This is a genomic window from Actinokineospora sp. UV203, from assembly GCF_056323665.1.
Genome location: NZ_CM150484.1, coordinates 2,103,465 through 2,555,025, shown reverse-complemented (window position 1 = coordinate 2,555,025; position 451,561 = coordinate 2,103,465). Strand labels below are relative to the sequence as shown.

Genomic DNA, 451,561 nt, shown 5'->3' with positions numbered 1-451,561 from the left:
CCGCGCACCCGCGAGCCGTCGGGTAGGACACCACCCGGAACCGCTCGGCCCGCCGTTCGCGGTCGGGCCACTCGCCGACCAGGTCGACCAGCTGACCGTCCTCGAATCCGAGGGCGGTCAGGTCGTCCGGGTTCACCAGGACCACGCGCCGGGCGTCCTTGATGCCGCGGTAGCGGTCGTCGAGGCCGTAGATCGTGGTGTTGTACTGGTCGTGGCTGCGCAGCGTCTGCAGCAGCAGCCTGCCTTCGGGCACGAACGGCACGGTCAGCTCGTTCGCGGTGAACGCCGCCTTCCCGCTCCTCGTCCCGCTGAACTCTCGGGCGTCGCGCGGCGCGTGGGGCAGGACGAAGCCGTCGGGCTCCCGCACCCGCTCGTTGTAGGAGTCGCAGCCGGGCACGACCCGGGAGATCCGGTCGCGGATCAGGTCGTAGTCGCGTGGGAAGTCCTTCCATGGCACCGGATGCGCAGGCCCGAGCAGCGCGTCGGCGGTGCCGCACACGATGTCCACTTCGGACCGGAGCTGCTCGCTCGCCGGGTCCAGCCGACCCTCGGACCGGTGCACGACCGACATCGAGTCCTCGACGGTGACGAACTGGTCGCCGGACTCCTGGGTGTCGCGCTCGGTGCGCCCCCGCGTCGGCAGGATCAGGGCGGTCCGCCCGTGCACGACGTGCGACCGGTTCAGCTTGGTCGACACCTGAACGGTGAGGTCACACGACCGCAAGGCGGCCTCGGTGACCTCGGTATCCGGTGTGGCGGCGGCGAAGTTGCCGCCGACAGCCACGAACACCTTCGCCTTGCCGTCGCGCATCGCCCGGATCGCCGAGACGGTGTCGTGGCCGTGCGTGCGCGGAACCTCGATGCCGAACTCGGTCTCCAGCGCCGACAGGAACTTCTCCGGCATCTTCTCCCAGATGCCCATCGTCCGGTCGCCCTGCACATTCGAATGTCCCCGCACCGGGCACAGTCCCGCGCCCGGCTTGCCGATCATTCCCCGCAGCAGCACCACGTTCGCGATCTCGCGGATCGTCGGCACCGAATGCTTGTGCTGGGTCAGCCCCATCGCCCAGCACACGATCGTGCGCTTCGAGTCGGCCATCATCCGGGCGACCTTCTCGATCTGCTCCCGCGCCATCCCGGTCGCGGCGACGACGACGTCCCAGTCGACCTCGCGGACGCTGTCGGCGTACTCGGCGAACCCGATCGTGCGGTTGTCGATGAAGTCCTGGTCCACGACCGTGCCCGGGTTCGACGTCTCCCAGGTGAGCAGCAGGTGCCCGATGGCCTGGAACAGCGCCTGGTCGCCGCCGATGCGGATCTGACAGAACTCGTCGGCCAGCTCGGTGCCCTTGCCCAGCACCCCGCGCACGTTCTGCGGGTTCTTGAACCGCATCAGCCCGGCCTCGGGCAGCGGGTTCACCGCGATGATCTTGGCGCCCGCCCGCTTGGCCTTCTCCAGGGCGGTCAGCATCCGGGGATGGTTCGTGCCCGGGTTCTGCCCGACGACGATGATCAGGTCGGCCAGTTCGAAGTCGGCCAGCGACACCGAGCCCTTACCGACGCCGATGGTCTCCGACAGCGCCGCGCCGGAGGACTCGTGGCACATGTTCGAGCAGTCCGGCAGGTTGTTCGTGCCGAACGAACGCACCAGCAGCTGGTAGAGGAACGCGGCCTCGTTGCTGGTCCGGCCGGAGGTGTAGAACACCGCCTCGTCCGGAGTGGACAGCGCGCGCAGGCGCTCGGCGACCAGGGTGAACGCGTCGTCCCAGGAGATCGGCTCGTAGTGCGTGCCGCCCTCGCGCAACACCATCGGGTGAGTCAGTCGGCCCTGCCCGCCGAGCCAGTAGTCGGTGCGCTCAGCCAGGTCCGCCACCGCGTGCTCGGCGAAGAACTCCGGCCCGGCCCGACGCTTCGTGGCCTCCTCGGCGACCGCTTTCGCGCCGTTCTCGCAGAACTCGGCGGCATGCCGGTGCCCGGGCTCCGGCCACGCGCAGCCCGGGCAGTCGAACCCGTCGCGCTGGTTGAGCAGGCGCAGCGTCTTGGCCGTGCGCACCACACCCATCTGCTCGACACCGCGCTTCAGCGAGACGGCGACACCGGGGATCCCGGCGGCCCACTGCTTCGGGGTGGTCACGGACAGGTCGGACTCGTCGACGTCTTTGTCGGGGGACTGGCGCACCATGCGCCCATCCTCTGCCCCACGGGGTACGGATGCCATACGGTCGGTGCCTGAGTCACACGCAGGAGGCCACGATGCCCACAGCCGACGACCTGGCCGCCACCCTGAGCCGGGCCCGGGAGGCGTTCGAGGCCTCCACCCGCGGTGGTGGCGCCGCCTGCGGCTCCGCGGCCGACGCCTACGCCGGACTGCGGTCCGCGCTGCTCGCCGAACTCGACGTCTGCCTCGCGGTCCTGGACGGTGGCGAGTGAGCGGGCCGGTGCAGCTCACGTCGCTCGTGCGCAACCTCAACGACCTGGGCGCGATGCTCAACCCGGTCAAGCTGGTGACCGTCGTGGCGAGTGTGGTCAACGAGATCAAGGAACCCCCGCCCGGCGACCCGGACGCCCTGGAAGTCCTCGCCGCCGCCTACCGGGTCGCCGGTGCCTCGCTGACGCCGCTGGGGCCTCAGGTGGCCGCGCTGGGCGTCGAACCGCTCCCCGCGACCGGCCGGGTTCTCGACCGGGTAGCGGCCACCATGACCGCCACCGGCGACACCCTCGCCGAGCTCGCCACGTCCGTCCGCGAGCACCAGCGCAGGCACGCCGAGCTCCATCAGGCCCTCGCCGCCGCCGCGCACGACGCCACGCATGTCGGTTCCGTGCCGATGCCGGACCCGGTTGGGATCGCCAAGCTCGTCGGCGTTGTCGGCGACCTGATCAGCGGCTGCGTGGCTGTCTACACCGACGCCCTCACCGCCGCCGACCGCGCCGCGGGCAGGCTCACCGACCTGCGCGGCGCCGCCCGTGCCGCTGCCGCGGTCGACGGCGGGCTGTCCCCGAAGGACGCGGTCGCACTCGCCGACATCGGGCTGGAGTCGGCCCGCTATGACCCCGGCCTGTTCGGGCTGAGCCAGCTTGCCCGCCTGGGCGCGGCGAAGTCGGCGGAGGTGGCCGAGCTGCTGGCTTCGGCGTCCTCCGACGCGGAGCGCGCGTGGCTGTTCAAGGCGGTCGGCGCGGGCCACGGCGTCAAGGTCCTGCGCGGGTTCGCCGAGGCCATCCGCGGCCGGGACGAGACCTGGCTGCGGTCGCACCTGTCGCTGGTCGACCGGGGCGAGGAGGCCGCGCAGAGCCGGATGGGCGTCGCCGTGCGCCAGTACGAGGCCACGACCTGCGGCACGACGGTTCTCATCGTCGCCCGCGCGGAACACGACCCGGTCTACGCCCTGACCCTCACCCGCGACGACTTTCAGCCCGCCTTCGCCGCCGAGCGCGCGGTGGTCCACGACGAGACGAACGTCGTCTACCCGCAGGTGGTGGGCACCTCACCCAAGGGTGTCGCCGCGTACCTGACCCGCCACATCGGCACCCGGTACGACTGGCGGTTGGTCGACGACACCGACCGCCGCGAGATCTCGCGCACCCTGCGTGAGGTGATGGCCGCGGTCGACCAAGGGAACCCGGTGCCGCTGCTGGTCGGCGGGATCGTCCCGCGCCACTACGTCCTGGTGGTCGGGCACGAGCGCGGTGTGCTGCTGGTCTTCGAGCCCACCGCCGGCCGCACGGTCGCGGTCCCGGAACAGGCGTTCCTCGACGGCGACCTCAAGTCCGCCCTCGGCTTCGCCCACGTCCAGTCCGCAATCCTCCCGCGAGTCGCCCCTCCAGGCGAACGAGTCGCCCCTCCCGGCAAGTGAGTTCAACATTCAGGCTGCCGACAGACGTTCGACATCGCCAGATGTGCGCCGAACCGCGCGCCCGAATGTTGAACTCACTCGCCGGAAGGGGCGACTCACTTGCCTGGAGGGGCGACTCGCGGGTTAGGTGGGGCAGCCGCTTTCGGCGGGGAGGGGTGCGGTGGGGTCGAAGTAGGTGTCGCGGTCGCGGCGGGGGACCCGGTGGATCTTGTCGCCGTCGCGGAACGCCGGGGCGAGGAAGCCCTTCTTGTACTCCACGCACGAGATCGAATAGCCGTAGCCGCCGACGCCGCCGTACCAGAGGCCCTGGCTGCCCGCGGTCCACCGGCCGCCGGAGCGCAGCACGTAGTCGACCTCGGCGCGGACCACGACGACGCTGTCCATCGGGTCGCTCGTCTTGGGTCCTTCGAAGGCGTAGGCGAAGAGGAAGTTGGTGTGCACCACCAGCTCACCCGGCCCACCGGCCTCGGTCCACATCCGGCCGTTGACCTTCGGCTCGACCGGCAGCAGCGGGCTGCCCTTCGACACCAGGCTCACCAGGGCCTGGGCTTGTGGTTCGTTGCCGGTGCCGAACAGCGGCGCCAGTTGCTTGCGCGCGTCCGGCGCGAGCAGGGTCAGGTAGCGGGACGGATCGTGCTCGACGAGCAGCCGGGGTTCGAGCCTGCTGGCCACCAGGGCTTCCCGCACCAGCGCGGTGGCCGACGCGACCTGCTCCTTGGTGAACTCGCCGATCTGCATCGGCGGCGGCACGACGATCCCCTCGGCGCCGTCGGCCCAGCCCGAGGCGGGGGTGTGGTCGAACGGCCGGCTGGAGTCGGCGGTAAAGCGGTCGGAGATGACCGGCGGGGCCGCCGTCCCCGGGTCTTCGGTGTTGGCGAGCACCTTGTCGAACATGCCGACTCGGACCATCAGCATCAGCACGGCGACGATCGCCACGAGCACCATCGACGTGACCAGCCAACGCTCCAGCTTGCGACGGCGTGTGGCCCGCACCATCGCGCGCACGTCGGCCCGAGCCGACGCCCGTAAACGGTCGCGCCACTCGGCGTCTCGCAACGCCGCGTGATCGCCGAACTCACGTTGATCCACCGGCCCCCCAAGGGCGCTCCAGCACCGTTCCCGGCCTGGCTCGACTGACGACTGCCTCGTGCTCACCACATTGATGTGTCAACGGGTGGTGTTAGCAACGCACCCACCAGCGGATCATGCGTTGCGGTGAACGGCGGTCGAAGCCAGACCAGCGGTCATCGAGGGCAGGACGACCCGGATCCGATAGGCCGATCGGGGTCGAAGAGCGCGTCCGGAAGGCCACCTGCGCCCGTCATGGCGTCGACGCTGCCGCTCGGGTGGCCGCATTCCGTGGGGTAACCCTGGGTCTCGTTGAGCCAGACGCCCCGGTCGGCCTTCGGTTTGCCCTCGCCGACGACGGTGAGGTCCATGTCCAGGCGGGCGACCTGGACCCGCGGGCCATCGTCGGTGTGCAGCGGGTAGACGACCACAAACCGGGTCTTGACCAGCAGTTTTCCGGTTCCACCCGATTCCGCCCACATCCGGCCGCGCACCTTCGGCGGCACGGGCAGCAGGGTCGTGTCGGGGCCGAGCCGGACCACGAACCGGTCGACCCGCTGGGGGTCGGCCAGGGCCGCGCGCAGGCTCTCCTGGTCATCCGCGGCGAACAGCCGCAGGTAGGGCTCGTAGTCCACGCCCATGATCACCGCGGGTTCCAGCATCGCCGCGGCCACGACGTCGCGGGCTCGGGCGTAGGCGTCGGCGATCGCCTCGGTCGAGTGGGCGCCGATCACCTCGATCAGGGGGACCACGATCCCGGCGTCGCCGTCGGCCCAGTCCTGGGCGGGGGTCCCGACGAAAGGCCGCGCGGGGTCGGCGGCCACGGTCTCGCGCCGGGCGCCGTCGCCGAACCAGCCCGCCAAGTTCGTCAGGATGAACATGAAGACCATGGCGCCGGCGAGCACCACCGCGCCGACCGGAACCCTCCGCATGGCGCGGACCCTAGAACGGCCGAACGGCGCGTCGGTGACCTCGGGGTGCCGCCGAGATGACGTCCGGATGTAAGTACGGCTGATCGGCGCAACGCCCGCTTCGACCGGCCGTTTCCGCCCTTCGTAGACTCTTGGCCGTGACTCAGACCCCAGCCATGCAGACCACCGACCTCCCGCAGGCCTGGGAGCCTGCCGCGGTAGAGGCGGAGCTGTACCAGGGCTGGGTAGACGCCGGGTACTTCACTGCCGACGCGTCGAGTGAGAAGCCGCCGTTCACCATCGTGCTGCCCCCGCCGAACGTCACCGGCAGCCTGCACATGGGCCACGCCCTCAACCACACCGTCATGGACGCGCTGACCCGCCGCAAGCGGATGCAGGGCTTCGAGGTGCTGTGGCTGCCCGGCATGGACCACGCGGGGATCGCGACGCAGAACGTCGTCGAGCGCCAGCTGGCGGGCGAGGGCCTGTCCCGGCACGACCTGGGCCGGGAGAAGTTCGTCGAGCGCGTGTGGGAGTGGAAGGCCGAGTACGGCGGCAAGATCCTCGACCAGATGCGCCGCCTCGGCGACGGCATCGACTGGACGCGCGAGCGGTTCACCATGGACGAGGGCCTGTCCCACGCCGTGCAGACGATCTTCAAGCAGCTGTTCGAGGACGGTCTGATCTACCGCGCCGAGCGGATCATCAACTGGTGCCCGCGCTGCCGCACCGCGCTGTCGGACATCGAGGTCGACCACTCCGACGACGAGGGTGAGCTCATCTCGATCCGCTATGGCGACGGCGACAAAGCCATCGTCGTGGCGACCACCCGCGCGGAGACGATGCTCGGCGACACCGCTGTGGCCGTGCACCCCGAGGACGAGCGCTACAAGCACCTCATCGACACCTACGTCGTGCTTCCGCTGACCGGGCGCGAGATCCCGATCGTCGGCGACGAGCACGTCGACCCGGAGTTCGGCACCGGCGCGGTCAAGGTCACGCCCGCGCACGACCCCAACGACTTCGAGATCGGGCAGCGGCACAACCTGCCGTCCATCACGATCATGGACGAGGCCGCGGTCATCACCACGCACGGGCCCTTCCTTGGCCTGGACCGCTTCGAGGCGCGCCCCGCTGTCGTCGCCGCGCTGCGCGCCGAGGGCCGGATCGTCGCGGAGAAGCGGCCGTACCCGCACTCGGTCGGCCACTGCTCGCGCTGCGACACGGTGGTCGAGCCGCGGCTGTCGATGCAGTGGTGGGTCAACGTGCAGCCGCTGGCCCAGGCCGCGGGCGACGCCGTGCGCGACGGCCGCACCGAGGTGCACCCGCCGGAGCTGGCCAAGCGCTACTTCGACTGGGTCGACAACATGCACGACTGGACGATCTCGCGCCAGCTGTGGTGGGGCCACCGCATCCCGGTTTGGTACGGCCCCAACGACAAGGTCGTCTGCGTCGGCCCCGACGAGGAGCCGCCCACCGGCGACGAGTGGACGCAGGACCCCGACGTCCTCGACACGTGGTTCTCCTCGGCCCTGTGGCCGATCTCCACGCTCGGCTGGCCGACGAAGACCTCGGACCTGGCCAAGTTCTATCCGACCAGCGTCCTGTCGACCGGCTACGACATCCTCTTCTTCTGGGTCGCCCGGATGATGATGTTCGGCCTGTACGCGATGGACGGCGTGCAGCCGTTCGACCACATCTACCTGCACGGACTGATCCGTGACGCCCAGGGCAAGAAGATGTCCAAGTCGCGCGGAAACGTCATCGACCCGCTGGATTGGCTCGACCGCTTCGGTGCCGACGCCACCCGCTTCACCCTGGCCCGCGGCGCGAACCCCGGCAGCGACATGGCGCTGGCCGAGGAGTGGGCGGGCGGTTCCCGCAACTTCTGCACGAAGCTGTGGAACGCCAGCCGCTTCGCCCTGATGAACGGCGCCACCACCGCTGTCCCGGTGCCGGTCCGGTCCGAGCTGACCGACGCGGACCGTTGGATCCTCGACCAGGCCGACGCCCTGGTGTCCGAAGTGGACACCCTGTTCGACGACTTCCAGTTCGCCAAACTCTGCGACGCCCTCTACCACTTCACGTGGGACCTGTACTGCGACTGGTACCTGGAGCTGGCGAAGGTTCAGATCGCCGAGGGCGGCGCCCGCGCGGATGCGACGCGGGCGGTTCTCGGGCACGTGCTGGACAAGGTGCTGCGGCTGCTGCACCCGGTCATCCCGTTCGTCACCGAGGTCCTGTGGAAGTCGTTGACGGGCAAGGAATCCATCGTCATCACCGACTGGCCCACCACGTCCGGCGCCACCCCTGACCCGGATGCCTCGCGCCGGGTCGAGGGCGTGCAGAAGCTGATCACCGAGATCCGCCGCTTCCGTGCGGACCAGGGATTGAAGCCGGGCCAGAAGGTCCCCGCCCGTCTGTCCGGTGTGGACGGTGCGGGCTTGTCAGCCCACGCTTCCGCCGTGACGGCCCTGGCCCGCCTCGAAGCCCCGGGGGAGGCGTTCGAACCGAGCGCGTCGCTGGAGGTCTCGCTGGGCGACGGCACGGTGACGGTGGAACTGGACTTGTCCGGCACGGTGGACCTGGCGGCGGAACGCAAGCGGCTCACCAAGGACCTGACGGCGGCGGAGAAGGAACTCGCCCAGTGCGAGGCCAAGCTGGGGAACCCCAAGTTCACCGACAAGGCGCCCGCGGACGTGGTGGCGAAGATCCAGGGCCGCCGGGATGTGGCGGCGGCGGAGATCGAGCGCATCACGGCCCGGATCGCTGCCTTGCCCGCGAGCTGAGTCGTGTTGGGGGTCACCAGCGAAGAGTACGGAGAGTGGCTGGTTCGGGGCTGACGTCAGCGGACCAGCGGGATCTCGAAGTGCACCGTCTGGAACCCGATCGGATCCCCGTCCCGGTTGTCGTACACCTCCGTGGCGATCGACCGCCAGAACCTCTCCGCCCCCGGCACCCGCGTGTCCGTGTGCAGATACAGCACCGAATACGTCGGCTCGTTCGCCACGAACTCGGTGGCCGCCCGGACCAGCTCCCGGGCCAGCCCACACCGCCGGTGCTCCGGCCGCACGTAGACCCGGAACAGCTGCGCGGTCGTCCCGCCCGCGTACCGCTCGGCCAGCCACGCCGGGTGCGGTGGGCTGGCCGGGGCGACCGCGCGGACGCCGGTCGTGGCGACGATCTCGTCGCCCTTCGCCGCCACGAAAAGGGCGTGTCGCGGCGGTTCCAGGTACGCGGTCCTGACGTCGACGGCGTCGGCGTGCCATTCGGGGCGGTAGCCGTAGCCGAACTCGCGGTAGAAGGTGTCGAACATGACTCCGCGGGCGCCGTCGAGGTCAGCTTCGCGGGCCTCCCGGATGTCGTACGGGCTCATGGCTGCGCTTCCTTGATGGTGTGGCCGAGCAGGCCGATGGTCACGGGGTGCCGAGGGTCGCTCAGGACGTCGTGGGCGTCGCCGTGTTCGACGACCTTTCCCTTGTCCAGTACGACGATCCGGTCGGCCAGTCGGGACACGACGCCGAGGTCGTGGCTGATCAGGACGACCGTGCACGGTAAGCCCGCCAGCAGGTCGAGCAGGCCCGCTTGGGTGATGGTGTCCAGCCCGGACGTGATCTCGTCGCACACCAGCACATCCGGCCGGGCCAGCAGCGCCCGGACGAGCGCGGCCCGCTGCAGTTCGCCGCCGGACAGGCCCGCCGGGCGCCGATGGGCCGTCTCCGAACTGATGCCGACTTTCGCCAACTCGTCCAACGCGAGAGCGGACGCCTCAACCTTTGAAGCACTACACAAGCGCACGGCGGTCCGAGAGATCTGGTCCAGCACCGCCCGGTGTTCGTCAAACGAAGCACGCGCGTCCTGGAAGACGTACTGCACGCGCGTCAGCTGCGGGCGTTTCGGCGACAGGGGAGTTCCATCCAGGAGGATCGATCCGTCCCAAGTGGAATGCAGGCCTACCACGCACCGGGCGAGGGTAGTCTTCCCGCTGCCGGAACGGCCGACCACGCCGAGACATTCGCCGACTCCGGCGGCGACCGTCACCTTGTGCAGCACGTCGGCCGACCGGTGCCGGGCGCTCAGCTCCCGCACTTCCAGCCGAGGCGCCCGGTCCGCGGCGGCCGGCGGCACCTGGATCTGGGGCTGGGCCTCGATCAGCGCCCGCGTGTAGTCGTCGCGCGGCGAGGTCAGCACCTCGTCGGCCGGACCCGCCGCGACCACCCGGCCCGCCCGCAGCACCACGATCTCGTCCGCCAGCGCCCGCACCACATCGAGGTCGTGGGTCAGGATCACCACCGCCACACCTTGGCGGGCGACCTCCGCCAACTCGGCGACGATCTCCGCGCGGGTGATGGCGTCCTGGCCGGTCGTCGGCTCGTCGGCGATGATCACCGCCGGTTCGCGGACCAGGATCTGCGCCAGCACGACCCGTTGCTGCTGCCCGCCGGAAAGCTGGTGCGGGTACCGGTCGAGCAACTCCTCGGGCACTCGCGCCCGCCGCAGCGCCGTGGCGATCGCCGCATCGTCGCCGATCTCGCGGAACACCGCGCCGATCCGCCGAACCGGGTTGAGCGCGGCCGACGGGTGCTGCGGCACGAACCCCGCGTTCCCCCGCACGGTCACGCTTCCACTGACCCGCACCCCGGCCGCGTGCTCGCCCAGCAACGCCAGCCCCGTGGTCGTCTTCCCGCTGCCCGACTCGCCGACCAGCGCCAACACCCGCCCGGCCGCCAGCGCGAAACTCACCCCGTCGACCAGGGTCCGGGTGTCCGTCTCGGCGCGCAGACCCTCCACATGCACGACGGTCACGTCCGCGCCTCCTTCCGCAAAGCCTTGTCGAACACCAGGTTCAGCCCGATCGACAGCGCGACGATCAGCAGCGCGGGCACCACGACGGCCAGCGGCTGCAGGAACAGCCCGCCGCGGTTGCGGTCGACCATCACCGCCCAGTCCGCCGCGTCCGGCGCCACCCCGATCCCGAGAAAGCTCGCCGACGCCACCAGGTACAGCGCGCCGGTGAGCCGAACACCCACATCCGCCGCCAACGTCCGCACCATCGAACGTCCGATGTAGACGATGGACTTCTGCCACCACGACTCGCCCTGCAGCCGCATGGCCTCCAGCGCGGGCCGCCCGGCGATCTCCAAAGCCGCCGCCCGCGAGATCCTTGCGACATCAGGAAAGTTGATCAGCGTGACGATCCCGACGATCACCGCGATGCCCTGTCCGGCGATCGTGGCCAGCAGGATCAGCACCAGCAGCGACGGGATCGCCAACAGCAGATCCAGCGGCCGCATCAGCACCTCGTCGACCACCCGCACCCGCGACGTCGCCGCCAGCACACCCCACGGCACACCGACGACGTACGCGCCCGCCGTGGCCAGCAGCGCCACGAGCACCACCGACTGGCCACCGGCCAACACCTGGTGCCACACGTCCCGCCCGACGAAGTCGGTGCCCAGGAAGTGATCCGGCATGAACGGCACGCCCCGGGTCAGCGTCTCGGGCACGAACAGCGGCCCGAGCAGCGCCAACAGCAGCGGGACCGCGATCAGCAGCCCACCCGATCCGAACCGCCTCATCGGACCCCCACCGCCCGCGGCGACAGCCGGAACGCGACGAGGTCGGCGATCAGGTTCACCGCGATCGTGGTCACCGCGAACACCACCGCGAGTCCTTGCACCACAGGCAGATCACGGCTCGCGACCGCGTCCACGAGCGTTGTGCCGAGCCCGGGGATGACGAACACCGCCTCCACCACGATCACCCCGCCGAGCAGCCAGTCCGTGGTCCGCGCGACCTGCTGGACCGCAGGCGCGAGCGCGTTCGGCAGGGCATGCGCGAACCGGACCCGACCGACGCTGAGGCCCAGCCTGCGCGCGTGCCGCACGTAGTCCGACGACAGCGCCTCGATCATGCCCGCGCGCACCAGCCTGCTGATCGAGCAGATCGGCCGGGCCAGCAGCACGACCAGCGGCAGCACCAGCACCTCAGGGTGTCCCAGCAGGTCTCCGCCGACCCCGACAGCCGTGGGCGGCAACCAAGCGAGTTGCACGCCGAACAGCGCGATCAACACCACCGCCAGCGCGAACTCAGGAATCGAATGCAGCCCGACGCTGATCGACGTCAGCACCCGGTCCAGCCTGCCGCCTTCCCGCAGCGCCGCCAGCACCCCGACCATCACCGACAGCGGGACCAGCAGCACCAGAGTCAGCACCGCGAGCACCGCCGTCGGCGCCAAACCGTTGGCGAGGAAGGCCGAGACCGGCCTGCCGGAGACGATCGAGACCCCGAAGTCCAGGTGCGCCAAGCCCCACAGCCAAGCGCCGAATCGTTCCAGCGGCGGCCGGTCGAGACCCATCGACGTCCGGATCTGCTCGATCCGCCTCGGGTCCGGGTCGTCCCCGGCGAGCGCCACCGCGGCGTCCCCCGGCAAGGCCTGCACCAGGAGGAACACCACGGTGGCGACGGCGATGACCTGGATGACCCCGAAGGCCAGCCGTTTCACCGCGTAGCGGCCAAGACTCACCCGAGCCACACCTTGTCGAACCGCGCCCAGTCCAGCGTGTTCGCCGGTGCCGTCGCCACACCGCTGACATTGCGGGCGGTGCCGACGATCCAGTCCGCGAAGCCCCACATCAGGTAGCCGCCCTCAGCGTGCAGCGAGCGCTGCATCTCCGCGTACACCGCGCCGCGCGCCTTCTCGTCCGCAGTGGACACCGCCTTCTGGTACAGCGCGTCGAACTCGGGCCGGGTCCACTTGGTGACGTTGGTGCCCGACGTGCTCAGCAGCCGCTGCGCGATGTGCGTCTCGATCGGCATCGCGCCGGAGCGGAAGCTCGACATGGAGCCGTTCTTGAGCGTGTCGGCCCAGTAGGTGTCCTTGTTGCCGGTGACGACCTCGATCGTCAGCCCGGATCCCTTGACCTGGTCGGCGAAGATCGTGGCCGCCTCGACCATCCCGGCCGCGGCGGTGGACGTGTCGAGTTTGATGGACATGCCCTCGGCGCCCGCCTTGCGGATCAGGTGCTTGGCCTTGTCCAGGTCGCGGGTCCGCTGCGGGATGTCACCGGCGTAGTACTGGGAACCCTTGCCGAACAGGTCGTTGCCGATCTGCCCGCTGCCCGCCAGGGTCGACTCGACCAGCTGCGGCCGGTCGGCCAGCAGGAACATCGCCTCGCGCAGGTCGCGGTTGTCGAACGGCGCCCGGTCGAGCTTCATCGCAAACGCTTGCACCGCGCTGTTGGGGGAGCGGACGATCGTCATCCGGTCACTCGCGCCGTGGGCCCGCGCGGTGGTCGGGGTGAGGTCGTGGGCGTACTCGACCTGCCCGCCGAGCAGCGCGTTCGTCCGCGCCGACTCCTCGTTGGCGATCACGAACTCCAGCTCGTCGAGGTGCGGAGCGCCTTCCCAGTATTGTGCGTTCTTCTTCAGCAACACGGACTTGCCCGGCTCGAACGAGACGAAGCTGAACGGGCCTGAGCCGACCGGCTTGGTGAAGTCCTCGGTGCCCTCGGGGACGATGTACGCGCCGAACGCGGCCAGGGCGTTGGGGAACTCGATGAACGGTCGCTTCAGTGCGAACTCGACGGTCCGGTCGTCGATCGCTTTGCTGTTCGGCAGGTCGATCAGCGACAGGCTCGACTTGGCGCGGAACGCGCGCTTGGGGTCGAGGATGCGGGCGTAGCTGGCCAGCACGTCCTGGGCGCGCACCGGCTTGCCGTCGTGGAACACGGCCTGGCGCAGGGTGATCCGCCAGCGGGTCAGCTCCACGTTGGACTCCCACTTCTCGGCCAGCCGGGGCTGCGCGGAGACGTCGGCGCCGAGGTCGGCGAGCTTGTCGAACATCGCCTTCGACCGGGCCGCCTCGACGAACAGGTTCGCCAGGTGCGGGTCGAGGACCTCCTTGGCGCCGCCGCCCGCGAACGCGGCCCGCAGCCGTCCGCCCGCTTTCGGGGCGGCCGGGGTCGCCGACGGTGTCGAGCAGCCCACGAGGGTGGCCGCGGAGAGTCCGGCGGTGATTCCGAGGAAGCCGCGGCGGCTGAGTTCGGGGAAGTGGGTCATGGGGAGATCCCTTTCAGTGGTGCGGGCGCAAGCGCGCCACGATGTGCAGGCGGTCGCCGGACAGCGAGCCCCCGAGCTCGGCGTCCGGCGTCCACGGTGTGTCCGTTCGCGGTCCCGGTTCGTCGAACAGGGCGAGCACGTCGAATCCGGCGAGGTCGAGCAGGAGGCGGATTTCCTGCGGGAACAGCAGCCGCCATGCGGAGCGTTGGACCAGCGGCTCGGCGCGGCCGGTCCAGGTCCAGTCGCGGCGGCGACGCAGGAGTTGGGCGGCGTGGTCGATCCACAGGGAAGTGCGGGAGGTGTAGTCGACGCCTTGCCACGTCACGGTTCGCGTGCGGGTGTCGTCGAGAAGCTCGGTGTTGCCGAGGAAGAAGGCGCCGTTGCGCATCTCGGCGATCAGCAGGCCGCCTGGTGTCAGGTGTTCGCGGCAGCGGGTGAGGAACGCGCTGATGTCGGCGTTCGTGTGGCAGTAGAGGAAGGCGCTGTCCAGGCAGGTGATGACGTCGACCGTGCGGCCCAGCGCGAAGGAGCGCATGTCGCCGACGACGAAGTCCACCCGCTCGTGGTGGCGGCGGGCGTGCTCGACCATCGCCTCGGAGCTGTCGAGGCCGGTTGCCTGGTAACCGTTGACGGCCAGGTAGCCGGCGTCGCGGCCGGTTCCGCAGCCGATGTCGAGCAGGTCTCGGCCGCCGTCGAAGCGGGTGACGAGGTCATGAACGAAGCGGGCGGCGACATGGTCCGGGTCCGGGAACTGCTGTTCGTAGAGCTCGGGGTTGTCGGTGAGCAGGTTCATCCCACGGTCTCCTTCGTGAGGGCGCCGCGGCGGTGCAGCACCAGCACCGCGCCGGCGCAGACCAGCCCGATGGCCACGCACACCAGCGAGGCAAGGGTGTTGCTCACCTCGCTGGCCCAGCCGATGGCCGCGTTGCCCACCGCGGCGACGACGCCCGAGGCGAGGTAGAACATGCCGAAATACGTGCCTGCCAGGTTTTCCCGGCCGAACGTGGGGATGAGTTCGTAGACGAACGGGTGCGTGATCATCACCCCGAAGGCCAGCGAGAGGGTCGCGACCAGCACCCCGACGACCCCGAGGTCCAGCGCTGTGGCCACGAACCCGCCGCCCATCACCGCGAGCCCGAGCGCGATCGCCCGCCCTCGGGCCATCTTGGCGCTGAGCAGTCGGGTGACGCGGACCTGGAACAGCAGACTGGCCACAGTGGACACCAGGAACACGGCGGCCACACTGCTCGCGCTGCCGGTCGCGCGTTTGGCTTCCATCGGGAGCACCAGGTACAGCTGGTTCTGCAGGGCGAACATGCCGGTCAGCGCCAGGGTGAACGCGATGAACCGGCGGTTCGCCAGGCACTCGCGCCAGTCACCGATGACCGTCCCGTCGTGTGGCTGCACGGCTTTGGCCGGCAGCACCATCGCCTGGGCGACTGTCAGGACAGCGAAGATTCCCGCCGCCACCAGAGCGGATACCCGGAAGTCACCCCAGAGGAGCAGAACGCTGCCCAGCACCGGCCCGAGCAGTGCGCCTGCCTGCGCGAACACGTTGAACAGCGCGAACGCCCCGGCCTTGTCGTCCGCCTCGACCGCGATGTAGGCGCGAACCGCGGGGTTGAACAGTGCCCCGGCGAGTCCACTGAGGATGGACGCGGCCAACAGGATCGCCAGCGACTCGCCCGCCGCGAACATCCCGAACCCCAGCGTCCGCAACGCACACCCGGCGGTGATCACCCGCCGCGGCCCCAGCCGATCGGACGCCGAGCCGCCGACGAGGAACATGCCTTGCTGGCTCAGCGTGCGGACGCCGAGAACGATGCCGACCATGGCGATGGACATGCCGAGGTCGTCGGTGAGGTGGGTGGCGAGGTAGGGAATGAGCAGGTAAAAGCCGGTGTTGACGCCAAACTGGTTGACCAGCAACAACCGCACCGAAACCGGAAGCCCTTTCACCACCCCACCCCCGCGAGTCGCCCCGTCCGGCAAACGAGTCGCCCCTCCGGGCGAATGAGTTCGACATTCAGGCAAGCGATTTCGACATTCATGGCGAACCCATCCCGAGAACGCGCAGGCGTTGGGACTCGTCGATGCCGCGCGGCCCGCTGACAGGGCGTGGCTGGTTTACGCGCCCTCGCATGTGGCTGTGATCGACTCCGACCGCACTCATAGTCATCTAGTGCGCCCCGCTCTCGTGGCTGTCGACCGACGTCGTGCTGCGCGAATGTCGAACTCAACTGCCTGAATGTCGAACTCATTCGCCCGGAGGGGCGACTCGTTTGCCGGGAGGGGCGACTCGTTTGCCGGGAGGGGCGACTCGCGGGAGTGGGGGTCATCGGGGGACCACCCCGAGGCCGGGCGCGTCGGTCAGTCGGAGCGTGCCGTCTTCGCCGCCGATGCCCTGCCACGGGTCGTGGGCGAGTAGGAGGTGGCCGTCGAGGTCGATCCAGCGTGCCTGGCCGCTGAGGTGCACGGCCGGGGCGATCCCCAGCGAACTCGCCACCAGGCAGCCGAGCATCACGTCCATCCCGCCCTCGCGGGCCGCGGTGATGATCTCCCGGGCCGCGCTGAGACCGCCGCACTTGGCGAGCTTGATGTTGACCCCCGCCACCGCCCCCGCGAGCGCCCGCACGTCCGCCACCGTGGCGGCGTCCTCGTCGGCGATCACCGGCACCGAGACGCGCGCGCTGACCCACGCCAGGGAGTCGATCTGCCCTGGCGCGATCGGCTGTTCCACCGCGTCGATCTCGTAGTCGGACAGCCGGTCCATGACCCGCACGGTGTGCTCGGCCGTCCACCCGCCGTTCGGGTCGAGAAGCAGCCGCGCGTCCGGCGCCACCGCCCGGATCGCGGCCACCACCGCTTCGTCGTGCTCCGAGCCCAACTTCACCTTGAGCACCCGGAAACCCCGCGCCACCAGCGCCGCGGCTTGACGCGCGGCCTCCGAGGGCTGCTCGATCCCGATCGTGTAGGCCGTGGGCGCGTCGACCCACTCCCGACCGACCAATTCCCAAACCGGCACCCCGAGGCGTTGACCGATCAGGTCGTGCAGGGCCGCGTCGACTGCCGCCGTGACGCCGGGGGCATCGACGAAAGACAAAGCCGCAAGGAGTTCCGCCGGGTCGGAGAAGTCGGCGGCGACGGCCTGGAACTCCTTGAGCAGCACGATGATCCGCGAAACGTCCAGCCCGTAGTAAACGCTGGTCACAACCTCGCCATGCCCCACGAGCCCATCACACGACACGGCCACCCGCACCGCGTCGCGGCGGGACATGGTCGAGCGCGAGATGCGCAGGGGAGTGGTCAGCTCCAAGCCATAGACGGTCCAGTCGAGCTTCACGCGGGCACCGCCAAACGGGCGCTGGGCACCGTCACCGAGCGGCACCGGGCCCAGCCCGTGACCTCCACCGACTCCGCGTGCCCGATCTCGACCGGACGATCCGCCGCACGGCCCAACAGACCCCGGTCGCGGCAGAAGCCGTCGTCGAAGATCGTGCCCAGATACCGGTGCGGCCCATCCGGGAACACCGTGGCGACCACCGCGCCCGCCTCGACCCGAGCAACCCAAGCCGACACCAGCGCCACCGCGCCGGTGCTCCAGCCGCCGGTCACAAAGCAATCCCGCGCTAGCCGTCGGCACGCGTCGACCACCTCGGTCGGACCGACCCAGTGCACCTCGTCGAACTGGTCATAGGCCACGTTGCTCGGGTAGATGCTGCTGCCCAGGCCACGCATGACCCGGGCGCGCGCGGGCTGGCCGAAGATCGTCGAGCCGATCGTGTCCACGCCGACCAGCCGCACGTGCGGCCAGTGCGCGCGCAGGGTCTCGATGATCCCGGCGCTGTGCCCGCCCGTGCCGACGCTGCACACCAGCACGTCGACCCGGTCGAGCTGCTCGACCAGCTCCCGCGCGAGCGTCGCGTACCCGGCCGGGTTGTCCGGGTTGTTGTACTGGTCCGGCCAGAACGCGTCCGGCAGGTCCCGGCACACCTCGCGCAGCCGGTCGAGCCGGGCCTGCTGCCACCCGCCGGTCTGATGTGGACGGTCGACGACCTCCAGCCGCGCGCCGTGGGCGTGCAGCAGCGCGCGCATCGACGGCTCCAGCTCCGCGTCTACCACCAACACCACCGGGTGCCCCAGCGCCTGACCCGCGAACGCCAAGCCGACCCCGAGCGTCCCGCTGGTCGACTCGACCACCGCCGCCCCCGGCCGCAGCTCGCCGCGGGCCCGCGCGGCCAGCAGCATCGCCACCGCCGAGCGGGCCTTCATCCCACCCGCGCTCAGACATTCCAGCTTCGCCCAGAAGCCGCCGTGCCCGTGCGGCAGCGGTGTGTCGATATACGCGACCGGTGTCTTGCCTAAGAGTTCAAGCAGGTGCGCGTTCGCGCGGATCACTTCGGCTCCCCGCGGTAGAGGTGGATCGTGGTCGGCCCGCCGTCGAGCCAGAAGAACGGGAACGGCTCGGCCGACACCGCCGACACCCCACCGCCGATGAACCACGGCAGCACCGCGCTGCCGGTCTGCGCGAACAGCACGACCTGTCGTTCGGCGCCCAGCAGCGCTTCGAGGCTGCCGTTGCCCACGGTCATGCCCGACGCCAGCACGATGTCGCAGTCACCCAGGGCACGTGCGGCGTCGGTCACCACCGGCTCGTCCCACTCCGTCCGACCACCCTTGAGGTCGCACGGCACATAAGGCAGGCCGCGTTCACGCAGGTGGTGCAGCAGGGAGTTCACGACGCCGACGACCAGCACCCGCGAGTCCGGGGCCGCCTCGATCAGGTCGACGACAGCCGCCGCGCGCGCCATCGACTTGTCCAGCGAACTCCCCGCGGGGATGGTCACCTGCTCGGCGCCGGACGTCTCGTGGGGGTGCGCGTTCATCAGGTACGCGTCGAGCGCGGCCGTGCGGATCGCGGAGTCCGGGTGGTCGAGCAAGTCGGCCACGCTCGCGCCGACACAGTCGTAGACGTCGCCGTCGTCGAGGGTGCCCGGCTCGACCGCGCACGAGCCGACGGCCTGCCCGATCCGCAGGCTGACCACGCTGTTGCGGTAGGACTGGTCCCGCGAGGCGTGCCGCACGCCCTGCTGGGTGCTGAACCCGACGCTGATCCGCTCCCCGGCGGGATCGGGTCCGAGTTTGCCCGCGCGGACGTGGTCGACCAGGTCGGCGAGGGACGAGAAGGCCGTCACGCGGCGTCCTCGGCGTAGCGCACGTCCAGGCCATCGACGATCTTGTCGGCGGTCGAGCGCGCACCGAGGCCGTCGTGGTCGACGACCATCACGTGCCCGAGGTAGGTGTTGTTGCTGGTCGGCTCGCCCGCCCGGTGCCCGGGTGCCTTGAGCTTGCACTCCACGACGCCGGGAGCGTCGACGTCGCCGACGATCTCGGCGACCAGCCCCGAGCGCGGCGGCAGCAGGAACGAGATCGCCGCGCTGCGCACCCCGGTCTCCGCGTGCGTCAGGTCCGGTCGCCTGCCGACCGCGAGCTGCGCGTACACGGCGGGCAGGTCGATGCCGGTGACCCGGCGCACCAACTCGGTGATCTGGTTGCCCGCCGGGCGGGGGTTGACCTCGATGAGCTTGGGTCCGGTCGAGGTCAGCTTGATCTCGGTGTGCGCGACGATGTCGTCGAGCCCGAGCGCCTCGATCGCCGCCACCGCGACCCGGGCCGCGTGGGCGCCGTCGAGGTCGGCGGGGAACATGTGCCCGCTCTCGACGAACCACGGCTCCCCGGCGACGCTCTTGTCGGTCACCCCGACGACGTGCGTCACGCCTGCCACCGTCACCGTCTCGACGCTGACCTCCGGGCCGTCGAGCAGCTCTTCGAGCAGCACGGTCGGCAGCCGGGGCTGGTTGCGCGCGTTGACCGGGAACGCCTCCAGCGCGGCGAACGCCTCGCGCAGCTCCGCCTCGCCCGCGACCTTGCGCACGAACATCCCGCCGCACAGGTCCACCGGCTTCACCACGAGCGGGTAGCCGAGCGACCGCGCCGCGTCAGCGGTCTGCGGCCAGCCCGTGGCCAGGGCGTACCTCGGGCCCGGAACGCCCGCCGCGCCGAGCGTGGTCCGGGTGCGGTCCTTGCGGTTGGCGCGCTCCACGGCATCCGGCGTCGGCCCCGGCAGCCCGAGATGGGCGGCGACCTTGGCGACGGTCGGGAGGTAGTAGTCGCAGGAGGAGATGACGCCGTCGAACCCCAGCACGGCGTGCATACGTTCCACATAGGACAGCAGCGCAGGCACGTCGTTGGTCTCGCTGGTCAGCACGTTCTCCGCCGCCAGCAAGGGATGCGTGCCCTCGGCGGGCGCGGATCGCAGGTAGTGGTGCAGGTCCCGGGTGAGGAAGGTGAAGCGGTGGCCGGACTCGCGGATGGCCCGGGGGAGCAGCGTGCTCATCGCCCCGACCCAGCTCTCGATCATCAACAGATGCCCCACGCCACACTCCCTCGCCCGCCGCCTGCAAACAAGGGAATGGTAATCATTTTCAGTAACTTGTCACTCCGGCAGGTAGGTGACGTGGGACACGTGGACGGTGACCGGGAGTGGCCGATATGGGCGCGCGTAGACTCGGCGGGTCAAATGTCGGCAACCTCCGAGGAGAACGCGCGTGCCCAAGCTGGACCCAGGGGCGCTGGAGGAACTGCAGCAGGTCGAGTCCGAACTGGACACCCGCTGGCCCGAGACGAAGATCGAGCCGTCGCTCGACCGCATCTCCGCGCTCCTCGACGTGATCGCCCAGCCGCAGCTGGCGTACCCCGTGCTGCACATCGCCGGGACCAACGGCAAGAGCTCCACGACCCGCATGGTCGACGCGCTGCTCACCCGGATCGGCCTGCGCACCGGCCGGTTCACCAGTCCGCACCTGCAGTCGGTCACCGAGCGGATCAGCCTCGACAACGAGCCGATCACCGCGGAGCGCTACGTCGAGGTCTACCGCGATCTTGAGCCGTACATCGCGATGGTCGACGCCAAGTCCGACATCAGGCTGAGCAAGTTCGAGATCCTCACCGCGATGGCGTTCGCCGCCTTCGCCGACGCCCCGGTCGACGCGGCGGTGGTCGAGGTCGGTCTCGGCGGCAGCTGGGACGCGACCAACGTCGCCGACGCGCGGATCGCCGTCGTGTGCCCGATCGGCATCGACCACGTCGACTACCTCGGTCCCGACATCCTCGGCATCGCGCGGGAGAAGGCGGGCATCATCAAGCCCAACTCGATCGCCCTGCTCGCCGAGCAGGCCAACGAGGTCGCCCGGGTCCTGATCGAGCGCGCCACCGAGGTCGACGCGGTCGTCGCGCGCCAGGGCCTGGAGTTCGGTGTCCTGGAGCGCAGCGTCGCCATCGGCGGCCAGATGCTCAAGCTGCAGGGCCTCGGCGGTGTCTACGACGAGATCTTCCTGCCGCTGCACGGCGCCCACCAAGCCGCCAACGCGGCGCTCGCGCTGGCCGCCGTCGAGGCGTTTTTCGGCGCGGGCACCGAACGTCAGCTCGACGTCGACGCCATCCGCGAAGGCTTCGCCTCGGTCGTGATCCCCGGCCGGTTGGAGCGCCTGCGCTCCTCACCCACCGTCTTCGTCGACGCCGCCCACAACCCCCACGGAGCCGCCGCGTTGGCCGCGGCCTTGGAGGACGAGTTCGGCTTCCGCAAGCTGGTCGGCGTCCTGGGAGTCATGGCGGACAAGGACGTCACCGGCATCCTGACCGCGTTGGAACCGGTGCTCACTGAGGTCGTCGTCACGGCCAACTCGTCCCCCCGCGCGATGGACCCGGAGCAGCTGGGCGCGGCGGCCATCGAGATCTTCGGTGAAGACCGCGTGATCGTCCAACACCGCCTGCTGGATGCCATCGACACAGCGGTCACCCTCGCCGAGACCACCGCGGACCCGCGCGACTCGATGTCCGGCGGCGGAGTGGTGGCCACCGGCTCGGTCGTCACCGCGGGCGACGTGCGCGCGATGTTCGGCAAGGAGCCCGCATGACTGCCCCGGACCCCATGAAGGGCTTCCGCGGCGTCATGTCCGCGATGCTCATCCTCGAAGCCATCGTGGTCATGCTGGCCCTGTTGATCATCGCGAAGACGGACGGCGGCCTGGCCACCTGGCAGGGCTGGCTCGTCGGGTCGCTTGGCCTGGCCCTGATCCTGGCTTGCGGTGTTGTCGGCAAACCGTGGGGCACGTGGGTCGCTGTCGGCCTGCAGGGCGTGATGATCCTGTGCTTCTTCGCACTGCCTGCTCTAGGCGCTATCGGCGTGATCTTCGGGCTGGCGTGGGCGTGGATGCTGTGGCTGCGCCAGGACGTCGAGAAGCGGATGGCCGAGGGCAGGCTCACCAGCCAGCAGGAGTAAGTCAAGCATCGCGCACTATAGTTGGTGTATGCGTACTATAGTTCGCCTACCTGTACTATAGTTGGTGCCCATGGAGCTTGGGCGGCCATTGTCGACGGTCACACCGACGCTGGACGGGGACGTCCTCGCCCTCTTGGCGGCGGCCGATTCCGCTTTTACTTCCGGCCAGCTGCACAGAATGCTGGGCCAGCGTTCGATCGAAGGTGTTCGCAAGGCACTCAAGCGCCTGGTCGAGCAGGGTGTCGTGCGGTCGAACAAGGTCGGCCAGGCCTTCGAATACCGGTTGAACCACGACCATCTGGCCGCGCCGCACATCATCGGGCTCTCCCGGATCAAGGAAACCCTTCTCAGTCGAATTGAGGAGCGCCTGGCCTCCTGGGCGGTTCCACCGGTCTATGCCGCCGTTTTCGGCTCAGCCGCGACTGATTCGATGACGGTGACGAGCGATTTGGATCTGCTTTTGGTGCGCCCGAACCAGGTGGATGACGACGTGTGGACATCGCACGTCGACACCTTGGTCGCCGAGATCACCCGATGGACCGGCAATGATGTTCGGCCGCTCGAGTTCACCACCGACGAGGTCGGATCGCGTGGCGCCCAAGAGCCGGTTCTGCGTGACGTCTTGGGTCACGGGCTCACTGTGGCCGGAGACCGTTCCTGGCTCACCAAGCAACTGCGATAGGGCAATGTCTGATGGTGCGGACACAGCCGTGCGATGGCGGTATCCAGCGTGGACGGCTCCGCAAGGCAGGCCAGTTCCTGGACGCGGCGATCCTCATTCGCGAGATGGCCGATGAGAGCGACGACGTCGCTGACGCTTACGTGACTTTGTGCGTTCACGCCGGCATCGCGGCCTCGGATGTCATCTGCTGCGTCAGGCTCGGTGAGCACGCCCAAGGCGAGAACCACGCGGATGCGATCAGCCTCCTGACCAAGGCGAACAAGGACGCCGCGAAGCACCTCGGCACCTTGCTCAAGCTGAAGACGAAGTCCGGCTACAGTCACACTTCTCCCACTGCTGATGAGTTTAAGCGTGCGGGCAGGGCAGCCGAAACGTTGGTGGAGCAAGCCCGTCGAGATCACGGCAGAAATTAGTCAGTCCGAAGGTGCCCAAGACGAAGGGCGACTCCGGGACCGTGCAGGTCAGGAGCCGCGCGGGGCGACCAGGCCGGACTCGTAGGCGAAGACGACGAGTTGGGCGCGGTCGCGGGCGTGGAGTTTGACCATGGCCCGGTTGACGTGGGTTTTCGCGGTCAGCGGGCTGATCACCATGCGGTCGGCGATCTCGTCGTTGGACAGGCCCTGAGCGACCAGGGCGACGGCCTCGCGTTCGCGGTTGGTCAGTTCCTTCAGGCCTGTGGGTGTGCCCGTGTCGAGAGGCTGGCTGACGTAGCGGTTGATCAGTTTGCGGGTGATCGACGGTGCCAGCAGGGCGTCGCCCCGGGCGGCTACGCGGACGGCGTGGAGGAAGTCTTCCGGCTCTATGTCCTTGACGAGAAAGCCGGCTGCGCCGGCGCGCAGGGCGTTGAAGACGTACTCGTCCAGGCCGTAGTTGGTCAGGATGACGACGTGCACCGCGGCCAAGGCGGGGTCCGCGGCGATGCGGCGGGTCGCCTCGATGCCGTCGACCAAGGGCATCTGGATATCGATGAGCGCGATGTCGGGCAGGTGCCGCCTGGCCAGTTCCACGCCCTCGCCGCCGTTGGCGGCCTCGGCCACCACCTCGATGTCGTCCTCGATATCAAGCATGGCACGGAATCCGCTGCGGATGAGCGGCTGGTCGTCGACCAGCAGGACCCGGATCACGTTCGGTCCACCGGAAGTTCGGCTTGGACGGTGAAACCGCCCTCACCACGCGGCGCCGCCCTAAGGTGGCCGCCGAGGGCGGTGACCCGCTCGCGCATCCCGAGCAGCCCGACGCCGGGCACCGGCGCGGTGTCCGAGGTGGCCTTGCCGTCGTCGTCGACCTGGATGACCAGGGCGTCCGGGCGGTGGTCGATCCGGACCGACGCGGTCGCGGCGGCTGCGTGCCGGGCGATGTTGGTCAGCGACTCCTGGACGATCCGGTACGCGGTCCGCTCCACCGCGGCGGGCAGGTCGTCTCGGTGTCCTTCGATCGTCAGCTTCGCGTCCAAGCCGGTCGTGCGGGCCCGCCGCACCAGGTCCGGGACGTCGGCGAGCCCGTGCGGCGGGTGCTTGTCGTCGTCGCGCAGCGCTTCCAGGGTGGCGCGCAGTTCCCGGGCCGCCTCGCGGCCTGCGTCCCGGATCGCCAGCAGGGAGTCAGGCACCTGTTCACCCCGCTTGCGGGCCAGGTGGACGGCGACTTCCGCCTGCACTTTGATCACGGAGATCTGGTGGGTAAGCGAATCGTGCAACTCCCGCGCGATGTGCAGGCGCTCCTCGTCAGCGCGGCGGCGCGCGGTTTCCTCGCGGGTGCGCTCGGCCTCGTCGGCGCGGCGCTCAGCCTGTCGCAGTGCTTCACCCGCCGCCCCGGCGGCGATCAGCCAGGCGATTTCGAGGACGTTGCGGGACTGGGTGAACGCCTCGCCCAGCTGCCAGCCGTGGGGAGCGGCCAGGATCGCGAGCGGGAGCGCGGCCAACATGATCACCGAACCCGCCACGGTGACAAGCCGGTGTCCCGCCCGCACCGAGGCATACACCGCGAACAGATACGCGACGACCGGCACATCGAACCCGATCACCTGATAGCCCAACGCGCACAACCCGGTCACGGCCAGCACAGCCACCGGAGCCCACCGGCGCGCGGCCAGCGCCAGACCACCGGCGGCCAGCAACGCATAGCCAAGTGGGTCGAGGGCCGTCGCGGGGAGGTCCCTGGACAGCCCGGCGACCACCAGGGTCGCCGCCACGCCGATGGCGATTCCCCAGTCTCCGAGACTGATCCGGCCCCTGGTCATAAGTGGACAGTAGCCGGACACCCGCCCGGCGAACTCCTACGCACGGACGATCCTCGGACTACCGCGGACGCGGTACTTCCACGCCCCCTGCGGCACCCGTGGCAGCGCGAAGTGTCTGCGTCCACACAACGACGGGCGGTGGGTCCGGCGGACAGGATCAGCGGTGTCCAGTTCGCTGAAGGAGAAGGAGCACACCATGGCTATGGGTCATCTGTTTGCCGAGCACGTGTTGGCGCAGGACGCTGTCAGTTCGTACACCATGACCGGCGGGCGCTTCTGGTCGCTGGTGGGTGTGGCGCTGGGGCTGGCGGGAGTGGTCGTCGGCGGGATGGCCCTGTCCCGTCGTCGGGGTGGGAAGGCCGTCGCGGCGTTGGTGATGGGAGTGGCAGGCGCGGTTATCGGGGCGTTGGTCGTGGCCGCCGCCGAGGGCGGCCCGGGCACGGGTGCCGGGATCGTCGGGGGCTTCGCGGCGTTGGTGGTCGGACTGATCGGCGCGGGCCTCGGCTGGTTGGCTCGGGCCCGCAGCACGGCCTGAGCCCTAGGCGGACCGAAGGTTCGCGAGACGCTCGGGTGACCAGGCGACCGGCGGCAAGGTCAGGGTGCCGCCGGTGGGGTTCTTGGAATCACGGACGCGGACTGTCGTGGAGTACGCCACCTCCACACAAGCGCCGGCGTGGTCGCTGCGGCTCGACTTCCGCCACGCTCCGTGCATGTTGTTTCATCCCCGCTCGTGATCGGCCGCCATTCTGGCCAGAAACTCCACCGAATCGGAGGAGTCCAGGGCCACCCTCATCAGCCTACCCACGGTCTCAAGGTAGCTGTCGATGTCGGCGGGCTCCGGGAAGCCGGATGCGTTGCCGTTCTCCACGTAGACCAGTCGCGGCAGGGTCGTGAACTCCAGAATCGAGAAGGAGGCCGACATTTCGTAGTAGCCGTGGCGGAACGGGATCACATGAATGGTGATGTTCGGTTGGTTTGCCATGTCCATCAGCCAGCCGACCTGTGCGGCCATGGTCGCCGATCCACCAATCGGCCTGCGAAGCACTGCTTCATCCAAGAACAGCCGATAACCCGGTCGAACCCGCTTGAACAAGACCTTCTGGCGCTCAAGGCGAACTGCGACTCGCCGATCCACCTCGGCGGCATCGTAAGGACCTGCCCCGATCACGGCTCGGGCGTAGTCGGCGGTCTGCAAAAACCCAGGGACCAGGAGCGATGAATATTCCACGAAGGATTCGGCGTGGGATTCGAAGTGGATCAGCGCTTCGAGGAGGTGTGCTCGCATCGCCAGACCCCACCAACCGGTGGTCTCGTCCTTCTCGGCCAAGCCCATGATCCGTGCACGATCTGGTCCGGTGACTCCATAGATGGCCAGCAAGGCCGACACATCGGCCACGCTCGCTGTCCGTCTGCCGGTCTCCGACCGGTTCAGGCTGGCGATTGACGTCCCCAATCGCTTCGCCGCCGCCCGGGTCGTCAACCCCGACCGCTCCCGCAACACCTTCAACTCCGCCGCCAACGCACGCGCCCGGGCCGGAACTCGATCGTTCATGACTCCATGAGATCAGGTGTTCCGACTACACAGCATCACTCGAATAGCTGAGCCGTTTCGCCTGGCGAAACCTCCAATCTCTCCTCCGTTGACCTCCGCCGCCTACAACCAGGCCATGACCATCAACCGCCGCACCCTCCTGCGCGCCGGAGGCATCACCGCAGCCGCCGGCATCGCCCTCCCCGGCATCGCCATCGCCGCCCCCACCGCGCGACCCGTCCTGACCCACGGCGTCCAAACCGGAGACGTCACCGCCGACGGCGCCATCGTCTGGACCCGCGCCGACCGGCCCTCCCGCATGCTCGTCGAGGTCGCCAAGGACCCCGACTTCCGCAACGCCCGCCAGTTACGCGGCCCGCTGCTCACCCTCGACACCGACGGCACCGGCAAGCTCCGCCTCACCGGCCTCCCGCCCGGCCGCGAGATCCACTACCGCGTCCGCGCCGAAGACGACCGCGCCGTCAGCGAGCCGCTGACCGGCTCCTTCCGCACCGCCCCCATGGGCCGCGAGGACGTCCGCTTCACCTGGTCCGGCGACGTCGCGGGCCAAGGCTGGGGCATCAACCCCGACATCGGCGGCATGACCGCCTTCGCCGCGATGGCCGCCTGCCGCCCCGACTTCTTCATCAACAGCGGCGACACCGTCTACGCCGACGGCCCGCTCAAGGAATCCGTGACCCTCCCGGACGGCCGGATCTGGCGCAACATCGTCACCCCCGAGAAGCTCAAGGTCGCCGAGACCCTCACCGAATACCGTGGCCAGTTCGCCTACAACCTGCTCGACGACAACGTCCGCGCCTTCGCCGCGCGCACCCCTTCGGTCGTGCAATGGGATGATCATGAGGTCGTCAACAACTGGTACCCCGGCGAGATCCTGACCTCCCCGCAGTACACCGAGAAGCGCGTGGACGTCCTCGCCGCCCGCGCCTTCCAGGCCTTCCACGAGTGGATGCCCGTAGACCCTCGCCGCGCCGTGGACGGTCGGATCTACCGCAGCTTCCGGTACGGCAAGCACCTTGAGGTCTTCGTCCTCGACATGCGCTCCTACAAGGACGCCAACACCTCGCCCAAGACCGGCGTCGGCCGCGTCCTCGGCGAAGCGCAGGCGAAATGGCTGGTCGACGGCCTGTCCAACAGCAAGGCGACCTGGAAGATCGTCGCCGCCGACCTGCCCGTCGGCCTGATCGTCCCGGACGGCACCGACATCGAAGGTGTCGCCAACGGCCTGCCCGGCGCCCCCGGCGGCCGCGAGCACGAGATCGCCTGGGTGCTGCGTTCCCTCGCCCGAAACCGCGTGCGCAACGTCGTCTGGCTGACCGCCGACGTTCACTACACCGCCGCCCACCACTACTCCCCGGACCGCGCCGCCATCGGCGACTTCGACCCGTTCTGGGAGTTCGTCTCCGGCCCCCTCAACGCGGGCGCGTTCGGCCCGAACACCCTCGACCCGACGTTCGGCCCCGAAGCCGTCTTCGTCCACGCCCCACCGGCCGCGAACACCTCACCCATGGACGGCTTCCAGCACTTCGGCGACGTCGAGATCGACGGACCCACCGGCGAGCTGACCGTCCACCTGCGCGACGGCAAGGGCACCGCACTCTGGTCCAAGACCCTCACCCCGCAACGCTGACGGGTCAGGCCATGCTGAATTTCTCGGCGTGCACCTGCGTATTCGGCACTCCGATCGCTCGGAGGCCGCTCAGCACCGAGGAGGTCATCGCGGGTGGGCCGCAGACGTAGACGTCGCGCTCGGTGATGTCGGGGACCAGGGAACGGAGAGTGTCCGGCTCGAACGGCCGAGCTCCGTCCCTGGTCCGGCCGGTGAGCAGGTGCAGCCTGCCGCCGTGGGTCAGCCGGCGCACCTCGCTGAGCAGCACCGCGTCGCTTTCGTCGCGCACCCGGTAGAGCACGACGAAGTCCTCGGTCGACCGCTCCTCCAGCAACGCGCGGATGGGGGTGATCCCGACCCCGCCCGCGATCAGCAGCGTGCCGGGCCGCGTCCGCTGCAGTGACGTGAACGCGCCGTACGGTCCCTCCATGAACACGCGGGTCCCGACCGGGACGTGCCGCAGGCCCGCGCTGGCGGTGCCGACCGCTTTGGCCGTGAGGCGCAGGGAACGGCCGTCGGGTGCCGCGGACAGCGAGAACGGGTTGGCCAGCCACCAGTGGTTGTGCCCGGGGAACCGCCAGATGAAGAACTGACCCGCCTTGGCCGGGAGCCGGTCGAGGTGTTGGCCGGTGACGTGCACGGACACCACGTTGTCCGACTCCGGCACCACGGCCTGGACCCGGAACCGGTGGTAGGCGTTGCGCCACACCGGCATGGCGATCCGCCCGATGAGCAGGGAGCCGACGGCGACGATCCACAGCGTCCACCAGTAGCCGACGGCGAACGTGGAGGACTTGAACGTCGTTGTCTCCAGGAGCTGGTGGACGAACGCCACGGAAATCGCCAGGTACACCAGCAGGTGCAGAGCGTGCCAGGTCTCGTACTGAAGCCTGCGTCGGACCGACCGCAGAGAAGTTGCCGCGATCGTGATGATGGTGGCGGCGGCGATCATGCCCAGCAGGGACGCGGGCACCCCGGCCAGGGCGAGGAAGGTGCGCGCCATCGACGCGTTGTCCAGCGTCGCGTAGCCGAGCACGACCAGCGTGGCGTGGGTGAGGACGGTCCAGAGCAGGGTGAAGCCGGTCCACCGGTGCCACACCGTCAGGCGATCCATGCCGATGCGGCGGTCCAGCCACGGCAGCCGGGCGACCAACAGCAGTTGGAACATCATGAGCAGGGCGGCGTGCAAGCCGACGAACTTGGCGACGGTGAGGATCGAGTTCTTGCCGGTGCCGCTGGTGAAAAACAGGGCCTCGACAATCCCCAGGTTGACCAGCACGAACGCCCACAGCGCCCACCGTGCCTGAACGACCGGCGGCACGGAGCGCCTGCCTTGGGGACTCGTCGCCATTGTCGCTGCCTCTCGTCGTCGCCCTTGCCGTCTCTACGCGCGGAGGCAGGCTTGGGTTCATCGGGTGACGCGCGGGCGGGGCTCAGCCCGCCCGCGCACCGAATCATCCCTTCCCGACGCGATACACGCTGTCGATGGCCACGAACGCGACCAGGGTGACGCCGAAGACCGGCATCGCCCAGCCGAGCGCCGCCGCGACCACCACCACGGCCACCAGCGTCGACTTCGGTAACTGCCGCCACACCGGTTCCGGCGCGGGTGCGAGCCCGCCCGAGGTCGGTCGCCGCTGCCACCACATCCGGTAGCCCAGCACCAACAACGCCAACGTCCCGACCGCCACCAACGCCAGCGCGAGCTGGTTGGCGAACCCGAACAGGGTGCCGCTGTGCGCGTGGACGCCAAGCGAGGTCAGCTTCGCGAGCAGCGGGAAGTCCTGCCAGCCCTGCCGTGCGGTGACCTCGGCGGTGTACGGGTCGACAGCGATCGTGGTCTTGCGGACCGGCAGTCCCTCCGAGGTCTCGGCGACCTTCACCGCCTTGGTGGCCGACGCGGGCGCGGTGATCGTCAGCTGCCCTTCCATGCCCTGCGCCCTGGCCACGGACAGGACGCGGTCGAAGCCGATCGGGTCGCCCTGCGCCACCACATTGGGCGCGCTCAGGCTGGGTGACTTCGCGTCGAGCGCGGCGATGGCCGTGTCGAACCGGGCCCCCGCGTGGTTGGACCACGTCAGCCCGGTCGCGCTGAGACCGAGCAAGCCCAGGGTGAGCCACAAGCCCAGAACACCGTGCCGCGACCGGGTGCGCGCCCGAGCGGACCCGGTGCTCGCGGGCACCAGCAGCGCGCGCAGGCGCCGACGCCTGCCGACCCAGAGCACCAACCCGCCCAGCACCAGGAACGGCAGCCAGCTCGCCGCGAACTCGGAGTACAGCCTGCCGACCTCACCGAGGTGCAGCGAGCCGTGCAGCTCCCGCAGCCACACTTGGGCGGGCGGCCGGTTGTTGACCGTGATCAGATCGCCGTTGATCCTGCCGCTGTACGGGTCGACGTAGACGGTCAGCGACTCGGTGGAGAAGTGGTCGTCGCCCTTCGCCAAACCGGGCTTGTCCAGGACGACCTGCGTGGTGCGGTCCGGATCGGCGGACACGATCACCGACTTGACCTGGCCGTCCGGGTGGGCGGCGAGCGCGGAGCCCACCTGTTCCGCGAGCGGCTTGGCCGGTCCGGCGGGTGCGTCGACGTAGAGCTTGTCGCCGTAGAGCAGGTCGTTGATCTGGGGAGTGAAGGCGTAGAGCAGGCCGGTCAGCGCGAGCACGGCGAGGAACGGCGCGACCGCGAGGCCCGCCAGGAAGTGCACGCGCCGGGCCAACGCCCACAACGCGCGCGGGGGTCGGGACTCTGCTTTCTCAGTGGTGTCAGCTCTGGGCGGGTCGGGATCGAACGTGGTCATGGTGAGACTCCTGAAAGTGTGTGGGGGCGACCGGCGGCGACACCGGAGCGCTGGGCGCCGGCGGCGGGTCGGGGAAGTGGGTTCAGGCAGCGGTCGCGGGCGGACCGCGGGTGACCACGGTGTGCAAGAGCAGCGCCGCGCGCGCGGGCAGCGACGTCTCCAGGAACCCGGGTCGTAGACCGACGTCCGGGCAGACAACCGGTGCGGCGACAAGCAGACACCGGACGAGCCTGCGCACACCGGCCCACACCCGTCGCTCACCCTGGCGGATCCACCACGCCAGCAGCACCGTGGCGACAAGGTGCGCACCGATCATCCCCAGCCCGGGCACGCCAAGCTCGGTTGACAGGTGCGCCATGTGCGAGTCGGCCGTCACGGTCAAGGTCACGTGGGTGCCGAGCTGCCCGAGGGCCAGCAGCGCGACGATCGCGGGAAAACCCCGCTCGCGCCCGGCCATCAACCAGCACGGCAGCAGCAGGAGGGCAGCGGCGGCGGCGATCGCCGAACCGGACCAGGTGCCCCCACCGACCACGTGCCCCGCGGCGCCGGTCAGGAGGGCGGCGACGAGCGAGGTTGCGGTGCGCCTACCGCGCGCCGGAACCCGCCTGCTGTCAGCCACGACCTGCCGCCCCTTCGCAATTTGGATGAGACTAACCAGTCGAGGAGCCCCCACCACCCGCCGCGAGGACTAATTCACGGGACGTCAACACGAGCCGGTTCGTCGTCAAGCCCGTAAGGGGGTGCGTTCCAACGCACAGCTATCCGATGAACATTTCGCGCGAAGCCTTGGGTTGCTCGCGCGCGCGTCCTAAGAACGATCTATGACCCGACTGCAACGACGGACCTTCCTCATCGGCGGTCTCGCAAGCGCCGGTGCCACCATCCTTTCCGCCAGCTCGGCCAGCGCCGCGCTGTACCCCTTCACCCTCGGCGTCGCCTCCGGTGAGCCCAGCGCCGACGGCTTCGTCTTGTGGACTCGCCTGGCGCCCAGCCCGCTCAACGCCGACGGGCTCGGCGGCATGTCCAGCGCCAACGTCGCCGCGGAATGGCAGGTCTCCACCGACCAGTACTTCACGACTCTCGCCGCGAGTGGCACCTTCACCGCGACCCAAGCCTGGGGGCACAGCGTCCACGTCGAGCTGACGGGACTGCTGCCCGGTCGCGAGTACTGGTACCGCTTCCGCGCCATGGGCCACATCTCGCCGGTCGGCCGCGCTCGCACCGCGCCCGCCATCGGCACCAGCCCGTCGATGAAGATGCTCTTCGCGTCCTGCTCGCACTACGAAGCGGGCTACTTCACCGCGTACCGCAGGATGGCCGAGGAGAACCCCGACCTGATCCTGCACCTCGGCGACTACATCTATGAGGGCGGCGCGGGCTCCACGGGCGTGCGCACGCACCAGCCGTCGGCCGAGATCAGCAACCTGGCGACCTACCGCGTGCGGCACGCGCTCTACAAGCGCGACCCTGACCTGCAGGCCGCGCACGCCGCCGCGCCGTGGCTCGTCGTGTGGGACGACCACGAGGTCGAGAACAACTACGCCAACCTGATCCGCAACGACACCTCGCCCGCCGGTGACTTCACCGCGCGCCGGGCCGCCGCCTACAAGGCGTACTACGAGCACATGCCGCTGCGGGCCGCGCAGGCGCCGTCGGGTGCGAACCTGCAGCTCTACCGCCGGTCGCGCTGGGGGAGTCTGGCCACGTTCCACATGCTCGACACCCGCCAGTACCGCGACGACCAGGCGTGCGGCGACGGCACGAAGCTCTGTCCGGCCGCCGACGACCCGGCCCGCACGCTCACCGGCGCGACCCAGGAATCGTGGCTGCTCAACGGAATGGGCCAGAAACTGGGCACCTGGGACATCCTCGGCCAGCAGGTCTTCTTCGCCCAGAAGCTCGCCGCCGCGGACGGGTCGAAGAGCATGGACTCGTGGGACGGCTACACCGCCAACCGGTCCCGTATCCAGAACGGCTGGGACGCGCAGGGCAACACGAGCACCGTCGTCCTCACCGGCGACGTGCACCGTTCGTGGGCGAGCAACATCATGCAGAACTACGGCACGCAGAACCGGATCATCGGCACCGAGCTGGTCACCACGTCGATCACCTCGGGCGGCGATGGCAGCGCGACCGACAACGGGCTGTCGAGCCTCAACCCGCACGTGAAGTTCTACAAGAACCTGCGCGGCTACGTCCGCACGGTCACCACGCCGACGCAGATGACCGTGGACTTCCGCGCGGTCGACCGGGTGACCCTGCGCGACTACCCGGTCAAGACCATCCAGAGCTACGTGATCCAGGCGGGTAACCCCGGCCTGCAGACCCCGTGAAGGGCACAACCATGCGCACCTCTCTGACGATCACCGCGCTGGCGCTGGCCGGAACCCTCGCGGGCACGGGCATCGCCCACGCCGACGGCACGCTCACGTGGACCGTCGCGAACAGCGTGGCCACCGGCGACCAGGACAACGCCGCCGTCGCTTCCGTCCGCACCGGCTACACCGCCGTCGTGTGGGAAGACGACCGCGACTCCACGAACCCGACCGACAACCTGCACAGCGAGATCTTCCTGCGGCTCTACCGCGATGGTGTCTCTCTCTACGAGAAGAAGCTTTCAGCGGTGGGCACCGGAAACTGGCGCCACCTCCAGCCCGATGTCGCGCTGCACGAGGACGGCAGCGCGGTCGTCGTCTGGGCCGACGACACCGACGGGAACGGGTACTACCAAATCGCCGTGCGCGCGGTGAACACCGCGGGCACGGTCACCGGGTCCGCCACCGCGAACGGCTCCTCGGCGGGACAGCAGACATACCCGACCGTGGCCGCCGACCCCGACGGACCGGGTTTCGCGGTCGCCTTCGAGGACAAGCAGAGCACCACAGCGCCGACCGTGCGGGTCTCCGGGTTCGCGTCCATCACGTCGAAGACGTATGAGGTGCAAGCGCACGCCACGGGCGGCACCCACCAGCGTCCCGATGTCGCGATGGGCGCCGCGCAGAACGCGATCGTGGTGTGGGACGAGGACGGCGACGCGAACGCGACGTTCAACATCGCCCGCAAGAGCTTCACCTCATCGGGTGCGGCCAAGCTCGCCCAAGCGGTGGTCAACGTGAACGCCGGCGGGCAGCAGCGGCACCCGTCCGTGGCGGCGAACTTCAACGGCGACTTCGTCGTCGGCTGGGAGACCGACCACACCGGCGTCGCGCAGGTCGGCGTCCGGTCGTTCTCGGCCACCGGCACGGCGGGCTCGGCCGCCGACACGCTGGTCCCCGGCGTCGACCCCCAGGTCGGCATCGATGACCAGCGCGCCGCTGTCGTCAACTGGTCCGAGGCCTCGGACGTGTACGCCCAGGGCCTCAACCCAGACGGCTCCGCCACCGGACGGCTGGCGCGGCAGCGGCTCAACACGACCGTCACCGGGCGGCAGGACGAGCCCGCGGTGGCGGTCGACCCGTGGGGACTGATCACCTTGGCCTACACCGATGACAACGACGGCAACGGTTTCGACCAGGTCTACCTCGGCACCGGACTGATCAACAGCACCTGGTGAGGTGGGTGGCCCGGCCTCCCGGCCGGGCCACTCCGCTCACAGGAACCGTGAGATGTTGTCCGCGAACCGCTGCCACACCGCGCGCGCCGCGCCGCCCGACACGGTGAGCGACGCGGAGAGTGTCCACGGCCCCCAGGCCTCGACGTCGAGTTCGTAGCCGTAGCGGCCGTACTGGAAGCGGAAGGTGATGTACCGGTCGGCGCCCTCGGTGTGCCCTGGCAGCGACCGGAACGTCCAACTCGTCGGGGTCCGGTCGACCACGATCACCGGATTCGTCGTCCCGAACAGGGGGAAGCCCGGCACCGAGTACAGCTCGCAGCGCTGGCCGACCTGCGGCAGGTACGTGCAGTTGCTGTCGAAGGGGAAGTACGCGGTCAGCCGCCCGGCGACGGTCGAGGTCAGGTGCTCGGGGTTGTAGGCGGTCTCTACCCACAGGTCGTATCTGTAGTGGTACGACAGGTCCGTGGGGTCGGCTTGGTCGGCGGACGCGGGGGCGGCCGTCACCCCGGCGAACAGGGCCACGACGAGGGCGACGATCGAGACGATACGTCGGGTAATCAACTTTTCACTCTCCGTTCGGTCCATACGCTCACCGTGGCCTGACAGGCGGGAGTGCGGCAAGTCATGCCAGCCAACCGGGTTACCCTGCTCACACGCTCGTGCGTTCGGCACGCAGCGATCCCCATGAAGGAGTACGGAAAGCCGTGAGTGAGCGCACCCTGGTCCTGGTCAAGCCCGACGGTGTGAGCCGTGGCCTGGTCGGCGAGGTCATCTCCCGCATCGAGCGCAAGGGCCTCACGCTGGCCGCACTCGAACTGCGCAACGTCGAGCGCGATGTCGCCGAGCAGCACTACGCCGAGCACGACGGCAAGCCGTTCTTCGAGTCGCTGCTCGAGTTCATCACCTCCGGCCCGGTCGTGGCGCTGGTCGTCGAGGGCCCCCGCGCCATCGCCGCGTTCCGCCAGCTGGCGGGCGGCACCGACCCGGTCGAGAAGGCCACCCCGGGCACCATCCGCGGTGACTTCGGCCTGGAGGTCCAGTTCAACCTCGTGCACGGCTCGGACTCGGTCGAGTCCGCCGAGCGCGAGATCAAGCTGTGGTTCCCCAACCTGTGATCATGGCGGCTGCCACCCCGTGACAGCGGGGTGGCAGCCGACTCACTATGGACAAGGCCGCGCGCAAAGAGGTCCTCAAGGCGCTTCGCGAACAGCAGCGCGCTCGCTTCTGGGCGACGCTCGGGTTGACGAACTCGCAGCTCGACGCTCTGCATGAGCACATCCGGGCCAACCCTGACTGGTTGTTGCGGCGGCGATCTCGCGCTGTCGGAACATTGGGCGAACTGGGCGGACGTCGAGTGGTCCCAGTTGGAAGAGGCCCTGTGGGAACTCGGCGGGTACTGCGACTGCGAGGTCGAAGCCAACGTCTGCCCTGACGGCTAAATCCCTCGAAACTGTCGGTCCCCACGTCTAGGGTTCGGCGAGTGGGTGGGAATAGCGCGCTGGTGCGCGCGGATGGGCTGACCAAGCGCTTCGGGGAGTTCGAGGCGGTCCGAGGCATCGACCTCGACGTGCGGCCGGGGGAGGCGTTCGGCTTCCTCGGGCCCAACGGCGCGGGCAAGTCCTCGACGATGCGGATGATCTCCTGCGTGTCACCGCGCAGCGGCGGCGAGCTGACCGTCCTGGGCATGGACCCGGATCGGCAGGGCCCGCAAATCCGTGCCCGCCTGGGCGTGGTGCCGCAGCTCGACAATCTCGACAACGACCTCTCGGTCCGGCAGAACCTGCACATCTACGGCCGCTACTTCGGCCTCGGCAAAGCACATCTGCGTGAGAAGGCCGCCGAGCTCCTCGACTTCGCCCAGCTCACCGAGCGCGCCGACGACCCGGTCGAGCCGCTCTCCGGCGGCATGAAGCGACGCCTGACCATCGCGCGCTCGCTGATCAACGATCCCGAGATGCTGCTGCTCGACGAACCCACCACCGGGCTCGACCCGCAGGCGCGGCATCTGTTGTGGGACAAGCTGTTCCGGCTCAAGCAGGACGGCGTGACGCTCATCGTCACGACGCACTACATGGATGAAGCAGAGCAGTTGTGCGACCGTCTCGTCGTCATGGACAACGGCCGGATCGCCGCCGAGGGCAGCCCCGGTGAGCTGATCGCCAAGTACTCCACCCGGGAGGTCCTCGAACTGCGCTTCACCCCGGGGACGCAGCAGGACATCGAGCCGCTCGTCACCGACCTCGCCGACCGCGTCGAAGTCCTGCCCGACCGTCTGCTGCTCTACACCGCCGACGGCGAGGCGGCCCTGGCCGCGGCGCACTCGCGCGGGGTTCAACCGGTGTCGAGTCTCGTCCGCCGCAGCACACTGGAGGACGTCTTCCTCCGCCTCACCGGCCGGACGCTGGTGGACTGATGACCTCCGTCCTCGCCCGGCCTGCCACCGGCCGCGTCCTGAGCCCGACCCGGGCGTCGCTGCTCGTCGTCGACGGCCTGTGGACCTGGTACCGCCGCAACTGGCGGGCCTCGGTCACGTCCGGCTTCCTGCAGCCCGTGCTCTACCTGGTCGCCCTCGGGTTCGGCTTCGGCTCGCAGGTGACGGCGAGCCCGACGACCCTGGGCCTGCCGTACGTGCAGTACCTGGCGCCCGCGCTGCTCGTCGCATCCCTCATGCAGGTCGCCGCGTTCGAGTCGACCTACCCGATCCTGGCCGCGTTCCGCTGGCAGCGCACATACCTGGCGATCACGTCGACGCCGATCACCCCGAGCCAGGTCCTCGCGGGCCAACTCGGCTGGATCGCCATCCGCCTGAGCTTCACCGCCGTCGCGTTCACGCTGGTCGCGGCCGTTCTGGGCGCGATCACGGGGCCGGGCATCATCCTGTCGATCCTGATCAGCGTGCTGACCGGGATGGCCGTGAGCGCGCCGATCGTGGCGTACGCCGCGACCCTCGAGAACGAGGGTCAAGGGTTCAACGTGGTCTTCCGCTTCATCATCATCCCGATGACGCTGTTCGCCGGAACGTTCTTCCCGGTCGACCAGTTACCCGGATGGGTCCAACCACTGGTGTGGATCACCCCGCTCTGGCATGGCACCGAACTCTCCCGCGACGCCGCGTTCGCGACCCTGGAGTTGTGGCCCACGCTCGGCCACCTCACCTACCTGGCGGCGGTGGTCGCCGTCGGCGCGTACCTCGGTCGGCGCGTGTTCATCCGAAGGCTGGCGGTCTAGATGACCCAGACCATCATGCGTCCCGAGGCCGAGCCCGTGGGCCTGATGTTCCGCATGCTGCCCACGGGCATGTACGCGGGCCGGTCGTCGGTACTCGTCGAACGGTCCTACCTGGTCAACAAGCGGGCCTGGCTGATCATCTTCTCGGGCTTCTTCGAGACCCTGTTCTTCCTGTTCGGCCTGGGTTTCGGCTTCGGGAGGATGGTGGGGGAGGTCGCGGGCCCCGGCGGCACCCCGATCAGCTACGTCGCCTTCATCGCCCCAGCCCTGCTCGCCGCGTCGGCCATGAACGGCTCGGTCTACGACGCCACGTTCAACATCTTTTTCAAATTCAAATACAGCCGCCTCTACGACGCCATGCTCGCCACCCCACTGGGCCCGCTGGACATCGCGATCGGCGAGATCACCTGGGCCCTGATCCGCGGCGCCCTCTACGCGGGCGGCTTCCTCGCGGTGATGCTGGGCATGGGCCTGCTGACGTCCCCATGGGCCCTGCTGGCCCTGCCCGCCGCGATCCTGATCTCGTTCGGCTTCGCCGCGGTGGGGATGGCGTGCACGACGTTCATGCGGTCCTGGCAGGACTTCGACTACGTGCAACTCGCGCTGATGCCGATGTTCCTGTTCTCGTCGACGTTCTTCCCACTGAGCGTCTACCCGGAGCCACTGCAGATCGCCATCAAGTGCTTCCCGCTCTACCACGCGATCGAGATCATGCGGGGCTTGTGCATGGGCTTTGTGGACCTGTCGATGCTCGGCCACCTCGGATACTTCGCCGCCATGGTCGCCATCGGCGTCACCATCTCCGCCAAGCGCCTCGGCAAGCTCCTGCTCTCCTAGATGGAAATGACCTGCACGAGGGATTCCAGTCCGACGAAATCCTTTGGGTTTCTGGTCAAAACTGGTAGATCGTTGGCGACAGCTGTCGCCGCGATGAATAGATCGGCGGTTCGGCCACGAGGTTTTCGCCCGGCGAGTCTGACCAAGAGATCGACCTGTCCGTAGGCTCGCGCCGATTCTGCATCGAACGGAAGCACATCGAAGGTGGCCTCAGCGGCTTGGAGCGCGCGCTGGCGACCGATCCGCTCGACCGGGTCGGTCGCGTATCCAACGCCAGCCGTCAATTCGGCCAGCGTGACGGCACTGATCGCGATTTCGTCAGGCAGCCGAGCGCGGTCGACCTCGTGGAGGTCAATGATGACGGAGGTGTCGAGAATAGCGCGGCTGAGCTCAGTCATCGTCGGTACGACGCTCCCATGGGTCACGAGGGTAAGGGTCGATAGCGGCGTCCATCTCCGCTCGCATCTGCGCGAAATCGATCTTCGGAACATGGGCGAAGGCGCGGAGAACCTCGTCGATGGGCACGAAGCGGCGCCGCCGGATGGGAACGACTTCCGCGATGGGCGTCCCATTGCGGGTCAGAATGAAGCCCTCGCCGTTCTCCAGCGCCCGGAATATGACCGCGCTGTCGTTGCGCATCTCCCGCTGAGTGATGTATCTGGTCACGTGCCCATCATACTCCGGGATGCTACGATTCGCTACACATGATCGGGCGTTCAGAACTACTCTGTTCGGATGCCTTCCGACGCGCTGCGCCATGCCCTGGTCGACCCCGGTCCCGCTTTGCGCCCGTTGCCGAATCGCGTCGCGGATCTCCTGATCACGGTGGCCGCCCCACCCCGCTTGGCTGCCCACTTGCGCGCCGTGCATGACGTGGCGATGCACCTCGTCGACTGGGTGGCGCTGCATCACCCCACCGTCGAGTTCGACCGCGAAGCCGTCCTCTTCGGCGCCGCCACCCACGACATCGGTAAGACCCTCCACCCCGACGAGCTGTTCGGCCCCGGCTCCGCCCACGAGCAGGCGGGCTACGAGCTGGTCCGCGCCCACGGCGTCGACGAGCGGCTCGCCCGCTTCGCCCGCGACCACGCCTCATGGACCGGCCCGAACGTCGGCTTCGAAGACCTGCTGGTCAGCCTGGCCGACAAAGTCTGGAAGGCCAAACGTGTCCCCGACCTGGAGCAACGCGTGGTCGACCACCTCGCGGCCGCAGCCGGGCAGGAGTCGTGGGAGGCGTTCCTGGCACTCGACGACTTCCTCGACGCGCTCGCCGCCGACGCCGACAGCAGGCTGGCGTTCCAGGCGAGCCACCCCGTGGCCGTCTGACCCGATTCCGAAGGGTTACCCTGGTCAGTTGTGAGCGTCGAGTCAGTTTTCCCCCAGCTTGAGCCCCTGCTCCCCAGGGTCTCCAAGCCCGTCCAGTATGTCGGCGGGGAGCTCAATGCCACCGTCAAGCCCTGGGACAGCGCCAACGTCCGCTGGGCGCTGATGTACCCCGACGCCTACGAGGTGGGGCTGCCCAACCAGGGCGTCATGATCCTCTACGAGGTGCTCAACGAGCAGCCCGACGTCCTGGCCGAGCGCACCTACGCGGTGTGGCCGGACCTCGAGAAGCTGATGCGGGAGCACAACGTCCCCCAGTTCACCGTCGACGGCCACCGCCCGCTCGGCGCGTTCGACATCCTCGGCGTCAGCTTCTCCACCGAGCTCGGCTACACCAACATGCTCACCGCGCTGGACCTCGCCGGCATCCCGCTGCACGCCGAGGACCGGACCGAGGCCCACCCCGTCGTGCTCGCAGGCGGGCACGCGTCGTTCAACCCGGAGCCGGTCGCGGACTTCATCGACGCGGCCGTGCTGGGTGACGGCGAGGAGGCTGTCCTCGAGATCTCCGACATCATCCGGCAGTGGAAGGCCGAGGGCCGCCCCGGCGGCCGCGACGAGTTGCTGACCCGCATGGCCGAGACCGGTGGCGTCTACATCCCGCGCTTCTACGACGTCACCTACGGCGACGACGGTTCGCTCGGGCAGGCCAAGCCCAACCGCGACCGCATCCCCGAGACCATCGCCAAGCGCACCACGATGGACCTCGACGCCTGGCCGTACCCGAAGCAGCCGCTGGTGCCGCTCGCCGAGAGCGTGCACGAGCGGATGAGCGTGGAGATCTTCCGCGGCTGCACCCGCGGTTGCCGCTTCTGCCAGGCGGGCATGATCACCCGCCCGGTGCGCGAGCGCTCCATCGAGGGCATCGGCGCGATGATCCAGAAGGGGCTGGAGGCCAGCGGGTTCGAGGAAGTCGGCCTGCTCTCGCTCTCCAGTGCCGACCACAGCGAGATCGGCGAGATCACCAAGCAGCTCGCCGACCGCTACGAAGGCACCAACACCGGCCTGTCGCTGCCCAGCACCCGGGTCGACGCGTTCAACATCGACTTGGCGAATGAGCTGTCCCGCAACGGAAGGCGCTCGGGTCTCACCTTCGCGCCCGAGGGCGGCAGCGAGCGCATCCGGCGCGTCATCAACAAGATGGTGTCCGAAGAGGACCTCATCAAGACCGTGAGCGCCGCCTACGCCAACGGCTGGCGCCAGGTGAAGCTGTACTTCATGTGCGGGCTCCCCACCGAGACCGACGACGACGTCCTGCAGATCGCCGAGATGGCGAAGAACGTCATCCGCGCGGGCCGGGAAGCCAGTGGCCGCAAGGACATCCGCTGCACCATCTCCATCGGCGGGTTCGTCCCCAAGCCGCACACCCCGTTCCAGTGGGCCGCCCAGTGCGACCCGGACACTGTGGACAGTCGGCTGCGGAAACTGCGGGAGGCGGTCAACTCCGACCGCGACCGCAGCCTCGGCCGCAACATCGGCATGCGCTACCACGACGGCAAGCCCAGCCTCATCGAAGGCCTGCTGTCCCGCGGCGACCGCCGTGTGGGCCGCGTCATCGAACGAGTCTGGCGCGACGGCGGTCGCTTCGACGGCTGGAGCGAACACTTCTCCTACGAGCGCTGGGTTTCCTCGGCCGCCGCGGAACTGGAACCACTGGGGGTCGACCTCGCGTGGTTCACCACCCGCGAGCGCACCGAAGCGGAGGTCCTGCCCTGGGACCACCTCGACTCGGGCCTGGACAAGGAATGGCTCTGGGACGACTGGCAGGACGCCCTCGACGCCCGCGAACAGGACGACTGCCGCTGGACCCCGTGCTTCGACTGCGGCGTCTGCCCGGCGATGGGGACGGACATCGAGATCGGCCCCACCGGCCGCAAGCTGCTGCCGATCAGCCCGGTCGGCATCGGGTCCCCGGTGCAGAACCCGGCCCTGACCTCCCCATGACCGTCCGCCGTGCCACCGACGCCGACCTGGCGTCGGTGGCGCCGCACCACACGCAAACACGTGCTACCCGTTGACCGCAGCCAACGCGTCGACCATCCCGTGCCCATGGAAGCTGTTGTACGGCGCATACCCAGTGCAGTAAGCGTCCTGCCCGCCGGCACCATCAAGGTCATAATCCGCCGGACAAGGCACCGTCCGAGCCTGCCCGGTCAGCAGCCGACTCAACGCCTGCGGAGTCGCCCCCCGATGCGTGCTGGCCAACAGCGCCGCGACCCCCGAAACGTGCGGCGTCGCCATCGAAGTCCCACAAGATTTCGCATACCCGCCAGGCACCGTCGACAGCACACAGCTGTCCGATCCCTGGTCCCCGCCAGGCGCGGTCACATCGACCACCCCAAGCCCGTACGCGCTGTACCCAGCCTTGAGCTCCGAAGGACCCACCGCCGACACCGCCACCACCCCGCGCAACCCGGCGGGCAGCACCTTGCAGGTGTCGTCCAATGTCCGGCGTTCGCCCTTGACGTCCACCGTCTGCCCTTGTGGCCGGGCCAAGTCGATGTTCTCGTTCGACGCCGCCGCCACCACGAGCACGCCCCGCCGGGTCACGTAGTCGACCGCGCGGCGCACCGCCTCGGAGACCACGCGTTCGCCGTCGCGGTCGCAGGTCTGCAGCCACGGGTCGACGAAGTAGCTGTTGTTGGCCACCGCCATGCCCTGCGCGGCCGCCCACATCAGGCCGCACACCACCGCCTCGGGGAACACGAACCCGGCGTCGTCGACCACCTTCACCGACGCGAGCCGCACCCCGGGGGCGACCCCGGTGACGCCGCTGCCGTCGTCGGCGGCGGCGATGATCCCGGCGACGTGCGTGCCGTGCGGGGACTCCGTGGGCTGCCACGCCGCGGGCGTCGAGTCGGGCTTGCCGCGCAGGCAGCCGGCGGACCGGGCCGGGTCGACGGCGGACGCGAGGTCGGGGTGGGTGGAGTCGACCCCGGAGTCGAGCACCCCGACGACCACGTCGGAGCTGCCCGGGTTGATCGCGCGGGCCCGGTCGGCCCCGATCATCGCCATGTCCCACTGCTCGGCGGTCCGGTCGGCCTTGGGCACCTCGTACGCCGTCCGGGTGACCTCGACCTGTTTGGACCGGCCGACCGCGCTCTGCGCGCTGAACACCCGGTCGCGGCCCATCATCCCGGGGAACCGTCGATCACTGGACGTGACGACGCCCACACCGATCTGGGGGTAGTACGCCACCGTGGACCCGCACTTCGACGACGCTTCGACGGCGGCGTCCTCGGCGCTGGTCCATGGCTCGTAGAGCACGACGAACCGCACGTCGAGGTGGTGATCCCCGCAGATGACGGCACCTGGCTCCATGGGCACGGCGAACGCGGGCTCGGTGCTCACGAGCACCGTCGCGACCGCCGCGACACTGACCACCGCCGCCTGTGTTCGGCGCAGCAGAGGCACGGGCGACCTCCAGTACTGGCCTGCCGGATTCCTCGGATCGTGCTGACCACTCGCTGCGGACGGTAGCCACGACCCGCCCGGGAGACAACCTGGACGACGGAATTGGCCGCCGGTCGGCCCCGGGTGCTGCCAATCGGAGTAATTCAGGCGGCGAATCGCGCCACGGTACGGTTCCCCCTGCAGGCAGAAGCACCGTCGGACACATCCCCTAGGAGTAATCCTGAGTCGCCAGGATCAGCCCAACCCGTCGGCCGCGCCGGTGCAGAAGCTGCGCCTGCGCTACGCCAAGCGGGGACGGCTCCGCTTCACCTCGCACCGCGACGTGGCCCGCACGTTCGAGCGCGCGCTGCGCCGGGCGGGGGTGCCGATGGCCTACTCCCAGGGCTTCAGCCCGCACCCGAAGATCTCGTGGATCGGCGCCGCCCCGACCGGGGTGGCCAGCGAGGCCGAGTACGTGGAGATCTCCGTTGTCGAGGCGGTCGACCCCGCCAGGCTGGCCGCCGCGCTCGACGAGGCGCTCCCGCCGGGCATCGACGTGCTGGAGTCGGTCGTGGCCGGGCCGGGCGGGCTCGCGGAGCGGATGGAGGCCAGCCGCTGGCGCGTCGAGCTGCCGGGCGTGCCGGTCGACGAGCTGCGTGCCGCGGTGGCGAAGCTCCTCGCCGAGGAACACGTCGAAGTGGAGCGGCTCACCAAGGACGGCAGGCGGCTGATCGATGCTCGACCTGCGGTTATTCGTGCCGACGTGCTCGACTCCGCCGACCCGGAGTCCGGTGTGGGCATCGACATGCCAGTGGATTCGACCCCGTATGGGATACTGGTCGCGGTCGTTCGGCAGACAACACCCGCCGTTCGGCCCGACGACGTACTGAGCGCGTTGCGCGTCGTCGCCGCTCTGGAACCGCCCGTGCCCGCGAAGGCGACGCGGATGGCCCAGGGACGGCTTGACGACGATGGCGTTCTGTCCGACCCGCTGGCCCTTGATCGGGCGGCGACAGCCGGATAGTCCGCCTGGGAGACGCAAAGCCTCACCGTGGTCGAACGACCTGCCGTCAGCCGGTGTCGGTCCCATGACCGGCATCGAGACGGCGAGAGGCGAGGATTCCCGCCGCCTTGCGCGGTGGAAACACAACTAGGCCCCTGAGCGGCCGCGTCTGCAGGGACGCGCCCGGGGGCGGAGGAGTTACATGTCGGATATGTCGAACCCTGCCGGAAGCACCGGCGGGGCTACCACCACAACTACCCATGCGGCGCTGGCGGATCTTCCCGCCAAGGTTCGGGTGCACGCCCTCGCGAAGCTGCTGGAAGTCAGCAGCAAGGACGTCATCAGCGCCCTCACCGACCTCGGTGAAGAGGTGCGCGGCGCGCAGTCCAGCGTCAGCCGCGACGTGGCCATCAAGGTCGCCGAGGCCCTGACCAGCGACAGCACCGCCGATACCGTCACCGAGACGGTGGAGGCGCCGGTCGAGCCGGAGCCCGTGGCTCCGCGCAAGGCCCGGATACCGCCGACGCCGGTGTTCGCGTCGGCGTCGCCGCTGTTCCTCCCGCCCGAGCCGGTCGTGGCCCCCGCGCCGGTCAAGCGGCGCGAGGAGCGCGACGAGGAGCCGATCGAGGAGATCGCCCCCAAGGTCGCCCCCAAGGTCGCGCCGAAGGCCGCCGCCCCCAAAGCCGCCGAGCCCGCCGACGACTCGCACGCCGACGATGACGACGAGGACGGTGGCGCGAGCCGCCGCCGCCGCCGTGGTCGCCGTGGTCGCGGTCGCGGAAAGGGCGTCAACGACGAGCCTGAGTCGACCGACATCCGGTCCGATTCCCGGTTGGACGCTGACGACGCCGCGGAGGCCGAAGAGCCCGCGCAGGACGAGCCGTCCACGCAGGACGACGAGACCGGCGACGCCGCCAGCCGCCGTCGCCGTCGCCGTCGCCGCCGCAAGGGCGGGGACGACGGTGACTACTCGGCCACCGAGTCCACTCCGGACGACCCGCCGAACACCGTGGTCCACGTTCGCGAGGTGCGCGACGAGAAGACCGAGGCCGCCGACGCCCGCAACGAGGTGCGCAGTGTGCGCGGCTCGACCCGGCTCGAGGCCAAGCGCCAGCGTCGCCGCGACGGCCGCGAGGCCGGTCGCAGGCGCGCCCCGATCCTGTCCGAGGCCGAGTTCCTGGCCCGCCGCGAGGCCGTCGACCGCGCGATGATCGTGCGGGAGAACCCGGACCGCACGCAGATCGCGGTCCTGGAGGACGGTGTGCTCGTCGAGCACTTCGTCACCTCGACCGGCACCGGCTCCCTGGTCGGCAACGTCTACCTGGGCCGTGTCCAGAACGTGCTGCCCAGCATGGAAGCCGCCTTCGTCGACATCGGCCGCGGCCGCAACGCCGTGCTCTACGCCGGTGAGGTCGACTGGGACGCCGCGGGCCTGGAAGGCAAGGCCCGCAAGATCGAGCAGGCCCTGTCCACCGGCGACAGCGTGCTCGTGCAGGTCACCAAGGACCCGATCGGACACAAGGGCGCCCGGCTCACCACCCAGATCTCGCTGCCCGGCCGCTTCCTGGTCTACGTGCCCGGCGGCGGCGCCACCGGCATCTCCCGCAAGCTGCCGGAGAATGAGCGGCGCAGGCTCAAGGACGTCCTCAAGCGGATCGTCCCCGAGGACGCGGGCGTCATCATCCGCACCGCCTCGGAGGGCATCAGCGAGGAAGAGCTGGGCCGCGACGTCCGCAGGCTGCAGGCGCAGTGGCAGGTCATCAAGGACAAGTCCGAAGGCACCAACGGCGTCAAGAAGGCCGGCTCTCCCTCGCTGCTCTACGAGGAGCCCGATCTGCTGGTGAAGGTCGTCCGCGACCTGTTCACCGAGGACTTCTCGACGCTCGCGGTCCAGGGTGAGACGGCGTGGGAGACGATCGACTCCTACGTCCGCCACGTGGCCCCCGAGCTGCTCGACCGGGTCCGCCGCCACGTCGGCCCGAAGGACGTCTTCTCCGAGACGCGGGTCGATGAGCAGCTGCTCAAGGCGCTCGACCGCAAGGTCTGGCTGCCCTCGGGCGGGTACCTGATCATCGACCGCACCGAGGCGATGACGGTCATCGACGTCAACACGGGCAAGTTCACCGGATCCGGTGGCAACCTCGAGGAGACGGTGACCCGAAACAACCTGGAGTCGGCCGAGGAGATCGTCCGCCAGCTCCGGCTGCGCGACATCGGCGGCATCATCGTCATCGACTTCATCGACATGGTGCTCGAATCCAACCGGGACCTGGTCCTGCGCAGGCTCACCGAGTGCCTTGGCCGCGACCGCACCCGCCACCAGGTCGCCGAGGTCACCTCCCTTGGTCTCGTGCAGATGACCCGCAAGCGGGTCGGCACGGGCCTGCTGGAGGCCTTCAGCAACACCTGTGAGCACTGCAAGGGCCGTGGCGTGGTGGTCAGCACCGAGACCGCCAAGGCCGCGCCCGCGCCGCAGCAACAGCAGCACCAGCAGCCCGCTCCGCAGAAGGAGAAGGAGCCGGAGCAGAGCGGCGGCGGCAGGCGCCGCGGCCGGGATCGCGACCGGGACAAGGGCAAGGACCAGCAGCAGCCGGTCGTCAAGGACGAGCCGGTGCGCGACGACGTGAAGAACGCCGTCGCCACCATCGCCAAGGCGACGGTCAAGCACGCCGACGACGGCCACCACGACGTCGAACCGGTGGCCACCAAAGTCCCCGAGTCCGTCACCAAGGCCGCTGAGCCCGCCGTCGAGGCCCCTGTGGCCCCGGCGAAGGGTGACGTGTCCGGCGACGGTCACGCGGAGCACGACAACGCGGGCAACGGGCGCGCGCCCGAGGCCGACGTCGAAACCCCCGCGGCCCCCGCCGTCTCTGCGCCCCGCAGGCGCAGCAGGCGGACCGCCTCGCGGCCGGCAGGCCCGCCGGTCAACGCAGGTCAGGAGGGCTGATGGCGAGCATCACCATCACCATTGGCCACCCCGGTTTGACCTCGATTCCCACGGCCACGTAACCTGTGACACGGCCCGCCGTTCGGTGGGCCGTGTCGTGAGAAGCCCAGCTCGGTGTGGTTCTTCCGGAGCCAGGGCACCCATGACCCCCATTGTCTAGTAAGCAGGAGCCTTCCCGATGTACGCGATCGTCAAGACCGGCGGCAAGCAGTACAAGGTGGCTGTCGGCGACGTCGTCGAGGTCGAGAAGCTTGTCGGCACGCCCGGCACCGAGCTGAGCCTCGCCGCGGTGCTCGTTGTCGACGGCACCGACGTCACCACCGACGCGGACGCCCTGGCGAAGGTTTCGGTGACCGGCAAGGTCGTCGAGCAGACCAAGGGCCCCAAGATTCGTATCCACAAGTTCAAGAACAAGACCGGCTACCACAAGCGTCAGGGTCACCGTCAGAAGTTGACCCGCGTCGAGGTCACCGGCATCACGGTTAAGTGAGGACCTGAGCAGCCATGGCACACAAAAAGGGTGCATCCAGCTCGCGTAACGGGCGTGACTCCAACGCCCAGTACCTCGGCGTGAAGCGCTACGGCGGCCAGGTCGTCAAGTCCGGCGAAATCCTGCTCCGTCAGCGCGGCACCAAGTTCCACCCCGGTGTGAACGTCGGCCGCGGTAAGGACGACACGCTGTTCGCCCTGGCCGCGGGCGCGGTCCAGTTCGGCGAGAAGCGCGGTCGCAAGACCGTCAACATCGTCCCCGTCGAAGCGGCTGCCTAAGCCGGTTCGATAGCAAGACTCCGACGAGGGGTGGGCTGGATCGCATCCGGCTCACCCCTCGTCTTTTGTTCGTTCTTGAGAGGAAATTCCAGTGTCCCGATTCGTCGACCGAGTGGTCATCCATGTTGCCGCGGGCAGCGGCGGCAACGGCTGTTCGTCGGTGCACCGGGAGAAGTTCAAGCCTCTCGGCGGCCCCGACGGGGGCAACGGGGGCAACGGCGGTGACGTCGTCCTCGTCGTGGACAGCAACGTCCACACGCTGCTCGACTTCCACTTCCGCCCGCACGCCGACGCCGGCAGCGGCAAGCAGGGTGGCGGCGCGAACCGCGACGGCGCCACCGGCGAGACCGTGGAGTGGAAGGTGCCCGACGGCACCGTCGTGCTCACGCCGGAAGGCGAGATCGTCGTCGACCTGGTCGGCCACGGCACCCGCTTCGTCGCCGCGCAAGGCGGCCGGGGTGGTCTCGGCAACGCCGCGCTGGCCTCCAAGGCCCGCCGCGCGCCCGGGTTCGCCCTGCTCGGCGAGCCAGGGGAGACCCGCGACCTGGTCTTGGAGCTGCGCTCGGTCGCCGACGCGGGCCTGCTCGGCTTCCCGTCCGCGGGCAAGTCGTCGCTCATCGCGGTGATGTCCTCGGCCAAGCCGAAGATCGCCGACTACCCGTTCACCACCCTGGTCCCGAACCTCGGCGTGGTCACGGCGGGGGAGTCGGTCTACACGATCGCCGACGTCCCGGGCCTGATCCCGGGGGCGAGCCAGGGCAAGGGCCTCGGCCTGGACTTCCTGCGCCACATCGAGCGCTGCTCGGTCCTGGTCCACGTGGTCGACTGCGCCACCTTCGAAGCCGACCGCGACCCGCTCTCCGACATCGACGCCCTCGAGCAGGAGCTGTCGCTCTACACGCCGTCGCTCGGCGGTGACCTCAACGACCGGCCGCGGATCGTGGTGCTCAACAAGATCGACGTGCCCGAGGCGCGCGAGTTGGCCGAGCTGGTCCGCCCCGAGATCGAGGCACGCGGACTGCCGGTGTTCGAAATCTCGACAGCCACCCGCGAGGGCCTGCGTGAACTCAGCTTCGCGCTGGGGAAGGTCATCGAGGAGGACCGGGCGAGCAAGCCCGCGCCCGAGGCGACGCGGACGGTCCTGCGGCCCACCGCCGTCGACGACGCGGGCTTCCGCGTCGAGTCCGACCCGGAGGAAGAGGGCGGGTTCATCGTCCACGGCGAGCGCCCGCAGCGGTGGGTCCGCCAGACCGACTTCACCAACACCGAGGCCGTGGGCTACCTCGGCGACCGGCTCGCGCGGCTCGGTGTCGAGGAGGCGCTGGCCAGGGCCGGTGCCCGCCCCGGCTGCCCGGTCACCATCGGCACGCACACGTTCGACTGGGAGCCGTCGACCCCGGCCGGTGTCGCGATGATGATGCACGGCCGCGGCAGCGACCCGCGTCTCGACCAGCCCGAACGCATCGGTGCCGCCGAGCGCAAGGTCGCCAAGCAGGCCCGCCGCGCGCGCACGGACGAGGACGACGACGAGTGACCCTGCGCTCGGCCACCCGCGAGGCGGTGACCTCGGCGCGGCTCATCGTGGTGAAGGTCGGCTCGTCGTCGCTGACGACGGCCGAGGGCGGGTTGGACCCGGCCCGGCTCGATGCCCTGGTCGACGCCGTCGCCGCCCGACGGGCGGCGGGCAGCCAGGTCGTCCTGGTGTCCTCGGGTGCCATCGCCGCGGGTCTCGCCCCCATGGGCATCCCGCGGCGCCCGCGTGACCTGGCCACTCAGCAGGCGGCGGCCAGCGTCGGGCAACTCGTGCTCGGCCACGCGTACGTGGCGTCTTTCGCGCGGTACTCGCTGACTGTCGGCCAAGTCCTGCTCACCGCCGACGATGTCGTCCGGCGCTCCCACTATCGCAACGCCCAGCGGACACTGTCTCGCCTACTGGCGTTGGGGATCGTCCCCGTGGTGAACGAGAACGACACCGTGGCGACGGAAGAGATCCGCTTCGGCGACAACGACCGGCTGGCCGCGTTGGTGGCCCACCTGATCGGCGCTGACGCGTTGGTGTTGCTGTCCGATGTGGACGCCCTCTACGACGGCGATCCCCGTCGTGGGGCCGCTCGCCGCATCGACGAGGTAGCCGATGCGTCCGATGTGGACGGAGTGGTGGCAGGCGCGAGCGGCGCCTCCGGTCTAGGAACCGGTGGTATGGCGTCGAAACTCGCCGCAGCCCGACTCGCCTCGGCGGCGGGCATCCCGGTGCTGCTGGCCTCCTCGGCGCACGCCCCCGAAGCGCTGACTACGGCAGGCGTGGGTACCGCGTTCGCCTCCGGCGGGCGCAGACTCACCGCCCGTCGCTTCTGGCTCGCCTACGCGGCCGAAGCCGTGGGCCGTTTGGTCCTCGACGACGGCGCCGTCGCCGCTGTAGCCGTTCGCCGCCGCTCCTTGCTGGCCGCCGGCATCACGTCGACCTCGGGCGACTTCGGCGTGGGCGACGTCGTCGAACTAGCCGACTCGACCGGCACAGTGATCGCGCGGGGTGTCGTCAACTTCGACTCGACCGAACTGCCTGCCTTGATCGGCCACTCCACGCACCACCTCCCCAACGACCAACGCCGCGAAGTCGTCCACGCAGACGACCTGGTCCCCCTACGCCACTAGGGCGTCCGCCTGACAAGCTGGCCACGCTCTCCAACCGCCGCCCCAAGGGGACCGTGACGACAATCGACCACGGTCACCACCACTCCGCATCTTTCGCATGACAGGTGACCAGCCGTTGAGATTCCGGGGAGGCGGACTAGTTCAGGTTGTTGTGGCGAGGGTGAACGGTAGGACCCCATCCGCGCCCGCGTCCCGCAGTGCCGCCGCGGCCACGGTCATGGTCCAACCGGAATCGATCTTGTCGTCCACCACCAGCACCGGTCCGTCCACTCCGGACACCGCCGCCGCCAGTTCCTCAGGCACCCGAACCGATCCCCACAAGTGCGCTAGCCGATGTGCGCTGTTCGCCCGCGCGCCCGGCCCGCCGGTGCGCACCTCGCCGAGCAGCGGCAACCGCCCGATCGTCGCGATCCGAGCGCCGAAGCTTGAGACCAGCTGGGGCCTGCTGCCGGACGCGATCGTCACCACGCCCACCGGCCGCTGCTCCCAGTCCCACGCCGACAACACCTTCACGCACGCGTCGAACACGTCGTCCGGGATCGGGCCGTCCTCGCAGGCGAAGACATCCCGCAAACGATTGCCCCAGCCGATGTCGGTCAGCCTGCCGAGCGCTCGCCCAGCCGCCGCTTTGTGACCCGCCTTGATGTTTCCCGACAACGACACACCCAGCGTCGCCATACCGGTCGGCCACTGCTTCTTCGGGGTGATCTCCACACCCGGCCTGCGCAGCCGTTCCCGCGCCGCGTCGACGTTGGCGCCCGAGATTTCGTCGCTCCAGCGCTCACCCGTGCAGTTGTCGCACCGGCCGCACGGCGCAGCGTGGGGGTCGTCCAACTCGCGCAGGAGGAACTCCATCCGGCAGCCGTCGGTGTCCTGGTAGTCCAAGATCGCCCGCTGCTCGGATTCCCGCGCGGTCGCGATCCGCGAGTAGCGCTCCTCGTCGTACTCCCACGGCTGCCCGGTCGACTCCCAGCCGCCGCGCACCCGCCGGACCGCGCCGTCGACGTCCAGCACCTTCAGGACCATCTCCAGCCTGCCCCTGGCCAGGTCGACCCTCGGTTCGAGCGCCTGCGTCGACAGCGCCTTGCCCGCGTCGTCCAACGCCGCCAACACCTCACGCACGACCCGCTCCGCGGGGAAGGCGAGCGACGCGAAGTACGACCAGATGTCCTTGTCCTCGCGCCCGGGCAGCAGCACTACATCCGCCCGCTTCACACCACGGCCCGCGCGACCGATCTGCTGGTAGTACGAGATCGGCGACTGCGGCGCGCCGACATGCACGACGAAACCGAGGTCCGGTTTGTCGAACCCCATGCCCAGCGCCGACGTCGCGACCAGTGCCTTCACCCGGTTGGCCAGCAGGTCGTCCTCGGCCTGCTGCCGTTCCGCGGTGTCGGTCCGGCCGGTGTACGCCGCCACCTCGAATCCGCGGTCGCGCAGGAACGACGCCAACTCCTCGGCCGCGGCCACCGTGAGCGTGTAGATGATCCCGGACCCGGTGAACCGGTCCAGGTTCTCCGCCAGCCACGCCAACCGGGCCTGCGCGGTCGGCAGGCGCAGCACGCCCAGCCGCAGGCTCTCCCGGTCGAGCGCGCCGCGCAGCACCATCGAGTCGTCGGTCAGCCCGAGCTGCTGCGCGACGTCCTGGACAACCCGGTTGTTCGCGGTCGCGGTCGTCGCGAGCACCGGCACGCCTTGCGGCAATTCCGCGATAAGCGTCCGCAGCCTGCGGTAGTCGGGCCGGAAATCGTGCCCCCAGTCGGAGATGCAATGCGCCTCGTCGACCACGAGCAGCCCGGCCGACGCGGTCAGCTTCGGCAGCACCGCGTCGCGGAAGTCCGGGTTGTTGAGCCGTTCCGGGCTCACCAGCAGCACGTCGACACTGCCGTCGGCGACGGCATCGTGCACCGCCTCCCAGTCCTGCATGTTGGCCGAGTTGATCGTCGCCGCGTGCACTCCGGCGCGCGCGGCCGCGTCGACCTGGTTGCGCATGAGCGCGAGCAGCGGCGACACGATCACCGTCGGCCCCTCGCCCAGCTCACGCAGCAGCGCGGTCGCGACGAAGTACACCGCCGACTTGCCCCACCCGGTCCGCTGCACCACCAGGGCGCGTCCGCGGTCGGCGACCAAACCGCGGATCGCGGTCCACTGGTCCTCCCGCAGTTGGGCGTCCGGACCCGCGAGGGCGCGGAGACGCTCCTCGGCTGATGCGCGCAATGCCTGCTCGTCCACGTCCACCTGCTTACCCCATTCGGCCGACAGAACCGAACTCAGGCCCCCAGCCTGCCCTGAAGCTGTGGATAACTCACGGCCGTCGTCGCCGGAGTCTCCCCCCTCCGAGCGCAGTCCGCGACCGACAGCGCCGCTGCCAGGGCGTGCCGGTAGAGCGCGGACCCGGTGCTGATTCGCGCGATACCCGGCGTTGTCTCCAGTCCCGGCTGCCATAGGACGTTGAGGGGAAGCCCGACCTGCTCGGCGACCGCCGCGATCTCGCTCGGATCGGACAGCCCTGGGACGAACACGCCGGAGGCGCCCGCGTCCCGGTACGCGAGCAACCGGGGGATCGTCTCGTCCCGGCGCCCGTCGTCGAGCCAGTAGGTGTCGGTCCGCGCGTTGATGAACAGACCCGGGGCGGCGTCCGCCACCGCGCGGATGATCGCGGCGTGCACCTCGACGGGCCGCGTCCCGTCCTCCAGGTTGATTCCCGCCACGTCGAGGTCGGCCAGCTCGACGGCGAGGGCCGCGACCGCGTCCGGGTCGTCGGAGTAGCCGCCTTCGAGGTCGACGGTCAGCGGCACGGTCAGCCTGCCGACCAGCGCCCGGGCCAGGCCCATCGTGAGGTCGGGGCTGGTGTTGGTGCCGTCCGGCAGGCCCGCCGCCGCGGTCACGCCCAGGCTCGTCGTGCCGACCGCGGCGAAGCCCGCGTCGGCCAGCAGCAGCCCGGAGGCGACATCCCAGGCGTTCGGGAGGATGAGCGGGCTCGGGCCGTGATGCAGGTCGGCGAAGGTCATCGGGTCCTCACGATCAATCGGGCGGGCAGGCGCATGTTCGGCCGTGATTCGTATTCGACATTCACGATGGTGACCTCGCCGAGCGCGTCCAGCACGCCGTGAGCCAGGGCGGTGGCCAACGCGGATCCGGGGCAGGCGTGTCGGCCCGCGCCGAACGTCCCGGTCTCCGCGAGCGACACCCACAGCGCGCTACCGGCGGGCAGGACAACGCCGCCGATGACCGTGTCCGCGACCGCCCGGCGCTGCGTGCGGTGCACGGGCGCGCTGCGCACGGCTTGCTCGACTCCGCCCTCCAGCACCGCCGCGGCGATGAGTGCCGCCGTGGCGTCGTGGGCTTGGAACAGCACGCTGACAGTGGCCGGGTCGGAGAGCAGCGCCGCCAACGCGAGGAACGCCTCGTCGGACCGTGACTCGCACAGTTCGCGGGTCAGCCGAACGGCCGCGGCGATGTCTTCGACGCCCAACGCGGCGGCCAGCACCGCGACCGGCACATCGAGGGCGATCGGCATGAGGTCGAACTCCCCACGTCGGGTCCCCGTCCGCGCCGCGGCGGCCGATCTCAGACCCGCCACTGCTGGCAGCACGGCTTCGACCTGGGCACGCCGGCACGCGTGGTCCGCGCCGTCGGAGAACCGGGCCATCCGGCCGACCAGCCCGCTCGGCCCCGCGACGCTCAGCGCGTCGAGCGCGACCGCCGCATCAGCGGGCTGGTCGACCAACCAGGTCCCATCCATGGATTTCCGCATGCCGCCACGCTAGGGCGACATTCGTTCGGCGCCCGCCGAACAGTCAGACCCGCACCATCACCTGGTCGAGGTCCTTGCGCACCAGATCCGGGACGACCGCGTCCGCCGCCGGGTACCCGACCGGGATCACCGCGAACGCCTTCTCGTTGCGCGGCCTGTTCAACACCTCGGAGAGGAACCGCATCGGGCTCGGTGTGTGTGTCAGCGCCGCGAGACCCGACAGGTGCAGCGCGGTCAACAGCATCCCCACGGCGATGCCCACCGACTCGTCGACGTAGTAGTGCTTGTGCCGCTTGTCGCCGTCGAGGAAGTACCGCTGCTCGAAGACCACGATCAGGTAGGGCGCGTCGGTCAGGTGCGGCTTGTGCTCGTCGGTGCCCAGCGGACGCAGGGCCGAGAGCCACTCGTCGCCGAGCCTGCCGTCATACGAGATCCGTTCCTCCTCCTCGGCCGCTTCGCGGATGCGCGCGCGAACCTCCGGGTCGGTGACGACCACGAACGTCCACGGCTGCTGATGGGCGCCCGAGGGCGCGGTCGCGGCGACCGCGATCGCGTCGATGATCACTTGCTCCGGGACGGAGTCGGAGGAGAACGAGCGCACGGTCCGCCGCGCCTGCATCTTCTCCCGCATGGACGCGGCCGTGCGCAGCGCCTCATGCGCGCTGATCCGGTCCGGCCGGTAGGGAACGGGGGTGTACGGGAGATCGTGAATCGGAGCCCAAGCCATGCCCCGAGTCTGCCGGTCCGACAGTGTCGGCGGTCATACCGGAAAGGTCATCTAAACCGCGTCATGGATCGGCCCAGGGCTCGTTTCACCAGTGCGCGGCCGCCGCAGGGGAGCGGGCCGCGCCCGGTGGTAACCCCCAGCCCACCGGTCCCCACAGTTGTGCGGCGGCGTCTCCCGAACCCCCCTCGCGAGACGCCGCCCACACATCTCAGGACTTTCCCGATACCTGTCCGTACGCTGATCAGCTATGTCGCGGCGAATCGGGATCATGGGCGGGACGTTCGATCCCATCCACCACGGCCACCTGGTCGCGGCCAGCGAAGTCCAGTCCCGGTTCGACCTCGACGAAGTGATCTTCGTGCCGACCGGCCACCCGTGGCAGAAGAGCGACCGCGAGGTCAGCGCCGCCGAAGACCGCTATCTGATGACTGTCGTCGCCACCGCGTCCAATCCCCGGTTCTCGGTCAGCCGCGTGGACATAGACCGGGCGGGGGTGACATACACCGTCGACACCCTGCGCGACCTGCGCGCGAAATACCCCGATGACGAGCTGTTCTTCATCACCGGCGCCGACGCGATGCAGCAGATCCTGTCCTGGCGCGACGCGGAAGAGCTGTTCCGCCTCGCGCACTTCGTGGGGGTCACGCGACCCGGCTACCACCTTGCGGACACCCACCTGCCGTCCGGCTCGGTCAGCCTCATCGAGGTCCCCGCCATGGCCATCTCGTCGACCGACTGCCGCACACGCGTGGCCGACGGCGAGCCGGTCTGGTACCTCGTGCCCGACGGGGTAGTGCAGTACATCTCGAAACGCCACCTCTACGTCGCGGAGGCCTGAGCGCCTCCAGGTACCCTCGACGGGTTGTAGTACCCGTTGACACTTGAGGGAGAAACGTGACAGCCACGCACGCCGCACGCGAGTTGGCACTGGTCGCGGCCACCGCGGCCGCGGACAAGAAGGCCGGCGACGTGATCGTGCTGGACGTGTCCGACCAGCTCGTCATCACCGACTGCTTCGTGATCGCCTCCGCGGCGAACGAACGCCAGGTCGGCGCGATCGTCGAGAACATCGAGGAGAAGATGCGCGAGGCGGGCACCAAACCCGTCCGCCGCGAGGGCGCCCGCGAGGGCCGCTGGGTGCTGCTCGACTTCGTCGACGTCGTCGTGCACGTCCAGCACACCGAGGAGCGGGTCTTCTACGGTCTCGAGGGGCTGTGGAAGGACTGCCCGCGGATCGAATTCGACGCGGCCCCACCCGCCGACGAGGACGGGGACACGTGAGTCTGCGGACTCTCGTGCTCTGGCGGCACGGAGAGACCGATTACAACGCCTCCGGCCGGATGCAAGGCCATCTCGACTCACATCTGACCGAGGTGGGGTGGAACCAGGCCCGGTTCGCGGTCCCCGCGCTGGCCCGGTTCTCCCCGGACATCGTCGTCGCCTCCGACCTCCGCCGCGCCACCGACACCGCCACGGTGTTCAGCGAGGCCACGGGCGTTCCGCTGCGGATCGACAAGCGGCTGCGGGAGACCAACCTCGGCCTCTGGCAGGGCAAGACCAGCGTCGAGGTCGACGACGGCTGGCCGGGCGTGCGCAGGCGCTGGCAGACCGACGCGACGGTCACCCCGCCCGGTGGTGAGAGCCGGGTCGAGGTGGCCGCCCGCGCCGCCGAGGTCGTCGCCGAACTCGACACCGGCGCCGAGGAGACGGCCGTCCTGTGCGCGCATGGCGGCCTGATCACGGCGCTGACCGGCGGGCTGCTCGACCTCCCCGTGGCCAACTGGTCTCAACTCGGTGGCATCAGCAACTGTCACTGGACGGTCCTCGCGCGCCGAGAGACCAGCGGCCTGTCCTGGCGCCTGATCGCGTACAACGCGGGCATCACCGGATAGCCGTGCCCACCGTGCTGATGTTCGGCGACTCGCTGAGCTTCCACGGCCCGGATGGCCCCCATCCGGCCGACGATCCGCGCCTCTGGCCCAATGTGGCCGCCGCGGCCATCGGTGGCCACACCGAACTCTTCGCAGGCTTCGGCTGGACCGCGCGAGACGCCTACTGGTCTCTTACCGGCGATCCTCGTGTGTGGACGCAACTGCCGAAGGCCGACGTGCTGGTCCTGGCGGTCGGCGGCATGGACACCCTGCCGTCGCCGCTGCCGACCTACCTGCGCCAGGGCATCCGCTACCTGCGGCCCGACGGCCTGCGCCGCGGCGTGCGCAAGGGGTACAGCGCCGCCCAGCCCATTCTCGCGCGCCTCACCAGGGGACGGCCGGTGGCGCTTCCCCCCGCGCTGACCGTCCGCTACCTGGACATGATCGTCGTGGCGATCCGGTCCTTGCGGCCCGACCTCCCGGTGATCGCCCTGCTGCCCGGGTACCACCGCGCTCCGTCTTATGGCTTCGTCCACACCGGCCGCGATCTCGCGGTTCGCGCGATGCGGGAGTGGGCTGAGGAAGCCGGGGTGAGCCTGCTCGACTCGGCTGAGCTCGTCGGGGCGCACGTGCTGGAGGGCCACGGCAACCCGGACGGCATGCATTGGGGCTGGTCCGGGCACGCCGACGTGGGCAAGGCCCTGGGCGCGCTCGTCGCGTCGCTGGTCGAGCCGAACTCGCACTGAGCGTTTCGCCCAGTCGGCGTAGCGCCGCGCAGTGGTTGTCGTAGGTTCGGGCGGTCCGTCCGATTAGGCTCCCGTGTCGTGCCGTTCGCCGTTGTCACCGACTCGACCGCCTACCTCCCTGAGGGTTTCGCGGACCGGCACGCGGTCCATGTCGTGCCGCTGTTCGTGCACATCGACGACAACGAGGGCCGCGACGGCATCGACATCGGGCCCGCCGAACTCACCGCCGCGCTCAAGGACCACCGCGTGGTCACCACGTCCAGACCGAGCCCCGCCGAGTTCGCCGCCGAATACCGCAGGCTGCTCGACGAAGGGGCGGACGGCGTGCTGTCGGTCCACCTGTCCAGCGAACTCTCCGGGACGTGGGAATCGGCGCGCCTCGCCGCCGAGGAGGTCGACCCGGACCGCGTCCGCGTCGTCGACTCCCGCACCACGGCGATGGGCCTGGGCTTCGCCGCCCTGCGCGCCGCCGCCGTCGCCGCGGAAGGCGGCGACGGAGCCGCGGTCGAGGCCGCCGCGGTCGAGGCCGCCGCGCACACGAAGAGCTTCATGTTCGTCGAGACCCTCGACTACCTCCGCCGCGGTGGCCGGATCGGGGCCGCGGCGGCCTTCCTGGGGACCGCGCTGTCGGTCAAACCGATCCTGCACGTCCACGACGGCCAGATCGTCCCGCTGGAGAAGGTCAGGACGACCAGCCGAGCCCTCGCGCGTCTGGTCGACCTCGCCGCCGAGGCCGCTGGGGACCAGCCGGTGCAACTCGCCGTCCACCACCTCGCCGCGCCCGACCGCGCCGCCGAACTCGCCGCCCGGCTCGACGAGCGAATCGGCTCGTCATCGGGGTGCGTGGTCTCCGAACTCGGCGCGGTCATCGGCGCCCACACCGGCCCCGGCGTGCTCGGTGTCGTGATCTGTCCCGGTCGGCTGTAACCGCCCAACATCGCACACGAGCCCGACAATCCGGCCCGCCGCGGGCGGTTCATCCACACCCTCCGGCGTGCTGTCCACAGCTCGACCGCGGGGTCTGCCGCAGCCGAGCCCGCGTCCCTAACGTCGACTCCATGTTCGCCACCAAGCAATCCCGCACCGCCCACATCGACGACGTCCTGCACCGCCTCACCGCGGCCGCCGACCGACCATGGGACACACCCGCCGCCGGAGCCGACTATCGCGTCGTCTCCGCCGATCCGGAACCTGCCGAGAACCCCACACCCCGGCATCGCCGCGCGGCCCCAGAGCGGTGGCGTGCGGGCAGGGTCGGCCGCCTGATCACCCGCTGGACCAGCACGGAGGGCACGCCTTGGTGGCGCCCACCCGCCATCCGCGATTTCAGTCCGGGCGAGCGCCCACCCCGGCGTTTCCCGATCGCGATGATGATCGCCGCCGTGCTCATCGCCGGGGTGATCAGCGCCTTCGTCGCGTTCTCGGGCGGCCCCAAGGCCGAAGTGCCACCCGAGCTCCCGGTGGCCGCCGCTGTCGACCGGGTGAGCAGCCCGGCGAAGCCGGGGGTAGTGGTCGACGTGGTCGGCAAGGTCGTCCAGCCTGGCCTGCGGACCCTGCCGGAGGGATCGCGGGTCGCCGATGCCCTCCAGGCAGGCGGCGGCACGCTGCCGGGGACCGACGTGACCGCGCTCAACCTCGCCCGGCGGCTGGTCGACGGCGAGCAGATCCACGTCGGAGTCCCGATTCCGCCCGCCGCCTCGGCCCAGCTGACGCAACCGGGACCGATCGACCTGAACACGGCCTCACCCATCCAACTCGACACGCTTCCCGGCGTCGGGTCCATCACCGCCCAGCGGATCGTGGAATGGCGCACGAAACACGGCCGGTTCACCAAGGTCGACCAGCTTCGGGAGGTGGACGGAATCGGTCCGGCCAAATACGAATCCCTGCGCGAACTCGTCACCGTCAGGTAGCGGGGGAGCCGATCCGATGCTGCCGTCGCCTGTCCGTCCACACGCGACACACGACTGGAGGCTGATCTTCGCGGCGGTCGCACTGTGGCTCAGTGCCGCGCTGGGCTTGTTGGTCCACTGGGTGTGCGCGGTCGTCGGCGGCGGCGTGATGCTCTTGGCGGCCATCGCGATCCTGATGACGGTCCCGAGCACAAGGCGTCAGGTCTCTCCTGCCGGAGCGCCGGTGTCCTCGCTGTGCGGGTGGCCGGTCCGGCAGGCGGCGTGGCCTCTGTTGCTCTGCGGGGTGCTCGCTTTGTGGCCGGTGGCGGGACAGATCCGGGACGCGGCGACCGATCCCTTGCACGAGCCGGCCGCCCGAGGTCAGGGGGTGGTGCTCCAGGTCGAGGTGCGGGAGCGGCCGAAGCCGGTACGCACGGCGGGATTCGGCGGGATGCAGCCGGGAATCGGGTCTGTGGTCATCCCCGCGACGGTTGTCGGCGCCGAGGGTATCGACAGCCACGCGCGGGTGTTGATCGTTGCCCCAGTCGAACCGTGGTCACACCTGCTGCCCGGCCAGACCCTCACCGCCCGGGGAACACTCGCCCCTGCCGCGTCCGGTCAGCTGACGGTGGCGGTCCTGCGGGTGCGTGGTCCGCCGACGTCGGTCGGCGCGGCGCCCGGGTGGCAGCAGACCGCCGATTCGCTGCGGGCCGGACTGCGGCGGGCGGCTGGTGTGCTCGACGCGGAGGCCGCAGGCTTGCTGCCCGCGCTCATCGTCGGCGACACCGACGGGCTCTCACCGACCGTGGTCGACGAGTTCCGGGTGGCCGGGCTGTCCCACCTGCTCGCCGTGAGCGGGGCGAACTTGGCGATCGTGTGCCTGACGATCCTGTTCCTCCTGCGGGCGGTGCGGGCGGGCCCGTACGGCTCAGCGGCAGGCGCGCTGCTCGGACTCGTCGGGTTCGTGATCCTGGCCGGACCGGAACCGAGCGTCCTGCGCGCCGGTGTCATGGGCGCGGTCGGCCTGCTGGCCCTCGCGCTGGGCCGCGACCGGTCGGCGCTGCCCGCGCTCGGAACGGCCGTGATCGTCTTGGTCGCGGTCGACCCGGGGATGGCCACCGCGTTCGGTTTCGTGCTGTCGGTGCTGGCCACGGGTGCCCTCGTCCTGCTGGCGCCACGTTGGGCGGACGCGCTGGCCCGGCGGCGGGTGCCGCGAGGGTTGGCCGAAGCCCTCGCCGTGCCCGCGGCGGCGCATGTGGTGACGGCACCGGTGGTGGCGGGGATGAGTGGCCAGCTCAGCCTGATCGCGGTCGCCGCCAACCTGGTGGTCGCGCCGGTCATCGCCCCGGCGACGGTGCTCGGTGTGCTCGCGGCCGTGGTGATGCCGGTGTGGCCGTGGGCGGCGCACTGGTGTGTCCGACTGGCAGGCCCGGAACTGGACTGGGTGATCACGGTCGCCAGGCACGCGGCGGACTTCCCCGGTGCGGCGGTGGCGTGGCCGGACGGCTGGTGGGGTGGCGCCCTGCTGGTGGTCGTCGTGGTGGCGACCGCCGTGGCGTGGCGTTCCCGGCTGGGCCGTTCGGTGCTGGCCTTGGCGCTGGTGGCGGTCTTGGTCGTGGTGGTCCCGGTCCGCGTCCTCGCGCCCGGCTGGCCACCGGCGGACTGGGCGGCCGTCGCCTGCGATGTGGGCCAGGGAGACGCCATCGCGCTGGCGGCGGGGGAGTCCGACCGCGCGGTCGTGGTCGACACCGGTCCGGAAGCGGGCCCGGTCGACGACTGCCTCGACCGGCTCGGGGTCACGCGGGTGCCGCTCGTGATCTTGAGCCACCTCCACGCCGACCACGTCGGGGGCCTGGCGGGTGTCCTCGCGGGACGGTCGGTCGGCGCCATCGCAGTCGGGTCGGGCCGAACCCCGGACTGGGCGTGGCGACAAGTGCGCCGTGAAGCCGAGCAGGCGGGGGTGCCGGTGGTCGACTTGGCGGGCGGTCAACGCCTGAGCTGGCCTTCGCTGACTATCGAAGTGTTGTCCCACAACAGAAAGGAGAGAGCTGACGACGAGACCACCGGCACCGCGATCAACAACCGCTCACTGGTGTTCCGTGCGTCCACGACGGCTGGACGAGTCCTGCTGACCGGCGACATCGAACTGGCCGCGCAAGCCGACCTGATCGCGTCCGAAGTGGATATTTCGGCTGATGTCGTGAAGGTGCCACATCATGGTTCTCGTACGACTTCGCCGGAATTCCTGGCGGCGGTGGGGGCTCGGGTCGCGTTGGTGAGCGTTGGCGCTCGGAATCGGTATGGGCATCCCAGTCCGCGAACGATGGATGTATTGCGGGACTTGGGGACTCTTGTGGCGCGTACCGATGGTGATGGTGACAGTGCGGTGGTGCCGGGGCCGGGGATTCGGCGGCGGGGTGCTCGTGGACCGCCTGTGCTGCCATGTGTTGTGGCTCGGCGGTCTCGTTGCTGGGTGCTTGTTCGGGTGGTTCGCCTTGATTCGGGGACCCCTCGAAATGGGGCTGTGCGGGTGAAGAGGCGGGGGAACCCACCCGCACCGTGAGTTTAGCTCCATTTCCGCCGAATCAAGGCGAACCACCCAAAACTGGCCGTTGGGTTCTGCCCCATGCGTTTCGGAGGTGGTGGCGATTGATCGGGCAGGCGTTTCGGAGGTGGTGGCGATCGGTCGGGCAGGCGTTTCAGCGTGGCGGCGATCGGTCGGGCAGGCTGTGGGATCGGTCCGTCCGTCACCATCGCGCGCGCAAGTGCTTGTTCGGGTGCATGCCGAGGTTCCCCTCGACGGTTCGCTGAGGGGAGCGGTGATCACGGTCAGTGGAGCCTTGCTCTGGGGATCGAGCTAGCGGGTCGTCGATCCCCAGAGCAAACGGGTCACCTACGGGATAGGGCCTCGCGCACGGCGGCGGCTGAGGGGGGGACTGTGGCGAGGGGGCCGATCTTGTCCTGAACAGCGTCCAGGGTCTTGAGGCCGTCGCCGGTGATGAGCAGGACTGTTTCCGCGTCGGGGTCGAGTTTGCCGTTCTCGACGAGCTTCTTCGCGGTCGCGACGGTCACGCCGCCCGCGGTCTCGGCGAAGATGCCCTCGGTGCGGGCCAGCAGGCGGATGCCCTCGACGACCTCTTCATCGGTCACGTCCTCCACAGCACCGTTGGTGCGGCGGACGGAGTCGAGGACGTACGGGCCGTCGGCGGGGGCGCCGATGGCGAGGGAGCGGGCGATGGTGTCCGGCTTGACCGGCTGGATCACGTCGCTGCCCGCCTTGTAGGCCGTCGACACCGGCGAGCAGCCGGTGGCCTGGGCGCCGAAGATGCGGTACGGGGTGGCCTCGACCAAGCCGAGGTCGCCGAACTCGCGGAACGCCTTGTCGACCTTGGTGAGCTGCGAGCCGGAGGCGACCGGGATCACGACCTGCCCGGGAAGCCGCCAGCCGAGCTGTTCGGCGACCTCGTAGCCGAGGGTCTTGGAACCCTCGGCGTAGTACGGGCGGACATTGACGTTGACGAACGCCCAGTCCTCGTGTTCGGCGGCCAGTTCGGTGGCGAGCCGGTTGACGTCGTCGTAGTTGCCGTCGACGGCGATCAGGGCGCCGTCGTACACGGCGGTGGTGAGGATCTTGGCGCGCTCGAGAGAGGAGGGAATGAGGACGACGGAATCCCAGCCCGCGCGGGCCGCTGCCGCGGCGACGGCGTTGGCCAGGTTGCCGGTCGACGGGCACGCGAGCACGGAGAAGCCGAGCTGGCGGGCGGCGGCGAGGGCGACGGCGACCACGCGGTCCTTGAAGGAGTGCGTGGGGTTGCCGGTGTCGTCCTTGACCCAGAGGTTCTTGATGCCGAGCGCGGCGCCGAGGCGGTCGGCCTTGACCAGGCGCGTCATGCCGGGCTCGGTGTTGGGGTGGGCGTCGACATCGGCGGGCACGGGGAGCAGCCCGCGGTAGCGCCAGATGGACTGGGGACCCGCTTCGATGTCCGCACGAGTGATCTTGCCGAACTCGTAGGACACCTCAAGCGGGCCGAAACACTCGGCACAGGCGAATTCCGCGGCGAGCGGGATCTGGTGGCCGCACTCGCGACACGACAGAGCGCGCGCGGAACCAAGGTCGAGGGTGGTGGGACGCTGGGCGTCGACTGCCGATGTCATCGCGAGGTATCTCCTCATCTATCCCGCAAGCGGGTCGGAATTGGCACCGTGATCGCGCACACGTCTCCCCTGAGGAAGACATGGCTCACGCCGGTTGCCGGGGCTTCTTCGGGCCGATCCCTCTGCCCCTCTGGATGAGCGGTATTCAGTTATGGCGGCGACGCTACGGCACCGTGTCCGGCAGGTGCCACCGAGCGTCCAGTATCCGAGAGTGGTTGCGCGCCCGCGGGTGTCGTCCATACATGGCAGGATTCCCAGCGTGAACTCGCCCGCGGTCACCCCGGCACCTCTGCAACTCGCGCTGGGGGAGGAGGAATTGCTGGTCGAGCGCGCGATCCGCGCCGCACTCGACTCGGCTCGCCTCGCCGACCCGTCGGCCGACCTCACCCGGGTGCGCGTGGCTGAACTCACATCCCCTGAGCTGGCCGAACTGGTCTCGCCGTCACTGTTCGCCGAAGCCCGGGTGATCGTCATCGACGCCGCGCACGAGGCCACCCAGGACATCGCGACGGTGATCATCTCGTATGTGAGGAACCCCGCCGATGGCATCGTGTTCGTCGTCGTCCACAACGGCGGCGGGCGCAAAGCGGGCAAGGACATCGTCGCCGCGATGCGCAAGGCAGGAGCGGTCGTCACCGAGTGCGCCAAGATCACCAAGCCCGCCGAGCGGGAAGCGTTCGTCCGCAATGAGATCCGCCGGGCGGGCGGCAAGACCGACCCGGCCGCCGTCGCGGCCTTGGTGGACTCGGTGGGCTCGGATCTCCGGGAACTCGCCGCCGCCTCCGCGCAGTTGGTGGCGGACACCGCGGGGGCGGTGACGGAGGAGGCGGTCCGGCGGTACCACCGGGGCCGTGCGGACGTGACCGGCTTCGCGGTCGCCGAGAAAGCCGTGACCGGCGACATCCCCGGCGCCCTTGAGGCGCTGCGATGGGCGATGCACCTCGGGGTGCCGCACGTGCTGGTGGCAGACGCCCTCGCCGACGCCGTCCGAACTGTCGCGCGGGTGGCCGGGGCGGGGCGGGCTGATCCGTTCCGGTTGGCCGGTGAGCTGGGAATGCCCGCGTGGAAGGTGAAGAAGGCCCTGGCCCAGAGCCGCGGGTGGAAACAAGCCGGACTGGTCGAGGCGATGCGGGTGGTCGCCGAGGTCAACGCCGACGTGAAGGGCGTGGCCGCCGACGCCGACTACGCCCTGGAGCGGGCCGTCCTCCGGCTCGCCAAGGCGCATCGTCGGGAGTGAGCTGAAACTCCCCCCTCCTGGCCAGGGAAGCCGGGGATGAAGAGCGAAGTGGATACCCCAGCTGGGTGTTGGCCGTCGAGTTACTCAGTCACCGGCTTGGGGGCTCGGCTGGCGAGGATTTCGTCGCGGCGGGCCAACCGGTTCTTGCGGCGGATCTCGGCCTCGACGCCGCGGCGTTCGTCTTCTGGGGTTTCGGGCAGTACCGCGGGCACTGCCCGGGGGTTGCCGTCGCCGTCCACCGCGACGAAGACCAGGTAGGCCGTGGCCACCCTCGTCGGTGGGACGCCTGCGCGGTCCCACGGTTCGGCCAGGACGCGCACCCCCACCTCCATGGAGGACCGGCCCGCCCAGTTGACCTGCGCGTGGGCGTGGACCAAATCGCCGACTCGGACCGGGTGCAGGAAAGTCATGCCGTCCATGGCGGCGGTGACCGCCGGGCCGCCGGAGTGGCGTTGGGCGACCGCCCCGGCGACGTCGTCGACGAGTTTCATGATGACGCCGCCATGCACCGTGCCCAGGAGGTTCGTGTCCAGCGCGGTCATGATGTGCGACAGCGACGTGCGGGCCGCGGAGGTGGGTTTCGGGTCGAGATCCATGGGCGAAGTGTGCCCCAGACGCCGACGGCGTCGCCGACCAGTGAGCGAGAAGGCTTGGGCAGGCCGAGTGTGCCCTCAGACGCCGACAGCGCCGCCCACCTGTGAGGTGGACGGCGCCGTCGAGAAGGCTTGGGTCAGCCGAGCTTGTTGACCGCCATGGCCATCGCCGACTTCTTGTTGGCGGCCTGGTTGGCGTGGATGACGCCCTTGCCCGCGGCCTTGTCCAGCTTGCGGCTGGCGTCCTGCAGCAGCTCCTGGGCCTTGGCCTTGTCGCCTGCCTCGGTCGCCTCACGGAACTTGCGGACCGCGGTCTTGACCGAGGACTTGACGGACTTGTTGCGCTGGCGCGCCTTCTCGTTCGTCTTGATGCGCTTCATCTGGGACTTGATGTTGGCCATGCGTAACTCCTCGAGTCAAAACGCGGATTGCGTGCCGCTGTCTTCATGTGGCCCTGCTTGCGCAGGTCTCCTCCAGGGCGGAGTGCCGTACGGCGCGTCGAGCAAGGTTAACAGGCCTGGTCCTGGGCTCGTCCGCCTCCCCGGAATTTTGACGATTGGTCACCCGCGGCTGTGATGAGTGCGGATTGGTGGTGGCCGTGGTCGGGTGTCGTCACGGTCCCCTTAGGTGGCGGTTGATAGCGCGGCCGGTTTGTCAGCAGGGCTGGTTCAGGCACTGTCCCTTGGTGGGCGGCCTCGCCGGGGGAGGCCGCCCGCCGCGTCGGGCAGTCGCCCGGCCTCGGCGAGGGCCCGGCGGAGCATGAACTCGATCTGCGCGTTGGTGCTGCGCAGCTCGTCGTTCGCCCACCGGGCCACCGCGTCGTGCACGGCCGGGTCCAACCGCAGGAGGACCTTCTTGCGCTCGGCCATCAGTGGTAGAGCGACCCGGCGTTCACCACGGGCTGGGCCTCGCGGTCACTGCACAGCACGACCATCAGGTTGCTGACCATCGCCGCCTTGCGCTCCTCGTCGAGGTCGACCACGTCGTTCTCGGCGAGCCGGGCCAACGCCATCTCCACCATGCCGACCGCTCCCTCGACGATCCGTGTGCGGGCCGCGACCACCGCGCCCGCCTGCTGCCTGCGCAGCATCGCCTGTGCGATCTCCGGCGCGTACGCCAGGTGCGTGATGCGCGATTCGATGACGTGCACCCCCGCCGCCTCGACCCGGGCGGCGATCTCCGCGGAGAGCTGCCGGGTGATCTCGTCGGCGTTGTCCCGCAGCGACATCGCGTCCTCGCCGTGGACGTCATACGGGAACGTGTTGGCGATGTGCCGGACCGCGGTCTCGGTCTGGATGGCGACGAAGGCGATGAAGTCGTCGACCTCGAACACCGCGCGGGCGGTGTCCTCGACCTTCCAGACCACCACGGCGGCGATCTCGATCGGGTTGCCGTCGGCGTCGTTGACCTTCATGACCGCGGTCTCGTGGTTGCGGATCCTGGTCGACACCTTGCGCCGGGTGGTGAACGGGTTCACCCAGCGCAGGCCGTCGAGCCGGACCGTGCCCGTGTAGCGGCCGAGGAACTGCAGCACCCGGGCCTCGTTGGGCGCCACCATGGTGAGCCCGGCCCCCGCGAGCCCGGCGGCGATGACGGCGACGGCGCCCAGGACGATCGCCCCCGCCGCGACCGGCGTGCTGATGTCCACGCTGTCCGCGAGCCCCCCGATGCCGACGCCGATCAGTCCCAGCCCGGCGACCGCCAGCACGAACGCCGCGCCCGCCAGCGGCAGCCCCGCCGAGCCGAACGCCTCCTTCTCGCGCACGCGCGGCGACGGCAGCACTGGGCGCTCGAAGTCCTGTGGTGTGGTCATAGCGTCCTCCCCTGGATATCTATTGCTAAGCAAAGTGATATCACTTTTTCGGGCAGCATGTCCAGTCACCGCCAGCCGTAGCGCTCCCGCAGGGCGGCGGCGACCAGGGCGAACCGGTCCGCATCGAGGATCGAGCCCTCGCGGCGGATGTCGTCCTCACCGAGGTCGAAGAGCCGGTCCAGCCGCAGATACGACACCCGGGCGTCGCGGTCCCAGCTGCCGGAGCCGACCTCGAGCCAGTAGTCGCGCTCGCGATCGTGGGGAGTTTTGCTCGACAGCATCAGCGCCCGCAGGTGCGATCCCTGCCGTCCGACGACCAGCAGCGGCCGGTCCTTGCCGCGGTCCGGATCGTCCTCATAGGGCACCCAGGCCCAGACGATCTCGCCCGGATCCGCGTTCCCGTCGAGATCCGGGGCGTAGTCGATGGTGGCGGGACGGTCGGTGGACGCCTCCCGGACCGCGCCGCGCGCGGGTCGGGGATCATCAGAGGAAGCTCGCACGGGTCGCGAGCGTAGTCGCGGGCGAGCCGGAATCCCGGTAGGACTTGTGGTGTGGAGTTCCTGACGAGCCGCGTGATCATCCATCCGCGTGACCCCGAGCGGTCCATGGTCTTCTACCGCGACGTCCTCGGCCTCGCGATCTTCCGCGAGTTCCCCGGCGGCACGGTGTTCTTTCTCGGCGGCGGCCAGTTGGAGGTCTCGTCGAAGGGGTCCGAGCCCGCGTCGCCCGACCTCGCGCTGTGGCTGCAGGTGCGCGACCTCGCGGGCGCCGTCGCCGAACTCCGCGAGCGCGGCGCCGAGTTCACCCGCGAGCCGCGGCTGGAGCCGTGGGGCCTGCACGAGGCCTGGCTCGCCGATCCGGACGGCGTCCGGATCGTCCTGGTGCAGGTTCCGCCCGAGCACCCCATGCGGCGGGACCCCCGGGCGCCGTGACCGCCGGGGACGTCATCAACCCGTAAGGACTTCCAAGGGCCGTCGTGCGCGATGATTCGGGTCCGACGACGTGGAGGTTTTTCAATGCGCCGCCCTGCCCTGGTGCTCGCCGCCCTTCTCCTGCTGGCGGGGTGCGGTAGCGCGCCCGCTCCGGCCGGTGAGCCCGGCACGACCGCTCCGCCTGCCACGTCCGCGACCTCGGCGGTAGCCCCCACGACAGAGTCGAGCCCAACCCCCAGCGCGGTCCCGGAGAAGCTCCAGTTCACCGCCTTGACCGTCGACGGCAAGGACTTCCGCGGCGACTCGCTCGCGGGCAAGCCCGCAGTGCTGTGGTTCTGGGCTCCTTGGTGCCCCAACTGCCAGCGTGAGGCGGCGGGACTCGCCGAGGTCGCCAAGGCGAACGAAGGCAAGGTCACCTTCGTCGGCGTCGCCGCGCAGGACCGGCTCGAGGCCATGCGCGACTTCGTCCAGAAGCGCGGCGTCGGCGGCTTCACCCACCTCGCCGACACCGAGGCCGCCCTGTGGCAGCGCTTCGGCGTGACCTACCAGCCGTCGTACGCCTTCATCGCCGCCGACGGGACCATCGAGACGCAGACCAGGCAGCTCAGCAAGGACGCCCTCGCCGCCAAGGTCGCGGGCCTCGCGGGCTGATGGGTGACCTGGGGCTCGCGCTCGTCGCGGGCATGCTGGCCACGGTCAACCCGTGCGGGTTCGCGATGCTGCCCGGCTATCTGGCGCTCGTCGGCGGCGCCAAGGTCGGCCGGGCGCTGGCCGCCGCCGCGCTGATGACCGTGGGGTTCATCGCGGTCTTCGGGATCTTCGGCCTGCTCAGCGCGCCGTTCGCGGCGACGCTGCAGCAGTACCTGCCGGTCGTCACCGTGGTGATCGGCGCCGCGCTGGTCGTCGCCGGGGCCGTGCTGCTGTCCGGGCGCGACCTGCCGCTGCCGATCCCCAAGCCCAGCCGCGGCGCGCCGAGCACCCGGATCGTGTCCATGATCGGCTACGGCGTGGCGTACGCGGTCGCGTCGCTGTCGTGCGCGGTCGGGCCGTTCCTCGCGGTCGCGGGCATCGCTCTTCGCGGGGGCAGCGTCATCCCGTTCGTCGTCTACGGCCTGGGGATGGGCCTGGTCGTCGCGGTGCTGGCGGTGGCGGCGTCGATGACGTCACTGGTGCGCCGGATGCTCCCGTACGTCAACCGGGTCGGCGGGGTGCTGCTCGTGGTCACCGGCCTCTACGTCGGCTACTACGGGATCTACGAGCTGCGGCTGTTCCACGGCGACGGCGACCCGGCCGATCCGGTGGTCGAGGCGGCCTCGGAAGTGCAGGGTTGGCTGGTCGGAGTCCTCGACGACCTCGGTCCGGTGCCTTTGGTGGCGGCGCTGGTGGTGCTCACGGTGGGTGCCGTTCTCGTCGCACAGCGGCGCCGGAAAGCGCCGGATCAGTCGTGACGTAGGGGCATGGGACGATGTACGCATCCATTGACCATGCGAGGACCTGAGTGGCTACGTTCGCTGACAAGACCTTCACGACACCGGCACTGATCCGGAACTTCTGCATCATCGCGCACATCGACCACGGCAAGTCCACGCTGGCCGACCGCATGCTGCAGATCACCGGCGTCGTCGAGGCCCGGGACATGCGCGCGCAGTACCTCGACCGGATGGACATCGAGCGCGAACGCGGTATCACGATCAAGGCGCAGAACGTGCGCCTGCCGTGGGTCGTCGACGACACCGAGCATGTCCTGCACATGATCGACACGCCCGGCCACGTCGACTTCACCTACGAGGTCTCCCGCGCGCTAGACGCCTGCGAGGGCGCCGTCCTGCTGGTCGACGCGGCGCAGGGAATCGAGGCGCAGACGCTGGCCAACCTCTACATGGCGCTCGACCGCGACCTGACGATCATCCCGGTGCTCAACAAGATCGACCTGCCCGCCGCGGACCCGGACAAGTACGCCGCCGAGATCGCGCACATCATCGGGTGCGAGCCCGACGACGTGCTGCGGGTCTCCGCGAAGACCGGCTTCGGCGTGAAGGAGCTGCTCGACGAGGTCGTCAAGATGGTCCCCGCGCCAGTCGGCAACTCCGACGCACCGGCCCGCGCGATGATCTTCGACTCGGTCTACGACACCTACCGCGGCGTGGTCACCTACATCCGCGTGGTCGACGGCAAGATCACCCCGCGCGAGCGGATCAAGATGATGTCCACCGGCGCCACACACGAGCTGCTGGAAGTCGGCATCATCTCCCCGGAGCCCAAGCCCAGCGTGGGCCTCGGCGTCGGCGAGGTCGGCTACCTGATCACCGGTGTGAAGGACGTCCGCCAGTCGCGAGTCGGCGACACCGTGACCTCGGAGCGCAAGGGCGCCACCGAGGCGCTCGCCGGCTACCGCGAACCGCGGCCGATGGTCTACTCGGGGCTGTACCCGGTCGACGGCTCGGACTACCCGGACCTGCGTGAGGCCCTCGACAAGCTGCAGCTCAACGACGCCGCGCTCACCTACGAGCCGGAGACCTCCGCCGCGCTCGGGTTCGGCTTCCGCTGCGGCTTCCTCGGCCTGCTGCACCTGGAGATCACCCGCGACCGGCTCGAGCGCGAGTTCGGCCTCGACCTGATCTCGACCGCGCCCAACGTGGTCTACCGGGTCGTGCAGGACGACGGCACCGAGCTGACCGTGACGAACCCGTCGGACTGGCCCACGGGCAAGATCTCCGAGGTCTTCGAGCCGGTCACCAAGTGCACGATCATCGCGCCCAGCGACTACATCGGCGCGATCATGGAGCTGTGCCAGGGCAAGCGCGGCCAGCTCGGCGGCATGGACTACCTGTCCGAGGACCGCGTCGAGCTGCGCTACACGATGCCGCTCGGCGAGATCATCTTCGACTTCTTCGACAACCTGAAGTCCCGCACGCGCGGGTACGCCTCGCTGGACTACGAAAAGTCCGGCGAGCAGGCCTCCGAGCTGGTCAAGGTCGACATCCTGCTGCAGGGCGAGGGCGTCGACGCGTTCAGCGCGATCGTGCACAAGGACTCGGCGTACGGCTACGGCACCCGGATGGTCACCAAGCTGCGCGAGCTCATCCCGCGCCAGCAGTTCGAGGTGCCCATCCAGGCCGCCATCGGCTCCCGGGTGATCGCCCGCGAGACCATCCGCGCCATCCGCAAGGACGTCCTCGCCAAGTGCTACGGCGGTGACATCAGCCGTAAGCGCAAGCTGCTCGAGAAGCAGAAGGAAGGCAAGAAGCGGATGAAGATGGTGGGCCGGGTCGAGGTCCCCCAGGAAGCCTTCGTCGCCGCCTTGTCGACCGACGACTCGGCGACCAAGAAGAAGTAGCTAGACCTCGTAGTCGAACGTGTAGGTGTGGCTGCCGTCCTCGTGGCGGGTGATCACGAACTCGCCGGTCAGCCCGGCGAGTTCGTTGGTCCCCGTCCCGGGCACGACGGTCACCTTCGCCGACTGCTCGTCGGGGGACGCGGTGGCGGCGTGCTGCAGCACGAAGCTGCCCGCCCGGCCGTTCAGGTCGCCGTGGACCCGCTCGATCGCCACGTACGCCCCGGTGCCCGCCTCCGGGTTCTGCGCGCCGATCATGTGCACCTCGCTGGTGCCCACGAGCGCGCCGGAGAACGTCTTGGTCAGCGTGACGTGGCCCAGGTGGGTCCCGCCGTCGTCGTCGTACGGGTCTTCGGCCTTCCACTCGTCGATCACGAACTCGCCGCTGACATGCTCGGACATGCTTCTCCCTGGTGAACTGTCGTGCCTCACCGGCATCATGGCACCCATGACCGACACGCGTGATCCGCTTTCGGCACTGCGCACGCTGTGTCTCGCGATGCCCGAGGCCACCGAGCGGGTCAGCCACGGCGAGCCGACGTGGTTCGTCCGGGACAAGAAGACCTTCTTGACCTACGCCGCCCACCACCACGACGACCGTGTCGCCTTCTGGTGCGCGGCGCCGCCGGGCGTGCAGGAGGAGATGGTCGCCGAGGACCCGGAGCGGTACTTCCGGCCGCCCTACGTGGGGCATCGGGGCTGGCTCGGCGTGTATGTCGACGTCGAGGTCGACTGGGACGAGGTCGCCGAGATCGTCGAGGAGGCCTACCGGATGGTCGCGTCGAAGCGGCTGGTCGCCGAACTCGACGCGCGCGGCTAGGAGGCGCCCAGGAAGGCCAGCGCCGCGGAGTACTTGGCGCGCAGTCGGCGCTGGGTGTGCTCGTCGAGCTTCGCGAGCCGGTCCGGGGAGGTGTTGTCGGCGATGTCGGCGAACTTGACCGCCAGCGCGATCGGGTTCGCCGCGACCCGGGCCAGGTACACCTCCTGGTCCTCGTCGGGCACCTTGCTGATCGCGACGACGGCCGCGACCACCTCAGGCGGACAGCCTCGCGCCGCGAGGTCCTCCGCGGTCACCGCGGTGTCCTCGATGACGTCGTGCAGCACCGCGGTCATCTGCTCGTGCTCGCCGCTGACGTTTTTCATCACCCGCAAGGGATGCCCGATGTAGGGTCGGCCGGACTTGTCGACTTGGCCCTCGTGCGCGTCGCGGGCGATCCGGATGGCGTCATCGACGGTGAACATGCCGAAAATCTAGCCGCCTTCGCTGGAACCGCACGTCGATCACGAACGTCCTGGAGACAACACCGCCTGAGGAGGCCGACGTGGATGAGCCCTGGGGACTGACCGGTCCGGAGTTCATGCAGCTTTACTGGATCGCCGTGGCGGTCGCGGTCGTCGCGGTCATCGTGGCCAAGGTCCGTTCCCGGTCGGTGGCGCAGCCGCGGCCGGGCGACCGGGGTGACCTGAGCCCGTACGACCTCGCCCTGCTCGCCGCGGGCCCGACCCGGGTCGAGCACACCGCGCTGGCGGGCCTGCTTTCCGGCGGCGCGGTCCGGGTCAGCCGCAGCGGCGTCGTCACCCGGGCCGCCGGTGGCCCCGGCCCGGCCGATCCGGTGCAGGACTACGTCTACGCCCGGTACCGCAAGGCGGGCAAGCTGCGTCCGCTCGGCTTCGCGAACAGCCCGCTGGGCAGGCAGATGATCGACACCCTTGCCCAGCGCGGCTTCATCACCTCTATGCACCGGGCGGCGCGGCTGCGGCGGGTGCACTGGCTGTTCCTGGTCATCATCGGCGTCGGTCTCGCCAGGCTGGTCAACGGCCTCCAGTTGGAGCGCCCGATCGAGGACCTCATGGTCGCGCTGTTCGTCACGCTGGGGATCTGGATCGTCGGCCGGATCATCCTGGGCAGGGCCAAGAGCAAGATCGCTCCGCGCGGTCGTGAAGCGCTGAATTATCACCGCACGCATTCGCCGCGGATGGCCGCGGCCGGGGCGATGGTCGGCTTCGCCGTCCTCGGGCCGATCGCGCTCTACGGCCTGACCGCGTTCCCGGACGAGGAACTCAGCGAGATCCTCGCCATGAACACCGCCTCCACCTCCACATCGAGCGACGGCGGCGGGTGCGGCAGCGGCTGCGGGAGCAGCTCCAGCAGTTCGGACAGCTCCAGCGGCAGTGGCAGCAGCTGTTCCAGCGGCAGCAGCTGTGGCGGAGGCGGCGGCTGCGGCGGCTGACCGGCGGCTACTGTCGGAGGGTGTTCGCTGACCTCGAAGTACCGGTGATCATCGCCCCCATGGCCGGTGGGCCCAGCACTCCCGCGCTCGTCGCGGGCGCGGTGGAGGCGGGCGCGTTCGCCTTCCTCGCCGCGGGCTACCTCAGCCCCGAAGCCCTGCGCGAGCAGATCGAAGCCACCCGCGCGCTGACGTCGAAGCCGTTCGGTGTCAACGTGTTCGTGCCCGGCGCGGAGTTCGCGGCGGATCTGGGCGCCTACCGGGATCTCGTGTCGGGAGAAGCCCACCGCCTCGGCGTCGAGCCGGGTGACCCGACCTGGGATGACGACCACTACCCGGCGAAGATCGACTTGTTGGTCGAGCTCCGGGTCCCGTGCGTGTCCTTCACCTTCGGCCTTCCCAGCGCCGAGGACGCCGCGCGCCTGCACGCCGTCGGCGCCACCGTTGTGGCGACGGTCACCACACCCGCCGAAGCGCGCGCCGCTGCTGGCGTGGATGCCTTGTGCGTGCAGGGATCGGCCGCGGGCGCGCACCGCGGCTCGTTCACCTCGGACGCCCCGGCCTACGACCTGCTGCCCCTGCTGCGGCTCATCGCGGCCGAGACGGACTTGCCGCTGATCGCCACCGGCGGCCTCATGCACGGCGCCGACATCGCCGCCGTGCTCGCCTCCGGTGCGGTCGCAGCTCAACTGGGCACGGCGTTCCTGCGGTGCCCGGAGGCCGGAACCCAGCCCGCGCACCGGGAAGCGCTCGCGGCGGGGGAGCGGGAGACCGTAGTCACCCGTGCGTTCAGCGGACGGTCCGCGCGCGGCATGGCCAACAGGTTCATCGCCGAGTACGGCCCGCACGTGCCCGCCGCGTACCCGGAGATCCACCACGTGACCCGCCCGATCCGCACCGCCGCCGCGAAGGCCCGCGACCCGGAGGCCATGGCGCTGTGGGCGGGCCAGGGATACCCGCTCGCGCGGGAAGCGCCGGTCGCCGAGGTGATCAGCACGCTCGCGCGGGAGCTCTCGGCCGCGGTCACCCGATTGGCGCAGCGACACGCGAAATAGCCGGGCGACCATGCTGAATCTGAAGTGGACTGTTGTGCGGTTGCCCACAGAGAGGTCCACGGCGGACACGGTCGGTGTCTAACCTCGGCGTAATCCACTTCGTCGAGGGAGTTCCCCCATGGTTGGACTTCCCACTCTGGGCACGGTCCGGGCCGCCGCCGAGAACGTCGCGCACAAGGCGCTGTTCGGCGGCTTCGCCGACTTCCGGCCGCTGCCGCGCACCGCGGTCGACTCCGGCCGCACCCGGTCGGTGTTCGAGTACCACCTGCCCGAGGGCGTCGAGGCCACCGGCCACCCGACCCTGCTCGTGCCGCCGCTGGCCGTCCCCGACTACTGCTTCGACCTGCGCCGCGGCTGCAGCGTCGTCGAGCACCTGGTCTCGCGGGGCAGGCCGACGTATGTGGTCGAGTACGGCGGCATCGGGTTCGCGGACCGCGGTCTGGGCTTGGAGCACTGGGTCGAAGAGGTACTGCCTGCCGCTGTGCGCGCGGTGCACGAGCGGACGGGCAAGCCGGTCCACGTCGTCGGCTGGTGCCTCGGCGGCATCATGTCGGTGTTGGCCGCGGCCCGCATGGGCGCCTTCCCGATCGCGTCGCTGACCGTGATCGCCAGCCCGTTCGATTTCAAGGCGATCCCTTTGGTAGCCCCACTGCGCCCGTTGATCGAAGCGACTGGTGGATACGCTTTGACGCCGGTGTATCAGGCGTTCGGGTCGATTCCGGCTCCGCTGGTGCGGCGGGCATTTCAGATCAGCGGGCTGGACAAGCAGGTCATGAAGCCGATCTCCATCGCACGCAATCTCGCCGACCGTGACTACCTCGCCCAGATCGAGGCGGTGGACCGGTTCACCGACAACATGGTCGCCTACCCCGGCCGGACTGTCGCGCAGATCTACCACCGGTTCTTCCGCGCCAATGACCTGGCTGAGGGTGCGATCGTGCTCGGTGGGACGCGGGTCGAGATCGGCCGGGTCAAGCAGCCGACGCTGGTGATCGCCGGCCGCGGTGACGCGATCGCGCCGGTGAAATCGGTGCGGAAGCTGACGGAGTTGTTGCCGGAAGCCGCGGAGGTCCGCTTCGAAACGGCACCCGGCGGCCACCTGGGCGTACTGACGGGCCGCGGCGCCCGGCAGGGAACGTGGCCTTTGATCGACGACTTCCAGACCCGCCACGACAGCTGATCCGCGAGTCGCCCCTCCAGGCAACCGAGTCGCCCCTCCAGGCAACCGAGTTCGACATTCGGCGCGGGAGTTCTAGTTCGCAACCAGTGACCTGCGGCGGGTGTTCGCGGCGAAGTTGGTGATCAGGTCGGCCGTCAGCGCGGGGTCGTCGAGCTGCGGGCAGTGACCGCAGTCGTCCAGGATTCGCAGGGTGCTGTGCTCGACGTCCTCATGCAGGCGCCGGCCCGCCTCCACGGCGACCAGGCGGTCGCGGCGGCCCGCGACTACCAGCAACGGGCACCGGATGTCCTGCGGTCGGTAGGCGTCGTGGAGTTCGCTCAGGAGCGTTTGGCCTCGGCCGAGCAGCTCCTTCGCCGAACCGTGGTCGCGGACCAGGGCGGCGAACCGGGCGACCGCGTCGGGGCAGGCCGAGCCGGGTCGGGCGAACAGGATGCGGGGAATCACCGTGGACGCGATCGCGCGGACCGCCAGGCCGGGGACCGGCACCGGGAGCCACGAGTACAGGCGCACCGGCAGCGCGTTGTCGCTCAGGGCACGTAGCAACCATGAGTCGCTGAAGCCGGGGGCGGCGATGGAGATGACGCCCGCCAGCGGCAGCGCCTGGTTCTGCGCGGCGCGGACCGCCGCCGTGCCGCCCATCGAGTTCCCCACGAGCACGACCTGCCCGGACCGGGCCTCCGACGCCACCAGCGCGGCCAGGAAAGCGTCGAGCTGCGGGAGGATCGGGCCCTCCGCCAGGCCGTCGGCCTCGCCGAAGCCGGGCTGGTCGACGGCGACCGCCGACAACCCGCGCGCGGCGAACTCGGCCAGCACGCCACGCCAGGTGTCGGCGGAGTCGCCGAAGCCGTGGAGGAGCACGACGCGGGGGCCGCGGCGGCGGGAGCCGACCGACAGCGCCCGCGTGCGCACTCCGCCATACGTGTGGCGCGTCACCTGAATGGCGTCCGACATAGCGTCAGAATGTAGGCGACGAACGCGAGAAATCCTCGATACGCGCCGGTAACAAAGTGGACACGCCCTAGCCAGTGAAGACGATCTTGCCGGCCGTCTCGCCGTCGAGCATCTGCTGGAAACCGTCCCTGGCCTGCTTGAACGGCATCTCCGCGCCGATCCGCGGCTTGATTCCGGCGGTGTCGCAGAACCGCAGCAGGTCGGCCAGTTCGTCGCGGGTCCCCATGGTCGAGCCGACTACGCGCAGTTGCAGGAAGAACAGCCGCTGCAGGTCGGCGCTCGGGTCCGGGCCGCTGGTGGAGCCGGAGACGACGATGATGCCGCCGGGCTTGAGTGCGCGCATCGAGTGCGACCAGGTGGCCTTGCCGACGGTCTCGAACACGCCGTCGACCTTCTCGGGCAGGCGGGCGCCGGACTCGAACACCGCGTGCGCGCCCAACTCGGTGGCCAGCGCGCGCTTCTCCTCGGTGCGGCCGGTGACCCACACCCGCAGGCCCGCGGCCTTGCCGAGCTCGATCAGGGCCGTCGACACACCGCCGGAGGCGCCCTGCACCAGCATGGTCTGCCCGGGGCGCAGCCCGGACTTCACGAACAGCATCCGGTAGGCGGTCAGCCACGCGGTCCCCATGCAGGCCGCCTCGGCGAAGCTGAGCCCGGCGGGCTTGGGCAGCGCGTTGCGGGCGGGCACGACCACCGTGTCGGCGAAGCTGCCCTGGTGCTTCTCGGTCAGCAGCGTCCGCGTCGGGTCCAGGGTCTCGTCGCCGGTCCACGCCGGATCGCCGATGACCGAGTGCAGCACCACCTCGGTGCCGTCGGCCAGCACCCCGGCGCCGTCGCAGCCGAGGATCATCGGGAACCGCTCGGCCTTGATCCCGACCCCGCGCAGGGTCCACAGGTCGTGCATGTTGAGGCTGGCGGCCTTGACCGAGACGGCGACCCAGCCGTCGGGCACCTCGGGCTCGGGTCGTTCCCCGATCTCCAGGGCGGCTAGCGGGTCATCCGGGCTGGGCGCGGTGGCGTAGACGGCGAACATGGTCGTCAACTTATCCACCGGCGGCGGCCGGTGCCGCGCGGAAGTGGCCAAGGTCTACTGTCGAAGCGTGCTTGACGGGTTGTCGGACTGGTGGAACGACGTGGAGCTGTGGGTCATCCAGCTCCCGTTCGCGGCGCAGTTCACCCTGGTGATGGCCGTGCTGCTGCCGCTTTGCGTGGTGGTGGCCTGGGCCATCGACCGGGTCGTGGACTACGCGTCGGCCCGGTTCGGCACCTCCCGCGACGAACGCCCGCTGGGGTCGCGCGCGGGTCCCGACACGGATTCGTAGGCTGACCGGGTGGGTTCGAGAAAACGCATCACCGCCGCCCTTGTCGGCCTCGTCGTGCTGGTCCTCGCCGGGTGGCTGATCCGGGAGGTCGGCTCCGGCGACGCCGCCGCTCCGGCGTCGCCGGGCGCGTCGGCCGTTCCTGGTGTGGAATCAGGGCTGGACGTGCGGCCGCTGTCACAACTGCCCAAGGAGGCCGCCGACACCTGGCGGCTCATCCAGCGCGACGGGCCGTTCCCCTATCCCCGCAACGACGGCACGACGTTCCAGAACCGCGAGAAACTGTTGCCCGCCAAGAAGTCCGGCTATTACCGGGAGTACACCGTGCCCACCCCTGGCAGTCCAGACCGAGGCGCCCGCCGCCTGATCCACGGCAGCGGGAAAGAGCTGTTCTACACCGGCGACCACTACGCGTCCTTCGTGCTCGTGGACCCGACCCGATGATCGAACACGTGTTGGACGGCTCCAGCGTGCGCAGCAAGCGCACGATGTACACCGCGATCTCCAAGACCCTGTCGTTCCCCGACTGGTTCGGCCACAACCTCGACGGGCTCTACGACTGCCTGACGGACCTGTCGTGGCTGCCCAAGGGCGAGCACGTGCTGATCTGGACGCACTCGGAGGTCCTGGCCAAGGCGGACCCGTCCGGCTACCGCGCGATCCGCGAGGTCCTCGACGACGCCGTCGAGGGTGCGACCGATCCCAGCCGCACCCTCTCCGTCGTGCTGGCCAAGTCTCAGTCCTGAGGCACCCAGTTCGGCTTGCGCTTCTGCGCGAACGCGGTGATTCCCTCCTGGCCTTCCGGGCTCGCGAAGAACCCGGCGGACAGCTTGAGCATCTCCTCGAAGTCCGCGGACAGGTCCGCGGCCGGGATGCGCCGCAGCATCTCCTTGGTGGCCGCCAGCGCGAGCGGGCCGCCGAGGGCGAGCATCCCGGTGTAGCGGTCGACCTCGGCGTCGAGCCGCTCGGCGGGGACGGCGGAGTTGATGAGCCCGATCTGCACGGCGCGCTCGGCGTCGAAGCTCTCACCGGTCAGGAACAGCTCGTGCGCGGCCCGGGGGAGCAGGCGCGGCAGCACGGTCACCGAGATGATCGCGGGCACGACGCCGATGCGGACCTCGGTGAACGCGAAGGTTGCGTCCGAGACGGCGACGGCGATATCCGCCGCCGCCACGATGCCCACGCCACCCGCGCGGGCCGGTCCGGCCAGCTTGGCGACGACCGGCTTCGGGCTGGTCCAGATCTGCTCCAGGATCGCGGGGAACTCGTTGACCCCTTGGTCGCCGGACGACGCGCCGCCCGCTTCCTTGAGGTCCATGCCCGCGCAGAACACGGGACCCGTGTGGTCGAGGACGATCACCCGCACTGCTTCGTCGGCGAGCGCCGCGGACAGGTGGTCACGCAGCTCGCCGCGCAACTGCCGCGACAGCGCGTTGCGGTTGTGCGGGGAGTCCAAAGTGATCCGCGCGACGCCTCGGGAAACCTCGTAGTGCACCAACTCGTCAGCCATGCCGACCAGACTATCCACGCCTCGCCGACGCCAGGATCCCGCCAAGGCGAGTCGCCAGGCGCGGGCGACAGCGCGGTCCAATCGTTGCCGTCGTGCCCCTGCTTGCGCGATGCCGAGCCGTCGCAGGGGCGGCTCGGCATCGCGGTCGGGCTAATTAGGCGATGGTTGTGGTGGTGATGACGGGGTTGGGGTTCGGGTAGCACTTCGTCGGCACGTTCATGTCACCGAAGATCGATCCGACGACGGCGGTGAACGTCAGACCCGGGTTGGTGTAACTGGTCCCGTGCAGCTTGGTCTGGATGGTGCCGGACGCCCCCGCGGTGAGGTTCGCCGTCACCGTGGGCAGTTCGAATGTCGAGCCGCCGGCGATCGGTCCGGACGCGGTGATGGTGGCGATTCCGTTGGCGACACTGATGTTCGTGGTCCCCACGTTCGACCCGCCGGACAGGGTGGCGGAGACATACGTGGAGTTCGCCGGGATCGGCACCTTGAGCGCCATCGTGTGCACCCGCTTGACGGTATAGCCGTTGACACTGGCCGGAATCGTGTTCGGCGCCGGGTCGATCACGATGGTCAGCGCGCCGCCCGGTGCGACCGTGGCGGGCGCGGTCACCTCCGCGCCTTGCAACAGGGTGAAGTACTGCGCGCCTGCCGGGCTGTCGCCCCGGCAGTCGAAGTTGACTGTCGTCGGCACTGCGGCCGCGACCGGGGCGAACGCCACGATCGGGACCACCGCCAGCGCTGCGATGGAGAGGGCTCGACGTAGGGTCGAATTCATTCTGGTCACCTCGAATGTGCTGGGAGGACAACGGTTCGGGGTTGATCAGCCGCGGCCACGAGATAGTTACTTTTGAGTAGCCTTGTGGTCAAGTTTTCACGTTCAACACAAAGTTTTGGTCGGCAACTATCCGACGACAGCGTGTTTTGATCACTGGCGAACAGTTGCGCCACTCGGGTGGCGCCCGTCGACGAACGGCGTGGTCCACCACCCGACCGGCTCACGACAGATGGCGCACGGCTATCGGCCTAAGGCCAGGTGGGTGGATATGTGTTACGCCCGATTACCCGAACCTGTTTCAGGCCGTCCGGAGGCTCGCCAACCGCGATTCGTCGTAGCGATCCAACACCAGATCGGCCACCTCGACGGCGGATCCGAGTGGAGCGGCGATCACGGCGTCCGGGTCGATGGCCCGAGCCTGGGCTGTGACGCGGTCGGGCAGCAGACCCGGCGCCAGGAACCAGGACGCGACCGCGATTCGCTCGGCTCCCCGCGCGCGTAGGGCCGCCATGGCAGCGGGCACACCGGGTTCGATGCCGGACGCGAAAGCGGTCCGCACGCCGGACCAGCCCATGACGCGCGCCCACCGGTCGGCCACCTCGTGCACCCGCGCGTTGGCGGGCGCGTGTGAGGACCCGGTCGCCGCGAGCACGACGCCCACGGCCGGGTCATCGGGCAGCACACCGGTTTCCGTGAGCCTGCGCAACGCGGCGGCCTCCAGCCGCGCATCCGGCCCGAGCACATCGGCCACGGTCACCGACAGCCTTGGCAGCCGCGCGCACGCCTCCTCGATCAGCGCGGGCAAGTCGACCCGGGCATGGAAGGCCCGACCCAGCAACAGCGGCGACACCACGACCGCACGGTGTCCCTCGCCGTGCAGCCGCGTCAGAACGTCGGTCAGCAGCGGGCGGGACAGGTCGAGGAACGCACCGTGGACGTCCAGTTCCGGTCGCCGTGAGCGCACGACGTCGAGCAGCTCAGCGACCGTGGCGGCCGAGCGCGGGTCACGACTGCCGTGCGCAACGGCGACCAGGGGAGTCATCTAGTGCGCGCCCGTCAGCCCACGCGCCCGCAGCACCGACCGCTCCAGCGGTCGGAACAGCAGCAGCTCGATGCCGACACCGACGAAGAAGATCAGCAGGATGCCCGCCATGACCATGGACATGTCCGACAGCGCCATCCCGTTGTGCAGGTACTGCCCCAGACCGAAGCCCAGCTGCGGCGAGGTCGCGATCAGCTCGGCGGCCATCAGCGAGCGCCAGGAGAACGCCCAGCCCTGCTTCATGCCCGCGAGATAGCCGGGAAGCGCCGCGGGAAGCAGGATGTAGCGCGCGGTGTCGATCCGTCCCGCGCCGAGGACCTTGCCGACGCGCGGCAGGATCGGTGGTATCTGGTCGATCCCCGCGACAAGTCCATTCGCGATCGACGGCACCGCGCCGAGCAGCACGACGGTGTAGATCGTGGCATCGGTCAGGCCGAACCACAGGACCGCCGCGGGCACCCACGCCACCGACGGCAGGCTCTGCAGACCCGAGATCAGTGGCCCGAAAGCCGCCCGGAAAAGCCGCACCTTGGCCAGCAGCAGACCCAGCGGCGTCGCCACCGCCAGCGCGATCAGGAAGCCGATCACCGCCCGGTGCACCGAAACCCAGAGGAACTCCCAGACCTGGCCGCTGTCGATCAGCGTCTGGACCTGGTCCCACACCGCGAGCGGCGCGGGCAACTGGAACTCCGGCCAGATCGCCCGCGACCACAGGAACTGCCACAGCCCGACTATGGCGACGAGCGCCACGATCGGCGCCAGCACTTGGCGCAGCAGGTCGCGGCGGGCGGCACCGCGTGCGGTTCCGGCCGGGGTGTCGAGCGCGTCGAGTCCGGCCTCGACGGCGGCTTCGTCCTCACGCAGTTTCGTCTCATGCTGCGGCATGACTGCTGATCACCTCGCGCAGGCGGGCGTTGATCTCGTCGATGCGTGCGGACTCGGCGGCCTGCGACAGCCCGTCGACGTCCCATTCCTGCACGACTCGACCGGGCTTGGACGACAGCAGAACCACGCGCTGGCCGAGGCGGACGGCCTCGCGGACGTCGTGGGTGACGAACACGACCGCGGTGCCCGTCGCCTTCCACACGCGCAGCAGTTCGCCCTGCAGCACGTCGCGGGTGATGGCGTCGAGCGCGGAGAACGGCTCGTCCATCAGCAGCAGCGAGGACGCCTCGCCGCCGTTGCCGGAGATCGCCGACGCCAGCGCCCGGGCCAGGGCGACGCGCTGACGCATGCCGCCGGACAGCTCGTGCGGGCGCTTGTCGCCAACACCGCCCAGCCGCACCAGTTCGAGCAGCTCCAGCGTCTTGGCCTGCCGCTCCGCGCGCTTGACGCCCGCGAGCCGCAGCGGCAGCTCGATGTTGCGCGCGGCCGTCAGCCACGGCATGAGCGCCGCTTCCTGGAACATGACCGCGGGGCGGGTGGTGGTCAGCTCGATCGAGCCCGAGCTCGGCTTGTCCAGCTTCGCGATCAGGTTGAGCACGGTCGTCTTGCCGCAGCCGGACGCACCGAGGAGGCAGACGAACTCGCCGGGGGCGACCGTCAGGTCGATCCCGTCCAGCGCGGTCACGGCACGGGGGCCGTGACCGAACGACTTTCGGACCCCGCTGAGTCGTACGGCGGCGTCGATAGCGGTGGGCACGGGTGCCTCAAGCGTCGCGGTCATCGTGTTCGCCTGCCTTCCTCGGTTGTCCACTTACTTCTTGTCCAGACCTGCTGCGTCGGCCGCGGGCTTGCCCGCCGCCTTGAGCACCTCGTTGAGCGTGGTCAGATCGACGAACCCGGCGAGCTCGGTCTCCTTGGCCGCCACACCCGCGGTGACCGCGTCCTTAGCCAGTTGCGGGAAGGTGCCCGCCAGCGGGTCCGGGTCCAGCGCGATCGAGGTGAACGCCCGGTCGATGACCGGTGCGGCCAATCCCTTGCCGGTCAACGCTTCGAGCTGCTTGTTGATCGCGGCCTTCGCGCCCGCCTCATCGGTCTTGGCGAAGTCGTTGGCGGCGAGCAGGCCGCGCAGCAACGCCCGCACGGTCTGCGGGTGGTCCTTGAGGAACTGGGTGCGGACCAGCAGGACGGTGGTCGGGAACTTGCCGTCCTTCCACAAGTCCTTCTCGTCCACCAGGACCTTGGCGCCCGCGTCGAGCACCAGGCGCGAGGACCACGGCTCGGGCAGCCAGGCCGCCTGAACCTCGCCCTTCTTGAACGCGTCGAAGGTCTGCGGGTTCTCCCGGTTGGTCACCTCGACATTGTCGGTAAGGCCCTTCTCGACCAGCCATTTCTTGAGCGCCACGTCCTGCGTGTTGCCCAGCCCCGGGGTGACCACCGTCTTGCCCGCCAGGTCTTCCGGCTTGGTGATGTCGGCCGAGACGACAAGCTGGGCGCCGCCAGAGGTGCCGCCCGCGACCAGCCGGACCGCCTCGCCGTTGGACTTGGCGAAGCCGTTGATGGCGGGGCCGGAGCCGATGAAGCCCGCGTCGAGAGACCCGCCAAGAAACGCGCTGATCTCGGTCGAACCGTCGTTGAACTTGGTCGGAATCAGCTTGGTGTTGCCCAGTTCCTTGGCGAAGAGACCCTTCTCCAGGCCGATCAGCGCTGACGCGTGCGTGACGTTCGGGAAGAAGCCCAGCCGCAGCTCCGCCGCCGGGCCCTTGTCCGGTCCCGTGGCGGGCTCCTTGGCCGACTCGACACGAGTGCAGCCGACCACGAGAAGGGACAGGGCGGCGGTCGCGGCGATCAGTCTGGTCAAGCGGGTCTTCACGGCTGGAGCCCTTTCGGTGGGGGAGTGGGTCTACGGACCGGGCGAGACGGCGGCATCGCCGTCGGTACAGCTCCGGTCCGTCTCCAGCGCGGACAGGCCCGCTCCGACGAGGCCCGCGGCCAGGGTGGAACCATCGGCCGCGTCGATCACCAGGAACGCCCCGGTGCGCCGGTTGACGGAGTAGTCGTCGACCGGCAGCGGCTCGGCGGTGCGGATGGTCACCTGCCCGATCTCGTTGAGCCGCAACGCGTCGGGGGTGGCCACAGTGGACAGCTTCTGCTCGTCGAAGCGGGCGTGCAGGTCCGCGACGATGGCCTGGACCGTGCTCGCGCCGTGCTTGACCAGCACCCGCGCGCCCGGCTTCAGCGCCTTCTCCGACAGCCACGCCAGGGTCGCGTCGAACTCGTCGGTGACCGCGGGCGCGTCGACCGCCGCGGCGATGAGGTCGCCCCGGGAGATGTCGATCTCGTCGGCCAGCACCAGCGTCACCGAACGCCCGGCCTCGGCCTCGTCCAGCTCACCGTCGTGGGTGTCGATGCGCGCGACAGTGGTGCGGAGACCGGCCGGGAGGACGACGATCTCGTCGCCCTTGGTGACCGTGCCCGCCGCGACCAGGCCCGCGTAGCCGCGGTAGTCGGTGTGTTCCGCGGTGTTCGTGCGGATCACGTACTGCACGGGGAAGCGGAACGGCACGTGGTGCGGGTCGGGCTCGACCGGCACGTTCTCCAGGTGCTCCAACAGGGTCGGGCCGGTGTACCACGGTGTGTGCGCGGACCGGTCCACCACGTTGTCGCCGACCAGCGCCGACACCGGGATCGACAGCACGGAGCCGATCGGGTAGCCCAGGGCAGTGGCGTGGTCGGTGAACTCCTTGGCGATGACCTCGAAGATGCCCTCGTCGTACTCCACCAGGTCGATCTTGTTGACCGCCAGCACCAGCTGCGGCACACCCAGCAGCGCCAACACGGCCGCGTGCCTGCGGGTCTGCTCCAGCACACCCTTGCGGGCGTCGACCAGCAGCACCGCGAGCTGCGCGGTGGACGCGCCGGTCACGGTGTTGCGGGTGTACTGCACGTGTCCGGGGGTGTCGGCGAGCACGAAGGACCGCTTGGGCGTGGCGAAGTAGCGGTACGCCACGTCGATGGTGATGCCCTGCTCGCGCTCGCTGCGCAGGCCGTCGACCAGCAGCGACAAGTCTGGAGTGGACAGTCCCTTGTCGACACTCGCGCGGTGGACCGCGTCAAGCGTGTCGGCCAAGACCGACTTGGTGTCATAGAGCAGACGCCCCACCAGCGTGGACTTTCCATCGTCCACGCTTCCAGCGGTCGCAAGCCTCAGAAGATCGCTCATCAGAAGTAGCCTTCCCTCTTGCGGTCTTCCATGGCTGCCTCGGAAAGGCGGTCGTCAGCACGGGTCGCGCCGCGCTCGGTGAGCCGGGACGCGGACACCTCGGCGATGACCGCCTCGATGTCGGCGGCGTCGGACTGGATCGCGCCCGTGCACGAGCCGTCGCCGACGGTCCGGTAGCGAATGGTCAACTCCTGCACGGTCTCGTCCGCGTTCGGCCCGAACCACGGGCCCGCGGTGAGCCACATGCCGTCGCGCTGGAAGACCTCGCGCTGGTGGGCGTAGTAGATGGACGGCAGATCGATGTTCTCGCGCTGGATGTAGCGCCACACATCGAGTTCGGTCCAGTTCGACAGCGGGAACACCCGGACATGTTCACCCGCGCGGTGCCTGCCGTTGTACAGGTTCCACAGTTCGGGACGCTGCCTGCGCGGCTCCCACTGGCCGAACGAGTTGCGCAGGCTGAAGATCCGCTCCTTGGCCCGCGCGCGCTCCTCGTCGCGCCGGCCGCCGCCGAAGACCGCGTCGAACTTGTTGCTGGTGATGGAATCCAGCAGCGGCACGGTCTGCAGCGGGTTGCGCGTCCCGTCGGGGCGCTCTTCCAGCCGACCGTCGTCGATGAAGTCCTGCACGCTGGCCACGACCAGGCGCAGGCCGTAGCGCTCGACGGTGCGGTCGCGGAACTCGATGACCTCGTCGAGGTTGTGCCCGGTGTCCACGTGCAGCAGCGGGAACGGCACCGGCGCGGGCCAGAACGCCTTGACCGCCAGGTGCAGCAGGACAGTCGAGTCCTTGCCGCCGGAGAACAGGATCACCGGTCGGTCGAACTCGCCCGCGACCTCGCGGAAGATGTGGATCGCCTCTGACTCAAGGCGATCGAGTGCGTCAAGTGTCTTGGTAGTCATGGTCCCTTACCCGTGCAATCCGCACTCGGTCTTCGACTGGCCTGCCCAACGCCCGCTGCGGGCGTCCTCGCCCGGCTTGGGCAAGGCGGTGCACGGCGCGCACCCGATCGACAAGTACCCAATACTGACCAGCGGGTTCTCCAGGATTCCGTGGTCGGCGATGTAGCCGTTGAACTTCTCGTCCGACCACGCCGCGATCGGGTTGATCTTCACCAGGTTGTTCCGGTCGTCCCACTGCACGATCGGGGTGTTCGCCCGCGTCGGCGCGTCCACCCGGCGCACACCGGTCACCCAGGCGTCATATCCCGCAAGGGTTTTCCGCAGCGGCACGACCTTGCGCAGGAAGCAGCACTGGGTCGGGTCGGTCTTGTTCAGCAGGCCGAACTCGGCCTCCTGGTCGGCCACCGACTGCTCGGCCTCGGCGTCGACGATCCGCACCTCCGGGTAGACCGCCGCCACCGCGTCGCGGGTGCCGATGGTCTCGGGGAAGTGGTAGCCGGTCTGCAGGAACAGGATGTCGATCTCACGCTTCGCCTGGTACGCGAGGTTGATCAGCACCGCGTCCTGCATGTTGGACGCGACGATGAAGCGGTCGCCGAAGGTGTCCCGGGTCCACGCCAGCGCCTCTTCAGCGGAGACGTCGGCCAACTCCTTTTCGGCCCATTGAGCCAGTTTCTTCAGCTCAGTCACCTTTTGCCGCCCCCCTTGCGTTCGGTGGTGGTCGCTTCACCCTGTGTCGATGGTTCGCTCGCAAGCTCGCTCACGGCGAGACCCCCTGTGGCAAGTTCAACCCGACGAACTTCACGGTGAACACGCGCCTGCAGCTCGCGCACAGCCACGCGGACTGCGGCTCCTCCTGCGGGCGAAGGTCTTCATCGCCGCAGTAGGGGCAGTGGAACGGCGTCGCGCGCTCGGTCATCGCAGATCACCCTCGTCTGCCCGAGTGACCCACTGGGCGAATCGCTCGTCCTGCTCCCGCTTGGCGACGAAGTTGCGGACCACGCGCTCGACGTAGTCCGGCAGCTCGGTCGCGGTGACCTTGTGGCCGCGCAGCTTGCGGCCGAAGCCCGCGTCGAGACCGAGGCCGCCGCCGAGGTGCACCTGGAAGCCCTCGACCTGGCTGCCGTCGTCATCGGTCACGATCTGGCCCTTGAGGCCGATGTCCGCTGTCTGGATGCGGGCGCACGAGTTCGGGCAGCCGTTGATGTGCACCGAGATCGGCGCGGTGATGCCGTCGGTGATGTCGGTGAGCCGGGTCTCCAGCTTGGCGACCAGGTCCATCGCCCGGTCCTTGGTGTTGACGATCGCCAGCTTGCAGAACTCGATGCCGGTGCACGCCATCACGCCGCGCCGCCACACCGACGGCTCGGTCTGCAGACCCTGCTTGGCGAGTTCCGCCTGCAGCGAGGCCACTTCGTCCTCGGGAACGTCGAGGACGACCAGCTTCTGCTGCGGGGTGAAGGTGACTCGGTTCGACCCGGCGCGCTCGGCGGCCTTGGCCACCTCGACGAGCACCGAACCCGACACGCGGCCGACGATGGGGGCGGCGCCGACGTAGAACTTGCCGTCCTTCTGCTTGTGCACACCCACGTGGTCGTAGGGAACCGCGGGGACCTCGGGCGCGGGGCCGTCGATCATCTTGCGGTTGAGGTACTTCTCCTCCATGACCTCACGGAACTTCGCCGCACCCCAGTCCTTGACCAGGAACTTGATGCGCGCGCGGTGCCGCAGGCGGCGGTAGCCGTAGTCACGGAAGACGCTGATCACCGCGCCGTAGACGTCAGCCACCTCGTCGAGCGGCACCCACGCGCCGAGACGCTGGCCGATCATCGGGTTGGTGGACAGGCCGCCGCCGACCCAGACGTCGAAGCCGGGGCCGTGTTCGGGGTGGTTGACGCCGACGAACGCGACGTCGTGGATCTCGTGCGCCACGTCCGGCAGCCCGGAGACGGCCGACTTGAACTTGCGCGGCAGGTTCGAGAACGCCTTGTCGCCGACGAAGCGGCGCTTGATCTCCTCGATGGCCGGGGTGCCGTCGATGATCTCTTCTTCGGCGATCCCGGCGACCGGCGAGCCCAGGACGACGCGCGGGCTGTCGCCGCAGGCCTCCATCGTGGTCAGGCCCGCGCCTTCGAGCTTGGCCCAGATGGTGGGCATGTCCTCGACCCGGATCCAGTGGTACTGGATGTTCTGCCGGTCGGTGATGTCGGCGGTGTCGCGGGCGTAGGTCTGCGAGACCTCACCGATCACCGCGAGCTGCTGGGTGGTGACCGCGCCGCCGTCGATGCGGATGCGCAGCATGAAGTACTCGTCGTCGAGCTCTTCTGGCTCCAGCGTCGCGGTGCGGCCGCCGTCGATCCCCGGCTTGCGCTGGGTGTAGAGGCCGTACCAGCGGAAACGCCCCCGCAGGTCGCCCGGGTCGATGCTGTCGAAGCCACCGTGCGCGTAGATGTTGACGATGCGGTCCCGCACGTGCAGCGGGTTGTCGTCCTTCTTGGCGCGCTCGTTCGGATTCAGCGGCTCGCGGTAGCCGAGCGCCCATTGCCCCTCACCCCGGCGGGCCTTGGGGCGGGCCGGGGTTGAGGCGGTCGACTGCGTGGTGGTCGACTCCGTGGTGGTGGGAGACACCGGCTGTCCTCTAGGGTCGGGGCGCTCGAGCGCACCGTCAGGGACCCCGGAGATCAGGGGTGCTCAGCCGGCGCGTCCGACGCCTGCTGAATTCGAGATAGGCGACGACGGGTCAGGTGTACTGACGGCACATCGCGCTGGAGACGCGACGGAAGTCGACGTGGCGGCGGGCCACCAGGAAGACTTCGGTCGCTGACATGGGCCCAGCCTCCCATGCGTCCACGGTGTGGTCCACCTCCATCCGCATGCTGGGACGGACGTCACGCGGTTCCCCACGCCGGAATAAATCCCTGCTAGGGGGCCTGGGAGGATGGTGGCGTGCCCTCCGTACTGCCTGACGGCGAACCCGCCCCCGTCGACGGCTCCCTTCCGTCGTCGGCGCTCGCGGGCCTGGGCGCGCGCCCGTTCGGCGTCTATGTGCACGTCCCGTTCTGCGCCACGCGCTGCGGGTACTGCGACTTCAACACCTACACACCGGGCGAACTCGGTTCGTCCGCGTCGCCCGAGTCCTGGCTCGAGGGGCTGCGCCGGGAACTGGATCTCGCCGCCCGGGTCCTGGGATCGCCGCCGAAGGTCGACACCGTCTTCGTGGGCGGTGGGACGCCGTCGCTGCTGGGCGCCGACGGACTGGGGGAGGTGCTCGGCGCGGTCCGGTCCACGTTCGGCCTCGCACCCGGCGCCGAGGTGACGACGGAGTCCAACCCGGAGTCGACCTCGACCGAGTTCTTCGCGGGCCTGCGCGAGGCCGGGTACAACCGGATCTCCCTGGGCATGCAGTCCGCGGCCCGGCACGTGCTGAAGGTCCTCGACCGCACGCACACCCCGGGCCGGGCGGTCGCCGCCGCGCTCGAAGCGCGGGCCGCGGGGATCGAGCACGTCAACCTGGACCTGATCTACGGCACGCCCGGCGAGCGTCCCGAGGACTTGGCGGCGTCGTTGGATGCCGTGCTGGCCGCCGGAGTCGACCACGTGTCGGCGTACGCGCTGATCGTCGAGGAAGGCACCGCGCTGGCCCGCCGCATCCGCCGCGGCGACCTGCCCGCCCCGGACGACGACGTGCTGGCCGACCGGTACGAACAGGTCGACGAGACGCTGTCGGCGGCGGGCCTGACCTGGTACGAGGTGTCGAACTGGGCGTCCTCGGACGACGCTAGGTGCAGGCACAACCTGGGCTACTGGCTCGGCGGCGACTGGTGGGGCGCCGGTCCCGGCGCGCACAGCCACGTCGGCGGCGTGCGCTGGTGGAACGTCAAACACCCGGCCCGCTACGCCGATCTTCTCGCCGAGGGCAACTCGCCGGCGGCAGGCCGCGAACGCCTGTCCGTCGACGACCAGCGGGTCGAACGGGTGCTGCTGGAGCTACGCCTGTCCGACGGTCTGGCCCTGTCCGCGCTGGATGAGACGGGCCAGGCGGAGGCGCGCGACGCGGCGAGCGACGGCCTGCTCGACGGCCCGTCGCTGGCCGCGGGCCGCTGCGTGCTCACCTCACGCGGCAGGCTGCTGGCCGACGCCGTCGTCCGCCGCCTGACCTGACAACCCGGCCACCCAACCAACCGCCACCTAAGGGGACCGAGACGGCAGCCGACCACGGTGACCGCCCATCCGCCAGGTGCCACGTCAGGTGACCAACCCTCAAAATTCCGGGGAGGCGGACAGTCCGCGCAGCATCCGGCGGAACATGTCGGCGTACTCGTCGCGCAACCGCTGCTGGTCCTTTTCCGGGCTTTCGGCCAACGTCGTTCCCGCCGAACCCAGCATGGAGAAGGTGATCCGGGTGGCCGTGTCGAGCGGCACCGGCTCGATGTGGCCGCTCGCGACCAGCGCGGTCAGCAGCTTGTGGATGATCCCGTAGGCGTAGGTCTCCTCGGCCTGGTGCCACTCCTGCCACCCCAGTGCCACCGGCGCCTCACGCCACACGATTCGGCTGTAGATCGGGTCCAGGCACTGGTCGAGGAACCCGTCCAGCGCGTCCAGCGCTCCGGTCCAGGGGTCCGCCGCGGCCGCCGCGATCTCCGTGACCCGGGCGACGGCGGCGGACTCCAGCTCCTCGTGGACAGCCTTGAACAGCGCCCGCTTGTTGCTGAAGTGGTGATAGACCGCGCCCCGCGTCGCGTCGATGTCGGCCGCGATGTCCTCCAGCGCCGTAGCGGCGAACCCAAAAGTCGCGAAACGCCTGGTGGCGGCATTGATCAGGGCGGCCCGAGTCGCCTCGGAGTACTGCTCGCGCCGGCTTTTGGTGGCGGACATGCGGTACAACTTAATGACATACGCGGTGTATGTGACCAACGCAGAGAAGGTGAACGATGACGGAGACCATGTTCAACCCCTTCGCGCCGGGGTTCAGCGAGAATCCGTACCCGCATTACGCGGAGATCCGGGATGAGGCCGCGGTCCACGAACACCCCTTGGGCTTCTGGTACGTCTCCCGATACGACCTCGTCACCGCCCTGCTCCGCTCCGGCCAGTCCGTCGAGACCCGCCACCTCGCCCCGCACCCGGTACGCGACGAGATGCGAAAGGCCGCCGGTGGGGACGACTGGCGCTTGGGCGGTCTGTCCATGCTCGACCGCGACCCGCCCGACCACACCCGGCTGCGCTCCCTGGTCGCGAAGGTCTTCACGCCGCGCGCGATCAACGCGCTGGCTCCGCGAATCACCGAGCTGGTGGACGCCTCCCTGGACCGCATGGCCGAGGCCGGACGCTGCGACCTCGTCGACGAACTGGCGTTCCCGCTGCCCTTCACCGTGATCGCCGACATGCTCGGCATGCCGCCCACCGACGAGGACCGCCTGCGCGAACTCACCGGAACCCTGGTCCGGTCCCTGGAACCGGTCGGCGACCCGGACCTGGCCCGCCGCATCGGCGAGGCGGACGCGGAGTTCACCCGGCTCACCGCCGACATGATCGAGTGGAAGCGCGCCAACCCGGCCGACGACCTCCTCACCGCGTTGATCGACGCCGAACACGAAGGCGACGTCCTCAGCGACGACGAGCTGATCGCCCAGGTCGGCCTCCTCTATGTGGCGGGTCACGAGACCACGGTCAACCTGATCTCCAACGGCGTGGTCGCCCTGCTGTCCAACCCCGACCAACTCAAGGCGCTGCGCGTGGACCCCGCCCTGATCGACAACGCCGTCGAAGAACTCCTGCGCTTCGACAGCCCGGTGCAGATGAGCCGCCGCATCACCACGGCCCCGGTGGAGATCGCCGGACGGGAGATCCCCACGGGCAGTTTCGTCATCGCCAGCCTCGCCTCCGCCAACCACGACCCGGCCTTCTGGGGCGAGGACGCCGCGGATTTGGTCCTGAGCCGCCCCAACGCCCGCCACCACGTCTCCTTCGGCGCGGGCCCCCACCACTGCCTGGGCGCGGCCTTGGCCCGCCTCGAAGGCCGGATCGCCCTCGGCAGACTGGTCGAGCGGTTCCCGGACTTGGCGCTGGACGGCCCGGTCGAATGGAACGGCCGCATCAATCTCCGTGGCGCCTCGAAGGTCCCGGTGCGAACCTGACGCCCTACTGACCGCCGCTTTCCGCGCCGGAGGCAGCCGAATCCGGTGCGGCGGCGGCGGTCCGGCGGGTGATCCACCACGCGAGCAGGCCCGCGGGGAAGAACATGAGCACGCCGTACACCGCCGCGGGCACGGCCATCTGAGCGTTGTTCAGCAGGGCCGGGCTCAGCGCGATGGTGATCGCCAGGGTGCTGTTGTGGATGCCGACCTCGAACGACGACGCGATCGCCTGCTTCTCGCCCACCTTGGCCAGGCGGGGGATGAAGTAGCCGAGCGCCAGGCTGATCACGCACAGCAGGACGGCGGCCAGGCCGACGTCGCGGAGGTACCCGGCGAGGTTCGCCCGCTCGGCCAGCAGCGCACCCAGGATCACCGCGACGAGCACCACGATGGAAGCGATCTTCACCGGCTTGCGCATCCGCGCGGTGAACTCCGGGAATCGCCGGTTCACCGCCATGCCGATCGCGACCGGGATCAGCACGATCGCGAACACCTGCAGCATCTTCGCCGGCTGCAGCCCGAGCGACGCGTCCCCGTCGAGGAAGCCCGCGATCGCCAGGTTGACCACGATCGGCAGGGTCACCACCGCGAGGACCGAGTTGATCGCCGTCAGCGTGACGTTCAGCGCGACGTCCCCACCCGCGAGGTGGCTGAAGATGTTGGCCGTCGTCCCACCCGGCGACGCCGCCAGCAGCATCATGCCGACCGCGAGCACCGGCGACAGGTCGAAAGCCAGCACCAGGCCCAGCGCCACGGCGGGCAGCACCAGCACCTGCACCGCGAGCGCCAACAGGGCCGCCTTGGGGAACTTCGCCACCCGGGTGAAGTCGTCGACCGTCAGCGACAACCCCAGGCCGAACATGATGATCGCGAGCGCGATCGGCAAGAACACCGTGGTCAACACTGACGACGCCATGAGGGCTCCCAGTTACCGTCGGGTAGTCCGAGCATGATTCATACGAACTGCTCAAACGCGCAAGAGCCCTGCGCAAAACGTGATAGCCGTACCGATTGACCCTGCCGGGCCGTGCGCTCCGTAAACTCTTGCTAGAGGGAGGTGCGACGTGGTCAGTTCGGACGAACGCAGGCTCGACGTCCTGCGCGCCATCGTCGCCGACTACGTGCACAACCAGGAGCCGGTGGCGTCCAAGGCGATCGTCGACCGGCACAACCTGGGTGTGTCGAGTGCGACCGTGCGCAACGACATGGCCTCACTGGAAGAGGACGGCTACATCACCCAGCCGCACACCAGCGCGGGCCGCATCCCGACCGATAAGGGCTACCGCCTCTTCGTCGACCGCCTCAGCGACGTCAAGCCGCTCAGCGCCGCCGAGCGCCGGGCCATCCAGAGCTTCCTCGAAGGCGCGATCGACCTCGACGACGTCATGCGCCGCAGCGTCCGGCTGCTGGCCCAGCTGACCCGCCAGGTCGCGGTCATCCAGTACCCGACCCTGACCACGTCGACCGTCCGCCACGTCGAGTTGGTGAGCATCACCCCCGCGCGGGTGATGATGGTCCTCATCACCGACACCGGCCGCGTCGACCAGCGCATGGTCGACTTGGGCGACATCGTCGGCGAGGAGTCCGTCGCCCGGCTGCGCACCATCCTCAACTCCACCCTCGCGGGCAAGCGGCTCACCGACGCCGCCGCGAAGGTCGCCGAGCTGCCGGAGTCCGCGCCCAACGACCTGCGCGACTCGCTGACCAGGCTTTCCACCGTGCTGGTCGAGTCCCTGGTGGAGCACCCCGAGGAGCGTCTGGTCCTCGGCGGCACCCCCAACCTGACCCGCAACGCCGCTGACTTCCCGCACTCCCTGCGCCAGGTGCTCGAGGCGCTGGAGGAGCAGGTGGTGGTGCTCAAACTGCTCGCCGCGACCACCGACTCGGGCAGGGTCGTGGTCCGGATCGGCGAGGAGAACGAGGCCGAGGAGATGCGCAGCACCTCCGTGGTTTCCATCGGGTACGGCACTCGTGCGACCCTGCTCGGGGGCATGGGCGTGGTCGGGCCGACTCGGATGGACTACCCCACCAACATCGCCGCCGTCCGCGCGGTGGCGAATTACGTCGGGGACATCCTCGGCCGGTAACGCAAAGCAACGAAGTGATCCCCCGACGTGCTCGGGGCAGGAGGACTGGACAAGGTGGCGAGGGACTACTACGGCGCTCTCGGGGTGCGGCAGGACGCGACCTCGGACGAGATCAAGCGCGCCTACCGCAAGCTGGCGCGCGAGCTGCACCCGGACGTCAACCCGGAGGAGGCCGCGCAGCAGCGCTTCCGTGAGGTCACCGCCGCCTACGAGGTCCTGTCGGACCCGCAGAAGCGCAAGATCGTCGACATGGGCGGCGACCCGCTGTCCAACGGCGGCGGCGGTGGCGGCGGCCACGACCCGTTCGGTGGCGGCTTCGGGCTCGGCGACATCATGGACGCCTTCTTCGGCGCCGCGGGCGCGGGTGGCGGTCGCGGTCCGCGCAGCCGCGTGCAGCCGGGCTCCGACGCCTTGCTCCGCATCCAGATGACGCTCGAGGAGTGCGCCACCGGCGTCAGCCGGGAGATCGCCGTCGAGACAGCCATCCTGTGCGACCTGTGCCGCGGCTCCGGCTGCGCGGCGGGCACCTCACCCACGACCTGCGACACCTGCGGTGGACGCGGCGAGGTCCAGTCCGTGCAGCGCTCGTTCCTCGGCCAGGTCGTCACCGCCCGGGCCTGCCCGGTGTGCCGCGGCCTCGGCGAGGTCATCCCCGACCCGTGCCGCCAGTGCGCGGGGGAGGGCCGCGTCCGCGCGCGCCGCAACATCACCGCGAAGATCCCGCCCGGCGTCGCCGACGGCATGCGCGTGCGGCTCTCCGGCCAGGGCGAGGTCGGCCCCGGCGGCGGCCCCGCGGGCGACCTGTACGTCGAGGTCGAGGAACTGCCCCATGCGACCTTCGAGCGCGCGGGCGCCGATCTGCACTGCACCCTGCGGGTCCCGATGACCACCGCCGCCCTCGGCGCGGTCGTCCCGCTGGAGACCCTCGACGGCCCGCTCGACATCGAACTCGAACCGGGCACCCAGCCCGACACCGAGCTGGTCATGACCGGCCGCGGCCTGCCGCGCCTGCGCTCGACCGGCCGTGTCGACGGCCGGGGCGACCTGCACGTGCACATCGAGGTCGAGGTCCCGACGAAGCTCGACACCCGCCAGACCGAGTTGCTGCGCGAGTTGGCCGAACTGCGCGGCGAAGAGGAGCACACGCTCGCCATCGCGAGCGCGCGCCAGGGCGGACTGTTCTCCCGCCTGCGCCAGCGCCACGCCCGATGACACTGGCGCTGTTCCTCGCCGAGGCACTGCCCTCCGGCCCGTCGTTCACCCTCGACGGCCCGGAGGGCCGCCACGCGGCGGCGGTCCGGCGGCTGCGCGTCGGCGAGGAACTGCTTGTCTCCGACGGCAAAGGATCAGTCGCCCACTGCGTCGTCGAGGTGGCGGGCAAGGACTCGCTCGACTTGACGATCACCCGACGCTGGGCCGAGCCGCGGCCCGCCCCGCGCGTGATCATCGCCCAGGCGCTCGCGAAGGGCGACCGCGGCGAGCTCGCCGTCGAACTCGCGACCGAGGCGGGCGCCGACGCGATCATCCCGTGGCGCGCGTCCCGCTCCATCACCAAATGGGATGACGGACCGCGCGGCGACAAAGCGCTCAACCGGTGGCGCTCTACCGCCCGAGAGGCCGCGAAACAAGCGCGACGCGCCTGGATTCCCGAAGTCACGGACCCGATGTCGGTGCGCGAACTCATCGCGGTGGCAAAGGAGTCCGCGCTCACTCTCGTATTGGAAGCCGGCCGCGCCACCCGAATGGCCGATATCGATCTCCCTTCTTCGGGTGATCTTTTGCTGATCGTCGGGCCGGAGGGCGGGATCACCGACGAGGAGATCAACGCCTTTGAACAGGCAGGTTCCCGAACCGTCCGGCTCGGCCCCTCCGTGCTGCGCACTTCCACGGCGGCCGCGGTAGCTCTAGGCGCTATCGGCGCGCTCACGACACGGTGGCGTTGACCGGCGCGAAGGGTCTACCCTTTCTCCTGCAACGCGATCCGACTTTTCGGACGCCCGCATGACTACCGCCGGACACCTCCCCCCTCGGTCCGGCGGAGCCGCGCGAGGCGGTGAGGCGACCCCCAGGCTTCACCGCCCGCGCGGCATCCTCCACCCGCACCCGGTTCCCATTAATCTGGGCGCATGAATGCGGACTGCCTCTTCTGCAAGATCGTCGCCGGTGAGATCCCGTCGAAGCTCGTCCACGAATCCGAAACCACTTACGCGTTTCGCGACATCAATCCGCAGTCCCGGGTCCACGTGATCGTCGTGCCGCGAACCCACCACGACGACGCCGCAGCACTCGCCGACGACGCCCAGTTGCTCGCCGAGGTGCTGAAAGCCGGCGCCGAGGTGGCCCGGATCGAGGGAATCGACCAGTCCGGATACCGGTTTGTCTTCAACACCGGAGACGATGCCTGCCGCACGGTCTTCCATGCCCACCTGCACGTTCTCGGTGGCGAGCAACTGGCGGGCTTCGGTCGCTGAGCGTGTTTTTCCGGTGCGCCGTGTCGGTGGCTGGGTCTAGCATCGGATCAGACACCGACCCACAGCGCGTGGCGCAGAAGGCAGGACCGAAAGCAACGTGACCGGCACCGATCCCCGACCTTCCGACGCGCCAACTCCACAGCACGACGCCCAGTCGCGGTTCTCCATCCCCGAAGGTGCCGTCCTCGCCCTGCTCGGGTCGCGAGACGAGAACCTCCGCCTCGCGGAGGAACTGCTCGACGCCGACGTCCACGTCCGCGGCAACGAGGTCACGCTGACCGGCGCCCCCGCCGATGTGGCCTTCGCCGAGCGGGTGTTCACCGAACTCGCCACCCTCGCGACCCGCGGCCAGCAGGTCGGCCCGGACACGGTCCGCCGCACCGTCGCCATGCTGTCCGGCGACTCGGCCGAGTCGCCCGCGGACGTGCTGAGCCTCGACATCCTGGCCCGGCGCGGCCGCACCATCCGCCCCAAGACGCTCAACCAGAAGCGCTACGTCGACTCGATCGACGCCAACACCGTCGTGTTCGGCATCGGCCCCGCCGGCACCGGCAAGACCTACCTGGCGATGGCGAAGGCCGTGCAGGCGCTGCAGGCCAAGCAGGTCACCCGGATCATCCTGACCCGCCCGGCGGTCGAGGCGGGGGAGCGGCTCGGCTTCCTGCCCGGCACCCTGTTCGACAAGATCGACCCGTACCTGCGCCCCCTCTACGACGCGCTGCACGACATGATCGAACCGGAGTCGATCCCACGCTTGATGCAGGCGGGCACCATCGAGGTCGCGCCCCTCGCATATATGCGTGGCCGCAGCCTCAATGACGCGTTCATCATCCTTGACGAGGCGCAGAACACCACGCCCGAGCAGATGAAGATGTTCCTGACCCGGCTGGGCTTCGGCTCCAAGATCGTGGTCACCGGCGACATCACCCAGATCGACCTCCCCGGCGGGCAGCGCAGCGGCCTCAAGGTCGTCAAGGAGATCCTCGACGGCGTCGACGACGTGCACTTCGCCCTGCTCACCAGCTCCGACGTGGTCCGCCACAAGCTCGTCGGCGACATCGTCGACGCCTACGAGCGCTGGCAGGTCGTGCAGGACGAAGCCGAGGAAACCCACCGCGGCCCGGTCCGTGCGGGTGGCCGCAGGCAGGGCCGCTGAGCCGACCAGGGACAATGAGCCCGTGAGTATCGAGATCGCCAATGAGTCAGGGGTGGCGGTCGACGAGGCGTCCATCGTCGCGGCGGCCCGCTTCGCCTTGGACCGGATGAACGTCAGCAAGCTGGCGGAGCTGTCGGTGCTGCTCGTGGAGCTGGACGTGATGTCCGACCTGCACGAGCGCTGGATGGACCTGCCCGGCCCGACCGACGTCATGGCATTCCCCATGGACGAGTTGGAGAACGCCCGGCGCCCCGACGCGCCCGAGGTCGGTCCGGCGCTGCTCGGCGACATCGTGCTGTGCCCGGCCTTCGCCAAGGACCAGGCGCGCAAGGCCGGTCACAGCCTGATCGACGAGCTGCACCTGCTGACCGTGCACGGCGTGCTCCACCTGCTCGGCTACGACCACGCGGAGCCCGCGGAGGAGCGTGAGATGTTCACGCTGCAGAAGCGCATCCTCGCCGACTTCCGCACGGCGGCCGCCGAAGCCAAGCGCCGCGCGGCGCAGCGGGTCGAGGACGACAAACTGCTCGGCGCGGTCGGACTCAGCGAGTCGGACAAGACCGGGGAACGCTGAACACCGTGTCAGCCGACTCGGCCGGTCTTCTGGTCATCGCGGTCCTGCTGATCCTCGCGGCGGGCTCTTTCGCCGCCGCCGACGCGGCGCTGTCGGCCGCGTCCAAAGCGCGCGTCGAAGGTCTGCTCCGCATGGGGAAGCGGGGTGCGCGGCAGCTCCTGGCCGTGGTCAACGACCGGCCGCGCCACATCAACCTGCTGCTCCTGCTCCGGCTGAGCTGCGAACTGGCCGCGACCGTCCTGGTGGCCGTGATCTGCCTGCGGTCGATCAGCCCGGGCTGGCTGGCCGGGTTCGTCGCCGCGGTCGGGATGATCGTCGCGTCCTACGTCCTCGTCGGCGTCGGACCACGCACCATCGGCCGCCAGCATCCGTACGGAGTCGGGCTCGTCGCCGCCGGGCCGGTAAGGGCGCTAGCCACTGTCCTCGGACCGTTGACCCGGTTGCTGATCCTCATCGGTAACGCGATCACCCCCGGCAAGGGCTTCCGCGAGGGCCCGTTCTCCTCCGAGGTCGAACTGCGCGAGCTGGTCGACCTGGCCGAGGAACGCGGAGTCGTCGACGCCGACGAACGCGAGATGATCCACTCGGTGTTCGAGTTGCGCGGCACGATCGCCCGCGAGGTCATGGTGCCGCGCACCGAGATGGTGTGGATCGAGCAGACCAAGTCGGTCCGCCAAGCCCTCGCGCTGTCCTTACGCACCGGCTACACACGGCTGCCGGTGATCGGTGAGACCGTCGACGACATCGTCGGCGTGGTCAACCTCAAAGACCTGGTCCGCGCGTCCATGGAGTCGGCCGCGGAACTGCAGAAGACCGCCGACGTGATGAGCGTGGCGGCGTTCGTGCCCGATACCAAGCCTGTCGACGATTTGCTTCGCGAGATGCAGAAGTCCAAGAACCACTTGGCCATCGCGGTCGACGAGTACGGCGGCACCGCGGGACTGCTGACGATCGAGGACATCCTGGAGGAGATCGTCGGCGAGATCACCGACGAGTCCGACACCGACGACCGTCCGCCGGTGGAGCACCTGGAAGACGGCGCCTGCCGGGTCAGCTCCCGGCTTGCCGTGGAAGACCTCGGGGACCTGTTCGGCCTCGAACTCGACGGCCAGGACGTGGAGACCGTCGGCGGTCTGCTCGCCCAGCGACTGGGACGTGTGCCACTGCCCGGTGCGGAGGCGGAGATCGCCGGGCTACGGTTCCGGGCCGAGGGCGGGAAGGACGCGCGCGGCCGGATGCGGATCACCTCGGTGGTCGTGCGGCGCGCGGAGTCCGACGCCGAAGAGGAACGGGAGAGGAGCCCCGAGCGTGGCTGAGCTGGACCCTGAGGACGCCAAGATCGTGACCCTGGCGCGGTCGAGCAGGGCCCGGACCGGTGCCGCCGAGGGCGCCGCCGTCCGCGACACCGACGGCCGGACCTACGCCGCCGCGACAGTGGCGCTGCCGTCGCTCAAGCTGACCGCGCTGCAGGCCGCCGTGGCCGCCGCCGTGTCCAGCGGCGCCGAAGGCCTCGAAGCCGCCGCCGTTGTCACCGAATCGGGTGACGTCGACCCCGACTCGCTGGCCGCCGTGCGCGACCTCAACGCCGACGCACCCGTCTACCGCGCGGACCCGTCCGGCACCGTCGCGCAGTGAGCGCGCTGCGGATCACGGTCTGCCGCGACTGCTGCTGCGGGACGGTCAAGAAGCACCCCACGGTCGACCATGGCTACCAGCTGGCCCGGCTGCGCGTCGTCGCCGCCGAGGTCGGCGCCACGGTCCGGGTCGCCGAGTGCCTCGACACCTGCGAGACGTCCAATGTGGTCGTCGTGCAGGCGAAGGGCGGCAAGCCGGTGTGGCTGGGCTTCGTGCTCAGCGACGAGGCCGTCGACGACATCGAGGAGTGGCTGAAAGCGGGCGGACCTGGGGTGGCGCCGCTGTCGGACACACTTGAGCTGCACCGAATCACACCGCCCGGGCAGCGGAAGGCACAATGATTCGGTGACCAGCAGCACCGAAGGGCATCGATCCGGTTTCGCCTGTTTCGTCGGCAGACCCAACGCGGGCAAGTCCACACTCACCAACGCCCTCGTCGGCAGCAAGGTCGCGATCACCTCCAGCAAGCCGCAGACGACCCGGCACGCCATCCGCGGCATCGTCCACCGTGACGACGCCCAGCTCGTCCTCGTCGACACCCCGGGCCTGCACCGGCCGCGCACGCTGCTCGGCCAGCGGCTCAACGACATCGTCCGCGAGACGTGGTCCGAAGTGGACGTCGTCGGTTTCTGCGTGCCCGCCGACCAGAAGGTCGGCCCCGGCGACAAGTTCATCGCCGCGGAACTGGCGAAGGTGGCCAAGCGGACCCCGATCATCGGCGTGATCACCAAGACCGACCTCGTGTCCCCGGACCAGGTCGTCGAGCAGCTGATCGCGCTGCAGGACGTCATGGAGTTCGCCGAGCTGATCCCGGTCTCGGCGGTCGACGGCTTCCAGGTGCAGACGCTCACCGACCTCCTGGTCGCGCGGCTGCCGGAGGGCCCGCAGCTCTACCCGGGCGGCGAGCTGACCGACGAGCCGGAGGCGACCCTTGTCGCCGAACTGATTCGTGAAGCGGCGCTTGAGGGCGTGCGCGACGAGCTGCCGCACTCCATCGCGGTGACGGTCGACGAGATGATCCCGCGCGAAGGCCGCGACGACATGCTCGACATCCACGCGCTGCTCTATGTGGAACGGCCCAGCCAGAAGGGCATCATCCTGGGCCACCGGGGCGAGCGGCTCAAGGCGGTCGGCTCGACCGCGCGCAAGCACATCGAGGCCCTGCTCGGCACGCGCGTCTACCTCGACCTGCACGTCAAGGTCGCCAAGGACTGGCAGCGCGACCCGAAGCAGCTTCGTCGCCTGGGGTTCTGAGTTGGCCTCAGCACACCGCGCGGACCTCGAACGGGTCGAGATCGGCGAGCTGGGCGAGGTCGCACTCGCGACGGTCGGCGGGCGGTTCGCCGCCCGGCTGATCGACACCGTCGCCGTCGCGGCTCCCGCGGCCATCGCGGCGGCCCTCATCTGGCCGGGGAACGGGCTGCTCGCCGTGCTCCTGATCGCGGCTGTCGGGATCGTCTACGACACCGCGCTCGTGGCGGCGCGGGGGTTCACTCCGGGCAAGGCGCTCCTGCGGCTCAGCGTCGTCGACGCCGAGAAGGGTGCCGCTCCAGGCCTGCTGTCGGCGGGGTTGCGGGCCGTGGGCCACTGGACGTTGCCGGGTGCCGCCGGAATCGTGGCCTACGGGCTGCCGGCGCTCTTCCTCCCCGATGCCGTGGCGGGCGCCGGCGCCCTCGCGGCCGGGTTGCTGGCTGTGGTGAGCCCGCTCTTCGACGAGGGGCGCAGACGCGGCCTGGCGGACCGGGCGGCGGGCACCGTGGTCATGCTGCACCCACGGATCTGACCGGTGTTCGTCCGGTGGGCGGCACTCGGCGCGGGTGTGGCCGCGGGGTGCGCTTACGTGCTCGCCACCGACCCGACGACGCCGGGTGGGCTCGTCTGCCCGTCGAAGTGGGTCGGGCTGTGCTGCCCAGGCTGCGGTGGTCTGCGGATGGTTCACAGCCTGCTCCACGGCAGGGTCCTCGACGCGGTCCACTACAACGCGGTGACCCTGCTGGTGCTGCCGCTGTTCGTCTGGGCGGCGGTTCAGTGGGCCCGGGGCAAGCCGGTGACCTGGCCGCGGTGGGGTCCGCCGGTGCTGATGGGCGTGCTCGCGGCGTGGTTCGTGGCACGGAACCTGCCGTTCGAGCCGTTCAGTCGGCTCTACGTGTGAGAATGTCCCCGTGAGCCTGTATCGCGACACCGGCGTGGTGCTGCGCGTGCAGAAACTCGGTGAAGCCGACCGGATCATCACGCTCATCACGCAGAAGCACGGCAAGGTCCGCGCCGTGGCCAAGGGCGTGCGCCGCACGACCTCGCGGCTCGGCGCCCGGGTCGAGCCGTTCGCGCACGTCGACGTCCAGTTCTACACGGGACGGACCCTCGACGTGATCACCCAGGTGCAGACGCTCGACGCGTTCGGCGCGGGCATCGTCAACGACTACCAGCGCTACACGGCGGCGTGTGTCGTCCTGGAGACCGCCGACCGGATGTCGGCGGAGGAAGGCGAACCTGTCTTCCGGCTGTACCTGCTTGTCGCCGGGGCGCTGCGCGCACTGGCCGACGGCCAACGCGACGCCTCGCTGGTCCTGGACGCGTTCCTGTTGCGCGCCATGGCTTTCGCCGGCTGGTCCCCGGCGATCACCGAATGCGCCCGCTGCGGCGACCCCGGCCCGCACCGCGCGTTCAGCGTGCACGCGGGCGGATCGGTGTGTCCCAAGTGCAAGCCTCCGGGCTCGGCGAGCCCACCGTTCGAGGTGCTGTCCCTCATGGACGCGTTGGCCACGGGCGTCTGGGATATCGCCGAAAGGTCCACGGAGTCATCGCGGCGCGAGGCCAGCGGCCTGGTCGCGGCTTTGCTGCAGTGGCACCTCGAACGCCAACTCCGGTCGCTGCCCCTGGTCGAACGCCGCCGCGTCGAGGAACGCACGCCTGCTCGCGAATCGCCGTAGCGGTCCGGAAGTCCCGTCGGTTGTCCACCCTGCGACCAAGGCCCCGCGCCGTCGGTCAGTAGTGTCATTGCGGTCAATCCGGCGAGTGAAGGAGTTGCGGTGCTGCGACGGCGGCGGGACAGCAGGCGCGAATCGGGACGCCCCGTGGCGCCCCCGGATCCGCACCCCTCCGGCGCCCGCCCACCCGCCATCCCGGCCGAGTTCGTGCCCAAGCACGTCGCGATCGTCATGGACGGCAACGGCCGCTGGGCCAACCAGCGCGGCCTCACCCGCATCGAGGGACACAAGCGCGGCGAGGCGCAGGTCGTCGAGGCGGCGCGCGGCTGCATCGAGATGGGCGTCAAGTGGCTCTCGCTCTACGCCTTCTCCACGGAGAACTGGCGGCGCAGCCCCGAGGAAGTCCGCTTCCTCATGGGGTTCTCCCGCGACGTCATCGGCCGTCGCACCGACGAGCTGGACGAGATGGGTGTCCGCGTCCGCTGGGCGGGCCGCAGGCCGCGGCTGTGGCGCAGCGTCATCACCACGCTGGAGTCCGCGCAGGAGCGCACCAAGGACAACGACGTGCTCAACCTCGCCATGTGCATCAACTACGGCGGCCGCGCCGAGCTCGGTGACGCGGCCCGCGAGATCGCCCGGCTCGCCGCCGCCGGGAAGATCAATCCCGAGAAGGTCGACGAACGCACGATCGGGAAGTACCTCTACCAGCCCGAGATGCCCGACGTCGACCTCTTCATCCGGCCGTCGGGGGAGGAGCGGACGTCGAACTTCCTGCTGTGGCAGTCGGCGTACGCGGAGATGGTGTTCCAGGACGTCCTGTGGCCCGACTTCGACCGCCTCCACCTCTGGCAGGCGATCGAGACCTACGCCCGCCGCGACCGCCGGTTCGGCGCCGCGGCCGACTCGGCCGAGGTGGCCGCCCAGCTCAACCCAGGAGGAGGCGCATGACCAGCGAGGCCGTCACCACCGCTGACCTGCTCACCAAGGCCCGCGAGGCCCTGGAGGGCTACCACGATGTCAATGTCGACGACGACGGCGCGCTGACCTTCCGGCACGGCGACGTGCCCTCGGCCGTGCAGGCGATGCAGCTCGCCGAGGGCCTCACGGTGCTCAGCCTGACCTGCGTGGTCGCCTGGGACCTGCCCGACGAGCCCGCGCTGGCCATCTCCGCGGCTGAACGGGCGGGCCAGGGGCTGTTCGGGACACTCGGCGTGGTCCACACGGACCGGGGGATGGATGTGACCCTCCGTTACGCGTTCCCGGCCGACGGCCTGGGGGTCAGCGCGCTCGGCACCCTGCTCATGCTGGTCGTTTCCACTGCTTCCCAGTTGCGGACCGAGTTGCTGGGAACAGCCAGTGAACAAAGTGCTACGGGGGACTCCCCAACGTGATGCGCATAATGGCATCATTCGCCGCGTGACCACCCCGCACCGCCGGAGCCAGCGCTGATGAGCAAAGAACCGGCTGACAAAGCCGACCCTGTCGAGGCCGTTTCGCCTGCTCAGGACGGCGCCACCGCGCAGTCCGATGCCGAGGCGAAGTCCAGTGTCGCCTTGGCCGACCGAGCCGAGACCAAGACGGCCGACGAGCCCAAGCGCGGCATCACCTCCCTTGAGGTGCTGTGCGGCCTGTTGGTCGTCGCCCTGATCGGGCAGCAGTGGCTGGCGTCCTGGCTCGACGTCCCGGCCATCCAGACCGGCTCGACGATCTTCGTCGCCGTCTGCGTGCAGGCGCTGCCGTTCCTCGTCCTCGGCGTGATGATCAGCGGCGCCATCGCGGCCTTCGTGCCCGCGACGCTGCTCGACAAGATGCTGCCGAAGAAGCAGGCGTTCGCCGTCCCCGTGGCGGGTGTCGCGGGCGTGGCGCTGCCGACGTGTGAGTGCGCCGCCGTCCCGGTGGCGCGCAGGCTCATGCAGCAGGGGGTCCCGACGTCGGTCGCGCTGGCGTTCCTGCTGGCCGCGCCCGCGGTCAACCCGATCGTCCTGGTCGCCACCAGCGTCGCGTTCCCGAACAGCCCGGGCATGGTCGCGGCCCGCTTGGCAGGCTCGCTCGCCACGGCGATCATCATGGGCTGGCTGTGGGCCCGTTTCGGCAAGGCCGAGTGGATCATCGAGCGGGCCCTGCGCAAGCTGCCCGAGCAAGACGGCCGCTCCCGCTGGCGGATGTTCTTCGAGACCTCCCGCGCCGACCTGGTCGACGCGGGCGGCTTCCTGGTCATCGGTGGCTTCACCGCCGCCGTGCTGAACGTCGCGATCCCGCGTGCCTGGGTCAACACGCTCGGCGAGGAGATCATCCTCGGCGTCATCGTGATGGCCTTCCTCGCGGTGCTGCTGGCCCTGTGCAGTGAGGCCGACGCCTTCGTCGCCGCTTCCATCGCGGGCATGCCGCTGCTGCCGAAGCTGGTCTTCCTGGTCGTCGGTCCGGCCATCGACGTGAAGCTGTTCGCCCTGCAGGCGGGCACCTTCGGCAAGTCCTTCGCGATCCGCTTCGCACCCGCCACGTTCATCGTGGCCGTCGCGTGCGCGGTCATCTCAGGCGTGATCTTCCTCGGGGGTGTCGGATGAGGCGCGAAACGCAGAACATCCTGCTGGTCCTGGTCGGCGGTGCGCTGCTGAAGATCTCGTTCACCGGCACCTACCTGCTCTACGTCAAGCCCGCCCACCAGTACTGGCTGATCGCGGGCGGCCTGATCATGGTCGGCCTGGCGGCGGTGTCCATCGGGCGTGACCTGATGTCGGCCCGCGAGCCCGCCCAGCCGGCGGTGAAGCTCAACTTCGGCGCCGACAGCGACGGTGCCGAGCCCAGCCCGGCCCCGGCCGCGCACGATAACCATCTTGGTGACCACGACGACGATCACACCGACGAGCACGGCGACCACCACCACTCCGCGAAGAGCGCGTGGCTGCTGCTGCTCCCGGTGCTGGCGATCTTCCTGGTGGCCCCGCCCGCCCTGGGCGCCGACTCCGTCATGCGCGGCGACAACCGCGCCGCCGCCACCCGCTCGTCGGGCGCAGAGGGCTCCACCACGTTCCCGCCCATCCCCCAGGGCGACGTCGTCTCCCTGGCGATGAGCGACTTCGCCGCCCGCGCGGCCTGGGACTCGGGCAAGTCGCTCGACAACCGGACCGTGCGCCTGACCGGCTTCGTGGTGACCCAGGACGGCGCCACCTACCTGGCCCGCCTGTCCATCGCCTGCTGCGCCGCCGACGCCTTCCCGGTGAAGGTCAAGCTCGACGGCCCGGGCACCGCGGGTCTGGCGAACGACACGTGGCTGGAGGTGACGGGCCGGTTCCAGCCGGGCACCGCCACCAAGGAGACGGACTACGTCCCCTCCATGACGGTGGCGTCCATGGTCCAGATCCCCCAGCCCGAAAACCCGTACGAGGCCTGACGTCAAGCTCACCGGCCCGCCCACCTCGGCGGCCCGGTCAGGCTTGCTAGCGGTGCCTCGCGTCCTGGTCAGCTGTTTGGGCCGGTAGGCACCGCTTGATATTCGATGCCGTGCCTGCTCCAGTCGGCTGGGCAGGTGCGAGCCTCAGGCCTACCGGTGGCCAGTTCCCTGGCCACCGCGGACTTGGCCCAAGCAACGCCGACCGGCTCGCGGCGATCTCCTCGGCGATGTTGGGAATGGCGTGTCCGACAGCCCCCCGCTGGATCGGCGGGCTCGGTGAGGTCTTGCTGGTTGCTCGGCAGTTTGGCGGTGGCGGCCTCGACGTCGTTTTGGTGTCCGATGCCGCGCCTACCTGCCTGCCTTATCGCGTGCGGTGCCGCGCCGTGCGCGCCTCCGAGACGAACCGGCTCGCGGTGTGGTGGGCGGCCAGTTTCTGCCACGGCTCGCGTTGCGCCGCCGCCATGCGGCGCCACAACTCGGCAAGCGCGTGCGCTGCCGCCTCGATGGCCGCGGCGTCGTCCTCCGGGCTGCCGTAGCCACTTTTCATGGTCGCGTACGCCCGTGCCTTCGCGCTTATCAGAACTGCCGAGGCCTGCTGGATTTCCGACCAGAGCGCGCCCGGGGCCTCGCCGCTCACCTCTCGCAGGTGGGACATCGCGGCCAGTCGCCCGCGGGCCTTCTCCCGGATGTCGCCGATGGGACCGCCCGTCTTGGCATCCAGGTAGTACTCGTGCGTGCCCTCGTCGCGCAGCACCGCCAGTGCGAGGTCGATGGCCTCGCCGTCCCACCCGGTCGTGTCCGCGATGAACGCCCGCGCTTCCGCTTCGTGATCCACCGGGCGTTCATACCACTCGCGCGTAGACCCCATTGGGTTTGCCGCGATCCTTGGTTGACCGTCAGACGCAGTTGGCGCAGGTGCCGAAGATCTCGACGGTGTGGCTGACCTGGGAGAAGCCGTTCTCCTCGGCCACGCGGTCAGCCCACCGCTCCACGGCGGGGCCCTCCACCTCGACGGTGTGTCCGCACTCGCGGCACACAAGGTGATGGTGGTGGTGGCTCGAGCACCGGCGGTAGATGGCCTCGCCGGTGTCGGTGCGCAGCACGTCGATCTCACCGGCGTCCGCGAGGGACTGCAGGGTGCGGTAGACGGTGGTCAGGCCGATGCCCTCGCCCCGCTTGCGCAGCTCCTCATGCAGTTCCTGCGCCGAGCGGAAATCGTCGAGCTGGTCGAGTAACTGGGTCACGGCGGTGCGCTGCTTCGTGGAACGCTTGCCGGGGACAGTGGCTGAGGCGCGGTCGGTCGCGGTCACTGCGGGTTGCCTTCCTCCACGTGCGCGACGGCGTCGACGACGATGTGGGACAGGTGCTCGTCCACCAGCCGGTAGACGACCTCACGGCCATGCCGCTCGCCGTAGACGACACCGGCGGACTTCAGCACACGCAGATGCTGGCTGATCAGCGGCTGAGCCACACTCAGCGCGTCCACCAGCTCGTGCACGCAGCGGTCGGCCTCCCGCAACTCCAGCACGATGGCGATCCGCACCGGCGCGGCCAGCGCGCGCAGGAGGTCTCCCGCGGCGGTCAGCGTGGTGGTGGGCCGTCGGTGCGCGGGGGGAACGGCGGGACGGTCAGGGGAGTGCTCGTGCTGCTCGGCGGCTGCCCGCAGCTCGTGCGACGCGGCTTCCGAGGTCACGATCGACGTCCTCATTCCTGCTGCACCGACAGTGGACTCCGCCGGATTTGGTTACCGTGTTCAACATCCTAGGCGGTCACCCTATTTCCTGGTCACGGCGACGTGCGGGCATTGCTCACACCACCGACAACGCCACCGCGACAAGCACCACGAGGACGAGCACCCGCCCGACCCGGTGCCCCGGCGAGAGCGCCTGCCAAGTGGCGGCCAGCAGCACGGCGACCCCCACCGCCAGCAACCCCAGCAGCGCGGCGCCGAGCACCCCGCGGACCAACACGCCCGCGGTGAACAGCCCGATGACCACGAGGAACGCCAGCAGCGGCGGCACCTTCGCCAACGGCCCCTGCCCGGCGATGAGCGGTGCCCGTGTCGACCGACCCTGGCGCAACGGTGCCTCCCGTGTGATCTCGCTCCGAGTGGAACATGCCCCAGCAGCACTCGAACCTGCGGCCAAGAGCTTAGAAGGCGCCCCGCCACACCGCTCCTCTGCCGCTCCCTTGAGAGCCCGCCGATCACAACACGCGATCAGCGCCGCCGTCGTGATTGCCGCCGGTGCCGCCACCAGCGCTCCGCCACCAGCGCCGCCGTAGTCGCCATCACCGCCGCTACCATCACCGCCGCAGCCGCCATCACCCAGCCGCCATCACCCAGCCGCCAACGACGCCGCTGCCATCACCGCCGCGCTGCCGCTGCGGTAGCTTCCGCCGTCGCCGTCGCCGTCGCCGTCGCCGTCGCCGCTTCGACCACCACCACCTCCACCGCTGATCCGCCGCCTGTCGCCCCGGCTGGCCGCGGATCAGCGGACCCATTCCCGCCGTCGAGCGTGGCGCGGAAGCTGTCGAGATGGTCGATGGTGGCCACGGTCGGTCCCGCCGGGTGGGCTACCGTGCGGCGTCCTCGCACCACCGCCCGAAAGGCCGCCCGCCGTGTTGCTGATCGCCCGGTTCACCGTCACCGAACCCGAGCCGTTCACCACTCGCGCGCACCGGGCGCTGGAACTGTTGCTGGCCCAGCCAGGCTGCCTTCGTGGGCTGCTCGTGCGGTCCACCGAGTCCGCCGAGACCTGGGTGTTGACGGTCGAGTTCGCCTCCGTGGCCGCCTATCGCAAGTCGATGTCTCCTTTCGAGGTTCGTGAACATGTGATCCCGTTCCTCGCCGAAGCTGACGCCGCCGAGACCGCCGCGTACGAGGTCGTGCTCGAAGCCGACCCCGCGACGGTCCGCAGGCACACGAGCCTGCTCGCCGCCGACGCCGCGACCGTGCGCCTCGGCGAAGCGGGCGGACCCGCCGAACCACGCTGACGAGCGATCCCCGTGCACGGTGAAGTGAATAGGCCCGCTTTGTGCTGAAACTGTTTACGAGGCGATCAGTCCGGTGGGTGAATTATCCGCCGTATCCGTAGTTCTTGACCTTGTTTGTTCATCCCTTTGAACACGTCCATTCCCCCGATCGTGGAAACGATTCGCCGAGATACTCTCCACGCCTGCGACCTTGAGTTCCCCGTGGAGGATCAGTGTCAGCCGACCGGATCGATACCGTGGTCAGTCTCTGCAAGCGTCGAGGCTTCGTGTACCCGTGTGGCGAGATCTACGGCGGCACAAGGTCGGCTTGGGATTACGGCCCGCTCGGCGTGGAACTCAAGGACAACATCAAGCGCGCGTGGTGGAAGACGATGGTGCAGGGCCGCGACGACGTCGTGGGTCTCGATTCGTCGGTGATCCTGCCGCGTCCGGTATGGATCGCATCCGGGCACGTCAACGCCTTCCACGACCCGCTGGTCGAGTGCACCTCCTGTCACAAGCGCTTCCGCGCGGATCAGCTGGCCGAGGAGTACGCGGCTCGGACCGGCAAGGATGTGGCCGTCGACGCGGGGGAGGCCACCCCGGTCTTCGACCTGTCCGACGTGCCGTGTCCGAACTGTGGCAACCGCGGGCAGTACACAGAGCCGCGCGAGTTCAACATGATGCTCAAGACCCACCTCGGCCCGGTGGAGACCGAAGAGGGAATGCATTACCTGCGCCCCGAAACCGCGCAGGGCATTTTCGTCAACTTCCTGAACGTGCAGACCACCTCCCGTCGCAAGCCGCCGTTCGGTATCGGTCAGATCGGCAAGTCGTTCCGCAACGAGATCACTCCCGGCAACTTCATCTTCCGCACCCGCGAGTTCGAGCAGATGGAGATGGAGTTCTTCGTCGAACCCGGCACGGACGACGAATGGCACCAGTACTGGATCGACGAGCGGACACGCTGGTACACCGATCTGGGTATCGCCAAGGACAACCTCCGGGTCTATGAACACCCGCAGGAGAAGCTGTCGCACTACTCCAAGCGGACCGTGGACATCGAGTACCGATTTCAGTTCGGCGGCCAGGAATGGGGAGAGTTGGAGGGCATCGCCAACCGCGGCGACTTCGACTTGACGACGCACTCCAACCACTCCGGCGTCGACCTGTCGTACTTCGACCAGGCCACCGGAACCCGTTACCGGCCCTATGTCATCGAGCCCGCCGCCGGCGTCGGCCGCCCGATGATGGCCTTCCTCCTCGACGCCTACACCGAGGACGAAGCGCCCAACGCCAAGGGCGGCGTCGACACCCGGATCGTCCTGCGGTTCGACCGCAGGCTGGCGCCGATCAAGGTCGCCGTCCTCCCGCTCTCACGCAACGCGGACCTCTCGCCGAAGGCCCGTGATCTCGCGGCGAGCCTGCGCAAGCACTGGAACGTCGACTTCGACGACGCCGGGGCGATCGGCCGCCGGTACCGCAGGCAGGATGAGATCGGCACCCCGTTCTGCGTCACCGTCGACTTCGACACCCTCAACGACCACGCGGTCACCGTCCGGGAACGCGACACCATGTCGCAGGACCGTGTTTCGATGGACCAGTTGGAGTCGTACCTGGCTGGTCAGCTCGTCGGCTGCTGAGTTCCGCTCAGGAAGCCACCACCTCCGGCCTCGGTCGGGCCGACGCCAGCCGGTAGGCGCCGCGCAGTTCGTCCACGACGGCCGCGGTGTCGTCGCGGATTCGGCTCGGTGTTGTGTGTACGGACACCACGCCATGCGCGGTGAGGCGCGCGGCCCTGGTCGACACCGTGTGTTCCGCGCGCGGCGCCCAGGGACGGTGGATGTCGGCGTCCCAGGCCATCGCGATGTCGTCCCACCAGGCGTCGACCAAGCCGAGGTGGACATCGTCGGCCGTGCTCAGGCGCGCACCCCACTGGGGCGGTGGCAGCCCGGCACGCTCGACCAGCTCGCGCGCGATCCGGCCGCCCGCCAGCCGGATGCCCCGATCGATGTCGCCCAAGACCTGCCGCAGCAACGTCGTTCCCCGGGTGGAGCCGCGCGCGAGTTCGTCGTGCACGGCGTCAATGCTCACCCCGCCTCGGTGCACGGCTTCGAGCACCAGGATGCGGACCTCCCCGAATGACGGCGTCCGCCGACAGGCATCCACTGTTGCCCGAGCGAGCGGGGCCGTGGCGAAACCCTTACGCCACAGGGGGTCTGGTGGACGGTGGGTGCGCTCCACGGTCACCGAGCCGTCGGTTCGCTGCGGCCCGCGATCGGGGACAAGCAGGTGGATGGCCCCCATCGGCGGCAGTGGCAGACCATGCAGCCACATCGCTTCCCGGCCGGTCACCACACCCTCCGGGCCCACCATTCGAAGCGCCGCCTGCAGACGTTGGGTGCGCACCGGCGGTGCGTCGCTGAGCAGCACGACCCCCGGCTGAAGTCGTTGCCACGGCCCATCTCGCCGACATCGGTGCTGGATGCTGCGCCCGGAAAGCCCGAGCGCGACGAGTTCCGACGCGCGGGCGACACGGTGTGGGAACAGGCCGGGGAGATGGTCGAGATCGAGCACGGCTCGGTTGGATTCCATGCCTTGAGCGAACCTTGATCTTGGCGGCTTCACCAGGGCGGCGGGTTCCGCTGTGGATGATTTGGCGCCTCTGTGGACAACTCGGTCCGGGGTGTGGGGATTCGTCATGACCATCACGTACAGTCCCCGGGCCACCCCGATGCGCGATTGGTGAAAGGATGCGGACTGTGTCTCCCCGCCCCCGTCCCGTCCTGCGTTTTTTCCGCCGGTTGTTCATCGGAATGCTGCTGATGAGCACGCTGGTCGTCGGCGGCACGGCGTTCCGGGTGTGGCAGGTCGGCCGGGTCGACGACCGTGATCACGCCGATGTCGTCGTGGTACTCGGCGCCGCCCAGTACGCGGGAAAGCCGTCGAAGGTCCTGGAAGCCCGTCTGCGCAAGGCGAAAGCGCTCTACGACGAAGGTGTCGCCGAGTACGTCGTCACCGGTGGCGGCAGGCGCGCCGGCGACCGGTTCACCGAAGCGGAGGCGGGCCGAAACTGGCTCGTCGAGCGGGGGGTTCCCAAGGACAAGGTCATCGGTGTCGGCGAGGGCAATGACACTCTCGGCACCATGCGCGCCGTCGCGACCGAGGTCAGGCAGCGCGGCTGGGGCTCCGCGGTGATCGTCAGCGACCCGTGGCACTCACTGCGCGCCCGCACCATGGCGCACGACGCGGGGATCGACGCCTGGACTTCGCCGACGCATTCGGGGCCGATCGTGCAGTCCCGCGAGACGCAGGCGCGCTACATCCTTCGCGAGACCGCCGCGCTGCTCTACTACCGCGCGACCAAGGCCCCAGCCGACGGGATCGTGCTCGACAGCGAAGTCGGCTGACCGGCACGTACCCTCAGCCCGTGAGCCCCGGCTACTCAGATCATGACAGCGAACGGCTGTTCGCCGAGCTGCCCAAGGCCGCCGCCCTTCCCGGCTCCTGGCCCGCCGTGCGCACCCCGTTCAGCCGCGACCGCGCGCGTGTCCTGCACTCGGCGGCGTTACGGCGGCTCGCGGGAAAAACCCAGGTCGTAGGCCCCAATGAGGGCTCTGAGGTGCACGGCATCCCGCGCACCAGGCTGACCCACTCGCTCGAGGTCGCCCAGATCGGCCGGGGAATCGCCGAGGAACTCGGCTGCGATCCGGACATCGTGGACACCGCCGGACTCGCCCACGACATCGGCCACCCGCCATTCGGTCACAACGGCGAACGCGCGTTGGACGAGTCGTCGCAGGCTTGCGGGGGATTTGAGGGCAACGCCCAGACACTGCGGATCCTGACCCGCCTCGAACCGAAGATCCTCGGTCACGGCCTGAACCTGACCAGGGCGTCGCTCGACGCCGCAACGAAGTACCCGTGGCCGCGCCGCGCGGGCATCCGGAAGTTCGGTGTCTACGAGGACGACCTCGCGGTGTTCGACTGGATGCGGGACGGTGCCCCGGGTGATCGGCGGTGTATCGAGGCGCAGGTCATGGACTGGTCCGACGACGTCGCGTACTCAGTGCACGACGTCGAGGACGGGGTCCGGGCAGGCCGTATCTCACTCAGCGCCCTGGCGGACTCGACGGAACGCGCGGTGATCGCCGACCTGGCCGCCAAGCATTTCTCCAGCGAACCGATCTCGGCGCTGGAAGAGGCCGCGACAGTACTGCTGGACCTTCCGGTCGTCGGCGACCTCGCGGAAAGGGAGTACGACGGGTCGCTCGACGCCCAAGTGGCGCTGAAGCGGCTGACCAGCGAGCTGGTGGGCAGGTTCGCCGCCGCCGCTGTCACCGGTACGCGCGAAGCGCACGGGCCTGGGCCGCTCATCAGGTACACGGCTGATCTGGTGGTGCCGGAACGGGTGGCCTCCGAGGTCGCGCTGCTCAAGGCGATGGCCGTGCACTTCGTTTTGAGCGACCCCGCTCGGCTGGCCATGCAACGCGAGCAGCGCGCCTTGATCGCCAGCCTGGTGGAGACGTTGACCGAGCGTGGCCCGGCTGTGCTGGAGCCCGCGTTCCTGCCCGCATGGCATGCCGCGGCGGACGACGCGGAGCGGCTTCGGGTGGTGGTCGACCAGGTCGCGTCGCTGACGGACGCGCAGGCGATCGTCTGGCACGCGGAGCTTGTGGACAACTTCCGAGCCTGATCGCTGTGAAGTGGCACACTCGACTGACGGACATCACAAGTCGGGGAGTCAAGCCGTGTCGCATCTCGAATTCGCTCTTACTCTGCACCGTGCGGTAGCGGGCAAGCCCACCGAACAAGTGTGCTGGTCGCCCTACTCGGTGGCCAGCGCGCTGGGCTTGCTTGCTCTAGGAGCCCGCGGAGACAGTCGTCAGGAACTGGTCGACATCCTTGGCCCGCTGGATGAGCTGACCGCGACGATCGCCGGTGCGGCCACCTTGGACAAGCCGGGGCAGGACGAGGACGAACCCGCGATCGCCATCGCGAACACGCTTTGGGCGGACGCGAAGATCACGGTCGAGGACGCCTTCGTCGACGAGCTGTCCCGGTGGTCGGACGGATCGGTACGCAACGCGCCTTTCCAGCACGAGCCCCAGAAGGCGCGCGACGAAATCAACGCTGACGTCGCCGAGACGACGCGCGGCCTCATCCCCGAGTTGCTGCCCGAGGGGTCGATCGACACCGACACCGTGTCGGCTCTGGTCAACGCGCTGTATCTGAAGTGCGCGTGGCGCAAGAAGTTTCGGGAGCACGGCACCGAGCCAAAGGCGTTCCAGACCCCGACGGGCTCGGTGGACGTGCCCACGATGGAGTTGAACGAACAGGTCGGTTACGCCGCGGCTGATGGCTGGGTGGTTGTCGCGTTGCCCGCGGTCGGTGGCGTGGAGGCGGTGATCCTGCTTCCGGATGGTGACCTCGCCGACGCCGAACCGAAGCTCACCGCCGAATCCCTTGGCGCACTGCTCGGCGCGCCTGAGTCGACACAGGTCGCGTTGAGCTTGCCGAAGCTCAAGCTGACCACCCAGGCTGAGCTGTCGATCGCACTGCGGGGACTCGGGGTGACCTCGGTGTTCGGCGAGAAAGCGGACCTGTCGGGGATCAGCCCCGACCCGCTCGCCGTGCAGTCGATCCTGCACGAGTCGGTGCTGAAGATCGACGAAGACGGATTCGAGGGCGCGGCGGCGACGGCGGTGATGATGCGGTTGATGTCGATGCCCGCCGAACCGGTGGAGGTGGTCGTGGACAAGCCGTTCCTGCTGCTTGTCCGGCACGTCGACACCGGCGCGGTGTACTTCATGGCGCGGGTCACAGACCCGTCCTGAGCCGAGCTGTCACACCTTCTCGAGGTGTGTCGTCCTCATCGTGAACGGCCCGGATCGGGGGCCGACATGAGGAGGTCGACATGTCGCGGATCGCTGGTGTCACGGAAAAGGATGCATCCCTGCTGGTGCGGGCCATGTACTGGTTCGCCAAGCGCCGCTTCGGGGCCGTGCCGGAACCGTTCGCGGTGTCGGCACACCACCGCAAGCTGCTCATCGCCAGTGCTCGACATGAGATGGCGGTGGAGAAGGCGTCGAAGGAGCTGCCGGCCAGTGTCCGGGAGCTGGCGGTGTACCGGGTGGCGCAGCAGGTGGGCTGCTCGTGGTGCGTGGACTTCGGCACCATGTTGCAGCGGCACGAGGGGCTGGACATCGAACGACTGAAAGAGATCGACAACTACGCCGAATCGGACGCCTACAGCGCGCACGAGCGACTCGCCATCGCCTACGCGGACGCGATGACCGCAAGTCCGGGCACCGTGACCGACGAGCAGGTCGCTGAGCTGAAGGAGGCGTTCGGGGAGAAAGGGGTGATCGAACTCAGCTACCAGATCGGGCTGGAGAACATGCGGGCCCGCGTCAACAGTGCTTTGGGCATCGTCGACCAAGGCTTCACCAGCGGCGAGGCCTGCCGGGTGCCGTCCAACTGATCGGCAGGCCGACAGAGAGTCCGCGGGCGAAGAAGCAGTGGGGCCTGGGGTCGCCGATCGGTCAGGCAGCGCCGGACCAGGTTGGCCGCGCAGAGCTCTGCCTGGCCATTCCCGGTTGGGCTGAACGGGCCGAGCCCGGGCGAGCCGGGCCGCGGCCCGGCCGGGTTGGACTGAGCCTGCCCTGAGTCGGGGAGCTATCCCAGCCGCGAGCTGTCACATGGGGCGCGAACGTGGGCCGGTGCGGCGGGGGCTGGGGTCGGGATGGTGTGGTGGCCTTGGTGGAATGGTGGGCGCTGGTCCGGTCAGCCCGCGTAGTGGGTGAGTTTGTCGGGGTTCACGATGTCGTAGATCGTGGCGATCTTGCCGTCGCGGATAGCGAAGGTGGTCACCCGTCGGGTCAGTTCTCGGTGGGTGCCGTCGCTGGGGACGTCTGGTAGGGCCATGCCGATGTCGCCGTTGACCAGGACCAGTTGGCCTGCGCCCATGCTGTCCAGGCCGTACATCTGGATGAGGCCCAGCAGGAAGCGGCTGATCTTGTCGGGTCCGACGACGTGCTGGCGGGCGGTGCGGGCCTTGCCGTCGCTGTCGCCGATGAGGACGGCCTCCGGGTGCAGCAGGCCGACCACCCGGCCCAGGTCGCCTGCGGCGAGGGCGGTGAGGAAGTCCTGGATCAACGCGCCCTGCTCGGCCAAGGCGGCTCGCGGGGGTGGGTCGGCGTCGGCGGCTGCTCGGCGGCCGCGGGAGGCGTGTTGGCGGGCGGTGGCGTCCGTGCAGCCCAGGGTGGCCGCGATCTCGCCGAACGGGACGCCGAACGCGTCGTGGAGGACGAACGCCACGCGCTGTTCCGGGGTCAGCTTGTCCAGGACGACCAGCGCCGCCATACGGACGCCGTCGTCGCGGACCACCGCGTCCAGGGGGTCCTCGCTGGTCGGGGTGCCGAACGGGGTGATCATCGGCTCGGGCAGCCAGGGGCCGACGTAACGCTCCCGGCGGGCCGTGGCCGAGCGCAACCGGTCGAGGCAGATGCGGCCGACGACGGTGGTGAGCCAGCCGCGCAGGTCGCGGATCTCCTGGCGAGCCTGTCCGTCCAAACCGGACAGTCGCAGCCACGCTTCCTGGACGGCGTCCTCGGCGTCGGTCAGGGTGCTGGTCAGCCGGTAGGCGACGCCGAGCAGGTGGGTGCGGTGCTCGGTGAAGCGCTCGGCCAGCGCTACGTCGCCTACGGTCACGACACCATCCTAATGACCGGCTGGTCATCGCTCCGGGCACCGCGCATAGACTCGTCTGTTGTGGCGGGGCGAATCCGGGAAAGTGACATAGCGCAGGTACGCGAGCGCAGCCGGATCGACGAGATCGTCGGCGAGTACGTGGCTCTCCGCAACGCGGGTGGTGGCGCGCTCAAGGGGCTGTGCCCGTTCCACGACGAGAAGACGCCGTCGTTCAACGTGCGGCCGACGCATGGGACGTTCCACTGCTTCGGCTGCGGCGAGGGCGGCGACGTGATCGCCTTCGTGATGAAGATCGACCACCTCTCGTTCGTCGAGTCCGTCGAGCGACTGGCCGAACGGGTCGGGCTGCAGCTCACCTACGAAGGCGGCGGGACCAGCGTCCAGCGCGATCGCAGCACCCGCTCACGACTCGTCGACGCGCACCGCGCCGCCGCCGAGTTCTACGCCGAGCAGCTGCGCGGCCCCGACGCGATCGTCGCCCGCGAGTTCCTCGCCGAGCGCGGGTTCGACCAGGCCGCCGCCGCCACGTTCGGCTGCGGATACGCGCCGGCGGGCTGGGACAAGCTGACCAAACACCTCCTCGGCCGCGGCTTCGAGGTGCAGGAGCTGATCAAGGCCGGGCTGGCCAAAGAGGGCAGGCAGGGGCCGATCGACCGGTTCCACCGCAGGCTCCTCTGGCCGATCAAGGACATCGGCGGCGACGTCGTCGGCTTCGGCGCGCGCAGGCTCTTCGACGACGACCAGATCCAGGCGAAGTACCTCAACACCAGCGAGAGCCCGATCTACAAGAAATCCCAGGTGCTCTTCGGGCTCGACATGGCCAAGCGGGAGATCGCCAAGCGGCACCAGGTCGTCGTCGTCGAGGGCTACACCGACGTGATGGCCATGCACGCCGCCGGCGTGCTGACCGCGGTCGCGTCCTGCGGCACGGCGTTCGGCTCCGAGCACATTCTCGTCCTGCGCCGCCTCCTGATGGACGACGACGCGTTCCGCGGTGAGGTGATCTTCACCTTCGACGGCGACGAGGCCGGCCAGAAGGCCGCGTTGAAGGCGTTCGACGACGACCAGCAGTTCTCCGCGCAGACCTTCATCGCCGTCGCCCCCGACGGCATGGACCCGTGCGAGCTGCGCCAGGCCAAGGGCGAGGTTGCCGTGCGCGACCTCGTCGCCCGCAGGCAGCCGCTGTTCGCCTTCGCGATCCGCGCCGAACTCGCCTCGCATGACCTCGACACCGCGGAGGGCCGGGTCGAGGCGCTGCGCCGGACGGTGCCGATGGTGGCCCGGATCAAGGACCACTCCCTGCGCGACGAGTACGCGCGCCAGCTCGCCGGCTGGGTCGGCTACGAGGACGTGGCCTCCGTCGTGCGCCGGGTCCGCGAGAACGCCGGCGGACCCGCGCCGGTGCGCCGCGGCAGGCCCGTCGACCCGAACCAGGGTGCCTTGGCCGTGGACGTCGAGGGACCCCCCAAGCCCGACCCGCGAGACCCGCGGCTCAACGCCCAGCGCGAGGTGCTCAAGCTGGCCCTGCAGGAACCGTCGCTCGCGGGCCCGATGTACGACTCGCTGCCGATGGAGGTCTTCACCGGCCCCGCGTACGCCGCGCTGCACCGCGCCATCCTGGACGCCGGCGGCACCGCGTCCGGGCTCGCCGGGATCGAGCTGATGGAAGCGGTGAGCAAGAGTTGCACGGCGCAGTCGGTGAAGGCGCTAGTCAGCGAACTGGCCGTCGAGCCGATGCCGCTGCCGAACAAGAACGCCGCCGCCGAGCGCTACGCCTCGGCCATCCTCGCGGCCCTGCAGCGTGAGCTCGTCGCCCGCCAGATCGCCGACATCAAGTCGCGGCTGCAGCGGGTCTCGCCGATCGAGCAGCCGGACGAAGCGCGCGCGCTCTGGGGCGACCTGGTCGCGATGGAAGAGTGGTACAAGGCGTTGGGCAAGCAGGCCGCCGGGGGGATGGGATGAGCTTCCTGGACCGCCTGTTCGGCGGTGTTCCCAAGGGGTTCCCGGGCAAGCTGGACGCCCACGAGGCGGTCGCGGCCGCCGCGACTGTGCGCGGTGGCGGCCACCTTGTCGCCACTTCGCACGGCCTGTGGGTGCCCGATGGCGAGGGCGCCCGTCGGATCGGCTGGCACCGCATCGCCAAGGCGACTTGGGCGAGCGGGGTGTTCGTCATCGTCGAGGCCGAGGAGTCGGAGAAGGTCGGAGACGCCGTCGTACTGGCCGATCTTCCCCCGCTCAAGATCGCCGTCGAGGCCCCCGGCAAGCTGCCGCAAGCGGTGCACCGGCGGGTGACGGGCTCGATCCGGTCGCGGCACCACCGGGATCTCCCAGGTGGGGGAGCGTGGTTCGTGCAACGCAAAGTGCCTGGTCAGGACGGCATTGTCCTGCAGGTTCGGCCCGATCCCGGCACGGATCTCGACGCTGTGCGCGTGGTCGCGGCCGAGGTGTCGGCCAAGATCGCCGAAGCGAAAGACCTCGCGGACCACGACCTGGACGGCTAGGCTAACAGTACGATCATACTGTTAGCGGGAGGCTGCATGTGGGACCCCGAGAAGTACCTGGCTTTCGGCGACAACCGCGGACGTCCGTTCTTCGATCTCGTCGCCCGCGTCGGTGCTGAGTCGCCCAGGGCGGTGGTCGACCTCGGGTGCGGCCCGGGAAATCTCACCGAGACCCTCGCGCAGCGCTGGCCGCAAGCCGTGCTGACCGGGTTCGACTCCTCGCCGGAGATGGTCGAGGCCGCGCGTGCCCGCGGGGTGACCGCGCACGTGCGCGGTATCGAGAGTTGGCAGCCCGGCGGCGACACCGACGTCGTGATCAGCAACGCCGCCCTGCAGTGGGTCCCCGGCCATGTCGAGCTGCTCCGCGAGTGGGTCCGGCGGCTCCCGCCCGGCGCGTGGATCGCTGTCCAGGTGCCGGGCAATTTCGCCGCCCCGTCGCACCGGATCATCCGTGAACTGGCCCGTGAGCCGCACTGGCGGGAGCGTCTGGAGTCGATCGTCCTGCGCGAGGACGGCACCGTGCTCGACCCCGCCGGGTACGCCGACGTCATGGCGGACGCCTGCTGTGAGGTCGACGCCTGGGAGACCACGTACCAGCACCGCCTAAACGGCCGCAATCCCGCGCTGGAGTGGGTCACCGGGACCACTCTGCGACCCATTCGCGCGGTGCTGTCGGACGGCGAGTGGGCGGACTTCCGCTCGGCCATCGCCCCGCGCATGCTGGAGGCCTACCCGCCGCGTTCGGACGGCACGACGTTGTTCTCGTTCCGTAGGATCTTCTTCGTGGCGAGGACCCCGTGAGTGGCGCGTTGAAGGTCGAGTTGGTCGCCCGCTACCCGGTCAAGGCGCTGCGCGGGGAGTCGATCGAGGTGATCGAACTCGACGAGCGCGGAGTCGTCGGCGACCGCCGATGGGCGCTGCGCGCCGAGAACGGCAAGTTCGGCTCGGGCAAGAGCACCCGGCGGTTCACCTACCTGCCGCGCCTGCTGGAGATGTCCTCGCGGGTGCTCTGGGGCATCCACACGGTCGTCGAACTGCCCGACGGCCGCGAGTACGCCACGGTCGACCCGAAGGTGCACGAGGCCGTCTCGGAGATCGTCGGCACACCGGTGACGGTGGTCGAGGAAGCCGAGATCTCCCACCTCGACGACTCGCCCGTGCACCTGCTGACCGGCGCCTCGCTGCGCTGGATGGCCGACCAAGTCGGCGACGCCGAGGTGGACTGGCGGCGGTTCCGCCCCAACATCCTCGTCGACTGCGACGGCGACGACCGGGTCGAGGACGACTGGATCGGCCGCAGGCTGGAGATCGGCACCGCCGAGGTCGAGATCACCGGCCTCGCCGTCCGTTGCGCCGTCATCGGCCACGCCCTCGACCGGGCGCCGAACCGCCCCGACCTCCTCGCCGCGCTGGCCGACCACGACCTGATGATCGGCGCCTACGCGAAGGTCGTCCGCCCAGGCGTCGTCGGAACCGGCGACCCGCTGCGCTTCCGCTAGCGGCGGCGGACTTTCTCGCCGACCTTCTCCCCGATCTTCGCCCGCGCGATCCCCGCCGCACCCTGCACCGCGGGGTGATCGGCGATCCGCCGGTAGGTGCGCATGATCTGGTCGTAGCGGGCACGGCCGGCCTTCGAGCCGAGCACATACCCCACGCCGGCCCCCAACAGGAACCCCATCACGATGCTTCGCCTCCCGGATGCGCTGACTTTGCCCCGCCCATCCTCCCCTACCCGGGCGGCGCCTGCCGAGGCCGCATACGGGTACCCCCTTGCGAAAGGTCGTTGCCGGGGTGCGATAGAGTTGCTCCAACGTTGAGTCACGGTTCAACGGAGTAATCCTCCATAGCTCAATTGGCAGAGCATGCGACTGTTAATCGCAGGGTTGTTGGTTCGAGTCCAACTGGAGGAGCTTTCGCCCCAGGTCAGCGCACCTGGGGCGTTTACTTTCCCCCGATTTCGGCAAGATCGCCCATGGCTGCGGCCTGGGTAGGATCGGTCGGGTGGGGGCGGTAGCTCAGTTGGTCAGAGCAGGGGACTCATAATCCCTTGGCCGTGGGTTCGAGCCCCACCCGCCCCACTTCCTCACGCCTCGGTTGACCTGCGGCAGCCTGGACAGCTATTCGCCGAGCGCCGAACCTCGGATGCGGGTCCCGCGCTCAATCTCGACGCGGTCGCTCGATCAGGTGCCGCTGGACGGACAACGAGTTTTAAAGTACCTTGCAACTATGTCCACCTCTCCATCCGAGATCAACTTCAGCGATCTGTCGAACAAGCCAGCCGACTCGGCGCGGAAGCTGCGGGAGTCGCCGAGCCAGACGCTTCTCGTACACCGTCGGGGTGGCGAGGAAGATTTGGTGCTCACGACGGCCAGCCGGGCAAAAGAGGTGCGAGAGGTGGTGTCGACCACCACCACTCTTTTCATCGCGCTGATGCAGGAGCACGCCGAGGTCCGCGAGTTCGTCACAGACGTGATGCCTAAGGCGTTTCCGTGGGTGCGCTTCCTGCCCCGCGAGGACATGCGGGCATTCGCCGTCGAGTTGGTCGAAACGTTGGAGGCCGCGGACTCCCTCGACACGCTGGCGCCGGTCACGCAGATGATCAGCGCGTGGCAGCACACCGCCGAGGTCTACGCCGATCCGCGACTGCTCAAGATCCTGCGTCAGAACGGCGAGGACCTGGGTGACGTTCCCGCGCCCGGGACAGCCACCGCGTGAGCCCGAAGAGGAACGACCCGGTCGCGCCGCCGACCATTGGCGACGAGTGGCGCATCAGGTACAGCAAAAGCGACGCCGTCGACGGGTGGAGTGAATTGGAGAACCGGGCGACGAACAACTTGCGTGACGCATGGGAAGTCATGCGCCGCGACCCCGGTCCAGGTCTGGGCAAGCCGACCAACCGTCATCACCAGTTGAAAGGTGGCCTGGCCATTGGCACCCACGGCGGACGGTCCCTGCCGCGATGGCAAATCGAGGTCACCAGCGGAGATCGGGTCTGGTACCTGCTCGACGTCGAGAAGCACACGGTGTGGGTCGAGTATGCCGGTCCACACCCGAAAGTGACTGATTAGCGCCCGTTGACTGGTGGTTCACAGGCTTGAGCTGGGCTTCTGCCCCTTCGGTTGTCACCTCGGCAGAGTTCTTATGCTGGCACATTAGGTCCACCACCTTCGCCGGTCCATCCCGAGTTCAGCCGGCTGGATTTCCGATGCGGTAACCCACCCCAGGCATGGTCATGATGGCCTGTGGGGTCCCCAGTTTGCGGCGCAGTCTGCTGATCGTCACGGTGACAGTGTTGGTGAACGGGTCGGCGTGTTCGTCCCAGACCTGTTCGAGCAGGTTCTCGGTGCTGAGGTAGCCGGGGCCCGCGTGCAGGAGGGCTTCCAGGACCGCGAACTCCTTGACCGAGAGGTCGAGCCGCCTGCCGTCGCGGGTGGCTGTGCGGCGCAGGGGGTCGAGTTCGATGCCTGCCGCGCGCAGGGTTCGGGCGCGGGCGGTCGGGCGGCGGCGGGCCAGGGCGCGGACTCGGAGGATGAGTTCGGGGAAGTGGAAGGGCTTGGCGAGGTAGTCGTCGGCTCCCAGGGTGAGGCCGCTGACCCGGTCTCCCGGCGACCCCGCGGCGGTCAGCATGAGGACCATGGCCCGGTCGTCGCGGTCGGTGATCATTTGGCACAGGCTGTCGCCGTGGATTCCGGGTAGGTCGCGGTCGAGGACGACCACGTCGTAGGTGTTGAGGTCGAGTTTGGCCGCGGCGGCGAGGCCGTCGTTGGCGACGTCGACCGCCATCCCCTGGTCCCGCAGGCCTTCGGCCAGGACCTCGGCGAGCGCGAGCGTGTCCTCCACCACCAGGACCCTCACGCCGGAACCCCTGCCGGGAGCCAGATGACGACGCGCAGGCCGCCCTCGGGTCGGGCGTGCAGCCGCAGCCTGCCGCCGTGCGCGTCGGTGACGGCCGCGACGATCGACAGGCCGAGTCCCGTGCCGCGGTCGGAGCCGGTGCGGTCGGCGACGAGCCGCTGGAACGGCTGGGCGAGTTGGTCGACGTGCTCCTGGTCGAGGACCGCGCCGCCGGTTTCCACGGCGAGTTCCACCGAGTCGTGCTCACTGTTCGTCGCGACCCGGATCCAGCCGCCGTGCTCGTTGTGGACGATCGCGTTGTCGATGACGTTCTCCACCATCCGGGCCAGCAAGGTGGGACTGCCCTGGGTCGACGCGGTGTCACGCATGTCTTCATCGACGGCCAGGTTCTTCCCGGCGACATCGGCCGCGCGGGCGGCAATGGCCTCGGATGCCAAGTCCCGCAGCGAGACCGTGGCATTTTCGGCGACCACCCCGTGCTGCGCGCGGGCGAGGACGAGGAAGCCCTCCAGGAGCCGGTCCACCTGGTCGAGTTCGGCGCGGAACCGGTCGGCGAGGGCGACGGTCCGCGCGGACGGCGCCGGTTTGGCCACCGCCACGTCCATCGACGCCCGCATCGTCGCCAGGGGTGTGCGCAGCTCGTGTGAGGCGTTGGCGACGAACCGGCGCTGTGCGGCGAAGGACGCCTCCAGGCGTTCCAGCAGGTCGTCGATGGTGTCCGCGAGGTGTTTGACCTCATCGGCCGGGCCCGACACGGCCAGTCGCTCGTGCAGGTTGTCCGCGGAGATCCGCCGCGTGGCGGCGGTGATGCTCAGCAAGGGGCGCAGCACCCGGCCGGCGACGACCTTGCCCAGCAGCAATGAGATCGCCGCCATTACGGCAAGAGCGATCACGGAGCCCGTCAGCAGCTGACGCGACTGCGTTTCCTCCACATCGGCCAACTGGGACCGCAGCCCCTGGATGAGCCCCTGCGCGTCTTTCAGGTCGGTCAGTTGTGCGGGCTGGTATTCCGCCGGTGATGACACCTGCCCCTCGGCCAGCAGGTTGGTCAGCCCCAGCAGACCGATGCCGGACACGAGGAACAGCGCGGCATACAGGATGGTGAATCGCACCCGTACCGGCCGCACTTGACGCGGTTTCCTACCCATTGGCCCAGGATGCCTTGCGGGACCTAACAACGGCATGACAGCGACGGTTCTGACCATGTTAGGGCCAGCTCCGTAGAACGGTCACGTGCAGACAACCCACGAACCATTCACCGCAGCGGTCCGCCAGGAGTGGACCGCGTTCCGCACCCGGGGCCGGATCATCGCCCTGATAGTCGCGATCCTTGTCACCATCCTGCTTGGGCTCCTCGCCGCGTACAGCGACCGCTCCACCTGCAGCGAGGGGACCATCGACGTCCCCTGCCCGACCGACCCGACAGGGCCGCGTGGCCAAGCGGTGAGCGACCAGTTCTCCTTCGCGCACCGGCCACTCGGACCCGAGGGCAGCATCACCGTGCGGATGACCTCGATGGCGGGGACGATCACCTACCCGCCGCCGAACCACAATCAGATCGTCCCCGGCCTCGTGCCGTGGGCGAAAGCGGGCATCCTCGTCAAGGACGGCGTGGCGCAGGGCTCGTCCTATGCCGCGCTCATGGTCACCGGCGCCAACGGCGTGCGCATGCAGCACGACTACGTCCACGACACCGCGGGCGGTCCCGGGGGCGTCTCACCACAGTCACCGCGCTGGCTGCGTCTGAGCCGCTCCGGGGACACCATCACCGGGCATGAGTCGACCGACGGCCTCCGCTGGACCCAGGTCGGCGTCGCGCACCTTCCGGGCCTTCCAGAGACGGTCCAGGTAGGACTCTTCGCCGCGTCCCCTGGCGACCTGACACTCCGGTCCGTCGGCCTCGGCGCGAGTGCCCCGCAGGTCCGCTTCACCCAGGCCTCCGCGACCTTCGACAACGTCACGCTGAGCGGCGCCCCGGCCGCCGAATGGCGGGACAATGCGGTGGGGCTCCGGGGAACCACCGATTGGGAACGCCACCACCTGGCCGCCGGGCTCGTCATCGCGGACGGCAGGTTCACCGTCACCGGGTCCGGCGACATCGGTCCGGTTGGCACGGTCGGCGCCCACGGGATCGAGGACACGCTGATCGGGCTCGTCATCGGCTTGATCATCGTGATCGTCGTGGCGGCCCGGTTCATGACCCGCGCGGCTGAACCACGCACCGGTCGGGCCCTGGCAGCGCGAGCTGTGGTTATCGGAGCCGCGGGTTTCCTGGTGGGGTTGGTCGCCGCGAGCGTGGCGGTGCCACTCGGCACGATGTTCCTGCACGACGTGGGCAGCTCGGTTCTGCCGGTGCCCATCTCCACGCACGTCGGGCTCATCGTGGGGGTCGCCGGACTCGTCGCCGTCGTCGCCATCTTCGCGCTCGCCATGGGCGCGCTCTTCAGACGCGCGTGGCAGGCGGTCCTGCTGACGGCCGGGGTGATCGTCGTCCCCTACGTCTTGGCCGCCTTGCCGCTGCTGCCCGACGGCGTGGCGGACTGGCTGCTGCGGCTGACCCCGGCCGCGGGTTTCGCCGTACAGCAGACCAGTGACGAGTTTCCCCAGGTGTTGGCCCACCATGCGCCGTCGGCGGGCTATTTCCCGCTGCCCGGGTGGGCCGGGTTCGCCGTTCTCTGCGCCTACACCGCGGCCTTGCTGGTCATCGGTGGGCGACGGTATAGCGGACCGTCTGGTTCACCCGCAGACATCCGTCCGGGTCACGCAGAGGTGCCAAGCGGCTGAGCACTTCGGCTCGGACCACCGCCTGGTCGGCGGGCGTGACGATTTCCCAGAAGAGGCGCTGACCGTGGGACCACGACCAGTCGACCCAGTGGGTCGGGTCGGCGAAGGGAGGGGCTGAAGACCCCGCGGACGGGGCCCAGCGGGGGTCGCCGCCGCAGAAGCTGGTGATGCCGATCCGGCCGCCGGGTCTCAGGAGGTCGTGCCAGGCGTGTAAGCCCGCGACGGGGTCTGGGAGGAAGAACACGACGCAGGACAACAGGATCGTGTCGAAGACGCGGCCGGGCAAGGCGGGTTCCTGGGCGTCCATGATCGCGACGGTGATGTCCAGGCCGCGGTCGGCGATGTCCCGCTCGGTGCGGGCGACCATGGCGGGGGACAGGTCGATCCGCAGCACTGAGCCGGTCGGGCCGACGCGCTCCGCGGCGGGGAACAGGACCGCGCCGCGCCCGCAGCCGATGTCCAGGACATGGTGGCCGGTGATCGGGCCGACGTCATCGAGGAGCCGCTGGGCGAAGAGGCCGAAGAAGTCCACGCCGACCGCGTCGTAGGTCTCCGCTGTGCGGTCGAAGGTCGACGCGATGGTCGGCCGAGTTCGTCCAGCTTCATGCGCGTCCCGCCTGTCCGCCTACAGGGGTGGGCGGTGAAATGTGCGTTCTGGGTGGGCTACCGACTGGTAACCCGTTGACCCCACCGAAACAAAGGCGTACAAAGATAAAACAACAGTGAAATGAAGGGAATCCCACTTCATGTATGCCGCCGAACGTCAGCAGCTCATCGCCGAACGTGCTCGTGCGGCGGGGCGGGTGGAGGTCGCCGGGTTGGCCGAGGACCTGGGTGTCACCACCGAGACCGTTCGGCGCGACCTCGACGCCCTGGAGAAGCAGGGCGTTCTGCGGCGGGTCCACGGCGGTGCGATTCCCGTGGAGCGGTTGCGGTTCGAGTCGGAGTTGGCCGCGCGGGACACCGAGTCGACCGGGGAGAAGCAGCGCATCGCCAAGGCGGCGCTCGCCGAGTTGCCCGCCGAGGGCGTGATCCTGTTGGACGCGGGCAGCACGACCGCCCGGCTCGCCGAGTTGGTGCCCGCCGACCGTGACCTCACCGTGGTGACCAACGCGCTGCCTATCGCATTGGCGTTGGCGAACCGCGGGGTCAACGTGCTCTGCCTCGGCGGCCGGGTCCGTTCCAAGACCCTGGCCGGGGTCGACACCTGGGCGCTCAACGCGTTGCGTGACCTTTACGTCGACGTTGCTTTCGTCGGCACCAACGGGCTGACCGTCGACCGCGGACTGAGCACCCCCGACCAGGCCGAGGCAGCGGTGAAGTCCGCCATGGTCACGGCCGCCCGACGGGTCGTGGTGCTGACCGACTCCTCCAAGGTGGGAACGGAGTGCTTCGCGCGATTCGCCACGTTGGACCAGGTCGACACGATCGTCACCGACGACCGGCTCAGCGACGCCGAAGCCGCCGAGTTCGAGGCGGCCGGGCCGACGGTGGTGCGCGCATGATCGTCACTGTCACCGCCAACCCGAGCGTCGACCGCACCATCGAAATCGACAGCCTCCAGCGCGGCGCCGTCCTGCGAACCAGGTCCGCGCTGCTCGACGCAGGCGGCAAAGGGGTCAACGTGGCCCGCGCGCTCGCCGCCAACGGGCTCGCCGCCACGGCCGTCCTCCCAACCGGGGGAGCCGAAGGTGTCCAGCTGACCGCCCTGCTCGCCACCGCGGGCATCACCGTCGTCGAGGTGCCCATCGCGGGCGCGGTGCGGTCCAACATCACGATCACCGAGTCCGACGGCACCACGACCAAACTCAACGAGCCCGGCCCCCGGCTCGTCGCCGCCGAGCGGGCGCGGCTCGTCGCCGCCACGCTGGAAGCCGCCGAGGGCGCCGACTGGGTCGCGCTCTGCGGCAGCCTCCCGCCCGGCGTTCCCACGGACTTCTACGCCGACCTGACCATGCGCCTGCGTGAGCGGGGAGCCCGGGTCGCGGTCGACACCAGCGGCGACGCCTTGCGCGCGGCCGTCGCCGGACGTCCTGACCTGGTCAAACCCAACCGGGAAGAACTCGCCGACCTGGTCGGCCATGAAGTGCGGACCCTCGGCGACGCCTTGCGCGCGGCCCGCCAGGTACTCGACCAAGGCGTCGAGACCGTGGTCGCCAGCGTCGGCGCCGAAGGGGCGCTGCTGGTCACCGCCGACGGCGCGTGGCACGCGCAGAGCACTTTCGTCGAACCGCGCAGCACGGTCGGCGCGGGGGACGCGCTGCTCGCGGGATTCCTTGCCGCCGGCCACATCGGGCCCGACGCCCTGGCCGACGCCGTCGCGTGGGGAGCCGCGGCCGCCGGTCTGCCCGGCAGCCGGATGCCCACGCCCGCCGAGCTCGACCGGGCCGCCGTGCGCTGCTCACCCGCCTTCGATCCCGCCGCCACCCTCACCGAGAACTGAGACGCCGATGCCCCTCATCACCGAAGACCTCGTCCTGCTCGATCTCGACACCACCGACCGCGCCGCGACCACCCGGGCGCTCGCCGAGCGGCTCCACGCCGCAGGCCGGGTCACCGACGTGGAGGCGTTCCTCGCCGACGTCGCCGCCCGTGAGGCGCAGATGCCGACCGGCCTCGAAGGCGGGATCGGCATCCCGCACGCCCGCTCCGCCGCGGTCGCCGAACCGTCGCTCGCCTTCGCGCGAAGCAACGACGGCGTCGACTGGGGCGCTCCCGACGGTCCCGCGCGACTCATCTTCCTGATCGCCGCGCCGGACGGGGCGGGCGGCGAGCACATGAAGATCCTCGCCTCGCTGGCCCGCAGGCTCGTGCACCAGTCCTTCAAGGACTCCCTCGCCACCGCCGCCGACTCCGCCGCGGTCGTCAAGCTCATCACCGAGGAAGTGATCGACCGATGAAACTCGTAGCCGTCACCTCATGTCCCACCGGCATCGCCCACACCTACATGGCCGCCGAGGCGCTGGAACAGGCCGCGAAGGCCGCGGGCCACGAACTGCTGGTGGAGACCCAGGGCTCGGCGGGCATGGATCCGCTGTCCCCGCAGGACATCGCCGACGCGCGGGCGGTCATCTTCGCCGCCGACGTCGAGGTCCGCGACCGCGACCGGTTCGCGGGCAAGCCGCTCGTGCAGGCGGGCGTCAAGCACGCCATCAACAAGCCGGGTGAGCTGATCGCCCAGGCCGTCGATCGTGCGGCCGACGGTCCCTCAGCGGCGTTGGTGTCCAAAGTGGACAATTCGGGCGGCATGGGGACGCGGCTGCGGCAGTGGCTGATGACCGGGGTCAGCTACATGATCCCGTTCGTCGCCGCGGGCGGTCTGCTGATCGCGCTGGCGTTCCTGTTCGGCGGCGCGGAAGTCGCCAACAAGGTCAACGGCGGCACCTTCGGCGGCGTCGAGTACACCGGTGTCACCGACCTGTCGCAGCTGTTCGCCGCGGCCGGTGTGCCGGGGGTGCTGTTCAAGATCGGCACGACCGCGTTCGCCATGCTGGTCCCGATCCTGGCCGGGTTCATCGCCTTCGCGATCGCCGACCGGCCGGGTCTCGTGCCCGGTGTCGTCGGCGGCCTGCTGGCGACCGCGACCGGTGCCGGATTCCTCGGCGGGCTCCTCGCCGGTCTGCTGGCCGGCGGTGTCGCGTACGCGCTGACCAGGATCTCACTGCCGCGTGCTCTTCAGGCGGTGATGCCGGTCGTGATCGTGCCGCTGATCTCCACGGCCGTCGTCGGCACCGTGATGCTGCTGGTCATCGGGTCCCCGGTCGCGGCCGTGCAGACCGGTCTGACCGACTGGCTCGCCGGGATGACCGGCACCGGCGCGGTCGCCCTGGGGCTGCTGTTGGGCGCGATGATGGCCTTCGACATGGGCGGGCCGGTCAACAAGGTCGCCTACACCTTCGCCGTCGGCACCCTCGCCTCCGGCACTCCGTCGGCGACCATGGCCGCCGTGATGGCCGCCGGCATGGTGCCGCCGCTGGGCCTCGCGCTGGCGACGGTCATCCGGCGCAAGCTGTTCACCGACGCCGAGCGCAAAGCCGGTGAGGCGGGCTGGCTGCTGGGCGCGTCGTTCATCACCGAGGGCGCGATCCCGTTCGCCGCGGCCGACCCGCTGCGAGTCATCCCGTCGATCGTGCTCGGCTCCGCGGCGACCGGCGGGCTCACGATGCTCGTCGGCGCGACCTCGCTCGCCCCGCACGGCGGGATCTGGGTGGTCGGCCTGATCGGCAAGCCGTTGTTCGTCGTGCTCGCGATCGCCGTGGGCACCGTCATCACCGCGGTGTGCGTCCTGGCCGCGAAGTCGTTGCGCGGTAACGAGAAGACTGTCGCCGCTGTGCCCGCTGTGCCTGTTGCGATCTGAGAGGACCGTCATGACCGAATGTCGAGTGACCATCGCTTCCGCCGTGGGCCTGCACGCCCGCCCGGCTAGCCTGTTCGTGCAGGCCGCCGCGGCGCAGCCGGTGCCGGTGACCATCGCCAAGGGCGGCGGCACCCCCGTGGACGCCCGCAGCATCCTGTCTGTGCTCGGACTCGACGTCCGCGGCGGTGACGAGGTCATCCTGTCGGCCGACGGCGACGAGGCCTTCCAGGTGCTGGCCGCCCTCGCGGCCGTCCTGGAAGTCGACCACGACGCATGACCGCGTACAGCGGTATCGGCGTGAGCCCGGGGGTGGCGACCGGTCCGGTAGCCCGCCTTGGGGAGCCGCCCCGGCTGCCTGCCACGCAGCCCGCGGTCGGCGCCGACGACCCGGACCGCGCGGCCACGGCGTTGGAGGAGACGGCGGGGGAGCTTGAGCGGCGGGCGAAGCTGGCGAGCCCGGAAGCCGCCGAGGTGCTCACGGCCGCGTCGATGATGGCGCGTGACCCGGCGCTGGCGTCGAACGTCCGAGACCTTGTGGGGCAAGGGATTCCGGCCGCTTGGGCGGTCGAACGGGCCATCGGCGGGTATCGAGAGCTGCTGGCCGCGGCCGGGCCCTACATGGCCGAACGGGTGGCCGATCTCGATGACATCCGCGACCGTGCGGTCGCGCATCTGCTTGGCCTGCCGATGCCCGGTCTGCCCGAGCCGGGATACCCGTATGTGCTGGTGGCGAAGGATCTCGCGCCCGCGGACACCGCGCTGCTGGACCCGGCCATGGTGTTGGCCGTGGTCACCGAACGCGGTGGGCCGACGAGCCACACGGCGATCCTGGCCAAGTCGCTGGGCATCCCGGCGGTCGTGGCCTGCGTCGACGCTTTGTCCTTTGTGGACGGCACGCCTGTGGTCGTGGACGGCGGGTCGGGCAGGGTCGTGGTCGATCCGACGGAAGCCGAGGTCGCTGAGGTCGCCGCGATGCGCGCCGCGCGGGTCGCGCGGGCCGCTGTGCGCGGTCCCGGTCGCACGGCCGACGGGCACCCGATCGCGCTGCTGGCCAACGTCGGCGGTCCGGCGGACGCGGCGTCGGCCGCGGCCCTCGATCTTGAGGGTGTGGGGCTGTTCCGCACCGAGTTCCTGTTCCTCGACCGGGCCGAGGCGCCGTCGATGGAGGAACAGCGCCGGGTGTACCGGCGGGTCCTGGAACCGTTGGCGGGCCGCAAGGTTGTCGTCAGGACTCTCGACGCGGGCGCGGACAAGCCGGTTCCCTATGCCTGTCCCGATCCTGAGGACAACCCGGCGCTGGGTGTGCGCGGACTGCGGACATCGTGGCGGCGACCGGAACTGCTGCACGACCAACTGGAGGCGCTGGCGCTGGCCGCGGGCGACACCGGCACATCGCCTTGGGTGATGGCGCCGATGGTCGCCACGGCGGCGGAAGCCGCGGACTTCGCCGAAGTGGCGCGGTCGCACGGGATCTCGAAGGTCGGCGTGATGATCGAGGTGCCCGCCGCCGCCCTGCGCGCGGCGTCGGTGCTGGCGGCGGTGGACTTCGTCAGCCTCGGCACCAACGACCTGGCGCAGTACACCTTCGCCGCCGACCGCCAACTCGGTGCACTCGCCGCGCTGCTGGACCCGTGGCAGCCCGCGCTGCTCGACCTGATCGCCGCCACCGCGCGGGCCGGTCAGGAGGCCGGGAAACCGGTCGGCGTGTGCGGGGAGGCGGCGAGCGATCCCCTGCTCGCGCTGGTGCTGGCCGGTTTGGGCATCGAGTCGCTGTCGATGGCGGCGGTCAGCGTTCCGGATGTGCGGGCGGCGCTGGCGGAACGCACGATCGACGAGTGCCGGGAGATCGCCGCGGCGGTGCTGGCGGCGGAGTCGGCGGTCGAGGCGCGCGAGGCGGCGGCCCGGTTCTGAGCCGGATACGGTGGATCGCATGCGGCTAGCGACGTGGAACGTCAACTCCGTCAAGCAGCGCGAGCCCCGGCTGTTGCCCTGGCTCGACCAGCGCGCGCCCGATGTCGTCTGCCTCCAGGAAACCAAGCTCACCGACGAGGCCTTCACCGACCTGCTCGGCGACAAGCTCGCCGACCGCGGGTACGAGGTGGCGCTCAGCGGTGAGGGGCGGTGGAACGGCGTGGCGATCCTGTCGCGGGTCGGGCTCGACGATGTCGCCGTCGGGCTGGCGAACGCGCCTGGATTTCCGCATCAGGAGGCGCGTGCGGTGGCGGCCACGTGCGGCGGTGTGCGGGTGCACTCGCTGTACGTGCCGAACGGGCGCGTGCCGGGGTCCGACCACTACGAGTACAAACTCGAATGGCTGGCCGCGCTGCGGGCCGTTGTCGCTGACGGGCCGTCCGAGGTGATCGTCTGCGGTGACATGAACATCGCCCCGACCGACGCCGACGTGTTCGACCCCGCGGCCTACGTCGGGCAGACCCATGTCACAGCCCCGGAGCGGGCCGCGCTCGCCGAACTGCAGGCGCTGGGCCTCAGTGACGTCGTGCGCGACCGGTGGCCTGCCGAGACGGTGTTCACCTATTGGGACTACCGGGCCGGCATGTTCCACCAGAACCTCGGCATGCGTATCGACCTGGTGCTCGCCGGGGCGCCGGTCGCCTCGCGCGTCCAGGCGGCCTGGGTCGACCGACACGCGCGCAAGGGGACCGGGCCCAGCGACCACGCGCCGGTGATCGTGGACCTGGACGAAGCCCCGGACGGCGACATCGGGCCGGTGGTGCCGCCGCCGTCCGCGGGCCGTCCGCGCCGAACCGTGCGGTTGCCGCAAGCGCGGTGACTAGAAGATGCGGAACGTGCGGATCGAGCCCCACGTGCCGCCATCGCCGGGGGAGGGGCCGGTGAAGGTGCCGCCGAGGACCTGGCCGCCGAGCACCGAGTCCGGGACGCCCACGACGGCGCCGTAGCCGACCATGTGCATCAGGACGATGTGGCCGTCGGTGTCGCCGATGACGGTGTAGATGCCGCCGGTGGACAGGAAGTTGCCGCCGACGTAGGTGCCGATCTGGTTGATGTGGAAGTCGCCGACCGGCAGCGCGCCCTTGTGCGGGCCGGTGAGGACGGCGGCGAGGAACGGGTACTCCGCGGCGGTGGTCTGCGCGGGTTCGGCCATCTTCGCGTCGGTGAGCGCGGCGATGGGGCCGCTGTGGCCGTCGGTGGTGGTGAAGGTGCCGGAGAAGCCCTTCGCACCCGCGTGCCACGACGTGCCGGTGAGCCAGCCGTCGAACGCCGAATAGCGGACCTCGGGGGCGAGGAACGGGCGCTGCACGACGGTGAGCCGGACGGAGCCGGTGCGTTCGGTCTCGGGCATGTTGACCCGGGCGGCGCGGGCCTGGCCGGACAGGACCGTCGTGGTGGTCTTCCACCAGAGCGGGCCGGACGTGGTCTGGGAGACCACGGTCGTCGGGGACAGCTCACCGCGCCAGAAGGGGTTGGTGTCGTGGGCGTCGTCGCCGAAGACGAAGCCGATCGTCAGGTGTTCGGCGTACCGGGCCGCAGTGGGGGCGGCTGCGGCGCTGGGCGCGGTGACGCTCACGGCCAACACGACGGAGATGACTGCCGCGCGGAGGAATGCCCGCATTGGTGACTCCTCGGGGACGGGGCTCAAGGAGGTCCAGTGTCGGGGGCATCGTGGGGTGGGGGCTATGAGCTGGGGGACAAAAGGGGTTGTCTTCCAGGACAAGCCGGGAACTCGCACGGGCCTGGCGGAGTTCTCTGGTTTGTGTGGCTTGGGATGCTCTTCGCGCTGTCGCTGCCGGGCTTGGTGGTGCTGCTGATCGTGCTCGCGGCTGTCGAGCGCTGGTCGCCATGGCGGCGCAAGGATCTGCCGGCGACGACCGTGGGTTTCGAGGAACTCGACGCGTTCTTCTCCGGCGGCAAACGGCTGGAACTGGAGGACCGCAAGTCCCAGTCCCTGATGCGCGACGACGAGGAGTCGGGTGCGCCGCCGCATCTGCGCGTCGACTTGGACGGCGGCGCGGTGCGAATGGTCAAGCGGGCCTAGTTCTGCCACGTCTCGCGGTAGCGCGCGGCCTTGGCGGCTTCCTCATCGGCGTGCCGCCTGCGGCGGATGGCCGTGGCATGCCCGGCCGGAAACCCGTGCTGCGCCACGCGCGCGTCGACGTTGTCCTGCGCGAACGCCAGAATGATCCGCAACGCGACCAGGAACCCGAGCAGCGTCGACCCGAGGGCCAACGGCCACGACCCACCGAAGATCACCAGCCCGGCGAGCAACGCGCCGAGGACCGGCGCGAGCTGCATGAGCCCCCGCCCGAACGCGCGAACCAGCCAGGTCGGGCAGGTGGCGACGTGCAGTACCCAGTCCCGGTACCGGTCGGGGAGCCGGCCACCGTAGACGAAGTAGAGCCACCGAAATGGACCCGGGCGCTTGGCGGCCATAGGGGCATCGTAGTTATCCACAGCCGCCCCGCGACCCCTGCCCTCGCGGCCCTTGCGCCGATAGACTGGCCAAGGGCAGCCTCACTGGGTGGGTGGGGTTTGTGCTGGTGGTGCGCTTGTTTCTCGAACTGACTGGGCGGCCCGTCAAGGCATGTCGAAGCGCCAGCGGAGGTTGAGGGAGCCGCCCCAGTCGACGGAGCCGCGGGCTTCTTGGGGTTGCCACTTCAGGTCCAGGTCGCCGTGGATGAAGATGTCGACGTTGCGCAGTGGGCGGACGCCGAATTCGGCTTCGTTGTCCAAACCCAGTTCGAAGCCGTGGTCGCGTGACCAGTCGAGGGTCAGGCGGGTCGTCTCGGTCAGGAACCAGTTGCGCCACAACGGGATTTCGCGGTTGAACAGCTGGACGCTCCCGTTGCCCGCCAGCGGTCCCGCGCCCGATCCCAGGGTGAGTCGGGCGCCGGGGTGGGTGGCGAGGTCGAAGGTGTCGAAGTCCTGGAGCATCCGTTCGATCGTCGTGTCGTCCCAGTGCAGTTCCAGCTGAACCGGGATGCGCAGGTCGATCGGGTTGGCGGCGGTGGCGGTGCCCTCCAATGCCTGCCACGTGGCGTCGTCGACGATGCCGGTGTCGGGGAGGCCTTCGCGTTGTTGATAGAAGCGGACGGAGCCTTCGGTGATCGGGCCGAACAGGCCGTCGACCGGGCTCAGCCGAACCGCGCCCGCAGCCGCCTCCGCTTCGAGCTTCGACGCGAGGAGTTGCTGCAGATATTCGACCCAGGCGGTCTCGCCGCTGTCGCGGGCGAGTTCGGGGTTCCCCATGGCGCGCTCCTAGGCGATCGCGGGGCCCTCGGCGGCCCCGTAGACGATGGCCGGGTCGACGCCCTCGACGCTGTCGGGGACGGGTTCGCCCTCCAACCAGGCGACCCAGTCGGCGTCGAGGTCGACGGTGCTTCCGGGGGCCACCTCGTGGTCGAACTCGACTCCGGTGATCTCGCTGTCCATGCCGACCATGGTCTCGGTGACCGGCCTGCCGCCGACAGGTCCGCGTGGGCGGACGGAAGGGCAGTTAGTCGCGGACGTATCGGGTGACCGAAAGCAGGTCGAGCGGGTCGAGCGACGCCGGGTCCGGTTCGACGGCGTCGGTGAGGGTCTTGGTGATGAGGTCGGCGTCGAGGGCGGCGCCGATCATGACCAGTCGGGTTCCGTGCGGCTCGGGTTCGCGCCGGAGGTCGATGTAGCCGCCGACCGTCTGCAGCGCGTACTGCTCGCCGTCGCCGAAGTGGGCGTAGCCCTTCATCCGGTACAGGCCTGCGGGCCGGTCGGTGAGGAACCGGGCGAAGCGGATCGGGTTCATCGGCTGGTTCGACTCGAAGGTGACGCTCTCGAAGCCGGCGTGCAGATGCGGTTCGTGCTCGACCAGATCGTCGAAGGACAGTTGGCGTTCGGCCGAGTCCGGACGGTCCACCGGGTCGAACAACAGGTGCGGGTCGACGCGGCCGTGGTCGGTCGGGACGACGGGGACACCGGCCGCCAGCTCGCGCACCACCGTCAGCACCCGCTCGCCCGCCGCGGCGTCGACGCGGTCCATCTTGTTGAGCAGCAACAGGTCCGCGTACCGCAGGTGCTGGTCGACCTGGGGGTGTCGCTCGCGGGTGGACTCGAACTCGGCGGCGTCGACGACCTCGACGAGGCCGCCGTAGGCGACGTGCGGGTTGGTGCTGCCGAGGACCAGCTTGACCATCGCCGGTGGTTCGGCCAGACCGCTGGCCTCGATGACGATCACGTCGACCGGCGCGTCCGGCTTGGCCAGGCGGGCGAGCATGTCGTCGAGGTCGGAGACGTCGATGGCGCAGCACAGGCAGCCGTTGCCGAGGGTGACCATGGAGTCGACTTGGGCCGCGACGGTCATCGCATCGATGTTGACGCTGCCGAAGTCGTTGACGATCACGCCGATGCGAAGGCCGGTTCTGGCCCGCAGGAGATGGTTGAGCAGGGTGGTCTTCCCCGATCCGAGAAAGCCCGCGACGACCAGGACCGGGATCATCTGCACCCGCCCAGAATACCGGCCCGCGCGACCGGCGTTTCGACGACACACGGTAAGCGACCGGTCGCACACCGACAGTGGGAATCTGGCTCCAGTAACGGGTTTCGTACGCCCAAGTGGACCAACGGTGAAGGAAGCTCGGCGTTTGTCCCGCCTGCGCGCCATTTTCTCTGTAAGAGGACGACAGACGTGCGCACAATTGCGCCACAAGGCCGTTGACATAAGCGCGATCCACAGTCCACAGTCGTGCCGTCCCCCTGCTGACACGAGAGGTACCCATGAAACGCCGTGCCCTGCTGCTGATCGCCGCGCTCGTCGCCGCTGCCGGCCTTGCCGTCGCCGCCCCGACCGCTTTCGCGGGCTCGTTTGACAACACGGTCGATGAGAGGTGCTGCGCCACTCCTAAAGCGGGTTAGCCCATTCTGGGGAACGTCGGTGCTTTCGCGAATGATTCTTCCGGATTGACGATCTAGACAGTCGGTTCCGACCAAATAAGGCTCCCAGCCCGGATACGATCCCGGCGGGCCAGGGAGAGTGTGCGATGACCGTGGGATCAAGCGCGGCGAGAACCGTTCGCCGATTTTTCAGCAAGCGTGGACGCGGCCGTGAATCGGCCAGCTTCGGCGCTGCCGCCTTAGGGGTGCTCCTGCTCGCCGGGGCGGCACTGGGCAACGGGATCTCCCGCACCGCGGTCGAGGTCTCCGACGGCCTGACCTGGCTCGGCGACGAGCAGCGCGGCGAGGTCGTCCAGGTCAATCCCGCCTCCGGCAGGCCGGAGACCCGACTGCAGGTCTCGGGCGCCGACGCGCAGCTCGACATCACGCAGAAAGACGGGATGCTCGTCGTCCTCGACCGGCGGACCGGGCAGATCACCGTGATCGACCTGTCGACGCTGCTCGCCAGCGGCCGTCGCCAGGCGCCCGCGGGCGGGTCGAGCAAGGTGCTGTTGGCCGACGGCAGGCTCTTCATCGTCGACCGGGCGGGCGGGACGGTGGTCAACGCCGACCCGATCACCCTCGCTGACATCGGCGAGCCGTGGCGGGCGGGGCAGCCGCTCGCGGACGCGGTCACCGATGAGGACGGCGTGCTCTGGGTCATCGACCACGGCGGCAACCTGCGCGCGATGGAGTGGTCCGACGAGGACAACCGGTTCATCGAGAAGTCGAACCGGCCGATCACCGGCGCGGGTCCGCGGACCGCGCTGGTCCCGCATCGCCAGGGTGTCACGGTGCTCGGCCTCGAAGGCGGGATCGTGCTGCAGGATGGCACCGGCGCCGACGTCAGCGCCTCCACCGCACGGCAGATCGGCGACGTCCTCGCCGCGCAGACCAGCCCGAGCGCGCTGGTCCCCGCCTCGGTCCCCGACACCGGCACGGTCGTGCTGGTCTCCGGCGACGAGGTGCTGCGGGTCGACGTAGCGGGTCTGGGCTGCGCGCGGCCGGGCCGTCCCGCGGTGTTCCACGACAAGATCTACGTTCCCTGCAAGGGCACCGGCCGGGTCATCGTGCTGGACCGCTCGGGCAAGCGCGGCGCCGATGACGTGCGCACCAACGGATCGGGTGATCCGCAGTTGGTGTTCGACGACGGCAGGCTGTTCATCAACACCCCGGGCGCCGAGACGGGGGTGATCGTCGACGCCGACGGCAAGACCCGCTCGGTGGTGATCCGCAGCCCCGAGTTGCAGGTCACCAACCCGGACCGCTCCCCGCCGCTGTCGCCGCCGAGCCCGCCGAAGCCGAACCCACACGAGCCGACGCGCACCCGGCCCAACCAGCCTGCGCCGACGACCGCCGGCACGACCGGCGGCGCCCCGGGGACGAACCACAGCGGCTCGCCGGCGCCGACCACCTCCGTTGACCCGCGCGCCGGTGGGCCGGGCGTGCCGCCGGGGGTGACGGTCTCGCTGGTCGGGCGGACCGCCGCCGAGATCACCGTCGCCGTCCGCTGGGGCGCCGCGACCGCCAACGGGGCCCCGGTCTCCGGGTACTCGGTGGTGGCGACCGGCGCGTTCTCCGGCGGGTCGAAGTCGGTCCAGGCGACCGGAACCTCGACGCAGCTGGCCCTGCCCTGCGCGGGCACACAGTTCTGCCAGAACGGGCGGCTCGACGTCGCGGTGACGGCGGTCAGCCAGGCCGGTCAGAGCTCCGCCGGGACGACCGTGTGGGCCGTGCCGCCCGCGGCGACCACGAACCCGCCGCAGCTGACCACGACCAACCCGCCCCCGCCCCCGCCGACGACCACGACCGCGCCCCCGCCGCCACCACCCACCACCACGACTGAGCCGCCGCCTCCGCCACCCCCGCCGCCGCCGTCGCTGCCCACCGCGGGCGCGGTGGTGATCACCGGCCACTCCGGCACCGGCTACACCCGGCGGGTGACGATGGCCCCGCCCGCGGACTGGGCCAACCACAACGGCACCTGCGAGGTCGTGAACCAGACCTGGGACTACTCGACCCCGATCGGGTGTTCCGCCACGAGCGCCTCGATCGACATCGATGAGGGAATGAACAGCATCGTGGTCCGCGCGCACGCCGCGGGGGGTGGCGGGTCGGTCGACTCGGCGCCCCGGACGATCCGGATGATCGTCCGGGAACCCTGCCCCGGCGGGCAGACCTGCCAACAGCCGAAGATCGCCAGTGACCCGGCGAGCACCGAGTTGTCCTCCGGGTCGATGACCGGCGCGGGCCTGGGCCTGATCGCGACCGCCGTGCTGCTGCGTGTCGGTGTGCGGCGGCGGGAAGACGAGGACGAACAGCGGTGACGACGATGACCGACGCGGCGATCGGTGAGCACGAGATCGCCGCGTTCCAGGCGCTGCACAAACGCGTCGGCGACGCCGTCGAGACCGCGCTGCGCGGCAAGCGCGAGGTGGTCGACCTAGTGCTGGTGGCCATGTTCGCGGGCGGGCACGTGCTCCTCGAAGACGTTCCCGGCACCGGCAAGACGACGCTGGCGCGGGCGGTCGCGGGCGCGCTCGGCGGGCTGTCGCGGCGCGTGCAGTTCACCCCGGACCTGCTGCCGTCGGACGTCACCGGCACGTCGGTCTACGACCCGAAGAGCGGACAGGTCGGGTTCCGGCCGGGCCCGGTGTTCGCGAACGTGGTCCTCGCCGACGAGATCAACCGGGCGGCGGCCAAGACGCAGTCGGCGCTGCTGGAGGTCATGGAGGAGCGCACGGTCACCGTCGACGGTGTCGCACACACGGTGCCGGATCCGTTTTTGGTTGTGGCCACGCAGAACCCCATCGACCTCGACGGCACGTACCGGCTGCCGGAGGCGCAACTCGACCGGTTCATGCTGCGCACGTCGATCGGCTACCCGGATCTCGTCCACGAGCTGGACGTGCTGCGTCCGGGCAGCGGCGCGGGCCGGATCGGCACGGTGCCCACGGTGACCAACCCGCACCAGGTCGCGGAGTGCGCGCGCAGGCTCGCCACGCTGCACGTCGCCGACCCGATCCTGCGCTATATCACCGAGTTGGGCACCGCGACCCGGGCCGACGACCGCCTGCGGCTCGGCGCGAGCACCCGCGGTCTGCGCGCGCTGGTGCGGTGCGTGCAGGTGTACGCGGCGTCGCACGGCAGGCACTTCGCCGTGCCCAGCGACGTGCAGCGGCTGTGCGGGCCGGTGCTCGCCCACCGGCTGGTGCTCACCCGCGAGGCCCAACTCGCGGGCGCGACGACCGCCGAGGTGCTGGCCGACGTCACGGCCCGGGTCGAGGTCCCGCGCCCGACACCGCAATGACCGCGCGGGGTGTGACCGCGCTCGTCATCGGCGTGCTGCTCGGCGGGCTCGGACTGTGGTGGCGCTATCCAGGACTCGCCGCGCTGGGCATCGCGTTGACGGTGACGGCGTTGGCCGGGCTGGGTTCGGTGTTGTTCGCGGCCCCGGTGACGTCGTCGCGCACGGTCCGGCCGCGCACGGTGCAGCGGCTGGGTGTGTGCACCGGAACGCTGGAGATCACCAGTGTGCGCAAACGCTTTCCCGTGCTGCTCGACGGGACCGACGAGGTCGCGGGCGAGCCGGTCCAGGTCGACATTCCCGTTCTGGCGCCGGGGGAGCGGACCGTGGTGGACTACCGCATCCCGACCGACCGCCGCGGTGTCTGGCGGGTCGGCCCGCTGACCCTGCGCAGGCGCGGACTGGCCGGACTCGCCGAGTCGCGCACGACCGTGGGCGAGGTCGTGGAGGTGCGGGTGGTGCCGCGGGTGCTCCCGGTCCGGGGTCTGCCGTCGGGCGCGCGGCGAGGCCAGGTTGGCGCCGACGAACGGGTCGAGCGCGGCGGCACCGACCTGGTGGGTCTGCGCGAATACGTTCCCGGCGACGACCTCCGCAGGTTGCACTGGGCGACGAGCGCGCGGACCGGGACGCTGATGATCCGGGAGGACGCTGACCCGGCGCGACCGCATCTCGCTGTCCTGCTTGACGATCGCGCGTCGGGTTACCCGCGGGAGCGGCAGTTCGAGGACGCGGTCGAGGTGGCCGCCTCGCTGCTGACCTCCGCGATCGCCGACGCCCACCCGGTGCGGCTGCTGACCGTGTCGGGGTCGCTGGACATCGAGGCCGCCGACGGCGACTCGGGTCTCGTGCTCGCGGCGCTGGCCGATGTGGCGATGGTGGACGACTCCGGGGACGCCTCGGTGCCCGCGCGCGATCTCGACGTGGTGGCGGTGATCTGCGGTGAGTCGGCGGAACTCTCAGCGATGCTGCTGGAAGCGGGCCGCGCGTCTTACGGCGTGGTGCTGACGGTGGCCGACGACGGCGCGGGTCTGTCCGCGATGGGAACCGTGCTGGTCGTGCGGGCCGCCGACGCCGAGGGGTTGCTGCGGGCGTGGGATACCGGGGTGGCCCGGTGACCGGGTTGCGTGCCGGGTGGGCGGCCGTCCTTCTTGCCGTGGCGGCGTTCCCGCTCGCCGCGGGGTGGTCCGGTTCGGTGGCTTGGCCACTGTTCGCGGGCGCTGTCGTGGTCGCGTTCGGCGTGGTGGTGCTGGCTCGAAGGTTCCGGCTGACGACCGGGATGACGCTGGTGGGCGCGGGTGCGGCCGGTCTGCTGGGCGGGTACTTCGTCGCCCGGGGCGCGATCGCGGGCGGGCCGCTGGAAGTGTTGCGCGACAGCGTTCCCCGGCTGCTGACCTCCGCGCGTCCCGCGCCGCCGACGCCGGATCTGCTGATGCCGGGCGTGCTGCTGGTGTTCCTCATCGCGCTCGTCGCGGCGGTGTCCGTCGCGGGGGAACGGCGTTCGCTGATCGGGCCGCCGATCGGAGCCGTCGTGCTCTACACGGCGGGCGCGTTGGTCACCGCGGGCCGGGCGGATGGGCGCGGCTTGGCGGCGGTCGCGGTCGTCGTGCTGGCCGCGTTCGGGTGGGTGGTGGTCGACCGGGCCGAGTCGACCCGCCGGGTCTCCCTCGGACCTTCCGGCGCGGTGCTCGCCGTCTTGGCGGCGGTCGCGCTGCTCGCGGGCGTGCTGCCGAGTCGGAACGCGTTCGAGCCGCGGGAGCTGGTGCGTCCGCCGGTCACCGACATCGCGGTGTCGAATCCGTTGCCGCAGCTGGCTTCCTGGGCCGCGATGGCCGACACCGAGCTGCTCCGGATGCGTGGCCCGGAGCTGCCGGTGCGGCTCGTCGTGCTGGCCGACTACACGGGCGCGGCGTGGCAGGCGTCGTCGCTGTACGGGCCGATCGGGGCGGTGGCGCCGCCGGACCTGCCCGCGGGCCGCCGGGCGCGCGAGGCCGACGTCGAACTGGTCGTCGGCGCGCTCGACGGGAACTGGCTGCCCACCGTCGGCAGGCCCATTTCGACCAGCCTCGGTGACGTGATGGTCGACCCCGACTCCGGTTCGCTGATGCTGCCGCGGGGGATGGCCCCGGGCCTGTCCTATGAGGTCCGCGGCGTTATCGACCGGCCCAACGACGACGACCTGGCCACCGCCAAGGTGCCCACCGGCGACGCCATCCGCCGCTACCTGGACCTCCCCGGACTGCCCGCGACCCTCGCGGACTACGCGCGGCAGGCCGTCGTCAACACGAGCACACCCTACGAGCAGGCGGTGGCGCTCGAACAGGTCGTCCGGCTCGACCGCCACCCCGACGCGGAGGCACCGGTCGGTTCGTCGTACGCGCGGATCGAGCAGTTCCTGTTCGGCCCGGCAGGCGACGCGGGCGCGGGCAAGGGGACCGCCGAGCAGTTCGCCACGGCGTTCGCGGTGCTGGCCAGGGCGGTCGGTCTGCCGACCCGTGTGGTGGTGGGATTCCAACCGGTGCCCGAAGGGCCGGAGGGTTACCGGGTGATCCGTGGCGTCGACGCCACCGCGTGGCCCGAGGTGTATTTCGCCGACTGGGGCTGGGTGCCGTTCGACCCGGTGTCGGGCACCGACAGCGGTCCGAGCGCGGCGTCGAAGCGGGAAGTGCTCAACCGGCTCGCGTCGACCACGGCCCAGCCCACGGTCCCGGCGAAGGACGGGCCGCCGCTGGTGATCCCGTCGGAGCAGGCCAAACCCGATGCGGCGCAAGCGAAACCCCGGTCTCGACACTGGCTGCTGCTGTTCCCCGCGCTGCCGCTGTCGGTCCTGCTGGTCCTCGCTTCACTGAGAGCCATGCGGCGGGCACGACTGCGCCGCGCGGGAGCCCTGGGGGCGTGGGCGTCCGTGCTCGATGTGCTGCTGCTGGCCGGACGGCAGCCCGCCCGGCACCTCACCGCGCCCGACATCGCCGCGCTGGTCCCGGATCCGGAGCCCGCGCTGCGGCTGGCGGCCTTGGCCGACCGGGCCGCGTTCGCTCCCGACTCAGCCGAGCCGGACGACTCGTGGCGCCTCGCACGGCAGGTCCGCGCGGGTGTTCGCCGCATGGTGCCCTGGTACCGGCGAATCTTCTGGGGCGTCGATCCGAGGCCCCTCCGGCGCTAGTTTCGAACCGCGCACACGCGGGCGGAGGAGCCCTTCTGGATGGCGGGGTTGTCCAGGCCGATGGCGACGAGTTGGAAGCAGTACTGCTTGGCCTTGGGATCGAGGTCGGGGACCACGAAGCTCGTCTCGCCGGGGTCCACTCCGGACACGAACTTGGGCTTGCCCGCGAGATCGGTGACGTCGTAGAGCACGAAATGGGCCCGACCTCCGGTGGGGTCGGTCCAGTGCACCTCGACGGTGCTCTCGTTGTCCACCAAGCGGTTCAGGACGGGTGCCGTCTTCGGGTCGCCACCCTCGGCGATGGGCGCAGCCGATGTGGTGGTGGTCGTCGGGACGGTGGTCGTGGGCGACCTCGTGGTGGTGCCGGCCGTCGTGGTGGGGGGCGCGGCGGCCGGGGCGTCACCGCGGTTGGCGAGGACCCCGATCCCGACTCCCGAGACGACGGCGACCACTCCTGCCACGGCGAACACCCAGCGGCGGCGGGCCGGTGTCTCGTCTGGGCCGGGCGTGCGGTCGGTGGCGTCGACATCGACGAGATCCCAGTCGTGCGACGGAACGGCCAAGGGTGGGGGAACAGCCAAGGGCGGGGGAGCGGCCGACGGCCGGGGAGCGAGCGAGGGCGGGGGAGCGGCCATAGGCACGGGAGCAACCGCGGGTGGGGGAGCGGGAGTGACCTGTTCCGGCGCGATGTCCGGCGCGGCCGGGCCGAAGTCCGGGGCAGGCGGCTCCGGGGCGTGCCGGACCGTCAGGTCGGCCAGCCTGCCGGTCATCGTCCCGCGCGCCTCATCCACCACGGGCGCGCGAGGCGGCTCCGGCTCCGGCTCGGGCATCGGCGTCGGGAGCGGTCCGAAGTCGGCGGAATGGGGCAGCGGCACACTTTGCGTGCGTTCCATCGGCGACACGGCGGTCGCCTCGGAATCCACGACATCCATACTGTCCACAGTGGACGAAATAGCGGGCGGGCCCCACTTGCGCACCTCGGTCCCGACCTCGACGAGCGCGTCGCGCAGTTCGGCCGCGTCGGCGAACCGGTCCGCCCGGTCCTTGCGCAGGCAGCGCCGGATCACCGAAACCAGCTCCGCGGGCACATCCGGGCGGGTCAGCGCCCGCGGCTCGGCTGACCGGACACGGCCCAGGTAGGTCAGCACCGTGTCCTCGTCCGGGTTGTCCGACGCGAACGGCGGCACGCCCGCCAGCAGGGTGAACAGGGTCGACCCCAGCGACCACAGGTCGTCGGCCGCGGCCGGGGCCACGCCCTCGATCATCTGCGGCGCCGCGTGCCGGTAGCTGACCAGCTCCAGCGACGCCGAGTGCCCCGCGTCCGCGCCGCGGGCGATCCCGAAGTCCGCCAGCACGTACGACGTCGGCAGCACCAGCACGTTCTGCGGCTTGACGTCGCGGTGCAGAAACCCTTGCGCGTGGGCGAAAGCGAGCGCGTCGGCGACCGCGATGCCCGCCGCGACGACCTCGGCGACCGGCAGCGGCCCCCGCGCCCGGAGCCGGTCGTGCAGCGATCCCAGGTCGTAGAACTCCATCACGATGCAGGGCTGCCCGCCCGCGACCGTGCCGGTGTCGAGCACGGTCACGATGTGCGGGTGCTGCCTGCCCAGCCGGACGGTGATCTCCAGTTCCCGCCGGAAGCGGGCGAGTGTCGCGGGGTCGTCCACCTGCAGGACCTTCACCGCGACATCGCGGCCCAAACCGTCCTGTCGAGCCCGGTAGACCGTGCCTTCGCCGCCCTGGGCGACCAGCCGGAAGTCGCTGTAGCCGGGCAGCCCGATCTCTGGCCGCGGGGGCGTCTTCGGTGCCCACGCCAGCAGTTCGTCGTCCACCCGGCCGCCTTCGCCCTCGGGTGCCGCCGGTCGCGGCACACCCGCGGCATCGTATCGGCCATGGTCCGGCAAGGATGGTGTCCAGGCCGGTCGGCCTGGACACCAATCCGGTGTTAGCTGACCGCCTTCAGCGCGTCGACCTCACCCGAGCCGTAGAAGCTGTTGTGCGCCGGACCGCCTTGGCAGGTCTGGGGCGCACCGCTGTTCTGCGGGAAGGCGGCGTAGATCGACGTGTCCGGGCAGGCCAGCGGGTTGGTCGCCTGCTGCAGCCGAGCCGCCAGCGAGCCGGAAGACCCGTCGCGGACCGAGGCCAGCAGTGCGGCGACACCCGCGGCGTGCGGGCCCGCCATCGACGTGCCCTGCAGGTAGCAGTACTTCGCGCCGGTCCCGGGGTCGGTGACCGAGCGCGCACAGGGATTCGCCGCCGGATAGGTCGAGAGCACCCGTCCGTTCGGCGCGGCGGCCGTCAGCTGCAGCCGCGAGTCGCCACCAGGGGCGGTGACGTCGGCGGTGGAGATGCCGTAGGAGGAGTAGAAGGACTTGAGCCGCAGGTTGCCCGTCGCGGTCACGCCGACGACTCCGGGAACCTCGACCGGCACCACCGAGCAGGCGTTGGTGATCTGCCGCTCCTGTTCGCTGCCGGGCGGGAAGTCGGGGCTGATGACGTCCACGGTCGGGTGCGACAGGTCGGTGCTGTCGTTGCCCTGCGACGCGACCACGAGCACGCCGTTGGACTGCGCGTAGCGGATGGCGCGGCGTTCGGCTTCCCAGATCGCCCGCTGGCCCGGGTCGTTCTTGCAGTTGAACAGCCACGGGTCGGCGAAGTAGCTGTTGTTCGTCACGTCGATGCCGTTCTTCGCGGCCCACATGAACGAGCAGACCACCATCTCGGGGAAGAAGTAGCCGTCGTCGTTGCTCGACTTGATGCCCGCGATCTTCACGTTCGGGGCCACGCCGACGATGCCGGAACCGTTGGCGGCCGCGGCGATCGTGCCCGCGGTGTGCGTGCCGTGGCCGTTGGCGTCGTTGCCCGGTAGCAGCGGGGTCGGACTGCCGCTGGAGCAGTCGGCGCTGCGCGCGGCGTCGTAGTTCGGCGCGAGGTCGGGGTGGGTGAAGTCCAATCCGGTGTCGATGTCGCCGACGATGACGGAACTGGAGCCGCCGCTCACCTCATGGGCCTGCGGCACGTTGATCTGGACCATGTCCCACTGCAGGCCGGACAGCGTGTCGCCCCAGGCCGCCTGCGCGGCATCGACGGCGGCGGCGTCGGTCGCGCCGGGGTCCAGGCGCGTGCCGAACCCGGAGGTGGCACTCACACCGTCGACCTTGCTCGACTTCTTGACCGTGTTCGCGAACGCCGTGTTCGCCGAGCGGGCCACGATGACACCGATCTCGGCGTAGTTCGCCACGACGGTCCCGCCCGCGGCGGCGATGGCCTGGCTCGCGTCCGAGGTCGACGCGCCTTGCCGGTAGAGCACGACATAGGTCGAATCCGTGGCGCTGGTCGCGGCCGTGCTCGTGGTGGCCGCCGGCGCGACGACCAGTGCCGCTGTCAGGCCGAGAACGGCGGACAGCCTGCGTCTCGAATACTTCATATCGGACCTTCCGGTAGGACGGTCCCCGACCTTGATTTCCCGCGTAGAGCCCCAGCAGGGTCTACCAGGTGGGAGGGCCGGTGTCCATGGTCGAAGGTCAGTTGCTCACCAGCACGGACAGCTCCAGGTGCATCGGGTCCGTCGACGGCTGCCGCCAGTCCCCGCCCCAGGAGAAGCCCCACTTCTTGAACACCGCCACCACCCGCCGGTCGATCTGGCCTGCCGTTCCGGGCATGTTGCCGGGGACGTTGAGGTCCACGGCGATGCCCCACGTGTGCAGCGACAGTCCACGGCGCGGGTCGCGGCCGATGAATCTGGGCACGTAGCAGCCGCCATACTCACCGGGATGCACCAAAGTGCCCAGTCCGGTCCGCTCGATCTCGGCCATGGCGCCGCGCAGCTGGCTCAGCATCCGCCGGTGGCAGGTGACCCGGCCCAGCAGGGGAACGGTCTCGGTGCGGATGTTCGCCGCCACCCAGCGGGCGTCGGGCTCGACGCTCCCGTCGGGGAAGTACCGGTAGCTGAACGAGCCGACCGCCTTGGCCACCGAGCCGCCGGTCAGGTACGCCGCCTGCCGCTCTCCGCCGCCCCCGCGAGCAGGCTCGACGAGCGGCTGGACCGCTGCTGTGTCGCCCGCGACCCGCTCGATGGCCTTCCGTACGTCCGTCGAGTCCACGGAGAGCAGGATCGCGTTGCCGGGAGCCATGCCCAGCTGTTCGGCGCGGCGCACGTTCACCAGGGCGTCGATGGTCGGCACGGTCGAGGCGTAGGCGCCGATGCGGAGGCGGAAGTCCTGGCTCTGGTCCCGCAGTGCCAGCTCGCCGCCGAGGTCCTGGCTCAGGTCGCGGCCGATCTCATGGGTGATGACCGCCTCGCCCGCGGCCAGTGCGCGCCACACCGGCTCGGACTCGGCGGTGGCCTTCGCGGCGAACCGCCGGTACGGCGCGAGGTCCGCGCCCGCCACCGTGATGGTCTGGTGCGCGACGGCCACCGAGGCGACGGAAAGCCGCAGCGATCCCCGGACACCGCGCACCGCGAGCACCTCGTCCACGAACGGTTCGGGCAGGGTGTCCGTGCCCAGGACGAGTAGATCCGGCCGCAGCGGCTCGGTGGGCGGCGGACCCGGATCCTCGACCGACCAGTCGACCGGAATCGGCGGTGGTGCGGCCGCCGCCGCGGGCTCGCCGGCATAGCCGCCGCACCCGGTGACGAGCGCGCACAGCACCAGGGCGACGAGCTGTCTCACAGAGGCAGCGTCGCCTGTCCAATTCGCGGCGGGCTGCACACCCGGCACGGGGTCAGGCCGCGCACGATCACGTCGTCGATCTTCACCAGGTCGGCCTCGTCGCGCGCCTGTGGCAGGTGGCAGTCGACCCGGTGGTAGGACGACTCACCGGCCACGACGAACCCGGTGAAGCCGAACCCGTTGGCGGCGGCCGGGCTGGTCCCGTGGTCGGCCACCGCGGCGGCGACCCGGTCGAGCGCGTCCTCCAGCCGGACCCGGTCCGCGCGGTGATTCTGCACGATGATCATCGCCGACCCCATCACCACGATCGCCAGCCCGGCCATGCCGCCGGAGATCAGGTACGGGAACTGCGCGGGGGTGAAGTTGCTGCTCGCGGCGCCGTTCCAGCCGAGAAACATCACGAGGAAGCCGGTGACGCAGAGCAGCACCCCCAGCTGCCCGCCCAGTCGACCCAGGTTGATCCGCACTGTTTACTCCTTCGTCGTGGGCAGCTCAGGCGCCCAGGTAGGCCTCACGCAGGTTGACCTCGCGGAGCTCATCGCCGACGCCGGTGTAGACCAGCGTTCCCTTCTCCATGATCAGCGCGCGGTCGGCGAACGGGAGGGCTCCCGCGTTCTGCTCGACCATCAGCACTGTTGTGCCGTCGGCTTTGATCCGCGACGTCACCTCCCACACCGTTTTCGCCACGGTGGGGGACAACCCGAGGGATGCCTCGTCGATCAGCAGCAGCCGGGGCCGTGACATGAGCGCGCGGCCCACGGCGAGCATCTGCTGCTCGCCGCCGGACAGCGTTCCCGCGAGCTGCTCCTCGCGCTCGGCGAGCCGGGGGAAGTAGTCGTAGGCGAGGTCGAGCTGCCGCTTCACCGTCAGGCTGTCGCGCCTGCGCGTCCACGCGCCCAGCCGCAGGTTCTGCCGCACGGTCAGCCGGGGAAAGACCCGCCTGCCCTCCGGGCACAGCGAGATGCCCGCGCTCACCCGCGCCGACGGCGACTTGCGACCAAGATCCTTGCCGTCGAACAGGACCCGCCCCGACCGCGGTCGCAGCAGACCGGCGATGGTGCTGACCGTGGTCGTCTTGCCCGCGCCGTTGAGGCCGAGCAGGACACAGACCTCGCCCTCTTGGACCTCGAAGTCGATGCCGTGCAGCACGGGGAAGGCGTCGTAGCCGACGACCAGCCCCTCGATCTTGAGCAGCGTCACGACGCGGCCTCCTCTTCGCCCAGGTACGCGCGGACCACCTCGGGGTGGCGGCGCACCACGTCGGGTTTGCCCTCGGCGAGCACCTCCCCGAAGTTGAGGCAGTACACGTAGTCGGAGATCCGCGTGACCAGCGGAACGTGGTGGTCGATCATCACGATGGTGAGGCCGAACTCCTTGCGCAGCCCGAGAAGCGTGTCTCCCAAAGAGTGCGCCTCCTCGGGGCCGAGACCGGACCCCGGCTCGTCGAGGAGCAGCAGATCGGGGTCGGTGGCCAGTACGGTGGCGATCTCGATGCGCTTGAGCAGGCCATAGGGCAGGTCGGCGACCCGCGCGTGCGCGTGACCCGCGAGCCCGGACAGTTCGAGGAGCTGGTGGGCGCGGTCGGTGAGCCCGCGCTCCTCGGCGAAGGTCGCGGGGCCGCCCGTCATGCCCGTCACCGGGTCGTAGCCGATGCGCAGGTGCTGTGCGGTGAGCAGGTTCTCCAGCACCGTGGCGTTCTTGACCAGGCCGACGTTCTGGAAGGTGCGCCCGATCCCGAGCGCGGCCCGCGCGTGCACCGGCATGGCCGTGATGTCGCGGCCGCGGTGGCGCACTCGGCCGGAAGTGGGACTGTAGAAGCCGGTGATGCAGTTGAACAGCGTCGTCTTGCCCGCGCCGTTGGGTCCGATGATGCCGACGATCTCCCACTCGCCCGCGCGCAGGGTGACCTCGCGCAGCGCCTGGACACCGCCGAAGTTGATGCTGACCGCGTCGACCTCAAGCACGGACATCGTTCACCTCGATCTCCTTGACCGCGCCCGCGTGCCGGTCGAACCGGCCGCCGAGCATCCAGCCCCGGATCGGCGCGACCTGCTGGCCGATGCCGCCGGGGTAGCGGGTGATCGTCAGCAGCAGCAGGATCGGGCCGATCACCAGGGCGACGAACTCCTTGGGCAGCCCGATGACGCCCTCGACGAAGCCGGTCAGGTGCAGCACCTCCACCAGGAAGCCCGAGCCCAGCAGCGCGAAGAACACCGAGCCGAGCACTACCCCGAGCCGGTTGCGCAGCCCGCCCACGACCGTCATCAGCACGAACAGCAGGGCCAGTTCGAAGTCGAAGCTGCTGGGCACGATCACCTCGTCGTGGTGGGCGAGCAGCGAGCCGCCGATCGCGGCGAACACACCGGAGACGACGAACGCGAGCATCGTGTAGGCCTTGACGTTGATGCCGTAGGACGAGGCCACCCGCGGGTTCTCCCGCAGCGCCTGCAGCGCCCGGCCGCCCTTGGTCCGGGTGAGCCGCAGGTCCAGCCACCACACCAGGGCCAGGAACGCCAGGCACACGTAGTAGTACTGGTAGTCGGTCTCGAAGCCGATCGGCCGCGGCGCCGCCTTGCCGCCCTCGCCGCCGGTCAGCGCGGCGATGCCGAACAGACTCTCCTCGGCGAACATCCCGTACGCCAAGGTGACCAGCGCGAAGTACAGCCCGGACAGGCGCAGCGAGATCGCGCCGAGCACGGCCGCCTGGACCCCGCCCATGATCGCCGCGACCGGGACCGCAAGCCAGAACTCCATGCCCAGGTCGGTCACCACGAACGCGGAGGTGAACGCGCCGATGCCGACGAAAGCCTGGTGGCCCAACGAGATCTGGCCCGCGTAGCCGATCAGCACGTTCAGCGAGAGACCAATGATGGCGAAGATTGCCGCCGTAGACAGCACGCCGACATCGGAGACGCCGAGATCGAACGGCGAGAGATGGTTGCCGGGGACGGCGAGCACCAGCCAGGCCACCGCGGCCCAGGCCACGCCTCGACTCAGGACGCCGGACAGACCGGGGCGGAAAGGCTTCTCCTCGGCGCTGACCGTCGGCAGCACCACGGTCTTCTCGGCCGGGGTTTGTGTCGTGGCGCTCATGCGGCCACCTCACAGGTTCGGCGGCTCCACTCGCGAATGCACTGTGTCGATGATTCGCTCGCAAGCTCGCTCATGTCGCTGCCCTCCGGACGAACAGGCCCTGCGGCCGCAGCAGCAGGACGGCGAGCAGGAAGACGAACAGCACCAGGGCTTTCGCGCCGTGGACCTGTTCGAGCGCGGACAGCGTGCCCAGCTGCTCGACCACGCCGACGACCAGTCCGCCGCCGACCGCGCCCGGCATGCTGCGCATCCCCGCGAGCACGGCCGCCATGAGCCCCGGCAGCAGAGCCCGGCCGGCGCCGAAGGTCAGGAAGCCCGCGGTGAACGTGGTGTTGGGGCCGGCGAGCACACCCGCCAGGCCGCCGAGCAGCGCGGCGATGCCCCAGGTCATCATCGACACCCGGCGCACGCTGATGCCGACCAGTTCCGCCGCCGTCGACTCCTGTTGCGCCGCCTGGATCGCCAGACCCGACGGCGACCGGAAGAACACCGCCAGCGCGACCGCGACCGCGCAGAGCACGCCGAAGGTGATCAGCTGCTGGTAGGTGACCGCGGCGCCGAACGGTGTCGCCGCCACGCCCTCGACGATCTTGGGCAGCTGCCGGATCGGCACCTCGTTGTTCTGCCAGAACTGGATTCCGACCGCCGTCAGCGCCACCCCCGCCGTGCCGACGAGCAGCGTCACCTTCGAGGCGTTGCGCAGCGGGTGGATCACCAGCCGTTCGGTCAGCAGACCCATCGCGACCGCGGCGAGCAGTCCGAAGAGGACACCCCAGCCGTAGGACCAGCCCCAGATCTCCACCGCCACGAACGCGGCGAACAACCCCGTGGTGCCGAACTCGGCCTGGGCGAAGTTGAACACTCCGGATGCCCGGTAGACCAGCACGATTCCGAGTGCCACCAAGGCGTAGACGCTGCCCTGGAGGACACCGGTGACCAGGACGATGCCCAGTTCGTCGATGCTCATGCGGCCACCTCACAGTTTCGGTGGCTCCACTCGCGAAGGCACTGTGCCGAGGAATCGTTCGCCGGCTCGCACTGTGTCAATGATTCGCGCGCAAGCTCACTCATGGCGCCACGTTCAGCCGCTGGGTGCGGTACTGCCGCGCGCCGCAGTCGGCCCGCAACAGGTGCATGGCGGTGCCGCCGAAGTGGTCGCTTCCGCTCCACTGCACGCCCGGATACACCCCGGTGTCGAACCGCTTGCCACTGGCCAGGGTCGCCAGGAACTTCTCCCGGCTGAGGTCTTTGCCGGTCGCCTGGAGCATCGAGCCGATCAGCTTCTCCGCGCCCCACAGCGCGACCCCGATGTCGTCGGGCGCGGCCCCGGTCTTGCGGCGGTACGCCGGGTCGAACTCCGGGTCCATCTGGCCGATCTTGTCCAGACCCGGGAACGACGAGAAGAACAGCGCGTTGCCCACGTTGGGGCAGCCGCCGGTGGCCACGATGTTGAGGCCGTTGGTGTTGCCGGGCCCGAAGAACTGCACGCCGCACGTCATCGACTTACTGACGTTGATCAGGCCGCTCGGGCTGGCGTTCCACAGGACCGCCTGCGCGCCGCTGTTGCAGATCTGGGTCGCGATGGCCGGGGCGTCCACGTCGGTCTTCTTCGGGATTCGCCTCGACAGCACCACATTCGCGCCGATGGCCTGCTTGATCGCGCCGTCGACCTTGGCGTAGAAGTTGTTGAGGCTGTCGTTGTCGGCGACGATCACCGCGACCTTCTTGCCCGTCAGGTCCGTCTTCGCGACGTTGACCAGCAGCGGCACCTGCTCCTCGTAGGTCAGCGACATCGCGTAGAACGTGCGCAAGGCGTTGAGGGAGCCCAGGTTCGGCCGAGTCTCGTGCACACCGGCCGACAGGTACGGCGTGTTGACCGAGGTGGCGTAGCGGGCGCAGGCGTCGATCTGGTCGGAGCCGCCCGCGCCGATGAGCAGGAAGACCTTCTGCTGTTGCGCGAGTTCTTTGCACACCCCGCGTGCGCTATTCGGGTCGAAGCGGTCGTCCCGGAACACGATCTCGATCTTGCGGCCGTGGATTCCGCCCTTGCTGTTGATGTGGTTGGCCCACACCCCGACACCGCTCTGGAACGACTGCTGGGGGAACGCGGCCGCGCCGGTGACCGGGGCGTGCACGCCGATCTTGATAGTCGTGTCAGTGACGCCGGTCCGGTCCCCAGGTCCACCGCCGCCGGGCGTGGCGCCACCACCACCACCACCACCGCCGCCGGGCCGGGTCCCGCCGGCCCCACCCCCCGTCGATCCGCCGCCGGTCGACCCGCCCGCGCCCGGCACGTTCGCCGCGGGCTGGCCCGCGATCACGTCCGGTGCCGCGGCCGCGGGGTCGAGCGGGACCCCGTCCGCGCCGACGCCCGCGCCGTTGTCGCCGTAGTACGGGCCGCCGCCCGGGCCGATCCCGAGTTCGGCCACGCCGGGTTTCTGGCCGCAAGCAGTCGTGACGAGCGCGGCGACGGTAAGGAAGACCGCGGGCACCAAGGTGTTCCGAACGCGCATCACAGCTGACCTCCCGCGGCACGCCGCGTTTCCAGGGCGCGGCTCACGCCGCGGCGGACCGTCGTCAGCGTCGGCTCACCCGCCGGGCCGAGCGCGAGCATCATCAGGTACGCGCCGACGAGAACCACCGGGATCAGGAACAGCGCCGCCGTCGGGATGTTGTCGAAAATGGGCAGCTTGCTCGTGCTCCGCGCGGCCTGCGCCTGCCCCGCCGCAGCCGGTGACTCGGGGCCCGCCGCGACCGGCACGCCCGCGTCCGCGGGTATCGCGCCTGTATCGGGTGCGGCGCCGGCATCGGCAGGCACTCCGCCACCGCCGCCACCGCCGCCGAGGTCACCCGCGGCGGTTCCGCCTGAGCCGCCGGAGGATCCGTCCGATCCACCGCCTGTCGAACTGTCCGGAATGGACGGATTGGTGGTTGGTGGGGCGGGTGTGGAGACCAGCTTCGCACCTACGCCGTTGGCCGCCGGGCCGTCGAACGCGACCTGGAACGTCGCGGGCGCCTCGACTTGCTCGACCAGCACGACCGACGGCGGCGCCGAACTGCCCGGTGCGAGCCAGGCGCTCGCCATCGAGGTCAGGTCGAACGTCCACACGCCGCCCGGTCCGGCCGTTCCCGCCGCCGACGCGCCGCAGTCGAACAGCGGCTGGGTCTTCCACGGCGCGGCCTGGCCATCGGCCCAGAACTCGGTCACCGGACACGCGATGATCTTCGCGCTCTCCTGGTTGGCGTTGGCCGCGGTCGCGCCGCTTTGCTTGAGTGCCAAGACGAACGACGTGACCGTCGCCCCTGGTTCGGCGTCCAGCGCGAACTCGATGGCGAAGATCTTCTCGGGATCGCCGATCGCCGCGGCCACCGGCAGCGACCCGTTGGGGGCGTTGGGCGGTGTTATGGCCGGCGGTGCGGCGGCGGGCTGGTCGGGGGTCTCGTTGACCCGCCACCACCACCCCGTTTTCACCACCGAGACGCCGGACATGGTGCCCGGGGCGACTTCGGGAGCGGCCGCTTGGGAGATCCCCGGAACGGTCAAGAACGCGAGCCCGCCGATCAGTGCGATCGCGGCGCGGCGCTTGCGCGTGGACATGGTTCTCCCGGTGTCGGCGACTGTCGATACCGGACTCAACGGCCGGCTCGACCGGAGGTTGTTGGGACAGCGAGACATATTTCGGGCACTGGAGTTGTGACCACTCACAAGGACCTCCTGACGCCGCGACGGCGAGCCGGACAGCGGGGGTGTCTGTCGAGCGGTCAACGACGCAACCGCGCCGAAGATGCGCACACGCTGGGCGCGAATACCGCAGCCAAGATCGAGAAAGCCCGCCCTCGCTGGTGTTTCACCAGGTAGGGCGGGCTCTCGTCGCGAAATTTTCCGCGCGTCCTCAGGGGATGGTCAGCCGCACTTCACTCGACTGCTTCAACGTCCGGGTGACGGTGCACAGAGCCTCGACGGCTCGGATGACCACCGCCCGCACCTCCGCCTGAGCGTCGGCGTCCAACCCGGAGAGGTCGACGTCGAGCGAGACGTCGACGCCGTCGAGTCGGTGCGCGTCGGCGGGCCGCACATCGGCGGCCGTCGCCCGAATCGGGATCTCACCCGCGCGACGCAGGACCAGCTCCTCGCCGGTGATCGCGACACAGCCCGCCGCGGCCGCAAGGAGCAGTTCGACCGGACTGAACGACCCTTCCTGGCCGACGCGGCCGATCTTGACCTCGGCCCCGCGATCATTGCGCGCCACGAACTCGTGCGACGCGGTGCGTTCCACATTGATGGTCATGCGGTGACACCCGGGCCTTTACTGTGCTGCTCTTTTTCGGCTGCCGAACGCTCCACACAGAATTCATTGCCCTCAGGATCGGCCAGCACGACCCACCCGGTGCCGTCCGGCCTGCGCTGGTCGTCGGCCAGCGACGCGCCATGGGCGAGCAGCCGCTCGACCTCGGTGTCGCGGGTGTTGTCCGGGCGCAGGTCGAGATGGACCCGGTTTTTTGCCGACTTCCCGTCGGGGACGCGAATGAAGAGCAGCGTCGGCCCGTGGTCGAAGTGGATCATCGCCTCCGGGTCGCCCGGCTCGTCCTGCGGCTGGATGGGCCGGTTCACGACCTCGCTCCACCAGAGGGCCAGCGTGTACGGGTCGGCGCAGTCGAAGGTGATGTTGTGGATCGCTGAAGCCACGCGGTGTGTCCTTACGTCGTCAGGCGGAGGATGCCGACCCGGCCGGTCGCTCCCGCGGCCCAGCACGCGCCGTCGCGGGCGCAGTCAACCGTGTCGAACGTGCCCGCGTCGAACTGTTTCCAGCTGCGGCCGCTGTCGAAGGTGACGTCGCTGCCGGTCGGTCCGACCGCTATCGCACCACTGCGGACGAAGGGGTGCCAGGCGACGCCGGAGCGGTAGCCCTGCGGTGCGTTCGACGGCTTGGTCCAGGTCTGGCCCGCGTCCTGGGTCAGGCCCAGCGCGTCGACGCCGTTGGTGGGCGCGGCGAAGTCGCCGCCGACGGCGATCCCGCGCTTGGTGTCACGCCACGCCGTGGCGAACACGCCGCCGCTCGCGTTGCTCGCCAGCACGGTGTCGGCCGCCGTCCAGGTCCGGCCGCGGTCATTCGAGTGCAGCACCCGCGCCTTGGCGCCGCCGCCGGTCGCGATCCACGCGTCCCGGCCGCCGGCGACGCTGATGCACTGCCCACTCGCGGCGAACGCGAACTCGCCCTCCAGGGCGGCGGGCATCCCGTCGGTCGGCAGGACCGACCAGGTCGCGCCGCCGTCGCCGGTCGACAGGACGCGGAACTTGCCGTCGACCGGGTCGCTGAGCGCGAGCCCGTGCCTGCGGTCGAAGAAGGCCATGCAGTCGTAGAACGCGGTCGGCTCGGTGTTGCGGAACGTCTCGGTCCACGTCGCGCCGCCGTCGGTGGTGCGGTAGATCCGCGAGTCCTCACCTGGGCCGATCGACATCGCCACCGCGTTGTCGGCGTCGAACGCCGCGATGTCGCGTAACTGCAGGGTCTCGGCTCCCGGCGGGGTCGACCGCTGCCAGGACGAGCCCGCGTCGGTGGTGCGCAGGACGGTTCCGCCGCTGCCGCTCGCCCACGCCACGTGGTGGCTGACGGCGGAAAGGCCGCGCAGGCGGGCATCGGAGCCGGTGGGGGAGAGCTGCCAGGCGAGTCCGGGTTCCGGGGTGGCCGACGCGGGGACCTGCAGCAAGCCGAAGGCCGCCGCGACAGCCGCGGCGATGATCAAGGGTCGCTTCATGTGCCGGACCCTAGCGCCCAAGACAAGTTACTCAAGAGTTTAAACTCGGCCCCAATATGAACGCATATACCAGTTTCGTGGCCCTGGGGGACTCCTTCACCGAGGGCATGTCCGACGACCTCCCGGACGGCACCTGCCGCGGCTGGGCCGACCTCGTCGCCGACCGGCTCGCGGTGTCGACACCAGGATTCCGCTACGCGAACCTCGCCGTGCGCGGCAAGCTCGTCCGGCAGATCGTCGACGAACAGGTCGCGCCCGCCGTGGCCATGGCCCCCGACCTGGTGAGCTTCGCCGGCGGCATGAACGACGTGCTGCGGCCGGGCTGCGACGTCGGCGCGGTGGCCGCCAAGATCACCCACGCGGCGGCGGAGCTGTCCGGCGCGGCCAAGCAGCTGGTGCTGTTCCGCGTGGTCGACCCGACCGGCCGGATGCGCGGCAGCGCGCGGCTGATGCCGCGGATCAACCGGCTGCTCGCGGTGGTCGACGAACTGGCCGAGAAGCACTCGGCGATCGTCGTGGACCTGTTCTCCGCCAAGGTCTTCGACTCGCCCGCGCTGTGGGCTGATGACCGCATCCACCTCAACGCCGAAGGTCACCGCCGGGTCGCCGAGGCGACCCTGCAGGCTTTGGGACACGAGCCCGAATTCGACTGGACCGGTCCCGTGCCGCCGATGGCGCCCGCGTCGGTGGCGCGTCGCGTGCGATCGGACGTGCGGTGGGCGCGGCTGCACCTGGGACCGTGGATCGGCAGGCGGCTCACCGGGCGGTCCTCGGGTGACGGGCGCGCGCCCAAGCGGCCCGAGCTCTCACCATTCGCCTAGGTCCTGTCCGGGCTTGCAGGACAGGACCTAGGCCGCGCTGGTCGTCCGCTGTCCTAGCAGGGCGCGGATGTCCCGAACCGCCGCTCGGCCTGCCCGGTTGGCGCCGATGGTGCTGGCGGACGGGCCGTAGCCGACGAGGTGCAGGCGCGGGTCCGCCGCGACGCGGGTGCCGTCCATGACGATCCCGCCGCCGCGACCGCGCAGGCCCAGCGGAGCCAGGTGGTCCAACGCCGCCCGGAAACCCGTGGCCCAGAGGATGACGTCAGCCTCGACAAACCGGCCATCCGCCCAGGACACACCAGTCGGCAGCACCCGCTCGAACATCGGCTGCCGGTCGAGCACCCCGCTGTCCCGCGCGGCGACGACCTCCGGCGTCAGCGACAGGCCGGTCACGCTCACCACGCTCGCCGGGCTGCGGCCCGCCCGCATCGCTTCGTCCACCCGGGCGACCGCCGCCCGGCCGACTTCCTGGGTGAACGGTTCCGTGCGGAACACCGGGGGGCGCCGGGTGGCCCACGTCGTGGCGGCGGCGACGGTGGCGATCTCCATCAGCGCCTGGACGGCGGACGCTCCGCCGCCGACGACCACCACCCGCTTGCCCGCGAACGCGGCCGGGCCGGGGTAGTCGGCCGTGTGCAGCTGCGTGCCGAGGAAGTCGGACTGGCCGGGGTAGTGCGGCCAGAACGGCCGGTCCCACGTGCCGGTCGCGTTGATCAAGGCCCGGGCCGTCCAGATGCCGTGGTCGGTCTCGACGCGCAGGCGGGGGCCGTCGGTCACCGAGCGGACATTCACCGGGCGCCGGATCGGGAGGGCGAACTTCTGTTCGTACGCACCGAAGTACTCGGCGACGACCTCAGCCGCCGGGCGGTCGAGGTCGTCGGACTCGAAGGGGAAGTACGGGAGTTCGTGGATGCCGTGCACCCCGCCGAGTCGCAGCGTCGGCCAGCGGTGCTGCCACGCGCCACCCGGTCCGGGGTTGGCGTCGAGCACCACGAAATCGAGCTCGGCGCGGCGCAGGAAGTAGGCGCTCGACAGGCCCGCCTGCCCGGCGCCGATGACGGCGACGTCCACCTCGGTGGTCATATCCGGATCAACGCCTGGGCGTCGTGAGGCTTCCCCTGGCGGGCGTCTGATCGGTCACATCCGGTCGCGGTCCGCCCGGGCCAGCGCCCAGCCGAGCGCGGCGTAGAGCAGCATCCAGCCCGCGATCGACAGGCGCGCGGGGATGTGGCCCGCCATGATCGCCGGGGTCATCGGCACGAAGACCCAGACGCCCATGGCCAGCGGGAGCCACCGGCGCGCGCCCGGCCAGACACCGGCCCGCACGACCGCGACACCGACGATGACGAGCCCGAGACCGGTGGCCAGGCTGGAAACGCCATAGAGGATGTCGAGGAGATCGGTGGCTTCGCTGGGGTAGGGGTCTTCGGCCGCGGTCGTCGCGATCACCTCGGTCACGGTGAGCAGCGCCATGCCCGCTAGAGCGATCGCGTGGCCGATCCAGGCCGCGCGCGACCGGCCCGCGACGCCGGTCCGCCACAGCGCGGTCTGGCCGAGGATCAGCCCGAGGTGCTGGACGAAGAACCAGAGCTGGATCGCGACGAAAGCGCCCGCGGTCAGCGGATAGCTGAAGCGTTCCTCGGGCACCGCGGCCGGGACGACGGCCAGGAAGACGCCGGATGCGGCGCCCAACAGCCCGGCCCACAGGCAGACAGCGCCTGCGCGGCGCACGAAGGTGGTGGCGGCGGGCGATCTCGCCGCACGGGTGTCGACTGCGCTCATGATCTTACCCTTACATTAGAGTGTTACTCTAGTGAGTACCTTCCAATAGTGTGGGCGCATCATGGGTGAAGTCAAGAGTTCTCGCCGCGAGAAGTCCGAGGCCACGCGGCGCAAGATCCTGCGCGCGGCACACGAGGAGTTCGGCGAGAAGGGCTACCACGGCGCCACGATCGCCTCGATCGCGAAGCGGGCGGGGGTCGCCGGTCAGACGGTGTACTTCGTCTTCCACACCAAGTCGGCACTCATCAGCGCGGTCATCGACAGCCTCGTCATGGGCGAGGAGGAACCGACCATCCCGCAGGAGTCGCCGTGGTGGCGGGCGATGGCCGCCGAACCGGACGCGGCGACGGCACTTGGGCACTTCATCCGGGGAGCCGGTCCGCTGTTCGAGCGGGCAAGCACCATCAGCGAGATCCTGCGCGGCGCGGCGCTCACCGACGACGAGGTGCGCCGGACGCACGAGTTCCACGAGAACCTGCGGCGCACGGGGTTCCGCGAGGTCGTGGCCGAGCTCGCGGAGAAGGCGCCACTGCGAACCGGGCTGACCGTGGACACCGCGACCGACATCCTGCTGACGGTCTACGGCGACACGACGTACTTCATCATGACCAAAGAGCGAGGCTGGTCGCACGAGCAGTACATCGACTGGCTCTGCGAAGCGCTGCCCACACTGCTGCTCGACCCCTAGTCAAGCGAGCCAGTCCCGCGCCGTTCCATGTACGTCACCCCAGGCTCGGCGAAACCGAAGCGCCGATACAACTCGTGCGCGTCCTTGGTATGCAGCGTCCACCGAAACGCCCCGCCCGGGCCTTCGTCGATCATCGTGCGCACCAACGCCTTGCCCAATCCGTTGCCGCGTGCCGACTCCAGCACGTACACGTCCGCGAGGTAGCCATACGCCACGCCATCGGAGATCGCGCGGGCGAACCCGACCTGCGCGCCCGTCGACCGCTCGTAGGCGCCGACTACCCGCCACGCGGACTCGATCTGCGCGGCGACCTGTTCGCGGGTGCGCCACTGGCCCCAGTACGCGTCCGTGGAGAGGTACGCCCACACCGCGTCGAGATCGACCCGCTTCGGATCGTCGTCGACTTCATACTCGCTCATGCGCGCAATGTAGCGGCGTAGCGGGCCGGGGAGACACCGATATTCGCGGTGAACTCCCTGGTGAAGTGGGCTTGGTCGGCGTAGCCAAGATCGTTGGCCAGGCCCGCCCAGTCGACATCCGCCCCGGAGTCGACGCGGGCCGCGGCTTCGTGCATCCGGAACCGGCGGATCACCCACTTCGGCCCCACACCGACGTATTCGCTGAACAACCGCTGCACCGAGCGCGCCGTCAACCCGAACTCCCTGGCCAGGGCGTCCACTCTGGACACACCGCCGTCGATCGCCGCCACCATCGCGCGGATGTCGTCGACCACAGGGTCGACCTCGGGCAGCCGCGGCGACAACAACGCCTCCGCGGCCGTGACCATGGCGTCGGCGTCGTCCGCCGCGAGGACACCGCCGGGCTCGACGAACCCGCGCACGACCTTGTCGGTCAGCGAGGAGACCCGCGTGCCCAGCCACGGCCGGAACCCGCCGGGGTGGAACCGGACGCCGAGCACGTGCCTCTCACCTTCGAGCCGCCGCACGAACTTCCCGCGCATCAGGCCGTAGAGCAGCGGTCCTTCGTCCTCGAACACCAGGTGCACGTTGGGGTGTGGCAGCACCTGTTGCTCGATGGGCTCGGCGAGGTCCCACGACACCAGCCAGTAGTACTCGACGAACGGTGCCAGCGCGGCCGAGGGCGCCAGCGTGCGCAAGTCGAACTTGGTGCCCACCTGGGCGCCGAGCACGCCTTTGCGCTTCTCTCCGACCACCGCCACGCCCGCAACATAACCCCCTGCACCGACATGTCGCGTTTCTTCAAGACCTCCCCTGTGGACAACTCATAGCGTCGACGGCATGGACAAGCAGACCTGCATGGAACGGGCCGCCAAGGCAGCTGCGGCTGTCGTCGCGAACGTCAAGCCCGACCAGTACGACCTCCCCACCCCGTGCGCCGACTGGGACGTGCGCGCGTTGGTCAACCACCTCACGCACTGGTCGGCCGTCGTCTCCGAGCGCACCGCGCGCAAGCTGCCGGTTCCCGAGGACGGCTCAGAGAAGGAAGGCCTCACCGACTACGCGGCCAAGCCCGACTTCCAGGACTTCTTCGCCGACCGACTCGACCGCGCGGTCCGCGCGTGGGGCGAGCCGGGCGCGTGGGACGGCGAGTCGGTGATGGCGTCGAGCCCGCTCGCCGCGTCCTTCATCGGACAGATGGTCTACGGCGAACTCGTCATCCACGGCTGGGACCTCGCCAAGGCGACCGGCCAGATCCTCGAGGCCGACGACGAACTCGCCCGCGTCGCGCTGGCCGACGCCGAGGGCATGGCCGACATGGCCCGGGAGTGGGAGGCGTTCGGCGCCGAGGTCAAGGTGCCCGACACCGCGCCGGTGCTCGACCGGCTCGCCGGACTGACCGGCCGCGATCCGTCCTGGCGGCCGTAGGGTGCGGGCATGACGACGGTAGTGATTGGCGGCGGTATCGCTGGGGTGTCCGTGGCGGCCGAACTGGCGACCAGCCGAGACGTGCTCCTGGTTGAGGCCGAGCCGATGCTCGCCCGGCACACCACCGGCCGCTCCGCCGCCATCTACCTGCCGAGCTACGGCGGCCCCGTCGTCCGTGCCCTCACCGCCGCCTGCCGCACCCGGTTCGCACCGGATCTGCTCAGTCCTCGACCCATGCTGTGGGTGTCGACCGACGACGCCGGTGAACAGCACGTTCGTGACACCGTGGGCGCGGGGACCGCCGAGCCCATCACCATCACCCAAGCCCGAGACCTGTGCCCTGCCCTTCGCCCCGACGCCTTCCGGTCCATCGCCCTCGACACCGGGACGATGGACATCGACGCGATGGGCCTGCACCAGCACTACGTCCGCGAGCTGAAAGCCCGGGGCGGCGAGATCCGCATGGGCGCCCCCGTCACCGCCCTGACCCGCGACGGCGGCGGCTGGCGGGTCACCCTCGGCCCAGACGAGATCCACGCGGACGAGGTCGTCAACGCCGCGGGCGCCTGGGCCGACCACATCGCCGCGCTGGCCGGGGTCCCCTCGATCGGCCTGACCCCGCTCAAACGCACCATCGCGATCGCCGTCGGGGGACCGGTCGACCCAGCCTGGCCGCTGGTTGCCGACGCGGCCGACCGGTTCTACTTCCGCCCCGAAGGTGAGGGCGTGCTGCTCTCGCCCGCCGACGAGACCCCCAGCGAGCCGTGCGACGCCAAGCCCGACGAGCTTGACGTCGCCCTCGCGATCGACCGGGTCAACGAGGTCACCACCCTGGGCCTGCGTTCCGTCCGGACGGCGTGGGCTGGGCTGCGTTCGTTCACGCCCGGTCGCACCCCGGTCGTGGGGGCCGCGCCCGGCCACCCCGGATTCCACTTCTTCGCAGGTCAGGGCGGTTATGGCATCCAGATGGCCCCCGCGCTGGCCGCCGCGGGCGCCGCCGTCATCCTCGGTGAGACGATCCCGGCCGATATCTCGGTGACCGCCCAAGACCTACGCAGTCCGCTCTGGGCGGCGTAGCTTCACTCCCATGGCTACGTCGACGTCGTCCGCCCGCACGCGCCCGGCCCCGAGGTCTTCACCTACTGGGACTATTACCGCCAGCGCTACGAACGCGATCGCGGGATGCGCCTGGACTTCGTCCTCGGCTCGCCCTCCCCGGCCGCGCGTGGAATCAGCATTCATCGACCGCGACGAGCGCGCGGGCGTAGGGGCGTCGGACCGCGCGCCGGTCGTCGTGGAGATCGCCTGAATGATCTGGGCGGAGGACTGATCAGCGCACTATCGTGAAGCGATGGACCTCGCCGCGAAGCTGGCTGACGTCGTCGGAGCCGGGCATGTGCACACGGGTGCCGACGCCTCGGAGGACTACTCGCACGACGAGACGCTGTCCGCCGAACCCGTCCGCCCCGCCTATGTCGTCCGCCCGGCCACCGCCGCCGAGGTCGCCGACATCCTGCGCGTCGCCACCGAGGCCAACACGCCGGTCACCGCCCGCGGGTCCGGCAGCGGCCTCTCCGGCGCCGCCGTGCCGCGCGAGAACGGCATCCTGGTGTCCTTCGATCGGATGAACAAGGTCATCGAGATCGACACGGACAACCACGTGGCCGTCGTCCAGCCCGGCGTCACGCTGCAAGAGTTGGAGGACCGCACGGCCGAGGTCGGGCTGGTCTACCCCGTGTACCCGGGCGAGCTGAGCGCGAGCCTCGGCGGCACCGCCGCGACCAACGCGGGCGGGATGCGCGCGGTGAAATACGGCGTCACCCGCCACCACGTCCTGGGCCTGGAAGCCGTTCTGCCGACCGGCGAAGTCCTGCGCACCGGCGGGAAGTTCGTCAAGGCCAGCACCGGATACGACCTCACCCAGCTCATCGTCGGCTCCGAGGGAACCCTCGCGCTGATCACCGAGGCGACCCTCAAGCTGCAGCCCCGCGTCGCCCACCAAGCCACCGTGCTCGCGCCCTTCGCCGACCTCGACGCGGTGGTGCGGGCGGTCCCGAAGGTCGTCGGCAGCGGCCTGGCGCCGCTCATCCTCGAGTACATCGACGCCATGACCATGGGCGCCATCACCTACACCGCCGACCTGCGGCTCGGCATCCCCGACCAGGTCCGCGACACCTCCCAGGCCTACCTCGTCGTCATGCTGGAGAACCGCGCGAGCGACCGCCTCGACGCCGACGTGGAAGCCGTGGGCACGCTGCTCAGCGAGCTGGGCGCGGTCGACGTGTACGTGCTGCCCGGCCCCTCGGCCCGCAAGCTCATCGAGGCCCGGGAGAGGGCGTTCTTCACCGCCAAGGGCGCGGGCGCCGACGAGATCATCGACACCGTCCTCCCCCGCGCGTCGCTGCCCCAGTTCATGGCGAAGGTCACCGAGATCGCCCAAGCGAACGAGAGCTTCGTCGTCGGCTGCGGGCACGCCGGCGACGGCAACGTGCACCTCGCGGTGTTCCAAAAGGACGCCGAGAAGCGGACGGCCACGCTGCGCGGCCTGTTCGAGGCGGGAATGGCCCTGGGCGGCGCGATCTCCGGCGAACACGGGATCGGGCACGCCAAGAAGCCCTACTTCCTCGACCTGGAAGACCCGGCGAAGATCGACCTGATGCGCCGGATCAAGCAGGCGTTCGACCCGGCGGGGATCCTCAACCCCGGCGTCCTGTTCGACTGAACTCCCTCCCCGGCAAGAGAAGGACCTCATGAACGGCGCACAGTCACTGATCCGCACGCTGGTCGATGGGGGCGTCGACGTGTGCTTCGCCAACCCCGGCACCTCCGAGATGCACTTCGTCGCCGCGCTCGACTCCGTGCCCGAGATGCGGGGTGTGCTGGCGCTGTTCGAAGGCGTGGTGACCGGCGCCGCCGACGGGTACGGCCGGATGGCGGACAAGCCCGCCGCGACCCTGCTGCACCTGGGACCCGGCATGGTCAACGGTATGGCGAACTTGCACAACGCCCGCCGCGCGCACACCCCGATCGTCAACGTCATCGGCGACCACGCCTTGTCCCACAAGGGGTTCGACGCGCCGCTGGAGTCCGACATCGACGCCCTGTCGGAGTGGACGCACGGGTGGAACCGCACTTCGACCGACAGCGCCGTGATCGGCCGTGACGCCGCCGAGGCGGTCGCCGCCGCGCGCACCGCGCCGGGGCGCATCGCCAACCTCGTGCTGCCCGCCGACGTCTCCTGGGGGCCGGACGGCGTCGTCGCATCGCCGATCGAGCCACCCGCTCCGTCCACAGTGGATGATTCGCGGATCGCCGCGGTCGCGGATGTGCTGCGGTCCGGCGAGTCGACCGTGATCCTGCTCGGGGCGGGGGCGACCCGGGAACGCGGACTCCTTGCCGCCAGCCGGATCGCGGTCGCCACCGGGGCCAAGCCGATGATCGAGACGTTCCCCGCGCGCCTGGAGCGCGGCGCGGGCCTGCCCACGATCGACCGGATGGGCTACCTGTCCGAACAGGTGCAGTGGCAGCTCACCGACGTCAAACACCTGGTCCTGGTGGGCGCCAAGGCCCCCGTGTCGTTCTTCGCCTACCCGGGCAAGGCCAGTGAGCTGACCCCCGAAGGCTGCAAGGTGCACACGCTCTCCGACCTCGGCGAGGATGTCGCGGCCGCGCTGGAAAGCCTCGCCGAGCGCGTCGCCGCCGACGCGAAACCGTTGCTGCAGGAGCCTTCCCGGCCCGCGCTGCCCTCCGGGGTGCTCACACCGCAGAACTGGGCGGAGGTCATCGGCGCGTTGCTGCCCGAGGGTGCGATCATCTCCGACGAGGCCAACACCTCAGGCCTGATGATCCCGATGGTCACCGCGGGCGCGCCGCGCCACGATGTGCTCACCCTGACCGGCGGCGCCATCGGCCAAGGCCTGCCGGTCGGTGTCGGCGCCGCGATCGCGTGCCCCGACCGGCCCGTGGTGTGCCTGCAGTCCGACGGCAGCGCGATGTACACGATCTCGGCGCTCTGGACGATGGCCCGCGAGAACCTCAACGTGACCACGGTCATTCTCAACAACCGCGCCTACGCCATCCTGCGGATGGAGCTGATGCGGGTCGGCGCCGAGGGCGCGGGCCCCAACGCGAACTCGCTGCTCGACCTGTCCACACCGGACATGGATTTCGTGAAGATGGCCGAGGGTATGGGAGTTTCGGCGAGCCGGGCCACCACGGCGGAGGAACTGGCCGAACAGTTCAGCCGTGCGCTGGCCGAGCCAGGCCCGCACCTGATCGATGCGATGGTGCCGTCACTCATCTGATGAGGCACGGGCCGTCTTGCCGTGGTGCGCACAAGTCACTCCTAGCTGGACTGTACGGGCCAATCAAGCGTCGCAGACAAGGAAAGCCGCGACGAGACCTCGGACGGGTGGACCCGGAGGAGGTCATACGCCCAGCGCAGCGTCACTTCCATGGACGAAGAGAACACCTTTGAGGAAGCCAAAATCCTCAAAGGTGTTCTCTTCGGATCACTGAGCGCGGATCAGCGGTCTTCGTCGATGACGAGCGGCGCGTGGTCGGCCTTCGCGCGCTCGGCCGCGTCGCGCATCTCGATCACGTCCGTCGCCCACGAGCCGATCTCCCGGGCGACGTCGCGCACCGCCCCGGTGATGATCGTCGCGATGTGCCCGATGTGGGTGGCGGCGGACTCCGTCAGCTCTTGCACGGTGTCCTTCGCGGTCTCGAATTCGCTGACCATGTCGGCCCCCGTTCCTCTCATGCCGCACGCACCGCGCGGCCACTGCCGACCGTACCCGCCGGCGGGCCCGACGGCGTGCCCCAAAAGCTGTCCGGCAGGGCAAGACGCACTATTTTGGTGAAAACCGACGCAAGCTGCTTGCTGAAGCCGCCGGTGTTGTATGGCAGGCCGTACTTCGCGCAGATGGCCCGGACCTCGGGGGCGATCTGCGGGTAGCGCCGGGCCGGGATGTCCGGGAACAGGTGGTGCTCGATCTGGTGCGACAGGTTGCCGGACATGATGTGGAACAGCGGGCCGCCGGTGATGTTGGCTGAGCCGAGCATCTGCCGGTAGTACCACTCCCCGCGGGACTCGTTCGCGGTCTCCTCCTCGGTGAAGGTCTGCACCCCGCTGGGGAAGTGCCCGCAGAAGATGATCGAGAACGCCCAGACGTTGCGGACCAGGTTCGCGGTCGCGTTGCCCGCCAGGGTGGTGAGGAACATCGGACCGGTCAGCGCGGGGAACAGCACGTAGTCCTTGAGGGTCTGCTTGAGCCCCTTCTGCCACATGCGCTGCCGGACGCCCTTGGTCTCCGACCACTTCTTCTCACCGCTGATGAGCCGCTCGGTCTCCATGTCGTGCAGCATCACGCCCCACTGGAAGAACGCCATCAGCAGGAACGCGTACACCGGATTGCCCAGGTAGTAGGGGTTCCACTTCTGGCCCTCGTCCATGCGCAGGACGCCGTAACCGATGTCGCGGTCCTTGCCCAGGATGTTGGTGTAGGTGTGGTGGATGTAGTTGTGCGAGTGCTTCCAGTTCTCCGCGGGCGCCACGGTGTCCCAGTCGAACATCTTCGAGTTCAGCGCCGGGTCACGCATCCAGTCGTACTGGCCGTGCATGACGTTGTGGCCGATCTCCATGTTGTCGAGGATCTTCGACACCGACAGCGCGGTCACGCCGAGCACCCATGCGGGCGGGAAGAACCCGGCGAACAGCATGCCGCGGCCCATGACCTCCAGCGTCCGCTGGACCTTCACGACGTCGTAGATGTACTTGCGGTCCGCTTCACCGAGGTCGTCGATGACGCGCTGGCGCAGCTCGTCTAGTTCGCGGCCGAGGGAGTCGAACTGGGCCTTGCTGAGCTTCGGGAGTGTGGTGACAGTCATGGTGGGTCTCCTTAGAGATCGATGGCGACGTCGCCGACGGGGACGGAGACACAGAGCTGGATCTCCTCGTCCGGATCGGTGGACAGCGCGCCGTTGCGCACGTCGCGGACGCACCCCTCGGTCTTGACGCGGGTGCAGGAAAAGCAGATGCCCATGCGACAGCCGTGCTCGGGCTTGAGCCCCGCGGCCTCGGCCTGCTCCAGCAGTGTCGCCCCGGAGTTCGGCGCGGTGCGGTGGCTGCGGGCGAAGGTGACGTCGCCGGTGGCGTCGGCCGCGTCGACGGTGATCGGCGCGGGCGCGAAGTCCTCGGTGTGCAGCCGGTCGCTGACGCCGAGGTCGGCGAAGACGTCGCGGACGCCGGCCATCAGTCCGGGCGGTCCGCACAGGTAGGTCTGCGCCTCGGCGAACCAGGGTGCGGCCTTGCGCAGGTGGGTCTCGTCGAAGAAGCCTTCGAGGTCGCCGCCTGCGGCGTCGGTGTAGGCGAGGACCAGCTTGTCCGACGCGAGGTCACGCAGTTGGTCCAGGCACGGCACGTCGGCCTCGGTGTAGGCGTAGTGCAGGAAGGTGACGGTGCCCTGGTAGTCCTCGTCGCTCAGGGTGCGCAGCATCGACAGCACCGGGGTGATGCCGCTGCCGCCGCTGATGAGCAGGATCTTGTCCGGGCGCTCGGCGGGCAGGGTGAACTCGCCTTCGGCCTGCGAGAGCCCGAGGACCAGGCCCGGGCGGGCGTTGGCGTGCAGCCAGCGGGAGACCAGGCCGCTCTCGTGGGCCTTGACGGTCAGTTCGAAGTGGCCGTCGCGGTGTTGCGAGGTGGCGGGGGAGTAGCACCGGGTCCGCCGCACGCCGTCGATGTCGACCGACACCCGGACGTACTGGCCCGCGGTGAAACCGCGCCACCGGCGGGTCGGGCGGATGGTCAGCGTGACCGTGTCCCGGGTGGTTCGGTGAACACTTGTCACCTCACCGCGCAGCTCCCGGATGGTCAGCATCGGGTGGATCAGTTCGAGGTACCGGTCGAGGCCATGCGGCGTGGCCAGGGCCTCCAGGAACCTCAGCCCAGTGGTGAGCACCACGACCTCCTTGTTGGGTGTACATGCGTACACTCAAAAGTCCAGCGCGGCGGAGCGTCGTTGTCAACGCGGATCGGATGTGACGGTGAACACCCGTACTCTCAAACTCGTGGCAGTGGACGCGGGCGGAACCCGTCAGGAACGCAAGCAGCGCACGAGACAGGCGCTGCTGGACGCCGCCTTGGGTGCGGAGCAGAGTTTGGCGAGCCTGAGCCTGCGCGAGGTCACCCGCGAGGTCGGCATCGTGCCCACGGCGTTCTACCGGCACTTCGCGTCGATGGACGAACTCGGCGTCGAACTGGTCGAGGAAGCCATGCGCCCCCTGCGCGCGATGCTGCGCGACGCCCGCAAGCGTCCCGCGGGCGACGCGATCCGCGGGTCTGTCGACATCTTGGTCAAGCAGGTCGGCAAGCACGGCCGCCACTTCCGCTTCCTGCTGCGCGAACGCCATGGCGACGTCCCGTCGGTGCGCCGCGCGATCGCGGCGGAACTGCGGCTGCTGGGCAGCGAACTCGCGGTCGACCTGGGGCGGTTCCCCGGCTTGGCCGACTGGTCGGCGGAGGACCTGCGCATGGGTGCGGACTTGATGGTCGGCGCGATGATGTCCATCGTGACCGCGCTGCTGGATGTCGGGGAGCACCCGGACGACCGCGCCCAGGTCGTGTCGGCAGCCGAGGGGCAGCTACGCCTGATCGTCCTGGGCATGGCCGCCTGGCGCGGCGACGCGGCTGGCGCCCCCGATAGTGCGTGAGATAAATCGACGGATCGAGCGGCTGGGTGGCGAGGCTGGCGTGAACCATGTTGAACCCGTCTACCGGGTTGTGGTGACCCGCGAGGATGATCATTGGCTGGCTGACGTGCCGGGTCTGGAAGGCGCGCATACGTTTGCCCGCACGATTCGGCCGCCGAGGTCCGCGCCCTGCGCGAGCAGGCCGAAGTGGCAAAGCACGCGGCAGTTGAACGTACCCATGACGCGGCTGTCCAACTTGTGAACGAATTCGGCCTATCCGTGCGCGACGCCGCAGCCATCCCGAAGGCGGGAAACCGTCAGCAAATGATCGAGTTGGTCGATCATGACGGTTCGTCCGCCGATAATCTGGCGGATGCCAGGCTCGCCGATGAATGCGAATAGGTTCGCGGGCGATGGGCGGCGCTCGCGGAGCACCAGCTGCCGTTCGATTCGCGCTCTAATTCGCCGGTCAATCTCCTCGGGAGGACGATGCGGGTTGCTGGTCGTGATCGCCCGGATGTAGGCGGGCATCTGTGATGTCCGCGCGCTTGCGTCCCGTCACCCTGATCACCGCCGGCAGCGCCGACACGCTGTCCGGACTCGGCACCCGCCGCCCGTTCACCCACCGCGACACCGTCGAATGCGACAACCCCAACATCCGGGCGACTCCCGCACCCCGAACCCGGACCCCTCCATCTCCCGCCTGAGGGCGGCGGCCAGCGCGCGGGTGCGGAGCGTGCCGCCGGTGTCGGTCATGGTTCGACGCTACTGATCACCGCTGGTCAGGCACATCACCCGAGCAGATGTTCGATCTTCCTTGCGGTTCGGGGGCGTGACCGCGTCGGCTTTGAGCAGATTGTTCGAATGGCAAGCGTCGCGCGGCGGCCTGCACGCCATTCCGAGTACCGAGCATTCATCGTTTCCACCGCTGCCCGGCGCCGAGTACACAACGCTGTGCGGTCTGGAGATCGTCTTGGTCGCCGACGACTTCCGGCGCCGCGTTCCGATGTGCGGTGAATGCTGTTCGACCTGGGTGCACCACACATCGCCACGCAAGTCTGTGCGCCGATGAGCGCGGACCTTGCCGCCCGAACCCGCCGGGGGACTGATATGTCCCGACACCGAATGGGGCCGGACTGTCGCACTTCCTGAAGCGGATCTCGCGGCGAGGAATTGGCGCTGTGATCAGCCGGGTGGCGCTCACCTGAAATGGCCCCCAAAGGGTACAACTGTACTGTGACCGCCAACACATCCGTAGGCGTTCCGCGGGAATCCGCCGCGGGTGAGCGCCGGGTGGCTCTTGTGCCCAAGGTCGTCGAGCGGCTGAAAGCCAAGGGCCTGGAAGTCGTCGTCGAGCGGGGTGCGGGGTCGGCCGCCCTGATTCCCGATGACGCCTACGTCAGAGCAGGGGCGACGCTCGGTGACCCGTGGTCGGCCGATGTCGTGGTCAAGGTCGCGAAACCGAGCCGGGAGGAGATCGCGCGGCTGAAATCGGGGGCCGTCCTCATCGGGTTCCTCGCACCCCTTACCGACGCCGAGGGTGTCCGGGCGCTCGCGGACGCGGGGGTCACCGGGTTCGCTATGGAAGCGGTTCCCCGCATCTCACGGGCGCAGAGCATGGACGCGTTGTCCTCGCAGGCCAACGTCTCCGGTTACCGGGCCGCGATGCTGGCCGCCGAGCACCTCACCAGGTTCTTCCCCATGTTGACCACCGCGGCGGGCACGGTCCCGCCCGCCAAGGTGTTGGTACTCGGCGCCGGTGTCGCGGGGCTGCAGGCGTTGGCCACGGCGCGCAGGCTGGGGGCGCACACGACCGGCTACGACGTGCGGCCCGAGGTGGCCGAGCAGGTCCGGTCCGTCGGCTCCCAGTGGCTAGACCTCGGCATCGAGGCCGGGGGCGCCGGTGGTTACGCGCGGGCATTGACCGACGCGGAGCGGGCCGAGCAGCAGCGGCAGTTGGAGCAGGCGATCGGCGGGTTCGACGCTGTCATCACGACCGCGCTGGTGCCCGGGCGGACCGCGCCGACGCTGGTGACCGCGGAGGCGGTGAAGGGCATGCGGCCCGGCAGCGTCGTGGTCGACCTTGCCGGCGAGTCGGGCGGCAACTGCGAGCTGACCGAGCCCGGCGCGGTGATCGTCGTGCACGACGTGACCATCGCGGCGCCGCTCAACCTGCCCGCGACGATGCCCGAGCACGCCAGTGAGCTTTACGCACGCAACGTCCAGGCACTGTTGGAACTGCTGGTCGACGCCGACGGCGCGTTGGCCATGGACTTCGGCGACGAGGTCGTCGCCGGGGCGTGCGTGACCAGGGAGGAGCCCTGATGCTGGTGCAGAACCTGGCGGTGCTCGTGCTCGCGGGCTTCGTCGGCTTCGCGGTGATCTCCAAGGTGCCCAACACCTTGCACACGCCGCTGATGTCAGGGACCAACGCCATCCACGGGATCGTGTTGCTGGGTGGGCTGATCGTGCTCGGCCTCGGCGCCGACACCGTGCTCGACAAGATCCTGCTGGTGATCGCCATCGCGTTCGGCACGATCAATGTGGTCGGCGGATTCCTTGTCACGGACCGGATGCTGGCCATGTTCAAGGCCAAGGACCGTCCAGAGAGGACTGAGAAGTGAACCGTGACGTCCTCGTCCAGGTCCTCTACATCGTCGCGTTCGCGCTGTTCATCTATGGCTTGATGGGACTCACCGGCCCGCGCACGGCGGTGCGCGGCAACTGGATCGCCGCTGTGGGCATGGGAATCGCGGTCATCGCGACGCTGCTCATCCCGGGCATGGGCAACTGGTCGCTGATCATCCTCGGCGTCGTCGTCGGCACGGTGATCGGCGTTCCCGCGGCGAAGCGGGTGAAGATGACCGCGGTGCCGCAGATGGTGGCGCTGTTCAACGGCGTCGGTGGTGGCGCGGTCGCGCTGATCGCGTGGGTGGAGTTCCGGCAGAGCGCGGGTTTCGACCACGAACCGGCGTATGTCGCGGTGGCGAGCCTGTTCGCGGCGATCGTCGGGTCGGTGTCGTTCTGGGGTTCCAACATCGCGTTCGGCAAGCTGCAGGAACTGCTGTCCGGGCGGCCGATCGGGATTGGGAAGCTCCAGCAGCCGCTGAACTTGTTGCTGCTGCTGGTATCCGTGACCTGCGCGACGCTGGTCGTCACCGGCAACGGGTCCGAGTGGCTGATGATCGGCGTGCTCGTCTCGGCGGCGGTCCTCGGTGTGATGGTCGTGCTCCCCATCGGCGGCGCGGACATGCCGGTCGTCATCTCGCTGCTCAACGCCCTCACCGGCCTCAGCGCCGCCGCGATGGGGTTGGCGCTCGACAACACCGCGCTGATCGTCGCGGGCATGATCGTCGGCGCGTCCGGTTCGATCCTGACCAACCTCATGGCCAAGGCGATGAACCGGTCGATCCCGGCGATCGTCGCGGGCGGCTTCGGCGGCGGAAGCGGCACCGGCACGGCGCTGACCGGCGACCAGACCGTCCGCCGCACCAGCGCTTCGGACGCCGCGATCCAGATGGCGTTCGCCAACCAGGTGATCATCGTCCCCGGCTACGGCATGGCCGTGGCCCAGGCCCAGCACGCCGTGCGCGAGATGGCGGACATGTTGGAAGCCAAGGGAGTCTCGGTCTACTACGCCATCCACCCGGTTGCCGGCCGGATGCCCGGCCACATGAATGTGCTGCTCGCCGAGGCGGACGTGCCGTATGACCGGCTCAAGGACATGGACGAGATCAACCGCGAGTTCAGCCGCACCGACGTCGCCATGGTGATCGGTGCGAACGACGTCACCAACCCCGCGGCCCGCACCGACCAGGCGTCCCCGATCTACGGCATGCCCATCCTCAACGTCGACGAAAGCCGCTCAGTCATCGTCCTCAAGCGCGGCATGGCACCCGGATTCGCCGGTGTCGACAACGCCCTGTACTTCGACCCGAAGACAACCATGCTCTTCGGCGACGCCAAGGCTTCCGTTGCTGACGTCACCGAGGAACTGAAAGCGCTCTGACCCCTCCCCGCGAGTCGCCCTTTCCGGCAAGTGAGTTCAACGCCCAGGACAGTGAGTTCAACGCCCAGGACAGTGAGTGTGCTTTTCGCGCACACCTGGCCCGTCCGCGTCGATGCCTGCCGCAGGTCGCAGGAGGGCTAGGGCTGCCTCCAGCGCGCTTCGCGCCACATCGATGGCTCGCGAAAGTCGAACTCACTGTCCTGGGCGTTGAACTCACTTGCCGGAGTGGTGAACTCGTTTGCCGGGAGGGGCGACTCGCGGGTGGGTCCATGGTGCGGTCATCGCCGCCCACACCGTCAACACCAGGACCAACTCCCACACCACATACCAAGGCCACGGTCCCAGCACGTCCAACAACGAGTCCACGGTCGGCTTCGAGTTGAGGAAGCCGTAGTTCGACCCCACGACCGCGTTGAACACCAGCATCGCCGCCGCCCACACCACGGTCACCACGACCGCCAGCCGGTACCCCCGCCAGTCCGGGCGCATCCGCCTTCCCCAGGTCAAATAGATCGCCGCCCACACCACCAGCAGGTGCACCGCCCAGAACCCCAGGAACGACACATCCGGGAAGTCCGGGCCGCGCAGGGCTGGGGAGACCAGGGCCTGCACGCTCAGCGTCAGGCCCCAGTAGTAGGTCAGCGTGAACGCCCACCGCCGGTGCGACCACAGCGCGTACGCCGTCACGTAGCCCGCGAAGTCGGACAGCTGCAGCGGCAGCGAGTGGTCGAGCTGGAACCTCGACGGCGCCATCGAGTACAGCTGGATGGACAGCTGCACCCCCAGCACCAACACCGCCAGGACGCGGCTGGGCACCAGCCCGGGGTGGGCGCGACCGAGCAAGACGAACCCGATGGCGCCCACGGCGAACAAGGCGAGCACGACCCAGTGCGATGGGCCGTAGGCCGTGAAGTCCCGCTCGGCGAGCGCCACGGCCGCTCACGCTACTCGGACTGTCAGCGCCTTGAGCTGAACCAGGGCTGGTGCAGGTCGAGGTACTTGACATCCCGCAGGAGCGACATCTCCTCCTCGAACATCTTCTGGGCCTCGGCGGGCATTTCCTTGGCCTCGTTCTTGCGGGCCTCGTCCTCGGAGGTGAACGCCACCGTCTCGGTGAAGAAGCCGTCCTTGTCCACGGCCAGGGTCGCGCCGAGGACGTCCGGGCGGTACCGGGAGATCATCTTCGCGCTCTGCTCGACCATCGAGCGCGCCTTGTCCCGGTCGGTGACCCGGCCTTGGATGACCTGCACGAACCCGGCTTTGTCCGATCCGCCGTCGAGCAGCAGGGTGACGTCGTCGCAGTCGTGGAAAGTGACTTCGCCGTCGAAACAGCTCTCCATCTCCGACCACCACGACGACTGTTCGGGTCGCTCGCTGTTGCGCTGAGCCGCCTCCCGCGAATCGAACCGGACCGCGGCGACCATCGTCCCGTCGTCGGTGACGCCGTAGGTGCCGCCGAGCCAGCCCTCCGCCCCGGGGGCGAGGTCGGTTTGCCAGCGGTCCAGCGCGGCCTTGGCGGCCTCGGTGTCGCGGACCCTGCCTTGAATGATCTGCATGAACATGTGTTGCTCCTCTCGGGCCGATCTCACGCTACGACCGCCACGGTCCACAGTCGACCGGGCAAAAGACCCGAGAAATGACTAGCGTGGCGAGGTCGGGGGCGACACGGACACCTCGGAGGATTCGCGATGACTGATTGGGTGTTCGATTTCGTCCACGGCGACAAGGACAGCAAGGACCTGCTCGGCGGCAAGGGCGCGAACCTCGCGGAGATGACCAGGCTCGGGCTGCCGGTCCCGCCCGGTTTCACCATCACCACCGAGGCCTGCCGCGCCTACCTGGCCGACGGTGTCGAGCCGTCCGCGCTGCGGGTGCAGGTGACGATGGCGCTGCGCAGGCTGGAGAACCAGCTTGGCCGACGCCTCGGCGACGTGGTCGACCCGCTGCTGGTCAGCGTGCGGTCCGGGGCGAAGTTCTCGATGCCCGGCATGATGGAGACCGTCCTCAACGTCGGCCTCAACGACTACTCGGTGGCGGGCCTGGCCGAGGCGGCGAACGACGAGCGCTTCGCGTGGGACTCCTACCGCAGGCTGCTGCAGATGTTCGGCCGCACCGTGCTCGGCGTCGACCCGGAGGTGTTCGACCACGCGTTCTCGTCGCTCAAGGACGGGCGCTCCGACACCGACCTGTCCGCCGACGACCTGCGCGAGGCTGTCCAGCGGTTCAAGGACCTGATCGTCGAGCACGCGGGCCGCGAGTTCCCGCAGGACCCGCGCGAGCAGCTCGACATGTCCATGCGCGCGGTCTTCGACTCCTGGAACACCCCCCGCGCCCGGATTTACCGGCGCCGCGAACGCATCCCGCACGACCTGGGCACCGCGGTCAACGTCTGCGCGATGGTGTTCGGCAACCTGGGGGAGACCTCCGGCACCGGCGTCTGCTTCACCCGCGATCCCGCCTCCGGCCGCACGGGCGTCTACGGCGACTACCTGCCCAACGCCCAGGGTGAGGATGTCGTCTCGGGCATTCGCACGCCGCTGGCGCTCGACGAGTTCGACAAGCTCGACCCGACGTCATCCCAGCAGCTTCGGACCGCCATGCGCAGGCTGGAGACGCACTACCGGGACCTGTGCGACATCGAGTTCACCGTCGAGCGCGGCAAGCTGTGGCTGCTGCAGACCCGGGTCGGCAAGCGCACCCCGGCCGCCGCGTTCCGCATCGCCGCCCAGCTCGTCGACGAGCGGCTGATCACCATGGACGAGGCGTTGTCGCGGGTCACCGGCCAGCAGTTCGTGCAGCTCATGTTCCCCCAGTTCGACCCGAAGGCGCCCCGAGAGCTGGTCACGACCGGGCTGGCCGCCTCACCCGGTGCCGCGGCCGGTCGCGCGGTCTTCGACTCGGCCGCCGCCGTCGAGTGGGCCGCCCGCGGCGAGCCGGTGATCCTGGTCCGACGGGAGACCAACCCCGACGACCTCGAAGGCATGATCGCCGCCGCCGGCGTCCTCACGGCGAGGGGTGGGAAGACCTCGCACGCCGCGGTGGTCGCACGCGGGATGGGCCGCACCTGCGTCTGCGGGGCCGAGGAACTCGACGTCGACCCGGTGGCGCGCAAAGCCCGGGCGGGTCAGCTCTCCTTCGCCGAGGGCGACCGGATCGCCATCGACGGCAGCACGGGCGCGGTGTTCCTGGGCGAGATCCCGGTGGTCGACTCGCCCGTGTCGCGCTACCTCGCTGAAGGACTGGACGTCGCGCTGGCCGAGGCCGACGACGAGACAGCGGAATTGGTGCGTGCCGTCGACCGGCTTCTCACCCACGCCGACGAGGTGCGCAGGCTCAAGGTCCGCGCCAACGCCGACAGCGGCGAGGATGCCCGCCGGGCCCGAGCGCTCGGCGCGGAGGGGATCGGGCTGTGCCGCACCGAGCACATGTTCCTCGGCGACCGGCGCGGCCTGATCGAGAAGGTCATCCTCGCCGAGACGGCCGACGAACGCGACACCGCGCTGAGCATGCTGCTTCCGGTGCAGCGCGCCGACTTCTTGGAGCTGCTGACCGAGATGGCGGGCCTGCCGGTCACCATCCGGCTCCTCGACCCGCCGCTACACGAGTTTCTGCCCGACCGGGCCGAGCTGCTCGTGAAGGTCGCGCGCGCCGAGGAACGCGGCGAATCGTCGGCGGTCGACAGCAAACTGCTGGCCGCCGTGGAGCGGCTGCACGAGTCCAACCCGATGCTCGGTCTGCGCGGTGTGCGGCTGGGGCTGGTCGTGCCGGGACTGTTCAAACTCCAGGTGCGCGCGGTCGCGGAGGCGACAGCGGAGTTGCGCGGCAAGGGCGTCGACGCCTGTCCGGAGATCATGGTCCCGCTGGTCGGCAGCGCGATGGAGCTGCACCTGATCCGCCAGGAGATCGTCGAGGTCGTCGCCGAGGTGGCCGCGGAACACGGGATCGAGCTGACCTTCCCGATCGGCACGATGATCGAGCTGCCCAGGGCGGCGCTGACCGCGGACCGGATCGCCGAGGAGGCCGAGTTCTTCTCCTTCGGCACCAACGACCTCACCCAGACCACCTGGGGCTTCTCCCGCGACGACGTGGAGGCGGCGTTCTTCGCGACCTACCTGGACAAGGGCGTCTTCACCGTCTCCCCGTTCGAGACGCTCGACGAGATCGGGGTCGGGCAGCTGATCGAGATCGCCGTGGAGCGCGGCCGGAGCAAGCGGCCGGACCTGCACCTGGGCGTGTGCGGCGAACACGGCGGCGACCCGGTGTCCGTCCACTTCTTCCACCGCGTGGGCTTGGACTACGTGTCCTGCTCGCCGTTCCGGGTACCCGTCGCACGGCTGGAGGCGGGCCGGGCGGCGATCGGGAGCGTGCGGGGCTGACCGTCGTCACGGCAGACCGGCACGAGCGATGAGAGAGGTGGACCGGCGGATCGGGCGGAGGGACTCCATGGCAGGTGAGGGACACCGGTCGTCCGGGCGGGCGGTTCCGCCCGCGGAGCCGTACGGCACCGTCGCGCGTCCGCGTCTCGACGACCTGCTCGCCGAGGGCACCCGCCGACGGCTGGTCACCGTCGTCGCCGACGCCGGGTTCGGCAAGTCGACCCTGCTCGCCTCCTGGGCCGCGCGCAACGCTTGTGCCTGGTACACCGTCACCGCCGAGGACCGCACGCTCGCCGCGATGGTCACCGGGCTGGTCGACGCCCTGCGGCTGCGGGTGCCCGCCCTGTCCTCGGCCATCGCCGGGGTTGTCGGCGTTGTCGATGGCCCGCGCGGGCCGGACGCCGACGCCGAGCAGCCGATGCGCGCCCTCGCCCACGCCGCCGCTCTGGCCGAGGCCTTGGAGCGGCACCTGACCGACGACCTGGTCCTGGTGCTCGACGACGTGCAGGAACTCGCGCCGGACGACCCGGCGGCCACCCTGGTCGAAGGCCTGATCCGGGCCGGTCCGCCCGCGCTGCACCTGGTCCTCGCGTCCCGGTCGCGGGTGCCGTTCCGGATCGAGCGGCTGCGTGGCCGCGGTCAGGTCTTGGAGATCGACGCCGCCACCCTCGCGTTCACCGCCGAGGAGACCGAGGAAGCCCTGCGCACCGTCCTGGGCGAGCCCGCGCCCGAACTCGCGGCCATGGTCCATGACGCCGTGCGCGGCTGGCCCGCCGCGGCGAGGCTGGCGGGGGAGGCCCTCCGTCCGGTGGCGCCCGCCGACCGGGAAGCCCGGCTGCGCCGCGCGCTGCGCCCCGGTGGGCCGGTGTTCGGCTACCTGGCCGAGGAGATCTTCGCCGGCGAGTCCGACCGGGTGCGGCACCTGATCTCGCTGGTCGCCGGGCTGCCCTGGTTCTCGGCGGACCTGTGCGCCGCGCTCGGCATCACCGACGCCGAAGACCTGATCGACTCGCTGGAGACGCGCGGCTTCCTGGTCGCGGGCGGGGACGCCGACCGCTACCAGCTCAACCCGCTGATCCGCGAGTTCGCGCTGACCCGGATGCCGCTCGACCCCGTCGACCGGCTCACCGCGGTCCGCGACGCGGGCCGCTACTTCGCCGGAACCGGCGACTACCGCGAAGCCCTGAGCTGCCTGCGCACCGGCGGCGACTCGACGTCGGTGAGCGACCTGCTCTGGGCGCACGGACACGCGATGATCGCCGGCGGCGACGCCGAAGCGGTCGTCGACGCGATCGCCGCGATCGACCCGGCCGGCCGCGACGGCGTCCTCGACCAGCTCGACGGCGAGGCACGGCAAGTCCTCGGCGACTGGGTCGGCGCGCAGGCGTCCTTCGAGCGGACCATCGGAGACGAAGGCCCGGTTGCCGTCGGCCTCGCCTGGCGGATGGGGCTGATCCACCACCTGCGCGGCCACCTCGACGAGGCGATCGCGACCTACCGCCGCGGCACGCTCGACGGGTCCGAGCCCCGCGAGGAAGCGCTGCTGCAGGCGTGGTGGGCCAGTGCCCACTGGCTGCGCGGCGAGATCGACGAGTGCAGGCAGCTCTCCGCCGCCGCGCTGGCCGCCGCCCACGCCGCGCACGACGACCGGGCGCTCGCCGCCGCGCACACCGTGCTGGCCATGCTCGCCGCCCTCGACAGCGACCCGCGCGCCAACGCGGCGCACTACCTGCGCGCCCTCGACCACGCCGAACGCGCGGGCGACGTGCTGCAGTCCATCCGGATCCGGGTCAACCGCGGCTCCCACCACATCGCCGAAGCCCAGTACGCACAGGGAATCAGCGAACTCGACGTGGCGATCCGGCTGGCCGACCTGGCCGGGTTCGCCGCGTTCCGCGCGCTGGCGCTCAACAACCGCGGCGAGGCGCTGCTCGGGCTCGGCAGGCTCGACGAGGCGCGGGCCGAGTTGGAGGCGTCCCGGCTGCTCTACCAGCGGCTGGAGTCCAAACTCGTCGCCCACCCGCTGACCAACCTCGGCGAGGTCTACCGGCAGCGCGGCGACCTGGCGATGGCCCGGGCCTGCTACGAGGAGGCCATCTCCATGGCCGGGGAGACCCGCGACATGCAGTCCCTTGTGCCCTCCCTGGCGGGTCTCGCCCGGGTGCTCATCGAGGAGCAGCCCGACCGCGCCACCGAACTGGTCGAGCTGGCCCGGCGGGCCGTGTCCTACGGACCGGTCCTGGGCCAGTCCGCGGCGCTGCTCTCACTCGGCTGGGTCTCGCTGCACCGTGGGCACCTGGCCGACGCCGCGGCCGCCGCCGACGAAGCGGCCGCGCTGAGCCGCAAGCGCCGCGACCGGGCGGGGCTCGCGGAGGCGCTGGAGCTCAAGGCGGCGGCCGCCTCCAGCGTGGGACCGGTCGACCAGTTCCTGGAGGAGTCGCTGAGCATCCGCCGTGAGATCGGCGACCCGCTCGGGCAGGCCAGGGTCGAGCTGATGCTGGCCCGGCGGTCCACCGGCGAGCGCGCCCGCGAGCTGGCCGCCAGTGCCCACCAGCGCTTCCTCGCCGCCGGCGCCACCCGGTACGCCGCGCAGGCCGCGCTCGCCGAGGAACGCGCCGCGCCACCGGACGTGCGGGTCGAATGCCTGGGCGGCTTCCGGGTGGTGCGCGACGGCAACCCGGTCCCGCTGAGCGAATGGCCCTCGCGCAAGGCCCGCGACCTGCTCAAGATCCTCATCGCCCGACGCGGCCACCGCGTCCCGCGGGCGCAGCTCATGGACTCGCTGTGGCCGGGGGAGGCGGAGTCGGTGGTGTCCGCGCGGCTGTCCGTCGCGCTGTCCACCGTGCGCCTGGTTCTCGACCCGGGCAAGCGCTTCGCGCCCGACCACTTCGTCGGGGCCGACCGCGCGAGCGTGTGGCTCGACCTCGCCGCCACGTCTATCGACGTCGAAGAGTTCCTGCGCGACGCCCAAGCGGGGTTGGACGCGGCCAAGGCGGGGCGCCCGGCGCAGGCCGTGTTGCTGCTGCGGACCGCCGAGGCCGCCTACACCGGCGACTTCCTCGACGAGGATGTCTACCAGGACTGGGCGGGCGCGCTGCGCGAGGAAGCCCGCTCGGTGTACGTGCGGGTCGCGCACTACCTCGCCGACCACGCCGTGGAGTCGGGCGAGAACTACTCCGCCGCGTCCTACTCGCTGCGGATCCTGCAGCACGACCAGTACGACGAGCGCGCCCACCTGGCGCTGGTGCGGTCCTCGGTCATGGCGGGCGCGCACGGCGAGGCCCGCCGCGCCTACCGCACCTATGTCGCGCGGATGAGCGAACTCGGCGTCGAACCCGCCCAATTCCCGAACTCACGCGGCGCGGAGCGAAACTTTAAGGCTGTCTGAAGGCGCTTCGAAGGCTGGCTGAACACCGCGGCGCACTCTTCCCGTATGGCCGCACAGGGGCGGTCGACACCGGGAGGGACTTCTCTCATGGACACTCGAAGAACATTGGCAACGCTCTCCGCCTGCGCGCTCGGGATCGGCCTCGTGAGCGTCACGACGCCCGTCGCGCAGGCGGTCGACAACGTCGGGGTCACGATCACGATCCACAAGGTGTGGCAGATCGACTGTGACGACAACGAGCGCAACGTGGCAGGCATCCCGTTCAACGCCTGCCCGAACGACTACTACTCACAGGTGTACTTCCCCGACGGCGACCGCACCTCGCCGCGTGCCCCGGACGACGAGGGCGACATCTCGCCGGAGTGGAAGCTCTCCGGCACGTTCGACCGCGACGCCGGGCCGTTCGGCGTCCGCATCCAGCTGTGGGACCACGACAGCACCAGCGGCAACGACGCGGTCGACATCGCCAACGGCGACGACAACCTCGACATCGTCATCGACCCCAACACCGGCACCTTCTCCGGCGACGTGCCCACACCCAACCTCGGCTACTCGAAGGGCAGCGGCGACGACTCGGCCGCGATCTGGTTCTCCGTCACGTTCGGCGACTCCGTCGACTTCGACGGCGACGGCCTGCACGACGGCATCGAGCGGTCCGGCATCGTGGTGGACAAGGACGGCACCGTCCCGCAGCACGGCAACCTGCGCTCGATCGAGGCCAACGACTCCAACGGCACGCTTCCGCCGGTGGCCGCCAGCCCCTGCCGACCGACCATCCTGACCGAGATCGACTACATGGTCGGCCCGGACGCCAACAGCGACGGCGTTCCCGACCACACCCACAAGCCGGTGCAGGCCGCGATCGATGAGTCCACCGCCGCCTTCAACGCCGGTGACGTGCCCGCCAAGCCAGGTTGCCCCTACACGGGTGTGGACGCGGGCAGCGGCGTGCAGCTGCTCATGGTCATCGACGACCAGCTCATGGAGATCGACAAGCTGACCTGGGGCGCGGGCCCGACGATCGGTGGCGCCATGGTCACCGCCGAGACGCTCCGCGCGCAGAACTTCGACGCGAACCTGCGTCCGTACTACCACTGGTCGCCATGGGTGCACCGCCAGCCCGACACACCCGGGGACAACCCCGGTGACCCGCCCGTGGTCAACGGCAGCTCCGGGCTGTGCTGCGGCGACGGCAAGGACCCGCTGGTCAGCCTCGGCGGGTGGGCAGGCGACGTCGGCACCGTCCGCGACCAGTCAGGCACGTTCGTGCACGAACTCGGACACGCGCTCAACCTCGGCCACGGCGGTTCCGACACCATCAACTGCAAGCCGAATTACCACTCCGTGATGAGCTACGTCTACCAGACCATCGGCGTGCCCGACGCCTCGCCGACGCTGCCCGCGCCGACAAGCGACATCAGCGGCGACGGCTTGGTCGACGGTCGTGACCGGACCCGACTCGACTACTCGCGGGTGAAGCTCGACACGCTCGACGAGGACGCGCTCGACGAGGAGAAGGGCATCAACGCCGCCACCGCCGACATCTTCATCTGGGACGGCGACGGCACATCGCCGTGGCGGGTCAGTGCGGGCAACGGGCCGGTCAACTGGGACCGCGAAGGCGACGGGACCGACGCGGCCGCCAACATCGACACCGAGAACGTCGTCACGGATGTCAACTTCATGGGCATCCCCGACCAGGGCTGCCCCAACACGGCGGCGGCAGGCGCGCCGATCATGGGCACGCCCCCGCCGAACAGCCCCGACCTCGACGGCCACGACGACTGGGCCAACCTGAAGTACAAGGGCCCGCTGTCCCCGCCGTCGAGCGGCCACTCCTCGGCGAACGAGCTGACCAAGGACACCGCCGACTTCATCCGGGCGGCGTACCAGGAAGCGGTGAGCCGCACCGACGTCGACGTCCACCTGACCGATGCCCCCGACCCGGTGGGCGCCGGAACGCAGCTCACCTACGGGTTGCAGGCGCACAACCACAGCAGCCCGAACACGGCGTACGCGGTCAAGGTCGTGCAGACCCTGCCGTCGGATGTCACCTTCGCCTCGGCGTCGGCGGGCTGCGCGAACGCGGCCGGTGTCGTCACCTGTGAGCTCGGGAACCTGGCGCCTGGCGCGTCGGCCTCGGCGACCGTGGTGGTGAACGTTCCCGCGGACCTCGTCCACAACAACGGCGGCCCGAAGGACATCACCTCGTCCGCCACCGCATCACACGACGGCACGGACTCGAACACGGCCAACAACACCGCGAGCACCACGACCAAGGTCGTCGCGATGGCCGACGTCCAGGTCACCGGCGCCACGGCGACCGGACCGCGTGAGGTGCTGATCGGCGCGTCCGGCTCGGTCACCTTCGACGTGGCCATCGCCAACGCCGGACCGTCCAGCCCGATCGACACCGTGCTCACCACGAGCGCGTCCGGCGGCAGCGGCGTGACCGTCACGCCCGCGTCGTCGACCTCGGAGCAGCCCGCACTGGCCGTGGGCAGCCCGCGCACGGTCCGCACGACCGCCGCCGTCGACTGCGCGTCGCCGGGAGTGAAGACCGTGACCCTCACCGCCGCTCTGGCGCTGAAGAACGCGGCCGACACCGATCCGGACCTGACGAACAACCAGCGGGCGTCGTCGTTCCAGATCGACTGCGTCGTGCCGATCGCGATCAACGTCCGGCCCAAGGGCTTCCCGAACTCCATCAACCTCAACACCGACGCGACAGTCGCCGCGTTGACGACCGCGGTTGGGGAGTACGGGCTGCCGATCGCCTTCGACGCCACGAAGATCGACGTGTCGACGACGTTGTGGGGACTCCGGGCGAATCTCTTCGACACCGCGGCACCGTTTGGGGCGCGGGAAGTCCACAGTGCGGGGCACCCGGAGCGCTCCTACGAGTTGGACGAACGCACCCGCGACGCCGATCTGGACCTGGTGCTGCACTTCAAGCCCGCCGACTCGGGACTCACCCTGAGTTCCACCGAGGCCTGCTTGAAGGGCCGCTACCTGGCCCCGGACGGGAACACCTACACGTTCCTGGGCTGCGACTCGGTCCGAGTCGTCAACTGATCGACCGCTGAAGGGTGAGCAGGACCGGCCGCGGCCGGTCCTGCTCACCCGTGTGGACGGACGCGGACAGGCGTGGAGTTCGGCCGCCCGATACGGTCGGGCCGACAGATCCGAGTGAATGGAGTCGCTATGTCCGCCGGGCTGGGTGTGCAGGTCGTCGTCGAGACCGATCCGGAGGCCGAGGAGCGGCTGGTCGAGGAGTTGTTCACCGCCGTCTTGGCCGATATCGGGGCCGACGCGGAAGACCACGACGTGGAAGACGAAGACGAGGATCTCGAAGAGGACGACGACCGCGTCGTGCTGGCCGTGGCGGTCGCCCGCACCGACGGGAAGCTGCTGGGCTGGGCGTCGCTGCTCGGGCCGGACGAGGACGACCCGGGCCCCACCGTGCAGTGGCTGCTGCTGTCGCGGGAGATCGAGCGCATCAAGACCGGGATGTACGACGAACACCCGGCCACCCCGGAAGAGATCGAGCTGCTGGTGGCCATGACGAAGGCCGCCGCCGACCACGCCCGCGAGGCCGGTAACAACGCGATCGTGTGGTCCGACCCGATGGCCGACTTGGACGCGCATGTCGCCGAGGCTCTCGGCGCGACTCCGGATGAGGAACTCGGGCACATCTGGGCGTTTGAGGACCTTGCCTCGGTCGCGGTTCCCGCCGGCCTGCCTGCCGTGCGCACTCAGGTCGCGACTGAACCCACCGAGAACCTGCCGGACGGGACCGACGTCATCACGATCGACGTCGTGGACACTGACGCGGAATTGTCGGCGCTCATCAAGGGCAGCCGGGCGATGGTCGAGGAAATCAGCCACCACGACACCGAGCCTGAGGTCGTGGCCGCCGCGATTCACGATCTGGTGAGCAAGATCCGCGAATTGAACCCCGACGTGCGGACGCTGCGGGTGCACGAGTATGACGATGAGGTTGTCGAGGAAGCCGCCGAACTGGCAGGCATGACCGTCGCCAAGCAACTCCACTTCTACCGCCTCGACCTCTAGCCCCACCCCGCGAGTCGCCCCTCCAGGCAAACGAGTCGCCCCGTCCGGCAAACGAGTCGCCCCTCCAGGCGAATGAGTTCGACATTGCCGTCTCGTTGCCTGCTGGGCGGTTCGCCGGCCGGCTTTCGCGGGGGTGTCTGTTGGGCTCGGCCCCCGTCGGATTCGGGGTGGCTGGCGGCCTAGTACTCAAGTAGCACCGTGGACTCGGCGCTCGTGGGTGACGATTCGCTTGTCGGTTGTCCCTACCGTTGGTCGCATGAACACGTTGTCGCACAACTGGATCGCGGTTCCGCTGGTGCGCGGTCTGACCACCCTCCCGCTCGCTGTGGTGCGTGTCGTCGCCATGCCGGTGGGGTTGGGTGGGCGAGTGGCGCGCGTGCGGGATGAGATCGCGCGCCGGTACTCCCTCGGAGTGCCGAGCCGGACGCACGGGGGGCCGGCGTGGTCATGTTCCTGCTGGCACTGCTGTGCGTATATCTCGTCTACATGGGTTACCTCTACTTCCTCCGCCCCGACGCCATCGCCGCCCTCGGGCACCCCTTCACCGCTGACCCGATGTTCGACCGCGCGTGGGGCGGGCCGACCGTCGTCGGTGCGTGGCTGGCGCACCCGGCCGTGGCGTTCGGGATACACCTGGTGGCGGTGCCGCTGCTGCGCCGTCTGGTCGCATGGCAGGGCGGGACGGCCGTAAGGTCGGACAGGTGATGAAGTGGCCGGTCGTCGCGGCGGTGGCCGTGTTCGTCCTCGCCTGGCTCGACGTCGTCCAGCACTATCCGGACCCCGGGGAGTTGGTGCTGCCCGTGGCGTTGGGGCTCGCGGTCCCGATGCTGGTGTGCGGTCAGCGGCCGGTGATCGCCGGGTGGTTCGGCCTGGCCACCGCTGTGGGGACGGCGCTGGTCACGCAGGGTCGGGCCGGTCCCGGTGAGCCCTGGCCGTGGTCGGTCAGCGCGGTGCTCGTCCTGGTCGTCCTGTCTGGTGTCGTCGGCGCTCTAGGGGTGCGCCGAACCACGGTCGGGCTGGTCGGGGCGGTCGGGCTCACCGGGGCCGCGCTGGTGCTGGTGTTCGACGGGCAGTAGGTCACGGCTCATTAGGCTGGGCCCATGTTCACGATCGCTGAAGCCCGCGCCGAACTGACGCGGCTGCGCCCTGTCCTCGACGAGATCGTCGCGTTGCGCGCGGACGCGGCCGAGTTGGGAGCGGGGGAGTCGAGCCTCGGTGGACTCCCCGAGTTCAAGGCGGCTCAGGCCCGGCTCGATGAGCTGCTCACGCGGGTGCAGGACACCGGCGCCGAACTCAAGGGCTTCGCCCCGCTGCTGGTCGACTTCCCCGGCGACCTCGACGGCGTCCCGGTCCTGTGGTGCTGGCTAGAAGGCGAACAAGACCTGACGTGGTACCACCGCGCCGACCTAGGCTTCCCCGCCCGCCGCCCCCTCCCCTAAACCCCCGCGAGTCCCCATCTCACGACAGTGAGTTCTCACTTCACGACAGCCCAATTCGCCTAGCCCTGGAATGGCCGACGGGTGTCGAGTGTCCTGAAGTGGGAACTCAGCGGCGTGAACTGAGAACTCACTGTCGTGAGATGGGGACTCGCGAGGGGATGGGTCGGAAGGGTTAGCGTTCGCCGTCTTGTTCGGCTAGGAAGCGTTCGAATTGGCTGCCGAGTTCGTCGGCGGTGGGCATGTCGGCCGGGTCGGCGAGCATGTTGCGGCCTGCGGCCTCGGCGAAGCTGTCGTACTGGTGCTCCAAAGCCCGGACGCCCTCCGACACCTCGTCGGACTCCGCGATCTGGCGCTCGATCTCCACGTCCGCCTTCCGCTTGGCCTCGCGAAGCGGCTCAGCGGGCAACGAGAGCCCGGTGGCGCGCTCGATCGAGTCGAGCAGCGACAAGGCGGCGGCCGGGTAGGTCGAGTGCGACAGATAGTGCGGCACGTGCGCGGCGAACCCCATCGCGTCGCGACCGGCCTCGCCCTCGCGGAACTCCAGCAGGTTCGCGATGCTCGCGGGGACCTGGATCCGGCTGAACACCTGCCGGTAGTCACGCACCAGGTCGGGGCGGGTCGCGTGCGCGGTGACCTCCAGCGGCCGGGTGTGCGGCACGCCCATCGGGATGCCGTGGAAGCCCACGGCCATCCGGACACCCCAGCGTTCGATCAGCTCACCCACGGCCGCGATGAACCGCTCCCACTCGCGGTCCGGTTCCGCCCCGGTGAGCAGTAGGAACGGGATTCCCTCGCTGTCGTGCACCAGGTGCACCGCCAACTCGGGTGCCGCATAGGACTCCCAGTGATCGGTGAGATAGGTCATCGTCGGGCGCCGGGCCCGGTAGTCGATCAGCCGGTCGGCGTCGAACCGGGCGATGACCCGGTGTTCGAGGGTGTCGAGCAGGTGCTCGGCGACCAGGCGGCCCGCCGAACCGGCGTCCATGAAGCCCTCGAAGTTGTGCAACAGCACCGCGCCCGTGAGGTCAGGGACATCCGAGTCCACGTCGTACAGGTCGCCCTGACCGTCCACAATCGCCTCCGGCGCACATCGATTACTGCCTTCCCTGGGTCAACACCTCGGTGGGGAGATCCATTCCCGGCCGGGGGCGTTGCTGGGGCCGGGGGTCTGGGCTTGGGGCTTGGGTGTGCCTGTTTGGTGGTTCGGGTCGGCCCCTGTGATTGCGGGTGGGATCAGCGGCTTGGCGGGAGCTGGCGTTGCGGCGGGGCCCTGTGCCTTTCGGAGGACAGGGCCTAGCGTGGGACGGGTGACCTCACCCGCCCTCATCGACAGCGCTGACCTGGGCCTCTTCGGGCCGGACTCGGTCACCTGGCAGGTGCACGCCGACCCGTCGATGTGGTTTGGCGGTATCCGGAGTCTCTACCTGCAGGCGCTGCATCCCAGGGCTGTCGCGGGGGTCGTGCAGAACTCCGACTTCCAGGCCGATCCGCTCGGCAGGCTGGTGCGGACCGCGACCTTCGTCGGCATCACCACCTACGGCACGCTCGACCAGGCCGACCAGGCGGCGCGGCGGGTGCGGCAGGTGCATCGGTCGCTGCGGGCGCGCGATGAAACCGGCGCCCAGTTTCGGATTGACCACCCCGAACTGCTGCTTTGGGTGCATTGCGCCGAGGCGGCGTCATTCCTGTCGGTGGCGTGCCGGGCGGGATTTCCGCTGACCCGTGCGCACGCCGATCGCTATTTCGACGAACAGCGCACCGCTGCGGCGTTGGTCGGTCTTGACCCGGACGAAGTCCCGGGCAGCGTGGACGAGATGACCGGCTACCTGAGAAACATCTATCCGACGTTGCGGCGGACCGAGAACACCGACGTGATCTACCACTTTCTGCACCGACCGCCGGTCCAGGGTCTTCTGGCGGCGGGTGTGCGGCTCTATGAGCCGACAATCGGACATTTGTCCTATTCGCTGCTGCCCGGCTGGGCGCGGCGGCTCTATGGCCGCCGCGCTTACCCCGATTCCGTCACCACTGTCGCGGTGCGGGCTTTCCGACGGGCGGCATTGGCCCTGCCCGATGGGCTCCGGATCTCCCGCAAGCTCGAACCGGCACCGGTCGCCGCCGTGCGCAGGCTGGGGGAGTGGGCCACGCCGTCGCCGAAACGGCTGCCCTAGATCAGGCGCCGTGCGCTTCCTGGAACTTGGTCACCAGCGCCGCCGGGATGCGTCCACGCTCGGCGATGGTCTCGCCCTGGCTGCGCGCCCACTCACGAATCGCCTGGTTGTCGGCCTTGTCGCTGGCCGTCGCGGACTTGCGCGCGGTGCCGGCGGCGACCTTCGACTTGCGGCCACCCGTGCGCCGCGCGTGCCCGACGAACTCCGCGAGCGAGTCGCGCAGCTTGTCGGCGTTGTCGCTCGACAGGTCGATCAGGAAGTCGACGCCGTCGAGGGCGAAGGCCACGGTCTCGTCGGCCGTTCCACCGTCGAGATCGTCGACCAGCTCGACAACGGTCTTCTGCGCCACGGTTTCCTCCGCATGATGAGTCGTATTGGCCGAAATGTGGCCCCAGTGCCACGGGACCCGGCATTCCCGGCCCGTTCTGTGCGCAGCTTATAGGTACGACCTATGGCTACCCGCAAGGCGGTCCCGTGTGGCGGCCGGTGATAATCACGCTAGGAGGTGACATGGCAGCCGACATTGCGGCGAAGGCGACGTTGGCCGCCGTGGCCCTGGGTGGCGCCGTAGGCGCACTCGCGCGATTCATGCTGGTCAGCGCGTTACCCGGGAAAGCGGGTGGATTTCCGCTGGGCACTTTGCTGGTCAATTCCGTGGGCTGTCTGCTCATCGGGGCGCTGATGGTGGCGGTGACGGAACTGAGGAATATTCATACGCTTGCCAGGCCATTTCTGGGTGTAGGCGTACTCGGTGGCTTCACCACGTTCTCCGCCTACGCGGAGGAAGTTCGCGCGCTGCTTGCTCCGGACACGCTGATTTTCGCCATGTCAGCTCTGCTGGGAACCGTCCTGTGCGCGCTCGTCGCCGTGGCGGCGGGAATGCGCCTCGCCCGGTGGCTGCTGTGACCGCGTTCCTGGTGGTCCTCGGCGCGGCGGTGGGCGCGCCCCTGCGCTACCTGACCGACCAGGCGCTGCGCCGCCGCTTCGGCGACCGTTTTCCGTGGGGCACGCTTACCGTCAACGTGGTCGGTTCCGGCATCCTCGGCGCGCTCACCGGAACGTCGACAGCGGTGCACGCCCTGCTGGGCATCGGCTTCTGCGGAGCGCTGACGACGTACAGCACGTTCGGCTACGAGACCGTCCGACTGATCGAGGACCGCGCGTACACGCGCGCGTTCGCCAACGTCACCGTCAGCGTGATCGCGGCTGTCGGCGCCGCGGCTCTCGGCCACGCGTTGGTTGTTTAGCCCGCGAGCGTGAGCTGCAACGCCTTGGAGACGACGGATTTGAGGGACGGGTCGTCCGGGTCCGACTTCTTGTCAAGCCACACGGCCTGCACGAGTTTGAGGCTGTTGCCCTCACGCCCGCTGGCGTAGGCGGCCGACTCGAACGCGGGCTGGTGCGCACCCGGCCAGGCCACACCTTGCGCGGCTTGGTCGACGATGCCGCCCGCGCCGGGCTTGTCCGCCACCGCGCGCAGTTCGGTCGCCGACGCGCTCTTGGTGAACCGTAGGACTGAGACCAGCACGGCCACCGGCCTGCCGTCCGCGGTCGCCTCGAACCGGGCGCGGATGAGCCGGGCGCACCCGTTGTTCTCCAGCCAGGTCCGGACATCGCCGAACGCGTGGGCCGCGCAGTCGGTGTGCTCGGCGGACCCCATCGCCGTGAAGGCGACACCGTCGACCGGGATCTTGGTCGTGGAGCTCTCGGGCTTGCCCGCTGAGCCCTTGTTGGTCGAGCTGATCGCCACCGCGATACCGGTGGCCAGCAAGATCGCGATGAGGATCGCCGCGACGATCGGCAGCCAGCGCAGACCGCGCGCCGGTTCGTCACGCTCGTTCTTGCCGTGGTGGGCGGCGAGCAGCGTGCGGGGGATGAACGTGGTCGTCGCGGCGGCGTTGCGGGCCGCGGTGTCGACGAAGCCCTCGGCGGCAAGGTCGGCGTTGTCGAGGTCCGGACCGCCTGGGTGCACGGCGGCGAGGATCTGCCGCACTTCATTGACCGTGCAGGTGCGCGTGTGGGTCGCGAGTTCCTTGGCGGCGGTCATCAGGTTGCGCGGCTCGGGATGCAGGATGCGCACCCCGCGCATGAGGTCCGGGGTGGGCTGGGAGACCTGCGAGACGTAGGGGCCGATCGCGACGACGGTGCCGACCGGCACCGGCTCGGTCCGCTCGGCCTGCAGCAGCGCGGTGACCGCCGACGTCGCCGCCAGGGCCTCGGCCGCCGGGTTGGTGGCGCCGTCGGGCCGCACGAGCGGCCACCCGTCGGTCGCCCACTGCCCGGCGAGCGGCGCGTCCAGCCGGACGGCGGGGTCCGGCAGGTCGACGCCGACGATGACCAGCAGGCCACGCGGCATGATCACGACCGCGTCGATCGGGCCGGGGCAGCCGGGAGGCTGGACGTCGAGTACCGCCACACCGCCCACGATCGCGTCGCCGCGTCCCCAGGACGCCAGCGCGGCACGCAGGTCGGTGCCGACCGTGGAGGTCTCGCCCCCGACCCGGATCAGCCGCACCCCGACACCTCCGAAAACCCCCGGCCGCGACCTCTTGCAGGTCACGCGCCTCACCGATGCGGACACGGTATCTGGGGCCCGTTCGGCCGATTGCGCCGACCTCCAGGGGTGATCCGAACGGCCGTCGTCACCCGATCAGTCGACCGTCGTTGTGGTTAATGCCACCTTCCAGTGTCATTAAATGTCATGGAGGTTCCATGTTCGGTCGTTCCCTGCGCGACCGGCGGCTGCGCGCCTGCCTCGCCGCGGCTGTCCTGGCGGTTCCCCTGATCGCCGCCGTCCCCGCCACCGCCGCTTCGCTGGCGCCGGTCTCCGATTCCCTCGCCGGCCTGTTGAGCGCCAGTGGTCAGCACACCGTGTTGGTGCACGGCACCTCCGCGACCGCGGCGGACACCGCCACCCGGGCCGCGGGCCTGACCCCGGTGACGACGTTCCGCAAGATCGGTGTCGTCGTGGCGAAGGGCTCGGCCGCGCAAGTCCAGGCCGTTCGGGCCGAATCCGGTGTGACGTACGTGGAGGGCAACGACCCGGTCGGGCTCTTCGCGCACAGCTCCGGCACGGTCGCGACCCGCAGCCTCGCGGCCCAGCAGACACTGACCGGCGCCAACGGCCGCAAGCTCGATGGCAGTGGCGTGTCGGTGGCGGTCATCGACTCCGGTATCGACCCCACCCACCCGGCCTTCAAGGGTGACGACGGCAAGACCCGCGTGGTGCGCAGCCTCAAAGGCGTGTGCCTCGACGAGAGCAGCGTCGGGGCAGGCTGCATCGTCGACACCACCAACTCCGTCGACACCGACCTGCTCGCGGTCGGCGGCCACGGCACCCACGTCAGCGGCATCGCCGCGGGCAGGCCGTACACCCTCGGCGGTGGAACGACGGTCGGCGGATCCGCACCCGGCGCGAAGATCGTGTCGATCTCGGTCGGCGCGGTGATCGTGATCGTCGGCGCCGACGCGGCGCTGAACTGGGTGCTCGAGAACCACAGGGCGCCTTGCGGAGCCGGTGTCCCGGCGAGCACCTGCCCGCCGATCAAAGCCATCAACAACTCCTACGGCCCCTCCGGCGGCGGCGAGTTCGACGCGAACTCGGCCACGGTGAAGCTGCAGCGCCAGTTGGCGGCGGAGGGCGTCATGACGGTGTGGGCGAACGGCAACGACGGCGGCGACGGCTCGGAAAGCCTGTCCAACCCGCCCGGCCAGGACCCGACCCCCGGCGTCGTGTCGGTGGCCTCCTACAACGACCAGGGCACCGGAACTCGCTCCGGCACGGTGTCCGACTACTCGTCGCGCGGCGCCCAGACCGACCCGTCGACCTGGCCGGACATCTCCGCGCCCGGTGAGAACATCGCCTCCGCGTGCAGGCTCTACCTGCCGATCTGCGCGACCGGACTCACGCCGCTCAACGGGCCGGGCCTGCTCGACCTGGGCACCTACAACGTGATCAGCGGGACGTCCATGGCCGCTCCGCAGATCACCGGCATCATCGCCCAGCTCTTCCAGGCCAAGCCGACGGCGACGCCCGCCGAGATCGAGGACGTCCTGAAGCGCACCGCGGTCAAGTACACCGACGGGTCCGGCTACCAGACCGTCAACGGGTACTCGACGAGCTTCGACAAGGGCACCGGCCTCGTCGACGTGGTCGCCGCGGCGACCGCACTCGGCGCGTACTGAGACTCGGGGTCGAATGCGGGGAGCCGATTATGGCTCCCGCATTCGGGTTTCCCGGACCGTTTCCATGGTACATCTGATGGTTTCGGAGTTCGTGTGGCCAAAGTGTCCGGATACAGGGCACAATGACCGCAGGTATTTCCGCTCAGTGCGGATAGCCGCTGGTTGACAGGACGTAGGGGAAGACGATCCTCGTCGAGCAGCGGAGGTCAGCAGTGAGCACCCGTGGAAACACCCAAGGCGTGGTGTACGTCCACTCGTCGCCGTCTGCGGTATGTCCGCACGTCGAGTGGGCTATTTCGGGCACCCTAGGGGTGCGCGCCGAACTGAAGTGGACCGCGCAGGTCGCGGCCCCCGGTCAACTGCGCGCGGAATGCGCGTGGACCGGTGAGGCAGGCACCGGCGGCAAGATCGCGGGCGCCCTGCGGGCGTGGCCGATGATCCGCTTCGAGGTCACCGAGGAACCCAGCACCGGGGTCGACGGTGAACGTTTCTGCTACGCCCCAGCGCTCGGCCTCTGGCACGCCCGCACCTGTGCGAACGGCGACATCGTGGTCGGTGAGGACCAGCTGCGCACGCTGGCCGCGTCCGCCCGCGGCGGCGAGTCCTTCGCCTTCGGCGTCGACGAGCTCCTCGGGGCGTCCTGGGACGAGGCTCTTGAGCCGTTCCGGCGCGCGGGCGACGGTGCTCCGGTGACCTGGCTGCACCGCGTGGGCTGAGCCCTGTGGCACGCTTGACCTGTGGCGCAAGGGCGAGGGGTCAGGCAGCCGTGGTTGTGGCCCGCGGTGCTGGTCGCGGTCGTGCTGACCGCGACCGCGAGCCTGCTCGCCCGCGAGCTGTACGCCGACGACCGCAACACCCCGCCGCCCTCGGCCATCCTGCCCAGCGCGGGCGCGCTGCCCCCTGGTGAGCAACCCGGGCACCGGGACGTGCGGGGCACGCAGGACGCGATCCAGCACCCGATGTACGAGACGGTCCGGCAGCTGCTGCAGACCTACTTCGACGCGATCAACGGCAAGAACTACGAGCGGTGGCGCACGACCGTCACGGCCGAGCGGATCAAGAACATGCCCGAGGAGACCTGGCGGGCCAGCTACCGGTCGACGCAGGACGGCAGCATCGTGGTCTACCGGATCGACACCGGCCCTCGGGGCAGCGCGCGGGTGATGTTGACCTTCATCTCGAAACAGGATGTCGCCGACGCACCGCTGGAACTGCCGGAGCCCTGCATCAGGTGGCACGTGATCTTCCCGCTGACCGTCGAGGCCAACGTGTGGAAGCTCGACGCGGGCCCCACGGGGGCGTCCCCGCGGCACGAGCGGTGCTGACAATCGAATTAATGCCGTACTAACACTTCATGGCCTGAGAAAGTTGCTCCATTCGCGCTTGAACGCACGTGTGGTCCCCGGCGTAACGGTGGCTGAGTCCTGAAGGGCTCGCACTGAGACGGAGGATCGTGTGGATCAGGTTGAAGCACAACTCGTCAAACACCGGGAAAGGTTCTCTCGCTGTTCCGCATCATGGTCGGCCTGCTGTTCGCCTGCCACGGCGCCGCGACGCTGTTCGGCGTGCTTGGCAAGAGCGCGCAGTCGGTCCCCGATTTCGCCGCGTGGCCAAGCTGGTGGGCGGCTGTCATCCAGCTCGTCGGCGGCACCGCGGTCGCGCTCGGCATCGGTACCCGGGTGGCCGCTCTGATCTGTTCAGGCTCGATGGCCTACGCCTACTTCGTGGCGCACCAGCCCAAGGCGCTGTGGCCGATAGAGAACGGCGGGGTGCCCGCCGTCCTCTATTGCTGGGCCTTCCTGCTGATCGCGTTCATGGGCGCGGGCCGCTGGGCGCTCGGCAGGCGGCTGGGCCGCACGCGCTGATCGAGTCGACCCTCGCCCACCCGTCAGAGCGGGATGTTGCCGTGGGCTCCGCGTCCGGCAGGCGCGGCGGCCAGCGCCTCGGCCAGCTTCTGGCGGGTGTGGCGGGGGTCGATGACCTCGTCGACCACGCCGATCGCCATCGCCCGGTCCACACCACCGGCGATCCGCTCATGCTCGGCGGTGAGTCGCACGTGCAGCGCTTCGCGCTCCTCTTCCGCAGCCGCGGCAAGCTTCTTGCGGTGCAGGATGCCGACGGCGGCCTTCGCGCCCATGACGGCGACCTCGGCCTCCGGCCAGGCGAACACGGCGGTGGCGCCCAGCGAGCGGGAGTTCATCGCGATGTACGCGCCGCCATAGGACTTGCGGGTCACCAGGGTCACCCGCGGGACCACGGCCTCGGCGAAGGCGTGCAGCAGCTTCGCGCCGCGGCGGACGACGCCGTCCCATTCCTGGCCGACGCCCGGGAGGTAACCCGGAACGTCCACCACGACCAGCAGCGGCACGCCGAAGCTGTCGCACATCCGGACGAAGCGGGCGGCCTTCTCCGCGGACAGCGAGTCCAGGCAACCGCCCTTGCGCAGTGGGTTGTTAGCGATCACGCCGACCGTGCGGCCGCCGAGGCGACCCAGGCCGATCACCACGTTCGGCGCCCACTTTGCCTGCAGCTCCTCGAACTGGGACACGCCGTGGGCGTCGGAGTCGAGGATGCCGCGCAGCAGCGGCTTGACGTCGTAGGCGCGGTTGACCTGCTCGGGCAGCAGGTCGCGCAGCGGGGTCTCGTCGCGCACCGCGTGCAGGTCGAACAGGCCGGGCTTGGCGAACAGGCTGGTGATGCGGCGGGCGCGGACGTAGGCGTCCGGCTCGTCGGTGGCCAGCACGTGCACGACACCGGACTTGCGGCCGTGCGCGTCAGCGCCGCCGAGGCCTTCCTGGTCGATCTGCTCGCCGGTGACGCTGCGGACCACGTCCGGGCCGGTCACGAAGACCCGACCGGCCGGGGACATGATCACCACGTCGGTAAGCGCGGGACCGTAGGCGGCGCCACCGGCCGCCGGGCCGACCACGACACTGATCTGCGGGATGCGGCCCGAGGCCCGGATCATCGCGGCGAAGACGTTGCCGACAGCGTCGAGCGACTCGACGCCCTCGGCCAGCCGCGCGCCGCCGCAGTGCCAGACCCCGATGACCGGGCTGCGCTCACGCAGCGCGGTGTCGATGGCCTCGACGATGTGCCTGCAGCCCTCGGTGCCCATGGCGCCACCCATCTTGGTGGCGTCGGTGCAGTACGCGATGACCTTGACCCCGTCGATCCGCCCGCGCACCGCGAACACACCGCTGGAGTCCGCGGGGCGCAGTGCCGCCATCGAGCCGGCGTCGAGCAGCTGCGTGAGCCGGACCAGCGGGTCGCGCGGGTCCAGGTCAAGCGTCTCGCTCGATTTGGTGGCCAGAGCGGTCATCGGGGGAACTCCTCAACTCCGGACTTGGTGAGCCCCGGTGGTCAGGCGGCGGTGAATGCGAGCGCGACGTTGTGGCCGCCGAAACCGAACGAGTCGTTGATCGCCGCGGCGAGTTCGACCTTGCGCGGCTGGCCGGTGACGACGTCCAGGCCGACGCGCGGGTCGATGTTCTCCAGGTTGCGGGTCGCGGGGATGACGCCGTAGTAGATCGAGAGCAGCGTGATGATGCTTTCCACCGCACCCGCGCCGCCGACGAGGTGGCCCAGCGCCGACTTCGGCGCGGTGAGCACGACGTGGTCGCCGAGCGCCTTGCGGATCGCCGCGGCCTCACCGATGTCGCCGACCACCGTCGAGGTGGCGTGCGCGTTGACGTGGGTGATGTCTGTCGCGCTCAGGCCCGCCATCCGCACGGCGTTGCTGATCGCCTTGATCTGGCCGACACCCTCGGGGTGGTTGCCGGTGATGTGGAAGGCGTCGGAAGTCATGCCGTAGCCGGAGAGCCTGCCGTACACGCGGGCGCCGCGGGCGGCGGCGTGCTCGGCGGTCTCCAGGACCACCACGCCCGCGCCCTCGCCGAGAACGAAGCCGTCGCGGTCGTTGTCGAAGGGCCGCGACGCGCGCTCGGGCTCGTCGTTGCGGGTGCTCAGGGTCCGCGACTGGGCGAACCCGGCCACGGTGATCGGGTGGATGCACGCCTCCGCGCCACCGGCGACGACGACGTCGGCCCGGCCGTTCTGGATCATCTGGTAGGCCGTGGCGAGCGCCTCGGCGCCGGACGCACAGGCCGAGGCGGGGGTGTGCACACCCGCGCGGGCGCGCAGCTCGATGCCGACGTGCGCGGCCGGGCCGTTGGGCATCAGCATCGGCACGGTCAGCGGCGAGACCTTGCGCAGGCCGTCGCGCTGGAGGAGTTCGTACTGGTCGAGCAGGGTGACCGGACCGCCGATACCGGTGCCGATGACGACCCCGAGACGTTCGGGGTCGACCGGCGCTTCCTCGTCCCTCGGCAGTTCGAATCCGGCGTCAGCCCAGGCCTCGCGGGCGGCGATGATCGCGATCTGCTCACACCGGTCGAGCCTGCGGGCCTGGACCCGGGGCAGGACGTCGGTGGGATCGACCAAGAGCGGCGCGGCCAGCTTGGCGGGCAGGTCGTAGCGTTCGACCCACTCCTTGTCGTTGACGCGGATGCCGTTCTTGCCTGCGAGCAGCGCTTCCCAGGTGGTCGTGACATCACCGCCGAGCGGCGTGGTGGCGCCCAGCCCGGTGATGACGACGTCGACGTTGCTCATGGGGTTTCCTTCGCAGCGTGGGTGGTGACTGGATTCGAATGCCGAGGAACGAGGTATGCGGTCAGGCGTTGGTGGAGATGTACTTCACGGCGTCGCCGACGGTCTTGAGGTTGGCCAGCTCGTCGTCCGGGATCTTGACGCCGAACTTGTCCTCGGCCTGCACGGCGATCTCGACCATCGAGAGCGAGTCGATGTCGAGGTCGTCTACGAAGGACTTCTCGGCCGTCACGTCGTCGGTGGCGACACCGGCGACCTCTTCGACGATCTCCGCGAGTCCTTCGAGGATCTCGGTGTCGCTGGGCTTCTCCGACATTCCAGGTTCCTTCCTGTTCGATCAAACCGGCCGGTACCGCACCTGCCGGAGTTCTTGCTTCCCTGTGGTCAGGGACAGATGACGACCTGTCCCGCGTAGGACAGGCCCGCGCCGAAGCCGACGAGCAGCGCGACGTCGCCGGGCTTGATCCGGCCCGCCTCGCGCATGTGGTCCATCGCCATCGGGATGGACGCCGACGAGGTGTTGCCCGACTTGACGATGTCGTCGGCGACGACCATGTCCTCGCGGGCGCCCTTGGCGCGCAGCTTCTTCGCGATCGACTCGACGATGCGCAGGTTGGCCTGGTGCGGGATGAGCACGTCCACATCGGACGGCTGCAGCCCGGCCGCTTCCAGCGCCCGCAGCGCGATCGGCGCGATCCGCGTGGTCGCCCAGCGGAAGACCGACTGGCCCTCCTGGAAGATGTGCCGGTCCTCGGTCATGCCGATCATGTCGACCATGTCGCCCGCGCTGCCCCAGACGACCGGGCCGATGCCCGCCTCTTCCGAGGGTCCCACAACCGCGGCGCCCGCGCCGTCGGCGAAGATGATCGCGTTGGCCCGGTCGACCGGGTTGACCCAGTCGGTCAGCTTCTCGGCGCCGATGACCAGTACGCGCCGCGCGGAGCCCGAACGCACCAGGTCCGATGCCGTGCCCAGCGCGTAGCAGAAGCCCGCGCAGGCGGCGTTGAGGTCGAACGCGCCCGCCGCCTTGATCCCGATGCGGTCGGCGACCTGGGCCGCGCCGTTGGGGATCTGGGTCGGCATGGTGCAGTTGGCCAGGATCACGGTGTCCACATCGGACGGTGAGAGGCCGGAGTTGGCCAGCGCCTTGGACCCGGCCATGACCGCCATGTCGACGAGCTTCTCGTCGGGCCCGGCGAACCGGCGCTCGGCGATGCCCACGCGCTCCCGGATCCACTCGTCGGTGGTGTCCATTTTCTGCGAGAGCTCGTCGTTGGTGACGATGCGCTCAGGCTGGAAACTGCCGACCCCGAGGATGCGGCTGGCTTTGGCTCCAGTGGCGAGTCGCATTGTGGTCACGCGCTACTTCCGATCATGTCGGTCACCGTGTCGAGGTTGTCGGGGGTCTTCATGGCCACGGTGGGGGTGCCTTTGAGTTCCCGCTTTGCCAGGCCGACGAGCGCGCCCGCGGGCGGGAACTCGACGATGCCGTCGACGCCGAGTTCGGCCATCGTCGCCATGCAGCGGTCCCAGCGAACGGGGTTGGTGACCTGGTCGATGAGCCGGGCGAGCACCTCGGCGCCGTCGGTCACCGCGGCGCCGTCCCGGTTGGACAGCAGGGTGAAGGCCGGGTGCGCCGGTGCGCCGAGCGTCTTGGCGTGCGCGGCGAGGGCCCGCTGCGCCGGGGCCATGTAGTGGGTGTGGAACGCGCCCGCGACCTTGAGGGTGATCACCTTCGTGTCGACGGGCGGCTCGGCGGCGAGCTTCTCCAGCGCGGGGAGCGACCCGGCGGCGACGATCTGGCCCGCGCCGTTGCGGTTGGCGGCCACGAGGTCGAGCTCGGCGAGCCGGGCGAGGATGGCCTCTTCGGTGCCGCGCATCAGGGCGGCCATGCCGGTGGGCTCGAGTTCACAGGCGGCGGCCATCTCCCGGCCGCGCACGGCGGCCAGCGCGATGGCGTCCTCGGCGGTGAGCACGCCCGCCATGGCGGCGGCGGCGAACTCGCCGATCGAGTGCCCGGCGATGACGGCGTCCGCGGGGATCTCCACGCGCGAACGCAGCTCCTCGAACGCGAGCAGGGTGGCCGCGACGATGAGCGGCTGGGTGATCGCGGTGTCCTTGATCTCGTCGGCCTCGGCGGTGGTGCCCAGCCGGATCAGGTCGAGGCCCGCGATGTCCGACCAAGCCGCCAGCCGGTCGGCCGCGCGGGGGAGTTCGAGCCACGGGCTGAGCATGCCGGGGGTCTGGGAACCTTGCCCAGGAGCGAGTAGCGCGATCACCTGCTCACTAGACACTGTCCAGGGCTCCGTTACGCATGTCGGCACTCACCAAGTTGTGCGGCCTCTGTTGTAGAGAGTCTACAAAAGTGACCACGCGGTAAACGCTACGGACGGGTATTCGTTGTCAGTTGTGTCGATAACCACTAAAAACGTGGCTACCAGAGCCCGCGAGCCCTTGACAGCCTGCCGACCGCCAGTGCGATCCGCAGCACGAGCGCGTCGCGAGGATCGTTCGCGTTCCGTCCGGTCAGCTCCGTCGCCTTGCGCAGGCGGTACCGGACGGTGTTCGGGTGAACGAACAGCTGCCGCGCGCAGGTCTCGAGGACACCGCCGGTCGACAGGTACGCCTCGACGGTCTCCTGCAGCGAGCCGCCCGCCTCTTCGAGGGGTCGCGCGATGCGGTCGATGAGCTGGAACTCGGCCTCCGGGTCGCCCGCCAGCGCCCGCTCCGGCAGCAGGTCCGTCGACCGCACCGGCCGCGGCGCCTCCCGCCACGCGACGACCGCCCGCAGTCCCGACAGCGCGTCAGCCGAACTGTGGTGCGCTTCGGCGAGGCTGGCGACAGTGGGGCCCGCGACGACCGCGCCCTCGCCGAACGCCTCGGCTATCTTGCCCATGACCTCCCGATCGGTGCCGTCCTCGGTCGGCCCGCCCAGCACCACGACCAGCCGGGAACCCTGGACGCCGAGCAGCACGGGTCGGCTGACCCGGGCGGCGCGGCTGCGGACCTCGAAGACAACCGTCGGCGGGTCGTCGGACGGCGGGTTGCCGACCAACACGGTGGCCTCGGCGCCCGGGTCCCAGCCGAGGGCGGCGGCCCGCGAGAGCAGCGACTCCTCGGCGTCGCCTCGCACGATCCCGTCGACGACGAGGGCTTCGAGCCGGGCGTCCCAGGCGCCGCGGGCCTCGGCGGCGGAGGCGTAGGACATCGCGGAGGCGAACGCCACCTCGCGCCCGTAGCGGAGGACGGCTTCGCCCAGCAGCGCCCGGTCCTCGTCGGTGGCCGCGAGGTCCGGCACCATCTCCTCGAAGATCTTCAGCGACACCCGGACCATCTCGACGGTCTGCCGCAGGCTGACCCAGCGGGACAGGTCGCGGGGGGCGCCGCGGAACGTGTCGGTCGTCATCCGCAGGGCTTCCATCGGGTTGCGCAGCCACGCCGCGAACCCGGCCACCCCGCTCTGCGCGACGAGCAGCACGGACGCCCGCTGGTCGGCGGGCATCCGCACGAACCAGGCGAACTGCGCTTCCATGGCCGCGACAGCGGCGGACGCCAGCTTTCCCGACGCCCGCTCCACCGCTTCCAACGTCTCGGCGGACAAACCAACCGACGCCCCACTCATCTCTCCACACTCCCACACGGTGTTCGTCTTCGGCCCGTCAGCGCCGCTTGGTCGCTTGGGGGTGCTCCTCGCGGTCCACCAGGTTCGTGAGGACGTGCTGTTGGACGAAGGTCCACAAATTGCTGGCGAGGAAGTACAACAGCACGCCGATGGGCACCGGGAAGAACGCTCCGGAGACCAGCATCCCGATCGGCGCGAGGTACATCAGCGCTTTGCTGACCGCGGCCATCTGTGGAGTGGTCGCGTCTTGGCGCCGCAGGCTCATGCGCATGGTCAGGAACGTCGCGAACCCGGCCACGATCATGAGCGGCACGCCGACGGCGAGCATGTGCGCCCGGTCGGTGCCGAAGGCGATCAGCTCGGCGGCGGGCTGGCTGAGCCAGTTGCCCAGCTTGGCGCCGAACAGGTCCGCGCTGAGGAACGAGTCCACACCGGCGCGGTCGAACACGTAGTTGGACTGGGCGCCGGGGGTGAAGCCGCGCAGTGGTCTGGCAGGGCTGGGTTGGTCCCCGATCGCACCGTGTGCGACCCAGCCGTTGTTTACGCACCCCGACGCGCGCAGCGCGAGCCCGCACTGGTGGTCCGGCAGGGCTGGGATGGTCACCGATCGCACCGTGGGGGTCTGGGGGTCGCCCCCCAGGACAAATGACGCCCGATCCCCCACCCGGTGAGCGCATTCCGCGAACACGTAGGCGGAATCGGGCGGGCCGCCCGGCATTTCGGTGCGCTCGATGCCGGGCGGCCCATCTCCCCGGTCCCCACCGGTGGTTCCACTATGGATAGAGCTTGGCGGTGGTGCCATGTGATTCGGCGGTTTTAACCCATTCGTGGGATGTGTTGCGGTTGCCGGGGCGGGTGACGTGGGAAACGATCTCCCGGGACAGAGATCTGCCCGTCGGGGGCCTAGGAGGTACACATCATGGGTGCGGAACTGCGGGAAGGGTTGGGTGCGGCGTGGTCGATGGTTGCCACGTTCGTGCCGAAGCTCCTCGGCTTTCTCATCATTCTTTTGATCGGCTGGCTCATCGCGAAGGCTGTGGCCAAGGGTTTGTCCATGGTGATGGGCAAGCTCGGTTTCGGTAAGCTGATGGAGAAGACCGGGATGTCCGGTCTGGCCCGCAATTCCGGGGTTGATGTCGGCAACATCTTGGTGAAGTTGGTCTACTACTTCATTCTGCTGATCGCACTGCAGTTGGCGTTCGGGGTGTTCGGTGAGTCGAACCCGGTCAGTGCGCTGCTCAACGATGTCATCGCGTTCCTGCCGCGGATTGTCGTGGCGGTTGTGCTGCTCATCGTGGCGGCGGCGGTCGGCAAGGTTGTTCGTGACCTGATCACGAGCGCGCTGGGCAACCGGCCGTTTGGTCCGATGTTGGGCACCGTCGCGTATGTCTTCATCATCGCGTTCGGTGTCATCGCGGCGTTGAACCAGGTGAACATCGCGACGACGGTGACTATGCCGGTGCTGATCACGGTGCTGGCGACCATCGGCGGCATCCTGATCGTCGGCCTGGGCGGTGGCCTCATCAAGCCCATGTCGGAGCGGTGGGGTGGTTGGATCGAGCGCGCGCAGTCGCAGATGGGCACGACTGATCACGCGCCGCGGCCGCGGGTGGAGACTCCGCCCACTGTCGAGGCGACGATGGAACGTCCGGCGCACGATTCGCGTCGTTAGTCGGATTTCGCGGCGGCGTCGGGCTTTGGCCTGGCGCCGCCGTTTCCGTGTCGGGACTTTGGTCCTGTGCCTGCTGGGACTGGCTCACACCTGTGGGGGAGTGGGGTTCGCTCTCCAGCGGGATGATCTTCGGGCTTGACCGGGACACGCTCGTGGCATGACCGAGCGACCGCACATCCTGATCGTCGGCGGGGGCTATGTGGGCCTGTACGCCGCGTACCGTTTGCAGAAGAAGTTGCGGGGCGGTGAGGCGACCGTGACTGTCGTCGATCCCCGTCCGACCATGACTTATCAGCCGTTCCTGCCGGAGGCGGCGGCCGGTTCCATCGAGCCGCGCCACGTTGTCGTGCCGCTGCGCAAGGTGTTGCGCGGGTGCCGGGTGGTGACGGGCTCCGTCACGGGGGTCGATCACCGCCGCAAGGTGGCGACGGTTGTGCCTGCCGAGGGTGTGCCGACCGAACTGGCCTACGACGTTCTGGTGCTGGCCGCGGGGTCGGTGGCGCGGACGCAGCCGGTGCCGGGGCTCGCCGAGTGCGCGATCGGGTTCTCGACCGTGGGGGAGGCCATCTACCTGCGCAACCAGGTGTTGTCCCGGCTCGACGTCGCCGCGAGCGCGACCGATCCGGAGGTGCGCCGCCGGGCGTTGACGTTCGTCGTCGTGGGCGGCGGGTATGCCGGGGTGGAGGCCTTCGGCGAGTTGGAGGACATGGCCCGGTTCGCGATGCGGGTCTACCCGGAGTTGGCGCCGTCGGACATGCGCTGGGTGCTGGTGGAGGCCGCCGACCGGATCATGCCGGAGGTCAGCCCGTCGCTGGCCACCTACACCGTTCGCCGGCTGGAGAAGCGTGGCATGCGGGTTCTGTTGGACACCACGGTGACCAGCATGGTCGATGGACACATCGTGCTCAGCGACGGCGAGGAGTTCGACTCCGACACCGTCGTCTGGACGGCCGGTGTGCGGGCCAATCCGTTGGCTCAGGCCAGCGGGCTGCCGGTCGACCCGCGTGGCCGGCTGGTCGCCTCGACGACGCTGCGGGTGCCGGGCTATGTGGACCTGTGGACCGCGGGCGACAGCGCCGCCGTGCCCGACCTGTCCGCCGATGGTGCTTGGTGCGCGCCGAGCGCCCAGCACGCGGTGCGGCAGGCAAAACTGTTGGCGGACAACATCATCCGCTCACTTCGCGGCCGGGAACCCAAGCCCTACAAGCACTCCCACGCCGGCTCGGTGGCCAGCCTCGGCCTGCACAAGGGCGTCGCCGAGATCTACGGCATCCGCCTGCGCGGCCTGATCGCGTGGCTCATGCACCGCGCGTACCACGTCACCCGCGTGCCAACCCTCAACCGCAAGGTCCGCGTCCTGGCCGACTGGCTCATGGCCTTCCTCCTCCGCCGCGACGTCGTCTCCCTTGGCCAGATCCACGACCCGCGCCGCGACTGGGCCGCCATGGTGGAGACCACTACCACCCACCCGCGAGTCGCCCCGCCAGGCAAGTGAGTCGCCCCCTCCGGCAACCGAGTTCGACATTCGCGATGGCGCGAATGTCGAACTCGTTCGCCTGGAGGGGCGACTCACTTGCTGGAAGGGGCGACTCGCGGGGGTTTGTCAGGCGGAGCCGGGGTCGGAGGTTTGGGGGCCTGCGGCGGTGACGTCGTCGATGCGGTACTTGCGTGCCGCGTCGACGACCTTCGACTGGTCGACCTCGCCGCGCCGGGCCAACGCGGCCAGGACGGCGACGGTGATCGACTCGGCGTCGACGAGGAAGTGCCTGCGGGCGGCCGGGCGGGTGTCGGAGAAGCCGAACCCGTCGGTGCCCAGGGTGGTCATGTCGGTCGGCACCCACGGGCGGATCAGGTCCGGCACCGCGCTCATCCAGTCCGACACCGCGACCACCGGGCCGGGGCTGTCCTTGAGCACCGACGTCACGTACGGCACCCGCGGCTCGGCCTCGGGGTGCAGCATGTTGTGCCGCTCGATGTCGACCGCCTCGCGCCGCAGTTCCGCCCAGGACGTGGCCGACCAGACGTCGACCTGGACGCCCCACTCGTCGGCCAGCATCTGCTGGGCCTTGACCGCCCACGGCATCGCCACGCCGGAGGCCAGGACCTGCGCGCGCGGGCCGGAGCCCTCGGGCGCGTCCAGGTACCGGTAGAGACCACGCAGCAGGCCCTCGACGTCGAGGTTCTCCGGCTCCGCCGGCTGCTGGTATGGGTCGTTGTAGACGGTCAGGTAGTAGAAGATGTCCTCCGCCTGCTCGCCGTACATCCGCCGCAGGCCGTCCTTGACGATGTGCGCGATCTCATACGACCAGCCCGCGTCGTAGGACACCGCCGCCGGGTTGGTCGCCGCCAGCAGCAGCGAGTGCCCGTCGTTGTGCTGCAGGCCCTCACCGGTCAGCGTCGTGCGGCCCGCCGTGGCGCCCAGGACGAAGCCGCGCGCCATCTGGTCGGCCGCGGCCCACAGGCCGTCGCCGGTGCGCTGGAAGCCGAACATCGAGTAGAAGATGTAGATCGGGATCATCGGCTCGCCGTGCGTGGCGTACGACGTGCCGACAGCGGTGAACGACGCGGTCGAGCCCGCCTCGTTGATGCCCTCGTGCAGGATCTGGCCCGTCTCGCTTTCCTTGTAGGACAGCATGAGCGAGGCGTCCACCGAGGTGTAGAGCTGCCCCTGGTGGTTGTAGATCTTCTGCGTCGGGAACATCGAGTCCATGCCGAACGTGCGCGCCTCGTCCGGGATGATCGGCACGATCCGCGCGCCGATCTCCTTGTCCTTGGCCAGGTCGCGCACGAGCCGGACGAACGCCTGCGTGGTGGCGACCTCCTGCTTGCCGGAGCCGCGCTTGATCACGTCGTAGATCTGGTCGCCGGGCAGCACCAGCGCCTTGGCCTTCGAGCGGCGCTCGGGCAGGTAGCCGCCGAGCTGGCGGCGGCGCTCCTGCAGGTACTGGATCTCGGGCGAGTCCTGGCCGGGGTGGTAGTACGGCGGCAGGTACGGGTCCTTCTCCAGCTCCGCGTCCTCGATCGGGATGCGCAGCGTGTCCCGGAACAGCTTGAGGTCGTCCAGGGTCATCTTCTTCATCTGGTGCGTCGCGTTGCGCGCCTCGAAGTGCGGACCGAGGTTGTAGCCCTTGATCGTCTTGGCCAGGATCACCGTCGGCTGGCCGTGGTGCTCGGTGGCCGCCTGGTAGGCCGCGAAGACCTTGCGGTAGTCGTGGCCGCCGCGCTTGAGGTTCCAGATGTCCTGGTCCGACATCGGGTCGACCAGGGCCTTGGTGCGCGGGTCGCGGCCGAAGAAGTGCTCGCGGACGAACGCGCCGTCGTTGGCCTTGTACGTCTGGTAGTCGCCGTCGGGGGTCTGGTTCATCAGGTTGACCAGGGCGCCGTCGCGGTCGGCGTGCAGCAGCGAGTCCCACTCGCGGCCCCAGATGACCTTGATGACGTTCCAGCCCGCGCCGCGGAAGTAGGACTCCAGCTCCTGGATGATCTTGCCGTTGCCGCGGACCGGGCCGTCAAGCCGCTGCAGGTTGCAGTTGATCACGAAGGTCAGGTTGTCGAGGCCCTCGTTGGCCGCGACGTGGATCAGGCCGCGCGACTCGGGCTCGTCCATCTCGCCGTCGCCGAGGAACGCCCACACGCGCTGGTCGGAGGTGTCCGAGATGCCGCGGGCGTGCAGGTAGCGGTTGAACCGGGCCTGATAGATGGCGTTCATCGGGCCGAGGCCCATGGAGACGGTCGGAAACTCCCAGAAGTCGGGCATCAGCCGCGGGTGCGGGTACGACGGCAGGCCGCCGCCGGGGCCAGCGTGCGAGAGCTCCTGGCGGAACCCGTCGAGCTGCGCGGTCGAGAGCCTGCCCTCGAGGAACGCGCGGGCGTAGATGCCGGGGGAGGCGTGGCCCTGAACGTAGATGTGGTCGCCGCCGCCGGGGTGGTCCTTGCCCCGGAAGAACCAGTTGAAGCCGACCTCGTAGAGCGCCGCCGATGAGGCGTACGTCGAGATGTGACCACCGACACCCACACCGGGTCGCTGCGCGCGGTGCACGGTCATCGCCGCGTTCCACCGGATCCACGCCCGGTAGCGGCGCTCGACCTCCTCGTCGCCGGGGAACCACGGCTCGCGGTCGGTCGGGATGGTGTTGACGTAGTCCGTGCTCGTCAGCGACGGGACGCCGACGTGGCGCTCACGGGCACGCTCGAGCAGCCGCAGCATCAGGTACCGGGCACGCTGCTGCCCGCCGCCCTTGAGCGCGGCGTCGAACGACTCCAGCCATTCCGACGTCTCCTCCGGATCGATGTCCGGCAGATGCGCCGCGAGCCCGTCGCGGATCACGCGCACGCGCTCGGGAGTGCCTGGGTTGCTGTTCTGGGTGGGCAACTCGAGCTCCAGCCTGCTTCGAAGGTGTATATAAATCGCGCGCGCGTTAACGCGCGCGAGGGGACACTCTGCCATGTTCGTCTGAATCGACGCCGCCGTCATCGTTACTGGTCAGTACGGGTGTCAGGACACGCCTCAGAGCAGCTGCGAAGGCCTGTTTGCGGCGTGTCGGGGACTCCACGGTTGCGCAGGTGGCCACACTCAGTGTTCGCTATCGCCTAACCGAACAGGCGTTACGCGGTCGGACAGGCCAAGATGGGGCCTGATGACCGTGCGAAATCAACTGGAGGAGTGACACCGTGGTGGCCGCGGGAGACACCGGCAATGCTGGCGTCGCCGACAAACTGGGGATCGAAGAAGGCACCGTTGTCCAGGAGATCGGCTGGGACGAGGACGTAGACGACGATCTCCGTGCCGCCATCGAGGAGCGAATTGGCTCCGATCTCCTCGATGAGGACGCCGACGATGTAGTCGACGTCGTACTGCTGTGGTGGCGTGAGGAAGACGGCGATCTTGTCGACGCACTCATGGACGCCATCGGCCCGCTCGCCGAGAACGGCGTGATCTGGGTATTGACCCCGAAGACGGGCCGCGACGGACACGTCGAGCCCAGCGACATCGCCGAGGCGGTGCCGACCGCGGGACTCGCACAGACCTCCAGCATCAGCGTCGGACCCGACTGGTCCGGCACGAGGCTGGTGTCGCCCAAGTCGGTCAAAGCCAAGCGCTGAGCCGTGCGACCCGGGGAGGCCCCCGCTGTAGGGGTCTCCCCGGTCCACGAGGTGGACGTCACGGTGCCCGAGCGGGCCAGTGGCCTAGGGTGAAACCACACGCACGATTGGCGGGTGCCCACGCGCGCCCCAAATTTCCAGGAGGATGCCGGGTCATGGCAGTCGCGGTCGGGTCGAAGGCTCCGGATTTCACGCTCAACGACTACAACAAGCAGCCGGTGAAGCTGTCGGACTTCCAGGGTTCCAAGAACGTCCTGCTGGTGTTCTACCCGTTCGCCTTCAGCGGCATCTGCACCGGTGAGCTCTGCCAGGTCCGCGACGAGCTGTCGACCTACACCGACAGCGACGTCCAGGTCATCGGCGTCTCCGTGGACACCCCGTTCAGCCTCAAGGCGTGGGCCGAGCAGGAGGGCTACACCTTCCCGCTCCTGTCCGACTTCTGGCCCCACGGCGCCGTGGCGACCGAGTACGGCGTGTTCAACGAAGCCGCCGGCCTCGCGAACCGCGGCACGTTCCTCATCGACACCGAGGGCGTCGTCCAGTTCGCCGAGATCAACGCCCCGGGCGAAGCCCGCGACCAGGACGCCTGGAAGAAGGCCGTCTCGTCGCTCAAGGGTTAAGTTCTTCCACGACCGGTGCTTGTTTGAGGCACCGGCGTGCGGGCGCATAGCTCAGCGGGAGAGCACTCGGTTTACACCCGAGCGGTCGCAGGTTCGAATCCTGCTGCGCCCACCAAAGTAATCCACGCTGTCGACACCCGTGTGCCTCTACTGTGGCGCCGTGACGACTCAGGTGATCGTGCTCAACGGGGGCTCCAGTTCCGGCAAGTCCGGGATCGCGCGGTGCCTGCAAGCCGTCTTGGCGGATCCCTGGTTGGTGCTCGCGGTCGACACGCTGGTTGACGCGATGCCCGTTTCCATGCGGACCTCGGCCCAGGGAATCGACTTCGCGCCGGATGGGGCGGTGGTTGTGGGGCCGGAGTTCCGGTCGCTGGAGGCGGCGTGGATCGCGGGGGTGGCCGCGATGGCGCGTGCCGGGGCGAGGATCGTCGTGGATGACGTCTTCCTCGGCGGTGCGGCGTCCCAGGGGCGGTGGAAGGACGGGCTCGGGGACCTGCGTGTCCTGTGGGTGGGTGTTCGGTGTGCGAGCGCGGTCGCTGAGGGCCGCGAGATCGCGCGGGGGGATCGGATCTTCGGGATGGCCGCGGCGCAAGCCGAGATGGTCCACGAAGGCGTCGCCTACGACTTCGAGGTTGACACCACGCACACCGAGGCTTTGGAGTGTGCTCGGGCCATCGCCGCCCGTGTGCGGTAGGTCCCGTTTGTAATGTTTGGGTGTGCTCGGTCGACATGGGTGTGACTGGGTGGTTGAACTGGGGGTTCGGGGCGCATGTGGCGTCGTGGTGTTGTGCTGCTCTGCGCTGTGGTGACGCTGGGCGCGTGTACGTCTGTGGTGTCGGGCTCGGCGGTGCCCGATGAGGCCGCCGGCGCGCTGTCGGCGCGGCTGGGTGGCGTCGACGGCGGGCTTGGTGAGCTGAGCACCGTCGACTTCTGTAGCCTGCTGGACGGGAAAGCGATCAAAGACCTGACCCGCCACCAGAACGTGGAGTTCGGGTCCCTCGACTACTGCGTCCTCTACGCCGAGGCCGACGGCGAGGACATCCAGGTGAGCGTCGAACTCGTCAACCCGCCGCCCAACATCCACAGCCTCGACCTCGAACGCCGCGACTGGCTGCCCGACCCCCTGCGCGTCGGGCCGCATGACGACATCGACGGTGGGTGTGAGACCGGGATCTTCTTCAAGGACGGCAAAGCGGTGCTGTCGTTCGCCGCGCGGACCCAGCCCGGCGAGGACGAGCCCGCGGTCGACCAGGACGACCTCTGCGACATCGCCGACGCCCTTCGCAAGGCCGCCGCGACCGTGATCGTCGAGGGCCGGGTGAAGCACACTGACTTCGCAGCGAACTCGCTCGGCCGGGTCGACCCGTGCAGGCTCCTCACCGGGCAGCAGATCAACAAGGCGATGCCGACGACGTACGGGCATCAGATCGGCACCCCCACCAAACACCGGTGCAGGTGGGGCCTGGACGCGGAGCTGGAACTCGCGGCGGACATCAGCGACTGGCCGTTGGACGAGGAGTCCTACGCCCCGGAGACGATCGCGGGCCGACCGTCCTTTGTGTCCACGTCGAAAGGCGACAAGGTCGTCTACTGCGAACTGGTGACGGCGAACATCGAGGACGCGCCGGGTACCCGCGAGACAATGACGATCTACGTCTCCGCCAAGATCGACAAACCGGACCCCTGCGTCGCCGCCCGCGACCTGGCCGCGCTCGTCTGGCCGCAGCTGCCCGCCGGCTCTTGAGGCACACTGGGGCGATGGGTGATCAGTACCTGCTCCGGCCGGTGGGCCGGGTCGAGTCGCCGCTGACCGACCGGGCGGACGCGCCGAAGCAGGGCGACGAAGGTGCGCCGATCGCGCGGATCGTGTTGGACGCCGAGTTTGCGGAGGCAGCGGCCGACTTGACGGCGGGCGATGTCGTGCTGGTGCTCACCTGGCTGCACCAGGGCAGGCGGGACGTGCTGTCGGTTCACCCACGCGGCGACGCCAGTCGCGCGCTGCACGGGGTGTTCTCCACCCGCTCGCCGGATCGGCCCAATCCGGTGGGTTTGCACCGGGTCTCGATCGAGAGTGTTGACGGTACGACGCTCGTGGTCCGCGGGCTGGAAGCCATCGACGGGACGCCCGTCATCGACGTGAAACCGGTGCTGGGCGAGGTCGGCGAGCGCTGACCTCGCCCAACATTCATGCGACGGGTTCGAGCGCCGCTTCCTCCGTGACAGCGGTCTTCTTCTTGCGCTTCTTGACGGTGTGCACGATGACGCCGCCGATCACGACCACGCCGAGCAGGACCATGCCGCCGGTCGACAGCGCGCCCTCGATGCGCTTGGCGGCTTCGCCGAGGGCGGCGCCGATGCCGATGTGGATGGCCGACCAGCAGGCCGCCCCCGCGACCACGGCGGGCAGGAACTTGCGGTACGGCAGGCCGGACGTGCCCGCCGCGGCCGGGGTCAGCGTGCGCACCACCGGCATGAAACGGGCGAAGAACACCGCCCACGCGCCGCGCCTGCGGAGGATGTCGGTGGCCTTGTCCCAGCCCTCGGTGCCGTACTTCTGGATCAGCTTCGTCTCGCGCAGCTTCGGGCCGAAGCGGCGGCCGATGAAGTAGCCGACCGAGTCGCCGACGCCCGCGCAGACCGTGACCACGAGCCACAGCAACAGGAAGCGCGGCGCGCTGTTGACGGTCGTGGACGCGACCAGCAGCCCCGCTTCACCCGGTGCGATGAAGCCCAAGCCGATGGTGCACTCCGCCAGCACCAGACCGCCTGTCGCCGCCACGAGAGCAGGCTGCGGCAACGCCTGGAGCCATTCGAGCACGTCGGTAACCAAAGCCACGGTCGATCCCCCTCAAGAATCGGCGCCGGACCACCCGGCGCCGCACGAAGTCTCTCGTTTGGAGGGAGCCTGGCATAACAGGGTTCCCCCTGAGATCGGACCGAGATCCGATCTCAGGGGTCATCCCGTGGTCTGACTACCGCTTGAGTAGCGCGCTGATCTCCTGGCTTGCCGAGCCCGCCTGCGCGAGGTGCCGCAGGTTCTCCGGGACCTCGTCGCCGCGGTGTTCGACGGCCTGGGTGTAGAGGCGGCCCGCGCGGTACGACGAGCGCACCAGCGGCCCGGCCATGACCCCGGCGAAGCCGAGCGCCTCCGCGGTTTCCTTGTGCTGCAGGAACTCCTCGGGCTTGACCCACCGGTCGATCGGGTGGTGGCGCACGCTCGGGCGCAGGTACTGGGTGATCGTGATGATGTCGCAGCCCGCGTCGTGCAGGTCGCTGAGTGCCTCGGTGACCTCTTCCGGCGTCTCGCCCATGCCGAGGATCAGGTTCGACTTGGTGATCAGCCCGAAGTCACGCGCCTCGGTGATCACCTGCAGCGAGCGCTCGTAGCGGAACGCCGGGCGGATGCGCTTGAAGATCCGCGGGACGGTCTCCAGGTTGTGCGCCAGCACCTGCGGGCGCGAGCCGAAGACCTCGGCCAGCTGGTCCGGCTCGGCGTTGAAGTCCGGGATCAGCAGCTCGACACCGGTGCCCGGGTTGAGCGCGTGGATCTGGCGGACCGTTTCGGCGTAGAGCCACGCGCCGCCGTCGTCGAGGTCGTCGCGGGCGACGCCGGTGATCGTCGAGTAGCGCAGGCCCATCGCCTGGACCGACTCGGCGACGCGGCGGGGCTCGTCGCGGTCGAGGTCGGATGGCTTGCCGGTGTCGATCTGGCAGAAGTCGCAGCGCCGCGTGCACTGCTCACCGCCGATGAGGAACGTGGCCTCGCGGTCTTCCCAGCATTCGTAGATGTTGGGACAGCCCGCCTCCTCGCAGACCGTATGCAGGCCCTCGCGGCGGACGAGGCCCTTGAGTTCACGGAACTCGGGCCCCATCTTCGCGCGGGTCTTGATCCACGAAGGCTTCTTCTCGATCGGGGTCTGGCTGTTGCGCACTTCCAGGCGCAGCATCTTCCGACCCTCAGGCGCAACCGTCACGGCGTCAGGCTACGCCCACGATCGGCGTGACTGGTATCACGTGGGTCACTCCGGGTCCGGCGAAACGCCGGTCAGGCCGGCTGTCCGCTGCCACAATGTCCGGCCAAGATCGGGGTTGACCGCCGCTGCCCTCGGCTTCGCCCGGCCGGGGGCGCCGAAGACCTCACCCGGTCCGGTCGGACCGAAGTACTCGCCACCCTGGACGTCGGGCGCGGTGGCGGCGTAGAGCTGGGGGAGCGCGCCGCGTTCCACGGACTGGGTGATGAGCTTGTTGCCGAGGCTCACGACCTTGGACACCGCGCCGCTGAGCGGTCCGGGGACGCGCAGCCGGGCCGAGTTGACGGCGAGGTCGGTCTCGGTCATGCCGGGATGCGCCGCCACGCTGATCACCGTGTCGCCCGCGGCGAGGAGCCGCCGGTTGAGCTCCACGGCGAACAGCAGGTTCGCCAGCTTGGACTGCGCGTACGCGGCGGCGGCGTTGTAGCCGCGACGCTCGAAGTTCAGGTCGTCGACGTCGATGCGGCCGGAGCGGTGGGCGATGCTCGACAGCGTCACCACCCGCGCCTCGTCGACGCCGCGCAGCGCGGGCATCAGCAGCCACGTGAGCGCGGCATGGCCGAGGTGGTTGGTGCCGATCTGCAGCTCGAACCCGTCGGCGGTGGTGGCCCTAGGGGTCCCCATGACGCCGGCGTTGTTCATCAGCACGTCCAGTCGATCGCCGGTGCGCGCGCGGACCTCGGCGGCGGCCTTGCGAACTGACGCCAGGTCGGCGAGATCGATCTCGAGCAACTCGGCGGCGCCATCGATGGCCGCGATCGCCGCCCGGCCGCGTTCCAGCGACCGGGCGCCGACGAACACGTGCGCGCCCTTTCCCGCCAGCACCTGCGCGCTACGAAGTCCTAAGCCGGAGTTGGCCCCGGTGATCAGGACGGTGCGTCCGCTCAGATCGGGAATGTCGGCTTCGGACCACGTCATCGTGCCCTCCAGGGCGTCGGCTCCCACCGATCCTAGGAACGATGGGCTGAGAGCGCGCTCAGGCGCTCGCGACCAGCCTGCGGAACAGCTGCTCGACCGGGTGCCTGCGACGCTCGGGGCGCTCCGGCGTGCTGCGCACCAGGGCGACGAACGCGGCGCCGACCCGGGTGATCTCGTCGCGGGTCTCGTGCGGCTCGGCCAGGCCCGCGGCCAGCGCGAGCATGCGGTACTCGCTCTCGACTCCCGGGCGCAGCGCGCTCGGGTAGACCTCGATGCCCTGGTCGACGAGCCTGCGAAGGACCGGGAACTCGGTGGCGGTGGTGCGCCACGCCCGGGAGACGGCGTCGACCAGGTCGATCGACGGGTCGCGTTCGGCCTCGGCCTGCGCCAGGCCGAGCCTGCCGGTCAGCTTCAGGGTCCACTTGTAGTGCAGGGCGAGCAGCAGCTCCTCGGGGCCGGTGAAGACCTCGACGGCCTCCGGCACCTCGGCGAACGGCAGCTCACCGGTCGGGTTGTTCTCGGCGTACTCGACGATGGCTTCCATCGCGTCGCGCCTGCGGTAGTAGTCGTTCCAGCTCATGGCTTCCTGGCTCCCCTCCGTGACCCGCGCCATACCGTGGGTTTCCGGCATACCGTCGGTACGGAACCGATACGGCCAACCTACCATGGGTACGTACCGCCGGTATGTCGTACCGTTGTGAATATGGCGACAGTGCAGTCGAGGCGAGTGGATTACAGCGAAAACACCAGGCAGGCCCTCGTGGACTCCGCGGTGTATTTGTTCACCAAGCGTGGGTATTCCGCTACATCCCTCGATGTCATCGCCAAACGCGCCCGGGTGACGAAGGGTGCGCTCTATCACCACTTCAGCGGCAAACAAGCCCTGTTCGAAGCCGCTTTCGGGGCCGTGGAGACGGCGGTGATGGGCCGTTTGGCGGAAGTCGTCGCCGGGCCCGGCAGCGCTTGGGACAGGGCTATGGCCGGCATCCAGGCGTATATCAAAATGTGCATGGAACCGTCGTATCAGCGAATCGTCATCCACGAGGGTCCCGTGGTGATGGGATGGGAACGGTGGCGTGAAGCGGAGGAACATTTCAGTTACGGGATTGTGAAGGCCGCGCTGGAGTCGCTGATCGAGGCGGGCGAAATCGAGGAATTGCCCATCGAGGTGACCTCGCGCATCCTCTTCGGCGCCCTGTCGTCCGGCGCCACGATCATCGCGGGCTCCGAGGACCCGAAGAAGGCGGCCGCGGAGGTCGGCACCACGATCACCCGCGTGCTGGCGGGCCTGCGTACGCAGGCAGCGCCTGAGTCGGGGGACGCGGTCGCCCCGGTTGGGCGCCTGCGCGGATAACGTCTGGCAGGTCACCGGCGATTTCCCTGGTGAGCTCACTGGGGAGGCCGAGATCGAACCGACCACGGACGTCGTCCGCGCGCCATTCACCGACCGTCCGGCACTATCCGACCCGACCACGGCCATCTTGCTGCGCAACCGCGGGTCTCGCCGGAAGCTGAACACGGTCAATCTCACCTACCAGAGCTTGTTCTGCGTGCTCTTGCTGTTGCTCGCGGTGCTCACGCCGGCCTCGCCGTGGCTGTTGTCGTCGACCCACAGCGTCGTGCTGGTGATGACAATGCTGGATCGTCGGCTGTCACACAGTTGGCTCCCGGTGGGCGAGCGACTGCTGCGAGAGCAGGCCTGGCGGCAGGTGGGGGCGCGCGTCGTGCGGGAGAACCGGAGATGGGTGACCAGCCGGATCGAGGTGACTGACGGCGATACCGCTGTCCAGTTGGTTGTGACCGGCCTGACTCGAGCCCATCACGCGGTGATCACCCGCACCGCGACGGTGTGGATGGTCGGCCCGGTCGGCCGGAACGCGGTGATTCGCATCGCCGGTTCGCACGAGCCGTGGCCTGCGCGGGTGCCCCGCAGGCCACGCGAGCCCAAACCGGTTGCCCTGGACATGGACGTCACTGAGCTGTGGAGCCGTCGGTTCCGTTCGGTCGCGTGGACGCCGTGGGCAGTTCTGACGCCGATGGCGGCTTTCGCTGCCGTGGTCATCTGGATCAACCCGAGCCTTGTGATCGTGTTGATCCTGACTATCGGCCTGGGGACTCTGGCGGCCGTAGTGGTGGTCTTCGGTCGACGAAGGTCCGCGCTGGCCAGGCTCCCGGACTTGGTCGGTGCCGGACCGTGGACCATGGCGCAGGCGAATCTGCGGCCGTGGCAGGCGCGGATCGACGACACCGCTGAGGCATCGGCGATGATCCGGCTCGCGGACGGGCGGATGTTGACCGCCGACATGCGCTCGGCGTCGGTGGACCTGCTCGGGACGGTGTGGGACACCGGCACGCTGTGGTTCGCGGGGGAGCCGGAGCCGGGCAAGACCATGGCCGCCGGATACCCCGGGTACCCGCTGCCGGCCGTGGCGGTGATCCGATGACCGTCGCCACGCTCCACGAGCCCGCCCAGGACAGCCCGGCCACGATGGACCCGACCACCGCGATCCTGTTAGGGCTCAAGCAGAAGCTCAGGTGGCGGCTGCTGTTCTACTGCGTCGTTGTCACCTTCGGGTTCGGCCCTTGGCTCGTCGTCGCGGCTTCGTTGTGGGAGAACCCGTATCCGCTCGCGAGTGCCGTGGTCATCTGCTGGATCGGCACGGCGGGAGCCGCGTGGCTCTGGATGTTGTGGGTTCCCCGCGCGGCGGCGTTGATGTGGACGCGACCTTGGCGGCCGGTGGCGGCACGGGTCGTGCGCGCGGGCAGACCGACGTTCACCTCGTCGTCGAGTGCGACGGTGAGACTCTGCTGCGGGTCAGCAATCTGACCGCGGCGCATCATGCGCTGATCGCCCGGACCGCTCGGGTGTGGGTCGTCGGGCCGGACGACAAGGGCTGGGCGTCGGTGCGCGTGGACGGCTCCCACGTGGCGTTCCCCGCCCGGCAGGTCGATGAGTCGCGGAGGACGCCCGCGGTCGAGGCGGGCGACGTCACGGCGCTCACGGCCGCGAGAATGCGTGTCCGTTCCTCGTTTTTCTTGCGCTGCTCGCTTGCCGTGGTCCTCTGGATGATCGCCATGGTGGTGCTGGGCGCCCCATCGCTGTCCATGGCGGGCATCATCGCCGTGCCCGTTTGCGTGCTGGTCCAACGGGGTCGGACCGCGTTCATCGATCGACGGCTGCCCGCCCTGGTGGCGGACGCCGACTGGTGTGAGCTGCCGGTCTCGATGAACCCGTGGTTTTGGCGGGAAGACGGCACTTCGACGGCTGAGGGCGTGGTCGGACTGCCGGACGGTCGCTCGCTCGCCCTGCGAATGCCCAACGTCACTGTCGATCTGCTCGGCACCATCTACGAACGGGGAACCGTGTGGTTCTCGGCGGTGCCGGAGAGCGGGAAGACCGTAGCGGTGGGATTCCCCGGGTATCCGCTGCTCGGCGTGGCGACGATCCGATGACTGTCACCGAGCCGCGAACCGACCGACCGGCGATGGACGACCCGACGACCGCCGCCCTTTTCCGCGCCCAGCGCAAGGACGGGATCGGCGTCGTCTGTGTCGGCGTGCTTTTGCCGTTGTCGGGCTGGTTCGTGCTGTCGGTGGGCGACGACCGGAATCCGGTGCCCCTCATCGTCATCTTCGGCGTGGTCTCGCTCTTCGTCGCCGCGCGCATCCAGCTGTGGGTTCGCTGGCTGCGCCCCGGGGGGCGCCTTCTGCGGCTGGAGGCCTGGCGCCCGGTCACCGCACGGGTGGCGCGTGCGGGCAAGCCATGGTGGAACTCGGATGTGCGCCTCGACGACGGCACGGCGCTGCGGGTGACCCAGTTGACCGCCGCCCATCACGCGTTGATCGCGCGGACCGGGCGGGTGTGGGTTGTCGGCCCGGACAAGTCGGGTTGGGCATCCGTTCGTGTCGACGGCTCGCGAGTTCTGTTGCCTGCGCGGCGGGTTCGGGCGGGTGGCTCGTCGTCCGCCGACGTGACGGGGGACGTCACAGCCCTCGCCGCCGCCCGTCTGCGTGCGCGATCACTGGTGCCGATCTGGATATTCGGCGGTTTGTCGGTGTGGGGCGCGACGTGGATCGCCGCGTTCGGCGGAAGCTGGGCGATCCTCGGTTCACTGACCGGAGGGGCTGTCGCGCTCTTCATCGCTCGGCACAAGTTCCTCGACCGGCATCTGCCCAAGATCGTGGCGGATGCCGAGTGGGCGCCGTTCGACGTGACCCTGAAGCCGTGGGGCGTCGGGCATGGCGGACACACCGACGCCGCCGGTCGGGTGTGGTTCGACGACGGGACATCGTCTCCGCTGTCGATGCCCAACGCGTCGATCGACCTGCTTGCTGCCGCGCACGAAGCCGAGTCCCTCTGGTTCTCCGACCAGCCGGAGCCGGGGAAGACCCTGGCGGTGGGGTTCCCCGGCTACCCGTTGCTCGCGGTGGCGAAGGTCAGCTCAGTGCGAACGTGACACCCGGGCTGGCGGGCTCCGGCTTGTCCAGCCAGTGGGCGGACACCGGAAGCGCGCCTTCCAGCGCGTCCAGGACCAGCGCGCGGGCCAGCGGGAGCACCTCGGCGACCGTGACCGTGCGGCCGAGTTCCCTCGACAGGGACGTGACACCGGCGTCGCGGATGCCGCAGGGGACGATCCGGTCGAACGCGCCCAGGTCGGCGTCGCAGTTGATCTCGAAGCCGTGCATGGTGACGCCGCGCTGCACGCGGATGCCGATGGCGGCGATCTTGCGTTCCGGGCGGGTCTCGTCGGCGGGCAGCCATACACCGCTGCGGCCCTCCACCCGTCCGGTGCGCAGACCCAGCTTCGCGCACACGGCGATGAGGGCTTCCTCGATGCGCCGGACGTACTGGACCACATCGACCGGGTCGGACAGCATGACGATCGGGTAGCCGACGAGCTGGCCGGGGCCGTGCCAAGTGATCTTGCCGCCGCGGTCGACGTCGATCACCGGGGTGCCGTCGTCGGGCCGCTCGTCGGGTTCGGTGCGCTTGCCCGCGGTGTAGACCGACGGGTGCTCCAGCAGCAGGAGGGTGTCCTCGCCGGTGCCGTCGGCGCGGGCGTGCGCGAGGTCGCGCTGCAGGTCCCAGGCCTCGAGGTAGTCGATGGTGCCGACCTCGCGCACCGAGACCGGTCGGGTGTCGGCGCGACAGGAGATGTTCGCTGTGCTCACCCCGCGACCCTACGCCGTCGGTTTCGGCACCGGCAGCAGCCGCAGCGCGACCGCGGTCAGCAGACCGACGCCGACCACCCCGAGGGTGGCTCCGACCAGGTCCGTCACCCAGTGCACGTCGAGGATCACCCGACAGAGTGCGGCGAGGACCACAGCCGTGGCCGACACCAGCACCGCCATCCGCACCCGCTCACGGGCCAGCCACGCGCACAGGACGACCGCGGTGAACCCCACCGACGCCACCGACACCACGTGCCCGCTGGGGAAGCTGAAATCCGGGTAGTCCGTCGGCCGGGCCCGCTCGAACAGCGGCTTGACCAGCGACACCGCCCGGCACGCCGCCAGCAGGAGCACCGCGCGCAGCAGCAGCCCGGCCCTGGCGCGCACGAGCGCCGCCGCCACCAGCAGCCCGACCATGGCGACCACGGGCAGGAGCGGCCCGAGCACGACCGTCACGGTCGACGCCACGGCCCGCAGCCCCAAGCCGTCGCCCACGGTGTCGGCGACGAACCGGTCGACGTCCGGGACCGGTCCTGACACCACCAAGCCGAGCAGGACGAAGGCGATCACCAGGGCCGCGCCGAGCGCCCTCACTGCCCTTCGACCGCCTCCAGCGCGGCCCCGACAGTGCTGAACGTGAAGGTGAAGCCCTTGTCCAGCAACACCTTCGGCACGACCCGCTGGCTGAGCAGGATCTCGTCGGCCAGGTCGCCCAGCGCGGCCTTGAGGGCGAAGCGCGGCACGGTGAAAGGAGCCGGGCGGCGCTTGACCCGGCCGAACGCGGCGGTGAACTCCGCGTTCGTCGCGGGCGTCGGGCCGACCAGGTTGACCGGCCCGGCGACATCGCCGCCCAGCAGGTACACCAGCCCGCCGACGTGGTCGTCGAGGTGGATCCACGGCATGTACTGCTCGCCGCTGCCGAGCTTGCCGCCCAGCGCCACGGCGAACAGCGGCCGCAGCGGCCCGAGCAGGCCGCCCTTGCGGGACAGGACCGACGCGGTGCGGGCCAGCACGACCCGGGTGCCCGCCGCCTTCGCGGGCTCCGTGGCGCCCTCCCAGTGCGCGCACAGCTCGGCGAGGAACCCGCGTCCGATCGGCGCGGACTCGTCGACCGTCGAGGCGCCCGTGTCGCCGTAGACGCCGACGGCGGAGGCGTTGAGCAGCACCGGCACACCGGTCTCGGCGATCTTCGCGGCCAGCACCTCGGTGGGCTCGATCCGGCTGTCGAGCAGCACCTGTTTGCGGGCCTGGCTCCACCGCCGGTCGGCGATGCCCGCGCCGCACAGGTTGACCACCGCGTCGACACCGTCGAGCACGCCGGGGTCCATTCGGCCCGCGGGCGGGTCCCACTCGCGCTCGTCGGGCGCGTGCGGGGTGCGGCGGACCAGCCGGAGCACCTCGTGCCCGTCCTTGCGGAGCCTGGTGACGAGTGCGGTCCCGATGAGGCCGGACGAGCCGGCGACGACTACGCGCATGACCCGATCGTGCCGAATATCCCAAGGGGACGCTTGATCGGGTAGGCGGAAACGCCGCTGGGCCGCCCCGGTCGGGACGGCCCAGCGGTGTGGAACGGGTGCTTAGAGCCCAAGCTCGTTCTCGAACGCGCCCTCTTCCAGGCGGTTCTTGACCGCGGTGAGGAAGCGGCCCGCGTCGGCGCCGTCGACCAGCCGGTGGTCATAGGTCAGCGCGAGGTAGACCATCGAGCGGATGGCGATCGTGTCGTCGCCGTTCTCGTCGGTCAGCACCACGGGCCGCTTGACGACCAGGCCGACGCCCAGGATGCCCACCTGCGGCAGCTGGATGATCGGCGAGTCCCACAGCGCGCCCTGGCTGCCCAGGTTGGTCAGGTTGAACGTGGCGCCGAACAGCTCGTCCGGGGTGACCTTGTTCGCCCTGGTGCGCTCGGCGACATCGGCGATCTTGTGCGCGAGGCCCGCGATGTTCAGCCCGCCCGCGTCGCGGATGGCCGGGGTCAGCAGGCCGCGGTCGGTGTCCACGGCGATGCCGAGGTTCTCCGCGCCGTGGTAGGTGACCTCGGTGCCGTCCTCGCTGATGGAGGCGTTGAGCTTCGGGTGCTGCTTGAGCGCCTCGACGGTCGCCTTGGCGAAGAACGGCAGGAACGTCAGCTTGACGCCCTCGCGCTGCTCGAAGGCGGACTTGGCCTTGGACCGCAGCTTCGCGATCTTGGTCACGTCGACCTCGACGACCTGGGTGAGCTGGGCCGCGGTCTGCAGCGACTCGACCATGCGGCGCGAGACCGTCTGGCGCAGTCGCGACATCTTCTGCGTCGTGCCGCGCAGCGAGGAGTCCGGCCCGGCGGGGGCCTTGCTCGCGGCGGGAGCGGAGGCAGGGGCCGCGGCGGCGGGCTTGGGCGCCTTGGCGGCCTCGGCAGCCTCGAGGACGTCCTGCTTGCGGATGCGGCCGCCGACGCCGGTGCCCTTCACCGACGCGAGGTCGATGTTGTTCTCCGCCGCGAGCTTGCGCACGAGCGGGGTCACGTAGGGGGCGTTGTCGTTGGCGGGCGCGTTCACCGGGGGAGCGGCCGGAGCCTGCGGGGCCGGAGCGGCCTGTGCGGGCTCCTGCTGGGCAGGCGGCGCCTGCTCAGCGGGGGGAGCCTGCTTGGGCGCCTCGGGCTCGGGGGCCTTGGCCGGAGCCGGGGCCTCCGCCGGAGCGGCGCCTGCCGCACCGATCACGCCGAGCTTGCCGCCGACGTCGACGGTGGAGTCCTCGCCCGCGGTGATCTCGAGCAGGGTGCCTGCGACCGGCGACGGGATCTCGGTGTCGACCTTGTCGGTGGACACCTCCAGCAGCGGCTCGTCGACCTCGACGGTCTCGCCGACCTGCTTGAGCCAGCGGGTGACGGTGCCCTCGGTGACGCTCTCGCCCAGCGCGGGCATGGTCACGTCGGTGCCCTTGCCGTTGCCGGTGGGGGCGTCCTCGGCGGGCGAGGGACCCTCGGTCGGCGCTGCCTCGGTTTCGGGAGCGGATTCCGGCTCGGACTCGGGCTCGGGGGCCGCCTGCGGCTCGGGCTCGGCCGCCGCGGGGGCGGGAGCCGAGTCGGCCGCCCCGTCACCGATCACCGCGAGCTCGGCGCCCACGGCGACGGTCTCGTCCTCCTGCGCGACGATCTTCTGCAGGGTACCTGCGACCGGCGACGGGATCTCGGTGTCGACCTTGTCGGTCGACACCTCCAGCAACGGCTCGTCGACCTCGACGGTGTCGCCCTCTTGCTTCAGCCACCGGGTGACGGTGCCTTCGGTGACGCTCTCCCCGAGCGCCGGCATCTCTACGGAGAACGCCATGGTTTCGTGGACTCCTCGTGCTGTTCTGCGTTTGGCTGACTGGTGGGCTGAGCCGTCCGGCGGTCAGCCGTGCACGTGCAGGGGCTTGCCCGCCAGAGCGAGGAACGCCTCGCCCATGGCTTCGTTCTGGGTGGGGTGCGCGTGGATGAGCGGCGCGACGTCCTCCGGGTAGGCCTCCCAGCTGTAGATCAGCTGGGCCTCACCGATGAGTTCGCCGACCCGCTCGCCGACCATGGTCACGCCGACGACGGGGCCGTCGGGCGCCTTGATCAGCTTGATGCCGCCGCTGGTCTTGAGGATCTGGCTCTTGCCGTTGCCCGCGAGGTTGTAGACCAGCGTCTCGGCGGAGCCGTACTTCTCCTTGGCCTGCGCCTCGGACAGGCCGACCGAGGCCACCTCCGGGTTGCAGTAGGTGACCTTGGGGATGCCCGCCTCGTCGATCACCTTCGGGTTGAGCCCGGCGATCTCCTCGGCGATGAAGATGCCCTGCTGGAAGCCGCGGTGGGCCAGCTGCAGGCCGGGGACCAGGTCGCCGACCGCGAAGACGTTCGGCAGGTTGGTGCGCAGCCGCTCGTCGGTCAGGACGAAGCCGCGGTCCATGTTCAGCCCGGCCTCCTCGTAGCCCACGCCCGAGCTGCTGGGGCCGCGGCCGACCGCGACGAGCAGCAGGTCGGCGTCGAAGGTCTCGCCGGACTCCAGGGTGACTGTGACGTTTTGGTCGGTCTGGGTGGCGCCACTGAAGCGGACGCCGGTCTTGAACTTGATGCCGCGCTTGCGGAACGCGCGCTCGACCTGCTTGGAGGCCCACTCGTCCTCCAGCGGGACCAGCCGGGGCAGCGCCTCGACGATGGTCACGTCCGCGCCGAAGGAGCGCCACACGCTGGCGAACTCGACGCCGATGACGCCGCCGCCGAGGACGACGACCTTCTCCGGCACGTAGTCGAGGCCGAGCGCCTGGTCGCTGGTGACGATGCGGCCGCCGATGTCGAGGCCGGGCAGCGTCTTGGCGTACGAGCCGGTGGCCAGCACGACGTTCTTGCCGGTGTATCGGGTGCCGCCGACCTCGACGGTGTTCGGGCCGACGAACTTGCCCGCACCCTCCACAAGGGTCACCTTGTTTGCCTTGACCAGGCCCAGCAGGCCCTTGTGCAGGCCCGCGACGATGCCGTCCTTGTAGCTGTTGACACCGTTCATGTCGATGCCTTCGAGCGAGGTCTTCACACCGAACTGGTCGCCCTCGCGCGCGATGTCGGCGACCTCCGCGGCGTGCAGCAGCGCCTTGGTCGGAATGCAGCCTCGGTGCAGGCAGGTCCCACCGACCTTGTCTTTCTCGATCAGGATGACGGAGAGTCCTAGCCCGGCCGCGCGGAACGCGCAGGCGTAGCCTCCGGACCCGCCTCCCAGGATCACCAGGTCAGCGGAGGTGTCAGTCACGGGGTCTCCTCGACAAGCGACAGCGTTGTTTTCCAGTGGGCGCGACGCCGCGGACGACGGCTCGCCACCACACGCCATCTTGTCACTATGGGAGGCAGGCTTGCGAGGTGGCCGGGGGTCCCGGGCCTGTGCCGGGCCATTCACCGGGACAATGGACGCAGACGGAGTTTCGGAGGTGGCGGACATGGGGGTTTTCGACTCCCTGCGGCGCAAGCGCAAGCCGGGTGTGCTGCGCGGTGCGACCAAGGAGGACACGAGTCACCTCGACGCGTGGGCGAACAGCCGCACCGGCGTCGAGGCGTTCGTGGAGCCGAAGACGAACGTGACGGACACGACAATCGTGCTGGTCGCCCACGACGGCGAGTGGACGCGGCGCCGCATCGCCGACCCGGAGGCCGCTTTCGCCTTCGCCAAAAAGCGCGCGATGCCGATCTACGAGGTAGCCAAGGTCGGCTACCCCCAACGCATGCGCGACTACATGGCCCGCCAAAAGCGCGAATCCCGCTAACCCCGCGAGTCGCCCCGCCAGGCAAACGAGTCGCCCCGCCAGGCAAGTGAGTTCAACATTCGGGCGGCAACGGCCTATGTCACTCGGTGGCACAACTGTTGAACTCGCCTGCCCGAATGTTGAACTCACTTGCCTGACGGGGCGACTCGTTTGCCTGGCGGGGCGACTCGCGACTTTGGGGGTTAGCCGTTTGCGGCTATGTCGGCCAGGACTGCGGCGAGGGTGCGGACGGGGAGGCCGGTGCCGCCGGAGGACGTGTAGCCCCACGGCTCGCCGGTGTTGTAGGCCGGGCCGGCGCAGTCGATGTGCGCCCACGGGGTGCCTTCGGACACGAACTCGCGCAGGAAGATGCCCGCGGCGAGCATTCCGCCCCAGCGGTGGCCGGTGACGTTGGCCAGGTCGGCCAGGCGGGAGTCGAGGTCGGCCCGCAGCTCCTCGGGCAGCGGCATCGCCCAACCGCCCTCGCCGGTGGCCTGCGCGATGCCCGCCACGCGGTCGCGGAACTCGTCGGAGCCCATGATCCCGCAGGTCCGGCTGCCCAGGGCGACCAGCTGCGCGCCGGTCAGCGTCGACGTCTCGATCAGGTAATCGGGGTTGTCCTCGCACGCGCGCACGATCGCGTCGGACAGGATCAGGCGGCCCTCGGCGTCGGTGTTGAGGATCTCGACGGTCTTGCCGCCGTACATCGTCAGCACGTCGCCCGGGCGGTAGGCGGCGCCCGAGGGCATGTTCTCCGCCATCGGCACGGTCGCGGTGATCTCCAGCGGGTACTTCAGCTTCGCGGCGAGGACGACCGTCGCGATCACGGCGGCGGCGCCGCTCATGTCGGAGGTCATCTGCTCCATGTTGGCCGCGGGCTTGATCGAGATGCCGCCGGTGTCGAACGTGATGCCTTTGCCGACGAGCGCGACCTTCTTCTTCGCCTTCGGGCCCCTGTAGGTGAGCCGGACCAGGCGCGGCTGGCGGGTGGAGCCGGTGCCGACGCCCAGGATGCCGCCGAAGCCGCCTTTGCGCAGCGCCTTCTCGTCGAGGATCTCGACCTCGACGCCCACGGCCTTGGCCAGCGCGGCGGCCTTCTCGGCGAACGACGCGGGGAACAAGTCGTTGGGCGGGGTGTTCACGAAGTCGCGGGCCGTCGCGACGGCCTCGGCGATCGCGGTCGCGGCCTTGAGGGTCGCGCGGTGGTCCTTCGCCGCGCCCTCGGCCGGGCTGGCCAGGTCGACCTTCGCGAGCTGACCGTTCTTCGGCTCCGACTTGTAACCGGTGAACCGGTAGGCGCCCAGGATGGTGCCCTCCACGGCGGCGTGCAGGTCGACGCTGGAGAGCGTCGTCGCCACGCGCTTGCTGTCGGACAGGGCGCGGGCGGCGGCACCGGACGCGCGCCGCACCTGCTCCGCGGTGATCCCGTCGTCGGCCTTGCCCAGACCCGCGGCCACGACCAGGGCGGCGGGGAGCTTGCCGAGCGTCGGCAGCTTGATGACCTCGCCCGCCTTGCCGGTCGCGCCCAGCGTGCTCAGCAGGTCGGTCAGGGAACCATCGAACGCCGCGTCCACCAACTCGCCGCCGGGGGCGAGCGCGACGCCCGCACCGTTCTGGACGGTGCCGATCACGATGGCGTCGACGGTGGCCTCGGACACCGGCGCGGTCGCCAGGGCCAGCTTGGGGGCGGTCACAGATGTGCTCCTCGGTCGTTCGGGGAAGGCTCGGGGGGAGAGTCCTTGTGGGACCCGGGCCTGCCTGATCAGGCGGGTCGGCCTGACCAGGTGGTGACGAATGCTAACGACTTGTCGAGGGGATTCAGCCGGCAGGCCGATGGAGATTTGGCAACCGGTCTGGCACGGTTGTGCCCGTGACAGCGATAGGACAGCAGGTGGCGCGGGCCGTCGGGACGCCTCTCGGCACCGTTGCCGGGATGCTCGCGGCGGGCGCGCTCGCGGCGATTTCGCCCGCGGTGGCCGAGGCTGGGTGGTGGTCGCTCGCCGGTCTCGTGCTCGCCGCCGTGGTCGCTTCCATGACCGCAATCTCACTCTCCGACCTCACCGCCGCTTCCGGTCCACAGAGTGCGTATCTGCACGTCAGAGAGCGGTTGGGCGTTGTGCCGGGAAGGCTAGCCGGTGTGCTCGGAGTGACCGGTCGGGTCGTGGCGATGGGCGCCGTCGCGAACATGATCACCGCTTACGTGGCGCCGAGAGGATCGGCCGGGCTTTACTGCCTGCTGCTCGCTGGCATGGCCTATTCCGCGCACATGGTGGGGGCCAAGCGGCTGGCGCCGTTGTGGAGCGCCGCAGCGATTGTGTTGATCGTCACAATTGGTGTTCTTGTTGCCGTCGGCCTCACCATCGCCCCCGTCGAGCACCTCACAATCAGCCAATCGGGTGTCATCGGATCGAATGAACCGACCGGAGTCCTGGCCGCTGCGGGCTTGCTGTTCTTCGCCTTCCTCAGCCTCGACCGGCCGGCGTGCCGCAGCGCGCGCTCGGCTGTGACGGCTGTGGGGATCACGGCCCTGGGAACGCTCCTGGTCATGATCGTGGCGCTGCGCCAGGTTGGTGGTCCGCGCCTGGCGCTCTCGCCCGTCCCGCTGCGCGACATGCTTGCCGCCGCGGACGCGTCCTCGTTCAACGACATGCTCACTGTCGGCTTGGCGGCGGTGGGGGGATTCCTCGCGCTCTACTTCTTGGTCGCAGGAGCGATGGACTCCGTTCTCGACATGGGCGAGACAGGGGACTTGCCCGATACCGGCGGCCTGTTCGGTCCGGTCCTGCTGCTCGTGGGAGTCGCGGGAGGGGTGGCCACATGGATGCCCCCGGCGGACGCGGTGGCGCTGTCAGCGTGTCTGGTGCTCGTGTCCTACGCGTTCGTCAACTCCGCCGCCCGCTCGCTGTGTCGGGCCCAGCGGTCGACGTGGGTGCGCACCGGGTGCTGCGGACTCGCTCTTTCGGTGATCGTGGCGGTCAACATCAGTGTGGTCTCGTTGCTCAGCGCGGTCGGAGTGGTTCTCGTCGGCACACTCCTGTGCACGCTGAGTGCACGAAAGGCTGATCGCGCTTAGTAGCACGTCCAAAAGTCGGGATACCGATTTTCCCGCCGGCGCGGGAGAGATACCGTTCCCCTATGACGCCTACGTTGCCGTTCGCACGGACTCCCAACCCCCAGCCGGCCACCCCGGAAAGGGTTGCGGAGGTACTGGCCAAGCCAGGCTTCGGGCAGCACTTCACCGACCACATGGTGACGATTCGCTACTCCCGCGAGCACGGCTGGCATGACGCCCGAGTCGAGCCCTACGGCTCGATCACACTCGACCCTTCCGCGATGGTCCTGCACTACGGTCAGGCGATCTTCGAAGGCCTCAAAGCCTATCGGCAGCCCGACGGCTCGATCGCGTCGTTCCGGCCCGAGGCCAACGCCGAGCGTTTCCGCGCCTCCGCGCGCCGGATCGCTATGCCGGAGCTGCCGGATGAGCTGTTCCTCGAGTCGATTCGTGAGCTTGTCTCCATTGACTCACGGTGGGTTCCCTCCGCTGACGAAGAGTCGCTGTACTTGCGGCCGTTCATGATTTCCACCGAGGCCGGCTTGGGGGTGCGACCCGCGTCGGAATACCTGTACGTGTTGATCGCCTCGCCCGCCGGGTCGTATTTCGCCGGCGGAATCAAGCCGGTGACGGTGTGGCTGTCGACGGAATATGTGCGGGCGGCGCCGGGCGGTACCGGTGCGGCGAAGTTCGCCGGGAATTACGCGGCTTCGCTGGTGGCGCAGGCGCAGGCGGCCGCTGAGGGCTGCGATCAGGTCGTGTGGCTTGACGCGGTCGAGCGGCGGTGGGTGGAAGAGATGGGCGGGATGAATCTCTTCTTCGTCTTCGGCGACCGCATTGTGACGCCTGAGCTTTCCGGCGCCCTGCTTCCGGGGATCACCCGGGATTCGCTGCTGCGGTTGGCTGTGGATCTTGGATGCACGGTGGAGGAGCGGCGGATTTCCACTGAGGAGTGGGAGAAGAAGGCCGAGTCCGGCGAGTTGACTGAGGTCTTCGCTTGCGGGACCGCCGCGGTGATCACTCCGGTTGGGCATGTCAAGCATGCTGGTGGCACGTTCAGTGTTTCTGGTGGTGCTACTGGTTCGGTGACTTCGTCGCTTCGTTCTGCTCTTACTTCTTTGCAGCGTGGTGCGTCTGATCCGCATGGGTGGATGTCGACGCTTGTGGATGCTCCTTCTTCAGCTGAGTAGCCCCTCTTTTTAGTGTGACTATGGCGGGGATGAATTTGTCAAGGCGGGAGAGATGCCTTGACAAATTCATCCCCGCCATGTTTTTTGCTTTGGAGAGGGGCAGGGTGGGGTCTGGGCTACTGGGCTAGTGTCGTTGTTATCAGGACTATCGTTGTTGTCAGTTCACAGGTGGCACCCAGGGTGTCTCCCGTTATGCCGCCGAATCTTTTTATTGTGTGGCGGATGAAGACTGTTGCGGTGAGTGCGGCTATTGCGATCGCTGTGGGGGCGAGCCAGAGGTTGTTTGGGATTGCTTGTGTGGCTGCTGCTGTGAGAGCTGCCAGCCAGGCTGTTGGGATCCACCAAGGTTGGGTGCCTGCTACCAGGGCGCCTAGGCCTTCTGGTCTTGCTGGTTTCAGGCCCTTGAGGCAGCACGCTGCGAAGGCTGTTCGTCCTGCGGTGATGGCTAGGACCACGGCCGGCCATCGGTCTGGTGTGAGGGCGGCGAAGGCTGTTGCCTGTGCGCCTAGGACGACTATCAGGGTGACCACGGCGAAGGGGCCTGCGCCGCCGTCCTTCATGACCGCCAGGGCTCGTTCCGGGGGGCCGTAGCAGCCGAGGCCGTCCGCGGTGTCCGCCAAGCCGTCGAGGTGCATTCCTCTGGTGGCCAGGGCCAGGAAGCCGACGGTGAGCAGACCGGCAAGGAGCGGGGGCATGCCTGCTTTGTGGGCGGCGTAGAGCAGGCCTGCTGCGGTGAGGCCCAGCAGCAGGCCGACTACGGGGGCGACGGCTATCGCTGTGCGAGCGGCGGCGCGGTCGACCTTGTTCGTGTGGAACGGGAGGACCGTGAGCCAGGACAGCGCGAGCCGCATCGGCTACTCCGACCGCTCGGTGACTCCGGCGTCGGTGAAGGTGGCCATTTCGGCCAGGATGCGGGTGGCCATGGTGACCAGGGGGATCGCCGCGGCGGCTCCGGAGCCCTCGCCCAGGCGCATGTCCATCTCCAGCAAGGGGGTGAGGTTGAGCTGGTCGAGGACCAAGGTGTGGGCGGGCTCGACTGAGCGGTGGCCCGCGACCCACCACAGGGACGCTCCCGGAGCCAGTTCCTCGGCGACCAGAGCGGCCGCGCCCGCCACGACACCGTCGAGGATCACCGGGGTGCGGCGGACCGCGGCCTGGGCCAGGAAAGCGGCCATGGCGGCGATGTCGGCGCCCGCGGCGGTGCGCAGGAGGGCGACCGGGTCGGCGCTGACCTTGCGGGCCCGGCGGAGGCCGTCGCGGATGGCGGTGGCCTTGCGCATCCATGCCTGGTCGTCGATGCCGGTGCCCCGGCCGACCACGGCGACCGGTTCGGCGCCGGTGAGTGCGGCGATCAGGATGGAGGACGGCGTGGTGTTGCCGATGCCCATGTCGCCCGCCACCAGCAGGTCCGCGCCGCCGTCGATCTCCTCGTCGGCGATGGCTCGGCCCGCGGTGATGGCGGCTTCGACCTCGTCCTGGGTGAGGGCGTCCTCGCGGTCGATCGAACCCGATGACCGTCGCACCTTGTGGGCGGAGACCTGCTCCGGCAGGCCCTCGCCATCGGAGTCCACCGCCATGTCCACGACTCGCACCGTGGCGCCCGCCTGGGCGGCGAGGACGTTGATGGCGGCGCCGCCGGTGAGGAAGTTCGCGACCATCTGGGCGGTCACTTCGCTCGGGTAGGCCGACACGCCGTGCTTGGCGATGCCGTGGTCGCCCGCGAACACCACGACGCGGGGGCGGGTGAACGGCTTCGGCGGGCACACACCCTGGCAGGACGCGACCCAGACGCCGAGTTCCTCCAGTTTGCCGAGTGCCCCGAGCGGCTTGGTCAGGGTCTCGTGCCTGGCCACGGCCTCGCGGCGGGCGGCTTCGCTGGGGGGGTCGACGGATGGGAACACGGTGCTCACCGCGAGCTACCTCCGGGTGTCAGGAACTCACTTCAGCCGCAGCGGCAGGCCCGCGACCAGGAGCAGCACCTCGGTGCACACCTCGGCCAGGGACGCGTTGACCGCTCCGAGCTCATCGCGGAAGAGCCTGCCAGAGCGGGTCTCCGGGATGACACCCAGGCCGACCTCCGCCGAGACGATCACCAGCCGGGCCGCGCAGTGGGCGACGGCGGTGACCAGCCGGTCGCGCTCCGGGGCCAGATCGACGGCGTGCTCCCAGGCCCGGGCGTCGTCGAGGGCGCCGGTGAGCCAGGTCGCGATGTCGTCGACGAGCAGCGGTGGGTCGTCGGGTCGAGCCGCGTCGAGGGCCGCCACCAGGGCGTCCGTGTCCGGGGTCTCGACCGTGCGCCACGATGCCGGGCGGGAGGCGATGTGCCGGTCGATCCGGGCGTCCCAGTCGGCGTCGCCGTCGATGCGCCGGGCGGTCGCCAGGTAGGTGGCCTCGGTGCCGGGCAGCAGGCCTTCGGCGTGCGCCGACTTTCCCGAGCGCGCGCCGCCCAGCACAAGGGTCCTGTTCACGGCGCGGCACGTTACCGTTGGTGTCGTGAGCTTCCGCTGGCGGTACGAGAACGCTTCAGGCACCGAGGTCGAGGGACCCGACAAGGCCTTCGACGACCACACCGAGGCCGAGGAGTGGTTCAGCGCGACTTGGCCGCAACTCCTCGACCTCGGGGTCGATCAGGTCTACCTGATGGAGGGCACCACCGAGATCTACGGCCCGATGAGCCTGCACCCGCCCGCCTGACTCAGGGAGTCTGGGTCATCCGGGGGTCGCGCTCGATGACGCCATCGAGCACGTCGTCGATCTTGGCCAACAGGTCGGCGTCGAGCTTGACCCCGGCCGCCTTGACGTTCTCGGTGACCTGCTCCGGCCGCGAGGCGCCGATGATCGCCGACGCCACGTTCGGGTTCTGCAGAACCCACGCCACCGCCAGCTGGGCCAGGGAGAGATCCGCTTCCTTTGCCAGCGGCTCCAAGTTCTGCACCGCGGTCAGGACGTCGTCGCGCAGCCAGCGGGAAATCATGTTCTTGCCGCCGGACTCGTCGGTCGCGCGCGACCCGGCGGGAAGCTCCGCGCCCGGCTTGTACTTGCCGGTGAGCACGCCCTGCGCGATCGGCGACCACACGATCTGCGAGATGCCCTCCCGCTCGCACGCGGGCACGACCTGCTCCTCGATGACCCGCCACAGCATCGAGTACTGCGGCTGGCTGGAGATCAGCGGGACGTTGAGCTCCCGGGCCAGCGCCGCGCCCCGGGTGATCTGCTCGGCGGTCCACTCCGAGACGCCGATGTAGAGGACCTTGCCCTGCCGCACGAGGTCGGCGAAGGCCAGCATCGTCTCCTCCAGCGGCACGGTCCGGTCGTACCGGTGCGCCTGGTAGAGGTCGACGTAGTCGGTCTCGAGCCTGCGCAGCGAGGCGTGCGCGGATTCCATGATGTGCTTGCGGCCCAAGCCTTTGTCGTTGGGGCCGCCGGGGCCGGTCGGCCAGAAGACCTTGGTGAAGATCTCCAGCCCCTCGCGGCGCTCACCCTTGAGCGCGCGACCGAGGACCGACTCCGCCTTTGTGTTGGCGTAGACGTCGGCGGTGTCGAAAGTCGTGATGCCCGAGTCCAGGGCGGCCCGCACGCAGGCGTGCGCGGCGTCTTCCTCCACCTGGGACCCGTGGGTCAGCCAGTTGCCGTACGAGATCTCACTGACATTGAGGCCGCTACGGCCAAGTCGACGAAACTCCATATCGCCAACCTACTTCGCGTTGCTAAAGAACGGCCACTCATATCGCTGATCTTGACAGGGGGGCGACACGGGCGTGAGTCGATATTGGCAGTTCTCTCCGAACCAGATGGGGGTCGGTTCAGGGAGAGGTGGTGTACATGTCCAGTGTGGCTGTGCTCGTGGTGTTGGCCGGTGCGTTGAGCGGGCTCGCCGGCCTATGGCTGGTGCTCCGCTTCCTTCGCCATGTCTACGACAAGGGTGGCGCGGCCGATCTCAAAGTGGCCGCGTCGGCGTTGCGCACCGCTCGCGGCGGATTAGTCCGGCGAAATACCGCCGAGGACAATCCGGCCAGGGAGATCGGCGTTGCCCGAGATGTCAGCTGATGGGGTCGCCGGGGCCGACGCGGGGCTTGGGGGCGCGGAGCTTGCGGATCTGGGTGGCGCGGACGAAGGCGTACCAGCCGATCGAAGCGCCGCGGATGGTCTCCTTGGGGAACCTCTCGCGGACCAGGCGGGTGATGCGGCGGCCGTTGATGACGGCCTCGATGACCATCATGATCAGCATCACCAGCGAAGCCAGGGTCGCGTACTGCTGCACCGCCAGCGACGGCACGACCATCGACACGATCACCACACCCGCGAGCGGCATGAACAGCCCGAGCAGGTTGCGCTTGGAGTCGACCAGGTCGCGCACGTAGGCCTTGACCGGCCCGCGGTCACGCGGCATCAGGTACTTCTCGTCGCCTTCGAGCATCCGCCTGCGGCCTTCGAGGCGCTGCTCCTTGCGCTTGGCGGCCAGCGCCTTGCGCTCCTCCTTGTTGCCACGCGCGCGCTTCATCGCCTCGCGCGTGGTCTTCGGCGGCGGCGCGACCGGTCCGCGCCTGCGCGCTTCGGCCTCGCGGCGCTTCGGGGTCGGCCTGCCCTTGCCGGGCGTGTGGGCCTTGGGGGCGTCCTCGCCGATGGCGACGGCAGCCTCCTCGACCTGCGAGTCGGTGCTGTCTGCTGAGTTACGGCGAAGGAACCTCACAGCGACAAGGGTAGGACAGTGCCGTTGATCGCTACGCTGCGGCTCATGCGAGTCGTCATCGCCCCGGATTGCTTCGGCGGCACCCTCACTGCCGCGCAGGCCGCGGACGCCATCGCCACCGGGTGGCGACGCGGCGCACCAGAGCACGAACTCATCCTCCGGCCGCTGGCCGACGGGGGCCCCGGCTTCGTCGACGTGCTGCACACAGCCATCGGCGGAGTCCTGCACCGGACCACCGTGACCGGTCCGCTGGGCACCCCCGTCGAAGCGAAATGGCTGATGCACGCGGGCGTCGCCTACATCGAGTCCGCCGAGGCCGCGGGCCTGCACCTGGTCCCGCGCGAACAACGGGCCGAGATGTGCGAGCGGGCCACCACGCGCGGGGTCGGCGAGTTGATCGTCGCCGCCCGGGACAGGGGCGCCCACGAGATCGCCGTCGGACTCGGCGGCTCCGCCACCACCGACGGCGGCTCGGGTGCGCTCGCCGCACTCGGCCTGATCGCCCTCGACAAGGACGATCAGCCGGTGGAGCCGGGTTCGCCGGCCGACTGCGTGCGGATGGAAGGCTGGGCCGACGTGGGCCGGGCCATTCTCATCGCCGCCGCCGACGTGGAGAACCCGCTCCTCGGCCCGCACGGCGCGGCCGCCACCTTCGGCCCGCAGAAGGGCGCCGACCCGGCCGCCGTCGAACGGCTCGAACGAGGACTCACGGTCTGGGCGGACGTGCTCTCCGCGCGGACCGAACGTGACAAGCGCGACACCCCGGGAGCGGGGGCCGCGGGCGGGCTGGGCTACGCGCTGCTGACCCTGGGCTGCGAATCGGTGTCCGGGGCCAACCTGGTGGCGGGCGCGACCCAGCTGAGCGGCATGATCGGCCAATCCCAGCTCGTCGTCACCGGTGAAGGCAGCTTCGACTGGCAATCGCTGCGCGGCAAGCTCGTGACCAGCGTGTCCGGCGTCGCCGCCGCCCACGGCGTGCCGTGCCTCGCGCTCGCCGGGCAGGTCGCCGTCGGCCGCAAACAGGCCGCGGCGGCAGGCATCGAGGCCGCGTATTCCGTCTCCGACCACGTCGGATCGGTGCGCAAATCCATGGCCGACCCAGCCGGGACGCTCACCGAACTGGCCGAACACGTCGCCAAGCAGTGGCGCTGACCGGCCGGTCCGCCAGAAGCCGCTGTGCCATCATGGAGAGTGGAACAAATCGGCACGTAACCTTGTTGGTGCCGGGTGTACCGCCCGCGTGGGACTTCGCTCCCGCGAGGAACCTGACTTAGGGAGAACGATGACGACCGCTCAGGAGAACACCGCCGAAGCGGCCACCACCCACGGTGTGGAGCTGACGGACGCCGCCGCGGCGAAGGCCAAGGCCCTACTCGAGCAGGAAGGCCGCGACGACATGCACCTGCGCATCGCCGTGCAGCCGGGCGGCTGTGCGGGCCTGCGCTACCAGCTGTTCTTCGACGAGCGCTCGCTCGACGGCGACCTGCTGCGTGAGTTCGGCGGCATCAAGGTCGCGGTCGACCGGATGAGCGCCCCGTACGTCCAGGGTGCCGTCATCGACTTCGTCGACACCATCGAGAAGCAGGGCTTCACCATCGAGAACCCGAATGCGGGCGGAAGCTGCGCGTGCGGGGACTCGTTCCATTAGCGCGCGGGCGTTGATCGCCCTTAGGTGACGAAACGAGGCCCTGGATTCGGAACCCTGCGACACGACGACTGCGTCGCGTGCCACAGGCTCCCGAATCCAGGGCCTCGTTTCGTCACCGCGATCAAGCCGTGGTGGGTGCGTTTACCGATCCCAGGTTGGCAGGTTGCGGAGTTGTTGCGGGGTGCTCTGATCTTCTAGACGTATTCGTCGAGGTCCGCGACCTGGGCGGCGCAGTTGTCGTCGACTGACCAGTGGGCCGTGCGTGACCTGGGGACGACCGCCGGGTCGGCCATCAGCGAGGACGGGATGGCCGCGCAGTCGGCGATCAGCTCGTCCATGGTGTCCGGTTCTGATGTGCTCACGTCCTCGACGTTAGGCACGTCGACGGGTCCGGCACAGAGGTACTAACCGGTAGTGTTCAACGGTGACCAAATGCCACCCAAGCGGGTGGCTTCGACCAGATCGCGCCACCGACGTCGACACCGAAGTCGACCAGCCAACAGGGAGAAGGCCTCGTGCCCGTTGCCGTCACCGGAAGCATCGCGACCGATCACCTCATGCATTTCCCAGGGAGGTTCGCCGAGCAGCTCGTCGCGGAGCAGCTGCACCGGATCTCACTGAGCTTCCTCGTCGACGACCTGGTCGTCCGCCGGGGCGGTATCGGCGCCAACATAGCCTTCGGCATGGGCGTCCTGGGCTGTTCGCCGATCCTCGTGGGGGCCGTGGGCGACGACTTCGCCGACTACCGCTCCTGGCTTGAGCGCCACGGCGTCGACTGCTCCGGCGTGCGCGTCTCCGATGTCGCGCACACCGCGCGGTTCGTGTGCACCACCGACGACGACATGTGCCAGATCGCGTCGTTCTACGCGGGCGCGATGTCGGAGTCCCGGCTCATCGAGCTGTTCCCGGTCGCCGAGCGCGCGGGTGGCCTCGACCTGGTCCTGATCAGCCCGGACGACCCCGAGGGCATGCAGCGCCACGCCGAGGAGTGCCGCACCCGCGGCTACACCTTCGGCGTCGACCCGTCGCAGCAGACCGCGTGGATGAACGGCGAGCAGCTCAAGACCTTCATCGACGGCGCCGACTACCTGTTCACCAACGACTACGAGTGGGAACTGCTCCGGCAGAAGACCGGCTGGTCGGAGGCGGACATCATGTCCCGCGTCGGCATGCGCATCACCACCCTCGGCGAGAAGGGCGTGGAGATCGTCGGCTCGGACGGCTCCGTGCTCCACGTCAGCGCCGTGCCCGAGACCACCAAGGCCGACCCGACCGGTGTCGGCGACGGCTTCCGCGCCGGTTTCCTGGCCGGTCTGACCCAGGGGCTCAGCCTCGAACGGTCGGCCCAGCTCGGCTCCTTCATCGCGGTGCTGGTGCTGGAGACCGTCGGCCCCCAGGAGTGGATTTTCGACAAGGCCGAAGCCCTCACCCGCATCGGCGGCGCGTTCGGCCCCGAGGCCGCCGCCGAGATCGGCGCCGTGCTTCCGGGCTGACTGTGATCGGTCACCGCAGGTCAGAAGTCCTTACGGGCCGCTGACCAACCGTTCTTCACCGCCGGACCATCCGTCCCCGACTCTTGACGTGTCGGGGACGGAGTGGTTTGCCGGGACGACGCACAACTGGGACGCGGGCTTGCCGCTCGCGGTCCCACCCCGGCATCCCTCGTTTGGCGACCGGGGCGCCTGGTTGATCAGGCGGTGAGGACTCGCGGGCCGTCGTCGGTGATGGCGACCGTGTGTTCGGCGTGTGCGGCGCGGCTGCCGTCGGTGGTTTTCAGGGCCCAGCCATCGGCGGCGACGCGGTAGGTGTCCTTGCCGCCCGCGTGGAACATCGGTTCGATGGCCAGCACCATGCCCGCGCGCAGCGTCATGCCGCGGCCGGGGTCGCCGTCGTTGGGCACGCTCGGCGGCTCGTGCATCGCCCGGCCGATGCCGTGCCCGCCGAAGTCCTCCGGGATGCCGTAGCCAGCCGCGCGGCCAATGGCGCCGATGGCGTGGGCGATGTCGCCGAGCTTGCGGCCGGGCACGGCGACCCGGATCGCGGCTTGCAGCGCCTCGTTCGTGGTCCGGATGAGGTCGAGGTCGGCTGGATCGGCCTCGCCGACGACGAAGGAGACCGCGGCGTCACCGTGCCAGCCGTCGATGTTGGCGCCGAAATCGATGCTGACCAGGTCGCCGTCAACGAGCCTGCCCGCGTCGGGGATGCCGTGGACGACGACGTCGTTGACCGACGCGCAGATCACCGCGGGGAACGGCGTGGGCGCGAAGTGCGGGTGGTAGTTCAGGAACGACGACTTCGCGTCGTGCTCGGCCAGCACGCCCCGGGCGACTTCGTCGAGGTCCTGCAGTCGCACACCCACCGCCGCGGCCTCACGGACGGCGGCCAGCGCGGCGGCCACCACCTTCCCAGCGGCTCGCATGGCGTCCAGTTCCGCGGGGGTCTTCAGCTCGATCATGCGGATAACTATACCGGTATTACTATGACGGCATGGTGCGACCACCGCTGACCCCGTTCGAGCGTGACCGAGGCGAACTCCTGGGCCGGATTCTGCGCGACGCGCGCGCTGATCGCAGCATGGTGGAGGTCGCGGCCCAAGCGGGCATCTCGGTCGAGACGCTGCGCAAGATCGAGCGGGGGCGGGTTCCCACGCCCGCTTTCTTCACCGTGGCCGCGATCGCAGGCGCGGTGGGACTGTCCCTTGAGGACTTGATCGCGCAGACCGCGGTCGACCCAGGACGTATGAGCGCCTGACCTCGCTACCCGCCGAGAGCGGTTGAACACCGAGCCAGCAGAGCCCGGAGAGTCGCACGCTCCTTGGCCGTGAACTCATCGGCGAGCCGCTGCTCGACAGCGGAAGCCCGCTCATCGGCCTCCGCGAGTACCTTCGCGCCAGTCTCGGTCAACCGGGTCTCGAGCATGCTCTTGTGGAACGGGTGCGCGGTCCGCTCGATGAACCCGAGCGTCTGCAGGTTCTGCAGGATCGTCGTCATGGTCTGCGGCGTCACCCGGCAGCGCCGGGCCAGTTCCGCGGGAGAGATGCCGGGACTGTCCTCAAGGGACAGTAGGGCGGCGAACTGCGGGACGGTCAGGCCCGATGGCTTCACCGCGGCGTTCTTCGCGGTCATCAGGTCCGCCTCGACCCGCTTGAGGTCGGCGCCGAGTCGGTCCGCCAAGGGCATGCGCATGACGTGCATCGTACGAGTCGCGGTAGTTGAACGTATATTGACGAGTATCAGGGTTCTGATTAGTGTTCGTGCACGAACATAAAACCCGAAGGGAAACGCATGTCTCGTCGCACGATCGCCTGGTCGCTGGCTGCCGCCACGATGGTCGCCGCAGCCGTCACCGGCACCGCCGAAGCTGTCGGTTTACCCCGCTCGATCAGCGGAAACACCACGTCGCAACACCCCGAAGGGGTCGCCTGGGACCCGACCCGGCAGACGTTTCTCGTGTCCTCGATGCGGGAGGGCGGGATCTCGATCGTGGAACGGCATGGCGACCGCGCGGGCACTCGGCCGCTGGTCACCGAGCCGCGGATGGTCTCCACCTTCGGCGTGCACGTCGACGCCGCGCGCGGCCGGGTGCTCACCACCTACGCCGACCTCGGCGTGGCCGCCCGGTCGTCCCCGGAGACCGTCTACACCCACTCCGGCCTGGGCATCTTCGACCTCGCCACCGGCGCCACCCTGCACCTGGTGGACCTGGGGATCGGCCCCGGCAGGCACGGTGCGAACGACGTCGCCATCGACCGGGCGGGCAACGCCTACGTCACCGACCCGGCGTCGGACCGGGTCTTCCGGGTGACGCCGTCCGGGCAGGCCTCGGTTCTCGTCCAGGACCCGCGGCTGGGCAGCCCGAGCATCGGGCTCAACGGCATCGTGTGGCATCCGGCGGGTTATCTGCTCGCCGTCCGGTACGACACCGGGGCGCTGCTGCGGATTCCGCTGCACGATCCTCGTCGGATCAGCGAGGTTCAGCTGGACCGGCCGCTCGTCGGTGGGGACGGGATGGCTTTGCGGTCGGATGGAACGCTTGTGGTGGTCACCAACTCGTTGGGTGCGCCCGGTGTGGACGCGGTGACGTTGCTGGCCGGAGGGCTTTGGTTTTCGTCGGCTCGGGAGGTGCGGCGGGAGGTGTGGCCGATTGCGGCTCCGACGACAGTCGCTGTTACGCCGCAGGGGAGTTATGCGGTGTCTGGGCGGTTGCCTGAGCTGCTTTCAGGATCGATCTCTGACGAGTTCGATCTCCGGCGCTTCTAAGCCGGATTTGTCCACAGCCCTGTCGATCCATCCACAGGAATCCGGACGCTGACAACAAAACCCCCACCCACCGATAGACTGGCCAAGGGCAGCCCCCCAGTGGTGGGTGGGGGTTTGTTGTCGCGCGGGGGCGGTGCGCTAGATCTTCACCGGGTAGTGGGGCTCCGGGATGGCGGGGGCGATTCGTCGCTCGATGAAGATGCCGTGCCACAGCATGAAGACCAGCAGGGCCCAGATGCGGCGGCTGTGGTCGAGGGTGCCCGACTTGTGCTCCTCCAACAGGCGCAGCACGGCGTTCTTGTCGATCAGGGCATCAGTCTGCGACGTCATCACGATGTCGCGGGCCCAGTCGTACATCTCGTCGCGCAGCCACAGCCGGATCGGGACCGGGAAGCCGAGTTTGCGGCGGTTCAGCACGTGCGCCGGGACCACCTTGCGCAGGGCTTGGCGCAGGGCGAACTTGGTGGTCTCGCGGGTGATCTTCTGCTCCAGCGGGACCTCGGCGGCGATCTTGAACACCTCGGGGTCCAGGAACGGCACCCGCAGCTCGAGGCTGTTGGCCATGGTCATCTTGTCGGCCTTGACCAGGATGTCGCCGCGCAGCCACGTGTAGAGGTCGACGTGCTGCATGCGGGTCACCGGGTCCCAGCCCAGCGAGTCGCGGTACGGGCCCGCGGTGATGTCCTTGTGGCTCACCGCGGGGTTGAAGGTGCGCAGGACCTTCTCCAGCTGGTCGTCCCGGAAGATCCGCGCGTTGCCGTAGTAGCGCTCCTCCAGCGACAGCGCCCCGCGACGCAGGAGGTCTTTGCCTCGGGTGCCCTCGGGGATCTTGGTCGACACCTTGCCCATGACCCGCCGCAGGGCGCCCGGGACGCGTTCGAACGGTGCCAGGGAGATCGGTTCGCGGTAGATCGTGTAGCCGCCGAACAGCTCGTCGGCGCCTTCGCCGGACAGCACGACCTTGACGTGCTTGCGGGCCTCGCGGGCGATGAACCACAGCGGGACCAGCGCCGGGTCGGCCACCGGGTCGTCGAGGTACCAGACGATCAGCGGCAGCGCGTCCATCATCTCCTGCGCGGAGACCGTCTTGACGACGTGCCTGACCCCGATCGCCGCGGCCGACTCGGCGGCCACGTCGATCTCGGAGTAGCCCTGGCGCTCGAACCCGGTGGTGAAGGTGATCAGGTCCGGGTTGTGCTCGCGGGCCAGCGCGGCGATCGCGGTGGAGTCGATGCCGCCGGAGAGGAACGAGCCGACCGTCACGTCGGCGCGCATGTGCATGCGGACCGAGTCGCTCATCACGTCGGCGATGCGCGAGTACAGCGCCTCGGCGTGGGCCGGGCCGCCCACGGGCTTCGGGGTGAACCGGGGCGCCCAGTACCGCTTGGTCACCGGCTCCTCGCCGGGCGTGAGCGTGAACGAGGTGCCCGACTCGATGCGGTGGATCTTGGTGTGCAGCGTCGCGGGCTCCGGCACGTACTGCAGCGTCAGATAGTGCTGCAGCGCGCGGCGGTCGAGTTCCTGGTTGACGCCGATCAGGCCGGTCAGCTCCAGGATCGACTTCTTCTCACTGGAGAACGCCACACCGCCGGGACCCGCCGCGTAGAACAGCGGCTTGATGCCGAACGGGTCGCGGGCGCCGAAGAGCACCTGCTTCTGCCCGTCCCAGATGAGGAACGCGAACATGCCGCGCAGCCGGGTGACGGCCTCTTCGCCAAGGTAGTGGTAGGCGGCGACGATCGTCTCGGAGTCGCCGTCGGTGGTGAACCGGGCGCCGAAGCGCTGGGTCAGCTCCGCCCGCAGCTCCAGGTAGTTGTAGATCTCGCCGTTGAAGAGCAGCGTGTACCGCTCCGGCGACTCGGGCGGACCCCACGGAAGCGGTTGGTGGGAGTGCTCGATGTCGATCATCGAGAGCCGGTTGAAGCCGAAGACCGCCTCGCCCCCCGTCCACGTCCCGCTCTCATCGGGCCCACGGTGCCGTTGGCAGCGCATCGCGGCGCCGACAGCCGACCGCGCAGCCACGGCATCCATCTCAGAAGGACAAACCAGACCAAGCAGACCGCACACGCTTCTCGCGCACCTCTCGTATCGAGCCGGAGTATCGCGGGGGAGTGGTCAGTATGCCGGTGTCCGAATCGACTGCGCCGCGCGGAGTGTGACGGACATAGCGCTCACCCTCCGGGGGTGTGGCGTGGGTCGCTGGGCTAGGCTCCGCATTGCTCGACAGAGCGCTGTTCCTCCCTGCCCAGCGGGGTGGGAGCGGCCGAAATCGGGCATGGGTACGAGATCGCCTTCCCGCGCGGGTTCCCCGGAACCGGCGAGGATCGCAATAGGAGGAGTCGAGCAGTGGGCACACCCATGGCCTCCGGTGCGGACAAGCACCGGAACCGCACGTCGGTGACACGGCTGGCCAAGGTCGCCGGTCTCGCCGTGTTGGTCGTCCTCGCCGCCAGCGGCTGCTCCACCGAAGAGGTGCTGCGCTTCGGCTGGCCGGAGGGCGTCACCCCACAGGCGCACCGCATGCGCGACTTCTGGACCTGGTCGGTCATCGCCTCGCTCGTCATCGGCGTGCTGACCTGGGCGCTGATGTTGTGGCCGGTCATCGCCCACCGCAAGCGTGGGGACAAGCTGCCGCGGCAGTTCCAGTACAACCACGTGTTGGAGATCATCTACACCGCGATCCCCGTGGTCATCGTCGTCGTGCTGTTCTACTTCACCGCGACCACCCAGAACTACGTCCAGGCCGAGACCGACAAGCCGGACGTGACCGTCGACGTCGTCGCCTTCCAGTGGAACTGGGAGTTCGACCACAAGTCGTACGTCAACTCCAAGGGCGCGCTCGACGTCCCCGCGGCGCCGGGTGACTCGACGGTCCGCACCGTCGGCAGCTCGACGGAGATCCCGCTGTTGGTCCTGCCGATCAACAAAAAGATCCACTACAACCTGCGCGCGACCGACGTCATCCACTCGTTCTTCATCCCGGAGTTCCTGTTCAAGCGGGACGTCTTCCCGCACCCGGACAAGAACAACCAGGACTCGACGTTCCAGAACGAGATCGACCGGACCGGGTCGTTCGTCGGCCGCTGCGCCGAGCTGTGCGGCACGTACCACTCGGCGATGAACTTCGAGGTCCGGGCCGTCACACCGGAGCTGTTCGAGCAGTACATGGGGCTGCGCACCAAGGTGAACCCGAAGACCGGCAAGGGCTACACCACGGCCGAGGCGCTGGCTCAGATGAATTGCGGCGAGCTGTGCACGCCGCACGCGGTGACCACGACGCCGTTCAACACCGACCGCACCGCGCGCAAGGCCTCCGGCTGAGGCCGCGGACTTGACAGCGGAATCAACGGTCGACAGGTGAATGTGAGGACAGCATGAAGGTCGAAGCCAGGCTCTTCGACGTCACGACCATCTTCTTCTTTCTCTCCGCCGTGGTGTACGGCGTGTGGGCGAAGGAGCCGGTGGGAACGGTCGGCCTGATCCTGACCGGCGGCCTGTCGCTGATCATCGGTTCGTACTTCCACTTCGTGGCGCGCCGGATCACCCAGCGGCCTGAGGACAACCCCGACGCCGAGGTCAGCGACGGCGCGGGCGAGCTGGGCTTCTTCAGCCCGGGCAGCTACTGGCCGGTGGCCTTGGCCGCCTCGGCGGCGGTGACCGGTGTCGCGCTGGCGTTCTGGCAGATCTGGCTCCTCGTGATCGCGATCGTCCTTGTCCTGCTCACCATCGGCGGGCTGGTCTTCGAGTACCACACGAGGCCCGAGCACGACTGAGTCGCGCAAGTGCTTTAAACGCCGCCGAGACCTGGTCTCGGCGGCGTTTAACTTTTAACAGACCTTTGCTAATTCGCCGTATCTCCGCTGATCGGGTGAATCAGCGTGTGCTTATTCCCGCAATTCTCGAAGACGCCTTCTTGGTCGATACGCCTAACGCCGGAAACCTGGCACGATCGCGCTGACCTGTCCCTGCCCCGGGGAGAACCCCTCGGTGGCGGCCAGCAGAAGGAGCGTTCGTGAAACTAGCCCGTCGAATGGAGCGTCTCGGCACCGAGTCGGCGTTCGAGGTGCTCGCCAAGGCGAAGGCCTTGGAGAAGACCGGCCGCCAGATCATCCACATGGAGATCGGCGAGCCCGATTTCGACACCCCGGCGCACATTGAGAGCGCCGCTCAGGAAGCGCTGAGCAAAGGGCACACGCATTACGTGGCGGCGCCCGGAATTCCCGAACTGCGCACGTCGGTCGCCGATTTCCTCGACCGCACGGGCAGGCTCGCCACCACGCCGGACCGGGTGATCATCACGCCCGGCGCGAAGCCGATCATGTTCTTCGCGATCATGGCGTTGTGCGAGGAGGGCGACGAGGTCATCTACCCGGACCCCGGCTTCCCGATGTACGCCTCCATCACCTCGTTCGCCGGCGCCACCCCGGTGCCGATCCCGCTGCGCGAGTCCAACAACTTCACCATCGACCCCGACGAACTCGCGTCGCTGGTGACCGACCGGACCAAGCTGCTCATCCTCAACTCGCCGCACAACCCCTGCGGCAGCTCGCTCTCGCAGGAGCAGATCGAGGCCATCGCCAAGATCGCCATCGAGCGCGACCTGATCGTGCTCAGCGACGAGGTCTACTGGGCGCTGCAGTACGACGGCGAGCACCGCAGCGTACTGAGCGTGCCCGGCATGGCCGAGCGGACGATCCTGCTCGACGGCTGGTCGAAGACCTTCGCGATGACCGGCTGGCGGCTCGGCTTCGGTGTGTTCCCCGAGAAGCTGGTGGAGCCGATCAGCAGGCTCGTCATCAACTCGGTGTCGTGCACGTCGGCGTTCAGCCAGCACGCGGCCGTGGCCGCCCTTGACGGCCCCTGGGACGAGGTTGACAAGATGAAGGCCGCGTTCGCCGAGCGGGCCGAAATCATCGTCGACGGCCTCAACGCGATCCCGGGTGTCTCCTGCGTGCGGCCGGGCGGCGCATTCTACGCGTTCCCGAACATCACCGGCCTGGGCCGCTCCTCGGGCGAGCTGTCGGACCTGCTGCTCAACAAGGCGGGTGTCGCGGCGCTGCCGGGCACGGCGTTCGGCGCCTATGGTGAGGGCTATCTGCGGTTCTCCTACGCCAACTCGCCGGAGAACATCCGCGCCGCGCTCGCCGCCTTCGCCGAACTCGCCGGAGAGGTCGCCAATGGCTGACTCGGAGATCCTGCTCACCCGCAGGCTGGTCGACGAGGCCATGGCCGCCTTGGCAGGCACCTGCGATGTCGACCTGTACGAGGGTCCGCCGACGGCCATCCCGCGCTCGGAGCTGCTGCGCCGGGTCAAGGGCAAGGACGGGCTGCTGACCCTGCTCACGGAGAAGGTCGACGCCGAACTCCTCGACGCGGCGGGGCCCCAACTCAAGGTCGTGGCCAACTACGCGGTGGGTGTCGACAACATCGACATCCCCGAGTGCACCCGGCGGGGCATCCTGGTGACCAACACCCCGGATGTGCTGACCGAGGCCACCGCCGACCTGGCCTGGGCGCTGATCCTGTCCTGCGTGCGGCGGGTCGCCGAGGGCGACCGGTTCCTGCGGTCGCGCGAGGAGTGGATCTGGGACCCGCGGATGATGCTCGGCCAGGAACTCTACGGCCGCACCATCGGCATCGTCGGCTGCGGCCGCATCGGCCAGGCCACGGCCCGGCGGGCGCTCGGCTTCGGAATGCGGGTGATCTATCACAACTCCCGGCCGCTGCCCGCGGACATCGCGGGGGAGCTCAAGGCGGAGCTGCGCACGTTCGACCAGCTGGTGGCCGAGTCCGACGTGATCTCGGTGCACTGCCCGCTGACCCCGGCGACCCGGCACCTGTTCAACGCCGACGTCTTCGCCCGGATGAAGCCCTCGGCCGTGCTGGTCAATACGGCCCGTGGCCCGGTGGTGGACGAGAAGGCCCTGGCCGACGCGGTCCGCGCGGGCGAGATCTTCGGCGCCGGTCTCGACGTGTTCGAGCGTGAGCCGATCGTCGAGGAGTCGCTGCTCGACTTGGACGCGGTCACGATCGTGCCGCACCTGGGCAGCGCGACCGTGCAGACCAGGGCGGCGATGGGCCTGCTGGCGGTGGAGAACCTGCTGGATGGCCTAACAGGCGCTAGGCCGCGCGCGCTGCTCAACCCGGAAGCACTCGGTGACTAGGAGACAGAAGGTTTGACTACCCCGGAAGGCGGGCATTCCGGCTGGTGAGGAGGTACTAATCATGGCAACCCTGTTGTGGATTATCGCTGTGGTGCTCGTAATCGGTGGCATTGTCACCCTGATTCGTGGACAAATGCTCTACGGAGCGCTACTGATCGTGCTCGGCCTGCTCATCGGCCCCGGTGGCGTCAGCATCTTCACCTGACCCACTGCCTCTCGTAGGCACCTGACATAGCGAAGCCCGTGCGTGAATCACGCACGGGCTTCGCTATGTCAGCCTTCAGATCAGCCCGCGAGCTCCGTGGAACGCACGGTCCAGCGTTCGAGCAGGGTGCTCGCGGCGCCTGAGTCCAGGGCGAGCGTGGCCTGCCCGAGGGCGGCCTCCAGGTCGGCGTGCACGTCGGCGGACAGCCCGCGGAACGCCGCGATGGCACCCGCGGCGTTGAGGACCACGGCGTCGCGGACCGGGCCGGTCTTCCCGGCCACCAGGTCCCGGATCACCTGGGCGTTGTACGCGGCGTCGCCACCCCGCAGATCCCGCGGCTCGGCCGCCGGGACCCCCAGCTTCGCCGGGTCGATCCGGTCCTCCCGGACCTTGCCGCCGCTGACCACCCACACCGAGGTGGTGGTGGTCGTGGTGATCTCGTCGAGGTTGTCGTCGCCGCGTACGACCAGCACGCTCGCGCCGCGCCGGGCGAACACCTCGGCCACGATCGGCGCCATCCGGGCGTTCGCGCAGCCCACCAGGCCCGCGGTCGGCTGAGCCGGGTTCGTCAGCGGCCCCAGCACGTTGAACGCCGTGGGCACCCCCAGCTCGCGCCGGGTCGGGCCGGCGAACCGCAGGGCCGGGTGGAACGCGGGAGCGAAGCAGAACCCGATGCCGACCTCACGCACGCAGGTGGCGACGGCGTCGGGGGACAGCTCGATCGCCACCCCGAGCTCTTCGAGCACGTCGGCGGTCCCGCACTGCGACGACGCGGAGCGGTTGCCGTGCTTGGCCACCGGGACACCCGCCGCGGCGGTCAACAGGGCGCTCATCGTGGAGATGTTCACCGTGTGGGCCTGGTCGCCGCCGGTGCCGACCACGTCGACGGCGTTGCCCCCGACATGGACGAGCTTGGCGTGCGCCAGCATGCCCTCGGCCATGCCCGCGATCTCGGCGGCCGTCTCACCCTTGGCGCGCAGGCCGATCGCGAACCCGGCGATCTGCGACGGGGTCGCGCTGCCGGACATGATCTCGTTCATCGCCCAGGTGGTGTCCTCGGTGGCGAGGTCGACCCGGTCGATCAGCTGGTTGAGCAGACGGGGCCAGGTGCGGGCGGTCATGTCAACCACGCGCGACGGGAAGGCGCTTCGAGCGCAGCACGTCGGCGACCGTCTCGGCGGCGGTCAGCGGGTCGAGCGGGTGCACGACCACCGCGTCGGCCTGCGACCAGGTGGCCAGCCAGCGGTCGTCCTTGCGGCGCACCGCGATGACGATCGGCGGGCACTCGTCGATCTCGTTCTTGAGCTGGCGGCACAAACCGATGCCGCCGGTGGGCTGCGATTCCCCGTCGAGGATCGCGAGATTGATGTCACCGCCATCCATCTCCATCAGCACCTCGGCCACGGTGCCGACCTCGACATACGCGACGCGGCCGATATCCGCCGCCGGACGTCGGCCGATGGCTGTGACGATGGTCTCCCGGACCTCGGGGCGGTGGCTGAACACCAGGATCTTCAGTGGCTGCGTGCTCATGCGCTGGGGTCCTTCGCTAGGCCAGGTGCTGGTGGACACGATGTTATCGGTCTCACGTTCGGGCCTGGCCCAAGGCGTCCAACTGGGGCCCGACGTGCGGTTTTCCGCTCGAACGGCCGATGGTTCCCCGGTCGGGGGGCGTCTTCGCCCACGATCGTCAAGGTGTGACCGGGACGACGCGCGACCCGCCGTGGACCCGATACGGCATCGCGGTCACACGCACGACATAATGCGTCGCGTGACAACAGCAGCGCCCTCCATTGGTCAGCGTGTGCATTCGCTGAACCGGCCGAACATGGTCAGCGTCGGCACCATCGTGTGGCTGTCCAGCGAGCTCATGTTCTTCGCCGGCCTGTTCGCGATGTTCTTCACCGTCAAGGCGCAGAACGCGACCGGACACTGGCCCCCGCCCCTCGAGGCGGGCGGTGAGCCGATCCACTTGAACCTGCCCTTCGCGCTGCCGTTCACCATCATCCTGGTGGCGTCGTCGTTCACCTGTCAGCTCGGCGTGTTCGCCGCCGAGCGGGGCGACGTGTTCGGCCTGCGCCGGTGGTACATCCTGACGCTGATCATGGGTGCGGTCTTCGTCGGCGGTCAGGCCTACGAGTACTGGCAGCTCGTGCAGGAGGGTGTCACCATCCCCTCCGGCGGGTTCGGCACCGTGTTCTTCCTGACCACCGGGTTCCACGGCCTGCACGTCATCGGCGGTCTCGTCGCGTTCGTGTACCTGCTGATCAGGACGCGGCTGAGCAAGTTCACCCCGGCCCAGGCCACGTCGGCGATCGTGGTCTCGTACTACTGGCACTTCGTCGACATCGTGTGGATCGGACTGTTCGCGGTCATCTACCTGGTGCCGTGATGGCCGCCACCCACCACAGCTTCGCCGAGCCCGCACTGACAGCAAGGGTTGCCGCTTAAATGACCAAGAAACAACGGAGCCACAGCAAGGGCCGCAGGCGCATCGCGGGCCTGCTGGCGCTCGGCATGGCGCTGATGACGCTCGGCCTGCTGTACTCGGCGTTCGCGCCGCAGCCGCAGGTCGCACAGGCCCAGGGCGACCCGGCCGCGCTGCGCAAGGGCGAGCAGATCTACAACAACACCTGCATCAGCTGCCACGGCACGAACCTCGAGGGTGTGACCGACCGCGGTCCCAGCCTCATCGGCGTGGGCGAGGCGTCGGTGTACTTCCAGACCGCGACCGGGCGCATGCCCGCGACGAAGCAGGAAGCGCAGATCGAGCGCAAGCCCGCGAAGCTGACCCCGGAGGAGATCGACGCCCTCATGGCGTTCGTTCAGTCCAAGGGCGGCGGCACCCTGCTGCCCGAGGAGTCGGGCGAGAAGCTGGTCGGCGACAACCCGGCCCGCGGCGGCGAGCTGTTCCGGCTGAACTGCGCCTCGTGCCACAACTTCACCGGTCGCGGCGGAGCGCTGTCCTCCGGCAAGTTCGCGCCCAAGCTCGACGGTGTGAGCGAGACCGAGATGTACGCGGCGATGCTCGTCGGCCCGCAGAACATGCCGACGTTCTCCGACCGCCAGCTCAGCCCGGCTGAGAAGAAAGACATCATCGCCTACGTGAAGTCGGTGACCGACGGGAACAACAACCCCGGCGGCAACCCGATCGGCGGCCTTGGTCCGCAGTCCGAAGGCCTGATCGCGTTCATCGTGGGTATGGCGGCCCTGGTCGGCATCACCCTGTGGATTGGGGCGAAGTCATGAGTTCGAACACCCCCCAGGACCTGCCCAGCGACGAAGAGCTGGCCCAGATGTCCCGGGACGACCTGGTCAAGCTCGGCGCCAAGCTCGACGGTGTCGAACTGGTCGAATACCCCGACCCGTGGCCGGTCAAGGGCACCCGCGCGGAGAAGCGCGCCGAGCGCGCCGTCGCGCTGTGGTTCCTGATCGCGGCGCTTGCCGGTTTCGCGTTCACCGGTGTGTTCCTCTTCTGGCCGCACGCTTACGTGGCGCCGAACACCGAGGGCTACTTCGCCTACTCGCTGTTCACCCCGCTGCTCGGCGCCACCCTGGGCCTGTCGGTCCTGGCGGTCGGCATCGGCGCGCTGATGTACACGAAGAAGTTCATCCCGCACGAGGTCGCGGTCCAGCAGCGCAACGACGGCGGCTCCTCGGAGCTGGACAAGGCGACGATCCTCGCCGAGCTCGCCGACGCGGGTGCCCGCAGCACCATCGGCCGCCGTTCGCTGATCAAGCGCTCCGCCGGTCTCGGCGCGGGTGCGATGGGCCTCGGCATCGGCGTGTTCGCCCTCGGCGGCCTGGTCCGCGACCCGTGGGCGCAGACCGAGTCCAAGGACTCGCTGTGGCACACCGGCTGGATGCACGAGAAGCCGGGCGAGAAGGTCTTCCTGCGCCGCGCCACCGGCCACGCGCACGAGGTCTCCCTGGTCCGTCCCGAAGACCTGTCCGCGGGCTCGATGGAAACGGTGTTCCCGTTCCGCGAGTCGGAGCGCGAGGACCACCACGCGCTGTCCAAGGCGCTCAAGCGCTCGGACAACCCGGTCATGCTGATCCGCCTGCGCTCCGAGGACGGCCGCAAGGTCGTCAAGCACCAGGGCCAGGAAGACTTCAACTACGGCGACTACTACGCGTACACGAAGATCTGCAGCCACCTCGGCTGCCCGACGTCGCTGTACGAGGACGCCACCAACCGCATCCTGTGCCCGTGTCACCAGTCGCAGTTCGACGCGCTGGCCTACGGCAAGCCCATCTTCGGCCCGGCGACTCGCAAGCTGGCCCAGTTGCCCATCGCGGTCGATGAGGAGACGGGCTACTTTATTGCCAGGAGCGATTTCATCGAGCCGGTCGGGCCCGCATTCTGGGAGCGGAAGTCATGAGCGCAATCACAACTCCCACCAAGGCCAACTCCGCCGCATCGCGTGCCGCGGGGGGTGCTGCCAAGTGGGCGGATGACCGCTATCACCTGGCCAAGGGCATGCGCCACCAGATGAACAAGGTCTTCCCGACGCACTGGTCGTTCCTGCTCGGGGAGATCGCGCTCTACAGCTTCATCGTGCTGCTGCTCTCGGGCACCTACCTGGCGCTGTTCTTCGACCCCTCCATGCAGGAGGTCGTCTACCAGGGTTCGTTCGTCAACCTGCGTGGCCTGGAGATGTCGCGGGCCTACGAGTCGACGCTGATCATCACCTTCGACGTGCGCGGCGGCCTGTTCGCCCGGCAGGTCCACCACTGGGCGGCCCTGCTGTTCATGGCGGCGATCGTCTGCCACATGTTCCGCGTGTTCTTCACCGGCGCCTTCCGGCGCCCGCGTGAGGTCAACTGGGTCATCGGCGTGCTGCTGTTCCTGCTCGGCGCGTTCGAGGGCTTCGCGGGCTACTCGCTCCCCGACGACCTGCTTTCCGGCGCGGGCCTGCGGATCATGTCCGGCCTGCTGCTGTCGCTGCCGGTCGTCGGCACCTGGGTGCACTGGCTGCTCTTCGGCAGCGAGTTCCCCGGCGAGGACATCGTGCCGCGCCTCTACACGGTCCACATCCTGCTGCTGCCGGGCATCCTGCTCGCGCTCATCGGCATCCACCTCGCGCTGGTCTGGTACCAGAAGCACACCCAGTTCCCGGGCGTGCGGCGCAAGGAGACCAACGTCGTCGGTGTCCGGATCATGCCGGTGTTCGCGGTCAAGGGCGGCGCGTTCATGGCCGTCGTCGTCGGCGTCACCGCGGCCCTGGGTGGCCTGTTCCAGATCAACCCGATTTGGAACTTCGGACCGTTCAACGCGGCGCACATCTCCGCGGGCACGGTGCCCGACTGGTACATGGGCTGGACCGACGGGTTGATCCGACTCTGGCCCGCCTGGGAGATCTACCTCGGGGACTACACGATCCCGGCGGCGTTCTTCCCGTTCCAGTTGGGTCTGCCGCTGCTCGGCGGCATCGCGGCGGCCTACCCGTGGATCGAGCGCTGGTTCACCAAGGACTACGCGCACCACAACCTGCTGCAGCGTCCGCGTGACGTTCCCGTCCGCACCAGCCTCGGCATGATGGCGATCACCTACTTCATGGTGTCGCTGCTGTCGGCGGCGAACGACGTGCTGGCCGAGAAGTTCTTCATCTCGCTCAACGCGACGACGTGGATTGGCCGGATCGGTCTGCTCGTGCTGCCGCCGCTGGCGTACTTCATCACCTACCGCATCTGCCTGGGCCTGCAGCGCTCGGACCGCGAGGTGCTGGAGCACGGTGTCGAGACCGGCATCATCAAGCGCCTGCCGCACGGCGAGTTCATCGAGATCCACCAGCCGCTCGGCCCGGTGGACGACCACGGCCACCCGATCCCGCTGGAGTACCAGGGCGCGGCGGTGCCGAAGAAGATGAACAAGCTCGGCTCGGCGGGTGCGCCGGTCGCCGGTTCCTGGCTCACGCCGGACCCGGTCGAGGAGACCACGGCACTGGCCCGGGCCCGCGCGGCCCAGCACAACGGCCACACCGAGATCGAGGCGACCAAGGCCGAAGAGCCGAAGAGTCACTAGGCACCAAGTCAGTCGAGTAGGGGCGGCACCCGGTTCAGGGGTGCCGCCCCTTTTCATTTCCTGGGATGGTCGGAGGCGGCGCACGGTAGCCTGCCGCGGTGCTGGGGTCGCGTAGGGAATGGCTGCGGTGGGTCGCGAGCGGAATCGCGGTGTCGGCCGTACTGTCCTGTGCACCCGCCCGATCAAGCACCCCGGAGACACTGCCCGTGACGAGCCACGTGCAGGCGGCGCACGCCGCGTGCCCTATGCCCGAATCCGGTTTCGACTGTGAGTTCCAGGGCCGCTTCGCCGCCGTCGAGACCTACCTGGCGGGCAGGCCGGGAACGGCCGGGATCGTCGTGCGCGACCGCGCCACCGGTGCGCTGTGGAGCAACGGGCACGCCGAAGACCTGACGTGGACCGCGTCCACGATCAAACTCGCGATGGTGGTCGACCTGTTTGTGCGCGAGCGGGAGCGCAAGATCCTGCTGTCCGACACCGACCGGCGCGCGATCGACGCGATGCTGCACACCTCGGACGACGAATCGGCGACCACGCTGTGGTCGAAGTACGGCGGGCACGACCACCTGGCGTTCAACAACGCCTTCCCCGCTTTCGGGATGACGTCGCTGAAGCCGCAGCCGGGGTTCGGGAAGGTGTTCCCGTACTGGGGCTTCCAGAAGTGCACGGCGGCCGACCTGGAACGTCTCATCAGGTATGTGCTGACCGATCTGCCCGCGGCCGAACGCACCGCGATCGTCGACCGGATGCGCGACGTGGGGCCGAACCAGCGGTGGGGCGTGTGGGCCGCGGGCACGGCCGCCCGGCCAGGGGTGAAGGCGGGCTGGTCCGACGAGGACGGCGGCTCGGTGATGAACAGCGTCGGCTTCGTCGGGCCCGAGGAGCGCTACACGGTGGCGATCATGAACAACCTCGCGGGCCGCGGCGGCCAGGAAGATGGCCGGACAACGGTCAGCGAGGTCGCCAGGATCCTCTTCGACGGGCGGTTCTAGCCCGCGTCTCTAGTGCTGTGTCTCTAGCCCTCGTCGACTCCGATGTCGAACGCGGCGTCGGTGTCGCGCCTGGAGTACGAGCGGAAGGCGATGTGGGTGTCGGTGTCGAGGACACCGTCGACCTTGCTGATCTCGTCAGGAATCAGCTGCGCCAACTCCTCGTGCTGCGCGACCCGGACGATGGCGACCAGATCGACGTCACCGGCGCACGAGTACACCTCGGCGACACCCTCGATGTCCGCGATCGCCTGAGCGGTCTCGGGAATGCTGTCCGTCGCTGCCCGGATCAACACGATCGCGGTGATCATCTGACGCTCCCTTGTCGGTTCTCGTGAGCCTAGCCGCCGAAGACATTAGGCTCTCGACGGCGACCGTACGACAGGGGAGAGAGACGTGCAGACTCCGGACGAGTGGCTGGCGGACTTCGAGCGGAAAGTGGCCGACCTGCAGCAGAAGGCGACCGAGTTCAAAACGAACGTCGAGGCCGCCGGAGCGACTGAACGGTCCGAGTCGGTATCGGTGACGGTGGCGGCTTCCGGGGCCCTTTTGGACCTCAAGTTGGAGGACTCGGCTCTGCGTAAGTCAGCTTCGGAGCTGGCCTCGGAAATCCTTGCGTTGACCCGGCAGGCTCGGCAGAGCGCGGCGGTGGGGGTGGCTGCGGCCTTCCAGCCGCTTGGTGGGGATTCGGCGGTCGTGCAAAGGATTCCGGTGCCGGAGCCCGTCGAAGCGGAGAGCACCGCACCCAAGCGGCCTGTCGTTCGGGACGATGACGACTTCGGCGATGAGACCGTGGTGCTCCGCGACGCGGACAAGTGGTGATGGCACGTCTTGGCGGGTGGGTGCCCTGTTTGGGTGGTTCGCCTTGATTCGGGGACCCCGGAGAAGGACCTGCGCGGGTAAAGCGGGCAGGGTGAAGAAACTGCCCCGCGCCGCGAAAGTTTAGGTCCTTCTCTCCCGAATCAAGGCGAACCACCCCAAACAGGCCGTTGCTTTGGGCCCCTTGCGTTTCTCGGGTGCTAGCCGACCACAACCGGCTCCACCAGCACGGCATTGGCGCCACCATCACCACCGCTAGCACCGCCACAGCCGGCCACCGCCACTGCCACCGCCACTGCCATCGCCACCGGCCACGCGGCTATCGCCACCGCTACCCGCCACGCGGCTACCGCTACCGCTACCGCTGCAGCCAGCCGTGCCGGGTACCACCGCCGCCGGCTCGCCATCCGCGGCCGGCCACGCCGGCTGCCGCCCGCCACTGGTGCCAGCGCCATCGGCCACCGTCGTTGACAGCGCCGCCGGCTGCCGGCCGGCACCACCCAGCGGGCATTGGGATCTCCGCAGCCCGTTGTAGGGTCTGCTTCAGTCGCGGATCACCAGTGAGACTCGTGCGCGGTCGGCGATGTCCAGCCATGGTCGCCATCTTGCGGCGCACTCCGCAGGCTCTGCCCACGGCGACGTGCAGCGGACCATTCGGGTTCCTGGGCGGTCGAGCCACCGTAAGACCACACCCACCTCCTCGGCCGGTGCTCCCCTCAGTGGGCCCTCGCCCGGGATCACCGTCTCCGCTGACGCCACCAGGTTCTCCACGACCGGCATCGGTTGTACCCCTCGGCGGGCCACTCCCGCCGAGGCGAGTCGGCCGTGGCGGACCACCGCGAACTCCCACCCTCCGGCCGAGTCCGGTCGGGCCGCCACGAGTTCCGCCACCGAGGCCAGGGCCGCGAGTCGTTGGCCTCGGTCCAGGGCGCGGATGAGGGTGGACATTCGGTCTCGGCCGTTGCGGGCCTGTTCGAACCGTTCCTCGGTGGACAGTGCGACCAGTCGGGATTCCAAGAGCCGCAACGGGTCCAGGTGTCGGCCTGCCACCAGGGCGTCCACGGCGTGGACCATGGGTTGGTATTGCTCGACCGTCTGTCTCCCCGCGCAGGGTGCGCCGCAGCGGTCCAGTTCCGCCAGGGCGCAAGGGCTTCCGGTTGCCGACTTCGCGGGAATCCTTACCGTGCAAGGGCGAATGCCGGTGGCGTCCTGCAGGGCCAGTAAGGCCTCATCGGCCATTCGCTTGCTGCGGAACGGTCCCAGCGAGCCGTCGCGCGGGCGTCGCACCACCGAGAGCCGGGGGAACGGTTCCTCGGTCAACGTGATCCACCACGAGTTCCGGGCGTTCTTGGACCGACGGTTGTACGCCGGTTTGTGGGCCGACAGCAGCCGCAGCTCCCGGACCTCCGCCTCCAGTGGGTGGGCGCAGGTGACCGTGTCGACCCGGACCGCGAGGCTGACCATCTCTCGGAGTCGGCGTCGGGTCTCGCCCGCGGTGAAGTACTGGCGGACTCGCCGTTTCAGGTCTGAGGCGGTGCCGACGTAGAGGACTTCCTCGGACGGTCCTCTGAACAGGTAGACGCCGGGTTCGTTCGGCAGGTCCTCGGCGAGGGTGCGCTTGCGGCGCTGGGCGGCCGTGACCTCCGGCAGGTAGTCGAGCAGTTCCTCCAGCGACTGGACGCCGAGTGAACCCACCCGCTCCAGCAGGCCGTGCAGCACGTCGACCGTCGCGCGGGCGTCGGCCAGGGCGCGGTGGTTGGGCATGGTGGAGGCGCGGAACAACGCGGCCAGGGCGGAGAGGCGGCAGCTTGGCGCTTCCTCGCGGGTGAGGACTCGGCGACCCAGTCGCACCGTGCAGACGACCGCGGGTTTCGGCCACCGGTAGCCGAGCTTGCGGCACGCCGCCTTGATGAACCCGACGTCGAATCCGGAGTTGTGCGCGACCAGCACCGAGCCCGCCGCGAACTCCAGGAAGGCGGGCAGCACCGCCTCGATCTTCGGCGCCGTGTAGACCATCGAATCGGTGATGCCGGTCAGCGCGATGATCTCCGGCGGGATGCCCCGGCCCGGGTCGACCAGGGTGGCGAACTCGCCGATCACCTCGCCGCCGCGCACCTTGACGGCGCCGAACTCGGTGATCGCGTCGGTCTCCGCGCTGCCGCCCGTGGTCTCCAGGTCGAACACGACGAAGGTGGTCTCGCGCAGCGGCGTACCCAGCTCGTCGAAGGCGAGCTGGGTACGGGTGGCGGATGCGGTGCTCATCACCGCCGAAGCTAGATCACACCACCGACACTTCCGTCAGTTCCCACGGCCGAGGAGCCGACACGTCGCGGTCGGCCTGCCACTAGCCTTACCGAATGGCCACGCCGCCCCAGCCGGAAGACCCCGGCCCCGAACCGTCCACCGTGGACGGCACAGGCGGCACGGACAGCACAGACAACGTGGCCGTGGACTGGTCGACCCTGCCCGACACGGTCAGGAACCGGCTCGCCGAGCTCGGCGCCGACGCGGTCGGGTCGCTGCCGCCGGTCGACATCCCGCAGATGGTCCGCCCGGTGGCCCGGTTCGCGCCCAGCAAGCGGGCCCGGCTCGGCGGCTCGGCCATCATCGCCGGGCTGCGTGACGTGGTCGGTTTCCGAACCGCCGTCGTGCAGTGGTGCCGGGAGAACAAGCCCGCCGCGCTCGACCTGGGCGGCAACGACCCGGTCAGCGTCGCCGCGGCCGCCGTGCTGCTCGGCGAGGAATCGGCGGTGCATTACCTGGAGCTGGTCTCCAGGCGCGCTTCGGACACGTCGCTGCGGGCGGAGCGGGACGCCGCCGTCGCCCGGCTGCAGAAGGTCGAAGCCGAGCTGGCCCGGGTGCAGGCCCTGCTCGGCGAGTCCACCGGAGCGGTCGACCGGGTGCGCGCCGAGGCCGAGGCCGAGGTGGAGCGGCTGCGCAAGCGCCTGCGCGACCAGGGCGTGAAGCTGCGCGAGGCCAAGGACACCGCCGAGACCGCCCAGGTCGCGGTCGACCGGGTCCGCACCGAGTGCGCCGCCCAGGTCGCCGCGCTCACCGAGCAGCGCGACCGCGAACGCGACCGGGTCGAGACCGAGCGAGGCCGCGCCGAACGCGCCGAGGCCGACGCCGACATCGCCCGGCAGTCCGCCCGTGAGGCGCGTCAAGCCGACGAGGTGCGCCTGGCGCTGCTCGTCGACACCCTCGACGGCGCGGTCACCGGTCTGCGCCGCGAACTCGCCCTCGGCGGTGGCGGCCCCCGACCCGCGGACCTTGTGCGGGGCGCCACGGCGGCCCAGGGCGTGGTGGGCCGGGTCGAGGACCCGGCCGCCCTGGACCGGCTGCTCGCGCTGCCCTCGGTGCACCTCGTCGTCGACGGGTACAACGTCACCAAGACCGGCTACGCGGAACTCTCCCTGGCCGACCAGCGCGACCGCCTGGTCCGCCAGCTCGCCTCCCTCGCCGCGCGCACGTCCGCGGAGGTCACGCTGGTGTTCGACGGCGCGGGAGTGGTCGCCGTGCCGGTCGCCGCCCCGCGCGGGGTCCGCGTCCTGTTCAGCGATCCGGGCGTCCTCGCCGACGACGTGATCAAGGCGCTGGTCACCGCGGAACCCGAGGGCAGGCCAGTCGTTGTCGTTACGTCCGACCGGGCTGTGGCGGACGCGGTCCGTCGCCGAGGCGCCCACCCGGTGCCGTCCGCCGTCCTGCTCGCCCGGCTTGGGCGCATTTGATCACCCGATAGTGCCCGCGCCGTCACGTGACCGATACCTTCGCGTTAATACTAGTGAGTAGGGAACGCGACACCGAGGAGTTGGTACGCGGGTGCATAGGTGGGGTTCGGTCAAGATTGCCGCCGCGCTGGCCTTGGTGGCCGCGCTGTTGGCCAACCCGCTCGCGGGCGCGCAGCCCACCGAGCCGCCGCAGATCGAGGCCGGTGTCGGCCCGGGCGCCCCGGTGCCGGACTCCCGGCCGGGTGAGGCCTTCGCCGATCCCAAGGTCGCCGAGCTGCAGCGCACCGCCACCGACGTGCAGCGCGAGCTGTCCGACCTCTCGGACAAGATCCGGACCGCCGAGGACGAGCTGCGCCAGGCCACCAGCCAGGTGGAGCGCGCGCGGGGGGAGCGGGAAGCCGCTGACAAGGTCGTCGCCGCCCAACAGGGCGAGGTCGACGCCTACTCCGCCGCCCTCTATTCCGCGCTGGCGCAGCCCAGTGAGCTGCAGATGCTGCTCACCGCGGGCGGCCCGGAGGAGTTCCTGCAGGGCAGCAGCCTGATCGAGCGCGTGCGGATCGACCAGGACCACCGGCTCGCCCAGGCCGTCGCCCGGCAGCGCGGGGCGCTGGACGCCGAGAACACCGCCGTGGGCACCGAGCGGGCCGCCGCCGAGCGCAAGGCCGACCTGGACCGCCGCAACGGCGACGCGTCCAACCGGGCCGCGGCGGTGTCGTCGGAACTGCGCGGCAAGGTCGAGGACACCAACGCCGCGGTGATCGCCCAGCAGACCGCGCAGCGCGAACGCAACCAGAAGACCGCGGCGAGCTGGAAGGCCTACACCGACAAGCTGGCGCTCGCGGGCATCGTCGCGCCCAACGCGGCCGCCCTGCGCGATCCCGCGCAGCTGCCCGCCCGGCTGGAGCCGCTGCCTGGCTCGACCGGCGTGCCGCAGCCGGGCGTCGCCCGGGCCACGCTGCCGACCGGCGAGAAGCTGCTCGTCTTGCCCGCCGAGGTGATCGGCGCGGTGAGCACCGCCGTCGGTGTGCTCGGCAAGCCCTACGTGCCCGGCACGGGCGGCGAGGGCCCCAACGCGTACTCCTGCGACGGCCTGGTCAAGTCGGTGTTCGGGGCGGGCGGACTGAGCCTGCCCGGCGCCGTGGCCGAGCAGATGAGCGTGCTGACCCCGGTGCCGACCCCGGACGCCCAACCCGGCGACGTCGTGTTCCTCGGCCCCGCCCGGCTCGGGGTGCAGGGCGTCGGCATCGTGCTCGACGAACGCACCATGCTCACCGCCGACGGCAGGCTGGCCGGCGTCGTGGTGACGGACCTGCCCGGCGGGGACACCCTGCTCGGTGTCGCCCGGCCCGCGCTCGGGCAGCGCCAGCCCCAGCCCGCGCCGAAGGCCACCGACGGCGGCCTGCGCTGGCGCTGTGGGGGAGTGCAACTCCCGCCACGCGCGCCTGGGGAGGCGCCCGGGGCTTGGGGCGGCTATCCCAACGGCCTCATTCCGCAGGCGGCGCTGTGCCTCATCGGCGTCGGCTCGCACTCGCTTCGCTGCGACGCGGCCGGGTCGTTCCGGGCGATGTCGGACGCGTTCGGCTCGGTGTTCGGCCGCGCGATCTGCCTGACCGACTCTTATCGGACCTTCTCCGCCCAGGTGCGGCTCTACGGCGTGAAGCCCGCCTTGGCCGCGGTGCCGGGCACCAGCAACCACGGCTGGGGGCTGGCGGTGGACCTCTGCGGGGGAGCCCAGTCGTTCGGCACCCCGGAATACGCCTGGCTCGCCCAGAACGCGGGCGCGTTCGGCTGGGCGAATCCGCCGTGGGCGCGTCCGGGTCGGGGCCGCGAGGAGCCCTGGCACTGGGAATACATCGGTTCTTGATCTATCGAGTTCGATCGTTTCGAACACCTGAGCGAAATTGTCGGTGGCGTCTTCTAGTGTGTGAAACACGAGATCGTCGGCACCGGAAAGGACCCGGGTAATGATCATCGATTGCGATAGCTGCGAGGTCCGTGGGAACGCTTGTCAGGATTGTGTGATCAGTGTGCTCCTCGGCGCGCCGCCCAATGTCGATCTCGACACCTCCGAGCGGCTGGCGATCGATGCCCTCGCGAGCGCCGGTCTCGTACCCCGGCTGCGGCTGATTCCGGTGGAGAAAACGGCCTGAAACCGGGTGATCGGCCGGGGTGATCATAAATATTCGCCGAACGGTCGCTCCAGATCGCCGAACGGTTCCACGCCCGGGTGAACTGGGTGTTGTCGTTGTCACAGGGTGGAGTTGCCACTGCTCCGTTGGTGTTTGGGAAGGAATCCCGGCGCTTTTCCGGCACACCTGGTAGACGAGGAGGCTCACGTTTCGTAACCTGTCCGAGATCTCGCGGCCAGCAGTCGCCCACCCCGAGGTGGCTACGCGAGATCGCCGCCGAAATCAGCCTCGTCCGGCTGACCCGGATCCCCCACGGTGGGGTCGTCGATGATCGAGAAGTGAGCGATACGATCGCGAGCGGATCGGTCCGGCCGGAGGGTGCTTCCCCAAAGCGCCGCCGGTGCCCGAGGACAACCCCGTCGGCGGTTTTTGAGGACGAAGGAGTACGCGCGACGTGTCGTCGCATCGACTCAAGCGAGCTGTGCGTGGAGCCCTGAGTGTCACCGCGGTCATCTCGGTGATCGGTATGTCCCAGAGTCCCGCGTATGCGCAGCCGGCCCAGCCCCCGCCGCCCCCGGCCACCGCGTCGGAAGCGATCAAGCAGTACCAGGAGCTCAGCGCCAAGGCCGGAACCATCAACGAGGATCTCCTGAAGGCGAAGGAAGACCTCAAGGTCAAGCAGGCCGAATACGACAAGGCCACGGCCGATGTCGCCGCGGCCGCCGAGCTGGAGAAGCAGGCCGCCGCTCAGGAAGAGCAGTTCCGCGGCCAGGTCGACCAGCTGACCAGCGCGTCGTTCCAGGGCGCGCGCTTCAACAAGATCAGCGCGCTGCTGACCGGATCGTCCGCGGACGACTTCCTTGAGCGTGCTTCCGCGCTCACGGTCCTCGCCTCGGACAACCAGAACGCGCTGTCCAAGTACACGACCGCGGTGGCCACCGCCGCCCAGGCGCGCAAGCAGGCCGAGGACGGCCAGAAGCGCGCGGGTGAGGCCAAGGCGGCTTCGGAGAAGCTGCTCGCCGACATCACCAAGGCGAAGGCCGATCTCGACACGCAGATCAAGCAGGTCGAGGACGCCAAGAACCGCCTCACCGCGGCGGAGAAGAAGACCCTGTTCGAACCGCCCGTCGACACCGGCGTCTACGTCGGCTCCGGCGACGCGGGCAAGGCCATGGAGGTCGCGCTCGCGCAGCGCGGCGACCCGTACGTGTGGGGTGCCGAAGGCCCGAACGCGTTCGACTGCTCCGGCCTGACGCTCTACGCCTACCGCGCCATCGGCATCAACCTGCCGCACTCCAGCCGGTCGCAGTACACCTACGGCAAGTCGGTCTCCAAGAGCGAACTCGCCCCCGGTGACCTGCTGTTCTACGGCGGTAGCGCCAGCTCGATCCACCACGTCGCCATGTACATCGGCAACGGCATGCTCGTGCACGCCTCCACCTCGGGTGTGCCGGTGAAGACCGCCCCGCTCTCCGGTGGCGGCAGCGACTACCTCGGTGCCAAGCGCATCGTCGGGTAGCCGTCAGCGAACAGTTTCGAGTCGGGACCAGTGCCATTGGGTACTGGTCCCGACTTGTTTCTCCCTTACGATCACCCAATGGCCATGAGGGCACGGGTGCGAGCTTGGCTGAGCGCCGTGGTCGCCACGACGGCGCTCGCCGGGATGGTGTTCATCGCCGTCCCCGCGTCCCAGGTCGACCCGTCGCCGGTCGCGCCCAGCCAGGGGCAGCCGCTGGGCGGTCTGGAGCCCGCGGGGCCCAAGGGCGGCGACACCGAGCGCGCCGACGCGATCAGGTCGCTGCTGGAGCGGCGGGCCGACGCCGTCGTGCGCCGCGACGAGGCCGCGTTCCTGGCCGGTCTCGACCCGCTGGCCGACCCGAACTTCCTGGAAAGCCAGCGGGCGCTGTTCGCCAACCTCGCCGAAGTGCCGTTCGACCACTGGTCCTACGTGCTGCACCCCGACGACAGCCTCGACCTGACCTCGCTGGCCGACGATCGCAGCGCCGAGCTGTGGGCGCCCGCGGTGGACCTGCGGTACGCGCTCGGCGGGGTCGACCCGGCCCCGACCAATCGGGCCATGGGCTACCTGTTCGTCCACCGCGCGGGCACCTGGTATCTGCGGTCCGACACCGCGCTGAACGACCTGGGCAGGCGGTCGTGGCGCGGCCCGTGGGACTTCGGCCCGTGCGTGGTGACCAAGACGGCGTACGGCCTGGTCCTGGCCCACCCGGGCAGCCAGCCGATGGTCGACCGGCTGGTCCGCGAGCTGGACCCGTCGGTCGAGGCCGTCAGCGAGGTGTGGGGCAACGGCTGGTCCAGGCGGGTCGCCCTGTTCCTGCCGGACGGGCCCGCCGAGATGCGGGCGCTGGTCGGACCGGACTTCCCGGTGGAGTCCGTCGTCGCCGTCGCGATCGCGGACCGGGTGGACACGGCCGAGCGGACCGCCACCGGGCAGCGCGTCATCCTCAGCCCGATGGGCGCCCGCGCGCTGTCGGTCGCCTCGCTGCGGGTGGTCCTGCGGCACGAGATCACCCACGTCGCCGCCCGGTCGGTGACCGTCGACGGCTCCCCGATGTGGCTGCTCGAAGGGTTCTCCGACTACGTCGGCTACCGCGACACCGACATCGCGCTGTCCCAGGGCGCGCCCGACCTGGCCAAACAGGTCCGCGAGTCCGGCCCGCCGACGTCGCTGCCCGAGGACCGCGCGTTCCGCGGCAAGGACCGCGAACTCGACCTCGCCTACCAGCAGGCGTGGTCGATCACCCGGTTCCTGGCCGAACGCTTCGGTGAACAGCGCCTGGTCACGCTCTACCGCGAGCTGGGCGGGGCGGGGCCGCTGTCGGCCAGCGAGACCGACGACCTGCTGCGCCGGGTGATCGGCATGGATCGCGCGATCCTGCTCCGCGAGTGGCAGGCATACCTGCGTGGGGCGCTGCGGTAGCCGGGGAATAGGTTGGCCGGGTGCGTCGAACGCTTCTGGTGACCAACGATTTCCCGCCCCGCCCCGGCGGCATCCAGACCTATCTGCACTCGTTCGCCACCCGGCTCGGGCAGGACCTGGTCGTCTACGCGCCCTCGTGGGAGTCGAAGTCGGGCACCCATGAGGAGTTCGACGCGAAGCAGCCGTTCACCGTCGTGCGCCACCCCGGCAAGCTGATGCTGCCCACTCCCGACGTCGCCCGCCGCGCCCGCGAGATCCTGCGCGCCGAGAGCTGCGACTCGGTGTGGTTCGGTGCCGCCGCCCCGCTCGCCCTGCTCGCGCCCACCCTGCGCGCGGCGGGCGCCCGCCGCGTGCTCGCCAGCACCCACGGCCACGAGGTCGGCTGGTCGATGCTCCCCGGCGCCCGCCAGGCCATCCGCCGGATCGGCGCGACCACCGACGTCGTCACCTACGTCAGCAAGTACACCCGGGCCCGGTTCGCCGCCGCCTTCGGCCGCTCGGCGGCGCTGGAGCTGCTGCCTTCGGGTGTCGACACCGACCTCTACCGGCCCGACCCGGCGGCCCGTGCCGAGATCCGCGCCCGGTACGGGCTGGGCGACCGGCCGACCGTGGTGTGCGTGTCCCGGCTGATGCCGCGCAAGGGCCAGGACATGCTCATCCGCGCGCTGCCGGGGATCCGTGCCCGCGTGCCCGACGCGGCGCTGCTGCTGGTCGGTGGCGGCCCGTACCGGCCCCGGCTGGAGTCCCTGGCGCAGCAGGCAGGCGTCGCCGAGCATGTGGTGCTCACCGGCTCGGTGCCGTGGGAGGAGCTGCCCGCGCACTACGCGGCCGGTGACGTGTTCGCCATGCCGTGCCGCACACATGGCCGGGGCTTGGACGTCGAGGCCCTGGGGATCGTTTTCCTGGAGGCCGCCGCCACCGGTCTGCCGGTTGTTGTCGGCGACTCCGGCGGCGCCCCCGAGACCGTGCTGGACGGCGAGACCGGCCATGTGGTCGACGGCCGGGACGTCGCCGAACTGTCCGACCGCGTCGGTAACCTCCTGGCCGACCCCGCCAAGGCCGCCGCGATGGGCGCGGCGGGCCGTGAGTGGATGCGGCGGTCCTGGCAGTGGTCGGACCGGGCCGGGCGCCTGTCCACCCTGCTCGACGGTGAGACGACCTACCGGTTCGGCACGAACTGAGGAGTGCGCATGGTCTTGGACCCGGTGATCGAGGAACGCCCCGCGCAGGCGTATATGGGCGTGCGTCGGGTAGTGACCATGGCGACGATGAACGAGATAGCCGACCGGATCCCGGAGATCATCGGCAGCCTGATCGAGCGTGGCGTCGCCATCGCGGGCGCGCCCTTCCTCCGGTACCTCCGGGTCGACCCGGAGGGCGAGGTCGAGGTCGAGGCGGGCGTGCCCGTGTCGGCGTCGGACGTCGAGGAGCCCGCCGTGCTCCCCGCGGGCCGCTACGTGACGATCACCCACGTCGGCCACCCGGACGGCTTGACCGACCTCACCGCCGCCGTGCTCGCCTGGGGTGACGAGCAGGGCCTGGACTGGGACGTCGAGGAAGGCCTCTGGGGCGCGCGGGTCGAACGCTTCCTGACCAACCCCATCGAGCAGCCCGACCCGACCCAGTGGCACACGGAGCTGGCCGTCCGACTCGCCGGTCAGCCGTAGAGGGCGGCGATCTCCTCGGCGTACGCCTTGGTGATCGCCTCGCGCCGCACCTTCATGCTGGGCGTGATCTCACCCGCCGCCTCGGTGAAGTCGCGCGGCAGGATGGTGAACTCGCGGATCGACTCGGCCTTCGACACCGCGCGGTTCGCCTCGTCCACCGCCGTCCGGATCTCCGCGCGCAGGTCGGGGTCGTCCACCAGGTCGGCGACGGCCATCTGCTTGCCGTGGCTCGCCGCCCACACCGAGACGAAGTCGGGGTCGAGGGTCACCAGCGCGGCCACGAACGGCCGCCGGTCGCCGACCACCACGCACTGGCTGACCAGCGGGTGCCTGCGTACCCGGTCCTCCAGCAGCGCGGGCGCGACGTTCTTGCCGCCCGCGGTGACGATGATGTCCTTCTTGCGTCCGGTGATCCGCAGGAATCCCTCGTCGTCGAGGGTGCCGAGGTCGCCGGTGCGCAGCCAGCCGCCGTCGAGGACCTCCGCGGTGGCGGCCGGGTTGTGCCAGTAGCCGCGGAACACCATCTCGCCGGACAGCAGGATCTCGCCGTCCTCGGCGATGCGCACCGACGCGCCGGTGACCGGCTTGCCGACCGTGCCGACCCGGAACGCCCGCTCGGTGTTGACGCAGATGGCCGCCGACGTCTCGGTGAGCCCGTAGCCCTCGTACACGGGCACGCCGACGCCGCGGAAGAAGTGCGCCAGGTGCTCACCCAGCGGCGCGCTGCCGGAGATCGCCGCCACGCACCGGCCGCCCAGGACCGCGCGCAGCCTGCTGTAGACGACCTTGCTCATCGCCGCGCGACGGGCCTTGAGAGCCAGTGACGGCCCCGGCCCGTCCAGGGCGGTGCTGTACTCGACCGCGAGTCCCTCGGCGAGGTCGAAGACCCGGCCGCGGCCCGCGGCGTGCGCTCGCTGCTTCGCCGAGTTGTAGACCTTCTCGAACACCCGCGGCACGGCGACGATGAACGACGGCCGGAACGTCGCGAGGTCGGCGACCAGGTCGCGGACGTCGGGCAGGTGGCCCAGCGTGGTGCGGGAGTACACGCAGCACAGCGCGATGGCGCGGGCGAACACGTGGGCCAGCGGCAGGAACACCAGCATCGCGTTCGACGGCCGCATGAGCTGCGGGAACGCGGCGATGTCGGCGCGGATCTCGGCGAGGAGGTTGCGGTGGGTCAGCTCGACGCCCTTGGGCCTGCCGGTGGTGCCCGAGGTGTAGACCAGGGTCGCGGTGTCGGAGGAGCGGACTGAGAGCCTGCGCTCGTGCGCGGTCTTGTCGCTGACGTCCGCGCCCACCGCGGTGAGCTCGTCGACCGCCGCGTCGAGCTCGCCGCCCGGCTCGATCTGCCACACGTGCTCGACCTCGGCGAGCCGGTCGACCACCTTCTCCACGGTGTGCCGGTGGGCCTCGGTCTCCACCACGACCGCCCGCGCGCCGGAGTCGCCCAGGATCCACGCGATCTGCTCGGCCGAGGAGGTCTCGTACACGGGGACGGTCACGCAGCCCGCCGCCCAGATGGCGAAGTCGAGCAGCGTCCACTCGTACCGGGTCCGCGACAGCAGCGCCACCCGGTCGCCCGCCCGCAGTCCCGAGCCGATCAGGCCCTTGGCCACGGCCGCGACCTGCGCGGCGAACTCGGCGGTGGTGACGTCGATCCACGACCCGTCCACCCGCCGCCGGAACGCCACCGCGTCGGCGAAGCGCTCGGCGTTGGCCCACACCATGTCGGTGAGGCTTTCCTCGTCGGACACTGCCCCGATGGCGGGCACGCTGTATTCGCGCACGTCGACCTCCCGTGATCGCCCCCAAAATTAGTCCTACCGGCCCGTGCCGTGCGGGTCACCCCGGGTGACATGACATGCTGCCGGAATGCCGCATGTCGACGTGGTGGACGAGACGTTCATCGTGGTGCCGCCGAAAGTCGTGGCCGCCGCCTTCGCCGATCCCGGTGCGTGGCGCGGCTACTGGCCCGACCTCGTGCTGGAGGTCTACGCCGACCGCGGCGACGAGGGTCTGCGCTGGACCGTGGCAGGCGCGCTGGTCGGGACCATGGAGGTCTGGCTCGAACCGGTGCTCGACGGCACGGTCGTGCACTACTTCCTGCGGGCCGACCTGCCCGAGGGCCGCTCGGTCAAGAACGTTCGCCGGGAGATGACCGCGCGTCAGCTCGCGGCGAAGTCGGTGGCGCTGGGTCTCAAGGCCGTCCTGGAGGACGGGCGAGCGCCGGGATGCGCGCCGACGTCCGCGTAATGTAGACCCGTGCGGGTTCATGTTGTGTCCGACGTTCACGGCAACGCCGAGGCCTTGGCCCGCGCCGGACAAGGCGCCGACGCGCTCATCGTCCTCGGCGACCTGATCGACTTCGTCGACTACCACGACCACTCGCGCGGGATCCTCGGCATGGTGTTCGGCGCGGAGAAGGTCGCGGAGTTCGCCAGGCTGCGCCGCGAGCGGCTCACCGCCGAAGCCTCCGTGTACCACCGCGCGCTGTGGTCGACCCTGCACGACGCCGCCGGCGTGGTCGAGGAGGCTGTCCGCACGCAGTACAAGGCGCTGTTCGGGGCGATGACCGTGCCCACGTTCGCCACGCCGGGCAACGTCGACCTCCCGCACCTGTGGCCCGAGTTCGCGGGCGACGGTGTCGAGGTGTTCGACGGCGAGGTCGCCGAGGTCGGCGGGCTGCGGTTCGGCTTCGTCGGCGGCGCGCTGCTCCCGCGCGGGGTGACGCCCCGGCGCACCGGCCCGTTCGTGCCGTACCTGCGCACGCCCGAGGAGTTCGACGACGCGGTCGCGAAGCTCGCCGACGTCGACGTGCTGTGCAGCCACATCCCGCCGGACGTGCCCGAGCTGACCTACGACGTGATGGCGCGACGCGCCGAACTGGGATCGGCGGCGCTGCTCGACCTGATCCACCGGCAGCGGCCGCGCTGGTCGGTGTTCGGCCACGTCCACCAGCCGCTCTCCGCCCGGATGCGGCTGGGGCGCACCGAGTGCGCCAACGTCGGACACTTCCAGCGGACCCGGTGGCCGTACGTCCTGAGCTGGTGACGGGGCAACTGTTGTCCGGTGAGGGAGCGATAGTGCGTGTAGGTGAACTGAGAGAGCGGATTGTCGCGGGTTCTCTCGCGGGTTTGTCGGTCCCTGTCGTTACGGTCGTCGTCGTGGATCTGCGTGGTCGGTTGGGCGCGGTTCGAGTTCGGAGACTTGGGGGTGTCGATGGACGTGGAGCCGACCAGAAGACCGAGCCCGGCTCGGCAGGTGGCTGTGAAGCGTCAACCCCGCACCACTTCGGTGGTCAAGACGGGGACCGCCCGCTGGTAACGGCGGGCTGCGAGACGTGGGCTCATTAGAGTTCTCGCACTCGCAACGGTAACCTGCCCAACTATGGCCGACGAGTCCACGCAGTCCATCGTCGTCGACGCCCCGGCGGACGCGATCATGGCGGTAATCGCAGATTTCGAGGCATATCCCGAATGGGCGGGGGCGGTCAAACAGAGCGAAGTGCTCTCCCGTGACGCCGACGGCCGCGGGGAGGAAGTCACCTTCACCCTCGACGCCGGGGTGTTCAAGGACGTCTACACCCTGGCCTACACCTGGGCCGACGACGGTCTCACGGTCGACTGGACGCTGGTCAAGGGGCAGATGCAGCGCTCGCAGAAGGGCCGCTACGCGCTGCGCGAGGAGGGTGGCCGGACTGGCCGGACTACGGTCACCTACACCCTGTCCGTGCAGCTGATGGTGCCGATGATCGGCCTGTTCCGCCGCAAGGCCGAGAAAGTGATCATGGACACCGCGCTCAAGGAGCTCAAGCGCCGCGTCGAAGCGCTGTAGCGGAGGGCGACGCGTGCGGATTCTGCTCTTCACCGGCAAGGGCGGGGTGGGCAAGACGACCCTGGCCGCGGCGACGGCCGCCCGCATCGCCGCGTCCGGCCGCAAGGCACTGGTGGTGTCCACCGATCCCGCGCACTCGCTCGCCGACGCGTTCGGCACCGTCCTGGGCGCCGAGCCGTCCGAAGTGGACACTTCGCTCTACGCCGCGCACGTCGACGCCCGGTCGCTGGTCGACCGGTCGTGGCCGGAGTTGCGCGACCAGTTGCGCGGGGTCTTCGCGGGAGCGGGCCTCGACGAACTCGACGCCGAGGAACTCACTGTCCTGCCCGGCGTCGACGAGCTGCTCGCGCTGTCCGAAGTGGCCCGGCTCGCCGAGAGCGGGCCGTGGGATGTCGTGGTCGTCGACTGCGGTCCGACCGCGGAAACGTTGCGGCTGCTGGCTTTGCCGGAAGCGGTAGCCGGGTATCTGGACCGCGTGTTCGGGTCCGCGCGGGGAATGCTCGCGAGCGCGCAGGTCCGCTCCGCCGCCAAGTCGATCTCCACACTGGCCACGCACCTGGCGGGACTGCGTGATGTGCTGACGGACCCGGCGATGACCAGCGTGCGACTCGTGCTCACCCCGGAGCGGCTTGTCGTGGCCGAGACCCGCCGCACGCTGGCCGCGCTCGCGCTGCGCGGGGTGCATGTGGACGCGCTCATCGCCAACCGGCTGGTGCCCAAGGCCCGGCTGTGGCAGGGCCCCGCGGCGAGCTGGCTGCGCACCCGCCGGTCCGAACAGGACGCCGTGCTGTCCGAATTGGACGCCTCGACTCCGCTGTCGGTGCACGTGGTCGAACACCGTGCGGCCGAACCGATCGGCTCGCGCGCGCTCATCGACCTCGCCGACGAGCTCTACGCGGGCATCGATCCGCTCGACGGTCTGCGCAGGCCGGGTGTGCCGCTGCTGTCGGTGAAGGCCGACGGCGACGACTACCTGCTCACGGTCGCCCTGCCGCTTCTCGACGGCTGTGACCTGGACCTGGTTCGGGTCGGTGACGATTTGGCGGTCACTGTGGACGGCGTGCGCAGGCTCGTCGCGCTGCCGCTTATGCTTCGGCGCTACGCCGTTATCGACGCCGAGGCCGACGGTGCCGGCTTGGTCCTGCGCTTCGCGCCCGGCCATGAGGAGCGTCCTTGACGCAGACGACCGCCCAGGACCCGGGGTCGCGGCTGGCCGACGAGCTGCGGCTGCTGATGGCCGCTGTCGCCGAGCGCGCGGGCCCGTGGCTCGACCGGGTCGCGGTCAGCACCCACGACGAACACGAGCCCGCCCCACCCGGTGAGTCGTGCCAGTGGTGCCCGGTGTGCGCGCTGATCGCCCTGCTGCGCGGCGAGCCGTCGGAGATGGCCACCCGCGGACTTGACCGCGTCGCCGACCTCGTCGCCCTGCTGCGTGCCGTGTTGGCCGACCGGTGGGAGCCGGAGGCCGACCCGCACATGCCGGGGTTCCGCCCGGAGCCGCCCGCGCCGTCGGACTCGCCGCGCGTGCAGCGGATCGTGGTGCGGCGCAAGGGGATGACACCGGATTGACGGCCATCGGTGTCGACATCGGCGGCACCAGCGTCCGGGCGGGTGTGGTGGACGCCCACGGCTCGGTGCTCGACACGGCCCGCGGCTCGACGCCGAGCGGCGAGGCCGAGTTGGAAGACGTGATCTGCTCGACCATCGAAACGCTCCGGCGCAAGCACGAGGTGAGTGCTGTCGGGCTCGCGGTGGCGGGTTTCGTCGGCAACGACCGCCGCTCGGTGATGTTCGCGCCGCACCTGGCTTGGCGCGCGGCCCCCGTCGCCGACCGCATTGCTTCGCGTATCGGGCTGCCCGTGGTCTTGGAGCACGACGCCAACGCGGCCGCCTTGGCCGAATACCACTTCGGCGCTCTTCGTGGGGCGCGTGTCGGCCTGCTGATCGCTATCGGCACCGGAATCGGCGGTGCGCTGCTGATCGACGGGAAGCTGTTTCGGGGTGCGCATGGGGTGGCGCCCGAGCTTGGGCATCTGCGGTTGATGCCAGGCGGACGGCCATGCCCGTGTGGGAAGTCGGGATGTTGGGAGCGGTACTGCAGTGGGACCGCGCTGAGCGCGACCGCGGTGGATCTCCTGGCCCGGAATCCTTCGTCGACGCTGGTTCGGGAGGCTGCTCGGGACGCTCGGGCGTTGACCGGGAGGAAGGTTGCTGCCGCTGCTCGCGAGGGCGATCCGGTGGCGTTGCTCGCGATGGCGGATCTCGCGAAGTGGTTGGGGGATGGGTTGGCGCTTGTCGCGGATGTTTACGACCCCGAGCTGATTGTGATCGCGGGTGGGGTTTCGGAGTCCGGGCCGTTGTTCCTCGATGACGCTCGGGATCGTTATCGGGCTGTTGTGACCGGTGCTGGGCATCGGCCGTTGGCTCGATTGCGGATCGCGCATCTCGGCGATGACGCAGGTCTGGTGGGCGCGGCCCTCGCGTGCGGGATAAAGGGCTGACCCGTGCACCCCACAAGCGGTTAAACCTGAGCCCCGTCGTCCCCATCAAAGTCGGGCGGCGTCTTGCGCACTCGCATCAGTAAGAATCCGATCCCGCCCGCGAGTGAGATCAAGGCGATCGGCGTCGCGATTCGCGGATCCAAACCGATGATGTTGGGCAGGACCAGTAGGACTACGCCGATCACCAACAAGACGATCGCGATGATTGTCAGCGGGCGCAGTCGCGGCAGGGGTGGCGGTTCCGGCGGTTCGTAACCGCCTGGGTCGTCGTCGTCGCCCGCCCAGTCGAAGTCGGTCTCGTGGCCGCGCCAAGCCGATGCCGTGGCCGGGGCAGGCGGTGCCGGTGGGAGTTCCGGTTCTTCCTGGACCGTGTCGGCTCGGCGCTGTTCGACGTCGCGGCCGATCCCTTCGCGTTCGAGGTCGGCGATGATCTCGGCGAAGGCCGCGTCCACGTCTTCTGGGCCGTCGCCCGGGCGGTTGATCACACGCGCTCACCTGCGCTGATCCGGCGGACGAACTCGACGCTGGAGTCGAAGATCAGCTGTGCGTCGTGGTCGAGGGTGGCGACGTGGAAGCTGTTCTCCAGGACCACCTCGGTGGCGTCGGCGCTGGACACGCCGCGCAGGATCTCGCGGGAGTTCTCCGGCTCCACCACGTGGTCGACCGCCGAGTGCAGCACCAGCAGCGGCTGGTCGACCTTGCCCAGGTCCTGCCGTACGAGCGCCCAGAACTTGGTCAGGCTCGCCATCGCGCGCAGGGGAGTGCGGGGGTAGGCGTACTCGCTGACGCCGGTCAACGCGATGTCGTCGCTGATCGGGGGCACCGACGGGACGATCTTGGACAGCATCCCGACGAACCGGATCTCCTTGCGCAAGGTCATGATCGACGGGTTGACCAGCACCACCCCGGCGATCGCGTCCCCATGCTCCTCCGCGAGCCGCAGGCACAGGGCCCCGCCCATGGACAGGCCGAAGACGTAGACCTGGTCACAGCGTTCGCGCAGCTCGGCGAAGGACTCCGACACCCGGCCGTACCAGTCGGGCCAGCCGGTGCGGTTCATGTCCTGCCAGCGCGTGCCGTGGCCGGGGAGCAGCGGCACCCGGACGCTGTAGCCCTGGGCGACCATGTGGTCGGCCCACGGGCGCATGCTGAACGGCGAGCCGGTGAAACCGTGGCTGAGCAGCACACCGATCTCGGTGGACCCATCGTTCGCGTAGGCCTGCGCGCCTTCGATAGCGGGCACCCCGCTCCTCCTATGATCAGCTCGGTGAGCCTGGGATGTGGCCATAGTCGCACGAACTGGCGCTTCGGTGACCGGATCCGTGCCCGTGGTTTCGTCGTTGTGTACTCGGATGACTCGGATGACTCGCCTCGGTGCGTTCGTGTTACCGCTTGGCCGTAGCGTTGTGCGGGCCACCGGGGGTTCGTAGGCTCGGGTGGGATTCAGGGGAGAACGGGAGCGCTGGTCGCGTGGTGTACTGGTTGGTCAAGTGGGTCTTCCTGGGACCTTTGCTGCGCCTGTTCTTCCGTCCCAAGATCGAAGGCGCGGAAAACATTCCCGCCGAGGGCGGCGCGCTGCTGGCGAGCAACCACCTGGCGGTGTCGGATTCGTTCTTCCTCCCGCTGAAGGTGTCCCGCCGGGTGACGTTCCCAGCCAAGATCGAATACTTCACCGCGCCCGGGATCAAGGGCAAGCTCAAGAAGCTGTTCTTCGTCGGTGTGGGTCAGATTCCGATCGACCGCTCCGGCGGGTCAGCCGCTCAGGCCGCGATCGGCACCGGCATCCGGCTGCTGCGCGAGGGGCACCTGTTGGGCATCTACCCGGAGGGCACCCGCTCGCCCGACGGCAGGCTCTACAAGGGCAAGACCGGAATCGCGCGGATCGCGTTGCAGGCGGGCGTGCCCGTCATCCCGGTCGCGATGTTCGGCACGGACAAGGCGAACCCGATCGGCTCGAAGATGTGGCGGCCGTACCCGATCCGGATCAAGATCGGCAAGCCGCTGGACTTCTCCCGCTACGAGGGACTCGAAGGCGACCGGTTCGTCGAGCGGTCCATCACCGACGAGATCATGTACGCCCTGATGGAGCTCTCCGGCCAGGAGTACGTCGACGTGTACGCGGCGAAGGCCAAGGAACTGCGGGCCGCGCACGAGGCCGGGACCATCACCGACGTGCCGACCCAGCTCAAGCGCGACGCGCGAATCCCGGAAACCGAGGCCAGCTAGGCTTCTTCGGTGCGATTCTTCTATGACTGCGAGTTCATCGAGGACGGAACGACGATCGACCTGGTGTCGATCGGTGTCGTCGACGAGAACGGCCGCGAGTTCTATGCCGTCTCCACCGAGTTCGACCCGAACAAGGCGGGCCAGTGGGTCCGCGACAACGTCCTCGACAAGTTGCCCTCGCCCGCGGACAAGGCGTGGTGTGACCGCGCGACCATCCGCAAGCGCCTGCTGGAGTTCCTGACCACGCCCAAGACGCGCGACAAGATGGAGCTGTGGGCCTGGTTCGGCGCCTACGACCACGTCGTCCTCGGCCAGCTCTGGGGCGCCATGCCCGCGCTGCCGCGGGAGATCCCCCGCTTCACCCGGGAGCTGCGGCAGCGCTGGGAGGACGTCGGCAAGCCGCACCTGCCCACCCCGCCCAACGACGCGCACGACGCTCTCGCCGACGCCCGTCACAACCTCGTCCGGTGGCGGATCATCGAGGCCGAGTGGCAGACGATGGTCGCGGACTGACGCACTTGTCCACACCCTGGGCACCCTCCTTGCTACACCGATTCAGTAGCCGGCAGGCTTGGCGTCGAAGTGGTGACGGCGGTCACTGCTCGCGAAGTCGGAGGAGGTCGAAGACATGCGCGTCGGCGTGCTCACCGGTGGTGGTGACTGTCCAGGTCTCAACGCGGTCATCCGGGCCGTGGTGCGAAAAGGCATCGAGGGGCACGGCTGGGAGATCGTCGGCTTCCGCAACGGCTGGCAGGGCCCGCTCGAAGGGCTCACCAAGCCGATCGGTCTCGCCGAGGTCGAGGACATCCTGACCCGCGGCGGAACCATCCTCGGCTCCTCGCGCACCAACCCGTACAAGGTCGACGGCGGCCCGGAAAAGATCCGCCAGACCCTGTCCGAACTCAAGGTCGACGCGCTGATCGCCATCGGCGGCGAGGACACCCTCGGTGTCGCCAAGCGCCTGACCGACGACGGCATCGGTGTCGTGGGCGTGCCGAAGACGATCGACAACGACCTTGGCGCCACCGACTACACCTTCGGCTTCGACACCGCGGTGCACATCGCGACCGAGTCGATCGACCGGCTGCGCACCACCGCCGAGTCCCACCACCGCGCGCTCGTCGTGGAGGTCATGGGCAGGCACGCGGGCTGGATCGCCCTGCACTCCGGTCTCGCGGGCGGCGCGAACGTGATCTTGGTTCCCGAGCGCCCGTTCAGCGTCGACAAGGTCATCGAGTGGGTGCAGCGCCGCTTCGAGCGCCAGTTCGCCCCGATCATCGTCGTGGCGGAAGGCGCGCTTCCCGAGGGCGGCGCGGAGCTGCTGGCCAGCGGCGAGAAGGACGCCTTCGGCCACGTCCGGCTCGGCGGCGTCGGCCAGTGGCTGGCCGAGGAGATCGCCGCCAAGACCGGCAAGGAGTCGCGAGCCGTCATCCTCGGCCACACCCAGCGCGGCGGCACACCCACGGCCTACGACCGAGTCCTCGCCACCCGCTTCGGCCTGCACGCGGTGGACGCCGTGGCGGATGGCGACTTCGGCGTGATGGTCGCGTTGCGTGGCACGGACATCGTTCGGGTCAAACTGGCGGAGGCGACGGCCGAGCTCAAGACCGTGCCACTGGAGCGGTATGCGGAGGCGGAGATCTTCTTCGGCTGATTACACCATTCTGGGTAGACTTACACCATGGCGATGAACATCAAAGATCCCGAGGCTGAGCGCCTGGCCGCGGAGGTGGCGGAACTCGCCGGTGAGACGAAGACCGCCGCGGTGCGCAACGCGCTCCGCGAGCGCCGGGACCGCCTTGTCGAAGCGACGGCGGGCCGGCGCGAGCGGAGCTTCCGAAGCTTTCTCCAAGAAGAGATCTGGCCGCATGTTCCGCCGGAAGTGCGCGGCAAGACGACAACCAAGGCCATGCGCGAAGAGATCCTCGGCTACGGCCCGGAGGGCGTGTGATCCTCGATATCTCCGCGATCGTTTCCGTGCTCCTCCAGGAGGAAGGCAGCGATCAGCTGGCAGACCGACTTGACGGCGCGGAGGTCTGCAGGATCGGCGCCCCCACACTGCTGGAGGCATCGATGGTGCTCACCGGCCGCATGGGCGATGTCGGAAGAGTTCTGCTCAACTCCCTTCTCCAGGAGAAGAACGTCGATGTTCTCTCTTTCTCAGAAACGCACTGGCGGATCGCTCAGAGCGCGTTCGTCCGATTCGGCAAAGGGCGGCATCCGGCGGCGCTGAACTTCGGAGACTGCCTCACCTATGCGATCGCCTACGTCGCGGGTGAACCACTGCTGTGTGTCGGCGACGATTTCCCGCAGACAGATCTGCCTCTCGTCGAACTCGGCTGAGCTACTTGAGTTGGCCGCGTACCTCGCCGGCGGGGTAGGCCACGGTGTGCACGTTGACGTAGTAGGAGCGCGGGTCGGCGACGATGCCCGCAAGTTCCGCCGGGGTCAGCGCGCCGCCCTCGACGGCGGTGACGCACGCCGAGACGGTGCTCGTCGCCGCTGGTGGGGTGGCCAGGCCGACGACCACTGGGCCCGCTACGTCGCGGTCGCCGATGTGGATGTGGGCGGCGACCGGGCTTCCGGTCAGTTTCCGCACTTTGAGGGTGTAGCAGAGCTCGCTGCCGTCGACCTCGTAGGTGAAGAACCCGCTGCCGCCGCTGACCACCGTGCCCGTCTCCTGCTCCGGGTTCAGCGGGATCGCGGGCGCCGCGGCCGCCACACCCGCCGTCAGCACGAACGCCGCCGCGGTGGTGGTGATCAAGGTGAGTGCTCTGGCCATGTCGTCTCCTCAGATCGGGATCCCCCTTAAGACAACGCGCGCCGACAGCCCGGGGTTCAACGGCAGGACCACGAACGCCTTACCCGCGGGTATGGTGCCCGCCATGGAAGATCTGCTCTGGGCCGGAGCCCACGCGCAGGCACGGGCGCTGAGCGCGGGTCAGGTCACCGCGCCGGAACTGCTCGAAGCCGTGCTGCGCCGGGCCGAGACGGTGAACCCCACGGTGAACGCGTTCCGCGTGCTCTACGCCGACGCGGCGCGCACGGCCGCCCTGGCCGCCCAGCGCAGACTCGACGCGGGGGAGCGCACACCGCTGCTCGGCGTCCCCGTCGCCGTCAAGGACGACACCGACGTGGCAGGCGGCCTGACCACCAAGGGCGGCCGCCCGCAGACGCCGCCCGCCGAGCAGGACAGCGCCGTCGTCGCGAAGCTGCGCGCGGCAGGCGCGGTGATCGTCGGCCACACGCTCACCCCTGAGCAGTGCCTCTGGCCGTTCACCGAGACGCTGACCTACGGCGCCACCCGCAACCCGTGGAACCTCGACTACACCCCCGGCGGCTCCTCCGGCGGTTCGGCGTCGGCCATCGCCGCGGGCATCGTCGGCGTGGCCACCGGCTCCGACGGCGGCGGCTCGATCCGCATGCCCGCCGCCGCCACTGGCATCTTCGGCGTCAAGACCTCCCGGGACCTCGTCGACGTGACGCCGTGGTCCGGCACCTGGAGCGGCCTGTCGGTCATCGGCCCGCTCGGCCGCACGGTCGCCGACACCGCCGCCATGCTCGACGTGATCGCCGAGGACGGCGGCACCTACGGCGACGCGGTCACCACCGACCCCGGCACCCTGCGCATCGCCCTGTCCTGGCGCACGCCGCTCGGCCCGACGCCGATGAATCCGCGCTGGAAGCGGGCCGTCGTCGACACCGCCGACCGGCTGCGCGACCTCGGCCACCGGGTCACCGTCGCCGACCCCGCGCTCGGCACCGGCCCGTCCACCCAGTTCCTGATCCGCTACCTGCGTGGCGTCGCCCAAGACGTCGCCAAGCTGCCGAACCCGAAGTGGCTGGAGCCGCGCACCCGCAAGGTCGCCGCCCTCGGTAGGCGCATCCCCGACAGCACGCTGCGCTGGGCGCACGCGGGCGAGGCCCCGCTGCGGCGGGTGATGGAGGAGTTCTTCACCCGCTTCGACGTGATCCTGCAGCCATCGTGGACCCGAAGGCCCACCCGGATCGGGCAGTTCCACGGCAGCGGCCTGTCCGCGACGTACGCGGGCGTGACGCACCGCATCCCGTACTTCCCGACGTGGAACGTCCTGGGCAACCCGGTCGCCGCCCTCCCGGTCGGCCGGGACGAGACGGGCATGCCGATCGGCGTCCAGCTGATCGGCCCGGACCGCTCGGAGCGCCTGCTGCTGTCGCTGGCCGGGCAGTATGAGCGGGCTCACCCGTGGGTCGATCGCAGGCCCGACCTCTGAGGCTTCCAGGCCCGGCGAAACCGGCTTCCACCAGCGAAAATCGGGTACGCGCGCATCAGTTGACAGGTCCCGGCCCGGTGAATCGGTCAAGGCCTTCGTCGTCCACGTGATGGGACCCGGTGTCCCGCTGTGCGGTCGCCAAGTCCGACCTCCTACTCTTGGACACGTGAACTGGACCGTGGACGTGCCAGTGGACACGCTTCCCGAGCTGCCCCCGCTGCCCCCGACGCTGCGTAACCGACTCGACGACGCCCTTGCGCGGCCCGCCGCGCAACAGCCCGAGTGGCCCGACGCCGACCAGGTGCGCCAGGTGCGCACCCTGTTGGAGTCGGTGCCGCCGATCACCGTGCCCGCCGAGATCGACCGGCTCAGCCGCCGGCTCGCCGAGGTGGCCAACGGTGAGGCGTTCCTGCTGCAGGGCGGCGACTGCGCCGAGACCTTTGTCGACAACACCGAGCCGCACATCCGCGGCAACATCCGCACGCTGCTGCAGATGGCGGTCGTCCTGACCTACGGCGCGAGCATGCCGGTGGTCAAGGTCGGCCGCATCGCCGGGCAGTACGCCAAGCCGCGGTCGAACAAGACCGACGCGCTGGGCTTGGCGGTCTACCGGGGTGACATCGTCAACTCCCTGGTCGCCACCCCCGAGGCCCGCGTGCCGGACCCGTCGCGGATGATCCGCGCCTACGCCAACGCGGGCGCGGCGATGAACCTGCTGCGCGCCCTCACCGCCGCGGGCATGGCCGACCTGACCAAGGTCCACGACTGGAACCGCGACTTCGTGCGCACCTCACCCGCGGGTGAGCGCTACGAGGCCCTGGCCACTGAGATCGACCGCGGCCTGCGCTTCATGCAGGCGTGTGGTGTCGAGGACAGCTCGCTGCACACCGTGGAGGTGTTCGCCAGCCACGAGGCACTGCTTCTCGACTACGAGCGTGCACTGCTGCGGCTGGACGCGACCGGCCCGGAGCCCAAGCTCTACGACCTGTCGGCGCACTTCCTGTGGATCGGGGAGCGCACCCGCCAACTCGACGGCGCGCACATCGCGTTCGCGGAACTGCTGTCGAACCCGATCGGCCTCAAGATCGGCCCGACGACCACCCCGGAACAGGCCGTCGAGTACGTCCAGCGGCTCGACCCGCGCAACGAGCCCGGCAGGCTGACCCTGATCAGCCGCATGGGCAACGGCAAGGTCCGCGACGTCCTGCCCGCGATCGTGGAGAAGGTCGAAGCCTCCGGCCACAAGGTCATCTGGCAGTGCGACCCGATGCACGGCAACACCCACGAGTCGTCGACCGGCTACAAGACTCGCCACTTCGACCGGATTGTGGATGAGGTCCAGGGCTTCTTCGAGGTCCATCGCAGGCTGGGAACCCACCCGGGCGGCATCCACGTGGAGCTCACCGGCGAGGACGTCACCGAGTGCCTCGGCGGCGCCCAGGAAATCTCGGATGCGGACCTGCATGGCCGCTACGAGACCGCCTGCGACCCGCGCCTGAACACCCAGCAGTCCTTGGAACTGGCCTTCCTGGTCGCGGAGATGCTCCGCTCATAGTCAGATGAAGACCGAAGTGCTCTTCCTGGAGCGGATAACCCACTCCAGGAAGAGCACTTCGTGCATTCGCCCCACCGCCTCGCAACGCACGCGACCGCCGCGAACCCCGCGACCGAGGCGAACCCCGCGACCCCGCGACCACCCCGATTCGCAAGGGGCAGAACAGAACCACCCGAACAGCCACCCACGCCCGAGACGCCCGAGACACCCGCCGGCGAACAGGCGGCACGAGCGGCCCCAGCCCGCCGCAGCGAACCACCCAAGCAGGCACCCGAAGTGCGAACCCGTCTAACGAACCGCCCGAGCAGCAAGAAACTCGGCGAATTCCACCAGCAACTCCAGCCGCCGGTCCTCAACCACCGGATCAGGCGCGATCTCCCGCCGAATCGTCTCCCCGTCAAACGTGTGCTCCAACGTGTTGACCAGCAGCTCCAATTCCGCGTCCGAGAACACCTCAGTTCCGCGAACAGTCCGCGCGATCTGCAGTAGCTCCGCGAAGAACCTCTGACCAGTCACCGAAAGCCGCGAACGCAACTCGGCATCGGTCCGCGCCGCCACCATCAGCTCGAACCACACCACGTTGTCCTGAGCCCGATGCCGCTCCCGCATCACCCGCAGCGCGTCGGCGATCGTCGGTGCCCGCAGTTCGGCGAACCGAGCCCGCACACTTTCCGTATGCCGACGCGCGACCTCCGATGCCGCCGCCACCACAAGGTCCAGCCGCGAGTCGAAGTGCCGGAACAGGCCGCCTTTCGAGACGCCCGACCGCTCGCACACCGCCCCAAGGGAAGTCTGCGCGTACCCCACCTCAGAGATGGCGCCGATCGTCGCGTCGATCAACAGCCCGATGGTGGTTTCCCGACGTTCCTGCTGGCTGCGCCGCTGCTGCTGGCTCACGTGCCCCCGACAGTCTCCCGCACCGTCGCCGGGTCGACCGTGCCGCGAGCCTCGCCCGCGCGCAGGAACCGGCCGGTGCGCCGGGGCTGGGCGAACTCACCCGTGCCGAACACCTGGTTTCCCGCGACGAGCGTCGCCGTGACGGCGCGGTCGTTGCGGTTCACCATGCGGCTGAGGTTACCGAAGACCTCCACCGGCGCCTCGCTGAACTGGTCGACCGACTCGTCGAGCCCGGCCGGGTCGATCACCACCAGGTCCGCCCGATCGCCTTCGCGGATCCGTCCCGCGTCGATGTCGTACCAGTCGGCCAGTTCACCAGTGAGCCGGTGCACCGCCCGCTCGATGGTCATGAACCCGCTCACCTGCGCCCGGCGCAGCAACCGCAGCCCGAAGTTGTAAAAGGCCATGTTCCGCAGGTGCGCGCCCGCGTCGGAGAAGCCCATCTGCACGTCGCGCAGCGAGCTGAGCTTGTCGAGCACCTTCGGGCGGTGGTTGGAAATCGTTGTGTACCAACGCACTCCGGTGCCGTGTTCGACGACGAGGTCGAGGAAGGCGTCTACCGGGTGCAGCCCGCGCTCGTCGCCGACCTGGCCGAACGTCTTGCCCACCACCGATTCGTCCGGGCAGGCCAGGATGTGCGCGTCGTAGAAGTCCCGGTTCCACACGCGGGGCGTCCACTTGCGGTCGTACTCACGCCGGAACCGCCGCCGGTAGGCCTCGTCGCGCATCAGCTCGGTGCGCGCCTCGTCCTTGAGGTGCAGGGCCGCCGCCCCCGAGCCGAGTTCCTCGAACACCACCAGATCGATGCCGTCGGCGAAGATGTCGAACGGGACCGGCAGGTGCTGCCAGCGGAAGTCGCCGCGCCCGACCCGGTTGGTGAAGCCCGCGACCGGGCCCATGATGTGGCTGATCGCCGGGTTCGCCTTGACGTCGGCGGCGGTCAGGAAGCTGGTCTTCAGGGCGGGCCGCAGCCCGAAGCCCATCGACTCGATCAGGTACGGCACCAGGCTCGTGGGTGTGGTCAGGTTCGGGATCGACTGCAGCACCCGACCGGCCCGGCGCAGGATCCGGTGCAGCGCCCGGTATTCCTTCCACGACGCGTACGTCGAGGGCAGGGTGCGGGATCGGTAGCGGTCGCCGTCGAGCTTGTCCCACGGGCTGCGCATCTCCGAGAGCCCGACGAACCCGGCCGCCAACGCGTCCTCGAGCAGGTCCCGCATCCGGTCCAGTTCGGCGGCGCTGGGCTTGACCTTGCGGTCGGTCGAGCGACCCAGGCCCATCACCGCGGCCCGCAGATCCGAGTGCCCCAGGAACGAGGTGACGTTCGGACCCAGCGGCAGCGATTCCAGCGCGGCGACGTACTCGGCCGCGTTCGACCAGGTCTTGTGCTCCTCGACCGCCTTGACCACGCAGTCGTGCGGGATCGCCTCGACCCGGCTGAACAGGTCGGCGGCGTCGAGCGCGTCGACGTGCAGCGTGCCCAGCGAGCACGAGCCGATCAGCACGGTCGTGACCCCGTGCCGCACCGACTCGGAGAGCCCGGGCGCCAGCAGCACCTCGGCGTCGTAGTGGGTGTGGATGTCGATGAACCCCGGTACCACCCACTGTCCGGCCGCGTCGATCACGTTCGCGCGGCCCGCCGCGTCGAGCGGGGTCGCGGACACGGCGGCGACCCGGCCGTCCTTGATTCCCAGGTCGCGGATGGCGGACGGTGCGCCGGTGCCGTCGAACCACCGGCCACCGCGGATGAGCGTGTCCCAGGTCATGACCGAAGATAGAAACCGATCGGTCTCAAAATGTCAACGGGTCAGGCGCACAGCTCGTGCAGGGTCGCCGTCGACTTGACGATCGCGTCGGCGAAACGGCCCAGGTTCGCGACCGCGCCCGCGTCCGCGTTGATTCCGATGTGGACACCGTCGCGGTAGGTCGACACGGCGATGCTCACCCGGTGGCCGGGCGCGATCGGCACGATCGGATACACCTCGCGCATCTCCGCGCCGGCGAGCCGCAAGACCATGGGCGGGAACGGAACCGCGGTCACGACCGTGTCGAACAGCATCGGCGTCGCCGCCGCGAGCAGGCGGGTGCCGACCCGGTGGGCCAGCGGCGGCAGCCACGACGCCATCATCGACAGCGCGCCCGCCCCCTTCTTGGGACCGGCCAGCTTGTTGGCGTCCATCGCCGTGCGGACCGTCCTGAGCCGGGCGACCGGATCGGGTTCGCCGACCGGGAGGTCGCACAGGTAGCCGGAGATCTGGTTGCCGCCGCCGACGTCACCGCGCCCGCGGACGTTGACCGGGATCAGCGCGCGCACGTCGACGCCGTCGACCTTGCGCCCCGAGGCGGCCATCCAGTCGCGCAGCGCGCCGGTGAGGACCGCGAGGACCACGTCGTTGACCGTGCCGCCGTGGGTGCGTCGGATGTGCCGGATGTCGGCCAGGTCGAGGCGCACCCGGGCGAACTCGCGGGCGGGCGTGGTCCGGCTGAACAGAGGAGCCGACCAGGGCGCCCGCATCGCCTGGACCACCGAGCCCGCGACGTCCACGCCCTGGCGGACACGGTCGAGCAGCCCGGGCAGCGGGGCGGGAGCCGACTCGGCGGGCTGGGGGTGCTCGCAGAGACCGTCGAGCAGGCCCGCGGCGATCTCGACGGCGCCCGCGCCGTCGGTGAGCGAGTGGTGCAGCTTGAACAGCACCGCGAACTCGCCGTGCGGCAGGCCGGTGACGACGTGGAGGTCCCATGGCGGCCTGCTCAGGTCCAGCGGCCGCTCCAGCCACGACGAGGCGTAGGCGTCGAGCAGGTCGAGTTCCTCGGGCAGGCGGTACGCCGAGATCTGGTCGGCCGCGCGGAAGTCCGGTGTGGACGTCCACTCGGCGCCGCCGGGCGGGAAGAGAGTCGACCGAACCCGCTTGCGCAGCTTTGGCATGGCGTCGATCCGGTCGGCGAGGAGGCGGGCGACATCGTCCGGATCGACCGGGGTGTCCGGTCGGAACACCGCGACCGCGCCCACGTGCATGGGCGTGCTCGCGCGTTCCAGGCTCAGGAAAGCGACGTCCAGTCCGCTGAGAGGGGTCGTAGGGGGCATGCCTCAACGACACCAGGCCGAGATGACACCCGGGTTACCCCCGTGGGTCTATGCCGGAGTAATCACCCGATCGAGTTCGTCACACTCAGAAGGCGAAGGCCCCGATCTTGGTGCCGCGTTGGACCTTCGTGCCGGGCGGCGGGTTCTGCGCGCGGATGATCCCGTTGGGATTGTTGAACACGCCCAAGTCCAGCTCCAGCCCCAGCGCCGCCAGCGCCGCCTGCGCGTCCGGCACCGTCTTGTTGCCGATGTCGGGCACGGTGACCGCGTTCGACACCACGACCGAGACCCGCTTGCCTGCTTCGGGCGCGACCTTGGTCCCAGGCGCGGGATCGGTGCGCACCACACGCCCGCCCTCGACGTCCCCGGAGAACTCAGCGGGTCCGTCGAACGGCTCGAAACCCTGTTCCTGCAGCATCTTGAACGCTTCGTCGCGGGTCTTGTTACGCACGTCCGGCACCGGCTTGGGGGCCGGTCCCCTGCTCAACACGATGATCACCCGCTGGCCCAGCTGCAGCTTGGTGCCCGGCGGCGGGTCCAGCCGCACCACCGTTCCCTTGGCGACCTTCTCGTCGAAGACGTTCTTGCCGTCGTCGCGCTGCGGTTGCAGTTCGGCCGCGCGCACCAGCTGCTCAGCCTGTTCCACAGTGGACCCGGCGGACACGTCCGGCACCACCGGGCGGCCGGCGGACACGATCAGCTTCACCTCGTCGCCGCGCAGCGCCTCGGTGCCCGCGCCGGGCTCGGTGCCGATCACCTCGCCCGCGGCGATGTCGTTGTGCCGGACCGTGGTCACGTTCGGATTCAGGTCGGCCGCGCGGATCGCCTGCTCGGCGGCGGCGGAGTCCTTGCCCTGCACGAGCGGGACCTCGGTGTAGCGCCCGCTGGTGAACCACCAGAGCGACGTGACCAGCACCGCCAGCGCCACCACGCCCGCCACGCTCCAGCCGACGATCTTCTTCGTCCGCGACGGCGGCGGCGGGGGAGGGGCGGGCGGGCCGACATGGATCGGACCGCTGTGCGGGCCGGCGAAGTGCGGCACCGGGTGCGGACCGGTCGGCGGCATCGGGTGCGCCGCCGCCGAGTCGATCACCTTCTCCAGGTCCGAGCGCAGCATCGCGCGTGTCCCCTGTGGACCGCCGCCGCTGAACCCCGTGGGCGCCTGTCGCATCACCGTCGCGTCCGGCGGCGGCACCGCCAGGTTCGGCACGGGCATGTTGCGCACGGTCGCCTCGGGGTCGGCCAGGATCGGGACGACGGCGCGGGTGGAGTCCTCCCCGACGGGCGCGGCGACCTCGGCGGGCGGCACCGGGACGGTCACATCGATCGGCGGCGACTCGACCAGCGGCACCCGCATCCGGGGCAGTGCGAGCTGCTCGCGGACCGACCGCAGCTCGCGAAGGAAAGCGGCGCCGTCGGCGGGCCGCGATTCCGGGTCGCGGCGGGTCGCCCGGACCACCAGGTCGTCGAGCAGCGCCGGGATGCCGGGAGTGGACGAGCCGGGCGCCGGCATGTCCTCGTTGACGTGCCGGTAGGCCACCGACAGGGCGTTGTCGCCGTGGTACGGGGTGCTCCCGGTCAACATCTCGTAGAACACGATGCCCGCGGAGTAAACGTCACCGCGCGCGGTGGCGGTGCCCGCCTCGACCTGCTCGGGTGAGAGGTAGGACACGGTGCCGAGGATGACGCTGCTCTTGGTCGTGCCGGGGCTGGCCACGGCGCGGACCAGCCCGAAGTCGGCGACCTTGACCACGCCGCCCGCCCCGATCAGCACGTTCTCCGGCTTCACATCGCGATGGATCAGCCCGGCCTCATGCGCGGCGCCGAGCGCGGCCAGGACCGGCTCCATGATCGCCACGGCCAGCGGCGCGGGGAGCGTCCCGCGCTGGGCGAGCAGGTCACGCAGGGTGCCGCCGGAGACGAGCTCCATCACCAGGTAGACGTGCTCGCCGTCAAGTCCCTGGTCGTGCACGGCGACCACGTTCGGGTGGTGGATCTTCGCGGCCGACCGGGCCTCCCGCTCGAACCGCTCGACGAAGGACTTGTCATCGGCGAACCGGGAATCCATCACCTTGATCGCCACCGGCCGGTCCAGCCGGGTGTCGAGCCCCCGGTAGACCGCCGACATGCCCCCGCGCGCGAGCAGCGCGTCGACTCGGTAGCGCTGCTCCAGCAGTGCTCCGATCAGCCTCGGTCCCTTGTCCGCCACAGTCGTGGATCGTACGGAGCCACGCCGACGCGCGTGGGCGTGCCCGCCTATCTGTGACCTAGCGCCTCTTGTGACTATCGTTGTTCCTCGTGAGTTCGATTCCCGCCGCCACCGACGTCCTGGACGCCTCGGTCGACGTGCTTCCGCTGCCCGATGTCGCCGAGCGGCTGAACCAGCCCATTACCCGCGTGCACCAGGCGCTGCGTGACCGCCATCTGATCGCCATCCGCCGCAAGGGCGTGCTCTTGGTCCCCGCGGCCTTCCTCAACGACGAGGGCGAGGTCGTCAAGGGTCTCATCGGGACGATCACCGTGCTCCACGACTCCGGGTTCGGCCCCGACGAGATGCTGCGCTGGCTCTTCGCCGAGGACGAGACCCTCCCCGGCACCCCGATCGACGCGCTGCGCGGCGACCGGGGCCGCGAGGTCAAGCGCCGCGCGCAGGCTCTCGCGTTCTGACCCGCGCCGCCAGGCACTTGGCAGCCCCCGGCAGCGCCACCGCGAGCCGCCGGGCCGGGGGCACCACCGCGCGTCCGGCCAGCACGTCGTAGTCGGCTGCCGCGATCTCGTCGAGGATCCCGCCGTAGAGCCGTGACGCGGTTTCCACGCACGGCCGCGCCACCGGGTCGAGCAGGTCGATACCGGGCTCGGCGGCCCGGTAGAGGGCCCTGGTGTGGGCGACCAGGTGCGCGATCGCCCGCCGGATCGCCCGGTCCGTCCGGCCGGTCCGCACCGCGTGCAGCAGCCGCTCCCGGTCGACCCCGAACGCCGCCAGGTGGTCGGCGGGCAGGTAGACCCGGCCCCGCGCCAGGTCCTCGGCGACGTCGCGCAGGAAGTTCGTCGCCTGGAATGCCTCGCCAAGACCCCGCGCGTAGGGCGCGGCCTCGGCGCGCGGGCCGACCGTGCCCAGGATGGGCAGCATCATCAGCCCGATCACCCCGGCCGACCCGTGCGTGTAGACGGCGACGTCGTCGAGGGTCGCGTAGTCGGTGACGGTCAGGTCCATCCGCATCGACGCCAGGAAGTCGGTGAACAGCCCCGGGTCGAGGTCGTAGCGGCGGACCGTGTCGGCCAGCGCGGGCAGCACCGGGTGCGGTGTGGGCTGGCCCGCGAGCGCGTCCTTCAGGCAGATCTCCAGGTCGCCCAGCGCCCCGGACGGGTCGGGCCCGGGGGTGTCGACGATCTCGTCGGCCAAGCGCGCGAACGCGTAGAGGGCGTGCACCGCGGGACGCCTGCGCGCGGGCAGCAGCCGGGTCGCGAGGAAGTAGCTGCGCCCGTAGTAGGCGTTGATCCGGCGGCACGCCGCGTAGGCGGTTCGGAGGGTGGGTTCGTGGGCACGCATGGCGCGCGCCATCGTCGCACGCGCGCCCGACGGAGCTGATTCGAACGTGTCAGCGCTTACAGCTCGCCCATTGGCCGGTGGGGCATTCGCCCTTCTCGGTCTTGTACCTGTCGACCAGCTGGTGGGCCAGCCCCTGCGCCGACGCCGCCTGGTCGGTCGCGGTGACCAGGTCGACTCCGCAGCCCGAGCCGGTGGACCGCAGGCACGTCGGCAGCTGCTGGTCGGCGTGGTCCTCCCAGAACTTGCCCGCGACCACGCCGTACTTCCAGACCTTCGCCTGGCGGGCGGAGTCGGAGTAGGTGATCGCGTAGACGTAGTGCGAGCCCTCGGCCTTGGGTGCCTTCGGGTCCGCAGGCTTCGCCCCGGCCCGCGCGGTGAGCTGCGCCAGGTCGGGCGCCTCGGCGAGGACCACGGTCGACCACTCGACGCTGTACGGGTGGTTGCCCGGCACCGAGTTCGCCCGCTGGTAGAACTTGACCCACTCCGGGCTCGCCAGCGTGCAGGTGGCGCTGCCGCCCTGACCGGGGGCGACCGGGCCCGCCGTGGCGTCGCACACGCCGAGCGGGGCGTTGTCGCCCTGCCAGACGCCGCGCACGGACACCTTGACCGCGACCTTCCCCGGGTTCGTGAACTGCACGATGATCGAGCAGCTCGCCGCGCCGCAGGCGTCGAAGTTGTGCGTGCCCTCCGTGACGGTGGTCAGCACGTCGATGGGGGCGGTGAGGCCCGCCGCCTGGGTCGCGGTGTCCTGGTAGAACTTGCCCAGTTCGGCGGAGGTGTCGTTGACCGTGGCGACCAGGTCGCGCACGCTGCTGGTGTCGGCGCGGCCAACCCGGTCGGTCTCGACCTTGAGCACGCCGTGCGGCGCCTTCTCGTCGACGTAGACCGTGCCGCCGCCGGTGGTGACCTTGACCGCGCGCGCCGACCCGATGTCGACCCGCTCGCCGTCGCCGATCGCGCGATCGCCCGCCTGTTCGCTGCCCTTGGCCAGGTTCTGCCCGAGCACGTCAGGCAGGAACACGTCGCCGAACTCGATCCCGATCAGGCTGCTGGGGACCTTGACCCAGCGATCGGCCACCGCGGTGCCCTTGTTCTCGCCGTTGCCGACCCCGGACAGGGCGGCCCAGAAGTCGGCGGTCGCCTTGACGTAGGTGGCCTTGTTGACCACGAGCAGGGTGGCGGGCTTGCCGTCGAGGGTGAACGTGCCGTGGATCTCGCCAGTCTGCGCCGCGGTGAGGTCGAACGTCACCGGGTCGTCCGAGGCCGACGACATCGTGCCCTGATAGTGGACCGCGCCCGCCTCGCCGAGGTTGATCAACGACTGCGTGATCGACTCGGCCGCCGTCGGCGGCGCCACCTCGGCCGCGATCGGGCTGCCCGACACGGCGTTGCTGCATCCGGCCACCGCGAGCACGGCCGATCCGAACACGGCCGCCAACCGGCCGCGCCTTGGTACCCGGGTCACCGCACCCCACCTCACTGATATCTCGCCGCCGCCCGCCGCAGCATTATCGCTGTCGGCGGCGATGAAACCCGCTCGCGGAACCTCACAGTCCGCTTACGGATTGCCCCCGCACTCCCGTCGCGGTCACCAGTCGCCCGGCGATCCGCTGGGCGGCGAGCCTGCCGGAGATCACCACCGGCGGGATCCCCACCCCGGGTGTCGTCCCGCTTCCCGCGAGGACCACATTATCGACACCCCGGACCAGGTTCCTCGGCCGGAAGGGTCCAGTTTGGGCGAAAGTGTGCGCCACCGAGAACGGACTGCCCTCGGCCAAGCCCGCCGCCTCCCAGTCGGCGGGCGTGACCAGCCGCTGCATCTCGATCGACGAGTCGAACCCGGTCAGGCCGCGCTGCTCCAACACCCGAACAAGATCATCACGATAGCGCGGCCCGATCCGGCGCCAGTCGATCGGGCCGGTGCGCAGGTTCGGGCACGGGGCCAACACCGAGATCTGGTGCCTGCCCTCGGGGGCCAGCGTCGGATCCGTCGCGGTGGGCCGGGTGACCAGCAGCGACGGGTCGCTCATCAGCACGCCCTTGCGGGTGATCTCCTGGAACGTGCGCTCCCAGGCGCGGCCGAAGAAGATCGTGTGGTGGTCCAGTTCGGCCCATGACCGCGTGGTGCCCGTGTGCAGCACGACGGCCGAGGGGGAGTAGCGCAGCGCGAGCGGTCGGCGCGGCGTCACGCCGAGCAGCCGGTAGCTCGCGGCCAAGTCCGCGGTCAGCACGACGGTGTCGCACGCGATCCGCTCACCCGTCGTGGTGCGCACGGCGCCGACCCGGGTGCCCACCCGCTCCAGCCAGGCCGCGCTGGTCGAATACCGCACGCGCACACCCGCACGGGCCGCCGCGCCCGCCATGGCCTCGGCCACCGCGCCGACCCCGCCGCGCGGGAATGACACGCCCGCGACCGTGTCCATGTAGGCGATGACCGCGTAGGCCGCCAACGCGCGACTCGGCGGTACCCCCGCGTAGAGCGCTTGGAACGAGAACAGCCTGCGCAACCGGTCGTCGGACAAGAACCGGCCCACCGCGGGGCCGAGCCTGCCGAAGCCGCCGAGCGCGGCCAGCCGGGCCAGCTCGGGGCCGACCAGGTCGGTGGGGGAGTCGAAGTTGGCGCCGATGAACCGGTCGCGCTGGACCTGGTAGAGGTCGGTCAGCCAGGTGCGCAGCCTGCGGTAGCCCTCGGCCTCGCGCGGTCCGGCCGCCTCGCGGATCTCGGCCTCCATGGCCGCGGCGTCGGTGTGCACCGCGATCGTGCTGCCGTCGGCGAAGCGGGCCCGGTAGGCCGGGTCCAGCTTGATCAGGTCGACCTCGGCGGCCAGCGACGTCCCGACCGCGGCGAACGCCTCGTCGATCAGCTCGGGCATGGTCAGCACGGTCGCGCCGGTGTCGACCCGGTAGCCCTCGATCGTCTCCTGGCCCGCGCGCCCGCCGGGCTTCGCGGCGGACTCGATCACGGTCACCTCACGGCCGGTGCCTGCCAGGTGCAGCGCGGCCGAGAGGCCGGACAGGCCCGCGCCCACGACGACGACGTGGTCGGTGCGGCCGGGGACGGTCTTGCGGTCGGCCACGGTCAGTGCGCCCTGCGGGTGGCCGCGACGGCGAGGTCGGACAAGACCTTTCCGGCGGGCACGTCGAGGTCGGCGGCGGCCAGGGTGTCGAGCGCGGCCCCGGTCAGCTCGTCGATGCGGCGGTCGAGTTCGGCGACGGCGCCGAGGTCGGTCAGCAGCTCACGGGCTCGCTCGACGGTCGCCGTGGTCAGGTCGTCGTCGCCGAGCGCGCCCCGCAGCAGTGCCGCGTCGGCCGTGCGCCCGGCCGCGTCGGCGTTGGCCAGGCCGACCGACATCAGCAGGGTCCGCTTGCCCTCGCGCAGGTCGTCCCCCGCGGGCTTGCCGGTGACGTCGGTGTCGCCGAACATGCCGAGCAGGTCGTCGCGCAACTGGAACGCCAGGCCGACGTCGGCGCCGAAGGAGCGCAGCGCGGCGACCGTCGGTTCGGGCGCGCCCGCGAGCGCCGCGCCGAGGTGCAGCGGGCGTTCGACGGTGTAGGCGGCGGTCTTCATCCGTGCGACGCTGAGCGCCGCCTCGGCCGACTCGTCGCCCTTGGCCTGGGTCAGCACGTCGAGATACTGCCCGGCGAGCATCTCCGCGCGCATCGCCCGCCACGGCACCTGGCCGTCGGCTTGGCGCACCGGGTCGACGCCGGAGCAGGCGAACATGTCGTCGGCCCACGCCAGGGCGAGGTCGCCGAGCAGGATCGCGGCGGCCGCGCCGAACCGCTCGGACTCACCCAGCCAGCCGCGCTCGCGGTGCCGGGCGGTGAAGGAGACATGCACGGTCGGCTTGCCCCGGCGCATCGCGGAGGCGTCCATCAGGTCGTCGTGCACCAGGGCACAGGCCTGGATGAGCTCCAGGGCGCTGACCGCGCGCAGCACGGCGTCGGCCTGTTCGCCCGCGCCCGCGCCGCCCGTGCCGCGCCAAGCCCACCACGCGAAGGTCGGCCGCAGCCGCTTGCCGCCGCCGAGCACGAACTCGGCCAGCGACGCCACCGCGGAGCCGAACGACGGTGCCACCTCGGCCATCCCCGCGTGGCGGGTGGCCAGGTAGTCGGCGAGGGCACGTTCGACGTGATCGGCGACCGCGCCGTCGATGGACTCTGGGTCGAATACCGGGGTTTCCGGTGCCTGCTGCACACCGCTATGGTCCGCTGTAACGAAGAAGTCGGCACCAGCGGGGGTGCCCGGATGTGACGTCCGGCGACCTTCTTCCAAAGTATGGGAGTTCTGTCCCAACGCTCGGACGCCCGATACTCTTCAGTACATGACCACCGTTTTGCAGCGAATCCGCTCGGACAGGCCGGTTTTCTCGGTCGAGTTCATGCCCCCGAGGGACCAGGCGGACGAACGGCGGCTGTGGAACGCCATCCGCGAACTCGAGGGCTACGACCCCGCGTTCGTGTCGGTCACCTATGGCGCGGGCGGCTCCAGCCGCGACCGGACCATCCGCACGACCGGCCGTGTCGCGCGCGAGACGACCCTGGTCTCGATGGCCCACCTGACCGCGGTCGGCCACTCCGTCGCCGAACTGCGCAACGTCATCGGCTGGTACGCGGCCCTGGGTATCCGCAACATCCTCGCCCTGCGCGGCGACCCGCCCGGCGACCCCAACGGCCCGTGGGTCGCGCACCCCGACGGCCTGAACTACGCCGACGAACTCGTCGCGCTGGTGCGCGAACTCGGCGACTTCTGTGTGGGCGTTGCCGCGTTTCCCTACGGACACCCGCAGTCGGCCGACGTCGACGCCGACACCGAGAACCTGCTCCGCAAGTTCCGCGCCGGAGCCGACTTCGCTATCGCGCAGTTGTTCTTCGAACCGGAGGATTTCCTGCGCCTGCGCGACCGGGTCGCCGCGAGGGGCAGCGACGCCCTGCTCCTGCCCGGCGTGATGCCGCTGACGACCCCGAAGATCCTGGCCAAGACCGTCGAGCTCTCCGGCGCCCCCGTGCCCGCCCGCATCGCCGCCCGGCTCGACCCGCTGGTCGGCGACGCGGCCGCGTTCCGGGCCGAGGGCATGGACCTGGTCACCGAGGTGTGCGAGCGGCTCATCGCCGAAGGCGTGCCGGGCCTGCACTTCTACACGTTCAACCGGGCCAAGGCGACGCGGGAAGTGGTGGGGCGGCTCGGTTTGGTGCCCAGCCGGGCTTGAGTCAGCCGAGCCCTAGTCAGCCGAGGCGCTCACGTGAGGCGAGCCGCTCGCGCGCGACCGTGCGCCGGTGGGTGAACAGCGCGAGCGCCAAGACCAGCAGCGCGACACCGATGGCCGACGCGCCCACGATCGTGACCCACTTCGTCCACGAGACGCCCGAGGAATCCGTGTACTGCACGGTCGCGTTGAACTCGGTGACCGCGCCCGGCTTCGGCTTCCAGCTGATCGTCCCGTTGTCGTTGACCCCGTTGGTCCGGCTGACCGTCCCCGGCATCGTCACCTTGAACTGCACGTCGGCGCGGTCCTTGGGCAGCTCCGTGAGATCGACCGAACCGGCCATCGTCACCAGGTCGCCCGCGCGCCGGAAGCTCAGCCGGTACTGCTTGCCGACGGTGATCGAGTCCGACAGGATCCCGACCTCGGCGAAGGTCAGCTCCTGCAGCGAGATGGTCTGCCCGACGTAGCCGTCGGCGGCGTAGACCTGGGTCTTCACCTTGCCCGCCAGCTCGGGCGGGACCTTCAGCGCGGGACCGGTGTCACCCTGCTTGATCGAGACCGCGGCGATGACGAGCTGACCGGAGACGAGGTCGTTCTCCGAGACGGTCATCAATGCCTGGACCCGGACGCAGCCGGACAAGGTCAGCGCGGCGAGCAGACTCAGTAGGGCGAATGCGGCCCACCTGGGAAAACGGGGGATGGCCTGATGCACTCGGCCATCCTGCCGGCTCTGTGCCCTCCACCGCTGCCCGGCTGTTTATCGGTTGTCTGCGGGCGGTGACCGGACGGTAGCGTGCGAGGCATGGTGTCCTTACCGCACGCCGACGTGCACAAGATCAGTGATTCCTATGTCGACGACTCGGCCGCGGCGGAGCCGATGCTCGCCACCTACCTCGGCATCGCCGGGTACGACGATCAACTTCCCGACTTGTCGCCGGAGGGGGTCGACCGCAGGGCGGCGATCGCCACGGCCGCGCTGGCCGCGATGACCGCCGCCGAACCTGCCGACGTGTCGGAAACCAACGCCAAGGCGGTGTTCCTCGAACGGGTAGGCCTGGAGGCCGAGCTGCACGAGGCGGGCGAGTTCTACCGCACCCTCAACGTGATCGCGAGCCCCGCGCAGGACGTGCGGCAGGTGTTCGACCTGATGCCGACCGCCACCGCCGAGGACTGGGCGGTGATCGCGAAGCGGCTGTCCGCCGTTCCCGCGACGCTCGCCGGCTACCAGGAGTCGCTGCGGTTCGCCGCGGCCCGAGGCGACGTCGCGGCACTGCGCCAGATCACCAAGACCGCCGAGCAGTGCCAGACCTGGGCGGGCCGAGGTGACGCCAAGTCGTTCTTCGCCGTGTTCGCCGAAAGCGCGGACGGGGTCGCCGAAGGCGCCCTGCGCGCCGAGGTCGACGCGGGCGCCAAGGTCGCCGCCGAGGCCTACGGCGACCTCGCCGACTTCCTGACCGGTGAGCTGGCCCCCAAGTCGAGCGGTGAGGACGCCGTCGGCGAGGAGCGCTACCGGCTCTGGTCGCGTGAGTACACCGGCGCCACCCTCGACCTGCACGAGGCCTACGAGTGGGGCTGGGCGGAGTTCACCCGGCTCGAGACGGAGATGAAGGAGGTCGCGGGCCGCGTCGCGCCCGGCGGCACCATCGCCGACGCGGCGGCCAAGCTCGACGCCGACCCCCGCTACCAGGTGCGCGGCAAGAAGGCGTTCGAGGAGTGGATGCAGGGTCTGTCCGACCGCGCGCTCTCCGACCTGCGGGGCGTGCACTTCGACATCTCCGACGAGATCATGCGGCTGGAGTGCAAGATCGCCCCGCCCGGCGGCGGCGTCGGCGCGTACTACACCGGCCCGACCGACGACTGGAGCAGGCCGGGGCGCATGTGGTGGTCGGTCCCCGCGGACCGGGAGGAGTTCTCCACCTGGCGCGAGGTCACCACGGTCTATCACGAGGGCGCGCCCGGGCATCACCTGCAGATCGCCACCGCGGTGTCGCAGGGGGAGAGCCTCAACAAGTTCCAGCGCCTGCTCACCTGGGTGCCCGCCTACGGCGAGGGCTGGGCCCTCTACGCCGAGCGCCTGATGCGCGAGTTCGGCTACCTGGAGGACGACGGCGACCTGTTGGGCATGCTCGACGCCAACATCTTCCGCGCGGCCCGGGTGATCGTCGACATCGGCATGCACCTGAAGCTGGAGATCCCGCGCGGCGCGGGCTTCCACGACGGCGAGCGGTGGTCCCCCGAGCTGGGGCTGGAGTTCCTGCTCGCCCGCACGATCACCGACAAGGCGCACGTGCACGACGAGATCGATCGTTATCTCGGCTGGCCGGGCCAGGCCCCGACCTACAAGCTCGGCGAACGCCTCTGGCTGCAGGCCCGTGACGAGTACCAGGCGCGGCAGGGCGAGAACTTCTCGCTCAAGACGTTCCACCAGCGGGCCCTCGAGATGGGCGCCATGGGTTTGGACACCCTGCGCACCCGTCTCGCGGCTATTTAGAGGGTCGCTATAGGGGGAGTGGGCGGCCCAGGACACCGAAGGGGCGTGGGTCGCCCGTGAACTGGTAATCGCGCAGAACGTCGTCGAAACCGAGCCGCCGGTAGAGACGCCACGCGCGGGAGGGGCCCTCCGGGGTGGACAGCAGCACGTTGGACATGTCCGCCCCGGAGACCAGCCTGCGCACCAGTTCCTCGCCGATGCCCTGCCCCTGGCGGTCCGGGAGCACGTGCAGCTCGGTCAGCTCGAAGTAGTCCGACATCCACGCCTCGGCGACAGCGGGCCCCCGGTTCTCGGTCACGCCGCGGCGCACCTGCTCGTGCCACCACTGCCCGGGCGAACCCCGGTAGCCGTAGGCGATGCCGGTCATGCGGTCGTCGCTGTCGAAGGCGGCCACACAGCGCCAGCCCGCGCGGAGCATGTGCGCGAGCCACATCGGGGCCCGTTGCTCAACTGTGCCCTTCGGGTAGCGCATGGCGGTGACGTAGAGCGCCAACGCCTCGCGCAGGCGGACCCGCAGCTCGTCGGAGCTCAGCTCGGCGAACCGGTCGACGCGGGGGGAGGGGGCGGCGGTCACGATGCCCGATCATCCTCTTCGCGCGCGACATCCGCAGCCGTGCCCCCGGTGAGCGTCACCAGCTCGGCGAACGTCGTGGGGAACAGGGACTTCGGGTGGCCCGCGGCGGCCCACACCACGGCGTGGCGCCCGAGATGGCGGTCGACGAGCGTCTTCAGGGGTGCCGGGTGGCCGGTGGGGGCGACTCCGCCGATCGGCTGGCCGGTGTGCTCCCGGACGTACGTGGCGTCGGCCCGCCCCACTTCCCGCACGGCGGCCAGCTCGGCCAGCAACTCGGTGTCGGCCCGGTGCGCGCCGGAGGTGAGGGCGAGCAGCGGGCCGCTGTCGGTGCGGAAGATCAGACTGTTGGCGATGGCCCCCACGTCCACCCCCAACGCGGCCGCGGCCGCGTTGGCGGTCTTCACGTCGGCGTCGAGGATCCGGATCCCGTCGGCGGCCTGGTCCATCCCCGCTTCGCGCAGCGCCGCGGCGACCTTGGCCACGGCGGGATGTTCGAGTGTGCTCACCGCTCCATCTCACCATCCCTGATCTGGTCGTGGGCAAGTAGTCCACAGGTCACACCGAGCCTGCTTGAAGCAGGCGGGCCGTCGGGTTAGGCTGACATTGTTCGAACACTAGTTCGAATCTGCTCGGTGGTGGGGCGGGGGAAGCGCCTCACCACCGAGCGCCGCCGGCTTCCCCTCGGCGCCGCCCGTCACCAGCCGTGACGGAAATCTTGCGAGGAGGCCACGATGACCAGCACCTTGGACTTCCCAGTCACCCCGGCAACAGCGTCGGACGGGTACGCCCAAGCCGAGTTGGGCTTCGACCCGCTTGCCACGCATGCCCGATCCCACCCCCGATCCCACGATGGCATCGCCCCGACACCGCGAGGTGTGTCAGCGGCCGGTGTGTCGGGGGCCGTTGTCCAGCCTGACCTGGGCGTCTACCCAGCCGCCACCCCGGTACCCGCGCAAGGGGAGCGAGGACCAGCCACCGCCCCCACTGCTGCCGGGGCCACCGGTGCCACCGCTGCGCCGGTGCGGCCGGGTGGTGGCCGTGCGGCTGCGTCGGTCTCGCCCGCGTGGGTTCGCGAGGGCACCACCGCCGGTTCGGGCATCCCCGCCCACTCCGCGCGGGAGCGCCAAGTCGGCGGCCCGGACTCGGTCCTCGGATCTCAGAGTCGGACCACCCTCCCTCGCGCACGGTCCGGTCAGTCGCCCGCGCAGGATGAGCGGGGCCTCGTGCCCGCGGCACCCCCGGCCGCGCTCGGGCTGCTCGCCCAAGCCGAGCAGGGGCTCACCGCGGCCGTCCGGCAGCCCCAGCCCGCCCAGCGTTTCGCGGACGCCTACCTCTGCGCGCTTCGCGCCGCCGCCGCGCTGCTCGCCGCCCGTGGGCGGCCGCACCGGGGGCGTGCCAAGCCCACCAGTGTGTGGACCCTGCTCTCCTCGGTCGCCCCGGAGATGCGGGAGTGGGCGGCGTTCTTCGCCTCCTGTTCCACCACCCGCGCCGCCGTCCAGGCGGGCATCACCAGCCGCGTCGGTCCCCGCGCCGCCGACGACCTGGTCCGCCAGTCCGGGCAGTTCATCGCCCTCGTCCACCGTGCCGTGCACGGCGACAGGCGATGAGCGGGACGCCGCTCCTGGATTACGACAGATACCTCGACATCCTCGAACACGAAGGAGGCCTGCTCGCCGCGTCCGCCGAGGTCGCCGACCACGACCGCCCCATTCCCGGCTGCCCCGGCCTGGACATCGGCGAGACGGTCCGGCACGTCGGCAGCGTTTACCGGACCGTGGTGTCCTGGATTCGGGCAGGTGACCGCCCGACGTCCTGGCAGCGCCAACCCCTCGGCGACCAGACCGTCGAGGACTACCTCCGCGACGGCCTGCGGGCCCTCCTCGGCGAACTTGTCACCCACGACCCCCACGAACCTTGCCCCACCTGGGACCCCGCGCAGCACCACTACGGTTTCTGGCGTCGCCGCATGGCCCACGAGAGCATCGTCCACCGCATCGACGTCCAGACCGCGGCGGGCGGGGAGATCGACTTGGTCGAGCCCGAAGTGGCACTCGACGGCATCGACGAGGTCCTGCGGCTGTGGTTCACCCACCGCCTGTCGGTTCTCGGGGTCTCCGGCACCCGCCGCGGCACCGTCGCCATCAAGGCGGGAGACACGTTCTGGCTCGCCACCCTGGGCCCGGTCCGCACCAAGGCCACGCGGGCGACGGCAGCCGAAGCCGAAACCGCGGACGCCTCAGTCAGCGGCGACGCGGTAGAGCTGTACCTGTGGTTATGGGGCAGGCGGGCGGTGTTCGACAGATCGCTCACCCTTGAGGGAGATCTCGACATCTCCTCCCAGATGTGGGCCCTCCTGCGCCTCGCCACCCGCTGACCGCGATCGGGCGTTGGCCCCCGCGCGGCCACCGATGATGGTTTGCCGCGTGATCTTCGAAAGTGCTGGTCGGCGCGTCAGGGGGTGGATGTCAAAACGCGATGTCGCGTACGCGGCTACCGTGTCCGGTATGTCCACCCGCCTGGCGAGCGTCGTGATCGAAGCGGCGGATCCGAGTGCCGCCGCCGAGTTCTGGTACGTCATGCTCGGCGGCACCGCCGTTCCCGACGGTGCCCGCGGACGCAGACTGGTGGGGCCGGAGATCGGTGGCTGCGACCTTGACCTGGTGTTTGTCCCCGCGCACGGTGCCAAGACCGCCAAGAACCGCATCCACGTCGACCTTGCCACCGAGAGCCCACACGAGTACCAGGTCCTCACCTCGCTCGCCGCGGACATCGGCGCCCAAGTCGTCGACATCGGTCAGGGCCCGGCCATGCCGTGGACGGTGTTCCAGGACCCCGAAGGCAACGAGTTCTGCGTCCTCGAACCACGGGAGCTCTACACCGACACCGGCCCGCTCGCCGCTGTCGTGATCGACTCGGTCGACCCGGCCCGCGTCGCCGACTTCTGGTCGGCGGCGACCGGGTGGCCCGTGGTGCACGTCTGCGAGGACTCGGCCGCCCTGCGCCCCCTGGACACCCACGGCCCCTGGATCGAATTCCTCCGCGTGCCCGACCCGAAGCGCACACCGAACCGCATCCAGTTCGACATGTTCCCCACCGACATCGAGGACCCGGTCGGCTGGCTGCTCGCACTCGGTGCCACCCGGCTGTCCGACCGCGTCCTGGCCGACCCCGAGGGCAACGAGTTCAACCTGGTGTGCGAACCGGCGATCGACATCCCGGTCCGCCGCTTCGGCCGCTAGTGTCGAGCACGTGTCGACCGGCCAAGTGAACGTCGTTGTGGACAGTGCCGATCCGTTGGCACTGGCGAAGTTCTGGGCCGACCTGCTCCACGTCCCGCTCGACGGTGCGCAAGTCCACGCCCCTGAGCTGACGCTGACGTTCGTGTCCGCGGACGAGCCGAAGACGGTGAAGAACCGGATCCACCTCGACCTGGCGTCCCAGTCCCAGTCGGCGGGTGACCAGGACGAAACCGTGTCCCACGCGCTGTCCCTGGGCGCCGCCCACGCCGACATCGGTCAGGGGCAGACCCCGTGGGTGGTGCTGCGGGATCCGCAGGGCAACGAGTTCTGCGTCCTGGAACCCCGCCCCGAATACGCGGCGACCGGACCGGTGGCCGCGATCGTGGTCGACGCCCTTTCGCCCGCGACGCAGGCCACGGCGTGGTCGGCCATCGCCGGCCGTCGGGTGGCGCGCGTGACCGATGACTTCGCTTCGCTTGAAGGTGCTGGGCCGTGGCTGGAGTTCGTTCGAGTGGGGGAGCCGAAGGTCTTCAGGAACCGAGTCCGATTGGCTGTGGGGCCGGTTGGTGCTGAGGTTCATGTCGATCCGGAAGGTAACGAGTTCTACGGGGATGGCTGAGCCGGCCTTTCGGTCTCGCGAACATTCTCTTCCCGCGACCCGCACCGCTCTGCTTTGAGGGTGGGTCTAAGCGCGTAGGCGCAAGCCCTTGGGTGTGGCTCGGAAACCGGCGTCGCGGAGGACGGTGGCCAGGGCTGAGGTCAGGGCGACTTCGCCGTCTGCTTTCTGTACGGACAGGGAGCCGAGCCAGCCGTCGCGGACGGCGCGGGAGAGGGCTTCGGCGGCGGCGCGCAGGGATGGTTCCGCGTCGGTGAATGACAGTAGGGAGCGGCCGCCGCGTTCGACGTACATGGCGGGGACGCCATCCACCAGCACCACCAGGGCACCGGCCTTGCGGCCTGGGCGGTGTTTGCCCTCCCCCAACGGTTCCGGCCACGTGAGTGCCGCGCCGTACGGCTGGGCCGGGTCGGCGGCGGCGAGGACGGTCGCGGGGAATTCGGGGGCCTCGGCCGGGTCGGCACGGGACAGGGCTCGCAGGCGGTCGACCGCGCCGCGGGCGGCGAACTGGGAAGCACCCAAGCCCTCCACGACGTAGCCGCGGATGATCTGGCCCGACTCCTCCATTGCCCGCAGCACCTTGTAGATGCCGCTGAAGCCACCCGTGACCCGCTCGGTATCCAGCGCGCCGCGGGTGAGAACCCCGTGGCGTTCAAGGAATGCCTCGGCCCGGGCGTGGGCGCGCCGCGTCGGGTCTTGTTCGCGGGGGACCACCAGGGACCAGCGGCCGCCGACGGTCGGCGGTCCGGTGCGAGTGGGCATGTCCGGGCGGGCGGTGCGCAACCGCGCGTAGCGCCCACGGGGAGTTGTCCGCCGGGGACGGTGCGCGGCACCCTTGCCGGAGACCAAAGCACGCAGCGGCGCGATGGTGTCGTTGGTGATCAGGCCGCCCCACACCAGGTCCCACAGCGCCGCGATGACGTCCGGGTCGTTGGGGGACTCCGCGCCGCCGTCGAGCAGGATGGCGCCGGTGCGGTCGGCGACTTGGCGGAAGAACAGGGCGCCACCGTCCAAAGCGGACAGAACCGCCGTGTGCAGCGGGGTGTCGGGAACGGCGTCCTCGACATCGGGGAGCAGCAGGTCGGCGACATCGGCGGGTGCCAGCGCGATCCAGCCGTCGCCGCCCGCCAGCGCGCCGGTGCCGCACCAGGTGACCTCGCCCGCCGCCGTCAGCTCGTCGAGCAGGGCGGGGGAGTAGCCGGGCAGCCGCGCGGGCAGGACCAGCGACTCCAGAGCGCTCGCCGGGATCGGCGCTCCCGCGAGCTGCTCCACCACCGTCAGCACATCATCGGCCGTCGCGGAGGAGCGGGACTTGCCGCCGATGCCATGCCAGCTCGGCAGGAACCGGCCCAGTGCCGCCGGTTCGACCGGCTCGACCTCGGCCCGCAGCCGCGCCAGCGACGAGCGCCGCAGCCGCCGCAGGACGTCGGCGTCGCAGTATTCGACAGCCGCCGGCGGTTCCGGGCCGCTGATCGGCCGCAGCTCACCGCGCACCAGCCTGCCCGCGCCCGCCAGCCGCTCCAACACACCGGTGACCACCGACGTGCCGAGGCCGAACCGGGCGGCGGCCTCCACCGCCGGGAACGGGCCGTGCGTGCGGGCGTAGCGGGAAAGCAAGTCGCCCAGCGGATCGGCGACCGGCTCGGTGAACACCTCGGGCACGCCGACCGGCAGCGCCGTGCCCAGCGCGTCACGGACTCGGCCCGCGTCCTCGATGGCGATGAACCGCTCGTCGCCCGCGATCCGGACCCTCAGCACCCGACGCGCCGCCTCCAGTTCCGTGAGCCATTCCGGCGCCACACCCCGGGCCTGTGCCTCCGCCACGGACAGATCTCCCAGGAACCGCAACAGGTCCGCCGCGTCCTCGGCGTGCCGGGCGTGCCGGTTCGGGTCGAGCCGCTGCAGCGAGCGCTCCACCTCGGCCAGCACATCCGGGTCGAGCAGTTCGCGGATCGCCTCGGAGCCGAGCAGCTCGGCCAGCAGCGCGCTGTCGAGCGACAACGCCGCCGCCCGCCGCTCCGCGAGGGGAACATCACTGCCATAGAGGAACATCCCGACATACCCGAACAGCAGACTGCGCGCGAACGGTGACGCGGACTGCGTCCGCACCTCCACCACCCGCACCCGGCGCGCCCGCACGTCCGACATCAGCTCCCGCAGGCCACCCACGTCGTAGACGTCCTGCAGGCACTCACGCATCGCCTCCAGCACGACCGGGAACTGCTCGTACTTCGCCGCCACCGACAGCAGCTGCGCCGAACGCTGCCGCTGCTGCCACAGCGGGGTGCGCCTGCGCGGATCCCGCCTGGGCAGCAACAAGGACCGCGAAGCGCACTCACGGAACCGAGCGGCGAACAGCGCCGACCCACTGACCTCGGCCACCACGATCTGCTCGACCTCATCCGGGTCGAGCAGCACGTCCTCGGCACCCGCCACGACCTCTTGGCCCATGTCGTCGACCGCGTCGGGCAGCCGGATCACGATGCCGTCGTCGCCGTGCGCGATCTGCGCCTCGACCCCGCGCCGCTCACGCAGCCGGGCGCCGATCGCCAGCGCCCACGGCGCGTTGACCTGCCCGCCGAACGGTGAATGCACAACTAGCCGCCAGTCACCGAGCTCGTCGCGGAAGCGCTCGACCACGATCGTCCGGTCGTCCGGCACATGCCGGGTCGCCTCGCGCTGCTCGGACAGGTACGCGAGCAGGTTGTCCGTCGCCCAGCCGTCCAACCCGGCCACCGCCGCCCGATCGCGCGCGGCGGCATCGTCCACACTGGACAGTTCGCGGACGAACTTGCCCAGCGCGCGCCCGAGTTCCAGCGGACGCCCAGGCGCGTCGCCCTTCCAGAACGGCATCCGGGCAGGCTCGCCCGGCGCGGGGGTGACGATCACCCGGTCGTGGGTGATGTCCTGCACTCGCCAGGCGGAGGTGCCGAGCAGGAACGTGTCGCCCACCCGAGACTCGTAGACCATCTCCTCGTCGAGCTCGCCGACGCGCGAGCCCGCTCCCCGCTCGTCCGGCGGGGTCATCACCGTGAACAGCCCCCGGTCGGGGATCGTGCCACCGGAGGTGACCGCGAGCCGTTGCGCGCCAGGCCTTCCACGCAGCTCACCGCTGATCCGGTCCCACGTCACCCGGGGCCGCAGCTCACCGAACTCCTCACTCGGATAGCGGCCCGCCAGCATGTCGAGCACCGCGTACAGCGCCGAATCCGGCAGCGACGCGAACGGCGCCGCGCGCCGCACCAGAGTCGCGAGGTCGGTGACCGTCCACGGCTCCAGCGCGACCATCGCGACGATGTGCTGCGCCAACACGTCCAGCGGGTTGCGCGGGTACCGGACCGCCTCGATCGCGCCCTGAGCCATCCGCTCGGCCACCACGGCGCAGGACACCAAGTCGCCGCGGAACTTCGGGAACATCACGCCGCGCGACACCGCGCCCACCTGGTGGCCCGCCCGGCCGACCCGCTGCAGCCCGGACGCGACCGTCGGCGGCGCCTCCACCTGGACCACCAGGTCGACCGCGCCCATGTCGATGCCCAGCTCCAGCGACGACGTCGCCACCACACAGGGCAGCCGCCCGGATTTGAGGTCTTCCTCGACCAGCGTGCGCTGTTCGCGCGACATCGAGCCGTGGTGCGCCCGCGCGATCACCGGCGAGGCCATCGTGGTGAGGCCGGACTGCCCGATCGCCTCCGCCGGGAAGCGGTCGAGGTCGAGCACCTCCTCGTCGGCCAGCTCGTTGAGCCGGGCCGTCATCCGCTCCGCGAGCCGCCGCGAGTTGGCGAAGACGATCGTCGACCGGTGCCGGCGCACCAGCTCGAGCACCCGCCGCTCCACCATCGGCCAGATCGAGGCGGTGGTCCGGTCCTTGGCGTCATCGTTGTGCTGTTCGGTCAAGCTCGTCATGTCCTCCGTGGGGACCTCGACCCGGATCTCCACCGTCTTGCCGATCTTCGGCTGGACCAGGGTGACCGGCCGACCGCCGCCAAGAAAGCCGCTTACCTCGTCCACCGGCCGCACCGTCGCCGACAGCCCGATCCGCTGGGCGGGCCGCTCCAGCAGCGCGTCCAACCGCTCCAGCGACAGCGCCAGGTGCGACCCGCGCTTGGCCCCGGCGACCGCGTGGACTTCGTCCACGATCACCGTGCGCACTCCGCGCAGCGATTCGCGCGCGGCTGATGTCAGCAGCAGGAAGAGCGACTCCGGCGTGGTGACCAGCACGTCCGGCGGCGTCCTGGCGAACGCGCGGCGCTCGTCGGCCGGTGTGTCGCCGGTCCGCATGCCCACCGTGATGTCCGGCTCCGGCAAGCCGAGCCGGTGCGACGCCTGCCGGATGCCCGCCAGCGGTGCCCGCAGGTTGCGCTGCACATCGACCGCCAGCGCCTTGAGCGGAGACACATAGAGGACACGGCAGCGGTGCTTGGCGTCGACCGGCGGGCCCTCTGCGGCCAGCCGGTCGAGCGCCCAGAGGAACGCCGCGAGCGTCTTGCCCGACCCGGTCGGCGCCACGACCAGCGCGTGCTCGCCCGCCGCCGCGGCCCGCCATGCCCCCGTCTGGGCATCGGTGGGCGCGACGAAAGCGCCCGCGAACCACTGTCTCGTCGCGGGCGTGAACAGGTCGAGCGCGTTCACCGCCACATGTCATGCTTACCCGACGGCACCGACAGCGCCCAGTCCTCCGGCGTCGCCTGTGGACAACTTCGCCTGCCACTTCTCCCTACCGCGACCGCGCGAAAGGTCGGGCATGGGACTATCTGCCACGACTACCCGGGGGCTTGAGGTGTAGTCGGGTGCGATGAGGGGAGTGCAGTGAACGTCCTGTCGGTGGATCTCGGCACGTCGAACACCGTTGCCGTGCTGTCCGCGCACGGCCGCCCGCCGCGGGTGGTCGACGTCGACGGGTCGTCGATGATGCCGTCGGCGGTGTTCGCGGCCGAGGACGGCGGACTGGTTGTGGGCCGCGACGCCGAGCGCCGCGCCCGCCTCGACCCCTCGCGCTTCGAGCCCAACCCCAAGCGCCGCGTCGACGAGGGCACGCTGCTGCTGGGCGACACGGTCGTCCCCGTCACCGACGCGCTCGCGGGAGTGCTCCGCCGCGTCGCCGACGAGACCTCGCGCCAGCTCGGTGGTGCCAAGCCCGATGAGGTCCGGTTGACCCACCCCGCGCAGTGGGGTCCGGTGCGGCGCAACGTGCTGCTCTCCGCCGCGCGACAGTCGGGACTCGGGTCCAACCTCGTGCTGGTCCCCGAACCGGTCGCCGCCGCCGCGCACTTCGCGTCCTTCCCCGGCCAGACCCTCGGCCCCGGTCAGGCGCTCGCCGTCTACGACCTCGGCGCGGGCACGTTCGACGTCGCCATCGTCGGCGCCACGCAGAAGGGTTTCGCGGTCCTCGCCGAGGCGGGGCTGCCCGACCTCGGCGGCCTCGACGTCGACCAGGCGCTCCTCGAACACGTCGGCCGTCAGGTCTCCCACCGCGACCCGGCGGGCTGGCAGCGGCTGCTGCGCCCGGAATCCACCGGAGACCGCCGCGCCCAGCGCGCGCTGCGCGAAGATGTCAAGGCTTCCAAGGAAGCACTTTCGCGCCACCCGCAGACCGAGGTTCCGCTGCCAGAGCCGTTCGACGACGTGCTGGTCAGCCGGGTCGAGCTGGAGGCGATGATCCGCCCGGGGTTGCTGCGCAGCGTCGAGCTGCTCGCCGCGACCATCCGCTCCACCGGCATGACCCCCGACCGCCTGGTCGGTATCTACCTCGTCGGCGGTTCGAGCCGGATCCCGCTGGTCGCCAACCTGATCGCGGAGCAGCTCAGGGTCGTGCCGACGAGCCTGGACCAGCCCGAGACCGCGGTCGCACTCGGCGCGCACCACGTGCCGCAAGAAGGCGTGACCATGCGCACGGGCGACATGAGCAGCACCGTCGAGTCGGTCCAGCGCACCCAGGCGATCGTGCCGCTGCGGACCGGCGGATTCGCCGCCCAGCCCGCCAAGCCTGCCGCCCGGCAGCAGCAGTTCCCGCAGAGCGGTCCGCAGCGCGTCCTGCCGCCCCCGCCGCAGCACCGGCCCCAGCCTCAGCCGCAGGCCCACCAGCAGGCCCAGTCGGGACCGCCGTCGGCGCCGACGCCGGTGCAGACCAGACCCGCGCCGCCGCGGTTCCCGGCGCAGCCCGCCCCGCAGGTCAAGCCGCAGTCGAACAAGGTCTGGTACCTCGCGACCGCGGTCGTCGCGGTCGTGGTCATCGGCATCGTCAGCGTCATCATCGCCACCTCGGGCTCCTCGGGAGGGGTGACCGCCGACTGCACGGACAAGCAGACCGACGGCAAGGGCTTCACCCCGTGCATGCGGGAGGTCGCGGGCACGGTCGCCACCAAGGGCGACTGCGAGTCCGGCGCCAACTTCGGCGGCCAGGCCATCGCGACCCCGGGGGCGACGTCGGCGACCTGCAAGATCGGCGGCAACTACCTGGCGATCTATATCCAGTTCGACTCCGCCGACTTGGTCGACGCGAACGTCCAGACCGCGCTGACCAGCCTGAAAGCCGGCGCCAAGAACGTCACCGACGGCGACTGGACCGGCGGGGGCATGTCGGGCAAGTACCACTCGGTGGAGATCGCGACCGGGTCCGAGATGCTCATCTACACGGTCGAGAACACGCCCATCATGGGCTGGGTCATCGCCACCGGTTCCGTGAGTGGCAAGACCAAACTCCTGTCCTACTTCAACGAGCACATCAAGCCGGGCAGCACCGGCTGACTAAGGGGAGCGCGCTGTGAACGTCCTGTCCGTCGACCTGGGGACGTCCAACACCGTCGCGGTGCTCTCTGCGCACGGGCGCGCGCCGCGGGTGATCGAAGTGGACGCGTCCGCGACCATGCCGTCCGCGATCTACGCCGATGAGGACGGCGGACTCGTCGTCGGCCGCGACGCCGAGCGCCGAGCGCGGCTGGACCCGTCGCGCTTCGAGCCGAACCCGAAGCGCCGGGTCGACGAGGGCACGCTGCTGCTGGGCACCACCGTCGTGCCGGTCACCGACGCGCTCGCGGCGGTGCTGCGGCGGGTCGCCGACGAGACTTCGCGTCAGCTCGGTGGTGCCAAGCCCGATGAGGTCCGGTTGACCCACCCCGCGCAGTGGGGTCCGGTGCGGCGCAACGTGCTGCTCTCCGCCGCGCGACAGTCGGGACTCGGGTCCAACCTCGTGCTGGTCCCCGAACCGGTCGCCGCGGCCGCGCACTTCGCCTCCTTCGGTCACACCCTCGCGCCCAATCAGGCGCTCGCCGTGTACGACCTGGGTGCGGGCACCTTCGACGTCGCCATCGTCGCCGCGACCCAGAACGGGTTCGCCGTGCTCGCCGAGAATGGCCTGCCCGACCTCGGCGGCATGGACGTAGACCAGACGCTCCTCGAACACGTCGGCCGTCAGGTTTCCCACCGCGACCCGGGCGGCTGGCAGCGGCTGCTGCGCCCTGAGTCCCTCGGCGACCGACGCGCGCGCCGGGCGCTTCTAGAGGACGTGAAGGCGGCCAAGGAGGCGCTGTCGCGGCACCCGCAGACCGAGGTGCCGATGCCCGAGCCGTTCGACGACGTGCTCGTCACCCGGGCCGAGTTGGAGGCGTTGATCCGGCCCAGCATGCTGCGCAGCGTCGAGCTGCTGGCGGGCACGATCCGCGCGACCGGGCTGTCGCCGGACCGGCTTGTGGGGATCTACCTGGTGGGTGGCTCCAGCCGGATCCCGCTGGTCGCGACTTTGATCGCGGAACAGCTCCGCGTGGTGCCCACGAGCCTTGACCAGCCGGAGACCGCGGTGGCCCTTGGCGCGCACAACGTGTCCCAAGAGGGCATCAGCATGCGCACCTCGCAGGTCGGGCCGCAGACCGGGGGAGTGCAGGCCCAGCGGTTCCCGCAGCCGTCGACGGGAGGGTTCCCCGCCCAGCAGCAGCCCGCCGGTGGTTTCGCGGCCCAGCAGGGCTCAGGCGGTTTCGCCGCGCAGCAGAGTCCGCAGCAGCCGCAGACCGGTGGCTTCGCCGCCCAGCAGAACTACCCGCAGTCCACGGCCAACTTCCCGAACCTGGCGGGCAACTTCCCGACCCCGCCCCGGCAGCCCGCCGCGTCCGCGGGACGCAAGAAGCTGGTGGTCGCCGCCGTCGCGGCGGTGGTCGCGCTCGCGGCGGTCGCGGGCGGGATTTTCTTCTTCACACGCTCGGGTGAACTTCCGACGGCTCAGTCCTGCGCGACCAAGGGCACCCCTGACGACAAGGGCTTCACCGACTGTCTGCGACAGCTGGCGGGCGGCGTGCCCGACGCCAACACCTGCGAGCGCGGCGCCGACGTCACGTGTTCGCTGCCTGACGCCTACCGCGTCACCTACACCCACGCCGGTTCCACCGGGGATGTCCAGCGCGTCTGGGAGACCGAGCTCGGCAAGGTGGACGCAGGCGAGCACGTCGTCGCCGACTGGCAGGGCAACGGCCTCGACGGCAAGCTGCGCGCCGGCGTCAAGGACGGGGTCGGGGTGCTGGTGTTCACGGTCAAGGACCGCCCGCTCGTGGGCACGCTCACGAAGTCCGATGCGGGAGACCTCAGCCCGGACAAGCTGGCCGACTTCTTCGCCACCAACGTCCAGCCCGGCACCTGAGCATTCTGACGAACCTGGCTTTGTGTTCGACCGGACCTAAGGGACCGTGACGGCGGCCGACCACGGTCACCCAACAATCCGCACCCTCAGAGGGCAGGTGACCCCAACCCTTAAATTCCGGGGAGCGGACTATCTGCGGTTTCGTAGGGCGATGAGGCCGACGACGAGGGCGGCGACGCAGGCGCCGATGGATCCGATGGTCAGCCACAGTTCCTCGGTGGCCGACGGGTTCTCGATGGCGAAGGTGAACACGTGCCTGAGTGTGCCACCTACACTCAGCCCCGATGCGCATCACCGCCTTCCGGTCCCGCCTCGCCGAGGAATTCGGCGCCCAGCGGGCCGACACCATCGCCCACGACCACGTCTTCAGCGTGCTCGGCGGCCGCACGGTCGACCAGGCGCTCGACGCCGGGATCCCCACGAAGGAGATCTGGCGGGCCGTCTGCGAGGCCTTCGAGGTCCCGCCCGAGCGGCGCTGAGCGCCGACCTACACCATCGGCGTGTCACTACCAGGATCGAACAGGTGTTCGCTACCATGTTGTCCACATCGGGTCCGCTTGTCCACAGACCGGCGGTGCCTTCCGAGAAACGTCGGCCCTTGCCCGTAGCGTCGGCGCCGTGAGTACGAAACAGTCTCGAGTCAACCGAGGTGGAACCAAGATGGCACCAGCACCCGATCGGGATAAGGCGCTCGAACTCGCCCTTGCCCAGATCGATAAGAACTTCGGCAAGGGCTCGGTCATGCGCCTCGGTGAGGAAGGCCGCGCCCCTATCGCGGTCATCCCCACTGGCGCGATCGCGCTCGACGTCGCGCTCGGTATCGGCGGCTTGCCGCGCGGGCGGGTGGTCGAGATCTACGGTCCGGAATCGTCCGGTAAGACCACCGTCGCCCTGCACGCGGTGGCCAACGCCCAGCGCGCGGGCGGCATCGCCGCGTTCATCGACGCCGAGCACGCGCTTGACCCGGAGTACGCCAAGAACCTGGGGGTCGACACCGACGCCCTGCTGGTGTCGCAGCCCGACACCGGCGAGCAGGCGCTGGAGATCGCGGACATGCTGATCCGCTCCGGCGCGCTCGACATCCTGGTCATCGACTCCGTCGCGGCGCTTGTCCCGCGCGCGGAGATCGAGGGCGAGATGGGTGACAACCACGTCGGTCTGCAGGCCCGGCTGATGAGCCAGGCCCTGCGCAAGATGACCGGCGCCATGAGCAACACCGGCACCACGGCGATCTTCATCAACCAGCTCCGCGAGAAGATCGGCGTCATGTTCGGCTCCCCGGAGACGACGACCGGTGGTAAGGCGCTCAAGTTCTACGCCTCCGTGCGGCTCGACGTGCGCCGCATCGAGACGCTCAAGGACGGTGGCGAGCCGGTCGGCAACCGCACCCGCGTCAAGGTGGTGAAGAACAAGGTCGCGCCGCCGTTCAAGCAGGCCGAGTTCGACATCCTCTACGGCAAGGGCATCAGCCGCGAGGGTTCGCTCATCGACATGGGCGTCGACCAGGGCATCCTCCGCAAGTCGGGCGCTTGGTACACCTACGAGGGCGACCAGTTGGGACAGGGCAAGGAGAATGCCCGCAAGTTCCTGCTGGAGAACCCGGACGTGGCCGACGAGATCGAGAAGCGGATCAAGGACAAGCTCGGCATCGGCGCGAAGCTCGACGTTGACGAGACAGTCGCGGCACCTGTCGAGTTCTAGTGGCGGAGCGCAAGTACGCGCGCAGGACTCGGGGGACGGGCAGCGATTCGTCCCCCGAGGAATCGCGTAAAACCGAGGAACAGGACCCGGCCGCCAAGGCCCGGGAGATCTGCTACCGCCTGCTCACGGTCCGTTCGAGAACCCGCCAGGAACTCGAACAAGCCTTGCAGCGCAAAGAAATCCCGGATGACGTCACACAGACCGTGCTCGGCAAGTTCGCCGCCATCGGCCTGATCGACGACGAAGCGTTCGCCGAGAGCTGGGTCCGCTCCCGCCACACCTACCAGGGCCTAGGCCGCCGCGCACTCGCCATGGAGCTACGCCGCAAGGGCGTGGCGGATGAGGTGGTAGCCGAAGCTGTCGACGCCGTGGACAGCGACGCGGAGGAAGAGCGCGCCCGCCAACTGGTCCGCAAGAAGCTTGGTGCGATGTCGGGCCTGGAAGATCAGGTCCGCATCCGCAGGCTGGTGGGAATGCTTGCCCGCAAAGGCTATTCGGAGGGCTTGGCCTTCCGGGTGGTCCGATCGGAACTGTCCACATACGGCGGCGACGCGAGCACTCTAGACATCACTCTGGACTGATCTGGCTAGGCGGACCCAGGGCAGCCCGGGGAAGCAAGACAGGCAGAACGCAAGGCAGACAAGGCATCCCGATAGTCGGTGCCTACACCAGCATCCTCGCAACGCAACGGGCCGATCCCACCTGCCTGTTTGGGTGGTTAGCCTTGATTTGGGGTGAAATGGACCTAATTTTCGCGGCGCGGGGCAGTTCCTCCACCTGCACGCTTTCCCCGCGCAGGTCCATTTCCGGGGTCCCCAAATCAAGGCGAACCACCCAAACAGGCCCTCGCAAAAGCTGGCCGGCCTGTCTGCCCGGCCGGCCTGCCCAGCCAGGCATCCGGCCGGCTGACGAGCGCGACAAGCGCCGCCAAGTACCCGCGACCACCCACCGCCGTCTGCGAAGCTGTCCAACGTGAACGAAGACTGGGAACGCCGCACAGCCGAAGCATGGGCCGCCATTGACAACTACGACGACGAGAACTTCCGGGAACTGATCAACACCCTGGCCGACGAGCTCGCCGAAGACAGCGCCATCGCCGACTTCGAACGCGCCTGCGCCTTCGACTCCACCGGCCACTCCGACCGCGCCCTCCCGCTCTACCGCAAGGCGCTCGAACGCGGCCTCACCGGTGAGCGCAGGCGCCGCGCCGTGATCCAGATGTCCAGTTCGCTGCGCAACATCGGCAACCCGCAGGAGAGCGTCGAACTGCTGACCGCCGAGATGAACGCAGGCTCGGACCACCTCGACGACGCCGTCCGCGCCGTGCTCGCCCTGGCACTCACCGATCTCGGCCGGGAACGGGAGGCCGTCTCCCTGGCCATCGGCGCCCTCGCCCGGCACCTGCCGCGCTACCAGCGCTCCATGGCGAACTACGCCCGCCTGCTGATCGACAAGGAGTAGATCAGGGTCTTTACGTGAGATTTACTCGCGAGTATCTTTCGGGTTTCGACCTGGAGGAGGAACCCGATGATCCGTCCTCGCTTATCCGTCCGAAAGCTGACCGTCGCGGTCGCCGTGCTGCTCGCCGCGGGTGTCACGGCGCTGCCCGGGATGGGGCAGGCCACCCAGAACCCACCTGGCGCTGAAGTCGGGGCGGTGGGTGTGCCGTTCAAGGGAACCTTGCCCGACGGGACCGTCCAGGGTTTCCTCGACGCCCACACGCACGTCTTCTCCAACGTCGCGTTCGGCGGGAACGTGGTGTGCGGCAAGCCTTTCGACCCCGCAGGCCCGCAGAAGGCGCTGGTCGACTGCCCGGATCACTTCCCCAACGGTGAGTTCGCCTGGTTCGAGAACTTCACCAAGACCGGCTCACCGGTCGGCACGCACGACCCGGTCGGGTATCCGAGCTTCAAGGACTGGCCCGCGCACAATTCCCTGACGCACCAGCAGGCCTATTACAAGTGGATCGAGCGCGCCTGGCGCGGTGGGCTGCGGCTGATGGTCAACCACCTGGTCGCCAACCGCCAGCTGTGCGACCTCTACCCGATCAAGAACCAGCCCTGCAACGAGATGGACTCCATCCGGCTGCAGGCCCGCATGATGAACGACCTGCAGAACTACATCGACGCGGAGAACGGCGGCGCGGGCAAGGGCTGGCTGCGGGTCGCGCGCAGCCAAGATGAGGCGCGCAAGACCATCGAGGACGGCAAGCTCGCGGTCCTGCTCGGTGTGGAGACCTCCGAGCCGTTCGGCTGCAGGCAGATCCTCGGGGTCGCCCAGTGCTCGAAGGCCGACATCGACCGCGGACTCGACGAGATGCACGCGCTCGGGGTGCGGACGATGTTCGTCTGCCACAAGTACGACAACGCCCTGTGCGGGGTCCGCTTCGACGGTGGCGTGGCCGGGGTGGCGGTCAACGCGGCCAACTTCCTGGGCACCGGGCAGTTCTGGGACGCCCGCACCTGCACCACCGAGTACTCCGACAACACGATCGCGGCAGGCGGAACCATCCCCGACGCGCTCAAGCCGCTGGTGCCGCTCCCGGTTTATCCGCCGGCCCCGCACTGCAACACCCGGGGGCTCACCGACCTCGGCGAGCACATGGTCAAGGGCATGATGGCGCGCGGCATGATGGTCGAGGTCGACCACATGAGCGTCAAGGCGGCCGACCGCACCCTCGACCTGCTCGAAGAGGTCCGCTACCCGGGTGTCGTGTCGTCGCACAGTTGGACCGACACCAAGTACTTCCCGCGGATCTACGCACTCGGCGGCATGATCGCCCAGTACGGCCACTCCGCGCCGCAATTCCTCGCGGGCTGGCAGCAGGGGGAGGGCTACCGCGACCAGCACGGCATCGCGGGCTACGGCTTCGGCATCGACGTCAACGGTCTCGGCGGCCTGCCCGGGCCCCGCCCGGACAACGCGGGCAACGGCGTCACCTACCCGTTCACCTCGGCAGACGGCAGCGTGACGCTGGACCGGCAGCGGATGGGCGAGCGGACCTGGGATGTCAACAAGGAGGGCATGGCGCACTACGGCCTGATGCCCGACTGGATCGAGGACATCCGCCGGGTGGCGGGCGACGAGATCGTCCAGGACCTCGTCGGCGGCGCCGAGGCCTACCTGCGCACCTGGGGGGCCGCCGAACGGTTCCAGGCCCCCGCCAACCTGGCCAGGGGCGCGACCGCGACGGCGAGTTCGTCGGAGTGGAGCCCCTGGTACGACTTCCGGCCGCACCGCGCCGTCGACGGCGATCTCGGCACCCGCTGGGCGTCGGGCTGGAGCGACGGCCAGTGGTTCCGGATCGATCTAGGCGACCAGCGCCGGATCAGCCGGGTCGCGCTGCGCTGGGAGGCCGCCTACGGGTCGGCCTACCGGGTCGAGGTGTCCGATGACGGCCAGAACTGGCGGTCGGTGGCGGCGGTCGACGGTGCGTCCGGCGGACTCGATGTGGTCTCATTCACGCCGATTTCGGCCCGTCATGTGAAAGTCCAGGGAGTCCGCAGGGGGACGAACTACGGCTACTCACTGCGAGAGGTCGGCGTCTACTGAGTCCACTCGGGAACTGGCGGGAGCTGTTGCGGCGCAACGGTTCCCGCCAGTTTTTTGTGCTCAGGATCACCTGATGTGTGCCTCAAATCACACCGGAATATACTTCTCCGTAGTGGGTCAGTGACCCGCTGGTCGGCCCCACGTGGTACTTGTCACATCTGCTGCCGGCAGGCAAAGTCGGCAACGAGCGGGCACCCTCGGTCTACCCACGGCCGGGGTCCGCGAATGGACCGGCGTACGGAGGTGCGTACATGTCGAGCACGGAGATCCACGAACTGCAGCGAACCATCGGCCAGCTGCGGCATTGTGTCGGCGCGTTGCGGGGTCGCTATGGCGACATCCCCGCGGTGCGCAGGCTCATGAACGACATCGAACGGCTCGACATCGACTCGAGTGAGTTCTCCGCGACTCCCGCGACTCCCGGCACGCCCGCGCCCAGGCCCGCGGCCGAAGGCGAGTTCGTCGTCGTGCCGGACACCCCGTACGACCCCGCCCTGTGGCAGGGAGCCGACGACGAAGGAGTCGGCGGCTACCACCGATAGCGCCCCAGGGTCCCCACCACGAGATGTATCCGACGCGGGCCGCCCCGAGCCCGCGAGGATCGCAACAAAGACGAGGAAACGATGACGTCAGGCGTCGGCGCCCCCAGGCGGGCGCGGATCTCCGCGCGCACCCTTCGGACGGACCGGTGGTGGCTCCCGCCGCTGCTGACGAACCTCGGCCTGCTGACGTTCGTGGTCTACGCGGGCGCCCGTTCGTTCATGGGCAAGTGGTACTGGGTGGAGGAGTACGGCTACCTCACGCCGTTCTACTCGCCCTGCCTGAGTGAGTCGTGCCTGCCGGGATCCAGCCATTTCGGCACTCCGCTTCCGGAGCTGCCGGGCTGGATCCCGCTGGGCTTCGTGGCCCTGCCGTTCCTGCTGGGCTTCCGTCTGACCTGCTACTACTACCGCAAGGCGTACTACCGCTCGGTGTGGCAGTCCCCGCCCGCCTGCGCGGTCGCCGAGCCGCACGGCAGCTACTCCGGTGAGACCAGGCTGCCGCTGATCGTGCAGAACGCCCACCGGTACTTCTTCTACGTCGCGCTGGTCGTCTCGGTGATCAACACCTACGACGCGGTGCTCTCGTTCACCCACGGTGTCGGCCTCGGGTCGCTGATCCTGTCGACCAACGTGATCCTGCTTTGGGCGTACACGCTGTCCTGCCACTCGTGCAGGCACATCGCCGGTGGCCGCCTCAAGCACTTCTCCAAGCACCCCGTGCGCTACCGCACCTGGACGCTGATCTCCAAGCTGAACGTCCGCCACATGCAGCTGGCGTGGACGACCTTGGCGACGCTGATGCTGACCGACCTCTACGTGATGCTCGTCGCCAGCGGCGCCATCTCCGACCTGCGGTTCTTCTAGAAGACCCGCCCTCCCCACCACAGTTTGTCTTTCGAGAGGATCCAATGAGTCAGGTCGAGCGGCACTCCTACGACGTCGTCGTCGTCGGAGCGGGCGGCGCGGGGCTCCGCGCGGTGATCGAGGCCCGCCAGCGCGGGTTGAGCGTGGCGGTCGTGTGCAAGTCGTTGTTCGGCAAGGCCCACACCGTGATGGCCGAGGGCGGCTGCGCGGCGTCGATGGGCAACGCCAACTCCAACGACAACTGGCAGGTCCACTTCCGCGACACGATGCGCGGCGGCAAGTTCCTCAACAACTGGCGCATGGCCGAGCTGCACGCCCGGGAGGCGCCGGACCGCGTCTGGGAGCTGGAGACCTACGGCGCGCTGTTCGACCGCACCGCGGACGGCCGGATCAGCCAGCGCAACTTCGGCGGTCACACGTACCCGCGCCTGGCGCACGTCGGCGACCGGACCGGCCTCGAGCTGATCCGCACCATGCAGCAGAAGATCGTCTCGCTGCAGCAGGAGGACTTCGCCGAGACCGGCGACTACGAGGCGCGGATCAAGGTCTTCGCCGAGGTCACCATCACCGAATTGGTGAAGGACGGCGAGCGGATCGCGGGTGCTTTCGGCTACTACCGCGAGACCGGGCGTTTCGTACTGTTCGAGGCGCCCGCCGTGGTGCTGGCGACCGGCGGCATCGGCAAGTCGTTCAAGGTCACGTCGAACTCCTGGGAGTACACCGGCGACGGCCACGCGCTGGCCATGCGCGCGGGCGCGACCCTGATCAACATGGAGTTCGTCCAGTTCCACCCGACCGGCATGGTCTGGCCGCCCAGCGTCAAGGGCATCCTGGTCACGGAGGGCGTGCGCGGCGACGGCGGCGTGCTGAAGAACTCCGAGGGCAAGCGCTTCATGTTCGAGTACGTCCCCGAGGTGTTCAAGGGGCAGTACGCGGAGACCGAGGAAGAAGCCGACCGCTGGTACACCGACCAGGAGAACAACCGGCGCACGCCCGACCTGCTGCCCCGTGACGAGGTCGCCCGGGCGATCAACTCCGAGGTCAAGGCGGGTCGCGGCTCACCGCACGGCGGCGTGTTCCTCGACATCGCGAGCAGGCTGCCCGCCGAGGAGATCAAGAAGCGGCTGCCGTCGATGTACCACCAGTTCAAGGAACTGGCCGATGTGGACATCACCGCGGAGCCGATGGAGGTCGGTCCCACCTGTCACTACGTGATGGGCGGCATCGAGGTCGACCCGGACACCGCGGCGGCGAGCGTCCCCGGCCTGTTCGCCGCGGGGGAGTGCTCCGGCGGCATGCACGGCTCTAACCGCCTCGGCGGCAACTCACTGTCGGACCTGCTGGTCTTCGGCAGGCGCGCGGGTCTCGGTGCGGCGTTCTATGTGGAGTCGCTGGAGTCGCGGCCGACCGTGTCGCAGTCCGATGTGGACGCCGCGGCGGAGATGGCGCTGGCGCCGTTCGACCCGCCGACCGAAGGCGTCGAGGAGAACCCGTACACGCTGCAGAACGAGCTGCAGCAGTCGATGAACGACCTGGTCGGCATCATCCGCAAGTCGGAGGAGATCGAGCGGGCGCTGGCGAAGCTCGCCGAGATCCGCGGGCGGATCGGCAACGTCACCGTCGAGGGCCACCGGCAGTTCAACCCGGGCTGGCACCTCGCGATCGACCTGCGCAACATGCTGATGGTCAGCGAGTGCGTCGCGCGCGCGGCTCTGATCCGCACGGAGAGCCGCGGCGGCCACACCCGCGACGACCACCCGGGGCTCGACGCGCAGTGGCGCAACAAGCTTCTGGTCTGCAGCGCGAGGAACGAGAACTCGGTCGTCCCCGATGTCGAGGTGACGCCGAAGGAGCAGGAGCCGATGCGGCAGGACCTGCTGGAGCTCTTCGAGCTTCCGGAGCTGGAGAAGTACTACACCGACGGCGAGCTGGGCAGCCACCCGGGAAGGACGGCCTGAGGTGACGTACAAGGCGAAGTTCAAGATCTGGCGCGGCGACGACCAGACTGGTGCACTGTGTGATTATTTGATCGAGGTGAACGAGGGCGAGGTCGTCCTTGACATCATCCACCGGCTGCAGGCCACCAACGCGCCCGACCTCGCGGTTCGCTGGAACTGCAAGGCGGGCAAGTGCGGCTCATGTTCGGCGGAGATCAACGGCAGGCCGAAGCTGCTGTGCATGACCCGGATGTCCACGTTCACCGAGGACGAGGTCATCACGGTCACGCCGCTGCGCGCCTTCCCGGTGATCCGCGACCTGGTGACCGACGTGTCCTTCAACTACAAGAAGGCCCGCGAGATCCCGTCCTTCACCCCGCCGCCCGGCCTGGAGCCGGGTGAGTACCGGATGAAGCAGGTCGACGTCGAGCGCTCGCAGGAATTCCGCAAGTGCATCGAGTGCTTCCTGTGCCAGGACACCTGTCACGTGATCCGCGACCACGAGGACAACAAGGAGTCCTTCGCGGGCCCGCGTTTCCTCATGCGGATCGCCGAGCTGGAGATGCACCCGCTGGACTCCGCCGACCGGGTGCGCGACGCGCAGGACGAGCACGGCCTGGGCTACTGCAACATCACCAAGTGCTGCACCGAGGTCTGCCCGGAAGGCATCAAGATCACCGACAACGCGCTCATCCCGATGAAGGAGCGCGTGGCCGACCGCAAGTACGACCCGATCGTCTGGCTGGGCAGCAAGCTGTTCAAGCGCGAGAAGGCGTGAGTTCCGGGGCTTCCGGAAGCTCAGTGCGGCTTCCGGAAGCCCTGGCCAGCGCCACCTGGGCGGCGACGATGCCGACGAGCATCACGACCGAGCCGACGAGCTGAACGGGTGTCAGCAGTTCGTCGAGGAGGACCGCGGCCAGCCCGGCGCCCACCAGGATCTCCACACACGAGATGAGACTCGCCGCGGTCGACGAGATCGTGCGCTGTCCCAACGCGCTGAGCAGGACCGCCGTGGCCAGGCCCACGACACCGATCCAGGTCAGCAGGAACCAGTCCTTCGGGTCCACCCGCTCGAACGGGAACGGTTCCAGGGGAAGCAGGCTCACCGCGCCGACACAGGCACCCCAGGTCGTGAGCACCAGCGGGTCGTGCACGCGCAGACCGTGTTCGGCCAACAGGAATCGGCCCGCCAGCGTCGCCGCCGCCACCATGGCGGTGAGCAGGCCGAGAACGTCCAAGGACACCGTCGTCCACACCTGACTGACCAGGGCCAGACCAAGCAGGGTCGTCCCGATCCCCACCCACAGCGTGCGCGGCAGCCGGGTACGCCGGATGAAGCGGATCCAGAGCGCGATCAGCACCGGGGCCAGGTACTCGATCAGCAGCGTGATCCCGACGGGCAACCGGGTGATCGCGAAGGTGTAGCTGACTTGATTGAGCGACAGCGTGAACACGCCGTAGAGGCCGAGCAGCCACCAGTGTCGATAGTGGATCCGAAGGCTCCGCCGGGTGAGCACCGCCAGGAGCAGCAGGGCGACCGCGCCGATGGCCATGCGGCCCTGGATCACGTTGATCGCCGACAGTCCCGACCCGGCGAGCATCTTCAGCATGGGAGCGGAACTCCCCATGGCCACCGCGCCCGCGCCTGCGAGCAACAGCCCTCGTCTCATGTCCGCGACGCTAACCGAGGCACCCATGGCCGCGATTGAAAGTTTTCCCGCCTGCGCGCAAGATTATTGCGTGACCACTGTCGCCATGGACGAGACCGACCATCAACTGCTTGCTTTGCTGCAGCGGGATTCCGCCCGCACCCTGGGCGAACTCGGCGAACTGGTGTCGCTCTCACCCAGCGCCGTGCAGCGGCGGATCGACCGCTACCGCAAGGCGGGACTCATCGAACGCCACGTCGCCGTGCTCAACCCGGCACAGGTCGACGTGCTCCTCGCGGTATGTCTGGTGACTCTCGCCAAGGAATCCCGCGCGCTGCACGCCGCGTTCCGCCGCAGGCTGCTCGCCGCGCCTGAGGTCCAGCAGCTCTACAACGTCTCGGGTGAGACGGACTTCGTCGTGGTGCTGGCGACCACCGGCATGTCCCACTTCCGGGAGGTGTCCGAGCGGCTGCTCAAGGACGCGCCCAACATCCAGCGCTACAGCACGATGTTCGTCCTCGACCCGGTCCGCACCGGCACCGCACTGCCCACCCGCCGCTAGACGACGATGGCCGCCTCCCGGTGCGGGAAGCGGCCATCGAAGGTCGGTCGGGATCAGCCCACGTTGGTGGCCCCGGCGCCCGCGAGGTCGTCGGCGTGCACGACGGCGGCTCCCTCGTCGGTCTTGGCGGCCTTCTTGCCGCGACTCAGCCTGCGTTCGACGTAGATCGCGAACCGGCTCAGCGCGTAGTTGACGATGATGAAGATCACCGCGATCAGCAGATAGGTCTGGATCGGGTTGCTCAGGACCTGGACGACCTGGCCCCCGACGCGAACCGTCTCCTCGTAGCTGATGATGAAGCCCAGCGACGTGTCCTTGAGGACCACGACGAGCTGGCTGATCAGCGCGGGGAGCATCGCCCGGAACGCCTGCGGAAGCAGCACCAGCCGAAGTACCTGCCCGCGGGTCAAGCCCAGCGACTCGGCGGCTTCCCGCTGCCCCTTGGGCAGCGAGTTGATGCCCGCTCGAACGATCTCGGCGATGACCACCGAGTTGTAGAGAGTCAGGCCGATCACCAGGTACCACATCGGTTCCAGGCTCACACCGAACTCAGGCAGCACGCGCGCGACGAAGAAGATGGCGATGACGACCGGGATGCCGCGCAGCAGCTCGATCAGGCCCACCACGATCCAGCGGTACCACGGTGCGGAGGTCACCCGGGTGACCGCCAGCAGCGTGCCGATGACCAGCGAGAACGCCACGGCGAGCACGGCCGCCGTCAGCGTGTTGGCCAGCCCTTCGCCGATGCGGTTCCAGACCAGGTTGAACTGGGCGTCGCTCGGGTCGAACAGCGGAGTCCACTTGTCGGCGTCGAACTGGTTCTGCTTGTCGAGCTGGCGGTACACCACGTACACGACAGCGAGCAGACCCACCATGGCGAGGATGCTGAACAGCAAGACCCGGCGCTTGGCCCGCGGCCCCGGGGCGTCGTAGAGGACGGACGTGCTCATCGGGCGATCGCCACCTTTCGCTCCAGCCAGCCGAGGAAAGCGCCTGCCGGGAGTGTGATCAGCAGGTAGGCGATGACGATTCCGGTCAGCACGGGCAGTGCGGCCTCACCGCGCGACCCGGTCAGTGTGTCCGACACCGCGAACAGTTCTCCGCCGACGCCGAACGCGCCGACGATGGCCGAGTTCTTGATCATCGCGATGATCACGCTGCCCAGCGGCGGCACGACGGTGCGGATCGCCTGGGGCAGGATGATGGTGGTCAGCGACTGGCCGAACGTCAGCCCGACCGCGCGCGCCGCCTCGGCCTGGCCCGCGGGCACCGAGTTGATGCCACTGCGCACGGCTTCGCAGACGAACGCCGACGTGTAGAGCACCAGGGCGGCGATGCTGAACCAGAAGTAGGCGCCGTTGATCCCCACTTCCGGCAGGCCGAAGGCGCAGAAGAACAGCACCACGGTCAGCGGGCAGTTGCGGAAGACATTGACCCAGGACGTGCCGATCCACCGCAGCGGGGGCACGGGGGACACTCGGAAGCCCGCCAGGATCGTTCCGAGGATGAGCGAACCGACGATGGCGTAGCCGCAGATATACAGGGTCTTGAAGAACCCGTCGCGGTACAGCGCGAAGTTCTCGAAAATGACGTTCACGTGGACTCCGAGCCCGAGTGAGGCTCGGGGCGCCTGCCGGTCAGCAGACGCCCCGAGGGCGGGTCAGTCGATCAGCTGCAGGTGGCCAGCGTCGGCAGCTTGGGGGTCTCGGGCGCGACCTTGCCCGCGGTGTCCTTCCACGCCTTCTCGTACTCGGCGGACGAGTCGCTCAGCGTCTTGTGGATGAACTCGCAGAACTTGGTGTCGCCCTTTTCGATGCCGATGCCGTACGGCTCCTTGGTGAAGGGCTTGCCGACAAGCTTGAAGTCACCCTTGCTGGCGTCGATCAGGCCGAGCAGGATCACGTTGTCGGTGGTGACGGCCTGCACCTGGCCGGTGCGCAGCGCGTCGGCGCACTTCGAGTACACGTCGAACAGGACGATGTTGCCCGGGTCGACGTACTGCTTGATCTTCTCGGCGGGCGTGGAGCCGGTGACCGAGCAGACCTTGGCGTTGGCGGCCTTGAGCGCTTCCGGACCCGCGATGTCGGTGTCCTTCTTCACCATCAGGTCCTGACCCGCTTCGTAGTACGGGCCCGCGAAGGAGATGCGCTCCTTGCGCTTGTCGTTGATCGTGTAGGTGGCGACGACGAAGTCGACCTTGCCCTGCTCGATGACCTCTTCGCGGATCTTCGAGGGGGTCTCCACCCACTCGATCTTGTCCGCGGAGATGCCGAGCTTGGCCGCGATCAGCTTCCCGATCTCGACGTCGAAGCCCGCGGGCTTGCCGTCGAGACCCTTGAGGCCGAACAGCGGCTGGTCGAACTTCGTGCCGATCGTGACCTTGCCCGCCTTCTGCAGCGTGGCCATGGTCGTGCCTTCATCGAACTTCGCCTCGGTGTTGACCGGTGGGTTGGTTCCCGCGTCGTTGCCTTTGTCACCGCAAGCGGTCATCGAGAGGGCGAGAGCGGCGGTCACGGTGCCAACCAGAAGGCCCCGGAGTCGCATGTGGTGCTCCTTTGTTTCGATTCGGCTGCGGTCCAGCCGAACAGTTGTGGGACTAGCTAGTGAGTAAGGATCTTGCCAAGGAAGTCCTTCGCGCGCGCGGATTTGGGCGCGGTGAAGAACTTGTCGGGCGTCGTGTCCTCGACGACCTCACCATCGGACATGAAGATCACCCGATGGGCTGCTTTTCGGGCGAAGCCCATCTCGTGGGTCACGACGAGCATCGTCATGCCCTCGCTCGCCAGCGAGGTCATCACGTCGAGCACCTCCTGGACCATTTCCGGGTCCAGCGCGGAGGTCGGCTCGTCGAACAGCATGACCTTCGGCTTCATCGCCAGCGCTCGCGCGATCGCCGCGCGCTGCTGCTGGCCGCCGGAGAGCTGCGCGGGGTATTTGTCCGCCTGGTTGGTGATGCCGACCCGCTCCAGGAGCGCCATCGTCGTCTCGCGAGCCTCCGCGGCGGGCATCTTGCGCACCTTGAGCGGGGCGAGGCTGACGTTCTCGGCGATGGTCTTGTGGGCGAAGAGGTTGAACGACTGGAACACCATGCCGACCTCGGCCCGGAGCTGCGCGAGCTGCTTGCCCTCGGCGGGCAGCGGCTTGCCGTCGACCTCGATGAGGCCCGAGTTGATCGGCTCCAGCCGGTTGATGGCGCGGCACAGCGTCGACTTGCCGGAACCCGACGGACCCAGGACCACGACGACCTGGCCCTTCGGTACCTCGAGGTTGATGTCCTTGAGGACGTGCAAGGTCCCGAAGTACTTGTCCACCGCCTCCATCCGGATCATGGCTGGGGCGGTGTTCGAGGCGGTCATGTAGGTCCTCCACGAGCGCGTTCGTGACGATTGCGGCTTCGGCGGGCACGCGATGGCGGAAACCTACTCCGGCTTCCGCCGATGTCCAGGCCAGTTGAGCAACACTTAGGGTCTCAACTCTGTCACACAGCCGCCTGGTGAACCGGAGGACACGCGTGCGAGTGCTGCTCGTGGAAGACGACGACAGGGTCGCGGAGGCGCTGATCCCGGCCTTGGTGCGGCGCGGACTGGCGATCAAGCGGCTCGCCTCGGGTGCCGGGGTGCTCGACACCGTCCGCGAGGTCGACGTGGTCCTGCTCGACCTCGGGCTGCCCGACGTCGACGGGATCGTCCTCTGTCGACAGATCCGCGCGGCCAGCGACGTGGCGGTCATCGTGGTCTCCGCGCGCGGCGAGGTCGACGATCGCATCCTGGGTCTTCGCGCGGGGGCGGACGACTATCTGGTGAAGCCCTACGACGTGGACGAGCTCGTCGCCCGCGTGCACGCCGTGCGCAGGCGCAAGTCGCCCACGCCCGGCGGGCCGGGTCTGGCGGGGGTCGCCGAGGTGGGTGACGTCCGGGTCGACCTCGACCGACACGAGGTCACTGTGGACGGTGCGGTGATCGCGTTGTCCCGCAAGGAATTCCACGTGTTCTCACTGATCGTCGCGGCCCAGGGCTCGGTGTGCACCCGGGACCAGATCCTCGCCGAGGTGTGGGGCCGGGCGGGGTCGGCGGAGAACCGTTCGCTCGACGTGCACGTCGCGACGCTGCGCACCAAACTCGGCAGGCCCGCGCTGATCGAGACCGTTCGCGGGGTCGGATACCGGCTGGCGAACCAGCCGGGCAAACTCGACTGAGCAACCTGGGGAGGTCTCGTGCGGACGCGGCTGTTGGGGATGATCTGGTTTCTCGTCGCGCTGGTCGTGTTCGGGCTGGGCATCCCGCTCGCGCTGGCCGTGGCGGGCGCCGAGCAGCAGAAGCTCTTCCTCGACCGGCTCACCGACACCAGCAGGTTCGCCTCGATGGCCCAGCGCCCGCTGACCGACGCCCGGCCGGAGTCGCTGCGGGAGGAACTGCAGCGATACTCCGAGATCTATGGCATCGACGTGGTGATCGTCGACCAGGACGCGAACCCGGCGGTCGGCTCGGGGCGGTCCGCCGCCGCCAGCCCGGTCGACCTGACCGATCCAGAAGTGCAAGAGCAGGTGCAGGCCGCGCTCGCGGGCACCCGCCCGAAGGCCGGGCCGCTGCTGCTGCCGTGGGACGACGAGCCCTTGGTGCTGGCCGGGCCGGTGCTGGTCGACGGGGAGGTGCGCGGCGCGGTCGTGTCGGTGTCACCGACCGACCGCAGCCGGTCACGGATGCTCTGGTGGTGGCTGCTTATCGGCGCGGGTGGTGTCCTCGCGTTCGGTCTCGCGCTGATGCTCGCCGTGCCGGTCATCCAGTGGATCCTGCGGCCCGTGCGCAGGCTCGACGAAGCCACCGGGTCGCTGGTGAGCGCGGTGGTGAGCGGCCGCGACGCCGAGCTGGTCGGTGGCGCCCACGGACCCCCTGAGCTGCGCAAACTCGGCCGGTCGTTCGACCAGATGGCGGCCAGTGTCGGCGACACCCTCGCCGCCCAGCGCGCGTTCGTCGCCGACGCGTCGCACCAGCTGCGCAACCCGCTGACCGCGCTCAAGCTGCGGCTGGTCAACCTCGAAGGCCACGTCGACGCCGAGGCCGAGGTCCACCGGGTCGCCGCGGCCGCCGAAGCCGACCGGCTCAACCAGATCCTCGACGAGCTGCTGTCGATGGCGCGGGCCGAGAGCGCGGGCAGCGACCTGGTGCCCACCGACGTCGACACCGTCGTCGCCGAGCGGGTGGCCGACTGGCGGGTCGTGGCGGTCTCGCGTGACATCGCGCTCGACTGCGTCGGGGCGGCGGGCGACACGTGGGCGATGGCCCCGCCACGCGGCGTCGACGGCATCCTCGACGCGCTGCTGGACAACGCGTTGAAGTTCACCGGATCGGGGAGCGCCGTGGAGCTCGCGGTCGACGTGGTCGACGACGTCGTGCGGCTGTCGGTGCGCGACCACGGGCCTGGTCTTCGACCCGAGGAGCTGGAGCGGGCCACCGATCGGTTCTGGCGCAGCCACAGCCACCAGAACGTCCCCGGCTCCGGCCTGGGCCTGGCCATCGTGAGCCGCGTCGTCGCCAGGGCGGGCGGCGACCTGCGGCTCGACCTGCCCGAGGGCGGTGGCCTGCGGGTGACCGTCGACCTGCCCGCCGACCGGCTCTGAGTCAGGCCTTCTCGTCGCGGTAGTAGCGCATCGCGCCCGCGTGCAGCGGGACCGGATCGGTCTCGATGGCGGAGTGGATGTCGATCGCCAGGGCCGCACGGTTCGCCCTCGCCAGCTCTCCGTGCGCGTCGAACAGCCCCCGGACCAGCGCCTCGGCGACGTCCGCGGGCATCGCGTCGGTGACGAGCAGGTAGTTCGGCACGGCCAGCGTGGTGACCGGCCCACCCGCCAGGTTGTACGTCGACACCGGGATCGACGCGGTGTTGTAGACCGGGTACTGGTTGCGCATGGTCGGCATCGCGTCGGTCAGGTCGAGCAGCCGCAGCGGGACCACCGCGGCCAGGTCGGTGATCGCCTTCGTCGGCAGGCCGCCCGACCAGAAGAACGCGTCGACCTCCCCGCGCTTGAACGCCTCGATGGACTCGGTCAGCCCGAGGTGCACCTTGGTCAGCGTGCCCGGGTCGGACAGCCCCGAGAGGTCGAGGAGGCGTTTGGCGATGAACGCGACCCCGGATTCCGGCGAACCGATCGCCACCCGCGCGCCGCGCAGCCCGTCGAGGCTTCGGATCGAGCCGTCGCCGCGCACCACGATGTGCAGGTAGTCGTCGTAGAGCCGGGCGAGCGCCTGCGGCTTGCGCTGGGTGTTCGTGGGCTGCGCGGCGACGTCGGCGGCGCTGAAGGCGACATCGGCATCGCCCGCGCACAGCTTGCGGATGTTCTCCGGGGACCCACTGGTCTTGAGGACCTCCGGCCGCTCGATCTCGAGCTGCCGCTGCCAGGCGGCGGCCAGCGATTCGGAGAGGCTGTGATAGACCCCGGAGGGGAACCCGGCGGCGATCCGCAGCCGGACCCCGGCGAACTGGCTGTCGCACCCGGACAGCACACTCGCCAGGCAGACCAGGGCCAAGACCATGCCGCCGAGTCGTGTCCGCACCATTGGCCGATCGTGCCAGACGCCTGCCTTCGGCGGGACCAGCATGGCCGCGTACCCTCGGACAGCGAGATGAGCGCGCGCACCTACGAAGTTCGCACCTATGGGTGCCAGATGAACGTCCACGACTCCGAGCGGCTGTCGGGGTTGCTTGAGGACGCAGGCTACGTCGCCGCCGACCGCGGTGCCGTCGCCGATGTCGTCGTCCTCAACACCTGCGCGGTCCGGGAGAACGCCGACAACAAGCTGTACGGCAACCTCGGCCACCTCGCCCCCGCGAAGACGGCGAACCCGAACATGCAGATCGCCGTCGGCGGCTGCCTCGCCCAGAAGGACCGCGGCGAGATCGTCCGCCGCGCCCCGTGGGTCGACGTCGTCTTCGGCACCCACAACATCGGCTCGCTGCCCGCCCTGCTCGACCGGGCCCGGCACAACCAGCGGGCCGAGGTCGAGATCCTGGAGTCGCTGGAGGTCTTCCCCTCCACGCTGCCCGCCCGGCGCGACTCGGCGCACTCCGGCTGGGTGTCGATCTCGGTGGGCTGCAACAACACGTGCACCTTCTGCATCGTCCCGTCGCTGCGCGGCACCGAGCGCGACCGGCGCCCCGGCGACATCCTGGCCGAGGTGGGGGCCCTGGTCGCCGAGGGTGTCATCGAGGTGACCCTGCTCGGCCAGAACGTGAACTCCTACGGTGTCGAGTTCGGCGACCGCTTCGCCTTCGGCAAGCTCCTGCGCGCGTGCGGCGAGATCGACGGCCTGGAGCGGGTCCGGTTCACCTCCCCGCACCCCAAGGACTTCACCGACGACGTCATCGCCGCCATGGCCGAGACGCCGAACGTGTGCCACCAGCTGCACATGCCGCTGCAGTCCGGTTCGGACAAGGTCCTCAAGGACATGCGCCGGTCCTACCGCACGGCCCGCTACCTCTCGATCATCGAGAAGGTCCGCGAGGCCATGCCGGACGCCGCGATCACCACCGACATCATCGTCGGCTTCCCCGGCGAGACCGAGGAAGACTTCCAGGGCACCCTCGACGTCGTCCGCCAGTCCCGCTTCGCCAGCGCCTTCACGTTCCAGTACTCCAAGCGCCCCGGAACCCCGGCGGCGACGATGGAGGGACAGGTGCCGAAGAAGGTCGTCCAGGAGCGCTACGACCGGCTGATCGACCTGCAGGAGGAAATCTCCTGGGACCTCAACAAGGAACTGGTCGGTCGCACGGTCGAGGTCGTCGTCGCGGCGGGGGAGGGGCGCAAGGACGCCGACACCCACCGGATGAGCGGCCGCGCCCGCGACAACCGCCTGGTGCACTTCGCCCCGACCGGGGCCACCGATTCGATCCGCCCCGGCGATGTGGTGGAAACGACCATCACCTACGCGGCCCCGCACCACCTGGTCGCCGACGGTGACGTCGTGTCCCACCGCCGCACCCGCGCGGGCGACCACCACGAGGCCGGAATCCGCCCGAAGACGACGGGTGTCGGCCTCGGCCTGCCCGCGTTCGGCGTGCCCGCCCCGCTGACCGAGGCCACCGGATGCGTGACCACGTGAGCGAAGACGACATGGCAGGCCTCAAACGCGAGATCGATGAAGTCGAGCACCAAGCGGCTCGCACGGTCGAGCTGGGTGGCCGAGCGGTGATCATCTCGGTCGCGGTGTTCGTGCTGATCGTCGGCTACCTGCTGCCGTGGATGGGCACCGCCTCCGGGTGGGAAGTCCTTCTCCACCAAGGGGATGCGGCGGGCAAGGCCGGAATGGTCCCGCGCCTGTTCGCCGCCACGGCGGCCCTGTTCGGCGTCGTCACCTCGGTGTTGGCCTTGTTCACGCGGCGCTGGGGACTCACCTGGGTCTGCGCCCTGGGTTCGTGGTTCGCTTCGGTGGACGGACTATTGGCGATCTGGACGCGCCAGTCGGTCGCGGGCCTGACGTCGCCCGGCCCCGGCATCGGCCTGATCATCAGCGAGATCGCCATGGTCACCCTTGGCGTCCTGTGGTTCCGCACGGCGTGGTCCCGGCTCTAAACATCGCTCGCCCGCCACACAAGTGGCCGCTCTTCGGAGCGCAATCGCGATACCGTGACAGAGGATCGTGTGGCTGAACGGAACCTTCGGAGCTGGTAAGGCCACCACCGCTCGCGGGCTGACTCAGCTGATTCCACGGTCCCGGATCTTCGACTCCGAGTCGATCGGCTCCATGTTGCGTCACGTCCTGACCGAGCCGGTCGAGGACTTCCAGGACTGGCCACCGTGGCGCCCACTTGTGACTCACACGGCGGTCGAAGTACTCCGCTATGTCGGCCGGCACTCTCATCATCCCGCAGACCGTCCTGGTCGAACGCTACGCACGGGAGATCTTCCAAGGCTTCGACAAAGCAGGGATTACGGTTCAGCACTTCCTGCTGCATGTGCGACAAGCCGAGCTAGCCGCCCGCATTGAGGCAGACCAGGTCGAAACGTCCGCGCGGGAGTGGCGACTGAACCACATCGCCCCCTACCAGGCGGCGCTGCCATGGCTTCGCGATGCCGCTGACGTCATCGACACATCGAACCTGGCCCCTCAGAAGGTCGCACAGGAAATCGCAAACCGAGTCGTGCTTCAGAATTCGTGAACCCATGAACATCGGTTACGCACGGCTTGGTCGAGGTTCGCGCCTGAATGTCGAACACACTTGCCGGGAGGGGCGACTCGTTTGCCGGGAGGGGCGACTCGCGGGTATGGGAAAGGCCGCCCCGAAGGGCGGCCTTTCCCATGTGTCCTTAGCGAGAAGCGACAGCCTGTTCAGCGGCGGCCAGCCACTCACGCCACTGGGCGGCCTGAGCCTCGGCCTGTTCAGCGCGCCGCTTGTCGCCCGCCGCCCGAGCCTTCGCGGCCTGCGCCTCGAACTGCTCGACCCGCTCACGGAACTGCGCGGCCCGCGCCTCGGCCTCGGGGTCGGTCTTCCGCCACTGCGCGTCCGCCGCGGTCCGGACCTTCTCCTCAATCGTGCGCATGCGGCCCTCGAGCTCGCGGATCCGCTCACGCGGAACCTTGCCGATGAGCTCCCACTTCTCCTGGATCTTGTGGAGCTGGGCGCGGGCGGCGTCGAGGTCGCTCTTGACGTTGATCTTCTCCGCCTCGGCGAGCAGCTCTTCCTTGAGCTTCGCGTTCTGCGCGAACTCCGCGTCCCGCTCGTCGAACACCGACGAGCGCCTGCTGAAGAACTTGTCCTGCGCGGCCCGGAACCGCTGCCACAGCGTGTCGTCGGCGTCCTTGGGCGCGCGGCCCGCCGCCTTCCACTCCAGCATCAGTTCCTTGTAGCGGGCGGCCGTCGGGCCCCAGTCGTCGGACTCGGACAGCAGTTCGGCCTCGTCGACCAGTTCCTGCTTGCGGGACTTGGCCGTGGATCGCTGGCGGTCGAGGTCGGCGAAGTGCGACCCGCGCCTGCGGTTGAACGTGTCACGGGCCTTGGAGAACCGGCGCCACAGCTGCTCATCGGTCTTGCGGTCGACGCCCTTGATCGTCTTCCACTCGTCGAGGATCTGGCGCAGCCGGTCGCCCGCGACCTTCCACTGCGTCGACTCCTCGGCCAACTGCTCGGCCTCGGTGACCAGCTCTTCCTTGCGCGCCACCGAACCGGCCCGCGCCTCGTCCCGCGCGTGCTTGGCGTGGTCGAGCGCGACCGCGGCGTGCGCGATCACCTGGTCGAGCCGGGCCGCCAGGCCCACCAGGTCGCCGACCACGTGCGCCTCGGCGAGGGAGTCCTTGATGTGCTTGGCGTTCGTCGCCGCGTGCTTGGGGTCGCCGGACCCGGACGCGAGCCGGGTCTCGAGCAGTTCGACCTCGGTGCGGACGTCATCGAACCGGCGCGCGAAGTGCGCGAGCCCTTCGGCGGGCTCTCCGGCCTGCCACGACCCGACCACGCGCTCACCGTCGGCGGTGCGCACGTAGACGGTGCCTTCCTCGTCGACCCGACCCCACTTGGACGGGTCGGCCGACGCCACCGCCACCGGCGGCAGCACGTCGACCGCTGCCGCGGCGGGCGCGGGCACGACGACCGGCGCGGCGTGCGCGACCTTCGCGACAGCGGAGGGCAGCGCGGCGGGCTTCGGCACCGGCTTCGCCGCGGGCTTGGCGGGGGCCTCCTCGGCGGCAGGCGCGCTCTCGGGCGCCTCCGTCGACTGAGCCTCGTCGGCGGTAGAGGTGGTCTCGGTCGCCTCGGTGGACTCGGCCTCGTCGGCGGCAGGCGCGCTCTCGGGCGCCTCCGTCGACTGAGCCTCGTCGGCGGTAGAGGTGGTCTCGGTCGCCTCGGTGGACTCGGCCTCGTCGGCGGCAGGCGCGCTCTCGGGCGCCTCCGTCGACTGAGCCTCGTCGGCGGTAGAGGTGGTCTCGGTCGCCTCGGTGGACTCGGCCTCGTCGGCGGCAGGCGCGCTCTCGGGCGCCTCCGTCGACTGAGCCTCGTCGGCGGTAGAGGTGGTCTCGGTCGCCTCGGTGGACTCGGCCTCGTCGGCGGCAGGCGTGGTCTCGACTGCTGCCGCGGACTCGGCCTCGGTGGCGCCGTCGGTGTCGCCGGTGGTGACATCAGCCGCCGTGGGGCTCGCGGTCTCGGTTTCGGAGATGTCCTCGCCCGTCACAGTCGCCTGCTCAGCGACCTCGACCTCGACCTCGGCCGCGTCCGTGTCCGTGTCGACGGGTACAGCGGGGCGGGATTCGCCTCCCGGACGTTGCGTGACCGCTTCGGGAACGCTCCCGGGCGCGTCGACCACGCCGTCCGTCACCGTCTCGGCGCTCTTGTCCCTGTCCGTCATGACCGGCTCCTCCTGCCTGCGTGCCCGTGTTCCCACGGGCGCCCCGCGCGCGGCGGGGCCCAGCACTGTGCGTACGACCCTCAGGTCGTGCGGCTCTACCCGCGCGCATTCAAACAGGTCAGGCGCCGCCTGGGTACTCCGAGGGCCGCAATGGTCATCATGGTGCCGCAACTCGGCCGTTCGTGGGCCGACAACGACAAGATACTTCGACGGACAGTAACCTCGGCCGGGTGATATCCCGCGTCGCGGTGCTTCCGCAGCCACCCCTGCTCGTGCCCGAACTCGTCGGCGGGGACGACGTCGACGCGGCGGCCGTCCGGGCGGCGGCTGTGGCGGTCGCGAAGGACCTTGCGCAGGTCGCGCCCACCTGGCTGGCCGTCGGCGCGGGGGAGCGGGCCGAGCGGATCGAGAACGCGGCCGGGACGTTCCGCGGCTTCGGCGCCGACGTGCGGGTCGAGCTCGGGCCGGGTGCCGCCGAACGGGTGGCCGATGTCGACCTGCCGCTGCCCGCGCTGGTGGCCGGATGGCTCCGCGGCCAGGTCGGGGCCGCCGAGGTCGCGGTGGAGCTGGTCCCCACGGACCTGCCCACCGAGGAATGCGTCGCCGAAGGCACGCGGCTCGCGGCAGGCGAGGAGCCCGTGGGTCTGCTGGTGCTCGGCGACGGGTCACACCGCCACGGCGAGAAGGCAATCGGCAGGCCCGACGCGCGCGCGGGCTCGTTCGACGAGTCGGTCGCCGCCGCGTTCGCCCAGGTCGACCTCGACGCGCTGCTCGCGCTGGACCCGGCGGAAGCCGACGAACTCGGCGCCGTGGGCCGAGCCCCGTGGCAGGTGCTCGCCGGGGCGGTCCGGGCGGACGGCCGGTCCTGGCGGTGCGTGCGCTCCAGCGTCCAGCTGCCCTTCGGCGTCGCCTACCACTTCGCCGTCTGGGAACCGGTGGCCCCGTGACTCTGAGTGTCGCCGTCGTCGGTCCGACGGCCACCGGCAAGTCCGACCTCGGTGTCACCCTGGCCGAGCGCCTCGGCGGCGAGGTGGTCAACGCCGACGCCATGCAGCTCTACCGGGGCATGGACATCGGCACCGCGAAGGTCACCATGGACGAGCGACGGGGCATCCCGCACCACCAGCTCGACGTCCTCGACGTGCGCGAGACCGCCTCGGTCGCGGCCTACCAGCGGCACGCCCGCGCGGCCGTGGAGGACATCCTGGCGCGCGGCCGGGTCCCGATCCTCGTCGGCGGCTCGGGCCTCTATGTGCACGCCGTGGTGGGCGAACTGGACTTCCCCGGCACGGACGCCGCCCTGCGGGCCCGGCTGGAATCCGAACTGGACACCGTGGGTGTCGCCCCCCTGCACGCGCGGTTGCGGGTGCTCGACCCGGTGGCCGCCGAGTCGATCCTGCCCACCAACGGCAGGCGGGTCGTGCGCGCGCTCGAGGTCATCGAACTGACCGGCCGCCCGTTCTCCGCGACGATGCCCAAGCCCGGACCCGCCCGCTACGGCATGGTCATGGTCGGCATCGACCGCGACGCCGCCGCGCTGGACGAGCGGGTCGACCTGCGCGTCGAGCGCATGTTCGCCCGCGGGCTCGCCGAAGAGGTCCGCGAGTTGGAGAACCATGGCCTGCGCGAAGGCCGGACCGCGTCCCGCGCGCTCGGCTACCAACAGGTCCTCACCGCGTTCGACGGCGATCACGACCTCGACGCGGCCGCGGCCGAGACCGCCAGGGCGACCCGCCGGTTCGTCCGCAGGCAGCGGTCGTGGTTCCGCCGCGACAAGCGCCTGACCTGGCTCGACGCCGCCCGACCCGACCTGGTCGACGCCGCTCTCGCCCTGGTCGAACGGTAGCCTGGGCACGTGGCGATCACGTTTCTCAAAGGACATGGCACGGAGAACGACTTCGTGCTGCTGCCCGACCCCGACGGCGATCTCGACCTCACCGTCGCGCGGATCCGCGCGCTGTGCGACCGCGCCCGCGGGCTCGGCGCCGACGGCGTCCTGCGGGTCGTCCGCACCAAAGCCCTCCCCGACGCGCCCGCCGACATCGACGGCGACGTGTGGTTCATGGACTACCGCAACGCCGACGGCTCCATCGCCGAGATGTGCGGCAACGGCGTGCGGGTCTTCGCGCGATACCTCCACGACAGCGGCCTGGTCGGCAGCCCCGAGTTCCCGGTCGGCTCCCGCGCGGGTCTGCGCCCCGTGGTCGTGCACCCGGACGGCACGGTGACCGTAGACATGGGACCGGTCCGCCGCCTCGGCAACTCCGTCGCGGTCGTCGACGGCGCGACGTATCCCGGAATCGGCATCGACGTCGGCAACCCCCACCTGGCCTGCGTCCTCGACTCCGTCGACCTCGACAGCCTCGACCTGACCGTCCAGCCGGAATACGACACGAATCTCTTCCCGAACGGCGTGAATGTCGAATTCGTCGCCCCGGTCGACCCGGACGAGATCCACCTGCGTGTCCACGAGCGCGGCGTCGGCGAGACCCGCTCCTGTGGCACCGGCACGGTCGCCGCGACGGCCGCCGCCCTCGCCGCCCAGGGCGAAACCACCGGATCGTGCACCGTGCACGTCCCAGGCGGGACCGTGCGCGTCACGATCAGCGAAACCTCCAGCACCCTCACCGGCCCCGCCGTCTTCGTCGCGCGCGGCGAACTCGACCAGGCCTGGTGGGACGCCCAGCGCTGAGCGCGACGTAAGGGGTACCCGCCCGCGGGCGTTCCAACCCGCGGGAATAACTGACTCGAATACGCCGCTGAACCATGGGACTATGTGCACAACGGAATCGCCCGATTCCACCCGACGCGAAGGATGTGCTCACCAGGTGACAGAGGAATTCACTCAGCAGGAAATCAACGGCGCGGTGGCCGACCCGGCTGAGCTCTCCCTCGGTGACCTGGAGCGAGAAGAGCGATCATCACTGCGTCGCGTAGCCGGTCTGTCGACCGAGCTCCAAGACATCACCGAGGTCGAATACCGACAGCTGCGACTCGAACGAGTCGTGCTGGTCGGCGTGTGGACCGACGGTTCCGCGCTGGAATCGGAGGCCTCGCTGGCCGAGTTGGCGAGGCTGGCCGAAACCGCGGGTTCCGAGGTCCTCGAAGGTCTCGTGCAGCGCCGCGACAAGCCGGACCCGGCGACCTACATCGGCTCGGGCAAGGTCATCGAGCTCGGCGACATCGTCCGGGCGACCGGCGCGGACACGGTGATCTGCGACGGTGAGCTCTCGCCCAGCCAGCTGCAGCAGCTGGAGGCGCGGCTCAAGGTCAAGGTCATCGACCGCACGGCGCTGATTCTCGACATCTTCGCCCAGCACGCCCGGTCCCGGGAGGGCAAGTCCCAGGTCGAGCTGGCGCAGCTGCAGTACTTGCTGCCACGCCTGCGTGGTTGGGGTGAGACGCTGTCCCGCCAGGCCGGTGGCCGTGCGGGCGGCGGCAACGGCGGTGTGGGTCTGCGTGGTCCCGGTGAGACCAAGCTCGAGACCGACCGGCGCCGGATCCGCGCGAAGATCTCCAAGCTGCGCAAGGAAATCAAGGCGATGACCACCGTCCGCGACACCAAGCGCGGGCAGCGGGTGGCCAACGAGATTCCCAGCGTCGCGATCGCCGGATACACCAACGCGGGCAAGTCGAGCCTGCTCAACGTGCTGACCGGCGCGGGCGTGCTCGTCGAGGACTCGCTCTTCGCGACCCTCGACGCGACGACCCGGCGCACCGAGACCCCGGACGGCAACACGTACACACTGACCGACACGGTCGGCTTCGTGCGCCACCTGCCCCACCAGCTCGTCGAGGCGTTCCGGTCCACCCTGGACGAGGTCGCCGACGCGGACCTGGTCGTGCACGTGGTCGACGGCGCCGACCCGATGCCCGAGTGGCAGGTCAGGGCCGTGCGCGAGGTGCTCAACGAGATCGGCGAGCGCCGCGACGTGAAGATGCCGCCCGAACTGGTCGTGGTCAACAAGGTCGACGCGGCCTCCGAGCTCGCGCTGGCCCGGCTGCGGCACCTGCTGCCCGGCGCGGTGTTCGTCTCGGCGCACACCGGGGCGGGCATGAACGAGCTGCGGGAGCGCATCGCGAGTCTGATCCCGCGGCCGAACCAGCAGGTCGACGTCCTGGTCCCGTACGCCCGCGGCGAACTCGTCGCCCGGGTCCACCGCGAGGGCGAGGTGCTGACCGAGGAACACACCGCGGCGGGCACCCAGCTGCGCGCGATGGTCAAGGCGGACCTCGCCGGTGTGCTGGAGAGCTTCGCGGCCAACGGCACCTCGGCGTAATCGAACACAGCGTCACCACATCGGCGGCCCGGAGTGATCCGGGCCGCCGACCCACGTCCGGGTGGAACGCGACACGCTCCGACACGTCCACCGTTGCGTGAACCATCCGACGGCTACCGTTGGTGGGACAAGCGGAGCGGGGGAGGTGGCAGTGCGGGCGTTGGTGACGACTGCGCTCGTGGCGGGTCTGGTGGGCTTCGGAGCCACGAGCGCGTCCGCGCGTGTGCAGACTCCGCAGGATGTCTGCGTGATGGCCGACAAGCGGATCGGCGAACTGTCCGGGCTCGTCGCCGACGGCGACCGGTGGTACGCGGTCAACGACGGCGGCACCAAGTCGACGGTCTACGTGCTGACCAAGGAGTGCAAGGTCGAGCGGGTCATCAGCGGCGCGACCGACCCGTTCGACGTCGAAGACCTCGCCCGCGGCGCCGACGGGACCTTCTGGCTCGCCGACACCGGCGACAACGACAAGAAGCGCGAAACGGTCGCCCTGATCGCGCTCACCCCGGACGGCAAGACCAAGGTGCACCGGCTGACCTACCCCGACGGCGCGCACGACACCGAGGCGCTGCTGCTGGACCGTGCGGGCACGCCCTACCTGATCACCAAGAACCCCTTCGGCCGCGGTGACATCTACCGCCCCGTCGCCCCGATCACCAGCCCAGGCCCGACCGCGCTGGAGAAGGTCGGCTCGGTGCAGCTGACCAGCACCGACACCACAGGCGGGCCGGTCAACCCGAGCATCGGCTCGGTCGTGGTGACTGGCGCGGCCTCGAACCCGGGCGGCACCGTGGTCGCGCTGCGGACCTACACCGACGCGTACCTGTACGCCGTGCCCGACGGCGACCTGCTCGCCGCGTTCAAGACCGACCCCGTCCGGATCCCACTCCCCGAGGAGAAGCAGGGGGAGGCCATCGGGCTGGAACCCGACGGCACCCTGGTGTCCGCGTCCGAGGGCGTGGGACAACCGATCCGCGCCGTTCCCGGGGCCGCCGGGCGGCTCGCCCCGCCACCGAAGGCGGAAGAGGAATCACGGCCCGGTGGCCAGGCGGCCGCCGCGAAGAGCGCCGATGGCGGCGGGCTGGACCCGTTGCCCGCCATCGTCTTCACCGCCATCGCCATCGGCGCCGTCCTGTGGTTCATGCACCGTCGAGCACGGGCCGCCAGGTAAGTCGTGTCCGACAAACCGTCAGCGCATCCAACCGGCGCCCAAGGGGACCGCGACGACAGCCCACCACGGTCACCCACCAACCGCACCGTTACCCGGCACCTGACCCAACGTCAAAATTCCGGGGAGGCGGTCACAGTCGGCGTAGGACTGCTACTACTTTGCCGAGGATGGTGGCGTCGTCGCCGGGGATGGGCTCGTAGGCGGCGTTGTGCGGCAGCAGCCACACGTGGTCGTCGCGGTGCTTCAGCGTCTTCACCGTCGCCTCGCCATCGATCATCGCGGCGACGATCTCACCGTTGTTCGCGGTGGGCTGCTGGCGGACCACGACCCAGTCGCCATCGGTGATCGCCGCGTCGATCATCGAGTCGCCCGCGACCTTGAGCATGAACAGCGAGCCCTCGCCGACGATCTCCTTCGGCAGCGGGAACACTTCCTCGATGGCCTGCTCGGCCAGGATCGGCCCACCGGCGGCGATCCGGCCGAGGACCGGCACGTAGGTCGGCTTCGGACCCTCGTCGGCCGCCTCGATGAGCACCGGGGCGACCTGCTCGCCGCGCAGCTGCCCCGGGGTGGCGTTCGCGGGCAGCACGCCGATCGCACGCGGGCGGTTCGGGTCTCGACGCAGGTAGCCCTTCTCCTCCAGCGCGCGCAGCTGGTAGGCCACCGACGACGTCGAGGTGAGCCCGACGGCCTCGCCTATCTCGCGAACGCTCGGGGGATAGCCGAAGCGCTGGACCCACGACCGGATGACTTCGAGGACCTGACGCTGGCGCAGCGGCAGCTCAGCGCCGTCCGGGGTTTGGTCCAGCTCGGGAAAACTGCGCACGTTGCCCCCCGACAAGGGCTTCCGCTTCGGTGTCCCTGCGGGCTTGCGACCACTCGTGCCTGCCACTGCGCTGCCTCCCTGCGAACCCGGGACGGCTGATCGCGTCCCGGAGTGGATCGACGTCGATCATCTCCGGTCTCGACGTTAGTCCGCCGACCTGGACAGATCAAACACCTGTTCGAGCGACACGCCGGGCGGGTCTCGATTTTGTCGGTGCCGGGTGGTAGACATTCGCACGGACGTTCGATCGAACGGTAGTTCGAGGAGGTTGCGATGGCTGCGACTGCGGCGGTGGCGGTGCCTAGGTCGACCGGCTTGTCGGAAGGTCGATCCCCGCAGGTGGCGCCGCCGAAGCCCGCGCTGCGGCCCGCCCGGCCGATCGGCCAGGGGAGGCCGCGGCCGCCGACCAGGCGACGTCGAGTGCTCGCTCCGCACGTCGTGGCGGCCCCGGACTGCGGTCCCCGGGTGGCGTCGCCGCCGATTGCCGTGTTGGTCGGCTTGGCGGTGGTGGTCGCGCTCGCGATCCTCGGCCTCGGCTCGTTCGCCGGCGCGATGACGGGCGCCGAAGTCCCGACGACGACCACAGTGGTCCGCGTGGAGCCCGGCGAGACCCTGTCCGACCTCGCCGTCCGGATGGCGCCCGACAGTGACGTCTCCGCGGTCGTCGCCAAGATTCGCGAGCTCAACGCGCTCGACGGCTCGATGGTCCGCGCCGGTCAGCCGCTGATGGTGCCGTTCTCGCGCTGATCTCGACGCTTCGACAGAACTGACCCGTGCCTCACTGAGGTGCGGGTCTTGTGCTGTCCGGGCCGAAGTTGATCTACGGTGTAGCCCGCCCGAGTGCGGCCCAGATTCCGCCGAAAGAGTGAATAAGTCGGTTCACCTGGATGTTGGAACTACTGGATGTGTACCCGGTTTCCGACCGCTCACGTTCGGTGCTACAGCGGCGTGCCAACTTGCATCATGTGGCGTCGAGGAATAAGTTCAACCCCAACATCTAGTAGTTACGCCGCTGTAGTTCGTCCACAGGTTGGGTTGAGTTACCCACAAGCTGTCCACAGATTGATCACCAAGCGTGGTCGTGGACGCCCGGACATGCGGCTACTCGGATGACCGGAGCAGAGAGGGAGGGATGAGACCCGATGAGGTGTCCATTCTGTCGCCACTCCGACTCCCGGGTCGTCGACTCACGCGAGGTCGACGACGGGCAGGTGATCCGCCGCAGGCGGTCCTGCTCCAAGTGCAGCCGCCGCTTCACCACCGTCGAGGAGGCGGTCCTCGCCGTGGTGAAGCGGTCGGGGGTCACCGAGCCGTTCAGTCGGGACAAGGTGATCACGGGCGTGCGGCGGGCCTGCCAGGGCAGGCCGGTCGACGAGGACCAGCTGCAGCTGCTCGCCCAGAAAGTCGAGGACACGATTCGCGCGACCGGCAGCGCCGAGATCCCGAGCCACGAGGTCGGGTTGGCGATCCTGGGGCCGCTGCGGGAGCTGGACGGCGTCGCGTACCTGCGCTTCGCCAGCGTCTACCGCGCGTTTTCCTCGGTAGAGGACTTCGAGAAGGAGATCGCCGACTTGCGCGCCGCCATGGCGGGCGAGGCGAAGCCAGATGACGACTAGACGCGCCGCGCGCACCCAGGGCGGGAGCAAGCGCGGGAAGAAACTTGAGCCGCATCGGACGGGGAGCCCGGACGTGGCCACACCAGGACAAGCCAGTGATGAGGGAGAGGGACCGGCCATGACCGAAACCGTGGGCACCCCGGCGAAGGGCGACCGCGCGGAGCGCAACGGCACGCCGAAGCAGGGGCTCAGCGTGCAGCGCGTCTACACCACCGAGGGGGTGCACCCCTATGACGAGGTCACCTGGGAGCACCGCGACGTGGTGATGACCAACTGGCGCGACGGCTCGGTGAACTTCGAGCAGCGGGGTGTCGAGTTCCCCGACTTCTGGTCGGTCAACGCGACCAACATCGTCACCAGCAAGTACTTCCGCGGCGCCGTCGGCAGCCCGGTGCGCGAGCACTCGCTGCGCCAGCTGATCGACCGCGTCGTGAAGTCCTACGTCGCCGCGGGCATCAAGTTCGGCTACTTCGGCACGCCGAAGGACGCCGAGGTCTTCGAGCACGAGCTGACCTGGATGCTGCTGCACCAGGTGTTCAGCTTCAACTCCCCGGTGTGGTTCAACGTCGGCACCAGCTCCCCGCAGCAGGTGAGCGCCTGCTTCATCCTGGCCGTCGACGACACGATGGACTCGATCCTCAACTGGTACAAGGAAGAGGGGCTGATCTTCAAGGGCGGCTCCGGCGCGGGCCTGAACCTTTCCCGCATCCGCTCCTCGAAGGAGCTGCTCTCCTCCGGCGGCACCGCGTCCGGCCCGGTGTCCTTCATGCGCGGCGCCGACGCCTCCGCGGGAACCATCAAGTCCGGTGGGGCGACCCGCCGCGCGGCGAAGATGGTCGTCCTGGACGTCGACCACCCCGACGTCGAGGAGTTCATCGAGACCAAGGCGCGCGAAGAGGCCAAGATCCGGGTCCTGCGCGACGCGGGCTTCGACATGGACCTCGGCGGCAGCGACATCACCTCGGTCCAGTACCAGAACGCGAACAACTCGATCCGCGTCTCCGACACCTTTATGCACGCCGTGGAGAACGACGGCAAGTTCGGGCTGCGCTCGCGCACCACCGGCGAGGTCATCGAGGAGGTCGGCGCCAAGCCGCTGTTCCGCAAGCTCGCGCAGGCCGCGTGGTCGTGCGCCGACCCCGGCATCCAGTACGACGACACGATCAACGACTGGCACACCTGCCCCGAGTCGGGCCGGATCAGCGCGTCGAACCCGTGCAGCGAATACATGCACCTCGACAACTCGAGTTGCAACCTGGCGTCGCTCAACCTGATGAAGTTCCTCGGCGACGACGGCACGTTCGACGCCGAGACCTTCGTCAAGGCCGTCGAGATCGTCATCACCGCGATGGACATCTCCATCTGCTTCGCGGACTTCCCGACCGAGCCGATCGCCGACACCACCCGCAAGTTCCGCCAGCTGGGCATCGGCTACGCCAACATCGGCGCGCTGCTGATGGCCACCGGCCACGCCTACGACTCCGAGGGTGGCCGCGCCCTGGCGGCGGCGATCACCTCGCTGATGACCGGCACCGCCTACCGGCGTTCCGCCGAGCTGGCCGGCGTCGTCGGCGCGTTCGAGGGCTACGCCCGCAACGCCGACGCGCACCAGCGGGTCATGCGCAAGCACGCCGCGGCGAACGACCTGCTGCGCACCCACCACTCCACCGACGCCACCGTTCAGCGCGTGGCGACCCGCGAGTGGCAGTCCGCGCTGGAGATCGGCACCAAGTCGGGCTGGCGCAACGCGCAGGCCAGCGTGCTCGCGCCGACCGGCACCATCGGTCTGATGATGGACTGCGACACCACGGGCATCGAGCCGGACCTCGCGCTGGTCAAGTTCAAGAAGCTCGTCGGCGGCGGTTCCATGCAGATCGTCAACCAGACGGTGCCGCGCGCGCTCAAGTCCCTGGGCTACCAGGACGAGCAGGTCGAGGCCATCGTCGAGTACATCGCCGAGCACGGCCACGTCGTGGACGCCCCCGGCCTGCGCCACGAGCACTACGAGGTCTTCGACTGCGCCATGGGCGAGCGCTCCATCGCGCCGATGGGCCACGTGCGGATGATGGCCGCGGTGCAGCCGTTCATCTCGGGCGCGATCTCCAAGACCGTCAACATGCCGGAAGCGGCGTCGGTCGAGGACGTCGAGGAGATCTACTTCCAGGGTTGGAAGCTGGGCATCAAGGCACTGGCGATCTACCGCGACAACTGCAAGGTCGGCCAGCCGCTGTCGGCGGGCAAGGGTGCCAACAAAGGCAACACGGCGAAGGCCGAGCCGGAGAAGGTCATCGAGTACCGCCCGGTCCGCAAGCGCCTGCCGAAGAAGCGCCCGTCGCAGACCGTGTCCTTCACCGTCGGCGGCGCCGAGGGCTACCTGCACGCCGGTTCCTACCCGGACGACGGCCTCGGCGAGATCTTCGTCAAGCTTGGCAAGCAGGGCTCCACTCTGGCGGGCGTGATGGACGCGTTCTCGATGTCGATCTCCGTGGGCCTGCAGTACGGCATCCCCCTGGAGTTCTACGTCTCGAAGTTCCAGAACGTCCGCTTCGAACCGGCGGGCATGACCGACGACCCGGACGTCCGGATCGCCACCAGCGTCCTGGACTACCTGTTCCGCAGGCTCGCCCTGGACTACCTGCCTTACGACAAGCGCGCGCAGCTCGGCATCTTCACCGCCGACGAGCGTTCCGCGGAGGTCTCGGCAGGCTACGGCGGTCCGTCCGATGTGGACCTGGAAGGCCTACGCACCTCGGTCGACGCCAGCCCCCGCGCGACCATCGAGGCGGCGGAGTCCACGGAGAAGCCCGAGGCGCACAGCTCCACGGAACTGCTGGAACTGCACCTGGGCAAGGCGGCCGACGCCCCGCTGTGCATGACCTGCGGGACCAAGATGCGCCCGGCAGGCTCTTGCTACGTGTGTGAGGGCTGCGGCAGCACTTCGGGCTGCAGCTGATCACGTAATTTTCAGTGCACCCGAAGGCCGTGGCGATGAGTAGCCACGGCCTTCGGGCTTTCCGTGGCTACGACACCGTAGGTACGTCACGTACTTGACGTACCTGCACCTCTCGGGCAACAATTGGTTGCCACGCTGGAGAGGATCTGCCATGTCGTCTGTCCACTACGACAGCTACACCGAAGCTCGCGCACACCTGAAGGATTTGCTGGATGCCGCGGACCGAGGGCAGGTAGCGACGGTTCGGCGCGATTCCGCGACGACGGCGATGGTCGACGCCGAGCGCCTCCGTCACTTCCTCGCTTCGATCGTTCCCTCTCGCGCCCAGGTCGTGGCTGAGACCGACGGCTGGTCAGTGCTCATCCCAGGGTTGCCGGTCGCGGCCGATGGCGCGTCTTTCGACGAGGCGATCGACGAGATGATCGACGCTTTACGGGAGTATGCGCAGGATTGGCAGGAACGCCTGCTGAATGCACCGAATCATCGTGGCAATTGGGGCTTGGTCCATCTGATCACCTTCAGCGATGACGACCAGCTGCGCGACTGGCTTGTGGGTGCCGCCCCATGACTTGGCCCCAGTCGACACGGAAGGATCATGACACCTTCTGTCAGGTCGAGGTGTGGCGTCGAGTCCGAGACGCCCGTGGGCGAACGGGCACGCACCACATCACCTATGAACTGGACCTTGTCGACGGCCGGATTCTGCGCACGCGCGTGTCGCATCCGGTCAATCGAACGAACTATGGGCCGAGCATGTGGAAACACATCCTCCGAGATCAACTTGAGGTGGGCGAACCGCAGTTCTGGGCGTGCGCGCGCGATGGCGTCAAACCCGACCGGGGGATGCCCGAGCCGCCGGCCCAGGCGCTGCCCGCCGACCTTGTGCACATGTTGATCAGTCGCGTCGGCCTGGATGAGTCCGAGGTGATGGGCATGACCAAGGACGATGCGGTCGCCAGACTGCTGCGTTACTGGACCGACGGACTCTGAAGTACCAACGGCTTGCCGGGATCGACTTCACTTGTCGGTCAAAGCTAATTCGCACCTAGGGCAAGGAAAGCGCCGCGATGCAAGCGCATCCAGGCCAGAGTCGTCGGCCCGCGAGATGACATGGGGTGCGGATCGCAGCGGCGATGTCGATCTCGGTGGTCTGCAGTGCGGTATCCCGCCGCAGATCGACGTCTCGCCAGTTCCAGTGTCGACGGCGCGTGAAAACTGACCCCCGCGTGGCACTCGGGTTCTAGTGCTTGTTGCAACACTCCTGATCATGATGGGCGTGTTGATGGCGAGGCGTGGACCGAAGCGCAGGTTGGATATCGAGTCTGAGTACTGGCGGCTGATCTTGTCCGGGGTAGGCACGGTTGAGGCGTGTCAGATCCTGGGGATCGGTCGTAAGACGGGCTATCGGTGGCGGGCGGAGAACGGTGGTCTGCCGCCAGCTCGGCTCCCGGAACCCGCGCGGTCGTGCCGGTTCCTGTCGCTGCTGGAGCGGCAACGGATCGCGACGCTGCACCGCGAGGGCCTTGGGGTGCGGGCGATCGCGCGAGTGGATCGTCTTGACGTGCTGAGGGAATTGCTGATCGACGACGCCTGTCTCACGACTTATGTGGTCATCGACGAGATTGGTCGAGGCGTTCAGGCTCACCCCGAGCTTCAGCAGGCGTTGGAGTTGGAGTGGGCCCAGAAGGGTTCCGCTGGATTCGATTGGAGACTTGGAACGCTATTCGGAGTGGGTGGAGCGGATCGGTGCCGGGGAACATGACCTTGGTGAAGCCAGCGTTTTGCCCTTGCCGAACTCCGGAATGCGGTTGCGATCACTGATGATCAGTCGGCGACTCGCGTGGGGAGAAAATTCGGGATTGAGGTTCACGGCACGTTGTGGCTGTTGGCGCGCTCATGTCGTGACGGCAAGCTGACGTTGACCGCCGCTGGTGTCCTGGTCGACATGCTCGCGGCGAGCGGGATGCGGTTGCCAGTCACGGGGCGTGAGTTTGACTCGTGGGCGCGCCAACGTGGTCTGTTGTGAGGACGTACGACTCTCATTTGTCCGTGAAAGCGAGTTTCGCCCCCAGGACAAGGAAAGCGCCCGCAAAAGTCCGGCGCATCCACGCCAGGATCTTCGGCCGCGAGATGACATGGGTGCGGATCGCGGCGGCGAAAAGGCCGTACGCCGTGAAGACGACAAACGTCATGGCCATGAACACACCACTCATGGCGATCATGCGCGGGAACGCGTTCGGTTCCCCGGCGGTCACGAACTGGGGGAGGAACGCGAAGAAGAAGATCGTCAGCTTCGGGTTGAGCAGGTTCAGCACGATCGCCGAGGTGATCACCTTGCGCACCGATCGCGGTCCCGTGTCTTCCGTGACGGTCAACGCACTCTTGTCTCGGAACGTGCTGATCGCCATGTACAGCAGGTAGGCGACGCCCAGGTACTTGAGGATCTGGAATGCCAACGCGCTCGTGTGCAGCAGGGCGGCGAGTCCGGTGATCGCGGCGAGCATGTGCGGGACGATCCCGACGGTGGAGCCCAGTGCCGCGACGACGCTCGCGCGGGAGCCTCGGGCGAGGCCGGCGGCCATCGTGTAGACGACGCCCGTTCCCGGTGTGATCACAATGATCAGAGTGGTCAGCCAAAACTCGACGCTCACGGCGTGGACCTCCGTGCGATGTGCGTGTCCCCAGTGCGGATCAACGTACAGGCCATCAGGCAGGATCCGAAACCGTGGACGACGTAGTCGAATTCGAGGCGCAGCGGTCGCGGCTGTTCGGGATCGCCTACCGGATGCTCGGGTCGGCCACCGAGGCCGAGGACATCGTCCAGGAGGCCTACCTGCGGTGGAGCCAGGCCGACGACGTCGAGATCCCCTCCGCCTGGCTGGCCACCGTGGCCACCAACCTGTGCCTCAACCAGCTCACCTCCGCCCGCGCCCGCCGCGAGCACTACGTCGGGCCCTGGCTGCCCGAGCCCGTGGCGACGGCGGACGGCACGCTGGGGCCGGTGGACACCGCCGAGCGGCGGGAGTCGGTGTCGTTCGCGCTGCTGGTGTTGCTGGAGCAGCTCACACCCGTCGAGCGCGCCGTGTTCGTGCTCCGTGAGGCCTTCGCCTACCCGCATGCCGACGTGGCCGCGGTGCTCGGGCTCAGCGAGGCCAACAGTCGCCAACTGCACCGCCGGGCGCGGCAGCGGTTGGCGGGCCACCAGCCGCGGGGGAGCGCTAGCCGCGACCATGCGCTGTTGGAACGCTTCCTCGCCGCTGCCTACGAGGGCGATGTCGCCAGCCTTGAGCGGATGCTCGCCGCCGATGCCACGTCGTGGGCGGACGGCGGCGGCAAGGTCAACGCCGCGCGCAGGCCGGTGGTCGGGGCGAACAAGGTGGCCCGCTACCTCATCGGTCTCCTCCGCCGATTCAACACCATGACGAACGCAACGTTCGTGGAGGTCAACGGCGATCTCGCGGTGCTCGGCTGGGTCGGCGAGACACCGTCGGGCCTGTTCGCGCCGCAGATCGAGGGGGACCGGGTGGTCGCGCTGCGGATCGTGGCGAATCCCGACAAGCTGACCTATCTGGCCGGGCAGCTGTCACGTTCCGGGGAGCTGTCCGGTCTTCAGGGGTGACCGATCAACCCTGGAGGACCCGTGACCCCACCGATTCTGGTGACCGGCGGCAAAGGCACCCTCGGCCGTGTCGTGGTGCGCCAACTGACCGACGCGCGCAGGCCCGTGCGCGCGATCAGCCGCTCGACTACGCCGCCCGTCGACCTGCTCACCGGCGACGGCCTCGACGCCGCGCTCGCCGATGTGGACGTCGTCATCCACTGCGCGACCACGCTGGGCAGCAAAGACGTTGTCGCCACCGAGAACCTTCTCGTCGCGGCCAAGGCAGCCCGTATCAAGCATCTGGTCTATATCTCGATCGTTGGCATCGACCGCGTTCCGCTGCCGTACTACAAGACCAAGTTGGCGGTAGAGCGGCTGATCGAGGACTCGGGCATTCCGTGGACCACCTTGCGCACCACGCAGTTCCACGACCTGCTCGCCCGCCTGTGGTCGGTGCAGCGGCTCCCCGTCCTGTTCTATCCCTCGCTCCGGTTCCAGCCCGTCGACACCGAGACCGTGGCCGCCCGGCTCATCGACCTGGCGGACGGCCCGCCCGCGGGCCGCGTTCCCGACCTGGGCGGACCCAAGGTCGAGAAGGCGGGTGACCTCGCCCGCGCCTACCTGCGGTCGATCGGCAGCCGCCGCCCCGCCGTCCCGCTGTGGCTGCCCGGCAAGACCTTCGCCGCCTACCGGCGCGGGGACCATCTGACGCCCGAGCACGCCGACGGCCTCGTCGACTTCGACACCTTCCTGGCGAAGCCATGAGGGCGATCGTGGCTCTGCTCGCGCTCACCGAGGGCGTGCTGGGTGGATGGACCCTGCTGTTCCCGCGCTCGTTCTACGACACCGTCCCCACGGTCGCGCTGGACCCGCCGTTCAGCGACCACCTCTTCCGCGACTTCGGCGCGGCGAGCCTCGGGATCGCCGTGGTGCTCACGGCCGCCGCGGTGACGCTCGAACGGACGCTCGTCCGAGTCGCGCTCGTGGCGTACTTGACCTTCGCGGTCCCACACCTGGTCTTCCACCTCACCAGGACCGGCCATTATGGGCAGGCTGAGGGCACTCTGGTGCTGGTAGGTCTTGCCGTGCCGGTGTTGCTGGGCGCGATAGCGCTATCGATGACTCGCCGTCTGCCGAAAACGGTGTCGTAGGGCTCCGCATAGAATGGGCACGGCCGGTTCGGGGGGACCGCACGCCCAGTCGGGCGCCGGTCCGCGGGCGGCCGACGACGGGGGTGGCAAGTGAGCGAACCGGATGGTGAGCGTCCGCGGACGCCACCGCTGCCCGACGACTACCGGGATATCTTCCTGTCCCAGGTCTCCGTCGTCACCATCGCCGAGCCGCCGCGCCGCAACTCGCCGATCGTGCTGTTCGCCGTGCTCTGCATCGTGCTGGTCGGCATCGCGTGGATAGCGGTGATCGGCAAGGTGACCTCCGGCGGCCTGTCGACCACGGTCGAAGGCACCGCGTACGCGGTCGGCGAGCACGGTGTCGGCCAACGCCCCCGCGCCGATCCCGGTTCGCTTGCCGAACTCGCGGCCAACCCGGTGCTGGTTCCCGGCGCGCCGCTGCGCTCGGCCGCGTGCGACCTGCCGGACCTCGACACCGGGGCAGGCGAACTTGAGAGCTACTACCGCAAGGGGATCACCTGCCTCGACGAGGCGTGGCGACCCGTGTTGACCTCGGTGAACCTGCCGTTCCGCAGCCCCGGGCTCAACATCGCCGACGACCCGCGCACCAAGTGCGGCTTCGCCCCGCACGAGGACGAGGCGACGGCGTTCTACTGCGCCCGCGACAAGATCATCTACATGCCGCGGGAGCGGCTGATCCGCGACGCGGGCGACGAGACGGCTTATCACCTCGCCGTTCTCGCCCACGAGTACGGGCACCACGTGCAGGCCCAGGCGGGTATCCTCCGCGCGGCCCAGGATCAGGAACGGGTCGCCGACGAGGACGAACTGCTCGAACTGAGCAGGCGCGTGGAGCTTCAGGCGAACTGCTTCGCCGGGGCGTTCCTGGCCGCCGTCGCCGGAAACGGTTCGGTGGACAAGGACTTGGCGCAGGCTTCCGTCGACAGCTTCAACGACACCTTGAACAGCGACACCCACGGCAGCCGCAAGAACCAGTCCGCCTGGGCGAAGGCCGGCTTCGAGGGCAAGTCGAGTGCCTCCTGCAACACCTGGCAGGCCCCCAGCGACGAGGTCAAATAACCGCGAGTCGCCCGTTCCCGACAATGAGTTCACCGTTCAGAACAGTGAGTTCGCAGTTCACGGCGCGCGCCACTCGGCGAGCACCCGCTCGATGTCGTCGCGGATGCGCTCGCGCGCCTCGGCTCGGGCGACCCCGGCCATGAGCATCGCGTCGTACTCGGTCTCCTCGTGCCGGATGGCCGCGACCACGGCGAGCGTCACCGCGTTCTCGTCCAACGCCTGACCGGCCGCCGAGCGCCCGACGCGGCCGCTGGACCGTGTCCCCGCGTGCTCGGCGATCGCCTTCGCCCGCTCGATCGCCAGCCGGGGGAACAGTTCGGCGATGCGCAGCGCGAACGCCGCCTGGAACTCGACGTCCTGGGCGGCACGCCGCTCACGGTCGCGGGCTTTGCGCCGCTCCCGAAGTTCCTCGTCGGCGAAGCACTGCTCCTCGGCGACGTCGAGCGCGCCCCGCTCGACCAGCAGCCCCCGCCGCTGGAACCGCTTGCGGGACTTGTCCCACCGCACGACCACCGCGGCCAGCCCGCTGGCCTTGCGGGCGCGCCGGGTCAGCGCCGTGTCGCCTGACGGCAGGAACACCAGGTGGTCCATGTCCGCGCAGCCCAGGCACAGCGGGCGCTCGTCCTCCAGGAAGTGGAAGTCGCCAGTGTCCTGGCACTGCGCGCAGTACCAGTGCTTGTCCGGCTGGATGACCACGAGGTCCGGCACCTTCCGCTGCCGTTCCAGCACTTTCTCCCGCCGCGCCGCGGGAAGCTCGGGGTCGGTCCAGTGGGTGCGGTACCGCTTGTCGTCGCTGCCGCCGAAGACCAGGGCCCGACGGTCACGGGTCGCGGCGATGTAGTCGACTTCGGACGGCGCGAGTCCGCGCTCTTCGGCCCACTCGCGCAGCAGTTCGACGGCCTCGACCATCCGCTCCGCGGGCACGGCCGCGACCTGGTCCAGTTGCGGGGTCCGGCCTTGCTCCCATGACTCGACCACCCGCCCGCTGAGCCAGCCCAACCCGGTCATGACGTCGAGCGGGCTGACGAACTTCTTGCGGCGCAGCAATTCCTCGGCGACCGCGGCCACCCGTCCGGCAAGTCTCATGAACCTTCCACCATGGTCCGGTACACGGGTCGGAGGAACTCCACCAGCGCACGCCCACGCACGATCACCGGCAGCGGGTCGAGCTGGTCGAGCAGGGCGTCGGGCTTGTCCGCCGCGGCCGGAGCGTCCCCGGTGCGCGGGGATGGCTTGCCCCAGAAGGAATCGAGCACCGACGAGAGCGGCTCACCGACGTCCGTCGGCGTCGTGTTCACCGTGCTGTCCCGCAACGCCCGGAGATGATCCAGGAGTTCCTGTCTGCCGCGGCCGCGCCAGGCGAGCATCTCGAACGGGTCGGCGTCGAACGATTCCGCGAGCAGATAGCAGGCGGCGGCCAGGTGTTTGCACGGCACTTCCCAGTCCGGGCAGGAGCAGTCCATCGACAGTTCACGCGACGAGTCGGGGAACAGCTTGAGGCCGACGGTGCCGAACACCGCCTCGATGTCGGCGGGCATCTCCCCGGCCAGCAGCTTCGCCATGAACAGCGCCTGCCCCGCAAGCGCTTTCTCCACTTCGATCCACTGCTCGGGGGTGAACGCCTTGATCCCGATGCGCACCCGGTACGGCTCCGGCCGTGAGCCTTGGACCTGTGCGACGGCGATGCTGGTGGACAGCGACAGGCTCAACACCTGCCCCGCGCGCGCGTACCGCTTGCCGCGTTCGAGCCGCCCGCCCATGCCCAGCGATTCCAGCACCTCGAAGAACCGGCGGGACCACCAGGTGCGCGCGATGTCGCCGTGCTGGCTACGCGTGCGGATCCCGCCCTCGACCCGGATGGTCTTGGTCGGCTCGGTGCGCCACCACTCGTCACTCACCGACGGCCTCCGCGGACAGGGTGACCAACTCGCGCAGCTCGGCCGTGGACAGCTCGGTCAGCCAGTCCTCGCCCGCGCCCACGACGAGCTGGGCAAGCGCTTTCTTCTGTTCGATCATCTTGTCGATCCGCTCCTCGAGCGTGCCGATGCAGACGAACTTGCGCACCTGCACATCGCGCCGCTGCCCGATCCGGAAGGCGCGGTCGGTGGCCTGGTCCTCCACCGCCGGATTCCACCAGCGGTCCAAGTGGATCACGTGGTTGGCGGCGGTCAGCGTCAGACCCGTGCCGCCCGCCTTGAGCGAGAGCAGGAAGATCGACGGACCGTCGCCGGATTGGAACCGCTCGACCATCGCGTCGCGCTGCTTCTTGGGCGTCCCGCCGTGCAGGAAGAGCACGTCGGTATCAAACCGGGCGGCCAGATAGGGGACCAGCATCGCGCCGTAGCTCGCGAACTGCGTGAAGCACAGCGCGCGGTCGCCCTCGGCGAGCGCCTCCTCCAGGATGTCCTCCAGCCGGGCCAGCTTGCCCGAGCGGCCGGCGATGCGGGAGCCGTCGCCGAGGAACTGCGCCGGGTGGTTGCAGACCTGCTTGAGCTTGGTCATGGTCGCGAGCACCAGACCCTTGCGCTGCACGCCTTCGCTCTCCTCGATCTTGCCGAGCATGTCGTCGACGACCGCGCGGTAGAGCGTGGCCTGCTCGGTGGTGAGGTTGCAGAGCTGCTTCATCTCGATCTTGTCCGGCAGGTCGTCGATGATCGCCGGGTCGGTCTTCACCCGGCGCAGCACGAACGGTCCGGTGATCCGCCGCAGCCGGGCCGCGGCGTCCTCGTCGCCATAGCGCTCGACCGGGACCGCGTAGCGCGCACGGAACCTTGCCAGCGGGCCGAGGAGTCCGGGGTTCGCGAAGTCCATGATCGACCACAGTTCGGCGAGCCGGTTCTCTACCGGCGTGCCGGTTAGCGCGATCCGATGCCGCGCGGGCAACGACCGAACGGCCTGCGCTTGGCGGGACGCGCTGTTCTTGATGTTCTGCGCCTCGTCGAGCACGATCCGGTCCCACGTCAGCTCAGCCAGCTCCGCGGTGTCGCGGGCGGCGAGGGCGTAGGTGGTGATGACCAGGTCGGTGCCGGCGACGGCAGCGGCCAGTTCGGGGCCGCTCATCCGGTCGGCGCCGTGGTGGACGTGGACCCGCAGGCCGGGGGCGAACTTCTCGGTCTCGCGCTGCCAGTTGCCGACCACCGACATCGGGCACACCAGCAGGGTCGGCGCGCGGCCCGGTGTCGCGCGGGCGGCGACTTCGAGCGCGAGCAGCTGCACGGTCTTACCCAGGCCCATGTCGTCGGCCAGGCAGGCGCCCAGCCCGAGCCGGTCGAGGAACGTGAGCCAGGCCAGGCCCCGGCGCTGGTAGGGCCGCAGTTCGGCGGTGAAGCCCGCGGGCGTGTCGACCGGGTCGAGGGTGGCCTCGACGGACCCGCCGAGCAGGTCGGCCAGCCAGCCGGTGCCGCCGACGTCGAGCACCGGGACCGGGAACTCGTCGTCGTCCGGCGGCATCCCGGCCAGGTCGATGACCTCGCCCGCGGACATCTGACCGCTGCCCGAGCGTTCCAGGAAGGCCAGGCCTGCCGCGAGCCTGCGCTGGTCGAGGTGCATCCACTGGCCGCGGACCTTCACCAGCGGCACCTTGGCGGCGGCCAGCTCTTTGAGCTCGTGCTCGCTGAGGGTGAGGTCGCCCAGCGCAAGGTCCCAGCGGTAGTCGACCAGTTCGTCCTTGCCCAGCATCGTGTTGCGGCTGACCGTGCCCGCCGTGCCGCGCGACGCCGTGGTCAGCCGCAGGCCGATGCCTGAGGACTGGCGCCACCAGGTCGGCAGCAGCACGCTGAACCCGGCCTGGTCGAGCGCGGGGGCGTGGCTGAGGAACCGGTGGGCGCCCTCGGTGTCGAGCTTCATGCCGATCGGCCGCGAGTCGCGCAGGGCGGTGTCAAGGTCGGGGAAGATCCGCGCCGCCTTCGCCAGATCGGCGATCAGCAGCTCCTGCGGGCGGGTCACCCAGCGGTGCAGGACGCTCTCGCCGTTCCACACCTGCGCGGCGGGCACGAGGACACTCGGGTCGTCGGCGGCCTGCAGCAGGAACTCGACCTCCCACTGCTCGGCCTGTTCCGGGGACTTCAGCCGCAGACAGGTGCGAACCGGGTTCTGGTTCGCCGCGCCGGATCGCCACGTGTCGAGTTGGCGGCTCAGCAGGTCGACCAGCGAGCTGTCGGCGTCGAGATGCGGGTCGCCGGTCAGCGCGTTGAGGAACGCCCCGGACGCCTCCTCAATGGCCCGGTAACTACCCGGCGGCGCGACAGGGGAGTCGGCGAGCCTGCTTCGCGCGACCCGGTCGACCATGGCGTCGAGCAGCCGCCGCAGCACATCGTCGGCGTCGCGCCCGTCGAGCAGGTCGGGCTCGAACTGCTCCGCGCGCGCCACCGGCGGGACGCTGTCGCGTAGCCGGGCGAACCGGGCGGCGTCGGCCCCGGAGAGCACCGGCCGCCAGCGCGCCGCCGGACCGTCGGCCTCGGTGACGATCGCGGGCAGCACCCGGCCGCGGTCGACCAGGTCTTCGGCGAGCGCGGCCACGGTGGCGACGAACCGGACGCTCGCGCCCGGCCGGATGTCGTCGTCGAGGTCGAGCAGCCGCGGCAGTTCGGCGGCCAGCGCGGCCGGGTCGCAGCCGAGGACCGGCACCTGCCAAGGCCGCAGCGTGACCTCCCCGCGTGGCTTCGCGAGGATGACCATGGGGTCGCGGACCAACTCGGGGGAGTCGACCGGGGCAGCCGGTCGGGAGGGCAGCAGGACCGGCAGCGTCCGGGCTTTGGCCGCGACACCGAGCCGATCGGTGAGGACGTCGGAGGGCACCGCGAACGGATGAGCGCGAGCCGTCCGACTCGCGCGGCGCGGCGGCAACTCCGAATCCTCAGCCCACAGCGCCACCTCTCCCGCGGCCGTGGCCAGACAGTGCAGCGCCAACACGCGCTAGACCATACCGACAGGCGCCGTCACCGCAGCGTGCGCAGCAGGAACTCGTAGACGACGGCGGACATGAACGCCCGCTGCTCGTTGTCCGCCGCCGCCCCGTGCCCGCCCTCGATGTTCTCGTAGTACGTCGGTTCATAACCGAGTTCGCGCATCCTCGCCGCCATCTTCCGCGCGTGACCCGGGTGCACGCGGTCATCGCGCGTAGAGGTGATAAAGAAGGCGGGCGGATACTCGCGTCCACTGTGGACGTTGTGGTACGGCGAGAACTCCTTGAGGTAGGCCCAGTCGGCCGGGTCGTCCGGGTCGCCCCACTCGGCCATCCAGGACGCGCCCGCCAGGAGCAGGTGGTACCGGCGAAGGTCGAGCAGCGGGACCTGACTGACGACCGCGCCGAACAGCTCCGGGTAGCGGGTCAGCATGACGCCCGCGAGCAGGCCGCCGTTGCTGCCGCCCTGCATGCCCAGGCGCGACGGCGTGGTGACGCCGCGCGCCACCAGGTCGCGCGCGACCGCCGCGAAGTCCTCGTACGCGCGGGGGCGGTTCTCGCGCAGCGCCGCGCGGTGCCACGCCGGGCCGTACTCGCCGCCGCCGCGGATGTTGGCGACCACGTACGTGCCACCCTGGGCGAGCCATGCGCGACCCATCCCGCCCGCGTAGGACGGTGTCAGCGAGATCTCGAAGCCGCCGTACCCGTAGAGCAGCGTGGGGCCCTTCGGGTCGCGCCCGGCGACCACGAAGTAGGGGACCCTCGTGCCGTCGTCGGACGTGGCGAAGTGCTGTTGGACCTTGAGGCCCTCGGTGTCGAAGAACGCGGGCGCCTGCTTGAGCGGCTCGACCTCGCCGCCGATCTCCCCGCGCAGCAGGGTCGCGGGCTGCAGGTAGCCGCTGACGTTGAGCAGGTACTCGTCGCTGTGGTCCGGGTCGGTGTCGATCACGTCCGCGGAGCTGAGTTCGGGTGCCCCGGGAAGCGGTGCGCGCGTCCAGCCGTCCGGTCCTGGAGTCAGCGCCTCGAGCGTGGTCTTCACGTCGACCAGCTCGTTGAGGATCAGGTGGTTGCGGGTCCAGGAGTAGCCGGCCAGCGAGCTGTGCGCGTCCGGCTCGAACAGGACCGTCAGCGAACGCTCGCCCGCGAGGAAGGCGTCGAAGTTCGCGGCGAGCAGTGACCCGGACTGGTATGTGGTGTCGGCGACGGCCCAGTCCGAGCGCAGCCAGATCAGCAGCCACTCGCGGTGGGCGTCGGACGTGGCGTCGTCCGGCACGTCGATGCGGACCAGCCCGCCGGGAGTGCGCACGAACTCCTCGGAGGTGAAGAACTCCGGGTGGCGGCCGACGAAGTCCCGCTCGAACCCGGGGGTGGAGTCATGCACCGCGTAGGCGGAGACGTCCTCGGGCTTGCCCTCGAAGACGGTGACCGCCTCCGCCAGCGGCGTGCCGCGCTGCCATTCCTTGATGACCCTCGGGTAGCCCGAAGTGGTCAGTGAGCCGTCGCCGAAGTCGGTGCCGACGTAGATCCGGTCCGCGTCGATCCAGCCGACCCGGGACTTGGCCTCCGGCAGGGTGTACCCGTCGGCGACGAACTCGCCGGTCCGAAGGTCGAACTCGCGGACCACCGTGGCGTCCGCGCCGCCGCGGGAGAGCTCCACCAGCGCGAGGTGGTAGTCGGGCTTGAGGACCGCGGCACCGGCCCACACCCAGTTCTCATCCTCACGCTCGGCGAGCGCGTCGACGTCGAGCAGGATCTCCCACTCGGGTTCGGCGGTCCGGTACTGCTCCAGCGTCGTCCGCCGCCACAGTCCCCGCACGTGGGTGGCGTCCTGCCAGAAGTTGTAGAGGAACTCGCCGCGGCGCCGCGGGTACGGGATCCGGTCGTCGGCGTCGAGGACCTCCCTGATTCCCGCGCGAAGAGAATCGAACCGCTCGCCCGCCAACTCGGCCGTGGTCTCGGCGTTGCGTGCCTTCACCCAGTCCAGGGCGGTTTCGTCGGTGACCTCTTCCAGCCACAGGTACGGGTCGTCGAGTCCCTCAGTCATGCCGCCAGTGTGCCGCATCAGTAGCGTGGGGCTCGTGCTCATCGGATTCGCTGCCCCGGTATCAGGCTCATGGGCGACCGTGGCCAACCTCGTGCGGGTCGCCACCCGCGCCGAGGAACTCGGCTACCACTCGGTGTGGACGTTCCAGCGGCTGCTCTCGCCGCCGGACGGCAGCTGGGGCGAGTCCTACCGGTCGGTCCTCGACCCGATCGCGGCGACGTCGTTCCTCGCCGCCCACACCACCCGGGTGCGGCTCGGTATCGCCGTGCTCAACCTGCCGTTCTTCGCCCCGCCGCTGCTGGCCAAGCAACTGGCCAGCCTTGACGTGCTCAGCGGCGGCAGGCTCGACGCGGGCCTCGGCATCGGGTGGGCGCAGGAGGAGTACACCGCCGTCGGCGCGGACATGGCGGGCCGCGGCAGGCGCGCGGAGGAATACCTGCCGCTGCTGCGCCGGTTCTGGACCGACGACGTCGTCGAGCACGACGGCGAGTTCTACCGCGTGCCCGCGACCCGGATGGATCCCAAGCCGGTGCAGCCGGGTGGCCCGCCGGTCCTGCTGGGCGCGTCGGCGGAACCGGCGCTGCGTCGCGCGGGTCGGCTGTGCGCGGGCTGGGTGAGCAGCAGCCGCGCCGACCCGGCCGCTATCGGCGATTCGGTCAAGATCGTGCGCGAGGCCGCGGCCGACGCGGGCCGCGATCCCGATCAGCTGCGATTCGTGTGCCGAGGCGCGGTTCGCGTGCGCGCGGAGCGGACCCGTCCTCTCACCGGCACGCTGAAGCAGATCCGCGGCGACTTCGCTCTTCTAGCGGAGCAGGGCGTCACCGAGCTGTTCATCGACCTGAACTTCGACCCGGAGATCGGCTCCCCGGACGCCGACCCGGCCGAATCGATGCGCCGGGCCGAGGACGCCCTGCTCGCCTTCGCTCCCTAGTAGCGACACGCTACTAGTCCCGCCAGCCCGCGATCTCCACGCCCTTCGCGATGTCCAGCCGGAAGCCGAGGTCGATCTCGGTGCTCTTGCCGGGGGCCAAGTCGAGCTTCCAGGTGACCTCGCCGAGCTCGGTCCGCTCCGTCGGGTCCGGGCGCAGCGTGACCTCCCGGACGATGATCGACTCGCTTCGCGAAACGGGAACCTGGTCTATGACCGTGACTCGCGCGGCGCGCGGACCGAAGTTGCCCACCTTGATTCGGTAAGCGGCCTCTTGGCGCCGAGTGCCGCCGAGGACCGCCTTGCCAGCCGAGCGGCGGACCAGTTCGCGCTCGACCCGGATGCGCTCGTCTACGCCCAGCGTCAGCTCGACCTCCTCGCCCGGCGCCCACGGCTCCAGGTCGGTCGCCCCGACGAACTCGGTGTCGTGGAAGATCGACGCCCGGCCCGGGCGCAGCGTGTGCTCGGACGTGTTGGTCACCGTGGCCCGCAGGTATGCCTCGGGTCCGCGCACGGGAACGGTCACGTGGTCGGTCTCCGCGGGCAGGTCGAACGCCGCGACCGTCGTGCGGTGCGCCGTGCCGTCCGCGGGGACGGCGATGGGGCGTGTGGGCCGGTAGGTGGCCGAGGTGGCGCCCTGCTCGACGGCCGCGTACCGCTCCTCCATCATCGGCGCGGCCGCCATCGCGGGCATGGGAACAGCCCCGCCGGGCGCGACATCCATCGCGGCTCCGTAGGCGACGGCGCCCCGCGCCATCCTGGGGGCGATCGGCCGCAGCACGTCGACAAACCAAGGCGACAGCTCTGGCACGTTGAGGCCGTCGGTCGGCTGCGCGGTGGAAAGCCGCAGATCGCACTCGGGCCAGTCCTCACCGGTGTGCTGGGTGACCAGCCCGTACCAGGTGACCGCCAGCGAGCCCGCCGCGAGCCGCACGTCGTAGCGCGATTCCCAGTTGCCGCCGTGCACCAGGTACGAGACCTCGAACTCCAGGTCACCCGCCTCGGCGACCTCCACGTCGACGTCGACGGCCATCCGGTCCGGCGCGCGATGGCCATAGCGGTCGTTGAGTTTGCGCTCGATCTCGTCGTGCTCCTCCTGCACCTTGCGCCGCGCGGAGGCGAGGTCGCGCTGGTCGGCCAGCACGGATGAGAGCTGCCGTGCCAGCTCGTCGGACACGGACGCGACGCGCGCAGGGTCGGTCTGCTCGCGCGCGAGCGCCTACGCGAAGGTGCCGCCCGCGTGCTTGCCCAGGTTCGTGACCATGTCCGCGCGCGCGGCCAGCACGGTCTCCTTGTCGCCGATCTCATCGAGAGCGGCACGGATCATGTCCCGCTGCTCCTCCAACTCGGCGACAGCGCCGTCGGGGGTTCGCGGGTGGTGCTCGGCACGCACATCGACCCCCAGCACGGTCGCCGGGCCGCGGCCGTTGACCCGCACCGAATCCGGATGCAGCGACATCGGCAGCCCGCCGATGGACACCCGCTGCTCACCCGGCTCGAGGCTGAGCACTCCGCGGCGGGTGATCCGCGCTTGTCCTGGATAAACGGTCACGGCGACGATCGGGGCGTCGAGTCGACTGGTCACGTCGCGAGGCTACCCACGCCGGGCCCGTCCGGCACGTGTCCACAGTGGAGACAACGACTTTCGGCGTATTGACACCTTGCGGATGTTGACGGAATGGTTCGGCCCGACCTGACACCCTGCCTTGTCTGGAGCCAACCCATGAGACGTGCGCGACCCGCCGTCACGGCCCTGGCCGCTTTACTCGCCATTCCGCTGCTCACCAGCACCGCCTCCGCCCAGGTCGACCCGCCCAAGCCGGTCTTCGTCGACGGACAGGCGCAGCCGGTCTTCGACCCGAAGGACGTCGTCCGCCAGTCCCTCTGGGTCTCCGCGCCGGTCGACTCCGACTTCGACGGCAAGGACGACCTCGTCCACGTCGAGGTCGTCCGGCCCAAGGCCACCGAACTCGGCATGAAGGTGCCCGTCGTCTACCAGGCGAGCCCGTACTACGCCGGCGGCAACGACGTGCCCAACCACGGCGTCGACCAAGAGCTCCACGTCCCCGGCAAGCCCGGAAACGGCGGCCACAAGACCGCTTCGCGCGGGTTGTCCGACGAGCGCGTGACCGCCGCGATGGGTCCGAACGCGCCGATCACCTGGCGGTACGAGTCCTACTTCACCGCGCGCGGCTTCGCCGTGGTCTACGCCGAGTCGCTCGGTTCCGGGCTCTCGACGGGCTGCCCCACCAGCGGCGGCCGCAACGAGACCATCGGCGCCAAGTCGGTCGTGGACTGGCTCAACGGCCGTGCCCCCGCCGCCGACGCGACGGGCGCTCCGGTCGCCGCCGACTGGACCACCGGCAAGGTCGGCATGATGGGCGTGTCCTACAACGGCACCCTGCCCACCGCCGTCGCGACGACCGGTGTCGAAGGTCTGGAGACCATCGTCCCGATCGCGGCGATCTCCAGCTGGTACGACTACTACCGGGCCGACGGCTTGATCGTGGCGCCCGGAACGTTCCAGGGTGAGGACCTCGACGTGCTCGCGGACTACGTCTACACCCGCGAAGACCGCGAGATCTGTAAGCCCGTGATCGCCGAGATCGTGGCCAAGCAGGACCGGGTGACCGGCGACTACAGCCCGTTCTGGGATGAGCGGAACTACCTCAACGACGTCGGGAACGTTCGGGCGTCGGTGCTCGCCGTGCACGGGCTCAACGACTGGAACGTCAAGATGACGCACGTCGAGCAGCTGTACTCCGCGCTCAAGCGCAACGGAGTCGAGCACAAGATCTGGCTGCACCAGTCCGGTCACGCGGACCCGTTCCGGCTGCGGCAGGTCGAATGGCTCGCGACCCTCAATCGCTGGATGTCGCACTACCTCTACGCGGTCGACAACGGCGTCGAGGACGAGCCGAAGGCGACCATCCAGCGCGAGGACAAGACATGGCACGACGAGGCCGAGTGGCCTGCGCCGGGAACGAACTCCGCCCGGCTCTACCCGTCAGTGGGTGGTTCCACTATCGGTGGGCTGAGCGCGCGTCCGTCGTTCGGTCGTCCGGTGGTCGAGTCGCTGACCGATGACGTGGCCAAGACCGCGGAGGAACTCGCGGCCGCGGCGGCGTCGGACAACCGGCTGTCTTACGTGACCCGCCCCGCCGCCCAGCCGCTGCGGATCAGCGGCGTCGTCCAGGCCGACCTGCGGCTGTCCTTCAGCAAGCCCGCGGCGAACGTGACCGTGCTGCTGGTCGACCGCGCGCCGGACGGCAAGACGTCGATCGTGACGCGCGGATGGACCGACCCGCAGAACCGGCAGTCGCCGAGCCGGACCAAGCCGATCCAGCCGGGCAAGGCTTACGACATCCAGGTGGATCTCGTCCCGGACGACTACGTCCTGGCTGCGGGCCACAGCCTCGCGGTGGTAGTCATGTCCAGCGACTACGACTACACGCTGCGCCCACGCCCGGGCGCGGGGATCTCCCTGGACCTGTCGCACAGCTACCTGACCCTGCCCGCCGTGGGAGGTCAGGCGGCCGTCCGCGCCTCCGTTGGATAGTCCCCTAATGAACCCCTAGTCAGGAAACTGTTCACCGCCGAGTCGTCTGTCGAGCCTTTCGCGCCCACATACGTCGTGGTCCGATCAATGTATCGGATCTTCGCGGAGGTGTCAGATGAACAGGTACTTATCCCTGGCGTGCACCACAGCCGTCGCGGCGGCGCTCCTCGTGTTGGGCGAGGGCGTCGCCGCGGCCGCTCCGGGCTTCCAAATGCCATTCCCCTGTGGACAGGTCTGGTCCGGCCAGACCAGGACCGACCACAGTCCGGCCAACGCGGTCGACTTCAACCGCACCGACGACCTGAACGACCCGGTGGTGGCGTCCGCGGGCGGCACGGTCAGCCGCTCGGAGAGCGAGGGCGACGCCAGCTACGGGGAGTGGGTCGAGATCGATCACGGCTCCGGCTGGCGGACCCGCTACGCGCACCTGTCGGTGCGTCGTGTCTCGGTCGGACAGTCCGTCTCGATCGGTCAGCTCATCGGCAATGTCGGCAACACGGGCGGGTCGTCCGGGCCGCACCTGCACTTCGAGCAGCGACTCAACGGGGTCGCGCAGCGGATCGTGTTCAACGGCAGCCAGATCCTCTACTGGGGCACTCGCAGTTACACCAGCAACAACACCTGCGGCGGCGGAAACCCGTACACACCGCAGGAAGTGTGCGGCAGCGGCTACAGCGTGATCGACTCCGCGGCGCTGGGCACGTCGGGCCGGGCCTACCTGCTCTACAACTCCGGCAACGGGTACAACTGCGTCGCCACGATCAAGTCCGTGAACATCGGCACAGCTTCCGCGGTCTCGGCGTTCCTCGAGGTCGCGGGCGGTACGCGGACCACCGACTCCGGGTCGTACAAGTACTACGCGGGACCGGTGAAGCGGTCCGCGCCGGGCAAGTGCGTGAAGTGGGGCGGGTCGGTCGGATCGGCGTCCTACGCCAGCCCGTTCGAGCACTGCGGCTGAAGAGGGTAACGCGGGGGCCCGACGAAACCACGGTCTCGTCGGGCCCTTGTCCACAGTGGTCGATCCGCTATCCACAGTGGAATCGCGGGGGGTGTCCCCGCCGCCGGATTCGCCGCACAGTGGTCCCATGACGCACCTCCACACCACCATCACCCTCGCCGACGAAGGCGATTTCGTCGCGGCAGTGCCCACGCTGCTCGGCTTTCACCCGGTCGACTCGATCGTCGTGCTCACCGTCGTCGACGACGGTCCGCGCTGTCGGATCGGCCAACTCCTGCGCTCGGACCTTCCCGGGCCGGGCGAGGATCTGCCGCTGGCGCGATATCTGAGCCAGGTATGCGCCCAGAACGGCGGCCGCCGCGTCTTCGTCCTGGTCACTGGAGGTGGCCCGGAACCTTTGTCGCGGAGCTCTTTCGTCGATTTGGTCCGCGACGCGTTCGAGGAGGAGGGGGTGGTCGTCGAGCGGGTCGTCTGGGCCCAGTCCGCCAAAGTGGGGGAGAAGTGGTGGTGCTACGACGATCCCGAGCGGTTCGGGGAAGTCCCCGACCCCGACAGCGCTCCGGTCGCCGCCGCGCTGGCGGTCGCGGGACTGGTGAAGTACCCCACCCGTGAGGCCCTGGCCGCGACGCTGGCGCCCGATCCGCCGGACGCCGTGCGACGCCGCGCCGTCCTGCTCGATGCTCTACTCCAAGCCGAATCCGAGAAGTGCGATCCCGAGGCCTTTTCGCGGGACTGGGCCTTGGTCGATGCCGCGCTGGACGATTTCGCGCCGGCCACTGCGGACTCCTCCGGCCGCGCGCCGGAACCGCGCTGGGACGACAAACGAATCGCCGCGTTGGCGTTCGCCCTATGTCACAGCGACGTCAGGAGCGAGTGCCTCAAGATCGCGCTATCCGCCCGAGCGCCCGCCGCGGTGCGCTTGTGGACCCGGCTGACCCGCTCGACCCCGGCTCCTGAACGCGCGCAACCCGCCGTCCTGCTGGCGATCGGCTCCTACCTGGGCGGGGACGGCCCGCTCGCGCAGATCGCCCTGGACGTCGCGATGGAGGCCAACCCTGGCCACTCCCTGGCCATCCTCTTGCGCGCGGCGATCGGTCACGCGATTGTCCCGACGGAACTTCGCGAGATCATCACCCGCGCCGGCCAACACACGACCCGCACCAGGGCGGCGCCATGAATCCGGCCTGTCGGCGTTCGTCGACTCGCACCCGCGGTCAGAGCACCAGGTTCGCCGGGGTCGACGTCGCGGACCCGCGGTGGCTGTTTCCTGAGCGTGCAACGGGCATCAGCGCACGCCTGCGTCGGCCGGTTCCGGGCAGGCGGGACGTGCCGATGATCGACAGAGGGCTACGAACGTGAGCGCCCCGCAGCAGGGTCAGCCCCGGGCGCGGGTGAACTCCCAGGCGTCGCTGACGATGGTGTGCAGGTCCGGGCGTTCGGGCTTCCAGCCCAGTCGGGTGCTCGCGGCGTCCGACGAGGCGACGAGAATCGCCGGGTCGCCTGGGCGTCGGGCGGCGAACTCCGCCGGGATGGCGTGGCCGGTGACCTCGCGGCAGGTCTGCACGACCTCGCGGTTGGAGAAGCCGGTGCCGGTGCCGAGGTTGAAGATCTGGTGCTCGCCGGCGACGGCGTGGCTCAGGGCGAGGAGGTGGGCCTCGGCGAGGTCGAGAACGTGGATGTAGTCGCGCACGCAGGTGCCGTCGGGGGTTGGGTAGTCCTCCCCGTAGATGGACAGCTTGTCCCGCTTGCCCATGGCGACCTGCAGCACGATCGGGATCAGGTGCGTCTCGGTGGTGTGCCGCTCGCCGAAGGCGCCGTACGCGCCCGCGACGTTGAAGTAGCGCAGGCTCACCGCGGCCAAGCCGTGGGCGGCGGCGTAGGAGGTGATGGCGTGGTCGATGGCGAGCTTGGTGGCGCCGTAGGTGTTGGTCGGGCGGGTGGGGGCGGTCTCGAGGATCGGGACCTGCTCCGGCTCGCCGTAGGTCGCGGCGGTCGAGGAGAACACCAGTCGAGGGGTGCCGTGCTCACGCATGGCGTCGAGCAGCCGAAGAGAGGTGAGGACGTTGCCGTTCCAGTACTTGCCGGGGTCCTGCATGGACTCGCCGACCAGTGACTTCGCCGCGAAGTGCAGCACGCCGTCGAAGCCCTCGGCGAGCAGCTTGGGCGCCACCTCGGCGAGATCGCCCTCGATGAACCGGGCGCCCTCGGGAACGGCGTCCGCGTGCCCGGTCGACAGGTCGTCCACGACCACGACATCGTGCCCGGTCTCCACCAGCCGCGCCGCGCAGACGCTGCCGACATATCCCGCTCCGCCGGTCACGAGCAGCTTCACCGTGGTCCTCGCCTTCCTCATCCTCGCGTTGGCGTGTCTCGCCGTCGCGACGACCCTAGTGTCGCGCACGACACACCCTGGCCGACGCCCCACCTACCTCACGGCAACGCGGCAGGCTCCGCTCAGAAGTCTCGGCCCGCGCCCGCGGACGGGACCGCCGGGAACATCCGCGGCGGGTAGAACGACCGTTCCGCGAACGCGGCCAGCACCGCCGACCGAACCCGCGCGACCCGGTCGACGGGCACCAGTGCGATGGCCGTGCCACCGAACCCGCCACCGGTCATCCGAGCACCCAGGGCTCCGGCACCCACCGCGGCCTCCACCGCGACGTCGAGCTCGACGCACGACACGCGATAGTCGTCGCGCAGGCTGCGGTGCGACTCCGTCAACAGCTCACCGATCCGCTCGGGCGCGTCCGCGCGCAGCGCCTCGACGGCTTGCAGGACCCGTTCGTTCTCCGACACAACGTGCCTGGCCAGCGGCAACAACTCGGCCGGAAGCCCGGACACATCGCGCGCGTCACGAAGGGAGGGGAGGCCCAACAGTTCGGCGGCGCGCTCGCAGCCCTCGCGCCGGTCGCCGTAGGCCGAGTCGGCCAGCGAGTGGCTGACCCGGGTGTCGATCGCCAGGACCTGAAGACCATGGGCGGCCGCGTCGAACGGGATGTGCTCCTGCTCGCCCGAGCGGACGTCGACGAACAGGACATGCGCGTCCACGCAGCACAGGGACGCGGTCTGGTCGAGCAGGCCGGTGGGGGCGCCGACGAAGTCGTTCTCCGACCGCTGGACCCAGCGGGCCAGTTCGGCCAGAGACGGCTTTTCACCGGACCCGAGGCCGAGCAGAGCGAGCGCGATCGCGCACTGCAAAGCATGCGACGACGACAGCCCGGCGCCGGTCGGGACGTCGCCCGCGATGACCAGGTCGGCCCCGGTGTCAAAACCGTGGTCGCGCAGCACCCAGGCCACACCGCACGGGTACGCGGCCCACCCGGTCACCCCGCCGGGACGCAGATCCGCGACCGCGACCGGCACCGAGTGCTGGGCGACACCGTCCTCGCCCACGGTGGTGGCGGTCAGCAGCCCGTCGTCCCGGGGCGCCGCGGCGACGGCGATACGGAAGGGAAGAGCGAAAGGGAGGACGAAACCGTCGTTGTAATCGGTGTGCTCACCGATCAGATTCACCCGACCGGGCGCGGACCAGACGCCGGCAGGGGCACGGCCGTGCTTCCGCCGGAACGCCTCGGCCGCCCGCGCGGCCGGGGACGCGCCGACCGCACTCGGGGCGCGGGCGCTCGCGCCTGCCTGCTCGCCGGGAGAGCCGACTGGGTGTGCGGCCGACGGCACCTGGAGAGAACCAGGTGCCGCGGCGGCCTCCGGCGCTTCGCCGGTGCGGACCTCGGCACTGACGTGGGATGCCGCGTCGAGCGGGGTGTGCGTGTCGTGGGGCAGGTCGGTGCCCTGGTCGGAGCCTCTGGTCACGTCGAGCGAGCCAACACCGCGTGCAGGACGATCGGGGCCAGTTGGGCGGTGTTGCCCGCGCCGGTGATCTCGATGTTGCCGTCGCCCTTGGACGCGCCGACGGCGATCATCTCGCCGGGCATCATCCCGACGGCCTTGAGCTCGCCCATCAGCTGCGAGTCGAGCTGCACGTGTTCGGCGATGCGGCGGACCTCGACCGTGCCGCCGCCGCGGCGGGCGACCTCGTCGAGGCGGACCAGGCCCGCTTCGACGGGGGGAGCGGGCTCGCCCTCGCCGAGTTCGTCCAGGCCGGGGATCGGGTTGCCGTACGGCGACGTCGTGGGGTGGCCGAGGAGCTTGACCAGCTTGCGCTCGACGGCCTCGCTCATCACGTGCTCCCAGCGGCAGGCCTCGCTGTGGACCTGTTCCCACTCGAGACCGATGACGTCGACGAGCAGGCGCTCGGCGAGGCGGTGCTTGCGCATCACCGCGATGGCCAGGGAACGGCCGTGGTCGGTGAGTTCGAGGTGCCGGTCGCCCGCGACGATGAGCAGCCCGTCGCGCTCCATCCGGCCGACGGTCTGGCTCACCGTGGGGCCGCTCTGGCCGAGGCGTTCCGCGATGCGGGCACGCAGGGGGACGACGCCCTCTTCCTCAAGTTCGTAGATCGTCCGCAGGTACATCTCTGTGGTGTCGATGAGATCGTTCACGCCGTTCCCCTTCGTCGGCTCCAATGGTAGTCGCTGCACCCGACAGGGCTGCGGCGATGTAGCCGGGAGTGATCACACGGCGGTGCGGCAGGATGGCGGGGTGACCGCACTCACCGGGCCCCTCATCTCCGCCGCCGACCTTCTGTCCTGCCTGGACAGTCCGAAATCGCCGGTGCTGCTCGACGTCCGCTGGCGCCTCGGCGGCCCTCCCGGGCGGGAGGACTACGCCGTGGGCCACCTGCCGGGCGCGGTCTTCCTCGACCTCGACGCCGATCTCTCCGCCGCGCCCGGAGCAGGTGGAAGGCACCCTCTACCAGCGCCGGAAGACCTGCAGCGGGTGCTGAGAGAAGCCGGTGTGCGCGCCGACCGCCCGGTCGTCGCCTACGACTCTGACAACGGGTCGACAGCCGCCCGCGTCTGGTGGCTGCTGCGGTGGGCGGGCCACGAGGATGTCGCGGTGCTCGACGGCGGCTACGCGGCCTGGGTGGCGGCGGGCAACCCGGTGACCACCGATGAGGCGACCCCCGAAGGAGGCGACGTCGAGGTCCGCCCCGGCGCGATGCCCGTGCTCGGCGCCGACGACGCGGCAGGCCTCGCCCGCGACGGCGTGCTGCTGGACGCCCGCGCGCCCGAGCGGTATCGGGGTGACATCGAGCCCATCGACCCGCGCGCCGGACACGTGCCGGGCGCTCGCAACGCCCCGTTCACCGAGCACCTGCGCGACGGCAGGTGGAAGTCCGCCGCCGAACTGGCCGAACGCTTCGAGGCACTGGGCGTGCGCCCGGGCGAGCCTGTCGGCGCGTACTGCGGCTCAGGGGTGACCGCGTCATCGGTCGTCCTCGCGTTGGAGGCGTCCGGCATCACCACCCGCGAGCAGCCTGCCGCGCTGTACGCGGGCTCCTGGTCCCACTGGTGCGTCGACCCCACCCGCCCGGTCGCGACAGGCGACCAGCCGGGCGAGTAGCCCAGCCAGAGAGGCCCAGAGAGGCGTGGACACCCGCGCTTTCGACCACCACCTCGACGGGTCGGCGGCCAAGGCGTGGGTGTGCCGGTGGCTCCGCGCGGCACCGCGCGGCACCGCGCAGGGCGGGCCAACGGCGGTTGGGCGCGGCTGATCGCGGTGGCACAAGTGGGTCGGATCGCCGGGGCTCCGGTGGCGACGGGGAGTGCGTCGGGACACTAGGGTCGGCATATGGGTGATCGAGCCGCCGTCGTCTGGGACTCCTCGCTGCTTGGTTACGACCTGGGTGGCGAGCACCCGTTCAATCCGATCCGCCTCGAACTCACCATGCGCCTGGCCTCGGCGCTCGGCGTGCTCGACGGGGTCGAGCTGCGGGTTCCCGAGCCCGCGACCGAGTCCGACTTGGAGCGTGTGCACGAACTCGGCTACGTGCGTGCCGTACAGCAGGCGCCGACGGTGACCTGGGATGTCGGGCACGGGCTCGGCACCGACGACAACCCGGTGTTCGACCAGATGCACGCCGCGTCCGCGCTGGTCGTGGGCGGGTCCCTGCTGGGGGCGCGGGAGATCGCGTCCGGGACGGTCGACCGGGCCGTCAGCATCGCCGGCGGGCTGCACCACGCGATGCGGGATCGCGCCGCCGGGTTCTGCGTCTACAACGACTGCGCCGTGGCCATCTCCTGGCTGCTCGACAACGGCTTCGACCGCATCGCCTACCTCGACGTCGACGTCCACCACGGCGACGGCGTCCAGGCCGCGTTCTACGACGACCCGCGCGTCCTGACCGTGTCCCTGCACCAGAACCCGGCGACGCTCTGGCCGGGCACCGGGTTCGTCAACGAACTCGGCGGCCGCGAGGCCATGGGCTCCTCGGTCAACATCCCCCTCCCGCCGCACACGCGCGACCCGGCGTGGCTGCGCGTGTTCACCGCGGTCGTCCCATCGCTGCTGACGGCGTTCCGCCCGCAGATCTTGGTCACCCAGTGCGGTGTGGACACCCACGAGGAGGACCCGCTCGCCGACCTGTCGCTGTCGGTCGACGGCCACCGCGAGATCTACCGGACGCTGCGCGGGCTGGCCGACCGGTACACGGGCGGCAAGTGGCTGGCCACCGGCGGCGGCGGATACCAGCTGCTGCGCGTTGTCCCGCGCTCCTGGACCCACTTGATCGCCACCGTGCTCGACCGCGACGTCGCCCCCGAGACCCGGGTGCCCGCGGACTGGACGGCGACCGTGCGCAAGATCGCGCCGCACGCCGATCTCCCGACGACCATGAGCGACGGGCGCGACACCGCGTTCGACCCGTGGGGCGGGGGACTGGACCGGCCGATCGACGCCGTGATCCGGGACGTGCGGCGGGCCGTGTTCCCGCTGCACGGGCTCGACCCGGACGACCCGAGGGACTGACGTGGCCGACACGCCCGCGTACGACCCGTACGACTATCCGCGCCGCTGGGAAGCCGACGTCGTGCTCTCCGACGGCCAGACTGTCCACTTGCGACCCATCGTGCCCAGCGACGGCGACGCGCTGGTCGCCTTCCACGGCAAGCTGTCCGACCGAACCCGCTACTTTCGTTATTTCTCACCGTATCCGCGTATCCCGGCGCGCGACCTGGTGCGGTTCAGCACGGTCGACCACCGCGACCGGGTCGCGTTCGTGGCCCTGCTCGGCGACGACATCGTCGCCGTCGGGCGCTACGAGCGGCTGCCCGGCCAGGACTCCGCCGAGGTCGCGTTCGTCGTCGCCGACGACCACCAGCGCCGCGGGCTCGGCTCGATCCTGCTGGAGCATCTGGCCGCCGCCGCCCGCGAGCGCGGGTTGAGCCGGTTCGAGGCCGAGGTGCTCTCCGAGAACGCCCAGATGGTCCGCGTCTTCCGCGACGCCGGCTATCAGGTGAGCCGCGAGTTCGAGGAAGGCGTGCTGCACCTGGAGTTCGCGATCGACCCGACCGAGGACTCGGTGCGCGTCGCGTGGTCGCGCGAGCAGGCCGCCGAGGCGCGCAGTGTGCACAATCTGCTTCATCCCCGGTCGGTCGCGGTGATCGGCGCGTCGACCGACCGCACCAAGATCGGGTACGCCGTGCTGGGCAACATGCTCGGCGCGGACTTCGCCGGTCCGGTGTTCCCGGTCAACGCCGAACACCCCTCGGTGCGCGGCGTCCGGGCGTACGCCACCGTCCTCGACATTCCGGACCCGGTCGACCTCGCCGTCGTCGCCGTCCCCGCCGCGCGGGTCGACGACGTCATGGACGCCTGTCTGGCCAAAGGGGTCAAGGCCCTGGTGGTCGTCACCTCCGGTTTCGGCGAGACCGGCTCCGAGGGGCGCGGCGCCGAACGCAGGCTGGTCGATGAGGCTCGCGCGCACGGAATGCGCGTGGTCGGCCCGAACGCCCTCGGCGTGGTCAACCTGGACCCGAAGGTCCGGCTCAACGCCAGCCTGGCGCCAAAACTGCCCGGGCGCGGCCGCACCGGCTTCTTCTGCCAGTCCGGTGCCCTGGGCACGGCGATCCTCGCCGACGCCGCCGCGCGCGGCCTCGGACTGTCCACTTTCGTCTCCGCGGGCAACCGTGCCGATGTGTCGGCCAACGATTTGCTGCAGTACTGGGAGACCGACACCAACACCGACGTGGTGCTCCTCTACCTGGAGTCCTTCGGCAACCCGCGCAAGTTCGCCCGGCTCGCCAGAAGACTCGGCCGCAGCAAGCCGATCGTGGCGGTGAAGTCGGGCCGCCACGCGGTGCTTCCCGCGCTCGCCGCGACCGGTGTCGCGATCGACGAGTCGAGTGTGCAGACGCTCTTCGAGCAGGCGGGCGTGATCCGCGTCGAGTCGATCGCGCAGCTGTTCGACACCGCGATCCTGCTGGCCCACCAGCCGCTGCCGTCGGGGGAGCGGGTCGCGGTGGTCGGCAACTCCTCGGCGATCGGCGTGCTGGCCGCGGACTCGGCGATGGCCGCGGGGCTGGCCCTCGCGGGCGACCCGGTCGACGTCGGCGCGCAGGCGGGGCCGGAGGAGTTCGCCGCCGCGGTCACCGACGCGCTGCGCCGCGACGATGTCGACTCGCTGATCGTCGTGTTCGTGCCGCCGCTGGCGATCCCCGGGACGGCGTACGCCCGCGCGCTGCGGGAAGCGGCGCTGGCCGACGCGAACGCCAAACCGATCGTCTCGACTTTCCTTGCCGCGGAGGGAATCCCCGCCGAGCTCGCGGTCGCGGGCCCCGGCGGCGGACCGGGCCGCGGGTCGATCCCGTCCTATCCGAGCCCGGAACGCGCGGCACTGGCGCTGTCGCGGGCGACGCGGTACGCGCGGTGGCGGTCCGCACCACTGGGCGAATACCGCAGGCCCGAGGACGCCGACCCGCGCGAAGCCAAGGAAATCGTCGTCGCCGCGCTGGCCTCCGGCGGCGGGTCCGAAGTGGAGCTCACCGACGACCAGACCCGCCGGGTGCTGGCGTGCTACGGCATCCAGGTGATGCCCTACCGGGTCGTGGCCACGGCGGCCGACGCGGTCACGGCCGCGACCGAGCTGGGTCTTCCGGTGGTGATGAAGACCGCCGACCGACGGTTCCGCAGGCGCAACGACCTCGTCGGTGTCCGGCTCGACCTGACCACCGAGGACGCCATCCGCACCGCCTACGACCAGCTCCGCGAGGTGTCCGGCGTCGAGGAGGTGTTCGTGCAGCGCATGGCGCCCAAGGGGAACTCCTGCTCGATCGGCCTGCAGGACGACCCGTCGTTCGGCACGCTGCTGTCCTTCGGGCTCGCGGGCATGATCAGCGACCTGCTCGGCGACCGCGCGTTCCGGGCCGTCCCGCTGACCGACGCCGACGCCGCGTACCTGGTCCGCGCGCCGCGGGCGGCGCCGCTGCTCGCCGGTTATGGGGGCGGCGAGCACGCCGACCTGGCTGCCCTGGAGGACTTGGTCTTGCGGGTCGCCGCGCTGGCCGAGGACCTGCCGGAGATCCGGTCGCTGCTGGTGGAGCCGATCCTGGCCTCGGCGGCGGGTGCTTTCGTCAGCGGCGGCCACGCGACCGTCGGCCCGCCGCCGTCGCGCCACGACGGCGGTCCACGCAGCTGCGCGCGATGTCCTGACGTCGGGTGATCGCCTGGTGAGATCTCCCGGTGGCCTGCTCGCGGGCCTATGCTCGTCGACCATGTCTGGCGAACGGCGTCACCCGAAGCAGGGCGAGGCGGTGCACGCGGGGATCCCCGAGCACGGCCGCGTTCCGCTGTATTTCGCGGTGCGGTCCCGGCTGCTCGACCTCATCCAGACCCTGGGCGAAGGTTCGGCACTGCCCTCGGAGCGCGACCTCGCCGACCTGTTCGAGGTCTCCCGTCTCGCCGTCCGCCAAGCCGTCGGCGAGCTTGTGCTGGAGGGCAGGCTCACCCGCAGGCAGGGGGTGGGGACTTTCGTCGCGCCACCGAAGCTGGTGCGGCCGATGACCCTGTCGAACCTGGGCTTCGAGCCGGCCCGCGCGCTTGTCACCCTCGAACACCTGCCTGCCGCCAACCCGCTGGCCGCCGAACTCGGGGTGCGGGTCGGCGCGATGATCGTGCACATCGAGCGGGTCGTCTCGGCCTACGGCGACCGGATCGGGCTGGAGTCGACTTACCTGGCCGCGGAGCGGTTTCCCGGTCTCGCCGACCGGTTCGACCCCACCGGGTCCCTGCACGACCACCTGCGCGAGGTGTTCGACGTGGCCGTGGCCGACGCCGAGGAGCGGGTCGAGACGATCTTGGCCACCCCGCGCGAGGCCCAGCTCATCGGCGTCAGCCAGGCACTGCCGATGCTGCTGCTCAACCGCCTCACCCGCGACGCCGACGGCCGGGCCATCGACCGCGCCCGGTCGCTGTTCCGGGGCGACCGCTTCAGCATCATCGCGACCCTGCGCGAGTGATCTACCGTGGGCACATGAACCGACGGTGGACGAAGTTCGTCGCGCTGGGGGACAGCCTCACCGAGGGCGTCGGCGATGAGGACGAGACCGGCCGCCCCCGCGGCTGGGCCGACCGCTTCGCTGAGGAGATCGCCCGCAGGCACGGCGGCCTGCGCTACGCGAACCTCGCGGTGCGCGGCTTGGCGACCGCCGAGGTCCTGGCCACCCAGGTCCCCGCCGCCGTGGCGCTGCGCCCGGACCTGGTCAGCGCGATCGTCGGGATGAACGACCTGATCCGCCCCAACCTCACCCTGCGCACGGTGCTGCGCGATTACGACAACCTGCTGGACCAGGTCCGGGCCACCGGCGCCACGATCCTCACCGCGACCCTGCCCGACCCCGGCGCCGTCCTGCCCCTGCCACCGGTGGTGCGGTCCCGGTTCGCCTCCCGCCTGAGTCGCTTCAACGACCATGTTCGCGGCAGCGCAAGGAAGAGGCACGCCCATTGCCTGGACCTGGCCCGTCTCGCCGACGGCGACAACCACGCCTGGAGCGCGGACCGACTGCACCCGAGCCCCTATGGTCACCAGGTCGTCGCGGACGAGTTCCTGGCCCTCCTGACCGGCCTGCGTTCGGACCGGCCTGAGCCGCTTCCCGACGACCCACCGCCGGCGCTCGCGGGGATGGCACCCAGCTTGCGCTGGCTCACCACGACCGCCGCGCCTTGGCTGCGCCGGCGGATCGGCGCTCCCGCGTCGGCGCCGAACCGGCCGAAGGCCCCGGACTACCTCGCGCTGACCTGATCCGCGACAGACACCGAGGTTCGCCACCCAAACCCGCACTCACTCCCCGAACCCGTCGTAGCCCAAGCGGGCATCACACCATTCGGGAAATCACGAGAGCAGCCCCTAACCCACCAGCCCCACTGACCCCAGCCACCCCCACCCGCCCGGAACACCGCTCCAAATTCTCCACGCACTCCCCAACCATGATCGCCCCCGTGGCCCCCAACGCATGCCCGGCCGCGAGCGTCCCCCCACACAAATTGAGCCGGTCCGGCCCAGCCCCCAAGTCCCGCCGTAATCGCAGGCACAGCGCCGCGAATGACTCGGCGAATTCGAAGACGTCGACTTCCCCCGGCCGGATGGCCGCCCGCCGCATCGCGGTCACCATCGCGTCCTGGCCCGCGGTCAGCATGGTGACCGGGTCGTGTGCCACCACCGATGACGACATGATCCGGGCCCGTGGGGTGATGCCCAGCCGGCGGGCGGCAAGGGCGTCGCCGATCAGGAGTAGGGCGGCGCCGTCGGCGACCGAGGGGGAGGTGCCGACGGTGTGCCCGTGTTCGATTCGCTCCGGCCAGGCTCGGCTCGACAGGGCCAGCGCGTCCTGTCCGTCGGCGCCGATCGCGGCGAACGCCGGTGTCAGGGCCGACAGCGTCTCCCGGCTCACCCGCGGCCGCACCTGTTCGTCACGGCCGAGTCCGCCCAAGGGGACCAGCGACCGCGAGAACGCTCCAGCGCGGTAGGCGGCGGCGGCTTTGTGGTGGGATTCCAAGGCATACGCGTCGAGGTCGGTGCGGGAGAACCCGTCGATCGTGGCGTTCAGGTCCGCCGCGACTCCCATGTGGACGGCCCCGGCCGCGGCCACGACCTCCGCGTCGGTCCACAGTGGAGCACGGTCGCTGAACATCGGCACCCGGGACGTGCTCTCCACCCCGCCCGCCACCGCCAGGCTGAGTTCACCCACCCGCACCCGGGCCGCGACCTGGGCGACCGCCTCCATCCCGGAGGCGCAGAACCGGTTGACCGTCACCCCGGGAACCTGATCGCCCCAGCCCGCGAGCAGCACCGCCGTTCGGGCTAGGTTGCCGCCCTGTTCGCCGACCTGCGAAGCGCACCCGATCACCACGTCCTCGACCGTCCCCGGGTCGAAATCCGTGCGCTCGACAAGGGCCCGCTGCAGGCCGGTGACCAGGTCCAACGCGCTCAGATGGTGCAGGCCACCCACGGTGGAGCCCCGGCCGCGGGCGGTCCGGACGTAGTCGAGCACGTAGGCCTCGTTCACCGGTTCCCCCTCCCGAGCGCCCCCGTTCTAGTTGTAGTCTCGTTTTCCCAGCGCAGGCAAGGGCTCGACAGAGGGGGACGCGCGTGGATGTCGAGATTCTCGGGCGCGCTCTGAGCACGCTGCCCGCCTGCGATGACCACCCCTACCGCAGCGGCCCTTGGCGGCCGCAGACCGTCGAGCGGGCCGCGACCGGCCTCGACGTCATCGGCGAGATCCCAGCCGACCTCGACGGCGTCTACCTGCGCAACACCGAGAACCCGGTCCATCCGGCGATCGCCGCCTACCACCCGTTCGACGGCGACGGCATGGTCCACGTAGTGGGATTCCGGGACGGGGAAGCGTTCTATCGCAACCGTTTCGTCCGCACCGACGGCTTCGTCGCCGAGCAGGCGGCGGGCCGCTCGCTCTGGGCGGGCATCGCCGAGCCGCCAGAGGTCGCCGAGCGCCCGGGGTGGGGTGCCCGGGGTGCGATGAAGGACGCCTCCAGCACCGACATCGTCGTGCACGCGGGGGTCGCGCTCACCAGCTTCTACCAGTGCGGCGACCTCTACCGGCTCGACCCGCTGACCCTGGACACCCTCGGTAAGTCCACTTGGGATGGACGGTTCCCCGACCGCGGTGTGTCGGCGCACACGAAGGTCGACCCGGCCACCGGCGAGCTGCTGTTCTTCAACTACGGCAAGGAGAAGCCGTACCTCAACTACGGTGTGGTCGACGCGCGGGACCGGCTGGTCTACTACGGCGAGGTCGAACTGCCCGGCCCCCGGCTGCCGCACGACCTGGCGTTCACCGAGAACTACACGATCCTCAACGACTGCCCCCTGTTCTGGACGCCGGAGCTGCTCGCCCAGGGCAAGCACGCTGCCCGCTTCCACCCCGACCTGCCGCTGCGCCTGGGCGTGATTCCGCGCCACGGCGGGAAAGTCTCGTGGTTCGAAGCCGAGTCGACGTTCGTGCTGCACTTCGTCAACGCCTACGAGGACGGCGACGAGATCGTCCTCGACGGGTTCTTCCAGTCCGACCCCGAAGGCCGCGACGCGACGTTCCCCGGCGATCAGCGCTACGCGCGGATGTTCCGGATGCTCTCCCTGGACGGCATGGGGACCCGGCTGCACCGCTGGCGGCTGAACCTGGCGACCGGGCGGGCCACCGAGGAACGCGCCACGGACTCGATCACCGAGTTCGGTATGGTCAACCCTCGCAACGCTGGACGTTCCTACCGCTACACCTATGCCTCCACGGGCGAGCCCGGCTGGTTCCTGTTCGACGGGTTCGTGAAACACGACCTCCTGACCGGCCGTGAGGAGCGCTACCGGTACGGCGCGGGGGTGTTCGGCAGTGAGACCGCGTTCGCGGCGCGCACGGGTTCCCAAGGTGAGGACGACGGTTACCTGATCACCATGACCACCGACATGAATGCCGACCGCTCCGAGTGCCTGGTCTTCGACGCGCGGCGGGTCACCGATGGGCCACTGGCCCGGATCCGGCTCCCGGAACGGGTCTGCAGCGGAACGCACAGCACGTGGGCGCCGGGCGCGGGGCTGCCGGGGTGGGGCGACGCCGAGGATCCGGCGGGCGCGGTCGGGCTCGCCCAAGCATGATCCATCCGCCCGATCAGCCCACCGCGCTGCACGCCGGTGGCGACAACTCGATCGCGTTCCTCATCGGCGTCACCGCCGACGAATGGACGCTGCTGATCCTGCGGCACGCGCTGCAGGGCGTCGACAGCTTCGACCACTGGCTGGAGCTGTTGCCGATCTCCCCGCCGGTGCTCTCCGGCAGACTGCGCCGCATGGCCGAACTCGGCATCGTCGCGGTGTCGGGGGACACCTACCCGCTGACCAGGCGCGGCGCCGCACTGTGGCCGATGATCGTCACCCTCGCCGGGTGGGAGAAGGTGTGGGGCGACGACCACGTCGAGCCCCTCCCGCGGCTGCGCCACCTGCGCTGCGGCGCGGACTGCACCCCGCTGATGGCCTGCGGCGCATGCGGTGAGGTCGCCGCCGCCCGCGACGTCGTCGGCGAGTTCGGGCCGAGCGGCTCGTGGCCGAGGTCCGCGCCCAGCGCCGCGACCCGCAGGCCCGCCGGGGGGTCGGCGAACCTCGGACCCAGCTTCTTCCCGCAGAGCCGCGCCCTCATCGGCAACCGCTGGGCCGCGGCCATGCTCAGCGCCGCCTACCTGGGGGCGACCCGGTTCTCCCAGTTCCACCGCCAGGTCGGCGCCCCGGCCACGGTGATCGCCGACCGGCTGCGCGTGTTCCGCGAGGTCGGTGTGCTGCACGCCGAAGGCGACCAGGACCGCGCCGACCGGGCGACGTTCAGGCTGACCGACAAGGGGCGGGCGTTCTTCCCGGTCGTGATGTCGGGTGTCGAGTGGAGCCAGCGCTGGTATGTCGCGCCGGAAGGGCCAGCGTTGGAGTTCCAGCACCGCGACCACCGGTTCTGGATGCTCCTGCTGTGCGCGGAATGCGAGAAACCGCTGGCAGGTCGCGATATCGAGGTCGGTTAAGCACGCGGAGTGAGATTCCGTGCAACCCGCGGGGCGGTGGCGTCCGTCCTCCGGACATGAACCGAATCGGAACCGTGCTCGGCGCCGGCGCCCTCCTTGTCGCGTTGGCCGCCTGCGGCACCAGCGACAGAAGCCCGCAAATCCAGCCGGCGCCGTCCACCGCTCCAGTGGGCCAACCCGGCCTGACCCCGCCCGCGGACGCCGTACCCGTCGCGGGTCCCCAACTCGACGGCAGCGCGCTGCCCGCTGAGTTCCCCACGAAGGTCTGGACGGAGTCGGGCGGCAAGACGCTCGGCGCCACCGCCCAGGAGGGTGGCTGTGGCAAGGCGAGCGCCGAGGTGGCCGAGCAGTCGGCCGCGAAGGTCGTGCTCGTCCTGGTCGAGACCACGCCCGCGAACGCGGAGATGTGCACCATGGACATCCGTTTCCCGACCGTGACCGCGGAACTCGACCAGCCGCTCGGCGACCGCAAGGTCGTTCTGCGCGCCGAGCAGCGCAAGTCCTAAAGATCCCTGTGCCCCCGGGTCGGCTCTGCCCCAGCCTGCCCGGGGGCACCTACTTGTCCATGCAACCGCGTGCGGGCCTAGTAACGTCCTCACACCATGAAGACCTCGTTGTTTACCGCTGGAGCAGCCCTGGCCCTGCTCGCCCTGACGGCGTGTGGCCAGCAGCCCGAGCAGGCTGGTGCCGGCCCGTCCAGCACGCCTGCGAGCACGACCGCGCAGCCCACCACCACGCCCTCGGCCACCCCGGGGATCTCGGTTCCGCCCACCGTGCCGCCGACCGGCACCGCCGTCCCGCCGGACTTCAAGGAGCTGCCCCCGGGGCAGGTCGAGTCGAAGTCGCTGCCGGAGGTCTACACCGAACGCCGGGTCTGGGCCTCGCCGGACGGCAAGACCCTGCAGCTCGTCGGCATGGCGCGGGACTCCTGCGGCGGTGTGGAGGGTGAGGTGCTCGAGTTCTCGGCCTCGATGGTCCGGATCGGCCTGCGCCCGATGGCGCAGCCGCAGGGCGGACCCGAGGGTCAGGCGTGCGCCATGGTGATCACTCCGCGGCCGGTTCTCGTCCCGCTGCGCGAGGCGCTTGGCAATCGGACCGTTGTCGTAGTCGAAGACTGATCGACGCGGCGCGAACGGGTCAGGTTGCCCGTTCGCGCCGCCCTGAAACTGTGGCCTTGGTCACGTCGATCGCCCGTCGAAACGGGCTTGATCGCGGCGTTTTCGCCGTAGCGGACGCGGCCAAGGATATTACTCGTGGGTAATTTTCCAGTTTTGTCGGCGCTTTGATCCTCGCTGGTGAGCCCGGACTTCGGCTGGAATTCACCAAAGTGTTGATCATTAAACGATCTTCGCAAGGATCTTGCAAACACTCTGCGTAGTCGATCTCTCGGGCCGGTTCGCCCGTTTCCTGCGGTTATTGACCCAGGTCACATCATGTTTGCCTTCGTTGGTCGCGCACGGTTAGCGTCGCTGGCGAACGTCACGGTTCGGTTACGAGGGCTGGCCACTTGGCCGCCGGGATCCCCCGCCCGGTGCCCGACCGGATCTCCCCGAGACGGAAGGCATTACACGCATGTCCAGCTTCGACCGCTCTAAACGTGTCCCGACACCGATTCCCGGTGTCGGGGGCGAGTTCATCCCGGCGCGGTACAAGCCGCGCAAGCACCTCATGGTGGCCGTCCTGGCCGCCGGTGCGGTCCTGACGGTCGGTGCACCGCTGATCTCAGGTTCGCCCGCCGAGCAGTCCGACACGCGGGTTCAAGAAGTCCTGCGGATGGCGTTCAGCACGCCCACGGACAAGATCACCTCGGCGTACCCGGTCCTGGTGCCGCCCCGCGTCGCCACGGCCGACCCCGGTGCCGAGGCCCGCAAGATGCAGATGGCGCAGCAGCTCCAGGAGCAGCGCGCCGCCCAGGCCGCGGAGGCCGAACGGCAGCGCGTCGCCGCCGAACAGCAGCGGCTCGCCGAGCAGAAGGCGGCCGAGCAGAAGAAGGCCGCCGAGGCCGAAGCGGCCCGCAAGGCGGCCGCGGGCTTCGTCCGCCCCGCCGCGGGCAGGCTCACCTCCGGGTTCGGCGCCCGCTGGGGCACCACGCACTACGGCATCGACATCGCCAACAGCATCGGCACGCCGATCGTGTCCGTCGCGCCCGGCACCGTCATCGAGGCCGGACCGGCCAGCGGCTTCGGCCTGTGGGTCCGTGTCCAGCACGACGACGGCACCGTGACGATCTACGGCCACGTCAACGAGATCAAGGCGGGCAAGGGCACCCGGGTGGGCGCCGGTCAGCTGATCGCGACCGTCGGCAACCGCGGCCAGTCCACCGGCCCGCACCTGCACTTCGAAGTGTGGCTCGGCGGCTCCAAGAAGGTCGACCCCCTCTCCTGGCTCCGCCAGCGCGGCATCTCCATCTGACCGCGGGTGGGTTAGCGGCGGAAGGTTACTTGGAGGGTGGGGGTGGAGGTGCCTGCGAAGAAGTCGTTGCCCTTGTCGTCGACGACCACGAAGGCGGGGAAGTCCTCGACCTCGATCTTCCAGACCGCTTCCATCCCCAGCTCCGCGTACTCCAGGACGTCGACCTTCTTGATGCAGTCCTGCGCGAGCCGCGCGGCCGGGCCGCCGATCGAGCCGAGGTAGAACCCGCCGTGGGTCTGGCAGGCGTCGGTCACCTGGCGGGACCGGTTGCCCTTGGCCAGCATCACCATGGACCCGCCCGCCGCCTGGAACTGCTCGACGTAGGAGTCCATGCGGCCCGCGGTGGTCGGCCCGAACGAGCCCGACGCGTATCCGGCGGGCGTCTTGGCCGGTCCGGCGTAGTACACCGGGTGGTCCTTGAGGTACTGCGGCATCGGCTCGCCCGCGTCGAGGCGTTCCTTGATCTTGGCGTGCGCGATGTCGCGCGCGACGACCAGCGGACCGGTCAGTGACAGCCGGGTCTTCACCGGTAGTTTCGCCAGCGTCGCCCGGATCTCCGACATCGGCAGCGTGAGGTCGATCTTGACGACCTCGTTCGACAGGTCCTCGCCGGTGACTTCGGGCAGGAAGTGCGCCGGGTCGCGTTCGAGCTGCTCCAGGAACACGCCGTCCGGGGTGATCTTCGCCTTCGCCTGGCGGTCGGCCGAGCAGGACACCGCGAGGCCGACCGGGCAGGACGCGCCGTGCCGGGGGAGGCGGATGACCCGCACGTCGTGGCAGAAGTACTTGCCGCCGAACTGGGCGCCGATGCCGAACTGGCGGGTCATCTCGAGGATCTGCTGCTCGAGGTCGACGTCGCGGAAGGCGTGGCCCGCCGCGGAACCCTCGGTGGGCAGCGTGTCGAGGTAGCGCGCCGAGGCCAACTTGGCGACCTTGAGGTTCTGCTCCGCAGACAACCCGCCGACGACGATGGCCAGGTGGTACGGCGGACACGCGGCGGTGCCCAGCGACCGCAGCTTCTCGTCGAGGAACTTCGCCAGCCGCGTGGGGTTCAGGACGGCCTTGGTCTCCTGGTAGAGGAATGTCTTGTTGGCCGAACCGCCGCCCTTGGCCATGAACAGGAACTCGTACGACGGGTCCGTGCCGGGCTTGGTGTGGATGTCGATCTGCGCGGGCAGGTTGGTGCCGGTGTTCTTCTCGTCCCAGAACGTCACCGGGGCCATCTGCGAGTACCGCAGGTTCAGCTCCTGGTAGGCCTCGAAGATCCCCTGGGAGAGGGCCTGCTCGTCGGCGCCGCCGGTCAGCACCGTCTCGGTGCGCTTGCCCATGATGATCGCGGTGCCGGTGTCCTGGCACATGGGCAGCACGCCGCCCGCGGCGATGCACGCGTTGCGCAGCAGGTCCATGGCGACGAAGCGGTCGTTGCCGCTGGCCTCGGGGTCGTCGACGATCGCGCGCAGCTGGGCCAGGTGCGAGGGGCGCAACAGGTGCTGGATGTCCTTGATGGCTTCCTTCGCCAGCAGGGTCAGCGCGGCCGGGTCGACTTCGAGGAACCGGCGTCCCGCGGCCTCGACGACCCGGACACCGTCCGGGGAGACCAGCCGGTACTCGGTGGTCCGGTCCGGGGCGAGCGGCAATACGTCGGTGTACTCGAAATTCGTGGTGGCGGTCACGATGTGCGGGCTCCCTTGCGCGCGTCCAAGTTGCCCATGAACGTACCGCGCCACCGTCGCGTGCCACCGCCATTCCCCACGTGGCACTGACCACCTTCCGGCTTAGCAGGCGCTGTCGGCGGGCTTCGGATTCGACAGACCGAACACGGGCCGCGGCGCGAGACCGATCCAGGTCCCGCCCAGGGCGAACACGCCGCACAGTCAGCCATGCAGGCTGCCCACGGAGATGCCGCCCAGTAGGCGCCGATGTTGCGGCCACCGACGAGTCGGGCGCGATGGCGGCGCCGATCATGATGCCGATGTTGGTGAGGCTGGTCTTGTCGACCAGATCGGCGCGGCCAGCGCCGACGAGCATCGGCCACGAGCCGCGCACTGTCCGGGCGAGGCCGCGCGCGGCGGGAACGCTGTCGACTGGGGAGGGGCGCGGCGTTTCTGGACGACGTGGGTGATCGCGGCGAGGGCGGTGATCAGGGCGATCAGGGTGGCGGCTGTGCCTGGCGGGCGGCGACCCCGCTGACCAGGTGGTTCTTGATCGAGTAGGTCTTGCCGTCGGCGGCGGTCTTGGTGTCGGTGAAGGTCTCACCTCGGCGTAGGCGACGGCGGCCTCACCGCCGTAGGTGACGGTGCCCGCGGCGAGGACCGCCGCTATGGCCCCGATAAGGGTTTCCGCCTATATGGCGAAATTCTCCCCGAATACGGATCGCGTGCGAAAAAAGGGTGCGGCAAATTCCCGCGCTCATTCGGCGCGACGGTTCCCTTCCAGTGCGAGCTGGATGTCTTGCGAATGGGATGTGGATGAAGTGGAGCGGGAAGCCCTCAGCGGGCGTGCGGTCGGCTCAGACAGAGCGCGCTGGCCTGCTGGCGCAGATCGACATGCAGTCGTCCGACAAGGACGAGACGGGTGCACACCGCGCCAGATGGACGTCAACCGCTTGCCAAAGAATGAGACGCCACCCGTCGCAACACACGTTCACCCATTTGGTCGCGGGGGCGGTTGCGGACCGTGGCGAAGGAAATCGTTATATAAAGCGAATTACGGCGAGGCGTTTGTGCAGACGTGCTGATCGGCCCCGTAAAAGCCGGAAGGCCGGGGCGGCCCCCGGCCGTCCCGACCTCCCGTCGAATGCGATCACGGAACACCCGATTTTGGTGTTCCGTGTCGCGCGGTCTGTGCTGAACGTTGCCGTGACTGGCGTCACATGTCAACGCTGCTGATTAGGTGACGTAGCGGGCGGCCAAGAGGTTGCTCAGGGTCGCCGTCTTTCTGCGGAAAGACCTTGTCAGCTGGCGTAGGCCCGCAGCTTCTCGGCCCGCTCGCCCTGGCGCAGCTTGGACATGACCTCGCGCTCGATCTGGCGCACGCGCTCGCGGGAGAGCCCGAAGCGCTTGCCGATCTGGTCGAGGGTGCGCGGCTGGCCGTCGTCGAGGCCGTAGCGCAGTCGGATCACCGACTGCTCCCGGTCGTCGAGGGTGGCGAGCACGCGGCGCATGTCGTCCTGCAGCAGGCCGGAGATGACCGCGCTCTCGGCGTCGGTGGCCTCGCCGTCCTCGATGAAGTCGCCCAGCGGGGCGTCTTCCTCGGCGCCGACCGGCATGTCCAGGCTCACCGGGTCGCGGGCGTGGTCGAGCAGGTCGCGGACCTTCTCCGGGGTCAGCCCCGCTTCGCGGGCCAACTCGTCCTTGGTCGCCTCGCGGCCCAGCGCCTGGTGCAGGTCGCGCTTGATCCGGGCCAGCTTGTTGACCTGCTCCACCAGGTGGACGGGGAGCCGGATCGTGCGGCCCTGGTCGGCCATGCCGCGGGTGATCGCCTGGCGGATCCACCACGTCGCGTAGGTGGAGAACTTGAAACCCTTGGTGTAGTCGAACTTCTCGACCGCGCGGATCAGGCCGAGGTTGCCCTCCTGGATCAGGTCGAGCAGCGGCATCCCGCGGCCGGTGTAGCGCTTGGCCAGCGACACCACGAGGCGCAGGTTCGCTTCCAGCAGGTGGTTCTTGGCGGTGAGCCCGTCGGCGATCAGCGCGCGCAACTCGGCGCGGCGGCCGTGCGAGAGCTGGGGCGCGGTGTCGAGCATGTGCTGCGCGAAGACCCCCGCCTCGATGCGCTTGGCCAGCTCCACCTCCTGCGCCGCGGTGAGAAGCGCCGTGCGTCCGATCCCGTTGAGGTACACGCGGACCAAGTCGGCCGCGGGCCCTTGGGCGTCGAGGTCGGCGGCTTCGTAGGTGACCTCGGGTTCGCGCTGCTGCGGGACCGTCATGGTGCTCCTCCCCCTGTCGCTGTGGTTCTGTCCTGCAAAACGTCGGTGCACCGGATTTCGTTCCCGGTTTCTCACCTATGAAGACGCCGGCCAAGAACAGGGGGTTGCTCATCCTTACCTGAGGTTTCCCTGAGAACCGCGACCGTCCACGGACGACGCAACGCGATAGGGACGGATCAGGTTTCCACGAGCACGGTGAATGGACCGTCATTGACGCTCTCAACCGCCATCATGGCACCGAAAACGCCGGTTTCGACGTGTGCTCCGCGCTTGCGGAGGTCGGCGACGACGGCGTCGAAGAGCGGCTGCGCCGTCTCCGGCCGCGCGGCGGCGGTCCATGTCGGACGCCTCCCTTTGCGCGTCTCGCCATAGAGTGTGAATTGGCTCACTAGGAGTAGTGGAGCGCTCGCTGAGGCGCACGACTCCTCGTCTCGCAGGATGCGCAGTTCGTGCAGTTTCCGTGCCATCGTCGTGGCCTGTTCGGGGGTGTCGTCGACGTGCACCCCCAGCAGCACCAGCAGGCCTGGCTGATCGATTTTGCCCACGGTCTCGCCATCGACGACCACGCTCGCGCGCGTGACCCGGGCCGCCACCGCCCTCACGCGAGCTCCACCGGCAGCACCATGCCGTGCTGGATCAGCTCGGCGACCACCGGCAGCGCCGCGCTGACGACCTCGTCGGCGGACAGGCCGTTGCCCGCCGCCAGCAGCGCCAGCAGCTCGCCGAGCGGCAGCTGTCCGCGGCAGCCCGCCAGCAGCGCCGTGACCAGTTCGTCGGTCTCCTGCTGCCAGCCGGGGCCGTCCGTGCGGTGCAGCCTGCGCACCAGCTCCGACCAGCCGTTCGCACCCGGTTCGGACACCTGCTCCAGGACGACCGTCGGCGGCACGACCAGCCGCGCGGACAGCAGCTCCTTCGGGTCCTGGTGGGCTCGCAGCCAGGCGACGCGGTCGAGCCAGGCGCCGGTCTCGGGACCCAGCGGGTCGTCGTATGCGTGCCGCAGGTCTTCGCAGGCCACCTCGGTGTCGCTGTCGGTGGCTCGAAGGGTGACGAAGCCGAAGCCGATGCCGACCACGTCGTTCGCCTCGAACCAGTCGAGCCATGCCGACGCCTTCGCCGACCCCTCCGGCGAGCGCGGGTCGACACCGGTGTCGCGCAGCCAGGTGCCCACGTACAGCGCGGGCTCGGCGACGTCGCGCTGGACGAACCAGGCGTCGAGGCCCTCGTCGGGCAGCCAACCCGCGACCCGGTCGCCCCAGTCCTCGCCGCGGCGGTGCAGCCACGAGGCGAGCAACTGGCCGACGCCGCCGTCGGCCAGCACGTCACGCATGCCGCGCACCACGAGTGCGCTGGCGTCGTCGCCACCGAGGCCCGAATCGCGGTAGACGAAGTCCACGCGGGGCGGCCCGACCACGAACGGCGGGTTGCACACGACCTGGTCGAATTTGCGGCCCGCGACCGGCTCGAACCACGGCCCGCGCAGCGTCTCGACGCTCAGCTCATTGAGTCGGAACGTCGCCTTGGCCAGCGCCAGCGCCCGCTCCGACAGGTCGGTGGCGGTGACCCGGTCGGCGTGGCGGGAGGCGTGCAGCGCCTGGATGCCGCAGCCGGTGCCCAGGTCGAGCACCGAGCCGACCTTCCGGCGCATGGTCGCGCGGGCCAGGCTCAGCGAGGCGTGGCCGATGCCCAGGATGTGCTCGGTGTCGACGGGCTTGCCGAACCGGTCGTCGCCGAGGTCGGCCAGCACCCACCAGCTGCCCTGGTCGTCGCTGTGGGGCCGCAGGTCGAGGGCGGCCCGCACGTCGTCGCCGTCGACGCGCACCAACCCCGCCGCGGCCGCCTCATCGACGTCGCCGAGGGCTCGCTCGGCCTTCGCGCGCGGCGCGGGGTCGCCGACGAGGAACAGCCGGATCAGGGTGTCGAGCGGGGAGCCGCCGCGGGTCGCCCGGCGGGCCGGTTCGGGCTCGAAGCGGCCGAGGGCGGCGTGGGCCTCGTCGCCGAGGGCCGCCACCACCCCGTCGGCGTCGAACCCGCTGGTCCGCAGGGTGTCCCGGAGGCGGTCGCAGAACTGGTCGGTCAGACGCGGAAGCACCCGGGAATGCTCGCACGGGCCAGGCGCGTCCGCGCAGCCGGACAAGATCAAACGTTGCGGGCGATGATCTGGAAGTAGGACAGCGGATGCCCGCTCTGCACCTCCACGCCGTAGTGCGCCAGGACCTCCGCGCCCGCGGCGCGCAGGTCGTCGAGCACGTCGCTCGCCGGGCAGACGAACAGCGCCCCGCTCGCCGGTCCGACGACCGAGAGCAGGCCGCCCTCGCGAAGCGGCGCGGTGAGCGCGCGCAGCAGGCCGACCCGGTCGTCGGCGAACTGGAGCAGGTTGTGGCACAGCACGACGTCGAAGTCGTGCGGGCCGAACAGCTCCGGGGCGTCCTCGGCCATCGCCTGCACCACGTGCACCCGGTCGGCGACCCCATGGTCGTCGGCGCAGGCGATCGCCGTGGTGAGCATCGCGCCCGCCGGGTCCAGGACGGTGACGTCGTGGCCACGCAGCGCGAGCCGCACCGCGTCGCGCCCGGTGCCGCCCGCCGCGTCGAGCACCCGCTGGGGGCCGTCGAGGTGGCGGGTCAGGTTGGCCTCGGTCACCGCGTGGCGCCTGCGCGCCGCCGGGGTGTCCTGCCAGTCCCGCCGTGATTCCGGCAGGAATTCGACGCCTTGAACCGTCATGCGTCTGTTTCTACCGGTGCGTTAACGAATACTCACCGACTTCCACCCGGATGGCGCAACTGGGTCCCGACGGTGGGAGGATGGGACCTGGAGGTGGTGTCGTGAGAGGCGCCGAGCGGGACGACACCCCGGTTCTCATCACCGAGGCCCAGCCGTCGTACGAAGAGCAGTTCGCCGCGCGCAAGCGCAAGTACATGATCATGATGGGCCTGCGCATCCCGTGTCTGCTGCTCGCGGGCATGTTCCACGAGACGTGGTGGCTGGCGCTGGGGTTCGTGGTGCTGTCGATCCCGCTGCCGTGGGTCGCGGTCCTCATCGCCAACGACCGGCCGCCGCGCCGGGCCGAGGACGTCAACCGGTTCCAGCGGGACAAGGGCGCCATCGAGCCGTCCCAGCGTCACGTGATCGACGGCTGAGCACCCACCCGACCGACCGCGTCCGAGCCCGCCGCGACGCCTGCCAGCAGCGCGTTCCTCGGTGAGGCGCCCTGGACCCACGCGGTGATCAGTCCCGCGTCGAACGCGTCGCCCGCGCCGGTGCTGTCGACACACGGCGCCGGGGGAGCGGTCACCGATTCCACTCCGTCGGGTGACACCCAGGACGCGCCCAGCGGGCCGTCGGTCACCGCGACCGCGCCCACCGCGCCCAGCAGGTCGCGCGCGTCGCCCGAGCCCGTCAGCTTCCGCAGTTCGTCGCGGTTGGGCAGGAGCAGGTCGACACCGCGCACCCAGTCCAGGAACGCCGCCGGGTCGTCGATGAGGGCCGCCGCCTGCGGGTCCACCGAGGTCGTCAGCCCCGCGGCCCGGGCGGCGGCCAGCACGTGCAGGCCCGCCTGCCGCGAGGACGCGTCGAGCAGGACGTAGCCGGACAGGTGCAGGTGGCGCTTGCCGGTGAGATCGAGGTCGGCGGCGCGCAGCCGGGCGTTGGCGCCCCGGTCGGGCAGCATGCTGCGCTGGCCGGTGTCGTCGACCAAAACCACGACGCAGCCGGTGGCGGCTTCGGGGTCGACGGTGAACTCGCAGCGCACGCCCGCCGCGGTCAGGGTGGCCCGCACCTGCGCGCCGGCCGGGTCGTCGCCGATGTTGGACACCAGCGTGGTGTGGCACCCCAGATGCGCGAGCCAGGCGGCGGTGTTCGCCCCGGCGCCGCCCATTGTCAGCGAGATCCGGGCCCGGGTGTCGTCGCCGTGGGCGATCGGACCCGAGTGCCGGGCGACGACGTCGAGCGCCGCGTCGCCGACGACCACCACAGCCGGTCGGACCGCCATGCGTGCCTCCTGGGGTTAATGGGTCGCGCGATGATCGTGCCTACGGTAGAAAACCACTCCCGCCATCCGCCGCCGCCGAACCCCTTGAGGAGGTCGGTTCATGCTGTCTGCCTCCTGGGCGCTGGCGGGCGCCGGGTTCCGCCGCTACGCCACCTACCGGCAAGCCACCGTCGCGGGCATCTTCACCAACACAATCTTCGGGTTCCTCCGCTGCTACGTGCTGCTGGCCATCGTCGCCGACACAGGGGCGGGCGTCGCCGGGTACACCGGCCCGCAGCTGGCGAGCTACGTGTGGCTCGGCCAGGGGATGCTCGCCGTGGTCAACAGCTGGACGATGCTCGACCTCGCCGACCGGGTCCGCTCCGGCGACATCACCGCCGACCTCCTGCGGCCTATCGATCCACTGTGGACATACCTGTGGACCGACCTCGGCCGCGCCGGATTCGCCATGCTGACCCGGTTCGCCGCACCCCTGGTCGTCGGCGCTCTCGCGTTCGAGCTCTACGTGCCCGCGCACACCGTCACCTATGTGCTGTTCGCCGTGTCGATCGTGCTCGCGGTGGTGGTCGGGTTCGCATGCCGCTACCTCTTGGGGCTGACCGCGTTCTGGCTGCTCGACATCCGGGGCGTGACGATGTTCTGGGTGTTCCTCGCCGGGACGGGCAGCGGCCTGTACTTCCCGCTGACCCTGCTGCCGGGCTGGCTCAGCACATTCCTGTGGATCGGCACGCCCTTCGCGTCCCTGCTGCAGGGCCCGGTCGACATCGCGGTCGAGCGCGGCGGCCCGGAGATCCTCGCTCTGCAGCTGTTCTGGGCCGTCTTGCTGCTGTGGGCGTGCCGGGTCGTGCAGGCCAGGGCGGTCGCGAAGCTGGTGATCCAAGGTGGGTAGGGCGGCGGTGTACGGACACGTGCTTCGCGCGCAGATCCGCAGCCAGACGCAGTATCGGACGTCGTTCGCGGTCGAGGTCATCGGCAGCGTTCTGCTCAACGGGCTCGACCTCGCCACGGTGTTCGTCCTGTTCTCGGTCGCGGGCAGCCTCGGCGGCTACGGCGGCACGGAAATCTTCCTGCTCACGACGCTGTCGGCGTGCGCCTTCGCGGTCGCCGACCTGGTCGTCGGCAACGCCGGCAAGCTGCGCGACTACGTCCGCACCGGCCTGTTCGACACGTTGCTGCTGCGCCCGCTCTCGGCGCTGTGGCAATTGCTCGCGGTCAACTTCGCCCCGCGCCGGGTCGGCCGGGCGGTGCAGGGACTCGTCCTCTACATCGCGGCCTTGGCTATCGCCGACATCGACTGGGACCTCGCCCGGGCCGTGTACGCGGTCGGCGCGCCCGCCGCGGGTGTCGTGTTCTTCGGCAGCTTCTTCATCGCGGGTTCCACGGTGGCCTTCTGGTGGGTGGAGTCCGGCGAGATGGCCAACGCGTTCACCTACGGCGGCAGAGACTTCAGCGCCTATCCGTCCACAATGTACGGTGGCTGGTTCCGCACGGTCTTCGCGAGCGCCCTGGGATTCGGATTCGTCGCCTACCTGCCCACGCTCGCGCTCGTCGGCCGCGCGGACCCGCTCGGCGCCCCGGACTGGCTGCGCTGGTGCTCGCCGGCCACCGCGCTGATCGCCGCCGGGCTCGCCGCCTTGTTCTGGCGCACGGGCGTTCGCCACTACCGGAGTACGGGGTCATGATCATCTCAGCGTCGGGTCTGCGCAAGGACTTCACGGTCAACCGCAAGATCGGCAGGCTGCGTCGAGAGCGGCACGTGGTGTCCGCGGTGGACGGTGTCGACCTCACGGTGCGCAAGGGTGAGCTGCTCGGCTACATCGGGCCGAACGGCGCGGGGAAGTCCACGACGCTCAAGATGCTCACCGGTGTGCTGACGCCCAGCGCGGGGGAGGTGCGGGTGTGCGGGCTCGAACCGGTCGCCAAGCGCACCACGCTCGCCCGGCGCATCGGTGTCGTGTTCGGCCAGCGGTCCCAGCTGTGGTGGGACCTGCCGCTGGCCGAGTCGTTCGACCTGCTCCGGCACATCTACCGGGTGCCCGCCGCCGACCACGCCGCCCGGCTCGCCCGGTGCGCCGACCTGCTGGGCCTGGCCGAGTTCGCGCGCACCCCGGTCCGCCAGCTGTCCCTGGGGCAGCGGATGCGCGGCGAGCTGACCGCGGCCCTGCTGCACGGCCCGGAGGTGCTGTTCCTCGACGAGCCGACGATCGGCCTCGACGTGCTCAGCAAGCAGGCCGTCCGGGAGTTCCTCGGCGAACTCGACGAGCGCGGCGACACCACCGTCGTGCTCACCACCCACGACCTCGCCGACATCGAGAAGCTCTGCAAGCGGCTCGTCGTGATCGACCACGGCCGGGTCGTCCACGACGGCACCCTCGACGCCCTGCATGCCCGCTACGGCTCGCGCCGCACCGTCGTCGCCGACCTCGACGCCGACTGGCCCCCGGACGTGACCCTGCCCGGCGCGTCCGTGGTGTCGGTGGAGGGCAGGCGGGTCACCCTGGAGCTGAACGGCACCACCGCAGGCGAGGTCGTCGCCGCGCTGGCCAAGGCCGTGCCGCTGCGCGACTTGTCCGTGCGGGAACCGCAGATCGAGGACGTGGTGGCGCGGCTCTACCGGCGGGACTGAGCCAACTCGACAGCCACCTCTGAAGCCACCCGGGTGTTGTCGGCGACGAGTTCGATGTTCGCGGTGAGGCTCGCGCCCTCGCTGGCGGTGTGGAAGTGCTCCAGCAGCACCGGGGTGACGTCCTTGCCGCGGATGTCGCGCTGCTTGAGCAGGTCCATGCCGTCCTGCAGCAGCCGGTCGTGCAGCTCGCGGTCGAGTTCGTGCTCCACCGGGATCGGGTTGACCAGCAGCACACCCGCGCCGCCTGGCACGTGCGTGCGGTGCGCGTCGATCACCGCGGCCGCGTCGGCGGGGTTGTCGACCCGCCACGGCACCGCGAAGGCCGAGACGCGCAGGTAGAACGCCGGGAAGGCGTCGGTGCGGTAGCCGAGGACGGGGACCGAGCGGGTCTCCAGGACCTCGACCGTCGCGGCGATGTCGAGCACCGACTTCACCCCGGAGCACACCACCACGACCGGTGTCGTGGACAGGACGTCCAGGTCGGCGGAGACATCCCAGGCCGCCGCGCCGCGCGGGAGGGTGAGGTGCACGCCGCCGAGGCCGCCGGTCGCGAACACGCCGATGCCCGACTGGTGGGCGAGGGTGGCCGTGCTCGCCACCGTGGTCGCTCCGTCGCGGCCGAGCGCGAGGGCCGGGCCCAGGTCGCGGCGGGAGAGCTTGACCAGGCCGGAGTCCTTCGCGCACACCCGGTCGAGTTCGGCATCGCTGAGCCCGATCCGCGCCTTGCTGTCGAGCACCGCGATCGTCGCCGGCACCGCCCCGGCCTCGCGCACCACGCGCTCCAACCGAACACCGACCTCGTGGTTGCGCCCCGCGGGCAGCCCGTGCGCCAGCAACGTGCTCTCCAAGGCCACAACAGCGCGCCCCTCAGCCAGCGCGTCGGCAACCTCGTCGGACAGAACCAGATGATCAGTACTCAGCTCACTCACCCCTCGATCATCCCCTACCCACCTCGCGAGTCGCCCCCCCAGGCAAACGAGTCGCCCCTCCAGGCAAGTGAGTTCGACATTCGAGTCGCACGAATGTCGAACTCACTTGCCGGAACGGGCGACTCACTTGCCGGAACGGGCGACTCACTTGCCGGAAGGGGCGACTCGCGGGTTAGTCGAAGATGGCGCGGGGGGCGGCTACCTGGTGGAACCAGGCTTCTAGCTGCTTCTCCCAGTTGTTCTGCGCGAGGGTCGCGTTCTGCACGACGAAGCTGCCGAGCATCGACTGGCTGCGCGACCCGAGCCCGCCACCCTTGGCGACCCGAACCTTCTTCACCACGTCGAGCACCACCTGCACGTCCTGCGGGCGGGCCAGGAAGGTGACCGTCACCTCGGCGAAGGCCTGCGCGAACGCGGGGGAGGGGGTGAAGGTGATCTCCTGGAAGAAGGGGAGCTGCTGGTCGACCCCGTCGAGCCGGTTCTTCTCCAGGTTCGCCCCGCGGAACTGAAACCCGATCCGGCTCAGCGCGTCGAGGATGCGGTGCTGCGCGGGCAGCGGCTCGACCGGGATGGCGTCGACGTCCTGCGGGTCGACGACGCTGCCCGCGAGGTCGAGGTTCGTCTGCAGGCCCACGGCCATGCCCGTGAGGTGCTTGCCCAGGACCGAGGTGATCGGTGTCTCCCAGGGCAGCTGCACCTCGAACGGGACGGTGATCTGCGAACCGGCGCGGATCAGCTCGCGGCCCGCCAGGTGCACCGACTGAACCGGCAGGTCGGCGGTCGTGTTCCCGGTCTCGACCCGGGCCAACACCGACACCCCGAGCGACTCGATCTGCTGGTCGACCTGCCCGCCGGTCAGCAGCACCTCGCCGCGCAGGGTGCCGCCGGGACGCACGGCGGGATCGATGATGCGGGCGTCCACTTTCGCGCCACCCGAGCCCAAGCTCGCCAACACCTTCTGGAACATGCGCGCATCCTGCCGGCCCGCGGACCGTGTACGCATGATTTTGACCCGATGTTGCATCATGGACAGGTGAGCGCACCCACTCAGACGCGGCCTGATGTCGACACCAGCCCCGAGGGCACCGACACCACCAGCGACGACACCCCCAAGATGTTCCACTATGTCAAGAAGAACAAGATCGCCGAGAGCGCGATCATGGGCTCCATGGTCGTAGCCCTCTGCGGCGAGGTGTTCCCGGTGACGAAGGCGGCCAAGCCCGGCTCCCCGGTCTGCCCCGACTGCAAGAAGATCTACGAGCGGATGAAGGGCTAGATTTCCCAGCCGTCGCGGTCGACCGACTGGCCATGCGGCCGGTCGGACAGCCCCGCGCCGACCGGCAGCACATGGACGCCTCGCCGTAGACCACCATCCCGTCGCGGCTGTCGATCATCCTTGTCACCTGACCGTCGAGCCGTGCCTGCCCGCGGACCGGTAGACCGGAACGACATGGTTGCCGCAGGTCAGGAAGCCGAAGGGCGCCTCCAGCTCGGCTGGCAGCGCCGCCGCGCGGTGCAGCAGCTGTCCGCCGATTCCCTGGCGATGGAAGTCGGGGTGGACCGCCACCAGGCCCACATCGCCGACAAGCGCGCTCCCGCCGTCGCCGGTGCGCAGGAGTCGGCGCAGGACGCCTAGGTGCGCGACGGGCCTGCAGTCGAGGATGCCGACGATCCGGCATTCCGGGCGGGCACTGGACCAGCTCCTGGCTCCGTGAACTTCGCGGCACCGCGTGGGTACGCGTGGGCGAACAACTCAGCCAGGCCCTCGTGGGTGTCGCGGGGGACATCGGTCTCCCAGAGCCTGCTCCACGTGATCATGCCGTCGTTCTACCCGAAAACCGGAGCGAGCCCCGGCACAGTGCCGGGACTCGCTCCGTTGTCAGTCCTCAGACCTCGCTGGGAACCCGCGTCTCTTCCTTGAGCGCGTGCTTGGCCGTCCGCTTGGCTTTCCGCCTCTCCTTGCGGTCCTCGACCATCGTGTAGAGGGTCGGGACCAACACCAGGGTCAGCAGCGTCGAGCTGAGCAGGCCGCCGATGACCACCAGGGCCAGCGGCTTGCCGATGAACCCGCCCTCGCCGGTGAGACCCAACGCCATCGGCAGCAGCGCGAAGATCGTCGCGGCGGCCGTCATCAGGATGGGTCGCAGTCGCCTGCGGCCGCCCTCGATGACCGCGTCGCGAACGCTCATGCCGTCGGCCCGGTACTGGTTCACCAAGTCGATCAGCACGATCGCGTTGGTGACCACAATGCCCACCAGCATCAGCATGCCGATCAGCGCGGGCAGGCCCAGGGCCGTGCCGGTGAGCAGCAGCAGACCGATCGCGCCGGTCGCCGCGAACGGGATCGACACCAGCAGGATCAGCGGCTGGATCAGGCTGCGGAACGTCGCGACCATGATCAGGAACACGATCGCGATGGCCGCGAGCATGGCCAGACCCAGGTCGCCGAACGTCTCGGCCTGGTCGGCGCTGACACCGCCGATCTCGTAGCTCGCACCGCCGGTGAGGCGCACGCCGTCGAGCTTGGCCGTGAGGTCCTTGGTCAGCTTGCCCAGGTCGGCCTCGGTCGCCTTGGCGGTGACCGTGGCGCTGCGCTCGCCCCCGATGCGTCGGACCTGCACGGGACCGTCGACCGCGGACACCTGGGCGATCTCGCCGAGGGTGACCACGCCGGTCGCACTCGGCAGCGGGAGCGCCCGCAGCGCGGCGACGTCCGTGGGCGCCGTGCCGGTGCGCAGCACGACGTCGTGCCGGGTGCCACCGATCGGCAGTTCCGCCACCGGCACCCCGCGAAGCGCCTGCGCGGCGAACTGGCCCACGGTCTGCGTGCTCAGCCCACGGGCCGCCGCGGCCTGCTGGTCGATCGCGACCTGCACCCGGGGCGAGCTCTTGGCCAGGTCATTGGTCACCTCGGTCAGCCCCGGAACACCCCGCACCGCCTGCTGGACGGTGTCGGCCGCGGCCCGCAGGGCCTCGGCGTCCGGCGCCTTCACGATGATCTGGACGCCCTCAGCGGAGAAACCGGTGGCTTCCGCGCCGAACTTCACCACGCCGGAGTCGGGAACGGACTTGAGCCGGTCGCTGAGCTTCGTCTTCAGCGCGGCGAGGTCAGTGCCCTCGTGGACGGTGGCATTGATCGTGTTCGTGCCGTTGCTGGAGAAGCCGAACCCGGCGAAGGTGTCGTCGTTGCCGACAGTGACCTGGTAGACCTTGATCTCGTCGGCTTCGGCGAGCACCGCTTCGAGTTTCTTGGCCGCTTCGTCGCGGCTTCGCAGACTCGACCCGGGCGGCAGTTCCTGCGACATCTGCAGGGCGGTGCCGTTGGAGTCGTCGAGGAAGTTGGTCTCCAGCCTGCTCGCCAGCCCCAGCGTGCCGCCGAAGATCAGCACGGCGATGAGCAGCGTCACCCACCGCCGGGTCGTGGCGAAGTTCAGCACCGGCACGTACGCGCGCTGCAGCGGGCTGCGCCGCTCCTTCTCCACGGCCGCGACGCGAGCGGCCTCGGCGATCTCCGGGTCGGATGAGACAGCGGGACGGCGGAGGAACCAGAACGCGAGCACCGGCACGATCGTCAGCGACACCAGCAGCGAAGCCAGCAGCGCCACCGTGACCGTGATCGAGAACGGCCCGAACAGCTCGCCCGCGATGCCGCCGACGAAGGCGATCGGCAGGAAGACCGCCACCGTGGTGAGCGTGGACGCGGTGACCGCGCCTGCGACCTCACGGGTGCCGTCGAGCACCGCGCGTTCCTTCTCCTCGCCATAGGCGAGGTGGCGTTTGATGTTCTCGAGCACGACAATCGAGTCGTCGACCACCCGGCCGATCGCGATCGTCAGACCGGCCAGGGTAAGCAGGTTCAGCGACAGGTCGCCCGCCCACAGGGCGAGCAGCGCGATGAGCACGGACAGCGGGATCGACACCGCCGTCACCAGCGTCGATCGCAGCGACAGCAGGAAGAGCAGGATCACCGCGACGGCGAACAGCAGCCCGAGCAGACCCTCGGTGGTCAGGCCGCCGATCGCCTTCTCCACCTCCGGGCCCTGGTCGTAGGCCACGGTCAGCGGCGCCTGAGCCGCCTTGCTCAGCTCGTCGAGCTTGCCGCGGACCGCCTTGGAGATCTCCACGGCGTTGCCGTCGGCGGTCATCGTGACCATCACGCCGAGCGTGGGCTTGCCGTCGGTGCGCGTGATCACCGTGGTGTCCGCGAGACCCGGCTGCACGGTCGCCACATCGGCGAGCCGGACCGGTGCCCCGCGCGAGGGGAGCACGAGCGCCCGAAGGTCGTCCACGGACTTGATCGGACCGCCGACCTGCACGGTGAGCGTGCGGTCATTCTCGGCCACCGCGCCCGCGGGGAACGGTTTGCCCGCCGCGGACAGCGCGCCCGCGAGCGCGGTCGGGTCGACCTGCGCCGCGGCCAGCTTGGCGTAGTCGACGGTCACCGTGACCGTCTCCGACCGGGTGCCGGTGACGGTGGCGCCCCGCACGCCCGGGATCTCCTCGATGCCCGGCAGGACCTCGGTGCGCAGCCTGCGTGCCGTCGCGGCCTCGTCGCCGCCGGACTCGGCGGCCAGGATCACGACCGGGATGTCGTCGGTGCTGCCTTGCGCGACCGTCGGTTCGACCCCGTCGGGCAGGATCGGGCGCAGCCGGTTGACCGTCTGCTGCATCTGGCTCACCGCGGCGTCGATGTCGGTGCCGTAGTCGAACTGGACCGAGATCGACGCCGAGCTTTCGGCGGACCGGGTGGTGATCGAGTCCACTCCGGACAGTCCGCGCAGCGCGCCGCCGATCGGCTCGGCGATCTCGCTGTCCACAATGTCCGGTGAGGCGCCCGGGTACTGCGCGATCACCACCGCCGCGGGCAGCTGGATCGACGGGAAGAGCTGCTGTTTGAGCGATGGCAGCGCGATGGCGCCGAAGCCGATGATCAATAAACTGAGCAGGCCTACCAGACCGCGGTTGGCCAGGCTCAGGCGAGCGAGCGCTGACATGGAATCCCCTCGTGATCACACACCGGCACCCCCGCGCCGGAAGACGAGATCATGGTGTCACGAGCGGACCCGAAGCGACTCGGTCCAAGGTCTGACGTCGCCTCATACTTTGGGATGACAGACCATGGTCAGAACGTCGAGCGCTGCGGGCTCTCCGCGCTGTCGTCGGCCTGATCGTCTGATTTCGTGTCCTTGTCGGACCGCAGCTGGACCGCCGCGCGCTCGATCTCGAGCCTGCGCCACTTGCGGCGCTGCCTGCGGGTCATGTGCGCGGGCCACATGTCCTGGATCGCGGCGTTGAAGTACGCGCCGATCACCACCGCGAGCCCGATGAAGAAAGCGAACAACAGGAACGCGATCGGCGTGGCCAGCGCGCCGTAGGTGTAGCCGGTGGTGGTGATCCAGCTGATGTAGAGCCGCAGGCCGATGCTGGTGAGCAGGAAGACGACCATCGCCAGGATCGCGCCCGGCACGCCGCGGTGCCACGGCAGCTTGCGCGGCAGGGCCAGCTTGTAGAGCGTGGCCAGCGCCAGCACGATCAGCAGACCGATGATCGGGTAGTAGGTGAGGTCCACCCACGACGAGATCGTCGGCCGCCACGACGTCGGGAACAGCTTGGGCAGCAGGTCCGGCCCCAGCGCCAGCACCGGCAGGCCGATGACCAGCAGCACCAGGCTCAGCACGTAGAGCAGCAGGGCGAAGATCCGCTGCCACACCTCGTTGCGCACCCCGTACTGTCCGTGCGCGACCGTGATCGCGTCGACGAACGACGACATGGCCGATGATCCCGCCCACAGGGATATGAGAAAGCCCACGGACACGATCTCGCCGCGGCCGACGGTGAGGATGTCGGAGACGGTCGGCTGGATGATCTGGGTCACGACGCTCTCGCTGAACGCTGTGCGCGAGATCTCGATGATGTCGGCCTCGACGGCGTCGATCACGTCCTTGCCGAACCACTCCGCGACGAAGCCGAGGCTGCCCAGCAGGCCGAGCAGCAGCGGCGGCAGGGACAGGACCTGCCAGAACGCGGCCTCGGCGGCCTCGGAGAACAGGTTGCCGCCCCATGCCTTGGACAGTGTCCGGGAGATCAACCGCCACGCGCCGCGGTGCTCGTCGGTCTCCGCCGGGACGGCGTCGTTCCCGCTGTCGTTCCCGCTTTGGGGTGTGGGCTGGTCACTCATGGCGGTGCCAAGCATGGTCCATCCGGGCACGATCGGCGGTATCACTCGCCGATCGTTACCTCGGTGTCGCGTCGTGAGCGATCTTGGACGGGCGGACGGTATTCTCGCGATCGCCCTCAACGTCGTCCGCTGAGGGCATTCGTCTGTTCACGGAAGGGGGCTGGGGGATCTCGTGACCCGGGCCGAGGTGCAACCGGAGTCTCAGGCGACCTCTTCGGCGCGACCGCTGCGCGACTGGCAGCGCCGCGCGCTGATGAAGTACCTGGCCCGCCGCCCCAAGGACTTCCTCGCCGTGGCGACCCCGGGCGCGGGCAAGACGGTCTTCGGCCTGCGGGTCGCCGCCGAGCTGCTCGCCGACCGCACGGTCGAGCGGCTCACGATCGTCGCCCCCACCGAGCACCTCAAGCACCAGTGGGCGCAGTCGGCCGCCGCCGCGGGCATCCCGATCGACCCGAACTTCACCAACTCGATGGGCCAGACCTCCACCGACTACGTGGGCGTCGCCGTCACCTACGCGCAGGTCGCCGCCCACCCGAGCCTGCACCGCGTGCGCACCGAGCAGCGCAAGACGCTGGTGATCCTCGACGAGATCCACCACGGCGGCGACGCCAAGAGCTGGGGCGACGCGGTCCGGGAGTCCTTCACCCCGGCCGTGCGCAGGCTGAGCCTGACCGGGACCCCGTTCCGGTCCGACGACTCGCCGATCCCGTTCATCGACTATGAGCCCGACGGCGCGGGCTTCATGCGCAGCAAGGCCGACCACACCTACGGCTACGCCGACGCCCTGCGCGACGGCGTGGTCCGCCCGGTGATCTTCCTCGCCTACTCGGGCGAGGCGAGCTGGCGCAACAGCGCGGGCGAAGAGTTCACCGCGCGGCTGGGCGAGCCGCTGACCGCCGAGCAGACCGCCCGGGCCTGGCGCACCGCGCTCGACCCCGACGGCGAGTGGGTCCCCGCGGTGCTCGGCGCCGCCGACATGCGGCTCAACCAGCTGCGCGAGGGCGGCGTCCCGGACGCGGGCGGCCTGGTGATCGCCTCGGACCACGTCACGGCGAAGGCGTACGCCAAGATCCTGCACACGCTGACCGGCGACGAGCCGACCCTGGTGCTCTCCGACGACCCCAAGGCCTCCGGCCGCATCGCCGAGTTCGGCGAGTCGACCGACCGCTGGATGGTCGCGGTCCGCATGGTGAGTGAGGGCGTCGACGTGCCACGGTTGGCCGTCGGGGTCTACGCGACCAGCGCGTCCACCCCGCTGTTCTTCGCCCAGGCGATCGGCCGATACGTGCGCGCGCGCAGGCCGGGGGAGACGGCGAGCGTGTTCCTGCCGTCGGTGCCGGTGCTGCTCGACCTGGCCAGCCAGCTGGAGGCCGAGCGCGACCACGTGCTGGGCAAGCCGCACCGGGAGAAGGACGGCTGGGACGACCAGCTGCTCGCCGACGCCAACCGGACCAAGGACGAGCTCGGCGAGGAGGAGAAGGCGTTCACCTCGCTGGGCGCCTCCGCCGAACTCGATCAGGTGATTTTCGACGGCTCCTCGTTCGGCACCGCCGCGTTCTCCGGGTCCGCCGAGGAGCAGGAGTACCTCGGGTTACCGGGTCTCCTCGAACCCGAACAGGTGCGCGCGCTGCTGCGCAAGCGGCAGGACACCCAACTCGACATCCGCTCGAAGCAGGCCGCGGACAAGGGGCCCGCGGAGCCGAAGACGGTCAAGCCGCAGAGTGTGCAAGAGCGCCTCGCGACGCTACGCAAAGAGCTGAACGCGCTGGTGGGGATGGCCCACCACCGCACCGGCAAGCCGCACGGGATGATCCACGGGGACCTCCGCCGCACCTGTGGTGGACCGCCCACCGCGATGGCCACCGTCGAGCAGCTCGAAGAGCGAATCGCGACGCTGCGTTCCTGGTAGCTCTCCCGCCAGTCCTCCCGCTCACCGTCCGGCAGATGTCGGGACCGTTGCCAAAACGTGTCCGTGAATGTGCGCTGAATCGATCCAGTGTGGTTCACATCACCGCATGGTTCGACATATGTTGTGAGCCGCAACATTTACCTCAGACGGTTGCCGCCCGGGCCCTGGCGGTGCGTCGACGGACTCGAAAGGGACGACCGAATGCGCAGCAAGACGCTGGCTCTGTTCGCCGCTGGTGTGGGTGTCTCCCTCGCCATGACGGCCTGTGGTGCCAATCAGGAAACTCCGTCGGGCGGCTCAGGGCAGCAGACCTCGGCAGCTCCGGCAGGCGGGATCAAGGTGGGCGTGATCCTGCCCGAGACCGCCACCTCGGCTCGCTGGGAAGGCTTCGACAAGCCGATGCTCGAAGCGGCCATGAAGGCCGAGGGGCTCGCCCCGGACATCCAGAACGCCCAGGGCGACGTGCAGAAGTTCTCCACGCTGGCCGACGGGATGATCAGCCAGGGCGTCAAGGTCCTGGTCATCGCGGCGATCAACAGCGAGGTCGGGGCGGCGGTCGCGGCCAAGGCCAAGGCCCGAGGCATCCCCACGATCGACTACGACCGGCTCAACCTCGGCGGCAGCTCCGAGTACTACGTGTCCTTCGACAACGTGAAGGTCGGCGAACTGCAGGGGGAGGGCCTGGCCACCGCGCTCAAGGACAAGCCGGGCGCGCAGGTGATCGAGATCGAGGGCGCGCCGACCGACAACAACGCGACACTTTTCCACGCGGGTCAGCAGAAGGTCCTCAAGCCGCTCTACGACTCGGGTGCGCTCAAGCTGGTGCGCAGCCAGCCCATCGACGGCTGGGACAACCAGAAGGGCGGCGTCACCTTCGAGCAGATCCTGACCGGCAACGGCGGCAAGGTCGACGGTGTCGTCGCGGCCAACGACGGTCTGGCCGGTGCGGTGATCACCGTGCTGCGCAAGAACGGCCTCAACGGCAAGGTCCCGGTCACCGGCCAGGACGCCACCCCGGACGGCCTGATGGCCGTGCTGCGCGGCGACCAGTACATGACCGTGTTCAAGCCGATCAAGGACGAGGCCGAGGGCGCGGCCAAGCTCGCCGCGGCGCTGGCCAAGGGCGACAAGGCGGCGGCCGACAAGATCGCCGGACAGTCCAGTGAGGACACCAAGGGCAGCCGGACGGTCAAGTCGCTGCTGCTCGAGCCGAAGCTGACCACCAAGGACGGGGTCAAGGAGGTCGTGAGCCAGGGCTACGTCAAGGCGAGCGACATCTGCGGCGGCGACCTCGCCGCGGTCTGTGCCCAGCTCGGCATCAGCTAGTTCGACCACCAGCCCCGGCGCGGCCACGTGCCGCGCCGGGGCCCGGCCAGGAGAGCGTTTCCATGAGTGAACCGATTCTCGAAGTAACCGGACTCAACAAGAGCTTCGGACCCGTGCATGTGTTGCACGACGTGGATTTCACCGTCCGCGCGGGCGAAGTCACCGCCCTCGTCGGCGACAACGGCGCCGGCAAGTCCACTTTGGTCAAATGCGTCGCGGGCATCCACCCGATGGACTCGGGCGTGGTGCGCTTCAACGGCGACCCGGTGTCGGTGCACGGACCGCGTGACGCGGCCAAGCTCGGGATCGAGGTCGTCTACCAGGACCTCGCGCTCGCCGACAACCTCGACATCGTGCAGAACATGTTCCTCGGCCGTGAGCGCGGCGGCCCGTGGCTGCTCGACGAGGCGTCGATGGAGAAGGCCGCGCGCGACACCCTCGCGTCGCTGTCGGTGCGCACGGTCAAGTCGGTGCGCACACCCGTCGCCTCGCTCTCCGGCGGCCAGCGCCAGACCGTCGCCATCGCCAAGGCCGTGCTCTGGGAGAGCAAGGTCGTGCTCCTCGACGAGCCGACCGCCGCGCTGGGCGTGGCGCAGACCCGACAGGTGCTCGACTTGGTCCGCAGGCTCGCCGAGCAAGGCCTCGGCGTCGTGCTGATCAGCCACAACATGGCCGACGTGTTCGAGGTCGCCGACCGGATCGCGACCCTCTACCTGGGTCGCATGGTCGCCGAGGTGCCGACCCGCGAGGTCACCCACGGCCAGGTCGTCGAACTGATCACCGCCGGCCGCTCGGGCGATCTCGGCCTCGCCCGCCCCGAGACCGCAACCGTCTGAGGATTCCCATGACCAACCAGCCTGTCGCCGCCAAACCTGACTCCGGCGGCGCCATCTCCGACTTCGGCATCGACACCACCACCCAGTCCACCGGCGAGGCGGTGCGTGACTTCTTCGTGCGACTGCGGTCCGGCGACCTCGGCTCGATGCCCGCGGTGCTCGGCCTCGGCGCGCTCGTCCTCTACTTCTGGACCCAGTCCGAGAGCTTCCTGACACTGGACAACACGGCGAACCTGATCGCCCAGGGCTCCGGCAAGATGATCATCGCCATGGGCCTGGTCTTCGTCCTGCTGCTCGGCGAGATCGACCTGTCAGCGGGCACCGCGTCCGGCGTCTGCGCGGCGGTGATGGCCATGCACTACGTGCGCTCGGGCAATCTCGTCGGCGGGATGGGATCGACGGTCTTCTACGTCTTCGTCGGCGGCATGCTCGTCGCCGCGGTCCTCGCCGTGATCATGCGGATCTGGGCGGGGGCCGTGTTCGCCATGGTCGCCGTCACCATCGCGATGCTCGGCGTGGGGCCGAACCCGTGGATCGAGATGCTGCTCGCGCTGTGCGTCGGCACCGCGATCGGCGTGATCACCGGGTTCTTGGTGTCCAAGATCGGCATGCCGTCCTTCGTGGTGACGCTCGCGCTGTTCATCACCTGGCAGGGCGTGATCCTGCAGTTCATCGGCCAGGGCGGTGTGTTCGGCATCGGCACCCAGCCGGTCCTGTTCTCCGTCGCCAACGGCAACCTGTCGGTGCTCGGCAGCTGGATCCTGTTCGCGGTCGGCATCGTCGGCTACGCGGGCGTGGTCTTGGGCGAGCACTACATCCGGGTCAGCAAGAGCCTGGTCACCGCGCCGACCCCGATCGTGGTCGGCAAGGTCGCGGCGGTCACCGTGATCGCCGCGCTCGCGACGTTCGCCTTCACCCTCAACCGGTCGCCCAACGACTTCGTGGTGATCGAGGGCGTCCCGTATGTCGTGCCGATCGTCCTGGTGCTGCTCGTGATCGGCACCTACGTGCTCAACCGCACCCGCTACGGCCGGCACATCTACGCCGTCGGCGGCAACGCCGAGGCGGCCCGGCGCGCGGGTATCAACGTCCCCAAGATCCGGGCCAGCGTGTTCGTGGTCTGCTCCTCGGTGGCCGCGCTCGGCGCCATCGTGTACTCATCGAAGGTGGGGTCGGTCGACCCGCAGGCGGGTGGCCTCAATACGCTCCTGTTCGCCGTCGGGGCGGCGGTCATCGGCGGGACATCGCTGTTCGGCGGGCGTGGGAAGGTCATCCACGCGGTCATCGGCGGTCTGGTCCTCGCGGTCGTGGAGAACGGGCTCGGGTTGCTGCAGCAGCCCGCCGCGGTGGTCAACATCGTGACCGGACTCGTGCTGCTGCTCGCGGCGAGCGTCGACGCGCTGTCGCGGCGGAGGGCCACGGTGGCGGTCAGGTAGGGGAGGCGGGCAAGGGGAGGCAGCACGGTGAGCACACCCACGGCGGGCGCACGGCCCGACGAGGTGCGCAGGCACAACCGCACCGCGCTGCTGCGCCGCCTGCACGTCGACGGCCCGAGCACCCGCGCCGAACTGGCCACCGAGCTCGGCCTCAACCGCAGCACGATCAAGGCGCTGGTCGATGGGCTGGCGGAGTCGGGCATCGTGCTGGAGCGGGTGCCGCGGGCGCGGTCCGGCGCGGGCAGGCCCTCGCTGCTCGTGCTGCCGCAGCCGCAGGCCGCCGTGGTGCTCGCGGTCGACATCCGGGTTGAGCAGGTGGCGATCGCGCTGGTCGGCCTGGGCGGGGAGATGCTCGGCCGCAACCGGTGGAACCTGCACCGGCGCTCCGGCGAGCCCGACGAGGTGATCACTCACATCATCGAGTCGACCCGGGTGCTGGCCGACGAGCTCGACCTGAAGATCTACGGCGTCGGCGTGTCCGTGCCCGGCGTCGTGCGGCGCTCCGACGGTTTCGTCCACGAGGCGCCCAACCTGCGGTGGCGCGACGTGCCACTGGGCGACCGGCTCCGCGCGACGCTGGGCGTGCCGGTCCGGGTGGCCAACGACGCCGAGGTCGGCGCGCTGGCCGAACACCTGCGCGGCGCGGCCCGGGGCTCGCTCGACGCGGTCTACGTCTCGGCCGACATCGGGATCGGCGGCGGGGTGATCTCCGACGGCTCGGCGCTGCGCGGCACGGCCGGGTACGTCGGCGAGCTCGGCCACATGGTCATCAACCCGACCGGCCGCGACTGCCACTGCGGCAGCCGGGGCTGCTGGGAGACCGAGGTGGGGGAGCTGGCCCTGTGCCGGGCGCTGTCGCTGTCGGAGGGCACGCCGCGCGGGGTCGTCATCGCCGAGCTGCGCGGCCTGCGCGCCGACGAGGTCGGGCCGCGCCTGGGCGAGTTCCGCGAGTGGCTGACCCTGGGCCTGGTCAACATCGTCAACGCGTTCAGCCCGGAACTCGTGGTTCTCGGCGACCTGTTCACCGCGCTGCCCCCGTCACTGATCGCGGCGGTCGGGGCCGAGGTGGGCAAACGGAGCCTGGTGTCCCGCGCGATCGGCGGCACCCGGGTTCAGGCGTCGACGCTGGGCACCGACGGCAAGCTGGTCGGCGCGGCCGAGTTGGCGTTCGAGCCGGTCCTGGACACGGTCTGACACAGCGACGCGGTCTGACACAGCGAACGGGCGGCACCCCGCTGGGGGTGCCGCCCGTCCTGGACGAGATTCAAGGCGTGGGATCAGCCCTTCTGGAGCTCGGCCGCGATCTCGCGCAAACGATCCTCGTGCGCGCGAGCGTGGTGGCCGCAGAACAGCAGCTCTCCTCCGGAGGGAAATACGGCGCGAACCTGTGCGGCGGCGCCGCATCGGTCGCAGCGATCGGCAGCGGTCAGCTCGGGGCGGGTGAGCGTCGTTGTCGTCATGGGAGTTCTCCCTCCGTCCCGGTGCCGGGTGAACCCGGCACCATCATCGGCCGTGGACTCGGAGGCTGAGAGCTCCACCGGTTCACAATTCCTACTCTTACAGACGCGCGGAGGAATAGCAGTGTTCCCGCGCCCACATAGCAATCAGGTAACCCTTGATTAACCCGGTTGGCCCAAGCTCAACCAGATTTTTGCGGGTTCAACAGGGGGTTTGTCCCCGCGGATCGGGCGTGGGGGCCCGCTCCGGCCACCCCGTGTTCACCACAGGCGAACACCCCGAAGGCCACGAATGTGACGCGGCACACACCATCGCCGCTGTCTGCGCTGATCCACTTCGGCCGGCCAAGCCCGATCGGCGCTTCGCGGCTGAGACCCAGGTCGCTCGGTGTCGTGGCGCCGAGACCGCTCTCATCGATCATGACGCGCTCCGGCGGGGCCGCCGTGCGGCGAGTGCCGCGCGGGGTTCGGCGCCGCTTGGCACCGGGACTGGATGATCCCAGCGGCCCGCTGCCGCGAGCTTGCCTCCGCGCTCGCGGGACTGATCGTCTCGCCCGAGGCGGGCGGCGCTTGATCCCGAGGTTCTCATCGGCGCGCTGACCCGGAAATGGCGCAGCCCTCGGGCCGTTTCCCGACCGCCGCGGGCGGTCGGGCCGGGGAGGACTGATTCCCGGGGGCCCGAGGGCTGGGTGACTGCCTGGTATTCGCCGACCACACGCCGCGCCTACGGGGACTGACGCCGGTCAGTCCGGCCGTGTGCGAGCCGGCTACCATCTCTTCGATGGGCGGTCCTAGCGGACAGCCACCTCACGAGTCCTCTGAGACTTCACCGTTGGACCACCTCCTCTCTCGTGTACCGCGACCGTAAAGTCTCCGGCCGGATTCGACAACGAGGTTTCGTATCTCCCCCATTCGGGTCACTGATAGGGTCCCCGCACACACGCAGCGTGGGGTTGGTTCACACACGTGGTTGACCGGAGTTCGGCTGATCGGCGCGGGAGGGGACCTTGCGGAACGTGGAGGACCAACCCCGAAGAATCGCGATCGGCGTCGTCATCGGAGCCGCGGCCGCCGCGCTGTTCTATGAGGGAATGATGTCCGGCCCGGTGCTGCGCGCGCCCGCCGAGGCGGCGCCGCGGGTGGTCGCCGACGAACCCGACGACAGCCCTGCGGGCCGGGCGCTGCCCCCCGAGCAGACCGGCACCACGACTGTGCTGAGCACGTCGACGTCGACCACTACCACCACGTCGACCACCACGACCACCACCACCACGACAACGACGACGACCACCACGACCGCCGGGTCCACGACCGCGTCCGACCCGGCGCCGACCACCACGCCGAAGCCGAGGCCGACGACGACCACGCCCCGGGCGACCACGACCACCCAGCGCCCGACCACCACCACGACCAAGCCGGACGAGTGCTGGCTGTTCTGGTGCTGACCGCTCAGCCGGTGGGTCCGGGCTGGCATTTCGGGCAGAAGTAGGCGACCCGCTCGCGCACCCCGGACCCCTGCGTCCCGGCCACCACCCGCGATCCGCAGCGCAGGCAGCTCGACCGGGTGCGGCCGTAGACCCACAGCCGCCGGTCGCGTCGAGGATCGCCGGTGGTACACCGGTCCGGTGTCATTTTGTTGCGTTCCAACAGATCCCGGCTCAGTTGGATCGTGCGTTCGCTGTCCACTTCGGACACGGGGGTCCACGGTGAGACGCCGAGCAGGTGGCAGATCTCGGCTTTGAACACGTTGCCGATCCCCGCCATGACCCGCTGGTCGAGCAGCGCGAGCCCGATCTCCCGCTCGGGATCGGCGGTCAGCCGGGCGAGTGCCTCGGCCGCGTGCGCGTCATCCCAAGTCGGATCGAGGAGGTCCGGGCCGAGGTGTGCGACCAGCCTGCCTTCCTCGGCTGTGGGAACCAAAGCCATCTCGTGCAGCAGAAATCCGACCGCCTGGTGCTCGGCGGTGGTGAACACGGCCCGGGCTTGGTGGGCCGGTCGACGCCAACGGGCGCCGCGCGCTTGGACCTGCCAGGTGCCGTCGAGGCCGAGGTGGCTGTGCAGGCTGAGGTCCCGGTCGAACCGGAGGAACAGATGCTTGCCCACGGTGCGCGGCCCGAGGACGGTGCGCCCTTTGAGATCCACAGTGGACAATCGAGGATGGCGGAGCTCGCCGGTGGTCAGCACATGATCAACCAGCGCGGCCAGTCGAGCCGCGGCCTGGTAGACCGTGTCGCCCTCAGGCATCAGCGCCCGCCCAAAGCGACCTTCAACCCGAACCCGAGCAGCACGCTCGCCGCCACCCGCTCGGTCACCCGACGCAGCGCGGGCCTGGTGAGTGCGGTCCGCGCCCGGCCGCCGAACCAGATGAGCCCCGCCTGCCACAGCAAGCCCAGCCCGACATGGATCGCCACCAGCAGTGCCGCCCAAGTCGCGCTCGCGCTGCTCGCGGGCACGAACTGGGGGAGCAGGCTCACATAGAACACGCCGATCTTGGGGTTGAGCAGGTTCGTCATCAGCCCGGTGCGGAACGCGCCGGACACCGGGACGAAGGCATCGGGTTCCTCGCGCCGCCGCCAGGACTGCCGGAGCCCCGACGCGCCTAGCCAGAGCAGGTAGGCCGCACCCGCGTACCGGACAATGTCGTAGGCGAGCGGGGAGGCCGCCAGCAGCGCGGTCAGCCCGGCGATGCTCGCCGTGCCCCACAGCACGCAGCCCGCCGTGATCCCCATCCCCACGGCGAACCCGGCCCGGCGACCGCCGGACAGGACCGACCGCAGGATCAGCAGCGTGTCGAGGCCCGGCGTGATAGTCAGCAGGAACGCGGCCAGGGTGTAGCCGAGCAGGGCGGCCGAACTCATTCGGTGACCGCCTCCGTCTCGCTGTCGGTGGGCCAGGTGACGACGTTGTGCCTGCCGCGACTACCGGTGCGCAGGACGCGCGCGAGCAGGAGGTTGAACGCCAGTGACACCTCCCGCGCCCCCGGCGTCTGCCACTGGTGGATCGGCATGCACGCGCCCTGCGCCTGCTGCACCGCGAGCCGGTCGGGCAGGGCGACCGGCATGACCAGCCTGCCGAAGCTCTCACGGAGCTCCTGGATGCGGAACTGGTGCTCGTAGGAGTGCGTGCGGACCTTGTTGACCACGACGCCCAGCGCGACCAGGTTCGCGTTGTGCTCGTCGCGGGTGTTCTCCACCGCCTCGAACGCGCGCTGGGCACCCGCGACCGCGTACATGGTCGGTTCGGTGACCAGCAGCGCGCCCTGGGCCGCGACCAGCGCTGAGCGGGTCAGCCTGCCCAGCGACGGCGGGCAGTCCATCAGCACCAGCTGGTAGGGCAGCTCGCCGTCGGCCAGCAGGTGCCGCAGCTCGGCGAGCGCCCGACCGAGCTTCTCCAGCCGCCGGGCGCCCGGATCGGGTTCGTTGAGGGTCTCGAGTTCCTCCGAACCGACCATGACGTCGACCTCGCCGTCCCAGGAACTCGGCGCGATCGCGGCCTTGAGGACCGAGGCCGTCGGGTTCTCCAAGACGTCGGCGAGTGTCGCCTCGGTCTCGCCCGGGTCGAGTGTCTGTGTCGCGTTGCACTGTGGGTCTAGGTCGACCACCAGCGTGCGGGCCCCGCGCCGCAGCGCGGCCGACGCGAGGCCGAGCACGACCGTGGTCTTCCCCACGCCGCCTTTGAGGCTGAGCACTGCCACCGTTTGCACGCCCTGAACCTTAGAGTCTCTAGAGTTCATTCTCATGCGACCGGATGCCGTACGCCGTGTGCTCGACCTCGAGCTGACCGCTGCCCGTGAGCGGCGCGGCGGCCTAGCGCCGAGGGTGGTCGATGTCGGAGGCGGCAGCGGGGTGTTCGCCGTGCCCATGGCCGCCGCGGGCTGCGACGTCACCGTCGTCGAGCCGAGCCCCAATGCCCTGGCCACTCTGCAGCGGCGGGCCCAGGAGGCCGGGGTGGCCGACCGGATCACCGCCGTGCAGGGTGACAGCGACGCCCTTGACCAGCTGGTGGAGCCCGGTTCGGCCGAGCTGGTCCTGGCCCATGGGCTGCTCGAGGTGGTCGACGACCCGAAGGTGACCGTCGCCGCCATGGCCGCCGTCCTCGCCCCCGGCGGGGTGCTGTCCGTGCTGGTCGCGAACCGGTTCGCGGCGATCCTGCACCGCGCGATCTCCGGCAAGCTCGTCGACGCCCGCGCCCTGCTCGACGACCCGGCCGGGGCGATCAGCGGCCCCGCCGAGGCGTTGCTGCGCCGCTTCGACACCGAGGGCCTGCGCACCCTGATCGCCGACGCGGGGCTCACCGTCGAACTGGTCCAGGGCTACGGCGTCGTCGCCGACCTGGTGCCCGGCTCGGTCCTGGAGAGCAACCCGGGCGCCCAGGAGGCGCTCGCCCAGCTGGAGCTGGTGGCCGCCACCACACCGCCGCTGCGCGACGTGGCAAGCCGCCTGCACGCCATCGCCAGGCGCTGACTGTCGGCTCCCTGTGGTTGGCTCAGGCCATGGGGAGAAGCGGCGACCTGCCCAGGGGGCTGGTCGAGAGATTCAAGGCGCGCGATGGCGAGTGGCCGGACGACACCGGCTGCCCGATGCTGCACGCCGACATGGACGCCTTCTACGCCTCCGTGGAGATCCGCAGGCGACCGGAACTGCGCGACCGGCCGGTCATCGTCGGCGGGGTGGGCGCCCGGGGCGTGGTGTCGGCGGCCAACTACATCGCCCGGACGTTCGGCGTGCGCTCGGCCATGCCGACCGGTCAGGCCCGCAGGCTGTGCCCGCAGGCGGTGTTCCTGCCGCCGAGCTTCGACCTCTACCAGGAGGTCTCCACCGGCGTGCTGGCGATCTTCCGCGACCTCACCCCACTGGTCGAGCCGCTGAGCCTGGACGAGGCGTTCCTGGACGTCTCCGGCTCGCTGCGCAGGCTGCGCACCACCCCCGCCGCCCTGGGCGCGGAGATCCGCCGCCGCGTCCATGAGGAGTTCGGCATCACCTGCTCGGTCGGCGTCGGCCCGACGAAGTTCGTCGCGAAACTCGCGTCGGGCCTCGCCAAGCCCGACGGCATGCTGGTGGTCCCGCGCGACCAGGTCACCGAGTTCCTGCACCCACTCCCCGTCTCGGCGCTGTGGGGAGTCGGGAAGAAGACCGCGGACCGCCTCTTCGACGTCGGCCTGGAAACGGTCTCGGATGTCGCCGCCACCCCGCTGCCGCGCCTCAAGCGCATGCTGGGCGTGGCCTTGGCCGAACACCTCCACGCCCTCGCGAACGGCCACGACAGCCGCGCGGTGGTGGCCGAAACAGCGGAGAAGTCAGTCGGCGCCGAGGAGACCTTCGAAATCGACCACTACGACCGCGACCTACTGAAACGCGAACTCCTCCGCCTCTCCGAACGCACCGTGGCAACTCTGCGCGCACGCGGGCTGCGTGGCAGAACGGTCTCGATCAAGGTCCGGTACGCCGACTTCACCACGATCACCCGATCCCGCACCCTGCCGGTCCCGACAGATGTGACCCGCGAGGTTTACCAAACCGCCTGCAAACTCCTCGACGAACAGACCCCACCGGGCGCGGTCCGGCTGATCGGGGTCCGGATGGAACAACTCGGACAGGGCGAAGGCGGCCAACTGCTGCTGGACACCCCGGAACAGGGCTGGCGGGAGGCCGAACAGGCGGCGGACAAGGCCCGGTCGAAGTTCGGCACGGCGGCGGTTCGCCCCGCCGCATTACTGGGCGCACGACCGGAGCGAGCGGGCGCCACGGAACCCAAACCCGCCAAGTCTTAGGAACATCCGGTCAAGGCCGGCCCGACGGGCTTTGGGGATGTGAAAAGGGGAGGAAACAGGGGGCTGAGGCGGCGCCATCACCCTCGAAACGCAACGGGCCAAGACCAACAGGCACAGCCCCCTGCCGGGCCAGTCAACCGACAAGATCAGGCAGCACAGCCGACAACGATCCTCGCACCACAGCCGAAGCCACCCCGTCATAAGGCGTCGGCGAGGCGTTGCACAAAACCACGACAGCTCCTGCCCGAGCAGCCAGTCCGACCAACCCAGCAGCAGGCTGCACGGTCAACGAACTCCCCACCGCCATCAGCAGATCCGCCGATTCCACCACCGCCCGTGCCTCATCCAGCACGGCCCGTTCCAAAGCCTGCCCAAACGACACTGTCGCCGATTTGAGGATCCCGCCGCACCGCAGGCAAGGCGGGTCCGTCTCGCCCGCCGCCACCCGGTCCAGCGCTTCCCGCATCGGCCGCACTTCGGTGCACGACAGGCACACCGTGTCGAAAATCGTCCCGTGCAACTCGATCACCCGACTCGATCCGGCGCGCTGGTGCAGCCGGTCGATGTTCTGCGTCACGATCGCGGCTAGGCGTCCGTCACGCTCCAGTCGCGCCAACGCGAGGTGCGCCGCGTTGGGCTCCGCGGTCCAGGCCGGGTGCACGCGCCGGGCCTGCCAGGTCTGAGCGCGCAGCGCCGGATCTCGTTGGTACTCGCGGAGATTCGACATCCGCTGGGCGTCTGGGGTCTTCGTCCACAGGCCGTCGGGTCCGCGGAAGTCCGGGATGCCCGAGTCGGTCGAGATGCCCGCCCCGGACAGCACGACGACCCGACCCGCCTTCGCGATCAGCTCGCGCGCCCGTTCCGTGCCCACCCGATGATGATGTCACGGGAATGCCTGACGACCGCGGACCGCGATTCGGGAATGACGGGCCCTTTGTCCGGCCGCTGACCGAAAATGACAAAGAATCACGGTCACTTTGCTCGGCCTACCGCCCCTTCCCTGACACACCGCATTTGCCGCTGCCTTTAACGAATAGCCTGGGAAGGGAACCCTCCGTGAGAATCACCCGGCGTCGATCGGCGATCATCGGTGACAGCGGAATGGTGATCGGGCAGAGCGGCACCGGGCCGGGCGAGACCGACGCGGAGGGTACGACCTGGAAGTGCGGCGGGGTCACCGATCTCGGGGTGGGCGCCCACCCATCGGCGGTCAACACCGCGCGGGGAAAACGACCACACTTCCCGCGTTGCTCCTCGTCACCCCGTACCAGGGCCCGACATCGGTGGCGGTCACCCTGCTCTGAACCGACCCCGACGACGAGCCCCCTATCCCGCACTGATCATCTCGCGCACGGCACTCGTTCGCCCGGAAATCACCACGACGACGCGCACCTCCGGTAATCAACTCGCTACGCCGAGATCACCGGAGGTAGCAGCTGATGAAGTCCTTACGCCGCTTGGCCGCGCTGGGCGCGGGTCTGGTCACCACCGCGTCCCTGCTCGTGGCCACCGCACCCGCCGCGGCCGCGGTCACCGACCTGGAACTGGCGACCCGCTGGGCGCCCATCCACTACCAGGACACCGACTCGTCCGACTACGACGCCGACTACCTGTCCAAGATCGATTTCGATCTCGAGTGGGACACCCTGAACAACTGGGAGCACCAGGACGACGTGCTCTCGCGCCTGACCGGCACGGTCTACTACTCGGTCGTGGAAACCTCGACCCACTGGTTCCTCGGCTACGGCTTCTACCACCCGCGCGACTGGGAGGACTTCTCCGACCCGTTCGGCGTCTACACCCATGAGAACGACATGGAAGGCGTCGTCCTGACCGTGCGCCGTGACGGGTCGTCCTACGGCAAGTTCGAGGCCATGGTCACCGTCGCGCACACCGACTTCTACTCCTACGTCCCCGCCGGCAGCACCTTCACCAGCGGCCGGGAGAACATCGACGGCACCGTGCCGATGCGGACCTACAACGGCGTCGCGCACCCCACCACCCGCCAGGAGGCGAAGGGCCACGGCGTCTACGCCTGGAACGGCACCGAGTTCCCCGGCGGCGACGGCGTCGTCTACTACCCGAGCGGCACCGCCGAGGTGCCGTCGAGCGGAAACGACCGCTCCGTCGGCTACAAGTTGGTGAACGTCTTCGCCGCCGACGGTCTGTGGGCGCGTCGCGCGAACGCCGTGACCTTCGCCAGTTACGGAACCTTCAGGGGCGACAACGGCAAGGACAACGCCGCGAACGCGCCGTGGGGCTGGGACGACGGCAACGACGGCAGCGACATCCCGCGCGGCACCATCGCCACCGACCCCGCCTACCTTGTCGCCCAGTACTTCGCCGGAGAGGGCTCCTTCAGCCTCACCTACACTCGAAACTCCTACCGCTAGCGGAGTTTGACGCGCGCGCGGCGAGGGTACACAGCATCCGGATCCGCGCGTGCGAAACGCGTCATCGTGAGCGGGGTGGCGGCGCTAGGGCGCCGACACCCCGTTTCGCCTCGTCCGGCGCGGTACGTTGCCGGATCGGACCAGGAGCTCCAGGAGGAACAAAGTGTCAGAGGTCGAGACCAATGCGGCGGCTCACGCGTCAGGAGTGCGCGGCGCCGACGTCCGGGTGAGCGCCGACGCCGAGCAGGTGCCGCTGATCCGCTCGTTCGCGGCGGACATCGCGATGCGCCTCGATTTCGATCTCGACGCCATCGAGGACGTCCGCATGGCGGTCGACGAGGCGTGCTCGCTGCTGGTGCGGGCGGCGGTGCCGGACTCGTCGCTGTTCTGCGCGTTCGACCTGCTCGACGACACGCTGCGGGTTCGCGTCCATGTCGACGCCACGAGCCCGATGCCGCCGTCGGCGGACCGGATGAGCTGGCAGATCCTGACCGCGCTCGCGTCGTCGGTCACCGAGAACGTCGAGGTGACAGGGGACGGGCACCGCGTGTCCATCGAGTTGGTGACCCGCACCGGGGAAGCGGCAGCGCGGTGAGCGAGTCCCACGCCACGCAGCGCGAGGACGCCCGGTTCGACAAGTTGGCCCGTCTCCCCGACGGTGATCCACGACGTGTCGCGCTGCGCACCGAAGTGGTGGAGGCCTACATGGACCTCGCCCGCAACCTCGCGCGCAAGTTCGACCGTCGCGGCGATCAGCTTGAGGACCTGGTCCAGGTCGCCACGATCGGGCTGATCAAGTCCATCGACCGGTTCGAGCCCGCCAAGGGCAACTTCTACGGTTTCGCCATTCCGACGATCATGGGTGAGCTGCGCAGGCATTTCCGCGACACCGGCTGGGCCGTGCGGGTGCCACGCCAGCTCAAGGAGCTGCACGTCACCGTCGCCACGGGCCGCGCCGAGCTGACCCAGCAGCTGGGTCGCGCGCCCAAGCCCAGTGAACTGGCCGACCATCTCGGGCTGTCGAGGGAACAGGTTTACGAGACGCTCATGGCGGGCGCGTCCAAGGAGGGCACCTCACTCGACGCGCGGCTCGCCGAGCCCAACGGCGACCGATTCGGCTACGAGGACGACGAGCTCACCCAGGTCGACAACCGCCGGGCGCTGCAGCCGCTGCTGGCCGAGCTCACCGAGCGCGAGCAGAAGATCATCCTGCTCAGATTCGTCCGCGGGATGAGCCAGGCCGACATCGCCCGCCGCGTCGGCGTCTCGCAGATGCAGGTCTCGCGGCTGCTCACGAAAATCCTCGACCGACTCCGCGCGGGCCTCGGCGAGGACAGCATGGTGCGCTGATGGATCAGCCGACCCGAATCTGCCTGCGGCGGTGGGCGATCAGCGCCCGCCGCTCGCCTTCGCCCATCGCGCCCCAGATGCCGTACGGCTCCTGGACGCTCAGGGCGTGCTCGCGGCACTGCTCAAGCACCGGGCAGGCGCGGCAGATCGCTTTGGCGCGGGCCTCACGCGCGGCCCTAGCCGGTCCGCGTTCGGCGTCGGGGTGGAAGAAGACCACGCTGTCGACCCCGCGGCAGGACCCCTTGGCCTGCCATTCCCATTCGGTCGTGACGGGCTTGGGCAGGCGGGTGATCTCGGCCATCGTGACCCTTCCTCGTGGCCCCGCCATCACGCGGGGAAGTGATCATCAGATACCCGGTGCCCGCATGGACCAAACTGTGCTCACCGTGTTCGACAATGTGACAAACCCGAATTACCCGGTCGGAAAGGATCGATAGTGGAGATCAACAGCGAGGGCCTCGACCCGGTGATCGTGTCCGTGGAGGGCGAGGTCGACCTCGCCACGTCACCCCGGCTCGAACAGACACTCGACGAGGCGCTCTCGTCCTCCGGCGCCACCGGCGTGTGCGTCGACCTGTCGAAAGTCGAATTCATGGACTCCGCGGGCCTGCGGGTCCTCGTGGCCGCCCGGCGCCGTGCCGACGGGTCCGGCCTGTCGATGACCCTGCGTGAGCCGCACGACCGAGTGCGCCGAATCATCGAGATCACGGGCCTGGCTGAGGTGTTCGGGCTCGCCGGAAATTCGTGATTCAAGGTCCCTCAGTCGGGGTATCTCAGAGCGAGTGCACCCAGTCCCACTGGGAGGGTGTTGCGTGGACTCCAGCAAGAGGCGGCGAGATGGTGGATGGCCGGGCAGAGCTAATCGCCCGACTTCTGCCGACCACCCGGTCGGCGGGTGAGGCGCGCGACTTCGTCAGCGCCGCCCTCCGATCCTGGGCGTGCGACGAGGCTCTCACCGCCGATATCGTCCTCGCCACCTCGGAACTGGTCACGAACGCGATGGAACACGGCCGCGGCGAGATCACCGTGGACCTCCAGCTGCTCGAAAGCCGCCTCCTGCTGCGCGTCCGCGACGAAGGACCGGGCGCGCCGGTCAGCGGCGAAAGGGAAGTCCTGGCCCCGCGCAGCCGGGGTCTCACGATCGTCGAAGCGCTGAGCACCTCCTGGGGCTGGCAGCTCGCCCAGGCTGGGAAGTGGGTGTGGGCGGAGTTCCCTTTCATCCCCGCGAGCGCGCCGGTCCCGTCCATGCACTTGCGCCCGCCCGCACACCACTGAACGACTATTTCGCGCGCGATCCCGGCCGCAAGGTGGGTGGAGCGGAAGCGGGCTCGGGCCACCACCCCTCAAACGCAAGGGGCAGAACCGAACGGAAGAGAAATACGACCCCGTGTGGCCGGTAGGTCGCAAGAGGTCGTATTTCTCTTCAACCACCACGGGGCCAAAGACGCCCGCGGCGAACCTCCCAATCAGGCACCACCAGCCAGAGACAGCCAGCCGTCCATGTGGACCCGAGACGACCCCACCAAGCTATTTGCGCGCGGCGACACCGGCCAGCAACTCGTCCGCCGTCCGCGTGTTGATCACCCGGTCCGGGCCGATCCCGCACTCCTCAGCCCGTTCGCAGCCATAGGGCAACCAATCCAGCTGACCGGGAGCATGGGCGTCGGTGTCGATCGCGAAGTGGCAGCCCATTTCGGCCGCCAAGCTCAGCAGTCGACGCGGCGGGTCCAGGCGTTCCGGGCGGGAATTGATCTCCACAGCCACCCCGTACTCGACACAAGCGGCGAAGACCGACTCCGCGTCGAACGTGGACTCCGGTCGGCCCCGGCCGGTCACCAGCCTGCCGGTGCAGTGCCCCAGGATGTCGGTGTGCGGGTTGGCCACGGCGGTCAGCATCCGATCGGTCATCTCCGCCTTCGGCATGCGCAGCTTCGAGTGCACGCTGGCCACCACGACATCCACCTCGGCGAGCAGCTCGTCGGTCTGGTCGAGGCCGCCGTCGAGCAGGATGTCGACCTCGATGCCGGTCAGGATCAGGAACGGCGCCAGCTCCACGTTCAGCTCGGCCACCAACTCCAACTGCCTGCGCAGCCGCTCGGCGCTGAGCCCGTTCGCCACCTTCAGCCGGGGGGAGTGGTCGGTCAGCGCCATCCACTCGTGGCCGAGCGCGATCGCCGCTTCGGCCATCTCCCGGATCGGGCTGCCGCCGTCGGACCAGTCCGAGTGCGTGTGGCAGTCCCCGCGCAGCGCCGCCCGCAGCTGGGCACCACCCGCGACCGGTCCATGGGCGCCCTCGGTCAGACTGGTCAAGTAGGCGGGCTCGCCACCCGTGACCGCTTCGGTGATCGCGGCGGCGGTTGACTTGCCGATGCCGGGCAGCGCGGTCAGCGTGCCTGCCCGCACCCGTTTCTCGAGTTCTCCTGGGGGCAGGTCGGCGACGATGGCGGCGGCTTTGCGGAACGCGCGCACCTTGTAAGTCGGCTCGCCCGACCGCTCCAGGAACAGCGCGATCTGCTTGAGGGCCGCCACGGGATCCATGAACCCAATTAACCATCGGCGGGCGACAGTCGCGAGCCGCCACTAGCGTTCGACGGGCCGAAAGGAGCACACATGGACATCCCGGCCACCGCGCCCGTCACCCCGTCCGCGCTGACCGACCTGCTCGACGGGCGGTGGGCGCACGTCCGCCGCGACGCCCGCGTCCGGATGTCCGAGCTGCCCGCGCCGCCGGTCGACCTCCCGACCGAGGAGCACCGCGCCCAAGTCCTCGACTCCCTGCGCGCGCTCGTCGCCTCCGGGTACCCGCGCGCCGGGTTCCCCAAGGAGTACGGCGGCGAGGCCGACACCGGAGCCGCGCTCACCGCGTTCGAGATGCTCGGCTTCGGCGACCTGTCGGTCATGGTCAAGGCAGGCGTGCAGTGGGGCCTGTTCGGCGGCGCCGTGGAAGCGCTGGGCACCGAGACCCACCACGAGCGCTACCTGCGCGCGATCATGGACCTCGACTTGCCCGGCTGCTTCGCGATGACCGAGACCGGGCACGGCTCCGACGTCCAGCACCTGCGCACCACCGCCACCTACGACCCGGCCACCGGCGAGTTCGTCGTCCACACACCGCACGAGGGCGCCCGCAAGGAGTACATCGGAAACGCCGCCCGCGACGGCAGAATGGCCGTCGTCTTCGCCCAGTTGGTCACCGGCGGCGAGTCCCGAGGGGTGCACGCGCTGCTGGTGCCGATCCGCACCGAGACCGGCGAGCCCGCCCGCGGCGTGCGGATCGAGGACTGCGGGCGCAAGGCCGGACTCAACGGCGTCGACAACGGCAGGCTCTGGTTCGACAGCGTCCGGGTCCCGCGCGACGCCCTCCTCAACCGCTACGGCGACGTGGCCCCCGACGGCACCTACAGCAGCCCGATCGACGGCGACTCCAAGCGGTTCTTCACGATGCTCGGCACCCTCATCCGCGGCCGGATCAGCGTCGCGGGCGCCGCGGGCAGCGCGACGAAGACCGCGCTGAAGATCGCCGTGCGCTACGCGCAGGTCCGCCGCCAGTTCGACAACCCGGGGACCGGGGACGAGGTCGTCCTCCTGGACTACCTCGCCCACCAGCGCAAGCTGCTGCCCGCTCTGGCGACCACCTACGGCCTGCACTTCGCCCAGGAGGAACTCGTCACCACCCTGCACGACCGCCGGACCGACGCCGACGACCGGGCGCAGCGCGAACTCGAGTCGCGGGCGGCAGGCATCAAGGCGATCGCCACCTGGCACGCCACCAAGACCGTCCAGACCTGCCGGGAGGCCTGCGGCGGCGCGGGCTACCTCGCGGAGAACCGGCTACCCGGCATCAAGGCCGACACCGACGTGTTCACGACCTTCGAAGGCGACAACACCGTCCTGCTCCAACTGGTCGCGAAGGGCCTGCTCACCGGCTACCAGCAGCACCTGCACACACTCGGCAGCGCGGGGATGGCCCGGTTCATCACCGACCAGGTGATCGGGACCGTGCTCGAGCGCACCGCCGCCCGCGGGCTCATCGACCGGCTGATCAACGCGGTCACCACCCAGGACGAGGAGACCGACCTGCTGGAGCGCGGCTGGCACCTGAAGCTGTTCGAGGACCGCGAGAAGCACGTCCTCGACACCCTCGCCCGCCGCCTGCGCCGGGCAGGGGAAGAGGGGGCGGACTCCTTCGCCATCTTCAATCGTGCGCAAGACCACGTCCTGCGCGCGGCCCGGGTCCACATCGACCGGGTGGTTCTCGAGGCTTTCGTCGCCGCGATCGACCGCAGCACCGATATGGCCGTCACGGAGTTGCTCGAACGGCTCTGCGATCTCCACGTGCTCAGCAACGTCGAGGCCGACCTCGACTGGTTCCTCGGCCACGGTCGCCTCACCACAGCCCGCGCCAAGGCCGTGACCAGCGCCGTCAACGAACTCTGCGCCCATCTGCGACCCCACGCGGGCACGCTCGTGGAGGCGTTCGCCATCCCGGACGCCATGGTCGGCGCCCCCATCGCGCTCGGCGCCGAACGCGACCGCCAGGACGCCCAGCGGTCGCACGAGGCCCGGGAACTACCCCGTATGGAGGACTCCGAAGAAGCTGTGACACCGTGATCGAGGATCGGGTAGTCCTGGCCAGGAAAGGCCCGTATCGTGGACACTGACACCCCCACTGCGGGGTGCCCGCCGGGTCCGGCGGCAACCGTGATCGCCCGGCGCCCGCGACCGCTGTGCCGGAGGAGGAAAATATGCCACTCTCCGAGCACGAGCAGCGACTGCTCGACCAGATCGAGCGCGCTCTCTACGCCGAGGATCCCAAGTTCGCCTCCACTGTCCGAGGTGCCCGCCTACGCAAGCCGTCCCGACGGCGCAGGCTGCAGGGCATCGCCCTGTTCGTCCTGGGTGTGGCTCTGCTCGTGGTCGGTGTGATGGTGCCGTTCAAACCGGCGGACATCCCGGTGGTGAGCCTGCTCGGCTTCTTGGTGATGTTCGTCGGCGCTCTGCTCACGCTGACCGCCCTGCGGCACGGTGGCGACGCCGCGTCGGAAGAGGGCGAAGGCCAACGTCCGCCAGGCGGCGAGTCCGCGCACCGACGCGGCTCGTTCTCCCAGCGCATGGAAGACCGCTTCAAAAAACGCTTCGACGGTGAGTAGCGGTACCGCTTCCCGGTGAGGCAGCACAAAGCTTCGGGTGGTCCTGGGACTTCGGTCCCTCGGCCACCTTTGCTTTTGCGCGTGTTACTAGCTCTTGGTGCGGCGGGGTTGGACGACCGAGCGCGGGAGCAGGCGGGCCTTCCAGGGCAGGGGAGCGGTGCGACGCAGGCCGCTGACGACCTCGTCGAACGCCTGCGCCAGCGCCGGATCTTCGGTCCGGCCCCCGTACCAGGACCGCTCCACGGAACTCACCACGGTCCGAAGGGCCTGCTTGCCGCCCTCGTCGAGGTTGTGCTCACGCGACAGCCTGCGCGCGGCCGTGCGGACGGTGTCGGAGTCCGACAGCGACGCGCCCCGGTCCCAGGACTCGGCCATCAGCTCGGTCCACGCCGCGCTCGCCGAGGACGGGCTACCGGCGAGCACCGCGTGCCGCCGATCATGCCGCCACCACTCCCGGACCAGCGCGGGCACGGTCGCGGCCACGAGCACGAGGACCAGCACGGCCAGCCACCACGACAGGATGGACGCGAGGAAGAACACCGTCAGCGTCCCCAGCGCCGCCACGACCGGCACGACGAACCGCAGCAGGTCGCGCCGGAAGTGCGCGACTGCCATCGCCGCGACAAGTAGCAGCGCGCAGATCAGCGCCGCGTAGAGCTGCCAGGGGATCGACCCGGTGTTCTGCCCGGCGATCGGTGCCTCGCCCGCGGTGTCCGGCCGATCCTCTGGGTTCAGCTGTGCCGACGTGCTCGGCCCGGCGGACTCCGACGGCGCGGCCGACTCCGAGGCGGGCGTCGACGTCTCGGTGCTCGGGTCGCTGGTCGTGTACGGCGCCTCATAGGTGCGGCCGTCCGACAGCGGCGTCGGGTCGAACGTGACCCAACCCTGGGCGGGGAAGAACACCTCGACCCACGCGTGCGCGTCCTGCGTCGTGATCGACCGGTAGTCGCCGGACTGGAAGCCCGCCGTGTAGCCGATCGCGACCCGCGACGGGATGCCCGCCGCGCGCGCCAGGATCGCCATCGCCGAGGCGTACTGCTCGCAGTATCCGATCTTGGACCGGAACAGGAACTCCTTGAGCGCGTCCTCGTCGCTGGACGTCCCGGTCTTCGTCTTGTACTCGAACCCGTTGGACCGGTCGAAGTGCTTCTGCAGGGCCAGGGTCTTGTCGAACATCGTCGTCTTGCCGTCGGTGATCTGCTTCGCGAGCGCCACGACCTCGGGGTCGATGCCGTCGGCGGCCTGGTAGACCGGGTCGATCTCGCCGAAGTCGTACCCGGCCAGCCGCAAGTCGGCCGCGGTGGGCTGACTCATGTCGGCCTCTTCGACATAAGTGGACAGCTTGCGCGAGTTGCGCGAATAGACCATGCCGCCGCTCTGGTCGTAGAACATGCCCTTCGGGATGTCACGGAGCTTGCGCGGGATTCCGTAGACCGGGGCCCACAGGTCTTGGGAGTTGATCGGCTCGATGGAGATCCGGGTGATCGTGCCGCCGCCGTCGTCACCGGGGGCGGGCGGCAGGTCGCTGTCGGCCGGGATGTCGTCGGGCAGGGCGTCGGCGGCGGTCCAGCCGCCGTTGCGGTCGTAGCGGGGCAGCGTCATCGCCCGCAGGTAGCGGCCTTCGTTGCCCAGCCCCCGCACGCGGAACAGCTCGACGTTCGTCCCCTGGTCGAGCATGCCCCGCAGCGCCGTGAACGGCTTGAGGGCCAGGCCGCCGCCACCGCCGCCGCCGCCGTTCCCGCCGGGCAGGCCGCCGACCGTGCCGACGCCCGTGACCACCACGCCGGCCAGCAGGCCCAGCACCAGGGCGGAGGACACCATCGTCGTCGGGGAGCCGAACGCCGCCGCCGTGTCCGGCAGCGCGGGCCGGTTTCGCCACTGCTGGTGGCGGTGCGCGCCGTCGACGGCCAACAGCAGCGCGAACGACGTCGCGCCGAGCACGAAGGACCACCAGGGCAGCAGGTCGTCGGCCAGGGACGCGGGCACGGCGAAGACGCAGAGCAGCACGAGCCCACACGCGGCGGGCGCGCCCGCCGAGACCGCGAGGGTGTCGACGAGAACCGCGACCAACCCGATCGCGATCACCACCAGACAGAGCATGGGCGTCGAGGCGGGCACCGGGGGAACCCCGGTCTGCACCGCGTCGACCGACTTGCGGAGCACCTCGCCCAACTCGGCGAACGCCTTCGGGCCGGGTATCACCCCGAGGATTCCGCTGTTGGTGAACAGGGCCACGACCAGGAACAGCAGCGCGACCATCTGCGCGAGACCGACCACGAGGGTCGGTGTCCGGATCGCCCGCAGCGCCAGGCCGGTCGCCGTCACCACGATCACCGCGATACCGGCGTAGCCAAGCCAGCGCATCCCGTCGATCACGCCCGCGAGGGCGCTGGAGGCGCACAGCGTCGTGATCGCGGCGATCACTGGGGTGACCGTCACCGACCACTGCGCCTGCGGAGTCGTCTGCTCGCTCATCGCCCGACTCCCCGGGTGCTGTCGTCCATGGCTCTGCCGTCCGCTGTGATCACTGGCCGAACCCCGCGATCATGCTGTCGCCGCGTTTGGTGCTGTTGCGGCAGACGCTGCCCCACACCCCGGCCATCGGGGTGTCCGGGCGAGCGACAGTCACGCCCCACCCGGCCGCCGTCAGCAATGTGGCGGTGCCGTGCGGATCGGCTTCCGGCCCCTCGGCCGATCCCCAAGCCGCGGTGTCGAGCAGGACCGCGAGGCTGCGTGTGCCACGGGTCCGGTACCTGATCAGCTGGCCCACCGACTCCGGGGTGGCGGCGCCGATGATCGCGATCAGCTCCTGGCCGTGGCCAGGGTCCGCCGGGCAGTTGATCTCCCGCTGGTGGATCGGCTGCAGCGCGGCGAGCGCGTCCAGCACGGCGTTGTCGCTGTGGCTGCCGTCGCCCGCGTCGCTCACCAGGACGCTGCCGGTCTCGGTCACCAGGCGGATCTGCTGGCCGTAGCGGTGCAGGTGCACGCAGATGCTCGCGGCGAACGACACCGCCCATTCCAGGCTGGAGCTCGCGCCGGCGCCGCGGTGGCCGGACACCCGGTGGTCGAGCAGCACGGTCGTGCCGCCGCGCCACGGGCTCTCCTCGACCCGGACCATCATCTCGTCGCGCTTGGCCGTCGAACGCCAGTGGACTTTGCGCAGGTCGTCGCCCTGCCGGTAGGGGCGCACGATCGCGTCGTCCTCGCCGAGGCCCGCGTTGAGCCGGATCGAGCCGTCGTCGCCCGAGCCCAGGCCCGAGCCGCCGGGCACACCGCTGAGCGGCACCACCCGGGGCACCACGACGAGCCGCGACGTCCGCGCGAGCTCGCGTTCGAACTCCGCGAGGCCGAACGGGTCGGTGATCGTCGCCTTGAGCGGCCCCAGCTGCTGGATGCCGCGCAGCATCGGCTGCACCGCGTACCGCAGCTGGGTGCCGGTGTGGCGGGGCAGGTGCTCGATGACGAACCGGGGCTTGCCGCCCAGCGCGTAGGGGACACCGTCGGAGATGAGCAGCCCGCCCGTGGGCAGCCTGCCGGTGCTGCGGACCGTCAGGGCGACCTCCGCGCGCCCGCCCACGGGTACGCGCGCGGGGGCGATCTGGCGCTCCGCGTGCAGACCGACCCTGGCCACCGCCGTGATCAGGCAGACGATCAGCGGCAGCGCCACCACGAACACCGCGACCCGGAGCAGGTCACGCTCGTTGAGCACCACCGAACACAGCGCGGCGGCGATCCCCGCGGCCAGCAGACACCGGCCCCGCGTGGTCAGCCCCGACAGCGCACCGCGCATGGACCACTCCTACTGACGGCCGCGAGCGGCCCATTGCGCGCTCGGCTCCGCCTGCGGGACCGGCACGCGCTGGATCAGACCGCGGATGAGCTCGGCGGGGGACCGGCGCGCGGCCTGCGCCTCAGGGGTGAGGTTGAGCCGGTGTGCCAGAACCGGGATCGCCACCAGGTGGATGTCGTCGGGCACGACGTAGTCGCGGCCCGACAGCGCCGCCTGCGCCCGCGCGGCCCGCACCAGGTGCAGCGTCGAGCGGGGGGAGGCGCCGACCCGGATCTCCGAGAGCCTGCGCGTCGCCGAGACGAGCTCGACGGCGTAGCGACGCACCTCATGGGCGATCTGGACACCGCGGACGGTCTCGATCAGCCCGCGGACCTGATCGGCGTCCGACACCGGCTTGAGGGTCTTGAACACGTCATGGCCCGCGTGCTCGTCGACCATCGCCAACTCGGCCTGTGGGTCCGGGTAGCCGATCGACACGCGTGCGGTGAAGCGGTCGCGCTGCGCCTCAGGGAGGGCGTAGGTGCCCTCCATCTCGATCGGGTTCTGGGTGGCGATCACCATGAACGGCGACTGCAGCTCGAAGGTCTTGCCGTCGACGGTGACCTGCTGCTCCTCCATGCACTCCAGCAGCGCGGACTGGGTCTTCGGCGAGGCACGGTTGATCTCGTCGCCCACCACGATGTTCGCGAACACCGGGCCGGGCCGGAACTCGAACTCGTTGGTCTGCCGGTTGAAGATCGACACGCCGGTGACGTCGCTGGGCAGCAGGTCGGGGGTGAACTGGATCCGGCTCACCGAGCAGTCGATGGACCGCGCGAGCGCCTTGGCCAGCGACGTCTTGCCGACGCCGGGCACGTCCTCGACCAGCAGGTGACCCTCGGCGAGCAGCGTGACCAGGGCGATCCGCACCACCTCGGGCTTGCCGACCAGCACCCGCTCCACGTTCGCGGCGATCCGCTGCGCGCAGACATGCAGTTCGTCGAGCCTGCCGGGCCGGAGCCCGTCCTGCTGGCCCGCGTACCCGGAGATCGGCCCCAACTGCGGCTCTTGCCCTTGGCCGCCGCCGTACGGGGGATGCCCAGGCAGAGCGGCGGGGGAACTTGACGTCACGCGACCTCCTGATGCGTCTCAAAAGCGGCTGTCCGGGAATCCATCGCCCGATCCGGGCATGGACGCGCTCGGCGCCTGACGTCGCCAGCCACGTCCCGTGGCCGCGACAGCCTTCCATGGAGTGTGTCAAACCAGGGCGAAGTACCCCAGCTTTCCAGGGAAGCCGATCGGACGCGGTGGCCCGGTGTGGATAGTGCCAGGCGGGCCGCGACCATGATCGGGCGCTCCCGCCGCGCGGGCGCGGCCGCCACTCCGCTACTGGCGCGTGACGTGCTCACGCTGAGCGATGGGGCGCCCGGCCACAGCCGCGCGCCCTCCCCACGATCACCCAACCGGCCGCCGCCCCATCCCCCACAACGCTCCCCACAGAGCCCCACATACCGAAGGACGCGCGGGATAACCCGGGGTTGCGTGCGGATTTCGCGCGATCTTGAAGGGCGGGACGGCACCCGCGGCGGTCAGCTCCCCCACCGCCCCCCACGTCGCGGTCGCGCCTTCTAGCTGGGAAAACGTCATTCACGGCTGGGTCGAACCGGGCCATTTCGCGTTGACTGTGGTGAAAAGTGGGGTACTGTGGCGCCAAGTGGGGCAGACGGGAGCCTCACGACCGATCCGACCGGTTCGGTGGGGAGGTGAGTGTCCGGATGTTCCTCGGCACGCACACCCCCAAGCTCGACGACAAGGGGCGGCTGACACTGCCGGCCAAGTTCCGAGAAGCTCTCGCGGGTGGACTCATGGTCACGAAGGGTCAGGATCACTGCCTCTACGTGTTCCCGCGCGCGGAGTTCGAGGAGATGGCGCGCAAGGTCGCTGCCGCGCCCCTGACGAACGAGGCGGTCCGGGCCTACCAGCGGTACCTGTTCGCGGGGACCGACGAGCAGCGTCCGGACAGCCAAGGCCGGATCGCGGTCGCACCGGAACTCCGGCGCTATGCCGGGCTGACCAAGGAGTGCGTGGTCATCGGGGCGATCACCAGGCTGGAGATCTGGGACGCGCAAGCGTGGCAGACCTACCTGGACGAGCACGAGGACAGCTACTCCCAGGCTCGGGAGGAGGTGCTGCCCGGCGTGTTCTGAGTGTGGGGGGAGCAGAGGACGCGGGTGCCGTGAGGCCTCGGTCCGCTCGCTTTCGGCCCTGGCGCACCTTCCCCGGTGCCAGGTTCGACGAGCGGGCGGGGACCTGGCGGCACCCGGCCTTTTGGGCTGGAAAGTGGAAAGGGGGTGTGGCCACATGACGGAGCAGCCGCGGCACGTGCCGGTGCTGCTGGACCGGATCTTGGAGCTGTTCGATCCGGCTCTGTCCGGCCGCCCCGCTGTCCTTGTCGACGCCACTCTAGGGCTCGGCGGCCACGCCGACGCCTTGTTGGCTGCGCACCCAGAGCTCACGCTGATCGGTCTCGACCGCGACCCCAACGCCCTCGCCATGTCCCGCGAACGCCTCGCGCGCCACGGCGACCGGGTCCACCTGGTGCACACCGTCTACGACGGAATCCAGGAGGCCATTGGTGGGCTGGGACTGTCGCGGGTGGATGGTGTGCTCTTTGACCTTGGCGTCTCGTCGATGCAGCTGGACGTGGCCGAGCGCGGCTTCGCCTACTCCAAGGATTCGCCGCTCGACATGCGGATGGACCCGACCACCGGCCCGACGGCGGCGGACGTGCTCAACACGTACCCGCCGGGCGAGCTGGTCCGGATCCTGCGCGAGTACGGCGAGGAGAAGTTCGCGACCCGCATCGTCCGCGCGGTGGTGAACGAACGCGAGAAGGAGCCGTTCACCACCAGCGCCAAGCTGGTCGAGTTGCTCTACTCCGCCGTGCCCGCGGCCTCCCGCCGCACCGGCGGCCACCCCGCGAAGCGCACCTTCCAGGCACTGCGCATCGAGGTCAACGCCGAACTCGACGTCCTGCGCCGCGCCATCCCGGCGGCGCTCTCGGCGCTGCGGGTCGGTGGCCGGATCGTGGTGGAGGCCTACCAATCCCTGGAGGACCGGATCGTCAAGAGGGCCATGGCCGACCTCGCGAAGTCGACCACGCCTGAAGGACTCCCGGTCGAACTGCCCGGCCACGGCCCCCAGATCCGCATGCTGACCAGGGGTGCGGAGCAGGCCGACGAGCAGGAGATCGAACGCAACTCCCGCGCCCAGTCCGTCCGACTGCGCGCCGCCGAACGAATTCGGGAGGCATCATGACCGCACCCACGCGCAACAAGAACTCCGCGCGCGCAGCCACGAAGCCGACCGACAAGTCCCTCGACGAGGCTGTCGAGTTTTCGGAGGCCGCTGGCACGGACGAACGCTCCGGCCGCGCGCGCCGCCGCCGTCCGGCCGCCGCCGCCGCCGACGAAGCTGCGGCGAGCACCCGCGCGACCACGGACGAGGACGCGGGCTCCCGCCGCCGCTCGGGGTCCCGCCGTGCCGCGGGCACGGATGTCGACCCGTCGACCGACCGCCGCTCCCGCCGCGGCACCACCCGCTCCCGCGCCGCATCCGGTGCGGACCTCGACGGCGCCGCCGAGCCCACCCGCTCTCGCGCGGGCCGTTCGCGCGTGTCAACCCGGTCTGATGTGGATGGTGTGTCTGCTGGTTCGCGGGGGGCTCGTTCGCGGGGATCCAGCGGTTCCGACGTTGACGGTGTGTCTGTTGGTTCGGGTGGGGTTCGTTCGCGTGCGTCCAATGGTTCCGACGTCGATGGACTGTCCAGCGGTTCTCGCCCGGCCCGTTCTCGCGCGGCAACCGGCTCGGCGCGCGGCGCGCGGGTCGGCGTCACCGCAGGCGAGCCCGAGGTCCCGGTCCGCACGCACGGCGGGGTCGCCGACCCCAGCCTCGCAGGCACGGCGACGGCCACCGTCGACGCGCCCCCGAAGCCCGCGCGCACACCGAGCATCGACCGCCCGGAACGGGTCACCGGCCCGTCGCGCCCCCGCACCGCCGCCGCCGAACGCGCCTACGCCCGCCGCGCGCACCGCGACGGCCACGGTTCGGTGGCCCGCGCCAAGGTCTCCGACGAGGAAGTCGCTTCCGGTCGTGCCTCCTTCGTCATCCTGATCATGGCCCTGCTCGCCGTCGGGGTCGCGGCCACACTCTGGCTGACCACGCAGGCGGTCGCCGACTCGTACCGCCTCGAGTACGCCAAAGAGGAAGCCAACCGCCTGGCCGAACAGGCCGCCCAACTCCAGCGCGAGGTGACCAAGAAGGAGTCCGCCTCGGTGCTGGCCGAGCGCGCCCGCCAACTCGGCATGGTCCCCGCGGGCGACCCGGCCCGCATCGTGGTCGGCCCGGACGGTGCGGTCACGGTCGTCGGCGAGGCGAAGCCGGTCCAGGCCCCGGCGCCGCCACCCGCACCGCCCGCCGACCCGGCCGCGGGAGCCCAGCCCCCGCCAGCCGCGGGGGCACAGCCTCCCGCAGCGGGCGCGCCGCCCGCGGACGGCATCCAGCAACCCCCGGCGGACGGTGCGCCACCCGCTGGCGCCACGCCACCTGCGGCAGGTCAGACCGCCCCCGGCGGCGCGGGGGCCCCCGCGCCAGGCGGCGGCTGATGACGGCCGCCCCACGAGGCACGCCACGCGCTGACGCCTCCGCCGCCACCGGCGGGAGCGTGATCGTCTCCACCCCAAGCCCCACGCCGCCCCACGCGGCGCGGGGCCTCGGTGCTTTGACGCCGGTTTCGCACGGCTCGCCAGTGGGGTGTGCGGTGGCGCCCGATTCGCATCGTTCGTCGGTGGAGCGTGGCGGGGGTGCCTCGGCGCCTGTATTGCATCGTTCGTCGTCGGGGCGTGGCGTGGGTGCTGCGGCGCCCGATTCGCATCGCTCGTCGGTGGGGTCTGGCGTGGGTGCTGCGGCCCCCAGTTCGCGCGGCCCGCTAGCAGCGCGTGGTGTGGATGCGGTGATGTCTGGTTCGCCTGGACTGTTGGTGGCGCGTGGTGTTGGTGCTGGAGTGCCCGGTTCGCCTGGACCGTTGGTGGGCCGTGGGTTGGGCGACGTGGTGCCCGCGGCGGCGGGTGGGTTCTCGGGGGGCTTGGCCGCGCGTTTTGGTGTGCGAGGGCTGTTCGGCGGTGTGGTCGGCTCTCCGTCGGATGTCGTGGGTGGCCTCCAGCGTCGCTCGGGTGGGCGATGTCGTCGGCCGCCTGCCGACGAAGTGATCTTGAGTAGGTGTTTCGGGACCGCGTGGGGTGGTCGCGCCGGGGGGTTCGGTGCGGTAGTCGGTGGCCGGACGAGTGGTGACGGGTTCGGTTGTTCGGTGAGGGTGTTCTCGCGAGGGGGAGTCGTGGATCGAGCGGTAGGTGCCACACAGGGAGGTGGCGGCTGATGTCGGACCGGTACAACGGACCGGACGACGGTCGTCGCCGCTCTCCGGGATATGGCGCCGATCCGGGGGATTCCGGGCGCGGCTTCGGTGTCGGGCCGTGGGATAGCGACCAGCGGGCGACGGGGTCTCGCGGTGGGAGTGGCAGCGGGCAGCCTGGCGGTGCGGCACGAGGACATGGGGTGCCGAAAGGATCCGGCGGTCGCCGCGGAGCGACTGGTGGCAACCCCCGCGGTGGCGCGGGAGGGTGGGACGATCCGGGCTCGGCCGGTCGCGGAGGCAACCCTGTGGGCAAGGGATCGCGGTACGGCGATGGCCCGGTGGGCAAAGGTGGCTCCCGCTACGGGGATGGCCCGGTGGGCAAAGGTGGCTCCCGCTACGGGGATGGCCCGGTGGGCAAAGGTGGCTCCCGCTACGGGGATGGCCCGGTGGGCAAAAGAGACTCTCGCTACGGCGGGAATCCGGTGGGCAAAAGGGGCTCCCGGTACGCGGACGGCTCGGTGGGCAAGGGTGGTTCCCGGTACGGGGACGGTCCGACGGGTGACCGCGGTCGCCGCTATGGCGAGGAGCCTCCCGGCACGGGTGGTTCGCGCTCGGTGAGCCGTGGTGCGGGCTCCGGCGGTGGCGACTGGCCGCGTTCCGGTGCGCGTGGGGGAGAACCGGTCGGCAAGGGCGCTGCGCGTCGCGGGCAGGCGGGGGCCGCTGGTGTCGGACGTCGGGGAAGTGTGGCTGGGCAAGGCAGGCCCACTGCCGGCGCCCCTCGGGGTGGTGTCGCCCAGCGGACCGCTGGTGCGCTCCGGCGGGGGACTGGCACCGGTGGGTCGGGCGGTGCTCGGCCGTGGGCCGCGACTGGTCGCGGCCCGGCTGTGCGGTCGTCGCCCGCGCCAGGGCGGATGCGGCAGGTTCGCAAGCGCGCGCAAGGCACCGACCACCGTGTGCGGGTGGTGGTGATCCGGTTCTTGTTGATCGCGTCGTTGGTGACCGCCGGACTGAAGTTGGTGCAGGTCCAGATCTTCGAAGGTGAGGCGCTCGCGGCTCGCGCCGAGCAGCAGCGGGCGATGACCATCCCGATCCCCGCGCACCGCGGGTCGATCGTCGACCGCAACGGCGTGGAGCTGGCGTTCTCCGTCGAGGCCCGCGCGTTGGCCTACCGGCCTGTCGCCCAGCGCGCCGAGATCGACAAGTGGAACAAGACGCACCCGGACGAGCAGCTGAACTTCGACGAGGAGACCGCGGCGCTGGCCAAGCGGATACGGGAGGTGTTGGGGGATCAGGTGGTGGAGGCCGAGGTGCTGGCGAAGCTGCGCTCGGACAAGAAGTTCGTCTACCTGGTCGACAAGGTCGAACCCGCCAAGGCTCGTGTGCTCAAGGAGAAGTTCTCCCACCTCAACCTCGAATACCGTGCTCAACGGGAGTACCCGGCGGGCAGCCTCGCGTCGAACATCGTGGGACGGGCCAACTGGCGGATGGAGGACCCGGTCCCGGCGAACCACAGCCTGCATGGGCTCAGCGGTTTGGAGCTCTTCCGGGACAACCTGCTGGCAGGCAAGCCGGGCAAGCAGATGGTCGAGACCGGGGAACGCACCGACGCAGTCATCCCCGGTCGTGGCCGCGATCTGCAGGCCGCGGTCGACGGCTCCGACATGGAGCTGACGATCGACGCCGACCTGCAGTTCTTCCTGCAGCAGAAGACGGCCGAATACGGGCAGCGCAGCGGATCCGAGCGGGTCAGCGCGGTGGTGATGGACGCGAAGACCGGCGAGGTCTACGCGCTGGCCAACGACAAGGCCTTCGACCCGACCGCGTCCGGTGGCGTGGACCCGAAGAGCATGTCCGACCCGTCGGTGACCACGCCGTTCGAGCCGGGCTCGGTGAACAAGATCGTCACCGCTATGGGCGCGATCGAATACGGCATCACCACGCCGGACGCCGTGCACTCCGTGCCCGACTCGATCAAGGTCGCCGACCGGGTGATCAGGGACGCGTGGGACCACGGCAGGCTCAACATGACCACGACCGGCATCTTCGCCAAGTCGTCCAACGTGGGCACTCTGCTGCTGGCCAAGGAGATCAACGAGACCAGGTTCGCCGAACTGCTGAGCAAGCTCGGCCTGGGCACCAGGACCGGCATCGGCCTGCCCGGCGAGAGCCCCGGTGCGCTGCTGCCGCAGAAGCAGTGGTCCGGCAGCACCTTCGGCAACCTGCCGATCGGCCAGGGCCTGTCGATGACCGTGCTGCAGATGGCCGGGATGTACCAGACCCTGGCCAACGACGGGGTTCGCGTCCCGCCGCGGATCGTGCGGGCGACCGTCCGGCCGGATGGCACGCGGGTGGAAGAGTCGCGTCCGGAAGGGATTCGCGTGGTCTCCCCGGAGACGGCGAAGACGACTCGCGACATGTTCCGTGCCGTGACGCAGAAGGCGCCTAACGGCAACAGTGGCACCGCGCCCGTCGCGGCCGTCACCGGCTACCAGATCTCGGGTAAGACCGGTACCGCGCAGCAGTTCGACAAGGCGGCGGGCCGATACAGCGACTCGAAGTACTGGGTCACGTTCGCCGGGATCCTCCCCGCGGACAACCCGCGCTTCGTCGTCGCCATGGTCTACGACACCCCGGTCTACTCGACGCCCGAGGGGCACAGCGCCGCGCCGTTCTTCCACGACGTGGCCTCGTTCCTGACCCAGCGCTACAACATCCCCATGTCGAAGGAGCCGACGCCGATCGTGCCGCTCGTCAGGTGACCGCCCGAACAGTCCGCTGAGGACAGTCGCGGGCGGACGTGCCGCCACGCTCCGGACCGTGGCCAGGAGCGGGTGCGACAGATGTTCGAACATGCGTTCGACCATACACGCCGGGTGGGGCTAGTGAGCTGCACTGATGGGCGTCACTCGAACGTGTCGCCGAACGGCGGTACCGCGGCCTACCTCATCAGCGGGACACGTCGTGATCGAGGGGCCACACGGTCGCCGAGAGTGCGCAGGTAGCCTTCGCGGCGTGCCCGCCAAGCTCGAAGGCAAGGCTGTCACGGCCCCGCCTCGCCCCTCCCACACCGATCCCGTCGCGCTGTCCTCGTTGGCCGAGGCCTCAGCCGCGCGGTTGATCACCAGCTCTCCGGAAACCATGGTCACCGGAGCGACGCTGCGCGCCCAGCACGTGCGGCACGGCGACCTGTTCGCGGCCCTGCCGGGCGCGCGCGTGCACGGCGCCGACTTCGCCGCCGGCGCCATCGCCGCGGGCGCCGCCGCCGTGCTCACCGACGAAGCCGGAGCCGCCCGGCCCGCCGTGCGTGACTCCGGTCTTCCGGTCCTCGTGCACGACGACCCGCGGGCCGCGCTAGGCCCTATCGCCGCGATGATCTACGGAAACCCGTCCGCCAAGCTGGCGATCATCGGGGTCACCGGGACGTCCGGCAAGACCACCACCAGCTACATGATCGAGTCCGGGCTCGCGGCCGCGGGCCACACCACCGGCCTGATCGGCACCGTCGAGACCCGGATCGCCGGCGAGCGACTGGCCAGCGCGTTCACCACCCCCGAGGCCCCGGACCTGCAGGCCCTCCTCGCGGTGATGGTCGAACGCGGCGTCACGCACGTGCCGATGGAGGTCTCCAGCCACGCCCTCGCGCTGGGCCGCGCGGCCGCCACGCAGTTCGCCGTCGGCGCGTTCACCAACCTCTCCCAGGACCACCTGGACTTCCATCCCGACATGGAGGACTACTTCCGGACGAAGGCCCTCCTGTTCGACGGCCGCTCGGCGCGTGAGGTCGTCTGCGTCGACGGCGAATGGGGCCGCAGGCTGGTGACCCCCGAGACCGTCACGGTCTCCACGACCGGCGAGGCCGACTGGACCGCGAGTGACGTGCACACGTCGCTGTCGGGTGAGCAGTCCTTCCTCATCCACACCCCGGACGGCGCGAAGGTCCCGGCCACGCTGCCGATGCCCGGGACGTTCAACATCGCGAACGCGCTCGTCGCGGCCGCCTGCCTGAGCGCGGCGGGGGTCGGGATCGACGCGATCGTCAGTGGACTGTCCACAGTGCAGGTTCCCGGACGGATGGAGCGGGTCGACCTCGGCCAGGACTTCACCGCCGTCGTCGACTACTCGCACAAACCGGAGGCGGTGGCCCTCGCGCTGGACGCGATCAAGGCGCGGTCCGACGGCAAGGTGATTGTGGTGCTCGGCTGCGGCGGCGACCGCGACACCGCGAAGCGCCCGGTCATGGGCGCCGAGGCGGCGCGTCGCAGCGACCTGCTGGTCGTCACCGACGACAATCCCCGCAGCGAGGACCCGGCCGCGATCCGCGCGGAGATGCTGGCCGGGGCCGAGTCGGTGCCCGCGGCCCAGCGCGGCGAGGTCATCGACATCGGAGACCGGCGGCAGGCCATCGCGACCGCGGTGGCCCGCGCGGGCTCCGGCGACGTCGTGGTGGTCGCGGGCAAGGGGCACGAGACCGGGCAGGAGATCGCCGGTGTGGTCCACCCGTTCTCCGACCGCGACGAACTCGCCGCGGCCATCCGCTCGCGCGGGGTGCGGACATGATCGTGAACAATCCCGGCTGCGCGAACAACGAACTCTGTGTCCTGAACGTCCGACTCGTTGTTCTGAACGTGCGACTCGCGGAGGTGGTGGCGTGATCCGGTTGACGTTGCGGGAAATCGCCGACGCGATCGGTGGTGAGCTGCACAACGCCGACGGGTCCGAGGTGGTGACCGGCTCGGTCGAGTTCGACTCGCGGGCCGTCGCGCCGGGCGGGCTGTTCATCGCGATGCCGGGGGAGCGGGTCGACGGCCACGACTTCGCCGCCGCCGCGGTCAAGGCGGGAGCGGTCGGCGTCCTCGCCGCGCGGCCCGTCGACGCGCCCGCGGTGATCGTGCCCGCGGTGACCGACGCGCACACCAAGTCCGTCGCCCTCGTCGGTGACACCGACGGGTCCGGCGCCGCCGTCCTCGCCGGGCTCGGCGCGCTCGCCCGGGCAGTGGTCGACCGGCTCGACGGCGTCACCGTCGTCGGTGTGACCGGCTCGTCGGGCAAGACCTCCACCAAGGACCTGATCGCGCAGCTGCTAGAGCCGATGGGCCCGACCGTGGCGCCCCCCGGCTCCTTCAACAACGAACTCGGCCACCCCTGGACCGCGTTGCGTGCCGACGAGGACACCAGGCACCTCGTGCTGGAGCTCTCCGCCCGCGGTCCCGGCCACATCGCCGCGCTCTGCGACGTCGCGCCCCCGCGTATCGGTGTCGTGATCAACGTCGGCAGCGCGCACCTCGGCGAGTTCGGTTCGCGCGAAGACATCGCCCGCACCAAGGGCGAGCTGGTCGAGAAGCTGCCCGCCGACGGTGTCGCCGTGCTCAACGCCGACGACCCGCTGGTCGCCGCGATGGCCGAGCGCACCGCCGCCCGGGTCGTCCTGGTCGGCGAGGCGCCGCACGCGCAGGTGCGCGCGGTCGGCATCGAGATCGACGAGTCCGCCCGCGCGAGCTTCACGCTGGTCACGCCCGCCGGCGAGGCCAAGGTCAAGCTCGGCCTGCACGGCGCCCACCACGTCGGCAACGCCCTCGCGGCGGCCGCGGTCGCGCTGGAACTGGGCGCCACGCCGGACGACATCGCCGAGCGGCTCTCCGGAGCTCGGCGGGTCTCGGCGCGCCGGATGGAGGTGACCACCCGCGCGGACGGCGTCACGGTGGTCAACGACTCCTATAACGCCAACCCCGAGTCGGTGCGCGCCGCCCTCAAGACCCTGGCGACGATGGCTCGCACGGGTGAGCGGCGGCGGTCGTGGGCCGTCCTCGGCGTGATGGGCGAGTTGGGCGACTCGGCAGTGAGCGCGCACGACGAGATCGGCAGACTCGCCGTGCGATTGGACATCAACCGCCTTGTGGTGGTGGGCGACGGAGCCCGCGCGATGCACCAAGGGGCGCACCTGGAAGGTTCGTGGGGAGAGGAGTCGGTGCTCGTGCCGGACGTCGATGCCGCGGTGGCGCTGCTGCGCGCCGAACTGGCACCCGGTGACGTGGTGCTCGTGAAGGCCTCCAAGGCGGCCGCGCTGTGGCGCGTCGCCGACGCGCTGCTGGCGGTGGATGCTCAGTGAAAAGCATCCTCATCGCGGCCGCGATCGCGATGGTCGTCTCGATCCTGCTCACCCCCTACCTGATCCGCGTGTTCTCCCGGCAGGGTTTCGGCCAGGAGATCCGCGAAGAGGGCCCGCAGGGCCACAAGGCCAAGCGCGGCACGCCCACCATGGGTGGCGTCGCGATCATCCTCGCGATGTGGGCGGGCTACGGCACCTCCCACATCGTCAGCGCCATGACCGGCGGCGGGGACACCCCGACCGCGTCCGGCCTGCTGGTCCTGCTGCTGGGCACCGGCCTGGGCATCGTCGGCTTCCTCGACGACTTCATCAAGATCCGCAAGCAGCGCAACCTCGGACTCAACAAGACCGCGAAGATGGTCGGCCAGCTCGTGGTGGCGATCGTGTTCGCGATCCTCGCGCTGCGCTTTCCCGACGAGCGTGACCTCACCCCGGCGTCGGACCACCTCTCGTTCGTCCGAGACATCGCCATCGTCTCCTTCGGCGGCATCGGCTTCATCGTCTTCTGCTACCTCGCCGTCTCGGCGTGGTCCAACGCGGTGAACTTCACCGACGGTCTCGACGGGCTCGCGGGCGGCGCGTCGGCGATGGTGCTCGGCACCTATGTCGTCATCTCGTTCTGGCAGTTCAGCCACGACTGCTCGCGCGTGCGCGAAGCGGCGTGCTTCGACGTGCGCGACCCGCTCGACCTGGCCGTCGTGGCCGCGGCGGCGATGGGCGCGTGCATCGGCTTCCTCTGGTGGAACGCCGCCCCCGCGAAGATCTTCATGGGTGACACCGGCTCGCTGGCCCTCGGCGGCCTGGTCGCCGGTCTGTCGATGACCACCCGCACGGAGCTGCTGTTGATCGTCATCGGCGGCCTGTTCGTGGTCGAGATGGTGTCGGTGGTGTTGCAGATCGCGGTCTTCCGCACGACCCGCCGAAGGCTGTTCCGAATGGCGCCGTTCCACCACCACTTCGAGCTCGCCGGGTGGGCGGAAACCACGGTCATCATCCGGTTCTGGCTGCTGGCGGGCGTGTGCGCGATGTTCGGCCTCGGCCTGTTCTACGCCGACTGGCTCGCTCTCGGCGGCGGCGTGTGACCTCGCGGGACCTCACTGGACGGTCGGTGCTGGTCGCGGGCGCCGGGGTCACCGGCCGCTCGGTCGCGGTCGCGCTGCGGGCGATGGGCGCGACCGTCACGGTCACCGACGCGAACGCCGAGCGCCTGGCCGAGCTGGCCGACACCGGCGCGGTGCTGGTCCCGGGACTCACCGAGCCGCCGCCGGGGACAGACCTGGTGGTCACCAGCCCCGGCTGGCGGCCCAGCAGCCCGCTGCTCGTCGCGGCGGCTGATGCGGGCACCGAGGTCATCGGCGAGGTCGAGCTGGCCTGGCGGATCGCGCGGACGCTTCCCGAACCGCCGGTGTGGCTCGCCGTCACGGGAACCAATGGCAAGACGACGACCGTCGGGATGCTCGAATCGATCCTGCGCGCGCACGGCGCCAACGCGGTCGCGTGTGGCAACGTCGGCCTGCCGGTGATCGACGCGGTGATCACCGGGCACGAGGTGCTCGCCGTCGAGCTGTCGAGCTTCCAGCTGCACTGGCAGTCCTCGCTGCGGGTCCATGCGGGCGTGGTGCTCAACCTCGCCGAGGACCACCTCGACTGGCACGGCTCGCTGGACCACTACGCCCACGCGAAGGGCGCCGTCTACGCGGGAGCGGAGTTCGTCGTCCGCAACACCGAGGACGACTGGTCGACCCGGCTCGCCGCGGAGCACGACGGCACGCACGTCGGCTTCCGCCTCGACACCCCGCGGATCGGGGAACTCGGTGTCGTCGAGGACTTGCTTATCGACCGAGCCTTTGTCGACGACCCGGCGAACAACGCCGTCGAACTCGCCACGCTGGCCGACGTCCGCCCGGCGGGCCCGCACAACGTCGCCAACGCCTTGGCCGCCGCCGCCCTCGCGCGCGCGTACGGCGTCTCCACCGACGCGGTGCGCGACGGTCTGCGCGCGTTCGTCCCGGGTGAACACCGGGCCGTCCCGGTCGCCGAGTCGGCCGGGATCGCGTATGTCGACGACTCCAAGGCGACCAACCCGCACGCCGCGTCGGGCTCGCTGCGTTCGTTCCCCTCGGTGGTGTGGATCGCGGGGGGGCAACTCAAGGGAGCCTCGGTCGACGACCTGGTCAAAGAGGTCGCCGGACGGCTGCGCGGAGTGGTCCTGCTGGGCGTCGACGCCGAGGTGATCTCCGCGTCGCTAGCGCGACACGCGCCGGATGTCCGTGTCGAGCGACCGGCTCCGGGAGACGATGAACCCATGATCGCAGCGGTTCGCGCGGCACGCGCCATGGCCCGATCGGGTGACGTCGTCCTGCTCGCCCCCGCGGCCGCCTCCCTCGACATGTACCGCGACTACGCCCACCGCGGCGACGCGTTCGTCGAAGCCGTCCACCGGCTCGTCCAGGAAGACGACGGCGACACCGGGTCGAGCTGATGGCCGTCACCGAGATCGAGAAGACCGACCGGCCCCGGCGCGCGGTCCAGGTGGCGGGCAGGCTGGGCGCGCTGCGCACCGCGCTCACCGCGTGGCTGGGCCGACCGCTGGCCTCGTTCCACCTCGTCCTCGCCGTGTTCGCGCTGCTCACCGCGTTGGGCCTGGTCATGGTGCTCTCGGCCTCGGTCGTCGTCTCGTTCAACACGCCCGGCTCAGGCCTCTACACGGTCTTCAAAAAGCAGCTGTTGTACGTGCTCGTGGGCTCGGTCCTGTTCTGGGTGGGCCTGCGGCTGCCGCTGCCCACGATCCGCGCGCTGAGTCCGATCGGCATGATGGTGGGCGTCATCATCCTGGTGGCCGTCCTGACCCCGCTCGGCGCGACGGTCAACGGCACCCGCAGCTGGTTCGTCGTCGGCCCCATCTCGTTTCAGCCGATCGAGGTCTGCAAGCTCGCCCTCGCGCTGTGGGGCGCCCATGTGCTGGTCGTGAAGCGCGCCGTCCTGCACCGGTACCGCCACCTGCTGGTCCCGGTGCTGCCGGTGGCCCTGCTGCTGTTCGCCCTGGTCATGCTGCAGCCCGACCTCGGCGGCACGATCACCCTCGGCGTCGTGCTGATCGCGCTGCTCTGGTTCGCGGGGGCGCCGCTGCGGCTGTTCGGCGCGCTGGCCCTGGGCGGCCTCGCGGGTGTCGCCCTGCTCGCGGTGGGCACCCAGTACCGGCTCGACCGGGTGGTCAGCTTCCTCAGCCCCGACGAGGACCTCGGCGGCAAGAACTACCAGGCCGTCCAGGCCCAGCTCGCGCTCGCCGACGGCGGGTTCTTCGGCCGCGGACTCGGCCAGGGCTCGTCGAAGTGGAACTTCCTGCCGAACGTGCACAACGACTTCATCTTCGCGCTCATCGGCGACGAACTCGGCCTGCTGGGCTGCGGTCTGGTGCTGGCCCTCTTCGTGATGGTCGCGGTGATCGGCATGCGCATCGCGACCCGCAACATCGACCCGTGGATCCGGATGGTCGCCGCGACGCTGACCGTCTGGCTCGTCGCCCAGGCCGCCATCAACATCGGCTACGTCGTCGGGTTGCTGCCGGTCACCGGCATCACGCTGCCGCTCATCTCCTCCGGCGGCACCTCGGTCGTGGTGACCATGCTGGTGTTCGGCATCCTCGGCAACTGCGCGCGCCATGAACCCGAGGCCGTCTCGGCACTACGCTCGCAAGGGCCGGGCCGATTCGGCAAGCTGCTGCACCTGCCCGCACCGGACCCGTACCAGCCGCCGAAGAAGCGCAAGCCCGTGCGCCCCACGGCGCCGCCACGGGGCGCGGAGCAGCGCAGGCGGGGCACGCCCGAGCGGGCGCGGCAGAAGGCAAGTCGCGGGAATCCGCGAACCGCTAAAGGAGGACGTCGTTGACCGGTGGTAGTCAGGCCGCCCGTAAAGGCCCGTGCGTAGTGATCGCGGGAGGTGGCACGGCCGGACACATCGAGCCCGCGCTGGCCCTGGCCGACGCGGTGATGCGGCTGCGCCCGGACGCCCGCGTGGTCGCGCTGGGCACCGAGCGCGGCCTGGAGAAGACGATCATCCCCGCGCGCGGCTACCCGCTGGAGTTCATCCCGCCGGTGCCGATGCCGCGCAAGCCCAATGTCGACCTGCTCAAGCTGCCGCTCAAGGTCCGCTCTGCGATCAAGCAGACCCGCGAGGTCCTCGACCGGGTCGGCGCCGACGTCGTCGTCGGGTTCGGCGGCTACGTCGCCCTGCCCGCCTACCTCGCCGCCCGCGGCCGGATCCCGATCATCGTGCACGACTCGAACGCCCGGGTCGGGCTGGCCAACAAGGTTGGCGCCCGGTTCGCCGACCGGGTCGCGGTGGCGGTGCCGGACTCCGGCCTGCCGAACGCGGAGGTCGTCGGCATCCCGCTGCGCGAGTCGATCATCAACCTCGACCGCGCGGCACTGCGCGCGCAGGCCCGCGAGTTCTTCGGCCTGGACCCGCACGCCCCGACGCTGCTGGTCTTCGGCGGCTCCCAGGGCGCGCGCTCGATCAACAACGCGGTGTCCGGCGCCGCCCGCGCGTTCGCCGACGCGGGCATCGGCGTGCTGCACGCCCACGGCCCCAAGAACTCCCTCGTGGTGCAAGAGGTGCCCGGTGCGCCCAAGTACGTCTCCGTGCCGTACCTGGAGCGGATGGACCTGGCCTACGCCGCCGCCGACGCGGCGCTGTGCCGCTGCGGCGCGATGACCGTCGCCGAGGTGTCGGCCGTCGGCCTGCCCGCGGTGTACGTGCCGCTGCCGCACGGCAACGGCGAACAGGCCCTCAACGCCGAACCCGTGGTCAACGCGGGCGGCGCGATCATGGTCCCGGACGGCGAACTCACCCCCGAGACGGTCACCGAGCTGGTCGTACCGATGCTCGCCGACCGCGCCCGGCTCGCCGCGATGAGCACCGCCGCGCAGGGCAGCGGTCACCGCGAGGCCGCGGACGTCCTGGCCCGCATGGTGCTCGACACCATCGACAAGAGGTCACAATGACGACGACTGACAAGCTCCTCACCCGCGCGCACCTGATCGGCATCGGTGGCGCAGGCATGAGCGGCATCGCCCGAATCCTGCTCGCCCGTGGGCGCGAGGTGTCCGGCTCGGACGCCAAGGAAGCCCGCACCTTCCTGACCCTGCGCGCGCAGGGCGCGAAGATCGCGATCGGCCAGCGTGCCGAGAACCTCGACCAGCTGCCCGAGTCGCCGACCGCGGTCGTCGTGTCGACGGCGATCAAGGAGGACAACCCGGAGCTCGTCGAGGCCCGCAAGCGCGGGATCGTCGTCGTGCACCGGTCGCAGGCGCTCGCCGAGCTGATGTCGGGCCACCTGGTCGCCTGCATCGCGGGCACGCACGGCAAGACGTCGACCACCTCGATGCTCACCGTCGCGCTGCAGCACTGCAGGCTCGACCCGTCGTTCGCGATCGGCGGCGACCTCAACGACTCCGGCGCCAACGCCCACCACGGCAGCGGCGGGATCTTCGTGGCCGAGGCCGACGAGAGCGACGGCTCGTTCCTGGTCTTCCGCCCGAGCGTCGCGGTGGTGACCAACGTGGAGGCCGACCACCTCGACCACCATGGCACCGTCGAGGCCTACGTCGCGGTGTTCGACTCCTTCCTTGACCAGATCACCGCCGACGGCGTGCTGATCATCTGCGCCGACGACCCGGGCGCGGTGGCCTTGGCCGAGCGCGCGGAAGCCAAGGGCATCCGCGCGCGCCGCTACGGCCGCGCGGCGGCAGCGGAGTCCGACGCCACCCTGCTCGACTACCGACCGGTCGACGGCGGCGGTGTGGCCCGGGTGTCGCTCGACGGCCAGGAATTCGAGCTCGGGGTCGCGGTCCCGGGCGAGCACATGGCGCTCAACGCCCTCGCCGCCCTGCTGGCGGGCCTGGAGCTGGGCGCGCCCCTCGAAGGGCTCGGCGAGGGCATCGCCGCGTTCGGCGGGGTGCGCAGGCGCTTCGAGTTCAAGGGCCGCTCCGGCGGCGTGCGGGTCTACGACGACTACGCCCACCACCCGACCGAGGTCGACGCGCAGCTGCGCGCGGTCCGGCCCACGGCCGAGGGCGGCCGGGTCGTGGTGATTTTCCAGCCGCACCTGTACTCGCGGACCGAGGCGTTCGCCGCCGAGTTCGCCCAGGCGCTCGGGCCTGCCGACGTGGTCGTCGTGCTCGACGTGTTCGGCGCCCGAGAGAAGCCGCAGCCCGGCGTGAGCGGCGCGCTGATCGCCGACGCGGTCACGGGGACCGAGGTGCACTACGAGCCGGCCTTCGACAAGGTGACCACGCTGGTGGCCGACCTGGTCCGGCCAGGCGACCTGGTGATGACCATGGGCGCGGGCGACGTGACGTCGCTCGGTCCGGAGCTGATCGCCGAGCTCGACCGGCGAGCGGCGACGGAATGACCTCCGCGCAGACGAGGCAGCGGCGCAGGCCGCCTCGGGCAGCCGAGCGGCCGCGCAGGCTGACCCGGCGTCGCTACCTCGTCCGCCGCGCGACAGTCCTCGGCTCCGTCCTCGCGGTGGTTGCCCTCGTCTACGTCGTCCTGTTCACCTCGGTGTTCGGTGTGCGCGGGGTCGAGGTCTTCGGCACGACCGTCCTCACCCACGACGAGGTGCGCAAGGCCGCGGCGGTGGAGGCGGGCAGCCCCCTGGTGCGGCTCGACACCGACGAGATCGCCGCCCGGGTCGCGGCCCTGCCCCGAGTGCGGTCGGTGGACGTGCGCCGGTCCTACCCGGTGACGGTGCGGATCACCCTGGTCGAGCGGACGCCGTTCGCGGTGATCACCACGCCCGACGGCGTGCACCTGGTCGACGTCGACGGCGTGGACTTCGGCGTCGCGGAGGTGGCCCCGCCGGGTCTGCCGCAGCTCGCCGCGGCGGACGCGCCGACGATCAAGGCCGCGGTGGCGGTGCTGGCCGCCGTGCCGGACCCGCTGCGTCCGCAGGTCGCCTCGGTGTCCGCGGAGACGGTCGGCAACGTGAAGATCACCCTGGCGGACGGCCGGGTGGTGAAGTGGGGCAGTGCCGAGCACTCCGAACGCAAGGCCGCGGTGCTGGGGCCGCTGCTGACCCAGCCGGGCAAGGTCTACGACGTGAGCACCCCGGACTTCCCGACGATCTCCTGACCCCGACGGCGAAATCCGGTGCGTGCCGCACACGATCGCGGAGACCGCCCACGAACAGCTCGACAGCGCCACGGGCGAGTGATAAACCGGATTCCTTACGTCCCGTGACGAACATCCGCCGCGCATTACGGCGTGGCGGCTGGATCGGCGGCCGGCCAGTGCCTACCTTCCTTGCGTGGTCCGGGGTTGACATAACTCTCAGTCTCTGGTTGAGGTCGAGGGTCTCCCGTCCGGACACGATCATGCTCGACACGATCAGGAAGGCGGCCTTTGATGACGCCCCCGCACAACTACCTCGCCGTGATAAAGGTCGTCGGCATCGGTGGCGGCGGCGTGAACGCCGTCAACCGCATGATCGAGGTCGGCCTCAAGGGCGTCGAGTTCATCGCCGTGAACACCGACGCGCAGGCACTGCTCATGTCCGACGCCGACGTCAAGCTCGACATCGGCCGTGAACTGACCAGAGGCCTTGGCGCAGGCGCCAACCCCGAGGTCGGCACCAGGGCCGCCGAAGACCACCGCGAGGAGATCGAGGAGGTCCTCAAGGGGGCCGACATGGTCTTCGTCACCGCGGGTGAGGGCGGCGGCACCGGCACCGGCGGCGCGCCCGTCGTGGCCTCGATCGCCCGCAAGCTCGGCGCGCTGACCATCGGCGTGGTCACCCGGCCGTTCTCCTTCGAGGGCAAGCGCCGTGCGAAGCAGGCCGAGGACGGCATCACCGAGCTGCGCAACGAGTGCGACACGCTCATCGTCATCCCCAACGACCGGCTGCTGCAGCTCGGCGACGTTGGCGTGAGCCTGATGGACGCCTTCCGCTCCGCCGACGAGGTGCTGCTCTCCGGTGTCCAGGGCATCACCGACCTGATCACCACCCCGGGTCTGATCAACCTCGACTTCGCCGACGTGAAGAGCGTCATGTCCGGCGCGGGCAGCGCGCTGATGGGCATCGGCTCGGCCCGCGGCGAGGGCCGCGCAGTGCAGGCCGCGCAGAAGGCGATCAACTCGCCGCTGCTGGAAGCGTCGATGGACGGCGCCCACGGCGTCCTGCTCGCCATCGCAGGCGGGTCCGACCTGGGCCTGTTCGAGATCAACGAGTCGGCGTCGCTGGTGCAGGAGTCCGCGCACCCCGAGGCCAACATCATCTTCGGTACGGTCATCGACGACTCCCTCGGCGACGAGGTCCGGGTCACGGTGATCGCCGCGGGTTTTGACGCGGGTGCGCCGACCCACAAGAAACTCGATCCGACGGCGCTCGGCACCCGCAGCACCACGACGGGCCCCACGGCGTCCGCCAAGGCGGGTCAGGTGTCGACCGACCGGCCGGCGCCTGCTACTCAACAGCAGCCTGCCCCGCAGCAGCAGCACACTGGCTACCAGCAGCAGGCGCCGCAGCCGGGCAACGGCTACCAGACGCAAGCGCCCGCGCCCGCGGGCAACGGCATGGGCTACTCGCAGCAGGCCACCCAGGCTCCGCCGCCGGTCGGCGGCGGACAGCCGCTGCCGAACGTGCGCGGCACCCAGGGCACCCTGCCCGGCCGCGCTGTCCCGGTCGGCGACGACCCGGACGACGAGGTCGACGTACCCCCGTTTATGCGCAGGTAGCACCGCTCCTGCACCATACGAACCCCGGCGTTCCCCCGCCGGGGTTCGTGTTCGTTATCGGTCGACTGAGGAGTTCTGGTGCGGATTCGTCGGGTGGTCACCACACGCGAGGGCGGGGCTTCCGCCGCGCCGTATGACTCGTTCAACCTCGGCGACCACGTCGGGGACGCGCCGGAGGCGGTGGCGGCCAACCGGGAGCGGCTCGCCCGCGAGCTCGGGCTGGGGCCGGACCGGCTGGTCTGGATGGAGCAGGTCCACGGCCGCGCCGCCGCGGTCGTCGACGGCCCGTGGGCCGAGCCGGTCGAGGCGACCGACGCGCTCGTGACCGCGCAGCCGAACCTCGCGGTAATCGCGCTCGTCGCCGACTGCGTCCCGATCTTGCTCGGCGACGCCCAGGCGGGCGTGGTCGCCGCGGTGCACGCGGGTCGCGTGGGCGCGCGCGTCGGGGTGGTGCCTGCGGCGCTCGACGCGATGCGCGAGGCGGGTGCCGACCCGTCCCGGATCGAAGTGCTCCTCGGACCGTCGGTGTGCGGCGACTGCTACGAGGTGCCGCAGGCGATGCAGAACGACGTCGAAAAGCACCTGCCGGGCAGCGCGTGCCGCACCCGCAAGGGCACGCCCGGTCTGGATCTGCGCGCGGGACTCTGGCGGCAGCTCGCCGACGCCGGTGTCGCGAAGATCGGGATCGATCCGCGGTGCACGAATGAGGAGCGTTCGCTGTTCAGTCACCGCAGGGAAGGGACCACTGGGCGATTGGCCGCGATCACGTGGCTCGAGCCGTGACGGACCGCGCCGCGGAGATCGCCGCGAACCTCGCCGACGTGCGCGAGCGGATCGACGCCGCCTGCCGCAACGCCGGCCGAATGCCCGCCGACGTGCGACTTCTCGCTGTGACGAAGACTTTCCCGGCCTCCGACGCGGCGATCTTGGCCGATCTCGGGGTCCTTGATCTTGCCGAGAACCGCGATCAAGAGGCCGGTTCCAAGTTCGATCAGCTCAAGGAGCTCCGACCGACCGCGAAGCCGCGCTGGCACATGGTCGGGCGGCTGCAGCGCAACAAGGTGCGCTCAGTGGTCCGCTGGGCCGACGAAGTGCAGTCGGTCGACTCGACCCGGCTGGCCGACGCGCTGGCCAAGGCCGCCCAAGATCGTCCCGAGCCGCTCGACGTCCTCCTGCAGGCGAGCATCGACGGCGACCCCGCGCGCGGCGGCTGCCCCCTGGGTGATCTTGATTACCTTGCGGATCATGTAATTCGATCGAGTGAATTAGCACTCAAGGGGATCATGGCTGTGGCGCCCCTCGGGATGGAACCTTCGGCGGCGTTTGAACGTCTAGCGGGTGTGGCACACCAGCTGCGGGCGCTGTATCCAACGGCGCGTGAGCTGTCGTGCGGCATGAGTAACGATCTTGAAGAAGCGGTGGACCATGGGTCGACATGCGTGCGTGTCGGAACTGCTCTGCTAGGGGGACGCGGGCTAGCCTCCCCTTGACGGTGCGCATGTGGGACCACGCACGGGGAGTCGCGGAGGAACGCCATGAGTACGCTGCAGAAGCTGAAGGCCTACTTCGGAATGGTGCCTGCCGAAGAGCTCGAGGACTACGAGGGTGACGACTACGACCGTCGCTCCTACGGCCGCCGTCCGGAGTACCTCGACGACGACTTCGACGAGTACGCCGGAGGACGCCGACGGTGGTTCGGCGGCGCTCGCGCGGGCTACCGCGACGATGTCGACGACGACTTCGAGCCGGTCGACCGAGGCCGTCCGCGCCCCGCGTGGGCAGGCCAGACCTCCGAACCGCAAACCCATGGCGCGCTCGCCATTGACGCCCGTCGCGACCCGGCTCCCCGGCTGCGGCAGGTGGAGCCCGCTGTACAGGCAGGTGGGTACCCGATGGGCCGTGTCGTGACACTGCACCCGAGCAGCTACAACGAGGCGCGCACCATCGGTGAGCACTACCGCGACGGCCGCCCCGTGATCATGAACCTGACCGAGATGGATGACGCGGACGCCAAGCGTCTCGTCGACTTCGCGGCCGGGCTCGCGTTCGCGTTGCGCGGCTCCATCGACAAGGTCACGAACAAGGTGTTCTTGATCTCACCGCCCAATGCCGACCCAACCGCGGAGGACAAGCGGCGGTTGGCGGAGGGCGGGTTCGCCACCCGAAGCTGAGTGATGGCACAGTTGAGCTGTGGAACCAGTGCTTCTTGCCGTCTATTGGGTGTTGTTCGCCTTCTGGCTGCTACTCACCGCCAGGGTGGTCGTGGAACTCGTGCGCACGTTCGCACGCGAGTGGCGACCAGCCGGTGGGGTTGCGGTAGCGCTGGAGACCATCTACACAGTGACCGATCCCCCGGTGCGTTTGGTCCGTCGGTTGATACCGACAGTCCGAATCGGGGGTGTAGGCCTGGACCTATTGATTATGGTGCTGCTGCTGGTTGTATTCATTCTGATGCAACTGGCGTATCCCGGGTGATCGGGGAGACTTGGGTTGATGGCAGCCCTGGAGTGCGTGAGGTGATCAGATGTCGTTGACCCCCGCTGACGTGCACAACGTCGCGTTCAGCAAGCCTCCCATCGGCAAGCGGGGCTACAACGAGGACGAGGTGGATGCCTTCCTCGACTTGGTTGAGGTAGAGCTCTCCCGCCTGATCGAGGAGAACAACGACCTGCGCGCGCAGGTCGAGCAGCTCGACGCGCAGTTGGAGTCGGCTCGCGCCGACCTCGACGACGCTCGGTCCGGAGGTGGCGTGCCCAGCGTGGCGCCGCGGCAGGCCGAGGAGCCGCGTCGGCTCACTCCGGTTCCGCCGCCCAGTGCGCTGGAGCAGACCAGTCCCGGAGGCGGCGGTGATCACCACGTGCAGGCCGCCAAGGTTCTGGGCCTCGCACAGGAGATGGCCGACCGGCTCACCGGCGAGGCGAAAGCCGAAGCCGACGGGATGCTGTCGGAGGCTCGGACCAAGTCCGAGCAGCTGCTGTCCGATGCGCGTGCGAAGTCGGACACCATGGTCACCGAGGCGCGTACGCGCGCGGAGACCATGCTGAACGACGCCCGGACCCGGGCCGAGACCCTGGAGCGTCAGGCCAGGGAGAAGGCGACCACGCTGGAGCGCGACGCCCAGCGGCAGCACACCGAGATCATCGGCGCGGTGCAGCAGGAACGCACCACGCTGGAGAAGAAGATCGACGAGCTGCGCACCTTCGAGCGCGAGTACCGCACACGTCTGAAGACCTTCCTCGAGTCCAGCCTGCGTGAGCTCGGCGACCGCGGTTCCGCGGCCCCGACGACCGAAGGCGGACGCGGTGCCGGTCAGCAGAGCGGCTACTCCTTCGGCCCGCGTGCGGAAGCGGGCTGACCTAGCGAGCCACTGATCGGGACGCCTCAGCGATGAGGCGTCCCGATCAAGGCAGTAGGGCACACGGTGCTGTACATCGTCTTGATCTTGGTGCTGGCCGCACTCGGGTTGCTGGTCACCGCTCTGACAACGGCCAACACCCTCTGGGCGTGGCTCTCGGTCGGCATCAGCATCGCCGCCGCGGGCCTGCTGGTCTACGACTGGCTGGGCAACCGCCGCCGCCGGGCTGCCGAGCCCGAGCCGGTCGCGGAGGCCCAGGATGAGCCCGAGCCGGAGTACGTCGACGAAGCTGTCGACGAGCCTGTGCGAGAGCCGGTCGTCGAGTCGGTCGTGCCTGCCGAGGCGGTCGCTGTCGTGCCCGAGACGTCCTCCGAGGATGAGCCCGACGAGGAGCCGACGGACGCCGCCGACATGTTGGTGATCTCTGGGCTGACGGACGACGTCCGAGTCTTGGACGAGCGTCCGCGCTACCACCTGGCCAAGTGCGCCTGGCTGGGCGGACGGTCGTCGATCGGTCTCCCGGTCGCGGAAGCCCGCCAGCTCGGCTTCACCCCGTGCGCGCTCTGCGGTCCGGACGCGACCCTGGCGGCCAAGCACCGCTCGGGCCGAGGAGCCAGGACCCCCGGCGGGAAGTAGTTCAGCCGAAGACGAAACCGGTCGCGTCTTGCGACCTGCCCCTGGAACAGTTGGCGACAGCTGACCTAGGGGGCGGTTTCGCATGGTCCTGTCCGGCGAGGGGACCAAGCGTCTCGGCACGGACTTCGGCAAGCTCTGGGCGTCCACGGCCACGGCCAACCTCGGCGATGGCATCGCGCTGGCCGCGGGCCCGCTGCTGGTCTCCGGGCTGACCTCCGACCCGGCGATCGTCTCCGGCGCGGCCTTCGTCCAGCGACTGCCCTGGTTGCTGTTCTCGCTGATCAGTGGTGCGTTCGTCGACCGGGTCGACCGCCGGGTGCTGATCATCTCGGTCAACGTCTTCCGGGCCGCCGTGATCGGCGGCCTGGCCGTGACGATCTGGACCGGCCACGTCACCATCGCGATCGTCTACGCCGCGTTCTTCCTGCTGGGCATCGGCGAGACGCTGGCCGACAACGCCTCCGGCGCCATGGTCCCCGCCGTCGTCGTGCCGGACCTGCTGCCCAAGGCGAACGCCCGCCTCTACGCCCTGCACTTCGTCGGCAACATGCTCATCGCGCCCCCGGTGGGCGCGGCGGTGTTCGTGGTCGGCGCGGCCCTGCCGTTCGGGATCAACGCCGCGATGTTCCTGCTTGGCGCGGCCGTGCTGGCCACCCTGCGATACCGCCCGCCACCCGCTGAGGCCGTCGACCGGCGACCGCTGCGGCAGGAGATCGGCGAAGGGCTGCGTTGGCTCTGGCGGCACGAGTTGCTTAGAGCCCTCGCGGTGGTCTTGTGCCTGATGAATGTGGCGTTTTTCGCACCCTCGGCGATCCTCGTGCTCTACGCGAAGGCACACCTCGGCCTGCCCGAGATCGGTTTCGGACTGCTGCTGGCGGTGATGGCGGTGGGTGGCCTGATCGGGACCGCGGTCGCCGCTCGGGCGCAGAAGCGGTTCGGCGACGGCACCCTGCTGCGGGCGGGCATGGTGATCGAGACCGCGACCCACTTCGGCTTGGCCCTGGCCGGTGACGCGTGGGTCGCCGGGGCCACCCTGCTTGTGTTCGGGATCCACGCGTCGATCTGGGGTGTCGTCGCCATGTCGGTCCGCCAGCGGGTCGTCCCGGACCGGCTGCGCGGCCGGGTCGGCAGCGTGTATTTCCTGCTGGTCATCGGCGGCGCGTCAATCGGCTCGCTGGCCGGTGGCCTGATCGCACGCTACTGGGGCGTCACCGCGCCGATGTGGGCCGCGGGGTCCGCGATGATCGTCCTGACGTCGTTCGCCTGGCGACACTTTCGCCGGGAGGCGTTCGTCACGGGGGTCTCGACGGCCTGAGGGACGCGGAGGTCGAATAGGGCCATGCGAGTCGAGTTGGTGAAAGACGTCGACGACGGTCTCGTCGACGGCCTGGCCGAGGTTCTGGTGGACTGTGTGGCGAACGGGGCGAGTGTCGGGTTCGTCGGCGTGCTCGCCCACGACCGGGCTCGCGTCTGGTGGCGGACCGTGCTCGCCGACCCCAACGTGCTGACCTGGGTTTCCCGCGACGGGACCGGCCGGATCGTCGGCACCGTGCGCCTGGCCTTGGCGACCCAGGACAACGGCAGGCACCGCGCCGAGGTGGTCAAGCTGCTGGTGCACCGCGACGCTCGGGGCAAGGGCTGCGCCGGTGCGCTGCTGGCCGCGCTGGAGGACACCGCGCGCTCGCTCGGACGCCGGGTCCTGATGCTGGACACGCACACCGACAGCCTCGCCGAGGGCATCTACGCCCGGCGCGGCTGGCGGCGGGTGGGGACGGTGGACGACTTCGCGCTGACCGTGGACGGCGTCCTCGCGCCGACGACGATCATGGTGAAACACCTGGTTGCGTGAACCGGCTTGCGCGGACCCGTTACCCTAGGTGTCAAGGTACTGATCCGGCCATCACCGGGGAGCCTCCGGAAGAACGGGCGCGAGCCTCAGTAGAACCGGACGGGATCGGCCCGTCACAGCCGACCTAGAGCGGTCATCGGCGTTTCGGCGCCGGCGGCAAGCGGGGTGGTACCGCGGCGAGCGGCGGCATGGAGGCCGGCGCGAGTCGTCCCCGTGTGGGTCCGACCGATCCGTACGAGGAGTACCACCGATGCCGTACCCCAGGGCGCATCACACCGAGACCGCCGCTGTCCCCGCGCAGCCCTCTTTCCCCGAGCTGGAACGGGCCGTGCTCGACTACTGGTCCGCCGACCAGACGTTCAAGGCCACTGTGGACGCTCGCCCGGCGGGCGACAACGGCGCCAACGAGTTCGTCTTCTACGACGGCCCGCCCTTCGCCAACGGCCTGCCGCACTACGGCCACCTGCTGACCGGCTACGTCAAGGACGTCGTCCCGCGCTACCAGACGATGCGCGGCAAGCACGTCGAGCGCCGCTTCGGCTGGGACACCCACGGTCTGCCCGCCGAGGTCGAGGCCGAGAAGCAGCTCGGGTTCTCGTCGAAGAGCGAGATCGAGGACTTCGGCATCGAGAAGTTCAACGAGGCCTGCCGGTCCTCGGTGCTGCGCTACACCGACCAGTGGCGCGACTACGTGACCCGTCAGGCCCGCTGGGTCGACTTCGACAACGACTACAAGACTCTCGACCTGGACTACATGGAAAGCGTCATGTGGGCCTTCAAATCCTTGCACGACAAGGGTTTGATCTACGAGGGCTTCCGTGTGCTGTGGTACTGCTGGCGCTGCGAGACGCCGCTGTCGAACACCGAGACCAAAATGGACGACACCTACCGGGACCGGCAGGACCCGGCGGTCACGGTCGGCCTGCGGCTGCTCGCGCCGGGCACCGACCTCGACGGCGTCCAGGCTCTTGTGTGGACGACCACCCCGTGGACGCTGCCGTCCAACCTCGCCGCCGCGGTGCACCCGGATGTCGACTACGTCGTCGTCCAGGGTCCCGAGGACAAGCGCTACCTGCTGGCCGAGGCGCGCGTTCCGGCGTACGCCCGCGAGCTTGGTGAGGAGCCCGCGGTTCTCGCGCGCTACACCGGTACCGACCTGCTCGGCACGAAGTACGCGCCGCCGTTCGACTTCTTCGCCGGACGGGAGAACGCCCACCAGGTCCTCGCCGCCGACTACGTCACCACCCAGGACGGCACGGGCATCGTGCACATCGCGCCCGCCTTCGGTGAGGAGGACAAGCTCGTCACCGATGCCGCGGGCATCGAGGTCGTCGTCCCCGTCGACCCGCACGGCCGCTTCACCGCCGAGGTGGCGCCTTATGAGGGCCTGCAGGTCTTCGAGGCGAACAAGCCGATCATCCGCGACCTCAAGGACGCCGGTCTGCTGCTTCGGCACGAGACCTACGACCACCCGTACCCGCACTGCTGGCGCTGCGACAACGCGCTGATCCAGCGGGCGGTGTCGTCGTGGTTCATCGCGGTGTCGAAGTTCAAGGACCGCATGGTCGAGCTGAACCAGCAGATCAACTGGGTGCCCGGGCACATCAAGGACGGCCAGTTCGGCAGGTGGCTGGAGAACGCGCGCGACTGGAACATCAGCCGCAACCGGTTCTGGGGCTCGCCGATCCCGGTCTGGGTCTCCGACGACCCGGAGTACCCGCGCATGGACGTCTACGGCTCGCTCGACGACCTCGAGCGTGACTTCGGCGTGCGCCCGACCGACCTGCACCGCCCGCACGTCGACGACCTGACCCGGCCCAACCCGGACGACCCGACGGGCAAGTCGGTCATGCGCCGGGTGCCCGAGGTGCTGGACTGCTGGTTCGAGTCCGGCTCGATGTCCTTCGCCCAGGTCCACTACCCGTTCGAGAACGCGCAGTGGTTCGAGGACCACTACCCGGGCGACTTCATCGTCGAGTACAACGGCCAGACGCGTGGCTGGTTCTACACGATGCACGTGATCGCGACGGCGCTGTTCGACCGGCCCGCGTTCACCAACTGCGTCGCGCACGGCATCGTGCTGGGCGACGACGGGCAGAAGATGTCCAAGTCGCGCAAGAACTACCCGGACGTCAACGAGGTCTTCGACCGCGACGGCTCCGACGCGATGCGCTGGTTCCTCATGGCCAGCCCGATCCTGCGCGGCGGCGACCTGGTCGTGACCGAGCGCGGCATCCGCGACGCGGTGCGCCAGGCCGTGCTGCCGCTGTGGAACTCGTGGTATTTCCTTGCCCTGTATGCGAACGCCGAAGGCAAGGAAGGCACGTGGCGGACCGACTCGACGCACGTGCTCGACCGCTACGTGCTGGCCAAGACTCGGCAGCTCGTGGTATCGGTGACCGAGTCGATGGACACCTATGACATCTCCGGCTCGTGTGCTTCGGTGCGCGAATACCTTGAGGTGCTGACGAACTGGTACGTGCGTCGGTCGCGTGACCGCTTCTGGGCGGGCGACACCGACGCGATCGACACCCTGCACACCGTGCTGGAAGTGGTGTCCCGCTTGACTTCGCCGCTGCTGCCGCTCACCGCGGAGGCCGTGTGGCGCGGTCTGACCGGCGAGCGCTCGGTGCACTTGGCGGACTGGCCGTCGGCCGACGACCTGCCCGCCGACGACAAACTGGTCGCGGGCATGGACCGGGTCCGGCAGGTGTGCTCGTCGGCGCTGGCGCTGCGCAAGGCGAACAAGCTGCGTGTGCGGCTGCCGCTGGCGCGGCTGCTGGTGGCGGCCGAGGACGCGGCTGTGCTGGAGCCGTTCGTCGAGCTGATCCGCGACGAGGTGAACGTCAAGGAGGTCGAGCTGACCACCGACGTCGCCGCGCACGGGCACTTCGAACTCGTGGTCAACGCCCGCGCGTGCGGGCCGCGGCTCGGGGCCGACGTGCAGAAGGTGATCAAGGCGGTCAAGGCGGGGGAGTGGACCACCGCCGACAGCGGCGCGGTCGTCGCGGCCGGGATCGAACTGCTCGACGGCGAGTACGAGCGTCGGCTTGTCGCCACCGATCCGGGTGCGACGGCTGAGCTGCCCGCCAGCTCGGGTCTGGTCGTGCTCGACACGGCCGTGACCCCGGAGCTGACCGCCGAGGGCATCGCCCGCGACCTCATCCGCGTCGTCCAGCAGGCCCGGCGCGACGCGGGCCTGGACGTGTCCGACCGGATCACCCTCACGGTGAGCGCGCCGGAGGACGTGGTCGCGGCCGCGCGCACGCACGCACGCATCGTCGCCGGTGACACGCTGGCCGAGGCGGTGGAGTACGGCGAGGTCGAGACCGGTTTCGACGGCACCGTCGGCGACGGCGTCGACGTGCGGGTTCTCGTGCGCAAGCGGTAGTTCGACAGTAATTCACATCACGTGCGGGTATCAGGAAGGCGACTTTCGGTGGTCCGGAAGTCGCCTTCCTGGCATCGTGGATGAAGCGTGACTGTCGCGCGTCGGGGGATGTGCGGTACTGGGGGTTCGACGTGTCATCGACACGGAAGCGCTGGATTCTGTCCATTGGGGCCTTGGCGGTGATCGCGTGCCTGGGCACCGCCATCTATGTGTTGATGCCGCGACAACGTGGGCCGCAGGCCGTCGCGGGCACGCAGACGACATCGGCGCAGCCGACGATGACGGCACTGCAGGTCGGCGACCGGTTCATCAAGTCGCTCGCCGCGCAGGACATGGTCACCGCGGCAGGTATGACCTCGGACCGCGAGAGCGCCTCACGGGTGCTGAGCAGCGTCAAGACCATGCTGGGGGCGTCGAAGGTGGCCACGGCCTGGACGAACCAGGCCGAACCCGCCGCGGACGCGACCGAGATCGCCCAGCAGTTCCAGATCAGCTGGACCTTGGGCACCGACCAGGTGTGGACGTACCCGACGGAGTTGACCATGGAACGCGCCGCCGCAGGCTGGCGGGTTCGCTGGGACCCGACGATCTTGCATCCCAAGCTGACGCCCGGTTTCTCCCTCGGCGTGCGTCAGCAGGCCGCCTCGCCGAACGCCGTCCTCGACCGCGACGGCAAGCCGCTGGACCCCGCAGCCGCGCCCCTGCTCGCCGGCGCGATCAAGAACCAGGTGCAGCCCACCGGCACCCCCGCCGCGGGACGCGTTGTGCTGTTCGACAAGGCGGGCGCCGAAGTCGAGAACCTCTTCGGCGTCGAAGCCAAACCCACCCCGCCGGTCACCGCGACGCTGAGCGCGGCCACCCAGAAGGCCGCCCAAACCGCCGTGGACTCGGCACCAGGCGCCGCCATCGTGGTCGCCATCCAGCCCTCGACCGGCGGCATCCTCGCCGTCGCGCAGAACGCCGCCGCCGGGAACAGCCCGAAGGCGCTCAATGGCCTCTACCCGCCAGGCTCCACGTTCAAGGTCGTCACCGCCGCCGCGCTCCTCGACGCGGGCAAAGCAGGCATCGACACCGTCGTGCCCTGCCCCGGCAGGCAGACCATCGGCACCCGCAGCATCAAGAACGCCGACTTCGAACTCCCCGACGGCCCGCTGCGCACGGCTTTCGCCCAGTCCTGCAACACCACGTTCGCCGCGCTGGCCGCCGACCTGTCGTCGGGTTCGCTGCCCGCCGCGGCCGCCCAGTTCGGCTTCGCGGCGGACTTCGAGATCCCCGGCATCAGCACCCAGACCGGCCGGATCCAGCCGCCCGCGCCACCCCCGAGCAGGTGGAGAACAGCATCGGGCAGGGCACAGTCCAGGCCAGCCCATTCGGACTCGCCCTGATGACCGCCACCGTGGCCAAGGGATCGGCGGTCACCCCGCGGCTGTTCACCGGCGTGGACACCGTCGTGAAAACCGGCTACCAAGGCCCGTCCGCGGCCACCGTCAAGTCCCTGCGCACGATGATGCGCGAGGTCGTGACGGTCGGCCGGGCCAAGGCACTGTCCAAGTACGGCGCCGTGGCGGGCAAAACCGGGACCGCCCAGTTCGGCGACGGCACCCACTCACACGGCTGGTTCGCCGGGTATCGGGGTGATGTCGCGTTCGCGGTGTTGGTCGAGGACGCGGGCTCAGCCGCGCCCGCCGTGACGGTGGCTGAAACATTCCTGGCAGGAGCTTGACTGTTCCGCCTCCCCGGAATTTTAGATTCGGTTGCCTTCCTTGGTGATGATGCGGACTGGTGGGGGACCGTGGTCGGGTCGCGTCACGGCCCCCCTTGGGTGCGGTTGGTTGCGCGGCCGGTTTGCCCCTCCGGCGAGCGATCGCTTGTCGTCGGTTGGTTTGCCGGCTGGCGAGTGGTCGTTTGCCGTCGGCTGGTTTGCCTGCGGCGAGCGGCCGATTTCGCCGGTAGTCGGCGTCGGTGGTGACCAGCGTTGCCATTGACAGGTCGCCGGGCTCGACCTGGGGTGATGGTGCAGCCGGTCGGCTTCCGCGCAGGGCTGGGTTGCGCGGGTCGTCCACCCGGTTTCGGTTGGATAGCGGCAGTCAGTCGGTTTGGGGTGGGGCAGTGGCGGTAGGTGCCCGGGTTCGGATGTTCGCGATCACCGCGGAGGCGGTCGTGGCGCTGGTGGCCTTCGTGGTCGCATAGGGCAGAAATTCCTTGTCTCGCAATGGTTCCTGGTTTCCTCCTGATCCCCGCACCGCAAGATTAGCCGTCGGCGATCCCGTCGTCATTGCCCCTTTAGCATGGGGATGAACGTTTGACGAACGTGGAGATCCATGCAAGCAAGTCAGTCCACTATGGATGGCTGCGAACCTCGACGCGGGTCTCACCCGCGCCGAACACCGCCACCACCTTGCTGCGGTCCACCGCGCTCGCGAGCCCCGGCCGGACGTCGATCTCCTGGCGCAGCGCCGGGGTGAGCAGCAGCCACGATTGGGCCAGAC

Annotated in this window: 447 protein-coding genes, 3 tRNA genes, 2 pseudogenes and 1 riboswitch (2 of these 453 only partly in view); of the genes and pseudogenes, 266 read left to right on the top strand and 186 right to left on the bottom strand. The window is 69.9% G+C overall.

Translation table 11 applies throughout. The features are described 5' to 3' along the window. A protein-coding gene (locus ACUZ2Y_RS11895; RefSeq protein WP_476329897.1) for an FdhF/YdeP family oxidoreductase crosses the window boundary here: on the bottom strand, positions 1–2,182 show its 5' portion. It extends 125 nt beyond the left edge of the window; 2,182 of the gene's 2,307 nt are visible here — the first part of the coding sequence; the start codon lies at positions 2,180–2,182; the stop codon falls past the left edge of the window. Between the two features lie 71 nt (positions 2,183–2,253). Between ACUZ2Y_RS11895 and ACUZ2Y_RS11890 the strand changes: the two genes are divergently transcribed. Next, entirely contained in the window at positions 2,254–2,430 is a 177-nt protein-coding gene (locus tag ACUZ2Y_RS11890; RefSeq protein ID WP_476329894.1) for a hypothetical protein, read from the top strand. Beyond that, positions 2,427–3,851 (top strand): hypothetical protein, encoded by a 1,425-nt coding sequence (locus ACUZ2Y_RS11885; RefSeq protein WP_476329892.1) that lies wholly within the window; start codon positions 2,427–2,429, stop codon positions 3,849–3,851. Before ACUZ2Y_RS11890 ends, ACUZ2Y_RS11885 begins: the two co-directional genes overlap by 4 nt. A 123-nt stretch (positions 3,852–3,974) precedes the next feature. Here ACUZ2Y_RS11885 and ACUZ2Y_RS11880 read toward each other — a convergent pair whose 3' ends face one another. Together ACUZ2Y_RS11880 and ACUZ2Y_RS11875 are read right to left on the bottom strand one after the other, a co-directional pair. Then, positions 3,975–4,940, bottom strand: coding sequence for a hypothetical protein (locus ACUZ2Y_RS11880; protein ID WP_476329890.1), 966 nt, complete (start codon positions 4,938–4,940; stop codon positions 3,975–3,977). A gap of 155 nt (positions 4,941–5,095) precedes the next feature. After that, positions 5,096–5,851, bottom strand: a complete 756-nt coding sequence (locus ACUZ2Y_RS11875) for a hypothetical protein (RefSeq protein ID WP_476329887.1) — start codon at positions 5,849–5,851, stop codon at positions 5,096–5,098. Positions 5,852–6,006: 155 nt separating this feature from the next. On the opposite strand from ACUZ2Y_RS11875, the gene ACUZ2Y_RS11870 reads away from it, so the two are divergent. After that, positions 6,007–8,619, top strand: a complete 2,613-nt coding sequence (locus ACUZ2Y_RS11870; RefSeq protein WP_476331746.1) for a valine--tRNA ligase — start codon at positions 6,007–6,009, stop codon at positions 8,617–8,619. A gap of 56 nt (positions 8,620–8,675) precedes the next feature. Here ACUZ2Y_RS11870 and ACUZ2Y_RS11865 read toward each other — a convergent pair whose 3' ends face one another. The 11 genes from ACUZ2Y_RS11865 to ACUZ2Y_RS11815 form a co-directional block, all read right to left on the bottom strand. Beyond that, the gene (locus ACUZ2Y_RS11865; RefSeq protein ID WP_476329885.1) at positions 8,676–9,206 is read right to left on the bottom strand and encodes a GNAT family N-acetyltransferase; all 531 of its coding nucleotides are present in this window, start codon (positions 9,204–9,206) and stop codon (positions 8,676–8,678) included. Beyond that, a complete protein-coding gene (locus ACUZ2Y_RS11860; RefSeq protein ID WP_476329882.1) occupies positions 9,203–10,636 on the bottom strand; it encodes an ABC transporter ATP-binding protein in 1,434 nt (477 codons plus the stop codon). The genes ACUZ2Y_RS11865 and ACUZ2Y_RS11860 overlap by 4 nt, the downstream gene beginning before the upstream one ends. Next, positions 10,633–11,409, bottom strand: coding sequence for an ABC transporter permease (locus ACUZ2Y_RS11855; protein ID WP_476329879.1), 777 nt, complete (start codon positions 11,407–11,409; stop codon positions 10,633–10,635). Before ACUZ2Y_RS11855 ends, ACUZ2Y_RS11860 begins: the two co-directional genes overlap by 4 nt. Beyond that, positions 11,406–12,356, bottom strand: coding sequence for an ABC transporter permease (locus ACUZ2Y_RS11850; protein ID WP_476329877.1), 951 nt, complete (start codon positions 12,354–12,356; stop codon positions 11,406–11,408). Before ACUZ2Y_RS11850 ends, ACUZ2Y_RS11855 begins: the two co-directional genes overlap by 4 nt. Continuing rightward, positions 12,353–13,891 carry an ABC transporter substrate-binding protein gene (locus ACUZ2Y_RS11845; protein ID WP_476329874.1) on the bottom strand — a complete coding sequence of 513 codons (1,539 nt, stop codon included), beginning with the start codon at positions 13,889–13,891 and terminating at the stop codon, positions 12,353–12,355. The genes ACUZ2Y_RS11850 and ACUZ2Y_RS11845 overlap by 4 nt, the downstream gene beginning before the upstream one ends. A 13-nt stretch (positions 13,892–13,904) precedes the next feature. Next, complete coding sequence (locus tag ACUZ2Y_RS11840) at positions 13,905–14,684, bottom strand: class I SAM-dependent methyltransferase (RefSeq protein ID WP_476329870.1); 780 nt, start codon at positions 14,682–14,684, stop codon at positions 13,905–13,907. Further along, positions 14,681–15,850, bottom strand: a complete 1,170-nt coding sequence (locus tag ACUZ2Y_RS11835) for an MFS transporter (RefSeq protein WP_476329867.1) — start codon at positions 15,848–15,850, stop codon at positions 14,681–14,683. Before ACUZ2Y_RS11835 ends, ACUZ2Y_RS11840 begins: the two co-directional genes overlap by 4 nt. Positions 15,851–16,226: 376 nt before the next feature. Then, a complete protein-coding gene (locus ACUZ2Y_RS11830) occupies positions 16,227–17,234 on the bottom strand; it encodes a dipeptide epimerase (protein ID WP_476329864.1) in 1,008 nt (335 codons plus the stop codon). Beyond that, positions 17,231–18,289, bottom strand: coding sequence for a PLP-dependent cysteine synthase family protein (locus ACUZ2Y_RS11825; RefSeq protein WP_476329861.1), 1,059 nt, complete (start codon positions 18,287–18,289; stop codon positions 17,231–17,233). Before ACUZ2Y_RS11825 ends, ACUZ2Y_RS11830 begins: the two co-directional genes overlap by 4 nt. After that, on the bottom strand, positions 18,286–19,086 hold the full coding sequence (locus ACUZ2Y_RS11820) for a Rossmann-like domain-containing protein (RefSeq protein WP_476329858.1): 801 nt from the start codon (positions 19,084–19,086) through the stop codon (positions 18,286–18,288). The genes ACUZ2Y_RS11825 and ACUZ2Y_RS11820 overlap by 4 nt, the downstream gene beginning before the upstream one ends. After that, positions 19,083–20,327 carry an ATP-grasp domain-containing protein gene (locus ACUZ2Y_RS11815; RefSeq protein WP_476329855.1) on the bottom strand — a complete coding sequence of 415 codons (1,245 nt, stop codon included), beginning with the start codon at positions 20,325–20,327 and terminating at the stop codon, positions 19,083–19,085. Before ACUZ2Y_RS11815 ends, ACUZ2Y_RS11820 begins: the two co-directional genes overlap by 4 nt. 172 nt (positions 20,328–20,499) lie before the next feature. On the opposite strand from ACUZ2Y_RS11815, the gene folC reads away from it, so the two are divergent. The 4 genes from folC to ACUZ2Y_RS11795 all read left to right on the top strand — a co-directional run bounded on the left by folC (position 20,500) and on the right by ACUZ2Y_RS11795 (position 23,327). Then, entirely contained in the window at positions 20,500–21,867 is a 1,368-nt protein-coding gene (gene folC / locus ACUZ2Y_RS11810) for a bifunctional tetrahydrofolate synthase/dihydrofolate synthase (protein WP_476329852.1), read from the top strand. Continuing rightward, entirely contained in the window at positions 21,864–22,232 is a 369-nt protein-coding gene (locus tag ACUZ2Y_RS11805) for a DUF4233 domain-containing protein (RefSeq protein ID WP_476329849.1), read from the top strand. Before folC ends, ACUZ2Y_RS11805 begins: the two co-directional genes overlap by 4 nt. Before the next feature lie 70 nt (positions 22,233–22,302). Further along, positions 22,303–22,914, top strand: a complete 612-nt coding sequence (locus ACUZ2Y_RS11800) for a nucleotidyltransferase domain-containing protein (protein WP_476329846.1) — start codon at positions 22,303–22,305, stop codon at positions 22,912–22,914. Between the two features lie 11 nt (positions 22,915–22,925). Then, a complete protein-coding gene (locus ACUZ2Y_RS11795; protein WP_476329844.1) occupies positions 22,926–23,327 on the top strand; it encodes a hypothetical protein in 402 nt (133 codons plus the stop codon). 48 nt (positions 23,328–23,375) lie between these two features. On the opposite strand, the gene ACUZ2Y_RS11790 is transcribed toward ACUZ2Y_RS11795, so the two are convergent. Together ACUZ2Y_RS11790 and ACUZ2Y_RS11785 are read right to left on the bottom strand one after the other, a co-directional pair. After that, positions 23,376–24,038 carry a response regulator gene (locus ACUZ2Y_RS11790; RefSeq protein ID WP_476329841.1) on the bottom strand — a complete coding sequence of 221 codons (663 nt, stop codon included), beginning with the start codon at positions 24,036–24,038 and terminating at the stop codon, positions 23,376–23,378. Next, positions 24,035–25,150 (bottom strand): sensor histidine kinase, encoded by a 1,116-nt coding sequence (locus tag ACUZ2Y_RS11785; protein WP_476329838.1) that lies wholly within the window; start codon positions 25,148–25,150, stop codon positions 24,035–24,037. Before ACUZ2Y_RS11785 ends, ACUZ2Y_RS11790 begins: the two co-directional genes overlap by 4 nt. Before the next feature lie 163 nt (positions 25,151–25,313). Here ACUZ2Y_RS11785 and ACUZ2Y_RS11780 point away from each other — a divergent pair, with 163 nt between their 5' ends. Then, on the top strand, positions 25,314–25,685 hold the full coding sequence (locus ACUZ2Y_RS11780) for a DUF6223 family protein (RefSeq protein ID WP_476329836.1): 372 nt from the start codon (positions 25,314–25,316) through the stop codon (positions 25,683–25,685). A gap of 3 nt (positions 25,686–25,688) precedes the next feature. Here the strand turns inward: ACUZ2Y_RS11780 and ACUZ2Y_RS11775 are convergent, their stop codons facing one another. Both ACUZ2Y_RS11775 and ACUZ2Y_RS11770 read right to left on the bottom strand, forming a co-directional pair. Continuing rightward, complete coding sequence (locus ACUZ2Y_RS11775) at positions 25,689–25,862, bottom strand: DUF397 domain-containing protein (protein ID WP_476329834.1); 174 nt, start codon at positions 25,860–25,862, stop codon at positions 25,689–25,691. Positions 25,863–25,868: 6 nt separating this feature from the next. Then, positions 25,869–26,702, bottom strand: coding sequence for a helix-turn-helix domain-containing protein (locus ACUZ2Y_RS11770; protein ID WP_476329831.1), 834 nt, complete (start codon positions 26,700–26,702; stop codon positions 25,869–25,871). A gap of 115 nt (positions 26,703–26,817) precedes the next feature. Between ACUZ2Y_RS11770 and ACUZ2Y_RS11765 the strand changes: the two genes are divergently transcribed. Then, a complete protein-coding gene (locus tag ACUZ2Y_RS11765; RefSeq protein ID WP_476329828.1) occupies positions 26,818–28,332 on the top strand; it encodes an alkaline phosphatase D family protein in 1,515 nt (504 codons plus the stop codon). 4 nt (positions 28,333–28,336) lie between these two features. On the opposite strand, the gene ACUZ2Y_RS11760 is transcribed toward ACUZ2Y_RS11765, so the two are convergent. The 3 genes from ACUZ2Y_RS11760 to ACUZ2Y_RS11750 all read right to left on the bottom strand — a co-directional run bounded on the left by ACUZ2Y_RS11760 (position 28,337) and on the right by ACUZ2Y_RS11750 (position 31,728). Next, positions 28,337–29,662 (bottom strand): ferredoxin reductase family protein, encoded by a 1,326-nt coding sequence (locus tag ACUZ2Y_RS11760; RefSeq protein WP_476329825.1) that lies wholly within the window; start codon positions 29,660–29,662, stop codon positions 28,337–28,339. 103 nt (positions 29,663–29,765) lie between these two features. Continuing rightward, positions 29,766–31,109 (bottom strand): PepSY-associated TM helix domain-containing protein, encoded by a 1,344-nt coding sequence (locus ACUZ2Y_RS11755; protein ID WP_476329822.1) that lies wholly within the window; start codon positions 31,107–31,109, stop codon positions 29,766–29,768. A gap of 82 nt (positions 31,110–31,191) precedes the next feature. Continuing rightward, entirely contained in the window at positions 31,192–31,728 is a 537-nt protein-coding gene (locus ACUZ2Y_RS11750; RefSeq protein ID WP_476329819.1) for a hypothetical protein, read from the bottom strand. 202 nt (positions 31,729–31,930) lie between these two features. Between ACUZ2Y_RS11750 and ACUZ2Y_RS11745 the strand changes: the two genes are divergently transcribed. Together ACUZ2Y_RS11745 and ACUZ2Y_RS11740 are read left to right on the top strand one after the other, a co-directional pair. Beyond that, the gene (locus ACUZ2Y_RS11745) at positions 31,931–33,442 is read left to right on the top strand and encodes an alkaline phosphatase D family protein (RefSeq protein WP_476329817.1); all 1,512 of its coding nucleotides are present in this window, start codon (positions 31,931–31,933) and stop codon (positions 33,440–33,442) included. Between the two features lie 11 nt (positions 33,443–33,453). Continuing rightward, positions 33,454–34,662 (top strand): hypothetical protein, encoded by a 1,209-nt coding sequence (locus tag ACUZ2Y_RS11740; protein WP_476329814.1) that lies wholly within the window; start codon positions 33,454–33,456, stop codon positions 34,660–34,662. A gap of 36 nt (positions 34,663–34,698) precedes the next feature. Here ACUZ2Y_RS11740 and ACUZ2Y_RS11735 read toward each other — a convergent pair whose 3' ends face one another. Beyond that, positions 34,699–35,223: a hypothetical protein gene (locus ACUZ2Y_RS11735; RefSeq protein WP_476329812.1), complete on the bottom strand. Its 525-nt coding sequence runs from the start codon at positions 35,221–35,223 to the stop codon at positions 34,699–34,701. Positions 35,224–35,366: 143 nt separating this feature from the next. Between ACUZ2Y_RS11735 and ndk the strand changes: the two genes are divergently transcribed. The 5 genes from ndk (at position 35,367) to ACUZ2Y_RS11710 (ending at position 38,727) form a co-directional block, all read left to right on the top strand. After that, positions 35,367–35,777, top strand: coding sequence for a nucleoside-diphosphate kinase (ndk, locus tag ACUZ2Y_RS11730; RefSeq protein WP_476329809.1), 411 nt, complete (start codon positions 35,367–35,369; stop codon positions 35,775–35,777). Positions 35,778–35,930: 153 nt separating this feature from the next. Beyond that, positions 35,931–36,101: a DUF2695 domain-containing protein gene (locus tag ACUZ2Y_RS11725; protein ID WP_476329808.1), complete on the top strand. Its 171-nt coding sequence runs from the start codon at positions 35,931–35,933 to the stop codon at positions 36,099–36,101. Between the two features lie 41 nt (positions 36,102–36,142). Beyond that, positions 36,143–37,075 (top strand): ABC transporter ATP-binding protein, encoded by a 933-nt coding sequence (locus tag ACUZ2Y_RS11720; protein ID WP_476329805.1) that lies wholly within the window; start codon positions 36,143–36,145, stop codon positions 37,073–37,075. Beyond that, complete coding sequence (locus ACUZ2Y_RS11715; RefSeq protein WP_476329802.1) at positions 37,075–37,890, top strand: ABC transporter permease; 816 nt, start codon at positions 37,075–37,077, stop codon at positions 37,888–37,890. The genes ACUZ2Y_RS11720 and ACUZ2Y_RS11715 overlap by 1 nt, the downstream gene beginning before the upstream one ends. Continuing rightward, positions 37,891–38,727 (top strand): ABC transporter permease, encoded by an 837-nt coding sequence (locus ACUZ2Y_RS11710; protein ID WP_476329799.1) that lies wholly within the window; start codon positions 37,891–37,893, stop codon positions 38,725–38,727. Here the strand turns inward: ACUZ2Y_RS11710 and ACUZ2Y_RS11705 are convergent. Beyond that, positions 38,724–39,125, bottom strand: a complete 402-nt coding sequence (locus ACUZ2Y_RS11705; RefSeq protein ID WP_476329797.1) for a PIN domain-containing protein — start codon at positions 39,123–39,125, stop codon at positions 38,724–38,726. The genes ACUZ2Y_RS11710 and ACUZ2Y_RS11705 overlap by 4 nt on opposite strands. After that, positions 39,118–39,393: a type II toxin-antitoxin system Phd/YefM family antitoxin gene (locus ACUZ2Y_RS11700; RefSeq protein WP_476329794.1), complete on the bottom strand. Its 276-nt coding sequence runs from the start codon at positions 39,391–39,393 to the stop codon at positions 39,118–39,120. The genes ACUZ2Y_RS11705 and ACUZ2Y_RS11700 overlap by 8 nt, the downstream gene beginning before the upstream one ends. Before the next feature lie 69 nt (positions 39,394–39,462). Between ACUZ2Y_RS11700 and ACUZ2Y_RS11695 the strand changes: the two genes are divergently transcribed. Both ACUZ2Y_RS11695 and ACUZ2Y_RS11690 read left to right on the top strand, forming a co-directional pair. Continuing rightward, on the top strand, positions 39,463–40,053 hold the full coding sequence (locus ACUZ2Y_RS11695) for an HD domain-containing protein (protein ID WP_476329791.1): 591 nt from the start codon (positions 39,463–39,465) through the stop codon (positions 40,051–40,053). 30 nt (positions 40,054–40,083) lie between these two features. Then, the gene (locus ACUZ2Y_RS11690; RefSeq protein ID WP_476329788.1) at positions 40,084–42,054 is read left to right on the top strand and encodes a TIGR03960 family B12-binding radical SAM protein; all 1,971 of its coding nucleotides are present in this window, start codon (positions 40,084–40,086) and stop codon (positions 42,052–42,054) included. A 63-nt stretch (positions 42,055–42,117) separates the two neighbouring features. Here ACUZ2Y_RS11690 and ACUZ2Y_RS11685 read toward each other — a convergent pair whose 3' ends face one another. Continuing rightward, entirely contained in the window at positions 42,118–43,524 is a 1,407-nt protein-coding gene (locus ACUZ2Y_RS11685) for a S8 family peptidase (RefSeq protein WP_476329785.1), read from the bottom strand. A 259-nt stretch (positions 43,525–43,783) separates the two neighbouring features. Between ACUZ2Y_RS11685 and ACUZ2Y_RS11680 the strand changes: the two genes are divergently transcribed. The 6 genes from ACUZ2Y_RS11680 (at position 43,784) to proB (ending at position 50,873) form a co-directional block, all read left to right on the top strand. Beyond that, the gene (locus tag ACUZ2Y_RS11680; protein ID WP_476329782.1) at positions 43,784–44,527 is read left to right on the top strand and encodes a TIGR03936 family radical SAM-associated protein; all 744 of its coding nucleotides are present in this window, start codon (positions 43,784–43,786) and stop codon (positions 44,525–44,527) included. A 181-nt stretch (positions 44,528–44,708) separates the two neighbouring features. Beyond that, the gene (locus ACUZ2Y_RS11675; protein WP_476329780.1) at positions 44,709–47,453 is read left to right on the top strand and encodes a translation initiation factor IF-2 N-terminal domain-containing protein; all 2,745 of its coding nucleotides are present in this window, start codon (positions 44,709–44,711) and stop codon (positions 47,451–47,453) included. Between the two features lie 178 nt (positions 47,454–47,631). Further along, on the top strand, positions 47,632–47,943 hold the full coding sequence (rplU, locus tag ACUZ2Y_RS11670; protein WP_091372430.1) for a 50S ribosomal protein L21: 312 nt from the start codon (positions 47,632–47,634) through the stop codon (positions 47,941–47,943). Between the two features lie 14 nt (positions 47,944–47,957). Further along, positions 47,958–48,221 carry a 50S ribosomal protein L27 gene (gene rpmA, locus ACUZ2Y_RS11665; protein ID WP_187222694.1) on the top strand — a complete coding sequence of 88 codons (264 nt, stop codon included), beginning with the start codon at positions 47,958–47,960 and terminating at the stop codon, positions 48,219–48,221. Between the two features lie 91 nt (positions 48,222–48,312). After that, positions 48,313–49,755 carry a GTPase ObgE gene (gene obgE / locus ACUZ2Y_RS11660; protein WP_476329777.1) on the top strand — a complete coding sequence of 481 codons (1,443 nt, stop codon included), beginning with the start codon at positions 48,313–48,315 and terminating at the stop codon, positions 49,753–49,755. Further along, positions 49,752–50,873 carry a glutamate 5-kinase gene (gene proB / locus ACUZ2Y_RS11655; RefSeq protein WP_476329774.1) on the top strand — a complete coding sequence of 374 codons (1,122 nt, stop codon included), beginning with the start codon at positions 49,752–49,754 and terminating at the stop codon, positions 50,871–50,873. Before obgE ends, proB begins: the two co-directional genes overlap by 4 nt. A 141-nt stretch (positions 50,874–51,014) precedes the next feature. Here proB and ACUZ2Y_RS11650 read toward each other — a convergent pair whose 3' ends face one another. The 4 genes from ACUZ2Y_RS11650 to ACUZ2Y_RS11635 are packed head-to-tail and all read right to left on the bottom strand — an operon-like array spanning position 51,015 to position 55,357. After that, positions 51,015–53,105, bottom strand: a complete 2,091-nt coding sequence (locus ACUZ2Y_RS11650; protein ID WP_476329771.1) for a RecQ family ATP-dependent DNA helicase — start codon at positions 53,103–53,105, stop codon at positions 51,015–51,017. A 38-nt stretch (positions 53,106–53,143) separates the two neighbouring features. Then, the gene (locus ACUZ2Y_RS11645) at positions 53,144–53,884 is read right to left on the bottom strand and encodes an isocitrate lyase/PEP mutase family protein (RefSeq protein ID WP_476329769.1); all 741 of its coding nucleotides are present in this window, start codon (positions 53,882–53,884) and stop codon (positions 53,144–53,146) included. Beyond that, positions 53,881–54,630 (bottom strand): hypothetical protein, encoded by a 750-nt coding sequence (locus ACUZ2Y_RS11640; protein WP_476329767.1) that lies wholly within the window; start codon positions 54,628–54,630, stop codon positions 53,881–53,883. The genes ACUZ2Y_RS11645 and ACUZ2Y_RS11640 overlap by 4 nt, the downstream gene beginning before the upstream one ends. 43 nt (positions 54,631–54,673) lie before the next feature. Then, positions 54,674–55,357, bottom strand: coding sequence for a nitroreductase family protein (locus ACUZ2Y_RS11635; RefSeq protein ID WP_476329764.1), 684 nt, complete (start codon positions 55,355–55,357; stop codon positions 54,674–54,676). Between the two features lie 247 nt (positions 55,358–55,604). Here ACUZ2Y_RS11635 and nadD point away from each other — a divergent pair, with 247 nt between their 5' ends. From nadD to ACUZ2Y_RS11600, 7 genes are all read left to right on the top strand, one after another. Continuing rightward, positions 55,605–56,195, top strand: coding sequence for a nicotinate-nucleotide adenylyltransferase (gene nadD / locus ACUZ2Y_RS11630; protein ID WP_476329761.1), 591 nt, complete (start codon positions 55,605–55,607; stop codon positions 56,193–56,195). A 56-nt stretch (positions 56,196–56,251) separates the two neighbouring features. Then, on the top strand, positions 56,252–56,638 hold the full coding sequence (gene rsfS, locus ACUZ2Y_RS11625; RefSeq protein ID WP_476329759.1) for a ribosome silencing factor: 387 nt from the start codon (positions 56,252–56,254) through the stop codon (positions 56,636–56,638). Next, positions 56,635–57,249, top strand: a complete 615-nt coding sequence (locus tag ACUZ2Y_RS11620) for a histidine phosphatase family protein (RefSeq protein WP_476329756.1) — start codon at positions 56,635–56,637, stop codon at positions 57,247–57,249. Before rsfS ends, ACUZ2Y_RS11620 begins: the two co-directional genes overlap by 4 nt. A gap of 2 nt (positions 57,250–57,251) precedes the next feature. Then, positions 57,252–57,974 carry a diglucosylglycerate octanoyltransferase gene (octT, locus tag ACUZ2Y_RS11615; protein ID WP_476329754.1) on the top strand — a complete coding sequence of 241 codons (723 nt, stop codon included), beginning with the start codon at positions 57,252–57,254 and terminating at the stop codon, positions 57,972–57,974. A 78-nt stretch (positions 57,975–58,052) separates the two neighbouring features. Then, positions 58,053–58,901, top strand: a complete 849-nt coding sequence (locus tag ACUZ2Y_RS11610; RefSeq protein ID WP_476329751.1) for a DegV family protein — start codon at positions 58,053–58,055, stop codon at positions 58,899–58,901. 131 nt (positions 58,902–59,032) lie between these two features. After that, positions 59,033–59,887: a ComEA family DNA-binding protein gene (locus ACUZ2Y_RS11605; protein ID WP_476329748.1), complete on the top strand. Its 855-nt coding sequence runs from the start codon at positions 59,033–59,035 to the stop codon at positions 59,885–59,887. 16 nt (positions 59,888–59,903) lie between these two features. Then, on the top strand, positions 59,904–62,429 hold the full coding sequence (locus ACUZ2Y_RS11600; protein WP_476329745.1) for a ComEC/Rec2 family competence protein: 2,526 nt from the start codon (positions 59,904–59,906) through the stop codon (positions 62,427–62,429). A gap of 326 nt (positions 62,430–62,755) precedes the next feature. Here ACUZ2Y_RS11600 and thrC read toward each other — a convergent pair whose 3' ends face one another. After that, the gene (thrC, locus tag ACUZ2Y_RS11595; protein WP_476329743.1) at positions 62,756–64,021 is read right to left on the bottom strand and encodes a threonine synthase; all 1,266 of its coding nucleotides are present in this window, start codon (positions 64,019–64,021) and stop codon (positions 62,756–62,758) included. A gap of 11 nt (positions 64,022–64,032) precedes the next feature. Then, a riboswitch (SAM riboswitch) is annotated at positions 64,033–64,162 on the bottom strand. 118 nt (positions 64,163–64,280) lie between these two features. Between thrC and holA the strand changes: the two genes are divergently transcribed. After that, complete coding sequence (gene holA, locus ACUZ2Y_RS11590) at positions 64,281–65,258, top strand: DNA polymerase III subunit delta (protein ID WP_476329740.1); 978 nt, start codon at positions 64,281–64,283, stop codon at positions 65,256–65,258. 80 nt (positions 65,259–65,338) lie between these two features. Here holA and ACUZ2Y_RS11585 read toward each other — a convergent pair whose 3' ends face one another. The 5 genes from ACUZ2Y_RS11585 to ACUZ2Y_RS11565 form a co-directional block, all read right to left on the bottom strand. Next, positions 65,339–65,854, bottom strand: coding sequence for an acyl-CoA thioesterase (locus ACUZ2Y_RS11585; protein ID WP_476329737.1), 516 nt, complete (start codon positions 65,852–65,854; stop codon positions 65,339–65,341). Between the two features lie 134 nt (positions 65,855–65,988). Next, positions 65,989–66,252, bottom strand: coding sequence for a 30S ribosomal protein S20 (gene rpsT / locus ACUZ2Y_RS11580; RefSeq protein ID WP_476329734.1), 264 nt, complete (start codon positions 66,250–66,252; stop codon positions 65,989–65,991). 267 nt (positions 66,253–66,519) lie between these two features. Beyond that, positions 66,520–66,720: a type II toxin-antitoxin system antitoxin gene (locus tag ACUZ2Y_RS11575; RefSeq protein ID WP_476329732.1), complete on the bottom strand. Its 201-nt coding sequence runs from the start codon at positions 66,718–66,720 to the stop codon at positions 66,520–66,522. Beyond that, positions 66,720–67,664, bottom strand: a complete 945-nt coding sequence (locus ACUZ2Y_RS11570) for an SPFH domain-containing protein (RefSeq protein ID WP_476329730.1) — start codon at positions 67,662–67,664, stop codon at positions 66,720–66,722. The genes ACUZ2Y_RS11575 and ACUZ2Y_RS11570 overlap by 1 nt, the downstream gene beginning before the upstream one ends. A 65-nt stretch (positions 67,665–67,729) precedes the next feature. Continuing rightward, positions 67,730–68,164 (bottom strand): type II toxin-antitoxin system PemK/MazF family toxin, encoded by a 435-nt coding sequence (locus tag ACUZ2Y_RS11565; RefSeq protein ID WP_476329727.1) that lies wholly within the window; start codon positions 68,162–68,164, stop codon positions 67,730–67,732. Positions 68,165–68,215: 51 nt separating this feature from the next. Here ACUZ2Y_RS11565 and ACUZ2Y_RS11560 point away from each other — a divergent pair, with 51 nt between their 5' ends. From ACUZ2Y_RS11560 to lepA, 4 genes are all read left to right on the top strand, one after another. Next, entirely contained in the window at positions 68,216–68,596 is a 381-nt protein-coding gene (locus ACUZ2Y_RS11560) for a VOC family protein (RefSeq protein WP_476329724.1), read from the top strand. Between the two features lie 84 nt (positions 68,597–68,680). Continuing rightward, on the top strand, positions 68,681–69,247 hold the full coding sequence (locus ACUZ2Y_RS11555) for a TlpA family protein disulfide reductase (protein ID WP_476329721.1): 567 nt from the start codon (positions 68,681–68,683) through the stop codon (positions 69,245–69,247). Next, positions 69,247–70,044: a cytochrome c biogenesis CcdA family protein gene (locus ACUZ2Y_RS11550; RefSeq protein WP_476329719.1), complete on the top strand. Its 798-nt coding sequence runs from the start codon at positions 69,247–69,249 to the stop codon at positions 70,042–70,044. The genes ACUZ2Y_RS11555 and ACUZ2Y_RS11550 overlap by 1 nt, the downstream gene beginning before the upstream one ends. Before the next feature lie 50 nt (positions 70,045–70,094). Then, positions 70,095–71,933 (top strand): translation elongation factor 4, encoded by a 1,839-nt coding sequence (gene lepA / locus ACUZ2Y_RS11545; protein WP_476329716.1) that lies wholly within the window; start codon positions 70,095–70,097, stop codon positions 71,931–71,933. On the opposite strand, the gene ACUZ2Y_RS11540 is transcribed toward lepA, so the two are convergent. Then, positions 71,934–72,332 (bottom strand): DUF3224 domain-containing protein, encoded by a 399-nt coding sequence (locus ACUZ2Y_RS11540; protein ID WP_476329713.1) that lies wholly within the window; start codon positions 72,330–72,332, stop codon positions 71,934–71,936. A 46-nt stretch (positions 72,333–72,378) separates the two neighbouring features. Between ACUZ2Y_RS11540 and ACUZ2Y_RS11535 the strand changes: the two genes are divergently transcribed. Further along, entirely contained in the window at positions 72,379–72,750 is a 372-nt protein-coding gene (locus ACUZ2Y_RS11535; protein WP_476329710.1) for an MmcQ/YjbR family DNA-binding protein, read from the top strand. Here the strand turns inward: ACUZ2Y_RS11535 and ACUZ2Y_RS11530 are convergent. Further along, complete coding sequence (locus ACUZ2Y_RS11530) at positions 72,747–73,172, bottom strand: HD domain-containing protein (protein ID WP_476329707.1); 426 nt, start codon at positions 73,170–73,172, stop codon at positions 72,747–72,749. The genes ACUZ2Y_RS11535 and ACUZ2Y_RS11530 overlap by 4 nt on opposite strands. Before the next feature lie 80 nt (positions 73,173–73,252). On the opposite strand from ACUZ2Y_RS11530, the gene ACUZ2Y_RS11525 reads away from it, so the two are divergent. The 3 genes from ACUZ2Y_RS11525 to ACUZ2Y_RS11515 all read left to right on the top strand — a co-directional run bounded on the left by ACUZ2Y_RS11525 (position 73,253) and on the right by ACUZ2Y_RS11515 (position 76,393). Continuing rightward, positions 73,253–74,161, top strand: a complete 909-nt coding sequence (locus tag ACUZ2Y_RS11525) for a TIGR04222 domain-containing membrane protein (RefSeq protein ID WP_476329704.1) — start codon at positions 73,253–73,255, stop codon at positions 74,159–74,161. Between the two features lie 20 nt (positions 74,162–74,181). Continuing rightward, on the top strand, positions 74,182–75,213 hold the full coding sequence (locus ACUZ2Y_RS11520; RefSeq protein ID WP_476329702.1) for an NAD(P)H-dependent flavin oxidoreductase: 1,032 nt from the start codon (positions 74,182–74,184) through the stop codon (positions 75,211–75,213). Positions 75,214–75,331: 118 nt separating this feature from the next. Then, positions 75,332–76,393 (top strand): alpha/beta fold hydrolase, encoded by a 1,062-nt coding sequence (locus ACUZ2Y_RS11515; RefSeq protein ID WP_476329700.1) that lies wholly within the window; start codon positions 75,332–75,334, stop codon positions 76,391–76,393. 72 nt (positions 76,394–76,465) lie between these two features. Here ACUZ2Y_RS11515 and ACUZ2Y_RS11510 read toward each other — a convergent pair whose 3' ends face one another. Together ACUZ2Y_RS11510 and ACUZ2Y_RS11505 are read right to left on the bottom strand one after the other, a co-directional pair. Continuing rightward, complete coding sequence (locus ACUZ2Y_RS11510) at positions 76,466–77,344, bottom strand: alpha/beta fold hydrolase (RefSeq protein ID WP_476329698.1); 879 nt, start codon at positions 77,342–77,344, stop codon at positions 76,466–76,468. A 67-nt stretch (positions 77,345–77,411) separates the two neighbouring features. Beyond that, positions 77,412–78,377 (bottom strand): zinc-binding dehydrogenase, encoded by a 966-nt coding sequence (locus ACUZ2Y_RS11505; RefSeq protein ID WP_476329695.1) that lies wholly within the window; start codon positions 78,375–78,377, stop codon positions 77,412–77,414. A gap of 67 nt (positions 78,378–78,444) precedes the next feature. Here ACUZ2Y_RS11505 and ACUZ2Y_RS11500 point away from each other — a divergent pair, with 67 nt between their 5' ends. The 3 genes from ACUZ2Y_RS11500 to ACUZ2Y_RS11490 are packed head-to-tail and all read left to right on the top strand — an operon-like array spanning position 78,445 to position 79,409. Beyond that, positions 78,445–78,666 carry a hypothetical protein gene (locus ACUZ2Y_RS11500; RefSeq protein ID WP_476329692.1) on the top strand — a complete coding sequence of 74 codons (222 nt, stop codon included), beginning with the start codon at positions 78,445–78,447 and terminating at the stop codon, positions 78,664–78,666. Between the two features lie 9 nt (positions 78,667–78,675). Further along, positions 78,676–79,107 carry a guanyl-specific ribonuclease gene (locus tag ACUZ2Y_RS11495; RefSeq protein ID WP_476329689.1) on the top strand — a complete coding sequence of 144 codons (432 nt, stop codon included), beginning with the start codon at positions 78,676–78,678 and terminating at the stop codon, positions 79,105–79,107. Continuing rightward, a complete protein-coding gene (locus tag ACUZ2Y_RS11490; RefSeq protein ID WP_476329687.1) occupies positions 79,104–79,409 on the top strand; it encodes a barstar family protein in 306 nt (101 codons plus the stop codon). Before ACUZ2Y_RS11495 ends, ACUZ2Y_RS11490 begins: the two co-directional genes overlap by 4 nt. On the opposite strand, the gene ACUZ2Y_RS11485 is transcribed toward ACUZ2Y_RS11490, so the two are convergent. The 12 genes from ACUZ2Y_RS11485 to ACUZ2Y_RS11430 all read right to left on the bottom strand — a co-directional run bounded on the left by ACUZ2Y_RS11485 (position 79,400) and on the right by ACUZ2Y_RS11430 (position 89,827). Continuing rightward, positions 79,400–80,173, bottom strand: coding sequence for an enoyl-CoA hydratase-related protein (locus tag ACUZ2Y_RS11485; RefSeq protein ID WP_476329684.1), 774 nt, complete (start codon positions 80,171–80,173; stop codon positions 79,400–79,402). The genes ACUZ2Y_RS11490 and ACUZ2Y_RS11485 overlap by 10 nt on opposite strands. A gap of 154 nt (positions 80,174–80,327) precedes the next feature. After that, entirely contained in the window at positions 80,328–80,951 is a 624-nt protein-coding gene (locus ACUZ2Y_RS11480) for a cyclase (RefSeq protein ID WP_476329682.1), read from the bottom strand. 298 nt (positions 80,952–81,249) lie between these two features. Beyond that, positions 81,250–81,993, bottom strand: coding sequence for a sirohydrochlorin chelatase (locus ACUZ2Y_RS11475; RefSeq protein WP_476329679.1), 744 nt, complete (start codon positions 81,991–81,993; stop codon positions 81,250–81,252). Next, positions 81,994–82,878, bottom strand: coding sequence for an ABC transporter permease (locus ACUZ2Y_RS11470; RefSeq protein ID WP_476329676.1), 885 nt, complete (start codon positions 82,876–82,878; stop codon positions 81,994–81,996). Continuing rightward, positions 82,865–83,659 (bottom strand): ABC transporter ATP-binding protein, encoded by a 795-nt coding sequence (locus tag ACUZ2Y_RS11465; protein ID WP_476329673.1) that lies wholly within the window; start codon positions 83,657–83,659, stop codon positions 82,865–82,867. Before ACUZ2Y_RS11465 ends, ACUZ2Y_RS11470 begins: the two co-directional genes overlap by 14 nt. A 30-nt stretch (positions 83,660–83,689) precedes the next feature. Then, complete coding sequence (locus ACUZ2Y_RS11460; protein WP_476329670.1) at positions 83,690–84,736, bottom strand: ABC transporter substrate-binding protein; 1,047 nt, start codon at positions 84,734–84,736, stop codon at positions 83,690–83,692. Positions 84,737–84,778: 42 nt separating this feature from the next. Beyond that, positions 84,779–86,098 (bottom strand): sulfate adenylyltransferase subunit 1, encoded by a 1,320-nt coding sequence (locus ACUZ2Y_RS11455; protein ID WP_476329667.1) that lies wholly within the window; start codon positions 86,096–86,098, stop codon positions 84,779–84,781. Beyond that, positions 86,098–87,000 (bottom strand): sulfate adenylyltransferase subunit CysD, encoded by a 903-nt coding sequence (gene cysD / locus ACUZ2Y_RS11450; RefSeq protein WP_476329665.1) that lies wholly within the window; start codon positions 86,998–87,000, stop codon positions 86,098–86,100. The genes ACUZ2Y_RS11455 and cysD overlap by 1 nt, the downstream gene beginning before the upstream one ends. A 6-nt stretch (positions 87,001–87,006) precedes the next feature. After that, positions 87,007–87,690, bottom strand: coding sequence for a phosphoadenylyl-sulfate reductase (locus tag ACUZ2Y_RS11445; RefSeq protein ID WP_476329662.1), 684 nt, complete (start codon positions 87,688–87,690; stop codon positions 87,007–87,009). A 70-nt stretch (positions 87,691–87,760) separates the two neighbouring features. Continuing rightward, positions 87,761–87,919 (bottom strand): Insertion element protein, encoded by a 159-nt coding sequence (locus ACUZ2Y_RS11440; protein ID WP_476329659.1) that lies wholly within the window; start codon positions 87,917–87,919, stop codon positions 87,761–87,763. Further along, positions 87,916–89,628 (bottom strand): nitrite/sulfite reductase, encoded by a 1,713-nt coding sequence (locus ACUZ2Y_RS11435; protein ID WP_476329656.1) that lies wholly within the window; start codon positions 89,626–89,628, stop codon positions 87,916–87,918. Before ACUZ2Y_RS11435 ends, ACUZ2Y_RS11440 begins: the two co-directional genes overlap by 4 nt. Before the next feature lie 112 nt (positions 89,629–89,740). Next, on the bottom strand, positions 89,741–89,827 hold the full coding sequence (locus ACUZ2Y_RS11430) for a putative leader peptide (RefSeq protein ID WP_376771706.1): 87 nt from the start codon (positions 89,825–89,827) through the stop codon (positions 89,741–89,743). 119 nt (positions 89,828–89,946) lie between these two features. On the opposite strand from ACUZ2Y_RS11430, the gene hemW reads away from it, so the two are divergent. Beyond that, a complete protein-coding gene (gene hemW / locus ACUZ2Y_RS11425; protein ID WP_476329653.1) occupies positions 89,947–91,161 on the top strand; it encodes a radical SAM family heme chaperone HemW in 1,215 nt (404 codons plus the stop codon). A gap of 99 nt (positions 91,162–91,260) precedes the next feature. Here the strand turns inward: hemW and ACUZ2Y_RS11420 are convergent, their stop codons facing one another. Then, positions 91,261–91,875 carry a TetR/AcrR family transcriptional regulator gene (locus tag ACUZ2Y_RS11420; protein ID WP_476329651.1) on the bottom strand — a complete coding sequence of 205 codons (615 nt, stop codon included), beginning with the start codon at positions 91,873–91,875 and terminating at the stop codon, positions 91,261–91,263. A gap of 56 nt (positions 91,876–91,931) precedes the next feature. On the opposite strand from ACUZ2Y_RS11420, the gene ACUZ2Y_RS11415 reads away from it, so the two are divergent. Then, positions 91,932–93,137, top strand: a complete 1,206-nt coding sequence (locus ACUZ2Y_RS11415) for a cytochrome P450 (protein ID WP_476329648.1) — start codon at positions 91,932–91,934, stop codon at positions 93,135–93,137. Positions 93,138–93,141: 4 nt separating this feature from the next. Here ACUZ2Y_RS11415 and ACUZ2Y_RS11410 read toward each other — a convergent pair whose 3' ends face one another. Further along, a complete protein-coding gene (locus ACUZ2Y_RS11410; RefSeq protein WP_476329645.1) occupies positions 93,142–94,053 on the bottom strand; it encodes a bile acid:sodium symporter family protein in 912 nt (303 codons plus the stop codon). Between the two features lie 148 nt (positions 94,054–94,201). Between ACUZ2Y_RS11410 and hrcA the strand changes: the two genes are divergently transcribed. The 17 genes from hrcA (at position 94,202) to ACUZ2Y_RS11325 (ending at position 107,378) form a co-directional block, all read left to right on the top strand. Further along, entirely contained in the window at positions 94,202–95,224 is a 1,023-nt protein-coding gene (gene hrcA, locus ACUZ2Y_RS11405; RefSeq protein WP_476329643.1) for a heat-inducible transcriptional repressor HrcA, read from the top strand. Positions 95,225–95,278: 54 nt separating this feature from the next. After that, positions 95,279–96,436: a molecular chaperone DnaJ gene (gene dnaJ, locus ACUZ2Y_RS11400; protein ID WP_476329640.1), complete on the top strand. Its 1,158-nt coding sequence runs from the start codon at positions 95,279–95,281 to the stop codon at positions 96,434–96,436. Further along, positions 96,433–97,167, top strand: a complete 735-nt coding sequence (locus ACUZ2Y_RS11395) for a 16S rRNA (uracil(1498)-N(3))-methyltransferase (protein WP_476329638.1) — start codon at positions 96,433–96,435, stop codon at positions 97,165–97,167. Before dnaJ ends, ACUZ2Y_RS11395 begins: the two co-directional genes overlap by 4 nt. Before the next feature lie 183 nt (positions 97,168–97,350). Next, a complete protein-coding gene (locus tag ACUZ2Y_RS11390) occupies positions 97,351–97,695 on the top strand; it encodes an HIT domain-containing protein (protein ID WP_476329635.1) in 345 nt (114 codons plus the stop codon). 97 nt (positions 97,696–97,792) lie between these two features. Further along, entirely contained in the window at positions 97,793–98,851 is a 1,059-nt protein-coding gene (locus ACUZ2Y_RS11385; protein WP_476329632.1) for a PhoH family protein, read from the top strand. A 22-nt stretch (positions 98,852–98,873) separates the two neighbouring features. Further along, positions 98,874–99,425: an rRNA maturation RNase YbeY gene (ybeY, locus tag ACUZ2Y_RS11380; protein WP_476329629.1), complete on the top strand. Its 552-nt coding sequence runs from the start codon at positions 98,874–98,876 to the stop codon at positions 99,423–99,425. Positions 99,426–99,430: 5 nt separating this feature from the next. Continuing rightward, entirely contained in the window at positions 99,431–100,741 is a 1,311-nt protein-coding gene (locus tag ACUZ2Y_RS11375) for a hemolysin family protein (RefSeq protein ID WP_476329627.1), read from the top strand. Then, the gene (locus ACUZ2Y_RS11370; protein WP_476329624.1) at positions 100,734–101,060 is read left to right on the top strand and encodes a cytidine deaminase; all 327 of its coding nucleotides are present in this window, start codon (positions 100,734–100,736) and stop codon (positions 101,058–101,060) included. The genes ACUZ2Y_RS11375 and ACUZ2Y_RS11370 overlap by 8 nt, the downstream gene beginning before the upstream one ends. After that, entirely contained in the window at positions 101,057–101,401 is a 345-nt protein-coding gene (locus ACUZ2Y_RS11365) for a (2Fe-2S) ferredoxin domain-containing protein (RefSeq protein ID WP_476329621.1), read from the top strand. Before ACUZ2Y_RS11370 ends, ACUZ2Y_RS11365 begins: the two co-directional genes overlap by 4 nt. A 4-nt stretch (positions 101,402–101,405) precedes the next feature. Continuing rightward, the gene (gene era, locus ACUZ2Y_RS11360; RefSeq protein WP_091372200.1) at positions 101,406–102,314 is read left to right on the top strand and encodes a GTPase Era; all 909 of its coding nucleotides are present in this window, start codon (positions 101,406–101,408) and stop codon (positions 102,312–102,314) included. 1 nt (position 102,315) lies between these two features. Further along, positions 102,316–102,843, top strand: coding sequence for an RDD family protein (locus ACUZ2Y_RS11355; protein WP_476329618.1), 528 nt, complete (start codon positions 102,316–102,318; stop codon positions 102,841–102,843). 3 nt (positions 102,844–102,846) lie between these two features. After that, positions 102,847–103,212: a DUF2752 domain-containing protein gene (locus tag ACUZ2Y_RS11350; protein ID WP_476329615.1), complete on the top strand. Its 366-nt coding sequence runs from the start codon at positions 102,847–102,849 to the stop codon at positions 103,210–103,212. Between the two features lie 10 nt (positions 103,213–103,222). Continuing rightward, entirely contained in the window at positions 103,223–103,990 is a 768-nt protein-coding gene (gene recO, locus ACUZ2Y_RS11345) for a DNA repair protein RecO (protein WP_091372949.1), read from the top strand. 99 nt (positions 103,991–104,089) lie between these two features. Then, the gene (locus tag ACUZ2Y_RS11340; RefSeq protein WP_476329612.1) at positions 104,090–104,935 is read left to right on the top strand and encodes an isoprenyl transferase; all 846 of its coding nucleotides are present in this window, start codon (positions 104,090–104,092) and stop codon (positions 104,933–104,935) included. After that, positions 104,932–105,378 carry a hypothetical protein gene (locus tag ACUZ2Y_RS11335; protein WP_476329609.1) on the top strand — a complete coding sequence of 149 codons (447 nt, stop codon included), beginning with the start codon at positions 104,932–104,934 and terminating at the stop codon, positions 105,376–105,378. Before ACUZ2Y_RS11340 ends, ACUZ2Y_RS11335 begins: the two co-directional genes overlap by 4 nt. Positions 105,379–105,435: 57 nt before the next feature. Then, positions 105,436–106,551, top strand: a complete 1,116-nt coding sequence (locus ACUZ2Y_RS11330) for a permease (protein WP_476329606.1) — start codon at positions 105,436–105,438, stop codon at positions 106,549–106,551. Beyond that, on the top strand, positions 106,548–107,378 hold the full coding sequence (locus ACUZ2Y_RS11325) for a TIGR03943 family putative permease subunit (protein ID WP_476329603.1): 831 nt from the start codon (positions 106,548–106,550) through the stop codon (positions 107,376–107,378). Before ACUZ2Y_RS11330 ends, ACUZ2Y_RS11325 begins: the two co-directional genes overlap by 4 nt. Positions 107,379–107,739: 361 nt before the next feature. Here the strand turns inward: ACUZ2Y_RS11325 and ACUZ2Y_RS11320 are convergent, their stop codons facing one another. From ACUZ2Y_RS11320 to ACUZ2Y_RS11300, 5 genes are all read right to left on the bottom strand, one after another. Further along, a complete protein-coding gene (locus tag ACUZ2Y_RS11320; protein ID WP_476329600.1) occupies positions 107,740–108,213 on the bottom strand; it encodes a hypothetical protein in 474 nt (157 codons plus the stop codon). Between the two features lie 61 nt (positions 108,214–108,274). Then, positions 108,275–108,688 (bottom strand): Fur family transcriptional regulator, encoded by a 414-nt coding sequence (locus tag ACUZ2Y_RS11315; protein ID WP_187222573.1) that lies wholly within the window; start codon positions 108,686–108,688, stop codon positions 108,275–108,277. Continuing rightward, positions 108,685–109,086 (bottom strand): ArsR/SmtB family transcription factor, encoded by a 402-nt coding sequence (locus ACUZ2Y_RS11310; protein ID WP_476329595.1) that lies wholly within the window; start codon positions 109,084–109,086, stop codon positions 108,685–108,687. The genes ACUZ2Y_RS11315 and ACUZ2Y_RS11310 overlap by 4 nt, the downstream gene beginning before the upstream one ends. A 100-nt stretch (positions 109,087–109,186) precedes the next feature. Continuing rightward, positions 109,187–109,459, bottom strand: a complete 273-nt coding sequence (locus tag ACUZ2Y_RS11305) for a DUF6703 family protein (protein ID WP_476329592.1) — start codon at positions 109,457–109,459, stop codon at positions 109,187–109,189. A 284-nt stretch (positions 109,460–109,743) separates the two neighbouring features. Beyond that, a complete protein-coding gene (locus ACUZ2Y_RS11300; protein ID WP_476329590.1) occupies positions 109,744–109,932 on the bottom strand; it encodes a hypothetical protein in 189 nt (62 codons plus the stop codon). Positions 109,933–109,997: 65 nt separating this feature from the next. Between ACUZ2Y_RS11300 and ACUZ2Y_RS11295 the strand changes: the two genes are divergently transcribed. Both ACUZ2Y_RS11295 and ACUZ2Y_RS11290 read left to right on the top strand, forming a co-directional pair. Continuing rightward, positions 109,998–110,372 (top strand): antibiotic biosynthesis monooxygenase family protein, encoded by a 375-nt coding sequence (locus ACUZ2Y_RS11295; protein WP_476329587.1) that lies wholly within the window; start codon positions 109,998–110,000, stop codon positions 110,370–110,372. 212 nt (positions 110,373–110,584) lie between these two features. Then, positions 110,585–111,994, top strand: coding sequence for a glycine--tRNA ligase (locus tag ACUZ2Y_RS11290; RefSeq protein ID WP_476329584.1), 1,410 nt, complete (start codon positions 110,585–110,587; stop codon positions 111,992–111,994). 7 nt (positions 111,995–112,001) lie between these two features. Here ACUZ2Y_RS11290 and ACUZ2Y_RS11285 read toward each other — a convergent pair whose 3' ends face one another. Then, positions 112,002–112,946 carry a hypothetical protein gene (locus ACUZ2Y_RS11285; protein WP_476329581.1) on the bottom strand — a complete coding sequence of 315 codons (945 nt, stop codon included), beginning with the start codon at positions 112,944–112,946 and terminating at the stop codon, positions 112,002–112,004. Positions 112,947–113,104: 158 nt separating this feature from the next. On the opposite strand from ACUZ2Y_RS11285, the gene ACUZ2Y_RS11280 reads away from it, so the two are divergent. From ACUZ2Y_RS11280 to ACUZ2Y_RS11265, 4 genes are all read left to right on the top strand, one after another. Beyond that, a complete protein-coding gene (locus ACUZ2Y_RS11280; protein ID WP_476329578.1) occupies positions 113,105–113,761 on the top strand; it encodes a YdcF family protein in 657 nt (218 codons plus the stop codon). Positions 113,762–113,781: 20 nt separating this feature from the next. Further along, complete coding sequence (locus ACUZ2Y_RS11275; RefSeq protein ID WP_476329575.1) at positions 113,782–115,047, top strand: deoxyguanosinetriphosphate triphosphohydrolase; 1,266 nt, start codon at positions 113,782–113,784, stop codon at positions 115,045–115,047. A gap of 55 nt (positions 115,048–115,102) precedes the next feature. Beyond that, positions 115,103–116,188 (top strand): serpin family protein, encoded by a 1,086-nt coding sequence (locus ACUZ2Y_RS11270; RefSeq protein ID WP_476329573.1) that lies wholly within the window; start codon positions 115,103–115,105, stop codon positions 116,186–116,188. Between the two features lie 80 nt (positions 116,189–116,268). Then, positions 116,269–116,835: a carboxymuconolactone decarboxylase family protein gene (locus ACUZ2Y_RS11265; RefSeq protein ID WP_476329570.1), complete on the top strand. Its 567-nt coding sequence runs from the start codon at positions 116,269–116,271 to the stop codon at positions 116,833–116,835. A 302-nt stretch (positions 116,836–117,137) separates the two neighbouring features. Here ACUZ2Y_RS11265 and sigJ read toward each other — a convergent pair whose 3' ends face one another. Further along, positions 117,138–118,064 (bottom strand): RNA polymerase sigma factor SigJ, encoded by a 927-nt coding sequence (sigJ, locus tag ACUZ2Y_RS11260; protein WP_476329567.1) that lies wholly within the window; start codon positions 118,062–118,064, stop codon positions 117,138–117,140. Positions 118,065–118,124: 60 nt separating this feature from the next. Between sigJ and dnaG the strand changes: the two genes are divergently transcribed. Genes dnaG through ACUZ2Y_RS11240 form a run of 4 tightly spaced genes read left to right on the top strand, consistent with a single transcriptional unit; the run spans position 118,125 to position 122,064 of the window. After that, positions 118,125–120,026 carry a DNA primase gene (gene dnaG, locus ACUZ2Y_RS11255; protein WP_476329564.1) on the top strand — a complete coding sequence of 634 codons (1,902 nt, stop codon included), beginning with the start codon at positions 118,125–118,127 and terminating at the stop codon, positions 120,024–120,026. Next, positions 120,023–120,565, top strand: a complete 543-nt coding sequence (locus tag ACUZ2Y_RS11250; RefSeq protein WP_476329560.1) for a hypothetical protein — start codon at positions 120,023–120,025, stop codon at positions 120,563–120,565. Before dnaG ends, ACUZ2Y_RS11250 begins: the two co-directional genes overlap by 4 nt. Before the next feature lie 36 nt (positions 120,566–120,601). Next, positions 120,602–121,366, top strand: a complete 765-nt coding sequence (locus ACUZ2Y_RS11245; protein ID WP_476329557.1) for a trans-aconitate 2-methyltransferase — start codon at positions 120,602–120,604, stop codon at positions 121,364–121,366. After that, the gene (locus ACUZ2Y_RS11240) at positions 121,363–122,064 is read left to right on the top strand and encodes an MOSC domain-containing protein (RefSeq protein ID WP_476329554.1); all 702 of its coding nucleotides are present in this window, start codon (positions 121,363–121,365) and stop codon (positions 122,062–122,064) included. The genes ACUZ2Y_RS11245 and ACUZ2Y_RS11240 overlap by 4 nt, the downstream gene beginning before the upstream one ends. Here the strand turns inward: ACUZ2Y_RS11240 and ACUZ2Y_RS11235 are convergent. After that, positions 122,061–122,246, bottom strand: a complete 186-nt coding sequence (locus ACUZ2Y_RS11235) for a hypothetical protein (RefSeq protein WP_091372137.1) — start codon at positions 122,244–122,246, stop codon at positions 122,061–122,063. The two genes, ACUZ2Y_RS11240 and ACUZ2Y_RS11235, sit on opposite strands and share 4 nt — an antisense overlap. Positions 122,247–122,402: 156 nt before the next feature. Here ACUZ2Y_RS11235 and ACUZ2Y_RS11230 point away from each other — a divergent pair. The 4 genes from ACUZ2Y_RS11230 to ACUZ2Y_RS11215 all read left to right on the top strand — a co-directional run bounded on the left by ACUZ2Y_RS11230 (position 122,403) and on the right by ACUZ2Y_RS11215 (position 123,633). Beyond that, positions 122,403–122,475: transfer RNA gene (locus tag ACUZ2Y_RS11230), tRNA-Asn, on the top strand. Between the two features lie 94 nt (positions 122,476–122,569). Beyond that, positions 122,570–122,643, top strand: a tRNA-Ile gene (locus tag ACUZ2Y_RS11225). 148 nt (positions 122,644–122,791) lie between these two features. After that, positions 122,792–123,280, top strand: coding sequence for a hypothetical protein (locus ACUZ2Y_RS11220; RefSeq protein ID WP_476329551.1), 489 nt, complete (start codon positions 122,792–122,794; stop codon positions 123,278–123,280). Continuing rightward, positions 123,277–123,633, top strand: coding sequence for a hypothetical protein (locus ACUZ2Y_RS11215; protein ID WP_476329548.1), 357 nt, complete (start codon positions 123,277–123,279; stop codon positions 123,631–123,633). The genes ACUZ2Y_RS11220 and ACUZ2Y_RS11215 overlap by 4 nt, the downstream gene beginning before the upstream one ends. Positions 123,634–123,751: 118 nt before the next feature. On the opposite strand, the gene ACUZ2Y_RS11210 is transcribed toward ACUZ2Y_RS11215, so the two are convergent. Together ACUZ2Y_RS11210 and ACUZ2Y_RS11205 are read right to left on the bottom strand one after the other, a co-directional pair. Further along, complete coding sequence (locus ACUZ2Y_RS11210; protein ID WP_476329545.1) at positions 123,752–124,420, bottom strand: response regulator transcription factor; 669 nt, start codon at positions 124,418–124,420, stop codon at positions 123,752–123,754. Then, a complete protein-coding gene (locus ACUZ2Y_RS11205) occupies positions 124,417–125,568 on the bottom strand; it encodes a sensor histidine kinase (RefSeq protein WP_476329543.1) in 1,152 nt (383 codons plus the stop codon). The genes ACUZ2Y_RS11210 and ACUZ2Y_RS11205 overlap by 4 nt, the downstream gene beginning before the upstream one ends. An 85-nt stretch (positions 125,569–125,653) precedes the next feature. Between ACUZ2Y_RS11205 and ACUZ2Y_RS11200 the strand changes: the two genes are divergently transcribed. Next, complete coding sequence (locus ACUZ2Y_RS11200; protein WP_476329540.1) at positions 125,654–127,204, top strand: DUF1349 domain-containing protein; 1,551 nt, start codon at positions 125,654–125,656, stop codon at positions 127,202–127,204. On the opposite strand, the gene ACUZ2Y_RS11195 is transcribed toward ACUZ2Y_RS11200, so the two are convergent. Continuing rightward, complete coding sequence (locus tag ACUZ2Y_RS11195; RefSeq protein ID WP_476331741.1) at positions 127,122–127,784, bottom strand: class I SAM-dependent methyltransferase; 663 nt, start codon at positions 127,782–127,784, stop codon at positions 127,122–127,124. The two genes, ACUZ2Y_RS11200 and ACUZ2Y_RS11195, sit on opposite strands and share 83 nt — an antisense overlap. A 166-nt stretch (positions 127,785–127,950) precedes the next feature. Between ACUZ2Y_RS11195 and ACUZ2Y_RS11190 the strand changes: the two genes are divergently transcribed. The 7 genes from ACUZ2Y_RS11190 to ACUZ2Y_RS11160 are packed head-to-tail and all read left to right on the top strand — an operon-like array spanning position 127,951 to position 134,352. Further along, positions 127,951–128,709 (top strand): DeoR/GlpR family DNA-binding transcription regulator, encoded by a 759-nt coding sequence (locus tag ACUZ2Y_RS11190; RefSeq protein ID WP_476329537.1) that lies wholly within the window; start codon positions 127,951–127,953, stop codon positions 128,707–128,709. Further along, positions 128,706–129,647 (top strand): 1-phosphofructokinase, encoded by a 942-nt coding sequence (pfkB, locus tag ACUZ2Y_RS11185; protein WP_476329534.1) that lies wholly within the window; start codon positions 128,706–128,708, stop codon positions 129,645–129,647. Before ACUZ2Y_RS11190 ends, pfkB begins: the two co-directional genes overlap by 4 nt. A gap of 7 nt (positions 129,648–129,654) precedes the next feature. Beyond that, positions 129,655–130,104 (top strand): PTS sugar transporter subunit IIA, encoded by a 450-nt coding sequence (locus tag ACUZ2Y_RS11180; protein WP_476329531.1) that lies wholly within the window; start codon positions 129,655–129,657, stop codon positions 130,102–130,104. Continuing rightward, positions 130,101–131,561, top strand: a complete 1,461-nt coding sequence (locus tag ACUZ2Y_RS11175; protein WP_476329528.1) for a PTS fructose transporter subunit IIC — start codon at positions 130,101–130,103, stop codon at positions 131,559–131,561. The genes ACUZ2Y_RS11180 and ACUZ2Y_RS11175 overlap by 4 nt, the downstream gene beginning before the upstream one ends. A gap of 10 nt (positions 131,562–131,571) precedes the next feature. Next, positions 131,572–131,838, top strand: coding sequence for an HPr family phosphocarrier protein (locus ACUZ2Y_RS11170; RefSeq protein ID WP_476329525.1), 267 nt, complete (start codon positions 131,572–131,574; stop codon positions 131,836–131,838). After that, a complete protein-coding gene (gene ptsP, locus ACUZ2Y_RS11165) occupies positions 131,835–133,472 on the top strand; it encodes a phosphoenolpyruvate--protein phosphotransferase (RefSeq protein WP_476329522.1) in 1,638 nt (545 codons plus the stop codon). Before ACUZ2Y_RS11170 ends, ptsP begins: the two co-directional genes overlap by 4 nt. Before the next feature lie 19 nt (positions 133,473–133,491). Further along, positions 133,492–134,352: an exodeoxyribonuclease III gene (locus ACUZ2Y_RS11160; protein WP_476329519.1), complete on the top strand. Its 861-nt coding sequence runs from the start codon at positions 133,492–133,494 to the stop codon at positions 134,350–134,352. Here the strand turns inward: ACUZ2Y_RS11160 and ACUZ2Y_RS11155 are convergent, their stop codons facing one another. Continuing rightward, positions 134,353–135,153 carry an SH3 domain-containing protein gene (locus ACUZ2Y_RS11155; RefSeq protein WP_476329516.1) on the bottom strand — a complete coding sequence of 267 codons (801 nt, stop codon included), beginning with the start codon at positions 135,151–135,153 and terminating at the stop codon, positions 134,353–134,355. 153 nt (positions 135,154–135,306) lie between these two features. Here ACUZ2Y_RS11155 and ACUZ2Y_RS11150 point away from each other — a divergent pair, with 153 nt between their 5' ends. Next, positions 135,307–135,576 (top strand): DUF6191 domain-containing protein, encoded by a 270-nt coding sequence (locus tag ACUZ2Y_RS11150; RefSeq protein WP_476329513.1) that lies wholly within the window; start codon positions 135,307–135,309, stop codon positions 135,574–135,576. Here the strand turns inward: ACUZ2Y_RS11150 and ACUZ2Y_RS11145 are convergent. From ACUZ2Y_RS11145 to ACUZ2Y_RS11130, 4 genes are all read right to left on the bottom strand, one after another. Further along, positions 135,573–135,971, bottom strand: a complete 399-nt coding sequence (locus tag ACUZ2Y_RS11145; RefSeq protein WP_476329511.1) for a DUF5313 family protein — start codon at positions 135,969–135,971, stop codon at positions 135,573–135,575. The genes ACUZ2Y_RS11150 and ACUZ2Y_RS11145 overlap by 4 nt on opposite strands. Before the next feature lie 144 nt (positions 135,972–136,115). Continuing rightward, positions 136,116–136,787, bottom strand: coding sequence for a peptidoglycan-binding domain-containing protein (locus ACUZ2Y_RS11140; RefSeq protein WP_476329508.1), 672 nt, complete (start codon positions 136,785–136,787; stop codon positions 136,116–136,118). Positions 136,788–136,796: 9 nt separating this feature from the next. Continuing rightward, the gene (locus ACUZ2Y_RS11135) at positions 136,797–136,970 is read right to left on the bottom strand and encodes a hypothetical protein (RefSeq protein ID WP_476329505.1); all 174 of its coding nucleotides are present in this window, start codon (positions 136,968–136,970) and stop codon (positions 136,797–136,799) included. Positions 136,971–137,034: 64 nt separating this feature from the next. After that, a complete protein-coding gene (locus ACUZ2Y_RS11130) occupies positions 137,035–138,012 on the bottom strand; it encodes a CobW family GTP-binding protein (RefSeq protein ID WP_476331738.1) in 978 nt (325 codons plus the stop codon). Between the two features lie 541 nt (positions 138,013–138,553). Here ACUZ2Y_RS11130 and ACUZ2Y_RS11125 point away from each other — a divergent pair. Genes ACUZ2Y_RS11125 through ACUZ2Y_RS11110 form a run of 4 tightly spaced genes read left to right on the top strand, consistent with a single transcriptional unit; the run spans position 138,554 to position 144,913 of the window. Then, positions 138,554–140,773, top strand: coding sequence for an NHL repeat-containing protein (locus ACUZ2Y_RS11125; RefSeq protein WP_476329502.1), 2,220 nt, complete (start codon positions 138,554–138,556; stop codon positions 140,771–140,773). Between the two features lie 5 nt (positions 140,774–140,778). Continuing rightward, positions 140,779–141,756, top strand: coding sequence for an AAA family ATPase (locus ACUZ2Y_RS11120; RefSeq protein WP_476331736.1), 978 nt, complete (start codon positions 140,779–140,781; stop codon positions 141,754–141,756). Further along, positions 141,753–142,868: a DUF58 domain-containing protein gene (locus ACUZ2Y_RS11115; protein WP_476329499.1), complete on the top strand. Its 1,116-nt coding sequence runs from the start codon at positions 141,753–141,755 to the stop codon at positions 142,866–142,868. The genes ACUZ2Y_RS11120 and ACUZ2Y_RS11115 overlap by 4 nt, the downstream gene beginning before the upstream one ends. Continuing rightward, complete coding sequence (locus tag ACUZ2Y_RS11110) at positions 142,865–144,913, top strand: transglutaminase TgpA family protein (protein WP_476329496.1); 2,049 nt, start codon at positions 142,865–142,867, stop codon at positions 144,911–144,913. Before ACUZ2Y_RS11115 ends, ACUZ2Y_RS11110 begins: the two co-directional genes overlap by 4 nt. On the opposite strand, the gene ACUZ2Y_RS11105 is transcribed toward ACUZ2Y_RS11110, so the two are convergent. From ACUZ2Y_RS11105 to ACUZ2Y_RS11045, 13 genes are all read right to left on the bottom strand, one after another. After that, complete coding sequence (locus ACUZ2Y_RS11105; protein WP_476329493.1) at positions 144,910–146,784, bottom strand: protein kinase domain-containing protein; 1,875 nt, start codon at positions 146,782–146,784, stop codon at positions 144,910–144,912. The genes ACUZ2Y_RS11110 and ACUZ2Y_RS11105 overlap by 4 nt on opposite strands. A gap of 74 nt (positions 146,785–146,858) precedes the next feature. Beyond that, entirely contained in the window at positions 146,859–148,340 is a 1,482-nt protein-coding gene (locus tag ACUZ2Y_RS11100) for a S8 family serine peptidase (protein WP_476329491.1), read from the bottom strand. 97 nt (positions 148,341–148,437) lie between these two features. After that, entirely contained in the window at positions 148,438–149,586 is a 1,149-nt protein-coding gene (locus tag ACUZ2Y_RS11095; protein WP_476329488.1) for a M15 family metallopeptidase, read from the bottom strand. Beyond that, positions 149,583–150,053: a hypothetical protein gene (locus ACUZ2Y_RS11090; RefSeq protein WP_476329486.1), complete on the bottom strand. Its 471-nt coding sequence runs from the start codon at positions 150,051–150,053 to the stop codon at positions 149,583–149,585. Before ACUZ2Y_RS11090 ends, ACUZ2Y_RS11095 begins: the two co-directional genes overlap by 4 nt. 25 nt (positions 150,054–150,078) lie before the next feature. Next, entirely contained in the window at positions 150,079–150,786 is a 708-nt protein-coding gene (locus ACUZ2Y_RS11085) for an ABC transporter ATP-binding protein (RefSeq protein WP_476329484.1), read from the bottom strand. Continuing rightward, complete coding sequence (locus tag ACUZ2Y_RS11080) at positions 150,783–151,556, bottom strand: ABC transporter ATP-binding protein (protein ID WP_476329483.1); 774 nt, start codon at positions 151,554–151,556, stop codon at positions 150,783–150,785. Before ACUZ2Y_RS11080 ends, ACUZ2Y_RS11085 begins: the two co-directional genes overlap by 4 nt. Next, a complete protein-coding gene (locus ACUZ2Y_RS11075) occupies positions 151,543–152,679 on the bottom strand; it encodes a branched-chain amino acid ABC transporter permease (RefSeq protein WP_476329481.1) in 1,137 nt (378 codons plus the stop codon). The genes ACUZ2Y_RS11080 and ACUZ2Y_RS11075 overlap by 14 nt, the downstream gene beginning before the upstream one ends. A gap of 70 nt (positions 152,680–152,749) precedes the next feature. Further along, positions 152,750–153,646, bottom strand: a complete 897-nt coding sequence (locus ACUZ2Y_RS11070) for a branched-chain amino acid ABC transporter permease (protein WP_476329479.1) — start codon at positions 153,644–153,646, stop codon at positions 152,750–152,752. A gap of 100 nt (positions 153,647–153,746) precedes the next feature. Next, positions 153,747–155,192 (bottom strand): ABC transporter substrate-binding protein, encoded by a 1,446-nt coding sequence (locus ACUZ2Y_RS11065; RefSeq protein ID WP_476329477.1) that lies wholly within the window; start codon positions 155,190–155,192, stop codon positions 153,747–153,749. Further along, positions 155,192–156,277 (bottom strand): hypothetical protein, encoded by a 1,086-nt coding sequence (locus tag ACUZ2Y_RS11060; protein ID WP_476329476.1) that lies wholly within the window; start codon positions 156,275–156,277, stop codon positions 155,192–155,194. Before ACUZ2Y_RS11060 ends, ACUZ2Y_RS11065 begins: the two co-directional genes overlap by 1 nt. Before the next feature lie 295 nt (positions 156,278–156,572). After that, positions 156,573–156,968 (bottom strand): OsmC family protein, encoded by a 396-nt coding sequence (locus tag ACUZ2Y_RS11055; protein WP_476329475.1) that lies wholly within the window; start codon positions 156,966–156,968, stop codon positions 156,573–156,575. Beyond that, on the bottom strand, positions 156,965–157,366 hold the full coding sequence (locus ACUZ2Y_RS11050; RefSeq protein ID WP_476329473.1) for a VOC family protein: 402 nt from the start codon (positions 157,364–157,366) through the stop codon (positions 156,965–156,967). The genes ACUZ2Y_RS11055 and ACUZ2Y_RS11050 overlap by 4 nt, the downstream gene beginning before the upstream one ends. 11 nt (positions 157,367–157,377) lie before the next feature. Further along, a complete protein-coding gene (locus ACUZ2Y_RS11045; RefSeq protein WP_476329471.1) occupies positions 157,378–158,436 on the bottom strand; it encodes an oxidoreductase in 1,059 nt (352 codons plus the stop codon). A gap of 56 nt (positions 158,437–158,492) precedes the next feature. Here ACUZ2Y_RS11045 and ACUZ2Y_RS11040 point away from each other — a divergent pair, with 56 nt between their 5' ends. Beyond that, complete coding sequence (locus tag ACUZ2Y_RS11040) at positions 158,493–159,257, top strand: SGNH/GDSL hydrolase family protein (RefSeq protein ID WP_476329469.1); 765 nt, start codon at positions 158,493–158,495, stop codon at positions 159,255–159,257. 27 nt (positions 159,258–159,284) lie between these two features. Here the strand turns inward: ACUZ2Y_RS11040 and ACUZ2Y_RS11035 are convergent, their stop codons facing one another. Next, the gene (locus tag ACUZ2Y_RS11035) at positions 159,285–160,340 is read right to left on the bottom strand and encodes an FAD-dependent oxidoreductase (protein WP_476329467.1); all 1,056 of its coding nucleotides are present in this window, start codon (positions 160,338–160,340) and stop codon (positions 159,285–159,287) included. Positions 160,341–160,394: 54 nt separating this feature from the next. Then, a complete protein-coding gene (locus tag ACUZ2Y_RS11030; protein WP_476329466.1) occupies positions 160,395–161,039 on the bottom strand; it encodes a hypothetical protein in 645 nt (214 codons plus the stop codon). 61 nt (positions 161,040–161,100) lie between these two features. On the opposite strand from ACUZ2Y_RS11030, the gene ACUZ2Y_RS11025 reads away from it, so the two are divergent. Next, positions 161,101–161,727 (top strand): TetR/AcrR family transcriptional regulator, encoded by a 627-nt coding sequence (locus ACUZ2Y_RS11025; protein WP_476329465.1) that lies wholly within the window; start codon positions 161,101–161,103, stop codon positions 161,725–161,727. Here ACUZ2Y_RS11025 and ACUZ2Y_RS11020 read toward each other — a convergent pair. Then, a complete protein-coding gene (locus tag ACUZ2Y_RS11020; protein WP_476329463.1) occupies positions 161,724–162,146 on the bottom strand; it encodes a GNAT family N-acetyltransferase in 423 nt (140 codons plus the stop codon). The two genes, ACUZ2Y_RS11025 and ACUZ2Y_RS11020, sit on opposite strands and share 4 nt — an antisense overlap. Next, complete coding sequence (locus ACUZ2Y_RS11015; protein WP_476329462.1) at positions 162,143–162,907, bottom strand: DUF6597 domain-containing transcriptional factor; 765 nt, start codon at positions 162,905–162,907, stop codon at positions 162,143–162,145. Before ACUZ2Y_RS11015 ends, ACUZ2Y_RS11020 begins: the two co-directional genes overlap by 4 nt. A 79-nt stretch (positions 162,908–162,986) precedes the next feature. Here ACUZ2Y_RS11015 and ACUZ2Y_RS11010 point away from each other — a divergent pair, with 79 nt between their 5' ends. The 4 genes from ACUZ2Y_RS11010 to ACUZ2Y_RS10995 all read left to right on the top strand — a co-directional run bounded on the left by ACUZ2Y_RS11010 (position 162,987) and on the right by ACUZ2Y_RS10995 (position 167,878). Continuing rightward, entirely contained in the window at positions 162,987–163,574 is a 588-nt protein-coding gene (locus ACUZ2Y_RS11010; RefSeq protein ID WP_476329460.1) for a TIGR03086 family metal-binding protein, read from the top strand. 9 nt (positions 163,575–163,583) lie between these two features. After that, on the top strand, positions 163,584–164,651 hold the full coding sequence (locus ACUZ2Y_RS11005) for an NAD(P)/FAD-dependent oxidoreductase (protein WP_476329459.1): 1,068 nt from the start codon (positions 163,584–163,586) through the stop codon (positions 164,649–164,651). 274 nt (positions 164,652–164,925) lie between these two features. After that, entirely contained in the window at positions 164,926–166,296 is a 1,371-nt protein-coding gene (locus tag ACUZ2Y_RS11000; protein WP_476329457.1) for an FAD-binding oxidoreductase, read from the top strand. A gap of 28 nt (positions 166,297–166,324) precedes the next feature. Further along, positions 166,325–167,878 (top strand): acetolactate synthase large subunit, encoded by a 1,554-nt coding sequence (locus tag ACUZ2Y_RS10995; protein ID WP_476329456.1) that lies wholly within the window; start codon positions 166,325–166,327, stop codon positions 167,876–167,878. Positions 167,879–168,099: 221 nt separating this feature from the next. On the opposite strand, the gene ACUZ2Y_RS10990 is transcribed toward ACUZ2Y_RS10995, so the two are convergent. From ACUZ2Y_RS10990 to ACUZ2Y_RS10980, 3 genes are read right to left on the bottom strand one after another with little or no spacing between them, the layout of a single operon-like run. Beyond that, a complete protein-coding gene (locus ACUZ2Y_RS10990; protein WP_091371994.1) occupies positions 168,100–168,315 on the bottom strand; it encodes a hypothetical protein in 216 nt (71 codons plus the stop codon). 17 nt (positions 168,316–168,332) lie between these two features. After that, a complete protein-coding gene (locus ACUZ2Y_RS10985) occupies positions 168,333–169,463 on the bottom strand; it encodes a fatty acid desaturase family protein (RefSeq protein WP_476329454.1) in 1,131 nt (376 codons plus the stop codon). 11 nt (positions 169,464–169,474) lie between these two features. After that, entirely contained in the window at positions 169,475–170,533 is a 1,059-nt protein-coding gene (locus ACUZ2Y_RS10980; protein ID WP_476329453.1) for a ferredoxin reductase, read from the bottom strand. Positions 170,534–170,618: 85 nt separating this feature from the next. Here ACUZ2Y_RS10980 and ACUZ2Y_RS10975 point away from each other — a divergent pair, with 85 nt between their 5' ends. Further along, on the top strand, positions 170,619–171,284 hold the full coding sequence (locus ACUZ2Y_RS10975) for a TetR family transcriptional regulator (protein ID WP_476329451.1): 666 nt from the start codon (positions 170,619–170,621) through the stop codon (positions 171,282–171,284). A 252-nt stretch (positions 171,285–171,536) separates the two neighbouring features. Here ACUZ2Y_RS10975 and ACUZ2Y_RS10970 read toward each other — a convergent pair whose 3' ends face one another. After that, positions 171,537–171,794 carry a Scr1 family TA system antitoxin-like transcriptional regulator gene (locus tag ACUZ2Y_RS10970; RefSeq protein WP_476329450.1) on the bottom strand — a complete coding sequence of 86 codons (258 nt, stop codon included), beginning with the start codon at positions 171,792–171,794 and terminating at the stop codon, positions 171,537–171,539. After that, positions 171,733–171,936, bottom strand: a pseudogene (locus ACUZ2Y_RS10965) (helix-turn-helix domain-containing protein); the annotation flags it as partial. The gene ACUZ2Y_RS10970 and the pseudogene ACUZ2Y_RS10965, both read right to left, overlap by 62 nt. 159 nt (positions 171,937–172,095) lie before the next feature. Between ACUZ2Y_RS10965 and ACUZ2Y_RS10960 the strand changes: the two are divergent. The 4 genes from ACUZ2Y_RS10960 (at position 172,096) to ACUZ2Y_RS10945 (ending at position 175,272) form a co-directional block, all read left to right on the top strand. Next, the gene (locus tag ACUZ2Y_RS10960; protein ID WP_476329448.1) at positions 172,096–172,335 is read left to right on the top strand and encodes an HC3 family zinc finger protein; all 240 of its coding nucleotides are present in this window, start codon (positions 172,096–172,098) and stop codon (positions 172,333–172,335) included. A gap of 137 nt (positions 172,336–172,472) precedes the next feature. Next, positions 172,473–173,588 carry a Re/Si-specific NAD(P)(+) transhydrogenase subunit alpha gene (locus ACUZ2Y_RS10955; protein ID WP_476329447.1) on the top strand — a complete coding sequence of 372 codons (1,116 nt, stop codon included), beginning with the start codon at positions 172,473–172,475 and terminating at the stop codon, positions 173,586–173,588. Beyond that, the gene (locus ACUZ2Y_RS10950) at positions 173,588–173,887 is read left to right on the top strand and encodes an NAD(P) transhydrogenase subunit alpha part 2 (protein ID WP_476329445.1); all 300 of its coding nucleotides are present in this window, start codon (positions 173,588–173,590) and stop codon (positions 173,885–173,887) included. Before ACUZ2Y_RS10955 ends, ACUZ2Y_RS10950 begins: the two co-directional genes overlap by 1 nt. Next, positions 173,884–175,272 carry an NAD(P)(+) transhydrogenase (Re/Si-specific) subunit beta gene (locus ACUZ2Y_RS10945; protein WP_476329443.1) on the top strand — a complete coding sequence of 463 codons (1,389 nt, stop codon included), beginning with the start codon at positions 173,884–173,886 and terminating at the stop codon, positions 175,270–175,272. The genes ACUZ2Y_RS10950 and ACUZ2Y_RS10945 overlap by 4 nt, the downstream gene beginning before the upstream one ends. A gap of 213 nt (positions 175,273–175,485) precedes the next feature. Here the strand turns inward: ACUZ2Y_RS10945 and ACUZ2Y_RS10940 are convergent, their stop codons facing one another. Both ACUZ2Y_RS10940 and ACUZ2Y_RS10935 read right to left on the bottom strand, forming a co-directional pair. Beyond that, positions 175,486–176,205: a YwaF family protein gene (locus ACUZ2Y_RS10940; RefSeq protein WP_476329442.1), complete on the bottom strand. Its 720-nt coding sequence runs from the start codon at positions 176,203–176,205 to the stop codon at positions 175,486–175,488. 23 nt (positions 176,206–176,228) lie between these two features. Beyond that, positions 176,229–176,834, bottom strand: a complete 606-nt coding sequence (locus ACUZ2Y_RS10935; RefSeq protein ID WP_476329440.1) for a hypothetical protein — start codon at positions 176,832–176,834, stop codon at positions 176,229–176,231. Between the two features lie 126 nt (positions 176,835–176,960). On the opposite strand from ACUZ2Y_RS10935, the gene ppdK reads away from it, so the two are divergent. From ppdK to ACUZ2Y_RS10900, 7 genes are all read left to right on the top strand, one after another. Further along, positions 176,961–179,648, top strand: coding sequence for a pyruvate, phosphate dikinase (ppdK, locus tag ACUZ2Y_RS10930; protein ID WP_476329438.1), 2,688 nt, complete (start codon positions 176,961–176,963; stop codon positions 179,646–179,648). Between the two features lie 67 nt (positions 179,649–179,715). Then, a complete protein-coding gene (locus ACUZ2Y_RS10925; protein WP_476329436.1) occupies positions 179,716–183,036 on the top strand; it encodes an AfsR/SARP family transcriptional regulator in 3,321 nt (1,106 codons plus the stop codon). 144 nt (positions 183,037–183,180) lie between these two features. After that, positions 183,181–186,111 (top strand): hypothetical protein, encoded by a 2,931-nt coding sequence (locus ACUZ2Y_RS10920; protein WP_476329435.1) that lies wholly within the window; start codon positions 183,181–183,183, stop codon positions 186,109–186,111. A 129-nt stretch (positions 186,112–186,240) separates the two neighbouring features. Then, positions 186,241–187,110, top strand: coding sequence for a hypothetical protein (locus tag ACUZ2Y_RS10915; RefSeq protein ID WP_476329433.1), 870 nt, complete (start codon positions 186,241–186,243; stop codon positions 187,108–187,110). A 441-nt stretch (positions 187,111–187,551) separates the two neighbouring features. Then, on the top strand, positions 187,552–187,815 hold the full coding sequence (locus ACUZ2Y_RS10910) for a hypothetical protein (protein WP_476329431.1): 264 nt from the start codon (positions 187,552–187,554) through the stop codon (positions 187,813–187,815). Next, on the top strand, positions 187,812–188,186 hold the full coding sequence (locus ACUZ2Y_RS10905) for a hypothetical protein (RefSeq protein ID WP_476329429.1): 375 nt from the start codon (positions 187,812–187,814) through the stop codon (positions 188,184–188,186). The genes ACUZ2Y_RS10910 and ACUZ2Y_RS10905 overlap by 4 nt, the downstream gene beginning before the upstream one ends. A 24-nt stretch (positions 188,187–188,210) precedes the next feature. After that, positions 188,211–188,549 carry a DUF2203 family protein gene (locus ACUZ2Y_RS10900; RefSeq protein WP_476329427.1) on the top strand — a complete coding sequence of 113 codons (339 nt, stop codon included), beginning with the start codon at positions 188,211–188,213 and terminating at the stop codon, positions 188,547–188,549. A 172-nt stretch (positions 188,550–188,721) separates the two neighbouring features. Here ACUZ2Y_RS10900 and ACUZ2Y_RS10895 read toward each other — a convergent pair whose 3' ends face one another. After that, positions 188,722–189,624, bottom strand: coding sequence for a proteasome assembly chaperone family protein (locus ACUZ2Y_RS10895; RefSeq protein WP_476331732.1), 903 nt, complete (start codon positions 189,622–189,624; stop codon positions 188,722–188,724). A 232-nt stretch (positions 189,625–189,856) separates the two neighbouring features. Here ACUZ2Y_RS10895 and ACUZ2Y_RS10890 point away from each other — a divergent pair, with 232 nt between their 5' ends. Continuing rightward, positions 189,857–190,720, top strand: coding sequence for an oxygenase MpaB family protein (locus ACUZ2Y_RS10890; protein ID WP_476329425.1), 864 nt, complete (start codon positions 189,857–189,859; stop codon positions 190,718–190,720). Between the two features lies 1 nt (position 190,721). Here ACUZ2Y_RS10890 and ACUZ2Y_RS10885 read toward each other — a convergent pair whose 3' ends face one another. After that, a complete protein-coding gene (locus ACUZ2Y_RS10885; RefSeq protein WP_476329423.1) occupies positions 190,722–191,069 on the bottom strand; it encodes a histone-like nucleoid-structuring protein Lsr2 in 348 nt (115 codons plus the stop codon). 161 nt (positions 191,070–191,230) lie between these two features. Here ACUZ2Y_RS10885 and crcB (ACUZ2Y_RS10880) point away from each other — a divergent pair, with 161 nt between their 5' ends. Continuing rightward, positions 191,231–191,626 carry a fluoride efflux transporter CrcB gene (gene crcB, locus ACUZ2Y_RS10880; protein ID WP_476329421.1) on the top strand — a complete coding sequence of 132 codons (396 nt, stop codon included), beginning with the start codon at positions 191,231–191,233 and terminating at the stop codon, positions 191,624–191,626. Continuing rightward, on the top strand, positions 191,623–191,967 hold the full coding sequence (gene crcB, locus ACUZ2Y_RS10875) for a fluoride efflux transporter CrcB (RefSeq protein WP_476331730.1): 345 nt from the start codon (positions 191,623–191,625) through the stop codon (positions 191,965–191,967). Before crcB (ACUZ2Y_RS10880) ends, crcB (ACUZ2Y_RS10875) begins: the two co-directional genes overlap by 4 nt. Here the strand turns inward: crcB (ACUZ2Y_RS10875) and ACUZ2Y_RS10870 are convergent. Continuing rightward, positions 191,964–193,235: a hypothetical protein gene (locus tag ACUZ2Y_RS10870; RefSeq protein WP_476329419.1), complete on the bottom strand. Its 1,272-nt coding sequence runs from the start codon at positions 193,233–193,235 to the stop codon at positions 191,964–191,966. The genes crcB (ACUZ2Y_RS10875) and ACUZ2Y_RS10870 overlap by 4 nt on opposite strands. A gap of 197 nt (positions 193,236–193,432) precedes the next feature. On the opposite strand from ACUZ2Y_RS10870, the gene ACUZ2Y_RS10865 reads away from it, so the two are divergent. The 4 genes from ACUZ2Y_RS10865 (at position 193,433) to ACUZ2Y_RS10850 (ending at position 196,770) form a co-directional block, all read left to right on the top strand. Further along, the gene (locus ACUZ2Y_RS10865) at positions 193,433–194,905 is read left to right on the top strand and encodes a S8 family peptidase (RefSeq protein ID WP_476329417.1); all 1,473 of its coding nucleotides are present in this window, start codon (positions 193,433–193,435) and stop codon (positions 194,903–194,905) included. A gap of 212 nt (positions 194,906–195,117) precedes the next feature. Beyond that, positions 195,118–195,621, top strand: coding sequence for a DUF3145 domain-containing protein (locus tag ACUZ2Y_RS10860; protein ID WP_476329416.1), 504 nt, complete (start codon positions 195,118–195,120; stop codon positions 195,619–195,621). Positions 195,622–195,642: 21 nt separating this feature from the next. Next, positions 195,643–196,230: a hypothetical protein gene (locus ACUZ2Y_RS10855; RefSeq protein ID WP_476329414.1), complete on the top strand. Its 588-nt coding sequence runs from the start codon at positions 195,643–195,645 to the stop codon at positions 196,228–196,230. A 180-nt stretch (positions 196,231–196,410) separates the two neighbouring features. After that, entirely contained in the window at positions 196,411–196,770 is a 360-nt protein-coding gene (locus tag ACUZ2Y_RS10850) for a DoxX family protein (RefSeq protein ID WP_476331724.1), read from the top strand. A 23-nt stretch (positions 196,771–196,793) separates the two neighbouring features. On the opposite strand, the gene ACUZ2Y_RS10845 is transcribed toward ACUZ2Y_RS10850, so the two are convergent. The 7 genes from ACUZ2Y_RS10845 to ACUZ2Y_RS10815 form a co-directional block, all read right to left on the bottom strand. Continuing rightward, positions 196,794–198,227: an acyl-CoA carboxylase subunit beta gene (locus ACUZ2Y_RS10845; RefSeq protein ID WP_476329412.1), complete on the bottom strand. Its 1,434-nt coding sequence runs from the start codon at positions 198,225–198,227 to the stop codon at positions 196,794–196,796. A 41-nt stretch (positions 198,228–198,268) separates the two neighbouring features. Continuing rightward, on the bottom strand, positions 198,269–199,516 hold the full coding sequence (locus ACUZ2Y_RS10840; RefSeq protein WP_476329410.1) for a beta-ketoacyl-[acyl-carrier-protein] synthase family protein: 1,248 nt from the start codon (positions 199,514–199,516) through the stop codon (positions 198,269–198,271). Between the two features lie 61 nt (positions 199,517–199,577). Next, complete coding sequence (locus tag ACUZ2Y_RS10835; RefSeq protein ID WP_091371887.1) at positions 199,578–199,829, bottom strand: acyl carrier protein; 252 nt, start codon at positions 199,827–199,829, stop codon at positions 199,578–199,580. Positions 199,830–199,897: 68 nt separating this feature from the next. Continuing rightward, entirely contained in the window at positions 199,898–200,863 is a 966-nt protein-coding gene (locus ACUZ2Y_RS10830) for a beta-ketoacyl-ACP synthase III (RefSeq protein ID WP_476331721.1), read from the bottom strand. A 5-nt stretch (positions 200,864–200,868) separates the two neighbouring features. Further along, positions 200,869–201,807, bottom strand: coding sequence for an ACP S-malonyltransferase (locus ACUZ2Y_RS10825; protein WP_476329407.1), 939 nt, complete (start codon positions 201,805–201,807; stop codon positions 200,869–200,871). A gap of 140 nt (positions 201,808–201,947) precedes the next feature. Further along, positions 201,948–203,135 carry a PucR family transcriptional regulator gene (locus ACUZ2Y_RS10820; protein ID WP_476329405.1) on the bottom strand — a complete coding sequence of 396 codons (1,188 nt, stop codon included), beginning with the start codon at positions 203,133–203,135 and terminating at the stop codon, positions 201,948–201,950. Positions 203,136–203,172: 37 nt separating this feature from the next. Beyond that, positions 203,173–203,739: a YidC/Oxa1 family membrane protein insertase gene (locus ACUZ2Y_RS10815; protein ID WP_476329404.1), complete on the bottom strand. Its 567-nt coding sequence runs from the start codon at positions 203,737–203,739 to the stop codon at positions 203,173–203,175. A 315-nt stretch (positions 203,740–204,054) separates the two neighbouring features. Between ACUZ2Y_RS10815 and ACUZ2Y_RS10810 the strand changes: the two genes are divergently transcribed. Then, positions 204,055–204,807: a mechanosensitive ion channel family protein gene (locus ACUZ2Y_RS10810; protein ID WP_476329402.1), complete on the top strand. Its 753-nt coding sequence runs from the start codon at positions 204,055–204,057 to the stop codon at positions 204,805–204,807. Between the two features lie 157 nt (positions 204,808–204,964). Continuing rightward, complete coding sequence (locus tag ACUZ2Y_RS10805; protein ID WP_476329400.1) at positions 204,965–206,302, top strand: NAD(P)/FAD-dependent oxidoreductase; 1,338 nt, start codon at positions 204,965–204,967, stop codon at positions 206,300–206,302. Between the two features lie 108 nt (positions 206,303–206,410). Here the strand turns inward: ACUZ2Y_RS10805 and aceE are convergent, their stop codons facing one another. Beyond that, positions 206,411–209,179, bottom strand: a complete 2,769-nt coding sequence (aceE, locus tag ACUZ2Y_RS10800; RefSeq protein ID WP_476329398.1) for a pyruvate dehydrogenase (acetyl-transferring), homodimeric type — start codon at positions 209,177–209,179, stop codon at positions 206,411–206,413. A gap of 299 nt (positions 209,180–209,478) precedes the next feature. Between aceE and ACUZ2Y_RS10795 the strand changes: the two genes are divergently transcribed. The 6 genes from ACUZ2Y_RS10795 to tsaA all read left to right on the top strand — a co-directional run bounded on the left by ACUZ2Y_RS10795 (position 209,479) and on the right by tsaA (position 212,702). After that, the gene (locus tag ACUZ2Y_RS10795) at positions 209,479–209,910 is read left to right on the top strand and encodes a DUF3052 domain-containing protein (RefSeq protein ID WP_476329397.1); all 432 of its coding nucleotides are present in this window, start codon (positions 209,479–209,481) and stop codon (positions 209,908–209,910) included. A 155-nt stretch (positions 209,911–210,065) separates the two neighbouring features. Next, positions 210,066–210,530: a peroxiredoxin gene (locus tag ACUZ2Y_RS10790; RefSeq protein ID WP_091371855.1), complete on the top strand. Its 465-nt coding sequence runs from the start codon at positions 210,066–210,068 to the stop codon at positions 210,528–210,530. Between the two features lie 40 nt (positions 210,531–210,570). Then, positions 210,571–210,645 (top strand) — tRNA-Val (locus tag ACUZ2Y_RS10785). Positions 210,646–210,690: 45 nt separating this feature from the next. Next, the gene (gene cpt, locus ACUZ2Y_RS10780) at positions 210,691–211,224 is read left to right on the top strand and encodes a chloramphenicol phosphotransferase CPT (protein WP_476329395.1); all 534 of its coding nucleotides are present in this window, start codon (positions 210,691–210,693) and stop codon (positions 211,222–211,224) included. Positions 211,225–211,299: 75 nt separating this feature from the next. Then, a complete protein-coding gene (locus ACUZ2Y_RS10775) occupies positions 211,300–212,274 on the top strand; it encodes a DUF3558 domain-containing protein (protein WP_476329393.1) in 975 nt (324 codons plus the stop codon). 14 nt (positions 212,275–212,288) lie between these two features. After that, entirely contained in the window at positions 212,289–212,702 is a 414-nt protein-coding gene (tsaA, locus tag ACUZ2Y_RS10770; RefSeq protein ID WP_476329391.1) for a tRNA (N6-threonylcarbamoyladenosine(37)-N6)-methyltransferase TrmO, read from the top strand. Between the two features lie 13 nt (positions 212,703–212,715). Here tsaA and ACUZ2Y_RS10765 read toward each other — a convergent pair whose 3' ends face one another. The 4 genes from ACUZ2Y_RS10765 to ACUZ2Y_RS10750 all read right to left on the bottom strand — a co-directional run bounded on the left by ACUZ2Y_RS10765 (position 212,716) and on the right by ACUZ2Y_RS10750 (position 216,059). Next, positions 212,716–213,366: a DedA family protein gene (locus tag ACUZ2Y_RS10765; protein WP_476329389.1), complete on the bottom strand. Its 651-nt coding sequence runs from the start codon at positions 213,364–213,366 to the stop codon at positions 212,716–212,718. Positions 213,367–213,502: 136 nt separating this feature from the next. Further along, positions 213,503–214,504, bottom strand: coding sequence for a lipoyl synthase (gene lipA, locus ACUZ2Y_RS10760; protein ID WP_091371824.1), 1,002 nt, complete (start codon positions 214,502–214,504; stop codon positions 213,503–213,505). Between the two features lie 45 nt (positions 214,505–214,549). Further along, a complete protein-coding gene (locus ACUZ2Y_RS10755) occupies positions 214,550–215,479 on the bottom strand; it encodes an oxidoreductase (RefSeq protein WP_476331718.1) in 930 nt (309 codons plus the stop codon). Positions 215,480–215,537: 58 nt separating this feature from the next. Further along, on the bottom strand, positions 215,538–216,059 hold the full coding sequence (locus ACUZ2Y_RS10750; protein WP_476329386.1) for a hypothetical protein: 522 nt from the start codon (positions 216,057–216,059) through the stop codon (positions 215,538–215,540). A 132-nt stretch (positions 216,060–216,191) separates the two neighbouring features. On the opposite strand from ACUZ2Y_RS10750, the gene ACUZ2Y_RS10745 reads away from it, so the two are divergent. Genes ACUZ2Y_RS10745 through ACUZ2Y_RS10725 form a run of 5 tightly spaced genes read left to right on the top strand, consistent with a single transcriptional unit; the run spans position 216,192 to position 219,936 of the window. Then, positions 216,192–216,833 (top strand): TetR/AcrR family transcriptional regulator, encoded by a 642-nt coding sequence (locus ACUZ2Y_RS10745; protein ID WP_476331715.1) that lies wholly within the window; start codon positions 216,192–216,194, stop codon positions 216,831–216,833. Beyond that, entirely contained in the window at positions 216,814–217,923 is a 1,110-nt protein-coding gene (locus ACUZ2Y_RS10740; protein WP_476329384.1) for a hypothetical protein, read from the top strand. Before ACUZ2Y_RS10745 ends, ACUZ2Y_RS10740 begins: the two co-directional genes overlap by 20 nt. Beyond that, positions 217,920–218,306, top strand: coding sequence for a hypothetical protein (locus tag ACUZ2Y_RS10735; protein ID WP_476329383.1), 387 nt, complete (start codon positions 217,920–217,922; stop codon positions 218,304–218,306). Before ACUZ2Y_RS10740 ends, ACUZ2Y_RS10735 begins: the two co-directional genes overlap by 4 nt. Then, positions 218,195–218,932: a hypothetical protein gene (locus ACUZ2Y_RS10730; RefSeq protein WP_476329381.1), complete on the top strand. Its 738-nt coding sequence runs from the start codon at positions 218,195–218,197 to the stop codon at positions 218,930–218,932. Before ACUZ2Y_RS10735 ends, ACUZ2Y_RS10730 begins: the two co-directional genes overlap by 112 nt. Beyond that, positions 218,929–219,936, top strand: a complete 1,008-nt coding sequence (locus ACUZ2Y_RS10725; RefSeq protein ID WP_476329379.1) for a hypothetical protein — start codon at positions 218,929–218,931, stop codon at positions 219,934–219,936. The genes ACUZ2Y_RS10730 and ACUZ2Y_RS10725 overlap by 4 nt, the downstream gene beginning before the upstream one ends. Here ACUZ2Y_RS10725 and lipB read toward each other — a convergent pair. The 5 genes from lipB to lpdA all read right to left on the bottom strand — a co-directional run bounded on the left by lipB (position 219,917) and on the right by lpdA (position 225,387). Then, positions 219,917–220,651 (bottom strand): lipoyl(octanoyl) transferase LipB, encoded by a 735-nt coding sequence (gene lipB, locus ACUZ2Y_RS10720; RefSeq protein ID WP_476329377.1) that lies wholly within the window; start codon positions 220,649–220,651, stop codon positions 219,917–219,919. The genes ACUZ2Y_RS10725 and lipB overlap by 20 nt on opposite strands. Before the next feature lie 9 nt (positions 220,652–220,660). After that, the gene (locus ACUZ2Y_RS10715) at positions 220,661–221,245 is read right to left on the bottom strand and encodes a phosphatase PAP2 family protein (protein ID WP_476329375.1); all 585 of its coding nucleotides are present in this window, start codon (positions 221,243–221,245) and stop codon (positions 220,661–220,663) included. Beyond that, positions 221,242–222,126 (bottom strand): TIGR01777 family oxidoreductase, encoded by an 885-nt coding sequence (locus ACUZ2Y_RS10710; protein ID WP_476329373.1) that lies wholly within the window; start codon positions 222,124–222,126, stop codon positions 221,242–221,244. Before ACUZ2Y_RS10710 ends, ACUZ2Y_RS10715 begins: the two co-directional genes overlap by 4 nt. 102 nt (positions 222,127–222,228) lie before the next feature. Beyond that, positions 222,229–223,953, bottom strand: a complete 1,725-nt coding sequence (gene sucB, locus ACUZ2Y_RS10705; RefSeq protein WP_476329371.1) for a 2-oxoglutarate dehydrogenase, E2 component, dihydrolipoamide succinyltransferase — start codon at positions 223,951–223,953, stop codon at positions 222,229–222,231. Between the two features lie 63 nt (positions 223,954–224,016). Further along, positions 224,017–225,387, bottom strand: coding sequence for a dihydrolipoyl dehydrogenase (gene lpdA, locus ACUZ2Y_RS10700; protein WP_476329369.1), 1,371 nt, complete (start codon positions 225,385–225,387; stop codon positions 224,017–224,019). Between the two features lie 184 nt (positions 225,388–225,571). Here lpdA and ACUZ2Y_RS10695 point away from each other — a divergent pair, with 184 nt between their 5' ends. After that, positions 225,572–225,895 (top strand): oxidoreductase, encoded by a 324-nt coding sequence (locus tag ACUZ2Y_RS10695; RefSeq protein WP_476329367.1) that lies wholly within the window; start codon positions 225,572–225,574, stop codon positions 225,893–225,895. Between the two features lie 182 nt (positions 225,896–226,077). Here ACUZ2Y_RS10695 and ACUZ2Y_RS10690 read toward each other — a convergent pair whose 3' ends face one another. Continuing rightward, positions 226,078–227,568 carry a leucyl aminopeptidase gene (locus ACUZ2Y_RS10690; protein ID WP_476329365.1) on the bottom strand — a complete coding sequence of 497 codons (1,491 nt, stop codon included), beginning with the start codon at positions 227,566–227,568 and terminating at the stop codon, positions 226,078–226,080. Between the two features lie 239 nt (positions 227,569–227,807). Between ACUZ2Y_RS10690 and ACUZ2Y_RS10685 the strand changes: the two genes are divergently transcribed. Further along, a complete protein-coding gene (locus tag ACUZ2Y_RS10685) occupies positions 227,808–228,947 on the top strand; it encodes an APC family permease (RefSeq protein WP_476329363.1) in 1,140 nt (379 codons plus the stop codon). A gap of 62 nt (positions 228,948–229,009) precedes the next feature. Further along, positions 229,010–230,116 carry a branched-chain amino acid aminotransferase gene (locus tag ACUZ2Y_RS10680; protein ID WP_476329361.1) on the top strand — a complete coding sequence of 369 codons (1,107 nt, stop codon included), beginning with the start codon at positions 229,010–229,012 and terminating at the stop codon, positions 230,114–230,116. Positions 230,117–230,232: 116 nt separating this feature from the next. Here the strand turns inward: ACUZ2Y_RS10680 and ACUZ2Y_RS10675 are convergent, their stop codons facing one another. Genes ACUZ2Y_RS10675 through ACUZ2Y_RS10665 form a run of 3 tightly spaced genes read right to left on the bottom strand, consistent with a single transcriptional unit; the run spans position 230,233 to position 232,584 of the window. Continuing rightward, positions 230,233–230,967, bottom strand: coding sequence for an adenosylcobinamide-GDP ribazoletransferase (locus ACUZ2Y_RS10675; protein WP_476329359.1), 735 nt, complete (start codon positions 230,965–230,967; stop codon positions 230,233–230,235). 3 nt (positions 230,968–230,970) lie between these two features. Next, positions 230,971–232,026, bottom strand: coding sequence for a nicotinate-nucleotide--dimethylbenzimidazole phosphoribosyltransferase (gene cobT / locus ACUZ2Y_RS10670; RefSeq protein ID WP_476329357.1), 1,056 nt, complete (start codon positions 232,024–232,026; stop codon positions 230,971–230,973). A gap of 27 nt (positions 232,027–232,053) precedes the next feature. After that, positions 232,054–232,584 carry a bifunctional adenosylcobinamide kinase/adenosylcobinamide-phosphate guanylyltransferase gene (locus ACUZ2Y_RS10665; protein WP_476329355.1) on the bottom strand — a complete coding sequence of 177 codons (531 nt, stop codon included), beginning with the start codon at positions 232,582–232,584 and terminating at the stop codon, positions 232,054–232,056. Between the two features lie 25 nt (positions 232,585–232,609). On the opposite strand from ACUZ2Y_RS10665, the gene ACUZ2Y_RS10660 reads away from it, so the two are divergent. Next, positions 232,610–232,810 (top strand): hypothetical protein, encoded by a 201-nt coding sequence (locus ACUZ2Y_RS10660; RefSeq protein ID WP_476329353.1) that lies wholly within the window; start codon positions 232,610–232,612, stop codon positions 232,808–232,810. Between the two features lies 1 nt (position 232,811). On the opposite strand, the gene ACUZ2Y_RS10655 is transcribed toward ACUZ2Y_RS10660, so the two are convergent. After that, positions 232,812–233,801 carry an aldo/keto reductase family protein gene (locus tag ACUZ2Y_RS10655; RefSeq protein WP_476329351.1) on the bottom strand — a complete coding sequence of 330 codons (990 nt, stop codon included), beginning with the start codon at positions 233,799–233,801 and terminating at the stop codon, positions 232,812–232,814. Positions 233,802–233,938: 137 nt separating this feature from the next. Here ACUZ2Y_RS10655 and ACUZ2Y_RS10650 point away from each other — a divergent pair, with 137 nt between their 5' ends. Next, a complete protein-coding gene (locus tag ACUZ2Y_RS10650) occupies positions 233,939–234,163 on the top strand; it encodes a hypothetical protein (RefSeq protein ID WP_476329349.1) in 225 nt (74 codons plus the stop codon). Here ACUZ2Y_RS10650 and ACUZ2Y_RS10645 read toward each other — a convergent pair. Further along, positions 234,156–234,806, bottom strand: coding sequence for a DUF3043 domain-containing protein (locus ACUZ2Y_RS10645; protein ID WP_476329347.1), 651 nt, complete (start codon positions 234,804–234,806; stop codon positions 234,156–234,158). The genes ACUZ2Y_RS10650 and ACUZ2Y_RS10645 overlap by 8 nt on opposite strands. A 45-nt stretch (positions 234,807–234,851) precedes the next feature. Here ACUZ2Y_RS10645 and ACUZ2Y_RS10640 point away from each other — a divergent pair, with 45 nt between their 5' ends. Both ACUZ2Y_RS10640 and ACUZ2Y_RS10635 read left to right on the top strand, forming a co-directional pair. Further along, entirely contained in the window at positions 234,852–235,958 is a 1,107-nt protein-coding gene (locus tag ACUZ2Y_RS10640) for a glycerate kinase family protein (RefSeq protein ID WP_476329345.1), read from the top strand. 130 nt (positions 235,959–236,088) lie between these two features. Beyond that, entirely contained in the window at positions 236,089–236,454 is a 366-nt protein-coding gene (locus tag ACUZ2Y_RS10635) for a HesB/IscA family protein (RefSeq protein ID WP_091371760.1), read from the top strand. A 194-nt stretch (positions 236,455–236,648) separates the two neighbouring features. On the opposite strand, the gene ACUZ2Y_RS10630 is transcribed toward ACUZ2Y_RS10635, so the two are convergent. Further along, complete coding sequence (locus ACUZ2Y_RS10630; RefSeq protein WP_476329343.1) at positions 236,649–236,816, bottom strand: hypothetical protein; 168 nt, start codon at positions 236,814–236,816, stop codon at positions 236,649–236,651. 195 nt (positions 236,817–237,011) lie between these two features. Here ACUZ2Y_RS10630 and ACUZ2Y_RS10625 point away from each other — a divergent pair, with 195 nt between their 5' ends. Next, positions 237,012–237,947 carry a carbohydrate kinase family protein gene (locus ACUZ2Y_RS10625; protein ID WP_476331713.1) on the top strand — a complete coding sequence of 312 codons (936 nt, stop codon included), beginning with the start codon at positions 237,012–237,014 and terminating at the stop codon, positions 237,945–237,947. Between the two features lie 197 nt (positions 237,948–238,144). On the opposite strand, the gene map is transcribed toward ACUZ2Y_RS10625, so the two are convergent. Continuing rightward, positions 238,145–238,909 carry a type I methionyl aminopeptidase gene (gene map, locus ACUZ2Y_RS10620; RefSeq protein WP_476329341.1) on the bottom strand — a complete coding sequence of 255 codons (765 nt, stop codon included), beginning with the start codon at positions 238,907–238,909 and terminating at the stop codon, positions 238,145–238,147. 32 nt (positions 238,910–238,941) lie between these two features. Here map and ACUZ2Y_RS10615 point away from each other — a divergent pair, with 32 nt between their 5' ends. Further along, a complete protein-coding gene (locus tag ACUZ2Y_RS10615; RefSeq protein WP_476329339.1) occupies positions 238,942–239,205 on the top strand; it encodes a helix-turn-helix domain-containing protein in 264 nt (87 codons plus the stop codon). 5 nt (positions 239,206–239,210) lie between these two features. Here ACUZ2Y_RS10615 and ACUZ2Y_RS10610 read toward each other — a convergent pair whose 3' ends face one another. Then, a complete protein-coding gene (locus tag ACUZ2Y_RS10610; RefSeq protein ID WP_476329337.1) occupies positions 239,211–239,639 on the bottom strand; it encodes a MarR family winged helix-turn-helix transcriptional regulator in 429 nt (142 codons plus the stop codon). Positions 239,640–239,738: 99 nt separating this feature from the next. Between ACUZ2Y_RS10610 and ACUZ2Y_RS10605 the strand changes: the two genes are divergently transcribed. Continuing rightward, positions 239,739–240,713 carry a hypothetical protein gene (locus tag ACUZ2Y_RS10605; RefSeq protein ID WP_476329335.1) on the top strand — a complete coding sequence of 325 codons (975 nt, stop codon included), beginning with the start codon at positions 239,739–239,741 and terminating at the stop codon, positions 240,711–240,713. A gap of 138 nt (positions 240,714–240,851) precedes the next feature. On the opposite strand, the gene asnB is transcribed toward ACUZ2Y_RS10605, so the two are convergent. Then, the gene (gene asnB, locus ACUZ2Y_RS10600; protein ID WP_476329333.1) at positions 240,852–242,780 is read right to left on the bottom strand and encodes an asparagine synthase (glutamine-hydrolyzing); all 1,929 of its coding nucleotides are present in this window, start codon (positions 242,778–242,780) and stop codon (positions 240,852–240,854) included. Positions 242,781–243,071: 291 nt separating this feature from the next. Here asnB and ctaC point away from each other — a divergent pair, with 291 nt between their 5' ends. From ctaC to ACUZ2Y_RS10575, 5 genes are all read left to right on the top strand, one after another. Next, entirely contained in the window at positions 243,072–244,034 is a 963-nt protein-coding gene (ctaC, locus tag ACUZ2Y_RS10595; protein ID WP_476331710.1) for an aa3-type cytochrome oxidase subunit II, read from the top strand. 53 nt (positions 244,035–244,087) lie between these two features. Further along, the gene (locus ACUZ2Y_RS10590; RefSeq protein ID WP_091371753.1) at positions 244,088–244,486 is read left to right on the top strand and encodes a cytochrome c oxidase subunit 4; all 399 of its coding nucleotides are present in this window, start codon (positions 244,088–244,090) and stop codon (positions 244,484–244,486) included. A 239-nt stretch (positions 244,487–244,725) separates the two neighbouring features. After that, a complete protein-coding gene (locus tag ACUZ2Y_RS10585; protein WP_476329330.1) occupies positions 244,726–245,898 on the top strand; it encodes a pyridoxal phosphate-dependent aminotransferase in 1,173 nt (390 codons plus the stop codon). Then, positions 245,891–246,877 (top strand): 2-hydroxyacid dehydrogenase, encoded by a 987-nt coding sequence (locus ACUZ2Y_RS10580; RefSeq protein ID WP_476329328.1) that lies wholly within the window; start codon positions 245,891–245,893, stop codon positions 246,875–246,877. The genes ACUZ2Y_RS10585 and ACUZ2Y_RS10580 overlap by 8 nt, the downstream gene beginning before the upstream one ends. Positions 246,878–246,938: 61 nt before the next feature. Then, positions 246,939–247,082 (top strand): GPGG-motif small membrane protein, encoded by a 144-nt coding sequence (locus ACUZ2Y_RS10575; protein WP_166658046.1) that lies wholly within the window; start codon positions 246,939–246,941, stop codon positions 247,080–247,082. An 80-nt stretch (positions 247,083–247,162) separates the two neighbouring features. Here the strand turns inward: ACUZ2Y_RS10575 and trpD are convergent, their stop codons facing one another. Together trpD and ACUZ2Y_RS10565 are read right to left on the bottom strand one after the other, a co-directional pair. Continuing rightward, positions 247,163–248,203: an anthranilate phosphoribosyltransferase gene (gene trpD / locus ACUZ2Y_RS10570; protein ID WP_476329326.1), complete on the bottom strand. Its 1,041-nt coding sequence runs from the start codon at positions 248,201–248,203 to the stop codon at positions 247,163–247,165. A 1-nt stretch (position 248,204) separates the two neighbouring features. Next, positions 248,205–248,615: a hypothetical protein gene (locus ACUZ2Y_RS10565; protein WP_476329324.1), complete on the bottom strand. Its 411-nt coding sequence runs from the start codon at positions 248,613–248,615 to the stop codon at positions 248,205–248,207. 229 nt (positions 248,616–248,844) lie between these two features. On the opposite strand from ACUZ2Y_RS10565, the gene ctaE reads away from it, so the two are divergent. The 5 genes from ctaE to ACUZ2Y_RS10540 all read left to right on the top strand — a co-directional run bounded on the left by ctaE (position 248,845) and on the right by ACUZ2Y_RS10540 (position 254,099). Continuing rightward, positions 248,845–249,474 (top strand): aa3-type cytochrome oxidase subunit III, encoded by a 630-nt coding sequence (gene ctaE / locus ACUZ2Y_RS10560; RefSeq protein ID WP_476329322.1) that lies wholly within the window; start codon positions 248,845–248,847, stop codon positions 249,472–249,474. 59 nt (positions 249,475–249,533) lie between these two features. Beyond that, positions 249,534–250,331, top strand: a complete 798-nt coding sequence (gene qcrC, locus ACUZ2Y_RS10555) for a cytochrome bc1 complex diheme cytochrome c subunit (protein WP_476329320.1) — start codon at positions 249,534–249,536, stop codon at positions 250,329–250,331. After that, positions 250,328–251,464: a cytochrome bc1 complex Rieske iron-sulfur subunit gene (gene qcrA, locus ACUZ2Y_RS10550; RefSeq protein ID WP_476329318.1), complete on the top strand. Its 1,137-nt coding sequence runs from the start codon at positions 250,328–250,330 to the stop codon at positions 251,462–251,464. Before qcrC ends, qcrA begins: the two co-directional genes overlap by 4 nt. Then, positions 251,461–253,107 (top strand): cytochrome bc1 complex cytochrome b subunit, encoded by a 1,647-nt coding sequence (qcrB, locus tag ACUZ2Y_RS10545; protein WP_476329316.1) that lies wholly within the window; start codon positions 251,461–251,463, stop codon positions 253,105–253,107. Before qcrA ends, qcrB begins: the two co-directional genes overlap by 4 nt. A gap of 206 nt (positions 253,108–253,313) precedes the next feature. After that, positions 253,314–254,099 (top strand): serine hydrolase, encoded by a 786-nt coding sequence (locus tag ACUZ2Y_RS10540; RefSeq protein WP_476329314.1) that lies wholly within the window; start codon positions 253,314–253,316, stop codon positions 254,097–254,099. A 23-nt stretch (positions 254,100–254,122) separates the two neighbouring features. On the opposite strand, the gene ACUZ2Y_RS10535 is transcribed toward ACUZ2Y_RS10540, so the two are convergent. Then, positions 254,123–254,407, bottom strand: coding sequence for an Lrp/AsnC family transcriptional regulator (locus ACUZ2Y_RS10535; protein WP_476329312.1), 285 nt, complete (start codon positions 254,405–254,407; stop codon positions 254,123–254,125). A gap of 127 nt (positions 254,408–254,534) precedes the next feature. Between ACUZ2Y_RS10535 and ACUZ2Y_RS10530 the strand changes: the two genes are divergently transcribed. Continuing rightward, the gene (locus ACUZ2Y_RS10530; protein WP_476329311.1) at positions 254,535–254,918 is read left to right on the top strand and encodes a YbaB/EbfC family nucleoid-associated protein; all 384 of its coding nucleotides are present in this window, start codon (positions 254,535–254,537) and stop codon (positions 254,916–254,918) included. A 540-nt stretch (positions 254,919–255,458) separates the two neighbouring features. Here ACUZ2Y_RS10530 and ACUZ2Y_RS10525 read toward each other — a convergent pair. Next, positions 255,459–257,177, bottom strand: coding sequence for a DEDD exonuclease domain-containing protein (locus ACUZ2Y_RS10525; RefSeq protein WP_476329309.1), 1,719 nt, complete (start codon positions 257,175–257,177; stop codon positions 255,459–255,461). Positions 257,178–257,272: 95 nt separating this feature from the next. On the opposite strand from ACUZ2Y_RS10525, the gene ACUZ2Y_RS10520 reads away from it, so the two are divergent. The 7 genes from ACUZ2Y_RS10520 (at position 257,273) to ACUZ2Y_RS10490 (ending at position 265,380) form a co-directional block, all read left to right on the top strand. Beyond that, on the top strand, positions 257,273–258,643 hold the full coding sequence (locus tag ACUZ2Y_RS10520; protein WP_476329307.1) for an NYN domain-containing protein: 1,371 nt from the start codon (positions 257,273–257,275) through the stop codon (positions 258,641–258,643). Positions 258,644–258,734: 91 nt separating this feature from the next. Next, positions 258,735–260,507, top strand: a complete 1,773-nt coding sequence (locus tag ACUZ2Y_RS10515; RefSeq protein WP_476329305.1) for a D-alanyl-D-alanine carboxypeptidase family protein — start codon at positions 258,735–258,737, stop codon at positions 260,505–260,507. A 154-nt stretch (positions 260,508–260,661) separates the two neighbouring features. After that, positions 260,662–260,793, top strand: coding sequence for a hypothetical protein (locus ACUZ2Y_RS10510; protein ID WP_476329303.1), 132 nt, complete (start codon positions 260,662–260,664; stop codon positions 260,791–260,793). Between the two features lie 505 nt (positions 260,794–261,298). Continuing rightward, entirely contained in the window at positions 261,299–262,291 is a 993-nt protein-coding gene (locus tag ACUZ2Y_RS10505) for a C40 family peptidase (protein ID WP_476329301.1), read from the top strand. A 78-nt stretch (positions 262,292–262,369) separates the two neighbouring features. Continuing rightward, the gene (locus ACUZ2Y_RS10500) at positions 262,370–263,713 is read left to right on the top strand and encodes a gluzincin family metallopeptidase (RefSeq protein WP_476329299.1); all 1,344 of its coding nucleotides are present in this window, start codon (positions 262,370–262,372) and stop codon (positions 263,711–263,713) included. 20 nt (positions 263,714–263,733) lie between these two features. Continuing rightward, positions 263,734–264,894, top strand: coding sequence for a glycosyltransferase family 4 protein (locus ACUZ2Y_RS10495; RefSeq protein ID WP_476329297.1), 1,161 nt, complete (start codon positions 263,734–263,736; stop codon positions 264,892–264,894). A gap of 9 nt (positions 264,895–264,903) precedes the next feature. Further along, positions 264,904–265,380 (top strand): GyrI-like domain-containing protein, encoded by a 477-nt coding sequence (locus ACUZ2Y_RS10490; RefSeq protein WP_476329295.1) that lies wholly within the window; start codon positions 264,904–264,906, stop codon positions 265,378–265,380. On the opposite strand, the gene ACUZ2Y_RS10485 is transcribed toward ACUZ2Y_RS10490, so the two are convergent. Continuing rightward, the gene (locus tag ACUZ2Y_RS10485; protein ID WP_476329293.1) at positions 265,371–267,167 is read right to left on the bottom strand and encodes an AMP-dependent synthetase/ligase; all 1,797 of its coding nucleotides are present in this window, start codon (positions 267,165–267,167) and stop codon (positions 265,371–265,373) included. The two genes, ACUZ2Y_RS10490 and ACUZ2Y_RS10485, sit on opposite strands and share 10 nt — an antisense overlap. Positions 267,168–267,252: 85 nt before the next feature. Here ACUZ2Y_RS10485 and ACUZ2Y_RS10480 point away from each other — a divergent pair, with 85 nt between their 5' ends. The 6 genes from ACUZ2Y_RS10480 (at position 267,253) to ACUZ2Y_RS10455 (ending at position 271,715) form a co-directional block, all read left to right on the top strand. Then, a complete protein-coding gene (locus tag ACUZ2Y_RS10480) occupies positions 267,253–267,633 on the top strand; it encodes a polyketide cyclase / dehydrase and lipid transport (RefSeq protein WP_476329291.1) in 381 nt (126 codons plus the stop codon). Between the two features lie 9 nt (positions 267,634–267,642). Further along, on the top strand, positions 267,643–268,431 hold the full coding sequence (locus ACUZ2Y_RS10475; protein WP_476329289.1) for a metallophosphoesterase family protein: 789 nt from the start codon (positions 267,643–267,645) through the stop codon (positions 268,429–268,431). A 336-nt stretch (positions 268,432–268,767) separates the two neighbouring features. Next, a complete protein-coding gene (locus ACUZ2Y_RS10470; RefSeq protein ID WP_476329287.1) occupies positions 268,768–269,214 on the top strand; it encodes an SRPBCC family protein in 447 nt (148 codons plus the stop codon). Between the two features lie 13 nt (positions 269,215–269,227). Next, complete coding sequence (locus tag ACUZ2Y_RS10465; RefSeq protein WP_476329285.1) at positions 269,228–270,391, top strand: ArsA family ATPase; 1,164 nt, start codon at positions 269,228–269,230, stop codon at positions 270,389–270,391. Further along, on the top strand, positions 270,388–270,783 hold the full coding sequence (locus ACUZ2Y_RS10460) for a hypothetical protein (protein ID WP_476329283.1): 396 nt from the start codon (positions 270,388–270,390) through the stop codon (positions 270,781–270,783). Before ACUZ2Y_RS10465 ends, ACUZ2Y_RS10460 begins: the two co-directional genes overlap by 4 nt. Then, on the top strand, positions 270,780–271,715 hold the full coding sequence (locus ACUZ2Y_RS10455; protein WP_476329281.1) for an ROK family glucokinase: 936 nt from the start codon (positions 270,780–270,782) through the stop codon (positions 271,713–271,715). Before ACUZ2Y_RS10460 ends, ACUZ2Y_RS10455 begins: the two co-directional genes overlap by 4 nt. A gap of 20 nt (positions 271,716–271,735) precedes the next feature. On the opposite strand, the gene ACUZ2Y_RS10450 is transcribed toward ACUZ2Y_RS10455, so the two are convergent. Continuing rightward, positions 271,736–272,200, bottom strand: coding sequence for a hypothetical protein (locus ACUZ2Y_RS10450; RefSeq protein ID WP_476329279.1), 465 nt, complete (start codon positions 272,198–272,200; stop codon positions 271,736–271,738). Continuing rightward, positions 272,197–272,958, bottom strand: a complete 762-nt coding sequence (locus ACUZ2Y_RS10445; protein WP_476329278.1) for an alpha/beta hydrolase — start codon at positions 272,956–272,958, stop codon at positions 272,197–272,199. The genes ACUZ2Y_RS10450 and ACUZ2Y_RS10445 overlap by 4 nt, the downstream gene beginning before the upstream one ends. A 227-nt stretch (positions 272,959–273,185) precedes the next feature. Between ACUZ2Y_RS10445 and ACUZ2Y_RS10440 the strand changes: the two genes are divergently transcribed. The 5 genes from ACUZ2Y_RS10440 (at position 273,186) to ACUZ2Y_RS10420 (ending at position 276,284) form a co-directional block, all read left to right on the top strand. Then, positions 273,186–273,941 carry a lysophospholipid acyltransferase family protein gene (locus ACUZ2Y_RS10440; RefSeq protein WP_476329276.1) on the top strand — a complete coding sequence of 252 codons (756 nt, stop codon included), beginning with the start codon at positions 273,186–273,188 and terminating at the stop codon, positions 273,939–273,941. A 9-nt stretch (positions 273,942–273,950) separates the two neighbouring features. Further along, a complete protein-coding gene (locus ACUZ2Y_RS10435) occupies positions 273,951–274,454 on the top strand; it encodes a polyadenylate-specific 3'-exoribonuclease AS (protein WP_476329274.1) in 504 nt (167 codons plus the stop codon). A gap of 115 nt (positions 274,455–274,569) precedes the next feature. Then, the gene (locus ACUZ2Y_RS10430; RefSeq protein ID WP_476329272.1) at positions 274,570–275,595 is read left to right on the top strand and encodes a 6-phosphofructokinase; all 1,026 of its coding nucleotides are present in this window, start codon (positions 274,570–274,572) and stop codon (positions 275,593–275,595) included. Positions 275,596–275,622: 27 nt separating this feature from the next. Next, positions 275,623–275,892 (top strand): type II toxin-antitoxin system VapB family antitoxin, encoded by a 270-nt coding sequence (locus tag ACUZ2Y_RS10425; RefSeq protein ID WP_476329270.1) that lies wholly within the window; start codon positions 275,623–275,625, stop codon positions 275,890–275,892. Further along, positions 275,889–276,284, top strand: a complete 396-nt coding sequence (locus ACUZ2Y_RS10420) for a type II toxin-antitoxin system VapC family toxin (protein ID WP_476329268.1) — start codon at positions 275,889–275,891, stop codon at positions 276,282–276,284. The genes ACUZ2Y_RS10425 and ACUZ2Y_RS10420 overlap by 4 nt, the downstream gene beginning before the upstream one ends. 1 nt (position 276,285) lies before the next feature. On the opposite strand, the gene ACUZ2Y_RS10415 is transcribed toward ACUZ2Y_RS10420, so the two are convergent. After that, complete coding sequence (locus ACUZ2Y_RS10415) at positions 276,286–276,723, bottom strand: CHRD domain-containing protein (protein WP_476329266.1); 438 nt, start codon at positions 276,721–276,723, stop codon at positions 276,286–276,288. A 103-nt stretch (positions 276,724–276,826) separates the two neighbouring features. Here ACUZ2Y_RS10415 and ACUZ2Y_RS10410 point away from each other — a divergent pair, with 103 nt between their 5' ends. Together ACUZ2Y_RS10410 and ACUZ2Y_RS10405 are read left to right on the top strand one after the other, a co-directional pair. After that, positions 276,827–278,194, top strand: coding sequence for an amidase family protein (locus tag ACUZ2Y_RS10410; RefSeq protein WP_476329264.1), 1,368 nt, complete (start codon positions 276,827–276,829; stop codon positions 278,192–278,194). A 166-nt stretch (positions 278,195–278,360) separates the two neighbouring features. Next, positions 278,361–279,749 (top strand): class II 3-deoxy-7-phosphoheptulonate synthase, encoded by a 1,389-nt coding sequence (locus ACUZ2Y_RS10405; RefSeq protein ID WP_476329262.1) that lies wholly within the window; start codon positions 278,361–278,363, stop codon positions 279,747–279,749. Between the two features lie 288 nt (positions 279,750–280,037). Here the strand turns inward: ACUZ2Y_RS10405 and ACUZ2Y_RS10400 are convergent, their stop codons facing one another. The 4 genes from ACUZ2Y_RS10400 to ACUZ2Y_RS10385 all read right to left on the bottom strand — a co-directional run bounded on the left by ACUZ2Y_RS10400 (position 280,038) and on the right by ACUZ2Y_RS10385 (position 285,940). Continuing rightward, positions 280,038–280,646 carry a TetR family transcriptional regulator gene (locus ACUZ2Y_RS10400; protein ID WP_476329261.1) on the bottom strand — a complete coding sequence of 203 codons (609 nt, stop codon included), beginning with the start codon at positions 280,644–280,646 and terminating at the stop codon, positions 280,038–280,040. Then, positions 280,643–282,412 carry an N-acyl-D-amino-acid deacylase family protein gene (locus tag ACUZ2Y_RS10395; protein ID WP_476329260.1) on the bottom strand — a complete coding sequence of 590 codons (1,770 nt, stop codon included), beginning with the start codon at positions 282,410–282,412 and terminating at the stop codon, positions 280,643–280,645. Before ACUZ2Y_RS10395 ends, ACUZ2Y_RS10400 begins: the two co-directional genes overlap by 4 nt. Before the next feature lie 41 nt (positions 282,413–282,453). Next, positions 282,454–283,731, bottom strand: a complete 1,278-nt coding sequence (locus ACUZ2Y_RS10390) for a wax ester/triacylglycerol synthase family O-acyltransferase (protein WP_476329259.1) — start codon at positions 283,729–283,731, stop codon at positions 282,454–282,456. 85 nt (positions 283,732–283,816) lie between these two features. Next, positions 283,817–285,940, bottom strand: coding sequence for a protein kinase domain-containing protein (locus ACUZ2Y_RS10385; protein WP_476329258.1), 2,124 nt, complete (start codon positions 285,938–285,940; stop codon positions 283,817–283,819). A gap of 89 nt (positions 285,941–286,029) precedes the next feature. Here ACUZ2Y_RS10385 and ACUZ2Y_RS10380 point away from each other — a divergent pair, with 89 nt between their 5' ends. After that, the gene (locus ACUZ2Y_RS10380) at positions 286,030–286,398 is read left to right on the top strand and encodes an Rv2175c family DNA-binding protein (protein WP_476329257.1); all 369 of its coding nucleotides are present in this window, start codon (positions 286,030–286,032) and stop codon (positions 286,396–286,398) included. Here ACUZ2Y_RS10380 and ACUZ2Y_RS10375 read toward each other — a convergent pair. From ACUZ2Y_RS10375 to ACUZ2Y_RS10360, 4 genes are all read right to left on the bottom strand, one after another. Beyond that, positions 286,367–287,281, bottom strand: a complete 915-nt coding sequence (locus ACUZ2Y_RS10375; protein ID WP_476329256.1) for a phytoene/squalene synthase family protein — start codon at positions 287,279–287,281, stop codon at positions 286,367–286,369. The genes ACUZ2Y_RS10380 and ACUZ2Y_RS10375 overlap by 32 nt on opposite strands. 49 nt (positions 287,282–287,330) lie before the next feature. Beyond that, on the bottom strand, positions 287,331–288,746 hold the full coding sequence (locus ACUZ2Y_RS10370; RefSeq protein ID WP_476329255.1) for a hypothetical protein: 1,416 nt from the start codon (positions 288,744–288,746) through the stop codon (positions 287,331–287,333). 82 nt (positions 288,747–288,828) lie between these two features. Next, positions 288,829–290,358, bottom strand: a complete 1,530-nt coding sequence (crtI, locus tag ACUZ2Y_RS10365) for a phytoene desaturase family protein (protein WP_476329254.1) — start codon at positions 290,356–290,358, stop codon at positions 288,829–288,831. A gap of 2 nt (positions 290,359–290,360) precedes the next feature. After that, positions 290,361–291,479 (bottom strand): polyprenyl synthetase family protein, encoded by a 1,119-nt coding sequence (locus ACUZ2Y_RS10360; RefSeq protein ID WP_476329253.1) that lies wholly within the window; start codon positions 291,477–291,479, stop codon positions 290,361–290,363. 127 nt (positions 291,480–291,606) lie between these two features. On the opposite strand from ACUZ2Y_RS10360, the gene ACUZ2Y_RS10355 reads away from it, so the two are divergent. Further along, positions 291,607–292,491 (top strand): methylenetetrahydrofolate reductase, encoded by an 885-nt coding sequence (locus tag ACUZ2Y_RS10355; protein ID WP_476329252.1) that lies wholly within the window; start codon positions 291,607–291,609, stop codon positions 292,489–292,491. Between the two features lie 16 nt (positions 292,492–292,507). Here the strand turns inward: ACUZ2Y_RS10355 and ACUZ2Y_RS10350 are convergent, their stop codons facing one another. Further along, on the bottom strand, positions 292,508–293,200 hold the full coding sequence (locus ACUZ2Y_RS10350; RefSeq protein WP_476329251.1) for an LppM family (lipo)protein: 693 nt from the start codon (positions 293,198–293,200) through the stop codon (positions 292,508–292,510). A 90-nt stretch (positions 293,201–293,290) separates the two neighbouring features. Between ACUZ2Y_RS10350 and ACUZ2Y_RS10345 the strand changes: the two genes are divergently transcribed. Beyond that, positions 293,291–294,979 carry a DUF885 domain-containing protein gene (locus ACUZ2Y_RS10345; RefSeq protein WP_476329250.1) on the top strand — a complete coding sequence of 563 codons (1,689 nt, stop codon included), beginning with the start codon at positions 293,291–293,293 and terminating at the stop codon, positions 294,977–294,979. 7 nt (positions 294,980–294,986) lie between these two features. Here the strand turns inward: ACUZ2Y_RS10345 and ACUZ2Y_RS10340 are convergent, their stop codons facing one another. Further along, positions 294,987–295,553, bottom strand: coding sequence for a GNAT family N-acetyltransferase (locus ACUZ2Y_RS10340; protein WP_476329249.1), 567 nt, complete (start codon positions 295,551–295,553; stop codon positions 294,987–294,989). Then, positions 295,550–296,059, bottom strand: coding sequence for a YbaK/EbsC family protein (locus ACUZ2Y_RS10335; protein WP_476329247.1), 510 nt, complete (start codon positions 296,057–296,059; stop codon positions 295,550–295,552). The genes ACUZ2Y_RS10340 and ACUZ2Y_RS10335 overlap by 4 nt, the downstream gene beginning before the upstream one ends. A 225-nt stretch (positions 296,060–296,284) precedes the next feature. Here ACUZ2Y_RS10335 and ACUZ2Y_RS10330 point away from each other — a divergent pair, with 225 nt between their 5' ends. From ACUZ2Y_RS10330 to ACUZ2Y_RS10315, 4 genes are all read left to right on the top strand, one after another. Further along, positions 296,285–297,160 (top strand): SAV_6107 family HEPN domain-containing protein, encoded by an 876-nt coding sequence (locus ACUZ2Y_RS10330; RefSeq protein WP_476329245.1) that lies wholly within the window; start codon positions 296,285–296,287, stop codon positions 297,158–297,160. Continuing rightward, positions 297,157–297,927 carry a maleylpyruvate isomerase N-terminal domain-containing protein gene (locus tag ACUZ2Y_RS10325; protein ID WP_476329244.1) on the top strand — a complete coding sequence of 257 codons (771 nt, stop codon included), beginning with the start codon at positions 297,157–297,159 and terminating at the stop codon, positions 297,925–297,927. Before ACUZ2Y_RS10330 ends, ACUZ2Y_RS10325 begins: the two co-directional genes overlap by 4 nt. Positions 297,928–298,057: 130 nt before the next feature. After that, positions 298,058–298,792, top strand: coding sequence for a VOC family protein (locus ACUZ2Y_RS10320; RefSeq protein ID WP_476329242.1), 735 nt, complete (start codon positions 298,058–298,060; stop codon positions 298,790–298,792). Between the two features lie 10 nt (positions 298,793–298,802). Next, entirely contained in the window at positions 298,803–299,411 is a 609-nt protein-coding gene (locus ACUZ2Y_RS10315; protein WP_476329240.1) for a VOC family protein, read from the top strand. A gap of 66 nt (positions 299,412–299,477) precedes the next feature. Here ACUZ2Y_RS10315 and ACUZ2Y_RS10310 read toward each other — a convergent pair whose 3' ends face one another. After that, positions 299,478–304,040, bottom strand: coding sequence for an ATP-dependent helicase (locus ACUZ2Y_RS10310; RefSeq protein WP_476331707.1), 4,563 nt, complete (start codon positions 304,038–304,040; stop codon positions 299,478–299,480). 177 nt (positions 304,041–304,217) lie between these two features. On the opposite strand from ACUZ2Y_RS10310, the gene ACUZ2Y_RS10305 reads away from it, so the two are divergent. Both ACUZ2Y_RS10305 and ACUZ2Y_RS10300 read left to right on the top strand, forming a co-directional pair. Next, positions 304,218–306,155, top strand: coding sequence for an Hsp70 family protein (locus ACUZ2Y_RS10305; protein ID WP_476329238.1), 1,938 nt, complete (start codon positions 304,218–304,220; stop codon positions 306,153–306,155). A gap of 16 nt (positions 306,156–306,171) precedes the next feature. Then, on the top strand, positions 306,172–308,034 hold the full coding sequence (locus ACUZ2Y_RS10300; protein WP_476329236.1) for an Hsp70 family protein: 1,863 nt from the start codon (positions 306,172–306,174) through the stop codon (positions 308,032–308,034). A gap of 129 nt (positions 308,035–308,163) precedes the next feature. On the opposite strand, the gene ACUZ2Y_RS10295 is transcribed toward ACUZ2Y_RS10300, so the two are convergent. Beyond that, on the bottom strand, positions 308,164–308,286 hold the full coding sequence (locus tag ACUZ2Y_RS10295; RefSeq protein ID WP_476329234.1) for a hypothetical protein: 123 nt from the start codon (positions 308,284–308,286) through the stop codon (positions 308,164–308,166). A 32-nt stretch (positions 308,287–308,318) separates the two neighbouring features. Here ACUZ2Y_RS10295 and ACUZ2Y_RS10290 point away from each other — a divergent pair, with 32 nt between their 5' ends. The 9 genes from ACUZ2Y_RS10290 to ACUZ2Y_RS10250 all read left to right on the top strand — a co-directional run bounded on the left by ACUZ2Y_RS10290 (position 308,319) and on the right by ACUZ2Y_RS10250 (position 317,408). Beyond that, positions 308,319–308,513 carry a DUF3046 domain-containing protein gene (locus ACUZ2Y_RS10290; RefSeq protein ID WP_091371654.1) on the top strand — a complete coding sequence of 65 codons (195 nt, stop codon included), beginning with the start codon at positions 308,319–308,321 and terminating at the stop codon, positions 308,511–308,513. Positions 308,514–308,694: 181 nt separating this feature from the next. Beyond that, complete coding sequence (gene recA / locus ACUZ2Y_RS10285; RefSeq protein WP_476329232.1) at positions 308,695–309,735, top strand: recombinase RecA; 1,041 nt, start codon at positions 308,695–308,697, stop codon at positions 309,733–309,735. Beyond that, entirely contained in the window at positions 309,735–310,316 is a 582-nt protein-coding gene (locus ACUZ2Y_RS10280) for a regulatory protein RecX (RefSeq protein WP_476329231.1), read from the top strand. Before recA ends, ACUZ2Y_RS10280 begins: the two co-directional genes overlap by 1 nt. Before the next feature lie 391 nt (positions 310,317–310,707). Next, entirely contained in the window at positions 310,708–311,196 is a 489-nt protein-coding gene (locus ACUZ2Y_RS10275; RefSeq protein WP_476329230.1) for a tetratricopeptide repeat protein, read from the top strand. A gap of 66 nt (positions 311,197–311,262) precedes the next feature. Then, the gene (locus ACUZ2Y_RS10270; protein ID WP_476329228.1) at positions 311,263–313,287 is read left to right on the top strand and encodes a discoidin domain-containing protein; all 2,025 of its coding nucleotides are present in this window, start codon (positions 311,263–311,265) and stop codon (positions 313,285–313,287) included. A 251-nt stretch (positions 313,288–313,538) separates the two neighbouring features. Then, positions 313,539–313,829, top strand: a complete 291-nt coding sequence (locus ACUZ2Y_RS10265; protein ID WP_476329226.1) for a hypothetical protein — start codon at positions 313,539–313,541, stop codon at positions 313,827–313,829. An 81-nt stretch (positions 313,830–313,910) separates the two neighbouring features. Next, complete coding sequence (locus tag ACUZ2Y_RS10260) at positions 313,911–314,693, top strand: hypothetical protein (protein WP_476329224.1); 783 nt, start codon at positions 313,911–313,913, stop codon at positions 314,691–314,693. Positions 314,694–314,737: 44 nt separating this feature from the next. After that, positions 314,738–316,651, top strand: a complete 1,914-nt coding sequence (locus ACUZ2Y_RS10255; protein WP_476329222.1) for a fumarate reductase/succinate dehydrogenase flavoprotein subunit — start codon at positions 314,738–314,740, stop codon at positions 316,649–316,651. Between the two features lies 1 nt (position 316,652). Beyond that, positions 316,653–317,408: a succinate dehydrogenase/fumarate reductase iron-sulfur subunit gene (locus tag ACUZ2Y_RS10250; protein ID WP_476329221.1), complete on the top strand. Its 756-nt coding sequence runs from the start codon at positions 316,653–316,655 to the stop codon at positions 317,406–317,408. Here ACUZ2Y_RS10250 and ACUZ2Y_RS10245 read toward each other — a convergent pair. Beyond that, positions 317,389–318,300 (bottom strand): DMT family transporter, encoded by a 912-nt coding sequence (locus tag ACUZ2Y_RS10245; RefSeq protein WP_476329219.1) that lies wholly within the window; start codon positions 318,298–318,300, stop codon positions 317,389–317,391. The genes ACUZ2Y_RS10250 and ACUZ2Y_RS10245 overlap by 20 nt on opposite strands. Positions 318,301–318,370: 70 nt before the next feature. Here ACUZ2Y_RS10245 and ACUZ2Y_RS10240 point away from each other — a divergent pair, with 70 nt between their 5' ends. Further along, positions 318,371–318,841: an Lrp/AsnC family transcriptional regulator gene (locus ACUZ2Y_RS10240; RefSeq protein ID WP_476329217.1), complete on the top strand. Its 471-nt coding sequence runs from the start codon at positions 318,371–318,373 to the stop codon at positions 318,839–318,841. 53 nt (positions 318,842–318,894) lie between these two features. Here ACUZ2Y_RS10240 and ACUZ2Y_RS10235 read toward each other — a convergent pair whose 3' ends face one another. From ACUZ2Y_RS10235 to ACUZ2Y_RS10220, 4 genes are all read right to left on the bottom strand, one after another. Next, positions 318,895–319,791 carry an amino acid ABC transporter permease gene (locus tag ACUZ2Y_RS10235; protein ID WP_476329215.1) on the bottom strand — a complete coding sequence of 299 codons (897 nt, stop codon included), beginning with the start codon at positions 319,789–319,791 and terminating at the stop codon, positions 318,895–318,897. Beyond that, the gene (locus tag ACUZ2Y_RS10230; protein ID WP_476329214.1) at positions 319,788–320,438 is read right to left on the bottom strand and encodes an amino acid ABC transporter permease; all 651 of its coding nucleotides are present in this window, start codon (positions 320,436–320,438) and stop codon (positions 319,788–319,790) included. Before ACUZ2Y_RS10230 ends, ACUZ2Y_RS10235 begins: the two co-directional genes overlap by 4 nt. 71 nt (positions 320,439–320,509) lie before the next feature. Continuing rightward, positions 320,510–321,355 (bottom strand): glutamate ABC transporter substrate-binding protein, encoded by an 846-nt coding sequence (locus tag ACUZ2Y_RS10225; protein ID WP_476329212.1) that lies wholly within the window; start codon positions 321,353–321,355, stop codon positions 320,510–320,512. An 86-nt stretch (positions 321,356–321,441) separates the two neighbouring features. Further along, complete coding sequence (locus ACUZ2Y_RS10220; RefSeq protein ID WP_476331704.1) at positions 321,442–322,170, bottom strand: amino acid ABC transporter ATP-binding protein; 729 nt, start codon at positions 322,168–322,170, stop codon at positions 321,442–321,444. Between the two features lie 182 nt (positions 322,171–322,352). Here ACUZ2Y_RS10220 and ACUZ2Y_RS10215 point away from each other — a divergent pair, with 182 nt between their 5' ends. Together ACUZ2Y_RS10215 and ACUZ2Y_RS10210 are read left to right on the top strand one after the other, a co-directional pair. Continuing rightward, positions 322,353–323,036 carry a response regulator transcription factor gene (locus ACUZ2Y_RS10215; RefSeq protein ID WP_476329210.1) on the top strand — a complete coding sequence of 228 codons (684 nt, stop codon included), beginning with the start codon at positions 322,353–322,355 and terminating at the stop codon, positions 323,034–323,036. Positions 323,037–323,054: 18 nt separating this feature from the next. Next, the gene (locus ACUZ2Y_RS10210; protein WP_476329208.1) at positions 323,055–324,458 is read left to right on the top strand and encodes a sensor histidine kinase; all 1,404 of its coding nucleotides are present in this window, start codon (positions 323,055–323,057) and stop codon (positions 324,456–324,458) included. Position 324,459: 1 nt separating this feature from the next. Here the strand turns inward: ACUZ2Y_RS10210 and ACUZ2Y_RS10205 are convergent, their stop codons facing one another. Continuing rightward, entirely contained in the window at positions 324,460–325,395 is a 936-nt protein-coding gene (locus ACUZ2Y_RS10205) for a TAXI family TRAP transporter solute-binding subunit (RefSeq protein ID WP_476329206.1), read from the bottom strand. A 66-nt stretch (positions 325,396–325,461) separates the two neighbouring features. Here ACUZ2Y_RS10205 and miaB point away from each other — a divergent pair, with 66 nt between their 5' ends. From miaB to ACUZ2Y_RS10190, 3 genes are all read left to right on the top strand, one after another. Beyond that, the gene (miaB, locus tag ACUZ2Y_RS10200; protein ID WP_476329204.1) at positions 325,462–326,937 is read left to right on the top strand and encodes a tRNA (N6-isopentenyl adenosine(37)-C2)-methylthiotransferase MiaB; all 1,476 of its coding nucleotides are present in this window, start codon (positions 325,462–325,464) and stop codon (positions 326,935–326,937) included. After that, complete coding sequence (locus tag ACUZ2Y_RS10195) at positions 326,922–327,407, top strand: Rv2732c family membrane protein (protein ID WP_476329202.1); 486 nt, start codon at positions 326,922–326,924, stop codon at positions 327,405–327,407. The genes miaB and ACUZ2Y_RS10195 overlap by 16 nt, the downstream gene beginning before the upstream one ends. A gap of 269 nt (positions 327,408–327,676) precedes the next feature. After that, positions 327,677–327,994 carry a hypothetical protein gene (locus tag ACUZ2Y_RS10190; protein ID WP_476329200.1) on the top strand — a complete coding sequence of 106 codons (318 nt, stop codon included), beginning with the start codon at positions 327,677–327,679 and terminating at the stop codon, positions 327,992–327,994. 148 nt (positions 327,995–328,142) lie between these two features. On the opposite strand, the gene ACUZ2Y_RS10185 is transcribed toward ACUZ2Y_RS10190, so the two are convergent. Beyond that, the gene (locus ACUZ2Y_RS10185; protein WP_476331701.1) at positions 328,143–329,414 is read right to left on the bottom strand and encodes a DUF349 domain-containing protein; all 1,272 of its coding nucleotides are present in this window, start codon (positions 329,412–329,414) and stop codon (positions 328,143–328,145) included. Positions 329,415–330,400: 986 nt separating this feature from the next. Between ACUZ2Y_RS10185 and ACUZ2Y_RS10180 the strand changes: the two genes are divergently transcribed. From ACUZ2Y_RS10180 to ACUZ2Y_RS10160, 5 genes are all read left to right on the top strand, one after another. Next, complete coding sequence (locus ACUZ2Y_RS10180) at positions 330,401–331,117, top strand: class III extradiol ring-cleavage dioxygenase family protein (RefSeq protein ID WP_476329198.1); 717 nt, start codon at positions 330,401–330,403, stop codon at positions 331,115–331,117. Beyond that, positions 331,114–332,016, top strand: coding sequence for a tRNA (adenosine(37)-N6)-dimethylallyltransferase MiaA (gene miaA / locus ACUZ2Y_RS10175; protein ID WP_476329196.1), 903 nt, complete (start codon positions 331,114–331,116; stop codon positions 332,014–332,016). The genes ACUZ2Y_RS10180 and miaA overlap by 4 nt, the downstream gene beginning before the upstream one ends. A gap of 9 nt (positions 332,017–332,025) precedes the next feature. Continuing rightward, complete coding sequence (gene dapF / locus ACUZ2Y_RS10170; protein ID WP_476329194.1) at positions 332,026–332,862, top strand: diaminopimelate epimerase; 837 nt, start codon at positions 332,026–332,028, stop codon at positions 332,860–332,862. A 136-nt stretch (positions 332,863–332,998) separates the two neighbouring features. Next, positions 332,999–334,450: a GTPase HflX gene (gene hflX, locus ACUZ2Y_RS10165; RefSeq protein ID WP_476329193.1), complete on the top strand. Its 1,452-nt coding sequence runs from the start codon at positions 332,999–333,001 to the stop codon at positions 334,448–334,450. 151 nt (positions 334,451–334,601) lie between these two features. Further along, positions 334,602–335,621 carry a hypothetical protein gene (locus tag ACUZ2Y_RS10160; protein WP_476329191.1) on the top strand — a complete coding sequence of 340 codons (1,020 nt, stop codon included), beginning with the start codon at positions 334,602–334,604 and terminating at the stop codon, positions 335,619–335,621. 130 nt (positions 335,622–335,751) lie between these two features. On the opposite strand, the gene lexA is transcribed toward ACUZ2Y_RS10160, so the two are convergent. After that, positions 335,752–336,462: a transcriptional repressor LexA gene (lexA, locus tag ACUZ2Y_RS10155; protein WP_476331698.1), complete on the bottom strand. Its 711-nt coding sequence runs from the start codon at positions 336,460–336,462 to the stop codon at positions 335,752–335,754. A 258-nt stretch (positions 336,463–336,720) separates the two neighbouring features. Between lexA and ACUZ2Y_RS10150 the strand changes: the two genes are divergently transcribed. The 7 genes from ACUZ2Y_RS10150 to ACUZ2Y_RS10120 all read left to right on the top strand — a co-directional run bounded on the left by ACUZ2Y_RS10150 (position 336,721) and on the right by ACUZ2Y_RS10120 (position 343,042). Beyond that, positions 336,721–337,194, top strand: a complete 474-nt coding sequence (locus ACUZ2Y_RS10150) for a LysM peptidoglycan-binding domain-containing protein (protein WP_476329189.1) — start codon at positions 336,721–336,723, stop codon at positions 337,192–337,194. 395 nt (positions 337,195–337,589) lie between these two features. After that, positions 337,590–338,063: a transcriptional regulator NrdR gene (gene nrdR / locus ACUZ2Y_RS10145; RefSeq protein WP_476329187.1), complete on the top strand. Its 474-nt coding sequence runs from the start codon at positions 337,590–337,592 to the stop codon at positions 338,061–338,063. A gap of 118 nt (positions 338,064–338,181) precedes the next feature. Beyond that, on the top strand, positions 338,182–341,016 hold the full coding sequence (locus ACUZ2Y_RS10140; protein ID WP_476329185.1) for a vitamin B12-dependent ribonucleotide reductase: 2,835 nt from the start codon (positions 338,182–338,184) through the stop codon (positions 341,014–341,016). 151 nt (positions 341,017–341,167) lie between these two features. After that, positions 341,168–341,584: a prevent-host-death protein gene (locus ACUZ2Y_RS10135; protein WP_476329184.1), complete on the top strand. Its 417-nt coding sequence runs from the start codon at positions 341,168–341,170 to the stop codon at positions 341,582–341,584. After that, on the top strand, positions 341,581–342,006 hold the full coding sequence (locus ACUZ2Y_RS10130) for a cytotoxic translational repressor of toxin-antitoxin stability system (RefSeq protein ID WP_476329182.1): 426 nt from the start codon (positions 341,581–341,583) through the stop codon (positions 342,004–342,006). The genes ACUZ2Y_RS10135 and ACUZ2Y_RS10130 overlap by 4 nt, the downstream gene beginning before the upstream one ends. Positions 342,007–342,283: 277 nt before the next feature. Continuing rightward, a complete protein-coding gene (locus ACUZ2Y_RS10125) occupies positions 342,284–342,778 on the top strand; it encodes a helix-turn-helix domain-containing protein (RefSeq protein ID WP_476329180.1) in 495 nt (164 codons plus the stop codon). Between the two features lie 78 nt (positions 342,779–342,856). Next, on the top strand, positions 342,857–343,042 hold the full coding sequence (locus ACUZ2Y_RS10120; RefSeq protein WP_476329178.1) for a hypothetical protein: 186 nt from the start codon (positions 342,857–342,859) through the stop codon (positions 343,040–343,042). A 13-nt stretch (positions 343,043–343,055) separates the two neighbouring features. On the opposite strand, the gene ACUZ2Y_RS10115 is transcribed toward ACUZ2Y_RS10120, so the two are convergent. Then, complete coding sequence (locus ACUZ2Y_RS10115; RefSeq protein ID WP_476329176.1) at positions 343,056–343,667, bottom strand: LysE family translocator; 612 nt, start codon at positions 343,665–343,667, stop codon at positions 343,056–343,058. 74 nt (positions 343,668–343,741) lie between these two features. Between ACUZ2Y_RS10115 and ACUZ2Y_RS10110 the strand changes: the two genes are divergently transcribed. From ACUZ2Y_RS10110 to ACUZ2Y_RS10095, 4 genes are all read left to right on the top strand, one after another. Beyond that, on the top strand, positions 343,742–344,635 hold the full coding sequence (locus tag ACUZ2Y_RS10110) for an RNA polymerase sigma-70 factor (protein WP_476329174.1): 894 nt from the start codon (positions 343,742–343,744) through the stop codon (positions 344,633–344,635). A gap of 21 nt (positions 344,636–344,656) precedes the next feature. Next, entirely contained in the window at positions 344,657–345,382 is a 726-nt protein-coding gene (locus ACUZ2Y_RS10105; RefSeq protein WP_476329172.1) for an SDR family oxidoreductase, read from the top strand. Continuing rightward, positions 345,379–345,768, top strand: coding sequence for a hypothetical protein (locus tag ACUZ2Y_RS10100; RefSeq protein ID WP_476329171.1), 390 nt, complete (start codon positions 345,379–345,381; stop codon positions 345,766–345,768). The genes ACUZ2Y_RS10105 and ACUZ2Y_RS10100 overlap by 4 nt, the downstream gene beginning before the upstream one ends. Positions 345,769–345,858: 90 nt before the next feature. Beyond that, the gene (locus tag ACUZ2Y_RS10095) at positions 345,859–346,827 is read left to right on the top strand and encodes a neutral zinc metallopeptidase (RefSeq protein ID WP_476329169.1); all 969 of its coding nucleotides are present in this window, start codon (positions 345,859–345,861) and stop codon (positions 346,825–346,827) included. A 57-nt stretch (positions 346,828–346,884) separates the two neighbouring features. Here the strand turns inward: ACUZ2Y_RS10095 and ACUZ2Y_RS10090 are convergent, their stop codons facing one another. Genes ACUZ2Y_RS10090 through ACUZ2Y_RS10075 form a run of 4 tightly spaced genes read right to left on the bottom strand, consistent with a single transcriptional unit; the run spans position 346,885 to position 353,774 of the window. Next, the gene (locus ACUZ2Y_RS10090; RefSeq protein ID WP_476329168.1) at positions 346,885–347,913 is read right to left on the bottom strand and encodes a DUF2293 domain-containing protein; all 1,029 of its coding nucleotides are present in this window, start codon (positions 347,911–347,913) and stop codon (positions 346,885–346,887) included. After that, positions 347,910–348,725: an SWIM zinc finger family protein gene (locus tag ACUZ2Y_RS10085; RefSeq protein ID WP_476329167.1), complete on the bottom strand. Its 816-nt coding sequence runs from the start codon at positions 348,723–348,725 to the stop codon at positions 347,910–347,912. Before ACUZ2Y_RS10085 ends, ACUZ2Y_RS10090 begins: the two co-directional genes overlap by 4 nt. Continuing rightward, positions 348,718–351,738: a DEAD/DEAH box helicase gene (locus ACUZ2Y_RS10080; protein ID WP_476329165.1), complete on the bottom strand. Its 3,021-nt coding sequence runs from the start codon at positions 351,736–351,738 to the stop codon at positions 348,718–348,720. Before ACUZ2Y_RS10080 ends, ACUZ2Y_RS10085 begins: the two co-directional genes overlap by 8 nt. A 26-nt stretch (positions 351,739–351,764) precedes the next feature. Then, complete coding sequence (locus ACUZ2Y_RS10075) at positions 351,765–353,774, bottom strand: prolyl oligopeptidase family serine peptidase (RefSeq protein WP_476329163.1); 2,010 nt, start codon at positions 353,772–353,774, stop codon at positions 351,765–351,767. A 34-nt stretch (positions 353,775–353,808) separates the two neighbouring features. On the opposite strand from ACUZ2Y_RS10075, the gene ACUZ2Y_RS10070 reads away from it, so the two are divergent. Beyond that, complete coding sequence (locus ACUZ2Y_RS10070; RefSeq protein ID WP_476329161.1) at positions 353,809–354,705, top strand: TIGR03619 family F420-dependent LLM class oxidoreductase; 897 nt, start codon at positions 353,809–353,811, stop codon at positions 354,703–354,705. Between the two features lie 13 nt (positions 354,706–354,718). On the opposite strand, the gene ACUZ2Y_RS10065 is transcribed toward ACUZ2Y_RS10070, so the two are convergent. Beyond that, a complete protein-coding gene (locus ACUZ2Y_RS10065; protein ID WP_476329160.1) occupies positions 354,719–355,879 on the bottom strand; it encodes a DUF4139 domain-containing protein in 1,161 nt (386 codons plus the stop codon). Positions 355,880–355,921: 42 nt separating this feature from the next. Continuing rightward, positions 355,922–356,287: a DUF4140 domain-containing protein gene (locus ACUZ2Y_RS10060; RefSeq protein ID WP_476329158.1), complete on the bottom strand. Its 366-nt coding sequence runs from the start codon at positions 356,285–356,287 to the stop codon at positions 355,922–355,924. A gap of 138 nt (positions 356,288–356,425) precedes the next feature. Between ACUZ2Y_RS10060 and ACUZ2Y_RS10055 the strand changes: the two genes are divergently transcribed. The 3 genes from ACUZ2Y_RS10055 (at position 356,426) to ACUZ2Y_RS10045 (ending at position 360,396) form a co-directional block, all read left to right on the top strand. After that, on the top strand, positions 356,426–358,261 hold the full coding sequence (locus ACUZ2Y_RS10055; RefSeq protein WP_476329156.1) for a Xaa-Pro dipeptidyl-peptidase: 1,836 nt from the start codon (positions 356,426–356,428) through the stop codon (positions 358,259–358,261). Between the two features lie 115 nt (positions 358,262–358,376). Continuing rightward, positions 358,377–359,219, top strand: a complete 843-nt coding sequence (locus ACUZ2Y_RS10050; protein ID WP_476329154.1) for a M23 family metallopeptidase — start codon at positions 358,377–358,379, stop codon at positions 359,217–359,219. A gap of 127 nt (positions 359,220–359,346) precedes the next feature. Beyond that, a complete protein-coding gene (locus ACUZ2Y_RS10045) occupies positions 359,347–360,396 on the top strand; it encodes a DUF4192 domain-containing protein (protein WP_476329152.1) in 1,050 nt (349 codons plus the stop codon). A 198-nt stretch (positions 360,397–360,594) separates the two neighbouring features. On the opposite strand, the gene galE is transcribed toward ACUZ2Y_RS10045, so the two are convergent. The 3 genes from galE to ACUZ2Y_RS10030 all read right to left on the bottom strand — a co-directional run bounded on the left by galE (position 360,595) and on the right by ACUZ2Y_RS10030 (position 363,718). After that, positions 360,595–361,572 carry a UDP-glucose 4-epimerase GalE gene (gene galE, locus ACUZ2Y_RS10040; RefSeq protein ID WP_476329150.1) on the bottom strand — a complete coding sequence of 326 codons (978 nt, stop codon included), beginning with the start codon at positions 361,570–361,572 and terminating at the stop codon, positions 360,595–360,597. Between the two features lie 101 nt (positions 361,573–361,673). Next, positions 361,674–363,029 carry a galactokinase gene (galK, locus tag ACUZ2Y_RS10035; RefSeq protein WP_476329148.1) on the bottom strand — a complete coding sequence of 452 codons (1,356 nt, stop codon included), beginning with the start codon at positions 363,027–363,029 and terminating at the stop codon, positions 361,674–361,676. Then, on the bottom strand, positions 363,026–363,718 hold the full coding sequence (locus ACUZ2Y_RS10030) for an iron-dependent transcriptional repressor DtxR (protein ID WP_476329146.1): 693 nt from the start codon (positions 363,716–363,718) through the stop codon (positions 363,026–363,028). The genes galK and ACUZ2Y_RS10030 overlap by 4 nt, the downstream gene beginning before the upstream one ends. Before the next feature lie 100 nt (positions 363,719–363,818). Between ACUZ2Y_RS10030 and ACUZ2Y_RS10025 the strand changes: the two genes are divergently transcribed. From ACUZ2Y_RS10025 to ACUZ2Y_RS10005, 5 genes are all read left to right on the top strand, one after another. Beyond that, positions 363,819–364,682: a sulfurtransferase gene (locus tag ACUZ2Y_RS10025; protein ID WP_476329144.1), complete on the top strand. Its 864-nt coding sequence runs from the start codon at positions 363,819–363,821 to the stop codon at positions 364,680–364,682. Positions 364,683–364,910: 228 nt separating this feature from the next. Next, the gene (locus ACUZ2Y_RS10020; RefSeq protein WP_476329142.1) at positions 364,911–366,086 is read left to right on the top strand and encodes an acetoin utilization protein AcuC; all 1,176 of its coding nucleotides are present in this window, start codon (positions 364,911–364,913) and stop codon (positions 366,084–366,086) included. 1 nt (position 366,087) lies between these two features. After that, positions 366,088–368,778 (top strand): bifunctional acetate--CoA ligase family protein/GNAT family N-acetyltransferase, encoded by a 2,691-nt coding sequence (locus ACUZ2Y_RS10015; RefSeq protein WP_476329141.1) that lies wholly within the window; start codon positions 366,088–366,090, stop codon positions 368,776–368,778. Positions 368,779–368,830: 52 nt separating this feature from the next. Next, positions 368,831–369,574, top strand: a complete 744-nt coding sequence (locus ACUZ2Y_RS10010) for a GntR family transcriptional regulator (RefSeq protein WP_476329139.1) — start codon at positions 368,831–368,833, stop codon at positions 369,572–369,574. A gap of 14 nt (positions 369,575–369,588) precedes the next feature. Then, positions 369,589–370,356 (top strand): SGNH/GDSL hydrolase family protein, encoded by a 768-nt coding sequence (locus tag ACUZ2Y_RS10005; RefSeq protein ID WP_476329137.1) that lies wholly within the window; start codon positions 369,589–369,591, stop codon positions 370,354–370,356. Positions 370,357–370,429: 73 nt separating this feature from the next. Here ACUZ2Y_RS10005 and ACUZ2Y_RS10000 read toward each other — a convergent pair whose 3' ends face one another. Further along, positions 370,430–371,620 carry an acetyl-CoA C-acyltransferase gene (locus ACUZ2Y_RS10000; RefSeq protein WP_476329135.1) on the bottom strand — a complete coding sequence of 397 codons (1,191 nt, stop codon included), beginning with the start codon at positions 371,618–371,620 and terminating at the stop codon, positions 370,430–370,432. Between the two features lie 83 nt (positions 371,621–371,703). Here ACUZ2Y_RS10000 and ACUZ2Y_RS09995 point away from each other — a divergent pair, with 83 nt between their 5' ends. The 5 genes from ACUZ2Y_RS09995 (at position 371,704) to ACUZ2Y_RS09975 (ending at position 376,541) form a co-directional block, all read left to right on the top strand. Beyond that, entirely contained in the window at positions 371,704–373,221 is a 1,518-nt protein-coding gene (locus ACUZ2Y_RS09995; protein ID WP_476329133.1) for a carotenoid oxygenase family protein, read from the top strand. After that, positions 373,218–374,129 carry a winged helix-turn-helix transcriptional regulator gene (locus ACUZ2Y_RS09990; RefSeq protein WP_476329131.1) on the top strand — a complete coding sequence of 304 codons (912 nt, stop codon included), beginning with the start codon at positions 373,218–373,220 and terminating at the stop codon, positions 374,127–374,129. The genes ACUZ2Y_RS09995 and ACUZ2Y_RS09990 overlap by 4 nt, the downstream gene beginning before the upstream one ends. Before the next feature lie 56 nt (positions 374,130–374,185). Continuing rightward, on the top strand, positions 374,186–374,635 hold the full coding sequence (locus ACUZ2Y_RS09985; protein WP_476329129.1) for a hypothetical protein: 450 nt from the start codon (positions 374,186–374,188) through the stop codon (positions 374,633–374,635). Between the two features lie 96 nt (positions 374,636–374,731). After that, positions 374,732–375,247: a hypothetical protein gene (locus ACUZ2Y_RS09980; RefSeq protein ID WP_476329127.1), complete on the top strand. Its 516-nt coding sequence runs from the start codon at positions 374,732–374,734 to the stop codon at positions 375,245–375,247. A gap of 454 nt (positions 375,248–375,701) precedes the next feature. After that, positions 375,702–376,541, top strand: coding sequence for a M23 family metallopeptidase (locus ACUZ2Y_RS09975; RefSeq protein WP_476329125.1), 840 nt, complete (start codon positions 375,702–375,704; stop codon positions 376,539–376,541). A gap of 11 nt (positions 376,542–376,552) precedes the next feature. Here ACUZ2Y_RS09975 and ACUZ2Y_RS09970 read toward each other — a convergent pair whose 3' ends face one another. From ACUZ2Y_RS09970 to ACUZ2Y_RS09945, 6 genes and pseudogenes are all read right to left on the bottom strand, one after another. Continuing rightward, the gene (locus ACUZ2Y_RS09970) at positions 376,553–378,214 is read right to left on the bottom strand and encodes a fumarate hydratase (RefSeq protein ID WP_476329123.1); all 1,662 of its coding nucleotides are present in this window, start codon (positions 378,212–378,214) and stop codon (positions 376,553–376,555) included. 102 nt (positions 378,215–378,316) lie between these two features. Beyond that, positions 378,317–378,709, bottom strand: a pseudogene (locus tag ACUZ2Y_RS09965) (YeeE/YedE family protein); the annotation flags it as partial. 785 nt (positions 378,710–379,494) lie between these two features. Then, complete coding sequence (locus ACUZ2Y_RS09960; RefSeq protein WP_476329121.1) at positions 379,495–380,469, bottom strand: sigma-70 family RNA polymerase sigma factor; 975 nt, start codon at positions 380,467–380,469, stop codon at positions 379,495–379,497. Between the two features lie 176 nt (positions 380,470–380,645). Continuing rightward, entirely contained in the window at positions 380,646–381,071 is a 426-nt protein-coding gene (dtd, locus tag ACUZ2Y_RS09955) for a D-aminoacyl-tRNA deacylase (protein WP_476329119.1), read from the bottom strand. Beyond that, positions 381,068–382,558: a DUF7782 domain-containing protein gene (locus ACUZ2Y_RS09950; protein ID WP_476329117.1), complete on the bottom strand. Its 1,491-nt coding sequence runs from the start codon at positions 382,556–382,558 to the stop codon at positions 381,068–381,070. Before ACUZ2Y_RS09950 ends, dtd begins: the two co-directional genes overlap by 4 nt. Positions 382,559–382,605: 47 nt before the next feature. Then, on the bottom strand, positions 382,606–383,190 hold the full coding sequence (locus ACUZ2Y_RS09945; RefSeq protein WP_476329115.1) for a class I SAM-dependent methyltransferase: 585 nt from the start codon (positions 383,188–383,190) through the stop codon (positions 382,606–382,608). Positions 383,191–383,270: 80 nt separating this feature from the next. Between ACUZ2Y_RS09945 and ACUZ2Y_RS09940 the strand changes: the two genes are divergently transcribed. Continuing rightward, the gene (locus tag ACUZ2Y_RS09940) at positions 383,271–383,606 is read left to right on the top strand and encodes a DUF3099 domain-containing protein (RefSeq protein ID WP_476329113.1); all 336 of its coding nucleotides are present in this window, start codon (positions 383,271–383,273) and stop codon (positions 383,604–383,606) included. Here ACUZ2Y_RS09940 and ACUZ2Y_RS09935 read toward each other — a convergent pair. Next, a complete protein-coding gene (locus ACUZ2Y_RS09935; protein ID WP_476329111.1) occupies positions 383,588–384,457 on the bottom strand; it encodes a carbohydrate kinase family protein in 870 nt (289 codons plus the stop codon). The two genes, ACUZ2Y_RS09940 and ACUZ2Y_RS09935, sit on opposite strands and share 19 nt — an antisense overlap. 100 nt (positions 384,458–384,557) lie before the next feature. On the opposite strand from ACUZ2Y_RS09935, the gene ACUZ2Y_RS09930 reads away from it, so the two are divergent. Genes ACUZ2Y_RS09930 through ACUZ2Y_RS09920 form a run of 3 tightly spaced genes read left to right on the top strand, consistent with a single transcriptional unit; the run spans position 384,558 to position 387,083 of the window. Continuing rightward, positions 384,558–385,346: an ABC transporter permease gene (locus ACUZ2Y_RS09930; protein WP_476329109.1), complete on the top strand. Its 789-nt coding sequence runs from the start codon at positions 384,558–384,560 to the stop codon at positions 385,344–385,346. 7 nt (positions 385,347–385,353) lie between these two features. Further along, positions 385,354–386,139, top strand: a complete 786-nt coding sequence (locus ACUZ2Y_RS09925) for an ABC transporter permease (protein ID WP_476329107.1) — start codon at positions 385,354–385,356, stop codon at positions 386,137–386,139. Beyond that, a complete protein-coding gene (locus ACUZ2Y_RS09920; RefSeq protein WP_476329105.1) occupies positions 386,136–387,083 on the top strand; it encodes an ABC transporter ATP-binding protein in 948 nt (315 codons plus the stop codon). Before ACUZ2Y_RS09925 ends, ACUZ2Y_RS09920 begins: the two co-directional genes overlap by 4 nt. On the opposite strand, the gene ACUZ2Y_RS09915 is transcribed toward ACUZ2Y_RS09920, so the two are convergent. Both ACUZ2Y_RS09915 and ACUZ2Y_RS09910 read right to left on the bottom strand, forming a co-directional pair. Next, the gene (locus ACUZ2Y_RS09915) at positions 387,068–388,012 is read right to left on the bottom strand and encodes a pseudouridine-5'-phosphate glycosidase (RefSeq protein ID WP_476329103.1); all 945 of its coding nucleotides are present in this window, start codon (positions 388,010–388,012) and stop codon (positions 387,068–387,070) included. The two genes, ACUZ2Y_RS09920 and ACUZ2Y_RS09915, sit on opposite strands and share 16 nt — an antisense overlap. A gap of 172 nt (positions 388,013–388,184) precedes the next feature. Then, the gene (locus ACUZ2Y_RS09910) at positions 388,185–388,979 is read right to left on the bottom strand and encodes a sporulation protein (RefSeq protein WP_476329101.1); all 795 of its coding nucleotides are present in this window, start codon (positions 388,977–388,979) and stop codon (positions 388,185–388,187) included. 66 nt (positions 388,980–389,045) lie between these two features. Between ACUZ2Y_RS09910 and ACUZ2Y_RS09905 the strand changes: the two genes are divergently transcribed. Then, positions 389,046–389,288, top strand: coding sequence for a DUF3039 domain-containing protein (locus tag ACUZ2Y_RS09905; protein ID WP_312880243.1), 243 nt, complete (start codon positions 389,046–389,048; stop codon positions 389,286–389,288). Between the two features lie 123 nt (positions 389,289–389,411). Here the strand turns inward: ACUZ2Y_RS09905 and ACUZ2Y_RS09900 are convergent, their stop codons facing one another. From ACUZ2Y_RS09900 to ACUZ2Y_RS09890, 3 genes are all read right to left on the bottom strand, one after another. Then, positions 389,412–389,684, bottom strand: a complete 273-nt coding sequence (locus ACUZ2Y_RS09900; protein WP_476331695.1) for a GNAT family N-acetyltransferase — start codon at positions 389,682–389,684, stop codon at positions 389,412–389,414. A gap of 214 nt (positions 389,685–389,898) precedes the next feature. Continuing rightward, on the bottom strand, positions 389,899–393,006 hold the full coding sequence (locus ACUZ2Y_RS09895) for an efflux RND transporter permease subunit (RefSeq protein ID WP_476329099.1): 3,108 nt from the start codon (positions 393,004–393,006) through the stop codon (positions 389,899–389,901). Between the two features lie 128 nt (positions 393,007–393,134). Continuing rightward, complete coding sequence (locus ACUZ2Y_RS09890; RefSeq protein WP_476329097.1) at positions 393,135–394,190, bottom strand: YihY/virulence factor BrkB family protein; 1,056 nt, start codon at positions 394,188–394,190, stop codon at positions 393,135–393,137. 172 nt (positions 394,191–394,362) lie between these two features. On the opposite strand from ACUZ2Y_RS09890, the gene ACUZ2Y_RS09885 reads away from it, so the two are divergent. From ACUZ2Y_RS09885 to ACUZ2Y_RS09865, 5 genes are all read left to right on the top strand, one after another. Then, complete coding sequence (locus ACUZ2Y_RS09885) at positions 394,363–396,099, top strand: DEAD/DEAH box helicase (RefSeq protein WP_476329095.1); 1,737 nt, start codon at positions 394,363–394,365, stop codon at positions 396,097–396,099. Positions 396,100–396,300: 201 nt separating this feature from the next. Beyond that, complete coding sequence (locus tag ACUZ2Y_RS09880; RefSeq protein ID WP_476329093.1) at positions 396,301–397,425, top strand: sugar ABC transporter substrate-binding protein; 1,125 nt, start codon at positions 396,301–396,303, stop codon at positions 397,423–397,425. Between the two features lie 62 nt (positions 397,426–397,487). Further along, positions 397,488–398,261 (top strand): ATP-binding cassette domain-containing protein, encoded by a 774-nt coding sequence (locus ACUZ2Y_RS09875; RefSeq protein WP_476329091.1) that lies wholly within the window; start codon positions 397,488–397,490, stop codon positions 398,259–398,261. Between the two features lie 8 nt (positions 398,262–398,269). Beyond that, positions 398,270–399,697, top strand: coding sequence for a sugar ABC transporter permease (locus tag ACUZ2Y_RS09870; protein WP_476329089.1), 1,428 nt, complete (start codon positions 398,270–398,272; stop codon positions 399,695–399,697). A gap of 27 nt (positions 399,698–399,724) precedes the next feature. Next, a complete protein-coding gene (locus ACUZ2Y_RS09865) occupies positions 399,725–400,891 on the top strand; it encodes an ROK family protein (RefSeq protein ID WP_476329087.1) in 1,167 nt (388 codons plus the stop codon). Positions 400,892–400,974: 83 nt separating this feature from the next. Here the strand turns inward: ACUZ2Y_RS09865 and ACUZ2Y_RS09860 are convergent, their stop codons facing one another. Continuing rightward, entirely contained in the window at positions 400,975–401,157 is a 183-nt protein-coding gene (locus ACUZ2Y_RS09860; protein WP_091371508.1) for a DUF7455 domain-containing protein, read from the bottom strand. 1,013 nt (positions 401,158–402,170) lie between these two features. Here ACUZ2Y_RS09860 and ACUZ2Y_RS09855 point away from each other — a divergent pair. Continuing rightward, positions 402,171–402,599, top strand: a complete 429-nt coding sequence (locus ACUZ2Y_RS09855; RefSeq protein WP_476329084.1) for a hypothetical protein — start codon at positions 402,171–402,173, stop codon at positions 402,597–402,599. 4 nt (positions 402,600–402,603) lie between these two features. Here ACUZ2Y_RS09855 and ACUZ2Y_RS09850 read toward each other — a convergent pair whose 3' ends face one another. From ACUZ2Y_RS09850 to ACUZ2Y_RS09840, 3 genes are read right to left on the bottom strand one after another with little or no spacing between them, the layout of a single operon-like run. Then, complete coding sequence (locus ACUZ2Y_RS09850) at positions 402,604–403,398, bottom strand: DNA-formamidopyrimidine glycosylase family protein (RefSeq protein ID WP_476329082.1); 795 nt, start codon at positions 403,396–403,398, stop codon at positions 402,604–402,606. Next, complete coding sequence (locus tag ACUZ2Y_RS09845; protein ID WP_476329080.1) at positions 403,398–404,012, bottom strand: LysE family translocator; 615 nt, start codon at positions 404,010–404,012, stop codon at positions 403,398–403,400. Before ACUZ2Y_RS09845 ends, ACUZ2Y_RS09850 begins: the two co-directional genes overlap by 1 nt. Continuing rightward, positions 404,009–404,857 (bottom strand): ParA family protein, encoded by an 849-nt coding sequence (locus ACUZ2Y_RS09840; RefSeq protein WP_476329078.1) that lies wholly within the window; start codon positions 404,855–404,857, stop codon positions 404,009–404,011. The genes ACUZ2Y_RS09845 and ACUZ2Y_RS09840 overlap by 4 nt, the downstream gene beginning before the upstream one ends. Before the next feature lie 34 nt (positions 404,858–404,891). Between ACUZ2Y_RS09840 and ACUZ2Y_RS09835 the strand changes: the two genes are divergently transcribed. Together ACUZ2Y_RS09835 and ACUZ2Y_RS09830 are read left to right on the top strand one after the other, a co-directional pair. Beyond that, on the top strand, positions 404,892–405,617 hold the full coding sequence (locus ACUZ2Y_RS09835) for a class I SAM-dependent methyltransferase (RefSeq protein ID WP_476329076.1): 726 nt from the start codon (positions 404,892–404,894) through the stop codon (positions 405,615–405,617). Positions 405,618–405,646: 29 nt separating this feature from the next. After that, positions 405,647–406,924: a DNA polymerase IV gene (locus tag ACUZ2Y_RS09830; protein ID WP_476329074.1), complete on the top strand. Its 1,278-nt coding sequence runs from the start codon at positions 405,647–405,649 to the stop codon at positions 406,922–406,924. Positions 406,925–407,057: 133 nt separating this feature from the next. Here the strand turns inward: ACUZ2Y_RS09830 and ACUZ2Y_RS09825 are convergent, their stop codons facing one another. Further along, positions 407,058–407,795, bottom strand: a complete 738-nt coding sequence (locus ACUZ2Y_RS09825) for an SIR2 family NAD-dependent protein deacylase (protein WP_476329072.1) — start codon at positions 407,793–407,795, stop codon at positions 407,058–407,060. 568 nt (positions 407,796–408,363) lie between these two features. Between ACUZ2Y_RS09825 and ACUZ2Y_RS09820 the strand changes: the two genes are divergently transcribed. The 3 genes from ACUZ2Y_RS09820 to ACUZ2Y_RS09810 all read left to right on the top strand — a co-directional run bounded on the left by ACUZ2Y_RS09820 (position 408,364) and on the right by ACUZ2Y_RS09810 (position 410,667). Further along, positions 408,364–409,317 carry a hypothetical protein gene (locus ACUZ2Y_RS09820; protein ID WP_476329070.1) on the top strand — a complete coding sequence of 318 codons (954 nt, stop codon included), beginning with the start codon at positions 408,364–408,366 and terminating at the stop codon, positions 409,315–409,317. Between the two features lie 163 nt (positions 409,318–409,480). Continuing rightward, complete coding sequence (locus ACUZ2Y_RS09815) at positions 409,481–409,912, top strand: ATP-binding protein (protein WP_476329068.1); 432 nt, start codon at positions 409,481–409,483, stop codon at positions 409,910–409,912. After that, on the top strand, positions 409,909–410,667 hold the full coding sequence (locus tag ACUZ2Y_RS09810; protein WP_476329066.1) for a SigB/SigF/SigG family RNA polymerase sigma factor: 759 nt from the start codon (positions 409,909–409,911) through the stop codon (positions 410,665–410,667). Before ACUZ2Y_RS09815 ends, ACUZ2Y_RS09810 begins: the two co-directional genes overlap by 4 nt. Positions 410,668–410,671: 4 nt before the next feature. Here the strand turns inward: ACUZ2Y_RS09810 and ACUZ2Y_RS09805 are convergent, their stop codons facing one another. After that, positions 410,672–410,968 carry a WhiB family transcriptional regulator gene (locus tag ACUZ2Y_RS09805; protein ID WP_476329064.1) on the bottom strand — a complete coding sequence of 99 codons (297 nt, stop codon included), beginning with the start codon at positions 410,966–410,968 and terminating at the stop codon, positions 410,672–410,674. 135 nt (positions 410,969–411,103) lie between these two features. Between ACUZ2Y_RS09805 and ACUZ2Y_RS09800 the strand changes: the two genes are divergently transcribed. Beyond that, on the top strand, positions 411,104–411,415 hold the full coding sequence (locus tag ACUZ2Y_RS09800; protein ID WP_476329062.1) for an STAS domain-containing protein: 312 nt from the start codon (positions 411,104–411,106) through the stop codon (positions 411,413–411,415). 89 nt (positions 411,416–411,504) lie between these two features. Further along, positions 411,505–411,942: an ATP-binding protein gene (locus ACUZ2Y_RS09795; RefSeq protein WP_476329060.1), complete on the top strand. Its 438-nt coding sequence runs from the start codon at positions 411,505–411,507 to the stop codon at positions 411,940–411,942. Between the two features lie 252 nt (positions 411,943–412,194). On the opposite strand, the gene ACUZ2Y_RS09790 is transcribed toward ACUZ2Y_RS09795, so the two are convergent. Continuing rightward, entirely contained in the window at positions 412,195–413,205 is a 1,011-nt protein-coding gene (locus ACUZ2Y_RS09790) for a PHP domain-containing protein (RefSeq protein ID WP_476329058.1), read from the bottom strand. A 72-nt stretch (positions 413,206–413,277) separates the two neighbouring features. On the opposite strand from ACUZ2Y_RS09790, the gene ACUZ2Y_RS09785 reads away from it, so the two are divergent. Beyond that, positions 413,278–415,278, top strand: a complete 2,001-nt coding sequence (locus ACUZ2Y_RS09785; RefSeq protein ID WP_476329056.1) for an acyl-CoA dehydrogenase family protein — start codon at positions 413,278–413,280, stop codon at positions 415,276–415,278. A 134-nt stretch (positions 415,279–415,412) separates the two neighbouring features. Continuing rightward, positions 415,413–415,817 carry a DUF3040 domain-containing protein gene (locus ACUZ2Y_RS09780; RefSeq protein ID WP_476329054.1) on the top strand — a complete coding sequence of 135 codons (405 nt, stop codon included), beginning with the start codon at positions 415,413–415,415 and terminating at the stop codon, positions 415,815–415,817. A gap of 87 nt (positions 415,818–415,904) precedes the next feature. Here the strand turns inward: ACUZ2Y_RS09780 and ACUZ2Y_RS09775 are convergent, their stop codons facing one another. Genes ACUZ2Y_RS09775 through ACUZ2Y_RS09765 form a run of 3 tightly spaced genes read right to left on the bottom strand, consistent with a single transcriptional unit; the run spans position 415,905 to position 420,717 of the window. Next, positions 415,905–418,292: a transglutaminase TgpA family protein gene (locus tag ACUZ2Y_RS09775; RefSeq protein WP_476329052.1), complete on the bottom strand. Its 2,388-nt coding sequence runs from the start codon at positions 418,290–418,292 to the stop codon at positions 415,905–415,907. Positions 418,293–418,341: 49 nt separating this feature from the next. Continuing rightward, positions 418,342–419,607: a DUF58 domain-containing protein gene (locus tag ACUZ2Y_RS09770; protein WP_476329050.1), complete on the bottom strand. Its 1,266-nt coding sequence runs from the start codon at positions 419,605–419,607 to the stop codon at positions 418,342–418,344. 9 nt (positions 419,608–419,616) lie between these two features. Beyond that, positions 419,617–420,717 (bottom strand): AAA family ATPase, encoded by a 1,101-nt coding sequence (locus ACUZ2Y_RS09765; RefSeq protein ID WP_476329048.1) that lies wholly within the window; start codon positions 420,715–420,717, stop codon positions 419,617–419,619. A 644-nt stretch (positions 420,718–421,361) separates the two neighbouring features. Here ACUZ2Y_RS09765 and mraZ point away from each other — a divergent pair. The 24 genes from mraZ (at position 421,362) to ACUZ2Y_RS09645 (ending at position 450,795) form a co-directional block, all read left to right on the top strand. After that, on the top strand, positions 421,362–421,793 hold the full coding sequence (mraZ, locus tag ACUZ2Y_RS09760) for a division/cell wall cluster transcriptional repressor MraZ (protein WP_091374372.1): 432 nt from the start codon (positions 421,362–421,364) through the stop codon (positions 421,791–421,793). A 154-nt stretch (positions 421,794–421,947) separates the two neighbouring features. Then, complete coding sequence (gene rsmH, locus ACUZ2Y_RS09755) at positions 421,948–422,904, top strand: 16S rRNA (cytosine(1402)-N(4))-methyltransferase RsmH (protein WP_476329046.1); 957 nt, start codon at positions 421,948–421,950, stop codon at positions 422,902–422,904. Next, positions 422,901–424,250 (top strand): cell division protein FtsL, encoded by a 1,350-nt coding sequence (gene ftsL, locus ACUZ2Y_RS09750; protein ID WP_476329044.1) that lies wholly within the window; start codon positions 422,901–422,903, stop codon positions 424,248–424,250. The genes rsmH and ftsL overlap by 4 nt, the downstream gene beginning before the upstream one ends. Positions 424,251–425,910: 1,660 nt before the next feature. Next, positions 425,911–427,758 (top strand): peptidoglycan D,D-transpeptidase FtsI family protein, encoded by a 1,848-nt coding sequence (locus tag ACUZ2Y_RS09745; protein ID WP_476329042.1) that lies wholly within the window; start codon positions 425,911–425,913, stop codon positions 427,756–427,758. 253 nt (positions 427,759–428,011) lie between these two features. After that, on the top strand, positions 428,012–429,556 hold the full coding sequence (locus ACUZ2Y_RS09740; protein ID WP_476329040.1) for a UDP-N-acetylmuramoyl-L-alanyl-D-glutamate--2,6-diaminopimelate ligase: 1,545 nt from the start codon (positions 428,012–428,014) through the stop codon (positions 429,554–429,556). Positions 429,557–429,647: 91 nt separating this feature from the next. Continuing rightward, positions 429,648–431,105 carry a UDP-N-acetylmuramoyl-tripeptide--D-alanyl-D-alanine ligase gene (locus ACUZ2Y_RS09735; protein ID WP_476329038.1) on the top strand — a complete coding sequence of 486 codons (1,458 nt, stop codon included), beginning with the start codon at positions 429,648–429,650 and terminating at the stop codon, positions 431,103–431,105. Beyond that, on the top strand, positions 431,102–432,187 hold the full coding sequence (gene mraY / locus ACUZ2Y_RS09730) for a phospho-N-acetylmuramoyl-pentapeptide-transferase (protein WP_476329036.1): 1,086 nt from the start codon (positions 431,102–431,104) through the stop codon (positions 432,185–432,187). The genes ACUZ2Y_RS09735 and mraY overlap by 4 nt, the downstream gene beginning before the upstream one ends. Then, positions 432,184–433,587: a UDP-N-acetylmuramoyl-L-alanine--D-glutamate ligase gene (murD, locus tag ACUZ2Y_RS09725; protein ID WP_476329034.1), complete on the top strand. Its 1,404-nt coding sequence runs from the start codon at positions 432,184–432,186 to the stop codon at positions 433,585–433,587. The genes mraY and murD overlap by 4 nt, the downstream gene beginning before the upstream one ends. After that, the gene (ftsW, locus tag ACUZ2Y_RS09720) at positions 433,587–434,993 is read left to right on the top strand and encodes a putative lipid II flippase FtsW (protein WP_476329032.1); all 1,407 of its coding nucleotides are present in this window, start codon (positions 433,587–433,589) and stop codon (positions 434,991–434,993) included. The genes murD and ftsW overlap by 1 nt, the downstream gene beginning before the upstream one ends. Beyond that, positions 434,990–436,108 (top strand): undecaprenyldiphospho-muramoylpentapeptide beta-N-acetylglucosaminyltransferase, encoded by a 1,119-nt coding sequence (gene murG, locus ACUZ2Y_RS09715; protein ID WP_476329030.1) that lies wholly within the window; start codon positions 434,990–434,992, stop codon positions 436,106–436,108. Before ftsW ends, murG begins: the two co-directional genes overlap by 4 nt. Next, positions 436,105–437,517 (top strand): UDP-N-acetylmuramate--L-alanine ligase, encoded by a 1,413-nt coding sequence (gene murC / locus ACUZ2Y_RS09710; RefSeq protein WP_476329028.1) that lies wholly within the window; start codon positions 436,105–436,107, stop codon positions 437,515–437,517. Before murG ends, murC begins: the two co-directional genes overlap by 4 nt. Continuing rightward, positions 437,514–438,239, top strand: a complete 726-nt coding sequence (locus ACUZ2Y_RS09705; protein WP_476329026.1) for a cell division protein FtsQ/DivIB — start codon at positions 437,514–437,516, stop codon at positions 438,237–438,239. The genes murC and ACUZ2Y_RS09705 overlap by 4 nt, the downstream gene beginning before the upstream one ends. Positions 438,240–438,512: 273 nt before the next feature. Further along, entirely contained in the window at positions 438,513–439,841 is a 1,329-nt protein-coding gene (gene ftsZ, locus ACUZ2Y_RS09700; RefSeq protein ID WP_476329024.1) for a cell division protein FtsZ, read from the top strand. A 78-nt stretch (positions 439,842–439,919) separates the two neighbouring features. Next, positions 439,920–440,624 carry a peptidoglycan editing factor PgeF gene (gene pgeF / locus ACUZ2Y_RS09695; RefSeq protein WP_476329022.1) on the top strand — a complete coding sequence of 235 codons (705 nt, stop codon included), beginning with the start codon at positions 439,920–439,922 and terminating at the stop codon, positions 440,622–440,624. Beyond that, the gene (locus ACUZ2Y_RS09690; protein WP_476329020.1) at positions 440,621–441,331 is read left to right on the top strand and encodes a YggS family pyridoxal phosphate-dependent enzyme; all 711 of its coding nucleotides are present in this window, start codon (positions 440,621–440,623) and stop codon (positions 441,329–441,331) included. Before pgeF ends, ACUZ2Y_RS09690 begins: the two co-directional genes overlap by 4 nt. Positions 441,332–441,376: 45 nt before the next feature. Then, the gene (locus ACUZ2Y_RS09685) at positions 441,377–442,012 is read left to right on the top strand and encodes a cell division protein SepF (RefSeq protein WP_476329018.1); all 636 of its coding nucleotides are present in this window, start codon (positions 441,377–441,379) and stop codon (positions 442,010–442,012) included. Between the two features lie 28 nt (positions 442,013–442,040). Continuing rightward, complete coding sequence (locus ACUZ2Y_RS09680) at positions 442,041–442,316, top strand: YggT family protein (RefSeq protein WP_476331692.1); 276 nt, start codon at positions 442,041–442,043, stop codon at positions 442,314–442,316. 49 nt (positions 442,317–442,365) lie between these two features. Continuing rightward, on the top strand, positions 442,366–443,196 hold the full coding sequence (gene wag31, locus ACUZ2Y_RS09675) for a DivIVA-like cell division protein Wag31 (RefSeq protein ID WP_091574649.1): 831 nt from the start codon (positions 442,366–442,368) through the stop codon (positions 443,194–443,196). A gap of 66 nt (positions 443,197–443,262) precedes the next feature. After that, positions 443,263–443,832, top strand: coding sequence for a hypothetical protein (locus tag ACUZ2Y_RS09670; protein ID WP_476329015.1), 570 nt, complete (start codon positions 443,263–443,265; stop codon positions 443,830–443,832). Between the two features lie 82 nt (positions 443,833–443,914). Next, positions 443,915–445,147 carry an MFS transporter gene (locus ACUZ2Y_RS09665; RefSeq protein WP_476329013.1) on the top strand — a complete coding sequence of 411 codons (1,233 nt, stop codon included), beginning with the start codon at positions 443,915–443,917 and terminating at the stop codon, positions 445,145–445,147. 24 nt (positions 445,148–445,171) lie between these two features. Further along, on the top strand, positions 445,172–445,681 hold the full coding sequence (locus tag ACUZ2Y_RS09660; RefSeq protein WP_476329011.1) for a GNAT family N-acetyltransferase: 510 nt from the start codon (positions 445,172–445,174) through the stop codon (positions 445,679–445,681). 250 nt (positions 445,682–445,931) lie between these two features. Next, positions 445,932–449,072, top strand: a complete 3,141-nt coding sequence (ileS, locus tag ACUZ2Y_RS09655) for an isoleucine--tRNA ligase (protein WP_476329010.1) — start codon at positions 445,932–445,934, stop codon at positions 449,070–449,072. A 131-nt stretch (positions 449,073–449,203) separates the two neighbouring features. Beyond that, positions 449,204–450,457: a penicillin-binding transpeptidase domain-containing protein gene (locus tag ACUZ2Y_RS09650; RefSeq protein ID WP_476329008.1), complete on the top strand. Its 1,254-nt coding sequence runs from the start codon at positions 449,204–449,206 to the stop codon at positions 450,455–450,457. Further along, positions 450,400–450,795, top strand: coding sequence for a penicillin-binding transpeptidase domain-containing protein (locus tag ACUZ2Y_RS09645; protein ID WP_476329006.1), 396 nt, complete (start codon positions 450,400–450,402; stop codon positions 450,793–450,795). The genes ACUZ2Y_RS09650 and ACUZ2Y_RS09645 overlap by 58 nt, the downstream gene beginning before the upstream one ends. Before the next feature lie 617 nt (positions 450,796–451,412). On the opposite strand, the gene ACUZ2Y_RS09640 is transcribed toward ACUZ2Y_RS09645, so the two are convergent. Further along, positions 451,413–451,561: the final stretch of a hypothetical protein gene (locus ACUZ2Y_RS09640; protein ID WP_476329004.1), read on the bottom strand. The gene runs 1,285 nt beyond the window's last position; 149 of the gene's 1,434 nt are visible here — the last part of the coding sequence; its start codon lies beyond the right edge, outside the window; the stop codon is at positions 451,413–451,415.

Coding starts and splice junctions, on each gene's coding strand:
- ACUZ2Y_RS11890 (WP_476329894.1), top strand. CDS start 2,254: ATGCCCACAGCCGACGACCTGGCCGCCACCCTGAGCCGGGCCCGGGAG.
- ACUZ2Y_RS11875 (WP_476329887.1), bottom strand. CDS start 5,851: ATGCGGAGGGTTCCGGTCGGCGCGGTGGTGCTCGCCGGCGCCATGGTC.
- ACUZ2Y_RS11870 (WP_476331746.1), top strand. CDS start 6,007: ATGCAGACCACCGACCTCCCGCAGGCCTGGGAGCCTGCCGCGGTAGAG.
- ACUZ2Y_RS11865 (WP_476329885.1), bottom strand. CDS start 9,206: ATGAGCCCGTACGACATCCGGGAGGCCCGCGAAGCTGACCTCGACGGC.
- ACUZ2Y_RS11855 (WP_476329879.1), bottom strand. CDS start 11,409: ATGAGGCGGTTCGGATCGGGTGGGCTGCTGATCGCGGTCCCGCTGCTG.
- ACUZ2Y_RS11845 (WP_476329874.1), bottom strand. CDS start 13,891: ATGACCCACTTCCCCGAACTCAGCCGCCGCGGCTTCCTCGGAATCACC.
- ACUZ2Y_RS11840 (WP_476329870.1), bottom strand. CDS start 14,684: ATGAACCTGCTCACCGACAACCCCGAGCTCTACGAACAGCAGTTCCCG.
- ACUZ2Y_RS11805 (WP_476329849.1), top strand. CDS start 21,864: ATGACTGCCCCGGACCCCATGAAGGGCTTCCGCGGCGTCATGTCCGCG.
- ACUZ2Y_RS11800 (WP_476329846.1), top strand. CDS start 22,303: ATGGAGCTTGGGCGGCCATTGTCGACGGTCACACCGACGCTGGACGGG.
- ACUZ2Y_RS11795 (WP_476329844.1), top strand. CDS start 22,926: ATGGTGCGGACACAGCCGTGCGATGGCGGTATCCAGCGTGGACGGCTC.
- ACUZ2Y_RS11785 (WP_476329838.1), bottom strand. CDS start 25,150: ATGACCAGGGGCCGGATCAGTCTCGGAGACTGGGGAATCGCCATCGGC.
- ACUZ2Y_RS11775 (WP_476329834.1), bottom strand. CDS start 25,862: ATGCACGGAGCGTGGCGGAAGTCGAGCCGCAGCGACCACGCCGGCGCT.
- ACUZ2Y_RS11770 (WP_476329831.1), bottom strand. CDS start 26,702: ATGAACGATCGAGTTCCGGCCCGGGCGCGTGCGTTGGCGGCGGAGTTG.
- ACUZ2Y_RS11765 (WP_476329828.1), top strand. CDS start 26,818: ATGACCATCAACCGCCGCACCCTCCTGCGCGCCGGAGGCATCACCGCA.
- ACUZ2Y_RS11760 (WP_476329825.1), bottom strand. CDS start 29,662: ATGGCGACGAGTCCCCAAGGCAGGCGCTCCGTGCCGCCGGTCGTTCAG.
- ACUZ2Y_RS11755 (WP_476329822.1), bottom strand. CDS start 31,109: ATGACCACGTTCGATCCCGACCCGCCCAGAGCTGACACCACTGAGAAA.
- ACUZ2Y_RS11745 (WP_476329817.1), top strand. CDS start 31,931: ATGACCCGACTGCAACGACGGACCTTCCTCATCGGCGGTCTCGCAAGC.
- ACUZ2Y_RS11740 (WP_476329814.1), top strand. CDS start 33,454: ATGCGCACCTCTCTGACGATCACCGCGCTGGCGCTGGCCGGAACCCTC.
- ACUZ2Y_RS11725 (WP_476329808.1), top strand. CDS start 35,931: ATGAGCACATCCGGGCCAACCCTGACTGGTTGTTGCGGCGGCGATCTC.
- ACUZ2Y_RS11715 (WP_476329802.1), top strand. CDS start 37,075: ATGACCTCCGTCCTCGCCCGGCCTGCCACCGGCCGCGTCCTGAGCCCG.
- ACUZ2Y_RS11710 (WP_476329799.1), top strand. CDS start 37,891: ATGACCCAGACCATCATGCGTCCCGAGGCCGAGCCCGTGGGCCTGATG.
- ACUZ2Y_RS11705 (WP_476329797.1), bottom strand. CDS start 39,125: ATGACTGAGCTCAGCCGCGCTATTCTCGACACCTCCGTCATCATTGAC.
- ACUZ2Y_RS11695 (WP_476329791.1), top strand. CDS start 39,463: ATGCCTTCCGACGCGCTGCGCCATGCCCTGGTCGACCCCGGTCCCGCT.
- ACUZ2Y_RS11675 (WP_476329780.1), top strand. CDS start 44,709: ATGTCGGATATGTCGAACCCTGCCGGAAGCACCGGCGGGGCTACCACC.
- rplU (WP_091372430.1), top strand. CDS start 47,632: ATGTACGCGATCGTCAAGACCGGCGGCAAGCAGTACAAGGTGGCTGTC.
- rpmA (WP_187222694.1), top strand. CDS start 47,958: ATGGCACACAAAAAGGGTGCATCCAGCTCGCGTAACGGGCGTGACTCC.
- ACUZ2Y_RS11645 (WP_476329769.1), bottom strand. CDS start 53,884: ATGACCTTCGCCGACCTGCATCACGGCCCGAGCCCGCTCATCCTCCCG.
- ACUZ2Y_RS11640 (WP_476329767.1), bottom strand. CDS start 54,630: ATGCGGAAATCCATGGATGGGACCTGGTTGGTCGACCAGCCCGCTGAT.
- ACUZ2Y_RS11635 (WP_476329764.1), bottom strand. CDS start 55,357: ATGGCTTGGGCTCCGATTCACGATCTCCCGTACACCCCCGTTCCCTAC.
- nadD (WP_476329761.1), top strand. CDS start 55,605: ATGTCGCGGCGAATCGGGATCATGGGCGGGACGTTCGATCCCATCCAC.
- ACUZ2Y_RS11605 (WP_476329748.1), top strand. CDS start 59,033: ATGTTCGCCACCAAGCAATCCCGCACCGCCCACATCGACGACGTCCTG.
- ACUZ2Y_RS11600 (WP_476329745.1), top strand. CDS start 59,904: ATGCTGCCGTCGCCTGTCCGTCCACACGCGACACACGACTGGAGGCTG.
- thrC (WP_476329743.1), bottom strand. CDS start 64,021: ATGACATCGGCAGTCGACGCCCAGCGTCCCACCACCCTCGACCTTGGT.
- ACUZ2Y_RS11585 (WP_476329737.1), bottom strand. CDS start 65,854: ATGGATCTCGACCCGAAACCCACCTCCGCGGCCCGCACGTCGCTGTCG.
- rpsT (WP_476329734.1), bottom strand. CDS start 66,252: ATGGCCAACATCAAGTCCCAGATGAAGCGCATCAAGACGAACGAGAAG.
- ACUZ2Y_RS11575 (WP_476329732.1), bottom strand. CDS start 66,720: ATGGCCGAGCGCAAGAAGGTCCTCCTGCGGTTGGACCCGGCCGTGCAC.
- ACUZ2Y_RS11570 (WP_476329730.1), bottom strand. CDS start 67,664: ATGACCACACCACAGGACTTCGAGCGCCCAGTGCTGCCGTCGCCGCGC.
- ACUZ2Y_RS11555 (WP_476329721.1), top strand. CDS start 68,681: ATGCGCCGCCCTGCCCTGGTGCTCGCCGCCCTTCTCCTGCTGGCGGGG.
- ACUZ2Y_RS11550 (WP_476329719.1), top strand. CDS start 69,247: ATGGGTGACCTGGGGCTCGCGCTCGTCGCGGGCATGCTGGCCACGGTC.
- ACUZ2Y_RS11540 (WP_476329713.1), bottom strand. CDS start 72,332: ATGTCCGAGCATGTCAGCGGCGAGTTCGTGATCGACGAGTGGAAGGCC.
- ACUZ2Y_RS11535 (WP_476329710.1), top strand. CDS start 72,379: ATGACCGACACGCGTGATCCGCTTTCGGCACTGCGCACGCTGTGTCTC.
- ACUZ2Y_RS11530 (WP_476329707.1), bottom strand. CDS start 73,172: ATGTTCACCGTCGATGACGCCATCCGGATCGCCCGCGACGCGCACGAG.
- ACUZ2Y_RS11515 (WP_476329700.1), top strand. CDS start 75,332: ATGGTTGGACTTCCCACTCTGGGCACGGTCCGGGCCGCCGCCGAGAAC.
- ACUZ2Y_RS11510 (WP_476329698.1), bottom strand. CDS start 77,344: ATGTCGGACGCCATTCAGGTGACGCGCCACACGTATGGCGGAGTGCGC.
- ACUZ2Y_RS11505 (WP_476329695.1), bottom strand. CDS start 78,377: ATGTTCGCCGTCTACGCCACCGCGCCCAGCCCGGATGACCCGCTAGCC.
- ACUZ2Y_RS11490 (WP_476329687.1), top strand. CDS start 79,104: ATGATCGAACACGTGTTGGACGGCTCCAGCGTGCGCAGCAAGCGCACG.
- ACUZ2Y_RS11485 (WP_476329684.1), bottom strand. CDS start 80,173: ATGGCTGACGAGTTGGTGCACTACGAGGTTTCCCGAGGCGTCGCGCGG.
- ACUZ2Y_RS11480 (WP_476329682.1), bottom strand. CDS start 80,951: ATGAATTCGACCCTACGTCGAGCCCTCTCCATCGCAGCGCTGGCGGTG.
- ACUZ2Y_RS11475 (WP_476329679.1), bottom strand. CDS start 81,993: ATGACTCCCCTGGTCGCCGTTGCGCACGGCAGTCGTGACCCGCGCTCG.
- ACUZ2Y_RS11470 (WP_476329676.1), bottom strand. CDS start 82,878: ATGCCGCAGCATGAGACGAAACTGCGTGAGGACGAAGCCGCCGTCGAG.
- ACUZ2Y_RS11465 (WP_476329673.1), bottom strand. CDS start 83,659: ATGACCGCGACGCTTGAGGCACCCGTGCCCACCGCTATCGACGCCGCC.
- ACUZ2Y_RS11455 (WP_476329667.1), bottom strand. CDS start 86,098: ATGAGCGATCTTCTGAGGCTTGCGACCGCTGGAAGCGTGGACGATGGA.
- cysD (WP_476329665.1), bottom strand. CDS start 87,000: ATGACTACCAAGACACTTGACGCACTCGATCGCCTTGAGTCAGAGGCG.
- ACUZ2Y_RS11440 (WP_476329659.1), bottom strand. CDS start 87,919: ATGACCGAGCGCGCGACGCCGTTCCACTGCCCCTACTGCGGCGATGAA.
- ACUZ2Y_RS11430 (WP_376771706.1), bottom strand. CDS start 89,827: ATGTCAGCGACCGAAGTCTTCCTGGTGGCCCGCCGCCACGTCGACTTC.
- ACUZ2Y_RS11420 (WP_476329651.1), bottom strand. CDS start 91,875: ATGTCCGCCACCAAAAGCCGGCGCGAGCAGTACTCCGAGGCGACTCGG.
- ACUZ2Y_RS11415 (WP_476329648.1), top strand. CDS start 91,932: ATGACGGAGACCATGTTCAACCCCTTCGCGCCGGGGTTCAGCGAGAAT.
- ACUZ2Y_RS11410 (WP_476329645.1), bottom strand. CDS start 94,053: ATGGCGTCGTCAGTGTTGACCACGGTGTTCTTGCCGATCGCGCTCGCG.
- ACUZ2Y_RS11395 (WP_476329638.1), top strand. CDS start 96,433: ATGACACTGGCGCTGTTCCTCGCCGAGGCACTGCCCTCCGGCCCGTCG.
- ACUZ2Y_RS11390 (WP_476329635.1), top strand. CDS start 97,351: ATGAATGCGGACTGCCTCTTCTGCAAGATCGTCGCCGGTGAGATCCCG.
- ACUZ2Y_RS11335 (WP_476329609.1), top strand. CDS start 104,932: ATGACCAGCGAGGCCGTCACCACCGCTGACCTGCTCACCAAGGCCCGC.
- ACUZ2Y_RS11330 (WP_476329606.1), top strand. CDS start 105,436: ATGAGCAAAGAACCGGCTGACAAAGCCGACCCTGTCGAGGCCGTTTCG.
- ACUZ2Y_RS11325 (WP_476329603.1), top strand. CDS start 106,548: ATGAGGCGCGAAACGCAGAACATCCTGCTGGTCCTGGTCGGCGGTGCG.
- ACUZ2Y_RS11310 (WP_476329595.1), bottom strand. CDS start 109,086: ATGAGGACGTCGATCGTGACCTCGGAAGCCGCGTCGCACGAGCTGCGG.
- ACUZ2Y_RS11285 (WP_476329581.1), bottom strand. CDS start 112,946: ATGGAATCCAACCGAGCCGTGCTCGATCTCGACCATCTCCCCGGCCTG.
- ACUZ2Y_RS11280 (WP_476329578.1), top strand. CDS start 113,105: ATGCGGACTGTGTCTCCCCGCCCCCGTCCCGTCCTGCGTTTTTTCCGC.
- ACUZ2Y_RS11265 (WP_476329570.1), top strand. CDS start 116,269: ATGTCGCGGATCGCTGGTGTCACGGAAAAGGATGCATCCCTGCTGGTG.
- ACUZ2Y_RS11250 (WP_476329560.1), top strand. CDS start 120,023: ATGAGCTTCCTGGACCGCCTGTTCGGCGGTGTTCCCAAGGGGTTCCCG.
- ACUZ2Y_RS11245 (WP_476329557.1), top strand. CDS start 120,602: ATGTGGGACCCCGAGAAGTACCTGGCTTTCGGCGACAACCGCGGACGT.
- ACUZ2Y_RS11220 (WP_476329551.1), top strand. CDS start 122,792: ATGTCCACCTCTCCATCCGAGATCAACTTCAGCGATCTGTCGAACAAG.
- ACUZ2Y_RS11205 (WP_476329543.1), bottom strand. CDS start 125,568: ATGGGTAGGAAACCGCGTCAAGTGCGGCCGGTACGGGTGCGATTCACC.
- ACUZ2Y_RS11190 (WP_476329537.1), top strand. CDS start 127,951: ATGTATGCCGCCGAACGTCAGCAGCTCATCGCCGAACGTGCTCGTGCG.
- pfkB (WP_476329534.1), top strand. CDS start 128,706: ATGATCGTCACTGTCACCGCCAACCCGAGCGTCGACCGCACCATCGAA.
- ACUZ2Y_RS11180 (WP_476329531.1), top strand. CDS start 129,655: ATGCCCCTCATCACCGAAGACCTCGTCCTGCTCGATCTCGACACCACC.
- ACUZ2Y_RS11175 (WP_476329528.1), top strand. CDS start 130,101: ATGAAACTCGTAGCCGTCACCTCATGTCCCACCGGCATCGCCCACACC.
- ACUZ2Y_RS11170 (WP_476329525.1), top strand. CDS start 131,572: ATGACCGAATGTCGAGTGACCATCGCTTCCGCCGTGGGCCTGCACGCC.
- ptsP (WP_476329522.1), top strand. CDS start 131,835: ATGACCGCGTACAGCGGTATCGGCGTGAGCCCGGGGGTGGCGACCGGT.
- ACUZ2Y_RS11160 (WP_476329519.1), top strand. CDS start 133,492: ATGCGGCTAGCGACGTGGAACGTCAACTCCGTCAAGCAGCGCGAGCCC.
- ACUZ2Y_RS11155 (WP_476329516.1), bottom strand. CDS start 135,153: ATGCGGGCATTCCTCCGCGCGGCAGTCATCTCCGTCGTGTTGGCCGTG.
- ACUZ2Y_RS11150 (WP_476329513.1), top strand. CDS start 135,307: ATGCTCTTCGCGCTGTCGCTGCCGGGCTTGGTGGTGCTGCTGATCGTG.
- ACUZ2Y_RS11145 (WP_476329511.1), bottom strand. CDS start 135,971: ATGGCCGCCAAGCGCCCGGGTCCATTTCGGTGGCTCTACTTCGTCTAC.
- ACUZ2Y_RS11140 (WP_476329508.1), bottom strand. CDS start 136,787: ATGGGGAACCCCGAACTCGCCCGCGACAGCGGCGAGACCGCCTGGGTC.
- ACUZ2Y_RS11135 (WP_476329505.1), bottom strand. CDS start 136,970: ATGGACAGCGAGATCACCGGAGTCGAGTTCGACCACGAGGTGGCCCCC.
- ACUZ2Y_RS11130 (WP_476331738.1), bottom strand. CDS start 138,012: ATGATCCCGGTCCTGGTCGTCGCGGGCTTTCTCGGATCGGGGAAGACC.
- ACUZ2Y_RS11125 (WP_476329502.1), top strand. CDS start 138,554: ATGACCGTGGGATCAAGCGCGGCGAGAACCGTTCGCCGATTTTTCAGC.
- ACUZ2Y_RS11120 (WP_476331736.1), top strand. CDS start 140,779: ATGACCGACGCGGCGATCGGTGAGCACGAGATCGCCGCGTTCCAGGCG.
- ACUZ2Y_RS11115 (WP_476329499.1), top strand. CDS start 141,753: ATGACCGCGCGGGGTGTGACCGCGCTCGTCATCGGCGTGCTGCTCGGC.
- ACUZ2Y_RS11100 (WP_476329491.1), bottom strand. CDS start 148,340: ATGAAGTATTCGAGACGCAGGCTGTCCGCCGTTCTCGGCCTGACAGCG.
- ACUZ2Y_RS11080 (WP_476329483.1), bottom strand. CDS start 151,556: ATGTCCGTGCTTGAGGTCGACGCGGTCAGCATCAACTTCGGCGGTGTC.
- ACUZ2Y_RS11075 (WP_476329481.1), bottom strand. CDS start 152,679: ATGAGCGCCACGACACAAACCCCGGCCGAGAAGACCGTGGTGCTGCCG.
- ACUZ2Y_RS11070 (WP_476329479.1), bottom strand. CDS start 153,646: ATGAGCATCGACGAACTGGGCATCGTCCTGGTCACCGGTGTCCTCCAG.
- ACUZ2Y_RS11065 (WP_476329477.1), bottom strand. CDS start 155,192: ATGCGCGTTCGGAACACCTTGGTGCCCGCGGTCTTCCTTACCGTCGCC.
- ACUZ2Y_RS11060 (WP_476329476.1), bottom strand. CDS start 156,277: ATGTCCACGCGCAAGCGCCGCGCCGCGATCGCACTGATCGGCGGGCTC.
- ACUZ2Y_RS11055 (WP_476329475.1), bottom strand. CDS start 156,968: ATGACCATCAATGTGGAACGCACCGCGTCGCACGAGTTCGTGGCGCGC.
- ACUZ2Y_RS11045 (WP_476329471.1), bottom strand. CDS start 158,436: ATGAAGCGACCCTTGATCATCGCCGCGGCTGTCGCGGCGGCCTTCGGC.
- ACUZ2Y_RS11040 (WP_476329469.1), top strand. CDS start 158,493: ATGAACGCATATACCAGTTTCGTGGCCCTGGGGGACTCCTTCACCGAG.
- ACUZ2Y_RS11035 (WP_476329467.1), bottom strand. CDS start 160,340: ATGACCACCGAGGTGGACGTCGCCGTCATCGGCGCCGGGCAGGCGGGC.
- ACUZ2Y_RS11030 (WP_476329466.1), bottom strand. CDS start 161,039: ATGAGCGCAGTCGACACCCGTGCGGCGAGATCGCCCGCCGCCACCACC.
- ACUZ2Y_RS11025 (WP_476329465.1), top strand. CDS start 161,101: ATGGGTGAAGTCAAGAGTTCTCGCCGCGAGAAGTCCGAGGCCACGCGG.
- ACUZ2Y_RS11020 (WP_476329463.1), bottom strand. CDS start 162,146: ATGAGCGAGTATGAAGTCGACGACGATCCGAAGCGGGTCGATCTCGAC.
- ACUZ2Y_RS11010 (WP_476329460.1), top strand. CDS start 162,987: ATGGACAAGCAGACCTGCATGGAACGGGCCGCCAAGGCAGCTGCGGCT.
- ACUZ2Y_RS11005 (WP_476329459.1), top strand. CDS start 163,584: ATGACGACGGTAGTGATTGGCGGCGGTATCGCTGGGGTGTCCGTGGCG.
- ACUZ2Y_RS11000 (WP_476329457.1), top strand. CDS start 164,926: ATGGACCTCGCCGCGAAGCTGGCTGACGTCGTCGGAGCCGGGCATGTG.
- ACUZ2Y_RS10995 (WP_476329456.1), top strand. CDS start 166,325: ATGAACGGCGCACAGTCACTGATCCGCACGCTGGTCGATGGGGGCGTC.
- ACUZ2Y_RS10990 (WP_091371994.1), bottom strand. CDS start 168,315: ATGGTCAGCGAATTCGAGACCGCGAAGGACACCGTGCAAGAGCTGACG.
- ACUZ2Y_RS10985 (WP_476329454.1), bottom strand. CDS start 169,463: ATGACTGTCACCACACTCCCGAAGCTCAGCAAGGCCCAGTTCGACTCC.
- ACUZ2Y_RS10970 (WP_476329450.1), bottom strand. CDS start 171,794: ATGCCCGCCTACATCCGGGCGATCACGACCAGCAACCCGCATCGTCCT.
- ACUZ2Y_RS10955 (WP_476329447.1), top strand. CDS start 172,473: ATGGCCCCCAAAGGGTACAACTGTACTGTGACCGCCAACACATCCGTA.
- ACUZ2Y_RS10950 (WP_476329445.1), top strand. CDS start 173,588: ATGCTGGTGCAGAACCTGGCGGTGCTCGTGCTCGCGGGCTTCGTCGGC.
- ACUZ2Y_RS10935 (WP_476329440.1), bottom strand. CDS start 176,834: ATGTTCATGCAGATCATTCAAGGCAGGGTCCGCGACACCGAGGCCGCC.
- ppdK (WP_476329438.1), top strand. CDS start 176,961: ATGACTGATTGGGTGTTCGATTTCGTCCACGGCGACAAGGACAGCAAG.
- ACUZ2Y_RS10925 (WP_476329436.1), top strand. CDS start 179,716: ATGGCAGGTGAGGGACACCGGTCGTCCGGGCGGGCGGTTCCGCCCGCG.
- ACUZ2Y_RS10915 (WP_476329433.1), top strand. CDS start 186,241: ATGTCCGCCGGGCTGGGTGTGCAGGTCGTCGTCGAGACCGATCCGGAG.
- ACUZ2Y_RS10900 (WP_476329427.1), top strand. CDS start 188,211: ATGTTCACGATCGCTGAAGCCCGCGCCGAACTGACGCGGCTGCGCCCT.
- crcB (WP_476329421.1), top strand. CDS start 191,231: ATGGCAGCCGACATTGCGGCGAAGGCGACGTTGGCCGCCGTGGCCCTG.
- ACUZ2Y_RS10865 (WP_476329417.1), top strand. CDS start 193,433: ATGTTCGGTCGTTCCCTGCGCGACCGGCGGCTGCGCGCCTGCCTCGCC.
- ACUZ2Y_RS10845 (WP_476329412.1), bottom strand. CDS start 198,227: ATGACCGCTCTGGCCACCAAATCGAGCGAGACGCTTGACCTGGACCCG.
- ACUZ2Y_RS10840 (WP_476329410.1), bottom strand. CDS start 199,516: ATGAGCAACGTCGACGTCGTCATCACCGGGCTGGGCGCCACCACGCCG.
- ACUZ2Y_RS10835 (WP_091371887.1), bottom strand. CDS start 199,829: ATGTCGGAGAAGCCCAGCGACACCGAGATCCTCGAAGGACTCGCGGAG.
- ACUZ2Y_RS10830 (WP_476331721.1), bottom strand. CDS start 200,863: ATGCGACTCGCCACTGGAGCCAAAGCCAGCCGCATCCTCGGGGTCGGC.
- ACUZ2Y_RS10820 (WP_476329405.1), bottom strand. CDS start 203,135: ATGAGTGGGGCGTCGGTTGGTTTGTCCGCCGAGACGTTGGAAGCGGTG.
- ACUZ2Y_RS10810 (WP_476329402.1), top strand. CDS start 204,055: ATGGGTGCGGAACTGCGGGAAGGGTTGGGTGCGGCGTGGTCGATGGTT.
- ACUZ2Y_RS10805 (WP_476329400.1), top strand. CDS start 204,965: ATGACCGAGCGACCGCACATCCTGATCGTCGGCGGGGGCTATGTGGGC.
- ACUZ2Y_RS10790 (WP_091371855.1), top strand. CDS start 210,066: ATGGCAGTCGCGGTCGGGTCGAAGGCTCCGGATTTCACGCTCAACGAC.
- ACUZ2Y_RS10775 (WP_476329393.1), top strand. CDS start 211,300: ATGTGGCGTCGTGGTGTTGTGCTGCTCTGCGCTGTGGTGACGCTGGGC.
- tsaA (WP_476329391.1), top strand. CDS start 212,289: ATGGGTGATCAGTACCTGCTCCGGCCGGTGGGCCGGGTCGAGTCGCCG.
- ACUZ2Y_RS10755 (WP_476331718.1), bottom strand. CDS start 215,479: ATGACGTGGTCCGAAGCCGACATTCCCGATCTGAGCGGACGCACCGTC.
- ACUZ2Y_RS10750 (WP_476329386.1), bottom strand. CDS start 216,059: ATGAGCTGGAACGACTACTACCGCAGGCGCGACGCGATGGAAGCCATC.
- ACUZ2Y_RS10735 (WP_476329383.1), top strand. CDS start 217,920: ATGACCGTCGCCACGCTCCACGAGCCCGCCCAGGACAGCCCGGCCACG.
- ACUZ2Y_RS10725 (WP_476329379.1), top strand. CDS start 218,929: ATGACTGTCACCGAGCCGCGAACCGACCGACCGGCGATGGACGACCCG.
- ACUZ2Y_RS10710 (WP_476329373.1), bottom strand. CDS start 222,126: ATGCGCGTAGTCGTCGCCGGCTCGTCCGGCCTCATCGGGACCGCACTC.
- sucB (WP_476329371.1), bottom strand. CDS start 223,953: ATGGCGTTCTCCGTAGAGATGCCGGCGCTCGGGGAGAGCGTCACCGAA.
- ACUZ2Y_RS10695 (WP_476329367.1), top strand. CDS start 225,572: ATGGGGGTTTTCGACTCCCTGCGGCGCAAGCGCAAGCCGGGTGTGCTG.
- ACUZ2Y_RS10685 (WP_476329363.1), top strand. CDS start 227,808: ATGCTCGCGGCGGGCGCGCTCGCGGCGATTTCGCCCGCGGTGGCCGAG.
- ACUZ2Y_RS10680 (WP_476329361.1), top strand. CDS start 229,010: ATGACGCCTACGTTGCCGTTCGCACGGACTCCCAACCCCCAGCCGGCC.
- ACUZ2Y_RS10675 (WP_476329359.1), bottom strand. CDS start 230,967: ATGCGGCTCGCGCTGTCCTGGCTCACGGTCCTCCCGTTCCACACGAAC.
- ACUZ2Y_RS10655 (WP_476329351.1), bottom strand. CDS start 233,801: ATGGAGTTTCGTCGACTTGGCCGTAGCGGCCTCAATGTCAGTGAGATC.
- ACUZ2Y_RS10650 (WP_476329349.1), top strand. CDS start 233,939: ATGTCCAGTGTGGCTGTGCTCGTGGTGTTGGCCGGTGCGTTGAGCGGG.
- ACUZ2Y_RS10640 (WP_476329345.1), top strand. CDS start 234,852: ATGCGAGTCGTCATCGCCCCGGATTGCTTCGGCGGCACCCTCACTGCC.
- ACUZ2Y_RS10635 (WP_091371760.1), top strand. CDS start 236,089: ATGACGACCGCTCAGGAGAACACCGCCGAAGCGGCCACCACCCACGGT.
- ACUZ2Y_RS10625 (WP_476331713.1), top strand. CDS start 237,012: ATGCATTTCCCAGGGAGGTTCGCCGAGCAGCTCGTCGCGGAGCAGCTG.
- map (WP_476329341.1), bottom strand. CDS start 238,909: ATGATCGAGCTGAAGACCCCCGCGGAACTGGACGCCATGCGAGCCGCT.
- ACUZ2Y_RS10615 (WP_476329339.1), top strand. CDS start 238,942: ATGGTGCGACCACCGCTGACCCCGTTCGAGCGTGACCGAGGCGAACTC.
- ACUZ2Y_RS10610 (WP_476329337.1), bottom strand. CDS start 239,639: ATGCGCATGCCCTTGGCGGACCGACTCGGCGCCGACCTCAAGCGGGTC.
- ACUZ2Y_RS10605 (WP_476329335.1), top strand. CDS start 239,739: ATGTCTCGTCGCACGATCGCCTGGTCGCTGGCTGCCGCCACGATGGTC.
- ctaC (WP_476331710.1), top strand. CDS start 243,072: ATGGCCTCCGGTGCGGACAAGCACCGGAACCGCACGTCGGTGACACGG.
- ACUZ2Y_RS10590 (WP_091371753.1), top strand. CDS start 244,088: ATGAAGGTCGAAGCCAGGCTCTTCGACGTCACGACCATCTTCTTCTTT.
- ACUZ2Y_RS10580 (WP_476329328.1), top strand. CDS start 245,891: ATGGCTGACTCGGAGATCCTGCTCACCCGCAGGCTGGTCGACGAGGCC.
- ACUZ2Y_RS10575 (WP_166658046.1), top strand. CDS start 246,939: ATGGCAACCCTGTTGTGGATTATCGCTGTGGTGCTCGTAATCGGTGGC.
- trpD (WP_476329326.1), bottom strand. CDS start 248,203: ATGACCGCCCGCACCTGGCCCCGTCTGCTCAACCAGCTGATCGACCGG.
- ACUZ2Y_RS10565 (WP_476329324.1), bottom strand. CDS start 248,615: ATGAGCACGCAGCCACTGAAGATCCTGGTGTTCAGCCACCGCCCCGAG.
- ctaE (WP_476329322.1), top strand. CDS start 248,845: ATGCGTCGCGTGACAACAGCAGCGCCCTCCATTGGTCAGCGTGTGCAT.
- qcrC (WP_476329320.1), top strand. CDS start 249,534: ATGACCAAGAAACAACGGAGCCACAGCAAGGGCCGCAGGCGCATCGCG.
- qcrA (WP_476329318.1), top strand. CDS start 250,328: ATGAGTTCGAACACCCCCCAGGACCTGCCCAGCGACGAAGAGCTGGCC.
- qcrB (WP_476329316.1), top strand. CDS start 251,461: ATGAGCGCAATCACAACTCCCACCAAGGCCAACTCCGCCGCATCGCGT.
- ACUZ2Y_RS10535 (WP_476329312.1), bottom strand. CDS start 254,407: ATGATCACCGCGATCGTGTTGATCCGGGCAGCGACGGACAGCATTCCC.
- ACUZ2Y_RS10525 (WP_476329309.1), bottom strand. CDS start 257,177: ATGAGCACCGCATCCGCCACCCGTACCCAGCTCGCCTTCGACGAGCTG.
- ACUZ2Y_RS10520 (WP_476329307.1), top strand. CDS start 257,273: ATGGCCACGCCGCCCCAGCCGGAAGACCCCGGCCCCGAACCGTCCACC.
- ACUZ2Y_RS10505 (WP_476329301.1), top strand. CDS start 261,299: ATGTCCCAGAGTCCCGCGTATGCGCAGCCGGCCCAGCCCCCGCCGCCC.
- ACUZ2Y_RS10500 (WP_476329299.1), top strand. CDS start 262,370: ATGGCCATGAGGGCACGGGTGCGAGCTTGGCTGAGCGCCGTGGTCGCC.
- ACUZ2Y_RS10490 (WP_476329295.1), top strand. CDS start 264,904: ATGGTCTTGGACCCGGTGATCGAGGAACGCCCCGCGCAGGCGTATATG.
- ACUZ2Y_RS10480 (WP_476329291.1), top strand. CDS start 267,253: ATGCCGCATGTCGACGTGGTGGACGAGACGTTCATCGTGGTGCCGCCG.
- ACUZ2Y_RS10470 (WP_476329287.1), top strand. CDS start 268,768: ATGGCCGACGAGTCCACGCAGTCCATCGTCGTCGACGCCCCGGCGGAC.
- ACUZ2Y_RS10430 (WP_476329272.1), top strand. CDS start 274,570: ATGCGCGTCGGCGTGCTCACCGGTGGTGGTGACTGTCCAGGTCTCAAC.
- ACUZ2Y_RS10425 (WP_476329270.1), top strand. CDS start 275,623: ATGGCGATGAACATCAAAGATCCCGAGGCTGAGCGCCTGGCCGCGGAG.
- ACUZ2Y_RS10415 (WP_476329266.1), bottom strand. CDS start 276,723: ATGGCCAGAGCACTCACCTTGATCACCACCACCGCGGCGGCGTTCGTG.
- ACUZ2Y_RS10410 (WP_476329264.1), top strand. CDS start 276,827: ATGGAAGATCTGCTCTGGGCCGGAGCCCACGCGCAGGCACGGGCGCTG.
- ACUZ2Y_RS10395 (WP_476329260.1), bottom strand. CDS start 282,412: ATGACCTGGGACACGCTCATCCGCGGTGGCCGGTGGTTCGACGGCACC.
- ACUZ2Y_RS10390 (WP_476329259.1), bottom strand. CDS start 283,731: ATGCCCCCTACGACCCCTCTCAGCGGACTGGACGTCGCTTTCCTGAGC.
- ACUZ2Y_RS10375 (WP_476329256.1), bottom strand. CDS start 287,281: ATGCGTGCCCACGAACCCACCCTCCGAACCGCCTACGCGGCGTGCCGC.
- ACUZ2Y_RS10355 (WP_476329252.1), top strand. CDS start 291,607: ATGACCACCGTTTTGCAGCGAATCCGCTCGGACAGGCCGGTTTTCTCG.
- ACUZ2Y_RS10345 (WP_476329250.1), top strand. CDS start 293,291: ATGGTGTCCTTACCGCACGCCGACGTGCACAAGATCAGTGATTCCTAT.
- ACUZ2Y_RS10330 (WP_476329245.1), top strand. CDS start 296,285: ATGACCAGCACCTTGGACTTCCCAGTCACCCCGGCAACAGCGTCGGAC.
- ACUZ2Y_RS10325 (WP_476329244.1), top strand. CDS start 297,157: ATGAGCGGGACGCCGCTCCTGGATTACGACAGATACCTCGACATCCTC.
- ACUZ2Y_RS10320 (WP_476329242.1), top strand. CDS start 298,058: ATGTCCACCCGCCTGGCGAGCGTCGTGATCGAAGCGGCGGATCCGAGT.
- ACUZ2Y_RS10290 (WP_091371654.1), top strand. CDS start 308,319: ATGCGCATCACCGCCTTCCGGTCCCGCCTCGCCGAGGAATTCGGCGCC.
- recA (WP_476329232.1), top strand. CDS start 308,695: ATGGCACCAGCACCCGATCGGGATAAGGCGCTCGAACTCGCCCTTGCC.
- ACUZ2Y_RS10270 (WP_476329228.1), top strand. CDS start 311,263: ATGATCCGTCCTCGCTTATCCGTCCGAAAGCTGACCGTCGCGGTCGCC.
- ACUZ2Y_RS10265 (WP_476329226.1), top strand. CDS start 313,539: ATGTCGAGCACGGAGATCCACGAACTGCAGCGAACCATCGGCCAGCTG.
- ACUZ2Y_RS10260 (WP_476329224.1), top strand. CDS start 313,911: ATGACGTCAGGCGTCGGCGCCCCCAGGCGGGCGCGGATCTCCGCGCGC.
- ACUZ2Y_RS10255 (WP_476329222.1), top strand. CDS start 314,738: ATGAGTCAGGTCGAGCGGCACTCCTACGACGTCGTCGTCGTCGGAGCG.
- ACUZ2Y_RS10245 (WP_476329219.1), bottom strand. CDS start 318,300: ATGAGACGAGGGCTGTTGCTCGCAGGCGCGGGCGCGGTGGCCATGGGG.
- ACUZ2Y_RS10235 (WP_476329215.1), bottom strand. CDS start 319,791: ATGAGCACGTCCGTCCTCTACGACGCCCCGGGGCCGCGGGCCAAGCGC.
- ACUZ2Y_RS10220 (WP_476331704.1), bottom strand. CDS start 322,170: ATGATCCGGATGGAGGCGGTGGACAAGTACTTCGGGACCTTGCACGTC.
- ACUZ2Y_RS10205 (WP_476329206.1), bottom strand. CDS start 325,395: ATGGTGCGGACACGACTCGGCGGCATGGTCTTGGCCCTGGTCTGCCTG.
- miaB (WP_476329204.1), top strand. CDS start 325,462: ATGAGCGCGCGCACCTACGAAGTTCGCACCTATGGGTGCCAGATGAAC.
- ACUZ2Y_RS10195 (WP_476329202.1), top strand. CDS start 326,922: ATGCGTGACCACGTGAGCGAAGACGACATGGCAGGCCTCAAACGCGAG.
- ACUZ2Y_RS10190 (WP_476329200.1), top strand. CDS start 327,677: ATGTCGGCCGGCACTCTCATCATCCCGCAGACCGTCCTGGTCGAACGC.
- ACUZ2Y_RS10150 (WP_476329189.1), top strand. CDS start 336,721: ATGGCTGCGACTGCGGCGGTGGCGGTGCCTAGGTCGACCGGCTTGTCG.
- nrdR (WP_476329187.1), top strand. CDS start 337,590: ATGAGGTGTCCATTCTGTCGCCACTCCGACTCCCGGGTCGTCGACTCA.
- ACUZ2Y_RS10140 (WP_476329185.1), top strand. CDS start 338,182: ATGACCGAAACCGTGGGCACCCCGGCGAAGGGCGACCGCGCGGAGCGC.
- ACUZ2Y_RS10135 (WP_476329184.1), top strand. CDS start 341,168: ATGTCGTCTGTCCACTACGACAGCTACACCGAAGCTCGCGCACACCTG.
- ACUZ2Y_RS10130 (WP_476329182.1), top strand. CDS start 341,581: ATGACTTGGCCCCAGTCGACACGGAAGGATCATGACACCTTCTGTCAG.
- ACUZ2Y_RS10125 (WP_476329180.1), top strand. CDS start 342,284: ATGATGGGCGTGTTGATGGCGAGGCGTGGACCGAAGCGCAGGTTGGAT.
- ACUZ2Y_RS10100 (WP_476329171.1), top strand. CDS start 345,379: ATGAGGGCGATCGTGGCTCTGCTCGCGCTCACCGAGGGCGTGCTGGGT.
- ACUZ2Y_RS10090 (WP_476329168.1), bottom strand. CDS start 347,913: ATGAGACTTGCCGGACGGGTGGCCGCGGTCGCCGAGGAATTGCTGCGC.
- ACUZ2Y_RS10075 (WP_476329163.1), bottom strand. CDS start 353,774: ATGACTGAGGGACTCGACGACCCGTACCTGTGGCTGGAAGAGGTCACC.
- ACUZ2Y_RS10055 (WP_476329156.1), top strand. CDS start 356,426: ATGAGACGTGCGCGACCCGCCGTCACGGCCCTGGCCGCTTTACTCGCC.
- ACUZ2Y_RS10050 (WP_476329154.1), top strand. CDS start 358,377: ATGAACAGGTACTTATCCCTGGCGTGCACCACAGCCGTCGCGGCGGCG.
- ACUZ2Y_RS10045 (WP_476329152.1), top strand. CDS start 359,347: ATGACGCACCTCCACACCACCATCACCCTCGCCGACGAAGGCGATTTC.
- galE (WP_476329150.1), bottom strand. CDS start 361,572: ATGAGGAAGGCGAGGACCACGGTGAAGCTGCTCGTGACCGGCGGAGCG.
- ACUZ2Y_RS10020 (WP_476329142.1), top strand. CDS start 364,911: ATGGGTGATCGAGCCGCCGTCGTCTGGGACTCCTCGCTGCTTGGTTAC.
- ACUZ2Y_RS10010 (WP_476329139.1), top strand. CDS start 368,831: ATGTCTGGCGAACGGCGTCACCCGAAGCAGGGCGAGGCGGTGCACGCG.
- ACUZ2Y_RS10005 (WP_476329137.1), top strand. CDS start 369,589: ATGAACCGACGGTGGACGAAGTTCGTCGCGCTGGGGGACAGCCTCACC.
- ACUZ2Y_RS09990 (WP_476329131.1), top strand. CDS start 373,218: ATGATCCATCCGCCCGATCAGCCCACCGCGCTGCACGCCGGTGGCGAC.
- ACUZ2Y_RS09985 (WP_476329129.1), top strand. CDS start 374,186: ATGAACCGAATCGGAACCGTGCTCGGCGCCGGCGCCCTCCTTGTCGCG.
- ACUZ2Y_RS09980 (WP_476329127.1), top strand. CDS start 374,732: ATGAAGACCTCGTTGTTTACCGCTGGAGCAGCCCTGGCCCTGCTCGCC.
- ACUZ2Y_RS09975 (WP_476329125.1), top strand. CDS start 375,702: ATGTCCAGCTTCGACCGCTCTAAACGTGTCCCGACACCGATTCCCGGT.
- ACUZ2Y_RS09960 (WP_476329121.1), bottom strand. CDS start 380,469: ATGACGGTCCCGCAGCAGCGCGAACCCGAGGTCACCTACGAAGCCGCC.
- ACUZ2Y_RS09945 (WP_476329115.1), bottom strand. CDS start 383,190: ATGACGGTTCAAGGCGTCGAATTCCTGCCGGAATCACGGCGGGACTGG.
- ACUZ2Y_RS09940 (WP_476329113.1), top strand. CDS start 383,271: ATGGGACCTGGAGGTGGTGTCGTGAGAGGCGCCGAGCGGGACGACACC.
- ACUZ2Y_RS09935 (WP_476329111.1), bottom strand. CDS start 384,457: ATGGCGGTCCGACCGGCTGTGGTGGTCGTCGGCGACGCGGCGCTCGAC.
- ACUZ2Y_RS09930 (WP_476329109.1), top strand. CDS start 384,558: ATGCTGTCTGCCTCCTGGGCGCTGGCGGGCGCCGGGTTCCGCCGCTAC.
- ACUZ2Y_RS09920 (WP_476329105.1), top strand. CDS start 386,136: ATGATCATCTCAGCGTCGGGTCTGCGCAAGGACTTCACGGTCAACCGC.
- ACUZ2Y_RS09910 (WP_476329101.1), bottom strand. CDS start 388,979: ATGTTCCAGAAGGTGTTGGCGAGCTTGGGCTCGGGTGGCGCGAAAGTG.
- ACUZ2Y_RS09895 (WP_476329099.1), bottom strand. CDS start 393,006: ATGTCAGCGCTCGCTCGCCTGAGCCTGGCCAACCGCGGTCTGGTAGGC.
- ACUZ2Y_RS09890 (WP_476329097.1), bottom strand. CDS start 394,190: ATGAGTGACCAGCCCACACCCCAAAGCGGGAACGACAGCGGGAACGAC.
- ACUZ2Y_RS09880 (WP_476329093.1), top strand. CDS start 396,301: ATGCGCAGCAAGACGCTGGCTCTGTTCGCCGCTGGTGTGGGTGTCTCC.
- ACUZ2Y_RS09875 (WP_476329091.1), top strand. CDS start 397,488: ATGAGTGAACCGATTCTCGAAGTAACCGGACTCAACAAGAGCTTCGGA.
- ACUZ2Y_RS09870 (WP_476329089.1), top strand. CDS start 398,270: ATGACCAACCAGCCTGTCGCCGCCAAACCTGACTCCGGCGGCGCCATC.
- ACUZ2Y_RS09860 (WP_091371508.1), bottom strand. CDS start 401,157: ATGACGACAACGACGCTCACCCGCCCCGAGCTGACCGCTGCCGATCGC.
- ACUZ2Y_RS09850 (WP_476329082.1), bottom strand. CDS start 403,398: ATGCCTGAGGGCGACACGGTCTACCAGGCCGCGGCTCGACTGGCCGCG.
- ACUZ2Y_RS09845 (WP_476329080.1), bottom strand. CDS start 404,012: ATGAGTTCGGCCGCCCTGCTCGGCTACACCCTGGCCGCGTTCCTGCTG.
- ACUZ2Y_RS09835 (WP_476329076.1), top strand. CDS start 404,892: ATGCGACCGGATGCCGTACGCCGTGTGCTCGACCTCGAGCTGACCGCT.
- ACUZ2Y_RS09830 (WP_476329074.1), top strand. CDS start 405,647: ATGGGGAGAAGCGGCGACCTGCCCAGGGGGCTGGTCGAGAGATTCAAG.
- ACUZ2Y_RS09820 (WP_476329070.1), top strand. CDS start 408,364: ATGAAGTCCTTACGCCGCTTGGCCGCGCTGGGCGCGGGTCTGGTCACC.
- ACUZ2Y_RS09805 (WP_476329064.1), bottom strand. CDS start 410,968: ATGGCCGAGATCACCCGCCTGCCCAAGCCCGTCACGACCGAATGGGAA.
- ACUZ2Y_RS09795 (WP_476329060.1), top strand. CDS start 411,505: ATGGTGGATGGCCGGGCAGAGCTAATCGCCCGACTTCTGCCGACCACC.
- ACUZ2Y_RS09790 (WP_476329058.1), bottom strand. CDS start 413,205: ATGGATCCCGTGGCGGCCCTCAAGCAGATCGCGCTGTTCCTGGAGCGG.
- ACUZ2Y_RS09785 (WP_476329056.1), top strand. CDS start 413,278: ATGGACATCCCGGCCACCGCGCCCGTCACCCCGTCCGCGCTGACCGAC.
- ACUZ2Y_RS09780 (WP_476329054.1), top strand. CDS start 415,413: ATGCCACTCTCCGAGCACGAGCAGCGACTGCTCGACCAGATCGAGCGC.
- ACUZ2Y_RS09775 (WP_476329052.1), bottom strand. CDS start 418,292: ATGAGCGAGCAGACGACTCCGCAGGCGCAGTGGTCGGTGACGGTCACC.
- ACUZ2Y_RS09770 (WP_476329050.1), bottom strand. CDS start 419,607: ATGCGCGGTGCGCTGTCGGGGCTGACCACGCGGGGCCGGTGTCTGCTG.
- mraZ (WP_091374372.1), top strand. CDS start 421,362: ATGTTCCTCGGCACGCACACCCCCAAGCTCGACGACAAGGGGCGGCTG.
- rsmH (WP_476329046.1), top strand. CDS start 421,948: ATGACGGAGCAGCCGCGGCACGTGCCGGTGCTGCTGGACCGGATCTTG.
- ftsL (WP_476329044.1), top strand. CDS start 422,901: ATGACCGCACCCACGCGCAACAAGAACTCCGCGCGCGCAGCCACGAAG.
- ACUZ2Y_RS09745 (WP_476329042.1), top strand. CDS start 425,911: ATGCGGCAGGTTCGCAAGCGCGCGCAAGGCACCGACCACCGTGTGCGG.
- ftsW (WP_476329032.1), top strand. CDS start 433,587: ATGGCCGTCACCGAGATCGAGAAGACCGACCGGCCCCGGCGCGCGGTC.
- murC (WP_476329028.1), top strand. CDS start 436,105: ATGACGACGACTGACAAGCTCCTCACCCGCGCGCACCTGATCGGCATC.
- ACUZ2Y_RS09705 (WP_476329026.1), top strand. CDS start 437,514: ATGACCTCCGCGCAGACGAGGCAGCGGCGCAGGCCGCCTCGGGCAGCC.
- ftsZ (WP_476329024.1), top strand. CDS start 438,513: ATGACGCCCCCGCACAACTACCTCGCCGTGATAAAGGTCGTCGGCATC.
- ACUZ2Y_RS09685 (WP_476329018.1), top strand. CDS start 441,377: ATGAGTACGCTGCAGAAGCTGAAGGCCTACTTCGGAATGGTGCCTGCC.
- wag31 (WP_091574649.1), top strand. CDS start 442,366: ATGTCGTTGACCCCCGCTGACGTGCACAACGTCGCGTTCAGCAAGCCT.
- ACUZ2Y_RS09665 (WP_476329013.1), top strand. CDS start 443,915: ATGGTCCTGTCCGGCGAGGGGACCAAGCGTCTCGGCACGGACTTCGGC.
- ACUZ2Y_RS09660 (WP_476329011.1), top strand. CDS start 445,172: ATGCGAGTCGAGTTGGTGAAAGACGTCGACGACGGTCTCGTCGACGGC.
- ileS (WP_476329010.1), top strand. CDS start 445,932: ATGCCGTACCCCAGGGCGCATCACACCGAGACCGCCGCTGTCCCCGCG.